Raw genomic sequence first — 461,373 nt, 5'->3', positions numbered from 1 at the left:
CAGGCCGAACCTATGCGATAATGAAATAGGTGTTAAGATTCATCGTTTAACTTATTTCTAACTGTTTGTTAGCTGGATAACCTCTTTGAAACAGCATTACCTAGATATTGAAGATCGCCGTTTAGCAAGTCTAATCCCCGATTATGCAGGCCGACACTTATTGCAGTTGAGCCCCCATGCATTTTCAAGCTTATCTACTAGCCCTATTATTCATAAAATTAAGGTTTCTTGGAGTTATAAAAGTCAGCTTATTGCTGATAAAATAGATTGCCCTGACTTGGAAAGTCTATACACTCATTTACCCTTTGCCAATGACAGCATTAATCTAGTCCTGATGCCCCATACCTTAGAAACGAACAAAAGCACCGCATTAGCCATACTAACAGAAGCCTGGCGAGTACTCGCCCCCAGCGGCCATTTGATTATATTAGGGATCAATCCTACCAGTTTATGGGGCCTATATCGGCTATTTTCATTCAATAAACAGCCTGCCTGGGATGGTCGTTTTCACACCATTCAAACGCTTTGTCAATGGATACACTTTTTGGGAGGTGAAATTCAGCATACTGAGAGCTTTCTATACCGCCCCCCTTTAACCAGCACCCCTGGTTTGTGGGTATTTAAGAAATTAGCATGGCTAGAACGGGTATCACCTTGGCTGATACCTTATATGGGGGGAATTTATTTGATTATTGCAGAAAAACGAATAAAAAGACCCAATGGCTTAGGCTTAGTTTGGCAATTTCCGCCAGTACTCAATAATAAGGTCTTAGCTCCTAATGCTCGAGGGCCGCACCATGCCTAAAATTCCGAAAATAGAGATTTTTACTGATGGGGCCTGCCGAGGGAATCCAGGTCCTGGGGCCTGGGCAGCCCTACTACGGTATCAGGGCAAAGAAAAAACCATTTCCGGCACAGAAACTACCACTACGAATAATCGTATGGAGTTAATGGCGGCCATCCAAGCTTTAATGGCGGTAAAAAAACCCTGTCAAATATCACTTAGTACCGATTCACAATATGTCCAAAAAGGGATTACCGAATGGCTGCCACAATGGAAACGGCGAAATTGGCTCACCACCAATAAAAAGCCGGTTAAAAATTCTGATTTATGGAAAGAATTAGCCACTCAAGCAGAACGCCATCAAATTCGCTGGGAGTGGGTAAAAGGACATAGCGGCCATCCAGAAAACGATCGCGTCGACAGCTTAGCTAATGCTGCCTTAGATGAACTGTTGAAATAGCAACTTATACTTTATATACAAACAGGAAATATAAACTCTTGATTAGGTCACCACAGAACAAACACTTTGAGCCGTCATGGCGAGGCCGAAACGTCAGTGAGGCCATGGCCATCCAGAAAAAGTTGAGCACTGAGATTGGCTCGCGCTGCGCGCTCGCAATGACGAAACCTTTGCTCTTAGATTAGGGTTTATTCAGTCCTATATGCATCTAGCAAAGCACGTCGATAAACCAGCGGTGCTTTTACTTCATCTTCAAATTCCACGTATTCCCAAGCCTCTGCATTACACAGCAAGCGACGCAATAATAGATTATTCAGTGCATGACCAGATTTATAACCACTAAATGCTCCAATCAGACTGTGGCCTAATAAATAGAGATCTCCGACTGCATCAAGAATTTTATGGCGCACAAATTCGTCTTCGTAACGTAAACCGTCTTCATTCAGTACTCTGTATTCATCTACCACAACTGCATTATCAAGGCTCCCGCCTAAAGCGAGTCGAACCTCGCGCAATTTTTCGTAATCTGCCATAAACCCAAATGTTCGTGCGCGACTAACCTCTTTAATATAGGAAGTCGTAGAAAAATCAATACTGGCTTTTTGACTACGATTTTGAAAAAGCGGATGATTAAAATCAATTTCAAACGAAACCTTAAATCCGTCGAAGGGTTCAAAACAAGCCCATTTATCCCCTTCAGTTACTTTAATCGCTTGTTTGATACGGATAAAGCGTTTTGAAGCGCTTTGCTCTTCAATACCCGCCGACTGAATCAAAAAAATAAAGGGTCCTGCGCTTCCATCCATAATAGGAATTTCTGAAGCGGTAATATCGACATACGCATTATCAATACCCAAACCGGCCATAGCCGACATTAAATGCTCTATGGTAGCTACTCTGACACCATTTTTGAGTAAAGTAGTTTGTAAGGTAGTTTCACCCACATGCTCAGCCCGAGCTTGAACCTCAACTATAGGATTAAAATCTATCCGTCGAAAAATAATTCCGGTATTAATCGGAGCCGGTCGCAAAGTTAAAATAGCCGTTTCACCGCTATGTAAGGTAATTCCTGCGGCTTTAATAACGTTTTTTAAAGTACGTTGTTTTAGCGCACGTGAAGTTTGAATTGAATTGTTTTTTCTGGACACCCTTAAGAAACCTCTTCTTGTCTTCGTAAAAAAGCTGGAATATCAAAATATTCAATATCGGTAACGTTACTATCTACCGTGGACTTACTCGATGTAACAACACCTTGTTTGCGTAATACCGTAGGACGTTCTAACTGATGGTAATCTAAACTACCATCAGCTGCTCTGATGAGGCCTGAGTCTTCTACCTCATGCATAGGAGCACCCGTAGCAAGTTGATGTCCGAGACCCGTTATCACTATTGTCACACGTAATTCATCGTTCATTCCAGGATCTATTACTGTACCAATAACCACGTTAGCATCTTCTGATGCAATTTCTTTAATCACTCCTCCAACTATTCCAAATTCCTTCATCGATAAATCCGGTCCCGCTGTTATATTCACTAATACACCACGTGCACCTTTTAAATTTATATCTTTTAATAATGGACTGCCTATTGCGGCATTTGCTGCTGATAGCGCTCTGTCCGAACCTAATCCTACACCTGTCCCCATCATGGTGGTTCCCATCTCCGACATTACCGTTTTTACATCTGCAAAATCCACATTAATTAATCCTGCACGTGTAATTAATGCAGCAATTCCTTTAACGGCGCCAAATAATACATCATCTACTGCTTTAAATGCATCTAGAAAACTAACGTCATCGCCTAAAACGTTCATTAATTTTTCATTAGGAATAGTAATAAGAGAATCAACATGCTGGCTAAGTTGCTTAATTCCCTCTTCAGCTAAACGCAGGCGTTTCTTTCCTTCAATCTCAAATGGTTTAGTAACTACTGCTACCGTTAAAATTTTCATCTGCTTGGCAATTTCTGCAATAACCGGTGCAGCACCCGTTCCCGTACCTCCACCCATCCCTGCGGTGATAAAAACCATATCTGCTCCCTCCAAAGCCGACCTCACTCTTTCCCTATCTGCTTCAGCAGCAAGACGGCCTATCTCAGGATTTGCTCCTGCACCTAAACCTTTAGTGATTTGTTGACCCAATTGTAATAAACAATTAGCAGAAGAGTTTTTTAACGCTTGGGCATCGGTATTTGCACAGATAAACTCTACTCCTGGAATATCTTGTGCCAACATATGTTCAAGTGTATTACCACCACCACCTCCAACACCAACAACTTTTATGACAGCATTTTGTAATGGTGGATTGTGCGAATCAAATTTGGCACTCATATTAACTCCTAAGGATTTCAGTATTTTTTAAAAATTTTCGCATAGCCAATTTTTTATACGTACTATTTTCCTAGCAAATAATACATTAGGCTTTCTCTGTTCGCATTGTTGTTGATAGCCATATAATAGTAAACCTGTACTGGTTGCATACATGCCATTGGTCGTTACTTCGTTATTTCCAGTAATATATTGAGGATGACCCAGTCTTACGGGCAGCTTAAAAATCTTTTCTGCTAACTCGACGCTACCACTGACATTAGAAGCACCACCGGTTAATACCACTCCTGCAGCAAGAAATTCTTCAAAACCACTACGATATAATTCTGCCTTCACTAAATGGAAAAGCTCTTCATAGCGTGGCCCTACCACCTCAGCTAAAGCACGTTTAGTCAGTGTGCGTCCGGGACGATCGCCTACTCCAGATACCTCGACACGTTCATCTGGATCGGCTAATTCTGGCAAAGCACAAGCATGTTTTCTTTTAATCTGTTCAGCACTTTGTGTGGGGGTTCTTAATGCAACAGCAATATCATTCGTAACTTGATCACCGGCAATCGGAATAACGGATGTAAAACGTATAGCCCCTTCGGTAAATACAGCAATATCAGTTGTTCCACCACCAATGTCTATTAAACACACGCCCAACTCTTTTTCATCTTCTGTTAATACAGATTGACTTGAAGCAAGTTGCTCTAAAATTATTTCTGAAACTTCTAAACCACAGCGTTGAATACATTTAATGATATTTTGTGCAGCACTCACTGCACCTGTTACCATATGAACTTTAGCTTCTAAACGCACGCCTGACATGCCTATTGGTTCACGGATACCTTCTTGGCTATCAATAATAAATTCCTGGGGCAAAATATGTAATATTTTTTGATCCGCTGGAATTGCAACCGCTTTGGCTGCATCGATTACACGCTCAACATCCGCATGGGTTACTTCTTGATTTTGAATTGCGACAATTCCATGAGAATTCAAACTCCGAATATGATTTCCAGCAATACCAGTATATACGCTTCGAACTGGACATCCAGCCATCGCTTCTGCTTCGCCCACAGCACGTTGAATCGAATCAACAGTTGCATCGATATTGACTACAACACCTCGCTTTAATCCTAATGAAGGATAAATTCCCATGCCAATAATTTCGATACCATTGGGTTTCACTTCACCCACTAAGGCATTGACCTTGGACGTACCAATATCTAAACCTACAATTAAATTCTTAGTCGGTTTCTTCGCCATATTATTTCACCTTCAATTAAATTCTCTAAATCTTTTCAAACTTCATCACTTGACTTCATTGTTAGGATATAGCTCTTACTGTTTTTTTGTGAACCGAAACTTTCCCCATAAACTGAATTCGCTGCATCTGTCCAAAATACAATTGCTGTAGGCATCATTAATAACTTTTCTATGAAATCCTTTTCTTAAATTTTACGGCCATACCATGGGCATAACGGAGATCCACATAATCTACCATAGATACTTTACTTGCAATAACATCAGGATAAACATCTACCAAACGTTCTAATTGTATGTAAGGTTGACTTCTACTTAAATAAACAGTTAAGCCATTATTCAATTTTAAATGCCAATATTGTTCATCAATTAGTTGTAAGAATTTAATTTTTAGATTTAGTTGTGCAAACATTGGATTCAGTGTGTTATAGGTTTGTAATAAATATTTTTGTTGGCCTACCGGCCCCACAAAAATTGGCAAGTCTAATGCTATAGAATCTCCATCTGGGATAAAAATATTACCCTGAGCATCTAATAGACCATGCTTTCCAATAAAAGCGATAGGTTTTTTAGTAATAAAGCTAACCGCTAGTGTATCGGGCCAATATCGTTTTACGCTGACACTCGCTATCCATGGTACATGTAAAATTTGTTCTTTTAATCCTTGGCTATCTAAACGAAAAAAACCTTTTGCAATAAACGGCAGAATAATTTGCTGCAGATGACTTTGCTTAACATAAGTTAAATCACCACTAATTTTAATATTTTTGACGGGAAAACAACTAGGATTGGATAATTTTTGCCATAGTAAAACGCAACTTAATATAAGTAATAGGCTCAATGAAAACTTAAAAAACCATCTTCTTGAAGGCAATTGAGAACTTAAACGAATCAATCTAGGTTTATCGCGTTGCCGTTGGAATCGTTGGTTTTCAACTACTTTCCCATTTTTAACCATCGCTTAGCCATCAGAAATACATGAAATCAAAGGGGATAATAATCTATATAGTGTGTTTCTGCCAGTTTTACTGGTTAGCTATGCTAGTACAAAAATTAAAAATACCACGTCATGACAAGGCCAAAACGCCAATGAGGCCGTGGCTATCCAGAAAAAATTAAGCTTTTTAAAGGATTGCCGTACGCTAAGCGCTCGCAATGACGAGTAAGCATTATCCGAGCACGCTTAAATTTTTTTCTATTGCTAAGCTCATTTCGCAAAACGCCTAATTCTCTGTATTATTAAAATTAATACTGAATACAGATAGAATCCTCGCCAAAGTTTTCGCGTAAGGCCTTCAATAAATCATCAGTAGGTTTTACGCTCCAACTATTTCCCAAACTCAAAAAAACCTCTGTGCTTAGTTCAGGGTGATGATAAGCTATACGTGTTGGACATAGTCCTGGACAAAAATTGATCATTAATTTTTGCAAATCATCCAGTAGACTAGGATTTATGGTGGGCTTTGATAGTCTAATCGTTAAGTTTTTTGCGTGACTTTCACGTGCCTCAGTGATATCTAAAATTTTTTTTCCTAAAACTCGCGTATTGCCTGTATATTCATCGCGTTGGATCTCTCCTTCAATGATTAGAAGCTTATCTTTATTCAATTTTTCACGATATTTAGCAAAGGTATCACTAAATAAGGTCACTTCTAAACGTCCACTAGCATCCTCCAAATTAACTACAGCCATTCGATCACCGCGCTTAGTCCATAATGAACGAATAGACAATACCCAGCCCGCAATGGTCATATGATGACCTGCCTTGGCAGTTAACTCATTTAAAGATGTCGTGATAAAATGCGATAATTCCTCAGCATAATTTTCTAAAGGATGACCACTTAAATAAAATCCTAAGACTTCCTTTTCAGCCTGTAAGCGCTGCAATTTTGGCCAATCTTCATGTTTCACCATTTGACTCGACTGGGAAACCATATCTAGACCAAAAAAATCTTGCTGGCCAGAAACTTTCGCCAATGATTTCTGATCGGCTGCTTGCAAAGCGGATTCTACATTAGCTAAAAGACTCGCTCTGTTTACACCAAAACTATCTAAGCTACCGGAAAAGATCAAGGCTTCTAAACTTCGACGATTTATTTTTTGTAAATCAACGCGATGACACAAATCGAATAAATCACTAAATGCATGTTGCTTTCGTTGTTCTATGAGCATTTCTATGGCGCCGGCGCCTAAGCCCTTAATAGCACCCATACCATAGCGTATCGAGCTTGCAGATTCGTCTACGGTAAACTTATAGTGGCTATGATTGATGTCGGGTGGCAATATATTCAATTTCATTAAACGACACTCGTCAAGAAATGTGACTACTTTTTCAGTATGATCCATATCGGACGATAATACGGCTGCCATAAATTCAGCGGGATAATGTGTCTTTAACCACGCTGTTTGATAAGAAACTAAAGCATATGCCGCAGAATGCGATTTATTAAATCCATAGTCTGCAAATTTTTCCATTAAATCAAAGATTTGATTTGCTAAACGAGACTCTATGCTTTTCTGTTCTGCCCCCTTTATAAAAATCGTTCTTTGTTGCGCCATCTCCTCCGCTTTCTTTTTTCCCATAGCACGGCGCAATAAATCAGCCGCTCCTAAGGTATAACCTGCTAGTACTTGTGCTATTTGCATCACCTGTTCTTGATACAAGATTATTCCATACGTAGGACTTAATATCGGCTCTAAAAAAGGGTGATCATACTGAACCTGTGCTCGTCCATGTTTACGATTAATAAAGTCATCAACCATACCGGACTGCAAAGGCCCGGGGCGAAATAAAGCAACTAAAGCAATGATTTCATCAAAACTATCTGGGCCTAATCGTTTAACTAAATCTCGCATTCCTCGAGACTCTAATTGAAATACAGCCGTTGTTTTACATGCTTTTAATAAAGCAAAGGTATTCACATCATCGATAGGAATGGCAGTGATATCTAATAAGGATTCTCCAGGTGGTTTTTTTGAATTAATTGCTTGTACCGCCCAATCAATGATGGTCAACGTCCGAAGACCGAGAAAATCAAATTTAACTAAGCCAACTTTTTCAATATCATCTTTATCAAATTGAGTAATACAATGTATTCCACCTGGCTCACAATAAAGTGGTGTGAAGTCCGTCAGTTTAGAGGGGGCAATCACGACTCCACCCGCATGTTTACCGACGTTACGCACCAATCCTTCCAATTTCTTTGCCAAGTCGATTAATACTTTTATTTCGTCTTCGTTTGTATAACGATGTTTTAGCTCATCTTCTTGATCGAGGGCTTTTTCGAGCGTAATACCTAATTCAAAAGGAATTAGCTTAGCAATTTTATCCACCATACCATAGGGATAACCCAAAACACGCCCCACATCTCTAACGACCGCGCGAGCGGCCATACTTCCATAAGTTATAATTTGAGAAACCGCATCACGCCCATAACGTTCTGTTACATAATCAATTACCCTGTCACGTCCTTCCATGCAGAAATCAATATCGAAATCCGGCATAGAAATACGCTCTGGATTTAAAAAACGTTCGAAAAGCAGGTCATATTGCAGAGGATCTAAACCGGTAATTTGCAATGCATAAGCTACTAAAGATCCCGCTCCAGAACCTCTACCAGGCCCGACAGGTATTTGATTTTTCTTGGCCCAACTAATAAAGTCCGCCACAATAAGAAAGTAGCTTGCAAAACCCATCGAATTGATCACTTTGAGCTCCGAGTGCAATCGCTCAAAATAAATTTTTTCAACTTCATGGGCGTTAGAACATGGTTTCTGCAAACCTTGCTTCTCAATTATTGTAGATAGCTTGGATTCTGTATTCTTAACCTCGGATAAACACAAAAAGGTTTCAGCATGTCTCTCTAAACATTGCGCCAAACCTTGTTTTGCTTCTTGTATCAGGAAATTTTCAGCGCTCATGCCTGCGGGAATAGGAAAATTAGGTAAAAAAGATGCGCCTAATTCAATTTCTAAATTACAACGCTTGGCAATTTCCACGGAATTGGTCAATGCCGATGGAATGTCCGCAAATAAAACTGCCATTTCATCTATAGAGCGCAGGTATTGCTGATCGGTATAAATCTTGGGCCGCTTAGGGTCATTTAAGGTATAGCCACTATTAATACAGACTCTAGCTTCATGTGCTTCAAAATCCTCCGCTGAAATAAAACAAACTTCATTGGTCGCAACAACTGGGACACTATATTTGTTTGCTAGTTCTACAGCCGACCCGATATATTCTTCCTCTAAGGGACGGCCTAAACGTTGTAGCTGCAAATAAAAACGATTCGGGAATAATCTTAGCCAAGACTGTAATATTTCTGTTGCTAGTGGCTTATTATTTTTCACTAAGCAAGAGGTAATATCACCTTCTCTTGCTCCGGAGAGCGCAATTAAGCCATCAGAACAATTTGCAAACCAACTTTTTTGGAGAACAGGCTTGCCTTCCAGTTGGTTTTCTAAATAGGCACGGGAAATTAATTGAATTAAGTTTCGATAGCCTGTTTGATTTTGACAAAGCAAAATTAATTGAAATGCTTGGCCAGGAAGTTGATCATTTTTTACGCGACATTCCGCGCCCACTATAGGTTTAATGCCTTTTTTAGTCGCAGCCTGGTAGAATTTAATCGTTGCAAATAAATTGGATAGATCGGTCACCGCAATAGCTGGCATCGATAGCTCATCTGCCTTAGAGACAAGCTTATCAATACGAATCAGACCATCACTTAAAGAGTATTCTGTATGAAGATGCAGGTGAATAAAAGATGGCATATACACTTCGCACTTGACATTGTCTGTGTTGCGGCGGACTTGTTTCTCCGCGGCATTTGCCAAAAAACCTAATCGTTGTGAGCATACTAGAGCAATGTACCGCGGTAAGCATGTATTCTGCCACAGTTAATTTGAAAAGAAAGCTTGAATAAGCTTATAGCGTTCACAAGAAAAAATTGGGTTTCTTTTTCAAGCACTTGAATCTTAAGACTCAAGTGCTTTGTAGGTCTCTTTTAAGCTAAAAATTAAGTGCGTATATAGAATTTCTGATTGCTGTGTTTGTCCCGTCAAATAGCAACGTAAAAAATTTTTACAAACATAATTCAATCTAACTGCACCCGCATAACAGGCGCCGCCTTTTATTTTATGCACTATGGTTTCGATGGTTTCCCAATCTTTTACCTGATAAGTCTTTTCAAGATCTTTAAGATACCCAGGAATAGATTGTTTGAACATTTCTATAATTTCATTAAATAAATCTATGTTTCCACTCAAATTTTTAAGACTAATGCTTTTATCATATATGGGGTATGAATTTATAATATCGAGTAAATTGGCTTTTTCTATGGTTAAGTTATTTTCTTCAATATACTCATTTTGAATAGATTTTGATTGCTTCAGCTTAGGATTAAATTCAATCACATTGACTTTTTTATTTTGGAAATACTTATCTAATTTTTTTATTTTTTCTTTAGTCAAAGGTTTTAGCCAAATTTCATTGATACCTGCCGCTATACATTCGTCTTTAAACTTTCCTTCTCCATGAGCCGTTAAAGTAATAATAGGAGTCATCGGTTTTTGCTTTATACGTTCCCAATAACGATATAAAACGGCAATTTCATTACCACTAAGGCCAGGCAAACCCAAATCAGTAATGATCAAATCAAAAGTATGATTTTTGGCAAACGGTAAAGCTTCTTGCATGGTGGATACGACTGTCAGATTGTAACCAGCCTGCTTGAGCAGCTCTTCAGAAAATTTAATCGTTAAAAGATCATCTTCAATTAACAAAATGTGTTTTTTGATTGGCTCTTTAGAAAGTTGTGTTTGTTCCGATTGCCTCTTTTTGGCTTCAACTAATCTATTGGTTTCTAAAAAGATAAAAGGCTCGGAATTTTTGTTTTTAAATTTTATAAGCTTATTTTTTTGAGCCAAATTCATAAACAAAGTAAAGGAAAAGCTCGTCCCTACACCTACTTCGCTTTTTACTTGTATCTCACCACTTAATAAATTAACAAATTTTTTCACGATATGAAGGCCAACACCATATCCTTGAGTGGGATCAGTCTTTTCAAAACTAGGTATTATTCGAAAGAAAGGATCAAATACTGATGTCAATTTATCCGCTGGAATACCTATTCCCGTATCACTGATGGTAAACTCAATGTACACGCCATCTGTTTGATGTGGTAATAATGCTAACTCTTTGATCGTCACAATAACTGTGCCTTTTTCGGTAAACTTAATGGCATTAGTCGCTAAATTGAGTAAAATACGTTCGAGCTTATTTTGATCACTTGCTACATTTTCTGTGATAGAAACATCTAAATTAATCTGTAGAGTAAGACCTTTAGTTTTTACTGATGGTGATAATAAATTCTTTAAGGATTCTGCTAAATCTTGTAAAGAAAAACTACTTATCTTGAGTTGAGATTCGTTAGCATTTTCCAAAGAAGCAACATCAAGCACATCATTAAGCAAATTTAATAATTGCTGGCTAGCCTTATACATCATATGTAAATCGTCTTTGTTTTCGGCTATTTTTAACCGTTGCTCAAGCAACTGGGTCAAACCGATGATACCCGTTAAAGGAGTCCGGATATCATGGCTCATATTCGCAAGAAATTCGGTTTTAGCTTGATTAGCTGCATCAGCCAATACTTTGGATTTTGTTAATTTTTTCTGAGTATTTTTAAGCTCGGTGATATCAATCGAGACTCCTAGCACGCCAATTATTTCGTCAGATTTTCCTTTTAACGGCGATTTTTGGGTCAGGAAAACATGCATACCATCATCGGATAATTTAGCTCTTTCCTCAAAACTAACCATTTGATTATTTTGCATCACAAACCGATCATTTTCTTGAATTCTTTCAGCTTGCTCTTTCCAAGGAAAATCAAAATCGGACTTTCCGATAACGGTTTTTATATTAGAAAATCCAGTTAACTCGGTATGTAATCTACTCCCACCTAAAATAATGCTATTGATATCTTTCCAATAGATACTTGCCGGCACATTTTCAATAATATTATTTAAATAAACACTTAATTTTTCATTTTCTTCCCATAAATATTGATTAAAATCTTTTAGTGGTGGATAAATTTCACTGAAGATCGTTATCGATTCTTTTTTGGATGTAATGGAAATACACTGAATTAATATAGATTCCTGATGATCATTTAGATATTTATTATAAACCGTTGAAAATTTTTTCCCTTTATTTTTAATACTTTTACTAAATAAATCATCTACTAATCGTAGATAATCGCTCAAAAAGAAATTAGATATCGGCTTACCTAGCATTTCTGTCGAAGATTTAATATTTAATGAAGCAAGAAAATGTTGATTCCCCCCTCTGAAGAGTTTTTTTCTACTATCTAACCAGTAAACTGGAAAAGGTAATGCATCTAATATAATTTGAAGATTTACCATACTAATTCCTAAAATAATATCCTTAATTAATTATTTCATTTTTGGTTTTAGACACGAAAATTGAGGATCATTATTAAGTTCAGCTAAAGGGCGAAAAAGAGCCATGCTGACTTTATTTTGTTTACAAGGCTTTGAATCTAATTCAAGGTTAATTTCGTTTACATAACTAGAAAAAGAATCAGTTAAAGAACTGTTGTTAATTTCTAGTAAATTATAGTGGTTTGCTTCAATTTTATGTTTGGTAAATAATTTATCATGTAGAAATTCTAATAAATAATTATTTTTTCCTCCGTCTTGTGCAGACATAGCTAAAAAATTCTTATTTAATTCTACAGCTTGAAATAGCGTCACAGGCGTAGAATTAAGTTTAGGTGGTTTAAACTCAAATCCTATTTTTTGGTGATGGTCACATAGCTTCTCTAACAAAGGCACGATCTCAGTAAAATTTTCATTTATATTAGCTTTTTGTCTTTGCTCAGCGCAATGTACTAATACTTCTTTAATTAATTTATCTTTAATTAACTGATTTGTGCATGAAACTACCCATGTATCAAACAGGAATAATTTAGAAAGAAAATTATTTTCTGATTTTTTCTCAAATAATTCAGCAATTTTCCATGCTAATAAACCTCCGAAAGAAAACCCACCTATTACAATAGGACGTTGTAATTCTTTAGTAATCTTACAATAATAATTAGCCGCCATCTCTTCCATCGTTAATGGTTTAAAAGTTTCATTATCCAGGACTGGGTCTTCGATCCCATAGCAAGAATTATCGAATGTAACCTTTTCCAGTAACTTACTAAAGCAACTTATTCCTCCTCCAGCGGGGTGGATAAATACAATGGCGGGCAAATTATCATTACCTTTTTTTAATAAACGGAACCTTGATTTTTTTGGATGATTTTTAGGTTTTTTAATCAGATTCGATAAAAGGGCAATCGTTGGGTTTTCATATAAGTCCCGGGGTTTTAATCCTACGACAAAGCTATCATTAATGTTATTAATTAGTAACATCGCTTGGAGAGAATTGCCTCCCCACGCAAAAAAATCAGTATCCAAACTATCTGGAAAATCAGGAAGAACTTCTTTGAATTTTTTTAATAACGTTTTCTCAAATCCATTGATGTTTTCGGGACCTTTACTATAATTTCTCATTAATTTATAGTCATCTTTAAGCTTATTTTCATCTATCTTACCATTTACCTTCAAAGGCAGTTCTTCCACTTTACAATAGGCACTCACTGCGCCATAAAAAGGTAAATGCTTTCTAAGATACGAAACAAATTCTTGGTGAGTAGGAGAATTAGTATTCTCCTTTTTAAAGCTTTTTTTCAGCGTATAAAAAGCTACTATGGCAGCAAATTCGCCGACACCCGCGATCACATTTTCATCATTCATCTCACTTTTTAAAATAGGTATTATTGCTACATTTTGAATTGCCTCATGTGCGGATAGGCACATCCGAACTCCCTCAAGGTCGACCCAATGGCCACTCCATTTAATTGCAGTATTAGTGGCACGGCACAGAAAAAGCATTTGATCGTGCATTATTGTGACTAAATCGCCTGATAAATACCATTTTTGGTTAAGTTTGACAATAAATTTTTCATTGTTTAGATCTTCTAAATTTAAATAGCCTTCCGAAACACCATCTCCAGCTATACATAGCTGGCCTATAGCACCAGAAGGGGCTATGGTGCCAAACGGAGTCAATATTTGTACGTTAGTGTTATTAATAGGTCGACCAATCGGAGAGGTTACAAAACTAGGAAGTGTTTGTTTATCAAAAGGATGTACCAATGCAAAAACAGTGGTTTCGGTAGGTCCATACCCATTTATAATAATAGGAGGATTTGGTTGTTTTAAAGCTACTTGTACCTTTTCCTTTGGAACAGGGGCTCCACCTACCATTACACAATCCACTTTACTGAACATTTCTGGTTTCTTTTCGACATGAACATTAAATACTGGCGCGGTTAACCATATATGAGTAATATTTTTGTCTAATATTTTCTTTTGTAGTAAATTAGAATCTAAACAGGTTTCTTTATCACAAACTTCTAGCGAAGCTCCGTGAACCAAGGCAAGCCAACATTCCAGCTGAGCCGCATCAAAAGCTTGATCAGCAGTTTGCGCTATTTTGCTTTCAGGGGAAACCTTTATAAAGTTAGGTGATTCAACTACACGAAGAATACCTTTTTCTAAAAGAATAACTCCTTTTGGAGTACCTGTAGATCCCGAAGTATATAATATACAAAATCTATCGTTAATTGTTTTTACAAGTGGAGGTAAACTTTCTATTGAAATATTTTTATATTCAGACTCTATAGATATTAATTTATACGTCGCCAGCTCTTGATCAAATAAACTTGCTGTATTGTTATCTATTACAAAAGTATTAATTTTACTATCATTAATAATTGATTTTAAATATTTGGCAGGGTGTTCGGGAGACAGAGGAACAAAGACAGCGCCTAGCTTTAAAATCGCTAACTCAGCTATAAAGAATAAATGATTAGCTGTTAGATGAATTCCTACCAAGTCCCCTCGCTTTACTCCTTTTTGATATAAAGCATAGGCCAAATCTGTAGATTTTTGATCGACTTCTTTATAAGTAAGACTTTCGTTATTATAACAAAGAGCAGCATTATTAGGATGTTTCTCAACAGTCTGCTGAAACTTACTAACTAAAGTACGGTTTTCAGGATAATGATGCTTTGGCCCTTCTCCCAATTTTGCTAATTTAGCTCGCTGTTCACCACAAACCACCGATATCTCATGCAAACTTTGATTAGATTTAACATTCATAATTGTATGTATAAAATTCTTAGCAAAGCCTTCTATAAAAGGAAGGGTAAACAAATCTTGCGCATATTCAATGACAAAGTTAAGAGCTAGTTCATTTTCCTGTGCAAAAAGTGTAAAAGCACCAAATCGACAAGTCTTTCTAAGATCAAAGATAATCGGTTGTTTAGGTATTTCTAATTCTGCTATTTCGTCACCCAGTTCAAATCTGGAAGCATTACCGTAAGCTTGATATATAAATGCCGGGCTTGATAAAACGTCCCTAACACCTTGAGCAGATAAAATTTCCTGTAATTTATTAAAAGGGATATCCTGAAACTCTTGGCTAGCTAAAAATTCTTCATTGATCTGCTTAAGGTATTCGACAAAATTTTGATTTTTTTCAAAATCAAACGGTTGAACCAATAGATTGACAAAAAAACCAACCATTTTGTCAAAAGATGGGCGCCCTCCTCTCCCGTTACTAGCTGTTATTAACATAATATTTTTTTGATAGGTATAAGAAGCTATCAGAAAAGTATATAAAACTTTAAGCACGATGAAACAAGTAACACCCGCCGACTTAGCCAAATTTTTTAATGCTAATAAATCTTCGGGAGGTAAAGAAAATGTAAACCTTTTAGCGGTTTGTTCGGTTGCTGGTTTAAATGTCGATAAAGGTTGATCAAAGGGTAATGTTGTTACCATTTCTATTTTTGACAACTTATTCTTCCAAAAATCAAATGACTTTGCTTGACAAGCTTTATTTTCTAATTCCTGCTGTTTACGGATAAATTCGATATATTGAGGAGGACAGTAAGTAAATTCAGATAAATTAGATGTAAATAAATGTTGATATAGCTTAGATAAGGTATCTAAACAATTCTTCAGGGAAACCGCATCAAAAATAGCGTGATGCACATGAATAAAAATATGATAATTTTGCGTAGCTTCAAAAATAACAAAACGAATAAGTGGATCCTTACTTTGCATTGTCCAAGGATTACTTATTTCTAGTTGTATAGCTTCTTCTAGGGATGTCTGTGGTTTTAGTTCTTTAACTTGAAAGCTTAAATGCCTGGCTTCCGGTGATAAAATTAATTGAGTTAATTTATCGTTTTGATAAGAAAAAGAAGTGCCAAATACATCATAAACTTCAATAAGTTTCTGACAAGCTCTTTCAAAATTTTTGACGTTTAGACTTTTGCTTACTTTGTAACACGCTATCATATGATAATTTGCACTATTATCAGCTGATTCTTGCTGCTCAGCGAACCAAATCCTTTGCTGTTGAAAAGAAACTGGTAAAGTAACATTGTAAAAACTATCATTTTTGACAGCCACTTCTAGAGAAGTTTTTTGAGATTTGATATACTCAACCAGCCTGGTGGGAGTGGTCTCTTCACAGAGCAATTTTGGAATGGTAATATTTACCTGTTCACTTTCATATAAGTAGTAACGTAATTCTGTAGCCTTAAGTGAATCTAAACCACGCGCTACCAATGATTTAACCTGTTCTTCTTCGCCTAATAAATGATTGCATATAATATTTACCCTTTTCTCTAATGATTTTACTAATGTAAGTCGGTCAGCATTAAGGAAATGCTTACTCGTATGATTTTTAATTTTGCTAATCTTTTTTTGCAATCGAATAGTAGATTGATAATATTCTCGATTACTTTCTATTACATCATTACTTATTTCAGGAAGTTCTACCGATTTAAGTTGATTAAAATTATTAGTTAAAATTGTTAAATTATTTACATCTATATTTTTCAATTTATTAGAGAAAAAATCTATTTCCATTTCATCAGTAAAATTATTACTCGAGATTTCGTCTTTACAAAGTTTATTTTCAATTAATTTTGTTAAAAAATTAACGGCGATAATTTTATTTTTATCTGTTTTTTTAAATTGAATCTTCACCCATTCTAAATTATTATTTTCTGCATATTCTCCAATATATTTTATTAAAATATATTCAATGCCCATCTTTTTAGTAAACGCTCGACAACTAATAAAAAAATCTGTAACTAATAAACAATTGTCCTCTATCCTGCATAAAGCTCCGCCTAAACCAACTTCTGATTTAATACCTGGATCTTGCTGTTTTTCTGTGAAAAGAAAGCCAACATTGTTTTCCTTGGTTAATATAGTTTTTATTTGTTTTTCGTTTTTTGGTGCGCGAAATAAATTAAACTGATTAGTTCGATTAGTTAACTCTGAAATTCGCTCAATTTCTTTTTGCTGCTCGGGTGTAACTTGAACAATTTGGGAATTTTCTTTATATATTTCTAACTCATCTAAAAAATCATTAATACAATAAGTCTTAGAAGATGTGATAGATTGTTTTTTATAAAATTCAGTTCTATTTCTATCCGTTTCTGTAATATGCAAATATTTGTTTGTGCGAAAAAACAAACTTTCATTAAATTCTTCCATATTTTGCGGTGCTTTTACACAAATTACCGCGGGTAATTTATTTCTAACTTCATTAAGTTCATCTTCATTATCATCAATAAATAAAATTTGATCTAGCGTAATCCCTAAGCTTGCAGAGATTTGCATAATATTATAAGATTTTGGATCTAAATTTATTTTATTTTCCTCCATAATAAAATGCTTTTCTCTTAATAACGTCGCACGATTATTTTTAATAAAATAACCAATAAGAGAAATCTTATCAGACGTATTTTTACTATTAATAACATTTACGCGACCTTCCTTCCATAAATTACATAAATGGTTGTGTATAGCTTCAGTATGCTCTTCTATCTTAATATTATTTAAACCATCTTCACCTATAATACCGGACACTAAAACTCCATCAAAATCCCAAGTAACAAGTTTAATAAAATTTGGTTGCAATAAATGCCCTATTTCAGCTATTGAACCGGCTATTGCATTATAATATTCTGGTGTAAACGGAATGTGAGTTTCTGACCCGGGTATGTTTTCAAGATATTTTAATTTATATTCTTTCTCAATATACTTATAAGTTAAAAGATGGATTTTGTTCTCCTTCAACACTTCCCAAATTTTTTCGTCGTAACTTTTAAAGTTTACATTTGGCAAAGAATTATTAGTGCTAGGACACAAAAAAACTATCAATGCTGTATCATTTCCCTTTTTTAACTCTATGATTTGACCTAGAATAGTATTTAGATTTTTATCTAACTGCTCACCGACAGATTTATTAGTATTTTCTACTAGATCGCACAATCTCAACAAGATAGTGCAATACGCCGGCTTCTTCTCGCGTTGTTGTAACTCCAAAAGTGCCACTTTTAAATTAGTTTCAACATACTCTATAACAAGTGCTTCTCTATCAAATTCTATTGATAAATCTGAAAGGGGGGCTTGAAGGTAATCCGAATTAAATGTAGAAAGAATTAACATTTTTTTTATTCCATTTTTGTTGTAAGAATTCACACAAGGTAAATTATATTACCATTTTAAACATATTAAAAGTTTTTTAAATATAAAAGATTTAATTAAGTATTCAAGTTTAAAAATTTTAATTTTTTATTTTAAATTAAAGATAATTTTTAAATTTTAAGATTATTGAAAAAAGTGCGCCGCGTTAGCAATAATAGAAAGAAAAGATTTAAGTAACAAACCATTATCTAGTTTGTTACTTTGGGAAGATTAGTAGCATCAACCATGCTGACTAATTCTCGGATCACCACTGAAAACATCATTAATTTCAATTCGCCGGTGCTTCTTAAGTCAGCTAAAAATTGCTCCCAACGTTTAATAAAATCTTGGTTGTCTGTTTCCCATTGCTCCAAACAGGTTTCATTATTACCCTGCTTATCAACCACACATTTTAGAATAATAACGGTTAAGTGACGCTGTTGAGTGTCTAGATCATCCAGTAATATTACTCTAGCTAAATTATCCCATAAAGTTTCTATCGTTATTTTCATAATCTGGGATCGCAGCCAGGTAAATCCAAATTTTTCACCGACCATGAAATACAGTTCGGCTACATCTTGCAAGGCCAATTTATTTTGCTGCGCTGCATCTATAATATCTAATAAAGCATATTCATGATCCACATTGGCAATACGTTTAGCTATATCTTCAGTTATACCGGCTTCGATAAGTCCCAAAACATTTCTTTCCCAGTGCTCCCGTTCTTCACCAATAAGTAAATTAGGTAAGTTTTTACTCAAAGTCACTATCGACTGCCTAAATCGATCGACCATCCCTAAAATATCGGTTAATTGTTCTTTGTAATTGTAGATAAACCACCGAGTTGCGCGTCTTATTAAACGATTAAATTGGCGCATAATTGCGTAACGAACAGCAGGTGCTACATCATCGCTCAAGTTTTCTGCCAATCCAAGCAACTCAGAAAAACCAAACACATGGTGTGCGATTGCATAAGCACGCGCAATAGAAGCAATATCTGCACCAATTTCGGTCTTTAAACGGAAAACAAACGTAATGCCCATATCATTAACCATGGCATTACTAATCTTAGTCGCAATAATTTCGCGACGTAGACTATGTTGTTGCATAAATTTAGAAAAGCGGCCACGTAAGGGTTTTGGAAATGCTGATTCCAAAACACGCTTTAAATAGTCTTCTTCTAACGAATGTTTTTCAAGCAATTCAGCCTTTACCCACATTTTAGTATAGGCGAGTAATACAGCAATTTCCGGGCTCGTTAAGCCTTTACCCAATGCCTTCCTTTCTAGTAAGGCCTTTTCGTCCGGAAGAAATTCTAATGCTCGATCTAACTTACCGTGTCGCTCTAATTCTTGAATATAACGACGATGAAATTCTAATTCTTGCTGCGCATGCATAGCCGCTAAACTAATAGTACGCGTTTGACTGTAATTATCATAAAGAACTAGTTTAGCAATTTCATCGGTCATTTCTGCTAATAAAGCATTACGTTGTTCAAACGTCATTTCACCTGCAGCTACCACCGCATTCAATAAAATCTTACAATTAACTTCATGATCCGAACAATCTACACCGGCCGAGTTATCAATAAAGTCCGTATAAATTAATCCGCCATTTAAAGCATATTCAACCCGACCTAGCTGCGTTAAACCAAGATTGCCTCCTTCAGCTACAATTCGACAACGTAATTCTTTGGCATCAATACGCAAATTATCATTAGTTCTATCACCGACATCTGCATTTCTTTCGCTGGATGCCTTAACATAAGTGCCAATACCACCATTCCATAATAAATCTACATTGGCTTTTAATATGGCACGAATTAATCCGTCGGGCGCAATGGAATCTTGATTAATATCCAATAACTTTTTAATTTCATTAGACAATGCGATCGATTTTTGTGAGCGTAAAAAAATACCACCGCCTTTAGAAATCAAACTAGCATTATAATCCTGCCAGGTAGAACGAGGTAAATTAAATAAACGTTTTCGTTCTTGAAAGCTTTTTTCAGCATCTGGATTAGGATCGATAAATATATGCATATGGTTAAATGCTGCGACTAGCTTGATGTGATGAGAGAGTAACATCCCATTACCAAAAACATCGCCTGACATGTCACCAATACCTACCACAGTAAAATCATCTTTATCTGGATTTAAACCTAATGCTCTGCAATGTCTTCTAACAGATTCCCATGCGCCGCGCGCAGTAATCCCCATTTTTTTATGGTCATAACCAACACTGCCACCCGATGCAAATGCATCTCCTAGCCAAAAGTTATATTCAGCTGCGATAGCATTAGCAATATCTGAAAAACTTGCCGTCCCTTTATCAGCCGCAACGACCAAATATGGATCTTCTTCATCGTATCGCACCACATCCTTAGGGTGTATAACCACATTATTTTGCAAATTATCGGTCAAATCCAATAAGCCGCGCATGAAAGTTTGATAGCAGAGGATCACTTCATTCATCACAGCTTCACGATCAGCATTTTCTGGTAGTTGCTTACAAACAAAACCACCTTTAGCACCTGCAGGAACTATCACCGCATTTTTTACCTGCTGCGCCTTCATTAAACCTAATATTTCGGTCCGAAAATCTTCTCTACGATCGGACCAACGTATCCCACCACGAGCAACCTTTGCAGCCCTTAAATGAACTGCCTCGACACGTGGTGAATACACAAAAATTTCATACATTGGCCTTGGCAATGGTAAATCCATGATTTGACTGGGATTTAACTTAAGTGCCAACCAAGGTTTAGGTTTGTTCTCATGATCAGTTTGATAATAATTAGTTCGCAAAGTAGCTTGAATAACTTCAAATAAGTTCCGCAAAATGCGATCTTCATCTAGGCTAACGACTGCATCCAACGCCGCATGTAAACTTTTTTCCAGACTAGCTGTTACACTACCGGATTCATCTTGGCGACTAGGATCAAAATAATATTTAAATAGTTTAACTAAAATTTTAGCAATACCTGCATTACGCGATACGACCGTTTCCACGTAAGCTTGACTAAATGGCACACTGATTTGACGAAGATATTTGGTATAAGCCCTTAATATAGAAACCTCTCGCCAAGTTAATTGACCTGCTAATATTAAGCGATTAAAACCATCGTTTTCGACTTCGCCAGACCATATCTTGCTAAACGCTTCTTGAAAAATTTCTTTTACCTGTGAAACATCTACGTCATCAATATGAACCGGTTTTACGCCAAAATCATTAATCCAAATGCGACGACCGTCAGGTAAGGTAATTTCTTGTGGCCATTCATCCATAACGCGTAGGCCCATATTTTCCAGGACTGGTAAAGCATCAGACAAAATGATGGGTTTTCCTGCCTGAAATAATTTAAATCTTAATGGAACACCCTTTTCATTTGCGGATGGGTAAAAATTCATTTCCAAAGGATGTTCAGACGAGATTTTTTCTAATTGTTCAATGTCATGTACAGCTATGTTTGCTGCGAATGTATCGCGGTATCCGCTAGGAAAAGCATACATATATTTTTGTAATAGACGCGCGCCATCTTGTTCGCCATAATATTCGATCAACGCCTGACGTAATTCTTCTTTCCAAGAGCGAGCGACTTCAACCAACTGCGCCTCAATCTTTTTAACCTCATAGGTTAAATCTTTTTTAGGATCAGTACGAATTAAAAAATGGATACGTGCTAGATTAGAATCTCCAAACAATGTCGAAAAACCAATTTCAATGCCAGAAAATTCTCGAACCAAAATCTTTTCCATCTGGCGTTGCAGGTCGGTGTTTAATTGTTCTTTAGGTAGATAAACTAAACAAGAAATAAAACGCCGATAGTTATCTTGTCTAACAAACAAACGTACCGTTCTTTGTTCTTGTATATGTAAAATACCTAGCGCTAATTGCGTCAGTTCTTTGACTGAGGCTTGAAATAGATCGTCACGAGGCAAACTGGATAAAATATCGAGTAACGCTTTTCCGGCATGGCCTTTTAAAGGTAAATTGGAATTTTGTAAAATGAGTTGTATCTTACGCCGTATCAATGGAATGCTGCGTGGATCACTATGATAAACAGTCGAAGTATAAAGGCCTATAAAACGTCTTTCTCCAATTAACTCTCCCTGCTCATTAAAACGTTTAACGCCAATATAGTCAGCATAAACCGATCGATGCACTCTCGATTTACTATTGGTCTTAGAAATAACCAATACTTGTGGAGAAAAAGCTAAACGACGGGCTTCGGGAGGTAATTCTGTTAAAGGTTTTTCTTCTTTACTTTTCGTTTCATCCCTTAATACACCTAAGCCTGATTTTTTGATCATACGTAATGTTTTGTGATCTTTACTCAAATCATAATCACGGCAACCTAAAAAGGTAAAATGATCATTCAACAACCAAGCCAAAAAGTCTTTAGATTCTGCAACATCTTCTGGGTCATAGGGGGGAGAATTTTGCTCCAATTCCTTTAAGCAACTTTGCATTCTAGACCGCATTTCGGGCCAATCGTTTACAACTAAACTAACCTGTTCTAATACCTTTTCCAGCTTTTTAGCCAGCTTATTGAGAGTTTCAGTATTCGCTGCTTTATCAATTTCCAGGTAAATTAAGGCTTCAGTTTGTTGGTCTGCTATTGCATCATAGGGTAAAACCTCTATTACTTTTCCTTGCTGATCGCGACGTAACTTTATATTACCAAAATGAATATTGAAAAAAATATTAAAGCCTTGCCGATTAATCTCCATCCGAGTGGAATCCACTAAGAAAGGCTTATCCTTGGCAACGATTTGAACAATACTATATTTGCTTTCCCAACCATCTTTTTCAAGACTAGGATTATAGACACGAATCTTTGCTTGACCAGGCAAACGTTGGTAAATCAGCCTCCAGTGAGAAGCCAGTGCCGCCGCAAGATTTTCTGCGGAGCGACTTTCCAATGTTTCTAAATCAGTATGGGCATAATACTGTTTGGCAAAAGCAGTAAATAATTTAGATTGCTCTTTGGGCACTTTTTGTAGTGCAAATCTCAAAATTTTATCTATGATCGATTTATAAACACGGTTAGTAAGGTTGTTCATATTGAACTATAAGATTGAGTGATAACAAATTCCCCATACTAGTTGGCGAGCTATCCTTAATTCCACTACTCCTGTTTATATACTCTTCGCACATGAGTATAACCAATAGACACATTATGAGGGGTCAAGTAAACTAGCACATTGTAATACGCTCCCCGTAAAAAACCAATGAAAACAATGTAATTTTTATGTCAGCTTCTAATAGCGATTATGCAGAAATCAGCAAATTTACGCTTATGGCTGAGCAATGGTGGGATACTGAGGGCATATGTAAACCCTTACATCTCATCAACCCCCTGCGCTTAGAATTTATATTGGCACAACAAACCTTACAAGGTCAAAAAATAATCGATATCGGTTGTGGTGGTGGAATATTAACCGAAGCAATGGCTAAAATAGGTGCACAAGTCACCGGTATTGATAAAAGCGCTGCCCTTATAGAGGTTGCTCAGAAACATGCTGCAGACAATCAACTCCCAATCAAATATTCACTTACCGATGCAGAATCCTTCGCTACAAAGCATAGTCAGTCCTTTGATGTGGTGTGCTGCATGGAGCTATTAGAACATGTTCCTGACCCCTGCTCGCTCATACAAGCTTGTAGTGACTTAGCTAAACCAGGCGCTAGTATTTTTTTTTCTACTATTAACCGTAATCCGCGCGCTTACTTATTAGCTATACTCGGCGCAGAATATTTCTTAAAACTGTTACCCCGAGGGACGCATGATTATAAAAAATTTATCCGTCCTTCTGAATTAGCTACTGCAGCCCGGCAAGCTAATTTAGGGCTGAAAAAGTTCCAAGGGATCTATTATAATCCCTTAATTCAATATTATGCCTTAGGAAAAGATATCAATGTCAATTATCTTGCTGCTTTCAAAAAGCGGACTTAAGTCATGCCATTTTCAACACTAAATATGAGAATAAAAGGAATACTTTTTGATCTCGATGGGACCTTACTAGACACCGCTGCCGACTTAACGGCTGCTCTCAATCAAGTTTTAATCTCACAACAAGCAAAACCTTTATCTGTTAATCACGTTCGTCCGGCAATATCTTCCGGAGTAGCTGGTTTATTAAAGCTAGGGATGGGGGTCGACACACAAGATCCGACTTTCCCTAGCTTGCGCAAACAATTCCTCGATTATTATACCCAACATATTTGTGTGCACACTCATTTATTTCCAGGTGTAAACACTTTAACTAATTACTTACAAGATGAAAAATGGCCATGGGGTATTGTCACTAATAAATCTGCTATTTTAACCAAGCAATTAATAAAGAAATTCCCTCTACTTAATAAAGCTAAATGTATTATCGCCGGAGATACACTTAAATATAGCAAACCTCATCCTCAGCCATTGTTGCATGCCTGCAAATGCATAGCTTGTCTTCCAGAGCACTGCGTTTACGTGGGTGATGCCAAGCGCGATGTTGAAGCCGCCAACGCTGCCGGCATGTATAGTCTCATTGCATTATACGGTTACATCAATAGTAAAGATGATGTTAATACGTGGGGCGCCACTGCCAAGATTTCCTCACCACTCGAAATTATTGAATACTTAGGTCAATTTCATTCCCGGCGGTAATAAATTTTCATGACACTCATCATCGATCTGGTTAGATAAAGCGTTGTTTGTTAATGCCAAAGGAGACACGCTTAACTTCCCTCGCTTAGGTGGAACAGTATCTTTTTCTGATAAAGCCCTCTTTTTTGCTTTTGTTGCGCTCAATATAGAAAAAAAAAGTCTAATAACTGAAGGTTGCCATTCATTTTTTTTCTTTTTCCTCATCATTAATCAGTAGAAGTAAATCTTTGGTTTCATCACTTTTTAAATCGAGTAACACTTGCAAATGTTTTTGATAAACACTCTTAGAAAAAGACTCAACATGTTTTAACATATATTTATAAATAGTTAATGGTTTGAAGCTAAATGCCACGGGTAATTCAACCATTAATGCAAAAATCCTGTTACGTTCTTAATATCAATAACAGGTAGATTGGCGGTTTTTTTTAAACCTTCTAATTGCTTGAAATGATCACTAAGATCTTCGTCACTGTCAACTTTTAATCTTTCTAAGTCTTTTTCTAATTTAAGCAACAATTCACTAAATTGTTTATTTAAGGTTGTTCCTTCATCAGAACTGCTTATTTCTTCATAGATTGTATCACTAACCATAAGTTTTCTAAAAATTACAACAATATAAAAATAGAACTTATTTAGTTTTATTATTAAAATTAAATAAAAGCTGAGTATATTTTAAGATGAAAAAAAATCAACAAGAACTCTATTAAGAATTTTTTGCTATACTTAAATTTTTCATTTTCGAGTATAGAGATGACAACTAATTTGCTAGAGCCTACCTTACGTGTAAAAACCAGGCCTAATGATGCCAATAAAGCGGGCGATATTTTTGGTGGTTGGTTGATGTCACAAATCGATATTGCTGGGGCAATTGCTGCGGCGCAACGTGCGAAAGGACCCGTTGTTACGGTTGCAGTCAAGGAATTAAAATTCTTACAACCTTTATTTATTTACGATATCGCCAGTTTCTATACCAAAATTATTGGGGTAGGTAAAACTTCGGTAACTATTGAAGTAGAGGTCTATGCAGAACGTTACCAAGAGGGTATAAACGCACCTACTCGGATTAAAGTTTCAGAAGCAAGCCTGGTTTATGTAGCCGTATCAAAACCTGGAGAAAAACGTTTAGTACCAGATGAATAATGAGATAATACTAAACTCCACTACCTATAGTGATTTCTGCATTAGGTAGCGTTATATTTAATTCTAGTATCGAGCAGTTCCCAGTTCGTTCCAGTTCAACCTTCACTTGGTCTTGATCGATATCAACATATTTAGCAATAACTTCAATCAATTCCTGTTGCAATTTTGGCAAAAAGTCAGAATTATTCTCGGTTCTACGTTCATGAGATACAATAATCTGCAAACGCTCTTTGGCAAGTGTCGCGGTATTTTTAGGTTTGTTTCTAAAAATATAATTTAACAAGCTCATGTCGCTAACTCCTCGCGGCCAAAGAGGCGACGTAACAAACCTTTCTTTTCTAATTTAATAAATTTAAAAGGGACTTCTTCGCCTAATAAACGAGAGACTGCATCGGCATAAGCCTGATGAGCATCGCTTTCTCCGTTCAATGTCACTGGAACACCTGCATTAGAAGCACGTAATACCGCTTGTGACTCTGGAATAACACTCAGCAAGGGAATAGATAGTATATCCAAGACATCATCGACGCTAAGCATATCACCCCTCTCAACGCGGGTTAAAGAATAACGCGTCAAGAGTAAATGTTGTTTTACTGGTTCAAGACCTAATTCAGCGCGTCTTGATTTACTATCGAGAATTCCCAACATTCTATCGGAATCTCTGACAGAAGAAACTTCTGGGTTACTGACGACAATAGCCGTATCAGCAAAATACATGGCTAAGGTTGCACCACGCTCTATTCCGGCAGGTGAATCACAAATAATATAATCAAAATCTTTTTTGAGCTCTTCTAAAATTTTTTCCACACCTTCTTTGGTCAAGGCATCTTTATCACGCGTCTGTGATGCGGGTAGAATATAAAGATTTTCGAGCCTTTTATCTTTAATTAAGGCTTGTTTAATATTCGCTTCGCCGCGAATCACATTCACGAAATCAAAAACAACGCGCCGCTCACAACCCATAATCAGATCGAGATTACGTAAACCAATATCAAAATCAATAACGACTGTTTTAAAACCGCGAAAGGCAAGACCAGCTGCCATTGCCGCACTACTTGTCGTTTTACCGACACCGCCCTTTCCAGAGGTAATCACAATAATTTCAGCCAAGGGTTGCTCCTATTATCAATTTAAAGAATGTTGTAGCGATCATTTTCAGCTAAGATTATTTTTTAGATTCGGTTATTGGCATTGCTAAGTTAGTATTCACCCTATATATTGATGAACAAATCATTAAAACACCTATATAGGCTAATATTACTGGATTTCCCTAAGAAGTGGAAGTTTTCTTACACAAAAGATTAGAGTTTATTTTTTGTGTAAGAAAAATACAACTAATAACTGCTTCAGTCATTTTTTTCTTTTTTAGACTAATGTCAAGCACTGATCAACTTCAAGCTGCATATATTTTGCACACCCGTCCTTATCGAGACACTAGTTTATTAATAGACGCATTTACCGCCACACAAGGTAGAATAAATCTTATCGCCAAAGGCGCGCGTGGAGTACGTGGAAAAAAATCACGCTTCAGAGGATCATTACAAGCTTTTGTACCCCTGCTACTTTCCTGGCGCGGAAAAACTGATCTCATGAATTTACTCAATGCAGAACCTCATCCCACTTTTGTTCCTCATTTGACAGGTAAACTTTTAGTTTGCGGTCTCTATCTCAATGAACTATTAATCCGTTTGCTTTATCGTTACGATCCTTATCCGCATTTATTCGAAGCTTATCAAACGGCGCTATGCAGCTTATCTGACAATCCAGCCATTGCTTTACGTTGGTTTGAAAAAAAATTACTCGCTGAATTGGGTTATGCTTTATATCTGGATAAGGATAGTCAAACTAATCAAGCACTTTTACCCCATCAATCCTATCAGTTTATTCCGAGTCAAGGTTTGGTTGTCTGCTTAAATAAATCACTACCTAAACAATCGATATTTTCTGGCGAATCTCTTTTGGCGGTGCATCATGAATCATGGGATACTCCTATACACTTATTAGATGCAAAACGTTTATTTCGTCTTGCCCTAAACTATCTACTCGAAGGCAAAACTATTCGCAGTCGCGAGTTATTAATGCTGTCATAAACTGTTAATCATCACAACTTCCAAAGATATTTGTTAATTTTTGATAAGAATATGCTGGGTTTAAGGGATCCATGCGTTGACGCGCAAGCTGGCATCTACTAATATCATCCCTTAATAAGTTTAAGTGGCTCAAAAACACTTAATTCAACATTATATACCCACAGCAATGGGATTTTTGGCAAGGCGCCGTGATAATGAGCAACCGGAGTGTATTAGAACATACATGAGGATTGCGAAGTGAGCGGGAACACAGACAAAAATTCAAGTGCGAAGAGTATACTTAGAACAATACACCAATATTTACGGGGCCCATCATGAAGTTTCACATCCATTGCTTACTATCCATGCTTGGCTTATCACTTTTAGCCGGTTGTGCATCTTCACTATCCCCTGATGTTTATACCGCAAGTGGCGCTGGGCAAGTCCACCGTGTTGTTAAGGGTGTAGTAACAAGCAGCCGGGTCGTTAAAGTAACTGGAAATGGCGGACTTGGTGTCGGTGGCATAGCAGGTGGTGCTTTAGGCGCAATTGCAGGTTCCGAAATAGGAGGAGGGAGAGGTAGTTTAGCCAGTGGAATTGGTGGCGCCCTACTAGGTGGCTTTGCAGGAAATGAGATTCAAAAAGGCCTTTCAACACAAAACGGTGTTGAATATGTCGTCAAGCTTAGAAATAACTCATTAATTTCTGTCGTACAAGCACCGATGCCAACTTTCAATCGTGGCCAACATGTATTAGTGCAATACGGCGCGGGTGGCCGTCCACGCATTATTGCTGATCCTGATTACTACGCGCGTTAACCGTTTAATTCTTAAATTACTTAGAGAAAAGGAAGTTAAATTCTTCACTTCCTTCAGGAAAAAAAATGCCTACGAATAAGCTCAGTAAACGCAATCTATTTTCAACTCTCTTATTAGGTTTTTCATCCGGTTTACCACTTGCATTAACCTCTAGCACACTCCAAGCTTGGTTTACCGTCACAGGAGCCAGTTTGCTTGCTATTGGAAGTTTAAGTTTAATTGGACAACCTTATGTGTATAAATTTTTATGGGCACCCTTACTTGACAGATGGATACCTCCTCTCTTAGGAAGACGCCGTGGTTGGATTATTCTAATTCAATTGGTGCTTATAATAGCCATTATTGGTATGGCGTTAACAAATCCGCATACCAGTGCCATCTTATTGATCACGATTGCTTTTATAGTCGCTTTCCTTTCAGCTTCGCAAGATATTGCTATCGATGCTTACCGAACAGATATTCTTAAACCTAACGAGCGCGGCTTAGGAACCACACTCTATAGTTGGGGTTATAGAGCAGCTATGTTGGTTTCTGGGGCCTTAGCGCTTGCGCTGGCTGAATACATAGGCTGGCGTAGCACCTATTTGCTGATGGCTGCTTTAATAGCGATTGGTCTCTTTGGGGCTTGGTTTGGTGAAGAACCTATCGATGAAGAAGAAAAACATCCCCCCACTTCTCTCTATTCTGCCATTGTCGACCCTTTTAAAGAATTTTTAAGTCGAAAATCAGCTTGGCTTATCTTACTGTTCATAGTCTTATATAAATTTGGCGATGCACTCAGTATTTCATTAACCACACCATTTCTCATTCGCGGATTAGGATTTTCTTTGAGTACCGTAGCCTTTGTAAATAAAGGCGTAGGTTTTTTTGCAGCAATGCTTGGCCTTCTGGCCGGCGGTGTTTTAATGACGCGTATTAGTTTATTTCGCGCCTTACTCTATTTTGGTGTTTTACAAGCTGTGGCTATTTTAACTTTACTAAAACTCGCTCTCGTAGGGCATAATTTCCATTGGTTAGTTTTTGCCATTTCTATAGACAGTTTTTGTAATGCCATGGCGAGTATTGCCTTTGTTGCCTTACTGATGAGCTTATGCAACCATCGTTATACTGCTACACAATTTGCTCTATTTTCAGCTTTAGCGGGCGCCGGACGGGTTTTCGTGGGCCCTTTAGCGGGTTTAATAGTTAGCTACTTCAGTTGGCCTGTATTTTTTGTAATCTCCCTAGCCACTTGCCTACCTGGCCTAGGCTTATTATGGTACCTACGTGATAACTTTCATACTAACCATTCCGTCATCGATAAAACTGCTTGATTCGCATCTTCAAGTACAAGCGGTATAACTCAAAAAAATAAGTTAAAATCCAGTAAATTTTAACTTATTCGACTTGAATTTTCTTAGCATGCTCCCCATATAAAGTGTGTTGGTGTGGTAAAGTTAACTTATTGTATCCTTTATCAAACATCATTATGATTGACCCCTGCTGCTGAGGGGGGTTAATTTGGTTAATATCCTCATTTTGACAGTAATTCTTAAGGAGAAATCTGCATGAGTGTTGCATTAGAAAAACCTTTAGTTGAAAATTTAGTTCCTATGAACGATCGCATTCTTGTCAAACGCGATGAAGAAGAGGAAAGATCCGTAGGTGGTATTGTTATTCCAGACACAGCAAAAGAAAAGCCTGTTAGGGGTACAGTAGTCGCTGTAGGACATGGTAAACGCTTGAAATCAGGTCAAATCCAGACTTTAAGCATTAAGGTAGGCGATAAAATATATTTTGGAAAATATAGTGGAACTGAAATCAAACTTGATGGTAAAGAATATCTCATCATGCGCGAAGATGACGTTCTGGCGTTAATCAAAGATTAATCACAATTTTAACCCTTATTTTTATTCAGAGGAATTAATAAAATGGCTGCAAAAGTTTTACAATTTGGTGTAGATGCACGTGCTTCTATCCTACGCGGTGTTGATATATTAGCAGAAGCTGTCAAAGTAACTTTAGGTCCTAAAGGTCGAAATGTTATTTTAGACAAAAGTTTCGGCGCTCCTACCATTACCAAAGATGGTGTTTCCGTTGCAAAAGAAATTGAACTCAAAGATAAGTTTGAGAACATGGGCGCACAAATGGTCAAAGAAGTGGCCTCTCAGACTTCAGACGAAGCCGGCGATGGTACCACCACTGCTACTGTCCTAGCTCAGGCTATTTTACGTGAAGGAATGAAAGCCGTTGCTGCTGGCATGAACCCAATGGATCTGAAACGAGGTATTGATACCGCAGTGATTGCCGCAATAGAAGCTCTACAAACTATATCGAAACCTTGTGATGAAGATCATTGGATTACGCAAGTGGGTACTGTTTCGGCTAATGATGATAAAGCAATTGGTGAAATTATCGCTAAGGCGATGAGTAGAGTGGGTAAAAAAGGAGTTATTACTGTAGAAGATGGTTCCGGTCTGAAAAATGAACTCGATACAGTAGAAGGTATGCAATTTGATCGTGGCTATCTCTCACCTTACTTCATCAACAACCAACAAAGTATGGCTTGCGAGCTGGACAATCCTTATATTTTATTAGTGGATAAAAAAATCTCTAATATTCGCGAAATGCTACCTGTGCTTGAAGGTGTCGCTAAAGCAGGTCGTTCTTTATTCATCATCGCAGAAGATGTAGAGGGCGAAGCGTTAGCAACCTTAGTTGTAAATACCATTCGTGGCATCGTCAAAGTTTGTGCGGTCAAAGCACCTGGCTTTGGTGATCGCCGTAAAGAAATGCTACAAGACATTGCTATTTTAACCAAATCTCAAGTAATAGACGAGCTCTGTGGCTCGAAACTTGAAAACACTTCCTTAGAAAATTTGGGCTCAGCGAAACGTGTTGTTGTTACTAAAGACAATACTACTATTATCGATGGCCAGGGTGAAAGAAGCGCGATCCAATGCCGAATAGCAGAAATTGATACCCAAATTAAACTAAGCACATCTGATTACGACAAGGAAAAGCTACAGGAACGCTCAGCTAAACTTTCAGGTGGTGTTGCTGTCATTAAAGTCGGTGCTGCTACTGAGATGGAAATGAAAGAAAAGAAAGCTCGCGTAGAGGATGCATTACATGCAACTCGTGCTGCGGTTGAAGCAGGTATTGTTCCTGGTGGTGGCGTGGCTTTAATTCGTGCGTTAAAGGCTTTAAAAGATCTCAAAGGCATTAACTCCGATCAAGCACACGGTATTCGTATTGTTGCTGATGCAATGTGCTCACCTTTACGTCAGATTGTTACTAATGCTGGCGGACGTCCTGATGTCGTTATCGATAAAGTTCTGCATAGTACAGAAGTTAACTACGGCTACAACGCGGCAACGGGTGAATACGGAGATATGATAAAAATGGGTATTTTAGATCCTACTAAAGTAACCCAAACTGCTTTACAAAATGCAGCGTCTATCGCCGGTCTCATGATTACCACAGAATGCATGGTTGCTGAAAGCCCTAAGAAGGATGAAGGCGCTGGTGCTCCTGGTGATATGGGTGGCATGGGCGGAATGGGTGGCATGGGTGGTATGGGCGGAATGATGTAAAAGCCTCCTCCCTGTCGTCTAGTTTCATCAAAAAAACCCCGCATCCGCGGGGTTTTTCTTTTTCAACGAATTAACTGCTACACTTAATAAGGTGTGTAAAATGATCCCCTAAATAAGGAATTATTTTTTATGTTTAGTCGTATTTTATTATTTTTAGGCACTAATATTTTAGTTATTGCCACTATCTCTATAGTTACCAATTTATTAGGACTACATAGTTATCTCACCTCTCATGGAATTAATTATCTATCCTTAGCTATTTTTTGCGCATTATGGGGTACAGCGGGGGCCTTTGTTTCACTATTCACCTCAAAATTCATTGCCAAAAAAAGTATGGATTTAAAAATTATTGATCCCAACGCAGCGGTAGGTGAAGAAAAAAACATACTTGAAGTTATTCATAATTTAGCACGCAAAGCTGGATTAAAGGTTTTGCCTGAAGTAGGCATTTATAATTCACCTGAGCTGAATGCTTTTGCAACAGGTCCAACTAAAAATAATTCTTTAGTGGCTGTTTCTAGTGGCTTACTCCAAAAAATGAATCCAGATGAAATTGAAGGTGTACTAGGACATGAAATTACTCATATCACGAATGGGGATATGGTTACCATGACACTTATCTTAGGCATAATAAATGCTTTTGCACTTTTTTTATCGCGCATTGTTGCCTATGTAATCTCTGTTGGAGCTGCTGGGCGAAATAATGATGAAGGAGCGATAAGTGGACCTGGGCCGATGTTTTTTATGCTATCGATGGTATTTGATATTCTATTTACATTCTTAGGAAGTATTTTAGTGGCTGCGTTTTCCAGACATCGCGAGTACCGCGCTGACAAAGGCGGTGCTTTGTTAGCAGGTCGGGATAAAATGATAGAAGCGTTAAAAGCACTACAAAAGGCAATGGAACCCGAAGATACGCGTGCCCCTTCTTTATCAACTTTAAAAATATCACATAAAAGTGGTGGATTTCGTGCTTTATTTTCAAGCCATCCCCCCTTGGAATTACGCATTGAACGTTTACTAAGAGGAACTTAGTAATAACGTTACAATTATAAAAATAATCTACAAATCACCTTGTTCCTTTGCATATTGCATCAAACCACCGCGAAAAGGAGCAAATCCTGCGCCAAATATAATTCCAGCATCGATCAAATCGCTATCTGCAACCACTTTTTCTTCCAAACATTTTTTAGCTTCATCTATCATTGGCTGAATTAAGCTATCCGCTAAATTCGTTGGCGCTTTATAATCTTCAGGGACTTTTTCTTTAGTAGGTTTGCCTTTTTTATAACGATAAAAACCTTTACCCGTTTTTCGTCCTAGATCCTTGTTAGCAACCATTTTCTCTAAACCCTCAGGAACAACGCTCCCTAATGATTGACTGAGAATCTTAGCCACGGCTAAACAAATATCTAGACCTACCGTATCCGCTAACTCTAACGGTCCCATCGGCATACCAAAATCCACAGCCGCTTTGTCTATGACTGGCGCAGGAATTCCGGTTTGCAACAATAATACCGATTGCATTAAATAAGGCATTAATAAACGATTAACTAAAAATCCGGGTGAACTTTTTACAGGTAAAGGCAAGCGGTTAATTTGATGCACAAATGACCAGCCCTTTTCTATAATATCCGGTGCGCTAACGGCTGATTGCACCACTTCTACTAAGGGCATCTTAGCAACAGGATTAAAAAAATGTAAACCAATTAAACGTTCAGGGTGTTGTAACCCTTGTTGGATAGCTTCTAAAACAATACTCGATGTATTGGTAGCTAATAATGCACCCGACTTAATTTGCTTTTCTAACTGGCGAAATAAATCTTTTTTAACGTTTAGATCCTCAAATACCGCTTCAATAATAATATCTGCACGACGTATACCATAACCCGCGAGATCAGGAACCAATCTATCCATCGCAGCTTGAATAGCGCGAGGTGTCTTTAATCGTTTTTGAAATAAGACATACGCTCTTGTCATAGCCGGAGCAATATATTTTGCTTCACGATCTTGTAAGGTTACCTGTAATCCTTGCATAGCACACCAAGCAGCGATATCGCCTCCCATGGTTCCTGCACCTATGACATGAACATGTTTAAAACAGGTGACATCTTTTTTTCCTAATTTCTTTAAGCGCTCTTTTAAAAAAAATACTCTCATTAAATGATTCGCTGTGGGAGTCAGTGCTAATTCACTTAAAGAAACTGCCTCATGTAAAAATGCTTGCTTACTAACACCATACTGCTGCCAAAGATGCAACGCAGCGTAAGGTGCAGGGTAATGTTTAGGATTAACTTTGGCGTTTAAACGGCGTTGAATAATTTTAGTAACAACATTCCTCATCCAATGATGATTAGTTATTTTTTTCCAATTTAACGCAAAAAAAGAATGCTTTTTTTTAGTTTTTGCTGAAGCATAATATAGCGCTGCTCGTTCAGCTTGTCGTGATGGAACCACCTGATCGATTAAACCTAATTTAGCTGCAACATAGGAAGAAATAGTTTTTCCAGTTAAAATTAATTCTAATGCTTGTGGACCTCCCAATAAGCGTGGCAAACGTACGGTTCCTCCCCAACCTGGATGAATTCCAAGCATCACTTCTGGCAAACCTAAACGTGTTTTATTATCATCAATCGCGATACGATAATCACACGCTAAGGCGAGCTCTAAGCCGCCTCCTAAACATAAACCATTGATCAAAGATACCGTGGGGATATTAAGTGCTGCCAATTCATCAAATACTTTTTGGCCTTGTCGAATAAACGCAAAGATCTCTTCCTTGGTTTTTAATTTACTAATGGTTTGAATATCGGCACCTACAATAAAACCATTTGGTTTAGCAGAAGTAATTATCAAGCCTTGTACCGATGCATTTTGAGCTAAATCTTTAATGATCGAACTTAATTCGGTTAATACATTTTTATCTAAGTTATTGCTAGAGCTATTTTTTTTATCCAAATACAGCCAAAGAATGTGTTCTTTTTGCTGCAATTGCCAATTTAAATAGCCTACTTCCATCAAAGTGCTCCAGTTTTAGTTATACTCATAGCACTTGAATTTTTGCCTGTGTTACCACTCAACTCGCAATCCTCATATATCTTGAATACACTACGGTTGCTTCATTTTCGCGGCGCCTTGGCAAAAATCCAATTGCTATGAGTATGTATCAGTATTTTCCAGTAACAACGCTCCACCTTGTCCGCCACCGATACAAAGTGTTGCCACACCAAAACGTGCTTGTTTTCTTTTTAAGATATGTGCCAAATGTAAAACAAGCCGTGCTCCACTAGCTCCCACAGGATGGCCCATAGCAACCGCTCCACCATCTATGTTAAGTTTTGCTTGATCGAGCTTGCCTAAAGCTTCAGTTAAGTTCAGCTGATTTATACAATAATCAGTATCTTGCCAAGCCGCCAAACATGCCAAAACCTGACCTGCAAATGCTTCATTAATTTCCCAAAAATCGATATCTTTAAAAGTAAGTGCTTGTTTTTTTAAGAGCATTGCTACGGCATGCACGGGACCCAAACCCATTTCACTCGGATCTACGCCCGCCCATACCACATCCACTATGCGCGCTAAAATCGGTAATTGATATTTCTGTACGGCCTCTTCACTCGCCAAAATTAAAAAAGCGGAGCCATCGGTAACTTGAGAACTATTTCCTGCGGTAACCAGGCCAAAAGGTTTATCAAAAAAAGGTTTAAGTGAGACTAATTTTTCTAAACTCGTATCACGACGCAAACCATTATCGAAAGAATAATAAAGATTTTGTTTGTCATAAATCGGATTGATTTCATCCTTAAAAACTCCAGCATCTTGCGCCGCTGCTAAACGTTGGTGGCTTTGCAAAGCAAATGCATCCATTTCTTCACGCGTAATCCCAAAACGATGCGCAATAACCTCTGCGGTTTGCCCCATCCCTAAACCCACAATAGGATCAGTTAAACCATGTAATAAAGCAATAACTGGTTTTATATAGTTTAATTTAAATTGAGTCAGTAGTTTTAAACGCGCTACAAAAGTTTTAGCTAAATTCCATTTAGCAAACCAAGTAGTCATTTCTTGACTAAGCAATAGGGGAGCTTGACTCATTGCTTCTGTACCACCTGCTAATACTAAATTGTATCTCCCACAAGCGATATCTAAGGCTGCACTGTCTAAAGCTTGCATACCTGAAGCACAATTCCGTTGCACAGTATAAGCAGGTACAGCTTTACCACAACCCAAACGTAATGCAATCACTCGACTAATATTAGCCTCGTCAGGATTTGGCATAACACAGCCGGTAACCACTTCATCCAGTTGATCAGGTGTAAATGCTTGGCGTGCTAATAAATAACGTCCCGCTTGTACAGCCAAATCAGAAGCTGAAAAATTTCCAGGGACTCCACGTACTTTCAGCCAGGGGGTACGCATGCCATCTACGATATAAACTGACCGTGCAAAATCTGATCGATCAAGTGCTTGCATAAATTTTTCCTGTGCGCTTTCTCTCTTACATGAAACTAATTAATAGTTAATGTCATTTTAATATACCTGCTGTCATTGAATCTGCAAGTTAACTTATGATTTATATCACCTAAAAAGCATCTACTTGCATAGCATCTTGCTGAAATTTCTGTGCTTTAAGAAATTGTTCAACTTCGGCATGAGTAAGAATTTTTTTCGTTAAAGCAGATTCTAGTTGTTGCTCAATATCTAAATCTCGATTAAGCCCTTGTTTTTTTAATTTTTCACGAATGGGTTGCGCCTTGATAAATTCATTAAAGGCTATCTCCATGCGCCCGGTTGGGTCTTCTGGTTTTTTTCCTAAATAACAATCCTGGGTTATACGATCGCGAAATTTACCAATTTTGGCCATCACAGCCACCAATTGCATATCTTGTTTGTCAGTAGGTAATTGATAAGATCGTCCTAAGGGAAAAATAATAAATTTTAGTAGCTTAGCTACTAAAGGTTTAGGAAAATTATTAAAAAATTTCTCAAACGAATATTGAATATGATAAAGGCAATAATTTAATCCCCAACGTGCATAAGCATCATCTTCTTTGGACAAAGGATATTCTTGTACATAACGAATGACGCTGGATGCTATATAAAGATAACTCAAAACATCGCCCAAACGTGCCGATAAGCGTTCCTTACGTTTTAAATTTCCACCCAATATTATCAAAGTAAAATCAGTGACTAAGGCTAAAGCTGCCGATAAACGAGAAATTTGTCGATAATAGTAGCTGAATCTCTTTATTGGCGTTTTTACAAAAAAATGGCCTAAGCCGAAAGCCAATAGAAATGTTTTAAATAAATTTTTTATAGTATAAGAAAAATGCTGCATTAAAAGTTTATCCAAACCAGAAATATCTTTTGTTTCAACGGCTTGCATTTCATCCCTTAAATAGGGATGACAACGTACCGCCCCTTGACCAAATAAAATAAGATTGCGGGTTAAAATATTCGCGCCTTCCACGGTAATTGATATTGGTATAGCAATATAACCTTGAGCCAAATAATTACGCGGGCCCATTTGGATACCGCGTCCACCATGGATATCCATCGCATCATTAACAATGGTGCGTGCAAATTCTGTCATATGGTATTTTGCTATTGCAGAGGCTAACGCCGGCTTTAGTGAAGCATCGACGGCAGTCACAGTAAATCGACGCGTCGCTTCAATTAAATAAGTGAGCCCCGCTATTCTTGCTAAAGCTGCCGCTACACCTTCGAAATGCGCAATCGATAGATGAAATTGCTGTCTTAGAACACTATAAGCACCTGTCATACGGTAAGCTAATTGGGCTTGTGCCGCGCTGACGGCAGGTAATGAAATTCCACGACCTATAGATAAACATTCCATCAACATACGCCAACCTTGTCCTAACATTTTCTCGCCACCAATAACAAAGCTGATAGGAATAAAAACGTTTTTGCCTATTATAGGGCCATTCATAAAAGCTAAACCCATCGGAGAATGCCGTTTACCAATTTCAACACCCGCTATTGAGGAAGGTACCAAGGCAACCGTAATCCCTATTTCTTTTTTTCCTCCTAACAATTGATCGGGATCGCTTAGTTTAAAAGCGACACCTATAACCGTAGCGATTGGGGCCAAAGTAATGTAACGTTTATTAAAATTGAGTCGTATGCCTAATGTTTCTTTATCTTGATAAGTTCCCTTACAGACTATTCCATTATCTTTAAGTGCAGCTGCATCGCTACCGGCATCCACAGAAGTTAATGCAAAACAAGGGATTTCTTCTCCTCTAGCAAGTCTAGGCAAGTAATAATCTTTTTGCTCTTCTGTCCCATAATGAAGTAATAATTCAGCAGGTCCAAGGGAATTTGGAACTAAAGCATTGACCGCTGCACTAACCGATCGTGTCGCTATTTTTAATACTATAGATGAATGTGCTAAAGCAGAAAAACCTAATCCTTCATATTTTTTTGGGATGACCATGCCAAAAAATTTGTGTTTTTTTAAAAAGTCCCAAACTGAAATGGGTAAATCATGCTCCACTGTTAAAATATTAAAATCATTAAGCATACTACAAAGCTTTTCTACTTGATCATTTATAAAAATTTCTTCTTCGCGAGTTAGATTTGATAAGGAAATATTATGTAAGGCTTTCCAATTTGGCCTGCCACGAAATAAATCCTTTTCCCACCACATATCACCGGCTTCTAGAACAATTTTTTCTGTTTCGCTAATAGGAGGAAGTATGCTGCTTAAATAAGCTAAAAAAGGTTTGACTAAAAAAAATTGTCGCAATGGAGTTACACACAGCAGCATTATCAAGACTAAAATAAAAAAACCAAAACTAAGGATTATCGACATAGTAGTTACTCCCATTAATAACTTTAAGATGAACTACTTAATTCTCGCCATGAACTACGACCAGATTTTGCCAATGTAGGGTCTCCATGTAGACAAACAGTTTTTGCTTTTATTGCATAATTAGTTTTTAGCGTAAGCATCCCTTCGGTCATTTTCTTTGCTTGTACAATAACATCATAAACATAAGCTAATCTTTGATTAATACAATACTGTGTTTTATGTCTTCTAAATTCCGCATTAATTTGAAAACCCGCGTAATTGTAATTTTCATGTAAAGCAGAAATAGCGTCTGAAAGTGTTGCAAGTCGATGTTCGATTAACTTTAATCCCGCTTCCGCAGCTTGGAACTGCTGTGCAGCAATAACCCAATTTTGACTCATACGTAATTCTAAATAAGAACTATTTAATATCGATAAGGTCATTACAGACATGATAAAAAGAAAAAATAATACCATTACTAATATAAATCCTTGTTGCTTACACTCTTTATTGCCATCGAATATCAAAATTTTGTATCTCTTCTTACTTTAGGTGTATCTATACCGCTCGTACTTGAAGATGCAAACAATTAAAATAATTTACTCGTCATTGCGAGCGCGTAGCGCGCGGCAATCCAGGAAAAACCGCGCAAACTGGATGGCCACACTCATTCCATTCGCTCGCCATGACGGCGATTTTTTTATCGCTTGAAAATATCGCCTAAACATCATCGTTCACGTAGTCCTATTACTTGCTTCCATTCTCGTTGCAGTAGTTTGGCATCTGTCAATAATAGTCTAATTTCTACGCTACGTGCATCTGTCCAATGTTTTACCTCATTTGCATCCCTATAAGATAAAGTTCCATCGATATTTTTCATGCCTAATCGTATCGACATTCTCTTTATCCCTTCTATTAATTCTATGGGCTTATAAAAAGATTGATTTAAATTACGTCGATATAAAGCATAAATTCGTTGTCCAGTTTCACTCATACGTCCTGTGTCAGCAATGTAGTAAACAATCTTGTTTAGATAGCCAATTTCACTTTCTATTTGATAGTTATAAGTCAGATGAATATTATTCCAATGAACCAGCTCGGCATGTTGACAATCGCTGATGAGTAAAATATCTCTAGGTCGAAATAATTTTTTATGTAGCAAAATAATATGGCTAGATTTTGCTTCTTTTATCGGAAATGTATCGGGATCAAGAAATTGTATCAAAATGGCATCGCTATCCTTTTGATATCGAGCGAGCTTAGGTAAGCTTAATTTTGCTGTATTAGCTCCTTTATGCCAAACAACTAAGCTATCGCTTATTAAATGTCTATTTAGTGGCAAAGCCTCGATTAAACGTACACAACCAACAAAACCCGCCATACGAATATCATGACTAAGCAAATAAAAAGCCATTCGTGCTTTAGTTGAAATAGTATTCAAACTCTGGGTTAAGCGATAAATATTTTTGCTATAAATAAAAATATTTATCATTCCCATACTGAGAAATAAAGACAAACTTATTGCTATCATTAATTCCAACAAACTGTATCCTTGTTCTATCCTTTTCATACCCTGAATAATAAATTGAGAGAGGATGGAAGTTTAGAAAAGCTAGAGAACCATTGAATGTTGCTTTGATAATTAGATAAATTAAGTTTTGAGACGGACCCCTTTCCTTTTGGAAAGCTTTCTTGTACCTCTTTTTTCCATAGAGTTACTACTTGCTGCAAACAAAACGACCGAGACGCACAAATTGCAAAATTCTCAGCCAATTCTATATTCTTTAAATCAGCCAAATTGATTAGGTATGCATGTTCACTCGCTTGCAGAGCGATCAATTGGGCTCGAGCAAAACCTAATAGACTAAAGCTTAATATTGCCGCAGCAACCATGACTTCGATTAAACTAAATCCTTGTTGATGACTTAATAGCATTGAATTTACATTCCTATTCTATACCTTCTGCGCAGTTGAATAAGTGACCGCTCAATTCGCGATCTTCTTCGCTGCACTTTCCCAAAAATCCCCTTGGTATGAGTGTAACTTTAACATTTCCTTTTAAATTATTATATTGTGAATAATTTAATTATTCAATAAAACATTTAAGCGCTTTCTTTTTTTAGTCTTTAATAGTAGACTTCAGCGCCTTGAGATTTTTATAACAATAAGAAAGAGTTTTTCGACTATGAAAAAGAAAATAATCAGTGTCCTTATCAGTGCCATATTATTGACAGCTTGTGCTGGCAAGACGCCAAATCCAATTCCTCAACGCCAACCAGGTGATGAAACTCTGAGCTGTAGTGCATTAAAGCAAGAGTTAATGGATAACCAAACCAAAATTACCGGCCTTATTCCTAAACAAAATAAAACCGGCAAAAATGTTGGTTTAGGCATTGCAGGGGCTTTTTTAATTGTTCCTTGGTTCTTTATGGACTTTTCAGATGCTGAACGTATAGAAATTCAGTCTTACCAATTACGTGACAATTGGCTACGTACCCTTTCTGCTCAGAAAAAATGTTCCGCTTTACCGCCGGCTATTAAGTTTCAAGGGCAATAAAAACGATTATTTATCTCGCCCCATCGTTACCGATAGGGTGAGATAAAAATTCAAATAATAAGAAGAGGATTTTATTTCTTATTATTTTTACAGCGATTCAATAAAAATTGCACTATTAAAGATACTGGTCGACCTGTCGCCGTTTTTTCTGGCCCACTTTTCCAAGCAGTTCCAGCAATATCTAGATGTGCCCACTGCAGATTTTGAGTAAATCGAGATAGGAAACAAGCTGCGGTAATACTCTTGCCCCCACCTATACCGACATTCGAAATATCGGCTACATTACTATCAATTTGTTGTTGGTATTCTTCCCATAATGGTAATGGCCATACTCTATCTTGACTTTGTTGACCTGCTTTCTCAATTTCCAGTGCAAGTTCCATATTATTGCTCATCATACCTGTCGCAACTGCACCTAAGGCAACAATAATAGCGCCTGTCAAAGTAGCCATATCAATAACCACATCAGGATTAAAACGTTCGCTATAGGTTAAGGCATCAGCCAAAATTAGGCGTCCTTCTGCATCCGTGTTAATAACCTCAACACTCAGTCCCGATAATGTTTTTATCACATCGCCAGGCTTTACTGCACTACCACTCGGTAAGTTTTCAGTTAATGGCATTATACCCACTACATGCAGTGGTAACTTTAGTTCGGCAATAGTTTTTAGTATCCCCATTACACTAGCCGCACCTGACATATCATATTTCATTTCTTCCATACCAGCAGCGAGCTTTAAGCAAATCCCACCTGAATCAAACGTAACCCCTTTCCCAACTAGAACCACTGGTTTTTGTTCCACCGCTCCTCGATATTCTAAAGTAATAAACTTGACGGGTTCGGCGGAACCCTGCGCGACGGCTAATAGCCCACCCATCCCTGCTTTTTTTATCGCCGCTTCGTCTAGTATGTTAATCGTAAGCCCAGCTTCAGTCGCTAGCTTTTTGGCTGATTCAGCCATGATACTGGGCGTGCATAAATTCGCTGGGAGGTTGGCTAGGTCTTTAGTTAACTTTATTCCTTTGGTAATTGCTGTAGCCTGTTGTATTGTTTCAGTGATTTTCGCTGATTCTTGCGAATTCGGAAGATTAAAAATAAATCTCTTCGGTGGTGACATTGTATTTTTTTTATCCGTTTTTAATTCATCAAAGCAATAAAAACAATCTTCGATGAGCTCGATGCTCTGACGTATCTGTTTCGCAAGATCACACGCTTTCACAGAAATATCGGTCAAAAAACTTGTTATTTCATCAACTTGCAGAGACTTCAGGGCACATGCCGTACAAGCAATAATTTTACGAAAATCCATTATGGATAAATTGGATGCTTCCCCGCAATAAACAAGTAGGACTCGTGGCGCAGCTATCCCAGGAACATTGTAAAGCATGAGGTTTCTACCGCATTCTTCCAATAAATCGCCTTGATCTAAAATTTTTTGGATATATCCCTGGCTATGTTTATTTAATAGCTGAGCAGATTGAGAAAGCTGCTTACCTTGAAAAGTACTGACAATTAAACAATCACTGGTTTGTTTAATCAAATCAATTGAATTGATAGAATATTGCATAGCCACCTCAAATTATTTTATTAGCCAACCAGTTTACCTAAATTATACTTATTTGCTAGATTCAATACCCTCTTTATGAAATAATTTAGGCTCTTCTATTTTTAACCTAAAAAATGATTCTTTTTCGTTATCTAACTCGAGAGATTCTCACTAGCGTTTCTCTCATTACTAGCCTTTTATTCCTTATTTTAATGAGTAATGAATTTGTTCATTACCTTAATCAGGTAGCAGGCGGGAAATTTTCGGCCAGTATTTTATGGGAACTGATAATCCTCGAATCTCCTCGTTTTTTAGCGATACTTCTACCTTTTAGCTTATTTCTTGCCATATTATTCACTTATGGTCGCCTTTATGCCGATTATGAGATGACGGTCCTTAATGCATGTGGGTTTAGTCTAGGTCGGTTAACGCGTTTAAGTCTACCCTTTATTTTCCTTCTAACCTTTATAGTCGCAGGTTTAAATTTATGGTTAAACCCATTTTTATTAAGTTATCGAAATAAACTCCTGAATCAAACGGGGATAGCGGTAGAATTACAAACTGTACAACCTGGTAGTTTTCAACAAACAAATGGGGGGCATCGCATTGTTTATGTGGAAAGTGTCTCTTCAGATCACAAATCAGTAAAAAATATTTTTCTGGCGCAAACAAACCCACAAAAATTACCCTCTGAAATTACGCCTTGGACTATTCTTAGTGCCAACAGTGGTTATCAAATGATCAACCCTGCTACCAAAGAGCCTTTTTTTGTCGCAGTAAATGGCAAGCGCTACCAGGGAATACCCGGACAAACAGAATATTATATTACGCAGTTTCTAAAATATGGAATACGTATTGATTTAGATACTACTGCGACTAATAAACAGCAAGATGCTTTGTCGAGTATTACTTTATGGAATGCGAATCAAGCTAATAAACCCAATTACTTTTCTGAACTACAATGGCGACTTTCAGCTCCTATTTCGATTTTACTTTTGGCGTTGCTGGCCATACCTTTGAGTCGAGTTAACCCGAGACAAGGAAAGTATTTACATATATTACCGGCCATAATCATTTATATTATGTACCTTAATTTATTACTGGTAGGACGTAATTGGATAGAAAATGGTGATATCTCTTACCGCTGGGGTCTCTGGTGGATACATGGTCTGCTCATTCTTACCATCATATTTGCCTGGTGTTATGCTTTAGGATGGAATAGGGTCAAATATCACTTATTCCGTTTAGTTAAGCTAAGACCATGAAAATCATCGATCGCTACTTAGGTAGAACCATTATTAGTACAACTCTTTCTGTACTTGGAATATTGTTAGTATTATTTTCTCTGATTAAACTAATTAGTGAAACACGCGATATTGGATATGGTCACTATACCTTAGGAAGTGCTTTTTATTATGTACTCCTCACTCTACCATCGCAATTTTACAGCTTTTTTCCAGTCGCTATCTTACTTGGCAGTATTCTTGGTTTAAGTGTTTTAGCGAAACACAGCGAACTGATGATACTACATTCTAATGGTGTGTCTCTTTATCAAATGGCTTGGAGTTTAATCAAAGCGACTTTACTGATGGTTTTTCTGACTGTTTTGATTGGCGAAGGATTAGCACCGCGTGCTGCTCGTCTCGCAGAAAATTATAAATCCTCGCTGACCACAAATGGACAAACCCTGATCACTCAACAAGGAGCTGTTTGGATTCGCGATGGACATTATTATATTTATATACAATCTATTTTGGATCCCGCTCATTTAAATAAAGTAAGTCGTTACCAATTTGATGATAACAATAATTTACTGACAGCGAGCTTTGCCAAACAGGTTAATTATGAAGGGAATGTTTGGAATGCTAGTGATATTGCAACGAGTATAATTAGCTTAAAAAAAATTCAAGCCAAACATACTGCACATGAAATTTGGCCGTTTTCTTTTAGTCCTAAACTCTTGAATATTTCTATTATAAAACCAGAAGAAATGTCTTTAAGACAGCTGAATGATTATATTCATTATCGTCGGAAAAACCTTTTAAATATCAGTCAATATTCTTTAGCATTTTGGCAACGTATACTACAACCCGCTGCTATTTGGGTTATGCTTTGCTTAGCTATTCCTTTTACTTTTAAACATTTAAGAACTCTAGCTACTAGTTTAAAAACTATTGCAGGAGTCGCAGTAGGATTTGGTTTCTATCTTTTAAATGATTTTTTTGGTCCATTTGCCATCGTCTATCAGTGGCCGCCCTTTTTAGCCGCACTACTCCCTATACTCATTTTTATGTTCATCGCTATTATACTAATGCGTTGGGCAAGATAAAGTGTATTGACAATTGTGCTAGGATGAGAGAAAAAGGATTGTTTTTTGAGTATCGTAACGGAGCATACACAAAGTAGGTAAGTAACGAAACGCAGAAAAAAAGCTCTTTTTCGCCGTCATCGTGCAATTGTTAACACACCCTAAGCTCGAGGTTATTATGCCAACAATATTCCGTATTGCCGTAGCACAATTAAATTTCTTAGTGGGTGATATTAAAGGCAATACACAAATAATTTTACATAGTATACAAAAAGCCAAACAAGACTCAGTTGACCTATTGATTTTTCCTGAACTTGCATTAAGTGGTTATCCTCCTGAAGATCTACTTTTAAGAGAAGATTTTAAAAAACCAATCCAACATGCCTTAAAAATTATTCAAGAAAAATCTACGGATCTCGCTATTTTATTGGGTCATCCAGATTATCATGCTAAAGAAATTTTTAATGCTGCAAGCCTGATAGAAAATAAAAAAATTGTTAGTACCTACCATAAACAATATTTACCCAATTATGGCGTCTTTGATGAAACCCGTTATTTTAAGCCTGGAAATTCAAATGGTTTATTTACAATAAAAGGGTTGCGTATAGGTATTTTAATTTGTGAAGATCTATGGTACAGCGACCCTTCTTCAGAACTTAAAGAGAATGGTGCGCAATTACTAGTATGTATCAACGCTTCTCCTTTCGATTATACAAAACCCAAGCAACGTTTACAGGTCATGGATGCTCGCATAAAAGAAACAAATCTGCCTGCCCTTTATGTACATGGCATCAGTGGGCAAGACGATTTAGTTTTTGATGGGGGTTCGCAAGCCTTTGACGCTAAAGGACATCTTGTGGCAGAGGCAGGTTTTTTTACAGAAACATTATGGTTAGTTGACCTCAAAATTAATTCATCGGTTCAATTTATACCACAAGCTCTTTTACCCAAACCTACAATTGATGTAGCCATCTATAAAGCCTTAGTGTTAGCGGTGCGTGATTATGTCAAAAAAAATCATTTCCCAGGGGTATTAATTGGCCTATCCGGCGGTATAGATTCTGCATTAGTATTAGCTATTGCGGTAGATGCTTTAGGTAAAGATCGTGTTCATGCAGTCTTTTTACCTTCTCGTTATACCTCCAAAGTGAGTCAAGAGATTGTACAGACACTGGTTGGACAATTAAGGATAAAATTGAGTGTATTTTCTATTGAACCAAGTTTTTCGGCTTGTTTAAGCACGCTAAATCTCGATCCGAAACATCCTCCTACAGGGCTTGCTACTGAAAATATCCAAGCACGCTGCCGTGCTATTTTACTCATGGCGTTATCTAATCAAGAAGGAAGTTTGCTTTTAAATTGTACGAATAAAAGTGAGCTAGCTGTGGGTTATGGTACTTTATATGGCGATATGGCCGGTGGATTTTCTGTACTAAAGGACGTCTCTAAAACTCGCGTTTATCAATTAGCGAGATACCGTAACCAGGATGGTATTTTTCCTGATTTGTTATTAACGCGTCCGCCCACGGCTGAACTCGCTGAAAATCAAAAGGATGAAGACACACTTCCACCTTATACGCAACTCGATCCAATTTTAGAACTTTACATAGAACAAGATAAAAGTATAGATGCTATTGTTAAAGCAGGATTTGCGAAAAAAACAGTGCAAAAAGTTATTAATTTAGTTAACAAAAATGAATATAAACGCCGTCAATTAGCACCCGGTCCTCGCATAACGCCCAGAGCTTTTGGCAGAGAGCGCCGCTACCCGATTACTTCAGGTTTTTTATCAACATGAGTAACTGCTCATAATTTTTACATTCATACTAATTGGATTTTTGCCAAATACCGTATATATGCAACGATCTGCAGCAACGTGCACATGAGAATTACGAGTTGCACAGCAACACAGTCAATGTCAAGCACGAAGAGTATAGTTAAATAGTTACATAATCCGCGTCGGGATAATTTAACCTAAACACTGCCAGACTCTGACTTGCTAATTCTTCTAAGCCCAAAATACGATAAGCCTTAATCATAATAATCAAAGCTTTTTTGACTTCTGGAGCTCCTTGATAACGTTGTATAATCTCATTAGCACGGTTTGCCGCAGCGACATAGGCCTTTCTACGGAAATAATAATCAGCAATATTTAATTCATAACTTGCAAATAAATTGCGCAAATAGATCATGCGCTGGCGTGCATCAGGGACGTATTGGCTGTCGGGATAGCGACGAATTAATTCAGCAAACTCTTGATATCCCAAACTCATTGTGCCTGGATCACGCAAAGATAGATCAATGGGTACATAACGTAAATACCATCCTCGATCTTGATCCATGTCGGCCATTGCTTGCATATAATATGCGTAATCAATATGTTCGCTATTGGGATATAGATGGATAAAATGTTCCGCAGCGGCCTTCGCCGACGGTGCATCACCATCTTTATAGTATGCATATATCAATTCTAATTGAGCTTTTTCGGCATAGCGATTAAAGGGATACAGCACATCCAATGCTTCGTAAGCCTTAATAGCTTGACTGAAATTACGGTCTAGCAATGATTCTTTTGCATTTTGGTAGATTTGATTAACCGTTTGCCCTTTAAAAGCAATAAATGGATCATTGGAATGACTGGCACATGCAGTCAGCATAGCCAATATAAAACCCACTAAAAAAACAAATTTAAATATTTTCACAATTATTTTTCAATAAAGCTATGCTTTATTCCCTTTTTTAAAGTGAAGGAAGGAATAAGCGAAACAACTGGCTATTCTTATCCAACGTCCAAAAAGTCAAATTAATTTATACTCTTCGCATTTGCATGATTGTCTGTGTTGCCGCTTAACTCGCCATCCTCATGCATGTCAATACACTCGGGTTGCTTTGTTCTGGCGGCCTAGTCAAAAATCCAATTACTGTGAGTGTATTATTCAATTTGACTAACAAACTTAATCTTTTTTACGGAAAATCTCATTCAGCTTAAATTTTTCTGCCAAAATGGGGATTCCACACCAACCTATAATTGCTTCGATAATGAGTATAACTCCCACTAAAAATGCGAATAGTTTGCCTAGACCCAATAACACACCAATCAATAAGACGATACCAATCACTAAACGTGAAAGGCGTTCGTTGGATTCAAGATTGCTTGCTACATTGAACATAGATAGTATCCTCTATTAAGTCATAATAAAAAGGCATCGCTCCCGTCAGCATTATAGCGATATTCTATGAAAAACACAGCTCAAGTAATAAATTGTCAAGCAATTGTCCCCGAACATTTAGCAGATCAGCGTCTCGATCAAATTTTGAGTCAGCTATTTCCTGCTTATTCCCGTACTCGTTTACAACTGTGGATTCGTTCTCAACAAGTTTGGGTTGATGATGAACTCAAGCGACCACGGGATAAAATAAAAGCAGGGGCTAAAATTACTATTTTGGCCCGCTTGAGTGCAGAAGTTAGTTGGGAAGCAGAGGAGCTCCCTCTCGATATTATTTATGAGGATGAAGCTTTGCTGGTAGTTAACAAGCCCGCTGGATTAGTGGTCCATCCCGCGGTAGGAAATACGCATAAAACATTGGTTAATGCGCTACTACATTATTTACCAGCGCTCAAAAACCTTCCTAGGGCAGGAATTATACATCGTTTAGATAAAGACACCTCTGGTTTGTTGATTATTCCTAAAGTTTTAAACGCCTATACTAAATTGGTCAAACAACTACAAGCACGAACCATGAAACGCGAATATATCGCTGTTATTCAAGGTTTGTTAATCGCCGGAGGAACTATCAACGCACCTATCGGTCGTCATCCGAGACTAAGAATGAAAATGGCCGTCACAGAATTATTGAGTGGAAAACCGGCGGTATCCCATTACCGAGTCATGGAGCGTTTTAATCATCACACACTTATTAAAGTAAAGTTAGAAACTGGACGTACTCATCAAATTCGCGTGCATATGGCTCATATCCATCATCCATTGGTCGGTGATAAAACCTATGCGGGACGCTTTCACTTACCAAAAAAAGCCAGCGAATTGCTGATTAATTGTTTGCAACAGTTTCCTCGTCAAGCTCTACATGCACAATGCTTGGGAATTATACATCCTATTACCTTGCAACCCATGGAGTGGCAAAGCCCTTTGCCTGAGGATATGCATCAATTAATTAATTGTTTACGAGAAGATAAACTCAATGCTTGATTTGATCACTCCTGAATGGCCAGCTCCACATTGGATCAAGGCCTACGCAACGACAAGAACCGGCGGCTTTAGTCATGCTTCCTATAACAGTTTAAATCTCGCCACGCACGTAGGTGATAATCAGGACGATGTATCTAAAAACCGCCAATTACTAAAAAAAAACTTACACTTAAAAAAACCCATTACCTGGTTAGAACAAGTACACGGGAACACTGCTATTTCAGCTGATCATCCCCCTTCTAGTCTTGCGGCTGATGCTATTTATTCAAAAACAACTCAAACCGTTTGCGCCGTACAAACCGCCGATTGCTTACCTTTATTAGTTTGCAGCTCCAGTAGTTACTGTGTTGCCGCCATACATGCCGGTTGGAAAGGCTTAAGTAACGGCATTATCGAAACTACTATCGATGCACTCGCTCTGCCCCCAAGCGATATATTAGTTTGGTTAGGCCCTGCTATCGGCCCTCAAGCATTTATAGTCGGAAAAGAGGTTTTTCAGTCTTTCTTAACCAAAGATAGGGCTGCTGAAAGCGCTTTTCAGCCTATAGAGAACAACCTATGGCAGGCAAATCTATATGAGTTGGCTAAGCAACGCTTAAATAAGCGAGGGATAAGCTCCATCTATGGAGGTGACTACTGTACTTTTTCCGATAAGCTGCGTTTTTTCTCTTACCGCAGAGACCATATAACAGGTCGGATGCTGAGCCTTATTTGGATAAACTTGCCTTAAGTCTAACCCTCTTATTAATGGGCCTTTTGTTGAATTACCGCCCTGCCTCCCTTATAATATTGCGCAATATAAAAATAATAATAATAAATTTATGCATAGATATTTTTTGGCTTTACTATTATGCCTGTCCACTACCCCTTTATTAGCAGAACCTGCTAAAAATATAGTCTCACAGCAATTGGATTTTGGTCAAGGCGCCGCGAAAACGAAGCAACCTTCGTTAATTAACATACATGAGGATTGCAAGTTGAACGGCAACACAGACCAAAATTCAAATGCGAAGAGTATGGCTGCGCCTGATAAGCGCTGGGGGATCCTGTTCTACCATAGTTGGATGACTAATAGTAATATTGGACCGGTGCTAACCGCCCAAGATGTTAAATTTAAATACGGGACCATGAACTCTATCGATTTGTCCTATGAATTAGATCCAACTAACCCATTACGCCGTTTTTTTCGTCCTTTGGTCAGTACTATCGAAGTCGCGGGAAATATAACGCAGCGACGTGATCCAAACGGTCTCATTTATGAGTTTGACCCTTACTTAAATTTTCGCTGGAAAACTTTTCCTTGGGATCATTACGTCACGACGACTTTCGCCATCGGAGATGGACTCTCTTATGTAACCAGCATTCCTCTACGCGAAGAGCACGATTCATCCAATAATAATGCCAAGAGATTATTGAATTTTCTAGTCGTAGAAGCGACTTTTGCAGTACCTAGTCACCCCGATTTGCAGTTTGTGGTCAGAGCACATCATCGCTGTGGTGCTTGGGGATTATTTGGAGCCGGTAACTTGAGCTCTAATGCCGTAGGTGTAGGAATACGTTATCTATTTTAACATAACTCTTCGCATTTGAATTTTTGGCTGTGTTGTCACTCAATTCGCAATCCTCATGTATCTTGAATAAACGAAGGTTGCTTCATTCTCGCGGCGTCTTGCCAAAAATCCCATTGCTGTGAGTATATTTTTCAAAAATTCGAAAAAGAATTATTTGGTAGGTGTGGGCGATTTAGATATGAAATTTTCTATAGAGTTTTCCGTTGTAGTTGTTTTGGGAAAATTTTTTAAGAAAAAATTTAAATTTTTTCCTGAGTTATCTTGATTTCCTGGTAAACATCCCTGGTTCATATCTGATAAAGACTCTTCCTTATTATCAAAAGAAGTTGAAGTGAATGTGGTTGATCCTAATCCTTTCATTTTTTGCCAATATAAGTCTTTCTTCACCAAATCTAATGGAGAATTTCTTGTACAATAACTAGCACATATCCCTGTAACTCTTCGCATCATTTGATAACCTTCTAAAATTAATTCAATTAAAATATCCTAAGTAATTATATCAACTATTTATTTTTTTTCAAAAAAATAAATTTAATAGAAAATCTAATTATATATTTTCAGATAAAGTAGAACGATTTGGAAAAATCTTAACGGTTTTAATCATATTATCTTTAATCAAAATTACTTCCATAGTTTTATTTTCAAACTGAAACACCGTGCCAACTTTTGGAATAACTTCAAGAGTCTCAATAATGAATCCACTTAAGGTTTTAGGACCCCGCAAAGGTAGGTTTAAATTTAATTGACGATTTAAATCTCGTAATGCAATTCCTCCATCCACCAAATAACTGCCATCTGCTTGTAATGAAACAGCGCGACGCATTAATGCCATATCAGTAGTAAATTCACCAACAATCTCTTCCAATATGTCTTCTAAGGTAATAAGACCCTGAATTTCACCATATTCATTGACAACTAAACCAATACGATGTTTCTCGCGCCGAAAATTTAGCAATTGACTATTTAATGCCGTAGCTTCAGGTATAAAATGAACCTCTTCTGCCGCTTCGATTAATACCTCTTTACTTAATTGTTGCTGACTTAAGCTATTTAAAACTTTTCGAAAATGTAAAACTCCTATTATTTCGTCAAGCGAACCGCGATAAATCGGTAAGCGTGTATATTCACTCTTAATTAATTGTTTTAAAATGACGTCCCAAGGCTGATTAATATCGATACCAATAATTTCCTGTCTTGGAATCATAATATCTTCTACTGTCACTTTACCCAGTTCTAATACCTTGAGTAACATATTTTTATAATCATTAGGCATATGCCCTGTACCTTCGCGCAGTAAACTTACTAATTCATCGCGTGATAATTGTTCAGGCTTTAATTTTGGATTTTTTATACCTAATAAACGTAAGGTAGAATTCGCCATTAGATTTGTTAGCCAAATTAACGGGTATAAAATATGCTGCAAAATAATTAGCGGCCATACCGCAAATAATGCAATCGGCTGAGGGTATAAAGTCGCCAAAGTTTTTGGTGCTACTTCACAAAAAATTAACACTACAAAAGTAAGTACTAAAGTTGCTAAAAAAACACCTGATGCCGAAAAGTAGTGCAGTGCAAGCAACGTAACTACTGCCGAAGCCAGGATGTCAGCAAAAGTTCCGCATAAAAGGATAACCCCCAACAAACGGTCAGGTCTTTTTAATAGGTCCTGTACACGTTTAGCGAGAAGGTTATGCTGCCTCACTAAATGACGTAATCGATACCTATTTATAGATAACATGGCAGCTTCTGCCAATGAAAAAAACACAGCTGCTAGTAATAAGAAAACTAGTAAACCAACTAGAAATGCAAATGAATAATGCATGCGCTAAGGTCTCATCCTTTAAAGATTAGGCATGAAAGAAATCGCCCCTAAATAAACTACTCCAACTAAACTAGCGCCAATTAACGTCCAGCTTATCGCAATTTTCCCCCGCCAACCAAAATAGCTTCTCCCGATTAATAACATTAACAGCACTCCCCAGGCTAGCAGCGATAAAAGTATCTTTCTCCATAATCGCTGCTCAAAAACCGGATGAAATAAAATCAAGCTGGTTGTCAAAATCAATGTCAGTAAAACGATAGCAATAGAAATCAGTTTAAATAGATAGACTTCCATCACTTCTAAAGGAGGAAAATATTGAATAAACCCGATAGCTTGTTTATGCTTAAGCATCCATTCCTGACCAGCTAATAGCAATGCTTGGAGTGCCGCACTGGCTAACACAATTAGTGCTAGAGTCGAAAGAAAAATATGAATAAAATCAGCATAGGGCACCATAGTGAGATTCGCTTACTCCTCAGCTTACCTGATACAATAACAGAATTTTTCGGGTCATTCATCATGTCGCTTTTTATAAACTTGGGCTTTTCCACTATGTGTAGACTTAGTCCCATTAAAAATTATGATAAATCCAGGATCACTATAAAATCATGTTTGACAATTTAACCGCTCGTTTAAAACAATCTTTTAAAAATATTCGTGGCCAAGGTCGCTTAAGCGAACACAATATTAAGGAAAGTCTACGTGAAGTAAAAAAAGCTTTGATTGAGGCGGATGTTGCTTATCCCGTTGTCAAAACAATTATCGAACAAGTGCGTCAGGGCGCCATTGGTCAAAAAGTCACAGAAAGCTTAGCGCCTGGTCAAGCTTTTATAAAAATCGTGAGTGATACCTTAACGAGCATAATGGGTGAAAATCTTGCCGAATTAAATCTTTCCACACAAACGCCAGCCATAATTATGCTAGCAGGCTTACAGGGTTCAGGAAAAACAACTACGGTTGCAAAATTAGCTTATTGGCTAAAAGAACATAAAAATAAATCGGTTTTGGTCACAAGTACCGACATTCATCGCCCTGCCGCTATTTTACAACTGGAAAACTTGGCCGAAAGTATCGGTGTAGTATTTCATGCTAGTAACGACGCACAAACACCTACTTTTATTGTTCAAACTGCTATGCAAGCTGCCCGAAATAAAGGGATAGATGTTGTTATTATCGATACAGCCGGTCGTTTACATATTGATAGCGCGATGATGGATGAGGCGCGTACTATCCACGCGATCAGTAACCCCATAGAAACTTTATTCGTACTCGATAGCATGATGGGTCAAGACGCTGTAAAAACAGCAAAGGGCTTTGATGAAGCTATCCCTCTTACTGGGATTATCCTGAGTAAAATGGATGGTGATGCGCGCGGAGGCGCCGCGTTATCAGTAAAATTTACTTTAGGTAAACCGATTAAATTTATCGGCTCCGGCGAAAAAGTAACGGCGCTTGAACCTTTTTATCCCGATAGAATTGCTTCGCGCATACTCGGCATGGGTGATGTTCTTTCATTAGTTGAAGAAGTGCAACGTCACACCGATCAAAAAGCAATCCAAAAACTCAATCAAAAACTGCAAAAAGGCAAAAAATTTGATCTAGAAGATTTTTTAAATCAGCTTATACAAATGGACAATATGGGAGGGATGGAGCAGCTCTTAGGTAAACTCCCTGACAGCAACAATGCGGCTTTATTGGCTAGCGCTAAAAATACGCTCAATAAAAAATTGACTTCTCAAATGCAAGCTATTATCCGATCTATGACCAAAAAAGAACGGCTTTTTCCAGACATCATTCAAGGGTCCCGAAAACGCCGTATTGCTGATGGTTCTGGCAGCCAAATCCAAGATGTTAACCGACTCCTAAAACAATTCAATCAAATGCAAAAAATGATGAAGCGCTTCTCCAAACCTGGCTCCATGAGCAGACTGTTACAAGGGCTACAGAACCACTACCCGCGATAAGGTCTATAAAGCCTAAGGAAAGCCCTTCCCAAATTAGTAAAATTTGCGTAGAATCCGGGCAGGTTTCAATCTAGCAAGCTTATGTTAAACATTAACTATTAACGCAAGCTCACTCAATTGAGCGTTTAAATAGTACAAATAGAGAGGAAGACTTATTCCATGGTTACCATTCGTTTAGCACGAGGCGGCCGCACCGAACGCCCCTTCTACCACATTGTTGTAACAGATAGCCGGAAACCGCGTGACGGACGCTATATTGAGCGTTTGGGCTTTTATAATCCGGTTGCTACAGGTAAAGAAGTAGCGTTAAAGATTGCAGAAGATAGGGTAAATTATTGGTTATCCCAAGGAGCTCAAACTTCAGCGCAAGTCCGAAGTCTCCTGAAAAAAGCTAAAAATGAAGCTAATGACTCTAAGAAAAATGACGACCAGGCGATAGCCGCTTAATACAAAAGCTTACTAAGACCACCTCTCTACATTTAGACGCTTAATAAATACCGCTGCAATTCGAGTTAAAGAGGTAAAGATGGCAAAAAAAAAGGTCTTAGTAGGCACGATAGGAAAACCTTACGGTGTCAAAGGTTGGGTTAAAATTAATTCATATACAGAACCTGTCAGTAATATTATCGATTACCGACCCTGGTATTTAGAAGCACCTAATAAATCCTCTTCCCCACCTATTCTAATTGAAATAATAGATTGCCGTCTTCACGGTCAACAGATATTAGCGCTACTTGCAAACTGCACAGCGCCTGAATCGGCGTGTTTTTATACAAATTATAAAATCTATGTTGACCGAGAAAAATTCTTTCCTTTAACAGCGCGTGAGTATTACTGGACAGATTTAGAGGGCTTAAAAGTCTATACCTGTAAAAACATTTATCTTGGTGTAATCCAAGCTGTCTTTGCGACGGGTGCTAACGATGTATTGGTGATCACTGATACAAAAAGGCATTTAATTCCCTTTTTATTAGATCAAACCATTAAGTCTATCGATTTAGAGAATAAAACTATGATTGTCGATTGGGATGCTGAATTTTAATGGATATTCAAATTATTAGCCTATTTCCTGAAATGTTTACTCCTTTAAATTTGAGTATACCTGGGCGCGCACAAAAAAAAGGCCTGATAAAAATATCCTATTTGAACCCTCGGGATTTTACGGTAGATAAACATAATACTGTTGATGACCGCCCTTACGGAGGCGGGCCCGGGATGGTAATGAAGTTTGAGCCGCTATTAGCCGCAATTAAGATGGCTAAGTCGCGCCAACAAACCTTACATACGACTCCACTGGTCAGCTGTTTATCACCTCAAGGGAAAGGGTTCGATCAAGTTGCGGCTCAAGAATTAAGTCAACGTAAAGGACTTATTTTAGTCGCGGGTCGTTATGAAGGCATTGATCAACGCCTAATAAACAGTGAAGTCGACGAGGAATGGTCTATAGGGGATTTTATTTTGAGTGGCGGAGAGCTAGCCGCGATGTGCCTTATTGATGCTATAGTCCGCCTACAACCAGGTGCATTAGGTCATCTGGAATCTGCTTCGCAAGATTCCTTTAGCTCGACTCTATTAGACTATCCGCACTATACACGCCCTGCACAGATAGATGGGCAAACTGTTCCCGATGTTTTGCTACAGGGAGACCACACCGCCATCGCTCGTTGGCGTTTAAAACAAGCTTTGGGACGAACCTGGGAACGCCGACCAGATTTATTAAAAAAGCATATACTTAGCCAGCAAGAGCAGGTATTATTAGCCGAATTCATCCGTGAGAATAGCGAATAAAATTTGGAGTTAGTGATGGGCAATCTCATACACATTATTGAAAAAGAACAAATGCAATTAAAAAAGGACATTCCTGACTTTCGTGCTGGAGATACTGTTGCAGTTAAAATTAAGGTTAAAGAAGGCACACGTGAACGATTACAATCCTTTGAGGGGGTTGTTATTGCTCGACGTAATCGTGGATTCAATTCTGCTTTTACCGTAAGAAAGATCTCACATGGTGAAGGGGTGGAACGAGTTTTCCCTCTTTATAGTCCTTTAACAGCAAGCATAGAAATTAAAAGACGTGGCGATGTTCGAAAAGCAAAACTGTATCATTTACGCAATCTTCGCGGTAAAGCGGCACGTATTAAAGAAAAACTAGTAACCGCTATGCAAACTTCTATTCCAACAAAAGAAGATGTTAGCGATAACAACCCTTTAGAATAGCCACTAATCTTTGTGCAGTACAAAAATTAATGGGTCCGTCATGGCGAGGCCGAAACACCCGTGAGGCCGCGACCATCCAGAAAAAATTAAGCTTTTCAATGGATGACCGCGCGCTATGCGCTCGCAATGACGAAAAATGCTTTGCTACAAACTGCAACAAAAGAAGAGTATAGTAACTTAACCGTTTTATGTTTTATAAAGCTATCATCCAAACTCCCATTGGTAAGATAGGAATTTCCACTATCGATCAACTAATTACCAGACTTGATTTCTTGAATGATGATAGGGCGTTAATTGACCCTAATGAAGAAATTGTAGAAAGTATCGTAAATCAGCTTAATCAGTATTTCCAGGATCCAAGTTTTCAATTTAACATCCCCTACCAGCTACAAGGAACACCCTTTCAAAATAAGGTATGGCAAACATTAAGCAAATTGCCTAAACAAAAAACCGTTAGTTATGGATCCCTCGCCCAACAATTAAAAACGGGTGCGCGAGCTATAGGGAATGCTTGTCGAGCAAATCCTCTTCCGATATTAATCCCATGCCACCGTGTTATCGCCCAAGGAAGTTTAGGCGGTTATTTGGGAAAAGAAATATCAATTAAAAAATGGTTATTAAATCATGAGTTTAATTCTTCAATATTTTGTGATGATTTAAAGCAAAATCTTTTGACATAAATAATTAAACACTAACTCATTTTAGTTATAAATTTTCTTTTAGCATTTATTTAATTCATTGCTTTACTTCTGTAAGTCTTTACTCAAAAGTGTGTAAGTTAAAACTGAAGCCGCCAAACACCCATTGTAATAAATTATAACTTTGTTAATCTATGTAATGTGTGTTGCTAATGATCTAATCAAGGATTTAATTTTCGGTAATAATCTTAAGAGGATTGTTTATATGGAAATTAATTAGCAAGTCCTTATGTTATTTGGAATAGATAAGGATGTCTACACTACATGGATGTAGTGTCAGCATGGATGCTACAAGGACGTTACTAACACAGATATACCCCCTTGGGCCGTTTTACGGCCCTTTTTAATTTATAATGCGCTTCGCAAAATTAATATTTAAAATCTTTTATTCCTCAATGTTTTGCCAAAAATGATGATTTTTTTCGTAATAAGTCTCTGCTTGTATTGTATTAGAGAATGTGTTTAGTTTTAATGTAATAGTTCCTTGTGTCGCAGTATTGTAGATTTTAGAACCTAAACGTTGGTAGCGATTTAATACAATTTTATGTGGGAATTTAAATCGGTTGTGAAAACCCGTTGGAAATAAAGCATAGAGTGGCTGTACAAGGTTTAAAAACTCTATGCTTGAAGAAGTTTTGCTGCCATGATGTGGCACTATTAATACTGTACTTTGCAAATCTTTTTGCTTTGCATGAATAAGATAGTTTTCCGCTGCTTTTTCAATATCACCCACTAATAAAATACTTTGTAAACGATTACTAATCTTTAGTACACATGAACTATTATTTCCTATATAAAAATGATGCTTAGGGGGATATAAAATTTCAAAACTAATTCCATCCCACTGCCAATACATCTTTTCTTCACATAAATTTACGATGTTGGGTAGAAATTTTTTTGGAATACTACTCAGCACCCTGTCGACTTGTATTTGTTTTAAAATAATCATCGCTCCACCACTATGATCGTTATCGCCATGACTAATCACCATTAAATTCACCTTTTGAACACCGATAGTTTGTAAAAAAGGAAGTACGACCAATTTTCCTGCATCAAAGGATGGACTTAAACGAGGGCCTGTATCATAAATCAAGACGTGATGCTGCGTACGAACTACACTGGCTAATCCTTGCCCCACATCGAGAAGATGAATCCATATATCTCCATATTCTGGTCTCTGGATTTGTCCAAAAAATAAAGGCAAGATCCAAATGAAACCTAAACACCGAGCTGGCATTCCCTTAGGTGCCAAAAGTAATAACATACCCATTAAACTTGAAATTAATATCCAAGGACTTGCTAAATATGCGTAATATTGAGCTAAGCGTATTTCTGAAAAAAATTGAGTACTTTCCATAGTAACTCCAGTAATTGTTCAGCAAAAATTAAGATGTGGCTTCCAAAAGCTAAGCTTACTAAGCTCAGTAAACTACCTAATAAACTAAGCGGCAAAATTAAAAACCCAATAGTTGGAATAGCTATTAAATTAGCCGCAAAACTAATCCAAGAAATTTGATGAAAAAATAATAAGGATAAAGGGATTAATCCTAAGCTAACCGTCAATTGTATTCGACACCAAGCTCGCCAATTCTTTAGGGGCTTGATGCGATTTGAAACAGCATAAAAAATGAGTATAACTGCTGTAAAGGATAACCAAAAACTCGCTGATAAAACTGAAAAAGGTTCTATGATTAAAATAATCAATAATGCTAAATAAAATGAGTGCCAACTGCTAAAATAACGTCGCTTTATTATCGCCAATGAAAATGCGGATAACATCAATAAAGCACGTTGAGTCGGGATAGCAAATCCTGCTAAAGCACTGTAGAAAATGGCTGATAACAACGTCAAGGCACTGGCAATTTTCGGTGCCGGAATATACAAAGTAACATAGGGTAACCTGCAGCAAATAAAACGAACTATCCAATAAATCATTCCTGCAATAAAGGCGAGATGTAAACCTGAGATAGCAAATAAATGATTTGTCCCTGTTCCACGCATTACTTGCCACTGTTCATCGGTAATTTCGCAGCGTATCCCCGTCGTCAATGCGCTAACAAGTCCTACTAACGGGTAGTCTTGCAAAGCTTTTTTTACATTTTCAGTAATTTTTTGACGTAAATTATCGATAAAATAATAAGCATTTGCGCGTTGAATTAAATACCAAGGATATTTGTCTAGGAGATACCCCGTAGCGCAAATGTTCTGTTGAAATAACTCGGCTTGATAGTCAAAGCTACCGGGATTCCAAAAAGCGCGGGGTCGACGTAGACGCAAGGCAAATTGCCAGATATCTCCTTTTTTAAAATCAGTTAATATTTTTGAGTTTTTATAAAAATATCCCTTAATACGCACAGGTATGGGGTATCGTATAGGTACGGAAGTCTCTAGGTTTTGGATAAGGAAATCAAAGCGCACGGCACCCGAATGATTTTCTGGAATAGTTAGTATACGTCCCTTAGCCATCAAGGTTTTCCCTTCCAATATTTTTGGAAATTGTTGAGTAAGTCGTTGATGGGCAATTATCAATGACCAAGAAAAACCTAAACAACAAGCAACGAAAAGTAAAATCCAGTTCGAAGAAAAAAATGGCTTAAAAAAAGTTAGGCTAATTAAAATAACACTTAGAGAAATCAGTAAGTACGCTAGTTTTACTGAAGGTAAATGCGAAAAATGCGTGATCCATACCACACCGATTAAAAACCCTAACGTCCAGCGGGCCATATTTTTATTTATTAAGTAACTTATCTTATTGTATATTGTCTTTAAGTAGATATAAAAACCATTAAAGTAATAAAAAATAATGTTAAATATTATTTTTATCTACAGCATTCTATAGTATACTTAATGGGTGTATTTAGGATAAAATATCTGTAATTAAGGTTGATCTAAATTAACATCACAAGGAGTGATATATGCAGAAATCAACTGAGCCTAATAAGGGGACTTCAGGTAATTCTAGCTCTGAAAATACAAATAAAATATCCACAGAAACTTCAGCCAATTCTTCTAAAATAGCAACTTCTAGTGAAGGAAGTTCATTCTCTAATATCTTTAAAAAATTAGTATGTTCGAGTTCCAATCTTGCAGACGATGAAAGCGAAGTCATGCGAGTACAAAAGTCTAGACCTAAATAAGATTGAATTTTTATTTTTTATAACGAATAAGAATTTTTAGACATTATATGGTTGCCGCCCAACTCGCAATCCTTATTATCTTGTATACGTTCCGTTTATTTCGTTATCGCGCGTGTCAAACCAAATTGCTGAGTAGGTAATGATTTTTTTAATGTAAACCCATTTTCAAAGGTGTTGCTAAAATCATAACAAGGCTAGCAACTAATCCTGCTGCTGGGATGGTTAAGATCCATGCCCACATAATTCGTCGTATAGTGGGCCAATGGGTATTAAGCCAACCATTTGTTGAGCCTACTCCAAGAATCGCTCCTGTGACGGTATGCGTAGTGGAAACTGGAATACCTAAATCAGTCGCTACAAATAACGTGAGCGCAGCACCTGTCGCAGCGCATCCACCACTTAAAGGAGTTAATTGGGTTATTTTATTTCCTAGCGTATGCACAATACGCCACCCCCCTATCAGTGTCCCCAATCCCATAACAAAATTACAAGAAATGATTACCCAAAACGGAACATAGAAATGTCCATTCAAAAGACCGGTAGAAAATAATAATACTGCAATAATACCCATCGTTTTTTGGGCATCATTACCACCATGACCTAAACTTAATAGAGCCCCTGCAACGAATTGGGCGCGCTTAGCCCAACGTTGAGTCTTATTGGAATCTACATCTTTTAAAAAAAAATGCGTCAATTTTATCAGCAGCCAACTTATTGATAACCCCAATAAAGGTGACAAAACTATTGCTATTAAAACAGGTAGTAATCCATGCCAATTTAAAACATGCCAGCCCCCCGCCACTAAAGCCGCACCGACTAGCCCTCCTATCAATCCATGAGACGAACTTGAAGGTAAACCAAAATACCAGGTTAAAAGATTCCAGATGATAGCTCCCGTTAGCGCTGCGAAAAGCACATAAGGGGTAACGATATGAGGTTCTATAAGCCCTGAGCCTATAGTCGTCGCAACACTTAGATGAAAAAATAAGAAAGCAATAAAGTTAAAAAATGCCGCCCATAATACTGCGGTTAAAGGTTTTAAAACCTTTGTTGCGACCATAATAGCTATGGAGTTAGCCGCATCATGAAAACCATTAATGAAGTCGAAGATAAATGCTAAGACAATAACGAAATAAATAAATACTAAAGTGCTCGTCATAAAGCATTCTTTCCATCACCTAAACTTGCTGTTAAGTATACACGAGGTTGGTAGGGTTGCCACTCTGACAACGTTAAGCCAATTTTATAAAAAATGTATTTAATTAAGTTATTTTTCATATGAAAATAGTTGAAAAACTTATTGTATTGATTTCAGTTATTTTTAATTCCTAAAACTCTATAACTTATGCATAAAATCCCATTTCCTATAAGTAGCCCCTTTAAGGTAGAATCATATTTTACAAAGTTAATATAGCCAAAAAGCACTTATGTTATCTCTTATTGAACTAGTTCAACAGCTTGTTGCTCGACCCTCTGTTACTCCAGAAGATGAGGGCTGTCAAACTATTTTATGTCAACACTTAAAGCGCTTAGGTTTTGCGATTGAACACTTACCATTTGCAGATGTCAATAATTTTTGGGCTAGACGGGGAAAAGATTCCCCTTTACTTGTTTTTGTTGGGCATACGGATGTCGTTCCCACTGGTCCATTAGATAAATGGGATAGCCCTCCTTTTGTACCTACCCTTCGCAATGGCCAACTCTACGGTCGTGGTAGCGCCGATATGAAAGGTAGCCTGGCTGCAATGTTAATAGCATGTGAAAAATTTATTAATGAACATCCTAATCATAGTGGTTCCATAGCTTGGTTAATTACGAGTGATGAAGAAGGCCCTAGCATCAATGGCACAGTAAAAGTCGCGGAAGTACTTAAAAACAGAAACGAAAAAATAGATTATTGCTTAGTTGGCGAGCCTACCTGCGAAGAAAAATTGGGTGATACTTTAAAAGTTGGTCGACGTGGGTCTTTATCAGCCGATTTGATCATCAAAGGGAAACAAGGTCATATTGCCTATCCTCAATTAGCCGAAAACCCGATTCATCGTTTTAATCCAAGTCTAGCCGAATTACTGAATACCAACTGGGATGAAGGAATAGCGTACCCAAATTTTCAACCTACCAGCTTACAGTTTTCTAATATCCATGGTGGTACGGGCGCGGGTAATGTTATCCCAGATAATATAGAGGTTAAATTTAATTTTCGTTATTCTCCTGCAACTACTGCTAAAAAATTAGAAGATACCGTAGAAGGTATTTTAAGAAAACATCATTTAAAATATCAAATCACTTGGCAACGTGGCGGACTTCCTTTTCTAAGTCCTTCAGGTCAATTACGTTTAGCTTGCCTTAATGTTATAAAAAAACTTACTGGCATTACGCCTAGCGTTTCAACGACGGGGGGCACTTCTGACGCCCGATTTATTGCTCCTTTAGGCGCAGAAATTGTTGAGTTTGGTCCTTGTAATCGCACAATTCACCAAATTAATGAATCTGTCTCTATTGACGATCTTGAGCAATTGGCTTTAATTTATGAAGAAATTTTAAAGAAAACTCTAGTTAAAATCTAATTATTGTTAATTAAATTAAAAGACCTAAAGCGCAGACAAAAAAAAGCAGCCCTAAGGCTGCTTGCGGTTAATCTTTAGTATTCTTTATTATGAAAGAAACTGCGATTTTGATAACCATGATGGATCAGGATAGTAAGCAAATACTAGCGTCCCGTTCTTAATCGAATGGATTAATGAATCGGCAACTGCTGGACTGACTGCAAAACAACCCCAACTTCGTCCTAGACGACCGTGCTGCTGCGCAAATTGCGCTGTCGCATAATCCGCTCTATGGACTACGATATCACGAGATTCCGCCCTATCGTTAAATCCTTGTTCTAAACCTTTTAACTTCAAAGAATAACCGTGTTTACCCTGATAAGTTGATTCAGTTAAAAACACACCTAAACTTGACTCTAAACTTCCTGGTCTATCCGAGAAGGAAGTTGCATAGTTGCCACCACTGTTTTGTCCATGGGCAACGTAATCATTAAAAAGTACAGCGTTGTTGTTAAGGTCTAACACCCACAATCTTCGTGCTGTTGATGGCTTAGTATAATCAATAATGGTTAAAATATGTTGATTGTCTAAACCTTCCTGCCTAGCTTTGTTATAAGCTTCTAAACCTAACTGTAATACTTTAGGATTAAGGCCTGGAGCTCGCTGACTGAACTGTTGTAGCTCAGCTTGCACGTTAGCGTTTTGGCTTACTGGACTAGCATTAACGGTCATCACGAAGAGACCACTGGCTAGCAGTAATAAACTTGTTATTTTCTTTAATATCACTATATAACCCCCCCTCCTGCTTATTTAGCAGAAGAAGCCACTATAGCATAATTCGTACAATATTTGAACGTATTTAGCCAGTTTTATTAGTCAAAAGGCTTACATTTTCCTCTCTGCCGTGTAAGCCTTTAATGGACGCTATGCGTCTTTTATTAGGGTTAAAACGCATGCACTCCTGGCTTTATTGGAGTAATTGAGCACTAAAAAGCCTGTTAGAGGAAGATATTACGCTATAGCTGCTGGTGGCTCCTATATTTGCTTCGGTCACTAATATGCTGAAATTTGGAGATTTAAGGACTATTCTAGTTTTCTTACTTTAGTTCGACCTAGGACAAAGCTCTAGCTCAAAACCATACGACTTCTTATCAACATAGAATAATCCTATCCAAAAATAAGTTATTTCTGGTAATCCTTACTAAGCTAAATACACTCTAAAAATCTCATTTTATATAGTCCAAACCAAGGGACCTTTCTATCAAGATTTCAAGTAAGTTTAGCGTTTATCTTCAACCTATTTTTATTGTTATAATCAAAAAATGGATTAATTTTCCTCTATAACTAGCATATTAAAAATTACTTCATTTTTCTCGGTCTACCACGCTTACGAATAGTACCTGTTTTAGCTATATTGAGCTGAGAAGGTCTTCTACCTTTTGTCGTTAACATTCTTTTCATTCTTTTTCTATTTCCTTTAGCCTTTGCAACAGCTAAAGCTTTGAAATTAGCTTCCATTTTTTTATGTTCAATTTTAACAACCTTTTCCAGCGCTTTTTGATAAGCTTCTTGTTCGGCAATTTTCAGCTTTTCTTTGAAGTTGACCTTCAGCATAGTAATCTTGGCACGTAAGGCTTTTTGAGTCATACGCGCATTTAAAGCAGCCTTACTACGTTGCATTTTTTTTGCTGCACTTAAGGGTGGTCTACCTCGTTTAGTTGTTGTTTGTATTTTAGCATTCGTCATATTGTATTCCTTAGAGTTAATATAATATCAATCAACCAATATACCTTCTTAAAATTAAGGTGATATTAAATAATATTTTCTTTAATCAAGAAGTATAAACCTAAATAGAAATTTTATTATATCGATAAATTATAGATAATTCAGCAATATTTTATCATTATTAAAAAATTTAGTGTTCTTTATAAGCATTTTTTAACTTTAAATTTCTAATTTTAAAACTAGTTAGTTATTTATGGGGATTTCATTATCTTTTTTCAATAGGTATATATTTTCTTTGCGTATTTCCAATATATAATTGTCTAGGTCTTGCAATGCGAAGTTTAGGATCAGCCATCATTTCTTCCCATTGTGAAATCCAACCTACCGTGCGAGCTAAAGCAAAAATTACTGTAAACATATTAGTAGGAATCCCCAAAGCACTTAAAGTAATACCCGAGTAAAAATCGACATTAGGATACAATTTTCTTTCGATGAAATAAGGATCTTCTAAAGCAATTTTCTCTAAAGCTAATGCAAGTTTAAATAAGGGAACTTCTTTTTGCCCAGTTTCTTCCAACACATCATGGCATGTCTTTTTCATCACTGCTGCTCTTGGATCATAATTTTTATAAACACGATGTCCAAAGCCCATTAATCGAAAAGGATCATTGGGATCTTTCGCCTTGTCAATATAATGATTAATTCGTGAAATATCTCCTATTTCAAGCAACATATTTAAACATGCTTCGTTAGCACCGCCATGAGCGGGGCCCCATAAAGCGGCTATGCCTGCAGAAATGCAGGCGTAGGGATTAGCTCCCGTTGAACCTGCAAGTCTCACAGTAGAAGTAGAAGCATTTTGTTCATGATCAGCATGTAAAATAAAAATTTTATCTAAAGCTCGTGCTAACACCGGATTAGGCGGGTTTTCTTCGGTAGGAACCCCAAACATCATATGCATAAAATTCTCTGCATAACTCAAATGGTTGAGAGGATACATGAAAGGTAATCCTGTCGCATATTTATACGACATAGCAGCAAGGGTTGGCATTTTAGCAATTAATCTTAACGCAGCCAATTTACGATGTTCCTTATTATGAATATCCAATAGGTCATGATAAAAAGCGGATAATGCCCCAACAACACCTAACATAATTGCCATGGGATGAGCATCTCTGCGAAATCCATGAAAAAAATGACGTAACTGCTCATGCACCATCGTATGTTGATTAATTTCTTCATTAAAACTTTGTTTTTGAATTTGATCGGGTAATTCACCATGAAGCAACAGATAACCAACTTCTATAAAATCTGATTTTTCAGCAAGTTGATCAATCGAATAGCCACGATAAAGTAAGATACCTTTATCACCATCGATAAATGTTATTTTAGAAGAACAGGATGCGGTAGATAGAAATCCCGGATCATAGGTAAATCGATTAATTTTTGCCAATTGGGTCACGTCAATAACATCAGGTCCTAACGTTGCTTTGCAAACAGGCAAATGAATAGGAGATAAACTATCAACAGTTAAAATTGCCGTGGAAGAAGACAAATCTTTAGTGGTTACTTCCGCAGATTGAGTCATAATAGCCTCTGAATTTATAAATTTAATTTTGTCGCCAACTAAACTAGCAATTACCTAAAAAGGGGGGTGTTTATAACAAAGATAAAATACTGATATTTACTCGGCAACTTGAAGATTTTATCAAATAATTAGAAAGATGTGCTAGATTTATGCTAGATTAACGATATTGTGCAAACTATTCAACACTTAACTGTAACCAATGACCATTCAGGCCAGAGACTCGACAATTTTTTAATGTCGCGCTTAAAAGGTCTGCCTAAAAGTCGCCTTTATCGAATCATACGAAAGGGCGAATTACGCATCAATAAAAAAAGGGTAAAACCGGATTATCGCCTACGAGAAGGAGATATTATTCGGATCCCTCCATTACGACTTGCCCCACCCACAACAAAAAATATTTTAAATGAAAAACTAGCAGTACTTCTTGAAAAAGCAATTATTTTTGAAGATAAACATTTTTTAGCCCTCAACAAACCTAGCGGAATTGCTGTCCATGGTGGCAGCGGTATACATTTAGGAATTATTGAGGCCTTACGTTTGTTGCGACCGCAGTTAAAATTCTTAGAATTAGTCCACCGCTTAGATCGCGATACGTCAGGTTGTTTATTAGTTGCCAAAAAAAGTAGTGTTTTAAAGGAACTACATGAATTATTACGTTCAGGTGAGATTAAAAAGACCTACATTGCTTTGGTTTCAGGACATTGGCCTAAATCGTTACTAAAAGTGGACGCGCCTCTATATAAGAATCAATTGCAATCAGGAGAACGCATTGTACGTGTCCAAACAGAGGGTAAAAATTCCTTAACTGAATTTTCTGTACAACATTATTATGCTGAATCTACATTAGTCGCAGCAATGCCTATTACTGGACGTACGCATCAAATTCGCGTTCATGCCCAATTCGCCAAGCATCCCATCATTGGAGATGAAAAATATGGCGATAAAGAAATTAATAAAAAGATGCGTCAATTAGGTTGCAAACGACTTTTCTTACATGCTAGCCAGCTTGAATTTACTTTACAGTCAATAGAGGAAACAATAAAGCTAAATGCTCAATTACCAGAAGATTTAAGCCAATTTTTAAAACGCTTAACTTCTTTATCTGCTAATTAATTATCTATTCATGTTTTCTTTTAGCGCTGCAAAAATATGTCTACGCACCTCTTCAACATCAGCATGGCCATTAATTGAAATATAACAGGGCGCACCCGGATCACCCCGACGCTGCCACTCCTCGTAATAACAAAGTAACGGTTTAGTTTGTTGATGATAAATGCGTAAGCGTTCCCGTACCGTTGCTTCGGTATCATCTTTACGTTGAATAAGCTCTTCTCCGGTTACATCATCTTTGTTGGGAATTTTTGGTGGATTATATAATGTATGATAAATACGTCCTGAGGCAGGATGAATACGTCGCCCACTAAGGCGTTTTACGATCTCATCATCTTCTACCTTGATTTCGATAACAAAATCAATACAAATTCCGTTAGCTCGTATCGCTTCTGCCTGCGGTAAAGTACGTGGAAACCCGTCAAACAAAAAACCATTGACACAATCTGCTTGTTGGATACGCGCTTCAACCAATTCAATAATAACTTTATCAGAAATTAACTGGCCCGAATCCATTAAAGCTTTGGCTTGCAGACCCACAGGCGTACCCTGACTCACGGCAGCGCGTAACATATCTCCGGTAGAAATTTGAGGAATACGGTAATAAATCGTTAAAAATTTTGCTTGGGTACCTTTTCCTGCCCCAGGTGCCCCTAATAAAATAATTCTCATGTTCTATTTTTATCTCAAGTAGGTGTCTAAACATCATCTATAAGCCAGATCCAGACTAGCCAGAAGTCTAAAAATATGCTTTTATCACTCTCTGATTTTTGCAACCCCGTCAAATGATCGGGATATGCCGTTCGCCCTGAATGCGAAAGTTTCGCATCTTCAAGTACCAGCGGTATATCTACAAAGTTTCGAAAGAAGTCTACTATAAAAAGAGACAAAATACGTAGGGTCTTTTACATTAAAGGGGTTTTATCCCTAACCTCTGTGACTATGATGATCTTATGAATACTTTTGTTTTTGATATTGAAACTGTTCCTGATGTAAAAAATGGACGAATTCTTTATAACATAGATAATGAAAAAAGCGATCGTGAAGTCGCCGAAATTATGCTAGCAAAACGTCAAGAAAAAACCGGCAACTCTGGATGGCTTGCTCATCATTTGCAGCGCATCGTGGCAATTTCTGTTGCCTTACGCACTAATAATCAATTTAAAATAGGGTCCTTGGGTAATATTAATTCAGAGGAACCTGCCCTTATAGAAGCGTTTTTCAAATGTATTGAGAAATATTTACCTATTTTGATTTCCTGGAATGGTAGCGGCTTCGACCTACCCGTTTTACACTATCGGGCATTATTATACGGAATTAGTAGCCCTAGCTATTGGAATGTAGGTAATGATGATAACAGTTTCCGCTGGAATAATTATTTAAGCCGGTATCACTATCGTCATACCGACCTAATGGATGTTTTAGCGGCTTATCAAGGCCGTGCAAATGCTCCTTTAACGGAAATTGCTGTCATGTTAGGTTTACCCGGAAAGCTAGGTATGGACGGTAGCCAAGTTTGGGATTATTTTTTAGAGGGTAAATTAGAAGCCATCCGAAATTATTGCGAAACAGATGTGTTAAATACCTATCTAATTTATCTTCGCTTTGAATTGATACGCGGAAATTTCTCTTTTGAAACTTATCAAAAAGAGTGTGCTTATGTCCGTGAAACGATTGCTGAAGAAAATAAACCTCATTTTAAACAATTTATACAAGCATGGAAAATTTAAAAACTTTATCTACCGATACTGCCCCTGTTGTTATTACTGGCATTTCGCATGAAGGCCGGGGCATTGCCCATATCAATGGTAAAATTACCTTCATAGAAAATGCATTACCTGGAGAAAGCGTTCAAATCGCCTATACCAAAAAGCGACGTTCGCATGACGAAGCAAAATCTATTCAGATACTTAAAGCGTCAACAGATAGAATCCAACCGGGTTGCCTGCATTACGATAGTTGTGGTGGATGCAGCTTACAACACTTAAGTAACCAAGCTCAGCTGCAACACAAAGAAAAAACACTCATCGAACAACTTAACCATTTTGCCGGAATTAAGCCCAAATCATTGCTATCGCCACTTACCGGCCCAAGTTGGGGCTATCGCCGACGGGCACGCCTAGGGGTTAAATACGTAGCTAAAAAGCAAACCGTGCTGGTTGGCTTTCGTGAAAAAAATGGTCGCTATCTAGCACAATTACAAGCTTGCAAAACATTAGATCCAAGAGTTGGTCAGCTTTTACTCCCTTTACAGCAACTTATTCACAAATTAAATGCCTTTCAAGCTATCCCACAAATTGAAGTAGCAATCGGGGATGACATCATAGGCTTGGTTTTCCGACATCTCACCCCTTTAGGCATCTCGGATCAAATACAACTCAAGACCTTTGCCGAACAACATCATATACAACTTTACCTGCAGCCTGGCAATGAAAGTAGTACTCACTGTATTTGGCCAGAAGATCCTAAATTGCTAAGTTATCGTTTGGAAAATAAGGGTTATCTGCCTTTAGAACTCTTATTTGAACCTAAACACTTTGTCCAGATTAACGCGGACATCAACCAAGCGATGATACAGCGAGCTATGGAATTGCTCTTACCTAATTTCAGCGATCGGATATTGGATTTATTCTGCGGATTAGGTAATTTTAGCTTACCCCTTGCCACCCGATGCCAATTCGTCGTAGGCGTTGAGGGATATGCCGAACTCGTGGAGCGGGCAAAAGCCAATGCTAGACACAATTCAATTAACAATACACAATTTTATACAGCTGATTTGACAGCCCCTATATTAAAAGAGGCTTGGGCTCAACAAACTTTCAACAAAATTCTATTGGATCCACCCCGCTCTGGAGCTTTGGAGATTATTTCGCAAATTGCACATTGGAATGTTGAGCGTATTGTGTATGTATCCTGTAATCCTGCTAGTCTTGCTAGAGACGCAGGGGAATTAGTAAAACAAGGCTATAGTTTAGAACAAGCCGGAATAATGGATATGTTCCCGCAAACTCATCATAGCGAAGCAATTTGTTTATTTACTAAATAGGTTGTATGAATAAACTAAACAGTACATTTCTTAAGAATTTCTGGTTTTTGATTGGAATATTTTCCACTGTTCTCTTTTTAATAAGCCCGATGAAAAGTTTTGCCTATTATGATGAAAATGGCCAGGATGTCTCCTTAACATCCATCCAGCAAAACCTAAATAACATATTAAGTCATTTTAAAGGCTTTAACACCGGTGTTTCCATACAGTCATTATCAACAGGAAGAGTACTTTATCAATATAATGCCAATCGCGGCTTTGTCCCTGCTAGCACTTTAAAATTATTTACCGGAATTGCCGCTTTAGATTATTTGGGGCCGCATTTCCAATTTAAAACTCGTTTTTTAACTAACCCCGGCGCGTCGATTCGTAATGGCGTTTTAACTGGAAACCTATACATAAAGTTCAGCGGCGATCCTTACTTAACGCTCGAAGATCTCAAGGACATGTTAGAAACATTAAATGAACAACATATAAATAAGGTGCAAGGAAATATTGTTATTGATGATACAGTAATCGATCGCAGCACCTGGCCTCCAGGGCGTGTTATTGACGACAGAATTTTCTGCTATGCCGCTCCGGTAACGGCGACTATCATCAATCGCAATTGTTTTAGTCTTAGTGTTAAAGCTAATCAACACTTATTACATCCTACTGTCACTAAAAGTAATAGCAATTTAGGTATAGTTATCGATAACCAAGCAGTTACTAAGCGTTTAAGACAAAGAAGTTACTCTCTAGATTTAAAGCCAAATGCAGCTAGCAAAAACCACTATACCTTAAGGGGATATCTTTCCCCGAAGATGGGCCCTTTATCATTTGCAGTCGCCTTACAAAATCCAAATTTGGCTACTTACGATATTGTGGCTGGATTATTAAGAAAATACTCCATCCGTTATTCAAATTTAGTTTATGGGAGAACCCCCCCTCTTGCTAGGACATTAGCCGAAAACAGCTCTCCTGAACTTGCTTTTTTAATAAAAAATATGTTAAAAAAGTCAGATAATCTTATTGCTGATAGTTTATTAAAAAAACTAGGGGAAAAGTACTTTTCAGTGCAAGGTAGTTGGAAAACTGGTAGAAATGCCGTGCAGGCTATTCTCGCCAACAAAACAGATATTGATTTCAAGCATCTAGTCATGGTCGATGGCTCTGGTTTATCGCGCAATAATATAGTCACGCCTAATGCCTTCGTTAAATTGTTAAATTTCGCTTATACACAATTACCTGATAGCGATTTGCTTTTTGAATCCTTACCTCGCTCAGGGATAGACGGTACGTTAAAACATCGTCTAGGCGGCCCTTCACTCGGTAGAATACATGCTAAAACGGGAAGCATGCATGGAATAAGTAGCTTAGCCGGTTATGTTCGAACCGCTAATAATCAAGTTCTAGCTTTTTCTATTTTAATTAACGATCCTGTTCCTGGAAAAAATAATCAAGGAGGCTATCGCTTATTAGAAAATCGAATTTGTGAGTTTTTGGCTAGAAGTTATGTATAAAATTAGTCCAAAAAATTTATACAAATAAACTAGTTGATTTTTCTAATTTTTTTAGAGCTACAAACTAAAAATAAGGATAATTGAAAATGGTTAAAATAAAAAATTCGCTCTACCTAAATAATGATGGCAGTATTAATTTAGAAACGTGGCTACACCATGCCGCAATGCAACGTAGCCAAGAAGATTTCAAATTAATTCGACAAGCTTCTATTTTAAGTCAAATTGTGGGGGAAGCAAAAACAACGCCCACACATGTCTCTTGCTTACAACAGGGCCTTACCATGGCCGAGATTCTGTTAGATTTGCATCTTGATAAAGAGACCATTGCAGCTTCCTTAATTTATAGTTGCGTAAATTATGCTGAACTCTGTTTAGAAACGGTCTACGAACATCTAGGGCCAAATGTGGCTAAAATTATCGAAGGCGCTAAACAGATGAATGCCATTCGTATTGCCAGTACCGCTGCTAATCTACATCAAACCCAATTAGAAAATATTCGAAAAATGTTACTTGCCATGGTAGAAGATATGCGCGTTGTTCTCATTAAACTTGCAGAACGCACCGCTACCATGCGCACGCTAGATATGTTGGACCGAAAAGTAAGCCAAGTCTATGCACGTGAAACCCTGGATATTTACGCTCCTTTAGCCAATCGTCTTGGCGTAGGTCAACTGCAATGGGAACTAGAAGATCTCTCTTTACATTATCTAGAACCGAAAATATATGCACAGATCGCCCAACTCCTTCATGAACGATTGATCGATCGTGAATCCTATGTACAAATTATTTTAACTCAACTACGAAAAATTTTAGATCATGCTCAACTACATAACTTTGAAATATATGGACGCGTAAAACATATCCATAGTATTTACAGAAAGATGCAACAAAAAAAATTAAAATTTGAAGAACTGTATGACCTAAATGCCATCCGCATTTTAGTCAATACTGTTAAGGACTGCTACAATGTTTTAAGTATTATTCATAGCTTGTGGGCACCTGTATCAGGACAGTTCGATGATTATATCGCGACACCAAAATCCAATGGTTATCGTTCTATTCATACCGCTGTTTCAGGTCCTGGCCAAAAAATACTTGAAATCCAAATTCGCACTCATCAAATGCACCAAGAATCCGAGCATGGTTTAGCAGCGCATTGGCAATATAAAGAAACTGCTCAACAACAAAAAGAAAGTTATCAAACAAAAATCGCCTGGCTCCGCCAAGTATTAGAGTGGCAAAAAGAACTAGTAAAACGTGGCAAAGCGACGGTACCGGGTCTCACGACTGTTTTAGATGATCGAGTGTATGTATTTACACCTAATGGAGATATCCTTGATCTACCGAAAGGTTCAACACCTTTGGACTTTGCTTATCATATTCATAGTGAGGTGGGACATCGTTGCCGAGGAGCAAAAATTAATGGCGCTATTGTTCCCTTAACTTATCAATTAAAAATTGGTGAGCAAATCGAAATTCTTACTGCAAAACAAGGAAATCCGAGCCTAGATTGGTTAAATCCAAATTTAGGCTATTTATACACCGCTCGTGCTAAAGCAAAAGCCCATCATTGGTTTAAAACTCAAGATTATGAAAAACATTTACTCCATGGCGAAGATTTGTTTAATAAAGAGATTCAACGCTTAGGATTAACAACGCTCGATCCTGAGAAGTTAGCGCACAAACTTCATTTTAAGACCAAAAAAGAAATGATTGCCGCATTAGGCAGTGGTGATTTACGGCCTGCTCAACTTTTAAATGCGATACAATCGCAAGAAAAACAATTAGCCTCAAGCTTGGTCCAACCTGAAATTTTATTAGGTAAACCTCGTAGCAGCTTACCAGAAGGTATTAGTATAGCTGGCGTTACCGACTTGTTAACGCAGACTGCGGGCTGTTGCAAACCAGTTCCAGGAGATCCTATCCGAGGATTCATTACTCAAAGTCGTGGCATAGTTTTGCATCGTGATGATTGTATGCATTTACTCAATCTCGAGCCGGAAAAACAAAATCGCTTAGTAGACGCTGACTGGGGCCTAGCTGTTAGTCAAGTCTATCCAGTCGATATCTGCGTTGAAGCATACAATCGACCTGGTTTACTGCGTGATGTATCTACGCTGATTGCTAATGAAAAATTAAATTTAGTCGCATTAACATTAGCCAGTGATAAACCCGACCCCAAGGTGTATATGAAACTAACTATTGAAATACCCAGCTTACTTTCACTTGGAAAAGTCTTAGATCGCATCAAACAAGTGCCTAATATTATTGATGTCAGAAGACAAATCATAAGTTAGAGAGGACCTTTAATGGCACGTGGCCAAGAAGCACTGTTTTTCTGTGTTTCGTTACTCACATACTACGTGTATGCTCCGTTACGATACTCAAAAAACAGTGCTTCTTGTCTCAGCCTAGCATCATTAAAGGCTCCCTCTTAAATTTATTCATCTGACTGGATTTACGGTATATGTCTAAAGAAACAATTTATAGCATCTCCGAACTCAATCAAATGGTTCAAGATCTATTAGAAGATGCATTTTTACCTATTTGGGTAGAAGGTGAAATTTCTAATTTCGCCAGTCCTAGTTCTGGGCATTGGTATTTTTCTTTAAAAGATAAAAATGCTCAAGTACGCTGTGCACTTTTCAATGGTCGACAACGTTATAAAGACAGTCAACCAAAAAATGGTATGCAAATCTTAGCTCGTGCCAAAATTTCCCTGTATCCAGCGCGTGGAGAGTTTCAATTAATCGTTGACCAATTTGAACCTGCGGGTGAAGGAGCTTTACGTAAAGCGTTCGAAAAATTAAAAAGTCAACTTGCCGCAGAAGGCTTATTTGATCCAAAACATAAAAAACCCCTACCTAAGTTTCCTAGCACAATAGGCGTAATTAGTTCAGAAACAGGTGCTGCATTACGCGATATCTGCATTGTTCTTAAGCATCGTTTTCCAGCCATTAATATCATTGTATACCCTTCTTTAGTTCAGGGAAAAAGTGCCTCAGCACAAATTGTGCGACAGATAAACACCGCGAATCAACGTAAGGAATGTGAAACTTTAATTTTGGCTCGGGGCGGAGGATCATTGGAAGATCTATGGCCTTTTAACGAAGAAAACGTGGCGAGAGCAATTTTTAAAAGTGAATTACCACTTATAAGTGCTATTGGGCATGAAACAGATTTTACTATTGCCGATTTTGTTGCTGATGTGCGTGCAGCTACGCCCACTATGGCCGCACAATTGGCGAGCCCTGATAGACATGAATACCAACAGCAATTAGATAAAATCTTCCAGCATCTCATTAAAACTATCCAATACTTATTAAAAAGTTATCAGCATAATCTAGAAAATCTAACCAAACGCTTACGTCATCCCCAGCAACGATTACAAGATGGATTTCAGCATTGTGATGAATTAACCCAGCGCCTCAATTTAAGTATAAAAAACCAATTACAAATACGTCAGCAAAAGCTCTTGGGTTTGTCTCGTACATTGCAAGCCATAAGCCCTTTAGCTAGTTTGGCCCGTGGATATGCAATAGTAAGTGATGCTGCAAGCAAAAAAATCCTGCGTGATAGCCAGGAAATAAAACCGGGTCAGGAAATTATTACTAGGCTTGCCAAAGGTGAATTACTTTGTGAAGTTAAAGCAAAATTTTAGCTTTTTTTGCTTCAGCCTCTATTAAACCTAAAGCATTTTTCCTCATTGCGAGCGCCGTAGTGCGTGGCAATCCATGGATGGCCACGGCCTCGCTAACGTCTCGGCCTCGCCATGACGAGCTTATTAATTAAGTTGTAGCATGCAGATCATCTATCTTTCTGCAGCTTCTGACATAGGTTCAGCATACCCACACTCCTTACGAGGACAAACTTTTTCAGTTCCTCGACGTTTGGTTGTTTTAATCGTCATCACTGGCCAAGCACAACGCGGGCAGGCTTGTTCGATAGGCTCATTCCACACTGCGTACGTGCAAGTAGGATACGTAGAACAAGAAAAGAAAATTTTACCATACCTAGATTTGCGCTTAAGCAATGTGCCTTTATGGCATTCGGGACATTCTATTCCTGTATCTGCTGGTTTTTCTAAAGGCTCAATATGCTTGCATTTAGGATAGTTACTACAACCTATAAACTTCCCATAACGACCAATCTTTATATGTAAAGCATGCCCACAATCAGGACATAAACGATCTTGTACAACCTCAGGCTCACTTACTGTAGTAACTTCTCCTTCCATATTTCGCGTGTAATCACACTCTGGATATCCTGAACAACCAATAAATCTACCGCGCTTACCTAAACGTATTGATAAGGTTTTACCACATTTAGGACAAGCTTCATCTAACGCTTCTTGAGTTACATCTTTTCGTTGTACCGTTTCCTCAGTGGTCTCAATCAATGTTTTAAATGGTGTCCAAAAATCTTGTAGTAAAGGGATCCATTCTTTCTCTCCCCTAGAAATTTGATCAAGCTCATCCTCTAATCGCGCCGTAAATGCATAATCAACATATTGCATAAAATAACGCGTAAGAAATTTATTCACTATCCTACCGACGTCAGTCGGTTTAAATCTTTTTTGATCGAGCGTGACATATTCTCTTTGTTGTAAGGTTGAAATAATAGGCACATAGGTTGAAGGCCGACCAATATCTCGTTCTTCTAGCGCCTTGACCAAACTTGCTTCACTATAACGTGGAGGTGGTTCAGTAAAATGTTGATCGGCACTAATATCCATAAGATTAACTTGATCGCCTATCTTTAAGGGTGGCAACATACTTTCTTCTTCGGATTTTGCTCTATCATCATCTGATTTAGACTTGCTATCATCATAGCTTTCTAAATAAACTGCCATAAAACCCGCATGCACGATAGTCGATCCGTTGGCTCGAAAACAATGATCTTTAGCTGCTTTTGCACTTAAATCGACAGCAACCGTGTCAATGGTGGCATGCATCATCTGCGAGGCTACTGCACGTTTCCAAATAAGCTCATATAATCTAAATTGGTCAGGGCTTAAATGTTTTTTAAGCTCCTCAGGTGAAAATTCTACGTGGGTCGGCCGAATAGCTTCATGTGCTTCTTGTGCATTACGACTTTTAGTACGAAAATGTCGAGGAGCTTCGGGTAAATCCTTCTCCCCATAACGTTGCACGATAAGTTCACGTATCGATATTATAGCCTCGTTGGATAAATGCACAGAATCCGTTCGCATATAAGTAATCAACCCCACTAAACCTTCACCAACATCAACACCTTCATAGAGCTGTTGCGCAAGACGCATGGTTCGCTGGGCTGTATATCCTAATTTTCGGCCGGCTTCCTGCTGCAAAGTCGATGTGGTAAAAGGCGCCGCAGGATTGCGTTTACGTTGCTTTTTCTCAACATTAATAACCTGTAAATAACCCTGTGCCAGTTGTTGCAAATTTTCTTTGATGGCAGTGGCTTGCTCTTCGGTAGTAATACTAAATTGATTAAGCTTTTCTTGCTGATATTGGATTAAACGCGCCACAAAAAGTTTTTCATCCGACTTATTATTAGCCGTGATTGTCCAATATTCTTGAGATTTAAAAGCTTCGATTTCTTCTTCACGTTCAACGATTAATCGTAAGGCGGGACTTTGAACACGACCTGCAGACAAACCGCGACGAACTTTTTTCCATAGTAAAGGCGATAGCGTAAAACCGACCAAATAATCCAATGCTCGACGTGCTTGTTGTGCATTTACCAAATCCATAGCAATATGACGTGGATTTGCCACCGCTGCATTAACTGCTGATTTTGTTATTTCGTGAAATACTACTCGATAAGTCGGCTTATTTTTTAGCAATTTTTTTTGCTTTAGAATTTCGTAAATATGCCAAGCGATGGCTTCTCCTTCACGATCCGGATCAGTCGCAAGATATAATGCATCGGCATTCTTAAAAGCCTTAATAATCATATCCATATGTTTGGCATTCTTTTCAATCAGAGCATATTGCATAGCAAAACCCTGATCTGGATTCACAGCGCCCTCTTTAGGTATCAGGTCGCGAACATGGCCATAGGAAGCCAACACTTCAAAGTCTTTACCTAAATATTTTTTGATTGTTTTAGCCTTAGCGGGCGATTCTACAATCAATAGATTTTTTGCCATTTTATTTCCTCACGTAGCCCCCAGGAACCACGTCTATATACCCTTGTAATTGCAGTGTCGACAAACGAGCTAGCAATTTATCGATAGTTAAGCCAGTTCTCGCCATCAATATATCGATACTTGTCGTTTCAAATCCAAGGCACTCTACAAGCTTTGTATCCTGCGAATCAAGTCCACATAGATCCTTTTTTAGTTGAGTCGGTTGGCTTTGCGGGACCTCATGATTGAGAACGCCCTCCAGATTAGCATTCTGATTAGCATAAAGTATCCCTTCAGTCTCCTTTTTGTTAACAAAATCCCCCGCATTATGGGACTTAGTCGATGCGACTTCATCAGCCCAACTATGAGCCAGTTTCGGTAAAAATGAAAGCGCTTGTGTAATATCCTGATAGGTCTCCACCAGAGTAGCTCCTTCTTTTAATAAGGCATGGCAGCCTTGACTTAAGGGATTGCGGATAGAACCTGGAACAGCAAATACCTCTCGACCTTGTTCCAAGGCATAACGAGCACTTATTAATGACCCGCTCCGTAGCGATGCTTCTATCACAATAACACCTAGGCTTAAACCACTAATTATCCTATTTCTTCTAGGAAAATATTCTGCCTTGGGTGAAGCGTATGGAAAAAATTCAGAGATCAGCGTTCCTCTTTTTTCCACTATATCCATGGCTAAGGTTTGATGACAAGCTGGGTAAATATATTCAAGTCCACTACCTAATACAGCAATGGTTGAACCGTTTCTTAACAAAGCGCCTTGATGTGCAGCACCATCAATACCTCTCGCCAAGCCACTGATAATAACAAATCCCTGATCACTTAATTCATGAGCGATTTGATGGGCAATTTCTAAGCCTGAAAATGTAGGATTGCGAGCACCGACTACGGCCAAAGTTTGTTGCTGCAAAAGAGACAACTCGCCCACAATAAATAAAATCAACGGTGGAGAAGAAATTTCACGCAATAATGCTGGATAACGCAAATCCCCCCAATGTAAAATATGTCTTTGAGGTTGTTCTACCCAACGTAAGCTAAGCTCTACACTTTTCCAATCTGGTTTTTGCAAGTTACTAGCTAGAATTGGACTGACGCCCGTATTAAGCAATTCTTGGTACGAGGCTAATAAAATTTCTTTTGGGTTAGCAAACCTTTTTAAGAGCATCGAAACCGTGTTTAAACCACAGCGCGGAACGGTGTAAAGCGCTAACCAATATCCTATTTCATCCAATGTCAAATCCATGAGCATGCACTTTAATTGCCAACTACAAATTAAAGTGTCTCATTTTAACGCAAGCAGTTTCAAGCGATATTTTTGCTAAAATTAATTAGGTTTATTAACCAAAGGAAGTTAAAAACTTTATTATTAGTTTTTAAATAATTAAAGATAGTATAACTATTCTTTATATCGCTCCATACTCGCAGTAATTTCAACTCTTGCTTGATCAGGCCCTACCCAACCTGTGACTTTAACCCACTTTCCAGGTTCTAAGTCTTTATAATGCTCAAAAAAATGTTGGATACTTTGTGTAAGTTGATCCGGTAAGTCTTGCCAAGTTTTTATTTGGTGATACAAGGAGGATAACTTATCGATAGGCACCGCTAAAATTTTAGCATCGACACCTGATTCATCTTCCATTTTTAACATACCAATCGGTCTACAACAAATCACACAGCCTATTAACAATGGGAATGGCGCTATTACCAACACATCAACGGGGTCACCATCTTCTGATAAAGTAGAAGGTACATAACCGTAATTACAAGGATAGTACATTGCTGTCCCTAAAAAGCGATCCACGCGTAGCGCACCTGTTTCTTTATCAACCTCATATTTAATCGGATCACTATGGCTAGGGATTTCTATCACCACATTTATTTCATCGGGGACTTTTTTACCTGGACCTAATTTTACCAGCGCATTCATAATTTTATATTTCCTAAAATTCTATTTTTAAAGCATAATAATAAATCAACTACTTGACTTAGGCCAGCCCAGGCATCATGGATTGTATTTTTTGTAAAATCATTAAAAAAGAGCTTCCTGCTGATATTGTTTATGAAGACCAAGCTATCATTGCTTTTAATGATAGGCATCCACGTGCCCCTGTTCATCAATTAATTCTGCCCAAAAAACATATCGCTACGCTAAATGATCTGACAGAAGATGATACGCTGCTGGCAGGTAACATCATGCAAGTCGCACGTCATTTAGCTAAAAAAGCTCGTATTGCGCAAGCCGGGTATCGAACTGTTTTCAATTGTAATAAGGATGGCGGCCAAGAGGTTTTTCATTTACATTTACATCTACTAGGGGGGCGCGCACTGCGTTGGCCCCCGGGTTAGCAGTAAGTTTTTACTCAAAAAATACCTTATCTTAGCGTCTTTCAGCTATTGGTTAGGTCTTTATTTTCGCAAATCTCTTGCCAAGCAAAGGCAAGCCTGGGTATATTTCTTATTTAAGAAAACAACTTATTTTATATACTCAGCAATGCGATTTTTGACAAGTGCTGCAAAGAGAATTCCAAATTGAGTGGCACTTAGATAAGAATTCCAGCGTGAAGAGTATACTGATTGGGGCATCATCATGGATTTAGTAACACTAGTTTTAGCTTGCAGTCTATATACTGACAACTCTATTCCCTATGCCATGATACAAACCGGAACACAAAATAATCCACTCGTCGTTACTGTTGAAGGCGATACTAAGACCTTCAAAACGATACCAGCCGCCGTAAAGTTTACAAGTACTCAAATCGCATCAGGGAAAAACCTAGATATTGGCTTGATGCAGATTTCTAGTCGATGGCTTCCAGAAATTGGCGCTCATGCCTCCGATTTATTTAGACCTTGCAAAAACTTGGTTGTTGCGACACAAATTTTAGAAAAATTACGCTTACAATGCCAATCCTTAGCGGCTAATAATCCGAGATTGGATATTCAGTCTTGCGCGCTTTCATTATATAAAACCAAAAATCTTCAAAAAGGATTACCTTATGCCTATCAGATTATCCAATATGCCAAAATACATCCCTTCAATGAACTCGCCGAAAAAGCACGTGACCCCGGAATGTTAGCCGCAACGAAAAAGTCCAACACCAAGCCTATACACACTAAACAAACTCTAACAGACAATAATCCTGAAGATTATTCATCTTAACCTATACCTTATAAATCATATGCCAAATCCAACTGTTGACTTTTATTTATTAAATACACTTGCGCAAGAAGATGTTTACCGCTTTATCTGCCGCTTAGTCGATAAAGCCTATCTTCTGCAAAAAAGAATTTATATAAAGGTTAATTTGGATGAGGAAGGGCAACGTTTAGATGAAATACTTTGGACCTTTCGTGATATTAGTTTTATTCCTCATTGCTACTTAGGAATTAATTCAGCCTTCGACCCGATGTTACCTGTTAATATTGCCATCGATAAACCCAGTGAACTAGACGCCGAGATTTTATTTAATCTCAGCCATGAAGTTCCAAGCTACTTTCCTGAGTTCTCGCGTATTATTGAAGTTGTATCGGAACAAAAAGAAAATAAATATCAATCACGCCAGAAATATAAATTTTATAAAGCACAGAATTGCCAGGTAACCACGCATAATATAAGTCCATCATGATAAATAAAAATTATGACTCAATAAAGATAGAAGCTCATTGGCGAAAACAATGGGAGATGAATTCCTATTTTCAACCTAGTGGCCAAGGTGAACCCTACTGCATCGTACTTCCACCGCCTAATGTCACGGGAAGTTTGCATATGGGTCACGGTTTTCAAGTAACTTTGATGGATGCGTTAATTAGATATCAACGCATGTGTGGGAAAAACGTTTTGTGGCAAGGGGGCACTGATCATGCAGGAATTGCTACGCAAATGGTGGTAGAACGTCAATTGCTAGCTCAAGGAAAATCTCGACATGACATGGGACGTGAAATATTTGTAGAAGCCATATGGGAATGGAAAAAGAAATCCGGAGGCATGATCACAGAACAATTACGTTATATGGGCGCCTCCATAGACTGGACACGAGAGCGATTTACGCGCGATGCTGATTTCTCAGCAGCAGTAGAGAAAGTATTTATTAATTTATATGAGCAAAATTTAATTTATCGCGGTAAACGTTTAGTTAATTGGGATCCGGAACTTTTAACAGCGGTTTCTGACCTAGAAGTTATCAACCAAGAAGAACAAGGCCACTTATGGACTATCCGCTATCCATTACTAGATAGCGATGATTTTTTATTAGTTGCCACTACTCGACCCGAAACCTTATTTGGCGATGTCGCTGTAGCAGTACACCCCGATGATCCACGCTATCAATCTTATATCGGTAAACAAATAAAACTTCCATTGACAGGCCGTGTTATTCCAATAATTGCCGATACATCAGTAGAGCCCACATTTGGAAGTGGTTGCGTAAAGATCACCCCCGCACATGATTTTAATGACTATGCAACGGCACAAAGACATCATTTAACTAGCATTAATATTTTTACACCTAATGCACACCTTAATGAGCAGGTGCCAGAAAATTTTCGCGGTTTAGAACGCTTTACTGCAAGAAAAAAAGTCATCAAAGATTTAGAACAACTTGGTTTATTAGAAAAAAAAGAAGCTTACCTGGTAAAAATTCCGCGTGGGGATCGTTCAGGATCGGTGATCGAACCTTATCTTACTGATCAATGGTTTATGTCGATGCAACCCTTGGCGAAACCCGCTATTTCAGCGATTAATCAAGGACAACTTGACTTTATTCCAGAAACTTGGCGCAAGGTTTGTTTACAATGGCTAGAAAATATTGAAGATTGGTGCATTAGTCGTCAGCTTTGGTGGGGACATAGAATTCCTGCCTGGTATGACGAACACGGTCAATTTTATGTGGGCAAAGATGAAAAAAATATTCGTCAGCAATATTCCCTAGATCCTAAAGTTACTCTTAAACAAGATGAAGATGTGCTCGATACTTGGTTTTCCTCAGCACTGTGGCCTTTTGTCACTTTAGGTTGGCCACAATCTACTAAAGAATTAGAAATTTTTTATCCGACTAATGTTTTAGTTACAGGATTTGACATTATCTTTTTTTGGGTAGCGCGTATGTTAATGCTGGGATTGCATTTTACCGGTAAAGTTCCCTTTAAAGAAGTGTATGTTACCGGCTTGATACGTGATCATGAAGGTCAAAAAATGTCAAAATCGAAAGGCAACGTTTTAGATCCTCTCGATGTAATATTAGGTATTAGCTTAGATAATTTACTGGCAAAACGTACTCAGGGTTTATTGCAGCCACAAATGGCCAAAAAAATTGAACACGCTACTAGGCAACAATTTCCACAAGGTATTCCTGCTTTAGGGACCGATGCTTTAAGATTCACATATTGCGCATTGGCTTCGCCCACTCGTGACATACGGTTCGATTTAAATAGAACCGAAGGTTACCGAAATTTTTGCAATAAACTTTGGAATGCGTCACGTTTTGTTTTGATGCATACCACAGAACAAAAAAGTTTAAATTCATTAGCAAATTTAACCCTCCCTATTAACCGCGCTTTTTACTCTTTATTACAAAACACCATTGCCGCCATGCATAAGCATTTTCAAGATTATCGATTTGATCTGATGGCGCAAAGTATTTATGAATTTATTTGGAATGAGTATTGTGATTGGTATGTTGAACTTGCTAAACCTATTTTAGCTAACACAAACTCGCCGGCATCTCAAGAAACCTTGTTATGCTTAATTTTCGTGTTAGAAGCTTGTTTACGCTTGCTACATCCTTTAATGCCCTTTGTTACCGATGAAATTTGGCAAAGCATCGCTCCTTTGGCTGGGAAAACAGGATCTAGCTTAATGATCCAAAGCTACCCTCAGTTTGATAAATCTAAAAAAGATGCTGTTGCAGAGCAGGATTTAACTTGGTTAAAAACTATCGTGCATACGATCCGCATAATGCGGAGCGAAATGAATATAGCACCCGGTAAAAAAATTCCTTTACTACTCTATAAAGGAAATGAGAAAGATCGCGAAAATAGTCGTATTTTTATAAACGATATAATGAATCTGGCCAAAATTAATGCAATAAATTGGATAGCTGAAAAAGAAAAAAATGCGACGCATGCGATGGGTATCGTTGGGAACTTAGAGTTACTAATCCCTATGCAAGGATTAATCGACACTGATGCTGAAATACAGCGCTTGAAAAAAGAAATTATTAAAATAGAGAAAGAAATTGAACGAGCTAATTCCAAACTCGCAAATGCCGGTTTTGTGAAAAAAGCACCGCCCGAAATTATTGACCAAGAACGACAACGTTTAGCGGAGTTTACTGCTACCCATACTAAATTACAAAATCAATTAAATTCATTTGTCAGTTAAATTTATCTTTAACTGAATATACACTAGGGCATTTTACTATAAGAGTGTTCTGCAAAAATTGAATCTCTATTTTCTTCTTTGTTATTTTCTTCTTTAAAAAAATCAAAACTATCCAAGGTCTTTCCCAAAACGGTCTGGAGATTAGCTCTAAGCTCTTCCTCAAATACTCCGATTAATTCTGTTGAAATTAAACATTTTTCCTTAAATTCAACTTTACTCGAGGAATCATCCGTTTGAGGAATTAAACTACTTTGGGAATCGCTATCTTCAAGCAAAGAAGCAAAGACGAAATCTATTTTTGGCATACCAACTCATATTATATAAATTTTTAAATTCAGAATTTTCTTTAATTAGGAATAAATATTAAGCAAAATTAAAATTTTACTTAAACTGGCCATTTTCTCCAACAACACGTAACATTAACATAATTTCAATTTAATTCTATAATTATGCGCCAAATCATATTAGATACTGAAACCACTGGCAGAGACGTTAATGGCGGTCATCGTATCATCGAAATAGGCTGCTTAGAACTGATTGATCGCCGTCTCACTAAACGACATTTTCATTGTTTCCTTAATCCAGGCCGAGATAGTGAAGCCGGTGCGTTTGCCGTTCACGGCTTGAGCACTGAATTCCTTATGGATAAACCACTGTTTAAAAATATTGCAGATGAATTATTAGAGTTTATTCACGGCTCACAACTCATTATCCATAACGCTCCCTTTGATCTAGGTTTTTTAGATAATGAGTTTAAATTAACTAAAAAAAAGTATAAAAAAATTACGGGTTATTGCCAAGTTTTAGATACGCTTACCTTAGCACGTCAAATGCACCCAGGACAACGAAATAGCTTAGATGCGCTTTGCAAACGCTATGCTATTGATAATTCAAAGCGCGATAAACATGGTGCTTTATTGGATGCTGAATTATTAGCACGAGTTTACCTCGCTATGACAGGGGGTCAAACTCATTTATTTACCGAAGAAAAAAGTTCACTAACCACCCAAACTATCCAGCATAAAAAAACAACTGGAGAGATAGTATTACCGGTTATTTATGCTACTAGCGAGGAATTAATTGCTCATGAGAGTCGTTTAACTCGTATTCATAAACTGTCCGGCCAGTGTAAATGGCGAATAAAAACTAAGGGAACTCATTAAATGCGGATCAAGTTTCTACATAAATTTATTCAGCTAGAAGCTTCTGGTGGTATTTCATTAGGCATTGCCACGTTATTAGCTTTAATTCTCGCTAACTCTGCTTGGAAAAATTATTATCAAGCATGCATAAATTTCACTATAAGCATAGGGCCCAACATCCATTTTTCTTTTTTACATTTAATTAATGACGGACTGATGACTATTTTCTTTTTTTTAGTCAGTCTAGAAATTAAACGAGAATTAGTTCAGGGCGAACTTAACACCCTAACTAAAGCCTTGTTACCCACCATAGCCGCAATAGGAGGGATGATAGTACCCGCTTTATTTTATTTACTCATTAACCATGGATATCCGCAACTCGTATCTGGCTGGGCTATCCCTATGGCGACGGATATTGCCTTTTCTTTAGGTGTGCTATCTCTACTAGGGAAACATATTCCCGTTGCATTAAAAATATTCTTAATGGCGCTCTCCATCATTGATGATCTTGGAGCAATTATTGTTATTGCTGTTTTTTATACTCAACAAATAGGCTGGCTGTATTTATTTTTAGCACTTCTGACTTTCCTAGGATTAATTTTATTAAATTATTATAAGGTTCAACGGTTTCTTCCGTATTGCCTGTTAGGTATAGCTTTATGGATATTAATACTCGACTCAGGTATTCATGCAACTATCGCAGGGGTATTGTTTGGACTCACTATCCCATTAAGCAGTAGCAATAAAAATTTTAATTCTTTGTTACATCACTTAATACATCAATTACATCCGTGGATTGCCTATGGAATTTTGCCGCTTTTTGCTTTTGCTAACGCCGGCCTGTCATTTTCTAATATAAATTTAGCAACTTTTCTACACCCGCTACCTTTGGGAATCATTGTCGGATTATTCTTTGGTAAACAATTAGGAATCTTCGGAGCAAGTTGGCTGGCAGTAAAAACTAAGCTGGCAAAATTACCTTATCAGGTGAACTGGTGGCATATTTATGGAACTGCTCTGATTTGTGGAATAGGTTTTACGATGAGTTTATTTATTGCTGGCCTAGCTTTCGGAGAGAATGAATTAAGCTCTTTAATTCGTTTAGGTGTTTTCACTGGCTCGATTTTATCGGGTATTGCAGGTTATAGTATTTTATCTTTACTTCGAAAAAAAACTCTTGTCGTGTAAGCAACTCCTTTAAAACTTAAACATCTCGATCATAAGACCATCTCTGTATTTACAAAAATGGTCTTTTTTTTTAATTATGCGTTGGAGTGGGTGACCTAGCTTCTTGGTTATGAAATTCATTAGCTGGATCTGCAGGCGAGATAGGAATAGGAGTTGCTGTAAACAAACCTGCTCGATTCAGAAGCTGAGAAAAATTGTGGCTAGTGTTTTTTTCTAGTGCGCTAATTTCTTCAACTACCTGCTCTGTTAAGTTTTTTATTTCGTGCATTTTATGATTAAAAGTTCTTATCACTTCCTCATCGATAGTTTCAATCGTTTTGTACTCTTTTAATTTATTCAAGATATTAGCAGCATCTTTTAGCTTGGTCTCAAGGCGATTATTTTTTATATTTAAAAAAAACTTAGTGATTGCTACGATTGCAATACCAAATAGCAGAACTGGAAGAATAGGTATAGTTATCGTAGATACAATTAAAAGTGGCGCCAAAGTAAACCCAACACCTAATAGCGCCAAAGCTAAGACCAAAAGTAATATAATATGTTTTCCTTTATATTTCTCCTTTATATAATTTTCTCCGGTTACTTTTTCATTTAATTTTTCACTTTCTATAAGTTGATTAATAATTCGTCTTTGCGCCTCCGGAGCTCGTCTTTCTAAGCCTACAATATTTTCACCGTTATCGACTAATCCCTCCTCTCGCAAAAAATTTTGGTTTGACTCACACAAATCTTCATATAATACTGGCATAATAACCTCGATAATTAGGATAGTTTTATATATTTGCTAAAACTTAAAAATAGCTAAATATTCCATTGCCTGAAATTTTTTATATACATATTAATGCTTATAAAAAATAAAAGTTTTAAATTTTTTTATAGATAGAATCTCCTCCTTGTCGTAGATATTCCTACAGATAATCTTATATTAATCTAATTTTTAGATCAATTACTAAACTTTCTTATATAATATAAAATTATCACCTTTAAATCATATTTATATTTTATATTTTTACAAATTAAAAAATTCAGTTTATTATCTCGAATAAAAATTGCCTAGTAATCAATTATGATACTAGTCTTTTAATGCTTTCGTCTTTAATATAAATAATAAAAATAAATATGAAAAAAAATTTCCAAGACATATCTGCACAAGACTTTCAACGACATAAAAAATCCTGCTCATATTATCAGCAGCCCTCGCCAAAATATTTACCCAAACTTAGCGAATTTGATAAGTTAGCTTATGTGGCTACAGTTTTTAATAAAAAGCCAAACAATGGTTTTAAGCATAGCGATACAAGTCCATTTCAGTCGGTAGTGCCTGGTAAAAAAATAAATTAAATTTTTCATTAGATCTCCTTTTAAACCCAGTTTTGAGCTTGAATTCGAGGCAAACAATTTGCGAGGATTAGAGTTTACTAAGATAAATGGGGATCGCAGACTATTGTTTAACAACGAAATCAAGTCTATGAAGCAGATTTGGAGAAAATCTAATGAAAAGCTGGGCTTAATTCGTGTATAGCATCTATAAATATTTTTACATTTTCTGGGGAAGTATATTGAGAAATACCATGTCCTAAATTAAAGACATGACCGGATCCAGAGCCATAAGATTGGAGTATGTTCATCACTTCATTGCGGATATTTTCGGGGTTGGCAAACAAAGCTGCTGGATCCATATTCCCTTGTAAAGCGACTTTGCTGTTAAGTCGCTGCCGTGCTGAGCCTATATCAATAGTCCAATCCAAACCTATGGCGTCGCAACCGGATAAAGCTATTTTTTCCAGCCACAAATTTCCACCTTTGGTAAATAAAATGATAGGCACACTTTGCCTATTCAAATTAGACACAATTTCTGTCATATAATCTAAGGAAAATTCTTGATAGGCTGCTGTAGTTAATAATCCACCCCAGGTATCAAAAATCATAATGACTTGTGCACCAGCGGCAATTTGTGCATTCAAGTACAAAATAGTTGTTTTGGTTAAGGTATTTAACAAATGATGTAATGCCTTCGGTTCCTGATATAACAGTGCTTTGATTTGTCTAAATTCTTTACTAGATCCGCCTTCCAGCATATAACAAGCAAGTGTCCAAGGACTCCCAGCAAATCCAATCAACGGGACTTTATCTTTTAATTCACTACGCGTAAGTGAAATAGCAGACATTACATAACTTAAATCGGTATTCGGATCAGGGATAGCTAAAGCCTTAATATCTCTTAAGGTTTTTACAGTTTTATGGAACTTGGGGCCTTCACCTTCGACAAAATAGAGACCTAAACCCATGGCATCCGGAATGGTCAAGATATCTGAAAAAATAATGGCGCCATCTAAATCAAAACGTTGTAACGGTTGTAACGTTACTTCACAGGCAAGTTCAGGGGTTTTACATAAAGTTAAAAAATTACCTGCCTTGCTACGAGTAGCGCGATACTCAGGTAAATAACGGCCTGCCTGCCGCATCATCCAAACAGGTGTACGCTCAACAGGTAGCTGAAAAAGAGCACGGATTAAGCAATGTTGTGAATATGTCATTTTTTTAGACTTTCTTTATTAAAAGAACAAGTGTATGCAATTGAACTAATAAACGATCAGCACTAAAAATAAATAAATCAATGGCAAATTGATCAGATTGGTTTATTTCTAAATATTTAAGCTGAAGTTTTAATTCTTTTTTCCAATCCGAAAAATTTTCTAAACGTTGAATCTCTCCTTCCTCATCGTTATTTTTAAGACTATTAATACCTCTTTGAAATAAATCCTGGGTTATTTGATAAATTTTTTGTATGTCGGCATATTGGTTAAAGATCAAAATATTTTGATCTGAAAAATTCATTAAAGCATTTCTCATTAAAGTAATACAACGTAAAATTTCTCTTTCAGCCTCTAGAATATTTTTAAAGGTTGCATTCAGATTAGATCGGCCAAACGACTCGCTCATAACTTCTTTAAATAATTTTTTTTGAATTCCTATATTATTCAATATTTTATTTTCAAAAAAGTCCTGTGATTTCTCATTATTATCATCGTTAGCAAGTGTAAACTCTTCTAATTTTTGGGTAAGATCTTTAAGATGCTGTAAGGTATCCATTAATATATAACGTAATTGCGTGCGTGAATGCAAAGGCCAAATAAAACGTGATACGAGTAATGCAATAATAATACCTAAATTAATCTCTAAAAAACGGCTCATCACTGTGTAAAAATTTGGGTTAGGTGAAATAACGATAATGATTAATGTCACTGCCCCTAAAGGGCCTGCTTCACTCCAAGTGCTGGGACTATCGGCAATATAACTAAAAACTGCTGTGGCTAGACATAGTATCAAGATAGTAAAAGCAACATTTGGATAAATCAGCCATAATGTTAAGCTTGCAACACTAGCCCCTATTACTGTGCCTAAAAAACGCATGTAAGATTTTTGTAAAATCGCACCAACGCGAGATTGAGCGCACATCACCACTAAAATAGTGATAACAACCCATCTTCCTTGAAGTGGTAACTTAAATAGGTAAGAAATCAACAAGCCGAATAATAGTGCGATAGCAGTTTTTAAACTATGCACAAGTCGGTCACTGTCTAATCGTCGGAGCTGAAGTCGCCATTTGGGAAATTGCATATTAGCTCGTTAATACGGTGAGTATATTAAAAAAAACTGGTAAGTAACTCTATACAACTTAGTCTTTTAAGATAGTCGGTGTTAAAAATATCCAAAGCTCGCTACGCCGGCTATTCGACCTGGTTAAGCGAAATAATCGGCCTATGAGAGGTAAAGTACCTAAAAAAGGGACCCGTTGTTCTATTTTACTCTGAGAATACTCATAGATTCCACCTAATACAACCGTTTCACCATTTTTGACGATAACTTGTGTTTTAATTCCGCGCGCTTTAATTGTTGGAGCATCAACTGCCATAAAGGTACTAGGCTGGTCTTGGTTGACCTTTAAGTCTAATATCATACGCTCATCGGGCATAATTCTAGGTGTTACCTTCAATGATAGCACTGCTTTTTTGAATATAACGTTGGTCCCACCACTCGATGCCTTTTCTTGATAAGGTATTTCAGCGCCTGCTTCTATGAATGCAGTTTGTTGATCAGCGGTAATTAAATGCGGTGTAGAAATAACTTGGGCAGCCCCCTCATTTTCTAATGCAGATAACTCTAGATCTAGGAAGGAATTTTGACCTAAACGCATCAAACGCAAGCCCAATGAGGCTGCGCCACTAATAGAATTTACGCCAGTAATAGGTAAATCCATGGTTAAATGTTGTAATAAATCAGTATTGGAATTATTCTTTTTATTTTTAAGATGAGATTTTAAAAGCTTATTAGCCGAGTGTGTTTGAGTAGAGCCAAATTGTGCTCCTAATTCTTTCTCTCTATTTTGGTCAATACTTACAATGCGTGCCTCTATCAGAATTTGACCGATAGGTTTATCTAATGCTTTAATCGACACTGCAATTTTATTCAGTTGCTCAATAGTGTCTCTAATCCACAAGCTATTAGTCGGATTATCTACGCTTACGCTACCCTGTGCCGATAAAGGCGAATTGGTTTTATCTTTCAATAATTTACTGATATCTGATGCTTTTCGATAACGAATCTGGATAAGCTTAAAAATTAACGGCGATAAATCCTTTTTTTTCTGTTGGATGTCTGAGTTCATCCGGTCTTGTTTTAACAATTGTTCAGGGGTAGTAATAAACCAACCATTAGTTATAGAACGTTTAGCAAGTCCTTGAGTTTGTAAAATGTTATCTAAGGCTTGTTCCCAATTGATATCTTGTAAATAAATACTAAATTTACCCTGAATTTTATCATCAATAATTAAATTATTTCCATGTAATTCAGACAAATACTGTAAAGCAGAACGAACCTGTATATTACGAAAGTTTAAAGAAATAGTTTCATCTATTTGCCCATGTGATAAATTTTCATAGGCAAATATCTTATTGTTAAAAACTAATATTAAAAAAAAGATTAATAAGATCTGATTACGCGGAATTTTTAACATCGGAAAACTTCTCATCGTCCATTGTCAGCTTAAATATTTTATTTTGATTATTATCTTGTATAAGAATTTCATGACTGTAAGCGCCTATAACTAACGCTCGTTCCAAACCTATATAATCACCTAGCTTAAGTTTGCAAGTTTGTTGGTTTGGCAACCCAACGATACCCCAATTCTGATCGTTACCTGATGATAAAAAACCCAACATTTTTAATTTATTTAAAGGATATTTAGTTAGATTATTAAATTTACATATAGATTTTGCGCCTGTTTTATTTATTTCTGATAAAGCTGAAATTAATTTTTTGCTATTAAAATTTTGGATATAGACTTTGAACAAAAAAACAATATTATACTTTTGATTTTTTGATAAAACATTTAATAATTTCCATCTAAATTTACTGATTACTATCAATTTATTTAATCTGCTAATTTGATATAGAAAATCTCTAATACTAATATTATTGGCGTTAAAGAAATCGCTTTCAATTTGCAATGAATTTAAGAATTGTTTTTTATTGGATAAAAAATTTATTTTATTAATTTTAAAACCTGGTGTAGTAAATTGTCCGCTCAGGATATTTAAAATAACTTGATCGATAGAATCATTATAATTTATATCGAACTTATTTCTTATATTTTTAATTTTTTCCATATAATATAAATATTTTGTAGATATTTTTAACTGATTATTTAGCTCTTTATCAAAAGATTGGAGACTCAAATAGATTTTTTCCTTTTTTTCAAGACTTGGTCTTAACCAAATGAAAAATCCTAATATAAAAATAAAACAAATACTTGATACGATTACCATAGATTTTAGGCGTATTGACCATAAATCAATTCTTGTTAAATTAGGTTTGTCCATTCTTTATTTATATTTTTAACTCCAACAATCAATGGCAACATTAGTTTTTATCCAGCATCATTTGCAGCATAAAATCTAAGTCTAAACCGCGGGATCTGTTAAGAATCCACCATTGCAATCTTTGGTCATATTTTAATTTTAAAAATTTAATAAATGCTAAGTATTCTATCTCTGAATTTGCGTGCAGGATTAAACGCAAATATGGCGAATGAAATTCGATCAAGCGTACAAAGATATCTGGCGTTATTAAAAAATTAAGGTGCCTTACAAAATCTAAGATTTTTTTAATTTGCTGATGATTGGCCTGAACAGTTTTTATAATTTTCTGCAGTTCTTTTACAGCGAATTGTAATTTTTTTACTTCCTGCACAGTAGGTGATAGTGTTTTAATCTGCAATAAAATAGTATCATAGGCTAATTGGTAGTGTTTTATCTGCTGAAGAATAAGAAGTTTTGAGATAAATAACAATATAAGACATGAGCATGAAACTCCAAACCACACCGTAAGAAATTGTCTAATTTTCAATTTATTTTGCTGTTCACGCCATGGTAACAAATTGATTTTCTTCACAAATTTTCCTTATCTTAGCGCTAAACCATAGCTTAATAATAAATTCAAAAAATTCTGTTTTAATTTATCTGTATTTAATTCAGGGAGGTGTTTAATTTGATTTTGATAGTTTAATGTTTTTACTTTTAAGCCTAAAAATCCTTCTAATTTATTTATCAAATAATTTAATAATGATATATTAGCGCCTATAAGAAAAAGTTCTCTTAAACTGCGATAAGGATAAGCTAAAGCATAGCTTTTTATGCAGCGTTTTATCTGTAATAAAGTAGATTCTTGCTCAAGGACATTGAGTAATTTTTCACAATAAACCGTTGTTTGAGAATTATTGAAAAATAATAATCCTATCTGACTTGCTCCTATATCTAATAGCATAATATTTTCTTTCATCTTCTCAGGATAAAAAAAGCAATAAGACCTTTCTAAAGCATATGAGCTCACTTCAACAGCAAGAGGAATTAAATTTGCTTGCTGAATAATCTCTAAACGAAAATCTAAATGTTGTTTACGACAAGCAACTATTAAAATATTATATTTTTCTTGGTTTTCAGATGAGGGTTCGTAAAGTTGAAAATCAAAATAAAGCTTATTTAAAGGATAGGGGATGGATTGTTGCACCAATAATTCAATAATTTCCTCAATACGCTGGCAATCAGTATGATCGATCTGCACCCATTTAGTACATACGAGAATATCTGGAATATTTACTATACAATTTCTTATATGATCTTGCTCCAGCAATGTTCTCTTTAGGATAGTAGCGATTTGATTAACAACTATAGTCTGAGAAGCTGCAGTTGGAGTAGGAATTGCTTGAATAGCGTATTGTTTAAGCTCATTATTGCGGCCTAAACTAACCCATTTGATCATGCTACTACCTATGTCCAAGCCTATGGTAGCGTCATTATTTTGCGTATTTTTAAATCTATCCTTGAAAAAATACATATTCTTTTATTTGTTGAACCTAGTATTAAATTTATTCTTCTTTTATTATGCATCTAAATAATAGATTGTCAATTACTTAATACATAGAACATGAATTACTATTTTTCCTGATGCAAATTAGCTCAAAAAAACCATCGTACTTTCTTTTAATCCAAATAAAGTGTACAAAGATCTCATTACACACTATTTTTATTTAAACCCTTGTTTAAGCGGGATGTCACTTACGCTATCATAGAGCCCAGCTAATCAACTGCTTTCATTATGAAACGATCGAATCATTTTCTCCGTAATTTTTTTTTGATGCTGTTAAGCCTTTTTATCACACTTATGGTGATAGGGAGCTTGCTTTATATTTATCTTGATAAACAACTCCCCGATGTTGAAGAATTAAAGTCGGTACAACTTCCTATCCCCATGCGGATTTACACCAGTGATGGGCAACCTATCGCTGAATTTGGAGAATTACATCGAAATCTTGTTAGATTGAATGAAGTCCCCAATCTAATGGTTAAAGCCTTTTTAGCAACCGAAGATCAACGCTTCTTGGAACATCATGGTGTTGATTTTTACGGTTTATTGCGAGCAGCAGGTGAAGTGTTACTCACAGGCAGTAAAGTACAAGGAGGAAGTACTATTACCATGCAAGTTGCGCGTAATTTTTATCTCTCTCGAGAAAAAACTTTTTTAAGAAAATTTACTGAAATTTTACTTTCTTTAAAAATCGAACGTGAATTTACTAAAGAACAAATCCTAGAACTTTATCTTAATAAGATTTTCCTTGGAAATCGTGCTTATGGTATCGCTGCTGCTGCACAGGTTTATTTTAATAAAACACTCAATCAACTCACGCTACCGGAAATGGCAACTATTGCGGGCTTACCAAAAGCTCCTTCAGCCATCAACCCCATCGTCAATCCTATTGCTGCAAAACAACGCCGCGATCATGTTTTATTGCGTATGTATGAGTTGGGTTATATCTCTAAAGCGGCTTATGAAACCGCTATCGCCACCCCTATGTTGACGCATGCACAAACGGATACGGGAGGAATGATCAAAGCGCCTTATGTCGCTGAAATGGTACGTGACATGATGTACAAAAGCTTTGGCGAGGATATTTATTTAAAAGGGTATAATGTTTATACCACGATCAATTCGGCGCAACAAATTGCCGCTGATAAAGCCTTACGGACTAGCTTATTAGCCTACGACAAAAGACATGAATACAGGAAGCCAGAAAAAAATATTGCTCCTTTAGATGCAAATAAAGTCACCCATACTTTAAATGCATTGCATCGAGTGGCTTCCATCAATGGTTTACAAGCAGCTATTGTTATTTCCGTGACTGATCAAGCTATTACTGCTCTTTTAGTCGATAATCAAATGATTTTTATTCCCTGGCAAGGTGTGGCGTGGACCATGCCTAGCCTTGACATAACTAATTTAAATCCGCCTCCTGAAGTCTTGAAGAATAAAGTTCATGTAGGCGATGTTATTCGTGTCCAGTTAGCGCAGAATAATACCTGGGAATTATCGCAAATTCCTAAAGTACAAGGCGCTTTAGTCGCATTAAATCCGCAAACGGGTGCTATTACCGCATTAGTCGGTGGCTTTGATTATAATTTAAGTAAATTTAATCGTGTCGTTCAAGCAGAACGACAGCCTGGATCGGGATTCAAACCCTTTATTTATGCAGCTGCTTTGGCTAAAGGTTATACGCTAGCAAATGTTTTTAATGATGCTCCGCTGGTATTTGATATACCCGGTCGCGATGAACCTTGGCGCCCACAAAATGACAATCATATTTTCAGTGGCCCGACGCGTTTACGCATTGCCTTAGCTAAATCCATCAACCTAATATCTGTTCGCTTATTACAAGCCATCGATGTCCCCTATGTATTAACATATGTAAAAAGATTTGGTTTTAATCAAAAAAAATTACCCCGCAATCTCTCCCTAGCACTTGGAACCGGTGAAGTCACTCCTCTAGAATTAGCTCGAGCATATTCAGTATTTGCCAATGGTGGCTTCCGAATAACTCCCTATTTAATTGATCATATTACCGATGAACAAGGTCAAATCTTGTATAAAGCAGAACCAAAAATAGCCTGTGAAGCTTGTTTGCGTGGAGAAATTGAACCTCCATTAACAGATGAAAAAGATAGCCCTTATGCGCCGCAAGTTATTCCTGCTGATATCGCTTTCCTCACCACGTCGGCTTTAAAAGATGTCATTCGGTATGGCACAGGCTCACAGGCGAGAGTGTTGAATCGAACTGATCTGGCTGGGAAAACCGGTACAACCAGTGATTATGTTGATACTTGGTTTACTGGATTTAACAGTAATTTAGTGGCGACTGTTTGGATAGGCTTTGATCAACCGAGTTCTGTGCAAGAATATGGTGCGAAGGCAGCTTTACCGATGTGGATTGATTTCATGCGCGTCGCATTAAAAGGCCAGGCTGAAAAAACTATGCCGCAACCCGCTGATATTGTAACGGCAAGTATCGATCCCGTTACCGGCAATCTATTACCTAACGGAACACCCGGCTCTATCTTAGAATATTTTCGCAAAGATGATTTAACTAGAATATCAACCCAAGAAGATACAACACCATTCAATGCGATTGATAATCCTGGTGAGGTCCCTGTAGATAACAATAATGCAGAAACTCAGGCACAAACTGAATCTCCAGCATCGGAAAAACCAGATAATAATGCGATAAGCAGTGAACCGGTTTTTTAAGCTTACAAACCAACAGCTCTTTCTAAACTGCGTTTGGTTTGAGGCCCTTCTAATACATGTCTCAATCGGCCATTAGGACCAATGACAAGCGTAGTGGGCAAGCCCGATATACCGCGTATTCCAAAATTTGCTTTGGGATCATTCACTAAAGTAGGGAATATAACGCCACTTCGTTGTATATGTTGTTGCAAGTTACCTGGATCATCATAATTAAACCCAAACATGGCAACCTGGTCAGCATGTGCTCGATAAAATGCATTTAACTCAGGTATTTCGCCCATGCAATATCCACACCACGTTGCCCAATAACTCACGACCACCCATTTACCATTATAATTAGAAAGGTTAAGATCCCTCACTATGCTGGCTCCCCATGCTAGGGTAGATACACTCAATAAAATGCTAGTAAATAGCACTAATTGAAAAATTTTACGCATAACTATCCCTCTTAAAAGAATTCAAATCGATCAATTTTGTGGCTTAACACTTAATAAGTTTATTGGATTTCAAATTGTATGATCAATCCATTAAACTTTAATTTTTGCAATAACTCAAGTGCTTAGCCTCTCGTTCAAAATTCGTGCAAACGAATAAAACCTCGAATTAAACATGGTTCATCTCATGGAATTAAGAATTTAAGTTCTTATAGTTCTTTTATTTTTCTCACAAGCTTGCTACCATGCGCGCTTACTTAGGGGTGCTTGCCTCCCGGACAAAACAAAAGCATTTTAATTGAGTTCTAGGCGAATTGGCTTTGAGAAACGGAGTTTACATAAGTAAATGAGTATTCGAAAAGACAATTCAACAACGAAATCAATTAAAAGGCGAATGTTTTTAGGGATCTAGCTGAGAAATACCCTTCTAACCTGATCGGGATAATGCCCGCGTAGGAAAAGTGTATGTTTAAATCACCCACTGTGTTGGTAAGTAACGCAAGTTTGCGCTACCAAGATAAAATTCTATTTGACCAGTTAAATTTCCATTTGGCGGCAGGACAAACCACTTGCCTATTGGGTAAAAGCGGTATTGGCAAAAGTCGTTTTCTACAACTAATTGCCGGATTAAACACCCCACGTGCACATGTCAGCACTTGCGATCAAAAAGGCGTGTTCGGCCGGCTAACTTACATGCCACAAACGAATACTTTATTACCTTGGCTAAATATTTTAAATAACGTGGTATTGGGTTACCGCCTACGACATAGCAAGCCTCCCCCTTACGCACAAGCTGGTGAATTATTAAAGCAACTAGGATTAGGTGACACCTTAAATAAATATCCAGCTCAATTATCCGGTGGGATGCAACAACGCGTTGCTTTAGCACGCGTACTCTTAGAAAAGCGGCCTATAGTATTAATGGACGAACCTTTTTCTGCCTTAGATACGATCACTCGATATCAACTACAAGAACTCACGGCGCAGGCTTTGAAAAATCATACCGTATTATTAGTCACGCATGATCCATTAGAAGCTCTACGTTTAGGACATCATATTGCGATCATGTCCGGTGAACCTGCAAAAATAAACTATATAAACTGCGAACTGAATGACTCGCCACCCCGATCACTTAATAATCCCAAATTATTACAATGGCAAGCCAAGCTTTTGCATCATCTATCTGCAGGAGCTTAAATAAATGTATCCATTTGTTGTTTTACGTAATCAGTTCATCAATGGTGTTACTCAGCTACAAAATTTACTCTCGTCCTCATGGACTTCAAAAATAACTGCCAACAAACAATTATTTTTCAGAATATATCCCTTATTTTTTCATAAATTTTGCATTCCCATTTGGTTTATTATCATTTGGGAATGTTTGATTCATATTTTACAACTTCCCAATTATATATTACCCACTCCTTTTGAAGTTTTAAAAAGTCTTATTGATCACGCCGCATTAATTACATCAGAGACTTTACCAACGCTGGTCGAAATTCTCTTAGGCTTATTTTTTGGAGTTATATTAGGTGTAACTATCGCGCTCAGTATGAGTTTATTTAGGCCATTGCATAACTTCCTACTCCCATTATTATTGGCCAGCCAAGCTCTACCTGTATTTGCCATTGCTCCCCTATTGGTACTTTGGTTTGGTTATGGAGTGATCGCTAAGATTATCACCACCACTTTTATGTTATTTTTTCCTATTACCAATAATTTTCTCGATGGCTTAAAGCAAACGCCGAAAAATTATTTAAATATGGCTGAGATGATGAATAGTAGTCGTTGGCAAATTCTCCTTCAAATCCGTATCCCTGCCGCATTACCTAATCTTGCCTCTGGCATCCGGCTTGCAACAACTATGGCCCCCTTAGGGGCGATTGTTGGAGAATGGGTTGGTTCTAATCAAGGCTTAGGTTTTTTATTGTTAAATGCTAACGCGCAGATGCAAATTGATCTCATGTTTGCCGTATTGCTGGTTATATTTTTTCTAGGAATTTTACTTTATTACCTGGTTGATACTTTAATCAAGCTGGCTCTGCCATGGACATTATTACCTTCCCATTGAAAAAAACAAATCAATCAAAAAAAGAAACTTTTTATTTATGCAAATACAAAAAAAATTTATTATTTTAATGATCTTTTTGTTATTCACTCGCACTGTCGCGGCTAAACCATTAACGTTAATCCTAGATTGGTTAGTTAATCCCGATCACGCAGCAATTTTTGTAGCAAAAGAACAAGGGTTTTTTGCTCGCGAAGGCGTACAGGTTAATATTATTGCGCCGAGTAATCCGGATGATGGTCCTAAACTAGTAGCGGCAGGGCATGCAGATTTGGCTGTTAGTTATCAACCACAATTGGTGGTACAAGCCGCAAAAGGCCTGCCGTTAATACGCGTAGCCAGTTTAATAAAACAACCTTTAAACTGTTTGATTGTAAAAAAAAATGGGCCCATTCATCAGCTTGCCGATCTGAAAGGAAAATGTATCGCCTATACATCCCATGTTGAAGGAACGATGATGTTAAGTGGCTTATTAGAAAAAGCACATTTAACGATAAACGATGTACAAACCATTAATGTGCAATATGATTTAACGCAAGCGTTACTAAGCGATCGCGTCGATGCCGTGATTAATGTGATGCGTAACGTAGAGCCTTTACAATTACAATTTGCTCATCAGCCGGTAAAAATCTTTCCTGTCGAGTTAGCTGCGATTCCAACTTATGATGAACTCATTATCATTGCCAATAAAAATAAATTATCTGATCCTCGCCTTACTAAATTTTTAACTGCTCTCGACAAAGCAACCCACTACTTACTCAATAATCCAGAAAAAAGCTGGAAAATATTTGTAAAAAACCATCCTGCTTTAAACAATGCATTAAATCATCAAATTTGGCAAACTACTTTACCTTATATTGCACAGCATCCGCTTAGTTTCGATAAAAAAGCTTATGCGAACTTTACCTTGTTTCTTCAACATAAACATATCTTATCTCAAGCTTTAACCATTGATGATTATGCAACAGAATTAGTCCATTAGATAAAATATTCTAATAATTGTATTTTTCCTCGAAAATAATCATGCAAGAAGATAGAAATTTCGTTACAATCGCCAGCTATGTCTAACCCTAATCATCCCTTACTAGAATCTTTAAATGAGGCGCAACAACAAGTCGTTGCTGCCTCGCAAAGCCATTTGTTGGTTTTAGCCGGCGCAGGTAGCGGAAAGACGCGTGTGTTAGTCCATCGCATTGCCTGGCTAATCAATGAAGAAAACATATCTCCACATAATATTCTTGCTGTAACTTTTACTAATAAAGCAGCTGGAGAAATGCGCCAACGCTTAGAAACTTTACTCGATATCCCAATCCGAATGATGTGGGTAGGTACGTTTCACGGGCTAGCTCATCGCTTATTACGTCAACATTGGGAAGCTGCTGGTTTACCACAAGCGTTTCAAATATTAGATAGTGATGATCAGTATCGCGTCATTAAACGAATTTTAGTGAGTCTAAATCTTGATGAAGCGCAATGGGCACCAAAAAAAGTGCAATGGTTTATTAATCAACAAAAAGATGAGGGAATTAGACCTAGTCAAGTACCTAATGCGAATGATCCCTATACTAAAACCTTAGTTCGCATTTACCAGGCTTACGAAGAAATATGCACTCGGAACGGTGTAATCGATTTTGCAGAATTGATTTTACGTAGCTATGAACTTTTTATTAAAAACCCAGATATTTTGCAGCATTATCAAGAACGTTTTCGACATATTTTAGTTGATGAGTTTCAAGATACTAACACTATACAGTACGCTTGGTTAAAATTATTAAGTAGTGGGAAAAACTATTTAATGATAGTTGGTGATGATGACCAGTCGATTTATGGATGGCGTGGCGCGCGCGTAAAAAACATTCAAGATTTTACACGCGATTTTCCAGATAATCAGGTGATCCGACTCGAACAAAACTATCGTTCCACCGGAGTCATTTTAGCCGCTTCCAATGCTTTAATTACACACAATGATGGCCGTTTAGGTAAAAAACTTTGGAGTAATGGTGGACAAGGTGATCTGATCTCACTTTACGGTGCGTTTAACGATTTAGATGAAGCACGATTTATTGTCAATCAAATTAAGCAAGGCTTAAAAAAAGAACTACGGCCAAATGAAGTGGCTGTTTTATATCGATCCAATGCTCAATCACGTGTACTTGAAGAAGCCTTAATTCAATCACAAATTCCTTATCGTATCTATGGCGGACTCCGCTTCTTTGAACGCGCTGAAATCAAAGATGCCTTAGCATACTTACGTTTAATTGCTAATCGTAATGATGATCCGGCTTTCGAGCGCGTAGTCAATACTCCAACACGTGGTATTGGTGATCAAACCTTACAAAGCTTACGCTTGGAAGCCCGCTCACAAGGTATTTCTTTATGGCAAGCCGCTGAACATTTATTAACTAATCAAACCTTAGCCGCGCGTGCAGCCAATGCATTAACACTTTTCATCCAGTTGATCGGCAAAATGGATGAAGACACTAAGACCTTAACGCTGGCAGAACAAACCGAACAAGTTCTGTATAGCAGTGGTTTGTTTAGTCATTACCAAAAAGAAAAAGGCGAACGCGGTCAAGCCCGCATCGAAAATCTCGAAGAATTAATCAATGCTACCAGACAATTTGTTCCTGAAGACAATAGTATTGCTATTTTGTCTGCCTTTCTTGCGCATGTTGCCTTGGAAGCGGGTGAGCATCAAGCCAATGACCAACAAGAATGCGTACAGCTAATGACCTTGCATTCTGCTAAAGGCTTAGAATTTCCCTGGGTATTTTTATGTGGGATGGAAGAAGGATTGTTCCCACATCATATGTCCCATGAAGAACCCGGTCGCTTAGAAGAGGAGCGACGACTCTGTTATGTGGGAATGACGCGTGCCATGCGCAAGTTATTTCTTAGCTATGCTGAAGTCAGGCGTTTACATGGCACCGAAAGTCATCATCGCCCTTCTCGATTTATTTCAGAAATCCCCAAAGAGCTGTTAGAAGAAGTTCGTTTGCGTACTTCTGTTATTAGGCCTACGCAAATATTAAAACCCGCAAAAAATTCCGCTCGTGATGCGATAGGTGATACTGGATTACGTATAGGACAAACCGTCACGCACGCTGCTTTTGGCGAAGGAACACTGATCGATGCTGAGGGGCGCGGCGAACATATGCGTTTACAGGTTAAATTTAACAACGCCGGTACGAAATGGTTGGTGGCAAGTTATGCCAAACTAACCGCTAAATAAATATACGCTTTGTCTGCGCACAGTCAAAAATTAATGGGTCTTTCACGGCGAGGCCGAAACGTTAGTGAGACCATGGTCATCTCTGGATTGCCACGCACCTACGGTGCTCGCAATGACGATGAATAATTTACGTGCTCGCAATGATGGAAAATGCTTTGCTGAATCATTTCGCGTGACGAATTCTACGTAATAGGACGTAAAGTGCCCCGGCCCCACCATCTCGTGCTTGCGCAGACGAGAAAGCCAATACCCATGGAATTTGCCTTAACCAGCAATTGACATGGTTTTTCAGTTTGGCTCCTGATTGTGTGAGCTTTCCTTTCCCATGAATGATGCGAACACAGTTATAACTATGTTCGCGACTGTGTAACAAAAAATTGAGCACTGCCCTGCGTGCCTGCTCTACGCTCATTTGATGTAAATCTAGATAAGCTGATTGGGATATATCACCGCCTGTTAATTGTTTAATACGTTTATGTTGTAAACCTGGCCGATTAAAAAATAATCGATCTTCAGATCCTACTATTAATCCAACTGGGTCAAGTAGAATAAGGGAAACTGGCTGCTCCTCTTTTAGGTGAATTAATTTTTCTTTTTTTAACGCCGAAATATTTTTTTTTGACCTGGGTTTTATGTGAACTGACTTGGTTCGCTTTACACCTAGCATCGCTGCTCTAAAAAACTCAAGATCCTCTTTATCCGGCGGAGGAGATTTATTCATAAGTAGACCTCTTACATAACTTGCGTAATGGACTTAATTTCATCGTTAAACGATGCTTTGCGGTCCTCATGTACTCATGTAAACTCCGGTCCTCGATTATCGTTTGCCTTGAACTAAAGCCTATTACTTGGTTATGTAAAAGGTCTAGTAAGTACCGGTTAAGCAAAATTTTCTGAAGCATTGCGTAAAAGTATTAGAATAAACTATTATTAACACTGTCGTATAAAATTTGACTGGAAGGCGTGTGTCTTTTTCATTGATGAATCGATTATGTTTAAGCCTAGGCTTTTTATTGATAAGCTTAGGTCTTACTGCTTGTGCTAGCAATTCTAGCCATGTGCCTAATCCAGTCTTATCGAACAATCAAAATCCTGCATTTTCAACCTCATCAACTCTTAGTAATAATGTAATGCAAACCATTGCCTTACTGCTGCCCCTACAAGGACCTTTAGCTAATATTGGAGTATCCGTAAAACAAGGCTTCTTGGCTGCCGCTGAAGAAAATGGATCTTCACCACGTATTATCCTCGTAGACACCAGTGTTGAATCTTCGATACAAGCCGCTTATACCCAAGCCATAGCAAAAAATGCGCAAATAATTGTCGGTCCATTACTCAAGCCTCAAGTACAAAGCATAGCCGGTTTGCAAACTAGAATTCCTATTTTAGCGCTGAACTATTTAAATTCTGATATTAGTACACCCTCTGAGTTATACCAATTTGGTTTATCGCCTCTCGACGAAGCACAACAAGCTATTAACCATGCCTGGAAAAATGGTAAACGTTCTGCACTCATCATGACTGCCAATGGCAATTGGGGATCTCAGATAGGCGAAGCGTTTGCACAACAATGGCAAGCATTAGGGGGAACCGTTGTCGGTCAACTCACCTTGTCGGAAAATCCTGCTGATATAACCAAGCAAATGCGTCATTTTCTGCATTTTAAACCTCCGCACGACAGACGCACAGACTTTGATGTCATTTTCTTAGCCAGTAGTCCGCAAATCGGTCGCCAAGTGAAACCTTTACTAAAATTCTTTTATGCCGGTGATATACCGGTTTATGCGACTGCATCGATTTATAGTGGCATACCCGGATCCCAGCGGTTGGATAAAGACCTGAATCAAATAATCTTCTGTGCTGCCCCATGGTCGCTCGCTAACAGCAGCATAGAGCCTAATCTATACCAACAATTAAAATCAGCCTCACCAGAGCGCTTTAGTCGCAACAGTAAGTATTACGCTTTAGGTATCGATGCGTTTCATATTATTCAGCAACTAGGACGTTTAAATCAGTCCCAACAACAAACACTGCAAGGCGCCACAGGAATGCTTTCATTAAATAGTCAACATCGCATCGCTCGCCAATTACCTTGCGCACAATTTCGTAATGGGAATTTAGTCCCTATCGATTAATGATGCCATCTATCGATACAAAAAAATTAGGCCAGCAAATTGAAGGTTTAGTTTGTGATTATTTACGACGGCAAAAACTTAAATTAATTGCGCGTAATTATCGGTGTCGCTTGGGTGAAATCGATTTGATTATGCAGGATCAATCCACATTAGTCTTTATAGAAGTTCGTTATCGACAGCATGGTAACTTTGGCAGTAGCTTAGAATCAGTCACTTTAATTAAACAACATAAAATCATCAAAACTGCAGAATATTACTTATTATCGCACCAGTTATTTGAAGAAATGGCTTGTCGATTTGATGTCGTCGGCGTCAAACCGAGCACAGAAAAACTAGCCAATATTTCCAAACTAGACCCAGCTCAAGTAGAATGGATAAAAAACGCATTCTCTAGGTAGGTTATGAATCTAATAGCACGTATTAAGACCCATTTTTCTGAGAGCATACGCACAAAATCGGATGCTGCGGAAACATTGCCTGAAATTATTTTGGCGGCCAGTGAGCTATTCGTTAAATGTCTCTTAAATAATAATAAAATTCTGGTTTGTGGTAACGGTGGTTCTGCGGCAGATTCACAACATTTTGCCTCTGAAATGATCAACCGTTTTGAGACCGAACGTCCGAGTCTACCCGCGATTGCTTTAACTACCGACACTTCAACCATCACTTCGATTGCGAATGACTATAGCTACAGTGAAATTTTTGCTAAGCAAATTAGAGCTTTAGGACAAGCCGGCGATATTTTATTAATTATTTCAACCAGCGGTAATTCGGAGAACATATTAAAAGCCTGTGAAGCCGCTCAAAGTCGAGATCTAAGAATTATCGCGCTCACCGGCAAAGAAGGCGGCTCTTTAGCTGGGCTGTTGAGTTCCACTGATATTGAAATTCGCGTTCAAGGCACCTCGACTGCGCGCATACAAGAAACACATTTACTCATTATCCATTGTTTGTGTGATCTAATCGATAAGCAATTGTTCGGTTGATTGCTACAAATTTAAAAAACAATCCCTACATTGACGACATCTCTATAGGAACCAATCCCCACATTTTGCTTGGGTGAGATTTGTCCATATACAGGAATTATCTGCCTGACACCGTTCCCAACAGCAAATTTGGCGTCAACACCGATAACATTGCCCCAATTAATAGTGTGCGTTGGATTTTGCGTTAAAATATATTTGATTGACGAATGTTCTGGCCCCGACATTCTGCGCAATCGAGTGGTTGCCGAATACCCCGCTCCTTGATCTAAGGTTACATAATAAGGCGTATTCAATGTACAAAGCACCTTGAGTCGCGCGGTAGAATTATTAGGGAAAGATGAATCGGGATTATAAATACCAAATATTAAAGGCGTGGCCCGAATAGTACATCCGCCGACTACGCTTACAGAAACCAACATGGATGTATCATCAGAACCGATTGCCGAAAACGCCGTATTTATCCCTGATAATAAAAATAGAAAACAAACCCATTTGCAAAATAAACGCATGATTAACCCCCTCTGCCAATAAGTGGCCAGCATTACCAGAAAATTAATCCATTTATTAACTGAGTGACAGGAAGAAACTTAAAAAAATATTGAATTTTTTTAGAGATTAGTTTAACTTCTGCAAAAAAAGGTCCTTTTCTTTGCGTTCTTTGATGTTTATAGCTAGCTTCCTCTATTAAGATTAATAGAGGAACGGCTTATTATCCAGTAATAAGCCATAGTGGTGTGAGGTTAATAAGTAACGGATACCAAAACCGCGTCTGTATAAGTCCCTGTATTGACAAATTGCGCAGCAGTAATTCGACCAAAAACCGTATAATTTCTGGTGGTTGACAATCCTATTGAGGTATAGGAATCACTCACGGTCACAGTTCCTCCAGTTGCATCACCCCAAATCGAAGTAAATGCCCCAGTAGTATATAAATTGTAATTCAAATGCACACCTGCCATATTCATAAAACGGGGAGTATAAGTTGCGCTATTTCCTTTAGCCATACTAATCACATAAGAAGCAGTAAAAATAACTAATGCTGAACAAGTCACTGCCACATTGCCATTAGCCGTTTTTAAAGTAGTGGGCACATACGTACCAAATGTGACTGCTGTGGTTGCCACTGAACATGAACAACCAAGTCCAGCACAGGTAGCATAAACAGCAGGACTATAAAAATTATAGAGAAATAAAATAATTAACAACCAATACCGTTTAGTTTTTTTTAATAACATTGCACATCTCCTAATTCGATGATTGGATCATTGGTATTAGGTAATCGCTTTGAAAAATAATATACATGATTTTCCCAACTGACTGAACCTTCTAAAAGATGATCTTTCACTTCAGGGATGTAAACTTCACCGTCATATCCTACAGGATAGCTTTCACAAGATTGATCATTAGTTAGTGTCAGCTCAGCACCTGGCGGAGCATAATTTCCACTAGGCGTTTTTAAGTGCAACTCTACACCCTGCAAATGCTTAACTGAAAACTCTGCTAAAACACCACTATGAAAATAAGGTATGACCTTTTCCTGCGTGACATCGATCTGTGTATCTAATGGCAACGTTGTCGGTTCTATTTCCACGCTATTTTCTTGATAGGGCAATAATTCAGTGATTAATAAATTTCCATTTCTATCCGTTTTACCCATGAGTTGATTTTCATAATAGACATCCACACCTGGGAAATCAGGAACTTTCACTAAAGCAAAACTTTGCGTGAGTTTACGTGCTAAAAATCCATTGCCGGCAAAATAAATAGCACTACCGCTGGCGTCTAATTCATAATCTGCTTGTCCACGACCTTGGCCTACGCGTGCTGTATAAGCTCCAATTTCATTTTGTACAGTCACATCAGCACCTGCGTAACGATTACTGTTATTACTAGCTAGGATGTTATAACCATAGCCCTTACCTAATGGGACTGGTTTAGCAAATTGCAACACATCTTGTACTTGATGATTTTGCCAAGTTGTAGCGTTATTAACATAATGATTCACATCAGGGGCAAAAACTAAATTTAGAAACGCTTGGTTAGTTTGTGAGTTACGTAAATCTCCCACAAAACCTAAGCTTAAAGAAATATTTTTGAATAAATTATGCGTATAGGTAGCGGTCAATAATCGTGCCGTCGGTGTATTAGAGATACCATTTGCTTGATTAAAATTTCGGCTATTTACCATGGTAAAACTCGTGCTTAACGATCCATAGTTTTCTAAACTGTATCCTAGAAATAATTGATTCACCACGCTCGGTGGTGATGTATTGGGTTGTGTGCCTAACTGAATATAATTTAGTGTGGTTAAGCTGGTATTAAAACCATAACTAAGCTTAGGCCCTTGGCGAATAAAACCTAAGCCCAATAAACCACCGCCACCTGAATTATTATGTCCGCCTGCCAACGCTAACGTGGCTACTCCATAATTATTTAATAAATAATTAGCCGAAAAGCCTAAGGTTTGTTGATCGAACAATACTTCGGCATGCCCACCTAAGGTTAGATTATTGGTGATGCCGCGTTGATAGGTTCCCACCGCTAAAAAACGCCCATAATCATTACTATTTACTCCATAATTATCCCTCACAAATCCTGCTTCATAGGAAAAATCAACTAAATTGGGCTTAAGTAACTGCGGGCTTGCGTAATAAGAAAAACTAACTACTTTGCTACGTCCAAGCAAATCCTGTGTAACGACATTCACGTTACCGGCTCCAGAAATCACCGGAATATTATTAAATATATAAGGACCGTTATTCACTATTTGTTGCTGGTTTAAAACACTATTCACAAAAACATCCACTGTGCTGGGAATGGCGGCTTCACCTTGATAGCCAGGTAGCGGAAAAGTCACTAAATTAGGTTGTGTTTTAAAATTTGTGGCATATTGAATACCAGCAAAACGCGATGCACCACTCCAATAAGTCGAGCCGGTAATGGCATCACCAAAACGCCAGCGCGCAATTTTTTCTGGCTGATCTAGAGTCCAGGAGGTATTTAAACGCACTAACTTACTGGATTGATTGGTTAGTAAGGTAATGTTATTCGCATATTTGTTGTACGCGAGTACATCTGCAGTTCCGACGCCTAAGCGATTAAATAAACCTAAGCCCATCAATGCTGAAAGATTGGTTTGATTGATTCCAGGAGAATTATTTCTTAAGGCAACCGCATCGTAATTGAGATAGGCGCCAGGATCTTTTGGACGCAAAGCGCCTAAGCGTCTACTCAAAGGATCAAAGGTTTGTATAGCAAATAATCGGGCAGGGGCAGTGATAGTTAACTGCATCGCATATTGATCTAATTGGTAACTAACATCGGGGTACCAATCAAGTCTATATAAATGCTCCCCATTAAATTTTAAAGGAGCATGAGAGCTAAACTGCAGCTGCCATTGGCGTAAATCACTTTCTTCAACCCAAATCTGACCAGACGCATCTTTAAAACACTGTGTAACACCAGGCAATAACGATCCATTCAGCTTGATTTCCAGCAAGAGAGGAATCATACGTTTTTTAGCTTTTACTTTGGATGCTTGTTTTGTTAAAAACTCTTTTCCTAACTTCGCGTTACTCTGTGTGCTTATTAAAGAAAAAATTATAAAACATGCAATTAATACAAATTTAAAGCCTATGCAAAGTTGATTTTTTACTTTGTCCATTAATATTTGATTTAATATCCGTATACTTAATATTAGAATCGCCTTTTACTATCCAAGAATAAGAGCATCGTGGGAAGACATGCGTAAAAGTCGAGTGCTTTTTCATTATCGGTGCTTGTGGCTCTTTAGAGACTAATTGCCATTGATTTACAAATAAGGAAACGTTGCCGTCATTGTATAGATTCAATTTAATATGATGTGCATCTAAAACCTCGGTTGACCAAACTCCATTCTCTATAATATGTTGTGGTTGTATGAACAAAGGAAGGGAGATATCCAGTAAAAAATACAGCGTTTGACCTAGTTTTTTTCTTCTAGGCTGCTGAACTTCTTTCAAGTGCACGCGATAGGCTTTTTGCACGGTATTATAAGTGGGATGTCTTAAAGCAAACCGTATAATCTGAGTTTTATGTGCAGGCAATGCAAATAACGGTGGCGTCAACAAAATGTCATGCGAGATTTTATAGATATCTTTACTCTTAGGAGTTTGTTGCCAGTCTAGTAAACTTAATTGTAATAGGCTAGGTTCATCACTTCGATTCGTAACTTTAAGTACTCCTATCCTTTGCGTAGGAGATAAAGAAAGTTGGACAGGAGTCACCTCTAAAACACTGGCGTAAACCTCAGACGTATATAGGACGACTAAAATACCAAGCTTAGCAATATAATATTTTATTTTCATTTTTTAATGATCCTTACAATCCCTTTTTATAAAATAGTCTATTCTTATTTAATTCAAAAAATGGCTATGTTACATCTCTAAATGTACTTATAAACTAAATCAATAAATTATCTGTGACTTCCAATAAATGGCCGATATCATCCTTAGAAAAGTATTCTTATCAAGTAAAAATATTTAATATAAAGTACTATTTATATGTTCCTCGGAATACCTTAAACAAGGTATACATAAGATCTTTTAATCTAATCGATTATAATAGAGTTGCTCAAATTATGGATACGTAACCGTTATTAATACAGTGTCATTATAACTACCTGTGGCAGGAACTGCACCGGCAGGTATTCGACCATAGACTGTAGCTAATTGAACGGCTCCATTACCTGTCACATTGACCGTAGTACCGGGCGGAGTATTTCCCCAGTTTGTTGCGCGCGCTGGATCTTGAAAAAGTTGATAGGTCAGTGTTCCTGAAGGTGTTCCTGTCATAACCCTGTTAGTAATGGTTGCACCCGTCCCAGTTCCTATGTTTAGACCAATGTTGTATACAGTACCAGTGTTACAAGTCACCTCGATGCTACCCGTTGCATCATTTTGGACTCCCGAATAGTTACCAAAGTTTACTGAGGTGATATTACCAAAGATACAAGTTGAATTCACTGTCGCGTTAACAGGTAAATTTGCCGTTACTGTCGCAGCAAATGCAACTGGATTGAAAAATAAAATGAATAATACAAAAAAAGCATTTTGTGCTCTAAACATAATCGACTTCCTTATCAAATAAGACCCTACAGCACCAAAGTAGCATATAATGCTTTATAAAAGTGATCAAGCAAAAACTGTATTAACGATTGGATATAAAGTAATCTAATAGCGCTGCTGCTTGCTCCCTGCTCCTTTAAAAGGTGACAAAAATAGTCACTCGATCTAAATAAGTACCTGCACCAACCGCTTGATTTCTAGGAATTTCCCCATAAATAGTTATCACCTCTGTAGACCCTGTGGCTATCTGATGCAAGGTATTTTGCCCTATCACGGTACCGTACATGTGTTGATGACCGGCATCTTGGAAAAGACCGTAATTTAATTGTTGATTTCCTGCTTGTTTGGTTAACAGTCGATGATTTTCTGTTGCGCCTGCGCCTTGTCCTTTATCGATACCTATATCATAGGCTAAATTCGGTATACAGGTAACTGTCACGTTACCTGTAGCATAATCTGGATTAGAATTGAGTGGATAATAATTAGGAAATTTCATATTGCTGGTTGAGCCAAATGTACAATTCGCCCCGCCACCTATGGTTGCCATAACCGCTAAGGTATTAGTAATAGTTAAACATTTGGCGTCTTGGAAAATCAAACAGAGTAAAATACTCATTGAAACCTTGATCAAAGAAGAAAGCATAATCCCCCCCATTGTGACCTTAAAGCTTTTATAATTTTGTTTAATGATGAGTTTTTATTGAATCCGCTTTAGATCGCTTATATAAGTATGCGTAATAATTTATAATCATTAATATACTCTTCGCACTTGAATTTTTGTCTGCGTTGCCGCTCAATTCGCAATCCTCATGTATCTTGAATACACTCCGGTTGCTTCATTCTCGCGGCGCCTTGCCAAAAATCCCATTGCTGTGAGTATAATTCTAGTTAATATTTGCCGATTTAACGAATAAGGCTGGGTTTTATGCTCGAAAAAATAACACTGAAAAATAACTATGCTAATCTCATCGATGTTGGTCTGATTCGAATCAGCGGTAAAGACGCTAAGCGATTTTTACAAGGCCAATTAACGTGCGATTTGGAAGAAATCAATACAGAACAAAGCCGATTAGGCGCACACTGTGATGTTAAGGGACGAATCATTGCAATTTTTCGGTTATTTTTTTATCAACATGACTATTATTTTTTATTACAACAAAGTACCTTGCCACTTTTATTAGCTTCATTACAAAAATATGCAGTCTTTTCCAACGTTGTGTTAACGGAAGTCAGTGAAAATTGGCGAAAAATCGGCCTTTATGGCCCTACTATTAAAGATTTACTCAAAGAACAGGTATTATATATAACCAAAGAAAATGGTGTTGCAGAATCCAAGCATAAACTAAGTTTATCTATTCCAGGCCCTGTGCCTCGTATTATCTTGTTGGCTCCTGTTTCTGATGCTATCGGCTCAATCGAAACCAAATTTGAGCAGCAAAGTGTCAATCATTGGCATTTATTGGATATTATGGCTGGAATCCCGATTATTTACCCGGAAACCAGTGGCCAATTTACGCCGCATCAGCTTAATTTCCCAGAAATAGGCGGCGTGAGCTTTAACAAAGGTTGTTATATAGGTCAGGAAATCATCGCTCGTACTCATTATTTAGGGAAATCCAAAAGTCGCCTTTATCGAGTAGGTTTTGTAGCCAATGACCCGCCCTTACCGGGCACCCCGCTCTTAGACGAGCAAAAAACTGAAAAAGGCGCGCTCATCCTGTGTGCGAAAGAACAAGATAATCGTTACCAAGCCTTAGTTTGTTTGCAAACTCAAGCTATTTCCCATAGTATCAGACTAGGTAGTCTTGAAGGCCCCACACTAGACTTTTTAGAACTGCCCTATTCTACTAACTAGAACTAATAATATGTTTACAATACAAAAAAAAATACTCGGTTTAATTCTGTTATTAGGTATCAGTACTCTTGCATTGGCTGATACTGCTCCCACCAACAGCACCACTACCTCTCATCCATCGGCACCAAGCAGCCCACAACAAAGTAAGGCAATCGAATTTGCCAGACAAGCGGGCGCAATCGCCGGTATCGCACAGGCTTGTGGTCAAAATCTAGGAGATTTTTCTGCTAGAGTTACTGAAGCCCTAAATAAGTTAGCTAATGATCCTTCCGAACAAGCGGCCGCCGGTCTGATCTATCAGCGTATTAGCCAAGAAGCGCAAATAGCTGAGAAAAAAAATCAAACTATTCCTTGTTTGAAGGTTTTACAGGATTTTCGAAATTTACCCATTATGCAATCCGATTATAAAACCAAAGTTATAGACCAACTCAACGCTGCTGGCTAAAATACTTACCTATCTACTTGCTGTGAATTCGATTCACGAATAAAAAATAACAAGATTAGGGCCAGTAAAATATAGATCGGCAAGATACTTAACGCGTGACGATATTCTATGGCCGAAAAATAATGCACACCTGCAATCAACTTACCCTGCCAATGCGCATCTAATAATTTTCCTATTAATGGTTGCGTCAACGCACTAAAGATAATCTCACCGGTATTGATTAAGGCGATTATGGTTGCCGCAACGGTTATTTTATTTAATTCTCTACCTAAGGCAAAACCGAGCATAAATGCACCGGTACTGAAACCAAATATAAATAATAAAGTTCCCAATAACCAAAGCGGAAAATGATTTACATAAATTATCAATGTAATCGTAACTAACGCTATACAGGCATTAATCAACATCACCGACAGCCGTTTATTGATTCGATCCGACCACAAGCCCAATAGAGGACTACCAAAGGCTAAACCTAAAAAAATTAAAGACCCCAAACCTGCCGCTTGTGTGTGTGACACCTGATAAGTTTCTTTTAGAAATGGAATACACCAAAGACCTGCAAAACCATCAATCGGTGCAAAAGCGAATCCACTATAGAGTGTAATTAACCAATTTTGTTTATTACTCAGTACCATCCAAACATCATGCATTGAAAACTTATCTACACTTCCGGTTTGGCTTAATGCTCCAACCGGTTTGTCGCGTACGATTAAATAAAATAAACCGGCTAGAATTAACCCACTTATCGCACACAAATATAAACTCTGCCGCCAACCGAAGGTGCTAACCGCGAAAGACAAGGGTAACTGACCGGCAACTGCACCCAACATCGCTGCAGTCGCCAGTAACCCTCCAACAAAGGCAAATTGACTCGGCTTAAACCATAGACTTGTCATCTTCATATAACTGACGGTAGCAAAAGCGGCACCGACACCCATTAATGCCCGAGACCAAGTGGCTATATTTAAACTGTGCGCCTCAGAAAAAATATAAATCCCTGCGGCACATAAAAGAATAGCGATAGTGGTTAATAAGCGCGGACTATAGCGATCTAATAAAATACCTACAAACAGCTGCGCTAATAAAAAAGAATAAAAAAAACTAGCGGTTAAATTACCTAAACCTGTTCCTTGGATATGAAACACTCGCATCAAATCATCAGTCATTATGCTAGGTGAGACTTGCAAGATATATTTATAAAATAAAAAAGCGGCGGCTAGTGCGATAACTAACCAAGGATATCCATGGTGGGCGGTAAAATGTTTCTTTTCAATCTGCATGGCACGCTAAACCTTATAACTCATTTAGCGGCGAATTATGGCATTATTAGCCAAATTTTGCACTCCTTATCAAGAGTACCTTTATACTATAAAAAAATTATCGTCATGGCGAGTGAATGGAATGAACTGGCCATCCACAGTTTCGTATTTCCTGGATTGCCGCGCGCAAAGCGCTCGCAATGACAAGTAAAAGCTTATCAAGCTACGTTTTAGTCGCAAGCTCCTGATTAAAAGAAGCCCTCATCATTAAACATTAAAGCAATGATGAGGACTTAAAAATAGGCTTAAACTAGAGACGTAAACCCATAGGTTTTCCGGATATTTTTTGTTTTTGCCTATCTACCTGTTCACTCCAACGAGCTACTTTAGCATTTAGCGGTTGTTGACATTTATATCGTGACATAACATTAAAAAGTAAAAGTGTCGCATTCACATTACTGCTCGCTGTAACCTGTGATATACCTGACTTACCTGCCTGTTGCCGGGCCTGCTGATAACTATGCTGATGGTTTTCTCCAGCTAAGCTAACTTTAACTAACGATTTTGAATGTAAGTGCTTAGCTTGATGCCCTATCTTATGTAAGTTCCCCGAAGTTATCTGACCCAGCTTAATTTGATTATGATTTGCATAGCTATTTTGTTTATTTTCCCTAGTGTTTTGTGGATTATAACTTTCTTTAGTTTGCACTGGTTTAAATAGAGAAGTTCTTTTACACGTTTCAGCAACAGCCGATTTTTTATGAGCTTGGATACGATCAGTTTTTTTAAAGGTTTTATTGGGTAAAACAAGATTTTGTACTTGTCTCGGTGACTCTAAAATTTTTTGTTTAGTACTGTCATTTACTTGTTTTACAGGCGATTTCACAGCTTTTCTTCTAGAATGCTTAGCTCCTTTAGAGAGCGCTTTTATTGGATATTGACTTTTTTCATAATGATCTGCCATATCTAAGATTTTATCTTCAAAATTACTTGAAAAAAGAGAATTCATGACGCTATTAACCGCCTTAAATGTCTTTTGTATTATTCCATTATGATGTGCAGCAGCATTGCTTGATACAGAATCTAATAATCTTTCAACATCTCGACGTCTTCTAGAAACACTTAATTCATTATCTTCTATAGAATTAACATCAGTTGGTATTTCAATTAAGCTAGCATTAATATCGTTACTGAAGTAACGATCATGCCATAAGCGGCTACTGCTAACATTCTTAATTACAGAAGAAAAACTCCGATCGCTGTTAATAATCGCTAAAGAATCTTTTTGCAAAGCTTGCGTGTGTGTTTTCCATGCCATATCAAAATCGGCGATCTGATTATTCGTTACTTTATTTCTAAGTCTTATTTTTGTATGGGTATTGGCAAACTTAATGACTAATGTAGCTAACTTAGGTTCTTGATAAAAATTTTTAAATAATATCGTTATAGGTGTAAACCCAACTGATAAATTATTTAAACTATTGGTAAATATTAAATTCGTTCGATTGTGATGATAAAAAGCAAAATTATCTGAATCATTTCCCTCAGGAATAATAATAATTGTATTTTCTTCTATATCTTTAACTCCTATGCTCATACTTTCAGCTTTTATATGGAAATCAATTGGTTTTAAATACAAATTCGAGCGTGGCCCTACTATCATATTTGGCGCAATATTTAATACAACATGTAAATATTGTTTATACCATTGATTGATTAATGCATCTTTCAAACAAATGTTTATAATATTAATTCTACGTTCAGAATTTTTTGGCTTCATAACCAATTGCAGTAATACATCATTACCTAATTTATTTATTCTATTAGACGTTCTGAAGAAAATCTCAGCCGTTGCATTTAATATTTGAATTTGGTTATGAAGTTTTCGAAAATCTAAACTATCAATATGTGTATCATTTTTAGCATGATAAATAATCACTTCATTGAGAGGTAATTGTGAGCGAAAATCTCTAGAAGAATTTGCGTCCATAACAAAAAGACCTTCGCCGCCATTGCCATGCAGATGCGTTCTTTGTGCACGTAGATTATTTCGCATCACCTCTTGCCCTTGATGACCAATAATCACTGTCTCATTTTCGGATGTATTTATTATAAAAATTATGTTTAAACGGGAGGCAACAGCCGGATAAATGCGCATAATATCTTCTATGTTTAGCTTCGTCGTAAGAAAAACATAGCCATTTTGTTTACCCATTTTGAATTCAGCGCTAGTCTCACTATCTACAAAATGCAAGCGCGTGTTATTAGATAAATTAGTATTTAATTGAAATTCCAAACCTGCTATGAAATTTAATTTCATAGTTTGTAACTGCTCATTTGTAGATTTGCTAGCAAATACTTTAGAAGATACTTCAGAAATTGGTGTATTAAAAACAAATTGGTGTTGCGTGTTCGGATAATTCTCAGTAGCCGTTAAATCAACTGAAACCAATCCATTACCAGGTAAAATATAATAAGTAAAGTTACCGATTGCTGCCGCATTAGTTACATTAGTATTCGGATGCAAATGCATTTTCAAATCGTAATCACAATTCGCATTACAAGGAATTAAAAGAGTATTCGGATTGTTTACAGTTAGGCCGCCAGCCATATCAATCATTTCTGTACCACAAGCTGCGGTAATTGAAACAGGAAAAGCCCCGCCCACGAGTTTTTCTATACTGTTAAGCGCTAGTGTATTATTTCCAGCTTGCAAATAACCTTCATTCAAATTGATTTCTATTCTATCGGTTGTGGGTTGAAATCCAGATAGGATTAAACTATCGGATCCTTCTGCTCCATTTAAACCACCGATTCCTTCTCTGTCCTTGGGACGCGCAGTCCAAATTTGTGTTGCTTGTACTATAAAACTGTCATCGCCTTCACCACCTTTAAAATCTTTAGCGCCATTATTGACCATAAAAACATTTGGAGTGCGCTCAAAACCCACTGCATGATCTTCTCCTAGACCTAGATTGAAATAGGCAATTTCTCCCACAGTGTTGTTAGTATTGGTAAGTCCAATGGCATCGTCACACGCATAAGCGCCTTGCTCGGAAAGTACCTCACCACTGCCATCATTTTCAGTGGGTACACACAGCAATTCACTTCCTGCTGGAACTGTAATTCTTAATCGGGTTAATTCAAAACCTATAAGTTTATTTTGGAAATAAACAGCATTATATAAGACGTCAGTGTAAATGGGATCACATACCGTTTTTTCATTGGTACAAGTAGGAGGAAAAAGGAGTCCGCCTCCAGTACAAGTTTGTTCTCCAATAACAACACGACATTTTTCACCCTTTCTTTCGATGGCCGGAATAATAATGTGTTTAATTTCTGGAATTTGTTCGAATAATTTGGACTGTATAGCAAGTTTACGCTCATATTCCGCTGCTTTTTCGATCATTCTACTTATGTATACTGCAGGAGAAAAAAATAAAAAAGCTCGTCCTCCTTCTTTAAACTTTTCCCAACCGGATAAATGAACGTGATGATCTTCTTTATCAACTATTTCAACATCATCATAAATTCTATCTCCTAACATGACCGCAGTTACCACTATTTCTCCGGCAGGCCCTGCTATAACCGAAATCCCCATTGCAGCAAATCTTTCTGAACTTATCTCAGCAACCTCTATGCCTCCCCTTAGCAAATCAGTGCCTATTTGAATGCCATCACTTACAATTCCAACTATCGCATCGGTACTATTAGTGTTGTTTTGCAAGGCTTTAATTTGATTATATAAATCGTACCCGGCTAATAAGGATGTTCCTTTGGTGATTACGCGTGCACCTAATCCAAAACCTAAACCTTTCATTCCGGTTGCAAGAGCAAGCAGCCTCTTTTGCTCCAGCAGCTCGGATCCTTTTAGCAGCGCACGATTTACTAAGTTTAAACCCGCAAGTTTAACCGCTGCTGTAGGATCTCCTTTAAATAAACCTGCCACTGCCTCTTCACTGAACATGCCATCGATTAAATGCGAAGAAAATTTTCCAACTGTATTCAAATGCTGCGTCACTCTATGATTATTAATTAACGTTGTTAATTCTGCTTGCTTGCTTCCGCCTATTTCCGGTTTTTCGGCTTCAAGTTTCTGTAATATGTCGGATCGTTTGCTCTCTGGATAAACTTTAATTTTTTCAATAATTTTTTCGCTATCAAATACACAAATAGCTTCTCGCTTAAATCTAGTATCTATTTCTCGTCTGCTTCTACCCATGCAGAATCCGGCACCTACCAGATCATTAACATTGATACTATCCAAATCATCTATGGGTATTACCTCGTGATTGGCTTGATTTATTATTGGATCGAGTAGGATAGGATTATTCAACTGTTCATCTATATGTAGATTATCCAATGCATTTAAACCATTTTCTTCATTCGGTCGAGCCAAAGGAGGTAAACCCGGTTGATAGTATACAGGCGCACCACTATAGTGGTGTTTTCTTAATAATCCTGTATTAAAATCTGGGTTGAATCCAGCTACCTCTTTCTTCGACTCCATTAAAAGGAAAAATTTTGAATCATGATTCCAGCCTTGGGTTTGATCTATTTCTTGTTCAAAATCTGTATACTCCCCATTAATTTTCTCTTCCTGCTCTTGAGTAAAAGTTTTCGTTCTTTCTATTTCACTTTTAGTAAAATCTACAACATTGGGTGGGCGTAAATAATCATCTTTTCTCTCTTGTATTAGAAAATTGGCTACTCTTGAATTAAGACTAGAGTCAGGATGATTAGGCATGCCCTGTCTTAATTCTCTGGATTCCACATCAAATACTATCGCTTCGGGAGAAAATTTATCCCCAATGTCGGTTGCCTTAATATCAAAACGCTCTTTGTAGGCATATATTTGTTTGAGAACCTGATCAATATTGCTATCAGATATTTGTTTTCCAACCTCACGATCTCGACCTCCAGTGAGATAAAAATCTAACTTCGATTCCCCAGGAAATTCCTGGCGAATTTGGTCAATAAAACTTAATGGCCCAGAAAATTTATCAAAATGTGATAAAACTACTTTTTGCGTAAATGGATCATAGACAATCACAGCAACACATTGTTTGATATTATAGGTACCTAATTTTTCATGTTGAGCTATTCCAAACTCACTCTGCAAAACTACATGGGCATCGTTATCCAGATTTCCTTGGGTAAGTTTATAGGATTCTTTGTAATGAAAAGATTCGTACGCACTTAAATCATCTTCTAATAAAGAAAAAGCATCAGGATGTTCCTTAATTTGTTTGTAAAGACCGGCTAAAGCTAAATGTGCTTGTAACTTTTCAGTCTCTGAATTTGCAAGCAGTTTATTCTGATTATCAGTTTCATAATCGAGAGCTGCTTTTCTGTCATTGATATAAGTCTCCGCTAAATTTTGATAAGTCGTTTCAAGCTCAGAGTATTCCTTTAAATGGGTATAAATATTGATACTTTTCTTGAAATTTTCTCGCGCATTTATGAGATCATTTTTTGCTTGATAGGCTTTACCCAACTGCAGATAACTATTAGCTAATGCACGATGCTGAGGATAGTGTGTCCTAAACGCCACCGTCGATACACGCAGTCTGCGTATGGCTTCGTCATAATTGCCTTGGTTATAAAAATTAAAGCCATCCCGATATGCCAACTCACCTGCCACAAAATAATGTTCGCTGTGAGCATTAAGCAAGTTGGGATCAATAATTTCTTGATTTAAAAAACTACTCGGTAATTTTAATTGTTCATTTTTCCATGCAAGGTATTCAGTTTGTTGCACACTGTTTAATGAATTGAGATAAGTATCCTCAAAAATCTCCTTAAACTCCGTAGTGGCTCCCATAACAAATTGATGTGTCGTCGCCACGATATTTTTCAAAGCACTTAAACTATTTAAATTATCGGTAAACAAAGAAGCATGATTTTTATTTACTTCATCTATTAAGTGAATGACATACTCAATGTTAACGGTGAATTGTTTTGAAGCTTTGTTGTGTATCGATTGACCATTTAACTTATATTCATTTAATTCTATTAACGCTTCTTTTAATTGATTTACATCTCTAAGTGCATTTAATTCATCAATCTCGGACCCATGTTCGACTATTGCGTCATCTAGATTTTCTTTTCCGATTGTTATATTTTGCAGTAAATTTTGCAATGATACCCTTTGATTAATTAAACGAATCGCCAATTCTTTAGGGGATTCGCCCGCGTTATTTTTAGCGTTTAAATCATCTTCCGTAGCGACTCTCATTAACAGTGCTAATATTTTCGGTCCTCGATGAGCTTCTTGAATCGCTAAATGTAAAACTGTGTTTCCATTATTGTTTGGTATTCGAAAAAGTTTTTCAATTCCAGTAAAAAAATAATCTTTTTTATACAATGTTTCTACTACATCCACATTACTATTAATGACTGCTGTATGCAGCGCCGTATTCCCATTTTTATCTTGCTCATCAATACTATTGATATGTGGTAAAAGCAGATCGAGCATCTGCTTCTCTTCATGCATCTTAGCTTGCCCATTTTCTTTTTCATCCTTACTTCTATAATCAACCAACATATGCAAAATGGTATCTCTGTCATTGCTAACAAGTTCATAATTTGCTTTATCTGAATTGATTATTTCTTGTAGAATTAAAGGCTTTCTATTTAAAATCGCACGATGTAATGCAGAAAAATTCTCCTCGCCCGTTTGTAGATTAACATCGGCTCCTGCGTCAATAAGTTTTTTGGTAATAATCGCTGCAATTCGCTCGTTATTTGCATTAGCCACAACAAGACTAGAATCAATAAGTTCAGAATTGATAACCGCATTGAGGGGAGTTCTGTCGCCTCGAATCCCGGCCACTAATTGAGTATTCCCTATGTTAGGATTTGCACCACGTAATAGTAATGCCTGCACAGCATTAAGCTTTAATTGATCACACGCTACATATAAAGCTGTTCTATGCAATCCATCCGTCAGATCAATATCATGGTTCGTTTTTTCAAGGTAAATTATAAGTCTAAGATTGTTTTCTGCTGCAGCCTTATGTAAAAAAGACTTGTAATTTTCGTCTTTATTTAAAACAAAAAATTTTTTATCGAGATCTTCTTGAGTCGTTAGCTTATTAATATTTGAACTAAATAAAGGAAGGAGTGAATCCAAGAAGGGTGTATCCAAATTATATTCCCTATTTACAACTTCTGATAATTTGCTATATCTGTCATCAAAATCTGATTTTGAAATAGCTGTATAGGATGGCATTTTTTTGTTTTCTCCATAAAAATAATTAGATAGTTTTTTATTTATAAACAGCGGCGCAATATATATAAAAATTTTATTTTTGAATAGTTTTTTTTAAAATTTTTTATTATTTAAAAAAAAAATTAACTAAGTTATTTAATAAAAAACTTTTTACTATCTAAAATGATCATTAATTAATTTCTTTAAATAAATTATCGATTCTCAAATCAGAATGTCGGCGTATAATATCGGTTATTTATTTGCCCCGGTGGCACAGTTGGATAGCGCGGTCCCCTCCTAAGGGACAGGTCGCCGGTTCGAATCCGGCCTGGGGCGCCATATTTGCAAGAAGATAAAAAAATGACTAGGCTTTTGCTGAGAGAGGTCTAATGAATATTTTATCGATACAATCCCATGTCAGTTATGGCTATGTTGGGAATAAAGCGGCTACCTTTCCCTTACAAGCGATGGGATTTGAAGTATGGCCCGTCAACACCGTACAATTTTCCAATCATACCGGCTATGGCCATTGGCAAGGCAATATTTGCACTGCACAGCAAGTACGTGCTGTCATACATGGCTTAGTCTCCTTAGATCTAGCAAGACAGTGTGATGCGATTTTATCCGGATATATTGGTGATAAAGAAATTGGCCATGTTATCCTTGAAACCGTGCAGAAATTTCGACAAGCAAATCCTAAGCTTATTTATCTATGCGATCCGGTAATGGCTACACCGAATGGTAAAGCTTGCTTTGTTAAACCTGATATTCCGGATTTCTTTCGCAATCAAAGTTTAACGGTAGCCAGTATCATTACGCCCAATCATTTTGAAGCAGAATATTTATATCAAAAAGAAATTGATAATTTAAACGCTTTAAAAAAAGCAGTGCATTTTTTTCATAAGCAAGGAATACTTATTGTCATCGTAACCAGCTTAAACTTAAAAGAAAAAAATAAGTTTAATTCTGATGAGTCCATTGCTTTTCTTTCGAGCAAATCCGGACAATGGCTCGCTGTAATGTCAACTCCAAACATTCCAAAATCTATCAATGGCACGGGAGATCTTTTTTCAGCGCTATATTTAGGCCATTTATTATTAACTCGAGATCCTCTAGCAGCTTTTAGATTAGCATTAAATAAAACTTATCAAGTGATTCAAGCCACTCATACAGCAAATAGCCGCGAATTAAATATTATTGACAATGATTATAAGCAAGCTGCTCCAGATTATGTTATGCTACAACAGATAAAATAACAGGAAGTTACAATGAAAGATTATCATTTCTATTTATGGATAGCCTACCTCTCTACGGCTGCAATTCTGTTAATTAATCTGTTAACTCCCCTGATCCGGCATTATAAATTATTTAAGAAAAAGCGAAGTATTACTTCATTAATACCAAAAAAATAATGTTAAAAATTTGGCAGAAAAAAAACTTTTTGGTTTATTTGCTTTGGCCATTCTCGCTCGTTTATGGCTGTGTTATTTTTTTACGTCGTAAATTTTATCAATTGCATATTTTAAAAACAAATTATTTTTCAGTCCCTGTCATTGTCGTCGGAAATATTACTGTCGGAGGAACGGGTAAAACACCGGTTGTTATCGCATTAGCTCGATTTTTAAAAGATAAAGGCTGGCGACCAGGAATTATCAGTCGTGGCTATGGTGGTAATACGCAGCATTTTCCTTGCTTAGTACATCAAAACAGTAATGCCCGCGAAGTGGGTGATGAACCTTTATTAATTGCTCGGCATACGGCATGTCCAACTATCATCGATCCTGATCGCAGCCGCGGCACTAAGAGTCTATTGAAACGTTCGAATTGCAATATTGTCATTAGTGACGATGGTCTGCAACACTTAAGCTTAGGTAGAAACATAGAAATTGTTGTTGTCGATGGCGATAGACGTTTTGGGAATAATTTTTGTTTACCGGCAGGGCCCTTGCGAGAACCTGCCTCACGCTTAAATTCCGTTGATTTTGTTATTAGCAAAGGAATGGCTCAGACCAACGAATTTAAACTTTCCTTGATTCCTGACTATTTTTATCAGCTCATTCAAACTAAAAATAAAAAATCAAAAGAATTTTTTCTTGAAAAAAAAATACATGCTGTAGCAGGCATAGGTAATCCCGATCAATTTTTTAGGACTTTACGCAAACTAGGCCTTAAGATCGTTGAGCATCCCTTCCCGGATCATTATCTTTTTAAACTACGGGATTTTAATTATGGCAAGGATGCCATTATAATAATGACCGAAAAAGATGCGGTAAAATGTGTAGGTTTTGTTGATGCCCGGCTTTGGTGCTTAAGAACTAAAACAGAGTTAGACAACAATTTTTTAAATGCCATATTGAATCAAGTTACTGCAATAGATGAAAATCTAAAATCTTCTTCAAACTAGTTTTTATATCAATATGTGGTTTCCAATCAAGTTGCTGTTCAGCTCGCTTAATCGATGGCATACGACGCTCCACATCTTGATAACCTTTTCCATAATAATTATCTGAATTTATTGTTTGTAATTGGGCTTGTTCTGCATAATTTGCATAAAGCGGATAAGTTTTAATTAATTCTAATAATAATTCAGCTAATTCACGAATAGAAATATCGTTAGCTGGATTTCCTATATTAAAAATAGCTTGCTCAGCACATCCGTTTTCATTCGCAATTATTTTTAGTAAACAAGTGATTCCATCATCGATATCAATAAAGCTACGCCGTTGTTGCCCGCCATTCACCAATTGTATCGCTTCGCCACGTAAGATATTTCCGATAAATTGACTCACTACCCGCGAACTTCCTCGCCTAGGATTATGTGGATCATCCAGTTTAGGCCCTAACCAATTAAACGGCCTAAACAGCGTATAAAGTAATTCTTTTTTCAAGCCATAAGCATGAATCACTCTATCTAACAGTTGTTTACTACAGGAATATATCCAACGAGGTTTATTGATGGGGCCTAATACAAAATTACTGCTCTCTTCATCAAACGCTTCATCCGTGCACATACCATAGACTTCAGAAGTAGAAGGAAAAACAAGTCTTTTTTTGTGTTTAACACACAGACGAATAATTTTTAAATTGGCTTCAAAATCAAGCTCAAAAATACCTAAAGGATTGTTTACATAACTTGCCGGTGTTGCGATAGCCACTAAAGGTAACACAACATCACATTCTTGAATCTGTTTTTCTATCCATCGCATTTCCTGATTCATATCACCTTTTTTAAAAAGGAGACGCGGATGTTCAAGAAAATCACTGATTTTGTTTTCAGTTAAATCCAAACCTATTAATTGCCAATCGGTTTTTGCTAAACAATGTTCCAGTAGGCTACTGCCGATAAAGCCATTGATGCCTAACACTAATACTTTTAAACTCATAATTTACTACTTAAACTCGTTATATTTTTAAAAATGCAAATAAAGTTGGAATCTAAAAAATTATTACTCTTCATTTGTATCATCAATAATTTTTCTAATGACGTAGCGGGGACGATGGCGCACTTCTTGATAGATACGCCCAATATATTCACCCATAATACCTAAACCCATCAACATTATTCCCATTAAGAAAAAAACTATTGCAAATAACGTAAACAGACCTTCCACTTCGGGCCCGATAATTATCCGTCGTAAAAGCAAATAGACAACAAAGAAACTGCTTAAGATTGAAATAAACAATCCTAGCATAGTAAAAATCTGTAAAGGTAATAAAGTAAAACTAGTCATCCAATCAAAATTCAAACGTAGCAAACGATAAAGATTATATTTGGATTGACCTCCTTTACGTGCATCATGCCCAACTTCAATTTCGGTGGGTGATATCGAAAGCCTATAAGCTTGTGCTGGAATAAATAAAGAGGTTTCCTTGCTGGCTACCATTAAGTCGACAAGTGATCGCCGATAAGCTCTTAACATACAGCCTTGATCGCTCAAACGAATTTTAGTCATCTTATAGCGCAGCCAATTATTTAGTATTGATGCATAACGTCGGAAAAAAGTATCTTGGCGATTTTTTCGTATGCCTCCGACATAATCATGACCTTCTTCAATGCATTTTACCAAATGCGAAATTTCCTCTGGAGGATTTTGCAGATCGGCATCTAAAGTAATAATAATTTCTCCTCTGACGCGTTCCAAACCAGCCATCAATGCCATATGCTGGCCAAAATTACCATTAAAATGAACTATGCGAATCTGCTCTGGTCGTCTTTTTTGCAATTCATTCAGTCGTTCATAAGAATCATCCTGACTACCATCATTAACTAAAATAATCTCATAAGGTTTATCTAATTTATCTAAGCTTACAGTTAAGCGTTGGTAAAGCTGTTCCAAATTTTCAGATTCATTGTAAACAGGTATAACCACACTGATGTAGGGCTTGTTCATTTCTTTAGTCCTCTTTTATCATTACTCTTCGCATTTGAATTTTTGTTGCCAAAAATCCCATTGCTGTGAGTATACTTTTTTTCTCTAGCGTGATTGCTTAGTAAAACATCTAAAGGCGTCTTTGCAAGCAAATAAATTAAATATTTTTTTTGTTTAATAATTTGTTGATAGGCTTCTTTGCTAGTTATCATATAAACCTGCTGCGAACTTTTCCACATCGGCCAGAAATTAGCATCATGTAGCATCCAACGCCTAGTATCTTGATGTTGCATACCAAAAGTTAGTTCGCCACCAATATTAACTGTATATACCCGCTGCTTTAAATAAAAAGGCAAATCTTGATAATAATCATAGTATGCCACTATTTTATCGCCTGGTTTTAATAAAGGCTTAAGAACAAACACTAAAGGCTTGATGGAACGTGTATCCAGTTGAGGAATACCCACAGAAACAATCAGAAAGCTAATAACACTTCCTATTGCTAAGCTTGCAAAAGCTATTTTGAATTTTTTCAGAAGAGTAAAGCAACTCGCGACAACGCTAGTTAAAAGGAAAAAACTATACCCTACTATCAAAAAAAATCTCGCTGCCTGCGATAGGGTAATAGTCGCATCATTTGCTAAATATAATATTCCTATCCCCCCTAACCCCAACCATACCAAAGGTACCGCTATATACCCCCATTTAATGTCCTTGTTTTGTAGCCAGTGTGTAGAAAGATAATGGCCGGTTAATAAAGCCAAAGCAGGAAAAATCGGTAAAATATACGGGATTAACTTGGAATGTGAAAAGGAAAAGAAAATAAAAATCAACCCCACCCAGAGTAAAAGAAAAATATAATTATTTTTTTCTTTAAATTGTTGCCAATTCCTTGGGAAGTGGTTCACTATGGCTTGAGGTAAAAAACATATCCAAGGTAAAAACCCGGCAATAAAAATTGGAATAAAAAACCAATCGGGCTGATATCGTTGCGCAATTAAAGTGGAATAGCGCAAAAATTGTTGATCAATAAAATAGAACTGAAAAAACTCAGGATTCCTAGATTGAACTAAAATATGCCATGGCAGAACTATTAGTAAAAAAAGTAAAATCCCAGTAGCAAGATAACATTGTTTCAGCAAACGCCATTGATTGGTCAACAATATCCATATCCCAATAATCATCATTGGAAATACTATGCCGATAAGCCCTTTTGTGAGCACTGCAAGGCCCGCAAACATGTAGGCACTATAAAATAAAAACCGCCGCTGCAAACTTGGTGACTGATTGGCTGCAACCAAAAAAGCTAATAAACTTCCAGATAAACACATCGACAAGGTCATATCGAGTGTTACCATGCGGGCTAATGCAAAATAGAGAAGACTGGAAGCAAGAATAATGGCACTTAATAGTCCAGCGCGTCTTTCAAAAAGAATTCGACCCGATGCGTAAACTAATAAGCAGCCTAATAATGCTACGATAGCGTTAGGTAACCGAACCGTCCATTCACTGATAGACGGCAAATATTGATGGCCTTTTGACTCATTCAATGTCTGCTTTGATTGGGTAATCCATGGGTTAAAAACTTTAATCGCACCGGCTTGTAGCCAGTAAAATAAGGGCGGCTTTTCAAAATATTTAATCCCATTCAAATGCGGGGTAACAAAATCATGGAGAACCAACATTTCTCGTGGAATTTCAGCATACCTGCCTTCATCAGGCACGCTAAGCGGTCGAGTTCCTAAAAATAAACCGAATGTTAAAGCAATACCTAATGTTAGTAAGATTAAATCAAAGTACCAGCTTCCTTTACTGGACTTAGTTTGAATGATCGACATTTTTTACCACTGCCTATTTTGGATAGGGGTTGAGAAAATAGTGTATTAACATAATAATAGGGCAAATTTATAACGTTTCTAGAGAGGAAATGCAATGCAAAAACAAAATATAGCGGTGATTTTATCAGGCTGCGGCGCCCTAGATGGGAGTGAAATTCATGAATCTGCACTGACTTTATTAGCTTTAGACCGCGCTGAATTAGCTTATCAATGTCTGGCTCCTAATATACCTCAAACCCGCGTAGTCAATATGGCCGATGGTGAAACTCAGGAACATGCGAAAAGAAATATACTTGAAGAATCCGCCCGTATTGCACGTGGAAAAATTAAAGACATTGCCTCAGCTAATGCCGGAGACTACACCGCAATGATCTTTCCGGGAGGGTTCGGCGCCGCATTAAATTTGTGTAATTTTGGTTTAAATAAAGAAAATTACTCCATACAAGCAGATGTTTTCAAATTTGCTAAAGCCATGGTAGAAGCAAAAAAGCCCGCCGGCTTTATTTGTATTGCTCCGGTTTTAGCACCTAAACTTTATCCCGCTGGCATCAAAATAACCATAGGCGATGATAAAGCCACTGCAGCGATTTTAGAAAAATTAGGTGCTCAGCATATTCCATGCACCGCCATAGATTGTGTCGTGGATAAAACCCATAAATTAGTTAGCACGCCGGCCTATATGTTGGCTCGTTCAATTAAAGAAGTTGCGATGGGTATTGAATGCTTAGTAAAAGAAATATCCTTATTGCTGAATACCTAACTGCACTTTGTATGAACCAATCGCTTAGACCAATACGCAGCTTTGTACATCGCCAAAAAAAATTGAGCACGCGTCAGCAGCTAGCTCTTTCAACTTTATTCGATCAAAAGCCATTATCAACCACCATAAATTTTAAGAATTTATTCGAACGGGAAGCGCGCGTTATATTAGAAATAGGTTTTGGCATGGGTGATAGTTTATTGCAACAAGCGCAACTACATCCTGAGAATAATTATTTAGGGATAGAAGTCCACCGTCCTGGAATCGCACTGATCTTAACGCAAATCGAAAAATTTAAACTGAACAATCTTAAAGTTATTTATGCAGATGCCACTGAAGTTTTAACACACTCTATCCCTAAACATAGCTTAGATTTAGTGCAAATTTTTTTCCCCGATCCTTGGCCTAAAACTCGACATCATAAACGAAGGTTGGTGCAAGCAAAATTTATCGACTTATTACATGAAAAACTTAAATTAAATGGAAAATTACATCTTGCCACGGATTGGGGAGATTACGCTCAACATATGTTAAAAATTTTGGAAAATGCACCAAAATGGCAAAACACGGTAGAGAAAAATCAGTTTACACCCAGGCCATCATCTAGACCGATGACGAAATTTGAAAAACGCGGCCAACAATTAGGTCATGCTATATGGGATCTGGTTTTTCTTACCGTTTAATAGACCACTTGCATAACCTGCGGGCTAAGCTTGATTTCATTGTTAAACGCTAGTCTACGGTCCTCATTTACTCATGTAAACTCCGGTCCTCGACTATCGATTGCCTCGAACTCAAGCACATCACTGGGTTACACAAGAGGTCTAATCTTTTATTATGATTAATCATTCATAAACATGGCAAGTAAATTATTATAAAAACGTTTACCAAACTCTGTCGTTTCCATAGCAAATTCATCATAGGTGAGCAAACCTTGTTGCTGCGCTTTGTGTAATATAGGCTGGATACTTGAAAAAGATAATCCTGTTCGCTGCTGAAACAATTCGGCCGGAATCTTTTGATGAAGTCTTAGGGCATTTAGCATAAATTCAAAAGTTAATTCTTCAGCTAAAATAAATTTTTCTTCCACTAAAAAATGATTCTGTGGGGCTAAATAAGTTTTTGGATTTTTTTGTTTCCAAGCACGTCTAATGGTCTTTTTTTGGTTATCGGTCAGTTTACTATGCGCACCAGCACCGATACCTATGTAATCACCAAACTGCCAATAATTACGATTATGTTTGCATGCGTACCCGTCTTTACTAAAAGCAGAAATCTCATAGTGCTTATAAGCTTTTTGTCGAAAAATTTCTTCACCGCGTTCTTGTAATTCACCCATAGTTTCTTCTAAGGGTAATTGCGGTGGTCTTTGGTAAAACTCCGTATTCGGCTCAATAGTCAGTTGATACCAAGAAATATGCGTGGGTTCCAACGAAAAAGCAATTTGCAAATCTTGTAGACCTTCGATAATACTTTGCTGTGGCAAACCATGCATGAGATCGAGATTAATATTTGTAAACCCAGCGGTTTTAGCTGCCGATACCGCTTTTATTGCTTCATCTCCATCATGGATACGGCCAAGGATCTTTAGTTTTTCAGTTGAAAAACTCTGAATACCTATTGAAAGTCGATTAATCCCTGCTTCACGATAACCATAGAAACGCTGATATTCTACTGTTCCTGGATTTGCTTCTAAGGTAATTTCGATAGTATCAGAAAATTCTAAACGTTTAGCTAATTCTACTAACAAATAGTTAAGTATGTCGGGTGAAAATAAACTAGGAGTACCTCCACCCATAAAAATACTGGTGATCGGCCGAGCGGGTAACCTCTCAAGATCGCGCTCTAAATCTAGAAGTAATGCGTTAATATAATTTTTTTCTGGTAATTCTGATAGCAAAGTATGCGAATTAAAATCACAATATGGGCACTTGCGTATACACCAAGGAAAATGGATATACAAAGACAAAGGAGGGAGTGCTAGCATAGCATTAGCTATTTGATTTATTTAATTGTGTTTCGCAATAACCAAAAAATCGCAGATCCTTAATTCGCTGGGGATATAAAATACCATTGAGATGATCGACTTCATGTTGCACGACACGGGCATGAAAACCTTGAGCAATCCGAGTAAAATATTCCCCTTTTTCATTAAAGCCTGTATATTTTATATGCGTAGATCGAGGTACTAAACCCATCAATCCAGGAACACTTAAACAAGCTTCCCATCCATCCTCAATCTCATCTGATAAAAATTCAATCTGAGGATTAATAAGCACTGTGAAAGGGATAGGCGCATCATTTGGATAACGCTCACACTGTTCAAAACCAAAAATAATCACACGCAGATTACAGCCAATTTGCGGTGCGGCTATCCCAACTCCATCTTCTTGCTGCATGGTATCTTTCATATCCTCAATAAGATTGTAAAGCTCTTTAGAGGAAAAATTTTCCACGGGTAAAGATATTTCTGATAAAGAATGTTCACCCATTTTTTTGACTTGTACAATTGACATTGTTTTTTGAATTATTAATTAAATATGTGAATAATATAAATTTGTCTTGTATAGAAATTGGATCATTCCATTTTTTTCATAACGTATGAAAATATTGTTTAACTGGTCTAGCATACGCTTATAATTTGCATCCTCAGCTCCAGGGATAAATGACATAGATAGCAACCTACCCTTGAATCCTTCCCAATCAAATTGTTGAACATTACTAAATGAAGCTGTTTTTATAGTCTGTTCATTAAAAAAACTGTTCATTGCGACTTTATCTAATTTTTTGGCATTCGAATGAGCATAATCTTCACCATATTCTAGCAATAAGCTTTCATAATCGCATATCAGCGGAGAATTGGTATCTCGAACATTCCAAACCAAAACAACCCAAGCTTTGGGCTTGGCAATACGTTTAAATTCTCGTTTAGTTTTTTCCACATCAAACCAATGAAAAGCGGTGCCTGCTGTTATAAAATCCATACTAGCATTCTCTAAATGCGTAGCTTCAGCGGTGCCGGAAATTGAATGAAACTGAGAATATTGTGCCAAATAAGCCTCACCAGCCTCTGTCATCGCTTGATTAGGTTCAACGCCATATACGGTATTCCCAACATCAAGAAATAATTTAGCAAGCAATCCTGTGCCAGAACCTATATCGGCAATGACACTTTTTTTGCTTAAACCACATTCGTTAATCAGACAATCTAATAATTCTTTCGGATAAGAAGGTCGATATTTAAGATAATACTGTACCGTTTTAGTAAAAGGCTCGATAAATTTGTCGGCCATTACCCCTCCGAAATTGCTTTATTGGCTAATTATACCATTGGCAAGCTTAATTTTTGCTTTAATTGATAAAACTCTGCCCAAGGGTCATGTTTGAGCTTAGCTAATCGCTGAGGTAAATTTTTCACTGTGTAGGTATCAGATTTAACTCGTGTGTTTAACTCATCCCATGACAAAGGAGTTGCTACGGCTGCGTTTTCTCTGATACGCGTTGAATAAGGGGCAATACTGCTAGCCCCGCGTTGATTTCGCAAATAATCCACAAAAATCTTTCCCTGACGCTTGGTTTTGCTCATATTCGCAACGATGAGAAGTGGGTCCTGTATAGATAAATATTTTACAAACGTATGTGTAAATATTTTTACTTTATCCCAACTATAAAGCCTTTTTATAGGCACTACGACATGTAATCCTTTGCTGCCGGTTGTTTTAACAAAACTTTTCAAGTTAAGCTTCCACAAATGATCTTTGACAAAAAAAGCGGCTTCGATAACCCTTTTCCATTCCACATACAATCCTGGATCAAGATCGAAGGTAATAAAATCAGGCTGTTCTATCTTATCAATTTGACTAGCCCAGGGGTGAATTTCTAAAACCCCTAATTGAATTAAAGCTATTAAACCAGATGTGTCTTTGATATAAAGATACGGTTCAGGTTTATCCGTTTTATCGGGCAAAGTTATAGCATACAAATTTTCTGTTGCCGTTGTTAAATGCCTTTGATAAAAACATTTTTTCTTTTGACCGTTGGGGCAACGTAGCAACGTTAATGGGCGCTTCAAAATATAAGGTAATATCCATTTTGCAATCGTCTTATAGTAATTGGCCAAATCCAATTTAGTGATATTCACTGCGGGATATAATAATTTATCTGGGTGAGATAAATGAAAGGTGGCTAAATTTTTGCTATTTTTGTTAGATAATTTTTCTCCATTTAATTTATGCATTTTTTAGACTACTCCTTAATAATTTCGCTCGGGCATTTATCATTACGTATCCCCTTAAAACTAGGGTGTCGTAGTACGCCTGCCCGTGTCCATTCAGTAAATTCCACTTCAACGATAATTTTCGGAATAGTCCAGGACACCTGACCTATTGCGCTAGGTATATTTTTAAATGGAACTTTGTTCGTTTTATATTTGTTAAGCAGTTTGCTAATGCTTTTTAACGAATTTTCATTAAATCCAGTTCCAACTTTGCCACAATAAAGTAATTGATTACTGTTGCCATGCACGGCTAATATTAAGGAAGCAAAATAATGTCGATTTCCCTTTCCTGGTGTAAATCCTGCGACTAAAAATTCTTGTCGCTTGCTACATTTAATCTTAAGCCAATTTCGATTCCTACCTGATACATAAGGGCTAAATTTATTTTTCGATACGATGCCTTCCAATCCTTTTTTACAGGCTTTTTTAAAAAAAATGTCACCGTCATTACCGTCGATATGGCTACTAAATACTAGTTTATTGTTATTTAATGGAATTAGTTTTCTTAATAAATATTTACGATCTTTTAAAGCACAGCGACTCAAATCCTTGCCTTGGTTATATATTAAATCAAAAATAACATAAGTTAATGCTGATTTTTCTTTACGGTTAATGGAATTGCTTAATAATTGAAAATCAGATCTATTTTTTTTATTTAAAGCTATGACTTCTCCATCTAGAATAGCCGATTTTAGATTTAATTTTTGAATTTCCAGCTGTAATTCCTTAAATTTCTCTGTCCAATCCTTTTGATTTCGAGTCAGAAATTTTATTTTTTTATCCTTAATAAAGCAAAGCAGACGATAACCATCAAATTTTATCTCATGTATCCAATCATTTCCGATAGGCGGTTTTTCGACCAAAGTCGCTAATTCGGGTTGCATCGAATTAAGCATAGGTTTTTTTCTAGCTTTACTTAGATTAGTTTTTTTTGAAATTTTAATATTTTTAGGTTTATCTGATATATCGGCTTGGAATTTTTTTGCTATTCCTTGCAAGGAGCGTTTACCAATCACACTATTAGGTTTTGCTTGTGTAATAGCATATTGCTTTTCGGATCGCGCAAATTTATCTTTTACCTTAATCAATAACCAATTTTTAGGATTATTTTTAATTCTCACTAAATTCCAAGCGCCTTTTAATTTTTTTCCTTTTAGAATAAAACTTAGATGTCCCTTTTTATACGCAAAATTAGCATCAGCAGTTTCACAAACCCAGCTACCAACATCCCAAAGCATCACTGTGCCACCACCATACTCACCTTTAGGAATTATTCCTTCAAATTTAGCATACTCGATAGGATGATCTTCGACATGTACTGCTAGACGCTTAATAGAATTATCTAAACTTGGTCCTTTAGGTATAGCCCAACTTTTTAAAACACCATTTAACTCCAAACGTAGATCATAATGCAAATGACTGGCTGCATGTTTTTGAATAACATAAATTAATTGTTTATTTTTCTTTATGCTGCCATAGGGTTCAGAACTATGCTTAAAATCCCTTTTTTTACGATATTTTTGTAAAGACATAGCAACTACCCACGTTTTTTCGATGCTTTCTGCTTATTTTTTTCTAAGCTTTTCTTCAATAAATCTACAAAATCAATGACATTACTTTTTTTAAGATTGGTTTTAATTTTCTTGGCAGAAACTTTTTTATGGTGAATTTTAGCTTCCACCCATTTAGCTAAGCTTTCTCTGAATACATCGTGATAGTCTTTAGGATTCCATTTGGTAGTCATACCATTAACTAGTTGTTTAGCGATCTCGATTTCTTTGGCCGAAATTTTATAGGCCTTTAGATTAGCTGAAGGAAAGTCAAAATCGGATTCTTTTCTAAGCTCTTGGTGATATCTAAGCAGGTTAAGCACCAGCGCATTTTCATAAGGCATTAGTGCGGCTAAATACTCACGCGTATGAATAATAACTTTAGAAATCCCAACCTTTTTAGTATCTTTTAAGATTTCACGCAATAAAACGTACGCTTTTTCACCTTTCTTATCAGGAACTAAATAATAGGGCTTTTCAAAATCCATGGTATTGATACTATTTTTATTAACAAAAGTAACAATATCAATGGTCTTAGAATGTTCGCCAGAAATAGCCTTAATATCAGACTGTTTTAACACCAAATAATTGTTATCATCGTATTCGTAGCCCTTAGCAATATCAGTCCAAGGCACTTCTTCACCGGTATGCTCATTGATACGCATATAGCGAATTCTAGCTTTATCACGACCATCGATTAATTTAAATTGTATATCAAATTTTTTTTCGGCTGGGTATAAAATAACAGGTATATTCACTAAACCAAACGTAATATATCCTTTCCAAATAGGCCTTGCCATTTAAGCCTTCCTTTATTTAAAGTTAAAAATCATTTTACATTATATATCTAGCACATATTTATTGATCCTGAGCTTTATTTGCCTATTTTTTGAACATAATTAATTTATTGAATTGAATACTAAAATTAATTCAACAAAATTTATAAGAAAGAAACATTAATATATTTCTGTGATTATCGTAATAAATATAATGAATTTATTGTTTTCTTAGCGAAAAAAATTTTAATAAAATTAAACTATTTTTGATAAAAACAAAAAGGAGAATTAGCCATGCTGAACGTGAAGGAATTAAAAAAGAAATTTAAACAAACATGAATTTCTTCTAAAGTGGGGTTTTATGGTGCGCCCGGAGAGATTCGAACTCCCGACCACCAAGTTCGTAGCCTGGTACTCTATCCAGCTGAGCTACGGGCGCGTGTTCCCAAAGAGCTCGGCATTCTAACAGTTTATCCTGCATCCAGCTAGCCTTCGCTTAAAAAGTATAATGCCACTTAGCATGATAAATGATGCTTAATATGTATGATAATTCTAAGTAAAAATCGAAACAAAAAAATTTATGTTAATCAATCATCTCGATTTACCTAGCTCAGCTCCCGATGACTGGATTCCTTATCTTGAAAAGACCAAAGATGCTTGCGAACCCAGAGAGACATTGAAAATAGGTTTAGGATATTTAAAAAAACAGAATGTGATCGGTTTAGCAGTAGACCTGGGCGCTGAAACAGGAAGGGACACGCTTTATTTATTAAAAAATCATTGGCGGGTTCTTGCCGTTGACTATTCGCAGCAAGCAATTGCTATTTTGCTAAGTCGGGTTAATAAGCAAAAATTAGCTAAGCCGATGGTCCAAATCGTTGACATCAGTCAAGCGACACTTCCAAAAAGCATCGATTTGCTCAATGCATCTTATAGCTTACCCTTCATCAAACCAGCAAATTTTCCAGATGTTTGGCAAAACCTAGTAAAACGAATACGACCCGGAAGATGGTTTACAGGCAGCTTCTTTGGTCCCAAAGATGATTATGCTCATGCTAAAAATATAACTATCCTTAATAAATCACAAATTCACAATTTGTTTACAGGATTCGAAATTTTATACATTCATGAGAACAAAGAATATGTGGTTGACTCAACCGGTGTTAAAAAGCAATGGGATATCTGGAATGTGGTCGCAGTGAAAAAAACCAAGTCGAATTAATTGGATAGATTTGTTAAAAACCACAGCAAAAAATAAACAAATCAGCTTTTTAACTAAGCCAATCAATCCTAAATAAACAGGACATGGCGGAGAGAGAGGGATTCGAACCCTCGATGGTTTTTACGCCATACTCCCTTAGCAGGGGAGCGCCTTCAGCCTCTCGGCCACCTCTCCGACGCAGAGGCTGGCGAGTATAGCACTACCTTAAGCTTTATAAAATAGTTGCTTAAACTTCGTTGTCTTCCAAGTCCTCTTCGTCAGAATGTCCTTCCTGTTTTTGTTTCTCTTGTTGAATTCGCTGATAAATTTCTTCTCGATGAACAGAAACTTCTTTAGGTGCGTTAATACCTAATCTTACTTGATGTCCTTTAATGCCCAGTACAGTCACTGTAACATCGTCACCAATAATAAGTGTTTCTGCAATACGCCGTGTCAAAATAAGCATCTTTATGATTCTCCTTTAGTTGACTCATTAATCGACCATATGCAACACCTAATCAATTTCTATTTATTAACAAAAAAAGATATAAAAATTCACATACAGACATTTTGCGAAATTAGTCTACTAACAAAACCTTAAGGAAAACTTAATACTATTTAAAAGTACGTAAAATTCCGTAAAAAAGAGCTAGCGGAGCTAATTATTCTTCGCCTAAGCCAAAAGCATGATGCAAAATCTGAACGCCTCGCACTATTTGAGCATCACTGACCATCAGAGAGACCCTCAACGCCGAGGATAAAGTTAAAATAACATTGATACCCGCCGATTCCATTGCTTGAAACAAGGTATGAATGATACCTGGATGAGAATGCAAACCTGTCCCAACCACAGAAAGCTTTGCTAGCTTATTATCACCAACAATAGATAGCGCGAATTTTTCCTTTACTAAGGTTTGGAGTAATTGTTCTGCTTGATGGTAATCTGCCCTTGCTAAAGTAAATGTTATATCCATTTTTTTAGGAGAGATTTGTTGTTGGGTTAACATATCAATTTCAATACGCGCATCATTCAGCAAGGAAAAAAAGTGTGGCATAGCTTCTTTTTCAGCTGTTAACCCATGGATGGTCAATTTTGCTTCATGATGGCTAGCAGTCACACCCGTGATCTTTGCCCCTTCTACCGCCGATTCTTCTTGGTCGGCTTGGATTAAGGTTCCTCGACCGCTTTTAGAGCTTGATAAAACGCGTAAAGGAATACGATATTTACTCGCCAGCTCAACAGCTCGATGTTGTACAACTTTCGCCCCGGCACGAGCGAATTCCGTCATTTCGATGAAACCAATTTGATCTAAGCGCTTAGCGTTGGGAACAAGATGAGGATCGGCAGTGTATATACCATCCACATCGGTATAAATTTGGCATTCATCGGCTTTTAAAATGGCGGCTAAAGCGGCTGCCGTCGTATCCGAGCCACCCCTTCCTAAAGTAGTCATATCCCCTGAATCTGAGATTCCTTGGAAACCAGCCACGATAGGCACTCGACCTGCACCAATATCATTCCGTAAAACTTCTTCTTTGATACTTAAGATGCGCGCCTTTTTATGATGGCTATCCGTGTAAATGGGAACATGAAAACTGTTATAAGATCGAGCCGGACACCCTTGCGCCAGTAAAGCCATTGCCAATAAGGCAGTAGCCGCCTGCTCTCCAGTTGCTAACAGCAAATCATACTCCCTAGAATCAGGTTCTTCGTTCAATATTTTAGCTAAGGAAATCAAACGATTAGTTTCACCTTCCATCGCTGAAACAACGACCACTAATTGATGCCCTTGTGCGCGGGTTTCAATAATTTTATTTGCAACTTGTTGAATTTTATCGATACTTCCAACTGAGCTGCCGCCAAATTTTTGTACAATTAAAGCCATTGTAATGATCTATTGATTAATTATTCAATTCTAAGCATAGTTGCCATTTAAGCGGGTCTCAACCCAATGTTTTACATTTTTTAAAGCCGCATCTAAGGCTTCAGGTTTATCGCCACCTGCTTGAGCAAAATCCGGCCGCCCACCGCCACTACCTCCAATCGCTACAGCAATATCATTGGCTAATTCACCCGCCTTTATTTTTTCGGTCAGATCCTTGGTGACTCCAACCACTAATTGGACGCGCTGTAGTTCGATACTCGCCAAAACGACCACTGCAGATTTTAATTTATTTTTAAGTTGGTCTAGTAAATGACGTAACGCTGCTACGTCAATCCCATTAATTTCACTAACTAATAATTTAATCCCTTGTATTTCGATCGCTTGAGACATGAGTTCTTCCCCCATCATAGCGACTATGGATTGCTGTAAAGCTGTGATTTGTTTTTGCAGGGACTGTTTAGCTTCCATATCCAAACGCGCTTTTTCTAATAAATTATCTTTAGAGCTTTTGAAAAGCTTAGCAAGTTGATCTGTTTGCTCTTCTAAGGCAGCAATCCAATCTAAGGCGTATTGTCCAGTCACGGCTTGTATACGACGTATGCCTGCTGAAATACCTATTTCAGCCGTTATTTTAAATAAACCAATATCACCGGTACGTGCAACGTGTGTACCTCCACATAATTCCTTAGAATAAGCGCCCATCGTCAATACGCGTACCTTGTCTGCATATTTTTCCCCAAACATCGCTATCGCACCTGCATTCTTCGCATCTTCAGTCGACATCACTTCAGTAACAACAGGCACATTAGCTCGAATTTGTTGGTTCACGCGATCTTCAATTAACTTTAGTTGCTCTATATTTAATGGGTTGGGATGTGAAAAATCGAAACGTAAACGTTCTGGCTCTACCAAAGAACCTTTCTGCATTACATGCTCTCCCAACGCTTCTCGTAATGCAGCATGCAATAGATGGGTTGCGGAATGATTTAAAGTAACCGCACGACGCTTTTCAGCATCGACTTCTGCCTTCAATTTATCACCCTTTTTTAAATGTCCTTTTATTAACTTACCTTTATGAAGAATTAATGCTCCCTCTTTAAATGTTTCAGTGACTAAAAAGCGACTGCTTGCATTAACTAAATACCCACTATCACCTACTTGCCCACCACTCTCTGCATAGAAGGGAGTCTTAGCCAAGATAACAAAACCTTCTTCGTCTACAGATAACTCCTCTATAGAATGTTTACCATCAAATAAATCTACAATAGCAACAGGCGTTTGTTTTAATATTTTATACCCGACAAATTCAGTCACCTTATTTTCAGTTAACGACAAACCCGATGCGGAAGTAAATCGACTGGCCGATTTAGATTGAGTTCTTTGACGTTCCATTTCCTTCTCAAAACCTGCCATATCTATGCTTAAACCATGTTCCCTCGCCACGTCAGCGGTAAGATCAACGGGAAATCCATAAGTATCATATAAACGAAAAAGTACCGCTCCTGGAAATTGTTTTTCACCTTGTAGCTTAGTTAATTCTTGTTCAAAAAGTTTAAGGCCCTGCGTCAAGGTCCGAGCAAATTGCTGCTCTTCTTGAAGCAAGATTTTCTCAATGGGTTTTTGTTTTTTTGCTAATTCCGGATAAGCTTGCGACATTTGCACCGCTAAGGGTTTAACCAGTCGATAAAAAAATGGTCTGTCTAAGCCTATTTTATGACCATGCCGAATAGCTCGGCGAATAATTCGACGTAAGACATAAGAACGGCCTTCATTGCCAGGATGCACACCATCGCTGATTAAGAAAGCACAAGCACGAATATGATCGGCAATGACGCGTAAAGAAGTATTGGTAAAATCAGTTATTGATGCTTCCTTAGCAACTGCCTTAATTAAAGGTTGAAACAGATCGGTATCATAATTATTCGTTACTCCCTGCATGACCGCAGCGAGCCGCTCTAAACCCATACCTGTGTCTACTGAGGGCTTTGGTAAAGGCGTGAGCTCTCCGCCTGTAGAACGCTGAAATTGCATAAAGACTAGATTCCAGATCTCAACGTATCTATCCCCATCCGCGGTGGACGTGCCAGGGGGCCCTCCAGATATGCTGGGCCCATGGTCATAGAAAATCTCAGAACATGGCCCACAAGGGCCAGTATCACCCATAGCCCAAAAATTATCCTGTTTACCGCAACGTGAAAAACGCTTGGGGTCGACCTTAATCTCATTTAACCAAATTCCTGCTGCTTCATCGTCCTCGGTGAATACTGTAACCCATAGTTTTTCTGCTGGAAGATTTAACTCCTCGGTCAAAAACTTCCAACTATAGTGGATAGCCTCGCGCTTAAAATAATCACCAAAACTGAAATTTCCTAACATCTCGAAAAAAGTATGATGCCTAGCGGTATAACCTACATTTTCAAGGTCATTATGTTTACCCCCGGCACGCATACATCGCTGTATACTCGCTGCCCGGGAATAAGGCCTTGTTTCTAGACCTAAAAAAACATCCTTAAAAGGCACCATACCGGCATTAGTAAAGAGTAAACTTGGGTCATGTGCTGGAATCAAGGAAGCGGAGGGAACAATAGTATGACCCTGACTTTTAAAATAGTTAAGAAATAGTTCGCGTAGCGCATTGCTATTCATGTCGGAGCTCTTCAATGCAAAAGCGATGAGTATCACGGCAAGTGATTTTTCTGTCAATAAATTAAGAGTAACTTAACCAACTTATCAGCAGTTTAAGTCGACAAATCCCTATTATTAAAAATCTCCATGGGCAGATGAAAGTACTTCAAGATGCTCGTCACATCCTAAAGTGCCGCGAGTATATTCGAATTTAGGGGGCAATTTATGGTATAATTTCCGTTTTTAACCCTTATTACGTATGTCGATTAAAAATGAGATTTTGGCGGGAAAAAACCCATCCATAACGGAGTGTGAGCCTATCGTCCCACACACGGAAAGCTCGCTTGAGCCAGAACTAGGCCTTAAGGATAATGCTAGCCAACAGGGTGGACTAGGTATGCCGAAGTATGACTCTTCAAACATAAAAGTCTTAAAAGGTCTGGATGCAGTCCGTAAACGTCCTGGTATGTATATCGGTGATACAGATGATGGGACCGGTCTGCACCATATGGTCTTTGAAGTCGTGGACAACTCCATAGACGAATCCTTAGCAGGCTATTGCACTCAGATTGACATTACGCTGCATAGCGATGACTCAGTCACCGTTAAAGATAATGGCCGTGGTATTCCGGTTGATATCCATAGTGAAGAAGGCCGATCGGCTGCCGAAGTCATCATGACCGTCTTACATGCTGGCGGTAAATTTGACAGCAACTCCTATAAAGTCTCAGGCGGCTTGCATGGTGTAGGTGTTTCCGTGGTTAACGCCTTATCAGAAAAATTACAGCTCACTATCCGACGTAATAATAAAGTCTATGAGCAAACCTATTTGCTAGGAGAGCCCACAGCACCGCTACAAGCCACTGGAGAAACGCAGGAAAGAGGGACTGAAATTCGCTTTTACCCCAGCAAACTCATTTTTCAACATAACAACGAATTCCATTACGATATCCTCTTAAAGCGCTTGCGTGAGTTATCCTTTTTAAATTCCGGTGTAGCGATTAATCTTATCGATGAAAGGAGCAACGAAGAAACTCAACTTAAATATGTGGGCGGAATTAAAGCTTTTGTCGAATACCTCAATCAAAACAAAACTTTAATTCACAAGCAGCCATTTTATTTTACCGCTGAACGCGATGAAATCACTGTCGAAGTGGCTTTGCAGTGGAATGATAGCTTTCAAGAAAATATCTTATGTTTTACCAATAATATTTCTCAGCGTGATGGAGGAACCCATCTAGCTGGTTTTCGTGGTGCCTTAACTCGAACATTAAACACCTATATCGATCGTGAAGCGACTAGCAAAAAGTTAAAAATCGCCACCACCGGCGATGACACACGTGAAGGCCTAACCGCCGTTTTATCGGTCAAAGTTCCTGATCCTAAATTCTCCTCACAAACCAAAGATAAATTGGTCTCTTCCGAAGTTAAAGGAATTGTTGAAGCCCTAACCTCAGAAAAGCTCGAAGAATTTTTATTAGAAACACCACACGATGCGCGCGCCATCATGATGAAGATCATTGATGCGGCACGGGCACGTGAAGCAGCGCGCAAAGCACGTGAAATGACACGGCGCAAAACTGCATTAGATATTGCTGATTTACCTGGAAAATTAGCAGATTGCCAAGAAACTGATCCTGCGCTTTGTGAACTATTTATTGTCGAAGGAGATTCAGCAGGTGGTTCCGCTAAACAAGGCCGCAATCGACGTTATCAAGCTATTTTACCTCTTACAGGTAAAATCCTTAACGTAGAAAAAGCCCGCTTTGACAAGATGTTATCTTCAGAAGCAGTTGGAACATTAATCACTGCGTTGGGTTGTGGTATAGGTAAAGAAGAATACAATCCAGATAAGCTTCGTTACCATCGTATTATCATCATGACCGATGCGGATGTCGATGGGTCGCATATTCGTACTTTATTACTGACATTTTTCTATAGACAAATGCCAGAATTGCTGCAACGCGGCACTATTTATATTGCTCAACCCCCTTTATATAAAATTAAAAAAGGCAAGCAAGAACAATACTTAAAAGACGATGCGGCGCTACAAGCTTATCTTACACAAACCGCATTGCATGATGCAGCGCTCTATCCACATACTGAAGGCTTTTCTATTCAAGGTATTGGTTTAGAAAAATTAGTCATGGATTACCGCAAGGCACAAATGATGATTCAACATTTGTCGCGACGCTATCCAATGGAGGCTTTGCAAGCCATTTTTGATCTTCCTCCTTTATCTCCTGAGGAATTAACTGATTCTGCTAAGATGCTCGAATGGACAAAAAACTGGCAAAATCAATTGCAACAGACTACCAATAATGAAGCTATTCGTTACCAAGTCTCTATTTATGAAAATACTGAACGACATGTATTTTTACCTGAGATAACCATCGGTACCCATGGTTTAGAAACAACCTATAAAATCTCTTACGAATTCTTTAAGACCCTTGAATATCAGTGTTTATTCGATATGACCAAGCAGCTGCATGGCTTGATTGGGCCGGGTGCTTATGTGCAGCGAGATACCAAAAAACAAGCAGTGAAAAATTTTAAAGAAGTCTATGAATGGTTATTAGCTGAAGCGCGTCGAGGACAAGCTATCCAACGCTATAAAGGTTTAGGAGAAATGAATCCTGATCAATTATGGGAAACAACCATGGATCCAAATAGCCGACGTTTATTACGCGTCACAGTTGAAGATGCTATCGCAACGGATCAAATCTTTACTACCTTAATGGGTGATCAAGTTGAACCTCGTCGTGATTTCATTCAACAGAATGCACTAGAAGTTGATAATTTAGATATATAAAACCCAGCATACTCACAGCAATTGGATTTGCGAAAAGTATCCTGGAAATAAAAGTAAAGTTGATAATTATGCGCCTAGGATCCAAAAAATATGGATAGCTTTAAACCTTGGAAAACTTTAAAGAAAAATTCCGTCGTTGATATAATTGCTCCGGCCAGTGGTGTTGCTGACAGAAAAACTATTATAGAAAAATTAAAGTCTTTATTAGAAAGTTGGCAATTAATACCCAGAATTTCTTCTGATATATTTGGACCTGATTTACTGTGCGCCAACAGTGATGAAAAACGCTTTCAACAGCTAAAAGACGCTTTATTCAATGACTCCCAAGCTATTTGGTGTCTACGTGGCGGCTATGGCTGCACACGTTTGATACCTTCCTTACTAAAATTAACTTCTCCAGAAAAATGTAAATTGTTTATTGGTTTCAGCGATATCACTGCTTTACATTTATTCCTGCAGCAAAAATGGCATTGGCAAACACTGCATGGTCCTACATTAAATCAAGTGACTGGTCACTTAATTGATCAAGAAAATATTGCTGAATTAAAAGAAATTATTTTTGGTCAGTTACAGCAATTAAATTATTCATTAAGCCCTTACCATAAACCCATTAATTTCTCGGATTTAATACTAGCCCCATTAACCGGCGGCAGCCTTAGCTTGGTACAAACCAGCCTCGGCACAGCTTGGCAAGTCGAAACTAAAGATAAAATTTTATTTTTGGAAGATGTCAATGAAGTGGCTTATCGTATCGACCGTATGTTACAGCACTTACAACAATCAGGAATATTAACGCATGTAAAAGCCATCTTATTTGGTGATTTCACTTTTTCTGCAAAGATAGAAGAGGAAAAAAAGATTCAAGCGGTATTAGAACGATTTGCCAAGGAACAAAATTTTCCGGTATTCCGTTGTCCTGATGTTGGTCATGGAAAAAAGAATCGTTGTTTACCTTTTGGAACTCCCGCACAATTAGACTTAAATAAAAATCAACTCACGATTAAAATAACAGGTTAACTTTTCTATGCTCAATTCCTTCGGTAATGCCGGTACATTTCTTATCCAATCCATTTTTGATCTGTATATTTTTATTTTACTGCTACGGATTGTTTTACAATGGGTGAATACCGATAGTCATAATCCTTTGTTTGTATTCGTAGCAAAATTAACTAATCCTCCGCTACGCCCTATTTGTCGCATCATTCCCAGTCTACATGGTATCGATTTGGCCGCTATTATATTGTTACTAGGCTTGGAAATGATCAAAATTGCATTTTTAGTCTGGTTGCAAATTAATGCCACTCCGCATTTAATCGGATTAGTTGTACTTGCCTTCGCTGAACTCCTAAATCAACTCATTAATATTTTCTTCTATGCCGTTATCGCTTTAACTGTGCTAAGTTGGATAAGTCCTTTAGCCCATGGTCCACTGGTAGAAATATTAGTTCGTATCAGTGAACCCTTAATTAAACCCATCCGCGGCATCTTACCGATTATTTCAGGATTTGATTTCTCGCCGCTAATTCTGATCGTCGGCTTAAAATTATTAACTATTTTATTAGTACAACCGCTGGCCCAAATCGGCGCAAGCTTGGCTTTAGGTCATTTAACTAGTTAAAATCTAATAGTTTTGCTGTTTTTTGTCATCCAGCTAGCGCCTTACATACACTCAAAAAAATCAAGTTTATCCCTGATCAAAATTATCAATGAGTTTCATCAGAATTAGGCTTAATAGTTCTTTAATCTTTGCTCGATAGAATAATCTAAGGATTTGACTTAAACCAATGGAGAAATCAATCAAACAATAAATATGTAGATGTATGCCTACTTCAATTCCACTACCACCTCCTTTTCAGAATTTTTTTAAGAAAAAAAAACGACCGCCCAACTTAAATCTTACATCAGGAAATAGATTATCTACTTCATCGGTTAGTTCTGCAGACACACTTTCACCATTTACCTCGACACAAAATTGCACCACACCTGAGATAATAGATTTTCTGAGCACATTAAGAATAGATGAGATTGAAAACGTAATAACTTATAATAATGGAGATTTTATAAAAAATGGTCAGAATGGAGTTGTTAAGACAGTTAACTTGTCTGCTCAAGGTAGAACTCGCAAACTTGTTAAAAAACAAGGAAGCTTCAGCGTGGAACATGAAAATAAGATGACTGAAGCTTTACAACAGGTTGTTACCAGTAATTTTCCATTTGATCTTTTTGCATTACCCGTTGCTCAAGGTTCAGTTGGAACGACTAATATCTTATATACCTGTTATCAAGAAATTGGCGATCTACAAACTCATGTAAATTATATTTATAACCAATATAATTCCAATCCTAGCGCTGTATTAAGTTATCTGTTTCAAGGATTTCAGCAACTTATAGAAGCAATTAATGCCTTAGATAGTTCTGAATTTAAAGACAAGAATAAACAAATTCATCATGGAATGATCCATAATGATATAAAACCAAGCAATATATTTCTTAAAATTAATGGTGACTTTATTTTAGGTGATTTTGGTTGTGCCTATTTTAAAAATGAAGCCGCACCTCAAATTAGTACATTTCTGTTTTCCGCTCCTGAGTTATTTATAAATAAAGATTTTTGTACAAAAAGTTTAAATAATCTTAATACAGATATATGGTCCTTAGGTGCAAACTTATGGTATTTAATAACTAATCAGTTATCGAGTCCCACTCCACCCAAGCCACTTAGTGACCTAGAAAAAATACTATTCTATAAAGGTTGGGCTGAAAATTATCCGACACAATGGCAGGCATTAACTGAAGATTGTTTAGATTTAACCGGCGAGCATTTGGTTAGACAGATTAAGGATACGATCGATAGTGACCTTGAAAATCTCCAAAAAAATTTGGATAGCGGGCAAAATACAGAACAAAAGAAGAAAATATTAAAAAAACTTGCATTACTTATGCAAGCACCTGAATCAGAACGACCTAAGGCCCTGGAGTTAAAAGAATTAATGGTTAGATTGGAAGACCATTTTGTTATTTATGGAGAGGCTGAGGAGTTTGCCGCTCAATTACTAGAACGCAAAAAAGATGAAAATCTAGTTTATCAAGAATTTCGAAATAGCAACAGATCGTCTTTTTCAAGATAAGAAATGTCGTTTATGTTTGCGTCGGTTTATATACACTTGTCGTAGAGAGATAGCCGCTAATACAATAAAAATTATTAATGTCCAGCCTGGCATACTTAAATTTAAAAAACGCCAGGTTGAGCTGCCACAATTGCTGGTCCCTTGAAAGAACAATTCCATAATTTTATGAAAATAGATAGAAGTGCTGTACTGCGCTATCGCCGCTTGACAACTGATTAACTGATCCGAAGGAAAATGCTCTAACCATAATTGACGACTCGCCACTACCGCACCGGCTGCCGCAAATAAAAAAGTTATAGTATGCAAAAAGCAGCGCGTTGCTGTTTCAAAATTAAACAACGCGCCCATTAAAAATAACAATCCTAACAAGGTAATGATAAACCGCTGTATGATACAAAGCGGACAAGGAATGATCCCAACTCTATATTGCAAATAGACCGCAACCGCTAACACTAAGGCGCAAAGAAAAAATGTGAATAAATCGATCCAGCGCGTAACGGGTAAATGCATATTCGGATCCCTACCGTTAGATTAAGGCTTGCTGTAAACTACTATACATTAACTAGTAAACTACACAAAGCTACACGTGATGAACAATTTATTGTTTCTATCGTATTTTAACTTGTTTTCCTATAGGAAATTATTTATGAGTCCTGTCAGTTAAAGGCTCGTTAAGCTTTATATACTCACAGCAATTAGATTTTAGGAATTTTAGTATGGCACAAAATGTAACACAAAAATTAATTAGCTCGCATAAGGTTGCAGGTGAAATGCAAGCAGGCGATGAAATTGGCCTGAAAATTGATCAAACCTTATGCCAAGATGCTACAGGCACGATGGTAATGCTGGAATGTGAAGCGATGGAATTGAATCAGACTAAAGCGGAAGTCTCAGTACAGTACATTGACCATAACCTATTACAAACAGATTTTAAAAATGCAGATGACCATTTATTTTTACTCAGTGCTTGTAAAAAATTTGGTCTATATTACAGTGGCCCGGGCAATGGTGTCAGTCATCCTGTACATATGGAACGTTTTGGAAAACCGGGAAAAACCTTATTGGGTTCAGATAGTCATACCTGTGCTGCGGGATCGATGGGCATGTTAGCCATTGGCGCAGGTGGATTAGAAGTTGCCATGGCTATTGCTGGTCATCCCTTTCATGTCACCATGCCGAAAGTCTGGGGTGTAAAATTAACTAATGCTTTGCCGGACTGGGTAAGCGCAAAAGATATTATTTTAGAATTATTACGTCGTCATAATGTTGATGGTGGAATTGGTAAAGTTATTGAATATTATGGACCGGGACTGCAACATTTGTCTGCGATGGATCGTCATGTCATTGCTAACATGGGTGCAGAACTGGGAGCAACTACCAGTGTATTTCCTTCCGATGAGATGACACGAGAATTCTTGAAATCACAACAGCGCGAAGCTGACTGGCAAGAGATTATTGCCGACCAAAATGCCCGTTACGATGAACATGACGAAATCGATCTTTCCAAGCTCGAACCTTTAATTGCCTTACCTTCTAGCCCAGGAAAAGTAGTTCCTGTCCAAGAAGTTGTTGGACGACCCATTTATCAAGCCATGATCGGTTCATCGGCCAATCCTGGCCTACGAGATTTCGCTGTTGCGGCAGAAATTGTCGCTGGAAAACAAATAGCTCCTGGTGTTTCATTTGATATAAACCCCACCTCACGCCAAATTTTAGAAAATATGGTGGAATTAGGAGTTTTAGAAAAATTAATTCGCGCGGGCGGTCGTATTCATCAAGCAGGATGTAATGGTTGTATTGGCATGGGTCAAGCGCCCGCCTCTGGAAAAATAAGTTTACGTACCGTACCAAGAAATTTTCCAGGTCGATCCGGAACCAAAGATGACCAAGTCTATCTCTGTAGCCCTGAAATTGCTGCGGCCTCGGCTTTAACGGGTGTTATCACCGATCCTCGCTCTCTCAAGGATAAAGTTTATCCACGCTTTAAAGAGCCACAAAAAATTATTATTAATACCACCATGTTGGTGCCACCCGCTGCAAACCCTGGTGAAGTAACATTAGCTAAAGGCCCTAACATACAACCCTTACCTATTATCCCGGCTTTAGCCGATAGTATTGAAGGCCCGGTTTTGATTAAAGTCGGTGATGACATTTCTACTGACACCATTTTGCCTGCAGGGGCAAAAATACTGCCTTTTCGCAGCAATATTGCTGGAATCAGCCAATTTGTTTTTGATCAAATTGATCCCTCCTATCCAAAACGCGCTTTAGAATATCAAAAAACCGGATCTATTATTGTTGGCGGTGAAAACTATGGCCAAGGTTCGAGTCGGGAACATGCTGCCATTGCGCCTCGTTATTTAGGTGTGCAAGCAGTGCTAGTGAAACAATTTGCACGCATTCATAGACAAAATTTAGTTAACTTTGGCATTTTACCTTTGGTTTTCACTAAACCTGCCGATTACGATACCATTGACCAAGATGATGTTTTATTAATTAAAGATATTCGTGAAACTATTCAAAAATCCGAGCAACTGACCGTTCATAATAAAACTAAAAATAAAGATTACATCGTTAAGTATCCTCTAAGTTCACGAGAACTAAAAGTATTGTTAGCGGGTGGCCTCATTAATTGGATAAAAAAATAAACGTTTTACTGGAAATAATCTTTAAAAAGTGTTTTCGGTGATTTTTTTTCATACAAAATATGATACACGCCTTCACAAAACGGCGCTTTAACACCATATTTTTTTATTAAAAAGAAAATATTTTTTGCAGTATCATAACCTTCTGTGGTGCCAATTGACTTTTTAGTTTCCTCTAAGCTTTGTCCTTGTCCTAAAGCTAAACCTAAACGACGATTGCGAGACTGATTATCCGTACAGGTTAATACCAGATCTCCAAGACCTGATAGCCCCAAGAAAGTATCCTGTTTTGCGCCTAATGTTAAACCGAGTTCAATCATTTCGGATAATCCGGAAGTAATCACTGCAGCTTTTGCATTAGCACCAAAGCCTAAACCTTCAGTCATGCCAACAGCAATTGCCAGTACATTTTTTATAGCACCGCCAAGTTCCACGCCAATAATATCTTGCGTTATTTCCACACGAAAATATTTTGTCTGAAATCTTAATGAAAGATCATGCGCAAAATCATAATTTTCCGACGCAATGCAGACAGCTGTAGGCAAACCCATAGCAACTTCTTTAGCAAAACTAGGCCCTGATAGCACAGCCATTTCTCTATGTCCTAATGTATTTTTAACCACTTCATTCAATAATTGATGCTTTTCAGCATCTAAGCCTTTACTTGCCCAAAGCAAGCGCTGGTTAGCCTGTAAAAAAGGCTGCATCTTTTTTAATGTTGTTTGAAAAGCGGCGCTTGGTACAACAATTAAAATATCCCGTGTTTCTGAAAGAACCGTTTGATAATCATCCGAACAAATGATATTAGAAGGGAAAACAATACCCGGCAGATAGCGCTCATTGGTTTTTTTAGTATTTATTTCGGTAACTTGTTGCTTTTCATAAGCCCATAAATGCACTTTTTGATGCTGACGAGCTAAATGAATAGCTAGAGCACTTCCCCAGGCCCCTGCGCCAATAATAGAGATAGGTAAATGAATATCAGGTAATTTTTCAGACATTGGATTTTCCATTATTAAGCTTCGTATATGGATTTAAGTTTATCATAGATGGTTTTAACTATTATCTAAAATCAACAAAAAGTTATTAAAAAGCGCCCGTATAATTTACTTATTGAAGTTTTGCGTTCACTGTTAAATTAAAAAGACATAATCGAAGTTAGGTTGAACTATTAAGACTAGCCAACCTGATAAGGCTAAATAAGGACCGAAAGCGATAGCTTTACGCAAGTTTTGTTTATTGAATAGATATAACCCTATACCAACGATAGACCCTACACCAGCGGCTATAAACAGGATATAAGGTAAGGCTTTTATGCCTAACCAAGCACCTAATAAAGCAAAGCATTTAAAATCTCCTTCTCCCATAGGCTCAACTTTAGCAAAAAAATGATAGCATTTGGCAAGTATATACAGAAAGAGATAAGCAAAACACGCACCCAAAATAGCGGCTTCTGGAGAAACAAAAGTCTGTGGTACGCTAAAAATTAAACCGCACCACAGTAAAGGAAAAGTGATCATATCCGGTAATAGCTTATGTTCAAAATCAATAAACGCTAAAATTATTAAACCCCAGGTTAAAATTAAGCCTGCAAAGGCTTGTAAACTTATTCCAAATTTGTCAATAACGATAAGCGAGCTTATTAACGTTAAAATTTCTATGAGAGGATAAACAAAAGAAATTCTTTCTTGGCAATAGGCACATCTTCTTTTTAAAAAAAAATAACTTAACAAGGGGATTTTTTGTAAAATAGTTAAATATTCATGACAATATGGACAATGCGAAAAAGGTAAAAATATATTAAAAGTTTTTTCATTGGTCTGAAGCGAGTCATCTGGGTTTAAAAGTTGCTGGGCATCTTTTCTCCATTGTTGCTGTAACATTAATGGTAAACGATATACCAATACCGTAAAGAAACTACCGAACAAAAGACTTAAAAAAACAAAACTAGCTATTAAAAAATATTGCATTTAAATAACACTTCCTAATTTAAATATAGGCAAATACATAGCGATAACCAAACCAGCTACCATTAAACCTAAAATAATAATTAATAGTGGCTCTAATAGTACCGATAGGTTGTCCGCAAAATAATTGATTTTTTCTTCGTAGAGATCAGCAGTATTGTTTAATATTTCGCTCAGACAATTAGCCATTTCTCCAATTTTAATAAGTTGCAATAAATCTAATGGCATGACTTTTTGCCGTGAAAAGGCTTGATAAAAACATTCACCGTCACGTATATGCTCACAGCTTACTAAAATAGCGGATTTATAAACAAAATTACTAGATATTTCAGCAATTAGCTGTAAAGCATCAACTAAAGGTAAACCTGCAGTTAGTGCGGTAGATAAGGCACGCGTAATACGAGCGATAATAATTTCAGAGATAATTTTATTAACAAAGGGTATTTTTAAATAAAGACTGTCGAGTTTATCATTTATAACAGAGTATTTTTTCTTTAAAAAAATAAAAATACTACTTGATATCAATAAAAGAAATCCGCAATAGCCACTAATAAATGCTACGTGTTTTGACAAAAAAATAACAATGCGCGTTATTAATGGCAATTGTGCGCCTACATCAGAAAAAAATTGTTCAAACTGCGGCACTACTCCCATCAATAGAGCCGTAAAAACCATAGTCGCTACTAGTAAAACTACCGCAGGATAGACTAACGCATGAATTATTTTGGCTTTTAATTTCATGCTTTTTTCTTGATATATTGCAATACGATCAAACATTAATCCCAAAGTAGCAGTTTTTTCTCCTAATGCAATTAGGCTGCAATGAAACTTATTGAAATAGGCTTTATTTTCTTGCAATGCTTCACTTAATGAAAATCCCTCTTCTAAAGCAGTGATTAATTTTCGTAAATATGCTTGTAGAAGGATATTGCAGATGCTAGTTTCTAATAATTGCAAGATTTGCAGCAATGGAACTCCTGCTCGCAGTAATCGTGCTATTTGACGAGTAAGAAGATAAATCTCTTGTATTTTCACGGGCTTAATAAATCGAATAATCCAACGAGTACGAATATAGCTTATAAAAATATTTTGACATTGCAACTCTAAACGCAGTTGATTCTTATCTCCAAAAAAAACTTTACCTTTACACGGTTTTCCTGTGCAAGTTACTCCTTTCCAGATATAGATTTTAACTATACTAAACATACATTTTAGTCTTTTATTACGCGCCTCATTTCTAATAAGCTTATCTCACCTTGTTTTAACTTTTCCAAAGCGGATAAATACAAAGTTTGCATCCCTTGTTTTTTTGCAAATTGATTAATTTCTAATGCGTTATTTTTCTGTAAAATTATTTTTTTAATGTCGTTAGTGAGTGTTAATACCTCAAAAATCCCAGTACGACCTTTATAACCATCTGTACATTGCAAACATCCCTTAGCAGTAAAAATTTTAATATCCGATGCAAGATTTAACTTTAACGAAATTTTTTTCGGCAATCTTTCTTCAATTTTACAATGCATGCATAAACGCCTGACTAAACGTTGTGCAATAATTAACTGTACTGAAGCTGCAATATTGTAATTAGGAATATTCATATTCTCTAAGCGAATCAGACTATCTGCAGCACTGTTAGTATGTAACGTTGATAAAACCAGGTGGCCTGTTTGAGCAGCCTTTATTCCTATTTCAGCCGTTTCCTGATCGCGCATCTCTCCTACCATAATAATGTCAGGATCTTGGCGTAAAAAAGCTCTTAACACGCAAGCAAAATTTAAACCTACGGCAGGATTTACATTAACTTGATTTATTCCCGATAAAATAATTTCTATAGGATTTTCGACCGTTGAGATATTAATCGTGGTTTTTTTTAAGAAACTTAAAGCGGTATAGAGTGTGATAGTTTTCCCGCTACCGGTAGGTCCTGTGACTAAAATCATACCATGGGGACTTGCTAAAGCTTTGATAAATTCCTTTTTTTGATTTTGGTTCATTCCCAATTTATCTACTTCTAATAACATTTTATTATTATCCAAAATTCTAATGACTAATTTTTCACCATGAATAGTTGGACAAGTACTCAATCGACAATCTACATTTCGACCGTTAATATCTTTTAATTGAAAACGCCCATCTTGCGGAATTCTTCGCTCGGCAATATCTAATTGCGCCATAATCTTTAAACGTGTGATAATTCGTGAAATTAAATCTTTAGGCAAAACAACCATTGAATATAATAATCCATCGATCCGAAAACGTATTTGCAATCGATTTTCATAAGGTTCTATATGAACATCAGATGAATTACGGTTAATAGCGTCAATCAAAAATTTATTGACATAATTTATAATAGTTAAATCGTCATTGCTGGAATTATTTAACGCTGCATCTAGATTATTTTCGTCTTTTTCGCGAGTTATTTGGTAACGGCTTAAACCAACTGCACTATTAATACCCGATTTTATTAAACCAGTGTCTTTTATTTTTTTTAATAGTTCTTGCAATTGTTTTTCGTCTGCAAGCTTATATTCCAGCAATAACCCGGTGGAAAATCGTATTTCGTCGAAAACTAATTGCTCAGTGGGATCAGCTATAGCTACGGTCAATTTTTTTTCATCATATGATATGGGTAATATTTTATATTTTAGTAATAAATTTTTATCTAATATACTAATTGGTATTTGCATTAAATCGATATTATCTAAGTCAATGTATGTCAGAAAAAACTCTGCGGCTAAAAGACGGGCTAAGTAGGAAGAATCTACCTTTTGTGTTTGGATTAAATAAGTTATAAAAGAAGTTTGCTGTTGTTTAGCATAAGCTATCATTTCATCAACAAATTCTTTTTTTAATCCGCAATCAAATATTAAATGCTGTAAAAAATTATTGATGGAAAAGTTTTCCATTTTTTTATATCCCTGGATTCGACCTTTACCAGTATAACGCAAATTACAAATAAAATGTATTGACACATTATTTTTTTAATGTTTATATTGATATTACTGAGTTAATGAATACCTTGCTGGTATAAGTTCTAGGGGTTAAGAATAGAAATATTTAAAAACAATAATAATTTCTATTTTTAGAACTTACTTATTTTCTTATAGGTAATGCTTAGGAATAAATTAAATGCAGAACTTATACTCACAGCAATTGGATGTTTGGCAGGGCGCCGCACGAATGAAACAACCGGAGTGTATTCATGATACATGAGGATTGCGAGTTGAGCGGCAACAGACAAAAGTTCAAGTGCGACGAGTATATATTATTGCTTTGATATATTCTTTCTAGTCTTACGCTGTTGGAAAGCATGGAAATCCAGCAAGGTTTCTTAAATTATCAGGACCTAATAGACCACTTGCATAACCCAGTGATGGGTTTGAGTTTGAGGCAGAGATAGTCAAGGGCCGGAGTTTACATGAGTAAATGAGGACCGTAGACTAGCGTCTAACAATGAAATCAAGTCTATCACGCAGGTTATGCAAGTGGTCTATACTTATGGGCGGATTAAACCAATCTATCATTCATATTTGGCATACTAGTCTTGAAGTCCATGCAAAAAAATATGAACTTTTTAAAAACTGGCTCTCACCTGAAGAAAAAATACGTGCTGAAAAGTTAGCTCTTCCTTATCAGCTAGACTTTATTATCTCCAGAGCTGTATTACGCGATTTATTGGCCTATTATTCTGAGCAATACCCGCAAAAGTTACAATTTAGGTATACAGATTCTGGTAAGCCTTTATTAATAAATTCTAAGCACCTCATAGAGTTTAATCTCTCCCACTCAAAAAATATTCTGGCTTATATTTTTACTATCAACACACCCGTAGGTATTGATATTGAATTTATAAATCCAAGAATACATCTTGACAAAATTGCTTATCGTTTTCTTCCTGCTTACGAATATGATCGATTGCAATTACTACACGGTATAAAGAAATTAGAGACATTTTTTAATGCTTGGGTAAGAAATGAGGCTTTAATTAAGGCAAAGGGACATACCTTGCAAACTCATCCCTATTCTAGGCATAAACTTTCCTTAGATCCTCAAGCAAATAATTTAGAATATAAAAAAGAAGAAATAAATCCTTTCTATGCTATTTCCAATTTATCTCTTTACCCAAATTTTGCAACTGCTATTGCTGTAAAAGACACTGAAAAGCCTATCCTTATAAAAAAATACACTAAAAGCATGTTTGGATTAAATAACCAAAAATAATGCCTAATATTTATCAAAACTCCATTAGCATAAAACGCACTACACCACATGTCGTATCATCAGCTTGCATTTCTGTCAAAGGATAATGCTGGTTTAGCGCCTTCAGATAGCGACGATTTCCATCGATAACGAGTTGCCTAAAGAGTAAGGTATTTCCAGGGTCTTGCTTTATTTTAGCTAAAATAAAAGCTGCATTATGTGCGACACAATCAGTATCTAATACAATAATACAGTTTTTAGGAAAACTTGGCCCTTGTGCGGTTTCCATACAATCATTCTCTACACGCAGTGCAAAAGCATCCGAGCTAAGCGGAATGTTAGTGCTTAAATACTTAGAGTAGGTTTTTGGTGAAATTTTTATAAATTGCAGGAATCGTTCTTTTACCTCTTGGGGCGTCAATAAGGGAACTTGATAGTAAGGCTGACTATTTTCATACTGATAAGCGCCTTCGGACTCTTCAGCTGCATGCTCATGATCGAGCCATCCATGAGGTTTATTAAAAACCTTCTCAATATGGCTAGCCAATCGATCGCCAATGTTTTTAATTGGGCTATTGCCTATTAAATGACTAATCTGGCTTTGTGACCTATCCAAATACTCAGATAAATCGGTAATCCCACCAACTGAGCGTGCTAATTTCCGTAAATTTTTCCGTCTAATATCTTTTATATTCATGCCATAGCTTTATTAAAGTTTTAGTGTTATGACCCATAGAGTAAACTTATACTTTGTTTAAAGTCCTATAAATGTCAAAAAAAGTAATATGTATGGTAATACATATTACCTTTTTAGATAAGTAGCGGCATAATTATTTTAATTTAACAACAAAATTACCTAGTTTTTTCTTAACTTTAAGCTTTTTTAGCGGTATATAATTTGGTAAACCTTTTTGATAGGGGGGATAAGCTTCACCCTGAATTAATGGGAGCAAATAATCCCGACAGCGCTGAGTAATATGAAAACCATCCTTGGTGATATAAGATCGAGGTAATTTTTTTTCCTGGTTAGCTACCGTAGATAATTTTGCTTCACCAATCGTCCATTGATAGCGCTTGCTTGCTGCTCTCACGATAGTAGGCATGACCGCATTTTTGCCTTTAAGAGCAAATTCAACGGCCACCTTGCCTAAGGCATAGGCCTGTTTAACATCAACTTCAGCAGCGATATGCCGTGCTGAACGTTGTAAATAATCAGGTAGCGCCCAATGATACTTATATCCTAATTTAGCTTTAACTAATTGCGCAATCACCGGAGCCGCACCACCTAACTGTTTATGTCCGAATGCATCGATAGTACCTGCTTCAGCTAAAAATTGTTGTTTGCTATCCCGAATCCCCTCTGCCAAAACAATAACGCAATAACCATATTTTTTTACGGTTTTATCCACTTGCTGCAAAAATAAAGCTTCATTAAAGATTATTTCAGGAAATAAAATAATATGTGGCGCATCTCCTTTTTTTTGCATAGCCAACCCACTTGCTGCCGCAATCCAACCGGTATGTCGGCCCATTACCTCCATGATGAACACTTTAGTCGAGGTTGCGCACATCGAAGCAACATCTAAACCTGCTTCTAATGTAGAAATAGCTATATACTTTGCAACAGAGCCAAAACCAGGACAATTATCAGTTACGGGGAGATCATTATCGACTGTTTTCGGGATACCTATGCAACTTAAAGGATAACCTAGTTTTTGGCTGAGCAAATAAATTTTATGCGCAGTATCTTGTGAATCCCCACCCCCATTATAAAAAAAATAACCGATATCATGCGCTTTAAAAACCTCCAGTAAACGTTCATATTCCGCACGATTTTCCTCTAAGCTTTTTAATTTATAACGACAAGAGCCAAATGCTCCTCCTGGCGTATAACGTAACCCAGCAATTGCTTTGCTGGTTTCTTTACTTGTATCAATTAAATCCTCAGTTAAAGCACCTATAATTCCATTACAGCCTGCATAAACCTTACCGATTTTGTTTTTATAGTGCCTAGCGGTTTCGATCACGCCACATGCGGTTGCATTAATAACTGCCGTTACGCCGCCTGATTGAGCATAAAACGCATTTTTCTTTGACATCCTGCGTATTCTCCAGGTAATTTAAAGTTAAATATACTCATAGCAATTGAATTTTTGAGAGTGACCCATGTTGTAAAGCAACCGAAGTGTATTAACATACCATGAGGATTGCTCTTGAGCGGCAACACACACAAAAATTCAAGTGCGAAGAATATAATACTTGAAACATTCACACTTTTTCTAGGCTAATATGCGACTTCATATTTTGGGCATCTGCGGGACATTCATGGCAGGCATTGCTTTAATAGCCAAGCAAAAAAACTTAGAAGTAACCGGCTCCGATGCGAATATCTATCCTCCGATGAGTATCCATTTAGCTGAGCATAAAATTCCGGTTTTTGAAGGCTATGATGAAAAAAATCTGTCTCCTCATCCCGACTTAGTCATCATGGGCAATACCATGACACGTGGAAACTCATGTGTTGAATATGTTTTAAATCAAAATATCCCTTATATTTCAGGGCCACAATGGCTAGCTGAAAATGTTTTAAGCAAATATCATGTTTTAGCAGTTTCAGGAACACATGGTAAAACCACGGTATCCGGCTTATTAAGTTGGATATTAGAATATGCTGGATTAAATCCTGGATTTTTAATTGGCGGTATTTCTAAAAATTTTGATAGCTCCGCTCGCTTAGGAAAAGATTTTTTTGTCATTGAAGCGGATGAATACGATACAGCATTTTTTGATAAGCGCTCGAAATTTATTCATTATCACCCTAAAACTTTGATTTTAAATAATCTTGAATTTGATCATATAGACATTTTCTCCAACTTAGATGCGATTAAAACTCAATTTTCTTATTTATTACGAACGGTACCTAGCCAGGGATTAATTGTTTGTCCAAAAACCGATGAAAATTTACAAAATGTCATATCACGTGGTTGTTGGTCGCCGATTGAGTACACAGGAAATGAAGGAAATAAAGATATAACTTGGCGAACCCAATTATTAAAAGCAGATGCTAGTCAATTTACTATCTATTATAAAAACAAAAAACAAGGTGATATAAATTGGTCGTTAATCGGGGATCATAATGCAGCAAATGCGGTTATTGCTGTAGCTGCTGCAAATCATATCGGTGTGAATCCAAGAGATGCAATTGCTGCATTGAATCAATTTCAAGGAATCAAACGCCGCTTAGAAATTTATAAGCAGGCCAATGGAATAACACTCTACGACGATTTTGCGCATCACCCAACTGCCATTGCCGCAACGCTTGCCGGTTTACGTAAAAAAATTGGAAATAAACGCATCCTAGTTATTTTAGAATCTGGTACGCACACGATGCGTTCTGGAATACATCGAGAAACGTTAGGTCCATCCTTACAGGATGCAGATAAAGTATGGCTAATGCGACCAAAGCAAGATTGGGGTGTAGAGCGCTTACTCGAAACAACCTCAACTCCTATTGTTATTTGCAACTCCATAGCGGATATCATCGAAAAAGTGGTTAGAGAAGCCAAAACTTCCGATCATATTGTGATTATGAGTAATAGCGCTTTTGATAACCTACATGAAAAATTGGCTCGGGCCTTAGATAATGAGTAACACCGCAACTCACTATCTCAAATCAGCTTTAACATTAGCAGAGATACGTCGGGGTTTTTGCGCACCAAATCCCTGCGTGGGTGCAGTATTAGTAAAAAATGCACAGCTCATCGCCAAAGGTTATCATCGGAAAAGTGGTTCGGCTCATGCTGAAGTAGATGCCATCAGTAAAGTTGATCCTTCTCTCCTCCAAGGCGCCACGTTGTATGTGACCTTACAACCTTGTTGTCATACTGCCAAAAAAACTCCTCCTTGCACTGATTTGATTATAAAAAGCGGCATCGTTAAAGTTGTTTATGGTTACCGAGATCCTAATCCTGCTGTAAACAACCACGCAGATAAAATACTACAAGATGCAGGGATAGAATGTATTCAACACCCTCTGCCTGCTATCGATAATTTTTATGCGAGTTATAGCTATTGGTGGAAACATAAAAGACCCTTTACTACGGCAAAATTGGCCATGAGTTTAGATGGAAAAATTGCCAGTCAACATGGAAAACCTATTCGATTAACGGGGGGTGAGGCACAACAATTTACGCATCAGCAACGTAAACAAAGTGATGCTATTTTAACTACAGCGAAAACAATTTGTTTGGACAATCCGTTATTAAATTGTCGTTTAGATGATGGAACATATAAAAAACCGCTTTATATTTTAGATACCCATCTCAGTCTACCGATTTCAGCAAAAATTTTTAATTCTACGGAATCTATTACTATTTTCCATGATGCCGATTTAAGCAAACAACAAAAACTACAACAACATGATATACGTTTCATCCCTATAAAAAGTGATAAAAAAGGCCTTGATTTACTTGCGATACTGAAGCAAATTGGCCAAGATGGAAAAATTGATTTGTGGATAGAAGCCGGAGGTGTTAATTTTCAAGCTTTCATCAAAGTCGGTCTATTGCAAAGAGCTTTTATCTATGTGGCACCATTATGGCTAGGAGAAAGTGCCCAAATAGCCTTTACTTCTCCAAACCCCTTAAAGGGGGCCATGCCGATTAATACCACTCATTTAGGTAGAGATACATGTTTTGAGTTTAAATGGAGGTAACAATAGGCGTATAATACTGTTCCAAACCAGCAATAATAAAACAGATGATAAAAACCTCTACATTCCCGAATATCGACCGTGCTTTACAAGACCTACGCCTCGGTAAAATGATCGTTTTATTCGATCATGAAAACCGAGAAAATGAAGGTGACTTAGTCCTTGCTGCTGATAAAGTGACACCCGAAGCTATTAATTTTATGGCCCAATATGGGCGTGGTTTAATCTGTTTAGCCCTAGTTGAAGAAGATATTAAGCGTTTGCAAATCCCTATGATGGTAGAGCACTCTACCAATCCTTTTAACACTGCCTTTACTGCGTCTATCGAGGCTGCAGCAGGTGTCACGACCGGCATCTCCGCCGCAGACCGTGCCCGTACCATTCAAGTAGCTATCAACCCCGAAAGCGGCCCTAGGGATATCGTCATGCCAGGCCACATTTTTCCTTTACGTGCCCGAAAAGGCGGTATTTTAGAGCGCATGGGACAAACAGAAGGTAGTACCGATTTAACCCGTTTAGCCGGCTTAAAATCTGCGGCGGTTATCTGTGAAATTATGAATCCTGATGGCAGCATGGCAAGATTCCCAGATTTGGAAAAATTCGCCAAGCAACATCAACTCAGTTTATTATCGATACGCGATTTAATTCAATACCGTCTTCAAACTGAATCTTTAGTCAAGGAAATTGCCTCTATTGGCTTGCCTACTGAAGATTATGGTGATTTGACAGTTAAATTGTTTGAAAGCTGCCTGGACAAGCATCATCATTTAGCACTCATTAAAGAAAAACCAGTAGTGTCCAATCAACCCACTTTAGTACGTATCCATTCAGAATGCTTTACTGGCGATCTTTTTGGCTCTGCCCGTTGTGATTGCGGTTGGCAATTACATGAATCTTTAGCACAAATTAGTCAACAAGGGGGTATATTACTTTATTTACGCCAAGAGGGTCGGGGTATCGGTTTATTGAATAAACTTAAGGCTTATGCCTTACAAGATCAGGGTCTTGATACTGTCGAAGCGAACCAAAAATTAGGTTTTGGCAGTGATGATCGAAATTATTGGATAGGCGCGCAAATGCTACAAAACCTTAAAATTTTGCAAGTAAAATTACTAACTAATAACCCACAAAAAATCATCGATTTAGAACAATATGGAATTGAAGTTGTTGAACGTATCCCTTTAATTGCGCAGCCTAATTCAACAAATCATACCTATTTAAAAACTAAACAAACCAAGCTCGGACATCTACTCAATTTATAAAAAAGGAGCATCCTATGCAAAAAATAAAAGAAATTATTGCTAAACCCTTACATTTCGATCAACCCACTGATGAATTTAATATCGCTATCGTAGTAAGTCGCTTCAATCAAAGTATTACCGAAGAATTACTGAATGGCGCCTTACAACGATTAACAGAATTGAATTTTCCTGAACAATACATCACTATTGTCAGAGTTCCTGGAGCAGTAGAAATCGGTCTTGCAGCTCAGCAAATAGCCATTTCTGACGAAAACTGTTTGGCTATCATCTGTCTAGGTGCCGTTATTCGTGGCGAAACCGATCACTATGACTATGTCTGTCAACAAGTGAGTTATGCTTGCCAGAAAGTTGCTTTGCAAGAATCTATACCGGTTATTTTTGGTGTGTTAACCACTGACAGTGAAGAACAAGCACTTGCTCGCATAGATGGAAAGCGCTGTCATAAAGGCCGTGATGCGGTGGATGCGGCGATGGAAATGATCTCGGTGCTAGAACAAATCGAAGCAGAATAATATACGCTTCGCACTTGAATACATGGGTGCCGCCTTAGCCAAACTTCGGCTCAGTCATTCAAGAGGTAAAAAATCGCCGTCGTGGCAAGCAAGTAGAATGAGTGTGGCTATCCATCGTATTTTCTGGATTGCCGCGCGCTAAGCGCTCGCAATGACGAGTAAATTACTTTAATACTTCATATCTTCAGGCACGAACGATACATCACGTCAATTAGAGGAAATATATTTTTCACGTCGAATAATATCCGTAGGAAAAGCATAACTTTTGACTAAAAGTGTAAAAACTTCATCTACCATATTGGGATTACCGCATAAATACACAATATCCTGTTTAGAATTCGGTTTAAGTTCACTAAATGCATTTAATACATAACCAGTATGCTCATAATTCGATGCCTCTTGCAATTTAACCCGACTATAATAAGCGTGAAATTCAAACCAAGCGTTCTTTTCTGCAAATGTAACAAACTCATCACGATACAATAAATCTTCCCGTTTACGCACACCAAATAATAAGATAACTTTAAAACAAGGACGCAATTTAAATCGATGTTCTAACTCAGCCAACATCGTTCGATAGGGAGTAACACCGGTGCCTGTTGCTACCAATATATAACGTTCTGGCATCTCATCACGCAAAACGAGTCGGCCAAAAGGGCCTGTGGCTGCGACTTTGTCTCCAGGTTTTAATGTGAACAAAAGCTCACTCGCAATCCCTGCTGGGACATACGAAGCTGCAAATTCAATTTTATTACTCGCTTGGTTTGATTTATTGGCGATACTATAGCTACGGCGTAGTACCTTTTCAGCGGTAGGTATATGCAAAGTAATAAATTGGCCTGGAATGAATTCAAAGCTCTCCCCCTCTTCATAGCGAAAAGTGAAATGCTTGACATCGGGAGCAATCTGCTCGCTGGTCTCGAGGATTAAATAAAATTCTTTTCGTGACATAATCCGCGTAGTCTAATCAGCTGAGCCGGTTTCGTCAAAATATTTTATGCTAAAACGAGCTTTGATATCCGCCAAAAAGCAAAATTAATCGCTAAACGTATTGTGGATACAGTTAAGAAGGTCCGGAACTTAAAGAACCAGGAGATTCTTCAAATTTATCTGAATTTAGCTTAGGCTCAACACCGATTGTTGAGTCATCCTTAAATTGTGTCTGATTCTTTATTAAATAATTAGCTTTAATATATTCAGTAATTTTTACTGCTAATAGTTCATGTAACCTTCTCGCTGGATGTAAGTCATCCCAAAAGATAGTATTTCTATTTAAGTAGTCTTTTTTAATAGCTCCTAATACTGAATTATTAATAGAAGTAAGTATAATTTCTTTATTAAATGATTTTTTATAGTGATCCACAACAGACTTAATAATATTAATAATCCAAAAATTGTGTATATCGTCCTTGTAAGCCAAGGTTATTATTTTACTTTCAGAAGGAAATTTTTTAATTTTTTCATTTAATTGATCTAAAGTCTCCTTTGAAAGATCAAATTTTTGTAACACAGGTTTAAAGTCATTTTTAATTAATTGGCCATCTTTTATGATATAACTAAAAAATCGATTGTCGGCCTTTTTGATAATAACTGCATTTCCAGCAGTGATATTTCCTAATGACAATAAGTCGCTTTCTTGACCTTCATTTTCAGGTAAATAGTAAACAGCGCAGCCAGCGGTAAAACCATGAGCTTCCGGATTTTGCAAAATTTCATCCAGTATAATTTCAATACCTATCATTTTTATATCGATATTTAATTTGGCTTGCTTTGTTACTTTATTAACAAATTGATCTAATATATTTCCATTTACTTCGTTTCTTATAATTTCTCCATCTTCAGAAAAAATTGCTTGTTGTGCTTTAGTGAGAGTAACATTTACTTCTTTTTTTAACTCGTTTTTAGATTTATTAATTATAAATTCTCCATTATTTTTAAAATAAATGGTCCGTTCTTTACCTTCACCGACAATTATAATAGCTTTTTCTACATTTTTTATAATTTCAGAGTCTAAATAATTTTTATCTTTAGATTGATAAATAGTGCAACAATCAAAATCTACATATTGATACTCATTAGCAAGCTCTTGCAATTTCAGATTATATTGTTTACATGCTTTTTGCATGGCATCCTTCTGCTTTTTAGATTTATTTGCAAAACGTGGTGTTTCGCTAATATCCGGTAAGCCAACCAATAACAGATGTTTTAAATACTTAGTGCCTGTTTTCCCATTCCTATTGGTCAAGATTCTTATGGTATTAATAATTCCTTGAACCGCCCTTGCAACTCCTTCTTCATCATAATATCCAAGCGTCACCAGATCATTAGCACCTGCAAAAATAATTCCTAGTGTTTTAGGGTCAAGTATGTTTTTGACTTTTTTTGCTTGTTTCTGAATATTCCCAAGAAAAAAACTTAAGATAAACCCTTTAATATGCTTAAAAAAACTCTTAATATTTCTATAGTCATACGTAGTAGCTCCTCCCTCTGCTACGTTTTTAAAATAGGTGGTTTTTTCTTGGGCTGACCATGTTGCTTTGTCTTTTAAAATATCATTAAAAACATTTCCAAACATATAGGCCCAAGTATGACCATTAGTAAAATTATCATAATCTGAATGATGCAAAGCCCATTTAAAAGGAAAGCAGCCGCATATATATTCATTATATTTTCTTTGTTCATCCGATAAACTATCTCCGATAAAAATACATCCGGTTATTTCAGCGAGAGCTCTTAGCAACGCATTTGACATACTTACTCTTATTATTATTTTAGGAAAGACTTTCTGATGAGAAATTATAATAAGAAGAGATTAAAGATTTATTAAATGATAAAAATTAATAGGCTAATTTTTCATAAAATAATTTTGAGCGATAGCTACATCTTGAGTAATTTGCTGCTTAAGCAACTCTAAGTTGTCGAATTTTTTTTCATCGCGTATTTTTTTTAAAAATTCAATTTCAATAAATCGCCCGTAGATATTTTGATCAAAATCAAATAAATGAACTTCTAATAAATTTTTTAAACCATTTACAGTAGGTCGTTTACCAATATTAGCAACTCCGGCTAATGGGGTTGATGCTAAACCATATACGTTGACAATAAATACGCCTTGTAAAGGTAGGGTCTGGCGATGTAATCCAATATTAACCGTAGGAAAACCGAGTAACCGTCCGCGTTGATCGCCATAGATAACACGGCCACTGAGTTTAAACGAGCGTCCTAATAATAATGCTGCTAATTTAAAATCAGCTTGCTTTACAGCATTTCTTACTCTTGAGCTACCTATACGCTCATTTTCAAATAGTACGGTTGGTGTAGAAAAAACTTTAAACCCGTATTCCTGGCCTAATTTTTGCAAAAAAGAAAAATCCCCTTGGCGTCCCTTTCCAAAACGAAAATCGTCACCGATTATTAAACCTTTAATACTCAATTTATCGATCAAAATTTTTTTAACAAATTCTTCTGCGCTGCATTCCGCTAAACGTTTATTAAAACCTAAGCAAAGGACGCGATCGACAGCTAAAGTTTGTAATAATTTAAATTTTTCCCGCAACCGCATTAAGCGTGCTGGGGCTTGATCTCGATAAAAAAACTCTTGCGGATGAGGTTCAAACAATATTACGCAAGTAGGCAGATTAAGTCGTGTACCTAATTCGATTAAAGCTTGAATTACCGCTTGATGTCCTCGATGTAAGCCATCGAAATTACCAATAGTCGCGACACAAGCTTTATGTCTAGGTTTTATATTATGAATATTGCAAATAAGCTCTGTCATGACTGGGCTTTTAAATCATGGTAACGCAAACCAGTTATCCAGAGCGTAGCAATATAAATAATAATTGAAGTGATACCCAGCAAGAAAATATGTGAAAAACGTTGCTGCCAACCCCAATTTATCCAAACAGAGGTAGCGGCTGGCGCCCAGTACAAAAATAAACCCAATGCACTGTTAGCTAATAACAATTGTAATACAAACTTTAGCCATCCAGATTGCCATTGAAAAACTTGGCGCGCTTGCAAGCACCATAATAACAATCCCGCATTCAACCAAGCCGATAATGAACTTGCCAAAGCTAAACCTGCATGCTTGAGCGGGAAAATTAATAAGGCATTAAAAACCATATTCGCGACCAGGGCAATAATCCCTATTCTAACCGGTGTCCTTATATTTTGTTGTGCATAAAAAGCTGCTGCCAATACCTTAATCAACATAAATGCTTGTAAACCAACGGAGTAAGCTATCACACTACGTTGTGTCATAAAGACATCATGGATAGTAAATTTTCCATAATGAAAAAGCGTAACAATCAGCGGTCCCGATAAAATCAACATGGTTAATGAAGCAGGAATTCCGATCAATAAATTACAACGTAAGCCCCAATTTAATGTGCTAGCAAATAATTTTGGTGATTTTGCTGCATGCTGGCGAGAAAGATGCGGCAAAATGACCGTCATTAAAGCCACTCCAAACACGCCTAGTGGAAAATAAGCCAGTCTATCGGAGTAATAAAGCCAAGTGACGCTGCCTGCAACTAAAAAGGAAGCAAAAACGGTATTAAGCAATAAGCTGATTTGCCCGATTGAGGAACCAAACAAAGCCGGCAACATTAGCTTTAATACTTTTTCCACGCCAGGATCGCGCCATTTGAAACGCGGTCTTTGTAATAATTTTAGACGATGAAGAAAAGGTAATTGAAAGCCTAATTGTAAAAATCCAGCGAGCAATACACCCCATGCCTGGGCCTCTACCGGTACTTTAAAAAAACGCGTCACACCAAACGCAGTCATGATTAAAGAGATATTTAATAAGGCGGGTGTAAAAGCGGGCACCCAAAATTGTCCGTAACAATTTAAAGTCGCACCCACTAATGCGGTTAATGAGATCAACATCAAATATGGAAAGGTTATCCTTAACATCTCTGTTGCTAATTGAAAACGGTAAGGGTCTAAGCCTGGAGCAAATAAACTAACCAAGCCTTTACTTCCTAGAACACCTAGAATACAAATTCCCAGTAAAATTAAGCTTAATGTCCCAGCAATATGCGCCACAAATTGCTGCACTTGTTCCTGTGAGCGAGTTTGCTTATATTCAGATAAAGTGGGAATAAAAGCCGTAGAGAAAGATCCTTCGGCAAATAATCCACGCATGAAATTAGGAATTTTAAACGCAATATAAAAAGCATCGACTGCTGCTGTCGCGCCAAAAATTCTAGCAGCGACCATATCTCGAACAAAACCTAAAATCCGAGAAATCAAGGTCATCGACGCAACAACAGAGGTTGACTTAAAAAGTGCCTTACTCATCGGTTCTCTAACCACATTTCAACAATTAATTGAGCAGCAAGACTGTCGATAGATTTTTTTTTCAGGGCTTTATACCCACCCGCAGCAAAAAGCCGTGAGCGCGCCTCAACGGTTGTTAACCTTTCATCAATAGGAAAAACGGGCATTTGAAAACGATCTTTTAATTCCATTAAAAAATCTCGTGCTAAGTGGGTTATCGGTTGTTCTGATCCATCCATATTTAATGGGATGCCAACTACCAATACATCAGGTGACCAAACCTGTAACAACTGAGCAATTTCTTTCCAGGGGGGTTGACCATTTTTCACGTTTAAACTTGTCAATGGTTGAGCCAATGCAGGCGATGTTTGCCCTACCGCCACGCCAATATATTTCGAACCAAAATCAAATCCTACAACGGTCTTAATTTCAGGCATGGCCACCCATATATGCTAGTTTAGTGACATCTACGCCTAAATAGTTCATCGCTTTTACCCATCGTTGTTCGAAGGGAATATCAAACAATATATTAGGAGTCGCAGGCAAAGTTAACCAAAAATTATTAACAATTTCTTGTTCCATTTGACCAGCTATCCAGTTTGCATAGCCTAATGAGAAAATAAACTTATCAGGCCCCTGCTGCTTAGCAATCGCGAGTAAAATATCCTTAGAAGTAGTTACAGAAATTTCACTGTTCATTTTAAGACTAGATTGCCATTCACCCACAGGGGCATGTATCACAAAACCCCGCTCAGGATGTACGGGTCCCCCACATAATATTGGAAAATCTGCCCCTACAATGTTGTTTTCTGACTCCTCTGTCTTGGCATTGGTGATGTCTTGTAATATTTCGGAAAGATTAACTCGCAAGGATTGTAAGGGCTGATTAATAACAATACCCACTGCTCCCTTTTCTGTATGCTCACAAATATACACCACGGAGCGATTAAAATAAGCATCCGTTAAAACCGGCATAGCCACTAAAAAGTAATTTGTAAAATAATGTGTCGTTTGTATCATTAAACCCTTCTCGACTAAAATCTGCTCGTTAATCATAGCATCCGCTTTCATATCCAACCTAGTCTTTAAGTTAAAATGATAGCCTCCTTATTCCCACCCTTTAAGATCTGAGAAATATCTGTCCATCATGATACGATACTAAGCGTTATCACGTTAAGCAAAAATTTAGAATGAAAGAGGAACCTATGAACATCAAATTTCGCGTAGGCCATGGTTACGATGTCCATGCTTTTGAAAGAGGGGACCACATAACATTAGGAGGGGTCAACATTCCCTATCGAATGGGACTTAAAGCCCACTCAGATGGTGATGTCGCCATTCATGCTCTAGTGGATGCATTATTAGGAGCTTGTGCCTTGGGTGATATAGGTCACCATTTTCCTGATACTGATGAGCGATGGAAAAATAAAGCTAGTCGAGTGTTCCTACAAGCAACTGCCCAAATGTTGCACGAAAAAAATTGGTCTATTAATAATGTAGATATCACCATCATCGCAGAAGCACCCAAGCTTAAGGATTATTTAGCAGCAATGCGATTTAATTTAGCACAGGATATGAAAATCGATCTGGATCAGATCAATGTAAAAGCAACCACCACAGAAAAATTGGGTTTTATTGGCCGCCAAGAAGGGATCGCAGCAACCGCGATCGCTCTTCTTCAATACAGATAATTTTTTATGGTACCGAGAGTGGGACTCGAACCCACACGATGTCACCATCACCGGATTTTGAGTCCGGCGCGTCTACCAATTCCGCCATCCCGGCAACAGCCGCCCAAGTATAACAAAGTATTTTTTAGGATCAATCTTTATCATAAAGACCCCCTATAATTAATCAACAGGTCTTCGAAACCATCCCATATTAAACCTCGTGCTAAATGCAAAAAGATATGTATCTTGCTTAAAACTTAGCGTGAATGCTTCTCTAATAATTTAAAAATACTTTCTATCGATATCTATTATTAATCAAAATAATAAATAAGAGTGAAAATTTTATGGACTTGCAATCAAAATCTCGATCACTTATTGTTTTCTACTCAGACTAATATGCCGCATTATGGTATGCAGAATGACGTTAACTTGATCTTTTAAAAAAAGCTATCAACAATAAGGTCATGAGGAACATGATCTAAGAGGTAAATAATGTACAATAATGAAGCGATACTTTCACAGGATGTGCCACATTCTTTAACTACTAAAAAACAATTATTCCTCGCTTCTGTTATTTGCATACTTGCTGCGATGTTTTACATGTATGAGTATACTTTGCAAGTATCTCCTGCGGTTATGACTAACGAATTAATGCGCGACTTAGGTCTTAATGCGGCCAGTTTAGGCGCCATGGCAGCTTTTTACTACTATTCTTACACGCCCATGCAATTACCTGCCGGCCTGCTCTTCGATCGCTTTGGTCCGCGCCGTTTAATAACCTTAGCTATTTTAGTATGCGCTCTAGGAGCATTTTTTTTTGGCATTACACCCAACGCAGTAATGGCTTCGTTCGGCAGGTTCTTAATGGGCATAGGCTCTTCTTTTTCATTTATAGGTGCTTTGCTGCTCGTTTCGCGTTGGTTCCCTCCCCAATATTTTGCTTTATTGACAGGCCTCGTTCAGTTAATGAGTTCTGTAGGAGCAATTGCTGGTCAAGTTCCTTTAGTTAGCGCTATTAATCATTGGGGTTGGCGATCAACTATTATCTCCCTAGCTGCCGTAGGCTGCTTATTAGCTTTACTGGTATGGACGGTGGTGCGAGATAGTCCGGAAGCTGTTTCAAAAGGGCATAAATTTCAACCGCCTCCTGAAAAAAGTGAATTAAAACGACTCCGGCAAGTCTGTAGTAATAAGCAGACTTGGTTAATTGCTTTGTATTCCTTTGCTATTTGGGCACCTGTTACTGCCTTTGCTGCATTGTGGGGTATACCTTTTCTAGTAGCTAGTTATGGCATTACTACAAAAGCCGCTTCTATGGCAAGCGCAATGATTTGGCTCGGTATTGGCTTGGGGAGTCCTTTAGCTGGTTGGTTCTCTGACAAAATTAATTCGCGATCAAAACCGCTCAGCTTTTCTGCATTATTAGGGATAATTAGTCTTACTATTGTTATATATTGCCCTCCTTTACCTTTACCTTGGCTATATCTCATTTTATTTATTTTTGGTTTAGCAGCATCAGGGCAATCATTAGCCTTTGGGGTTGTCAAAGATAATAATACTTCTTGTGTAGTCGGCACTGCTATAGGTTTTAATAATATGGCCGTTGTCGCAGGAGGAGCTCTATTTCAACCATTGATTGGAGTTTTACTTTACGTGAACTGGGGAGGCATCATACATAATGGCGCTCCATTTTATGGTATAGTAGACTATCAGAAAGCGCTTTTTGTATTACCTTTATGTTATATCCTTGCGTTTTTTGTAAGTCATTTTTTGCTTCGAGAAACTTATTGTAAACCACAATATTCCAATGAAATTGCTAGTGGTATTTGAGTTCTTTATTAGCATTGCTACTTTAATCCAAGCTTATGTCTGAAAATAATAATAACAACTTATCGTCGCTTTCTTTAGCAAAGCAAAAACCTACTTTGCTCGCCGCTATTATCTGTATTCTTGCTTCTTGTTTTTACATGTACGAATTCATATTGCAAGTCTCACCGGCAGTAATGACAAATGAATTAATTAATGACTTAGGACTCAATGCTATTAGTTTGGGCACAATGGCCGCTTTTTATTACTACTCTTATACTCCCATGCAACTTCCCGCAGGGTTTTTATTTGATCGGTTTGGCCCTCGACGCTTATTAACTATAGCCGTTCTTACCTGCGCAATGGGTGCGTTCTTGTTTGGCTCAACCAGCAATGTGGCCACTGCTTCTGCGGGCCGATTTATGATGGGAACGGGTTCAGCTTTTGCATTTATAGGAACTTTAGTTCTGATTTCCCGCTGGTTTCCTTCTCGATACTTTGCTTTCTTAACAGGTTTAGTCGAATTAATGAGCTGTGTAGGAGCTATTGTAGGCGAAACACCATTAACCATTGCCGTAGGTCATTGGGGCTGGCGACAAACTATCACCATCTTAGGTATTATAGGTGTAGTTTTGGCCCTATTAATCTGGTTGATAGTACGAGATAGTCCCGAAGTTGTCTCAAAAGGACATAAGTTTCAACGTACTTCAAAAAAAAGCATACTCCAAAGCTTTCATCAAGTTGCTGCAAATAACCAAACATGGTTTATAGCGCTGTATTCATTTATGGTATGGGCACCTATTACTGCTTTTGCAGCATTATGGGGCGTCCCCTTTCTCGTTGTCGCCTACGGTATCAGCACTAAAGCAGCTTCTGCTGCCTGCACTATGATTTGGTTAGCTATTGGAATAGGCTGCCCGTTATTAGGTTGGTGGTCAGATAAGGTTAACTTACGTGGTATGCCTTTAAAGTTTGCTGCGAGCTTAGGTATCATTGGATTAATACCGGTTATTTATGTCCCACACCTTCCCTTATTTTGGCTTTATATTTGTTTATTCTTATTTGGCCTTGCCGCTTCGGGACAGTCACTCGCGTTCGGAGTAGTTAAAGATAATAATCACTCTAGTGTAGCGGGGACCGCTATGGGTATTAATAACATGGCTACCGTGGCTGGCGGAGCTTTATTTCAGCCGGTGATTGGTATATTTTTACATTTTAACTGGAATGGAAGCTACCATAATGGTAGTCCCTTTTATAGCGTCGAAGATTACCGAAAGGCTTTTATCATTTTACCTTTTTGCTACCTAATAGCCTTGTTAATTGGAAAATTCCTAATACGGGAAACCCACTGCCAGCAACAAGTCGATGTCCAGGAGTAAAAGTAGTCCCCGCTGGTTAAAGCAGCATTTTAGCGATCCTTATGTAAAACGTGCTCAAAAGGAAGGATTACGCTCTCGCTCAGCTTATAAACTGTTGGAGATTCAAGAGAAAACCAAACTGATAAAGCCTGGGATGACTATCGTTGATCTTGGGGCGGCTCCTGGAGGGTGGTCACAATTAGCTTCTGGAATAGTAGGAAGTACGGGAAAGGTCTATGCCTTGGATATTCTACCAATGGAAGCTTTGAGCGATGTGGAATTTCTCCAAGGAGACTTTCGAGAAGAATCTGTTATGCAACAATTCTTACAGCGTGTACAATTAAAATCTATCGATCTTGTAATTTCTGATATGGCCCCCAACTTTAGTGGAGTGCGCAGTGTTGACCAACCTAGATCCATTTATCTAGCTGAATTAGCCTTAGATTTCGCTCGGAAAGTTTTAAAACCTAAGGGTTGCTTTATAGTAAAAACCTTTCAAGGAGAAGGATTTGAAGTTTTTCTAAAAGACTTAAGAAGCTTGTTTGCAAAGGTTACTATTCGAAAGCCTTCCGCTTCCAGAGGAAGTTCTGCAGAGGTTTATTTAGTGGCTATAGGTTATCATAAGGGAAAATAGTTTATTATTAATTTAGTCCTCTTTTTGGGATAGAAGCACTGAAAAAGAGCTTAAAATAATCGAAACCCCGAAAATTTAGTATATAATGCCCTCTTTGTGAGAAATGCGAGGTAGTCTAGCTTGAACGACATGCTGAAAAATCTTTTTTTATGGCTAATTATTGCTGTCATACTTATCTCGGTATTTAATAATCTCGAGCCTCGTAACAACGGCGGCGAACGCTTAACGTATTCTGAATTTTTGAAAGACGTTCAGCAAGGAAATGTCCAGTCCGTAACCATACAGAGTAACCAAGTTATAAAAGGACAGTTAAATGGTGACAAATCTTTCACCAGTTATATGCCTATTCCTGATCAGTATTTACTCCCTGAGTTGTTGAAAAAAAATGTCGATGTAAAAGGAGAACCTCCGCAACAGGAAAGTTTCTTGATGCGTATTTTTATTAATTGGTTCCCCATGCTATTACTCATCGGAGTATGGATATTTTTTATGCGCCAAATGGGCGGCGCTGGCGGAAAAGGTGCTTTATCTTTTGGACGTAGCCGTGCTCGCTTATTAGGGGAAGATCAGGTTAAGGTTACTTTTGCTGATGTAGCCGGTGCTGAAGAAGCAAAAGAAGAAGTCAGTGAATTAGTTGAATTTTTAAAAGACCCCGCTAAATTTCAGAAATTGGGCGGAAAAATTCCACGTGGCGTTTTATTGATGGGCCCTCCTGGAACTGGTAAGACACTTTTAGCTCGTGCTGTCGCAGGCGAAGCAAAAGTTCCTTTCTTCACAATCTCCGGATCCGATTTTGTTGAGATGTTTGTCGGTGTAGGGGCATCTCGTGTAAGGGATATGTTTGAGCAAGCTAAAAAACAAGCTCCGTGCATCATTTTTATTGATGAAATAGATGCCGTCGGTCGTCATCGTGGTGCTGGTTTAGGTGGCGGACATGACGAGCGCGAACAAACTTTAAATCAATTACTCGTTGAAATGGACGGCTTTGAAGGCAATGAAGGGGTTATTGTTATGGCCGCTACTAATCGGCCCGATGTTTTAGATCCTGCCTTATTGCGGCCCGGCCGTTTTGACCGACAAGTGATTGTAGGCCTTCCTGACATCCGTGGTAGAGAACAAATTCTAAAAGTTCACCTGAGAAAAGTTCCTTATGGAAAAGATGTTAAACCAGTGATTATAGCCAGAGGTACACCTGGCTTCTCTGGTGCAGATTTAGCTAATCTAGTCAATGAAGCTGCTCTATTTGCAGCACGCGAGAATAAATCCACCGTTGATATGGTTGACTTAGAAAAAGCCAAAGATAAAGTCATGATGGGAAGCGAAAGACGTTCCATGGTAATGAATGAAAAAGAGAAAAAATTAACGGCTTATCATGAAGCCGGACATGCGATTGTAGGGCGTTTAGTCCCTGACCATGATCCTGTTTATAAAGTGACTATCATTCCACGTGGTAAAGCGTTGGGAGTCACTATGTTCTTGCCGGAAGAAGATCGTTATAGCTATACCAAACAACGTTTAGAGAGCCAGATTGCCAGTTTATTTGGCGGACGTATTGCCGAGTATCTCATTTTCGGCCCAGAGCAAATCACAACAGGCGCATCAAACGATATACAACGCGCCACTGAAATTGCTCGAAACATGATAACTAAATGGGGTCTATCCGAACGTCTTGGTCCTATAACTTACAATCAAGAAAATGAAGAAGTGTTTTTAGGTCACCAAATAGCTAAAAATAATAAATTTTCTGACGACACAGCTCAATTAATTGATGAAGAAAGTCGTAATATTATTGATCGTAATTACAAACTTGCTGAAACATTACTACAAGAGAACATTGAAAAATTACATTTCATGGCAGAAGCGCTGATCAAATATGAAACCATTGACTCCAATCAAATAAATGACATCATGGAAGGAAAGCCCCCTAGAGAGCCTAAAGACTGGAGCAATGGAAATAAAAAAGATACCCACTCTTCTTCTGAAGAAAAAGACACAACTATAACTGATGGCGATCCAGCAACAGATAGTCTGTAATTAATCGAATTATTCTTGGATTCATCATGACAAAAACCCGCAAATATTTTGGGACAGATGGTATTCGCGGAAAAGTAGGTGAAAGTCCCATTACACCAGAATTTGTACTAAAACTAGGTTGGGCTGTAGGGAAAGTTTTAGCTAATGGGCAAAATAAGGTTTTGATTGGTAAGGATACCCGTATTTCTGGTTATATGCTCGAATCTGCCTTAGAAGCAGGTTTATCCGCTGCAGGAGTTGATGTCCATCTCCTAGGCCCTATTCCAACACCTGCTATTGCTTTTTTAACCTCTGACTTGGGCGCACAAGCTGGAATCGTCATCAGTGCATCACACAATCCTTATTATGATAATGGAATTAAATTTTTTTCTCATGATGGGACTAAATTAGCTGATGAGCTTGAATTACAAATTGAATCCCATCTTACACAATCTATTCACACCGTTGATTCTGCTAAATTAGGAAAAGCTATTCGAGTAGAAGACGCTAAAACCCGTTATGTTAATTTTTGCAAATCAACGATTCCAAAATCTTTTCAATTAAAGAGTTTAAAAATCGTTTCTCGATTGTGCGAACGGTGCTACTTATCATATTGCTCCTTCATTATTCTCTGAATTAGGTGCAGAATTAACTGTGCTAGGTGCAAAACCAAACGGTTTAAATATTAACAAAGACTGTGGATCAACTCATTTAGAGCATTTGCAAAAAACTGTTTTATCGAAAAAAGCAGATTTAGGTATTGCATTCGATGGTGATGGTGATCGAGTATTAATGGTAGATAACTTGGGTGAAATGGTTGATGGTGATGAATTACTATTTCTATTAGCCCAACATGGTGTAAAACAAGGTTACGTTAAAGGTGGCATTGTAGGCACTGCTATGAGTAATCTCGGTTTGGAACTAGCCATAAAAAAATTAGGCCTGGATTTTATTCGTACCTCGGTGGGCGATAGATACGTTAATGAAGCATTACAAATTAAAAATTGGCAGTTAGGTGGAGAATCTTCTGGACATATTATTTCTCGTCGTGTAACTAAAACTGGAGATGGAATTATTATTGCATTACAGGTGCTAGAAGCTATTCAATCATCGGGCTTGTCCTTACATCTTGCTAAAAACGCGATGAAAAAATTTCCTCAACTATTAGTCAACATCCCTGCTGAAAATCCTTTAACTACGATGAACGACCCTAGCATAAAAAAAGCTGTGCAAGAAGCAGAGTCTCTATTAAAAGATCGTGGTCGTATATTATTACGCGCCTCAGGCACCGAATCGGTAGTTCGCGTCATGGTCGAAGGCAGCGACTTATCTGAAGTACAAACTGTCGCGAATAAATTGGCTAAAATAGTTGAAAAAGCTAGCGTGTAGCTATCGTTCATACTTGGTGTTTATTCATCGATAAACAAATAGCTTGCTGTGAATTAACCAATTGAGCAGGTTAGTTATTCGACAGTGACAGATTTTGCTAGATTGCGTGGCTGATCAACATCTGTCCCTTTTAAAATCGCTACATGATAAGCTAAAAGTTGCAATGGAATTGCAAAAATTATCGGACTAATCATATCCCTTGCTTTTGGCAGCAGAATGCACTTGCTATCATTCTCATTAGCCTCTAATTCTTCTTGCGCAAATAAAATAAGTTGACCATTACGCGCACGCACTTCCTGAATATTTGATTTAAGTTTTTCTAGCAAGGAATTGGATGGCACTAAAACGACTACTGGCATATTACTATCGACTAAAGCAAGTGGTCCATGTTTTAACTCACCGGCTGGATAAGCTTCGGCTTGGATATAAGAAATCTCCTTAAGTTTCAATGCCCCTTCTAATGCTACTGGAAAATGAATTCCTCGAGCAATAAATAAGGCATGCTCTTTATCGACAAATAATTTAGCCAATTTTTTTATTGCCGGATCTAATTTTAATGTTTGTTCTAAAAGTTTAGGTAAACTTCTTAATTCGGACAAGCAAGCCGTTTCCTGTTTTTCATCCCAGGTATGGGACAAACCTAAAAAAGAGGTTAACAGCAATAAAACCGTTAACTGTGTGGTAAACGCTTTAGTCGATGCCACACCAATTTCCGGACCTGCTCGCGTTAATAATACAAAATCAGATTCTCGCACCATAGTACTTCCAGGAACATTGCAGATCGTTAATGTGGCTGCATAGTTTTCAGTTTTAGCTTGCCTTAATGCTTCCAAAGTATCTGCTGTTTCTCCCGATTGAGACAAAGCAATAAATAAAGTATCTGGCTGAATAATATGGGGGCGATATCGAAACTCACTAGCAACATCTACCTGACAAGGAAGACCAACCCATCGCTCTACCCATTGTGCTGCGATCAAGCCGGCATGGTAGCTAGTACCACAAGCTACTATTTGTATGTATTTAATTTTCGAAAACCGTTGTATAGAATTAACACCAAAAATTTCATCCCAAACTTCTGATTGGTTCACGAGACGACCTTCAAGCGCAGCATTAACAGCATTGGGTTGCTCAAAGATCTCCTTTTCCATGAAGTGTCGATACTTACCTTTACTCGCCACCTCTTGTGGCAGATCGATGGTATGTTTAGAGCGATGTACCTTTTTCACATTATTATCATAGATGCTGACTTTATCAGCGGTAATCTCAGCAATATCACCTTCTTGCAAATAAATAAATTGCTGAGTAACTTGAAGCAACGCTAAATGATCTGAAGCAATAAAATTTTCACCTTGACCTAAACCCACCATTAAAGGACTGCCTTTACGAACGGCTATTAAAGATTTTGGTTCATTCTGATAGAGAAAAACAATCGCAAAAGCACCTTCTAGACGTACTACTGTTTTCTGTACGGCTGCTAAAAAATTATTATTTTTTTTCAGCTCTTGATTTAATAAATGTGCAATAATTTCGGTATCGGTTTCCGATTCAAAAGAATAACCCGCTTTTATCAGTTCTTGTCTTAAAGACAAATAATTTTCAACAATACCATTATGAACTATAGCGATATTGGAACCTGAAATGTGCGGGTGAGCATTAGATTCACTAGGTTTCCCATGAGTTGCCCAACGTGTGTGAGCAATACCAATATTACCTGATAAAGCTTGGGGCATTATTGCCTTCTCAAGCGCTGCAACTTTACCCACCGTGCGCCGGCGCTGTAAATGTTGCTTTAAATCCAATATGGCGATTCCTGCAGAATCATAACCACGATACTCAAGACGCTTCAAACCTTCAATAAGAATTGGAACTATATTACGCTGTGCTATGCCCGCTACTATTCCACACATATTTATATACCTGTTTATACTCTTCGCAGATTTACTAGGGTTGGATATTTATTATACTCGCGGCAATTGGATTTTTTGAAGTGGGCCACGTACTAATCAACCGAGTGTATTATAGGATACATAGGATTGCGAGTTGTTGAGCGGCACGGCAACAAACAAAAGCTTAGGTGCGAAGGATATAGATTAACAGGGATTTTAAGTGATGAATATCGGTACAATACTAAAACAAATAAATAAAGGGATTACTCACTGCTTCTTTCCTTATAATTGTATTTTATGCAACGACAAAGCCAATAGAGAACTTGATTTATGTATTGAATGCGAAAAATCTTTGCCTTGGTTAAAAAATGTCTGTTTTTATTGTGCCACCCCTTTAGTTTTTACAAACCAATCTGCTTGCGGTGCTTGCCTAAAAAAACCCTTACCTTTTCATAAGCTATGCGTTCCTTTTTCTTACACAGAAATAATAAAAAAATTAATTACTGGCCTTAAGTTCCAGCAACGATTAATTTATGCACATATTTTAGGCACTTTGTTAGCTGAAAAAATCACCTCGGAATACCAAGCTGAAAAACTACCCGATATAATAATTCCAGTACCTTTACACAAAAGTAGACTGTATGAGCGAGGATTTAATCAAGCAATAGAACTAGCTCGTCCCATTTCTAAAAAATTAAATATACCGATTGAATATAAACGATGCAAAAGATTAGTGAACACCGTTGCCCAAACTAAGTTGCCAGCAAATCAGCGCGCAAATAATGTCAAACGTGCGTTTGTCGCACATCAGAATCTTGCTTATCAACATATAGCGCTACTCGATGACGTAATGACCACTGGTCATACGCTCATCGAGATGAGTCGCGCTTTATACGATGTGGGTGTAAAAAGAATAGATGTATGGTGTTGTGCCCGGACTTACTTAGACGGGAATTAAACCTACTTTCTATTATATACGGTACTAAATCTCTTAATACTGCTCTTCACGTTGCTCACGGCCACGATGGTAACCACCACCATTGCCACCACCTGAACCGCCCATGCCGCCACTACGTCCGCCGCCGCCGCCGGTACGACGTCCGCCGCCGCCGCCGCCAGCACCACCACCGGTACGACGTCCACCACCAGCGCCGCCGCCGGAGCTAGAATCAGGTGGATTAGCTTCAGAAACGGTAATAGTACGTCTTTCATGGATACTACCATGTAAAGCTTCTATAGCTTCTTTCGCTTCTTCAGGTGTGGACATTTCAACAAAACCAAAGCCCTTGCTACGGCCACTGTGGAAGTCTCGAATAACTTTAACAAAGTTTACTGTCCCAAAAGGGGTAAAAAGCTCTCTTAGTCCATCGTCATCGACGCTATAGCTTAAACCACCCACATACAATCTTTTATTCACGCAAAACCTCCAAAAGGCTAAAAAAGGCCACACCCAGGATATTAGTCGTTTGCACGCTAACTAATCCGGCTATGGCAGAGATAAACTAAACGCAATCATAGTAACACAGGACAATCCTCTAGGGTATATAGGATGGTAAAGTTGGTTAAAGATCCTCAAACCACCTCTTCCTAAACCTGCGGTATAAACTTGATTTCAATGTTAAACGATTTACTACGGTCCTCATTTACTTAAATAAACTCCGGTCCTTGCAAATCGTTCGCCTCGAACTCAAGCCCATAACTGGGTTTTAGCAAATGGTCTATTCTAAAAAGCTACGTAACATCCATGCATTTTTTTCATGGACTTCCATTCGGTCAGAAAGTAAGTCTACGGACACTTGATCGTCAGCTCCTTCGGTCTCTGGTAACAGTTCACGCGCTAAACGAACCATGACTTCCTGATCATGCACCAGCTGGCTAATCATATCTTTAGCCTTAATTGTGCGTGTACCCACTGCTTCTTTGATTTTGCTTAATTTTGCGAAATCAGCATAGCTGGCTGGCACAGGAAACCCTAATGCCCGAACACGTTCAGCGATGGTATCTCCTGCATTCCATAAATCGATATATTGTGCTTCAAATACACTATGTAACGGTTGGAACATAGGCCCCACAACATTCCAATGGAAATTATGTGTTTTTAAATATAAAACATAATTATTTGCTAATAATTTAATCAATCCATCAGCAACTTTCTTTCTCTTGGCTTCAGTCAATCCACCATTAAGTATTTCTTTCATGAAACCTCCAAAATTAAAAAATTATATTTTTAGACTACTATTTTTAAACCCGATGCATCCATGCAATATAATAAATGACGAGGAATAACTTATAAAAGCTATTCTGCTATATCATCATTATCTTCATCCTCATCATCATCCTCATCGGTTACTAGATTATTGTTTTCACGAATTAAATAATTTCTACGTTGTAAATAAGCATTGCGTTGGAATACGTAGGGGTCGAAAGAAGCTTGCTTAATCGCCTGATCGAAATCCAACAATTGGGCCCTAGCATTAATGAAACTCCCCCATGTTAAACCATTTCGCCAGGGGACATCATTTATATAAGGATAAATAGAAAAAACACCATAATCCATCCCCCAAGAAATGGTATCTCGTATAGTTCGCGGACCTAAAATAGGGACGACTAGATAAGCTGAAGAGCTATAACCCCATTTAGCTAAAGTAAGACCAAAGTCCTGATGATGATCAGGTAATCCAATTCGAGTAGCCACATCAATAAATCCTGCAACCCCTATCGTACTATTTATCAATAAACGCCAAGTATCAGAGGTTGCATCATAAAATTCCCCCTGCAGTAAATCATTAATAATCGTAGGAACTTGCTCTAAATTACTAAAAAAGTTACCGATACCTTTCGTTACAGGCCACGGCAAAATAGTTTTATAAACGGTAGCAACGGGTTTAAAAAAAATTTTATCTAAAGTCTGATTAAGCTTAAATGCGTGCCGATTATAATTTTCATAAGGATCGTTATTTAAATCACTATCTGAATTTATTGCAAAAACCGGGTATACCGTTAATAACAATAAGCAAAATCCTAATAATCTACTATGCATTCACGATGCCTCATTGTAATTTGTAATTCTAATTTAAACTTTCGCTCTCACTTAAATATTTTTCAGCATCCAGTGCTGCCATGCACCCTGTACCAGCAGATGTAATTGCTTGACGGTAAACAGAATCCATTACATCACCCGAAGCAAAGACACCCTTTACACTAGTTTCAGTTGCAAAACCCTTATTTCCTCCTTTCACTAAAATATAGTTATTTTCCATATCCAATTGATTTTTGAATATCTCAGTATTGGGTGTATGGCCAATAGCAATAAAAACACCTTGGACTTCTAATTGACTGAGGGTCTTTGTTTTATTATTGATAAGTTTTATGCCATTGACGCCTTTTTCATCTCCTAAAATGCTATCCACTTCAGTGTCTAGTGCCAAAGATATCTTTCCAGTTTTCACCTTTACCATTAATTTATCCAATAGAATTTTTTCAGGTCGAAAAAACTCACTTCCTCTATAAATTAGAAAAACATGATCGGCAATATTTGCCATGTATAAGGCTTCTTCTACAGCGGTGTTACCACCACCGACCACAGCTACTTTTTGACCTTTATAAAAAAAACCATCACAAGTAGCACACGCCGAAACTCCTTTACCCATAAACTCTTTTTCAGAAGGCAAGCCTAAATACTTAGCTGACGCGCCAGTAGCAATGATCAAAGCATCACAATGATAAATCTCATCATCACCTTTTAGGATAAAAGAAGGTAATCTTTCTCGAGTACGCTTATCTATTAGTTCAACTTTATTTATATGATCAAAAATAATTTTACTTTTAAATCGCTCAACATGCTTCTGCATACGTTCCATCAGAACTGGTCCTTTTAACCCTTCTATATCACCTGGCCAATTATCCACATCGGTAGTGGTCATTAATTGGCCGCCTTTTTGTAAGCCCGTAATGATAACTGGATCAAGATTTGCCCTCGCCGCATAAAGGGCAGCGGTATACCCTGCCGGCCCGGAGCCTAAAATAAGAAGTCGATGATTTTGAGCCATACTCATAATATTCACTTAAGGGTAAAAACCCAGATAAGAAAAAAATTGTTATAATTAAAATTGTTAACAAAGTATAACAAAGAACGCTATAAATAGTATCTATACCCCATAAGTATACTCACAGCAATGGGGTTTTGAGGAGTAGACACCATGTTGTGAAGCCAACTTCGTTAATTAACATATGAAGATTGTGAATTGAGCGGCAACATGGATAAAAATTCAAGTGCGAAGAGTATATTTCAAAAAGACTGTATGATTATGTATGTAGCTTACTAAGGAGCCCCTTTGAAAAGAACCCGAACTGAAGAATTTTTGCAATTAAGTCTCAAGCAACGCTTATTAGAAGGTCTACTCATCGTTAGCGGTGCTCTTGCCCTTTTTTTATTTTTAGCCCTGTGGACTTACCATCCTGCACTACATGTCAAAGCCTCAATTAACATAGCAGGCCGCTGGGGAGATCAACTTGCTCATTTCTTTTTTAATAGCTTTGGTTCTTTAGCTTATTTATTCCCCGCATTACTGGTGTATGGGGGATGGCAATGTTTTAAAGGTCGTTTTTCCAGTTTATCTTTTAGTTATTCTTTCTTAATTTTACGTCTTTTAGGTTTTATCACTATTTTTATTGCAGCTTGTGGGCTGGCAACATTGCATAGTACACACACCACGCACGGTTATACTCCAGGAGGACAATTAGGAAATATTGTAACAAAAAGTTTTATTGTTCAATTCAATGTAGTCGGCAGCACATTATTTCTATTAGCCCTTTTATTAGCCAGTACTACACTGGCAACAGGTTTTTCTTGGTTAAATATTATCGATAAAATAAGCAATTATATAGTAGGAATGCCCGCAAAAATTACTGAAAAAATAAAAAAGCTAATTATGTATGGCATGAAAATAAGGGCTTCTGAAAAAATTAAACCCCATGTAAGCACTCAGAATAAATCGGATATACTCAATACTACTAACAGCAAACTTTCACCTCAATTTAATTCCATAATAAATTCACCTTTAACTAACACGGAAGTTGCTCATCATAATCCACTTTCTATTAAACCTTACTCTTCGCCTACAACCATAGTTTCGATTAAAAAAACTGTTACTGGATCTTCTCTTCCATCGTTAACTCTATTAGACCCGGCTGAAAAATTAAGTAAAGAAGGTTACACACGGGATGAATTAGAACAGCTATCACGTAATGTTGAACTGCGATTAAAAGACTTTGGTATACAGGTACAAGTGGTAGCTGTGCATCCAGGGCCTGTGGTCACCCGCTTTGAAATGCAACCAGCCGCTGGAATTAAAGTAAGCCGCATCACAGGACTCGCCAAAGATTTAGCTCGTTCATTATCCGTGATTAGTGTACGTATTGTGGAGGTTATTCCTGGGAAGTCCGTCATTGGATTGGAGGTCCCTAACAAACATCGCGAAATTGTCAGGCTTAGCGAAGTACTAAGTTCAACTGCTTATCAGCATGCACGCTCACCACTTTCGCTCGCTCTAGGTAAAGATATAGCCGGCCATCCTGTCATCGTTGATCTAGGTAAAATGCCACATCTGCTTGTTGCAGGAACAACAGGTTCCGGAAAATCAGTCGGTCTCAATGCCATGTTATTAAGCATCTTATATAAGGCCACACCTCAACAAGTTAGACTGATTATGATAGACCCAAAAATGTTAGAGCTAGCTATTTATGAAGGTATTCCACATCTTTTAGCTCCGGTTGTCACCGATATGAAAGAAGCTGCGAATGCCTTACGCTGGTGCGTCGCAGAAATGGAACGCCGTTATAAATTGATGGCGCATTTAGGCGTACGAAATTTAGCAGGACATAACCAAAAAATACAAGAAGCAAATGATAAAGGGCAACCACTCAATGATCCTTTCTGGAAACCAGAACAAGGAGGCAAAGCAGAAGCTTTAGAACATCTTCCCTATATTATTGTATTAATCGATGAGTTTGCCGACATGATGATGGTGGTTGGCAAGAAAGTTGAAGAATTAATTGCCAGGATTGCACAAAAAGCTAGGGCTGCGGGCATACATTTGATTTTAGCGACTCAAAGACCCTCTGTAGATGTTATCACTGGCTTAATCAAAGCAAATATCCCCACACGTATTTCGTTTCAGGTCTCATCAAAAATTGATTCTCGTACTATTCTTGATCAACAAGGTGCTGACCAATTGTTGGGTCATGGTGATATGTTGTATTTAGCTCCAGGGACAGGTGTTCCTATTCGGGTTCATGGTGCTTTCGTAGCTGATCAAGAAGTTCACCAAGTAGTCAATGCCTTAAAAAAATCTGCCGCGCCGGAATATATGCTTGATCTTACTCAAGCCAATCTTAACGAAGGTGGAGATCTAGATTTTTTAGATAACAGCTGCGGTGAAAAAGATGTGTTGTATGATCAAGCCGTACAAATTGTTATAGAAACTCGCCGTGCTTCTATTTCTAGTATCCAGCGGCGACTTAAAATCGGCTATAACCGTGCTGCACGGTTAATGGAGGATATGGAGAAAGCCGGTTTAGTTAGTGCCATGGAAAGCAATGGAAATCGTGACATTCTTATACCCGACAGATTAAATGAGTAAACTTATTTTCCACTTTTATATGCACGTCATGATTGCATTGATTAGAGTATCTCTCTCATCAAATTAGTGCTCTGTTCTCAAAATATTATTTGAACCTTTCAGAAAATTCTACATTTCTAATCAATAACTTTTAAGATTCAATAAATTGTTCAAATAAAGCAATTTTTTATAAAAATTTAAATCAGAAAATTATTTATTATAAAAAATATTTTACAAATTTTTTTAATACTTAGACAATTAAAAAATAATTCGGTATTATTTCTAATATTAAATTAATTAATTTCAAATAAGTTTTTTAAAAAAACTGAAGCTTAGAAATAAAAATAAAAAGCTGTTAATTAAAAATAATAATTTTCGGCTTCTTGAAAAAGAAAAATAACTTGGCACATTGTACGGGGGAAATGCTTTAATTATAATAAACCCACCGTACAATTTTTTATTTTCTACTAAAAGAATTGTCAAATTAAACCCATTTTTTTTATTTCATCTTTTTCGGCACGTAATTCATTTAGAGTCAATTTAATTTTTTCCTGTCCAAATGGATTGTGCTGAATACCATTCACTATACTAAACTGGCCATTATCAACGCGGCTAGGAAAAGAAAATATTAACCCTTTATCAACTCCATATTGACCCATCGAGCAGGCAGCAACCGAAAAAAAATCATCTTTTTTTGTGTCATGTGTTAAATGATAGATACTCCCTACTACTGCATTAGCGGCCGAAGCAGCAGAGGATGCTCCCCTAGCTTTGATAACTGCAGCGCCGCGTGTCTGCACTATTGGGATAAAGTCATTTTCTAGCCAATTTTTATCAGAAATCATTTCAACAGCTGGCCTATTCGCGATTTTAGCATTATAAAAATCAGGATACTGTGTTGACGAATGATTCCCCCAAATTGCCATTTGCGTCACTTCATCAACAGAAACCGCGGCTTTTTTAGCCAATTGCGCACGCGCTCGATTTTCATCTAATAAAGTCATAGCAAAAAAACGATCTTTGGGGATATCTGGAGCATGGTGCATAGCGATCAAACAATTGGTATTACAAGGATTTCCTACCACAAACACTTTTACATCGGCAGCGGCATGGGCATTGATTGCCTTTCCTTGCGGAGCAAATATACCCCCATTTATTTTTAAAAGGTCTGCACGCTCCATCCCTTCTTTACGCGGCATAGAACCGACTAAAATTGCCCAATTAATATCCTTCATTGACTCATTCAATTGACTGGTACAAACAATATTTTTTAATAAAGGAAAAGCACAATCATCGAGCTCCATAGCCGTTCCATGTAACACCGGAAGGCTCTTTTCTAATTCTAATAAGTGAAGTATGACAGGCTGATCTAGACCAAACATTTGACCTGATGCGATACGAAACAATAAAGCATAGCCTATTTGGCCAGCGGCTCCGGTAATGGCTATTTTAATCGGTTTTTTATTCATATTTAGATTCCTATAAATAGTGTTAATTTTTTATGATCACTTTAGATAATCCAACCAATGATGTCGTCTATCAGCTATAGCTAAAAAATCAGTTATCTGCAGAGAAGATGATCTATTATATTGCAATTCTTGACCGGTATTATCGATGACCATACCTCCCGCCTCATTAAGTATGCATTGTCCTGCTGCTGTATCCCATTCAAACGTTGGTGAAAAACGTGGGTACATATCGGCTAAACCTTCAGCCACCCAACAAAATTTTAAAGCGCTTCCACAATGTAATAAATTTAATCGAGAAAATTGAGTTAAAAAATTTTTTAACTCCTCCATGCCATGTCGACGGCTAATTACCGCGGTGATCGGCTGCCCTTCTTCCCAAACTCGGCTAAGTATGACTTTTGGCTGAGCTTGGCCTATTTGTTTATAAGCTCCTTGTCCTTTCCTAGCAAAATAACAAATATTCGCGGATGGAACAAACACAACCCCCAAACTTGGCTTATGTTGCTCGATTAAAGCAATATTAATAGTAAATTCGCCATTTTTTTCTAAAAATTCTTTCGTTCCATCCAAGGGATCAATTAACCAATACTTTTCCCAACACCGGCGCTTTTGAAAAGAAGCAGCTACTGACTCTTCGGAAATAATTGGTAAATCAGGGATTAATTGGCTTAAGCCTTGACAAATACAATCATGAGAGGCTAAATCTGCAACAGTTATTGGGGATTTATCTGTTTTATATTCAACAGTAAAATTACTTTGATAAATTTTCAGAACTTGCTTTCCGGCTTGTTTAGCAAGACTAACTACATCATTAAGCAAAGAATTCATAGCTTGGCAGTATACCTCTGTAGGCATACTCACAGCAATTGAGTTTTTAGCAAGTGCCGCATCCATGCAGAATTGTGGCATACCCAATCTATATGAGGGTCGCGAGTTGAGCGGCAACACAGACAATATCAAGTGCGAAGAGTAGTATTAAAATGAAATATTCAACTAATTATTTTGCGATAGTCCCAGCCGCGGGGGTAGGTAATCGTATGCAAATAGATTTACCTAAACAATATATATCTATTAATGGAAAAAAAATACTTGAATACTCACTATCCACTTTACTGAACGATTCAAGATTTAAAAAATGTGTTGTGGTCATCAATAAAAAGGACAAACATTGGTCAGATCTTCAATTTAGTTCTCCTCATTTGCTCACGGCATTGGGGGGAGAAGAACGTTGTCATTCGGTATTTAATGGTTTGTTGGCCTTAAAAACCTTTGCAAAAAAAAATGATTGGATATTGGTACATGATGCAGCGCGGCCACTTTTGCATCAAAGCGATATTGATAAGCTTGTTATGCATTTAGATAACCATCCTGTGGGTGGCCTTTTGGGGAATCCAATAAAGAGTACTATTAAACACATTAATAATCAGCAGTTTGAAACTTTAGATAGAAAAAAATTATGGGAAGCGGTAACACCACAAATGTTTCGATATCATTGGCTGGTTAACGCACTTGGTTCAGCTATTAAAAAAAATCAATTTACTACGGATGAAGCCAATGCGATTGAGTTATTTGGTCAACAACCGAAAATGATAGAAGGGCGTACAGATAATATTAAAGTAACGGATAAAAATGATCTGAACTTACTTAATTATTACTTGTCTATTCGACCTGACCTTAATCATTCTTAAGTTTTTAGATTCACGGCCGTTGAATTTTTTGGCACGTGCCGCGTCCATGCAGCAATTTTCAGCATGAGGATTTACCAATTGAGCGGCAACACAGGCAGAGTATGGGATTTTTTCAATAAGTTATTTACATAAAGCGTATAATCTAACTGACCAAAACTTTTAGCTATTTCTTCAAGGTAATGATCCTGACTCGTATCATTTACTTTGGATCGGTATTTTTCATCATGAACTGCGATTAATCTGATCAATGCATAATCTCCATTTTCCAGACTAAAACCTTTCATCGATAACAAATTAGAAATATTCTTATTTGGTGGAGTTAACGCAAATGCGGTGCTTACTATATCATTATTTAATTTACTATCATATCGGTTTACTTGCTGAGCAAACTTCCATTTTAAATTTCTGCCATCAAGATTTGCAGGAATAGCACCAGTTTTTTCTGAGTTTTTAAGTAAATTTTCGCCAAATTTCTGCGCTTCAGAAATAGCCATTTGTTTATTCAAAATCTCTTTAATCTTTTCTCGCACCGCATTAAAAGGCTGTATCCCCGCAGGCTGATACTTTTTGATTCGCAAAACAATAGCGGTACTCGGATTAATATTAATCACTGAGCTATTATTTCCTTGCAAAACATCCTGACTAAATGTAGCGGCAATTATTTTTGGATTTTTACTCAATCCTTCTTCTCCGCCAGCCTTACCAAAAAAAGCTGTGGAGCGTATCGCTAAACCCAATTTCTTTGCTGCGATGGCCAAGGAATCAGAGTGAATGTAAGTTAAATTAGCTAATATATCTCTATTTTCCAGAAATTCTTTTTCATCTTCAAAGGAAAGCTGAATATATTCAATCCTAGCTTGTTCTGGCTGGCTAAAATTTTGTTTATTTTGCAGATAATAAGCAAAGATTTTCGAATCCGGTGGCGTAAATTGCTGATGAAGAAACCTTGAGTGAGGAATAATAAGGTAAGCAAAATCTCTGTTTTGATGAATATATTTTACATAATTATTGAGATCCTGAGGTAAAGCAAATGCGCTTTGTGTTATTCCTTGCTGCACCTGATTAATCAGCAGTGTTTTTTTTATGTCCGTTAGAAACTGAAGCTTAGTATAATTTAGAGCCTGTAGTACCGTGTAAAATTTTTCAACAGAAAAACGACCATTGGATTGAAATGCTGGAATTTGCAATAAAACCGAGTCGATTAGGGTCTGACTAATGCGGTATTTGGATTGTAAAGCCGCTTGAACTAAAACTTGTGTTGTTTTCCATTCCTGCAAAGTTTGTTCTCTCAATTGCTTGATCATTTCTTCATTATTAGAAAAATTTTTTCCCAAACTATCTCGCGCTTGTTGATACACACGTTGATAAGCCTTATCGAAATCGCTTTGGATTAATGTTTGACCGGCGATCTTAGCTACGACCTTATTATTTCCTCCCGTATTAAGCTCTAAATAGCCATGGATCCCCCAGAGAGCAAAAACGATAATTAATAATCCGATTACTGTACTGGTTATCCAGCCTTGAGTTCTATCACGAATGGACTGCAACATATTAAGGAAACTTTAGTTATCAATGTAAAAGCGCTTTAAACAAATAATACTATTTAATTCTATAAGAATATTTTATTAGTTTGACTTTAATCTACGTTTACAATTTATAAAATTCTAGAGAACTGGCGGAGTGGACGGGACTCGAACCCGCGACCCCCGGCGTGACAGGCCGGTATTCTAACCAACTGAACTACCACTCCCGCAATATGTATGGTGGGTGCTGTAGGGATCGAACCTACGACCCTCGCCTTGTAAGGGCGATGCTCTACCAACTGAGCTAAGCACCCTGTCGAAAGGGACGTCATTCTAAACTTATTTACGCGATATTGCTACTCTTTTTGCACGGCGTCTTTTAATGCCTTTCCTGATTTAAAAGCTACCGCATTACTTGCTTTTATTTGTATGGATTCTCCTGATTTTGGATTGCGTCCTGTACGTGCTTTACGATGACGAACACAAAGCGTACCAAAGCCAACCAAGCTAACATCTTCTCCCTTACATAAAGCTTTTGTAATGGATTCTAGAATTTTTTCTAAAGTCTTTCCGGCAACGTTTTTTGGAACTTGTGCTGCTTCCACAATAACATCAACTAAATCTGATTTATTCATATACCCTCACAACGGTAGAAATTAAGGCTCACACCTTTAAATTAAATTTTAAGCGTCTTGCTATAGATTATAAGTGGAACTGTTTATATCAATAGCACGAATCCTCTGTCAAGGGAATAAAAGATATGCTAGCGAGTATTTGTTGTAGGATTAATTTTGGCTTGATTTTTTTTAGCGATTAATTTGATAGGTACAGTCAATTTTTTTTCACGTTTTTTCCTGGCTTTGGGTTTCACTGAATTTTTTTCTGAATGTTGTAGAGCAATACCCAGAACTTGATCTATCCAACGAACAGGATGAATAATTAAACCTTCTTGAATATTTTTTGGAATTTCCTTAAGATCTCGTTTGTTTTCTTCAGGGATAATAACTTCACGTATTCCCCCACGATGGGCTGCAAGTAATTTTTCTTTTAGACCACCAATCGGCAAAACTTCACCGCGTAAAGTTATTTCTCCTGTCATCGCGACATCAGCTCGTACAGGTACTTTAGTAATCGCAGAAACCAATGCAGTACACATGCCAATCCCAGCACTAGGCCCATCTTTAGGTGTCGCTCCTTCAGGAACATGCACATGGATATCCTTTTTTTCATAAAAATGAATAGGAATGCCTAAGACTTCAGCGCGACTTCGAACGACAGTTAATGCGGCTTGAATAGACTCCTGCATCACTTCGCCCAAATGGCCCGTATAACTTGTTTTACCTTTTCCAGGTACAACCGCAGCCTCGATAGTTAATAAATCACCGCCAACCTCTGTCCATGCCAAGCCACTTACTTGTCCAACTTGGTCATGCTGCTCAACTAACCCATAACGATAACGTCTAACACCAAGATATTTTTCTAAATTATGAGTGGTAACGGTAACTGACTTTAAGTTAGGTTTACGCGCTATTTCTGTAACCACCTTTCGACAAATTTTAGCAATTTCGCGCTCCAGACTACGAACCCCTGCTTCGCGTGTATAATAACGAATGGTGTCCTGCAGTGCGGTTTCTGCCAAAACTAATTCTTTATTTTTTGCACTAATTTTTAAGCCGTTCTGACTCAGTTGTTTAGGCAATAAATGCTGTTTAGCAATATTAATCTTTTCATCCTCGGTATAGCCAGGTATACGAATGACCTCCATACGATCCAATAAAGCTGGCGGAATATTCAAGGTATTTGCGGTTGCAATAAACAAAACTTCAGATAAGTCATAACTTACTTCTAGATAATGATCATCGAAAGCATGGTTTTGCTCGGGATCTAATACTTCAAGCAATGCCGCTGCTGGGTCACCTCTAAAGTCCATCGCCATTTTATCAATTTCATCAAGCATAAATAGAGGATTCTTGACCCCAACTTTAGCCATTTTTTGCATAATTCGACCCGGCATGGATCCAATATACGTACGCCGGTGTCCTCTAATTTCCGCTTCATCACGCACGCCACCCAAAGACATGCGTACAAATTCACGTCCTATAGCTTCTGCAATGGATTGTCCTAAGGAAGTTTTACCCACACCAGGTGGTCCTACCAAACACAAAATAGGGCCCTTTAATTTTTTAACGCGCTGATGAACCGCTAAAAACTCAATAATTCGTTCTTTGACTTTCTCTAAACCATAATGTGCTTCTTGTAATACTTTTTGTGCTTTATCTAAATCGTAACGAACTTTACTCCGTTTATTCCAAGGAAGGGATAAAACCCAATCTAAATAATTTCGACTCACCGTCGCTTCAGCGGCCATAGGCGACATGGACTTTAATTTATTTAGTTCAGAAATTGATTTATCCTTCACCTCTTTAGGCATTTTTGCTTTTTCAATCCGTTTTGCGAGATCATCAAGTTCATTCGTAACGCCTTGAGATTCACCCAATTCCTTTTGAATCGCTTTAACCTGCTCATTTAAATAATATTCGCGCTGGCTTCTTTCCATCTGCTTTTTAACGCGCCCACGAATTCGCTTTTGTATTTGCAATAAATCAATTTCACTTTCGAGAAAAGCTAACAAGCGTTCTAGACGTTTTTTTAATGGAAAAATCTCTAGTATCTCTTGTTTCTCTTGAATTCTAAGCGTCAAATGTGCTGCGATCATATCAGCCAACCGACCTGGATTATCAATACTCGATAAAGTGCTTAAAATCTCTAACGGAATTTTTTTATTTAATTTAACGTATTGCTCGAATTGACTCAGAATGGTTCGTGTCAAAACCTCGATCTCTTGATCAGGCTCAACAGGGGGTATACCTACGACTTCAATTTCTGCAGCAATGTAATCTTTTTCTTGGAAAAATTGTTTAACTTTACCTCGTTGAGAACCTTCAACCAGCACTTTAACAGTGCCATCTTTCAGCTCTAACAATTGTAAAATGGTAGCTATTGTTCCAACTTGATAAAAACCCTCAATAGTAGGGCTATCTTCAGCTGGATTTTTTTGTGCAATGAGTAAAACCTTTTTCTCTGCACTAGATCCCCCCATAGCAGCTTCCAAAGCTTTAATTGATTGCTTCCTACCTACAAATAGTGGTATCACCATATGAGGATAAACGACAACATCCCGTAAAGGGAGCAGCGGAAGCTTCTCAGAAAGTTTAGAAGTAGTTGCCCCGCCGCCAATTAGTTGCTTTGCCATAAATTCAACCTTTGAAAGATTTACTCGCTACCCGCCGCTATTTCTTTATTATCTAGTTCAATTTCTTTTTCTTGTTTGTAAATCACCAAGGGCTTTGCTCCCTTGCTAACGGTGCTTGCTTCAATAACAATTTTATTTACGTTCTGCATAGAAGGCAATTCATACATCGTATCTAATAAAACGCTTTCCAAAATTGCACGTAAACCTCTTGCGCCAGTTTTACGCTCTAAAGCTTTTTTAGCCACCATTTGTAAAGCGTCTTCACGGAACTCTAGATCGACGTTGTCCATCTTAAATAACTTGAGATATTGTTTGATCAAAGCGTTCTTAGGCTCCTTTAAGATTTGAATTAGCATTTTTTCATCAAGTTCTTCTAAAGTTGCAATGACAGGCAGACGACCTATTAGCTCAGGTATAATCCCATACTTAATTAAATCTTCCGACTCAAGCCGATTCAACAACGTTGTTAAATTTCTTTTATCGCCTTTACTGCGCACATCAGCAGAGAATCCAATACCAGTTTTTTCGGTACGTTCACGAATAATTTTCTCTAACCCCGAGAAAGTACCTCCGCAAATAAATAGAATATTAGTAGTATCTATTTGTACGGTCTCCTGATTAGGATGCTTACGTCCTCCTTGCAGAGGGACAGAGGCAACAGTACCTTCAAGTAATTTAAGCAACCCTTGCTGAACACCTTCACCTGAAACATCTCGAGTAATAGAGGGATTTTCGGCACGGCGACTAATTTTATCAATTTCATCGATATAGATAATTCCTAGCTGCGCCTTTTCAATGTTTCCGTTAGCCGCTTGTAATAGCTTTTGCAAGATATTCTCTACGTCATCACCTACATAACCCGCTTCGGTTAAAGTGGTTGCATCTGCAATAGCAAAGGGCAAGTTAAAAAACCGCGCTAAGGTTTTTGCTAATAAAGTTTTACCGCTACCGGTGGGACCTATAAGCAGGACATTACTTTTGCTAAGTTCCGTATCATCTTTGACGTTCAATGGATGAAGACGAGCTTTTTTAATTAGCTCTAGACGTTTGTAATGGTTGTAGGCAGCTACAGATAATATCTTTTTAGCAAATTCTTGGCCTATGACAAATTCGTTAAATACATCATGAATCTCTGCAGGCTTAGGAATCGACGTACCACCTTCCTGGCGTGGAACTTCCTGTTGAAATTCTTCTTGCAAAATATCACTACATAGCTGCACGCATTCATTGCAAATAAAAATAGAAGGCCCAGCAATTAACTTTGGCACTTCATCCTGACTTTTACCGCAAAATGAACAGTGAAGAGGCCCCGAGGTTTTATCGTTTATGGAACTACTCATATTTTATTACCTCAACAAACTATTATTCATATTGATATTTAAACAAAATTTTAAAACCTCTTGAATAAAACCTACTTAATCAACCGATGAAGTAGCTAAAGATTCTTTGGTTTTCCCAGTTTCTGTACGCACTGATAAAACTGCGTCGATTAAGCCATAATCTATGGCTTGTTGAGCCCCCATGAAGTTATCACGATCGGTATCACGCAAAATCTGTTCAGTATTTTTTCCTGTATGTTTAGCCATTATATTGTTAATTCTTTCTCTAACTAACAACATTTCACGAGTATGGATTTCAATATCCGTTGCTTGTCCCTGATAACCCCCTAATGGTTGGTGTATCATCATCCGTGCATGGGGCAAACAATAACGTTTTTTTTTCGTCCCACCACAAAGTAATAAAGCTGCCGCGCTGGCCGCTTGGCCGATACACATCGTACTCACATCGGGTTTAATAAATTGCATGGTATCGTAGATAGCTAGGCCAGATGTAACCACGCCCCCCGGTGAATTAATATAAAGCGAAATATCTTTGTCAGGATTCTCAGATTCTAAAAAAAGCATTTGCGCAATAATTAAATTAGCCATATGGTCTTCAATTGGACCTACGACAAATATAATGCGATCCTTTAATAAACGAGAATAAATATCATAAGCCCTTTCTCCTCGGCCCGTTTGCTCAACGACCATAGGGACTAATAATGAATTCGTTATTTCCTTGGGTAAACTGTACATAATTACTCTCTAAAGATAAAAATAAATTTGGATTGTTGCTAAGGTATAATCTATCTGCTATTTAAAAATAGCTAATAAATTAGCCAACTAAGCCACTACTCCCTCAGTATTGCTTATACGATTTTTCCCTGTGAGATTCATAATATCTGAATACTCAGCTACTTTTTCAGTGTACTCTACTTCTTCTAATAACTTATCAATGACCTGTTCTTCTAAAACCGAAGAACGAATACTCATCATCATGTTCTTGTCTTTATACAGCTTATCCCGCACCATTTGATCAAATTGAAAAGCTCCCACTAGCTTATCGATATGTTGCTGAACTCGCGATTCGTCAACATGCAGATGATGCTTCTCAATAACTGCATTAAATAATAATCCAAGCGTCACTCGTCGGTGCGCCATATGCTTTAAATCTGTTTTTTCAATTTCTGATAAGCTTGCTTTTTCCTTGCCTTGTTGTTCCTGCTGCCTGTTAACATCGTGCTCTAAACGTTGAAACTCTTGATTAAGTGCTCCCTGCGGCAATTCATTAATAGCATGCATAGTAACCAATTTATCTATGGCCTGGGCTTTTAATTTTTCACGCAAAACTCTATCTAACTCTATCTGCATATGCTGTCTAACTTGATCCTTTAGTGCTTCGACAGTGCCCTCTTTAATATCCAAGCGTTTTGCAAAAGCATTATCTAATTCAGGTAATTTTGCTCTAGCAATCTTTTTTATTTTTATTGTTGCTGCGTTAGCCTGTTCAGATCCTTGCTGTTCCGGAAGTAAAATCGATAAAACGTCGCCGGCAACGCTGGATAAAAGGACTGAAAATCCTTCAGGAATTTTATCTTCCTCCAGAACCCACTGTAAATCTTTACGCGTTTTCTCTTCTGCATCAGCGAAAACGATATCAAAGCTCACCTGATCGCCATAACCGGCTTTATCAGACACTTCAATCCATTCAGCATATTGCTTACGCATTTGCTCTAACACCCTATTTATATCTTTCTCGGTTATGTCTACTTTATGCCTTTCTAAGCTAGCACCTTTTAATGTAGGGGTCTCTATTTGAGGATAAATTTCAAAGCTCGCTGTATAAATCAGATCTGAACCTGGCTCTGCTTTTATGGACTCAATATGGGGCTGTCCTACCGGATTTAAAGTCTCCTGCTCTAAAGCGGTCGATAAGCTAATCTGTAAAGACTTTTCGATGACCTCTTGCCATATACTATTTCCATAAAGCTTCTCGATATGGCTCGCTGGAACTTTTCCGGGTCGAAACCCATCTAAACGCGTTTTCTTAGCTAATTCAAGAAGATGTAGCTTCTTTCTCTCTTCTAACTGCCTGATAGGTACCGTCACATTTAGACGTCGAGTAAAATTATCGACACTCTCTACCGAAACTTGCATTTCATTCATAAATTTTAAGGCTCTTATCGTTGTAAAATCCTAGGGGCCATGCTGGTGCGAAAGGAGAGACTCGAACTCTCAAGGGTTTAAACCCACTGGAACCTAAATCCAGCGCGTCTACCAATTTCGCCACTTTCGCAAAGGTCGTTAATTATACAGTATCTTATCATGAAAAAAATCAATCTTGTGAATTTGTCAGCCAGCTAGCTGCTTGCTTGGCAAAATAGGTCAAAATACCATCAGCTCCAGCCCGTTTCATAGCCAAAAGGCCCTCTAAAATACTCTCGCGCTCATTCAAATACCCATGCGCAATAGCTATTTTTTGCATCGCATATTCGCCACTTACCTGGTAAACAAAAGTAGGTACCCCAAATTGCTGCTTAATACGATAAAGAATATCCAAATAGGGCATTCCTGGCTTTACCATGACTATATCTGCCCCTTCAGCAAGGTCCAATGCTACCTCCTGTAGAGCCTCATTACTATTCGCAGGGTCCATTTGGTATGTCTTCTTGTTGGCACTTTTTAATTGCCCAGATGTTCCTATTGCATCACGGAAGGGTCCATAAAAATGAGAGGCGTATTTGGCTGAATAGGCAATAATTTGGGTGTTTGGAAAGCCCTGCTCCTCTAAAGCCTTACGAATCCAACCAATTCTACCATCCATCATATCAGAAGGAGCGATAGCATCCACACCGGCTTGTGCATAGCACAGCGCCTGTTTAACCAATATCTCTATCGACTTATCATTTAAAATAACACCCTGTTCAGATAAAAGCCCGTCATGACCATGCGCCGTATAAGGATCAAGCGCAACGTCTGTGATGATCCCCATTTCCGGAAAATTCTTTTTTAACACTCTTATTGCATGGGGAATTAAGCCCTCCCCATTATAGGCCTCGCAAGCGTCCCAGGTTTTATTTTTTACAGGTATAACTGGAAATAAGGCAATCGCAGGTATTCGCAGCTGCTGTAAAACAGCAACTTCATCCAGTAAATAGTCTAAGGTAAACCGCTCTATCCCAGGCATCGTTACTATCTTCTGTCTTTGATTTTCCCCAGGAAGCAAAAATAGTGGGCAAATTAAATCATCGCAGCTGAGCCTAGTTTCACGTATTAAGCGCCGACTAAATTGATTTTCTCTTAAACGACGTAAGCGCGTATGAGGAAACTGGCGCATAGAGTACCCCTATTAACTTGTTCTATGTTTCACAATACTTTAACTTATAAAACAACATATTCAAACAATACTTAATGCCGTACTTGTATTGTTTCATTTGTTTTTGTTAGAATCACCGCCTCTACTCATAAGAGTAGTAAACGCACTTAGAAAGCTTCGGAGCTTCCCAGTTATGAAAACATTGATGGCCAAACCCGGCCTTATTAAACAAAAGTGGCTTTTGATTGATGCCTCAGGAAAAACCTTAGGCAACTTAGCTACTAAAATAGCCCATATTCTGCGCGGAAAGCATAAGCCAGAATTTACTCCTCATGTTGATACTGGCGATTATATCGTTGTTATTAATGCTGAAAAAGTGACTGTAACCGGTACAAAGGCTAAAAATAAACTATATGAACGCTATACAGGTTATCCTGGCGGGCTAAAATCCATTTCTTTTGAGAAATTGCAAAAAAGTTTTCCTACTAGAATTATTGAAAAAGCTGTTAAGGGTATGCTACCTAAAAATCCTTTAGGTTATGCCATGATAAGTAAACTTAAAGTCTATGCTGGCTCTTCACATCCTCATAGCGCTCAAAATCCTGAACCAACTAGCATTGATAGGTTATAAAAACTATGGCACTAGAACAGAATTATGGTACGGGTCGCCGTAAAACAGCAACCGCAAGAGTATTCCTCAGAAAAGGCACTGGTATTATCCAAGTAAATGGCCGTGCTTTGGAAAATTACTTTGGCCGCGAAACTGCGCAGATGATTGTTAATCAGCCTCTAGAAGTTGTCGACCAAATGGGTAGATTTGATATCACAGTAACTGTTTCCGGCGGGGGAAGCAGCGGTCAAGCAGGCGCTGTTCGACACGGGATAAGTCGCGCTTTAATAAATTATGACGAATTAACTACTGTAAATGCCGATGATACTGCTGAAAACGACACCTCATTTCGTCGATTATTGCGCCGCGCTGGTTTAGTTACCCGAGATGCAAGAAAAGTTGAACGTAAGAAAGTAGGTCGACATAAAGCGCGTAAAGGAACTCAATACTCAAAACGATAATTTATGTTATTTAAGTAAAACATAAATATCGCAACACAGTTTTTTATCGACGAAAAAAATGGAAGAAAATCGTCGCCATTTACTGGCTGTTATAATAACTATCATGGCTGGATTTGGTATAGCCGCTAGTGCTATACCTTTTTTGGCATCATTACAGCCGACTGCCGAAACACTCGCCCTAGCCATTGATCCTATTGAAGTTGATCTAACGCATCTCGCACCTGGAGAATCCATGGTGGTTGCTTGGCAAAATAAGCCTGTTTGGATCATCCGGCGAACCCAAGCAATGTTAGATAATCTTTCTAACATTCATTCTTTATTGCGTGATCCAGATTCTTTAACAGAACAGCAGCCCGCTTATGCCCGTAATGAATATCGTTCTCTGAACCCCGAGTATTTAATTCTTATTGGTTTATGCACTCATCTAGGCTGCTCTCCTCTATTTAAACCCATGCTGGGAGAATTAAATCGTAAATGGCCAGGCGGGTTATATTGTCCCTGCCATGGTTCTAAGTTTGATCTCGCTGGACGGGTTATGAAAGGAGTGCCGGCTCCCACTAATCTCAAAATTCCACCTTATCGGTTTATCGATGAACATACGGTTGTAATAGGTGAAAATCCAAGGTTAGTATAAATGCAAAAATCATTATCCAATTGGTTATCGCAACGTTTTCCAATTAATGAATACATACGCCAACATTTAACACAATATTACCTGCCGAAAAATCTCAATTTTTGGTATTTCTTTGGATTTTTAAGTCTTTTTACTTTTTTTTTACAATTTTTGACCGGAATATGGTTAACTCTATTTTACACCCCTACGCCTGAAGGCGCATTTAATTCAATCGAAATGATAATGCGAGATATACCATACGGATGGTTATTGCGTTATCTACATTCTAGTGGCGCTTCTGTTTTTTTTATTTTAATTTACGCACATATCTTTCGTAGCCTTTTATATGGATCCTATAAAAAACCTAGAGAGCTAGTTTGGTTGTTAGGCGTATTTCTTTATATTATTTTGCTACTAGAAGCATTCCTCGGCTATTTACTCCCCTGGGGACAGACATCCTACTGGGCAAGCCAAATTGGTACTTCGTTGCTAGATGCGATTCCAAAGATTGGGCCAACGCTAACACTTTGGATTCGTGGTAATAATGTGGTATCAGGAGAAACTTTACATCGTTTTTTTGCATTCCATGTGATAGCTATACCTTTATCAATAATATTTCTAATTCGGTTACACCTTATTGCTTTACATAAGGTTGGTTGTAATAATCCTGAGGGGATTTGTATACCAACAAAACCATACTTACACAATAAGGCTCTTTTTAAAGTACCTTTTCACCCTTATTATACGATCAAAGAATTACATGCTTTACTAATTTTTTTATTTATTTTTTCCATCATCGTATTTTTTTTTCCAGAAATGTATGGATATTTCCTTGATACAAATAATTTTATACCAGCAGACCCTTTACTAACTCCTAGCCATATTCAACCATTATGGTATTTAGCACCTTTTTATAGCGTATTATGTGTTATCCCTAATAAGTCATTGGGTATTTTAGTTATGGGAGGCGGGCTTTTCATGCTATTTTTGTTGCCATGGCTCGACCGTAACCCAGTTCGATCGATGCGCTACCGAGGAAATTATTCTCGCTGCGCCTTAGCAATTTTTACCTTAAGTTTTGGCCTACTTAGTTATATCAGTACAAGCATACTTACACCCCATAAGATACTTCTCGTGCAAATTTTATTACTAAATTATTTTCTTTTTTTTCTCCTGATGCCCATCTATACAAAATATGAAAAAAACAAACCTCTACCACTATCCATATGTGGAAAATAAGTGCATTTTTTCTATTTATCCTAATATTTTCGCCGCCACTAGCAAATCCTTCTGAACATAAGCTAGTAAAATTTTCATCATCTGACTTGGCCTCCTTACAGCGCGGAGCAAAATATTTTATGAATTACTGCTCAGGGTGTCATTCTCTACAATATATGCGTTATAATCGACTTGGAGTCGATTTAAACATTGATGATAAATTCAACTCATCCACCCAACAACGACTAAAAGATAATCTTGTTTTTACTCAAGCTAAAACTAGCGATACAATAAAATCAAACTTGCAAAAAAAACAGGGGTTAGTATGGTTTGGAAAGCCTCCTCCTGACCTTTCTTTGAGTATTCGGGCAAGAAATGCTGATTGGGTGTATAATTACTTGCTTAGCTTTTATTTGGATGATACGAGGCCTTTTGGAGTTAACAATAGTTTCATTAAAAACACCGCAATGCCGGATCCATTAGCGATAATACGTATGGATACCCATACTTATCATAATTTAAAGAATACTAACGATCGGTTATCCCTAAAAATTAGTAATCGTGCAATTTACTCACATTCTAATAAAAGTAGCTCAAAAATCCCTACATTAGAAGAAGTAGTCATTGATTTAGTTAATTTTTTAGCTTATATAGCCGACCCTACAAAAAATAATCGTCAATCATTGGGAAAAAAAGTATGCGGATTCTTATTGGTATTAACTTATTTTGTTTATATTTTAAAAAAGCAAATATGGGGAAATATAAAAAAATAAACTATTTTCATAAACCATGAAAAATGTTTTAAATTATTAATATGGAGAACCTTTTATATGGCACAACCTGCCGGTAAACGTTCAACGATGAGTTTATATGCAAATATCAATGACCCTTATAGCCATAGGGTGCGTATTGTTTTGGCAGAAAAAGGAATTAGTGCGGAGATTGTAGAAGTATCGCCTACAGATTTACCTGAAGGGTTGTTACAACACAACCCTTATGGCACTGTTCCCACTATTATTGATCGAGATCTCGTCCTTTATGAAACAAATATTATTACCGAATATTTAGATGAACGCTTTCCACATCCTCCTTTGTTACCGGTTTATCCGGTAGCTCGTGCTAAAAGTCGACAGATGATCTATAGAATTGAACGGGACTGGTACCCTTTATTACAGCAGATTGAAAGCGGGTTAAATAATGTTAAAGTAACTAAGCCTACAGAATCTATGCAGGCCGCTCAAAAGAAATTGGAAGGCAGTTTGGCTAGTCTAGCACCTATATTTGCTGGTAAATCATTTTTCTTGAGCGACGAATTTACTTTGGTGGATTGTTGCATGGCGCCGTTATTATGGCGCTTGCACCGTTTAGATATTAAACTAGCACCCATGCCAAGTGCTATCAAAGAATACGAAGAGCGCTTATTTAAACGCCCCTCATTTAAAGCTACTTTAAATGAGGTCGAATTTGGAGTAAAAATTTAAAATGATGACCTCAAATCGTTCCTATTTATTACGAGCATTTTATGATTGGATTATGGATAATCAATTAACCCCGTATATTCTTTTAGATACTGAACTGCCTCACGTAGAAGTACCAAAACAATGTGTAAAAGATGGTAAAATTACTTTAAATATCTCCAATGATGCTGTATTAAATTTGAAAATAGATACTCAAGCTGTACAATTTGAGGCAAGTTTTAATGGTCAATCGATGCTTATTTACGCCCCCATTCAAGCAGTATTAGCCATCTATACACGCGAAAATGGTCAAGGCATGGTTTTTACAGAGGAAGAAAGCGGTGACGGGGACGGAAATCCTACTCCTCCTCGGGTTAGACCGGGAACGCAACCCAAGCTTTCTATTGTTAAATAGATGTCATCATCAATCATAATTGGATGGAGAGAATTTGTATCTTTGCCTGAATTGGGTATACCGCGTTTGAAAACTAAAGTAGATACTGGCGCACGAACCTCGGCGTTACATGCCTGTTGCGTAGAGGTTATTGAAAAGGCTCCCCATCAGAAACAAGTATCTTTTATCATACATCCTCAACCCAAACGTTTCCCTGAAAAATCGATTAAATGCATTGCTGACTTAATCGATATACGTGAAATTACAGACTCTGGTGGCCACAAGGAAAGTCGATGTGTTATTCAAACCTCTATCGTTCTCGGCACTCAATGCTGGCCGATAGAAATTACTTTGACCAGTAGAGATAATATGCGTTTTAGAATGCTATTAGGCCGCACTGCTTTAAAACAACGTTTTCTCGTTGATCCAACACATTCTTATTTATACAGTAAAAAAACTATAATCCCATGAAAATTGCAATTTTGTCTCGTCGTCCAAAACTCTATTCTACGCGCCGTTTAGAAGAGGAAGCTAAGAAAAGAGGACATCAGGTTAAAATTATAGATACGTTGCGATGCTATATGAACATCACAACGCAAAACCCATATATACACTATAAAGGAAAAATTCTTGATAAATTCGATGCAATTATTCCAAGAATTGGCGCTTCGATCACCTTTTATGGCGCCGCATTAGTCAGACAATTTGAAATGATGGGTATATTTGTTGCGAATAACTCAATTGCTATTACCCGAGCTCAAGATAAACTCCGTTCCTTACAAATTTTATCTCGAAAAGGAGTAGGCTTACCTATTACCGGATTTGCATATTCTCCTGATGACATTCAAGATCTAATCAGCATGGTAGGTGGCCCGCCCTTAGTTATTAAAATTTTAGAAGGCACACAAGGTATTGGTGTAGTGTTAGCGGAGACTCAGCAGGCGGCGATTAGTGTTATTGAAGCTTTTTTAGATTTACAAGCTCATATTATGGTTCAAGAATATATCAAAGAAGCTAAAGCTGCGGATATTCGTTGCTTCGTAGTCAATGGCAAAGTCATTGCTGCTATGGAAAGGCAAGCGAAATTAGGGGAATTTCGTTCTAATATCCATCGTGGAGGAACCGTAAGACTGGCTAAATTAAGCTCTGAAGAACGAGCGACTGCGGTTCGGGCCGCTAAGGTTATTGGTCTCAATATTGCAGGTGTTGACTTATTACGCTCAAACAGAGGCCCTTTGGTAATGGAAGTGAATTCCTCTCCTGGATTAGAGGGAATTGAAAAGGCCACGCAAAAAAATGTTGCTGAAATCATTATTAAATCTATCGAAAAAAGATCCAATAAGCATTAATCAATGCAGAAATAATACTGACAACAAGCAGATTTTTTGAAAATGGGCCACGTTGAGGGCAATCGGAGTGTATTAAGATACATGAGGACTGCGAACTGAACGGCAACATGGTCAGAAATTCACCGCGAACAGTGTAGTTGACTCTATAATGTGGTCATCGTATAAATCAAAACATGATAACCAACGCATACCCCTTTTCACCTTTAGCAACGCGCTTACGCCCCAAGCGTTTAGATGAGTTTTTTGGCCAAACCCACTTATTGGGGCCCCAAAAGACTTTACGACTCGCCATACTTAACGGCCAGTTACATTCGATGATCTTGTGGGGCCCTCCCGGAACAGGGAAAACAACTTTGGCTTCTTTAATAGCCAATCACATCCAAGCCAGATTTGTATCATTATCCGCATTGCAATCTGGTGTTAAAGAAATAAGAAAGCTTGCAGAGGATACAAAAATTCATCTCAATCCAGCATCACCCAAAAAAACTATCTGTTTTATAGATGAAATTCACCGCTTCAACAAATCTCAACAAGATTCACTTTTACCTTTTGTTGAATCGGGACTCTTCATATTGATTGGTGCTACGACAGAAAATCCTTCTTTTGAAATTAATAACGCCTTACTTTCGCGAACTCGAGTGTATGTATTAAAAAAATTGGGTATAGAAGAAATTATCCAGATCATTGATCGTGCTTTAAGTAATAATGAGGATGGATTAGGCAAAAGAAATTTGATAATGGAAACTTCCGTAAAAGAACAACTAGCGCATATTGCTGATGGAGATGCGCGTCAGGCTTTAAATCTTCTGGAAATTGCCTCAGACCTAGCAGAAAATAACATTATAGATGAAAACACATTAAAAGTAGTTACTCAAACCAATCTGCGTCGTTTTGATAAAGGCGGCGAGATTTTTCATGATCAAATTTCTGCTTTACATAAATCAGTACGCGGATCGGATCCAGATGCTGCACTTTACTGGCTTGCACGTATGCTCGATGGCGGTTGTGACCCCTTATATATAGCGCGGCGTATACTCCGTATGGCAAGCGAAGATATAGGTAATGCTGATCCTCGAGGGTTGCAATTGGCTTTAGGCGCATGGGAAGTACAAGAACGTTTAGGCAGTCCCGAAGGCGAGCTTGCTTTAGCTCAAGCCATTGTTTATTTGTCCTGTACTGCAAAAAGTAATGCCGTTTATACTGCATTTAATGCGGCTATGAAAGATGCACAAGAAAACGGGACGTTAGAAGTACCTCTACATTTGAGAAATGCCCCAACTCAATTAATGCGCAAATTAAATTATGGAAAAAACTATCGTTACGCCCACGATGAACCTAACGCCTATGCCGAGGGAGAATGCTATTTTCCTGAACAATTAAAGGAACGACAGTATTATTTTCCTGCTCCTCGCGGTTTGGAACTTAAAATTGCAGAAAAACTTGCGCGATTAAAAAAATCAGAAAAAATATAAAAAATATTTTTAATTTATGATTAGACCCATTGCATAACCCAGCGATGGGCTTGAGTTCGAGGCAAACGATAGTCGAGGACCGTAAGCTAACGTTTAACAAAGAAATTAGAGTCTATCACGCAGGGTTATGTTGTGTTCTTCTAACCAAAATTTAACAGCCCTATAATCCACCTTACCACTGCCTAGTAATGGCATGCTACCAATAAAATATAATCTCCGCGGTAAACTTAACTCAGATAATCCCTTCTCTCTGTATGCTTTAATAAGTGTAGGCCGAGTTGCCAATTTATAATCCGTGACTAAAACAAGTTGCTCACCTTTTTTTGCATCGGGAACGCTTAATATTGCATGGTGTTTATCAGGCCATAAGTCATAAATTATATTCTCTATTGCGGTTAAAGAAACCATTTCACCACTAATTTTTGCAAAACGTTTAGCCCTATCTTTTATAGACAGGTATCCTTCCTCATCTACCTCAACAATATCTCCTGTATCATACCAACCATGGCTGGGGGGGATAATTTCGCCAATTGGTTCTTTGCTTAAATAACCTAACATTACATTAGGGCCTGATATCAATAGGCGACCTCCCTGCTCAATTTCGGGAACAGGTTCAATTTCATAACGAATACCTGGTAAAAAATTACCTACCGTACCTGGTTTATTTTGCATTGGTGTATTAACACTAATAACTGGAGATGCTTCTGTCACACCATAACCTTCAAAAATACGAATTCCAAACTTTTCCATCCACAGTTTACGTGTTTTTTCTTTTAATTTTTCCGCACCGGCAAAAACGTAACGAATGCTATAAAAATCATAGGGGTGAGCATAACGACCGTAACCTGCTAAAAAAGTATCTGCTCCAAACATGATGGTGGCATTACATTCATAAATCATATTAGGAACTTTACGATAATGTAAAGGTGATGGATAAATAAAGGTTTTTATTCCATGATAAATAGGTAAGATGATGCATGCAGTTAATCCAAAAGCATGAAAAAATGGTAATGAACTAAAGAAAATATCTCGATGATTAAAATCGACTTGTGTAGTCACTTGCGCCAGATTTGCTTGTATATTTTTATGACTAAGGACCACTCCCTTGGGCTCACCCTCTGATCCAGAAGTAAATAAAATAACTGCTGGATCTTGTGGGTTAGTACCTTTTTTTAATTTTTTATAATAATAATACTGAGGAAATCGGCTTAATAAACTCGCTCGAAGTTTGTCTTTCCAAGTGATTTCTGCCTTTAAATCTTCTAAGTAAATAATTTGAATAGACTTTTTACTTAATCGGTTAATGAGTTCAAATAGATTACCTACTTCAATAAATTTTCTGGAAGTAAATATGCAATGAACCTGAGCAAGCTTGCAAGCTGATTCTATTTGAGCAGAGCCCGCTGTGTAATTTAACAAAGCAGGTACTCTACCGTAGGCTTGTAATGCAAAAAAACTAACGACTGCAGTCACCATGTTAGGCAACAATAACCCTACTGCTTCCTGATATTTAGTATACCGACAAATGTAAGGACCTAAAATAAAACAACGAGTTATTAATTGATTATAGTTAATAGGTACTCGAGTGACATCTTCTAATATTTTTGTAGAACCCTTATGAATCGATTTTGCTTCTAATAAAGATTGAAATAAGGTTTTATTATAGTCTGTGCTTTGAAATAACATTTCCACCATCATGTCATAAAGCTGATTACTAATAAGTTGTCTTCTTTTTCGACTACTCATAGTAGGGTCAACAATAAATTTTCTAGGTGGTAAAATTGAAATAGAAATTTTAGGAAACCACCGTATTTGGACTTTTCCCCATAAGCGGGAAAAAGGAGTGTATTGCGCCCCTTGTAAGCGTATAGGTAGCAAATTTACTTTGGCATGATCCGCTATTAATCCTGGCCCTTCATAAAGTTTCATCAACGCCCCGGTCGTAGTAATTCTTCCTTCCGGAAAAATCACACATTTTTGTCCTTTCTTTACCTCTTTAATTAAAGTCTTGATAGCTAAAGGATTTAAAGGGTCTAACTCAAAAACTTTAGAAAAATATAAAAAGGGCCGTATCCACCAAATACGCGATGTAAAACTGTTTATCGCAAATAAAAGTTCGTCCGGTAAAAATGCATAAATTAGGGCAACATCTAGAAATGATGTATGGTTGGCTACAATTACGACACTTTCACCTGCATCTTTATAATTCTCAAACCCACTTAACTTAACGTCATAAAGACATCTTAATATCTTTCGTAAAATCGGTTTAATCAATCCTTGGGGTATTAATCTTGTTGCATAGATAGCCAATCCTGCATTGATAATTCCTAATAATAAAAAAATCTGTATAACACTTAAATCAATTTTAAGTAAAAAAATAATAATAATACTGGAAATGACTATAAAAAAAGAATTAATGATATTAGTAGCGGCAATGGTTCGGGCACGGTGTTCAGCAGCCGTATCTGTTTGGATTAAGGCATATAGTGGCACTGCGAAAATACCCCCACTAACAGATAAACCCAACAAGTCTATACAAATTCGCCAATGTGTTAAGGAATTAAAAAAGCTAGCGAAATTAGTCAGTTTTTGAGGATTATAGATTGAATGTGTAGAAGCAAAATAAAGATCAATCATAAAAATACTCATCAACCAAAGGCTAATAGGTATCCATTTCATGGTTATTCTATGTTTTAGTAATCGATTACAGACTAGTGAGCCACAAGCAATACCTACTGTAAAAATAACTAAAAAAAATGTTACTACACTGGCATCTGCATGCAAAATATTCTTAGTAAAACTAGGAAATTGTGTTAAAAAAGTAGCGCCTATCACCCAGAACCAAGAAATTGCGAGTATTCCTAAAAAAACTTTTTTTTCTGTTTTTACTTGCTGAATAATTTTTGCTGAAGCCTGAATAAAACCTAAATTCAATTTTAAATTAGGATTTGCCTTTGTCGTTTGTGGAATATAAAAACTAGCAAATAATCCAAGACCAGCGATAGAAATTATTATGGCAGAAATCCATCTTAAATCCGTATGATTAGCAATTAATAAACCACCTAATATAGTTCCTATCAAGATAGCAATAAATGTGCTTGCTTCCACTAATGCATTGCCGGCAATTAATTCATTCTTTTCTAATAAATCCGGTAAAATAGCGTATTTGATGGGGCCAAAAAAACTTGAATGTATCCCCATAAAAAATAACACTAACATCAATAAACTTACTGAATGAAGGTAAAAACCTAAGCTAGCCAACAGCATAAAAATACATTCAAATCCTTTTATAATAATGGTCAGATATCTTCGGCTTAGCTTATCGGCCAATTGTCCCGCAAATGCGGAGAAAAGGAAAAAAGGTAAAATAAACAACCCGGCCGCGAGAGTGACTGAAAGCTGCTGCAACAATAGGGATTGGGTGATGAGTTGATAAGTAATTAAGATAATTAATGCGTTTTTAAAAACATTATCATTAAATGCACCTAAGAATTGAACTAACAATAAGGGGACAAATCGTCGATTTTTTAATAAAGAAAACTGCCTAAATACGGGCATAAACCCTCTCAATGAGGCCAAGTAGATGCCTCAGATAAAAAATTTTACCAGTATAACATACGAAAAACGCTTGCTTTTATACCCCTTTTTTTCTAAGTTCTGATAAAAATTTCTAGTCAGGGTATAAAATTAAGTGGAAAATAAAAAAACGAATACTTAGACATCGAAATTATAGGATGCAAGACTTAGCTGTAATGAATAGACCAGTTGATATTAATTGATTGCGCAGGTATTATCCTTACCCGCAGTTGGCACAAGTTTTTTGCTCATAGAGTGGCTTATTATGCCAACGCTTAACATAAGTTTGGTGGGATACGGGGTATAGCGCAGTCTGGTAGCGCGCCTGCTTTGGGAGCAGGATGTCGGGGGTTCGAATCCCTCTACCCCGACCAAATTTTTGTATTTATGCTTAATTTTTAAGCATAAAAAATAGTAAATTTATCATATCAAGATAATTAATTAGGTACAGCAAGATATATTTGTACTATTTTTAGCATTGCTAGCATTAGAAAATACAATAAATTAAATCAACACACTATAGATAATAGCTTTAAACTTTAGGAACCTAGCCCTGTTATTTAAATTTTTATAAGATGATAATTTTTCAGGAAAGCGCCTGTAGCTCATCTGGATAGAGCATCGGCCTTCTAAGCCGAGGGTAGCAGGTTCGAGTCCTGCCAGGCGCACCAAATTTTCCTAATACCTCTTGATGTCTTATGGTGGACGTAGCTCAGTTGGTAGAGCCCCGGATTGTGATTCCGGTTGTCGTGGGTTCGATCCCCATCGTTCACCCCATTTTTGGGCCGTTAGCTCAGCTGGTAGAGCAGTAGACTCTTAATCTATTGGTCGATGGTTCGATCCCATCACGGCCCACCAGTAAAATCAATTAGCTTAATTCTTCTCGCATTGATAAATGATTTTTATTTTCTATTAAGCACCATTCATCTTTGAATAGTTTGAATTATAAAGATCAGCTATAGTAGCAAATATAACAATAACTAATCCGGAAAGTGTTACTAAAATCGCGTCTGCTCCTATTTTTATTAGAATAACATAAAAACACACTTTTAAAATTTCCTCTTCCTACGACCAAAAACGTGAACCTACAAATCAAAGATCATCTCTAAGATTTTCCTCTAATTACAGAGGCTTAAACCTTTTTTAACTTGCTTCAAAATTTTTATTCACTAAACTGAAAAATGCATTGAATTTTATCTAGGAGATCGAGATGTCTCTTGTTAAAGGAAAAGCCGCTAAAACTTCTAAAGGATTTTCAGCTAATGTGAAACAAGAAATTAAAGCGGGTAAGCCTCAGAAGCAAGCCGTTGCTATTGCTTATAGCATGACTCGAAAAAAAACCAATAAAACTAAAAAAAACAAATAACTACTTCAAATATCGAGATTATTTGGGAAGTAATTCTTTATGAAATAGAGCGGCCTGTTTTTCGCCTCATTAAAGGTTCTTCCCAGATATTCGCCAATGATACCTAAGGTAAATAGTTGTATGCTACCTAAGAATAAAATAACCACCATTAAAGAAGGATAGCCTCTAGCAGGATCGCCAAACAATAGAGTTTTACTAATGATGACAATCCCATAAATAAATGCAATGAAAGCGGTGATTAAGCCCAAATAACTGGCCAATTTAAGTGGCATGATAGTAAAAGAAGTTATTCCTTCTATAGCAAAATTCCATAGTTCAAAATAGCTCCATTTAGTTTTCCCCGCAAAACGCTCATCCATTTTGTAATCAATGCTTTTTTGTGGATAACCTATCCATGCAAATAAACCTTTCATAAAACGATGCTGTTCATTAATTTTTTTTACCGCATCAACCGCACGCCTACTTAGTAGACGGAAATCACTCGCATGACTAGGAATCTGAATTTTTGCTACTGAATTGATAATGTTATAAAAAATATGAGTTAAGTTTCTTTTGATCCATGACTCGATCTGACGATTCATAGGTCTAGCATAAACGATGTCATATCCTTGTTTAGCAATTTGAATAAATTTTGGAATTAATTCAGGAGGATGTTGTAAATCTGCGTCAATAATTATAACAAATTCACCTTGTGCATAATTTAAACCGGCAGTTAAAGCAACTTCTTTACCAAAATTTCGACTTAAGGCCAAATATGAAATACGTGGATCATACTTTTTCAATTCAATAATAATTTTATCAGAACCATCCTTACTTCCATCATCCACATATAAGATTTCGATAGGTTGAGGAATAGATTTTAAAGCTGTAATAAGACGCGAATGAAAATTTTTTAAAACTTCATGCTCATTATAAACGGGAATAATCACAGTTAAAAATATAGGTAAAAAGATATTTTCTTTCATACAGAATGTTTGTTAGGACCGAAGGTCCAATATCGATGTATCAAGAAATTCCAGAATAAAATAATACCTGATGCTAAAATTTGACTTATTATATAAGAATAATAAATTAGAGAGATTTTCATCAATGAGAAATTAAGAAAAAGACCAAATACGGAATTCAATGTAAATCTTACCAAAGATTTTTTATGCGATAAACTACTTTTAAAAGTAAAGTAATGATTTAACGTATAATTAATCAACGCTCCAGCAATATAACCAACAGTAGAAGCCCAAATAGGTTTTATAAAAAGAAATTCAACAAAACTTATCAAAATTGAAAACTGAATCAATGCTGATAGGGCGCCTACTATAAAAAAACGAGAAAATTGTTTTGTGATAGTTTTCATAAAGTAGTAGTGGCTAGTGAGAATAAGAACACGCTTTTCCTTGACATAATAAATAAATAGTTGTCCCCTGTTGACCTAACTTAATATGCTTACACAATCTCCCCAATTTAGGGTCAATTTTATCATTAATTACAAAATAATTTTTTTCCTTGGCAAAACGAGTATCGCGTAAAGGAGGGCTAGGATAAATTAACCTATCGATTTCAGCAATGACACTTAATCCTGTAGCCACGGAATCGTTTGTATACACTGGAAACCTTTTTGTTTTTAGTATAATTTGCTTAGCAGCGACGGCATAATCTCCTCTATAATGAAGCTGATAATAATACATGAGCGCTAATGCAATATACTTGACTAAAATTGCTAGTGCTAACCAACATATAATTGCCTTTAGTTGCCTTTTAGGCAAATGCCAAAGCCATATTGCCAATAATAAAGCAATAAATGGATATAATGGTAGTATATATCGGATACTCGTGTGTGGTACCAACCAATAAGGAATAAAATTAACTAAAGTTATCCCTAAAAGAATTTTCATTGGATAGAGATTAAACGTTATTTTTTCAAATTTTCTTTTAACAAAATAATAAATTAGAAGTCCCGATGCCGGTAAAAAACGACATAACATCTCGAATGGGAAAATTACCACCTGTTGAATATAACAGCGCCAGTTAATAGTATGAAACTTACTTAAAATATCAGTCCACATACCTATTTCGGTTATTTTATGCGAAGCAATATTCCAAAAAAAATAATAAAAAATGGAAAACGTATAAGGCAATAAATTTAGAGGCCTCAACAGAAAATTTTGATTTTTTTCGTCATAATAAATAATGAAAATAAACGAAACTATATAAAATACATAGGCTGTTAATGCTTTGGTCATAAAAGCAGCAATTAAGGCAATTACAGATAGCCAGACAAAAGCATATCGCTGCTCTAAATTTGCTACCCATAAAAAGGAAATTGCACTTACTACAAAAAAAGCAAATAAAGGATCCGAGTAAGCAAGCCAGCCATGATAAAACAAGGCATCGCTAGTAAGGTACACTAATGCAGCAAATAGTCCAAAATGAAGCGTTTTAAATAAGCGATTTGCCAGCCACATTAACATAAAACTTGTAGCAATCGTTGCTAAAGCTGTAACTAAACGCGAAGCAATTAGCATATGCTCCCAGCCTATCAAGCTCGAAAAATAAATGATCAACCAGTTTAAAAGTGGCGGTCGCCAATAAGGTAATCCATAAGTAGTTGGATAAAGAAAGTGATGTTGATACCACATTTCATAAGAGGAAATAGTGTAGGTAGCTTCTTCTCCTATGTATGGAAAAAATAAACTCAGAAAGAAGCTTGCAATGGCTAAACTAAGCAAGCATTTTAAAATAATTGAAAAATCCTTATCAGACATATTCGATATCCAACTTAAATATTTTTAATTATAGCGCCAAGACAGAACCGCTAAGAAAAAATAAAAAACCCCGATAAAGATAAAACTTATCATAAAGCGGCCTTCAGCTTGGACTGCAGAACCAATCATTATCCCCACTAAATTACCTAGTTTTAATGAAGTGTTACCCAAACCCACAATTTGTGAGCGTCTTTCATCTTTAATACCTTTTAATAAAAAGGTAAAAAGTATTAAAGAAATAGCGCCCAGACTTATACCGAGAAATAAACTTAGTACAAACGCTAAATAAGCTTTAGTAACAAAAGCAAAGCCACAGTAGACTAAGCCGCTCATTAACAATGCGGTGACTAGAATCCGCTTTCCCCAAGTCATATACCCTTTCTTATTATCAAGGAATCGACCAAGATTAGGTGTAGTTAAGGACATCATCAACGCCATTAATGCATAAATGATTCCCACTGTTATGTTACCTGAATGTAATTGTTCGACGACATATAAAGAAAAAAAAGGTGTTGACATCCATCGTGCAGCTTGAGTAAAGCAAATTAGAAAAAGTAAAAAATTTTCACCCGGATAAATTTTTTTTATTTTTTTTATGGTGTTTATTATATTTTCTTTGTTAATTGGATTTTCAATTAGAAACTTAGCTAATAAAATTGAAACTACTATACAAATAAACCCGGAAGTCGCAAAAATAGATGAATATCCGTAATAATTAGCTAAAAATCCACCGCAGATAGGACCCACAATGCTACCTAATGCTGTAGCCGATTGTAAACGACCAACTATCCGACTGTGTGCATTAATGGGGGAAATTTTTAATGACCATGCTTGCGCAGCTGCCGTAAAACCTGCTAAGGCCCCTTGTAATAACCTAATCGCTAAAATCCACCATGGATTTTTAAAAGAAATTAATGCCCATTGGGTAATGGCCAATGCAAACCCCGCTCGGAGTATCATTTTTTTATATCCGATGTTCTCACCTATTTTCGTCCAAAACAAGGTTGTAAAAATAGTGGTCAGCATTGGAGCCATATAAATGGCTCCAGTCCAATATTGTAATGTTTTAGCGTCAAAAGAATGGTAAGAAGACAGAATTAATGGCCAATAAGGATCACTCATATCAAGCATGGCAATAATTATTAGCTGGCTAAGAATTATATAACGTGTCTGCTGACACCAGGCAGAATCTGGTGCACCAATCTTCATACTACGTGCTTAATGGGTTCACTATCTGAGAAAATAAACCATCTCGTAAGTAATTTTTTTCCAAGCGCATGCGAAGCAATGCTTTTACTGGCCAATGAGAATTTAAGATCGTATTAAATTCTTTTTTCCAAGTAATTGGGCACATTCGATTTTTTAACGCATAAAACCTTTGCTCTGTCACTTCTCTAACAATTTTCCAAAAAGGCTTTTCTTCACAATTGAAATAATTCGCTAAGAGCAGTACTATTTCACCTAAGTGTAACTGGTATACCGTATACAAAAGCTGATTTCTTACTGTTTCTTTATTTTTTTGTAAATAGGGGGAGTTTTCAGTTAGATCTAAGTCGATACCCATCAACTGCAGACTTTCGCCATGAATTTCTATACCATCAAAATCTCTAGCTATAAATCTTTTAATTTTTCCATCTCTAAGAATAGCTAAAGTGTTTTGCTGATGGCCTTCTAAAGCAATACCATACAGCAAAAAAAGATCCAAATAACTACCTAATACCAAATCCGTATAATGAAGAAAATACCCTAATGCATCCTGATAAGTTAAACAACCAGATAGCTGCATTATTTCGATAAATAAATTTGTTTCACTCAACGAAGATTTTTCAAAAAAAGCAGCTACGACGATAGCTACCTCATTCGTAGCTAGATGACTGGTAATATTTTCACGAAAAATAGCGGTAAAATGTTTTGCCTCATCTATATTTAACTCCTTTAAATGCAAACCGTAAGACTCGGGTAATAACCCTAAACGCCTAGAAAAGTAATCCTCTGTTTCCAGAATTTTTTTTAGAATATTGCTAATTCTCGGCATATTTTTTGTTGATATAGGTGATAATGTTCGTACGATACTCGTAGCTTGCACCGCAACGGGCAGTTTAATATAAGGAGAATTAGTATTCTCTATAGGTAAAAGAGTACGAAATGATAAAGTTGGACTCGCTATAATTTTAGCTTTATCAAAAATAACTATGATTTTATTTTCGATATAATCTTTAAATAAAGGTGATACAAATGTAAAATAATAAACTTGCCAGGGATGAACCGGAAATGGAATATAATTCCTGGCTTCCAAATTATTTTTTTTCAACTCCTCTAACCAACTTATCCATGCGACTGGGTAACATTCACTAAACCATTCCGTAAAATTCGTATTTTGCTGCATAGATTCAATATGGACAAATTTTTTTCGTACTGCTGCTATGTAAATACCTACTTTAGATTGAAATTCGGGCGAATAATTAATAGTATCCTCAATAGTAAAGCCTAGTTTGGTTTTAGCACAGGGATGGTAAGGATGTCCGCTAAATACAGATTGTTCAAATTGCAAAGAACCATTATCGGTTCTTTGCGATGATTTTAATAAATTATTCAGTTGATGATGCGAGTTTTTTTTACTCCGATCAATCAATTTATTTACACTGTATTTTTTCCAAGTTGAAAGTAATGCATTTTGTAAATGATTAGCTATTTCTTTATAAAATTTTAACCACTGATCCATATTCAAAATACTTTCTAGTTCGTTTTTGACGATATCTAACAATTTCAATGGATCAGTTATAGTTTGTTTTAAGGACGTTGCTTTATGCTTCAAAATTAGGCTGTCGAATTGAGTGAATCTTAGTAAAGAAAATAATTTTACTCGTGTGACATACATAAAATAATTTGATCGTTGTAAATCAAAAATCACTGTAGCGTTTTGGTAATGGTAGGGTAAAATACCTTCCCGCAAAAATGCTAGTAACAGTTGTTTTAGAGAATGTTTATTGACTTCGGAAATACATTCATTGATTGAAAAACTAAAGGTATTTGAATAAAGTTTGTATTGTTCACTGAAGTTTATTTCTTGAGCGGATATCCTGTCTATCACATGCATAATTCTTTCCTTAGAATCCAAATCAGATTATCTGAGTAGTATCTAACTACTAAATGTCTATTGATATATATTTAAGGTAGCTATTATTCATGGTTTTAGAGTTGAGTCAAGAATTCCAATTGAACTATTTTGTTTTTTCCTTTTTAATATATGCTTTAAATTATTTCTTGAGTAAGTAAAAATTAAATATGTCAACATTTTTTATATTCATCTTATTACTAATATGTATTCTATTAAATCTATTCAATTATAAAAAAGCCAGCTTAATAACTGGATCAATTTTAATTGTAAGTTTTCTTGCTATAGGTGACGGCTTTTTCCCTGCTTATTTATTACACAATTTACAAATGCCTTATAGTCTATCTACTCCTATCAACTGGGAGAAAACTAACACCATTATTTTATTGGGTGCAGGCACTAGTAGAGATTTGAGTTCTAATAAAATAAAACCCAGCATATTGGCATTTTCAAGAATTACCCAAACTGCAATGCTTTATTATGATTGTAAAAAAACTCATGCTCTCTGTCATATTCTAATAAGTGGCGGGGACCCATTGAATAATGGGAAATCAGAAGCAGAGACCTATCAAGAAAGTTTATTATCTTTAGGAATTGAGTCCAAAGATATTCGATTGGAGACTGAAAGTAAAAATACTTATCAAAACGCTAAGTTTTCAAGTTCTCTCTTAAAAAAACAATATAACAAACAACTTTTATTAGTTAGTTCTGGGTTAGCTCTTAAACGTGCTCTTTTATACTTTTCCTTTTTTAATATACATCCTAAGCCTATCGCTTCAGATTTTATCACTATCCCAATTTATAAATTCCCATTAGGTTACAACTTTGCTATGAATGATTTTGCAATTCACGAATATATAGGGATAATCCGTTTTTATATTTATAATTTTTTGGGATGGAATAAAAAATAATTCTAGCTAAAAGATCAAATTTATACTCATAGCAATTGGATTTTAATGAGCCGCGTTGTTAGCTGCGGGAATGCATGCAAGATACATGAGGATTGTGATTGGTCGGCCACTTATTCAAGTGGGAGAGTATGCCAAGCTAATTATTTTTCTGCTTGAGTATATTCATAAGCTTTTCGCAAACCTTGCAAAACCAAATCTGAGATTAGCGTATCGAATAGGCCAGTTTCTTCATAAAGCTGCGCAAATCCACCTGTACCGATGACTTTAACAACTTCACCATTAAAAACTTCTTTTTTAAATCCTAAAATAATTTCTTTAAGCGCTCCTAAATGCCCATAATAAAGACCACTTTGTATACTTTCACGGGTTGTCCTCCCCATATAACTGTTAGGTGTTTCTATATCCACAGCCATCAATTTTGCGGTATTATTTTTTAGCGCTTCCATACAAAGTCTTAATCCAGGCAAAATGGCGCCACCCAAATAATTTCGATCCCGAGTAATTGCACATAAGGTAGTAGCCGTCCCCATATCAACGACTATCAATGCTTGTTCAGGAAAAGTGGCTATTGCTCCTATGGCATTCGCAATCCTATCTGCACCTACTTCATTAGGATTTTTACAACGGATATTTAAACCAGTTTTGACGCCAGGCTGTAACACAAAATAATCAGCATTTTTAAAGTACTGGAAAAAACTATGCCGCAACGTATAATCATAATTTGGAACCACGGAAGAGATAGCAATCGCTTTAATTTCCGAAGGTTCCAGTTTATTATGCTTGAGTATATTTATTAAAAAAATTCCGAATTGATCGGCTGTTCCTAGTAGAGGGGTCGCGTAGCGAAAACGTAAAATAAGTTTTTCTTTAGCGAATACTCCACATAGCATGTGTGTATTGCCTACATCCAAACATAACAACATAATTGACCCAAAAGGTATAAATAATCAATCACACTATACTTAAAATGCCTGCCCAATGACAATCTCTTCAAAGAAAAATTCTAATTTTAACGCAGAAAAACCTGCTGAAATTATAAAACTCGATCTAAATGAAAACCCCTTAGGCGCAAGCCCCCTTGCAATAGCTGCGGGTCAACAGGCCATGCTTAATTGCCACCGATACCCCGATAACGATGGATTTTCTTTAAAGAAATTTTTATCTGCACATTTAAGTATTCTTCCTGAAAATATTACATTAGGTAATGGCTCAGAAAGTTTATTAGAACTCATTGTCAAAAATACTTTAGGACCGTCAAATTCAGCTGTTATCCCCAGCTTTTGTTTTACAGGTATCTCGAAAATCTTAAAAAAAGCCAATATAGCAGTTAAAATAGCCAAAAATTCACATTCATATCTCTCAGCTGTTAGCTTGCTAGAAGCGATTGAACCTATGACCACAGCAGTTTTCATTGTTAACCCTAACAATCCTACTGGCAACTATATGAATAAGTTGGAGTTGCATTATCTATTGAGACGCCTCCCCCAGAATATATTCGTAGTTATAGATGAGGCCTATGCTGAATACGTCGAAACTGACGACTATCCCGACAGCATCCAGTTGCTGAAGCAGTCTCCTAATTTAATCATTCTTAGAACCTTTTCCAAAATTTATGGTTTAGCAGGATTAAGACTAGGCTATGCCATTAGCGGGCTAGAAATAGCTGCTTCGTTAAATATTGGGTCCTTACCCTTCAGGGTTAACGCAGTTGCATTAGCCGCAGCAGAAGCTAGTCTCAAAGATCAAAAACATGTTAATTCAACCCGTTTATTGAATCGACAAGGGTATCTTCAACTCTCCAAAGGCTTACAAAATTTAGGTTTAGAGGCATTACCTTCATATGCTAACTTTCTATGTATAGATTTGAAGTCGCCCAGCTGGCCCATCTATCAACAGCTTTTGTTATATGGCATATCCGTAAGGCCCTTATATGACTATAGTTTAGCTAGGTTTTTACGCGTTTCTATCGGAACAGATATGCAAAACCAATACTTTTTAAAAACCTTGGAAAAAATATTAATTAAATCGAGTCTCTAGTTAGAACAAGTGCTCCTTAAAGCTATCTTGATAGGTATTTTTCATTTAAAATAGCCTTAGATAATTAAAAATAATAGACTTCGGACAAAAATAATGAGGGCGCTTACCCTATTTCTTTACGAAGCTGTCATGCATCCTAGTATGGTTGGGGCATTATTTCCTAGCTCAAAAAGGCTTGCTTACAGTTTGGCGCAACAAATATCCACCAATCCACCTGGGCTAGTAATTGAGCTAGGAGCAGGAACGGGAGCTATCACAGCTGCGCTGGTAGATCAAAAAAACCTTTTTCATCAACTTATTGTTATCGAGCGATCAGCAAAACTTTCTAATCATTTAACACAGCGTTTTCCTGAATTAAGAATTATCCAAGGAGATGCCCGTCAGTTACATAAATTAATTCATCAATCTAGCCCTGCCCCCATACAAGCTATTGTTTCTAGTTTACCTTTACGCAGCTTATCACCTGCAATTGTAAAAAAAATTGGATCTGAGATTAATCACGTCTTAATAAAAGGAGGTTTATATATTCAGTATACCTATAGTTTATGGGGAAAACCTTTATGCCCCTCACCAAAGCTAAAATTAATCCACCAACTATGGGTATGGCAAAATTTACCTCCAGCTCGTATTGACGTATTTCGTCACGAATGAATATTCCTTTTTCTATTGCAGTAAGCTGCCGTGAAATTTCTTTATTATCTACTGCACAGGAGTTAGCAAAAAAAAACTCCTTGCCATATATAGATTACCTTGAAAGAGAAAGCTGTGATTATATCTTAACTTTAAGCTCGACAGGTTTATATCTTGAGGATGTCAGAAAAGAACTCGGTTCTTTAAAAATCGATTTTACTCAGGGAAAGTTAGCTTATCGATTACATTATATTCAAAATCAAAAGCATTTATTGGCTAAAGCAATTGGATTAAAACCTAATTTTAAACCTATAGTTTTAGATGCAACAGCTGGTTTTGGATGCGATAGCTTGGTCTTAGCCCAGTTGGGTTGCTCAATCACCTTATTAGAACGTTCGACGATCATTTTTCTTTTATTGGAAGACGCTTTAAAACGTGCTTTAAGCCACTCAAAATTTTTACCGCCAGTTAAACTAATAAAAACCGAAGCACTTACCTATTTAAAGCAAGTAATTGCCTGTAAGCAATCATATCCCGAAGTTATTTATCTAGATCCAATGTACCCACATTCTACTAAATCTGCATTAGTAAAGAAGGAAATGCGCTTTCTTCGACGACTTGTGGGTGACGATAATGATGCGCCTAATTTATTAAAATTAGCAATCACATGTGCAAAACACCGTGTTGTAGTAAAAAGACCGCGGTTATCCCCTTATTTAGCAGAAATAAAACCTCATCATAGTATATTCGGCAAACAGCACCGATTAGATGTATATTTAACTCATTTCCTTAACAGCTAAACACAGCCGTTAAACAAACCCGCCCGACCCATATTTTCATCTCTAGCTCCGATATCTTGAGTATTTTTAAATAACGCACAACTAGAATTACTATTATTTCTTTGTGTATTAATTTCAGCCTGAGTTGTATTAGCATCAGCATTAGTGCTGACGACAGGAGTTGAAACTTTCTTATCCGAAGATTCAGGGCTGATAAACTGATCGTTTTCAGATTTAGCCAAATTTTCTAATGTTACCATTTGTTTAGTGTTTGAAGTTTGTACATCTAAACCCTCAACACCTGTTGAACTTGGCAACCTTTCATCAATGTCAGCTAATTGTTCACTTTGAACAAAGTACTCCATTATTCTTTCTATTTGTGTAGTCTTACTTTCAAGGTTATAAGCATATAAATACCAAGCTGCTAAAACAAATGCACCTATCGCTGTACCTATAATTAATATAATCGGAAAAAAAGCTGGCACTACTGCTGTAGAAGCTGCAACTGTCGCCGAAATAGGTCCCCATATAACGAGACGAAAAACCAAACTTCCTGTGCCTAAGCGTTTGATAACAACAACGAACCGATTTAATTTTTTCTTACAATTGGTCCAGATCGGTTGTTCATCACTAAACCGACGTAGTATCCGATCATAGTCCTTTTGTAATATTTTTTTATGACCTCTTTCATCTACTAACACTTTAATCTTTATTTGTAACTCATCGAACCTAACTTCATGGGCTATATTCGCCTTATACGCCGTATAAACACCATAACTAACACCTAATAAAAGCGTCACTCCAGCAATAATAGCCGTTGCTAAGAGACCTATGGGCGTAAAGCTAGTAAATGCGACTGTCGCGGGACAAAGCAAATAAGTAAGGATGACTTTAGCCCCATCTAAGAGCAACCAACCTGCAAATAACGGTAAAAAGCAACCATCAAGAAAACCCATACATATGGCATGATATTTGCTAAAACGACGATTTTTAACAACAGAATGTAAATCTTTCATTAAAGGTGAATTTTTTAATTCTACTGACGAACTTTCATCTTTACTTTGCAAAAATTTTAAAAAGATATTCTGTTTATTTAAAGCAACTATTTTTTTTTCAATAATTCGTTTATGTTGAGTTTCTATGTCATCCTTATTCATATTTTTATTGTTATTATATGTCTGGTGAGCATTTCTAATTTTAAAAATTAATAATGCGGGCAATGCAACCATTAAGGCTATACCCAATGGAATAACCGAAATCATTGCAGCAGTAACAACGGGAGCAATAGGGATAAAATAAAAAATAAACATTAAAATCCAATAAATAAAACTGGCTTGCCCTAAAGCCGCCAAAATAGATGGTATAAATTTTCTATTTTTTTTATCCTTATTTTCCTCTAACGTATTTTCGGAATTATTATTGATTAAATGCTGTACATCATTAAAAATTTTTTTGGCATAATTATTTGTTAAACCAATAGTCCATTTTTTTTTACATCGAATAATTTGAAAATTAATTAGTTCCGCTTCCTTATTTGCTTCCTTATTTGCTTCCTTATTTGCTTCCTTATTTAATAATAGACATACCTTTTCTGTAATGTTTTTATGCAATCTTCTGAGCATTTTTTCTTTTGAATTTTTTTTCAAAAATTCATTTAAAGCTTTAAGTTGTACTCGCTCTTTTCCTGAAGCAAAAAAACGACGCCTCCAGCACGCAATTTTGGATATATCTGGAGGATAAAAATAGGCTGCGGCTTGTAAATACTCGTAAGTAATAGCACCGTTAATTGGCCAATCCTGAGCGATTGTACCCATTTTATCTTTAATATTTTGCTCATCACATGCTTTGAATAAGCGACTAAAATAAAAATAATTACTATTCCGCTCTATATCACGCAATTTACAGTATTTAATAACATAAATGCCTATCGAAACTGCAAAAAAACCGAGGCTTGCCAATGCCCCATCTATAAATGCCACATATTTACTTTCATTAATAACATCAAAAAACTTAAAATCTTTATCGCAAGCGCCTTCAATAACACCCACATTGAAAGAAGGCGTAGCAACAACTTCATCTAAAGAACAAAGGCAACTATTAAAAACCGGAATTTGTGCTTTGGGGCTAGCTAACCAAACTGGATTCTTTTTTAATAGTGATTTTTCTCCCTCTGAGCCTGGTCCTGATAAACGTCTTTTCCTTTCTTCTCTTACTATTTTACTAGAGTTTTCCCCACCAACTTCAGATGTTACTCCTTTTTCCTGAGCAGATTCTTTTTTTACAATGGAATCTTGTGGGTCCATAAGAGCTCCTTTGGGAATTTGGTAGATTACAATTATAAGGTTTTATAATTATTTTTTTATCTTTAGTATATATTAGTTTATTAAAAATATAATTATTATAATTAAAAAAAACAAAATTTTTTTAGCATTTATAATTAAATTTGAAACTTTTTTTAATTGTCGATTTCGTTTACACTTTGTTGTATATGAAATCTTTTTTAAAATGGGCAGGAAATAAACACCGAATTCTTGATAAACTTAAGGCCTATTTACCTAAAACCGATCGCTTAATAGAACCTTTTTTAGGTTCAGCGACAGTTTTTCTTAACACTTCTTACTCTGCCTATCTACTCGGTGATAGCAATCTCGATTTGATCAGATTATATAAATTTCTGCAGCAAGAAGGTCAGTTTTTTATTGATTATTGTCGATTATTTTTTCATGAAAATTATAATACTGCAGAGGAGTTCTATCGTTTACGTCGTTTATTTAATGATAGCAATGAATATCGCAAAAGGGCCGCATTATTATTATACTTAAATAAACATTGCTTCAATGGGTTAGCACGCTTTAATCAAAAAGGCGAATTTAATACCCCTTTTAGTTACTATAAAACTCCCTATTTCCCTGAGAAAGAAATGCAATATTTTTATATTCATGCTAGAAAAGCTGAATTTATCCATGGAGATTTTTTAACCACTCTAGAGCATGTAAAGCAGGGAGATATAATATATTGCGATCCTCCCTATGTTGGATTATCTAAAACCGCAAATTTTACGCACTATACAGCAGCGGGTTTTAGCCATTCACAACAAATATGCTTGGCGAACACTGCTAAAAACTTGGCTGCTAAAGGGATTCAGGTGATAATTTCCAATCACGATACAGAATTTACACGCGATATTTATAAAGATGCAACCATTGTTTCATTCATAGTACAGCGAAATATTAGTAGTAAAGGATCAGAACGGAAAAAAGCCAAAGAACTTCTAGCAATTTTCTCCTAACCTTTTGATATTTTTAATTCATTTATCTCTAAGCTCTATACGAATGGGACTGCCAATAATTTTCAGCGCCTTACGGTAAAAATTTTCAAGATATCGACGATAAGATTCTGGTAAGAAACTAGCGTGCTGTCCATGGATAAGAATGACTGGAGGATTATATCCGCCAGGATGAGCGTAACGTAATTTAACAGTCCGTCCACGACTCAATGGAGGCTGATGAGCACTAACCGCTTGTTCTAATAAACGAGTTAAGCGTGACGTCGATAAACTTTGTGTTGCAGATCGATATGCCTGTTGAATCAATGCAAATAAATTGCCAACACCCGTCCCATGAAGAGCCGAAATAAAGATAAGTTTAGCAAAGGGTACAAATTGTAAACGTCGATCCAAATCTTTTTTAACTTGCGCTCTTTGTTCGTTGGATAAGCCATCCCATTTGTTTACAGCTATGATAAGCGCTCTTCCACTTTCAAGGATAAATCCTAAAAGATGTAAATCTTGCTCACTAATACCTTCCTGAGCATCAATTACTAGTAGAACAACATTACTTGCTTCAATAGCCTGTAAACTTTTAATTACGGAAAATTTTTCTATCTCTTGTACTGTTTTAGATTTTCGACGAATGCCTGCAGTATCAATGAATGTATATAACTTACCCCGATATTCAACATCATTTGCAATGCTATCACGAGTAGTACCCGGTTGATCAAAAACGATAGCTCGCTCTTCACCTAAAATTCTATTTAATAAGGTTGATTTACCGGCATTGGGTTTCCCTATAATAGATACCTTTATTCTTGGAATAACATCTTCTTTTGATAATGCATGCTCGGAGATTTCGGAAGGCGATGCCTGGATATTAGGAAAATTGTTTAATACTTTTTCCATTAATCCTTGAATACCTTGACCATGAATTGCAGAAATAATTGAAAATGATGTCGGATCAAAACCCAATAGCGAAAACTCACTTTGTAATAAATCAGGATCTAACCCTTCACTTTTATTAATCACCAATGTAATTTTCTTATTTAGTCGACGTAAAAGTTGTGCTAATTGCTGATCCAATGCTGATAGCCCTTCCCTTGCATTAACCAAGAATAAAACATGATCAGCTTCAGTGATAGCACGTTGGGTTTGCTGTTCCATTAAGAAAGCAATATCTCTTTCTTTACTACCCGTTAACCCTCCGGTATCTACGACAATATAGGGTTGATCTCCCACAGCCCCTTTGCCATAAAGTCGATCTCGGGTTAAACCGGGAATATCCGCGACTAAAGCATGCCGAGTTTTAGTCAAGCAATTAAATAAACTCGACTTTCCCACATTGGGCCGGCCTACGAGAACAATACTTGGCAAAGCAGAATGGGTCATACAGGTAAAGTCGTATGAGTCCAAGCAGATAAACCACCTTCTCTAGTTAGGATACATACTATAGGATAATCCACAATTGGATTAGCTATAATACTGGCATTATCATGTACAAGATCTCTTGCTAAAGGATGTCCATCAGATTGAGCAAGCCAATGAATATAACCTTCTCGGTCACCTATAATTAAACTATTTCCAAAAATAGCGGGCGCAGTTAATCCTCGGTGTTTTAACAAGTGTTGCTGCCAAAGTAATTCACCGGTAGCACGATCGAAAGCCCAGACCCCTCCTTCCGTATCTGTTATATATAAACTATTTCCTATAGTAAGACCTGAATAACTTGAAAAATTTCTTTGCCATAAAATTTGTCCGGATCTTAAAGAGACCGCAGCGAGTTGACCTTTATAAGTAACTACATAAATTACATCGCACGATAATAGCGGATCAGCCGCTATATCAATTAGTTGATCAGCGGCAGTCACGCCTAGTGGAAACGCAATATTTCGCTCCCACAATAAACTACCATTTCTTAGATTCAACGCAGCTAATTTACCATCAGAAAAACCAATTACAACCTTATTGCCTATAATTTGTGGTGCACTACTTGGTCTTAGGATTAACAGTGGTGAACCATGCTCATAAGACCATAATAATTCACCTGTTTGTAATTCTAATGCGAGTACTTGCCCATCTACCGTTTTAAAAATAATTTGACCTTGTCCAATTGTGGGAGGAGCTAAAACTTGATTGGGTAATTGTGCTCTCCATAACACATCTCCTGTATCCGCCGCTAAAGCTATCACTTGAGGTTGCTTGGTAACAACGATAACTTTCCCTTCACCAACCGCTGGTCCACTCGTTATAATTTGCTTAATATTTTTTTGCCATAATTTATGGCCATGCGCTAATTCCAAAGTAGTTACAAGGCCGGCTTTACTTGCCACAAAAATTTGGTCCTCTTGAATAACAGGGCTTAAGCGTAAATAGTCCTCGCCCATCCCTCTGCCGGTGGCTACAGACCATAGTAACACCGGTTGAAATTGGAAAGGATATGCAGTCAAAGGTGCTGGCATAGGTGTATTATCTTCACCTAAACCAGCACAAGCCGTTAAAAATAACAAGCAAACAAAAATACTGAGCGCATAAATTTTATTCATTAGATTTCTCATCAAAGATAAGCCAGATTATTAATTTTCATTTCTAACAGAGGTTGCTCAATAATATTGCCCAAAGCTTGCTTAGCTGCTAAATAACTTTGCAATGCCTGTTTTTTATGGCCTAAATTATTAAGAATGTCTCCTTTCTCTTCCAGAAAAATTGGAATATATGCTTTATCTTCATTTTTAGATAGTACATCTAATGCTTTTTTTGCTTGATTTTGAGTTAAAAAAATTCTCGCTAAACGTAAACGTGCGATAGATTGTAAGGCTTGATCATGACCATGATCGATAATCCAAACTAATTTATTCGCAGCCTCAGTAAAATTATTTTGATTAACCGCAAGTTTTGCTAATTGTAACTCCGCTAAAGCAGCATAAGGGGTGTAAGGATAATTTTTCAACAATCCATCTGCTAATCTATTTACCATAGAAATATTTTCATTTGTAGCTATTGACGCTAATAAATGTTCATATTGTATGGATGCTATAAGCAGATTATTTTCTTTTGCTTGACGCCAATAATTCCAGCCCCAACTAATAAATACAGCGAAAATGACACCTATTAAAATTCCAAAACCATATTCTCGGCACCATTTTTTTACATATTCAGCTTGCTCTAGTGCAATTAGTTCATTCATACACTTAACATTCCTGCAATTCTCTGGACAATTTCAGCTTGGGGTATGATTTCTTGAGGATTTTTTTTTCTTAAGTTTTTAATAACAAAAGTGCCCGACTTTACTTCATCATCCCCTAATATTAAAGCAAAACGTGCTTCGCTTTTATCCGCACGTTTAAATTGAGATTTTATTCCATCTCCACTCACATCAAGTATCACACTGATAACTGGCAACTCTGTACGCAAATATTCTGCAAAAATTAATCCCTTTTGTATAGCAATGTCACCTATCGTCATAAAATATATATCAGGAACTGAGAGAGGTGTTGCGGAATTTAATTTAGGTAATAAATGAATTAAGCGCTCTAAACCTATCGCAAAACCAACAGCTGGGGTTGCATGCCCACCTAATTGTTCTACTAGCTTATCGTAACGACCTCCTGCACAAACTGTATTTTGCGCGGCTTGCTGCTCATCTGCAATAACCCATTCAAAAACTGTTTTATTATAATAATCTAAGCCCCTAACCAAACGGGGATTTATGGTGAAACAAATATCTGCGTTAGTGAGTATTTCTTGTAAAATACGAAAATCCTGTTGAGAGTCTGTATCAAGGTAATCAAGCAATTTTGGTGCATTTTCAATCAACTCCTGCATGCCGGGGTTTTTACTATCCAAGATACGTAATGGGTTAGTTTGTAATCGCCGCTGAGAGTCTTCATCTAAATACTTTAGATGTTCAGTAAAATAATTAATTAAACTCTCTTTGTGTGACTTGCGTGCTGTTGACGATCCTAATGAATTAATTTGTAAACTTAATTGATGTTTTAAACCTAATTCATCCCAAAGGCGTGCTGACATCAAAATTAATTCAGCATCGATATAAGGTTGAGCTATGCCAAACACTTCCACGCCAAATTGATGAAACTGTCTATAACGACCTTTTTGAGGTCTTTCATGCCGAAACATAGGGCCCAAATACCACCAGCGTTGAATTTGATTGTAAAGTAAGCCTTGCTCTATACCAGCCCGGACACAGCCGGCAGTCCCTTCAGGTCTTAAAGATAAGCTATCCCCATTACGATCTATAAAGGTGTACATCTCCTTTTCAACAATATCAGTTACGTTGCCGATACAACGTTTAAACAATTCTGTTTTTTCAAGAATAGGTAAACGAACTTCTTGATATCCATATTGTTTAGCCAGTTTACGCAAAATATTTTCAACTTTCTGCCAAGTAAAAGTTTCCATCGGCAGAATATCATTCATGCCACGTATTGCTTGTATTTTTTCTGCCATAATTAATAGTAGAGTTGTTTACTTTTTTGTTTGGTTTTAGGTGTGTGTATTAATGCCTTATAGGCGTCAGAGAGAGGAAATCTTGTTTGTAACATTAAAGTATAACTACCTGCTGCTGTTTGATTCCCCAAAGCTCTAGCTAAAACAGCACCCAACCATAAAGCATTGGCACTAGGCTCTTTAACAAGCTTCATATAATGTTCTAAATATTGCTGAGCTTGTTGGTAATCTTTTGCTTGATAACTAATCCTTCCTAATTCCAGCCAAGACATCGCACGTTTAGGGTCTTGAGTAATTGCTTGTGTAAAATAACCCATGGCTTTTTTAGTATCAGGTATCTGCATAGCACATAAACCAGCATTTTCATAGACTTGTGCCGTATTAAGATAAGTGGGATCTTGTAACGCCAGTAAAAAATGCTGATCCGCTTCAGAATAACGACCCCGGCGACACAGAAAAGTACCATAGTTATTTTGTGCAGCACCGGATTTTGGATTAAGCGCTGTCGCCCTTCGATAGTATGCATCCGCAGAAGGCAGACTTCCTGTGCTTTCTAGGAAGTAACCCATTGCACCTTGTGCTTGCAAGGATCCGGGAGATTGTTGTTCAGCAAGCAATAATTTTTGATGCGCACGTTGTACATCGCCATTTTGTAAATACGCTAAACCTAATTGCACATTAACATCGGACGCCTGTGGACCAGATACCTGTGTTTTTGATTTAGAAAAAATACTACATGCCGTAAGAATGACTATAAAAAAAATGATGATGAACGGCTTTAATATCGATATCATTTACTCTCCCCCATACTCTTCTCATTTGAATTTTTGTCTGTGTTGCCGCTCAACTTGAAATCCTGATGTATCTTGGATACATTCGGGTTACTTCATTCTTCCGGCGCCTTGCCAAAAATCCATTGCTATAAGTACATTTTTAAATTCCATCAAATTCCCGCAGCTGATTCAAGTAAAAGAGGAATCACTCTTTGACGTTCTTTGCTACGATAGCTTTTATCTTGAACTTGCCCAACTAATTGGCCACATGCTGCATCAATATCTTCCCCTCTGGTTTTTCGTGTTATCGCGTTAAGCCCCGCTTTCATTAAAATATTTTTAAAATTTTCAATCACTGGAAGAGAAGAACGCTGATAAATTGTATTGGGAAAAGGATTAAAAGGGATTAAATTTACTTTAACTGGAATACCTTCTAAAATTTTTATTAGCTGTCGCGCATGTTCGGGTTGATCATTAATTCCTTCTAACATGACATACTCCATGGTAATACGTCTTCTATGATTTCCTTTAAAGTAATTTCGACATACTGGTAGTAATTCAGAAAGAGGATATTTTTTATTAATAGGAACTAAGCTATTTCTTAGCTCATCATTAGGCGCATGTAAAGATACCGCAAGAGCTACTTCACTTACCTCAGATAAACGTCGCAATGCAGGAACTATGCCAGAGGTACTTAAAGTAACACGCCGCTTAGAAAAACCATAGGCAAAATCATCCATCATTAGGTTCATTGCTTTAACGACATTATCAAAGTTTAATAAGGGCTCGCCCATACCCATCATCACAATATTACTGACAGTATGGTCATGACGTAAAGATCCATCTGACAAACTCCGTACTGCCAACCATACTTGCCCAATGATCTCTGCTACAGTTAAATTACGACTGAATCCTTGTTGCGCGGTCGAACAAAAACTGCAATTCAATGCACAACCTACTTGTGATGAAACACACAAAGTTCCTCTATTTACCTCAGGTATAAAAACTGTTTCAATACAATTCCCATCGCTCAGTCGCAACAGCCACTTTCTAGTCCCATCATCAGACTGCTTTTCAAAAACAATTTCTGGCAAAACGATTTGTGCTATAGCCTTGAGTTTTGAACGCAATGATTTACTTAAATTACTCATCAGATCAATATCATCAATACCTATTTGATGAATCCATTGTAAAACCTGTTGTGCCCTATAACGGGGCTTTTCTCCTAATTTTTGAAAAAGGAGTTGCATTCCTTCTCGGTCCAAATCGAGTAAATTCTCTAAGGGCATATCCATTATTTAGAACCTTCGCCAAAACATTGATCGGGTGTAAAAAAGAAAGCGATTTCTTCCTTAGCCGTATCAAGACTATCCGATCCGTGAACAGCATTTTTCCCTACACTTTCGGCAAAATCAGCACGAATCGTCCCTGGAAGCGCTTGTTTAGGATCAGTAGCGCCCATTAATTCACGATTTTTCAGGATTGCATTAGGCCCCTCTAAAACCTGTATCATCACAGCTCCTGAACACATAAACTCAACCAGTTCAGTAAAAAAAGGCCTATCTTTATGAATCGCATAAAATTTTTCAGCTTGATCTTTCCGCAATTTCTGCATTCTCGCTGCAATAATTTTTAACCCGGAGTTTTCGAATCTTTTAGTAATATCTCCTATGCAATTTTTTTTAACAGCATCAGGTTTAATAATAGAAAGGGTCTTTTGAATCGTCATAAATGCCTCTAGCTTTTGTTCTATCAAATTATTTCTTATTAAGAATGATAAAATGTATTATACAGGTTTAACATCCCGGCACTATAGGCTTTTATAAGGCTTTGGTCTCTGAAGAGGTATTTTTTGAGGCCGAAAGGACGTCTTATGGGGAGTAGCTATCCCCTTGATGTTCCTATTCTTGCCTCTTAAAATAGGGTAGTAAGATTATTTCAAATCTCTTCTTTTAGGTCTGAGCTAGCTTGAGTCTTGCGAACTAACTCTAGCATCCTGTCCGGAAAATCTGTAATAACGCCGTCAACTTCTAAAGCTATTAGCCTTTCCATATCTTCAACTTCGTTGACAGTCCAAGCATCAACCCGAATATTTTTTTTATGTGCAGCTTTTACAAAATGTCCAGTTATCATCTCATAGGGAACTTCTAAAGCGGTAGCAGATAATAAAAAAAGTCGCGTTAAAAATAGTTTGCTTAATTTTGAAAAGCGATCCACCTCTGCTTCTGTACCCGCAGTAGCAATGTTAGGGCAAAGTCTGCGAACCACTTTCATAGTACGTGAATGGAAAGCGGATACTAATACTTGTTTGATTTTCTTATGCTGATTTATTAGCTCTCTTAATGCAGCCACAATAGGGGGGTCATTCTGCTTTATTTCTATATTTATAACTTGGTTTGGAAAGGCAGCAAAGATTTCATTTAAGCTTGGAATTTTAATCCCTTGGCCCCGAAAAGGGAAAGTACGACCTTCATCATTAGTCCAACGATATCCTGCGTCTAATTTTTTCAGTTCTGCCAATGTAAAATCTTGCACCAATCCTTTAGCATTCGTTGTACGATCAATTGACTCATCATGGATAGCGACTAAAACACCATCTCTGGTCATATGAATATCAATCTCACTTAAATCAGCTCCTAGTTTTGACGCCTCTTGTAAGGCAAATAAGGTATTTTCAGGCCATAGCCCTGCTCCTCCACGATGAGCAATAACAAGCGGCTTTGCATTAACCTGATAAAGTGGAAACATACAAATCCCATAATACTTAGTATAAATATCTTTGTTTGATAAAGAAATATGATAAAATATTCCTCATTTATAGCATGTAAAGCCTTAAAATACTAACTCATACTTAGCTAAAGCTTACTTGCATCATTTGTCCAATGAGGTCTTTTTTCCATGAAGGGATATCATTATACTCCTATCCGCACGGAGTCTACACGATCTACCTTTTTCGACTATATTAATAACATTAACATCCCTCCCATCGATTATTTTTCTGTAGGCATAGAGGACCATACCAAAAAAAAACTCATTTCTCTTGCTTCCCGATTGGAATGGCAAATTTATTTCGATAAAAATCAAATAACTAATAATGACCCATTAATTCAAGCCAAAAAATTATCTCAAAGAAATATTATACCTTTTTCAGAGATAGACTATCTCGATTCTTCCGGAAAAGAAGTCATGAGACAACGATCACTACATGGTATGAAAAATGGCTTAATGCTTATACATAAGCAAGATCATCTAGACTACATGATTGTACTAGCCACCGGGATTTCTAAATTTAATCATTATAGCTTTCTCACTAAATATTATACGCAGCTTACAAGACTTAAAAATGACCTTAGTAAGATCATTGAAAGGGAAATCAACCACATCTTGAACTGAAACACCTTATTTTCCTTTATTATACTCACCGCAATTGGATTTTTGGCAAAGCGCCGTGAGGGATGGAGCAACCGGAGTGTATTGGCATACACGAGGATTGCGATCCCCGCGATACACAGACAATAAATCAAGTGCGAAGAGTATATTTATTCGTCTTTTCTTCGAACCCAGATAACTGCTGCAGCAGCTTCTATATCCGCATCAAAAATGATAGGTTCTGCCGTCCTTCCCATAGGATTCAAACAAGCAAGATTAAACCGCCCTAAAGAATCTTTAAAAAGTCGCCGGAAATATTGCCCGCCACCTTTCAAATAAATAATACAATCCTTATTCACTATCGAGTCAAATTCATTACTGGATCTAAGTCGCCCCCCCACATAATCTCCTGCTCTATAATGAGGACTCATTTCATCATTAGAAACTATCATGACTACTGCATTAGAATAACGATCTCGAAATTCCTGTGCGTCACGCATCATAGCAATCTCATCATCTGCATCGACAGGTAAATTAACAATCTCGCTAGGCATAGCAAAATAATGGCCTAATGAAAGCCTCACTGTAGGGTCTAATCCTTTGCCATCAGCTATCCAAGAGTCATCAACTATTAAACCTTCATTTTTATAGACGGCCACGCAGCGTTTAATGCCGTTTTTAGAAATTTTGAGCATACTATTTTCCCAAGACTTCAAAGTAATTTCTGGCAATTTATATTTTTTTTCTATATATGCCCTAGTCAATCTCAGAATTGAGCGTAAATATTTAAGTCGAGCGCCGGGGGTATCTAAATTACGCTGAAGTAATGCTTGCGACATAATGGTCAGTCTCCTTGTAAGAGATATTTATTAAGCTTAGAAAAATTATTTTAACTCAAGTAGTTAACTAAAAATAGATAATAAATTCCAGCCTACTTAGGACCAAATATGGTTTTTTATTTTTCGGCCACTAGACTTCAGGGGGCGCTATAAGGTACCTTCTACGCAATTTTATTTAGTTTTATTATTAACTTATATATTATGAAAATGATTCTAGAAGGTTTAACGTTTGACGATATACTACTACTCCCTAATCATTCGATGGTTTTACCCAAAGACGTATCGCTAGAAACGCAATTAACCTCTAAAATTAATTTGAAAATTCCTTTGATCTCCGCTGCTATGGATACAGTGACGGAAGCTAAGCTTGCGATAGCGCTTGCTCAAGAAGGTGGTTTAGGCATCATTCATAAAAATATGTCCATAGAAGCCCAAACCCAACAAATTAGAAAAGTAAAAAATTTTGAAAATGGAATGGTAAGAAATCCTATTACCGTCGCTCCGGAAACAACTTTACGAGAAGTACTTAAACTAATGGCTACTTATTCAATTTCAGGGATACCTGTTATCGAAAAAGACCAGTTAGTAGGTATTGTCACACATAGAGACATTCGGTTCGAAGAAAGCTTAGATCAACCTGCTTCCCAAGTAATGACCCCTAAAGAACAACTCATTACGGCTAAAGAACAGGCTACACCGGAAGAGATAATAAATTTACTACACCGACATCGCTTAGAAAAAATCTTGATTGTCGACGACCAATTTCGTTGTCGAGGCTTAATGACAGCAAAAGATTTACAAAAAACTAAAGAAAAACCCTTTGCTACTAAAGACCTACGCGGCCAGTTATGCGTAGGAGCGGCTGTAGGCATTGGTATCAACGCAAAAGAACGTGCGGCGGCATTGATTGCAACAGGTGCCGATATTATCTGTGTTGATACTGCACATGGCCATGCTCAAAGCGTTCTCGACATGGTTAAATGGTTAAAGACTGAATATCCTGATGTTTCTCTCATTGCCGGAAATATTGCTACTGCTGATGCAGCACTAGCCCTAGCGACTGCAGGCGCAGATGCCATAAAAGTAGGGGTAGGGCCTGGTTCAATTTGTACAACTAGAATCGTGACGGGTGTGGGTGTCCCTCAAATTACAGCCATCATGAATGTTGCTACGGCCCTAAAAGGCAAGCCAGTAACCATTATTGCTGATGGTGGAATTCGTTATTCAGGCGATCTTTGTAAAGCATTGGCCGCAGGCGCGCATGCCGTCATGATAGGCAGCTTGTTTGCTGGCACTGAAGAGGCTCCTGGAGAAATAGAGCTTTATCAAAGCCAACCTTACAAAGCTTATCGCGGCATGGGCTCTCTAGGAGCTATGCAACAAGGGTCATCTGATCGTTATTTTCAAGATGCTTTGGAATCAAACAAACTAGTTCCTGAAGGCATAGAGGGAAGAATACCTTACAAAGGACCTTTACAAACGGTTATTCACCATTTACTGGGTGGAGTTAGGGCCGGCATGGGATATACAGGAAGCGTTGACATTGCCGATCTTCATAAAAAGGCACAATTTATAAAACTAACTTCTGCTGGCATAAGAGAAAGCCATGTGCACAATGTAGCAATTACTAAAGAAGCTCCAAATTATTACAGAGAAGATTGAATATTTCTCGATATCAACTTTCAGCGTAATTCTTTACATTTTTTATGAAACCTAAAATTATATCTCGAATAAAAACGGAGTGTACCTTAAGATGACTATCCCACAAGAACGCATATTAATTCTCGATTTTGGCTCACAATATACACCGCTAATTGCGCGACGCATTCGTGAATTGCATGTTTATTGTGAAATCCATCCTTTTGATATCTCAGAATCTGAAATTTTAGCGTTTGCGCCAAAAGGAATTATCTTGTCAGGCGGGCCTGAAACTGTTACTTCAGATACTACCCCGCGCGCACCAAAAATAGTATTTAGCTTAGGCTGTCCGGTTTTAGGGATTTGTTATGGCATGCAAACCATGGCGGAGCAACTTGGTGGTAAGGTTGTTTCCTGTGCAAACCGAGAATTTGGATATGCCCCCGCTTTAGTGACTGCCGAAACTGAACTGTTAACCCAAATTCGAGATAATCCAAAAAATGAAAAAGATGCCTTGCTGGATGTCTGGATGAGTCATGGTGATCATGTTGAACAACTCCCTCCTGGCTTTGTGGTTATATTAAATACACCTAACACCCCTATTGCAGGCATGGCAGATCCGGCACGTCATTTTTACGGTTTGCAGTTTCACCCAGAAGTGACTCATACCCGTCAAGGAAAAAAAATATTGGCACGTTTTGTGGAAAAAATTTGCCACTGTCAGCCGAGCTGGACAGCACCTAAAATTTTAGAACATGAGGTTGCTGAAATAAAAGAGAAGGTCGGTAAGGAGAAGGTATTACTAGCGCTTTCTGGTGGCGTCGATTCTACTGTCTTAGCCGCGTTATTACACAAAGCTATAGGCAAACAATTATTATGCGTCTTCGTAAATACCGGCTTACTCCGTATCACTGATAAAGATTCCGCAATTCAAGCTTTAGCAGATGATATGCATATCTCAGTTGTAAAAATCGATGCCTCTGAGCGCTTTATAAACATCTTAAAAGGAATTACTGATCCTGAAGAAAAACGTAAAGCTATCGGTAATTTATTTGTCGAAATATTCGAAGCTGAAGCCAGTAAATATCCAGATATAGCGTGGTTAGCACAAGGCACTATCTATTCCGATGTTATTGAATCTGCTGGTACCAGCACTCAAAAAGCACATGCTATTAAATCTCACCACAATGTGGGCGGCCTTCCAGATACGCTTAAACTTAAGTTATTGGAACCCTTGCGTGAATTATTTAAGGATGAGGTATGTGAATTGGGCTTAGAATTAGGATTGCCGCCCGAACTTGTATATAAGCATCCTTTTCCGGGCCCTGGATTAGCCATACGCGTCTTAGGCGAAGTCAATCAAAAGAATATTAATCTGGTCCGTAAAGCCGATCTAATTTTACAAGAAGAACTTCGAGCACAAAATTATTATAATAAAATAAGCCAAGCTTTCTGCGTTTTTTTGCCGGTAAACTCGGTCGGAGTTATTGGAGATGCTCGCCAATACGCTCCAATCATTGCGATCCGCGCCATAGAAACCATAGATTTTATGACGGCCCGCTGGGCACATCTGCCTTATCATTTACTTGAGACTGTATCCAATCGAATTATTAATGAGGTAGCTGGTATTTCTCGAGTAGTTTATGATATTTCGGGAAAACCTCCTGCAACAATAGAATGGGAGTAAAATCCTTCTACTTAAATCCAAAAGGGTAATAGAAAGAAACTATACTCGCAGCAATTGGATTTTTAGCAAGGCATCGTAACAATGAGCAGCCGGAGTGTATTAATATATACATAAAGATTGCGAATTGAGCGACAACAGACAAAGATTCAATTGCGAAGAGTATATTTTTGACTTTAACCGATCTGTTCAATAGACTTCATCTACTCATACTTCATGGAAGTAGTGACTTAAATTATGCTACAACTTGTTAAAAACTGGTTTACTCGATATTTTCTCGATCCGGAATTAGCTATTTTATGGCTATTTCTGTTGTTTATTATTATTGTATTCGCCTCTTTAGGGAAGATTTTAGCGCCAGTATTTGTCAGTGTTGTAATGGCTTATTTGTTACAATGGCCTATTAGCTCCTTAGAAAATCTTGGTTTACCTCGAATTGCGTCAGTTTTAGGGGTTTATATTAGCTTTGTAAGTTTGGTTATCCTAGGAATTGTGGGTTTATTACCGTTATTATTTCGCCAATTAAGTAATTTAATTGGCGAATTACCAGCTATGGCCGCAAAAGGCCAAGCTCTACTCTTATATCTACCCACCCGTTACCCTGGATATACTTCAGCCAGCCAAATTCAAGAATGGATCACTCAATTTAAAGCTGAATTAACTCATTCTGGGCAAGGAATACTATCTGCTTCATTAGGCTATATTCCCAATGTCATTGCATTTGCCATTTACTTCGTATTAGTTCCCTTATTAGTTTATTTTTTCTTACTGGACGAAAAAAAAATAATCACCTGGCTGACTCAATATTTACCAGAAAAACGTAGGTTAATTTCTCAAGTTTGGAAAGAAGTTCTTACACAAACGGGTAATTATGTGAGAGGAAAAGCTTTAGAAATGTTGATAGTCTGGATAGTTACTTATCTATCATTCGCAATACTTGGCCTCCAATACGCTATATTACTCAGTGTATTAGTTGGAATATCAGTGATTATCCCTTATATAGGGGCTGTAATGGTAACTATTCCTGTTCTTATTATTGGTTTTTTAGAGTGGGGATGGACTGCGCATTTTGCTTATCTAGTTGCGATTTATGCCTTAATTATCACATTAGATGCAAATGTGTTGGTACCTTTTTTATTTTCTGAAGCCGTTGATTTACACCCAGTAACCATCATTCTCGCCGTACTTATATTCGGCGGCTTACTAGGATTTTGGGGAGTATTTTTTGCTATCCCCCTAGCTAGCGTAGTAAAGGCTATCCTAAATGCTGTTTCTTACAAAAAGATATCCGCACATAAAAATAAATTGTGCTGAAAGCCGGTTTTTTAACTTAATTCTCCGACCGCTTGTAAAACTTCCTCTATATGACCGGGCACTTTTACCTTTCTCCATTCCGCGCGTAAAACACCTTGTTTATCAATCAAAAAAGTGCTTCTTTCTATTCCGTAAGATTTTTTTCCATACATAATTTTTTCTTTTAATACATCGTATACCTTAGATACTTTTTCTTCAACATCGGATAATAATTCAAAAGGAAATTGCTGCTCTGATTTGAATTTTTCATGTAGCTTCAGACTATCACGCGAGACTCCTAATATCACCGTATTTAAAGAAGCAAATTTTTTATAATTTTCTGCAAAATCTTTTCCTTCCTGCGTACACCCTGAGGTACAATCTTTGGGATAAAAATACAAAACAATATTTTTACCAATTAAATCCTTCAAACGTACAATTTTACCGCTAGTAGCGGGCAAGCTAAAATCAGGTGCGGGTTTGCTTATTGCTAACATATTAATTAATAATATTTAAAGAAAAATGGATCTAATTTTTCTGGGGCTCCATAGCTACATCAAAATTGTTTTCATCACAAAATACAATAAAGTGTTCACGAAAATCAGCTACTAAATGATGTGCAGGAAAACCAAAAGACAAAGATATACCAAGCATTGCTGCTTCTGTTATTGGAGCTTTATATGATTCTATATGAAGATTGTAAAGTGTTACTTCTTGTTCCGATAAAAACTGAGTAATCTTAGCTAAAACATCGGGTAAATCAGGCGCCACAATATAGGAAGAATAAGGAAAACTATCGGGTTGTGCGCCTCTGAACTGCGTACGCGCCACCAAAACTTGGCCTTCATATTTTTTTATGAGTGTTTCAAATTTAGCGATGGTATTCCAGACGCCTCCAATCAACAAAGTCATGGTGACATGTGTTGCCGTGGTATTTACACGCGCATCAACAATATGGCAACCGCTGTGAGCAACCAATCGAAATACTTGATCAGTAAGCTGATTTTCATTCAGGCCTAGGACAACAACAACCAGGTTTTCCATAAATATTAATCATGTTTTTCTAACGAGCCGGTAGTCTATTCTTTTTTAAGAAGGTTGTCACTAGGGGATCCGCTAGGCCAAATATAGCTTAGGTGAGCTTCCTTATTAGATTCCAGCTTCTGTGAACTATACTCTTCGCATCTCTAAAAATCCTAATCCGTATCGAGCTCAAGATTCTTGAGAAAATTTAAAATTGGTGGAGGCGGTGGGAATCGAACCCACGTCCGCCAGTCCGCTGCCTTTGGCACTACATGTTTAGTACAATCTTTAAATTTTATCGATCCATCTCCGATTGACAGGGAATTGACCGACGATTCTGTTTGGTTTTAATAGTTTTCACCTCAGAAGGGGCTAGACTACGAGCTTGTCAGTTATGACCACTACCTCCACATACAAGCCTATGGAGTTCATGGCGCCGGCTGCTGTTTAGGCAGCGCCAACGTTACAAAATTAACTACCGATTAGGCAGCAATAGCAACGTCTTTTTCAGCGAAATAGTTGTCATTTTCTGCAACTATAGGTTTGCAACATGATTAACGAGGCAAAGTTGCGTCCTCGACATGCACCTCAGGGTTTGTAACCGGCGTCGAAGCCGATCGCCCCCAAGCGCTTATTATACCTCATTTATAAGGCTCTTTCAGATAAGCTTTGCAAAACACAGCTCAATATTTTAAATGTAGGTATAATTCCTACCTGATATAGCGTCCTAAACGCATTTTTTCACGTTGCCAATCCTTTTCCTTAATACTAGCCCGCTTGTCATGTTCCTGTTTACCCTTGGCTAAACCGACTTCTAACTTAACCCGATTCTTTTTCCAATAAAGTTTTAATGCGATTAGGGTATAGCCTTTACGCATAATACTTCCAGCAAATTTACTCAGTTCTCGCTCATTGAGTAAGAGCTTACGTGTACGAGTTGGATCCGGACGGCTATGATTGGTAGATACTGTTGTTAGTGGCGTAATATGACAACCTAAAAGCCATGCCTCGCCATTTTTTAATACGACATAACTTTCGGTCAATTGGGCACGTCCACTACGAAGACTTTTGACTTCCCAACCCTGTAAAACTAAGCCAGCTTCGATAGATTGTTCAATAAAATAATCATGGCGAGCGCGTTTATTTAATGCAATCGTGTTGTCTTGCAATGCTTTCTTAGAATTCATGGGATATACTCAAACAGGTTAGCAATCATAGATCCAAGCATAGCAAACATACCAACCAGAGTCGCCCTGAACCTTAATTATGCCATTTATTCAACATTCTTTAGAAGTACCCTACAATGTGTCTGAGATGTATAAACTCGTCAATCACATAGAAAAATATAGCGAATTTCTTCCCTGGTGTACCAAAAGCTCAGTCATCAGTCAGGACGAAGATAGCATACAAGCCTGTCTTACTTTGGCTGGCGGTGGCCTATCTAAAAGCTTCACCACATCTAATCGTCTGCAAAAAAACAAATTAATTGAAATCAGTCTTATCAATGGCCCATTTAAACATTTAGAAGGCTATTGGTCTTTTGAAACTACTTCGCGTGGATCTAGAATCAGTTTAAATTTAGAATTTGAATTTTCTACGCGTTTGTTAGCACTTGCTTTTTCTCCTATTTTTGAGAAAGTAGCGAATACATTAGTACAAGCTTTCTCTGAACGTGCTAAACAAATCTATGGAAATCGCAAGTTTGAAAACAACAAATAGGCCCTTTTTTCAAATTGAAGTGGTATTTGCTGATCAGCTTCAGCAAAAAATCTTAAAAGTCTCTATCCCTCCTAATAGTAGTATCAAAGCTGCCATAAATCTTTCGGGCATTTTATTAGATTTCCCAAACATCGACCTAAACAAAAACAAAGTTGGGATTTTTGGAAAATCATGTAATTTGGATGTTCAAGTTAGAGATGGAGATAGAATAGAAATTTATCAGCCGCTACTAATAGATCCTAAAAAAATTAGAATAAACCGCGCTAAAAAACAAAAAACTGCTTAATGCGTCCTCTAAACGTCTCGTTACAGCATTATAAAAACATATCAATTAAGAGTTGATTTTTCAATGTCTTGTAAGCGTCCGTTAGCAAAAATAAGCGTAACGCGCCTTTGAATAGGCTCACCATGACCTGGTTGCAAGAAATAAATATAATCTTCACGATCGGGTTGAAAAGGCGCCTGCAATACGCAACTACCTAGTAAATAACGAACTTGTTCCTTAGTCATACCGAGTTCTAACTGGTCTATGGTAGACTGCTGCAGTATATTACCTTGCTGAATATCGGGTCGATAGACAATATTACAACCTGAAATCAGCAATGTTAAAAGCAGACTTATAAGCAACTTTTTCATAAATAAAAATTAACCCGTAATCTCAATTTCTACAAAATGTTAAAAAAACAATAAGAAAAAAATCTAATTAATTAAAAATCGTCCCATACTAATTATTAACCGAGGAGTTTAGAGATAAACTAATGGATAATCAACAACTGCGCCAAGTGGGTTTAAAAGTAACAGCCCCTAGGTTAAAAATACTTGAATTACTTGAACACGCTAAAACTCGCCATTTAAGTGCTGAAGATATCTATAAAACCTTATTGGAGTCCGGTGAAGACATAGGTTTGGCCACAGTCTATCGAGTATTAACTCAATTTGAAAGCGCAGGCTTAGTTAAGCGCCAAAACTTTGAAGATGGCTACTCGGTGTTTGAGTTGAATCAAGGTCCCCATCATGATCATTTAGTCTGTATCAAATGTGGAAAAGTGGACGAATTTGTTGATAAAATCATCGAACAGCGTCAAGAGGTTGTTGCAAAACAAGCTAATTACCAAATGACAGACCATAGTCTAATTATTTATGGAGTTTGTAATAAATGCTCTAAAAAACCAAAACTGAAATTAAAATAAATAACTTGGAATAAGTTAAAAAATCTAACTAATCTACTTCTAGAATCTTTAACGTATTGGTCCCACCTGTAGTTTTCAATAGATCACCATAGGTGATTAGCACTTGTTCTCCTTTTCGCAAAAGCTCATGTTTCTTCAATTCCTGAATCGCGAAGTGGCCTATATTTTCTTTATGTATTTTATCTATATTAAAATATAAGGGATATACGCCACGATACAATGCCAATCGACGTGTAGTTTTTAAACTATGTGCTAATCCGTAGATAGGTATTCCAGAACGAATCCGAGACATCCATAAAGGCGTCGCGCCTGATTCAGTTAAGGCAACAATAGCCTTAATATCATAATGATTGGCCGTGTACATAGCAGCCATGGCAATGGCTTCATCGGGACGGTAAAATTGACACTCTACGCGGTGCCGAGATACCTGCATCTTTGCTTGTTTTTCTGCACCTAAGCAAATACGTGCCATAGCCATCACGACTAAAGCAGGATGATCCCCTGTTGCAGTTTCCGCAGATAACATGACAGCATCCGTACCATCTAATACAGCATTTGCCACATCAAAAACTTCTGCTCGCGTGGGAATAGCATTATGAATCATCGATTCCATCATCTGTGTTGCAGTTATTACTGCTTTATCCAGAGATCGAGCCCGCTGGATAATATGTTTTTGCACAGCGGGTAATTCAGCGTCACCAATTTCTACACCTAAATCGCCACGCGCCACCATCACTGCATCAGAAGCACGAATAATTTCATCAATAACAGGAACGGCATCGCTACGTTCTATTTTTGCAATCAAGCCGGCATGCCCTTTTGCTCTTTTTAATAAATTTCGAGCAAGATTCATATCCGCTGCACTGCGCGGAAAAGAAATGGCAATATAGTCAGCATTTAATTTTACTGCTATTTTTAAATCTTTTTTATCCTTATCAGTTAACGCTACAGCAGAAAGTCCTCCTCCTTTTCGATTGATACCTTTATTATTAGATAATTCTCCACCTACATTTACCGTACAAAATATTTTATTTTTCAGTATTTTTTTGACTTTCACTACTAAACGTCCATCATCAAGCAATAATAAATCTCCACGATGCACATCACGGGGTAGTTCTTTATAATCTATACCGACTGATGATTCGTCACCTCCATTTTGATCTAAATCAGCATCTAAAATAAACAAAGCACCTTTTTTTAAAAAAATAGAACCTGTTTTAAAACGCGCAATACGAATTTTTGGGCCTTGTAAATCTGCCATGATAGCAATTTCTCGTCCCGCAGCTTTTGCACATTCACGAACAGCATTAGCTCGTTTAATATGATCTTCTGCTGTACCGTGTGAGAAATTCAATCGAACCACATCTAAACCTGCAGCTATCATAGCCTGTAATACACCTGCTTTATCGGTGGCAGGACCTAATGTAGCCACAATCTTGGTACGTTTAAATCGCTTCATTACTATGTTTCCCTTATTCGCTCTTGTAATACAGCTAAAGCAGGTAAAGTTTTTCCCTGTATAAATTCAAGAAAAGCTCCTCCCCCCGTAGATATATAGGAAATTTTATCTGCAATACCATATTTTTCGATTGCTGCCAAGGTATCGCCACCTCCTGCGATGGAAAAGGCCGAGCTAGTGGCAATAGCATTACTTAAAGCATGTGTTCCTTGTTCAAATGGAGCCAATTCGAAAACTCCAAGAGGACCATTCCATAAAATAGTCGCTGCCCGTTGTACGTACTCGGTATAATGTTTAATTGACTCTGGTCCAACATCTAAAATCATTTCATCACTTTTTATTTCTGTTAATTTTTTAATAGTGGCTTTAGCATTAGCAGAGATTTCGCTAGCCACAACAACATCAATAGGTAGCACAATCTCAACTTGTAATTGTTTTGATAAATCTAAAAGTTTTTTTGCCTCTTTAACCAGTTCAATTTCATATAAGGATCGGCCTACCGAATAACCTTGTGCCACTAAAAAGGTATTGGCAATTCCTCCGCCAAGAATCAAGAGATCAACCTTATTAAGCAAAGAAGATAACAGCATCAATTTAGTAGAAACCTTCGCGCCGCCGACTATAGCTAACAAAGGTCTAGCTGGATTTTCCAATGCTGAGTTCAACGCTTTTAACTCTGAGGCTAACAATAAACCTGCGCAAACTTGCGATGAAAACTGTGCTACTCCTACAGTAGACGCTTCACTACGATGCGCTGTAGCAAATGCATCCATGACAAAAATATCTCCCAATTTTGCAATTTTTTTAGCTAATATAGGATCGTTGTTCTTTTCACCTGTTTGAAATCTAACATTTTCACAGAGCACAACTTCACCCGGTGAAATCTCAAACCCCTCTAGCCAGTTAGCGACAAATCTTACGGGCTGTCCTAAAAGTTCTTGTAATCGTGTTGCGATAGGTGCTAAAGAAAGTTCAGGAGTAACATGACCTTCTGCCGGTCGATCTAGATGGGAAAGTAAAATAACTGCTGCACCTTTTTTTAAGGCGTATTGAATAGTAGGTAATGCTGCTTTAATACGTGCATCACTGGTAATTATGCCCTTATCTAAAGGCACATTAAAATCTTCTCTGATGAGAACACGCTTGTTTTGTAAATCTAAATCTTCCAAACTTATTAAAGTCATAAAAGTTGCTTTCATAATAGATTAAAGTTTGAATAAACAACGAAGCAGACAGAAGGAACGCACTTTTATAAACCATTCAGATAAAAAGCTTAACAGTCAGCCAGATTTTTTCTATTTTTCTGTCTTTTATTATAGTTTTATCTATGTTTCAAAGAGGGCATAGAGGATGTGTTATTTTCCGTTTCCTCTTTATCCACCCTTGAATTGGGAGCTGGATTTATGGAAGAAGGAGAAGCAAAATTTCTTAAATATTTATAAGCATCGTCTATATCGGCTAGAACATCGTTAGTCTTAACAAAATCTGCATCAGCAATGGTTTTAACGTTCATACGCGTATCTATAGTTGAATCTGTAAGCCGACTTTGAAAGTCTTCTTTAGATTCACCATCCACCCAGGGTTGCACGTTTAATAATGTATAACTCTTTTGTAGCTTAGTTTCATGTTCTACTGGATTTGCTGCTGTTATTGCATTGAGCATGTCTATCATCTCCTTCGCGTCTGTAAGTGCTTCTGCGCTTTGCAATTCCGCAGTTTCATTTTTTTCTGAATTAACCTTTTTCCCTCTTAATTTCATGAGGGATTTATCTCGCTCGAATTTTCGCCGATTTACAAAATCTAATGTCATTAATTTAAGTTTATCTATTTCGAATAAATATGTATTTAATTTACTCTGTTCTATATAAAGAAGATTTTTTAAGGATGAACTCAACTCCTTTTTATCTGCAATATCTTTTTTATTACCAAGCTTTTCCTGAACAAAAAGCAAAGCAAGATAGATAAACAGTTTTTTTAATTGATTAAAAATACTGGGTGGTTCAAATTTTATTTTTTTCAATTCATTTTTAAGATATCTAAAATCATTATCCGGTTGATCGTCTAAAGTCAAACCAGGCTTTAACGCGGTAGCCATAAGAATTCTCTTTGTTTTATACTCACCCTTCATGTTAACACTATCATTAGTTCTTTCCAAGGCGAAGGGACCTTAGTCTATAACAGAGCTCTTTTAGATATTTCCTTGTTCCCAGTATTGCTTCCCCTTAGAATTAAAGCTATTTTGGGGCCCATGACATCTTTACATGGTTTACGGGTCCTCATTACCCGCCCTGTTCATCAAGCAAAAGCTTTAGCTGCTCAAACGCAATATTATGGTGGAGTCGCCATCCAATTCCCAACTCTGGAAATTATCGGAACCAATATAAAAAAAGTAATATTAGGCATAAAAAAGCTGAAGGAATACGATTTTGTCATCTTTATTAGCCCAAATTCAGTCTTTAACACTGCCGAGATTATCCATGATATTTGGCCTTTATGGCCTAAAAATACCAACGCCATCACCACAGGCCCTGGTACTGCGTTAGCTTTAATGCAACATAATCTACCTTGCGATAACTGCCCAGAAAGGGATTTTAATGGTACTGGCCTATTAAATCTCACTACGTTACAGGATATAAAACAAAAAAAAATACTCATTATAAAAGGGGAAGGTGGTCGCTTATATCTAGCAAAGGGCTTAAAAGCTAGGGGTGCTCAGGCAGATAATCTAAATGTTTACAAGAGACGGCTGCCAAAAATTGACAAAGATAATATCCCGCATCATGAAGCCATTGATGTCATTATTTGTACTTCTAGTACCGGACTCGAAAATTTAGTGGGTTTATTATATCCATACTGGCAAGATATTTTATTTAAAAAACAATTGCTCGTCATTAGTCCTCGACTGGCTGACAACGCTAAGAAACTTGGTTTTGTCAAACCGCCCTTAATATCGGATAATGCAACAAATGCGGCCATTATACAAAACCTAGTTTCCTGGCGGGAGCAATCACTATGGAATCACAGCCCACACCCAACTTAGAAGAAACAGAATTAAAGGTCAAAAAAAATAAACCTAATAAACCTTTGCGTTCTAAAAGCTGTTTCACCGCTTGGTGTGCAATAGGATTGTTACTCATCACCTGGACAGGTTTATTTCTAGGATTAGGTTTTTTTTGGTTAAAAAATAGAGGGGATCTTAACGAATATCATCGTCAACTATCCGCCATACAAACGCAGATCTCGCAAAGTCAAACTGACAGTAAAAACCTCCAGCAACATATCTCACAACTACAAAATTTTATTGAACAAAAATTCTCAGCTAATGATAATGCTATTCTGCTCGCTAATGTTAATCAACTGATTCAATTAGCTCAGTATAATCTTGTTTATTTTCATGATACCGACAATGCTTTGTCTGCATTGTCACTAGCCGATAAACAATTAAGTACAATAATAAGTCCAGATGTTCGGTTAGAAAATCTACACCAGTTATTAACTCAATACTTAACTAACTTAAAAGCTTTACCTCATATTGATTTAACGGCTATCTTAGCCCAGCTCCAGACTTTAAAAGCACAAATTATACAATTGCCTTTATTGGCAACATCTAACTCTGCCACGCCGAAGCCTGAGGCTACTGTCGGAAGTTCTTCGGAAAATAAATGGGTAAGTATGTTGAAAAATAGTCTAGACAGCTTCCGACAACTAGTCGTTATTCGACGTCTGAATAAACCTATAGAGCCTTTATTACCAGAAAGAGAGCAACTATATCTGCAACATAACCTGATATTATTGTTACAACAAGCTCAATGGGCACTAATACATCATGAGGCAATTATCTATCAATCCAGTTTGCAAGAAATTCAAGAAAATATAAAAGATCATTTTGCTGCTAGCTCACCTCTCACACAAACAGTTATGCAAAATATTACGCAATTAAAACAAATCGATTTACAAACTCCGTCTCTTGATTTAAATCCATTACTCGAGGCAATTTCGATTATCAAAAAAACGCCCGCTAATCAAAAGGAACCCACTTGATGCATCGGTTTTTTATATTTTTATTGGTCCTTGCCATTTCGGTCTGGATCGGCGCTAAAATAACTCTCGATCCAGGTTATATGTTGATTACTTGGCATCAACTTGCCATAGAAATGCCACTGTGGTTAGCAACTTTAGCTCTAATCATTAGCTTTATTTTAATTTATTATTTAATTCGGTTTATTAGATATTTATTAATATTACCAAAAAAATGGCGCCATAATTTAGATGAAAAACGTTCTCAAAAAATCATGGCTTTGGATGATCAACGCCTATTTTCTTCGCTTTATCAAAAACCACAAAACTGGCATAATATTATAGAAATTTTGCCTCAATTAGAAAATAAGACCTGGATATCTAAAGATCAAATTCAACAATTACAACAAGAAAGTTATGAAAATTTATTAAGTGAAGGAAAATATACCTACGATTTGTCCACGCTTGAGAATATTTGGAACCATTCACCCTCTAAATTAAAAAAAGATCCTTTACTCTTAAATTTTTATATCCAAGGTCTTATACGATATCATGAAGATGCAAAAGCTGAATCGTTAATAATAAAACAATTAAAAAGACAATGGTTTGGCCCACTTGTTTCAACCTACAGTCTTATTAAAAGCCCTAATCCTGCTCGCCAACTAGCTATAGCGGAAAAATGGCTTAAAAAGCATCCTGATGATCCTTATCTTTTGTTAAGCTTAGGTCGCCTATGTAAACAAAGAAAATTATGGGGCAAAGCTCGGGATTATTTGGAAAAAAGTTTAGTCTATGATTCTTCTAACTCAGAAACTTATCTGGAATTAGGTGAATTATTTGAAGCGTTGGAAGAGCCACTTCAAGCTTTAGCATGGTTTAAAAAAGGATTAATAAACAAATAATCATAGTTTTACCAAGTCATATGCATAGTTTTTTAATATAGTAGTAACCGGCCAACCTCTCAAAAAGCGCCCAGCAAAGGGTGACCACTGACACTTAGTACTAAGACGCTGGTCTTCCACCTTTTTCGTTAATGATAAATCGACTAACACGCAATCCTCAGGAAAATCTGGCAAGTCGAATATTTTTTTTGCCCGACGAGAAGTTAAATCCACTATATTGTTTAAAGTAAGTAAATCTTGATGATAGGCTTCCAGTAATAATGGTAAAATGGTTTCTATACCTGGCACCCCGGATGGACACATTCCATAAGGTCTAGCTTTTTCTTCTAGGGTATGTGGGGCATGATCAGAACCTATAGTGTCAATAATACCCGATTTTATTGCCTTAAATAATGCTGTTTGATGCTCTGTAGATCGCAACGGTGGATTCATTACCGCTTTACCTTTTAAACTCGCATAATCAGTTAAATTTAAAAATAGGTGATGCGGAGTTGTTTCGGCAAAAACCGGAAGGCCTTCTTCTTTGGCTCGAGTAATTAAATCAATTTCTTGGTGCGTACTTGTATGTAAAATATACAAACGCGTCCCATATTCGCGAACTAGCTGAATGGCTTTTTTTACGGCTAATATGGCCGCTGTTTCATCGCGAATTTTTGAATGTATCGAATAATTTTGTGGTCCAGAAAATTTTTTTTCGTTTTCTTTTAGACGTAGCTCATCTTCTGCATGAACCGCCACTAACATATTTTCTTCAGCTGCTATCTTGAAAATAGCATGTAAACTCTCATCATCATCGATAACTAGACCGCCGGTACTACATCCCATAAAAACTTTAATACCAATGACTTGATCTTTTACTTTTTTTATTTCATTTAAGTGATGCTTATCAGCACCAAAGAATAAATGATAACGTAAAGGTATTTTTACTTCTTTTAATTGCTGGTCAATAAGTGCTTTTTTTTCTTGCAAGGCAACTTGTGTAACCGTTGGAGGCAAAGTATTAGGCATATCGAAAACCGTAGTATAGCCACCTTTTATACTAGCTTTAGCAGCAGTTCTCCAATCTTCTTTGTATTCTAAACCAGGTGTTCGGAAATGCACATGGGGATCGACTAATCCCGGCAATACTAATAAATGAGTACCTGAGATAGTTATTTCTTGCTCACTATTTATAGTAATATTTTGACGTTGATTTTCTACATTAAGAATATTATCTATCTGTATCATAAATAAATTTCTTCAACTTGATCGCGCTCAAAAGGTTTCTCGCAATAAAAACAATACAGTTTTAACTGATTTGGAGATCCTTCTAATTTAAAATATCCTTTTGACTCAATATGATTGATACAGTTGTGATTAGGACACACTAATATATCACGTATAGTTTTGGGTAATTCGCAATTAATCTTTTCGCTAACTTTAAAATTTTCAATTCGATTAATCGTGGCACCCGGAGCAAGGATCGCAATATGTTCAATTTCCCGAGAATTAAGTAATCGATTTTCAATTTTGATTAAATCTTTGAGTTTTAAAGATGTACTTCGCAAATTTAATCCTAATGTGACACGCTGTTTACTATTAATCACATGCAACAAACGCATAATTTTAAGTGCTTGGCCTGCTGGAATATGATCGATAACAATACCATTATCAATTGCAGAAACCGAACGTGTTTTGATCATAAGTTTAATCCAAAAAAAATATTTAGAGCGTTAACTTATCAAGTAATAACGATAAAATCGCTTGTCTGATATAAATTGCATTGACTACTTGCTTAAAATATAAAGCATAAGGTGTTTCATCAACGGCTTTATCAATCTCGCGTCCGCGCGGCAAAGGATGTAAAATATTTAAATTAGTTTTAACTTTTTTTAACTTTTCTGGCGTCAGAACATATTGATTTTCAAACAGCCGGTGTTCTGATTGCGGAAATCTTTCTTGCTGTAACCTAGTCATATATAAAATATCAATTTTAGAAATCACTTCATCTAGACTTGCATGAAAAGAAAAGCGAATACCTTTATGTTTTAGTTCATCGCAAATTACTTCTGGCAACGCCAGTAACGAGGGTGCAATCAAAAATAATCTCATGTTAAACAACGCACATAGTTGTACTAAAGAATGTACGGCACGGCCGTATTTTAAATCTCCTACCAATGCAATCGATAATCCTTCCAAATTTCCTTGGGCTTCTTGTAATGTGAATAAATCGGCTAAAGCTTGCGTAGGATGCTGATTTGCGCCATCTCCCGCATTAATAACAGGTTTATCCGATACTTCTGCAGCTAAACGTGCGGATCCCTCGAGTGGATGCCGAATTATAATGAGATCAGCATAACAAGAAACCGTTTTGATTGTATCCTGTAAATCTTCACCTTTTTTGATAGAAGTATTTTCACTGCCCGAAAAGCCAATGACTTGCCCCCCCAAGCGTAAGGTAGCTATCTCAAATGATAAACGGGTACGAGTTGAAGGCTCAAAAAAACAATGTGCAATTATTTTATCGAGCAGATATTTTTTAGGTGAACTTTTCTTAAATTTTTTGGCCAGATTTAATATACTATTTACTTCTACTACCGAAAGATCTCGAATTGATATAATATTTTTACCCAAGACTTTAGACATCATTCACCCACACTTATTCTGGTTTAGAACCAAATTTTGCCAAGATTCTACTGGCAATTCTTTACCCCACAAACTGACTAAACATTGCAAGATTATTAGTGCGACCTGCGCATTCGTAATTAAAGGAATATGATGATCAATAGCTAAACGCCGAATTAAAAACCCATCTGTTTGCTGCAAGCCTGTCATCGAACTGGGTATATTAATAATCGCTGCTATCTTTCGTTGAGTAATTAAATCTCTAATATTCGGTTTTTTTGCTTCACTCGTTTTGTTAACAAAATAAGAGGCTATACCATGCTGAGATAAAAACTGGTGAGTTCCTTCTGTGCTGTAAATAAGCCAGCCTTGATCATCAAGCTGTTTGATCCAAGGTAAAAGTTTAATTTTATAGCTATCTGCGACACTTAATAACAATTTCTTTTCGGCGATATTTTGATCCGTTGCCAACCATGCTTTATAAAATGCTTCCACTAAATCCTCGGCAATACATGCCACTTCTCCTGTAGATGCCATTTCAACCTGAGCAACAGGGTTGGAACCTTTTAAGCGACTATAAGAAAATTGTGCTGCTTTGACACCCACATAATCTAGCTCTAAAGTTTCATAATGTTTTACTTGGTGCTTATTTAGCATCACTTCGGTGGCTATTTGTATGAAATTATGACCCGTTACTTTAGAAACAAACGGAAAAGAACGTGATGCGCGTAAATTACATTCAATAACCTGAATATCATTATTTTTGGCAATAAATTGAATATTAAACGGTCCCGTTATGTGTAAAGCCTTTACAATTTTGCGCGCTATACTTTTAGTACGGCGTATGGTTTCTAGATACAACTTCTGAGGTGGTAACACAACAGTCGCATCTCCAGAATGAACCCCGGCGTTCTCGATATGTTCTGAAATAGCTTGAATAACAATATCACCCTGCTTAGCAACTCCGTCTATCTCTAATTCTTTTGCTTCTTGAACAAATTTGGATATCACTACTGGATAATCTTGTGAAACATGCGCAGCGGCTTGTAAATGCTGGTCCAAAGATTCCGGATCGAAAACCACATTCATCGCAGAACCTGACAAAATATAAGAAGGTCTAATTAATACCGGATAACCCACTTTAGCTGCAAAGCTTTTTGCTTTACTCAAACTTGTAATTCTTTCCCAAGCAGGTTGATCGACATTAAGCGTATTTAATAAGGCAGAAAATTTTTCTCGATTTTCGGCGCGATCAATAAACGTCGGATCCGTCCCCAATAAATGGTAACCCTCTCTAGCTAAAGGTACAGCTAAATTATTTGCAATCTGTCCCCCTACTGAAACAATAATCCCCTTTGCGGATTCAAAATCCACAATATCTTGTACACGCTCAAAAGTAAGCTGTTCGAAATACAATCGATCCGATTCATCATAATCCGTAGAAACAGTCTCAGGATTTGAGTTGATAATAATGGCAGTTTCATTTAAACGACGCAAAGTCTGAGCGGTGTTAACTGCACACCAATCAAATTCAACAGATGATCCTATCGAGTAAGGTCCCGAACCTAACACAATAATAGGTCGCCGCTTTGCTGGGGAAATATCATGTTCAGTGGCATGATAGCTTAGATACAGATAATTCGTTTGCGCGGCAAACTCCCCTGCCAAAGTATCTATTTGTTTCACAAAAGGCTTAATACCATTTTTTAAGCGTAGAGTTCGAATTTGCTCTACTGATTTATTTTTGGTTTTCGCAATAAAACTATCTGAAAAACCCGCTTGTTTTAATTCACGTAAAAAATTTTTGTCCAATTTATGGTGATTTAATTGCCTTTCTAATTCTGTAAGTTGATGTATTTGCGCCAAAAACCAAAAATTAATCTGTGATAAACGTTCAGCTTGCAGAACTGATCCGCCATTTTTAAAAAATTGGTATAAAGCAAATAAACGTCTATCGGTGGCAAATTGTATTTCTTTGCGTGGATTATCAATTTTTTCTGGATAATCCATTAAGCAAGTGGCTCCTTTATTTAACATACCCACTGCTTTTTGTAATGCTTCGGGAAAAGAACGACCAATTGCCATGACCTCACCCACGCTCTTCATTTCAGTACCAATCGTTCTTTCAGCTGCTTTTAATTTATGAGTATCCCAACGTGGAATTTTTACCACGATATAATCTAATGCTGGTTCAAAATAAGCACTCGTCACCTGAGTAACACTATTTTTAATTTCACATAACTGATAACCCAGCGCTAATTTAGTGGCAATGAAGGCTAAGGGATAACCGGTAGCTTTGGAAGCCAAGGCACTGGAGCGTGATAAACGCGCATTCATTTCTATAACTCGGTAATCACCATTTTTAGGGTTAATAGCAAATTGAATATTACATTCACCGATAATGTTAAAATGTTCGGCAACTTGTATAGCCATATTGCGCAATAATTGGTGTTGCTCATTGGTTAGAGTCTGTGCCGGCGCTACAACGATACTTTCTCCGGTATGGATACCCATTGCATCCATATTCTCCATATTACAAATAGTTAATGCATTTCCTCGTTGATCACGGACAATTTCGTACTCAAATTCTTTCCACCCAAATAAATATTCTTCTATTAAAATTTGCGGTGCGGTGGCCAAGCTTTCCTGTGCCCGCTGTTCAAGTATTTCTTGTTGCGTAATTTTCCCAGAACCTAATCCTCCTAGAGAAAACCCTGAGCGCAGCATGATGGGATAGCCGATTTTTTTCGCTGCCTTCAACGCCTCGGCAACCGTTTTGACTGCAAAACTAAGTGGTGTTTTAATTTTTATCTTCGCTAAAGCAGCTTTAAAAAGATCTCGGTCTTCTGTTTGACGTATCGATGCAACAGATGTCCCTAATACTCTCACCTTATATTTTTTTAATATTCCTTTTTCTTCTAAATCTAATCCTAAATTAAGTGCAGTTTGTCCGCCGACACCTAGTAATATTCCATCTGGCTTTTCTTTGATAATAATCCGTTTCACGGTATCAAAATTTAAAGGCTGCAAATAAATTTCATCAGCTAAATTTGCATCTGTTTGTATGGTAGCTATGTTCGGGTTTATTAACACCGAATTAATTTTTTCTTCCTTTAGTGCTTTAATGGCTTGTGAACCGGAATAATCAAACTCTCCCGCTTGGCCTATTCGTAAACCACCAGAACCTAAAATCAGAATTTTCTTACCCTTGAACCGTTGTATTTTCATAATTTTTATAACATGCGATAAAAACGTTCGAATAACCATTGCGTATCCATCGGCCCAGGAGCGGCTTCAGGATGAAATTGTACGGAGAAAAAAGGATCTTTCTTGTGCTCAATCCCTGCAACCGTTCCATCATTTAAATTTCGAAATAATACTCGCCAATCCTTAGGAAGTGTTTTTTCGCTTACAGCATAGCCATGATTTTGTGAGGTCAAATAGCAGTGCTGTGTGGGCAAATAGATACAGGGTTGATTTTGAGAACGATGACCAAAAATTAACTTATAGGTTTTAGCACCGACTGCTAAAGCCATTAATTGTGTCCCTAAACAAATGCCGAAGCAGGGCTTCTTTTTAACTAAAGCCTTTTTTAAAATAGCTACTGTTTTTTTACATAATTGCGGATCACCTGGACCATTGGAAATAAAAACTCCATCATAGTCTTCCTGACTATAATCGTAATCATAAGGAACTCGTTTAATTTTTAGTGGAAATTTTAATAAGCAACGCAAAATATTTTCCTTAAGGCCGCAATCTACTACAATTATTTTTTTTCTACCTTCACCATAATGAAAAGGCTCGGCAATGGTTACTTGCTTTACCCAATCGATAGATTCAAATTCAATAAAATTTTCTTTACATTTATTTAATCGAGTAATGATTCCCGGTGTTACCCCATTTACTCTTAAGCAATGTGTTAAAGCACGTGTATCCATGCCAGTAATAAAAGGTATATTTTCAATTTCTAACCAATTTAATAATGAACGTTGCGCGGTATGATTTGAATAAAATGGCGCTAGTTCTGAAATAATCACGCCTTTTACTTGAATTTTGTTCGATTCCCAAGTATTCGGCGCAGAAACGCCATAATTTCCTATCAGGGGATAAGTAAAACATAGTATCTGTCCTGCATAAGAAGGATCGGTTAAGGATTCTGTATAACCTAACATCCCTGTATTAAATATAACTTCACCGGAAACTTCAGCTTCCTGGTTGCATGGAATATACCCCTTAAAGCTCTCACCTGTTTTTAATATTAATTGTGCTGAAACTAATTTTTTCATAATCTCGTTTGTTGGTGAAATTGCATAGCAAGATATGGATTCCACATCATGCCGGTTGCCGAAAGAGCTAAGTCAGCGCCTATATTAAAAAATTCGTTAAAATGTTCCGGTAAAGTGATTCCACCTATACCCACTATAACTAAATTTAATTTTTCAGCCTGATTAATTTGAACTAATTTTTTAACACATTGCAATGCTAATTGACGAATCGGATAACCAGACACTCCACTATAAATCCTTTTTCCAAATGCCGGGCGATAACTTTTATTTAACACACGCATACTGATGGAATTGATAGCACTTATTCCACTTGCTCCGGCACCTGCTGCGGAGATTAATAAATTAACGAGAGATTCATGTTCATGAATCAAACCTAATTTTAGTAGTATAGGAATACCACGCACACATTTTGCAACACAGCATGTTATTTGCGATACATATTCATTACTCCAATATAGAGGTTCTCCTGATTGCATTAAATTGGGACATGAAAAATTTAACTCGATAATATCAGCGCCTGCTTCTTTGGCCATTAATGCCGCTGCCGCAAAATCTTGTGACATGGATTGTAGCGAATCACCTTCACCATAAACAGACACAATCAACACTTGACCTTCTGCTAGAGAATTTTTTGCAAGCGCTATATCTTGCATAACTATCTTAGGTTCCAAACATCCGTTGCCAAATGAATTACTAATAGCAATTTTGTCATTTATATTTTCAAATTTATTCTTGATAAAAAGAACCTTCTTTAAATCAGAATAATCAAATAATTTTTCACAATCGAGATGAACAATATTAGGTAATGGATGCGTAGGATATGCTTGGCGTCGTATTGTTTTATAGGTTAATACATCGAAACCTAGTTGTGCTAATAATGCAATTCCTTTTCCGGTTGTTGCAGCACAAGCCGCCGCGCCCACACGAGATACTAAAGGATAGCCAAATAATGATATCCACTGGGTTTTATCTGGCCAAATTCGAGGCAGTGGTTTTATTGATGGGAAAAAGGGATTGCTGAAGTTTTCTTCAAAAGTTTTATTAATGTCATAGAGAGGCGATGAAACGCGCAACATGCGATATGGCTACAAATAATTTCGACTATTTAAACTGATTTTCCTGAAAATACCAAGTTTTTTATCATCTTATTTTATATTTTTTCCAAGATAGTTGTTTTACCGATCTTCTATATAAGAAACCGGGTGATAAAAACCATCTCTAGCAACGAGAAAGATAATAAGAAATTATGCGGGATAAGAATTATAGATTCAATACGAATCAAATTGAACGCTCTTTTTAAGGATTAAAGAACTTTATTGGTGCCGAGAAGAGGACTCGAACCTCCAAGGGTTGCCCCACAAGTACCTGAAACTTGCGTGTCTACCAATTTCACCACCTCGGCAAATTTCTCTCTAGAGTTTGCTCATTTTGATAGTGGATAAGTTGCTTCTAACCAAGCTCGCAAACCGCCTTGCAGAGAGGCAACATGGCGATAACCCATTTTTTGTAGATTATCTGCCGCCAGGCAAGATCGAAAACCGCCGCTACAATAAACAACTATCTCTGATTCAAAATCTGGAATGTATTTCTCGATATCTCGCTCAATGATCCCCTTACTAAGGTGGATTGCATGAGCAATCGATCCTCCTTGAAATTCATTTTGTTCACGTACATCGATCAAATAAAAAGAGTCTTGATTGTTAATTTTTTTATTTAAATCAGCAACCGCCAACTCTTTTATCTGAGGCTTTATTTTATCGATTAACTTTATAAAGCCTGATTTATGTTGTTTTTGATTGATCACGATAGACCTCTTGCATAAGCTGCGTGCTAGACTTGATTTCATCGTTAAACGCTAGTCTACGGACCTCATTTACTCATGTAATCCGGTCCTCGACTATCTTTTACCTCGAACTCAAGCCCATCACTGGGTTATGCAAGAGCTCTAATGTATTTCGTTTTCCATTTCTTCTGCTTCTATATCTTTCATAGTTAAACGAATTCGGCCTTGTCTATCTATTTCTAGTACTTTAACTTTGACAATTTGACCTTCGCTCAATACATCACTTACTTGCTCAACACGCTCATTAGAAATTTGCGAAATATGCACTAAACCATCACGACCAGGTAATACGTTAACAAACGCACCAAAATCGGTCAATTTAACAATTGCACCTTCATAAGTACGACCCACTTCCACTTCTGCTGTTACTTTTTTAATACGTTCTATTGCATTTTGGCAAGCCTGTAAATCAGATGTCGAGATCCGAACGACACCATCATCACTAATATCGATTAAGGTTCCCGTTTCTTCAGTAATAGCGCGAATTGTCGCCCCACCTTTCCCAATTAAATCCCTTATTTTATCAGGATTTATCTTCAAAGTTGTTATACGAGGTGCATAAGGAGAAACTTCAATACGCGGTTCAGCTAGAGTTTCTTGCATAATGTTTAATATATGAAAACGACCTTCTTTAGCTTGATCTAATGCCACCCGTAAAATTTCTTCTGTAATTCCGTCAATTTTAATATCCATTTGTAATGCAGTGACGCCTTCTATGGTACCTGCAACCTTAAAATCCATATCTCCTAAATGATCTTCATCACCTAAAATATCGGTTAACACCGCAAACTGTTCGCCTTCTTTTATTAGTCCCATGGCGATACCCGCTACATGTTTCTTTAAAGGCACACCAGCATCCATTAAAGCTATACTTGCGCCACAGACTGTTGCCATAGAGCTAGAACCGTTTGATTCGGTAATTTCAGAAACAACACGTAGTACATAAGGAAAATCTGATTCGCTTGGTAATACTGCACGTAAAGCACGTTTCGCTAAATTACCATGTCCAATTTCACGTCGTTTAGGGCTTCCCATTTGACCGGTTTCGCCCACGCAATAGGGAGGAAAGTTATAGTGAAGCATAAACGTTTCACGTCCTTCTCCATCTAAGCCTTCTACCGTTTGTGCATCTCTATCCGTGCCTAAAGTAGTCACCACTAATGCTTGAGTCTCGCCTCTAGTGAATAAAGCCGAACCATGTGTACGTGGTAAAAATCCTGGCTGAATAGTAATAGGACGAACGGTTATCCTGTCACGTCCATCAATACGTGATTTACCTGACAAAATACGACCACGTACTATTTTCTCTTCTAAATTTGCTAGGAACAACTGAATAGCTTTCGCGGTAATTCCTTTTTCTTCAGCTAGCCATTTAGCAACAAAACTCTCCTTTAATTTATCTAACTTCATTTTACGCTCAAGTTTTTCTGGAACTTGATAGGCCTCGATTAACGAGGCTTCAATAGATTGAATCATCTCTTGCTCTACATTTATATCCAAGAGAGACGTTGAAGGTTTAACATCCCAAGCCTGCTTGCCAGCATCTGCAGCAAGTTCTTTTATAGCCTGAATAACACCCTGCATTTGTTGATGTCCAAATAAAATAGCATTCAACATAATTTCTTCTGGAAGTTCAGCCGCTTGAGATTCCACCATTAAGACGGCTTTGTCTGTTCCTGCAACTACTAAGTCTAAATCTGATGTTTCAAGCTGTTTGAAACTTGGATTTAAAATGTACTGTCCGTCCGAATACCCTACTCTTACAGCGGCTATAGGGCCTTTAAATGGAAGACCTGATAAAGATAAAGCAGCAGAAGCGCCAATTAATGCAAGTATATCTGCATTAATAGCTGGATCTGAGGATAAAACAGTCGCAACAATTTGCACTTCATTATGAAAATCATCAGGAAATAGGGGACGAACAGATCTATCAATTAAACGCGAAGTTAAAACTTCTTTTTCAGTGGGTCGCCCTTCTCGTTTAAAATAACCTCCTGGAATTTGTCCAGCTGCAAAGAAGCGCTCTAGATATTGCACAATCAATGGAAAAAAGTCTTTTTCTTCGCCAGCATGTTGTTTGACGACAACTGTCACTAAAACTCTTATGTCACCCAATTTCACCTCAACAGCTGCAGTAGCTTGCCGCGCGATGTGACCTATTTTTAAAATAAGTTTTTGTGGACCAAACTGCACAATTTTCTCTATAGTTGTCACGCTTACATTCCCTCAAAAAAAACAAATGGGCGCAAATTACCGCCCATTGGTACGAATAAAATGTCTTCAACGATGGGCTGAAGAGTATAAATCCCGGACTTAACCACGCAAGCCGAGTTGTTTAATCAGCGTCAAATAACCCTGTAAATTAACGCCTTTGAAATATTTTAATAATTTACGACGCAAAGCTACTTTCTTTAATAAACCTTGTCGTGAATGATTATCCTTCTTATGCACTTGAAAATGGCCATTTAGCTGTTCAATAGCTCCAGATAATAAAGCAATCTGAACCTCTGGGGATCCTGTATCACCCGGAGAACGTTGATATTTAGCCAATATTTCATTTTTAGCCAACATAAAACCTTTTACCTCTTATAAATGAACCCGCTATTCTATGCATAATCCCTGCAACTGACAAGGAATATTTTCTCAAATTATCTTTAACCTAGTTAAATATCGATAATCTTCCCAATTACAGGAGTCTCCATTAAATTGTCAGTAAAATACTTACTTTTAATTTTTATATTATCCTAATGTATCAAAAGACTTTTAAAAAGTTTCAATTTACTTTGAAAAATAAAAAATCCCTAACGGGATTATATCTTATACAAAAATTTACTGCCTTCAGCTGGCACGATAAATCATATCATTATTTAGCATAAACGCTCTGTCATGTTAGAATACCCACCCGCCGCTGACAGCTATTTTGGACTCGTTTGTCAGCGTTGGAAATTATCAGCATGGACAGGTAAAATTACCGCTAATTAATAAGTGAAAATGATATGAAAACTACTAGTAGCATGAGCAAAATTCTTAAAGGATTAATGGGTGAGTTAGGAATTAATGAATCGGAACTAGCGCGACGCACCGGGGTAGGTCAACCTGTAGTACATCGAATTTGCTCTGGAGAAACCGATAATCCCAAAGTCGCTACTTTGAGCCCGATTGCCAATTTTTTCGCTATCTCTATCAGTCAACTCATTGGCGATGAACCCATATCAGCTGATCGGATTCCAGGCACTTTTAATCCTGACGCCCAAGGTTGGCGGCAAATTCCATTGCTTAGCTGGCCGCAAGTGCTACATTGGCCTAATCTCACTGAAAAATTAGCACCCTTACCAACGGTTTCTACTGATATCGACATGAGTCAGCATGCTTATGCGGTTTCTGCTAGAGATACTACTATGGAACCTCGTTTTCCAGAAGGCACCATACTACTTATCGATCCTGATCTAAAACCAAATAGTCTTGATTTTGCTATTGTTCACATTGAAGGACATGATTTACCTAATTTCAAACAAATTTTAATTGATGGCGGACATACCATTCTTAAACCTCTCAATACTGATTTCAAAACTTTGCTATTAGATAAGCCTCATCGATTTTTAGGGGTCATGGTCCAATCAAGAATGGATTTTAAAAAGAAAAAATAAACTTCTTTGGGCGTATTGATAATTGTAACTAATGTGAATAGGGTCACGACAGTAAAGTGCTCATCGTCATTGCGAGCGCGTAGCGCGGCAATCCATTGGAAAACTTAATTTTTTGTGGATGGCCGCGGCCTCACTGACGTTTCGACCTCGCCATGACGGACTGTTTTTTAATTTTTATACTGTGATCTAAATTGTCATGAATCAAAAAAAGCGTACAGCAATTTTTCAACGTTTTCACACTGATAATCCCCACCCAACAACAGAGTTAGTTTATTCCTCACCTTTTGAGCTATTGATTGCGGTTATTCTTTCCGCGCAGGCAACCGATAAATCAGTTAATCAGGCAACGCAAACATTATTCGTTAAAGCAAATACACCAAAAAAAATAGCCGGATTGGGTTTAACTGGTTTAAAAAAGTATATAAAAACTATCGGCTTATATAATACTAAGGCAAAAAATATCATAAAAACCTGTAAAATTTTGCTGGAGCAATATCAGGGAAAAGTTCCTAGTAATCGTGAAGCACTAGAAAGTCTACCCGGCGTTGGACGTAAAACAGCTAATGTCATTCTTAATACTGTTTTTCATCAACCCACCATTGCCGTTGATACGCATATTTTTCGAGTGTGTAACAGGACGGGTCTCGCACCTGGAAAAACCCCTTTGGCCGTTGAGAAAACCTTATTAAAAGTCGTTCCCAAAAAGTATTTAAAAAACGCTCATCATTGGTTAGTGTTACATGGGCGCTATACTTGTTTAGCTCGTAAACCCAAATGTCCTGAGTGTATCATCCAAGATCTTTGCGAATATCCCCACAAAACTGTACTCAAATAAATCAAACCTTGTAAACCTTACTGTTTTGTGAGCACTTAGCGTCTCTAAGTACCCGTATTTAAAATCCCTTTTAGAATTTCTTCAACACCAAGATCACGTAAATTCTGTGCGGCTAAAAATCCAATTTTTTCTGCATCGGCAATAGAACCTTGCTTTTCAACTTTAATGAGTTTTGTGCCTTCTAGATTTCCTACTAGAGCCCGCAAATTCAATTGGCCGTAACCCAGTGTAGTTGCATAAGCCGCTATAGGCACTTGGCAGCTGCCTCCGAGTTCTCGGCTTAAAGCTCGTTCAGCTAACACACAATAATAGGTATCCGGATCAGTCAATTTAGAAATAGTTGCTATGCTTTCTTCATCATCTGCGCGGCACTCAATTCCTAAAGCACCTTGCCCTGGCGCAGGCAAAAAACAAGTGGTTTCTAAATATTCGCTAATACAATCTGTTTTTTTTAAACGTATTAGTCCTGCGGCTGCTAAAATTATTGCGTCAAATTCGCCTGCAGCCAATTTGTCCAGACGCGTTCCTACATTTCCCCGTAATACTTTCACTTGTAAATCTGGACGCAAAGCCAATAATTGCGATTGGCGCCGTAAACTTGAAGTTCCTATATAAGATCCAGACGATAATTGTATTAAAGGTTGCGCAAATCTTGAAATTAATACATCACGAGGATCTTCTCGCTTGCAAATGGCCGCTAATACTAAACCTGTTTCTAAATCCATCGGCAGATCTTTCATGGAATGAACGGCTATATCTGCCTGATGATTAAGCAAAGCTCCTTCTAATTCTTTAACAAACAAACCTTTACCACCTAATTTACTTAAAGAACTATTTTGCTGTCGGTCACCTTCTGTAAGCAAAGGAAGCAGACTGATGGTTAAATATGGAAATAGTATCTCCAATTGTTCTTTAATGGTATTGGCTTGCCAATAGGCTAAGGGACTTTTTCGAGTAGCAATACGTAAAAATTTTTTCTTATCCAAAACTCGCCCCAAGTATTAAAAATTTTGTAATTGAGTTTTGATAAGCTGATCTTTTCTTTCCCATAGCTCATTCAGTTTTTTTTGAAAGTATATTCGATATTGACGATCATTTTCATAATCACCCAACCAGTCTTTTGTGATAGGTATTGCTTCTACATCAACAATTATTTTTTCTATATTTCCTGATAAGAAATCTAACAAGCTGGCCTGATGAGGGGGATAAATAATGGTGACATTAAGAATTTTATGAAAAAAATCACCCAAAACAGCAAGACTAAAAGCCATACCCGCTGCTTTGGGGCGGAGTAAATGTTCATAAGGCGATGCTTGTAATTCTCTTTTTTTCTGTGAGAATCGAGTACCTTCAACAAAATTAGTAACGGTAGTGGGTGTCATTTTGAATTTAGCGCTAGCTTTTTTAGTTTCTTCAATATCCTTATCTTTAAGTTCTGGATGTTTGCTTAGTTTGGCTTTGCTATATCGACGCATAAATGGAAAATCTAATAACCAACATGCCCAACTTGCTATCGGCAAAGTCCAAAGTAACTCTCTTTTTAGAAAAAATTTCAAAGGGGGAATTTTACCGCTAAAAATAGACTGCAAAATAAGTATATCTGCCCAGGACTGATGATTAGAAATGAGTAAATACCATTCTTTATAATGTAGTTGATCTAATCCTTTTATCTCCCATTTAATATGAGTTATCCATTTTAAAAGAAAATAATTACTGCGTAACCAAACCGCATGTAAAAGCTCCATTAATTTTTTGGTAAGTTGTCGCCATTTTTTCCAAGGAATAATAAATCGCAACAAACCTACTATCGCTAACGGAACAAACCAAACAGTAAGAATAATGAGATATAAAGCCGCCGTGAGCCCAGCTCTTAAGAACTTAAACAAATTATTCATAAATATATTTCGCACATTTCAGATTAATTCTCAGTGTGCATATACTTTTCGCATATTTTTTTGAATTAATTTACCTACTCTAAAAAACCTAGATTTTATTGAAAAGTAAATTGGTACGATCGACTAAATTACGCCATATACCGCCTTTTGATAAACTTTCTAAAGCAATAAGCGGCGCTGAGGCAATAGATTTATCGTTTAATACCACATCGATTTGACCAATGACCTCACCTTTTTTAATCGGCGCTTTTAAATTCGGTGTAAAAGTCATGGTCGTTGCGGGTTTTTTATTTGAACCAAGTGGAAGCGTTGCATAGAGATCTTGCGCTACACCAACTTTAATTTGCGGACGTTGGGCAAACCAAATCCTAGTGGTGGCCAAATTAACCCCTGCGTTATATAACTTATGTGATTCAAAAAAACGAAACCCATACGTCAGTAATTTTTGGCTATCTTGTGCGCGCATTTCATCAGTAGGGGCTCCCATAACGATGGTAATTAAACGCAAACCGTTTTTTTGACCTGAAGCAGCCAAACAAAAACCTGCTTCATTGGTATGGCCTGTTTTAATTCCATCCACATCGGGATCACGCCATAGTAAGCGATTACGATTGGGTTGTTTAATTCCGTTGTAAGAAAACCATTTTTGCGAATACCATTTATAGTCTTCAGGAAAATCAAGGATTAATGCGCGCGCTAAAATGGACATATCACGTGCAGTGGAGTAATGGCTAGGATCGGGTAATCCATCTACATCAACAAAATGAGTGTTGCTCATACCCAATCTTGCTGCTTGCTGATTCATTAAATTAACAAAAGACTCCTGACTTCCCGCAACATATTCGGCCATGGCCACACAGGCATCATTACCTGAATCAACTATCATACCTTGCATTAAGTCTTGCACACTGACTTTATCACCAACCTTAACAAACATTTTAGAGCCGCCTGTTTTCCAAGCAGCTTCGCTAATGGTTACTAAATCAGCGGGATGTATATGCCCTTGTTGCAAAGCCATAGACACAACATAAGAAGTCATCATTTTAGTTAAGCTGGCAGGAGCGACGCGCTCATCAATATTTTCACTTGCTAAAACTTTACCGCTATAGGCATCCATTAATAGGTATGCTTTAGCATTTACGCTAGGAGCAATCGGTGTCAATGTAGGTTGTGCAGCAGCGGGAGCTGTTATTGGTATCACTGGATCAGCTTTGCATACTGAGCCGAATAACCCCACTATTAAGAATATGAGAGTAAAACACAGTGAATATCGCTTAAACATGATGTAAACGCCTTATACAGTTTAGAACTATGTGAGTATACTAATATTAGTTTTTAATATAAGTCCAGATAAAAAGAGCCTATAAATCATTTTAGTGATTTAATAATATACTGCAAATACTTGATTATTTATAGGATAATAACTATTCCACCAAAAATTTCTTTCACTGTCTCTTTCGCCTTTAAACTTTATTTTCGCTCTGGTTTACGGTAAAGTGCGACTGGTTTAATCGCTGCTTTCGTTAGGAAATTTGAAGGTAAGGTATAAAAAATGAGTAAACACTTAAGAATATCAGAATCTACCAACTCCTTCTTCCAAAATGCAGTACTTAGCACTATCTTTGTTTTTAAGTCCAACATTTATCAAATAGGCTCGATATTTGAAAAAATTCTTGCTCCAATTTTGTTTCCGCTTGTTATTATACCCGATGCCATAGCGAGTTTGTTTGCTCTTTATCATTTTGCCAGCGCTAAAAATAAAAATCTAGGTAAAACCTTTGATTTAATTCATGCTCCAATTAAAACCGCATTAGTTTTCACTGCTGTCTTTGCTGGGCTTAGTCTCATTTTCGTACAAGGTTTATTTCTAACTGCCGTCGGCTCCAGTGTCGTCTACCATCTGGGCTTATCGATTCTACATGCTTATCATTGGCTGAAATCAGAAAAAAATTCACCCTCTCTAGCACTGCATAGAAGTCATACAATAAATAATTTTATTGCAAGCACTATAGGTGGGATAGTCATTGCGGGTATTATTTTAACCATGGTGGTAGCTCCTTATTTGGCTGTAACTATTTTAGCAGCGGCAGGTATAACAGCCGCTACGCTGCTTATGCTAACAACTATTTTTGCAATTTATAGAAACTTTAAGAATCCTCCTGTCTATCCAACTATCGATCCTGTCCTAAGCGATGAAAACTCTGAAAATTTTGAGGATTCAGATTCATTACTTGCATCATTCTCTGATGAAGAATTATCTATCCTCTCAAAAAATCAAAATTCTAACTATTATCACCGTGAATTTCGTTGGTCAAAATTAACTGGCAACCAAGAAGAAAATAAAACCTTTCTTCTTGAAGAAATTGAAAGTAAAAAGTGCCGTCTTCAACAACAAATAACAAGCTCCAGAAACAGCTTTTTTGAACGTTTTTGGCCTGAAGAACCAAAACGCCAAGCTAAAATTGATTTCCTGGGTGCACTTGAAACAAAAATAACCTCAAATGATAGGAGTGAATTATCCATTCCAAATCAGGCATGCCAATCGTTTTTTAGAGCAGTAGGCGATACGGAAGATTTATTCCAAGCTACAAAAGAATATTTTCAATACGCTCAAGGATAATTTGTAAGCTTTTTCATTACAAATATATCTTGTTATATTTTAGTATAGAATAAGTGATTATTTTCCCAGAAAATCAGAAAACCACATAAAATAATGCTTTATAAGACATTTCTAGGCTTATAGACTTTACTTATCGTCTCATATTAGGTATTTATTTAACCTAATATGAGAATAAAAATAAGATTGGCTGTAGCTTGCTTGGCGCTAGTAAATATCCTTTTTATCCCTTTGGGATATGCAGAATATCCTCGCGTGGCTTACCAAATACAGGGCCTCAATCCAGACCTTATGGGTCCTATTCAACAACGTCTGGATAGTAGCCTGCAAGGCTTAGTCGACCCGTCCAATGAAGATGTTCAATTCTGGTATCAACATTCTGTCTCTGAGATTAAACAATCATTGGCAGCTTATGGGTATTTCAAGCCATCTATTAAACACTCATTAAAAAAAATCAACGCTAATTGGAATGCTAGCTATCAAATTTCTGTAGGTCCTCTGTTAAAAATCACGACTTTAAAAATTTCAGTTGACAATCGAAAAGCAGATCCAAAAATAACAAAATTAATATCTGATTTTCCTCTACATCGAGGTGATATCTTTAATAGTGAAGTTTATGAAGAAGCAAAGCAAAAATTACTCGCTAAGATTGTTGCAAAAGCTTACCTTTCTGCTTATTTTTCAAAACATACCATTTTAATTAACCGACAAGCTTACACAGCTAAGCTCATCCTTACTTTAAATATCGGCCCACGTTATTATTTTGGTCCTATTACTTTCCAGCAATCGATACTCAATAATAGTCTATTACAACGTTATATCCCTTTTAAATTGGGTGATCCTTATTCTTCAACTAAACTTTTAAAACTACAAGATAATTTAAACAAAAGTGGATATTTTCAAAACGTTTCGATTCCTGATGCGCCTATCAACAAACAAAATCAAAATTTACCCATTGATTTTATATTAACACCGCGTCCATCTCAGCAATATTTAGCAGGGATAGGTTATGGTACGGATGTAGGTATTCGTGGAAAGCTAGGCTGGGAATCTCGTTATCTAAATAAAGCCGGTCACCGCTTAAATATTTTATCTCAGCTATCTAAAATACAGAATAGCCTACAAACAACTTACACTATCCCTGGAAAACATCCCAATACTGACAATTACAATATTAATTTTGCTATCGTCAGAAAAGAACTTACTCAAGTAATTACAACCACGCAACAAATAGGCATAGGCAGCGTGGATAAATGGAAAGGCTGGCAACGCAATTTATTTTTAAACTATCAAATTGAACGTTTCAACTATCTCAATCAACCTAAGACTAACTCACATCTATTAACTCCAGGTATAAATTTATCCTATAGCAAATTTGATAACCCGCTTTTTGCATTACATGGCTATCAGTTAGATCTCAGATTACAGGGGGCAGATAGAAATTTATTATCTAATACCAGTTTTTTACAAACACAAATACAAGGGAAATATATACTGAGCTGGGATGATAACAGTCGCTTACTGTTTCGCGGTAATGTCGGTTATACACTAACTCCTAGTCTGGAAAATTTTCCTCCTTCTTTGCTTTTTTATGCGGGAGGAAGCCAAAGTGTACGTGGATATGCATATCAATCCTTAGGCCCCGCACGTTATTTAATGTCAGGAAGTGTCGAATATCAGCATCGACTTATTAATAATTTTTATGGCGCTGTTTTTTTTGATGCTGGAAATGCCGTTAATAATTTTCCCATTAATTTGAAAAAAGGAACGGGTATTGGCTTGGTTTGGGCTTCTCCCTTAGGGCCTATGGAAATTACCGCAGGTAAAGCCTTGGATCTTCCTGGACGCCCCATAAGATTTCAATTTACCATGGGGTTTGATTTCTTATGATAAATAACAAGAAATTATTTTTGGTGAGCTGGTTGTTGAGAAGCTTATTAGCCAGTGTTTTTTTATTAAGTAGTTATATAGTTCTTAACACAGAAAGAGGTTTAGAAACGGTTGTATTAATCGGAAAACAATTTCTGCCGGGCCAATTAAGAGTAAATGTTATACATGGACGGCTGTTAGGCCCAATACAACTAAAAGAATTAACTTATCAAAATAATAAAATTAACCTCACTATTTCTGAAGTGAAGTTTGAAGGTTATTGGCGCGATTTATTACAAGGAAAATTAAATTTAGGTCCAATTTATGTCGATAATTTAAATCTTTTTGTAAAACAGCAATCTAATCAAAAAAAATCCAATCCTTCTCAGAGAAAAAATTTTCAAATTCCTAAAATATTTCATTTTTTAAAATTCGATTCGGTTGTTATTCATCAAATGAATATTCAGTCGAACAACTTACACCTGGAATTACAAGGCTCCATTCAACAGCAATGGCACATTAATTGGCAGTTAGATATTAAAGATCCAACAAGCTATGTTCGCAATCTACAAGGCAAAGTAGCTTTACAAGGGTCAATAAACGGAATTTTCCAACAGCCTGAATTTAACCTGATTTTTAAGAAAACAAATCTGGAATGGAAAGAATGGCAAGTCGAACAAATTCAGGCTGAACTGAATATAGACACTAAAAATAAAAAATGGCTTTTTAATATAGCTGCTGCTCAGCTCAGTAATACATCATTTCAGCTTGCACCTCTACAATTAAACTTATCTGGATCTTTATCACCATTTTCTTTACGAGGAAATTTATCTGAATTTAAACTAAATAGATTAGTTCAAAATGAACAGTTTCCAAAAATAATAATTCCTAATACACAAATTAATAGTCATGTATCGAAATATGGATTAGAAACTTCACTACAAACATTTAAAGGAAATACGAACCAATTATTTGCTTACCTATTACTACCGAATTATCAAGCACGCTCGTGGCTGAGAGCCACACAACCGGTACATGCTAGCATTGATTTAAACTTTAAAGATTTAAATTTTTTGAGCCAATTATTTCCTGATGTTAAACATAATAAAGGAAATTTTTATACTCAATTGAAAATTTCAGGTTTAATAAATAAGCCTCTATTTAATCTAACGCTTAATCTTCAGCAAGCTAGCTTAGATATTCCTGATTTAGGACTTAATTTAAAAAATATAAACTATCAGTTACACACCCATAAGAATAATTTAATAGGCACTGGCCAAATTCAATCTGGAAAGGGATCCTTAGAGCTTCAAACTACAACCGATCTATTAAAACCAAATTTACCGACATTAATCGATTTACAAGGAAAAGATGTCACTATAATTCATAATCCAGAATATCAAATTACTGCTACGCCAAAATTAAAAATTCATGCCGATATTCAACAAATTGAAACGGATGGTTATATCTTATTTCCAAAAGCTAGAATTAAAATTAATCCTAAAAATAATAATTTAATTGAATTGTCTAATGACATAGTGTTTGTGGGGGATAAGAAAAAAACTTTTACTTTCCCTTTTGTTTTGAAAAATACTATTAAATTAGAAGCCGGTGATGATATTCATTTGCAATATCAAGGACTCAACACTAAATTAAAGGGTTCACTTACAATAAATCAAGATTCGGATCATCCATTATTAGCCACAGGACAACTAAAGCTTTTTCCAGGTGAATATAGCTATTATGGTCAAAGCTTAAAATTAAAACCTAATGCTTCATTAAATTTCGCCAATACACCCATTAATAATCCTGTAGTAAATATTACGGCCAGTCGAAATATTTTAATCTTGCCTGTATCTACTGCTGATACCTCTACCGATATTAAATCTAAGCTTGGCTCGAGTAATTTTATTCAATCCGCAATGTCTTCTTCTCAATCTATACCGACTCAGTTAGAAGTGGGCCTACATGTGAGAGGGACACTACAAAATCCTCATATCATTCTATTCGCCGATCCTTCTAATATTATTAGATCGCAATTAGATATGCTTTCCTATTTAATTACCGGCCAAGCCAGCAATCAACTAAGTGCCGCAAGTACACAATTATTATTAAATGCTGCTGCCAATTTAGGGAGTGAAAAAAATAATATTGGTCAGCTTATTAGCAAAGTGCAACAGGAAATAGGTTTAGATCAATTAACTATCGGGTCTAAACCCATCTTTAATCCCACTACCAATAGCTTACAACAGAATACTTCATTGATAGTCGGCAAAAATCTTTCACCTAAACTTAATGTATCTTATAGCCTAGGCTTGCTGGATCAAATCAGTATTTTAGAAATAAATTATCTTTTAAATAAAAATTTTTCGTTACAAACTACCAGTAGCAACTTCGCTAATGGCTTAGACTTACTTTATAAACTTGAAAAGCATTAGAAAGCATCCTCTTAACGATTACAGGCTAAACGATACATCAAGATGGCTGCTTTCTGTGTCTGTATAGGCAATGACTTAATGTCCAATGTTTCTTTTTCTGAATGCGCCCCCGTACCAACAGGGCCTAAACCATCTAAATTAGCTTGCGTAATCGCGGCAATATGAGAAATATCAGCGGCTCCCCGCAAGCCCGGATCTAGAGGCGAGACGTGCCCGTAACCCAGGCTAATACTAATTGCACTATATTTTTTAAGTAGTTCAATATTATTAGCAGTGGGGGGCATACTTGGAATTCCTTCCTGAAAACTAACGCTCCCAGTAGCACTGGATAAATGTTGCTTGACTATCTTCGCGATATGCTCTTTTGCGCTAATCTCTTGTTGAGGAGATATAAAGCGTAAATCGCCTGTAGCCATTGCGGTTTTAGCAACAATATTATCTTTTCCATACGCTTCACCACCAAATTTATCGGCATTATAATTAACGTTAGTCCCACCTAATATAAGGCCAGGACTAAAAGATAAATCCTTTTCAGCACCCAGTTGATTACGCATCGTGTCAAGAATACGCGTTAATTCAAAAATAGCACCATAATCCGCTGGTTTTTTAAATATTCCCATTGAATGGCTACCATTACCTTGAGTATTTATCTGCCAATGAGCAACACCGCGGCGAGCAATGGTAACAGTATTTGGGAGCGTGGCCCATTCAAAACCTAAAGCAACATCACTATGCTGAGCTACTTTGAATAATGGTTCTCTCGAAATACTGGTGGGTTTTCCTGAATCCTCCTCATCTCCAGTCAGGACAATTGTAATATTCATATCACCTAAAACATTGGCATTCTGCAATGACTTTAAGGCATAAAGAATGACTACATCTCCGCCCTTATCATCAATTACACCGGGTCCAGTCGCTTTATCTCCGTGATGTTCAAATTTCTGAAATAGACTTTCTTTGGCAAACACTGTATCAAGATGCCCAATTATTAATATCCTTTTCCCTTTTATGCCTAGATGTTCTGCAACCAGAGTTCCGGCTCGTTGCATATAACTTGGTTCTTCAACCCAATAGGTCTTAAAATCAAGTTGCTCGAAGAGAGGCCTTAAAATTTCACCTATTTGATGAACACCAACAATATTAGCCGTACCACTATTGATATTGACCAATTTTTCTAATAATGAGAGTTGTTCTGATTGCTGTTTAGCAATGTAAGCTTTCACTTGGGTTTCTATGGGTGTTGCCTGAGCTTTTACTATTTGTGCAAAAAGTAACTGGGAACAGAAAATAATTAATAAAAATGCTTTCATATGATTTTATAATTGTAATAGTATGATAATAATAATTCATCGATTGATTGAAAAGTATAGTAGCTTATCAACAATTAATTGGGCAGCATCGAGCGGCTTGAATTGGGTTAACAGACTTTTTAACTGATCCAAATTCTTATAGCTTTCGAACAAGGTCTTAAGTAATTTCTCATCTGAAAATTCTTCAAAGTAAATAACCTTGCTTAAGCCTAGCTGAGCGAAATATTTTGCGTTGTCAATTTGATCTCCTCGGCTCGCTTCTTTTGATAAGGGTAACAAAATATTTGGCTTGTTTAAGGCGAATAACTCGTAAATGGATGTTGCACCCGCTCGACTAACCACTAAATCCGCACTCGCCAACACATCAGCAAATTCATCATGCAAATATTCGAATTGTTTATAATCTTTTATTTTACTAAACGCGGGATCAGTTTTATTTTTGCCGCAAATATGAATAACTTGAAATTTTTCTGTTAAAGGATTAATTAAACGACGAATGCTTTCGTTCACAATAATCGAGCCCAAACCACCACCCATGATTAATAAAACCGGCTTTAATTTATCTACAAAACCGCAAAATTCTAAACCTTTTTCTGGACTTCCACGTAGCAAAGCATCGCGAATAGGCATGCCGGTCAATAAAACTTTAGAAGTATTTTTAAAATACTTAACGGTCTCAGGAAATGTAATACAAATCAATTTTGCAAAAGGAAAGCTGAGACGATTGGCCAAACCTGGGGTTAAATCTGACTCGTGAATCACAACCGGAATGCCATTTAATTTAGCTGCGATAATGACAGGCAAAGCAACAAAACCACCTTTTGAAAAAATAACATCCGGCTTAATTTTTCGACAAATTAGGAAACTATGCGAAATACCTATCAACAATTGGAAAGGAGTTAATAGATTTTTCCATGTCCAATATCGATGTAATTTACCTGTAGTAATCGCAAAATAAGGGATTTTTAAAGGTTTAATAAGCGTATGTTCTATACCTTTTTTAGAACCGACGTAAAAGATATCAACACCTTTATTCCATAAAGCTGATATTAAAGGGAAACTTGGTGTAACATGCCCCGAAGATCCACCACCAGTAAAAATAATCTTAATTTTTTCTTTCATAACACAAACTTAAACCGATGGTTTGGGATTCAGTTCTAACTTACCTTCGAGGTGTACATCATGCGGAGCCTCTGGCGGTAAAATACCTTCATTAGTGAAGCGATCCCATAAGCTAAATAAAAATTGCGAACGTACACCAGAACGGGAGCTAATATGATTCAAATCAACATAATATTCAACTTTAAACTCTAACAAAACCTTATCAATTTCTTTAAAATATACCTCTGGTTTAGGATTTGTTAAAATTTTGGGTATTGTCGCTAGTACTTCTAAAATAATATCTTTTATACGTTGCGGATTATCTTTTCTATTCGTTCTAATAGTTACTAAAGCGCGTACTACACTATCGCGGTGCGTCCAATTAATAAAATTTTTGCTAAAAATATCCGCATTAGGAACTAATAATTCTTGGCGATCATCCGTTGTCACGGTAATCGAACGAGCTCCAATATGTGATACTTGGCCATCATAATTACCAACGGTAACCCAATCTCCAACCTTAACAGGTCTTTCAAGCAGTAAAAAAATTCCGGTAAAGAAATTATTAAACAAATCTCTTAATCCTAATCCCACACCCAAGGAAAAAAGACCTAAAATAACGGATATATTTCCCCAATTTAAGCCTAAAATATTTAAGCCAATCGTAATTCCAATAGCAATAAGCGTGTAATGAGTAAAAATTGCTAAGCTATTGCGTAAACCTAAATCTTTGGTATGTGCAAACAGCCACCGATAAGCAAATTCTCTAGACCAGTGGGCTATCCAAATTAAAATTACTATTAGCACGGCTAATTGTAAAATCGTTAAGCCCGTTACCGTTGCTGTACTGGCTATAACAAATAATTTCATAGAGAGTAACTTTGCTAAGCTAGTATTCAATAAAGGAACACGATCACCCCAGCCATAAAGTTCGAATAGGCCCATTATTGATAAAATTAATAATGCTAATTTTAAAATTTGATGAAATGGTTTTAATAGAGCCTGGCTCCACAACCAACCATTTCTGAAATGACGAATACATTGCTCCGACGCCCAACGGATTAACTCATCTAAAAGTCCTCGAAGTAATAAATAAGCAGTCAAAGCAACCAAAAATAGACCTTGGTAGTGTGCGATGGCCCAAGCTAGTTCGACATATCCGACTAATCCTATTAAAGCATTGGTTAATAAACTAAATGGAATTAAGAAACTTAACCAGCGGATAACCCGCTTTAAATAAGCATGCTTGTTTTCTATATAAGGCTCTAACAATGTTGGAACAACTTCCCAACTCTTCATCAAGACTAAAGCTACGATAAGTAGAAACAACATGAATAAACGGCCAAACAAATCCTGAACTTCGTAATTAACGGGTAATTGATTAACTAAAATAGTTGCTAAAGTCACTATACCGCCGATCAATAATGTGGTCCGTAAACGATAATAAAGCTTGACATCATGACCACTTTCATCCGTGGTATTTTCAAGCAATAAAATATGGGCGAGCTGAATAACAATACTAAATATCAAACAAACAATGCCCATACTAATTATCAAAGAAAATAATTTGATCGGAATATTTAATAAAAACAATAATCCTATTAAACCTGCCAATAACATAATTCCGGATAAATGACGCTGCAACAATTGCAATACCACTATTACTGTTTGCGCTGAAAAAAAACCTCTACTACGTTGCTGCAAACGCACTCTATCCACGGCCAAAAATCTTCTTAATTTTAACCAGGTAGCAAACCAGATAAGCGCACCGAGCAATACTATGAACCATTGCCAATTTGATACTAATTCTAATTTGTTAAAAACAGGCTCGTAAAGTCCTGCTAATTTATCTACGGTTAAGCGAGGAATTTGAAAAATGGTTTGGCCCAAACCGATCCAGGCATTCACATTCCAACCTGGCAAGGCTTGTCTATTTGCTAGTTGTAGTTTTAATTGTTTTGCTATAAGAACTTGTTGCGCATCGGCTTCTTTGGACAATTGTTGCATTTTTACCAACAAATTTTGATAGCCAAGAATAATTTCTCTTAATGGCGCTAATTTTGCCTGATCATTCGCAAAGTTAGGTTCTCTTTCTTGCAGATCTTTATTGATTAAATTCAAGTAATTTTTTAGAAATTTGACTTTATTATGAAATAAGTCAAGCGAAGTATTTATTTGCTCACTTAGATTCTCAATTTGATGTTGCAAATTACTCAGTGTACTTAAGGATAGTTTTTGATTAAATGCAGAACCTAAATCTTGTAATTTATTAGATATTTTAGCGGTGTTTAGCTCTGTCTCGAGTAAATTATTTTTTTCTTCCGCCTCAAATATATTAAACTCAATTTGATCATAAGAGTAATTATTGATGAACCCTGTTGTTTCGGCCTTTTTTAATTCTTCACTCCATTGTTTTAGGCGTTGCATCCAATTTTGTTGATCCAGTTGTAGACGCCCGGCTAATACATCCAGAGACTCTTGTCGATGGGTCTGTTGCTGTAATTGATAATTTCTCTGCAAACTTTGACGCCATTCTTCAGCAAAATTAATAGTTTGTTGCACCGTATCGCGCGAACGTTGCAAAACCTTGATGCGTTTTTGTTGTAAATTGAATAAATTTCGCCGCTCTTGCAAAGTTTGTTGTAATTGTGCCTGTTGCAGTTGAATTTCTTGGGAAATAGATAAACCTGGTGTTGAAATTTCCCATTGATCAGGCGTGTTGCGAATAGAATCTTGAATCAAATCGGTAGATTGTTGGGTTGTTTTTAGGCTTAAGCTGATACTTTCTAAATCAGCTTTTGCCATGGCAATCAATAAATCCAGATGCGCCAGAGATTGTTTGTTAATAATAGGTGAAGCAACCTTCTGTTCATTACGCCATCCCTCTAACTTTCTTTTAAGTAAATCACTACGCGTTTGCTCAGCGATTAATTGTTGCTGAGTCAAATTCACTAAAGGAGATTCATTAATCTCAGCAAAAGCTGAGGAATAAAAACCGCCCAATAAAATAACTAAAAAAACAAATAGCTTGTACAAACTATGCCTCAGGGTAAAGGTAAAGGTTGCTCAGTTACGTTTATAACGTCCTTTGAGGAAGAGCGCCATTTCATCCAAACATAAACAGGCGCGCTACTAAGTAATAATAATGTCCCATAAAACACCGTTTCTTTACCAGAACCTATGATAACCCAAAAAGAGTAGATTCCAGCTAAAATTGCTATCAGGACCGAACCAAATAATTTTCTACCTTTTTTAAAAAGTCCAGGATATTTAAAAAAGATAACCAACTCAGACATCGTAGTTAAAAAATACGGAATCAGCGAGGCTAAAGTTGCTAATAAGATAATAATTGTAAATTGTTTAACCAAACTATGATTTAAGGTCATCAGCAATAATAATGAAATTAAAACACTAGAAATAACTAAACCTACAATAGGTGTCCCATTTTCTGTTTTTTTTAAAAAAATACTCGGAAAAAGTTTATCTTGGGCTGCCGCTAATGGAATTTGACCCTGAAGTAAAATCCAACCATTCAAAGCACCTAAACAAGAAATAACTGCTCCAATAGCCACTAAAGTACTTCCTATAGGGCCAAACATGATATTTGCAGCATCAGCATAGGGAGCATTGGAATGCGCAAGCTCTGTTAACGGCATAACCCCCATCACTGCAATGCTACTCAATATATAAACAACTGTGGCTATGATTACTCCCAAAATAGTGGCTTTAGGGATAGTTCGGGTAGGGTTATCTACATGCCCGGCGGGAACCGAAGCCGATTCTAAACCGATAAAAGACCACAAAGTTAAGGTCGCCGCGCCACTAAATGCACTTAAGTTAGATTTACCAGATAAATTGAATGCGCTCAAAAAATGCGGATGAATATAAAAAATACCGACAAAGGCAATAAGTAATAAAGGGATTAATTTTAGGATGGTTGTCAATAACTGAAAAATGCCCGCATGCCGAACCCCTAGAATATTGATAAATGTCATCAACCAAACCAAACTAATACTTACCAAACAAGACCATAGCGCATTTTTAGCTAGTACTGGCCAAAAAAAGCTTAAATAACCTGTTAAAGCAACAACTATTGCAGCATTGCCTACCCACAGTGCAATCCAATAATTATAAGCCATCTGAAATCCAACAAAATCACCAAATGCCTCTCGACAATAGGCATAAGGTCCTCCTATAAGGGGCATCACATTAGCTAGCTTAGCAAATACTAACGCTATTAACAAAGCGCCCAATGCCGTAGCAATCCAAGAGAGTAAGCTAATACTGCCATAGGCGGCCAAGGAGGCAGGTAGTAAAAATATTCCTGAGCCTATCATATTGCCGGTAACTAGAGCGGTTAACATCCACAGCCCCAATTTTTGTTGTTTCATGTTTTTGGACATTTTGAATCTAACCTCTGAGTTTTGCGCAGAATAAAACGCTATGTCATTATACCCATCTCATATCTTAATGCGAAAAGTTTTATGTCAAAAATTCCCGGCCTTTATGTAGTTGCCACGCCTATAGGCAATCTGGAAGACTTTAGCGCCAGAGCAATAGAAACTTTACAAAGTGTTAATCAAATTGCCGCGGAAGATACTCGACATAGTCAAAAATTACTTAAGCATTTTGCTATTACCACACCATTAATTTCATTACATGACCATAACGAAACGGTTTGCAGCAAAATTCTTTTAGATTGTCTAAAAAAAAATCAATCTATCGCCTTAATTAGTGATGCAGGAACTCCTTTGATTAACGACCCGGGTTACCGTTTAGTTAAATTAGCTCACCAACATGGAATTCCAGTTATTCCTATTCCTGGTCCCTGTGCGTTGATAACTGCTTTATGCGCCTCGGGTTTAGCCTGTGATAGATTTATTTTTGAAGGATTCCTACCTGGAAAAAATGTCGCTCGACAAAAAAAATTACTAGAATTCCTATATGAAACACGGACAATTATATTTTATGAAGCACCACATCGTATTCTAGAGTTAATAAATGATATGCTTGATGTTTTTGGACCCAAACGTTACGTAGTTTTGGCCAGAGAATTAACAAAAACCTTTGAAACTATTCATGGAGATAATTTAGAACAATTGAAAAATTGGCTGAACTCAGATAAAAACCAACAAAAAGGCGAGTTCGTCGTCCTAGTGGAAGGAGCGGAATATCTAAGTCCCTATGAAATAGACGCACAGCGAATTTTAGGGGTTCTATTAGATGAATTGCCGATTAAGCAAGCAACCTCGCTAGCTGCTAAAATAACTCATGAGAAAAAAAATAAATTATACGCTTTGGCGTTAGCTATAACGGGTAAATAACATGAATGATGATACTTTAGAAATCTTTCAACGAGGAACTACTGAAATCCTTGTCCTTGATGAATTAAAACGTAAATTAGAAGAAAATAGACCTTTACGCATTAAAGCAGGTTTTGATCCAACAGCTCCCGATCTACATCTCGGCCATACTGTACTTATCAACAAATTGCGCCAATTACAAATGTTAGGTCATGAAATTGATATTATCATTGGTGACTTTACTGCGCTCATTGGTGACCCCTCAGGCAAAAATGCTACTCGCCCTGCTTTAAGCGTCGATGAAGTTGCAGCTAACACCAAAACCTATCAGCAACAATTTAATAAAATATTAGATCCTAAAAAAACTCATTTGCGATTTAATTCAGAATGGTTAGGAAAATTATCCGTTACCGATCTAATTAAACTAGCCTCCTCTTATACTGTAGCAAGAATGCTAGAACGAGATGATTTTCATCAACGTTACCGCCAGCACCAAGCTATTGCCATCCATGAGTTTTTATATCCTTTACTTCAGGGCTATGATTCTGTCGTATTAAAAACAGATATAGAATGTGGAGGCAACGATCAAAAATTTAATTTATTACTGGGAAGAGAATTACAAAAACATTTTAAACAAACACCACAGATAATTTTAACCATGCCTTTGTTAGAAGGTTTAGATGGCGTCCAAAAAATGTCTAAATCTTTGAATAATTATATTGCTATCGATGAGCCGGCAAACGATATGTTCGGAAAAATTATGTCAATTTCTGACGAGTTGATGTGGCGTTATTTTGAGTTACTATCATTCAAAAAATCTTTAAATGACATTAAATCGATGCAACAAGAGGCCGCTCAAGGAATAGTCAACCCGCGTGATTTTAAAATTGAATTAGCCTTAGAAATTATTGAGCGTTTTCACACCAAAACAGATGCTGAAAAAGCGTTACAGGAATTTCAACATCGGTTTAGAGATGGTGCTATCCCTTCAGAAATTAAAGAATTGAATATAGGCATATCTGGAGAGAATATATCGATTGCGAACTTATTAAAGCAAGCAGGTTTAGTTACAAGTACGTCAGAGGCATTGCGATCAATTGAGGCAGGCGCTGTTAAAATAGACTCGGTAAAAATTGAAGATAAGAAGTTATTAATTAAACCGGGCACTAGCCATATTTACCAAGTTGGGAAAAGACGCTTTGCTAAAGTCACTATTAAAAAAAACTAATCTCTACTCACGCCTGCTAATTCCAAGCGTTGTAGGTAATGCCTCCAATATTCGGCATGGTGCTTGGATAAGTCATATAATGTTTCCCAACTATAGATTCCTGACTGATGATTATCATCAAAGATCAATCTGATAGCGTAATGACCGACTGATTCTATGTTGATAATATTCACATTTTTTTTGCCGCTAACTAATTTTCCTTCGCCATGTCCATGTCCCTTAACTTCTGCAGAAGGGGAAAAGACTCTCAAGTATTCACAGGACAGGCTAAATTTCTCACCATTATCAAACAGAATTTCTAATATTCGGGTTTTCTGTAGAAGTTTTATATCGCTAGGAGTAGGAAGCATGTTATAAAATAAAATGACTGGTATCTTGATCTTGCGCTAAGGGGGTTAGATGTTTATCTACATAATTAATATCAATATTTACCTTTTTATCCGTATAATCTGTCGCTTCAAAAGATATTTCTTCCAATAATCGTTCCATCACCGTATATAAACGACGGGCGCCAATATTCTCAGTCTTTTCATTGAGATCATAGGCAATTTCAGCAATACGTTGTATGGCAAGCTTATCGAAATTTAATTCTAGTTCTTCAGTCCCCAATAAGGCCTGATATTGCACGATTAAAGATGCTTGCGGTTCCACTAAAATACGTTCAAAATCTTTCGCCGTTAATGCTTTTAGTTCAACTCGAATGGGCAAACGACCTTGTAATTCAGGAACTAAATCGGATGGTTTTGATAAATGAAATGCGCCGGCTGCAATAAACAAGATATGATCGGTTCGGACCATGCCATATTTTGTTGAAACAGTACAACCCTCGATTAAAGGTAACAAATCTCGTTGTACTCCTTCACGAGAAACGTCTGCACCGCTCATTTCACCTCGACGACATACCTTATCAATTTCATCGATGAATACTATTCCGTATTGTTCTACCCACTCTATCGCTTTACGCTTCAGATCTTCTTCATCAAGTAATTTACCTGCTTCTTCTTTTTGGATCACCGCTAATGCATCTTTTACTTTCATACGACGCGTACGTGTACGCGCTGTACCAATATTTTGCAGCATATTTTGCAGCTGGTTGGTCATATCTTCCATACCGGGAGGTCCCATGATCTCAACCCCGGCTGGTAATGCAGCTACCTCCACATCGATTTCTTTATCATCTAAGAGTCCTGCTCGCAATTGCTTGCGAAAAACATTTCTTGCTATGGATTTTTCTTTATTTTTCAGCTCATCTGCTTCTTCACCTTTTGCGGGACGTGCATGAGGAACAAAACTATCAATAATTTTGCTTTCCGCCGCCTCTAGAACCTGAGGCTGAAGGCGAGTAATCTCTTCTTCACGTAAAAATTTAAATGCGGAATCTACCAAATCTCTAGGTATAGAATCTACATCGCGCCCAATGTAACCTACCTCAGTAAATTTGGTGGCTTCTATTTTTATAAAGGGACAGCCTGTGATTTTAGCCGCGCGACGACCAATCTCAGTTTTGCCCACACCAGAAGGGCCTATCATCAGTATATTTTTGGGCGTCACCTCATCTCTTAACAAAGGATCAAGTAACATACGACGTTTACGATTGCGTAGAGCGATCGCAATAGCGCGTTTAGCTTCATTTTGCCCAATAATAAAACGATCGAGCTCATGGACTATCTGCTTAGGTGTCAAATCAATTTTTGTCAGATAGTCCACGCCAACCAATAATGCCTCAAAACCATCGTCAGACTGCTTAGTGATTTCTTCTGAAAAATTAGCATCCATCATAGTTAGCTCAGAAACTTGAGTGGTTTCATCGGTAGGTATATCAATTAAATCGAACGAATTAGTTGTCATTATTAAATAAGTAATTAGTTTATAGTTAGTTTACTATTTTTTATTGTGCACAGAATCAATTTCTTCAATGGTACGTTGATGATTCGTGAAAACACAAATATCAGCTGCAATGATTAAACTTTTCTCAACGATACTACGGGCATTTAATTTAGTATTTTGAAATAATGCTAGTGCCGCTGATTGTGCATAAGCTCCGCCGGAGCCTATAGCAATTAAATCATGTTCTGGCTCAATTACATCACCATTTCCACTTAGCATAAACGATTTTTGTTTATCAGCAACCAAAAGCATTGCTTCTAAACGCCTTAAAACTCGATCAGAACGCCAATCCCTTGCAAGTTCAACTGAAGCTCGGTCTAGTTGCCCATTACATTCTTTTAGCTTGTTTTCAAAGCGCTCTATTAATGTAAACGCATCAGCCGTTGCGCCTGCAAATCCGACTAATACTTGATAAGTTTTTAATTTTCGGACCTTGCGTGCATTTCCCTTTAAAACAATCGCATTGCCCAATGTCACCTGACCATCTCCACCGATGACGACTTTATCGTTACGCCGAACTAATAATATTGTTGTACCATGTAAAGATTGCACTATTCACCCTTTATTATAGGACTTTAAACTAACACTATGGTGGCTAACTTAATATTTTCAAGGGCCCTAAATAATACACGCCCCCGGTTAAGGGTTAATTTTAATCAAACTGGCTGCTAATCCGGCTGCATTTAATCGTTTCTTTTCCTGACTAAGCTTATTTAAGTCTGAGGGTCCCATGACGATCTGATATATTGGCTTTCCATTAACCAAATTAACCTTTTTTTGCACAGGAAATCCCTTCAGCAAGGCTTGAGCTTGCAACTGTTCTGCATGAGCTCGATCAGTAAAATTGCCTAACACAAGCATATAAACTTCATTATTAAATTGGCCCATTTCTTCTTCTAACTGTTTTTTAGCCTCAGCAATAGCTACTTGTTCTGGAGCCGGACTTAACATTGCATCTATGGGTGTATGTCCAGAAGCAGGATGAATAGATGTACTCATATCATTGGACAAAGCAATTTCCTTCATCGCTGAATCAACATGTGAAGATAAATTCGAATTTTCCTGAGGCAGAATATTATAGAAATCAAATTTAGGTTCTGGCGATTGAGGTGCGGGTACTTCGATATTCTTTTTATTTATTATCTTTTCGGCAGACTGAATAGGTTTTCCTTTATGAATAGATTTGAGAAAAAATAAACCAAAAATAAATAAAGCGACTGAAATTCCTAGCATCACCCAAATATAACGGTGGTTTTTACGCCTAGGGGTGAGATATTTATATTTTGTATATTTCTTTGCATAATCTTTAGCCATTACATTACTTCCAAAGTCTCTACACCTAATAGGCTTAGGCCATTTTTAATTACTTGTGCAATTGCAACAATTAAATTGAGTCGTGCATTTCGCAAATGATCATCCTCTATCAGAAAAACAAATGAATTATAATAAACATGAAAGCCTTGCGCTAAATCTCTCAAATAGTGTGCAATGATATGCGGCTCGTAAGAAATAGCTGCTAATTCTAATATTTCTGGATAACGATTTAGTAAAACTAATAAATCTTGTTCTTGCACTTCCTTTAATTCTTTATGCGCGGTTATCCCTGAGGATTTATCCCATGTCCGCTGTTTTGCAGTAAGTTGACGCATGACACTACATATTCGTGCATAAGCATATTGTACATAATAGACAGGATTAGCGTTCGACTGTTCCTTAGCAAGCTCTAGATCGAAATCCATATGTTGATCTGCACGTCGGAGTACATAAAAAAACCGCGTCGCATCAGTTCCTACTTCTTCTCGGAGCTCTCGCAAAGTAATAAACTCTCCGCTACGAGTCGACATCTGAAGTTTTTTATCCCCGCGATAAAGAATAGCAAACTGTACTAACAAGGCTTTTAAACTATCCGCAGAGAAACCTAAGGCTTGGATAACCGCGCGGATTCGAGGCACATAGCCATGATGATCTGAACCCAATACATTAATTATTTTTTTAAATCCGCGTTTTTCTAAGATACACAGCCGATAAGCAGCATCTGCCGCAAAGTAGGTGGGCTGTCCATTTTCGCGTAGCAATACCCGATCTTTATCATCACCAAATTCTGTTGATTTAAACCATAAAGCTCCATTAGCTGCATAGGTTTTTCCACTCTCTGTTAAACGCTTTATAGTTTTATTGACGAATTCGGTCCTAAACAAACTGTTTTCTGAAAACCATTCATCAAAATTTACTCTAAATGCACTCAGATCTTCTTTAATATCGATTAAAATAGAGTTTAAGCCCGCCTCAAATATCTTTTCATACTCAGCCGGACCTAATAAACTCTTAGCTTTGGCGATAAGACCATCAATATGATGCTCCTTGTTACCGCCTTGTGGTTCGTCAAAAGGAACATCTTTAAATGCTAATTCAGCGGATTGGAAAAAATGCTTTTCATATTCTGAAAAAATTTGTTCTGCAATCTTATAAACATAGCTTCCTCGATAGGCATTGCTAGGGAAAATAAATTTTTCGCCGCAAATCTCTAAATAACGCAACCAAACGCTAGTTGCCAAAATATCCATTTGCCTTCCGGCATCGTTGATATAATATTCTGCGCAAACTTGATAGCCTACCGCTCGCAATAATCTCACTAAAGAATCACCATATGCCGCCCCCCGACCATGGCCTACATGCAAAGGGCCTGTGGGATTAGCCGAAACAAACTCAACCAAAACAGGCTCATTATTGCCTAAATTTGAAACCCCAAATTGTTCTGTCTGGTTTAAAATTTCTTCGATAACTGGCAACCAAAAAGATTTTTTTAAAAAGAAATTAATAAACCCTGGCTTTGCTATTTCAATTTTTTCTAGTTTAGAGTTTTCTGAGGAACAATCTATATTCGATTTTATTTTTTCAGCTAATTGCAAGGGAGATATCTGTAACTTCTTCGCAAGAACTAAAGCAATATTACTAGAAAAATCGCCATGTGATTTTTCTCTCGCATAATCAACTTGGATAGACATCGAAGAAGGTAAGGACAATTCGCCCATGCTTAACAAAGCGTGTTTGATTTCTTGTTGCACTATGCGCTTCATAAATATTAATTAACAGGTTAGAAGGTCGAGATTATAGCGCAATACGCTTTAGGAAAAATATAGCCAATAAGCTGATATGTGCATTGTACACTTCAAGATGGGGTCGGGCATCTTGAAGTACCGTTATCACAATGAAGATTTTCAAGAAAGAAGCCTGATTCTCTTCTTGGATGGCTATGCCACATGGCTTAAATGCTTAATCTTTACTGGTAAATAGCCTCGGACGAGGTTAATATCCCATGAAAATAATAATAAGAGCATAAGCCCATGAAAATAATCGACTATTGTTTGTTTATCAGTCTGTGCCTTTTTAGCCTAATTGGACACGCACAATTACCCCCTCATAGGACACCCATAATAAGTAAGAATATCTCGATTAATAATTTCGATAGTTTAAATATCCAGGGGCCGGTTAATGTTTATATCGATGCCACCCAAACCCGTACTTCCTTACAAATTCTGGGCGATCCAAAAAGAGTCTTTGCCGTCACATGCAACCAAAAAAATCATATACTCTATCTTGGCACAAAATCAGTTTTTAACTCCGCGCCTGGTGAAAGATTAACGATTCGAGTCAATACATCTCCTGCGCAAATTAAACAAATCCAGTTTGATAGTAACGCTACGTTGTTCGGTAAGGGACTAACGGGGTCCTTAACTCTACGCGCACAAGGTACAGGTCAAATTAATCTTTACACCAACAAATTAAATCTAAAATCTCTTTATAGTAATGGTAATGCAAGTGTAATATTTCATAATATACTTAGCTCAAGTCTACAAATAGAAACGCATAATTCTCATAATGTTGTGATTCAAGGCATCGTTTCGTTAAATAAGGTTAATTGTACCGGAAATGGAAATTTGCTGGTTTATTGGGTTAATAGTCCTTACTTAAGAATAGAGGCTAATGGTAAGGGAAAAATTAGCTTAGCGGGAGCTGTGAAAACCTTAGATATCGATTTATCACAAGATATTCGATTGTTTGCCCAACATCTGCGCGCCCAGCAAGGATTTGTAAAAACTGAAAAACACGCCCAAGCAACCGTTAATGCCAGAAATACACTGAGAGCGTTTGCACAGGACAATAGCGTGATTTATTATTCGACTCCGATAAATTTTATAAACAAATACTCTGAGGGTAGCGGCTTGGTACTGAATAAAAATTAAATTAATTTTTTACCAGGATAATCTCCACGCGTCGATTAAAACTACTTGCTTTAACGTTTCGATTACTCGCAATAAAGTCATGTCTGCCGTATCCAATTGTGCGCAGACGTTGCGAACCTATTCCATGTGACCATAAAAAACTAGTTATTACTTCTGCTTGATCTTGTGTAATAACAGTTGCGGTTTGGGGATCATAAAGATCGTCGCTATACCCCACTACTTGAATGAGGCCATCCCCATAAGACTTTATAAGTTTTATGGTTGAACTAAGCTGCTGAGCGCAGTTGGGCGTTAATTTCCCATTTGGCCTAAAACAAACATCGCTATAGGCAATAACTCTGAGTCGATCAGCAGCTTGGATTACTTGTATGACAGGGGGTGGCAACTCCTTTTTTTTCTTTGTGCTCATTGCCGTTTTTTTCTCAACGGAAGCTTTATCCAAGGATTGATTAGATGCACAGCTGGCCGTAGCAAGCCAAGCGCTTATCATTAATACACAATAAAAAAACAGCGAGATTGTTTTCATGATTTTCCCATCTTATTCTAGAATGGAGGCTCTAAGCTCTCTTGCGTAACCTAGCATAATAAAAGCCATCAGGTCCATGAATTTGGGGAAGAATTTGCCTCCCTACTGGACAAGCTATCCCCCATTTTTCGTCGATAAGCTCTTCTTTTGCGTCTAAGTAGCGAGATAAAAAACCTAGCAAAACCTCGCTATTTTCCTCAGGCAATACAGAACAAGTTACATATAATAAGATACCATTTGGCTTTAGTAGTCCCCAAAGACTCGATAGCAATTGATATTGCTGCTCAGCTAATTTAGGAATGTCTTCTTCTCGACGTAATAATTTAATATCCGGGTGCTTACGAATAACGCCGGTCCCAGAACAAGGTGTATCCAATAATATTCTATCAAATAAATCTTCTTTCCAAGTGCTTTTGAGATCCTCTGCTTTTGCGCAGAGCAACTGCACTTTCGTATCTGCCAATCTTAAACGATTCAGATTATCCTCAACCTTATTTAAGCGGATTGCATCGTGGTCCACAGCTACACAACTTACTAAATCTGCCTGTGTTTCCAAAATGTGCATGGTTTTTCCTCCCGGCGCCGCACAAGCATCCAATACTCGCTGCCCAGGCTCTAACATCAATAAGGACGCAGCCAATTGTGCCGCTGTATCTTGTATAGAAACTTCTCCCCCCATAAAACCTGGTAGTTTAAGTACTGGGTAAGATTCATCAAGTACAATTCCTGCTTGACTCAATTCGCTTAAAGTTGCAGTTATACCGTTATCTTTTAACTTTTGTGCGTAATCCTTGCGTGTCATTTTCAAAAGATTAACTCGTAGACTCATAGGGGGTAAATGATTATTGGCGGCTATAATTGCTTGCCATTCATTTGGCCATGCTTGTTGTAACTTTTTTATTAGCCAATCAGGGTGTGCAAAATGACTATCTCTAGGTAATTTCTTTAATAAACTATCTTTTTGTCGTTGAAACGAGCGTAATACCCCATTAATTAATGGCACTGCCCATACCTTATGCAGTTCTCTCGCGGCTTGAACCGTTTCATGGACGGCCGCATGCGGGGATGTTCTTAAGTAGTTAAGCTGGTAAAGACCTATTAACAATAACGCATAAACATCTTGGTCGTTGGCATTAAGCGGTTTTTTTAATAAATAGGAACAAAGCTGTTTCAATGGCGCATACCAACGTATTACGCCATAACACAATTCTTGAATAAATGATCTATCGCGCGATTCAATGCTAACATTTACGCCAGCTGCTAAAGCATCCTTAAGCGATATTTTTTCTTTTAAAACACGAGAAATGATTTGTGCGGCTATTGCCCGGGAGTTAGACATACATTCGATCTAAAATTGCTCCTACATGGAATAACTCCGATTTACCATGGATAAAGCTTGAAATCGGTAAGCATCTGCCTCCCGGCCATTGCACTTCTAATAAACGTAAAACACCCTTTCCTGTGGCCACATCTATACCTTCGCGGTCAGCTTTTAAGATTAAACCCGGCTTTTCAGAAGTGGTTTCATCGAGTACTTCTGCTTTACAAATACGCAGTATAGATTTTCCTAATACCACGCGTGCAATTGGTTTAGGATGAAAAGCACGAACCATTCTATCTAAGTAAACCGCGGACTTCTCCCAGTCTATTTCTGCTTCCGACTTATTAATTTTTTTTGCATAAGTACTGTTCTTTTCGTTCTGCGGTTCTGAACGATAGGAACCGCTTTCAATGTCACTTAAACTTTCTAGTAAGGCCCGAGCGCCTAAATCAGCTAATCGATCTTGTAAGGTTTTATTTGTATCATTCGGTTCTATAGTGCATGAAAACTTCTTTATCATTTCACCCGTATCCAGACCTTCATCCATATGCATAATGGTCACACCGGTTTCTTGATCACCCTCTAAAATCGCTCGTTGAATAGGTGCAGCTCCTCGCCAGCGAGGTAATAAAGATGCGTGAACATTGATACAACCAAAACGAGGTATGCTTAATACTGCCGGTGGAAGAATAAGACCATAGGCGACTACCACCATTAAATCTGCGTGAAAGACAGCTAGTTTTTTTTGTTCACTGGCGTCACGCAAACTGGCGGGTTGGTAAACAAGAAGTTTATTCTCTAATGCCAGCTTCTTAACCGGACTCATTAATAATTTTCGACCCCTTCCCGCTGGGCGATCAGGCTGTGTATAAACCGCACATATTTTATGGTTAGAGCCTAGCAAAGCTTGTAAGCTGGGTAAAGCGAATTCAGGCGTCCCTGCAAAAATCAGTTTCAAAACTTACTCCTTTTCTTGATTTTATCGAGTTTTTTACGCGCTAATTGACGTTTAAGTGGAGATAAATGATCTAAAAATAACGTACCGTTGAGATGGTCTACTTCATGTTGTATACAATGCGCAAATAAATCTTCTGCTTCAATTTCATAAGGGTTTCCATGCCGGTCTAAAGCTTGTAATTTAACCCACAGTGCCCGCGGCGCTTTATCATAAACCCCTGGCACTGACAAACAACCTTCTTCCATTAATTCCTCACCTTTTTTTTCAACAATGACTGGATTTATTAAACACCAGGTTTTCGATTTATTATTAGAAACATCAATAACCGCTAATTTTTTGCTAATTGCAATTTGTGGAGCAGCTAAGCCTATGCCTTTAGCAGCGTACATCGTCTCAAACATATCATCAATTAACTGTTGCAAACTTTCATCAAAAACAGTAACTGGGACTGTAGGCGCACGTAATCGTACATCTGGAAGCTGGATAATAGGATGAATAGCCATATGTTTATCTTCTTTTACTCATCAAAATCAAAGGTAAATAGGATACTTGTTCGTATATTATACTAAATCTAGCGTCTGACAGTTTAGCGGCCAATTTTCCTAGCTTTAATTGGTTTAGTCAATCACTCTTTTTTGAAATTATTAGTGATTTTTGCTAAGAAAAAGCCTCGATTAGCAGTAAAATTCTTCAAATAGCTTAAAATTTATAGCAATACTGCTTGTAGTCAAATGGCCTGATAGGCATAAGACCTAATTTATGCTACCGTGCTGGAAGGTAAAATAGTAGATGATCGACGCTGGAGACGGATTTTTTAGCTTATTGTAACTATTTTTTGCTGTTATTTTATTTAGCCTCGACTTAATCGACAAGGAGGTCTTTATAACTAAATAGTGATGAAAAAAAATATTTTTCCTTTCCTACCCGACGAAAATCTCTTATCTGACATCGAATGCTTACTTAAATTCATTAAACAGCCACTCCCATTAGATAAGTTTTTCGAAAAATTTCCCCAAGGTTTTCTAGATGCTAAATTAGAGCAGCTAGAATTTAAATCAGAAAATCGTAGAAGTACTGAATATTTTGTTATTGCGTTTAAAGCTAAAAATAAAACAAATACCGTTGAACTTACTAATAATGATTTGAGCTGTCTGGGCATTACTATCACCGATCCCAACCATCTCATTAATCCACTTATTGATCATCAAAAAACTTTTCTGGCTTTAAAGCTAAAAGATGCATTAACTAAGCTTATAACTAAAAGTAATAATAAAAATAGCCAAATAAAAATTGACGAAATCATAAATATCTTAAAAAATACCGCTTTAAATCATCGTGATAATAAAAATAAACAGATCGAGATAAATCTTTTTTTTAAATTTTTAAAAAAATTAATTGTACAACAAAATGATAATTTCTCTTTTCCTATTCAACCTCAAACTTTAACAGACTTTGCTAGTGCTAAGATAATTGACTGGCTTATTTCTGAGGATGAGAAAAGTAATGTTTTAGGTAAAAGAGCATGTTGTTCTAAAAAACATGATGAAATCTCTGCTTTAATTACTAAATTAGATTCTTTTATCGATACTAAATATTTAGCAATGAAGTTGAACCAACTAAATAATCAATGTCTACAACAATTATTAAATATAAACACAAATGAAGAAGCTAAAAAAGTTATAGCAGTTATTGAAAATTTTCAATGTAAAGCGCAAGAAGCTATAAATGATTATAGACAAAATAACTCTCTAAGCTTAGAGCAGCTTAATATTCTGCATAAAATATTAAATGTGATAGCTAAGTTAATCCCAAGGTTTATTGTTCCAAAAAACACAAGAGTCGGTTTTTTTCAGCAATATACTCCACAAAATAAACTACTAGTTAAATTAGAAGAAACTATTCAACAACCAAAAATATAAAAATTTTATGTGTATATTAATGCGGAATAAAAAAACGTAATAGCTTAGAAACCACGATAATAGTCGTCACGCCGGCTATATATAAGCCGATAAACCATAGCCATTGTCGTAAGCATTTTTTCATAGATCAATAATGGATAACTGTTTTTACTTTCCCTCTAAAAACATGATAAGAATAAAGCGTATAAATTAACAATATTGGCAATATAACGGCCGCACCGACTAAGATAAACTTTAATGTAGAGGGTGGGGCCGCTGCTTCCCAGACCGGAAGTACGTGCGGGATAATATAAGGCCATGCACTAATACAAAATCCGGTATACGATAAAACAAACAAGCCTATGGTTAAAATAAAAGGTAATCTTTCTTTTTTCTGATGTAGACAATAAAAATTATAAAAGACTAGCAATATCGTTAAAATAGGCAAAGGAGACAAATAATAAAAGTTGGGTAATGAAAACCAACGCTGCATCACTTGTGGTTCAACAATCGGCGTCCAGATACTCACACTGACTAGAAAAAAAGCAACGAGTGGTAATAAAACTTTAGCTGCTTTATACATTCTCTCTTGCAACACTCCATCTGTTTTTATAATTAGCCATGTTGCTCCTAATAAAGCATAGCCGCAAACTACAGCAACCCCGGTAAAAATGCTAAAAGGCGTGAGCCAATGATATGCGGAATGTGATAAAGGTAGGTGGTTACCATATCCTTTTACAAACGTACCTAGAATGATACCTTGAATAAAAGCTGCCAATATTGACCCTGATGCAAAAGCAATATCCCAAATAAACTGACTTTTATGCGCCTTAAAACGAAACTCGAAAGCCACCCCACGAAAAATTAATGCCACTAATAAAATCATGATCGGCATATATAAAGTGGGTAACAAAATACCATACGCAATTGGAAAAGCGGCATATAAAGCCGCAGCGCCAAACACCAACCAAGTTTCATTTCCATCCCAGACAGGGACAACGGTGCTCATCATAATATCTCTATATTCACTTGACTTAATCCACGGAAATAAAATGCCTACTCCCAGATCAAAGCCATCCAACAACACATACATCATAATAATTAAAGAGATAATCGTGGCCCAGGTAAGAATTAAAAGCATCTATTTACCCTCTGGCGCTAAATATTTAAAGGGTATTTCAGTTATCACTTCCGTAACTGATTCATCGACTACCGGAGCAGTGGGTCCATTACGAATTAACTTAAAAAGATAAAATAGATAAAAAGTAAATATAATTCCATAAACAGTAACTAATAATGCTAAGGAAATAATTACCTGATGCAGTGGAACTATTGAAGCACCCTGGGAAGTGCTGATTAAATTATATACAATCCAAGGCTGCCGGCCAGATTCTGCTGTTACCCAACCTGCAATGGTACTCAGAAAACCTAAGGGTGCTATTAATATACATAAACGATAAAGCATATCGGAATTATAAAGTTTACCGCGCAATCTTTGCCACAAGGCATAAAGTGCAACGAAAAAGAATAAAAAGCCTATACCCACCATCACTCGAAACATCCAAAATGTAGCCCCCACCACGGGTCTTTCTGCACGCGGAACACTTTTTAGACCTATTAACTTACCATCCCAATGGTGGGTATTAATTAAGCTAGCAAGTTTTGGAATACTTATTTCATAGTAATTTTTTTCTTGCTTACTATTTGGAATCGCAAATAAAATCAAAGGAGCTCCATTTTGCGTTTTCCAATTAGCTTCTATTGCTGCAGTTTTAAGTGGTTGATATTCAAAAACTTTTAAGCCAACCATATCACCTAACAATATTTGTACAGGCGCTATCACCATGGCTGCGGCAAAAACAAACGAAAAACAAGGTTTAGCGATATCAAGATGTTTTCTCTTTAATAAATACCAGGCTGAGACGCCTGCGATGGCAAAACAAGTGGTTAACAATGACGCCATAACCATGTGCAGGAAACGAGAGACAGCAGACGGATTAAATACTACCGCCCACCAGCTATCTACCACATATTTACCGGCATCAATATGGAAGCCAGCAGGAGTCTGCATCCAAGAATTTGCAGATAAAATTCCTAAGGCAGAAAATAGCGTGCCTAAGGTCACTAACAAAGTCGCCAAATAATGCAATCTAGGACCGACTTTGTCCCAACCAAATAACATGACACCTAAAAATCCAGCTTCAAGGAAAAAAGCAGAGAGCACTTCATAGACAAAAAGTGCGCCTATGACACCGCCCGCTGTACTAATAAAAGGCCCGAAGTTAGTTCCTAACTCATAAGCCAAAACAATACCTGAAACTACACCCATACCAAAGGTAAGGGCAAAAATCTTGGTCCAAAATTGGCAAATTCTTAAATAAACAGGATTCCCAGTTTTTAACCAAAATCCTTCCATCACCGATAAAAAAACGGCTAAACCAATGTTGAGCGTAGGGAATAAAATATGAAAACCAATCGTAAATCCAAACTGAATGCGGGAAAGCAGTGTAGTATCGATAATCATAGCGCACTTACATAACGGAAAAATTGCTCTATAGTATACTCCAATTTCAGAAAAAACGAATCCTGTTGATTAATTGATGTATTAAATTTTTATACTCAGAAATATTTTAATGGAAATATACTCTTCGCACTTGAATTCTTGTGAGTGTAATATTTACCGAATTGAGTAATAAATTGAGAATAAAAACCAGTTTAAGTTAATGTTTACACATTAAATCGTCAATCACTGATAAAAGACAAGTTACAAACAAGATTATAATGAATGGTTGTGAAAATATTTGCGGTCACAGCTCGAAAACTTCTTGGAAAAATTTAATAAATGCTCTAGCATAGAAGCTTGCCTATTTTTCCATTAAAATAACGCGCTGTTCTGAATCTCATAGTCTTTAATAAGGAAGTTGCACTTGAGTACTCACGATCCTTTACGTCTATTTTTTGCCGTCGAACTAAATTCCGAACTACGTCAAGCCTTATCTCAACTTATTGATGAACTTAAGCAAGAACCATGGGGGCACCGTGTTAGATGGGTACACCCAGAAAATTTACATGTCACCTTACGTTTCTTAGGTACAACTAATCCTGAAAAAATCTCAGAATTGGCTAAACATGCCTATAATGCAATTAATAAGATCGAACCCTTTCCTCTGCAGTTGCATAATATTCGTTTTTTTCCATCTCCTACGGCTCCACGCGCCATAGCCGCAGATATTATTCCTACTTCGGAGCTCTTTGAACTTGCCAACGCACTAGAAGAAGTTGCTTCGAACTTGGGCTTTACTCCGGAAACTAAGCCTTACCTACCTCATTTAACTTTAGGTCGGATTATTCACCATCATGCACCCAATCTACGCGAAGAATTAAATTTAAATACTAGCCCAATGATAGTAAAGGAAATTGTCCTATTTAATAGTAAAAAAACCGAATACAGTCAGAGTTATACGCCTCTCGAATACATATCCTTACAAAAAAGTAAAGAAAGCAGCAGCGCAGAGGTTTAAAATTTGATGGAAGAAGATGAAATAGAATTTTTTTGCTGCTGCGGTTTTTTCTGAAAATGGCGGAGAGGGTGGGATTCGAACCCACGTGGGACTATAAATCCCCATCCGATTTCGAGTCGGCGCCATTATGGCCGCTTTGGTACCTCTCCAATAAGTTTTCAGTATATTTGTCGCAGTTAAATAAGTGGCCGCTCAATTCGTCACCCTCTTCGCGACGCTTACCAAAAATCCTACGTTTGAATTTAATTAGTTGGTGGTAGCAAATCAGGTAGTCTGGTAGGACTACAGCCAACATTCCGAGGAATAATATATCTCTCTTCCCGAGGAATTTGTAAACCTGCAGGCACTTTCAACAACGGTAATTCTTGACTATTCAAATACTGCGAACGTTGTGTTTTTATATATTTATTAACTGAAGAACAAGCTGCTAAGTTTACAGTAAAAAAAATTAATATTAAATAAAATAGCTTAGTTCTCATCTTAAGATAACACCTCTAATAAATCGATAGTAGATTTTAAGTCAGCCTGCTTGATTGCTGACAGTATCGTTAAGGGTAGACGCAAATAGGGGGATGAAATCAAGCCTTTTTCCGCCGCTAACCATTTAACAGGTATAGGGTTAGTTTCAATAAATAAACCTTGATATAAGGGGCGAAGCTGTTTGTCTATTCTATCAGCAGCTTCCCAATCTTCCTTTTTAGCGAATTCGTAAAGATTATGCATCGTTTGCGGCACAAGATTTGCCGCTACCGAAATGACACCTTTACCGCCCATACGCATAATTTCTAGAGCGGTATTATCATCTCCGCTATAAACATCTATATTTTTACCACATAATTCTAAAATGGTTTTTGCACGCTCAGGTTGACCCTCCTTTATCCCTATAATATTTGCGACACCCGCTAGTCTAGCCACCGTTTCAGGCAATAAGTCACACCCCGTACGTTTAGGTATATTATATAAGATTTGGGGGATAGGGACTTTATCCGCTATTAGTCGATAATGCTGATAAAGGCCTTCCTGTGTAGGCAGGTTGTAATAAGGTGTCACCAATAGGCAAGCGTCTACGCCTATTTCCATAGCCGTCCTTGTTTGATCAATGGTCTTTTGTGTAGATTGGGTGCCGGTGCTGGCTATGATGGGGATACGTCGATGAGTTTGTTCAACGACTGTTTTTATGACATTATGCTGTTCTTCTATGCTGAGCGTTGACGCCTCTCCGGTGGTTCCTATGACGACGATAGCATCCGTACGTTGCGCAATATGCCAATCAACTAGTTTACGCAAACAAACATAATCAACATCTCCATTTTCTCGCATGGGTGTTATCAATGCGACTATACTGCCATGAAACATACTTTGCTTTCCTCTTGTTATCAAGATTATATACTCTTGGCACTTGAATAAGTGGTCGTGAACTCACTATCCTTTTCGCCGCACTGCCAAAAATCCAATTACTGTGAGTATGGTCTGCTCAAAAGATGATTTTTTAGGTTGAATGAAATTTAAAAACCTTCATTCTAAGGTCTGAAGTATAGAGAATATAAGCCGCCTATACTACTGGGAGAAATGGTAGATAAGCAAGTTAATTCCAGTGTAAGATAGCTTTAAAGCTAGGTCAGCTGATCTCTGTAAAGGGAGGCTCGTTAGGATTCAATCAAGCTTATCAAGGGAATTGCAACAGCAAGATTTAGTATTACATAAAATTTTGGACTATAAAGATAGGGCTAGATTATGTCTATTTTTGAACATACATCGCAATTAACACCGCTTAGAAATTGGCTGAAAGAGTCTTGTTCTCTATCTGACACAAGCTTTGAGCTACAACCATTAATTAATGACGCGAGCTCGCGACAATATTTTCGCTTGCGATTAGCTAACTCTAGTCATATTGCTATGATCGCCCCTCCAGATAAAGAAAATATAATTAACTTTGTTGCTATTGCCAGGGATTTTGCGCGCCAGGGCATCTATACACCAGAAATACTTGCTTATAACATTGAACAAGGATTTATGTTACTAAGTGATTTAGGTAATGATTTATATTTGAATATTTTAAATCCAAATACTGCTGATGATTTATATACGCGTGCTTTATCGGTTATCTATCAAATTCAAGTTTGCAATCCAAAACTTCCAAACAATCAAGCTTTAAATTTATTTAACGAAAAACATATACGTTTGGAATTTGACATATTTATTGATTGGTTTTTACACAAACATTTACAACTAAATATAACCAAAGAATTTAGCAATATACTCGAAAATGCTTTTAAAGTACTTATCGACTCGGCTCTCGAGCAGCCACAAGTCTGCGTTCATCGAGATTATCATTCCCGTAATCTATTGTTGTTAGAAAACAATAATGTGGGAGTATTAGACTTTCAAGACGCTGTTTACGGACCCATTACCTACGATGCCGCCTCATTATTACGCGATGCGTATATTGATTGGCCGAAAGAGCAAGTCGACAAATGGATATCAAAATTTTACGCTATGATTAATATAAGTCACCAATACTCTCAAGAAAAATTTGTTCGCTGGTTTGATCTGATTAGTCTCCAACGCCATTTAAAAATACTTGGTATTTTTTCACGACTTAATTATCGTGATAATAAACCACATTATTTATCAATGTCATCTCGCTTATTAAATTATATTAATAAAACTTGCGAGAATTATGCAGACCTCTTCGAATTTAAGGAACTATTGGAAACAAAGATTAAAACTAAATCGTATGAGAAAGAAAAAAAATGAAAGCGATGATACTTGCTGCCGGTCGGGGTCTGCGACTGCGCCCTCTAACGGATAAAACGCCCAAACCCTTAATAATAGTCGCAAATCAACCACTCATTGTGCATCAGGTATTAAAATTAGCAAAAATAGGCATTAAAGAAATAGTCATTAATGTCTCTTATCAGGCTAAACAAATTATAGACACGCTAGGCGATGGTCGAGCTTACGGTGTTAAAATTGAATATTCTTTTGAACCCACCGCGCTTGAGACAGGAGGAGGAATTTGTCAAGCACTAAGCATTTTGGGATCCAATCCATTTATTGTCATAAGCGCTGATATCTGGACAGATTTTTCATTGGAATCCTTATTATCACACTCATTAAATTCGTTTGCATTAGCCCATCTTATCTTAGTGGACAATCCAAGCTTTCATCCCCAAGGTGATTTTAATCTGACGCAAACTGGTTTATTAAACTTAGATGATACTTCAAATAAATTTACATTCGCTAGTCTTGGAGTTTATCACCCCGATATATTTCAAGGTAAATCAGGGGCATTTCCGCTATCATCGCTGTTATATGAGTATATAGCTGAAAAGAAAATTACGGGGGAATATTATAAAGGCTTATGGTTTAACATCGGCACGCCTACTGAATTGGAACGTCTCGACGATTATCTAAAACAAAAAAAGTAAATAAAGTTATGCAAAATTCTATTATCAGTTTCATTGGCGCCGGTAACATGGCAACTTGCTTAATTCAAGGCTTATTGAAAGAAAACTTTCCAGCCCAAAACATATGGGCAACCAATAATAATCTAGAGCAGCTGAATAAATTAAAAAATTTAAATATCAACCTGACTACTGATAATCGCCGTGCTGTACAAGTGGCAGACATTGTCGTTTTAGCTGTAAAACCTCAAATATTAAAAAGGGTTGCCATTGAAATTGCTGATTTGATACAAGCGAAAAAATCTTTAGTTATTTCAATTGCTGTGAGTATCGATATAAATAGTTTAGAACAATATCTATCCAGCAAGGCTTTGGCTATTGTACGTTGCATGCCCAATACGCCTGCTTTAATTGGTTGTGGAGCAACCGGGCTATTCGCAAATCAATGTTGTTCAAATACGCAAAAAGATGCCGCTGAATCTATCTTCCGCAGTGTAGGAACTATTGTTTGGTTACCTACAGAAGAACAAATCGACGTGGTTGCCGCTTTATCCGGTAGTGGCCCAGCTTATTTTTTTCTATTTATGGAAACCTTAGAGCAAGCAGGAGTTGAATTAGGTTTATCAAAAGAAAATGCAAATTTACTCACCTTGCAAACTGCATTAGGATCCGTTCGAATGGCTATGGAAAGTAAAAAATCACTGGCTGAGTTAAGAGAGCAGGTAACTTCACCAGGTGGCACGACTGAACGGGCATTAGAATTTTTAAAAAATTCTAATTTCTCCGATATTGTAAAAAAATCGCTTAAAGCAGCTAAAAGTCGCGCAGAAGAATTGGCAAAGGATCTTAAATAAATTTATATTAATATTTATTTAATATTTTTATTATTATAAATATCCATCATTTGTTTTTATGAAGCATGAAATTATCTCCTCAAGTCTGCAACCAACTTTTCCCTGGACAGTCAGTTGATAAAATCAGCCATTTAGACAGTGGAAAAATGGGTAGTGTTTATAAGGTTACACTAAATAATGGAATAATTCTTTGTGTTAAAATTTTAACAAAAAATCACCACTCTAAACAGCAAGATAGTAGTGGTTGGAAGTTGGCTTATAAGCATTTAGATTTTCATTTTAAATCTTGCGAAGATAATCAATATTTTTATTTTACTATTCCTTACTTTAAGGGCGAGCTATTTCATTACGCAAGTCAATATTCCCTTAGATCAAGACTTCAAATTATTCAGAATTTAATCAAAGCTACCGCTGCTATGCATAGCAAAGGACTTATTCATAGAGATTTAAAATGCAATAATATTATTATTGATAAGGAATCAGGAAATATAGTAAATATTATAGATTTTGGTAGAAGTATTAGTGTTTTTCAATCTATGGAAATTAAAAAAGGAAAAGAGAAAGAAATTTACGAAAAAGCAACGGCCGATATATCTGCACTACAATTACCTGGGCAAGGTACTGTCCCATCCAATATAAGAAGAATTTTCCAACCTTACACAGCACCAGAGTATTTTAAAAAACATTACTATCATGGGTCTACCATTGGATTTCGATCCGATTATTATTCTATAGCGCAATTATTCCGATTTTTAATTCCAGAATATTCTTATTTAGGCGATGAAGTCCTTAACACTGAAGGATTAGATCGTAATACAGCGTTTGCAGAATTTTCAAGGAAAATAGATGATATGATTATGGATAATATGTTTAACTTAAAATTTGATGAAAGTAATAATATCTTTTGTAACCCGTTTGTTCCTTTGTATAAAAAAATGATTTTTTTTATACAACAAATCCTAGATAGAATAATTACGCTTTCTTTTCAATACAAAACAACATCTAAACAAACTAATGCATGCAATGACCATAAAAATATTGCGCTCGGTTTTTTTAAAAAAAACACGCAAAGCGCCATGGCCACTAATTTAAAAACTGGCTACCCAAAAGATCCTACTCTTTATAAATAACCGGCCCAGCGTCTCGAATAGCAGGGCTCACATCAAACTGTTTAAAATTATTAATGAATTTATTAATCAGTTCGTGCGACTTAGCATCGTATTCATTAGCATTTTTCCAAGTATTTTTTGGGTTTAATAAATGACTCTCTACACCGGATAATTGTTTAGGAATAGAAAAATTAAACCCCAACAACAATTCTGATTCAGTTTTACCTACTTCATCATTCAAAATAGCTTTAACAATGGCGCGCGTTACGGGTATAGAAAAGCGCTGTCCTCCATTCCCATATGCACCGCCTGTCCAGCCAGTATTAACTAGATATACTTTGGCATGACTGGTTTTTAAGCGCTTAATTAATAATTCAGCATAGACTTTTGCCGGTCTCGGGAAAAATGGTGCACCAAAACAGGTGCTAAATGTAGTTTTAATGGGTTCTGTTTGACCCACTTCCGTGCTACCCACTAATGCGGTATAACCACTTAAAAAATAATAAGCCGCTTGTTCATGATTCAAACAAGCAACCGGCGGTAAAACACCATATAAATCGCAACAAAGAAAAATGACCGCATCCGGTAAGCGAGCAACACGATTGGCATGAAGCCGAGACTTAATAAAATCTAAAGGATAGGCTACGCGGGTATTCTGAGTCAGGCTTGCATCTTTGTAATCGGGCTCTAAAGATTTAGGATCTAACACTACGTTTTCCATCACAGCACCATCTCGGATAGCATCCCAGATTAAGGGCTCACGCTCCTTAGATAAATCGATACATTTGGCGTAACAACCACCTTCAAAATTAAATACACCCGTTTCGCTCCAACCATGCTCATCGTCGCCAATCAAAAATCGATCTGGATCAGCGGATAAAGTTGTTTTACCTGTTCCTGACAATCCAAAAAATAAAGCGACATCACCTTCTTTTCCTACATTAGCAGAACAATGCATAGGCAGAACATCTACAGCGGGTAATAAATAATTCATTACTGAAAACATGGCTTTTTTGATTTCACCCGCATATCTATGTCCACATAATAAAACTTTACGTTCAGCAAGATGGATAACTAAAGTGGCATCACTATTAACCCCATCGCGTTGCGGATCGGTTTTTAAACCAGGAACACTTAAAATCGTCCATTCTGGCTTACCGATTTTTCCACAAAAATCGTCAGTACGAATAAAAAGTTGCCGAGCAAATAAATTATGCCAAGCATATTCAGTAATGACCTTAACAGGTAAATAATAGGTTGGGTCAGCTCCAACTTGTAGATTAGAAATAAATAGATCAACTTCTTTGGCATACTGTTCAGCACGCTGCCATAAGGCATGAAAACGATCTTCCGAAAAAGCTTGATTAATAGAATCCCAATCGATGTCATTTTCACTATTAGGTTCGGCTACTATAAATTTATCTTTAGGGGAACGCCCAGTTCGTTTGCCCGTAGAAACTGACAGAGCGCCATTCGCTGCAATGACACCTTCTTTTCGTTCTATAGCATGGTTGATCAGCTCTTCTGCAGATAAATCAACAAAGATTTTCAATGAATTTTTGGATTGGACGGCTGACATAGCCTACACTCCTTAACTTAACAGAAGCCGGCATGTTAACACAGATAAAATGGCAATTACATTCCAGACTAGGCCTTTTGCATTAAGGGCGCATTCTATAGGCAAAAACATCTGGTGACTCATCTGATTGGTGTGGCTGTGGTGGTAAAAAAGAGGTTTTTGCAGGAATAGACGATGAAATCAAATAGAATACGATGTTAAATAATAACAGCATAAATTCTCGATAACTGTTTAATATTAGATTTTTAACCTTACTTTTAGTCCTAGGATTTTCAAAAAGTTTAGGTAAAGCATATCTTAATTCAGGGGATAAAAATTTAGAGAATTCAGGATGCGAGCTTCTCGAACTCAATTCATATAATTGGCGCTGTACTTTTAAACTTACATCTTCTTTAGATAATTTTTTTGTCTCAATTCCCTTAGATTCAGAATTTAATACAACCGTATGCTTTACTGTAAATTCTATTAAATTTGCGGCCTGCTCTGAATTGAAAAATAATTGAAATACTTCATTTTTTGATTCTTCTTCTAATTGCAAATCTGTTTTTCCACGGTCTGTCGAAATTTTATCACTCAATAATTTCCTTATAAATTCTTGAAAATAAGCTATTTTATTTTTTTCTGCTTCTTCTAAAGCTAAACTTTTTAATTCGCCATCTTTACTACAAGCTATTTTCACAATCGGTTCAGGTAAAAAATCCAATTTTATTATCTTAAAATTCTCCGTAATTACCAACTTTTCAGAACTAAATTCACAAGTAATATGATGTTTGTGACCTTCGTCTACACTAGGCACAAAACCTAATCCAAGTAGACTTGTAGTTAAGAAAGTTCTACCACCATAAAACATCCCACCTTGATGAAAATTCAGCAATAAAAAATCCTGAATTTCTTTATCAGTACTTTTAATTCTAGCCAAAAAAAATTCATCTGGATCGGGCTCTATTGTAATTGACTTTCTATGCGATGTTCGCGTCTCTAGGTTACCTTCAGCAACTGTTGGCGGAGAAGCTTTTACATAGGACCATTCTCCGGATTCATCCTTAATTGTTAAGGCATAAATTCTTTTTAAATCCATCGCAACTTGCGCTTCTCCCCCTATATTACTGGGGTGTGCAAAGGATTGCAGTGCTGCAAGACACTCATCATCAAAGCTTAATTCGATCATATCTTCGAACATTTGAAATTTCTTTTCTATTTTATGAAAAATAATTCATAATAAAGTTAATTACAGTATATTTTGATTAAAATCAAAACAATTATCCCAAAATCCACTTACATAAGTAAATAGAACGCTTAGATGGTAAAATCACTTGAATTGATTGTGTTAAGTTAGCACAATAACATTAAGCCAAAATTAAACATGACTATGAATTTATCAAAACCCCGCTTACTCACTGGCGATACGCCCACAGGAAAACTCCATCTTGGCCATTGGGTGGGTTCTCTCGCTTTACGGGTGGGCTTACAAAAAAGCTATGATTGTTACTTCATCATTGCTAATATCCATGCGTTTACTACACGCGCGGAATTTCCCGAAGAAATTCGCCAAAATACCTTAGAGATTGCGTTAGATTACCTAGCTGCGGGCATCGACCCTAAGCAAAGTCATATTTTTATTCAGTCTGAAATTCCCGCCATCGCTGAACTTACCTGTTTCTTCAGTATGCTGATTTCTTTTCCTAGAGTCATGCGCAACCCAACTATTAAAGATGAAATCCGCCAAAAAAATCTAGGTGATAATTATCCTTTTGGCTTTTTACTGTATCCAGTCGGGCAAGTGGCGGATATACTGAGTTTTCGTCCTGAAATTGTACCCGTTGGCGAAGATCAAATCGCTCATTTAGAATTAGCTCGCGAATGTGCGCGTCGCTTTAACCAAATTTATTGCGGTGTTGATCCACAAACCAAAGACGAAGATTATGTCGCAAGTGGCGGATTATTCCCTATCATCCAAGCAAAACTCAGTCCTGTGCGACGACTAATCGGAACCGGCCCCCCTAATGCGGATGGAATATTACCCAAAATGAGCAAATCTTTAAATAACGCCATTTATCTTAGCGATGATGCTGATACGATCAAGAAAAAAGTAATGGGAATGTATACTGATCCACATCGTTTACGAGCTACGGATCCGGGGACTGTTGAAAATAACCCTTTATGGATATTCCATGACGTATTCAATCCTGATAAAGAATGGGTTATTGAAGCCAAAGATAAATATCGTAAAGGTCAAATCAAAGATGTGGAATGTAAACATAAACTAATCGATATCTTGGTTGAAATAACTCAACCCATACGAGAACGCCGAAAGGTCTATGAAAAAGACCCTGCCGAGGTTTTACGGATTTTAAAGCATGGCACGGAGCAAGCTAATAAAATTGCTGAAGACACTCTAATCAAAGTTAAAACCTTTATGAAACAAGATTACTTCAAACGTATTGTTAAGCTAAATACCGAATAACAAATCAATGTTAGGCAACAGGCAAAGTAACTCCTCTTTGACCCTGATATTTGCCTTGACGATCTCGATAAGAAACTTGGCAAACCTCATCGGATTCTAAAAATAACATCTGTGCTACACCTTCATTAGCGTATATTTTAGCAGGCAAGGGCGTCGTATTGGAAAACTCAAGCGTAACTTGGCCTTCCCATTCTGGCTCTAAAGGCGTGACATTAACGATAATTCCGCAGCGTGCATAGGTGGACTTGCCCAGACAAATAGTGAGAATATTCCGTGGAATACGAAAATATTCGACCGTATGCGCTAAGGCAAAAGAATTGGGGGGAATAATGCAGACATCATTTTTTACATCGACAAAACTACCTTCCGAAAAATTTTTCGGATCGACAATAGCAGAATTGATATTCGTAAACACACGAAATTCATTGGCACAACGTACATCGTATCCATAACTAGAAACGCCATAAGAAATGATCCGTCCAGCCGCGGTTTGGCGCACCTGCTTAGCTTCAAATGGCTCGATCATATTGTACTCTTTTGCCATGCGGCAAATCCATGCATCGGATTTTATAGACATAATAATTTTCCTAAAAAGACTCTTCGCACTTGACATAGTCTGCGTTGCCGCTCAATTCGCAGTTTATTTCACGGCGCTCACAGAAAATCCCATTGCTGTGAGTATACTATTTATTTTCAATGACAATTTTTGGAAATCGAAACGCTTTGGATTTGGGTTGGTTCAGCTGTTCAACGATTTTTCGGGCTATTCCTCGATAGATATCAGCGATAGCACTCTGTGGTTCCGCAAGAAAAATAGGTCTACCCGAATCGGCTTGTTTACGAATCCGACTATCTAAAGGTAAAACACCTAATAGGTTAATGTTACATTCTTTAGCTATTCGTTCGCCGCCGCCATCACCAAAGATAGATTCCTCATGACCACATTTCTTGCATACATGCGTACACATATTTTCGACTACGCCCAATAAAGGTACTTTTACCTTATTAAACATACCTATGGCTTTGCGCACATCCAACAAAGCAATGTCTTGAGGCGTCGTTACTATCACGGCTCCGGCGAGGGGAATTTTTTGAGTTAAGGTCAATTGGATATCGCCCGTACCCGGCGGTAAATCCACAATCAAATAGTCCAAGCTATCCCAGTGCGTGTCATTTAATAATTGTTGTAAAGCGCCAGTCGCCATAGGACCACGCCATATCATTGGAGTATTCACATCGATTAAGTAGCCGATAGACATAGATTGTATGCCATGGGCATATACAGGCTCTAAGGTTTTACCGTCCTTGCTGGTTGGCTTCTCACTCACACCTAACATCTGCGGTTGATTCGGACCATAAATATCCGCATCCAGTATCCCAACTCTAACGCCTTCCTTTTCCGCAAGCGCCAATGCCAAATTAACCGCAGTCGTTGACTTTCCAACTCCCCCTTTTCCAGAGGCAACCGCAATAATATGTTTGACCCGATCAGTAATTTTTAACATAGCATTTTAGAATTATAACTTGACGTCACTCCTAGCAAAAAGGCAGAATCTAGAAATCAATAATACGCAAAAGATGAGTATGCAGCAAACACATCGCAAACTATTAGTCACTAGCGCTTTGCCTTATGCCAATGGCTCTTTACATATCGGCCATCTATTAGAGCATGTTCAGGCGGATATTTGGGTGCGTTTTCAAAAAATGCTGGGGAGCAATTGCATTTTTATATCCGGTGAAGACGCGCATGGTACGCCTGTGATGTTAGCCGCGCAGCAACGCGATATCAGTCCAGAAACATTAGTGACTCAAGTTGCAGAAGAACATAAACGTGATCTCTCTGCATTTTATATCGATTTTGATAACTTTTATACCACCCATTCTCCAGAAAATGAAGCATTAATAACGCTTATTTATCAGCGCATGAAAGATAAAGGAGATGTCCTTAGTAAAGTCATCCAACAAGCTTATGATCCCAAAACACAAATGTTTTTACCGGATCGTTATGTCAAAGGGACTTGCCCATGTTGTAAAAGTCCTGATCAATATGGTGATAATTGTGAGGTTTGTGGATCTACCTATTCCCCGCTGGATCTCATTGATCCTAAATCTACTCTTTCAGGAGCTACGCCGGTCGCAAAAGAATCTGAGCATTACTTTTTTCAACTTTCGCATTATTCAGATTTTTTACGTGAATGGATCACGAAAGACAATCATCTTACTGAAGAAATTAGTAATAAACTCTTAGAATGGTTCAAGGAAGGTTTGCATGATCTCGATATCTCGAGAGACTCGCCTTATTTTGGATTTAAAATTCCAGGAACAGATAACAAATTTTTTTATGTATGGATCGATGCACCTATAGGCTATATGGCCATCTTCAAAAATCTCTGCTTGAAACGAGATGGGCTTAATTTTGATAAGTATTGGTCCAATTCGACAAATACTGAGCTTTATCACTTTATTGGCAAAGATATTATTAATTTTCATGCAATCTTTTGGCCAGCTATATTAAAAGCTGCTGATTTTCGTACACCCACTGCAATTTTTGTGCATGGATATGTAACGGTGAATGGTAAAAAAATGTCGAAATCTCGTGGAACCTTCATTTCTGCGAGACACTATCTTAATTATTTAGATCCCGAATATTTGCGATATTATTTTGCTACAAAGCTCACTCGAAAAGCGGAAGATATTGATTTTAATTTTCAAGATTTTATCCAAAAAATTAATTCGGACTTGATCGGTAAGCTTGTGAATATCGCTAGTCGTTGTTCCAGCTTTATTAACAAAAAATTTGCAAATAAATTGTCTGGTACTTCATTAATTCCTGAACTTATCCAAGAGTTTGTAACCAAAGGTGATGAGATTGCCGATTACTACGCATGTCGTGACTACAATCGAGCAATGAAATGTATTATGGAATTAGCCGATCAAGCAAATCAAATGATTGACGCAGAAAAACCTTGGCTCTTAATAAAAAATCCTGACTCTACTCAGCGAGCTCACGATGTGTGTAGTTTAGGTTTAAATCTGTTTCGAATTTTAATGCTCTATTTAAAGCCGATATTACCCATCACTGCAGAAAAGACAGAACAGTTCCTAAATATACCTGCAATGACTTGGGATCAACGAAAAAAAATCTTATTTGATCATACCATTAACGCTTTTACGCCTTTATTACAGCGCATACCTGAAGAAACTATTCAGGATATGCAAAAAACGGATTCTATCGCGGCAAGTTAATGCTTAAAATATATATTTTAAGCTTGAAAACCTTTCCGATGCCGCATAATATTAATCTGAAAAAATGCAAGCAAAAAAATTATCTCTTCAAGCTAGAGATGTAAAAATACTAATTAACGAAATTGATGCTTTACTACCACAAACTCAATGTGGACAGTGTAGTTATTCAGGTTGTTTGCCTTACGCCCAAGCTATTTCAGAAGAAAAAGCTGAGATAAATCGTTGTCCACCGGGTGGCGTGAAAACACTACAAGCTTTAGCAAAATTACTAGAAAAAAATCCTGAACCATTTATGGAAGAAATGCAGAAGCAGGAAAAACCTGCTTTGACAGCGTATATACGCGAGTCTGAATGCATAGGTTGCACCAAGTGCATCCAAGCGTGCCCGGTTGATGCTATTGTAGGTGCTGCCAAGCAATTACATAGTGTATTAACGCAAGAATGTACTGGTTGCGGACTTTGTCTTGCGCCTTGTCCAGTTGATTGTATTGATATGCTGACATTAAGTCGGCCCAATTATGAACCACAACTGGCGCGACAACGTTTTGATGCAAAAAAACAACGTCTTACATTAAAACAAACTAAAACTAGTCTCACTAAAAATATTGCGCCAACAAACGAACAGACCATTTACATACAAGCTGCCATTAGGCGAGCTAAAGAAAAAAAACAACGCTTACAAACCGAAGCAAAAAATTTACACCGCAGCTAATGACATACGACTAATCTAAGGCTTGATAAATATTATGGGTTTCTGAATAAGTAAAAATTTGACCCGTTTTGATATCAAAAAACCAACGATGGATCGTTAATGCTTGTGCTTCAGCTTTTTCTTTTATCCAAGGAAAGGTCAAACAGTTTGCATAAGAACGATTTAAAGCTAATTTTGCATATTCATCTGGATTTTTTACCTGATTGCCAGGTATTTTTATCGAAGAAACCCATTTAGTAATAAAATCGTTTTGTGATAAATTTTGGCTATTTAATAAAGCATCTATCCCTCCGCACTGACTATGTCCCAGTAAAATAAGATGCTTAATATTCAATAAACAAATTCCAAATTCTAAAGCGGCACTGGTTCCATGCAATGCTTCATCCTTTTGATAAGGCGGCACTATGTTTGCGACATTGCGTACCACAAATAAATCGCCTGGATTACACTGCAGTATTAATGCTGGATCGACACGTGAGTCACAACATGAAACGACCATTATTTGAGGTTTTTGACCGGAGTCAGCTAAATATCGCATGACAGCATTATCACCTATCGCATATTTTTTTCTAAATAGGCTGTAACCATGCAATATTTTACTAAAAATATGGCCCATGTTTTTCTCCACATCAATATTTACTTCAAGTAAATATTTAACTTGAGACTAATTTATTATTATATACTCACAGCAATTAGATTTTTGGCAAGTGCCGCGCCCATGCTAACAATCTGCATGTATATCATACATGAGAATTGCGAGTTGCATGGCAAGACAGACAAAAATTTAAATGCGAAGAATATACAAATATTACTACAAAATACTTATTTTGCGAGTCGCATTATTAACGATTAAATTATATTCTCTTAGACTCTAAATCTTAAAAAAGGGGTAGGCAATGCCTCTAGATATAACACCGAGTAACACAAACGACGAATTTCTTTGAAGAAATGGCGTCCCCAAGGGGAGTCGAACCCCTGTTACCGCCGTGAAAGGGCGGTGTCCTAGGCCTCTAGACGATGGGGACCTGCGGTTTAAGGTCCGCTATTTTGGCCGCGCTGGGCTAGAATGTCAATGTCTAAAATATACTCTTTGCACTTAAGTTTTTGTCTGTGTTGCCGCTCGATTTGCAATCCTCATGTATCTTGAAAAAATGAAGGTTACTTCATACTCGCGACGCCTCGCCAAAAACCCAATTGTTGTGCGTATAACTACATAAAAATAAATTTTTACAAAATCTATTTTTAAGCTGTATATTTGGAACTTAATCAGATTTAAACAGGACAGCTATGTCGAACCAAACCATAAACTTAAGCAATACACTGCATCAATATATGTTATCGGTTTCCGTGCGCGAACCGGCTATTCTAAAATCATTAAGAGAAACAACTCAACAATTATCATCTCATGGCATGCAGATTTCACCTGAGCAAGGGCAATTGATGGCATTCCTGATTGAGCTAACAGGCGCTAAAAAAACTTTGGAGATAGGAGTCTATACAGGTTATAGCGCTTTAGTAGTGGCTTTAGCTTTGCCAGAAATGGGAAAAATTATTGCCTGTGATATCAATACTGAAACAACTTCGATAGCGCAAGATTTTTGGCAAAAAGCCGGCGTCTCAAATAAAATTGATCTAAAATTAGCACCGGCATTAGACACTCTTGATAATTTAATTAAACAAAATCACTCGGATAGTTTTGACTTTATTTTTATTGATGCAGATAAACAAAATTACTTAAATTATTATGAGCGTTCATTAATACTCCTCAGACCAGGCGGTCTAATGCTAGTAGATAATGTGCTTTGGAGTGGCCGAGTCGCTGATACTCACGCTCATGACAAACAAACTCTAGCCATTCGCGAATTTAACCAAGCTATTTATCAGGATAAGCGTATTAGCATGTGCTTAATCCCAATAGGGGATGGCCTCACTTTGATAAGAAAGTGTTAATTATAGCGTGGCGATATCTCCTTTTTGTTCTAACCATATTTTTCGATCGCCGGATCGTTTTTTCGCTAGCAACATATCCATTAAAGAAAGCGTTTTTTGTTCATTATCTATGGTAAGTTGAACAAGCCGTCGCGTATCGGGCGCCATGGTTGTTTCACGTAATTGCATAGGGTTCATTTCACCTAGGCCTTTAAAGCGCTGCATGCTTATTTTCCCTTTTTTCTTTTCTGCTGTTAATCGATCCAAGATGCCTTGTTTTTCTTCATCATCCAGCGCATAAAAAACTTCTTTACCGATATCAATCCGATAAAGTGGTGGCATTGCAATATAAATATGTCCCGCTTCAACTAAGGATAGAAAATGTTTTAAAAATAAACCGCATAGCAGCGTAGCAATATGCAAACCATCAGAATCCGCATCGGCTAAAACACAAATTTTACCATAACGTAAACCCGACAAATCACCAGACCCGGGATCAACGCCTATAGCCACAGCAATATCGTGAATTTCTTGTGATCCTAATACTTGATTACTCGCCACTTCCCAAGAATTTAATATTTTTCCTCGTAAGGGCATAATTGCTTGGAATTCCCTATCTCGCGCTTGCTTCGCCGAACCGCCAGCAGAATCACCTTCAACTAAAAATAATTCGGTGCGATTTAAGTCTGTTTGCGTACAATCGGCCAATTTTCCTGGCAATACTGCGCCACTTAGGATTTTCTTACGCGCGATTTGTTTACTGACGCGTAAACGTTTTTGTGCATTGGCTATCATTAATTCAGCTAAACTTTCTGCTTCAGAAATATGCTGATTTAGCCATAAGCTAAAAGCATCCTTTATTACGCCTGAAACAAATGCTGCAGACTGACGCGATGTCAGTCTTTCTTTGGTTTGACCAGAAAATTGAGGCTCTAATAATTTTACAGATAGTACATAATGGCATCCTTCCCAAACATCCTCCGGTGCTAATTTTAAACCCCGGGGCAGTAGGTCACGTAACTCACAAAAATCTCGCATTGCTTCGAGCAATCCGGTGCGTAAACCATTGACATGCGTTCCACCCTGAATGGTTGGAATTAAATTAACGTAACTTTCCATCAATCCTTCACCGCTTTCTAATAGCCAGCATAATGCCCAATCCACTTCTTCCGTTTCTCCAGCAAAATGGCCATGAAAAGGCTCAGTAGGTAAACAGGTATATTGGCTTAAACTATCTTTTAGATAACTAACCACACCATCTTCATAAAACCACTCCTCTTTTTTATTGTTTTGCTTGTCAGTAAAACTAACGTGCAAGCCTGGACAAAGCACCGCTTTAGCACGCAAGCTATGTTTTAAACGATTAACTGAAAACTTTTCTGTATCAAAATAATGTTTATCAGGCCAAAAGCGTAAAGCAGTCCCTGTTACCGCTTGATCTAGTTTGCCTAGTTTTTTTAGGTTGGATTTTTTATTACCATGTTCAAATTGAATTTGATAGATAAATCCGTCACGCTTAATAGTGACTTCAAGAAGACGCGATAAAGCATTGACTACGGATACGCCCACTCCATGCAAACCGCCCGAATAACGATAATTTTTATGGTTAAATTTACCTCCGGCATGAAGTCTGGTCAAAATAAGTTCTACACCCGTCACTTTTTCTTCAGGATGGATATCTACCGGCATGCCTCGACCATCGTCACTGACTTCTAAAGAATTATCAGCATATAACACCACATCAATATGTCGTGCATAACCGGCCATGGCTTCATCCACACTGTTATCAATAACTTCTTGCGCCAAGTGATTAGGTCGAGAGGTGTCGGTATACATACCCGGTCGTCGTTTTACCGGGTCAAGACCGCTTAAGACTTCGATCGCTTCAGCGGTGTATTTCTTTGAAGATGAAGATTTAGGTTTCATAAAATAGTAGTTACCCGCTTTTTTTTAAAAATGCGTCTCGCACAATATGCTCATTATGTTGTAACCATTGTAAAGCAATAATAGTCGAACCATTATTAAATTTTCCTTGATTGAGTAAATTATAAGCAGTTTTTAAATTTAATACGTGCAAACGAATATCTTCACCTTCCTCAACCACACCATGAATTCCTTGTGCCAACCCGGCATCAACCTGTCCACAAAAAAGAGAAATACGTTCTGAACTCCCCCCAGGACTTACCCAATACTGGCATATGGGAAATAAATTGGTTATTTCTAGGCCGGTTTCTTCTTGTGTCTCTCGTCGTGCAACTTGCTCTAAACTTTCACCTTTATCAATGACACCGGCCACTATTTCAATTAACCAAGGATTTTTGGCTTTTTTAGTAATTCCTACGCGGAACTGTTCTATTAAAACCAGCTGATCCTTATTCGAATCAAACAGTAGCACGCCCACCGCTTCACCCCGTTCAAAGACTTCTCTGAGCCGTGGCGAACTCCAGCCGCCATTAAATAAACGAAATTGGATCTTCAATTGCTCGAGCTGAAAATGCCCCTGATAGACGATTTGCTGCTGCAAAATTTTGACATCTGAATGATCGAACTGGGAATTCATAGGGCTATATCTCAATTATGAAATCTGGCATAATAAGCGGCGGTTACATAGAAGAGTTTAGAATTTCGCTCTTTTAGTATAAAAACAATAATGACATTACTCGACTTTTTTATCTATAAATCTGCTAAACAACTACCTGTCTATACTAAATTAGTATTAATTATTTATTTGGTTTTTGCACCCTTTACAGCTACTTTTGCTGCAGATTTAATCGATATTTATAAAGCTGCCCTAAAAAGTGATCCCACCTATCAGGCTGCTGTATCCACGCGATTATCCCAACGCGAGGTAATACCTCAGAGTGTCGCTGCGCTTTTGCCTAATATTTCAGCCCAAGCTAACGTTTCTAATAATTACCAAAACATTACGCAGCCTCCGACTGCTGGGCAACCGAATGGAACCAGCAACGTGCAATCTCAAGGGTATGATATTTCAATTAGACAACCATTAATCAATATCAATGCTTGGCTAGCGGTAAAGCAAGCCCGTAATACTGGTAAACAAGCTGATCTAACTTTAGCCGCAGCGGCACAAGACCTAATTTTTCGTGTCGCAACGGCATATTTTAATGTTTTATCCGCACGGGACACTCTACGATTTGCTCAAGCGGAAAAGATAGCCGATAGTAAACAATTGAATCAAGCCCAGAAACGGGTTCAAGTCGGTTTAGATGCATTGACGAGCGTTTATGAAGCTAAAGCGGCATACGACAAGTCGCTTGCTACGGAAATAAGTGCAGAAAATTCTTTACGTAATAATCAAGAGGCATTGCGTCAATTAACAGGGCAGACTTATTCCTCCATAAAAGCTTTTACAAAGAAAATACCATTACTAAGCCCACAACCAGATAACATCGAACGTTGGATTAATGCAGCCACACAAAATAATCTTAAGTTAATGGCCGCTCGCTATGGGGTAGAAGTGTCTAGAGAGAAAATAAAGATGCAAGCTTCCGGGCATTTACCCAGTTTAAGCTTAATTGGAAATTATGGAAAAACCGCTACATTTAATAATGTTCCTAGCTCATTTAATAAGAATGGTGGGACTTTGGGTTTAGAATTGGATGTTCCGCTGTTTGCAGGCGGAGCAGTCTCATCTAAAACCCGTCAGGCCCAATATGATTTTCAAACGGCTAGTGCAAATTTAGATAATACTTATCGGCTGCTTATCGTCAATACACGCCAAAAGTATAATGATGTACTTGCCGATATCAGCAAAATCAAGGCTGAGCAGCAAGCTATCAAATCAGCACAACTTTCATTAGATAGTACCGAAGAAAGTTATAACGCAGGAACACGAACTGTTGTTGATGTCCTTATTGCACAGCAAAATCTTTATGATGCAAAACGTACTGCAGCCAGTGATCAGTATAATTATCTGTTAGATACATTATTACTGAAACAAGCTGCAGGTAGCTTAAAGCCAGATGATTTGGTGCAGATTAATAAATTTTTCGCATAGTCTGCATAAATCAATAACTTACTCAAAAAGTCCCTGCGCAACCATTTGAAACAGGGTAATTGTCGTTAACAACATAGGCATCTATTAAAGCTTTTATTTTTTCTATCTTCTGCAGAGATTCTGTTTTGCCTCTGCCAAAAAATCGATGTTTGCCTAATGTCTCTTTTTCACTCGTTTCGAGTGTAAAATTATTATTTGGATCAGCCTGATTATTTAGGTTTAACTTTTCTTTATAAGCTTCAAAAATAACTATTTTTTGTTGTGCTAAGCCTATTTTAAAAAATCCTTCTTTCAGCCTGCCTATCTGCTTATCACAAATATGGATAGCCTTTTGCAATACAATTTCTTTCGGTAATTTTCGATCAGCCTCATTTGATGAGCTTGTATCCTCAACCAAATGTTCATGCTCATGAATAATGTCAAATTGCTGCCATTCTTGTTTTATAGCTTTTGTAAAACTTAAAGCAGAGGTATTAGAGTTAGTGCAACGATTTAGTTGGCTAAATAGACAATTTAAAATTCCTAGAATGGTTGCAGGAATAATAAAGATAAGTTTTCCTATCCAATTAAAAATTCCGCCATGATCATGATCGTGATGATGGCCTTGTTCGTTACCGAAAAGCGGGCATATATCTGTTAGTAATTCACTTCCTGCTGCAAAAAAAACGGTCAGCCAACAAGGAAAACTAAAGAATCTATCCGATGCTACCGCAGTAAAAAAAACGTGGAAACCAAAGATAAATAATTTCAAAACGCTAAGCATGAGTTTTAATGGAATACGCAATATGTGCAAAAGACACTGTAAATAATTTTCTGTTGATATCTGTTGTTTAAAATTTACATAAGCGTTTTTTACTGGATTAAGCAAATTATCCATAGAAATTCCAGTCAATAAACCGACTGATTCAAAAGAATTTTTCAAAGTAAACAATAAATCACTTAGCATTAAAGGAAGCGCAGTAATCACACACACGGGCAAACTAACAAAGTCTTTTAATTGAATAAAAGCAGTATATCCAGTGGTAAGTGCAGCTATAATTCCAAAAACTAATACCGCAGCACTTAATATCATTCTTAATGCATAAGAAAAATAACTTTCTTGTTCCTGAAATTTAAACCAATTTATTAAATTTCCAAAAAATTGGGAAAGTGATTTTACGACGATAAGAAAAATATATTTTGATATATTGGGTTTAACTGGATAATTTTGTTCTATTTCTCTATTAAGCTGTTTCCACCATTTCGATAAAGTCTCATTTAGAATTAAATCAGTAATGGTGTTATAAATTAAAATAGCATAAGAAATGGCTGCTAAAATAGCCAACGGCCAGATGACAGCCGATAAAATAGTTAGAGAAGTTAATCCAAAACCCATTAAGACTGCGGGAAAAGTATAGAAAGTAATAACCCCTACGCAAGCTCCAACACTTAAGCTAAATAACATTCCAAAGCGTAAAGGCCATAATTTTATGGATTTTTTAGATATTTCATCCTTAAGTTCATTAATAAAATCTGCACTAAGATTTGCTTCGTTATTTAAAAGATCACAACTTCCTTGTTCAACTACCGATTTGATCAGCAGTTTTCTTAAAAGCTTTAATCGAGCTTCTGCCTCTTCGACAGCAGAACCTTTTTCATGGGAAAAATTAGCCTTTTCAAGAAATTGTTGATTAGCAATGTAGCTAGCTACAAAGGAGCTTGTTTTTAAAAAAACTAGTTTTCTGAGATTTTGTTCTAAAATTGAGAATCTAAGTTCATGATCAGGAATATAACTTTGAGTTCCGTCTCTTCTAATTTTAAAATTAGAAAATTTTTCTTCAATGTCTCGTTGAGATAAATCATCTATTAAGAGTTTTTCATCTCTGAGTAAACTTTTATATTTATTTAAAAATTTCGTTTCACTTTCATCAATTTCACTGAGCTTATATTTGCTCTCAATATCATTTAAAAAATCAGATAAATTCTTTTTTATTTCTTTTTCATAGTGTTGAATAGAAATCAAATCATTTTCAAATTTCTCAATAATTAAATATTCCCATAGTGATTTTTCACTTAATAAGCTAAACCTACTAAATCCTTCGACAATATTTTTTCTGTAGATCTCTCCTTCTACTATAGTTGCGCCACATGCTGCATATTTTGCCCAAGGAGCAGACGTAAAATCTACAATTTGTCTTGCACTGGATAATCCATCAAATGCGACCTGGGTTCCGCTTAATATCCAGCCTAGACTTGATTTAAAAAATTTATTTATTTTCATCGTAATAATACTCTGTAATTATCAAACCACGCCCAAACTATAAACTAATTAGCTTAAGGATCTATTAAATGATATTAAGAATCATTCCTATTTGTAGGCGAGATAATAACCAAGAAAGGCCGAGTCTTCAAGAGAATTTTTTGATGGGATTAATAATGACAAATATTTTTCGTGCATGGCCTGAGTAGAATTATGTAAACTTTGCAGGTCAGATTCATTATGAATGATATCGTCAGCTTGCTTAATGCTTTCTATATGAGATATTTGTGCGGCTAAAATGGCATCGATCTGATTTCTTTCCAAACGATCACGCTCCTCTGCGCGTTGAATTTGCAATTCCCTAGGAGCTGTGACCAGCAAGATCCGATCTAATTGAATATAATTACCTGAAGAGGGTTTTTTTTTAAGTAATTTGGAGGTCCTACTCTCTAATAATAAAGGGATAACCACAAGCTTGTATATACCAGTGGTTTTTTGTATTGAACTTTCTATTTCTTGGTAAATTAAAGGGTGCAATAAGCACTCTAACCATTCACGATCCTTGGGATGAGCAAAAATAATTGCTCGTAGCTTATCCCGATCGATAGTTGCATTTTTTTTTAATAAGCTAGCGCCAAAGCGGGCAACTAATTGCTTGCGGATTTCCGGGAAGTTATCGATAAGTGCTCGACCAATCTGATCAGCATCGATAATACTGACTCCCAGCTCAGCAAAGTAACGCGCAACGGTAGACTTACCACTTGCAATTCCACCGGTTAACGCTACCGTAAACACGCTAAAAATTAATGCGTAATAATAGAATTCGAAGAATTTTCTTTTTTCCCACTACCGCCTTTATCATCCTGTTCTTGCATTTGCTGAGCATACAAGGCTTCAAAATTAACTGGCGCTAAATAAAGGGGGGGGAATCCAGCACGACCCACTAAATCTGAAACAGCCTCTCTAGCATAGGGAAATAATATAGTAGGGCAGGTGATACTCATCACTTGATGGTTTTGTTCTTCAGTGAATCCTTTTAATGTAAAAAGGCCTGCTTGTTTTACTTCAACCAAAAATAAGGTTTTATCTTTCGATTTCGCTGTCACAGTGATTTGTAGGACAACCTCATGATTGTCAGCGCCTATATCACTCGTATTCATGGTGAACTGCAAGTTCAACTCCGGTTGCCATTCTTCTTGAAACGCTTGGGGAGAATGCGGAGTCTCTAGCGATAAGTCTTTAACATAAACGCGCTGAATAATAAATTCGGGTTGGTGCGTAGGTTTGCTTGATTGATTCATAAATTACTCGCCTTTTAGTAAAGTGTCTAATTCACCAGAGGTGGCTAATTTTGATAAATCATCAAATCCCCCGATAGGTTTATTATTGATAAATATTTGTGGTACAGAACGTCGATTACTTAATTCCACCATTTCTTTCAATTTATCGGTATCCTTATCAACATGAATTTCTTCGTATTTAACTCCTTTCTTGGACAGTAATTCTTTAGCATCTGCACAGTAAGGACAACCCACTGTGGTATATATTACTACTTTTTGCATAATAACCCCGCTTTATATTAATCGAAGAACTAGCTTTTAATGATAGGCAACGCTGCATTCTGCCAGCTCATAATTCCACCCTTGAGGTGATAACATCTTGTAAAACCTGCATTTTTTAATAGTCTACCAATTTTATGGTGTGATTGCCCCTGGCTATAGTTAATGATAATAGGCCTTTCTCGATATGAGTCAAGATCGCTTAGCCTAGCTTTGAGTTCAGAAAAAGGTATATTAATAGACTCAGCAATGTGTCCTTTTTTAAAACTAAGCACATCGCGAACATCTAAAAAAACCGCATCTTCTCGGTTAACTTTAAAAATAGCATCCTGGACACTAAGAGGCAGTGTACCCGTTAGCTTAGCATGCAACTCAAAGGTCAATAATAAAATTAAAATAACAATAAAAGCTAGCCATAGCTCCCAATGTCGTAAGCTAAATTCGATAAACTGATGCATTTGTTTAACCTTTGTGTTGCTATTTGTTTTATCTTAGACACGCTAGTCTAGCGAAATTTAGTGCCCATCGCTATACTCTCTTACATTTTAACATCGAGAAATTGGTTTTATGCCTACGCAAATAGAACATCAGCATCCGCTAGAGCTAATAAATAAGCAAGCAGATTATAAAAATTTACTGACTGAACTGATGAATATGGCAAAAAAACAAGGGGCTACTCAAACCGAAGCTAGTATCAGTCATGATACTGGTTTTTCAGTGACTGTACGCAATCAAGAAGTTGAAACAATTGAACATAATCGGAATAAAAGTTTAGGAATAAATGTCTATTTTGGCCAAAAAAAAGGTTCGGCAAGCACCTCAGATTTTAGTCCTCAAGCTATTAAAAGTACTTTAGAAGCAGCTATTCATATAGCACGTTTTACTACTGAAGACCCTTTTAGTGGTCTAGCAGAACCAAAATTTCTAGAAAAAACACCGCCTAATTTGGATCTTTATCATCCTTGGTCTATCGATCCACAAAATGCTATTGCATTGGGTAAAGAATGTGAAGCTTATGCACTTGCTAAAGATAAACGATTAGCTTTTTCAGAAGGGGTCAGCTTATCAACGCAAGAGGATATTTATGTTTACGCTAATAGCAATGGATTTTTGGCAGGATATCCTAGCTCCATGCACAACATCTCATGTAGTTTAATAGCAAAAGATAAATCGGGCATGCAGCGTGATGGTAGCTATACAATAAATCGTAATGCTGATCAACTACTATCTATTGAAGCGTTGGCCAACGAAGCCGCAGATAATACCGTTAAACGCCTTAACGCAAAACGAATTTCCACTTGTCAGGTACCCGTGATTTTCCACTCAGAAATTGCCAGCCGCTTAATTAGAACTTTTCTTGAGGCAATCTCGGGCGGAAACCTTTATCGCAATGCCTCCTTCTTAGTCAATCATATCGGAAAATCCGTTTTTGCTAAAAAAATTTCTATTTATGAAAAACCTCATTTATTAGGTGCTTTAGGAAGCGCTCCTTTTGATGATGAGGGGGTTCGTACTAGCGATCGCACCTTAATTGAAGAGGGGATTTTATGCGGATATTTGCTAAATAGCTATTCAGCCAGAAAACTAAGCTTGCAAACAACTGGAAATGCGGGTGGGTTTCATAATATTCTGCTGAAAACAAGTCAATTCAATCTTAATGATTTAATAAAGCAGCTGGGGAAAGGCTTACTTGTTACTGAAGTTATGGGACAAGGTATTAATTTAGTAACGGGTGATTATTCTCGAGGGGCAGCTGGCTTTTGGGTGGAAAACGGAGAGATACTCTATCCTGTGGAAGAAATTACTATCGCTGGGAACTTAAAAGATATGTATCAAAATATCGTGGCTATAGGCAATGATATTAATAGTAAGAGCTCTATCCAAACAGGCTCAATATTTTTAGAAAACATGATGATAGCAGGAACGGAATAATCTAGGTTTGCTCTGTGATAGACCACACACTAATACCATCCAAAGTACCGAGTGATAAATAGGTTTTTAAATAATCTGGAAAAAGCACATCTAATACTTTTCCGGCTTTCGATGAAGCCATACGACAATAAAGCTGACCATTATTCCAGATGGCAAAGCTCATATGCAATACATTCATAGAAGTTCCTATTCGGGAACTTAGATAAGAATCATGACCGACAAAAAAAATTAGGCTTCCAGTGGGAATTCTTTGTCTTAATCTAGGGCTTTGTAACAACTCAAAGACTGGAACATAAGATACACTTACATTTTTACTTCCATATACCCCACCTTCTTTTTTTAATTGAAATAATAAGGTTTGTTTTTCTTGAGGGTTTAAATAAGGAATTTGAATTCTGTCTATAGTTAAATTGCGATACCAATTTCGCAAATTTATTTTGGTTCTAGTCAGTCGAGCTTCTTGACCTGCAATTAAATAACTCAGCTCGCGTATATATCCATTTCTTTTATTATTAGGAATCCAATCAGCACTAGGAAAATGATTACGTTGCGTAAAACTTACATTCCCCTGCTTATAACGAATTTGATTGATTTTGTTTTTAAAATCTGGAAGATTCTTGGCTAATGCCAGTGCCATGACAGTATCAACATAGGTTTCACAATCAAAATAATCAAATCGATATAAGGGATTTTGATCATATCTACCATTAACACCTTCACCAAGCGCCCCTTCTAAGTAGGGGGTATTTAATAATGCAGCGCTTTGAATTTCAATTCGTCGCTGTATAGGATAATTCTGGTTTAAAGAGATCAGTTGTTTGACAATTTCATCGCTCTGCGTGCCCGCAAAACTTAAAGGGATAAACAAGAAACATAAGCCTACAAGGGCATAAAAAAATCGGCACCGAGTCATCACCCCTCTTCACCAAACCTATCTGTGACTAATTTTTCTAACACCGTTAACGCTGCAGCTTCATCTTCCCCTTGAACGATGACTTCAACAGGACTACCTTGCCGAGCGGTAAGCCCCATCACTTCTAAAATACTCTTCCCATCTACTTGTTTACCATTACATTTGAGTGTAATTTGGCTAATAAAACATCTTGCGATTTTGACCCACTTCATTGAAGCGCGTGCATGTAATCCCAATTTGTTATTTATCGTAATAATTTTACATATCATATAGTGAGGAAATTAATCCTCTATTTTTCCTCTATACTAAAACTTTCGCCACATCCACAGGCGGCCGTTTGATTTGGATTAATGAATTTCAGCGTCCCATTAATTCCGTTTTGTACATAGTCAATACAAACCCCCTGTAGGATAGGAAAACTTGCTCGATCAACAAAAACAACTAATTCATCATCAATAGAAAATTTTAAATCTTCGGAATGGACGCTATCTACATAATCCACCACATAGGAAAAGCCTGAACAGCCAGAACGCTTAACACTCAAACGAAAACATTTTTCCCTTACTTGCTTAGCAAGGATCTTTTTAATATGTTGAATCGCTGAAGGAGTTAAACAAAGCTGATCAAGCTTACTTTTACTTTCAGCAGGCTCGTAGATAGGGACATTAACTTGTGTCATAAATCCCATATTACCACTTAATAAGTTAGGTAACAAAGTGGCGGTCTTAAACCTTTTCCCATTTAGAGAGCAATATTCCTGGTTTTGTAGTTATTAAACCTACAAAATGGGCTGAAATGGGTTTTTTTTACCCCCAAATAGATAAACTTTTGATTTCCATCTCCAAAAATTTTAACTAACTCCCTAGGCAAAAATGCTGCTGCGAACTGTTTAGGCCACTTTAGACCCTGTCAAAAAACTCATCAAACGAAAATCTCAAATCCGACAACGTCACGATGAAGCTTCAATAATCGAATCACTAAAAGTTGTGCGTGGATTTTTAGTGGGAAACTTTTACTTGTGTCATAAAAGTGTTTGTTGTACGGTTAACTTTAGATATTAAAATATACTCTTTAGCACTTGAACTTTTGTCTGTGTTGTCCTCAACTCGCAATCCTCATGGTTATTGTATACGCCAGATTGTTACACGAAGCGGCACTGCCAAAAATCCAATGTCGTGAGTGATACTCATTTTGCATTTTTTTAACTCTTAAATATGTTTAACAAATTAGATACTAAGCTTCTTGGGGGTATTTTACTCATAGTGGGCACAGCGATAGGCGGCGGAATGTTGGCATTGCCTATTGCAACTGCCGAAGCAGGCTTTACAAACTCCTTGCTTCTTTTATTACTCTGCTGGTTCATAATGACCGCCAGCGCTTTCTTGGTGCTTGAAGTTAATCTATGGCTCCCGCCTAATACAAATATTATTTCCATGTCGCGAATTTTATTAGGTCGATGGGGTGAATCTATCGCTTGGATAAGCTATCTTTTATTATTTTATTCCGTCCTTGCCGCTTATATGGCTGGTGGCGGAGATTTTCTCAGTGGCTTATTGCTTAATTTGGGGTTCAAAGTACCTAACTGGTTATCTATTCTTCTGTTTGTAGCCATTTTAAGTTACGTAGTTTACCGAGGCATTCACTATGTCGATTATGTGAATCGTGGTTTGATGTTTAGTAAGTTTAGCATTTATATTTTACTTATTTTATTTATTATTCCGTCTATCTCTATCTCTAAGTTAACCGATGGAAACATGCTTTACCTAACGAGCGGGGCAACAGTAATGATAACCTCGTTTACTTTTGCTAATATCATACCGAGTCTACGTACTTATTTTAAAGATGATATTCCAAAATTACGTAAAGCAATTTTAATAGGTAGCTTAATTCCCCTAATTTGTTATTTGTTTTGGGATCTATGCATCATGGGAGTACTTCCTCGTGAAGGGAATTATGGGCTGATTAACATGCTACATTCTAAACACTCAACCAGTGAGTTTGTTACGCAGCTAAGCAATGCCTTAAATAACCCGTTAATCACTTTTATAGCCAGAATTTTTACCTCCATTTGTCTAGCTACCTCTTTTCTTGCCAGCGGTCTAAGCTTATCTGATTTTTTGGCCGATGGTTTACGTACTAGCAAACGAGGAAAAGGAGGAGTTATCGTCTATTTGGCTACCTTTCTCCCCCCCATGACGGTAGTACTCTTTTATCCTGGTGCTTTTATTGGCGCATTAAGTTATGCTGGAATTTATTGTGCAATTCTTTTTATTTTACTCCCCTCTCTTATGGCCTGGCGTGGTCGTTATAGAAAAAATTCATTAGCTAAAGGATTTAGAGTTAAAGGAGGAAGACCTTTATTGTTAGTACTCGGTGTCGCGGGTGTTTTATTTATAGGGAACGGAGTTCAAATTGCTTTTACCTAGGATTTAGCTTACAAACCTATAAGCTATTTGCTATGGGCATTGAATTGCATCTTTCTTATCCAACCACTTACAACCCTTTCATCTCGTCCCGCTACCCCTTTTCCAAGTAAAAGTCCAATATTAATAGGGAATCAATTAATAGGAATTTAGAAAATTTGTTTTTTATTTTTAAAAAACATGATGATTTTTAAAGTTTTTTAATTCTTTAAAGTAGAAAAAATAACTAAAATTTCCTAAAATTACTAAGAAATTTCAACAATTGAATGGGGGACAAATATGATAATAGATGGTGTATTAGTCGGAGTCGTATTAGCAGGACTAGAATTAGGAGTAGCTTGGATATTGGCTTGTGTAATTAACCATGAGCCATCAACTGAAAAAAAGGAGGAAAAAGAACCTCCCCTCACATTTTCAGCAAATTTCGCTAATCTAGGTAATCTAAAATAAAGTTCAAGCGCTTATCGCTCTGTTTGCAATAATATTCAAAATTTTAAGCAAAAAAATCTGTAAAAACCAAAAAACCTCTGGGAACAGCTTTAAAAGTTTTCAGGGGTTTTTTCATTAAAGCTAAATAAAGTCATTGTTGACTGCTTTCTGATTAAAAATATTTTCTAGCATAATATATAAATCTTTGTATGGAATAGGCTTAGTTGAAAAATTATCAATTTCGGCTTCTTGACACCAATTTTTCAAATTATTTGCAGGATATGCACTTAATAATATTATCGGCTTTCGATTAGATTTATTGTTTTTTTCTAATAGTCGAATTCTTTTTCCGACTTCCACGCCTTGTATATCAGGTAGACCTGCATCCAGAATAATAAGATGGTAAGTGCTATTTGAACACATTTCCAAGGTTTGTTTTCCATTTGCAGCAATATCAACTTGATAGCCCATTTTTCTTAAAAAAATACTATGTACCCTTTGAATAATCAACTGATCTTCAACTAGTAAAATTCTTTTTTTTTATCCACTTATCTTTCTCTCCTTGTTTGAAATTTATAAATGTAAATTTTAATAGTTTATGATAGTCCATTTATGGACTAATTTGCAACAATATAAAAATGTTTTAACCAATAAAAAAATTTGATTTAAAATAGTATTACTGGCATAATTTTTGTGATTTTAAAAAATAATTTAGCAAGGATCTTGTTTAATTTATATGCCCAACATTGTTTTTGGCGAATAAAGATAATGTTTTAGCATAGTAAATTATGAAAAGTGACTTTGCAGAGGTTTATTTCAATTGTCCGTTAAACACACGCTACACAATACTTTAGAATATTTAATAAAAAAGTGGGGAATAAATATCAATCAACTCCACAAACATACCGGTATTCCGCTTTCGACGCTAAAACGACTAAGAATAAACAAAGAAAATAATCCCACTCTGGCATCATTGGCCCCTATTGCACACTATTTTTCCGTATCGCTCGATCAGTTAATCGGAAGGGAAGCTTTACCAAAAAAAAACCATAAGCAAATCAGTAGGCTGACGATCCCTTTGATCCATTGGAAAGATATTGTTAATACTCCAAGAAATAGATGCTATCTTGCTTTTTCTTCAATATTAATTAGAGATATAACTCTAAATGAAAATAGTTATGGATTAGTCATCAAAAACAATAATACGAAAAATTTTTTAGCTGGGTCTTTGTTAGTCATTGATCCGAGCTTAAAAGGCCGTAATCGTGATTTTATCATTATTCATAAAAAGGGGTTATCGGAACCCCAGCTTATGCAAAAAATTATTTATGAAAATAAAACCTATCTTAAAAATTTAAATACTGAGTCCGAAATTATTAAATTTTCTGAACTATATAAAATTTTAGGTGTAGTTATACAAATAAGAATGAATTATAAAAAAAGTAAATTTTATGTTAATTTCGAGGATGAAAAAAGCAACGGCGCCACAAAATATTAATCAATATATCCTTATTTTAGGGATGATAAACATTACGATTAGTTTAGCCGCAGATGTCGTAGCATATAAATTAGTATTTCTAGGTCCCGCATTAGTGCCTGGCGCACCACTCATTTTTCCTTTAACGTATATTATTGGAGATATAGTAGCAGAGGTATATGGTTATAACGCTGCTAAACAAATCATATGGATTACACTCGCGTGTGAATTATTTTTTTCTATAGCAATCAAATTAATTATTCATTTGCCTTCTCCTAATTTTTGGCATGATCAACCTTCTTATAATCAAGTGGTTGATCCTATTCTAAGATTTGTACTAGCCGGAATTTTGGCGGTTATTAGCAGCAGTTTCATTAATATCTATATAATTTCGAAATGGAAAATATTAATGAAAGGTAGACACTTTTGGTTACGCAGTTTAGGATCATCGGCTATTGGTGGGTTTATTTTAGTTTTAATCACAATATTATTTGGATTTAGTGGTCATATGGAATTGTCACAGTTGGGGTATATGATCTTATCGGTTTATTCCATCGAGATTTTATATTCCTTGCTGGGTGTATGGCCTGCTTCTTTAATTACAGGCTTCCTAAAAATGGAAGAACAACTCGATGTTTATGATACTGAAACTGATTTTAATCCATTTAGATAAATGCTTAATAAATAATAGGAAATAAAAATGTTGTCAACAATAGATTTTTTTAAAAAATTGGACAAAATTAATTTAAATCAAAACTTAAAGGCAGAAATTGAAATTTTAAAAAGCAGCTTAAAAGATAAAGATCCATCCGAAATTATATCTGCGGATATTTTAATTAAAGAATTGGGCTTAATAACTATTAAAGGTATAACCGATGAAGACGGCTATTTTAAAGAATTTGTAAACACAATTGATAATGATCATCAAGAAAGTCAAACTGAAATATTTTATCTTCTAAAAGGTAAACAAGTATCATGCTTACATATTCTAGATACTACTGAAACATGGCGTTGGCTTGGTGGCAATGAAATTTCTATTTTTATTTTTAAAAAACAAGAATTAGAGAAAATTACTTTAAATGAAAATAATCTTTTCTACACAATAGAGAAAGGCTTATTGTTTGGTGCTAAACTAAACAACCTAAAAGATGATAAAGATTTTGGTTTGGTAACTTGTTTATGTAAACCTGGATTTATACCAAAACATTATTCAAATCCAAGTTTAGAGGAATTAACAATACTTAAGGAAAAATATCCTGAATATACATCAGATATTGATGAGCTTAGCGCAAATATCTTATGTAAATCTACTCATACGGATGAACTCGCTACCAAAGCGCCTATCTATAAAAATTCAAAAAATAATTTTTTTTGGTCAATGTTTTCATTTTGTGCAAACTGTATTGGTATAAAAAAAATTGAAGAACATGAACAAACACCTTTAATTAATCCACCGCGAAATAATTGATAGTTTGATTTAATGATTGGAGGGTATTAGCTTGGATTTTAAATATGTAGAAAATTATATCTCAACAATAAAAGCAAAATATAAATCACTACAGAAGGCTAATGCTTATCCTTTTTCCTTGCGTATTATTGATGAAGAAGTTTGCACCAAGAGCGGAGAAACGCTATTTACATTACAACTCGTTGGAAAAAATCTTGTTTCTAGATTATATGCTAAGGATATTTCCAACGATAAAAAACTATTGAAATCTTTATCCCCCATAGATTTGTTAAAAATTTTAAATACTTCTAACAGAAAAATTTTACATAAAATGGAAAATGTTATTCTTTTCCCATGTCAGGCGTATTATAAGTTGATTGCAAAAAATTATAATCATATCCTCCAACAGACTATTTTTACCTTAGAGATCTCTCGGGTAAATAAAATTACGCAAAAGAAATTGACCGCTTTAGAAATTGCAAATAATCCCTTAATTCTAGAAAAACTTACACCTCAAGAAATTTATGATTTGGGCTATACCGTCGGATCAGAAACCATACTTAGAGAAATACTTTATTTAGCTAATCTTTAAAAAATACTTTTATTTTTATAAAAAAACCTAAGCTAAAAAATCCTTGTTTCTAATAAGATTTTACTTGAAATTGAGAATTTTGCCCTCATGTTGTCCATATTGGTTTTTTACTATCATTAAGAGGTATTGGATTTATGACGACCCTGGCAGAAAAACAGACATTAGGCTTTAAAACGGAAAGTGCGCAGTTATTAGACCTAATGATTGATAAGATTTATCAAAACAAAGAAATTTTTTTACGTGAACTCATTTCCAATGCTCACGATGCCATAGAAAAGTTGCGATTTAAAGCCCTATCAAACCCTCAAATTTATGAAGAAGACACGGAACCCAAAATTGCTTTAGTCATTGATAAAGACCAGCGTACCATTACATTAATTGACAATGGAATAGGTATGACTTCGAATGAAGTTATAGCAAATCTTGGTACTATTGCAAAATCAGGCACCAAAGAATTTTTAGATTCTTTGACTGGAGATGCTAGCAAAGACACCCAGCTCATTGGCCAATTTGGTGTTGGATTTTATGCTGCATTCATGGTCGCCAACAAAGTAACGGTTAAAACCCGGGCTGCCGGTGAATCACATGAAGAAGCTGTCTGCTGGGAATACGATCGGGAGTCCAAAGCTGGATATACCATCGAAAGCATAACCAAGCCAGAACGAGGCACTGAAATCATCCTTCATTTAAAGAAAGACGAAGAAGAATTTTTAGACGACTGGCGTTTACGAGGTATCATTACTAAATATTCCGATCATATTACTTTGCCGATTAGTATGCTAAGGAACATTACCGAAAACGAAACTACTTCTGATACAACGACTGCAACTGAGAAGCAAGTTGATAAAAAAGAGGTTGGCGCTACTTGGGAAACTGTAAATAATGCCACTGCGCTATGGACCTTATCTAAAGACCAAATTAATGATGAGGAATATAAAAATTTTTACAAGCATCTTACACATGACAAAAATAATCCTTTTACGTGGATTCATAATAGAATTGAAGGTAGTCAGGAATATACGACTTTACTCTATATACCTTTACAGGCTGGCCCATTTGATTTTTGGAACCATGAAAAACCTCGCGGTTTAAAACTTTATGTTAAACGTGTTTTCATTATGGACGATGCCGAGCAGTTTTTACCACGTTATTTGCGCTTTGTAAAAGGAGTTGTGGATAGCAATGATCTTCCATTAAATATTTCTCGAGAGGTTTTACAGAATAATAAACAAATTGATACTATACGCTCGGCTATAACCAAACGTACGCTTGAAACCTTAAACTACCTTTCTAAAGAACAAACTGAAAAATATTTACAATTTTGGAAGGAATATGGCAATATTTTAAAAGAAGGCTTAGCAGAAGACTTTGTAAATCGCGACTCCTTAGCAAAACTTATAAGATTTAGCTCCACTCATTTAAATAATAGCGAGCAAACAGTAAGTTTAGAAGATTATGTGGCGCGCATGAAGCCCCAACAAGACAAAATATACTATATCACCGCAGAAAACTTTGCAGCGGCCAGTAACAGTCCTAATTTAGAAATTTTTCGCGAAAAAGAAATAGAAGTATTGCTCCTGCATGATCGTATCGACGAATGGTTGGTCGCTCATTTAACTGAATTTGACGGAAAAACCTTACAATCTGTAGCTAAAGATTCGGATATATCGAGTGTCGCAGAAGAAAAAAATGAAGAGCAACTGAAACAAAACGAAGATGAATTTGGTCCTTTATTAAAACAAATCCATGAAATACTCAAGGATAAAGTTAAAGAAGTTCGTATTTCACAGCGTTTAACCAGCTCTCCGGCCTGTATCGTAAAAGAGCAAAATGCTTTAAATAGTCAGATAAAACGTATGCTAGAAGCTTCTGGACAAAAAATACCAGAGAGTAAGCCGATACTTGAACTGAACACCAAGCATAAATTTATACGAGATCTGAAGGATGAACAAGATGACATTCGTCTTGCTGAATGGTCACACATATTTTTAGGCGTTTCTATACTTGCAGAGGGTGAGCAGTTGGATGATCCAGCTGGGTTTGTGAAAACCTTAATTAGTTTGTTATCAAGTAAATAAGTAAATTAAATCAATAAAAAACTATAAGTCTCTCTTTATGGGGGACTTATAGTATTATAAAAATTGTAAATTGGATGTTGTTGCAACATTTCATAGACATTTTTTGCTAAATTATCTTACAATATGCCCGTTCGACCGCATAAAAATAACAACATTTAGGGCATACTATGACTTCTATTGTTCTATCTAAGCACTTTTTCTTTATCACTGGCTTATCTTTTGTTCTAGTTGCTTACATTTTTCAGCAAACAAATTCGATGAAAATAAAGGGTTTTCTTTATAATTTTATTAATATGCTAGGAGCTGGATTACTGGTTTATGTTAGCTTTCAGCCTTTGCAAATTGATTTCTTCATTTTTGCAGCGCTATGGACTTTCATCAGCATAATTAGAGTCTACAAAAGCTTTAAGTAACTGCTAAAAATTCAAGTGCAAAGAGTATACTCAAAGCAATCGGATTTTTGACAAGGCGCCGAGAAAATGAGCAACCGGAGTGTATGTAATATACATGAGGATTGCGAATTGAACGGCAACACAGTCAAAAATTCAAATGCGAAGAGTATTGCTTACCAATTAAATAGGGTGCCATCTATTTTCCTATTAATGGGAAGATAAGCGCGTTCATAAGGATATTTTTCCGCCAGCTTCTCATTAAAATCTACGCCTAAACCCGGCTGATCACTTGGGTATAAATAACCCTTATCAAAGCTATAGTGATGCGGAAATACATTATTAGTCTTTTCGGTATGATGCATATATTCCTGTATCCCAAAATTATTAATAGAAATATCAAAATGTAAAGCCGCCGCCATCGTGATAGGAGATACGTCTGTTGGGCCATGGCATCCCGTTTTCACATGATAAACTTCCGCCATCGCTGCAATTTTTTTCATGTGTGATATTCCTCCACCATGCACAACGGACATGCGAATATAATCAATCAACTGTTCGGTAAATAAGATATGTGTATCCCATATCGTGTTAAACACCTCTCCTACCGCGAGAGGAGTGGTTGTATGTTGACGGATAATTCGAAAACCTTCTTGTAGCTCTGCAGGCACTGTATCCTCTAGCCAAAACAGATGATAGGGCTCTAATTCTTTTCCTAAACGGGCCGCTTCGATAGGGGTTAATCGATGGTGAGCATCATGCAGAAAATGATGATCGTCACCATAAGTTTTACGTAATTCTTTAAATAATTTAGGAACGTAATTAAGATACTTTTCGGTAGACCACACACACTCTTGCGGTAAGCCTTTAGTGGCGGGTTCATAATACATTTTATCCCTAGAAACGCCGTAGCTATTGGGCAAGCCTGGAACACCAGTCTGGGCACGTATCGCTAAATAACCCATATCGATGTATTTTCCAACTTGATCGATGGTATCAGAAATATCTTTGCCATTGGCATGTCCGTACACCATAACGCCTTTGCGACTTTTACCACCCAACAAATTATAAACCGGTGTATGTAAAACCTTCCCTTTGATATCCCATAAAGCCATATCAATCGCAGCAATAGCTGCCATGGTCACAGGTCCACGACGCCAATAAGCACCACGATAAAAAAACTGCCAAATATCCTCGATTTGTGCCGGATCTCGACCAATCAAACAAGGAATAAGATCTTCTAAATAAGCTTTAACAGCCAATTCGCGCCCATTTAAGGTGGCATCACCTAAGCCGTATAAGCCCTCATCGGTAATTATTTTTAACGTGACAAAATTACGATCGGGACAGGTCACAAATACCTTAGCATCTTGAATTTTCATAAGTAGTTCAAATTTTAAAATTATTGAATGACTAATTCATTCAAACGATTACGTCCAATAATTGGATATTGTTCGACTTCATACACAGCGCCACTGACAGGGGCGGATTGGTCAGCAAGCCAAAATGCCACATGTGCCGCCACATTCTCTGGTGATAATAAACGACCGCTAGGAGCATACTTTTTCGGAATTCTTTCTTGCCAATTTTCTGGAAGACCTTCTGACATTTTTAAGCAAATCTCATTCTCAGTAGGAGTCCATCCCACATTTAATTGGTTAACTCGAATAAGTTCTGAACCTAAACTATCCGCCAAATTACGCGTCATCGTCATCAGCGCACCTTTTGAAGCGGAATAAATCAACAGATCGGGTTGGCCGGTGTAAGCATTCATAGAACCTATATTAACAATAGCACCACCTGCTTTCTGCTTTCGAAAGATTTCTACTGCTGCTTTGCATAGCAATAAAGGAGCACAGAAATTAACGCGCATAATCTTTTCACAGGCTTCCAAACTGGCTGTATCAATATTGTTTCGTGGATAAATTCCGGCATTATTGACTAGGCCGTCTAAGCGGCCGAATTTTTTTACTGTTTCGGTTATTAAATAACTATAGGATTTTTCATCCATTAAATCAGCCAGTAAATAACTGCTTGCCTCACCTAATTCATGAACTATTTTTTTAGCGCAAGCTTCCTTACGCCCATGGATCATAACTTTCGCGCCCTGTGCGACACAACGCCGAGCGGTTGCCGCACCAATGCCATTAGTTGATCCGGTGATCAAAATAACTTTATCTTTCAACATCATTTAAATTCTCTGCCTATACTTTATTTTAATTAAGAAAAAAACAAAGAGTCTTTTTAAGATTGCAAATAGACTAGACACGCGGAGTGTCGCCCCCAGTTCACGGCTTGGCCGACCCAAACGCAAATTATTTTCAATTTGCTCTAAAGAGCAATTCCTCGTTTCTGGAACGATAAAGTAAACAAAAATCCAACCCAACACACATAAGAAAGCGTATAACCAAAATGTGTGACTAGTGCCTATAAACTGAATTAAGGTCAAAAATGTCATTGACACCAGCATATTAAAACCCCAACTCGCAGAAATGGCTAAGCTAGCACCTACACCTCGAATATTTAATGGAAAAATTTCCGAAATAATTAACCACATAATTGGGCCTAGACTCATTGCAAAACTAGCAATGTAAATAACCATACTCGCTACCGCTACCCAACGTAATGCAGTAAATGCGGGAAAATAAAAAGCTGTTCCCAAAATAACTAAGCTAATAAACATACCTAAAAGGCCAAAAAGTAATAAAGGGCGGCGACCCCAACGATCAATGAGAGGTAAAGCAATGATAGTAAATAATACATTTATTATACCTATACCTAAGGTTGCTAAAATAGCATTACTGGCATATTTAAAGCCTGCCAATTGTAAAATGGTGGGTGCATAATAAATGATGGCGTTGATTCCGGTTACTTGCTGGAAAAAACTTAAACCTAAACTAATAAACAGAATAGGGCGCAACCATTTCGCTAATAGTAGACGATGCGTTCCCCTTTCAATTTCTACGGTTTGACGAATTTCGTTAAATTCATTATTGATGTTTTCACCGTGTCGTATACGCTGTAAAACTGCGCGGGCCTTTTGATCCCAACCTTTTAAAATCATCCATCGAGGACTTTCTGGCAAATAAATGGTGCCCAACAATAAAATAATAGCTGGAACTACGCCTAAACCAAGCATCCAAGGCCATTGCCCAGTAACAGAAAAATAATAATTAATTAAATAAGAAATAACGATACCTATGGTAATCGCTAATTGATTCAAGGAAACCAACATACCCCGAATACGCTTTGGAGCAATCTCTGCAAGATAGAGTGGTGCAGTAAAAGAACCAACACCGATCGCCACGCCCAGGATAATTCGACCTATAATTAAGAAGAGCAAATTAGGCGAAAATGCGGTGGCTAAAGAACCCACAATAAAAGTAAGTGCAGTAAAAACCAGTACTTTACGTCGCCCAAATATATCACTGACTCTACCGCTTAATCCTGAGCCTATCAAAGCGCCCAATAAAACGGCACTGACAACCATTTCAATTTGAAAATTAGTTAAAGCAAAGTCTTTTTCAATGAATAAAATAGCGCCAGAAATAATCCCTGTGTCATAACCAAACAACAATCCTGCTAAAGCTGCAAATCCCGAAATGGTATAAACCAACCAATTTGGGTTTGATACTTTTATCATAAAAAATAATCTCTTTTATGGCATTTATTAATCATTACTTTACCTCTATCACCACTAAAAGCAAGTCAAAGTCAAAAAACTACGCGTTAATCTAAGAAATTGTCAGCGCCTTTACGACTGATTTTTAAGACGAACTTATTTTATTAGGCTAAATAAGAGGGTTCAGGCAATCCTTTAATATTTGTTTCTATGGCAAAAAGCATACCTGATTGAGGAGCATCAGCTAGCTGAGCTGCGCTTAAACCTATCGAAGCAGATGTAATATATAAAGTAGTTAAATCGGGGCCACCAAAACAACAGCTTGTTGGTCTGGGTACGGGCATAGGAATGACGCTATCAATCTCGCCGCTAGGAGTATAGCGCGTAATTTGCCAACCATCCCAATGACAGCTCCAAATATAACCTTGGCTATCGACGGTAAGCCCGTCAGGAAAACCTTCTTGTTTAGAAATTTGTGCAAAGACGCGCATTTGACCCAAAGCTCCGTGTTGGGAATCAAATTCATATTGATAAATTTGCCGAGCAGGAGAATCACAGATATACATTAAACTATCGTCTAAATTCCAAGCAATACCATTGCTCACGGTAAAACCATTGAGCATCTTTGACACATTTTCCTTATTCAAACAATATAAAGCGCCAATAGGATTTTGTTCTGCTCTATCTTTTGTTCCTGCCCAAAATCGGCCCTGTCTATCACATTTACCATCATTAAACATGACATTTTTTTCTCCTTGTAGCGGGAAAGCGATGTTTTGTGTTGTACCGGTTTTTGTATCGACAGTAACAAAGCGATCACTCAGCGCAGCTATTAATCCGCCTTTAGCGCTACTAGCAATGCAGCCAATTTCGCTGGGCATGCTGAATGTATCGATGCTGTTATCCTTATTTAAACGATATAAAGTCGCCGCTACGATATCCACCCAATACAAACATTTTTCCATGGGATGCCAAAGCGGACCTTCGCCTAATACCATAATCTGTTTGCATATCACTTCAGGCTGCATAATTTTTACCAAATTAATTGATAGATGGTTTCGTGTTGATAAACGTTACCGGGTAATAAAAAAGGCGATGGAAACTGTGAATATTTAACGGCCCCAGGAAAGTTTTGGGTTTCCATGCAAAAAGCACCATAACGTTGCGTTTGTAAACCTGAACTAATCGGATAATCTCGTAAACTATTACCTGTGTAGAATTGCAAACCGGGCTGTGTCGTCCGCACTTCTAGCAGACGCCCGCTTGTTGGCTCTCTAATTTTTGCAACCAATTGCAGCGGGTGCTTTTTTACAGGAGTTAATACATAACAAACATCATAACCTCCTATAGCAGTATCTTTTATTCGCTCACCAATAGAATGAGGTTCCCGAAAATCGAATGGAGTAGCGTTAACTTCTGCTATTTGACCCGTAGGTAATAGATCTTTGTCAGTGACAATATAACGATCAGAAAAAATTTGTAACACATGATTTAAGACAGTTCCATTTCCCGCTCCTGCCAAATTCCAATAAGCATGATTTGTCAAATCCACAGGCGTAGCTTTATCAGTTTTAGCTTGAAAACTAATCTTTAATTCATTGGCTAAAGTTAAAGTATAAACGGTTTTTATTGCGAGATTTCCCGGATAACCTTGATCACCATCAGGGCTAGTATAAAAAAAACTTACGCTTGCCTGATCTTGCTGAATTGAAACTTCAGCTTGCCAAACCGCTTTATCCAAGCCTTTTTCTCCGCCGTGTAAATGATGAGCAAAATTTTTATTTTTACTTAAAAAATAATCTTTTTTTTGATAATTAAACTGTGCATGCGCAATGCGGTTAGCGACTCGTCCTATTGTGGCGCCGAAATAGAAATCATGTGCTAAATATTCATCAAGATGATCAAAGCCTAGCGTAAGCTCTCGCAATGTACCGTTTAGATCAGGAACTTTTACTGAGGTTAATGTAGCACCATAATTAATAACGCCTATAGACATCCCATTTACATTACATAATGTGTATTGCGTGATAAGTTGACCATCCGCTAACTTTCCAAACTCAGATGATCGACAGACAATTTTTGACATATTGCTCTCAAAATAAATTTGGCATTATTGTTCGAGGAATAATAGCACCTGGCTGTGTAATAACCTTTGCAGCCAGCTTATGACCAAATAAAGTAGCCTTTATAGGATCAAAATTTAATAAACGCGCAGCTAAATAAGCACTATTAAACGAATCTCCAGCCGCAGTGGTATCAACAACTTTATCAACCAAACAGCTTGGGACTCGTTGTTGGTAGTTTTCCGTAGCGACTAAAGCTGGTTCGGCACCACATTTAACCACTATTTCGGTGACTCCATTTTCTAATAAGCGTTGTACAGTAGCTTCTGGCGTAGTATCGCCAAAGACTAATTGATCGTCGATAAAAGTCGGTAAAGCAATATCCACATATTTTAAAAATGTTTGTATGCTCTTTCTTGCAGAATCAGCATTAGTCCACAAGGAAGGGCGATAATTAGTATCAAAAATTATTTGTGCACCTGCTTGCTTGGCCTTTTGTAAAATATCCGCAAAATATTCTCGACTCGCTGCATCGAGTATCGCTAAACTAATCCCTGAAAAATACAAATAATCCATGCCTATTAACTGCAGAGATAAAGCAATTCGATTATCTCCTTTAAATAATTCTCGCGCGGCAGATTCGGATCGATAAAAATAGAAGGTTCTTTCGCCTTTACTATCGGTACGAATTAAGTAAAGGCCAGGCAATTTATTCTCTATACGCTGAATTAAATCGATATTAAGCCCTTCATTTTGCCAATCCAATAACATTTGATCGCTATAAGCGTCCTGACCTAAGGCGGTTACATAATGAATAGCAAACGCTTGATTTTGCAATAATCGTCGCAAATAAATGGCGAAGTTTAAGGTATCGCCTGCAAAGGCAAGGGAGAGTGACGTGGGTGTTTGGTGTGATAGTTCTAGCATCGCTTCACCAATCACAGCAATTCGCTTAATTTTAGTCATAAGCTACTCTATGTGGAATACGGATAGGCGCAACACAGACAAAAACTTAAGTGTGAAGAGTATATTTGCCTAGCAAAAAAGACGAGCGTATCATGTATTATAACTTTATAGGACATCGATGCTTACGTTAATTGATATCTTAGGCCAAGCTCGCATTATACCGATTATTGTAATCGATAAACTAGAACATGCAATTCCTTTAGCTGAAATACTGCTTAAATCTGGATTTAAGGTTTTAGAGATTACCTTACGCACTGCTTGTGCTTTAGCCGCCATCGAGAAAATTAATATTGCCTTCCCAGAAATTCTCGTCGGCGCAGGCACACTTGTTGAGACTAAACAATTCTCACAGATAAAATCTGTAGGCGCAAAATTTGCGGTTAGTCCTGGTTTAAATAAGACTTTAGTGCTGGAAGCCGAAAACCACAATATTCCTTATTTACCCGGTATTGCTACGCCTAGCGAAGCATTGCTCGCGCATCAACTTAAACTCAAAACTCTTAAATTTTATCCGGCCGAAAGCATGGGTGGCATTAAAACACTGCGAGCATTGGCAGAAGTTTTACCGTTACATTTTTGTCCAACCGGTGGCATTAATGCGGATAATTTGCTCAGCTATCTTAGCTTACCTTATGTTTGTTGTGTGGGAGGAAGCTGGATAGCGCCGCGTAAGCTGATTGCCAAAGCTTCATTTGCTGAAATAGCATCGCACGCCAACCAAGCCCAAACAATTTTAAAAAATACTTTCAATTAAATAGTTAAGAAAAGTTCAGTGGCTATTGATTAATCAGTCAAGTCTACTAAACTTTTCTTAGATTTTTCTTATGGATTAGCCAGTCTATGATGGACCTTAAACGATTTAAATTAGTAAAAACGCGATACGCAAAACTGCTTGGTTATTGTGTTTATTTGCTGCTATTGATTTTTCCAACTTGTGCTGTTTCTGAAGTCATTAGTATATTTTCTCCGGGACAAGTTGAACGACAATTACGAAATACAGTCAATATACAACAAGCAGTCAGTGCAAGAGGGCCCGCTATACCGGTTGTAGCTGCCCCACTACGTCCTGCCATTTCTGTACCGCCGAGTATGCGCAGACCTTTTGTGCTACGTTCTGTATGCATTACTGGTTCAACTGTGTACTCGCAAGCAAGCCTACAAACCTTAGTTAAACCCTATCTAGATAAAAGAATTACTTATAAAGACCTAGAAAAAATAAATGGCCAAATTGCATTAAAATATTTAAAAGATGGTTATGTACTTACTAAAGCTTATTTACCGGTGCAGAGTCTGTCATCGGGATATGTCCATATCGAAATACTAGAAGCTTATGTCGTTCAGGTTAACATGCTGGGTAAAACCCATGGTTTAGATAACTATCTTGATGCTTATGCCAAGCAATTAAAACGCTCGCGCCCGTTAAGATTAAAAGTTTTACAACACTATCTATTGTTATTAAATCGACTACCCGGAGTTTCAGCCAGTTTAAGTAAGGGTCCAGATGTAGCCAATTCAGGGGCACAAACACTCACCTTTGTTGTTAAGCAACGTCGTTTCGTACCAAATGCTCTACTGAATAATAGCCAAAACCGTTACTTAGGCGGTCAAAACTTATTTTTAACCGCCAACATGTACTCGCTATTGCAAGGGGGAGATTCAACGATAGTCACTGCGGCGACTGCCCCGTTTGATCCGAAAGTACTGCAATACTATTATTTATTACATAATTTCCCAATCGGTGTGAATGGCAACCATCTGGATATTTATGCGGATTACACGCAAATCAAACCTAGCATTAACCTTCCGCCCGCTAGTGTTTCAGGCAAAGCAGGAGATTTAGGCGCTTATTTTTACCATCCGTTTATTTTACAGACCAATGATAAATTAGATGGTCGTTTAGCATTCGGATATTATCGCAGCAAAACTTCTTCGTATACCGGTGTGGTTAACAGTCCTGATGCTATCGTACGACTTCCTTCATTGCGCGCTAAAGCCATCTATGAACGCACCAGAACCAAATATTTTGATAGAATGGAAGCCGAGCTAAGCCAAGGCATACATGTATTTGGTGCTAATACCGCACCACCGCCACCACCCGGCATTCCCAATCCTTATGTGGGCTATACCAAATTTTATTATTATGTCACGCACATACAAAACATTACTCAAACATTTTCCATATTAATAGATTCTATGGGCCAGTATGCCTTCAATCCATTAGCTCCGGCCGAAAAAATTCCCTATGGTGGTGGACTACCTTATGGACAGGCATACGACCCTGGTGAAATTATAGGGGATCAAGGACTTATGGGTGGAATAGAGCTACGTTATAATAGCTTTCCAAAATCTTTCGCAGGAATACAATATTTTACGCGTTATGATATTGGCAAAGTCTGGAACAAAAATGTCGCGCCTACTTTCTTTTTAAATAGTATTTACAGCGATGCTTCTTTATCGGCTGGACTTAGATTAGTGTTAACTAAAGATTTTCGCCTGCAGCTGAGCGTCGCAAGACCCATGACCAATCCCGTTCAAGCACAAGTACAAAGTGGTCATAATGGTAAAAGCTTGCGCTTTTTCTTCACGTTTAGCTATACACCATTTTAGAAGTAAATGTTGAAAGATTATAAGCGTCACGATTTTAATGCTGGATATCAAAATTTTTTATTACATCTCGTGACGCAAGATAATCACCTATTTTTTTATTAATTAAAGACCAAGGATTCCGACCCGAGGGATTCCTGCAGGTAAGGCAGGTAAAGTCGTACCACCTATTATCGGTAAAGCTCCTGTACCTGGGACAGGCACACCGAATACGTTTCCTGTCGGAGTTTGAAATCCTAAAATCTGACCATTACTTCTCAGTACTTGAAGACCTTCTGCACCTGTTATGCCAGCGGCACTTAAATCTGCTAGATCTGCGGGTGTTAATGCATCAACTTGTATACCTTCTGCCCCGAAAAGGTTCGAATCTAGCACAACGCCGCCGCCACTTCCCAATAAACCTAGTAAATCGGTTACTCCACCGGTTGCGCCTGTGCCACCCCCGGCTCCAGCAGCACCCGTAGCACCCGTAGCACCCAAACCACTCATACCACCGCCACTGCCGCCTCCACATCCGGTCAGTAATACGGAAGTAGCCAAAACCCCCGCAATTAAACAAGCAGTTGTTTCTGATTTTTTCATATGAAAACTCCCTTTAATAGCTATTAAAGAACAAAATAATGCACTTTATCGTAGAAGTTAAACAGAAACGTGTCAAATTGCGGTAATTATGTAAATTTTATATGCAAAAAATAATCAAGTTTTATTTGGTTTAAAAAAAATTTGCGTTTTTAAACATTACAATCTATTAAGTAAAGCTTTAAACAATATGCGCTTATAAGTTGGTAATAATGAAGACATACGCTTGGTTTTAGATCTGAGACTAAATTCGGTATAATGTTTCACTCTAAACCAAATAAGGAGAAAGGCACTATGACTATGCAAACCGTGGATAATACGCTTAATGGTATTTTGCAGAGTAATTACATGCAGCAACTTGATAGACAGCTGAATGAAAACCATTTATTAAAACATCCGTTTTATCAAGCTTGGTCTGCTGGTAAGTTGTCACTGGATAACCTTCGTGATTATGCTTGTCAATATTATCACCATGTAGATGCTTTTCCGCGCTATGTGAGTGCCACACATAGTAATTGTCGGGATGCCGAGGCCCGAAAAGTATTATTAGACAACTTAAATGACGAAGAAGGAATGAATGGTCTGGATAGTCATCCGGTTTTATGGTTGCAATTTACCAAAGGTCTAGGCTTATCCGACGCAGCTGTCATTAGTAGTGAACTTTTTCCGGAAACTAAGCAATTTATTGATGAGTTTATGGCGCTTTCGCGTGCATCTTATGCAGAAGGCTTAGGTGCTTTATATGCTTACGAACGTCAGATCCCGCAGACCGCTGCCAGCAAAATCACTGGACTAAAACAATTTTATGACATTATTGACGAGCCTACTTTGAAATTTTTCTTAGTCCATCTTGAAGCAGATGTGGAACACGCCGAGGCAACTAAGACACTAATAAAAAATTTACCTATGGAAGAAAAAATAGCCGCAGAAAAAGCAGCAAAGAAAATAGCCAAATCCATTTGGGATATGCTAAGCGGCATACAATCACGAACCATGACTAATGTTTGCGAAGCAATTTTAGTTTAATAATCAATGGTATAAAATTTAATTAGTAGTAAAGCATTTTTCGTCATTGCGAGCACCGTAGGTGCGTGGCCATCCATGGATGGCCACAGCCTCACTGACGTTCGGCCTCGCCATGACGGCTTTTTTTAATTATCTAAGCCGCATCTGATACAGACACACGGCGAATTTTTCCACCCAACTGCGATAGTTTTTCTTCGATACATTCGTAACCACGATCGATATGATAAATTCTATTCACCGTGGTTTCACCTTCAGCCGTTAAACCGGCCAACACCAAACTCGCCGAAGCCCGTAAATCGGTGGCCATCACTTCTGCGCCTGTTAGCTTATCAACCCCTTTGCAAATAGCCACATTACCTTTTAATGTAATATCAGCACCCATGCGACGCATTTCTTGAACATGCATAAAACGGTTTTCAAATACCGTTTCGGTAATAATTCCGGTTCCTTCAGCGGTAATATTAAGCGCCATAATTTGTGCTTGTGCATCGGTTGGAAAAGCAGGATAGGGTGCGGTACTGACATCAACTGCTTTAGCACGTTTATTCCGCATATCCAGCTCAATCCAATGGTCGCCAACAGCAATTTCTGCTCCTGCTTGACGCAAGGTATAAATAACCGCATCCAACGTATTTGCCTGAATATCTTTTAGACGTATAAAACCTCGCGTACAAGCAACTGCAATTAAATACGTCGCCGCTTCAATTCGATCCGGCAGAATTCGATAATAACCTCCAGTTAATTGTTCAACGCCTTCGATAGTAATCGTATCGGTTCCTGCATTACTAATGTTCGCACCGATACTATTTAAAAAATTGGCTAAATCAACGACTTCAGGCTCGCGTGCTGCATTTTTAATAACGGTTTTGCCTTTGGCTAATGTTGCAGCCATCATTAAATTTTCAGTCCCAGTGACCGTGATAGTATCTAGTTCAATAAATGCACCCTGTAAACGTCCTTTAGTTTTAGCTTTGATATAACCATTTTCTATTTCAATTTTTGCGCCCATGGCTTCAAGTCCTTGAATATGTAAGTTGACAGGACGTGTACCAATCGCACAACCACCAGGAAGAGAAACTATCGCTTCACCACAACGCGCAAGTAATGCCCCTAGAACTAAAATAGAAGCCCGCATTTTTCGTACTAATGCATAAGGCGCATAAGAATCAGCCAGATCACGAGAACGCACTTCTAAACTCATGCGTTCACCTATGGTAAATTGTGCTCCCATACCACTTAAAAGTTCCACCATGGTGGTAACATCTTGTAAGTGAGGAACATTAAATAAAGTAATAGGTTCCTCAGATAATAAGCAGGCTGCTAGAATAGGTAAGGTTGCATTCTTGGCACCAGAAATTCGAACTTCACCTTGTAACGGGATGCCGCCTCTAATAATTAGTTTATCCACCATTTATCTCTCTATCTCTATTTTTATACCAAGTACCGTTGTTGACCCCAACAATTATTTATTAAATATAATTTTTTGCAGCAGAAATTTCCTAGGCAAATAACAGATTTATCTAGGATGCTAACATTTAAGCTTTCTTTGCTTTAGATCTGCCCGTCGTTAGGGGCGATTATAGGCAATATTTTTTCTAAATCTGATACTCGAATAATGGCGAGCATTTGTATCGGTATAGCCACAAAACGAATTTTTTGATCATGTTGTTTTAGCATTCGTGTCCAAGCAATCAATAATGCTACGCCACTACTATCACTTTGCGTAACATGTTCTAAATTAAAAGTGAGTAGCGACGCTTTATCATTTTTTAAGATATTCTGGCTGAGCTCCCATAACCCAGGTACGGTATAGGTATTTAATGCGCCCGATAATACATACTGATCTTTTTTGAACTGTAAAGATGGCTTGTTCATCAGAGTCAATAACTTTGGTTATTATGTTCAGCCAGTTTACTAATAAGACCATCGATACCACTGTGCTGCAGCTCTTCAACAAATTGGGAACGAAAGCTTTCTATGATACTCACGCCATCCACGCTAAAATCATACAGCATCCATTGTCCACCTACTCGCATCATACGATAACTAAGGTTAATGGAAGGGCCTGACTCCCGAACAATGACACTATTAACCTGTACGCGCGATTGATTATTATAATCGCCGCGCAATGGTAAAAAATTTACTCTTTCATTCGTGTATTGGGCCAAAGCACTTGAATAGGTACGGATCAGCAAAGTAACAAATTGCCGAGCAAAAGCTTGTTTTTGCCTCGGTGTAGCACGTAACCATGCCTCACGACCTAAAGCTTTACTCGACATGCTCATGACATCGACATGTGGTAACAGGATTTGATTAACTATTCCATAAACAATTTGAGGTTTTGTTTTGAGCGTGGCTTGATTTCGTTGCAGAGCTGAAATTAATTGATTAGAAGTATTTTGCAGTAACTCTACAGGCGAAGAAATCGCCCATGCCATGCTACATATTAATAACCCACACAGTGCGACTATTACTTTTTTCATTTCTTTCCCCCTGAATTCTTTAAGCTAAATATTAATTGACCGATAAGATCTTCTAAAATTAATGCTGGATGCGTATCTTGAACGATAGCATTATTATTTAAAAACGTATGCGCAAATCCTGGCGTTAGACTAATATAATTTGCCCCTAACAAACCTTGAGTTAAAATACTTGCGGAAGTATCTGCTGGCAGTTGTTTATATTTGGGGTCAATTTTCATGGTCACGATAGCCTTAAATTGAACATTATCAAGTTTTATTGCGCTTACTTCCCCAATATGCACACCGGCTAGAGACACGGGTGAGCGTATTTTTAACCCGCCCACATTGTCAAAAGCGGCTGTTATGTTATATCCATTTTCGCCTATCGCGCTACTTAATCCACTTACCTTAAAAGCTAACACTAATAAAGCAAGTATGCCAAATAACATAAAAAAGCCAACCCAAATTTCTATTATTCTCTCACGCACTTACCAACCTCCCATCATCACTGCGGTTAATACAAAATCCAGGCCTAGTACAGCCAGGGATGAATACACAACGGTACGCGTTGTCGCTCGTCCAATTCCTTGAGCAGTAGGAACCGTATCATATCCTTGAAACACCGCTATCCATGTAACAACACCGCCAAAAACAATACTTTTTATAATTCCATTCACAATATCATCATGAAAATTAACAGCCGATTGCATAGCGCTCCAAAACGTTCCGCTATCCACGCCTAACCAAACGACACCGACTAAATATCCACCCCAGACTGCAACTGCACTAAAAATAATCATTAATAGGGGCATACTGATGAAACCACCCCAAAAACGTGGTGAAATTACACGCCATAGTGGATCGACTCCCATCATTTCCATGCTTGCAAGTTGTTCCGTCGATTTCATTAGACCAATCTCTGCGGTCAATGCTGAACCCGCTCGTCCTGCAAACAATAATGCCGTAACAACTGGCCCTAATTCTCGCACCACACTCAACGCCACTAGTTGACCTAATTGTTGACTGGCACCAAATTTATTTAAAGTATTATAGCCTTGCAATCCCACGACCAAGCCAATAAATAATCCTGACAAGACAATAATGACTAAGGATAGTACTCCAATAAAATATAGTTGTTCGATCAATAAAGGAAAACTTTTTTTAAAGCGGGGTTTGCGTATTAATAAATGCGCTAAAAAAAGCCCTGAACGGCCAAAGCTGGTTAATAGCTGTAAACCAAATTGGCCCAATAATCGTAATTTCTCTAATATCAACATAGCATTAATGGAGCAAATCTTGGTTATAGTCGATGGCGGGATAATGAAAAGGGACCACGCCATCCGGTAAACCTTGTAAAAATTGTTGAACCTCTGGATCTTTATCAATATGTACTTTTTCGGGGGTACCGTGACCAATAATTTTCCCGCTAGCAATTACATAAATATAGTCCGCTATACTTAGTGCTTCTTCTACATCATGAGAAACTAAAATGGTAGTGATACCCAAGGCTTTGTTTAGATCAGAAATAAGTTTAACGATCACGCCGAGAGCAATGGGATCCAAACCGGTAAAAGGCTCATCATACATGATCAGTTCCGGGTCTAGAGCAATTGCCCGCGCTAGCGCGACACGCCGTGCCATGCCACCTGAAAGTTGATTAGGCATAAGATTTTTAGCGCCACGCAAGCCAACGGATTGTAACTTCATCAATACAATATCACGAATCATAAAATCAGGTAGCTCGGTGTGTTCTCTTAAAGGAAAAGCAACATTTTCGAAAACACTTAGATTGGTAAATAAAGCGCCACTCTGAAATAAAATACCCATTTTACGACGTAATTCGTACAGCTGAGCTCGTGACAGTTTATTAATTAACTTACCATCTACTTGGATATTGCCACGTTCAGGTTTTAATTGACCGCCTATTAAACGCAATAACGTAGTCTTCCCACACCCACTAGGACCCATGATGGCCGTTATCTTACCCCGCGGAATATTTAATTCGATATCGGAAAAAACGTTACGTCCGTTACGACTAAAATATAAACCTCGAATGTTGACGAAATCACTCAAGTTATTCGTCCCCTTTTCTCACTTTTTCTATCAGGTAATCAGTAACCTGCAGAAAGCGCGTGGGATCTCCACCTATCATGCTGGGATCAACTTTATATCGATTATCAATAACTAATGTAGGTGCGGCAAGAATTTTATCTTCTTGCATCAACGTATCACTTCTCAATAATTGCGCATCAATCCCTGGCGAAAAACTAGCGATACTTTCAAACTCATGCTGTTTAACACCATGCTTTATAAAGAATTCTTCTTGCAGTTTAGGGTTTGATAAGTCTTGCCCTTCAACATGGATAGCTTTAAATATAGCGGGCGTCAATTCTTTTTCGACTCCTAACATCTGGGCAATATAATAGGCTCGCGCCAAGCTGCGCCAACTTGGTTGAAATACTATCGGTACGCGCTCAAATTTTACGTAATTTGGCTGGGTAGCAAGCCATTTGTCCAATGTTGGCTCAAAATGATAACAAGCCGGGCAAGCATAACTAAAAAACTCAACCACACGCACTTGCGTTTTTGGCATTGATTTCGGAATAATCTCCGATCTAGAAATAATCTCATAATCTTTCCCGGCTACAAAACTCCGCGGATGGGAAGTTTTAGAATTATTATTCATTTTTCCACAAGAGATTAAAATAATAGATAAAGCTAAAAACAATAGGCTACGTAATCCCAATCTAAACATACAGCCCCTCTTTTATAATAAAATATATTTTTCGCACCTGAATTTTTGTCTGTGTTTCCGCTCAACCCACATCCTTTAAGCTTGTATGCACACATACATGCACACATAGATTGCTGCACTTGCCAAAAATCCGATTGCTGTGAGCATACTAAAGCAACTCGACCTCTTCCAAAACTATCATTTGTCTTTCTTTCCAGTTAAATGGCCTCTTAAGGTATAGCATGTAAATCCCTTTTTCTTAAGGACATCGAGATAGTCGCTAAACAAACTCCATAGATTTTATAGTAGGTCTTATAAAAATGGCCAAGCATAACACAGCTTATCAAAAAACGTTAAGCAGGAAAAACAGGGGCTGAGCGCTAGAATGTCCAATTTTGGAGGGTTAAAATTTAATTTCAGTTTACCAAGTAGGTAAAAAAATCTTTTTTCTACCCAATTTTAAAGTTTTTTGCACATTGAATAAGTAGGTGAGCACATAGTATAGTTTTAAAAAGATAGTATTTTGTCATTTTTTAGATAACTAGTCGAGTCTAAAAGTCTGCACCAGCGAAGACAAATATTTTCTTCATAGAATGCAATAAGGATTTAAACAATATAAATAGCTCTTATTAAACTATTTTTTTATGGAGATACACTATGCGGAATATATCCGAACAAATACGTTATCAAATAATTGCCCAATATCGAGATAATAGCATTTTGGTGAATATTCTTGGGCAGGGATTATATTTTATGCGCACAGCCCAGCAAATTTTTACTGCTCCTACGCTAATCGATGGTTTCTCACAAGAAGAAGCGGCGTTGATAGGCTATATTGTAGGTTCAGAAAATAATAAAGACTAAAGGATCTCAGTTGCTTGCTTATTAACGAGAAATTGCATGCTGTTTTACCTTATGTCAAAGTAACTCTACGTTCTGACCAGAGGAGATCATAGTGATAACACAAAATCAGGAACTGTTAAAAATTAAAGTGGCTCGGGCTGCATTAGATTATATAAAAGCTGGATCTATTCTAGGTATAGGAAGCGGTAGCACTATCAATCATCTTATTACCGCGTTAGCTGATATTAAGCATAAAATTGAAGGGGTAGTGGCCGCTTCAGTCGAAACTGAAAAGCGTTTAAAACAACTTAATATCCCGGTGTTAGATCTAAATGCCGCAGGAGAATTAACGCTTTATATAGACGGGGCCGATGAAGTTAACCCACAACTGCAACTTATAAAAGGTGGTGGTGGTGCGTTAACGCGTGAAAAGATTATTGCTGCTGCAAGCAAAAACTTTATTTGTATCATTGATGAAAGTAAATATGTTGGGGTATTAGGACAAAAAAGTCTCCCAGTGGAAGTTATCCCTATGGGACGCAGTTACGTTGCTAGGGAATTAGTAAAATTAGGAGGGTTTCCTATTTATAGAGAAAAATTTATCACCGACAACGGCAACATTATATTGGATACTCAACATTGGGATTTTACTGATCCCATTAAACTTGAGCGTTTACTTAATAATATTCCAGGTATCGTTTGTAATGGATTATTTGCTCAGCGTCCTGCAAATATATTACTTATGGCGAGCAAAAATAATATTAAAGTCTTTGAAAAATAACGTGCATTAATAACGGTAATAATCCGATTTATAGGGCCCTTGTGGTTTTACTCCGATGTAATCAGCTTGTTCGGAAGTTAGCTCGGTTAATTTAGCGCCCACCTTCTCTAAGTGTAAACGAGCCACTTGCTCGTCCAGCGCTTTCGGCAGCATATATACTTTCCCTTTTTCATAACGATTATTATATTGCCATAATTCAATCTGAGCTAAAACTTGATTGGTAAATGAGTTAGACATTACAAAACTTGGATGTCCTGTCGCACAGCCTAGATTAACTAAACGACCCTCGGCAAGTAATAGTAAACGTTTTTTATTGGGAAAATTTATCTGATCAACTTGTGGCTTAATATTTAACCAATTAAATTGACGCAATCCAGCCACATCTATTTCAGAATCAAAATGACCAATATTGCAAACAATAGCCAGATCTTTCATCTCTTGCATATGGGATAAGGTGATAACATCTTTATTTCCGGTAGCAGTTACGAATATGTCTCCTAGTTTTGCTACATCATCCATGGTTACCACACGATAACCTTCCATGGCGGCTTGTAATGCACAAATAGGATCAATTTCGGTAATCCAAACAGTCGCACCATAGGAACGCAGACTCTGAGCGCATCCTTTCCCTACATCACCATAACCACACACTACAGCAATTTTTCCCGCGATCATAACGTCAGTGGCGCGCTTCAATGCGTCAATTAAAGATTCTCTGCAACCATACAAATTATCAAATTTAGATTTTGTTACGGAATCATTCACGTTTATCGCTGGAACTAATAATGTTTTTTCTTTTTGCATTTGATAAAGTCTATGTACTCCCGTCGTAGTTTCTTCGGATACTCCTTTAATAGACTGCAAAAGTTTGGGATGCTTCTCATGGAGTAATAGAGTAAGGTCGCCACCGTCATCTAATAATAAATTTGGTGTCCATCCATCAGACCCTATTAAAGTTTGCTCAATGCACCACCAAAATTCTTCTTCGGTTTCTCCTTTCCAAGCAAAAACAGGAATATTTCGAGCAGCCATCGCCGCAGCAGCATGGTCCTGTGTAGAAAAAATGTTACAAGACGACCAACGCACTTCTGCGCCCAAATCAAGCAATGTTTCAATTAACACGGCTGTTTGTATGGTCATATGTAAACAACCGGCAATGCGCGCACCTTTTAAAGGTTTTTCGTGACCATATTTTTTGCGTAAAGCCATTAAACCAGGCATTTCTGTCTCAGCAATGGTGATTTCTCGTCGTCCCCATTCTGCTAAACTCAAATCAGCAACTTTATAGTCAGCAACATTAGCCTTTAACTTTTCTATGATCATAAATACCTTTCTAAATAAGACAAAAATTCAATTGTGAAGAGTACATTTAAAATTCCGTTACTTGTTTGATTTCATGGTTTAATAAAGCTGCGCGCAATAATTCCGTCTTATCGGTTCGCTCCCAGGGAAAATCTTCGTTTTCTCGGCCAAAATGACCATAAGCTGCCGTAGGTTTATAAATAGGCCTTAATAAATCAAGCATTTCAATTAAGCCTCGTGGTCTCAAATCAAAATGCTGTTGAATTAACTCAATAATACGTTGATCCGGTAATTTACCCGTACCAAATGTATTAATATTTATGGATGTGGGTTGCGCAATACCAATAGCATAAGAAACTTGTATTTCGCAGCGATCGGCCAAGCCTGCAGCAACGATATTTTTGGCAACATAGCGTGCAGCATAAGCGGCTGAGCGATCGACTTTACTGGGATCCTTCCCTGAAAAACAACCTCCACCATGACGTGCCATTCCGCCATAAGTATCCACAATAATTTTACGCCCTGTTAAACCTGTATCACCTAAAGGTCCGCCAATAACAAAACGACCCGTAGGATTTATGTAATATTTTGTAGTTTTGGTTAACCATGCTGCTGGAAAAATAGGCTTAATAATTTCTTCCATGACGGCTTCTTTAAGATCGGCATAAGCAATATCGGGCGCATGTTGAGTAGAAAGCACTACCGCTTCCACGGCAATAGGTTTAGCATTCTGATAACGTAAACTTACTTGGCTTTTAGCATCAGGTCGCAGCCAACTCAGACTTTTATTTTTACGTAACTTCGCCTGACGTTCCATCAACCGATGTGCGTAAGTAATAGCCGCGGGCATCAATACCTCGGTTTCATTACTTGCATAACCAAACATTAAACCCTGATCGCCTGCGCCTTGTTCAAGTTTCTCAAGCTTGTCTACTCCCTGGGCAATATCAGGTGATTGCTTACCGATAGCGGTCATAACGGCACAGGATTCCCAGTCGAATCCCATCGACGAGCTGTTGTAACCTATCTCTTTTACAGTTTCTCTGACGATCTGTTCTACATCAACCCAGGCTGTTGTTGTTACCTCGCCCGCTACTAATACCATACCTGTCTTAACTAGGGTTTCACAGGCAACTCGGGCATTTTTATCTTGAAGTAAAATGGCGTCTAAAACTGCGTCTGAAATTTGATCGGCAATCTTATCTGGGTGTCCTTCCGATACTGATTCCGAAGTAAACGTTGTGTAATTATCCATTTTTTATTCTCAAACTTGAAAAGAAAAGTATGATTAAAAACTGAGCTTTAAAGCTAAAAAAGAAGTATATACTAGCGAATCTTTTTTAAAATAGCCAATTAAGATATCGGCTGGATCAATTTAGTACCGCTCATGACTAAGGACGTGGCTCACGCATTAGAAATGTAGTGATAAAAGCTATACAAAAGCCTATCGGTATAATGAGTAAAGCGCGATGATAATCGCTAGGAGAGTAGATTCTAATTTGATTTAATACCGTTCCTTGAAAATTAGCATCCATCAGCCAACCAAATAAAGGCTGAAATACCGCATAACCCCCTATCGCCATAAAAGATACGACACTTACTGAAGTTGCAGTTATGCTCTTTGGATTACTGGCGGCAACTAAGGGGTAACTCAAAACCTGACTACTGGTAAAAAATCCTAAAGCAAAAAATAATAAAGCGATGGTTACTATAGAAAAACCCGGTATACAGATAATCGTAATAACTAATAACTGGGAAATTATCACGCCTAACATCATCAGCGGAACACGTTTTTGAATTTTATCAGAAAGCCATCCCACCACTGGACCACCAATGATCGTGCCAATAAAAAGTAGACTAGGAGCAAATGAAGCTTCTGTTGCGGAAAAATGATCTGCTTGTTGCAAAAATAAGCTTCCCCAGATAGCACCTAAAAGGGCAACGGGTAAATTAAGCAAGGAAACATAAAGCCCACATAAACTATTTTGTGGATTTAAATAAGCGAGTCGCCAACTTTTTAAAAGTCCTAATTTAGAGAGTTCTTGATACGACTTTTTTTGCTCCTGATGTAGATTAACTGGATAATCTTGAACAAAACTAAAAATTATTAAGAAAATAACAACACCTAAACTGGCATCAAAAAATAAAGCATGGCGCCAACCCACTAATTCTACCAATAAAGTCAGCGGCGTTTGCGCTACCATACCCCCCATCATAGCCATCGTGACGATTAAGCCACTGACTAATGCCATATTTTTTGCGGGAAACCAACGCGATGCGAGTCGAATACTGCTTAGAAAACAAAAAGCGCTGCCAATACCACTCATAAAACGAAATACAGATGCCCATAGAAATGAACTTGTCATTGCAAAAGCAGCAATGCCCACAATGCAAAGAAACAAAGAAGAAAGAATAATTTTTCGTGTTGAAAATCGGTCTAGCAAAGCCCCAGCAATCGGTAAAAATAATAAATTGGCATAAAAGTAATAAGCCGATAACTTACCCAATCCAGTTGCATTAAGAGAAAAAGCATGCATCAGATCGGCACTGATAGCATTGAACATATTCATTTGAATAAATTCATAGAAAAAAAACAATGCTGCAGAAAAACAAACTACCCACGGCAGTTTTTTATCCACGATAGAAGCATTCTCATGAACAGCGGAAGTCAGCATAGATTATTCTCGCGAATAAGGTTGGCAATAGGTTTCACGTAAACAACACGCAGCGATTAAACTCACTATAAAAGCTATCGGCATTATAGCCATACCATAATGAAAATTACTGGCTGAATACAAAGGTACGCCTTGTAAAAAGGTTTGGTCCCAATGCAGATCAATTAACCATCCGAATAAAGGTTGGAACACAGCTCCACCACCCATAATTAGTATGGAAGCTAAACTGGTAGAGGTGCCTGTTAAATGTCTAGGATTACTTTCGGCAATCAGCGGATAGCTAATAATTTGTGTGCTCGTAAAAAAACCTAATAATAAAAATAAAATGACTAAGGTGGAGAAATGTAATACGGGTATAAACATAATAGCCAGTAAAATTAGCAAAGAAAACACAGCCCCAATAATCATCAATAATCTTCGTCTACTAATAAAGTCAGAGAGCCAACCTACTAGCGGTGAGCCTATAATAGTTCCTAAAAAAATCATCGTAGCGACCAAGGAAGCTTGAGTCTTCTCAAGATGATGCACTTGGGTTAAGTATAAGCTACCCCATAATGCGCCGAGCAAAATAATCGGTAAATTTAAAAGACAAGTATAAATCCCAGCTAAGCTGTTCTGCTTATTCCGTAAGGATAAACGGATACTTTTCATGACCGAAATAGGCTTAGATGCTACAACATCAGCCATCTTTTTAGATAGTTGATGTTTAGGGTAATCGTGGACAAAGCAGTAAATCAATACGGTGATAAACATCCCTAATCCAGCATTAATCATCACAGCGTTTCGCCAGCCTATTGCATGAACTACCAAGGCAAAAGGGGTTTGGGCCACTATGCCTCCAGCCATGGCAATGGTAATGATAATGCCTATAACGAAAGCTAGGCGCTGTGTAGGAAACCAGCGCGTCGCCAACTTAATACAACTTAAAAAACAAAAAGCATTGCCGATACCCGCTATAAAATGGCTAAAAGCCGCTATCTCAAAGGACTGACTGAAAGCAAATAGAATAGTGGAGAGGACGACCATAACCATCGCACTAAGGATAATCCTACGGATAGAAAAGCGATCAACTAGAATCCCAGCAAATAATAAAAAGATAACATCGGCATAGAAATAGGTCGCTGATAAGAACCCTAATTGGCCGGCATTTATTGAAAAATCATGCATTAACTCTTGGCTAATCGAGTTAAACATACCCATCTGGATAAATTCGTAAAAGAAGAAGAGCGCGGCCGAAAGACAAACCAGCCAGGGTTGAATCTTAGAAAAGCTTAGGCAGTCACATGTTCGTTTTAAGCTAGCTATGGCCATTAATGCCTCAAATAGAGAGTAGACTTATAAACTTCCGTCTTTTATTTTTAGGGACTATTTGGGAAGCGTAGTGTATAGCAAGCTAAGTCTATTGTCCAAACGAATCAAGCATTGAAATGGCTGAAATCAAATTTTTATAAGCCAGCATTATAGCGAGTAGATCCAACTGTTTGGGGAGTTACCATATTGTTAGCACAATAGCCGTTCATATTTTGCTGGGCACTTTTGGGGGTAATAAATAAAGACGAAGAACTAATGATAAGAGGTTCATTTCTCCCAGCATCTAAATTATCATTCTGTCTACTTGATATTACCTCCTTGTTTTTCGGCATAAGCGCTTGAAGACAAGCGTCGTTAGCCTTATTTCTTCTAATTTCTTGTTCGCTATTCGGAACAATTAAATTACTAGCAAAAGAGTTAACAAAACAAGCTCCGGTAGCTACTAGAGATATGATAGTTGTACCTATAACTAGTAGTGCATTCAGGAAGGCGTTTATGGTGACGAAAAAAATTCCAATAACCAGCTTAAAGCTGGTTTTTTCCTGAGTAGAAGTATCCTCAAGCTGTTCCGCAACATTTTGTCGAGTAAAACAAAAATTAAATATTTTTATTGCATTATTGGCTAAAAAGCTACCCACGAGATCACAAAGTTGACTGACTACCATTAAGGTAAATGGCAGTTCTCCGAAAAACGAAGCCCAACCTATAAGAACAGCCGCAGGGCCGAAAAAAGGTACTAAAATTGGGATCCCTGCAAAATATAATGCATATATGCCAACTACAGAAAGGCCAAAAATTAGTAATTTAATGCTGAGACCCAACCAACCAAGAAAAGATAATTTTTTCATGTGATCCAAAGCTTGTTTAGCTAATTTTATTAAAGGTTTTTGTAACAACCAAACAAATCCTTTAAACATTAGAATACTGAGCGCTACTCCTAAACCAACGATTAAAATACCTAGCAAAATGGGTAAAAAAGGAGGGGCGGCCGAAAGGGCTAAGGCGGGAATGATCCCTGCTAAGATGCTTATAAAATTCGTCGCAGTGAAGGCCATCATAGAGACGCCCACCGCAAATGAAACAATGGCAGCAGGTAAAAGCAAAATTTTCTTCAATCTGGATAATTGCGCTCGTTTACCTTCTGGATCGATATATTCAGTGATCCCGCCCATTTTAGCCGCAGAAAGCAAGACTTCTGGAATACTTTTATAAAGATACGAAAAATTAACTCCGAAAACTATCGAGGCACCAATAATACTTATTATGGCGGCTGGGATTAAAGGCATCAGAAAGAAAGTAACAGGAGTCAAACCCATAAAAAGTAAGTAAGCACAGCCTCCGACGGTCAGTCCGCAGGCTAAGGCAGCAAGAAATGCGATAAAAACACCCAAAGCCTGTAGAACTTTATCGGAAAGTGATTTAAAAGATAAAATAGCATTAGCGGCTTTTTTAAATATTTGTTCAATATCTTTTGGGGTTTCGCCATTGATCGAGTTAATACACTCCGCTAGAATTTCGTAAGGCTTTTTTTCTTCTAGCGAAGAAATCTCAATTTTGTTAAATGGATTTGTCCTTTCGTTGTTTCTAAGATCTGTGTCGAACTTTATTTTAAATTGATTAGCCTCATTCCCTATTCTAATAGTCTCATTCCGTAGTCTAGCAACCTCCACCATAAGACCGACACGTATGGCATGACGAATTGATTTATCTATATCCTTTTTGAGCTTGGTAGATTGACGTATCTTTTTAGGAGTTTCATTTTGCTTATCGCCAGCTCTTGTAGAATTTTTAATTTTTTCTCTACTTAATCCAGGATCTTCCCAGGCAACTGCCAAACTCAGCAAATGTTGTAATGTAGTGTTTAGGAGTTCTCTAGCATCATTAAATGAAAATACATCAATTTGATTCTGGATATAATTCTGGCGCTCTCTTTCTAATTGACTTTTATCTTCAAATATTTTTTTATGATTAATATTTAGAATAAAATCCTTTTCGCAACCAGCTCCTAACTGATATAAGTATTTTAAATATTCGGGAAAATCCCCTGAGATTAATAATTGCCTAGCTTTTTTTGCTGATATTAATTTTTCTTTTTCTAAAGGCATTAAAGTTCTCTTTTTTATAGCATTTTTATATTATTTTCCTTCAGGGCATACATAAGCACCGGTCCTTTTTCCATATTTATTATAGATTTGGGAGGCTTAAGACAAGCTTAAGTACATTTAGCCATTTTTATTTGGAAAAACGGGATAACGGGATTTTAGCTATATGCTAAGATAGGTAAAGAATAACTAAATTATGGAAATTAAGAATCGAGTGCCTTAGTGAAATCTCTATCTTTTAAGAAGCTGAATCAATAAGGCTAAAATGCCGTCTACAAACTGAAACATAGCGTTCATTCCCGCCAATCTCTATTTGTTTACCTTGAGTAACCTTATGATTCTCCGCATCAAATCGGATATTCATAGTCGCCTTCCGGCCACAATAACAAACAGTCTTGATCTCGTTGATCTCATCAGCCCATATTAATAAATAGAGACTACCTTCGAAAGGCTCAGCCCGAAAATCACTACGCAACCCATAACATAAGACTGGGATATTTAAACGATCGACGACAATTGTCAATTGCAATACTTGGTTTTTTGTCAAGAATTGGGCTTCGTCGATTAACACACATTTTAATTCATTTTTTTGCTTTAGTGAGCTTTCTACCTGCTCCAATAAATTGTCTTTTGACGTAAATAAATGGGCTTCTGCGTTTAAACCTATTCGGGAGCTGATCCAACCCAACTTATGACGATCATCGATGGCGGGCGCAAACAATACGGTTTGCATACCACGTTCTTGATAATTATAACTCGCTTGCAACAAGGCGGTGCTTTTGCCTGCGTTCATAGCGGAATAGTAAAAATAAAGCTTGGCCATAATTGAAAATTAATGAATGAAGGTTTGGGTTATAATACCTGTAACTATTGCAAATGGGGAGAACCTTATGGCGCTTACACCTTCTAGCATGCTTGCTCTGGGCACCCGAGCACCTGATTTTAAGCTATTGGATACACTTACCGACAAATCATATAGTTTACAAGCTGCTAAAGGGCCAAAAGCCACGGTTATTATGTTTATTTGTAATCATTGTCCATACGTCAAGCATGTTATGCATGAACTCGTTCGTTTAGCTAAAGATTATCAAGTTAAAGACATCGCATTTGTAGCCATCAACTCGAATGATGCAGAAGCCTATCCAGAAGATGCTCCAGAAAAAATGGCTCAGTTAGCTAAACAACTAGGCTTTAGCTTTCCCTATCTTTATGATAAAACACAATCAATTGCAAAGGCCTATCAAGCCACTTGTACACCCGATTTTTTTATTTTTGATAAAGATCTTTTGTGCATTTATCGGGGTCAACTGGATGGATCCAGGCCCGGCAATAAAACGGCAGTGACAGGGAAAGATATTCGCGCAGCTTTAGATAATATCCTTCAAGGAAAACCTGTTAATCCACAACAAATACCTAGTATGGGGTGTAATATTAAATGGAAGTAAATTTTATTTTTAATTTATCTCATCCATTTTAGAGGAATATGTATTTTACTTACATCGCTTTTATTTAAGTGAAATATTTCACCATTTTCTGGAATATTTTCATTTTCTCTTTTGCAGGCATCCTTTAACTTGTTAAATTCGTTGATGCAACTTGAAGCTTGATTAGATAAAAGCAAAACATTATCTAATAAGTCTTCCACTTCTTTATGTCTTTTTAATCTATCGACTATCGCTTGCCTAGAATCTAGAGGGGTTAACGAATTTAAATTAATCGAACGATCCTGTACTTTGCTGTCAAAAGAATTAATATGCTTTTTTATATCATACAATTCATCTATATCTTGGGATTTAGGCTCTTCTTTTTCACTAATTTTTTCAAATTTTTCTTCTAATAAATCTAAAAACAATGCTTCTGATAAACGCACTCTAAATTCTTTTTTTAATAAAAAGATGATCCCAATGTGAATTAAAAAAAATTGCCACCATTTTAAGTTAACCAAAATAGTCTTCATAGACTCAATTGAATGAGATTCAGGAATATTCGAAAATATTTTTTTTATAAAATTTTTCTTAAATTTTTCATTAGTAAAATAATATTCGTCAGATAAAAAATAAAAATACCTTTTAATTAAGCTTTTCTTTTTTTTAAGATTTCTATTTCCAGTTATAGTTTGATTTTTCCTTTTTGTATTAAGCAATTGTCTTATTTCATCAGAAAGTATTTTAAATATTTGACTATTATTATTAGCTAAAATAAATTCATCTAAAAAATCAGGCTCTGAAAATACAATTTTCTTTTTTTTAGCCTGTATATCTAATAAACAATAATTATTATCTAAAGCTAAAGTTTTTTGCTCAAACAGACTTAATGAATCTTCTAAGAAGTTGCTAATATTTTCTCTATTAAAATTTTCCTTAATCTTTATATAATAACTATCTAAAGATCTCACATAATTTGAAACAATACCTAAATTTTTTGAGAAATCATCTATTTTTATTAACGTTTGCTTTATTTTTTCGCTAGAAGTTCGAATATATTCAGAAAAATCAATTAACTCTTTAAATTTTTCATAGTTGATTGATTTAAGGAATCCAGCTAAAAAATCATCTTTGTTTGTTTCAAACAAAAAAGATTCTATAGTCAATGATTGACAAGCGAATGCTTTCTTATAAATATCAATTTGTTTTAAAATGGGTAATATTTTGGGAATTAACAACTTACTATTTTTTTTGCGTTCCCGATTCTTTTTATTATTTCTTATTTTTTTTTCAATTTCAGATTGTCTAGTGTCCTTTATTTCTTTACTAGCAAAAAAGTCAAATTCTTTTATTTTAATTTTTCTTTCTAATCTATTTAAATAAGACCCATGCTTAACTTCTACTCTAGCCAAGCGCTTTAGCTCTTCATCCAACATTCCATCTTGCAATAATTTTTTTTTAATTTTAGTTGAAAGTTCAATTTCTAAATTAATGTCACTTAATCGGTTAATTTCTTTAAAGTATAAATAGGAAGAATTAACATCGTAACCAATTCCATCTTCATCAAACGCAATTATTCGATAAGCTTTACCTTTTTTTTTATTAAGATTATTTGCAAATTGCTGTGAAGAAGCATCGTTTAAAAAAAGAGATTGACTTGATAAACCTGTTTTTGTAGCCAATTTAACTGTAGATAGAATATTAGATTTAGTTTTAATGGTTTTAGAAATATCTGATAGAGCTTTTCCACAGGATAGCACTAATTTTTCCGGTATAACTCTAAAAAATCTTGTAGATTCACCAGATTTACCAATAAATTCATTTAATGCCACTTTGGCATCCGCATCGTTAGTTTTAGTGTATGCTTTCACATAAGAAGCAATCGATAATATTTTCTGGTCTTGTAAACTGCTCCAATTATTTATTAAATTTATCAAACAGTTCTCTATTAAACTTGTCTTTTCATTATCAGAGTCTTTTTTTAAAAATTGATGAATTGTATCAATAATAATTGCTAATAATTGAACATTGTTTAACAGAAACTCGCTATTGATTTGCTGTTTAAGCCATACCTGAATCTGATGTAAGTTTTTAGAAGCTTGACGATTTGCTATTTTATCAAAAATGTCTTCACGTTGCTCTTCAATTTTTTTAATAATAGCGTCTGATTCAGTTTTAAGAGTCATTTAAATTCTCTTTATTTATTTTTTTTATTATAATTTAAATCAATGGAATTTTATTTAATTTTTCTACCCCACAATAGTAGATTTAAAGCAATAAGTTCACATTTATTTTAAGACGATTTAATAAATAGTCTCGTATCGTTTCAGATTTTTTTGAAGCATCGATCTCATTTTGCAGCCTTTTTTCATTCATAGTTTCCCCTAAATTTTTAATTATATTTTTTTAACTTTTAATTTATTGCAAGTATTGAAGTAGATTACATGCAACGAGTAGGTCTAGGCAACCCAGCCAGCTTACTTGCTTGCTTAAGTATACCTTTTGGAAATAGATTGTTTAGATAAATACTACAGGCTTTTTCGGGGCCTAATTGCACCGCTAATTGATTAACTAAAATTCTAATCGGCGGCGTTTTATGGTACTGCTGATAAAAATTACGCAAAAAATAGATCACATGCCAATGATCTTTAATGAGTGATAATGACTCATCTTTGGCAATCCTAGTGGCTACTTCCTCATGCCAATCAGCGGAATGAACCAGATATCCAAATTGATCAGTTAAAATTTTCTCGCCATTAACTATTAAACTAGCCATGTACCACCTGCTGCCAGCACAATGCAACAAAATATACTCTTCGCACTTAACATTGCCTGCGTTGCCTACTCAATTCGCATCCTCATGTATATCTAATACTCCGGTTGCTCATTTTTACGGCGCCTTGCCAAAATTCTGATTGCTGCGTAGCTTTCTTAAAAGCTGAGATAAAGCTTTTTAGGTAGCTTTTTTGTTCCTGTTTATTATTCTTTAAAGGATAGTTGAGAAGCTTTTTCTGATCCAGCCAGGACAAGGGCTGAACTTTACATAGGGGCAAAAACACACAACTCGTAAATAAGTATATATTCTTTACCTGTGTTGCCAAAAATCTAATCGCTGAGAGTATAGCTATCTAGAAAATTTATTTTACCTGCGCGACCTGGTTTAAACTCAGGTCGCTATTGCAATATACTAATCTCGGTTGCCGCTGAATGCGCCTAGTAAGTTTAATAAACTTAAAAAGATGTTGTAAAGTGATACATAAAGTGTAACGGTAGCCATAATATAGTTAGTTTCGCCACCATGAATAATTTGACTAGTCTGTAACAAAATTATACCTGATGATAATAATATGAACACCGCCGATAAGGTGAGCATTAGGGCAGGTATATGAAAGAATAATGTTCCGATGCTAGCCAGAAAAGCGACGATCATACCAACCATCAAAAAACTTGACATGAAACTGAAGTCTTTTTTGGTGGTTAAAGCATAGGCAGATAGAGCAAAAAAGATGAGGCCCGTAGCCCCCAATGACATCATAATTAATTCATGTCCATTGGTAAATCCATGGATATAGTGATTTAAAATGGGACCTAACGTGTATCCCATGAATCCAGTTAGACCAAACACAGAAAACAAGCCCCAAGCACTATTACGCGTAAAATTGGTTAAAAATAACAGGCCAAAATACCCAATGAGTGTAACAAATGGATTTAAAGGTGGCGCGTTAATAAACATCGCGATACCAGCGGTTATTGCACTAAAAACCAGCGTTAACCCTAGCAAAATATAGGTATTGCGTAAGATTGTATTTGTAGCTAAAACGGATTCCAAGCGCGGATTTAAAAGTATTTGATCAGAAGCCATATCACTCCCTCGTAAGTCTAAAATTTCACCTATTCTACCACAAGCAATTTTACGCTAAAAGACGAAAAGGGCTAATTTTCCTAACTATACTCACAGCAATAGGATTTTTGGCAAGGCGCCGCGAAACCGAAACAACCGGAGTGTATTTTAAGATACATGCGGATTGCGAGTTGAGGGGGAACACAGGCAATGTCTAGTGCGAAGAGTATATAATTTATTCCCATAAAGGGTATTTTTCCAAAATAATCGGCATTTTGAAAAAAAGATGGGCTAGGGCGGAAAATGCGGGCGTGTAGTCTGAAACATAAAATTTCTTTTTTGGAGAGTTGGATGAAACAGCCAATAACTTGCGTTCTTTCAGTATGTTTCTTACCACTTCCGCGACAATATCCGTTGAGTCGATAATGGCGGTGGCATCATTATAAAATTGCTTGATCTGCTGTTTAATTAATGGATAGTGCGTACATCCTAACACCAAGGCATCCAGGTTATGGAGAGCTGACTCATTCAGATAAGACTGAATAGCGTCGCTCATAATCGCTTGGTCTTTGAAGCCCTCCTCAATTAATGGCACCAGCAAAGGTGTAGCCAGTGTATTTAATCGTATATTAATACCCAATTCATCTAATTTTTTTCTATAGATATTAGAGTTAACGGTTTGTTTTGTACCAATTAAACCTATGGTTTTATCGATGTAATTTTTGGCTAAAAATTCGATCATCGGATCAATCACGTCGACCACAATCGACTTACGACCTACATACTCTTTAACAAGCTCATAAGCTACCGCTGAGGCTGAATTACAAGCAATCAATATAAGTTTGCAATCTTGCTTAAGCAACATATCACAAATTTTAATGGAATAGGCTTGTATAGCTGCAGCAGACTTATCACCCCAAGGGGCATGAGCCGTGTCGCCAAAATAGATAATAGATTCATGCGGCAACAGTTTAGTTACGGCATGAGCGACGGTGAGGCCACCAATACCGCTATCGAATATGCCGATAGGTTGTGAATAATTAGTAGACATATTGATACTTTAATAAATTAATAAGGTAATACCTAATATGAAAAGAAATAATGCAAAAAATCTTCTCAAAATATTCCCTGCAATGCGCTTACCTAATCCTGTACCTATAGGGACAAAAAACACACTTCCTATCGATATCCCTAGCACTGCGGGCCAGTAGACAAACCCAACGCTACCGGACGGAAGATTATTAGCGTGCAAACCGGTTAAAGTGAAGGTGATTGCTCCTAAAATGGCTAATAACAAGACACAGGCTGAAGAGGTGGCAATGGCGTGATGTGTAGATAACCCCAAACGTAGAAAAACCGGGACTGAAATAGCTCCTCCGCCAAGGCCCAACATTCCTGAAATAATACCAATAAAAAAACCTATCGACCATTTCTTCAATGTATTTAAGACAATGATTTCTTTTTTAATCGCTGGGCTTCTATGAAAATATAGTTTGAATGCGACTGAAAATAGAAATAAGCTAAATAATAATTTTAAGGTTTGTGTCGATAATAATAAGGCCAATAAGGCCCCTGTTATTATACCGACAATCATTCCTGGAACTAACTGTCGAAATAGCGGCCAATTAATAGAAAAACTGCGCTGCTGATGATAAACGGCAATAAGTGAAGTAAAAATAATAGACGTCAATGCTGTGCTTGTCGCCATATGCATTTGCAAATGTTCAGGAATATTTGCATGTGAAAAAATGGCAAGCAAGCCTGGAACTAAAACTGTTCCACCACCTATACCCAATAATCCCGCTAAAAATCCAGCTAACAATCCTATCGCTACATATAATATAAAAAGCATTTAATGGCCAAAAAATAGTTAGTATACTCTTCACACTTGACATTGCCTGCATTGCCGCCCAACTCGCAATTCTCATGTATCTTGAATACATTCCCGTTGCTTTTTTCTCGCGGCGTCTTGCCAAACACCCAATTGCTGTGAATATAGATTTACTATGTAAGAGATTAAGCCAATGGAGTTATTAATTTAGCAAACTAAAGATTGCTCACAAGGAAATTTTTTTTGTCCTTGTTCAACTTGCAAAGTAATATGTTGGATATGAAATTCCTTAGCCAAAACTCGATTAATCTTTAAATATTCCTCATCCGATAAGCCACCCTCAGGCATAATCAAATGCGCAGTCAATGCTGTTTCTTGCGTACTTAATCCCCAGATATGCAAATCATGAACCCCTTGAACCCCAGGTAATTCTTTTAAATAATTATAGACTGCTTTCTGATTTACTCCATAAGGCACTGCTCCTAATATTAGCTCTACCGAACGACGTAATAAATTCCAACTACCCAAAGTGATAATAGCAACTATTAGCAATCCTACTATTGGATCGACCCATAACCATCCGATAAAATAAATGATGGCGCCTGCTAATACAACACCTAAAGCAATAAGAGCATCATAGGCTAAATGTAAAAAAGCCCCTTTAATATTAAGATCAGTTTTACTTTGCCGCATAAATAATAAAGCCGTTCCTCCATTGATTAACATCCCTATAAAGGCAACGATCATCACAATAACTTCATTAATTTCTTTTGGGTGATTAAGTCGATTAATAGATTCATAAACGATTAACGCAGAGGTTAAAACAAGTAACAAAGCATTGGCTAACGCGGCTAGAATAGTTAATTTTTTATAACCATAACTATAACGTTGCGTTGCGCGGCGTTTGACTAAAACGCTCGCTCCCCATGACATTAACAAACCTAAAACATCTCCAAAATTATGAACCGCATCTGACAACAAGCTGACCGAATGGGCAATAAATCCATAAACGACCTCAGTTAATAAAAATCCTGAATTTAATAAAATTGCGACAGCAAAACTTACATTTAAAGTAACAAAAGCAGTATGATGATGGTTGTGCGACATAAGATTTAGCCTGTAACGACGTCAATATTTTTATCGGTCGGCATAATAAAATGAAATGTCTGTGCGGATAGATGAGGGTTTAATTCAACTTGGGAAAAATTAATCACGGTTTGCTGACCTAACTTATCCGTCAAACGCATCTCCCGTAAACGATTTTTTTCAAAAATCAACGTGATCGACTGGAATAGGGCATTTTTATTTTTTGGAAATAAAGTAAAACCCTGAACATCCATTAAAGGATGGATAGTGAACTGCTGTGTTAAATTTTTAGGGGAATCACTTAATAATGCAGCGGGAGAATCTGTATCAGCGGATTTTTGTGTTTGAATGCTAATTTGTTGCAAATCGATATCATAAAACCAAATGCGCTGGCCATCTGCGATTAATAACTGTCTATTAGGTTGCATAACTTCCCAGCGGAATCGACCAGGCCGTTGTATAGCCATTTTGCCAGTTAGTTGCTGCAGAATTTGACCTCTAGAATTCATCACTGTTTGTGTAAAATTTGCCTTAGAGGTCTGTAAATTATTTAACAATTGACTTAGTTGATCTTCAGCCAGAACTTGCTTAGAGCTCAATAAAAGCAAAAGGCCTAAAAAAATAAGCTTGTATGGATTTAAAAATTTCATAAGTAAAAAAATGCAAAAATAGATAAGGATATTTATTAAGATTCTAGGCCATTATATCTCCCATACTGGAGTAAAGCAGGAAGAATTTTTGTTTTTGATTAAATTCGACCAAGCTATGCAAATATTAAGATCTAAAGTGTTTATCTGGTAGCGAACCAAACTGAAAAAAGGCACATCCATGGATTGCTTTAAATATAAGCCATTTTCTTCATGGAATAACATATCAGGATCAATTTGATTACATATACAGGCTACAATCGGAATATTTCTTTTCCTCAAGACTTCATAAGTTAAAAGGGCATGATTCAAACAGCCTAAACGCAGCCCCACGACCAGAATAACGGGCAAATTTAAGGCTTGCAATAAGTCAAGTGTCGTTTCAGTTTTATTTAAAGGCACTGCAGCGCCGCCCAGCCCCTCAATAACATGATAATCCACCGCATAATTTAGTAAAGGCTGCAATGATTGCATAATCTTATCAAGGCTTAATGGGCAAGCTTGCTGTTCGGCCGCAATATGTGGTGCTGCTGCTAGGCTAAAACAAAAGGGATTGACGTGCTCGTAAGGAAGATTAATGCTTGCGGCTTTTTGCAGAGCCATTGCATCAGAGTTTCGCAATCCAACCTTGCTTAATTGCGCTCCGCTGGAAATCGGTTTTAAGCCGATAGTCGAATAACCATTAGCTTTCAAAAAAGATAATAGATTAACAGCAATAGTTGTTTTGCCGACATTGGTATCTGTACCTAAAATGAAAAAACCTTTATTTTGCATCATTTATATTAGTTTAACTAAATCTATTTTTACTTGGAGGCGTTATCCGCGAATAATACTACTTAAAGGTATTTTAATCTCAGTGAAATCATTCTGGTTTTTAGATTTTTTTTCTGCTGCCCATGCATGTCCATAAATAATTTCCCACGTTGCTGGCAATTTCCCTTGTGGATTACGAAAACATTCATAGGCTTGAATCAATTTCTTTAAAGTTCCTTTAGAAGTTAAACCCCGTTGACGATCCTTGGCGATATTTTGTACGCCCAATTTTTTTAGTTCCTTCATTAAATCTAAGGCTTCTGAATATAGTAAAGTAAAATATTCAACATCCATCACAGGATCCACGAAAGGCGTTTGTAGTAAGTTATCGCCTAAATCATGCATATCAACAAATAAATGAACATGCGGTTGATCATCGATAATTCGCCAAGAATATCGCAATTCTTGCAAAGTATCCGGCCCCACCATGGAGAAAAGTAGCAAACCTTCAGGTTTTAATACGCGTCTAATTTCTTGGAGACTCTGTCCAAAATCGTTGCTCCAATGCAACACCAGGTTGGAGTAAACTAACTCGAAACTATGATCACTAAATGGCAAATTCTCAGCGCATCCATTTACCCAATGGATATTGGTAAGTTGATACTCTTTTTCTTTAGTCTGCGCTTGTGCCAACATTCCATTCGACTTATCCAAACCTACAATTTTAGCCTCAGGGTATAATTTTTTTAAAAAAATCTCGCTGTAACCCGTACCACAACCCAGATCCAATATGGTTTGCGGTTGACAGCGAATTCCTTGCAAACGTTCTAATAAAGATCTCCCTACGTGTTGTTGTAATACAGCAACTGGATCATAAGTGTTTGCGGCTTTATTAAAACGAGGGGCAATTTGGGTTTCATCTAATTGGATTATCATTTATTTTTATCAATTTTAGCCCCATGGCTATTTGTTCTAATAATCTATCAATTTCATTTTCCGAATGTAGTGCACTTAAGCTAATTCGTAGCCGCGAGGTATTTTCAGGAACTGTCGGTGGTCGAATAGCACTAACCAGAAAGCCATTTTGCAATAAATAAGCTGAAAGTGCCATGGTTTGCTCAGTATTCTTTATTAAAATCGGTTGAATGGGGGTCTGGGAAGGCAAAATAGGTAGCGCTAGCTGTTGTGCCATCTTTTTAAAATAGGCAATTAAACTCTGTAATTTTTCTCTACGCCAGCTTTCTGTTTGGAATAATAATAAACTGGTGTGCGCAGCTTTAGCTAAAGCCGGCGGCAAAGCGGTGGTATACATATAGGGGCGCGCGAATTGAATCAGATTCTCGATGATGACCTCGTTCGCAGCCACAAAACCCCCAAAGCAACCGAAAGCTTTACCAAACCCCCCCGATAAAATATCTGGTTTACATCCAAAATGCTCGCAAATACCTACTCCTTTTTTTCCCAATACGCCTATGCCATGCGCATCATCAATTAGCAATGTAGACGAAAATCTTTGAGCGATTTCTATTAGTGGTGGCAATAGTGCTATGTCACCATCCATACTAAATACACCATCGGTCATAATAAATTTTTGCTTAGCAACCGACTGCATTAAATGTTTTTCAAGACTTTCTAGCTTATTATGTGGATAGCGTTTAAATAAGGCGCCCGTTAATTTTGCTGCATCGATTAAGGAGGCATGGCTTAGTTTGTCAGCAAATATTGCAGCGCTTCTTTGCAATAAACTCCCCAAAATCCCCAAATTAGCCATATATCCTGTAGAAAATACCAATACTTTAGGAAAATTAAGAAATTCAGCTAAGGCAAGCTCGAGCTCATGGTGAAAACGATGATAAGCGCCTAAAAAATACGAGGACCCACTACCCACACCATAGTCGTCCGCTGCTTGTTTAAAAGATTTTATAACCGCTGGGTGTTTGGCTAGGCCTAAATAATCATTGGACGAAAAACAACAAAATTTTTTATCATTATAACGACGTTGCATGCCTGCCAAACTTTGCAAGACTTTACGTTCCCTATATAACCCTTTTTGTTCGTGTTGAATTAATGATTTCTCGAAAGTTAATGACATGCATGTAATTCAGTATCGAATAATACCGCTGCTAAACCCAATTTTTTTAACAATGCGTTATCCTGTTCAGGAGATATGTTATCTGTCGTTAATAATTTTTCTCCGTAATGTATGGAATTAGCACCCGCAAAAAAACATAATGCTTGCGCTTCATCACTCAAGCTATCACGCCCAGCAGATAAACGAATCATACTTAGCGGTAACATAATGCGCGCTACAGCAACTACACGAGTAAATTCAAAGGAATCGACCGGGGGCTTATCTGCTAATGGTGTTCCTGGGATAGGAATTAATTTATTCAACGTTACACTTCTAGGATGCTCAGGTAGATTAGCAAGTTGTCGTAACAGACCCGCTCGATCCGTTTGCGTCTCTCCCATGCCAATAATACCCCCACAGCAAACTTTTATACCTACTGCGCGAACACAGGCTAAAGTTTCCAAACGCTCTTGATAAGTTCGAGTTGAAATAATAGTTTGGTAATATTCTGGTGATGTGTCTAAATTATGATTGTAATAATCTAAACCCGCATCAGATAATTGCAAGGCTTGTTCTTGCGTGAGCATGCCTAAGGTAGCACAAGCCTCCAAATCCAATGCTTTGATTACTGATACCATTTCTAATATATTAGCGAATTCTTTTTTAGGAGGGCTGCGCCACGCCGCCGCGATACAAAATCGACCTGCACCATTTTCTTTTGCCTTTTTAGCAGCGGTTTTCACTTGCTCTAACGTCATTAAAGGTTCTTTTTTTAGCCCCGTGTTGTAATGGCCACTCTGTGGACAATACGAGCAGTCCTCAGGGCATAAGCCCGTTTTTACATTAAGTAAACTACTAATCTGGACTGCATTGGCTTGAAAAGATTGGCGATGAATCGAATGTGCGCGATAAATTAGATCATTAAAAGGATACTGGAAAAGCACATGAATTTGTTCAAGTGTCCAATCATGACGGATTTCAGGACTCGACATAATAACTTCTTAAAATCACAAAATTGCCAACATAAAATGAATAGCACATATTGTCAACTTACTGAATAAAGGTTTAGAGGCTATAAAATGGAAACTTGATTTCCGTTGCTAGCACACTAAAAATTATTATCAGCAACAGAAAAATCCAACTGAAACTATCCTTGACGGTAAATATCACTGGATCATCATGGATTTTCCCTTCCTGGGCAAACTGCCACATATGATTGAGCCAAATGAGTAGACAGGGGCAAATTAACCATAATAACAACGGAGTTTCATAAAAGAATTGTGCTTTTGCGGAATAAATATAGAAAATAAACACCAAAACTGACAAGTAACCGCTAATGTATCCAAATAGGGCCAATTTAACTTTATCCTTTAGTTTATAAGCTCGCCCGAAAATAGATAGTTTATTTTCTCTTTGCATCGCACTAAGTTCTGCGTAACGCTTTAATAAAGCCAAACTAAAAAACAGACATAAAACGAAAAGAATCAACCAAAATGAAAATCCATTTTTAATCAAAGTCATCCCTGCAAATACACGCGTTGAATATAAAAAAGCGAGTAAAATAGCATCTAGCCATTTTAATTGTTTAATAAAAAATGTATAGAGTAAGGTTAAACAATAATACGCTATAGCAATGATTAAGAAATTTAAGGGTAATAATAATGAGAGACTTAAGGCAGTTATCGCTAATAATGGTGCAAGAAGGTAGCCAGTTTCATAGGACAACTCTCCTGAAGCAAAAGGTCTATGTTGTTTTTTAACGTGTTGTTTATCGTTTTCTAAATCAACCAAATCATTGATTAAGTAGGCACTTGAAGCTAATAAACAAAAAATAAAAAAACCTAAAAAACTATTTTTTATGGCAGTAATATTAAAATATTGATGTCCTACAAAAAGAGGTATAAATAATAAAATATTTTTTATGGCATGATAAGGCCGGATCGCTTTGAAACAGGCTTTTATTTTTATTATTTTATTCTTTTTATTTAGCACAGGCTTTTACTCAAAACGTTTTTATTTTTTAGAATGCGTCGCATTTCTGGTGATGAAAATTCGCATTTTCAGTCATTTTTATGTTTAACTTGCTTCTTTTTTACCCTATTTTATGGATCTTATCAATCGCGACCGACAACATATTTGGCATCCTTGCTCACAAATGAAAGATTATGAAGCTTTTCCGCCGTTATTAATAAACAAAGCCTATGGCTCTTATATAGAACTGGTGGATGGTAGACGCATAATAGACGCCATTTCTAGCTGGTGGTGTAAGTCATTGGGTCATAGCCATCCGCGCTTAAAAGCCGCACTTCAAGCCCAATTAGAATGCTTTGAACATGTGATATTTGCCAATAGCACCTATGAAATTATCGTCCGGCTTTCTGAAAAATTAGGACGGCTTTGCGGGGGCTTAGATAAGGTATTTTATGCCAGTGAAGGCTCTTCGGCGGTTGAAATTGCCCTAAAAATGAGTTTACACGCCCAGCAATTACTCGGTCAAAAGCAGCGTACTCAGTTTACCTCCCTTCAGAATGGCTATCATGGCGAGACCTTTATGGCCTTAGGCCTGAGTGATTTAGGCCTTTACCGACTACCCTATGAAGCCCATTTAATAAAACCTAACTTTATCCAAAATATCCCTTATGTTGATTCCAGCTCGGATCCCCTATGGAACGATTGCTCAGCTATTTGGCGAGATATTGAAAAGCAGCTTGAAAAACAAGCAGCCAATTTAGCAGCCATTATTGTTGAACCCATAGTCCAGGGGGCAGGAGGCATGAAAATCTATAGCCAAGATTTTCTCCGTCGTTTACGCAAATGGACACAAACTCATGGAATTTATCTGATTGCCGATGAAATCATGACCGGATTAGGTAGAACAGGACATGCCTTGGCATGTGAGCATGCACACATAAAACCTGACTTTATCTGTTTAAGTAAAGGCTTAACCTCGGGTTGGTTACCCATGAGTGCAGTACTAACACGTACTGATATTTATGATCTATTTTATGATGATTATGCAAGCGGCAAAAGTTTTTTACATTCACATACCTTTAGTGGCAATGCTTTAGCAGCAGCAGTGGCATTAGAATGTCTCAATATTTTAGAAGATGAAAAAATATTCCAACAAGTACAAGAAAAAGAATCTATTTTAAAAAAATTTATGAGGGAAGTTAATGATAAAACACAAAGATTAACCAACATTCGAGGCATCGGTGCAATCATTGCCGCAGATTTACAATTGTCAGAAAAACAGAAAAATCAACGTGTTGGTCATCAAATCTTTCAGAAAGCCCTTCAGTTGGGCGCATGGTTGCGTCCTTTAGGTAATACTATCTATTGGTTACCGCCTTTAAACACATCGTTACAGGTTTTAGAAGAACTAAAAGACATTAGTATATTAGCTATAAAACAAGTCTTAATATGATAATTTTTTATTATCTTATTTAATAATAAAAATTGACAATTTCTATATAAAAACAAAGAATTTAATAGTTAAATGCTTGTAAAATTTCTTTACGTTTAAAAATTAAATTATTTTAAAATTAATTCACGTAAATTTTGGATATACGCACAGCAATTAAATTTTTGATAAGGCGCCGCGAAAATGAGCAACCGGTGTGTATATAACATACATGAGGACTGCGATCCACGCGATACACAGGCAATGTCAAATGCGGGTTTGGAATAGCCGTCCGATTCACAAAGCTTAGGATCTGCTTTGCTGAAAGTAGGTCGATATGTTCGTCCCACTTATAGTAATGTACCGGTAAGTACAAGTACTTTATTTTCAGAGAATTCAGGTTCTCAGACCGAGAAGGAACCTGGAAGAGAAAGAGAGTTACGACCAGGCTAAATAAAAAATAAAATTGGAAAGAATGTTAAGCAACTAGTTGTGATTGACAGTCAGCATATCTAAGCGATTTGTCGTTATCCGTCTTTCACGACTACGCCAACCATACCAAACGAAAAACACACCTACAATTTTGGCTAGTGATAAAACCAACACCGCTAACCAATTTAATTGGTGGATGATCCATAAAAAAACACTACTATCAATTGGTGCGCTCAGACTTGCCGACCAAAGTATACGCTGAGACAAAGGTCGTTTAGTAAAGGTATAAACCGACCAATCAACAAGCTCCGCAATTAAAAACGCACTCATACTGGCAATCGCTAAATCTTTACCGGCTAAAACATAGCTAATTAAACTGCCGATAAACATGGCAAAAATAACTTTGTGTTGTAGTTCACGTTGCGCAAAATCGCGCAAAACATAAACTACTCCTACCGTCCAATCCATGGGAGAAATTTCGGTGCTAAATATTTGCATTAAAGGAATATAAGCAAATAAGGTATTGAGTAAAACTATTAAAATAATATAAGTGATACTGTATTTATAATTAAATAACCATTTCATACTTTAATATACTCTTAGCACTTGAATTTTTGTCTATGTTACCGCTCAACTCGCAATCCTCATATATATGTATACTCCGGTTGCTCATTTTCGCAGCGCCTTGCCAAAAATCCCATTGCTGTGAGTATATTTTATTCTTTTATAAAAAAATTAATCATACAATAAATTGGAAAAAAAACCTTGTTTTTCCATTATTTTCCGCAAAGTTTTCAAGCCTTCAACCTGAATTTGGCGAACTCGCTCTCGAGTTAAGCCAATAACTTCTCCTACTTCTTCCAAGGTCATACGATCACAGCCCAGTAAACCATAGCGACGGGCAATAACCTCACGTTGATTAGTCGATAATTGTTTAAGCCAACCTTCTAAACGCTTACGCAAATTTTCGCCTTCTAAAATATGTTCAGGATCGTTTTCGCGATTATCTGATAGAGTTTCAAGTAAAGGTTTATCCGCCTCACTACTGGCAGGGGCATCAACGGAAGTAATATGTTCATTTAAACCGAGCATGCGCTCAACTTCTTCAAAAGGCCTATCTAACCATTTAGCAATTTCATCTGACGTAGGTTTATGATCTAATTTCTGCGTAAGTTCTCTTGCCGCTTGCAAATAAACATTCAGTTCTTTAACCACATGGATAGGTAAACGGACCGTTCGAGCTTGGTTCATGATAGCTCGTTCTATGGCTTGACGCACCCACCATGTCGCATACGTCGAAAACCGAAACCCTCTTTCAGGATCAAATTTTTCTACCGCATGCATTAAACCTAAATTGCCTTCTTCTATCAGATCCAAAAACTGTAATCCACGATTATTATAGTGTCTGGCTATTTTAACCACTAAGCGCAAATTACTTTCTATCATTCGCTTACGAGCGTCTTGATCACCTTTTGCGATAAGCCGTGCGTAGTAAACTTCTTCTTCGGCTGTTAATAAAGGAGAAAAGCCTATTTCATTTAAATATAATTGAGTAGCGCCAAGTGTCTCGTCACGTCGTACATATTTATGTGGTGTTGTTTCTGCCTCATTCGTTTCACGGTTTACTAAAAATTTTTCTGGCTTATTTTCAAATACTTGTTCAGACGCAATTGAATTTGGTTGTTTTCTACCCCCTCTTTTTTTAAATGCACTTCCTTTGTTAGCCATATTAACTCTCCCTGAATTAATTAACCTAGATAGAAAGATACTATACTCTTCGCACCTGAATTTTTGGCTATGTTGCCGCTCAACTCGCAATCCTCATGTATACTAATACACTCCGGTTGCTTCGTCTTCGCAGCGCCTTGCCAAAAATTCAATTGCTGAAAGTATATTTAAATAACCACTATTTTGATTATTGACGTTTCAATAAAGTTTAAGGAACGTTCTTAGATCTGAATAAAATATTTTCTCTCAACCCCAGATTTTAAGAGAAGCAAAAACAGCTACCGCTAGCAACAGAACAAACCAAGATAATCGATCGATATAATGCCGTAATAATTTATTAATATGGACACCGCCCCAACGCATTAAAAAAGCCACTAAAAAAAACCTTCCGCCACGGCCGACCAGTGATCCCAAGATAAAGGGTAATAGCGCAACATGCAAGGCCCCGGCCGCGATGGTAAATAGCTTATAAGGAATAGGCGTAAAACCTGCCAAAAAAAGTATCCAAAAATTCCATTGGTTAAACCCATGCTCAATCTGTTGGTAAGTCTTCTCATATCCAAACTGTAGAATATAGGGATGTACCCACTCAAACGCTATATTCCCAATCCAATAGCCAAATAACCCGCCTAGAACAGAAGCCACCGTGGTTAAAAATGCATAACGCCAAGCACACTCGGGCTTAGCTAGCGACATAGGCGCTAGCATTACATCGGGTGGGATAGGAAAAAAAGATGATTCCGCAAAACTTAACACAAATAAGTAATAGGGAGCATGCCCATGCTTAGCCAATGCAAGCATTTTGTCATAAAGTTTAGAAAAATACTTCATTACATATCATGCAGTTAGACAAAAAATTCATCCTTTAAATTATCTATATCAAAAATAAATTATAGTTTCGGATCCATGTTAGCTATCCAATCTTCGATCTGGTCTCGCGCAGTATGATGCGTTAGATCAAGCTGTAAAGGCGTAATGCTCACTTGCTGTTGGTTCAAAGCATAAAAATCTGTGCCTTTTCCAGCATCATCTTCCTTGCCAGAGCTACCAATCCAGTAAATAGTATGTCCTCTTGGATCTTTACTAGGCATCATTCTATCTGCATTATGACGCGTTCCTAAACGCGTCACTTCATAACCTTTTAAATCATCAAAAGCGACATCGGGAACATTTACGTTTAAAATAGTTTTGGCTGGAATCGGCTTTTCGTATAAGAGGGTTACCAATCTTTTTGCAACTTCAGCCGCTGTAGAATAATACATCGGCTCATTTCCAGCTATTGAAAATGCAATTGCTGGAATTCCTAGAAAACGTCCTTCCATTGCGGCTGCCACAGTGCCTGAATAAAAAACATCCTCGCCTAAATTAGAACCGGCGTTAATACCGGATACAACCATATCCGGTAGTTTATCTTTGCTTAACAGACCCGTTAAAGCGAGATGAACACAATCCGTAGGTGTCCCCTGAACACTAATAATACTCTCATCAAAGTACCTTAGTCTTAAAGGATGCTGCAAAGTAAGGGAATTGCTGGCGCCACTGCGATCCCTATCTGGCGCCACAATAGTTACTTCTGCGATTTGAGCTAAAGCCTTAGCTAAAATGGACAAGCCTGGTGCATGTACACCGTCATCATTACTAATAAGAATCTTCATTTTAAGATACTCTAGAAACTAAAAGCGCACTTTCAGAAAATTTTGCAAGTAGCGGTAATACAACTAAAATCACACCAAAAACCAATAAAGTTATAGGTCTGCTTAAAGGAACTTGAGAAGGGTTATTTCGATAATTTTTATATTGGATAAGGGACCCAAAAAGTAAAGCTATCCCAATAGCCAAACTCATATTATAGAGTCCGCCAGTCAACAGGGACATAGGTAATAAAAGTTTATCTGATAAATCACCTAGTGAACCTGGAATTATGGCATAAGCATTTATTGAAGCCATAAGCAGGATAAAAAGAATATTTTTTTTCATAACAAAATTTTTTTAATCGATTAGAACCTATAAGGGCCGCGTCTGCTAGTATACTCACTGCAATTTGGTTTTTGGCGAGACGCCGAAAACGAAGCAACCGAAGTGTATTAGTATACATGAGGATTGCGAGTTGAGCGGCAACACAGACAAAATTCAAGTGCGAAGAGTATACATGAGGCTACGAATTTTTTGAACTTATTGCGAGCGTTATATAACAACTGACCCATGCAAAAAAGCCAATATTAAAACCTCTACAAATCAGCTATTTAAGCATTACAATCAAGGTTTTTGGTGTTTTTTTTATCAATTCTAATTCTCCCCGTTTGAGCTATTATAATTAACCAAGTCATTTTCTTTGATATACCATGCACGCAGATGATAAAACTGCCATTTTGGCTAGAGCCATCTGGATGTAACTGTAGATAATCGTCTGAGCGAAATCCATGCCACTCTAAAAAATCTGAGTAGCCCAAGGCGGGGTAAACACGTAACAATTCTGTATTTTCAAGCGAAGGAATTGTTTTTTTATTTACTAAAACAATCCAACCGTCCTTCCAATTTCCCATACAGTTCTTGCCATTTTTACTTTTACATATTGTTATCACGCTCTGGCGTCTAATTGCCTCACTTTGAGCATAATGTAAGGTTGAATTCACACGCTCAGTTAAAATAAATAAACGAAGCTCAAGAGTTAAATGTCTATAAATTGGAAATGCTAGGGTTAATAGAATACTGCTTAAGGTTATGGTAAGTAATAATTCGACCAAGCTAAAACCCAATTCGAATGATCTTTTTTTATATGGCCTAATTATCCATGTTCGATAACTAGGTCTAATTGTTTTTTTACACATTGCATATCCTGCCAAGCCTTACGCTTTTCGCGCGGAGAACGAAGTAAATAAGCGGGATGGTAGGTAACTAATAAAGGAATTTTATTCACGCCAAAATGAAACAAATTTCCGCGTAAACTCGCCATAGACGCATTAGTTGCTAATAAATAATGTGCGGCAATTCGACCCACCGCTAAAATTAATTTTGGCTTAATTAAGCTAATCTGTCTTAATAAATAGGGTGTGCATGCCTTTACTTCTTCCAAAGAAGGATCGCGATTATTAGGTGGACGCGATTTTAAAATATTTGCAATGTAATAATCTTCTCGTTTAAAACCAATTGCGGACAACATGTTTGTCAATAATTGTCCGCCCCGACCTACAAAAGGCTCTCCTTGCTTATCTTCATTCGCTCCCGGTGCTTCTCCAATTATCAATAAATCGGCATCCAGATTTCCCACACCAAATACAGGATTACTACGTGTTTTATATAAATCACAGGCTTTACAGTTGTTTACTGCCAATCTCAGTTCTTGCCAATTCAGTGTCGAAATTTTTTGCTCTCGAGTCATTAACGATTTTCCGGGCTTATTTCTGGGCATATCATCGTCCTTAGCCGTTTCTTTGGATCTTTTATTGGCATTTTCACGCAATATCCAAAGAGGAATTTCCATTTTTTTAAAATAATGTAAACGTTTTTCTTTATCTATCATCTGCGTTCAAGCTTTACATAAATAAATAACTAAATTTTTATTTGGTAATTGTGTAAGACAATATTTTGTTCCCCATCTTTTTTCAGGAAGATAAAATTGACTAGGTTTACAAACTCCTCTGGTGTAACTCCATTCTTCACAATAACTTTTATCGCGAAACACGCAAACACCCGTTATGCCTGCTGGTTCATTCATCATTTCCAAGCGACCTCCGTGATGAGCGCAATATACGGAAGCTGGATTAGGCATCGAAAAAGCTGTGACGCTTACTAATAAGAAAGGGAATATAACTAACCATTTTTTCATGATAAATCCTCATTCAAGAAAGCAACATTTATTCTAGCAGAAATTAAGCAGCTAAAACTGCTATTTAACACTAATATTTATAGTTAAAAGCTTAATTTCCTTACATTTAGCTCTTCATCTATTCAACAACTTACAGATCCCGTATACTTTCGAAGCTATGACAGATCAGCAATTCCTCGTGCGAACTTTAAGGCAAGGTGACTATAATACTGTTGCCCATGCCATGCGTATTTTTACTGATATGCGTAATCCTGAAACTCCGGATGAAATTTGGTTCATTGAGCACAATCCTGTTTATACTCTAGGACAGGCAGGAAAACTTGAACACATTCTTAATCCCGGAAATATCCCCATTGAAAAAACCGATCGTGGCGGACAAGTGACTTACCATGGCCCTGGGCAGCTAGTCATATATCCACTTTTAAACCTTCGTCGCCTTAATCTTGGCGTGCGTGAGTTAGTCTCTCTTCTAGAAGATACAATTATTAATTTACTCGCAACTTATGGTATTAAAGCCGAAGCAAAAAAAGAAGCTCCGGGTGTTTATGTCAATTCTGCAAAAATTGCTTCTATCGGCCTACGCATTCGACACGGTTATTGTTATCATGGCATAGCGTTCAATATCGCCATGAATCTTGGTCCCTTTGCAGGAATTAATCCCTGTGGTATAAGTCAACTCGCTATCACTCAACTTTCCGATTTAGGAGGTCCTACTGATCTTAATAGAGTAGCCAATGACTTTATTAAGCAGTTTCAACAAGAAATTAGTAATCGAAAATAGCTAAATTTCATTGAATTTTACCGTTTAACCCTGGTTTAAATAGGCTTCTCTAAAAAATAATCTAACGAATATCCTGCTAAGCTTGCATATATCTCATTAACTGTATGTTAAAATTATTTCATTTAATATAATACTTTAACCCTTATGGAAATTAAAACACCGGATCCTAGGCAAAAACAACGTGGAGCTGAAAAAATGGCTCGCATTCCAATAAAAATTGAGCCTACTGCCCCTTTACGTAAGCCAGATTGGATCCGTATTAAATTACCAACAACAACTGCCGTAGACCAACTTAAAACCATGCTACGGGAAAATCGTCTTCATACGGTATGTGAAGAAGCTTCTTGTCCCAATTTAAGTGAATGCTTTAGTCATGGCACGGCTACTTTTATGATTATGGGAGATAAATGTACTCGTCGGTGTACATTTTGTGATGTGGGTCATGGACGACCTGATCCTTTGGATCCGGATGAACCTAAGAATCTCGCTAAAACAGTTAAACAGATGGAACTACGTTATGTGGTTATTACTTCTGTCGATCGTGATGATTTGCGCGATGGCGGGGCCGCTCACTTTACCGCATGTTTACAAGCCTTACGCCAAAACTGTCCTATGCTGACCATAGAAGTGCTTGTGCCTGATTTTCGCGGTCGTATGGATGTTGCTCTAAATGCAATTGCGCCAGAATTACCTGATGTGTTTAACCACAATATCGAAACGATTCCTCGTTTGTATAAGCAAGCACGCCCAGGTTCAGATTATAAATGGTCATTACAATTATTACTCGAATTTAAGCGGCGTTTTCCTGGAATTCCTACCAAATCTGGTCTCATGCTAGGGCTAGGAGAGACGCTCGAAGAAGTTAAAGAAGTTATGCAAGATCTACGTAAACACCAGGTTGATATGATTACTATCGGTCAGTACCTTGCTCCTAGTCGCCACCATTTTCCTGTCGCACGATATGTAACTCCTCAAGAATTCAAAGATCTCGGTTATTTAGCAAAAGAAATGGGATTTATTCGTGTAGCAAGTGGACCTCTAGTCCGTTCTTCGTATCACGCTGATAAACAAGCGGCTGGAGAGAATGTAGCCTAATGACGCTTCCGGATCTCAAACCCTTTTTTGATTGGCTACAAATTCACCCTTATTTAGCTGGTTTAATTACCTATTTTATCTCCTTTCTTGAATGTTTAGTCATGATAGGTTTCTTAGTACCTGGTACTGTTTTCATGACAGCCATCGGGACCTTAATTGGAATAGGGGTTTTGCCATTTACACCTATCGTTATATGGGCCATCGCAGGAGCTATCACAGGTGATGTACTTAGTTTTTGGATAGGTAAACATTATCATCATCATACTAAGGATTTCTGGTTATTCCGCCGCTATCCCAAACTTTTGAAAAAAGGAGAAGCTTTTTTTGACAAACATGGAGGAAAAAGTATTTTTTTTGGGCGTTTTATTGGGCCGATTCGTGCTATTTTACCTTTTATAGCTGGCATGGTACGCATGCCCTGGCGCCAATTTTTAATAGCCGATATCATTTCAGCTATTGCGTGGGCACCGGTATATATGTTACCAGGAATACTTTTAGGCCAAGCCTCTCAGCAATTACCCCCCGAAGCAGCAAGTAAATTAATCATCTTTGTTGTCTTACTTTTACTATTTATTTGGTTAGTCTACGCTTTCATAAAATCTTGTTATGCATGGTTTAGTCGTTTATTAGATAAACAGGTTGCTTATCTTTGGCGTTTCACGCGTAACCATCCAAAGCTCAAAACCATCACCTCTCTTTTGACAGATTATCGACATCCTCAATCGCATGCTCAATTAGCGCTCGCTTTAGTTTGCATTTTTTGTGCGCTTGGATTTCTAGCAATAGCCTTTAGCGTAACTCATCATGGCATTGCTACTTATTTAAATGAACCCATTTACCATTTAATGCGTAGTTTACGTCAGCAAAATTTAGATAAATTCTTGGTAGTTATGACTGAGCTGAGTCCGAGAATACTTGCTGTGTTTTGGATGCTTATGTTAGGGTTTTTTTTAATAAAAAGAAATTTTTGGCTTAGTCTACATTGGGGGTTAGCAGGATTATTAAGTTATGGTTTGGCAGATGTATTTAAACATATTCTGCATATTGCGCGCCCCATAGGCTTAGTGCAAACACCGCTTGGCCACTCTTTTCCTAGTGGGCATACCGTAAGCGGTATTTCCATCCTAGGATTTTTTGCTATTTTAATCGCCATAGAGAGACCTAAACCACAACGAATGCTGGTTTATGCATTGGCTAGTTTCATTATTCTCTTAATCATGTTTTCGCGTATTTACTTAACCGCACATTGGTTTAGCGATGTTTTTGGAGGTGCATTATTGGGAATTAGTATCCTCACTGGTCTGACTCTTTCCTATCGTAGAAAAATGGATCATACGACTATTCCATCTGGCAAGATTGCTATATTGGGTATTTTAATTTTATTGCTTTGTTGGGGAGCAAATCTAGCTTATGGTTATAAAAAATTACTCTCAAACTCCCAACTTTTTTTTCCTGAACAAACTATCAATTTTAATAACTGGTGGAACGATGCTAAATTCCAAATTCCAATTTACCGAATAGGGCATTTTGGTCAGAAAATAGAAGTATTAAATATTCAATGGGCAGGAAAACTCTCGGATATTCAAAATCATTTAGAAAGACAAGCCTGGTATACGCTCCCAAAAGCAAAAATTTTTACAACACTTTATAAATTAAGTTTACATACCAACGACCCCAACATTCCTTTATTTATTTCTTCTAATGCCGGTCAAGCACCCGCATTAACGATGACAAAATATTTTCCAACTACACATAATTTATTAGTTTTAAATCTCTGGAATTCACATAAAATATTAAGTAATGGTATGCCTTTATGGCTAGGTTTAGTTCATTATCATAAAACCTGGCACTTACAGTTTCGACCTTTAAAAAAACAAACTAACATGCAATATTTTATAACTGCTGATCAGTTATTGTTACACGATCTCAAATCGTATACCGTAAAAAATGTAAATTATACCGCCTCTCATAGTCGTGTACTTTTCATTAAATAATTTAGAGTAACGAAAGAATTTTATAGGCAAGTTTTGCTACCAGAAAATCACAACTATGCAAATGGGGAATAGGCGCAAGTTCATTAATATCCGCCCCGACGATAGTCCCAATTTGACTCGCCGCAGTGATAATTTCTATAGCATCCTCCCAGAATAAACCGCCTGGTTCTGGTGTCCCTGTTGCAGGCATGACGCTTGAATCAAATCCATCTACATCGAACGTCAAATAAATAGGGCGGCCTTTTAAGTGAGATACGATTGTATTGACATCCCATCTTTTTTTGTCTTTCCCCCAATAAATATTAATTCTGTGACGATTTTCTTCAATGAAAGGAACTTCTTCTATTGAAACATTACGAATTCCTACCGAAACTAAGTTAAGGTTATTATGATCTAAACAACGTCGTATGGCTGAAGCATGAGAATAATGTTGGCCCTGATAGCCATTTCGTAAATCAGCGTGGGCATCAAAATGAAGTAAAATTAAATCATCGTATTTTTTTAGATAAGGACGAACCGCACCTATCGTAATAGAATGTTCACCACCCAAAACAAATGGAAATTTTTTATCATCTAACACTCGTGTAACTATATTTTCTAGTTGTTGTAATGCATCAGGAATTTCCAATTCAATCTTTGGTTCATCCAATGTAACTATGCCAATTTTACGGAAAGGTTCGCACCACAAATGCTCATCAAATAATTCAACTTCGTGTGAAGCACGGATAATAGCCGCAGGCCCCTTAGCTGTGCCTCCACCATAAGTGACCGAACTTTCAAGACCAAAGGGAATAATCACCGCCTTGGCATCTTCATAGGCAACAGCATCTTTAGGATCTAATCCTAAAAAGCCTTTTTTAGGAGGCATACATTGCATGTCAAAACCTTTTTTTAATTGAATAATTCCGCATAACGTCGACGATTGCGATTTTTCCAATAACCGCGATGGTAAGCATCACTCGCTAAAAGCGGTAATACTGAACCTGCTTCAGCAAAAACCATTTGCTCGTAAGCTCTATCTACCTTACCCCAGGAACATGCTTCTTTTAATGTTGAGCTAGAGCAAGCACCATCTCGCACATCCGCAACAGTGATTTGAATGGCATACTTATGCATATCTACAGATTTTCCAAGGATCTCTGCACACACTACGGTATCTTGGATAAAATTTTTCGGCACACCGCCACCGATCATTAATAAACCAGTCGTATCAGCCTTGATCTTGAGGTTAGTAAGTTCTCTAAAATCGCGAATAGAATCAATCGTTATATGTTGATTTGGATTTTTTACCTGATGAAGTACCAAACCAAATCCTGCAGAAGAGTCGGTAAAAGCAGGGCAGAAAATTGGAACGCTATGTTTATAAGCGAGTTGCACTAAAGAATCTTGTTTTTTTGCATGACCGTTCGCTAAATAAGCACCCATTGCCTGAATGAACTCCCGGGAGCTATAGGTTTGTGGTTTAAGATTATTAGCAATTTCTAAAATAACATGATCACAACGTTGGAGTTGCTCTTCATCAATGTAAGTATCATAGATGCGATCGATCTGTAAATCGCGCAATTTTCCATCATTAAATGAAGAACTTCCTTGATAATGTCGAAAACCTAAAGCTTCAAAAAAATCCATATCGACTATGCTTGCTCCAGTAGCTACTATGGCATCTACCATATTGTACTTTATTAAATCCGAATATAGCTTCATGCAGCCACCGGCTGAGGTCGAACCTGCCATTGATAAAATTATGCTACAACGTTCATCCTGAAGCATCGCGTTAAAAATTTGCGTAGCACGTGCCAAATCGCGCGAGGTAAAGGACATAGCTGCCATTGAGTCAATAATAGGGCGTGCATCAAAAAGCGTAATATCAATATGCTCAACCAACTTACTCAATAACTTCTCTTTTAATGAATTTTTACAAACTTGTGTATCCATTAGTTTTCCTTATAAATAATTTATTATTTAGCCACTAATTCTCGCGATTTCTGCAAATTAACTGCAGAAAACATACTCATTATAGGTTTATCTGAAACCACAATAACTCCTTCCTCTTGTTTAAAACCATTAAATCCCGTTGAAAGAGTTCTACCATAAGCCCCCACTTGACCAATTTCAATATAATTTCCCTCTTTTACATCACTAGGCAGATAAAAAGGCCCCTCCATATAATCTAAAGAATCACAGGTTGGACCATAAAAGCTAAATGGAATAAGATCTTTGTTTTTATTATAAGATGTTTGTATTAAACGCACCGGAAAAATAAAATGCGGAATTCCTGCATCAAAAAGACTACCGTAGGTTCCATCATTAATATACAACTGATTTTTTTTTCTTGATTCTACCCGTACGATTACAGATGTACTTTCTGCCACTAAGCATCGACCAGGCTCACAAAGTAATTCTATGTGAGGGAATTTATTGGTAATTCCCTCAAATTCTTCGTGGATAGCATTGAAATAAATATCGAGTGCTGGTGGCGTCATGCCCGGGTAAATAGATGGAAAACCTCCGCCCACATCAAAATATTCAATCCCTATCTTTGATTGGTTAATCAATTTATTAGCCAAACGTATAGCAATTCGATAGGCATCCGGATGCATACATTGTGAACCAACATGAAAAGTAATACCAAGCTTATAAGCCACTTTTCGTAATTTTTTTAAAAGTTCCGGGGCTTCATCTAAATTAATCCCAAATTTGGCTGATAAATTAAATTCAGCAAACGTATTCGGAATGGCTAAACGTAAATGCAAACACAAATCTTTGGCATTTTCGGTAACTCGGATAATTTTCTTAAGCTCATCCAAACTGTCTAAAGCAAAATGTCTTACTCCATAATTAAAATAAGCTTCATAAATCGCGAAAGTAGATTTTACTGGATGCATAAAATATAGTTCAGCATCAGGTATAAGGGATTTAATCATACGAATTTCTTCATATGAAGCGACATCAAACGCATTAATACCTTGATGCCGCAAAAGATTTATGACTTGTTTTTCGGGATTAGTTTTGACAGCATATAAAATGTGCCCTTGAAATCGAGTGCGAAAATAATTAACCGCGCATTCCATGACATTCGGTCTAAAAACAAAAACTGGCTGTGATGGCCTGCTATCCACAACAGACGCAATGGTGCGTAGTTTCATATTCATATACCTCTTCAAAATATATTTTTAAAAGCTAGTACGCGCTTCTAAAATCTTCAAAAAGGTATTATTTTTAGTATTGCCAGCCAGGCAAAAAGAAATGAATGCATCAGCATTTATAGTCACAAGGTAAAATTTCATATTGAAAAACCAACCTTTTATAAGGCTATTTTAACGATACCACGGTATGAATCGCCTGATACCGATACCTTTTGCAACTTGGATAAGGTTATTTTTGATTTTAAAATCATTATATATGTTTTTATCCTTTCCTTTACTATAAACAATCTCGGTGTTCCATAGATTAGGTTAAAACTTTTTAAATTTAAGTTAACTCAGCTTTGATTCAAGCAATTAATACTAATCCGCGTTTTATCTTCAAGACGCATTGCCGTTAGACATCTCCCCCATACGCAACCAGTATCTAAAGCATATACGTTCTGTTCATTGGTTTGACCCTGTAATGCTGCCCAATGACCAAACAAAATATTCAAATCTTTACTACGTCGATTGGGTAGTTTAAACCAAGGAAAATAATTTTCCGATATAGCATTAACCCCCTTTTCTGTTAGCTCCAAATTCCCTTTGATATCACAAAACCTTAAACGGGTCAAACAATTTGTAATGCAGCGTAACCGCTCCCAACCCATGAGATTATCGCTCCATCGAGAAGGTTCATTTCCATACATATTTTTTAAAAATTCTATGAAATGTTTACCTCTCAATATAGTTTCCACTTCTCGTGCACATGAAATTGCTTTATTTAAATCCCATTGCGGCGGAAAACCTGCGTGCACTAAGGTATAGTCTAAATTAGCATCATGATGTAACAAAGATCTATTGCGTAACCACGTACACAGTTCTTCTTTATCTGGCGCATTTAAAATAGCATATAAATTATTTTTCGGATCAAAACTTACATCAGTATAGACCACAGATAAAAGATGTAAATCATGATTACCTAATACTACTTGAACGTTATTTAATTTTTTTATAAAACGAAGAACTTCTAATGACTTTGGTCCTCTATTTACCAGATCACCGGTAAACCACAAAACATCGTTTTGAGAATCAAAGTGAATTTTGTATAACAATTGGAGCAAGGAATCAAAACAACCTTGAATATCACCAATAGCATAGGTTGCCATATTAAAATTAACTACTTAAATTAGGTGAGGTAAAATTTTTGCTAGGATTTTTAACCAAGGTATTTAAATTTATAATTTTCTGTATTGAGGTATTTGAAGTTATGAGTGAAATCAAACGAATATCTCCTTGTAAAACTCTCTGGGGTGAATTTTTTTGATTTTCCTGAGTAGTAGATACTCCACCCACTGCTCGATATCTTTTACTTAAATCCCCCAGGCCAGACATACCTCCGAAAGCTCTATAGCGCTGATCTAATTCACTGATAGATATTTGATAAAGCTTAGCCACATCAATAAATTGTTTTTCTATCACTTCTGGATGTTTATAGCTTGGATTTACATCAGCGAAATCTTGAAAAAGAGCAGCAGATATAAATATTTTTCCATCAGAGATTCTTATTTTAGCATCCTTTTCATTAATAAAAATTTTCCCGTCGGTAAGTTCTTTACGCAACCATTGTAAAAATGCCTCTCCACTCGGATCCGTTTCAGCTATTTGTGCATTTATTCGAGTATTTTCAATAATATCAATTTCTGCGCGTGGAACCATAGACATAAAGGATGTCATAGGAATACGATCTTCTTCGCCAGATAATAAGTTTAACCAGGTTTCTAATACGTTTAAATCACTGGCTATCCAATTAAAACCTTTTGTTTCTAAAGCAATATTTGTAACACTATCTAAAATCTGGCGTGCTAATAAAGGAGTGGTTGCGCTTTCTAAATTATCTAAATTTTCTTTTATAAACTCTACTTCATAGTAATATCCTTGACCTAACATGCTACTTTTATAGGGCTCCCATATTCTTAATGGATAAGCTTCTTTATGATAGATCATAATGGAATATTTAACGAAAAGTTTCCCTATATCTAAAAATAATGCAGCAGTAAATGCCGCATAAACCCATAATGCTTCCTTATCAGAAATATTACTGAAATTAATCTCTTCAGGAAAAAAATATTTTAAACATAAAGTCAGTGTTCTTGTGCTCCTTTCCAAACCTCTTTCCAAAAAATTAATTTCCTGGTTAAAAAATCCATACTGCATTAAAGGAATATCCTGGACAAATTCAGCAAATTTCTTAATGATAGCTAAGTAATGACTAAACTGGCTAGATGGTTTAATGAGTGATTTTATAGTTGCAATTAAAGCTAAATTATTTTCTGAATTTAATAGATCATCAGCTGCTTTAATCACATACAAATCAGTTTGTATCTTTTTAGGTTTATTTATTTTTTTAAAAGAGGCCCTCAGGCCTCGGAACATTACCATTTTACAATACCTACGAAATTTTTTAGCATATACTTAATTAAATTAACGATAGTTTTAATCTATCTATAAATTAAAAATTATAAAAATAATTAATTTTAATTATGGGTTAAAAAACTAGTCTTTCGGGAAGGGGGGGTTGAATATATTTACCGTAAACTACGCCTTTAGCCTTATTACCCATAAAAAAAGATAAATTTCTATACAGTTTAGCATGGAACTGGCAAAATAATAGTGCAATAATCTTGAGGTTTTCTATGTCATTACCAGTAAAACGCAGCCAAACTAAACATTATTATGAAATTAGCCCCAAAAATCTCCCTCTTTCATGCCCTTTAAAAAATAGCTCCCTATGGGATTCGCACCCTAGAGTGTATTTACCTATTGCCAAAATGGGTCATGTTACTTGCCCTTATTGTGGAACCGAATATACTCTTCGCACTTGAAATTTTGCCTGCGTTCCCGCTCAACTCGCAATCCTCATCTATCTTGAAGAAATGAAGGTTGATTTATTCTCGCGGCACCTTGGCAAAAACCCAATTGCCGTGAGTACACTTTTTTGAAAAATGAATTTAACTAGTATCATTCCTAAAAAAATTCTCATTATCAGCCCTGCATGGATAGGCGATATAGTTATTGCCCAGGCTTTACTTAAGTATATAAAGCATAGTAACTCAGAGACAATAATAGATGTATTAGCTCCTGCTTGGAGCCATGAATTGTACATCGTTATGCCGGAAATTAACGAAGTTTTAACAATGCCTTTAGGTCATTCTCAATTTCAGTTAAAAAAACGCTGGCAGCTTGGGAAAAGATTACGACTTAAAAAATACCAACAAGCAATTATTCTTCCAAACTCATGGAAATCTGCCATTATTCCTTTTGCAGCCGACATCCCTATAAGAACAGGTTGGCTTGGTGAAATGCGTTTCGGATTATTAAATGATTGGCGTATTTTAAATAAAAAAATATACCCTATGATGGTCCAGCGTTTTCTGGCTTTAGGAGATACTAAAGCTTTAGCTAAAACGCATAAAAATTTGGATTGGTATGCTTTCCAGCCTCATTTAGAAATTAACCACAATCACAATAATGCGAAGCTGAAAAGCTTATTCCCAGTTGAAGAAAAACCTTTACTTATACTATGCCCAGGTGCCGCCTACGGCCCGGCTAAATGTTGGCCTGCAGAATATTTTGCAGAAATCGCAAATTACAAAAAATCAAAAGCTTGGCAAATTATATTACTTGGCTCTAAATCTGATGAGTCTGTGGGGTATAAAATACAGCATCTGACTAAAAATGCTTGTATTAATCTCATTGGAAAAACATCCTTACTAGAAGCTTTAAAAGTTTTATCTTTTGCTACATTAGTTGTTTCTAATGACTCAGGACTTATGCATTTAACCGCGGCGTTAGATAAGCCTTTAATTGCACTCTATGGTTCGAGTAGCCCAGAATTTACACCTCCTTTATCAGCAAAAGCTAAAATAATCTACCTAAAACTTAGTTGTAGTCCTTGTTTTGAAAGGGAATGCCCCCTTATACATTTCAATTGTTTAAAACAATTAACACCACAAATTGTTTTAAATGCTATCGATGATTTAATAAATAATGCAGAATTATTTACCAATACAAAAACTTGAAAAAATTTTTCCTAGCAGATCGTTTGTCGTAAACTGACCGGTAATTTCTCCTAAATAATTTTGTGCTAGGCATAAATCTTCGGCAAGTAATTCAGGAAATTGATTTTCTTGTAACTTTATTAAACCGTTATTTAAAGCAGCCTCGGTATTCGTTAAAGCTTCTAAATGTCTACGCCTAGCACTAAAATTACCTTCAGATGAAACAGTATAGCCAGCATATTTTTTTAAAAAATTAAAAAATAATGTTAAACCTTCGCCTGTTTTTGCAGATAATTTAATAACATCAAAGCCCAATTCTTTATCTATACTTGATTTTTCTTGTTTTAGATCAATTTTATTTCTTATAATAATTATGCGTTTATCTGTAAAAATATCTTTTAAAAAAGTCTGTTGTTCCTTCCAAAATTTTGAATCTTCAATCGCGGTTGTTGTATGATCAACTACCCACAAAATTAAATCTGCTTTAACTATTTCGGCTAACGTCCTTTTTATACCTTCTTTTTCAATCTCATCTGTGGTAATTCTTAATCCTGCAGTATCAACGATGTTGAGTAGCAAACCTTCAATTTGAATTTTTTCCTTAATGACATCGCGAGTGGTACCGGCAAAAGAGGTTACAATTGAAGATTCTTGCGCACTTAATTTATTTAATAAACTTGATTTTCCCACATTAGGTGGACCAACAATAGCTAAGTTCAACCCTTCCTGTAATAAAGTGCCTTGTTTAGCCAAATTTTTTATTTCTTTAATATCAGCTAGAATAGAATGTAATTTATTTACAACTTCAGTATCCCTTAAAAAATCTATATTTTCATCAGCAAAGTCTATCGCTGCCTCTAACCAAATTCTTAAGCTTATTAAGGTATCTCTCATTTGGTTAATACGCTGCGAAAAATCTCCCTGTAATGAACGCATAGCAGCGCGTGCTGCTTGTTCCGATTCTGCGTCAATTAAATCAGAAATAGCTTCTGCTTGCACAAGATCGAGCTTTGAATTTAAAAATGCCCGCTCAGTGAATTCTCCTGGTCGCGCTAAACGAGCGCCTAACTGCATTACCCGCTTCAATAGGCAATCGACAACGACAGGTCCCCCATGGCCTTGTAGTTCGAGAACATCTTCACCTGTAAAAGAGTTCGGGGCAGGAAAATATAAAGCAAGACCTTCGTCGATAACACTCCCATCTTCTGACAAGAAGGAAAGATATTCCGCATATCTCTTTTTAGGTATGCGACCCAATAGTTGAGTGGAAACCCGCTGAATATTTGAACCTGAAATACGAATAACAGCCACCCCCCCTCTACCACGAGGAGTGGCAAGGGCTACAATAGTTTCGCTGTCTCTATCTAAAAATGTTTCAAAATTACTCAATCGGATTTAACCACTGTTATCGCTTCTTTTTTGATAAATCAATGCTCACTCTACGCATAATGAACCATTGCTGCAAAATTGAGAGCGTATTATTCACAACCCAATACAATACTAGTCCCGAGGGAAAATTCAAAAATAAAGCAGTAAAGAAAATAGGCAGAAACTGCATCACTTTCGCTTGCGTAGGGTCTGGCGGCGGTGGGTTGAGGCGCTGTTGAACAAACATAGTAATACCCATTAAAATAGGTAAAATATAGTAAGGATCTTTGGTAGATAGATCATGAATCCAGAGTATGAATGGTGCTTGTCGTAACTCGACACTCTCTAAAAGCATCCAATACAGTGCAATAAATACTGGGATCTGCACCAAAATTGGCAAGCAACCCCCCAAGGGATTCACTTTCTCGGCCTTATAAAGCTCCATAGTAGCTTGAGTTAACTTTTGCTTATCATCGGCGTAACGCTCTCTTAAGGCTTGTAAACGTGGCTGTAAGTTACGCATACTAGCCATGGAACGATAACTTTTAGCCGACAAATGATAAAAAGCTAATTTGATTAATATTGTTACTATAACTATCGACCATCCCCAATTTCCAACATATTGATGGATGTGTTTTAGTAACCAAAAAAGCGCCATCGAAATGAACCACAAAATTCCATAATCGACAGTCAAATCTAGATGAGGAGCAGCAGCTTTTAAGCGATCCATAATCTCCGGACCTAGATAAAGCTTGCTCTGGCTGATAAATTCCATACCTGGCTGAACTTGAAAGGGCACACCAACCATACCCAAGGTGTAAATGTCACCTTTTGCATAGCTAAAGAAATGGAATTCCTGTCCAACGGGAGGTATCCAAGCGCTTAAAAAATAATGCTGCAACATGGCCACCCAACCATTCTGAGTAGCCAAAGAGATATTTCCTTGCCCCATTTTATCGAAACTTATCTTTTGATAAGGTTTATCTTGGGTAGAAATCGCCCCACCCGTATAAGAGCTGATATTAAACAAACTGTGTGTTTGAGCAATTTTTTTTTGTTGAAATTGGATATAAAGTCGTCCTTCCCAAATAGAAGACGAATGATTTGATATTTGATAATTAACTGGAATTAAATAATCATTTCTTTTAAACGTAAATTGTTTTTGAACCTGTGCTTTTCCACAAGTATTACAAATCAAATTAACTTTAAGCTCTGATTGTCCCGGCTCTAAACTATAGTTATTTTTCGGGCTATAATATTGAAACACCTGTTTTTTATCAGATAATACTAATCCGCTTTGGGCAACATAATAATTAGCTGCATCGGGACTTAGTAATCGAAATGGAGAAGAACTGACCTGACTAGGATGTTGTGGATATTGTAAAAGATTAGCTTTGACAATATTTCCTCCTAAGGTATCTATCCAAATATCAAGTACATCTGTTTTTACCTGGATAAAACGTTGTTGCTGAACGTTTTTAATTGGAATAGCTGTTTCAGTCAGGGATGTTGGTAATTTTACCGTCTTATTATCCACCCATTTTTTTTTGATAAAATTTGCAGATCCTATTTCTTGATTGTTAGGTGGATATTCATTTTGCCATGCATTCCATAACATAAATGCGATTAAAAACAAGGCGCCTAATAAAAAAACACGAGCCAGTTCCATATAAATTAACTCATTTTAGTTGGTATACTCACAGTAATTGGATTTTTAGCAAGGCGCTTCGAAGATGAGCAACCGGAGTGTATACAAGATACATGAGGATTGCGAATTGAGCGGCAACGCAGACAAAAATTCAAGTGCGCAGAGTATAGTTTAGAAACAGGAAGTGGTGGGACCGGATCATACCCACCTGTATGTAAAGGATGGCAACATAATAGTCTACGTAGGGTCAGATACGACCCTTTACAAGCACCATAGCGCCCGATTGCTATCTGAGCATATTTCGAACAGCTAGGATAAAAACGGCAGTAGTGCCCTATTAAGGGGCTAATAAGATAACGGTAAACCTGCAATAAAAAGATCAGGCTCTTTTGTAAAAAACTGCTAACCTTGACCATTGTTTATCTAAATCACACAACAAAACTTGATTATTATATAAAGACCGACTTGTGACTACAACAACAATATCTACTTCAGGCAATCTACGCCGATTAAGTCTAAAACTCTCGCGTATGAGGCGCTTAAGGCGATTCCTAGACGTTGCGCTTGGAATTATCTTTTTCGCAACGGCCAAACCCAATCTAGCGTAACCTAAATCATTAAGCTTAGTATAAACAACTAAACCACCTTGTTTGTGTTTATTTCCTAGTCGAAAAGTCCGTTGAAAATCTTCCGCTCGTTGAAGCCGTATTGACTTAATGAAGCCTTGGTTAGTCTTTATCAAATGAAGAAATAACCTAAAATTAGGCAGTTAAGCGTAAGCGACCCTTTGCACGACGTCGCTTGAGGATTAAACGGCCCTTTTTCGTGGCCATTCGCGCTCTAAATCCGTGTGTTCTTTTACGTTTAAGATTACTGGGTTGATATGTTCTTTTCATAATTATACCCCTAAAGGGTCTTTTACCTTGTAAAGATGACGTATCTTAGGTGACCCTATTTAGATTGTCAATTCATTCATCCTGAAGCCCTGAATAGGGATGCTCCAAACTGACTTTTATATAAAAAACTTCTCCGTCAAATTTGTGCATGTGTTTAAACTAAAATAGATGCTGGTCTTATTAGAATACCGTAGTGCTGCTTTTATAAAAGATATATATTTATCTTTTTAGATAATATATTGGGGTTTAAAGTCTTATTCTGGTGGTGTAAAAAACTAAAAATACTTTTTTCCTCACCCATTACCTTTTATCCCTATTATTATAATTATTTATTTTAAATAGATAGATGTGATGATAAAGCAAGGATATTTCTGTTATTAACTATAATTTTATGTGATTTTTCATGGGGTTAACTCCAAATTTAGCCAAGGATAAGTTGGGAATAAATGTGCATAGCTAGGTCCAGATTTCACAGTAAGGCAATTATCATTTTTTTTCAACACTTATGCACACAGGTTTGTTAGGAATTATTAACAGATTTTAAAATATAAAATTTGTATAAAAAAGATTACGCACGCCAAAGATTTTAGGAATAGAATTCCCTATAACGCTCACAGCAGCTGCGTATTTTTCATACGCATAACGAGCAATATATCCAGATGGCTGAATTAGAGCCAATCAAGAGAATAATTAAGTTTCTGAAAATCCCCATCGCGCGATCGAAGACATGGCAATGTGCCCGTCCTTTTTACCCATATAAGATTTTTAATACAAACTACTTGCAAACCCGCATCATCTTTTTTTTAATGAGCTTAGGCTAGATAAGCTATAAGAATTATGATATGAACTTAGGTCGGTTAAACCTTTTATTTTATGTGGTAGAGGAATTATTGTGGCAACCGCTTTAGCAACGTTCGTGTGGCAAAAATGTTTAGATCGATTACAAGATCATATATCTCTGCAAGATTTTAATACTTGGATACGACCGTTGCAGGCAGAACAAAAAGAAGATCAGCTCGTCCTATGGGCGCCTAATCAATTTGTATTGCATTGTGTGAATGAAAGGTTTTTGGTTCATATCAATCAGATTTTGACTCAGTTGGATGAAGCACCGCCGGAAGTTATACTGAGAGTTGGTAGCCGCGATAATCAAGCATCTCAAACATCTCCCATATTAAGGAACACACAGGACCTTAAAGGAAAATCTAAGGTTGTTAAGGTTTCAGCTACTCATATAAATTCAAATTTTACATTTATTAATTTTGTTGAAGGAAAATCTAATCAATTAGCGCGTGCTGCTTCGGTGCAGGTCGCAGAAAATCCAGGTGGTGCTTACAATCCTTTATTACTTTATGGCGGGGTTGGATTAGGTAAGACTCATTTAATGCACGCAATAGGTAACGCCATTTTATTAAAAAATCCACATGCAAAAGTGTTATATCTGCATTCTGAACGTTTTGTTGCTGATATGATTAGGGCTTTGCAAACTAATACAATTAATGATTTTAAAACTTATTACCGTTCGCTAGATGCTTTATTAATTGATGATATTCAATTTTTTGCTGGAAAAGATCGTTCACAAGAGGAATTCTTTCATACATTTAATACTTTACTAGAAAGTCAACAACAAATTGTATTAACCTGTGATCGATATCCTAAAGAAATGTCAGGAGTAGAAGAGCGATTAAAATCACGTTTAGGTTGGGGACTTACGGTTGCTATTGAACCCCCCGATCTTGAAACGCGAGTTGCTATCTTAATTAGTAAAGCTGAGCAAACCAAAATAAGTTTACCTCAGGAAGTCGCTTTTTTTATTGCGAAACGTATTCATTCCAATGTAAGAGAGCTTGAGGGTGTGTTAAAGCGAGTAGTAGCTTATGCACAATTTACAGGATTGCAGATCACACTTGAGCTAGTTCGCGAAGCTATAAAAGATGTACTCGCCTTACAAGATAAATTAGTAACAGTAGACAATATTATTAAAACCGTCGCTGAATATTATAAAATTAAAGTTTCTGATTTGCTTTCTAAACGTCGTACATCTTCTTTGGCGCGGGCACGTCAGATTGCTATGGCACTTGCAAAAGAATTAACAAATCATAGTTTACCTGAGCTTGGTCGAGCTTTTGGTGGACGAGATCATACGACGGTATTACATGCATTTCGAAAAATACAAGAATTAAAAAAAACAAATACCGGAGTTGCTGAAGATTTTATAAATTTATTGCGAACTTTATCGAATTGAGGAAGAAAAAAATGCAATTTATCATCAATCGTGAAAAATTACTGAAACCTTTACAATTAGTAACAGCTGTGATCGAGCGCCGCCAGACTTTGCCTATACTTTCCAATCTTTTAATAAAATTGGAAGATAAAAATTTATCTTTATTAGGCACTGATATGGAAGTAGAATTAGCAGGCCGTGTTGTTTTAGAAGAGTCAGGTGAATCTGGGATAACTACTGCACCAGCTAGAAAACTAATGGATATTTGTCGGAGTTTACCTGAAGGCAGTGAACTGAAATTTCAACAAAAAGGCGATAAATTATATCTTCAATGTGGCCGTAGTCGATTTAATTTATCTACTTTACCAGCAACAGATTTTCCACTGAGTGAAGCATTAGATAACCATCCTGAACAGTTAGAGTTTGTTTTATCGCAGAAAGGTTTACGCTCTTTGATAGAGTCGACCAATTTTGCTATGGCTCAACAGGATGTGCGTTACTATTTAAACGGAATGCTATGGGAGTTAAGTCAGGGAAGCTTAAGAGCTGTAGCAACTGACGGCCACCGCTTAGCACTTAATGTTTACTCACAGCAATTGGATTTTTGTCAAGGCGCCGAGACAATGAAGCAACCGGAGTGTATTAATATACATGAGGATTGCGAATTGAGCGGTAACACAGACAAAATTTCAAGTGCGAAGAGTATAAAAGAGGCAAATATCACGGTGGATAGTAATCAGATCATAGTGCCTAGAAAAGCTATTTATGAGCTTTCGCGTTTATTAAGTGATGAGGAAAACGATAGCTTAACTATTTTCTTAACTAAGAATCAGTTAAGAGTTCATATGCAGGATTATACATTTACATCTAAACTGATTGATGGCACATTTCCTGATTATGATAGAGTTATCCCACAAAGTGGTGATAAAATTCTAGAAATTGATCGAGATTTGTTCAAAGCTTCTCTAGCACGTGTGGGTGTTTTGTCGAATGATAAACATAAAAGTGTTTGTTTAGAGTTAAAAAATGATCTATTACGCATTTTTGCTAATAATCTTGAACAAGAGGAAGCTGAGGATCATCTCGATGTGTCTTATCGAGGTGAAGATATAAGCATAGCTTTTAATATTAGCTATCTTATGGATGTATTAAACAGTTTGCCGCCTGGATTGGTTAAAATTACATTAACATCTACAGAAGCGAGCGTGAGGCTCGAAGCTAAAGAAAAGGACGCTAGTGTATACGTGATTATGCCCATGCGCTTGTAATGCCTTATGCAATTGGTTCGTTTGAAAGCAAATAGTTTTCGAAATCTAACTGAATTAGATCTCGAGTTTTCTCCTGGTTTTAATTTTATTTATGGCCCTAATGGGAGTGGTAAGTCTAGTTTACTTGAAGCCATTTATTTTTTAAGTCTAGGCCGTTCTTTTCGTAGCAGTTTGGCCAGCCGTGCTATTCAATATGATGCAAAAAGCTTTAATTTGTTTTCTGTCATCTTGGGACAATGTTCTACAACTTTGGGCCTAGAAAAAATACGCCAAGGAAAAACAAAGATTAAAATCGGGAATAATACTAATTCTGTTAGTGAATTGGCTAAATTATTACCATTACAACTGATTAATCCCAATAGTTACCAATTATTAAGTGGCGGGCCTAGGGCTCGTCGACAGTTTATCGATTGGGGTGTGTTTCACGTGGAACCACAATTTTTCCAAGTATGGCAACGATTCCAGCAGGTATTAAAGCAACGTAATGCAGCTTTGCAACAGCAAGTACCAATAAATGAAATTAAGGTCTGGGATTTAGAATTAATAGATGCTGCTAACGAAATAACACTATTACGAGAAAAATACATACAACAACTAGCCCCATTAATCACGGAGTTAATAAAGAAATTACTTACTTTACAAGGTTTAAGCATAGATTTTTATCAGGGTTGGGATAAAAAAATTAGTTTAGGTTTAATCTTAACCAGTTCAGTTGCCCGCGATTACAAACTAGCTTATACACAATTTGGTCCACATAGAGCGGATTTATTAATAAAGTTAAATGGATATCCTGTCCATGAAATCTTATCGAGAGGTGAGCAAAAACTATTAACTTGTGCACTACAGTTGGCTCAAGGGATATTACTAAAAGAAATAACAAAAAAATCATGTATTTATTTATTTGATGATTTATTTGCAGAACTTGATCCAGTCAAACAAAACATGCTGATGCATTTACTCCATAGTCTGGAAGCACAAGTTTTTATTACCGCAATCGAAGAGAATTTGATAAAAGAGTTGGAAACTAGCGCATTAGGGAAAATATTTCAGGTAGAGCAAGGTAAAATTATGGAAAAAATTAAATTCCAGGGTCGATATTTGTATAATGAGCAAACAATATGAATCCTTGGTTAATTTTAGTAGTGGCGGGTTTATTTGAAGTAGGCTTTACGACATGTATGAAGTTATCAGAGGGATTTACACAGATGAAGTATACAATAGGATTTTTGTTTTTTGCAACTTTAAGCCTATTTCTTCTGAATAAAGCAATTGTGCAAATACCACTAGGGACCGCCTATGCGGTATGGACAGGAATAGGTGCCTTTGGGACAGCTATAATAGGAATGTTATTTTTTAAAGACCCTTTTTCATTGATTAGAGTGATTTTTTTAACTTTATTAATAGGTTCGATACTCGGATTAAAGCTAGTATCAAGCAGATAGAGATGTTCCACGTGGAACATCTCTTAGCTTTTTCAATAAATTGAAAGCTTTAGAAGTTGTCTTTAGAAAATTCTGGGGCTTGATAAGCCTTGTCGATTTCTGGATCAGGGTCCATCATCGGGTTGTGATCTGGAAAGGGATCAGCAGGTTTATCCGGCTTAGCAGCTGAATTTCTAGCTTTTAAAGCATCCACTACAGCATATATAGGGGCTACTTGAGCTTCAGTTTTAGTACGTTGGTTATAGCCTTCAATAACTTTACTTTTTTGTTGTTGATTTAACTGGCCCCACTGATCTTGCGGTATTCCAAAGATTGAGGGAGGGCCGCAGGCGACCAGTAAGAAAGGAAATGTTAACAGGATAGAGTATTTTAAATTTTTCATAGTTCACCATAAAGCTTAATTTATCAGGTTGGCTGAAAATATATAAGCTTTTGGTAAAAATCAAGCTAATTTGGTTAAAATAAACCCTATTTCAAATTAAAATAGCTAGGTAGGTGTCTGAGAAGAGATTTTTTTAATTTTTAGCTGCTAGCGCATTAGCAACCGCATATATAGGGGCTACTTGAGCTTCTGCTTGTTGGCGTTGATTATAGCCTTCAATAACCTGTGTTCGTTGTTGCTGATTTAATTGCGCCCATTGATCTTGAGGTATCCCAAAGACGCTAGGAGTACACGCAGCCAAAAAGAAGGGGGCAATAAGTAAAAGAGAAAGACTTAAGTATTTCATAAAAATGAGTATTCGTTAGATAAATTAGATAAAAAATACCTAATATTCTGCCCAAAAGCAAGATAATTTTAACCAAACTAAGAGTCTTTTTAAATTCAAGTCATCACTAAGTATACTGTTGATTAAAATTTTCTAGTTTAGGAGTTAAGTGCTCTCTAGCATCGAACACAAAGCAAGGTCCTTTAAAATGGCTTTCGCTGCATTTTTCAAAGTAATTTAATATCCCACCCTCTAATTGATAAACTTCTCTGTAACCATTTTCTAAAAGATAGGCCGCCGCTTTTTCACATCTAATCCCCCCGGTACAAAAGGTCACAATAGGCATGTTTTTGAGTTTTTCAGGTAGTTTTTTTACTGCCTTAGGAAAATCCCTAAATCGTTTAAGGTGTAAATTTAGGGCATTTTTAAAACTTCCGAGTTCAACTTCAAAATTATTTCGTGTATCCAGAAGGACTAAATCCGGTTTATTTTCTAGCCAAATATTGAGCATTTCAGGAGTGATATAAGGGGCAGTATATTTTTCGGGATCAATGCTATCAATACCAAAGGATATGATTTCTTTTTTGAGCTTAATGAGCATTTTTTTAAAAGGTTGGAAATTAGAAAAACTTTTTTTAAATTCTAAATTTTGAAAATACGAATAAGTATTCAGAAAATTTTGAAAGTTGTTAATCGCATCATTTTCACCCGATATAAATAGATTAATTCCCTCAGTACTTAACAACACGGTTCCTTTCAAACCTAATTCTTCAGTTTTTGATTTAAGTGAAACTTGTAATTTTGGCAAAATATTGCTAGATAACTGAACAAAACGATAAGCAGTTATATTGATAATAGATAACATATTGTCATTTTAGATGTTTATAAAGTTTGTAAATTAAATAGAATTTTCTGGTGCTGGAACCAGGATTCGAACCCGGGACCTACTGATTACAAATCAGTTGCTCTACCAACTGAGCTATTCCAGCAATAAATAGAAGAGCCAAATTGTAGTCAATTTAATAAAAATTAGCAATTTTAATCATCAGTTTTTAACTTTGCTCGAATTTCTCCAGTATTAAAATAATGAATTTGATTTTTAATTTGCACACGAAGTTGGCCTTGTGTGTTTATACCCCTCGCCACACCTTCTAGAAAATTAGTCTGATTTTGTATTGTGATTAATTTACCGGCTAAGTTATCGAGTCGTTGCCAATCCCGCATAAAATAGTCTAAGCCTTTAGTTTCAAATACTAAGAGACTATGAAGCAAATTTTTTAAAATGAGTACAGCAAGTTGATTGCGTCGCGGAGGTAAATTTTGTATCGAAAAAACACTGGTGAGGTCGTGATGATTTATGGAATAATTATCAGGTGGATTATAAAGATTTAAACCAATACCAATAACCATTTTTTGGACTTTATGTTCAATTGAGCGTGATTCAATTAAAATTCCGGCCAATTTTTTTTGGTCGTAAATAATATCATTAGGCCATTTGAGTTGTATTCTTTTTAATCCATATTCTTCGAGCGCCTTAACTACGGCGATACCTACCACTAAGGTTAATCCAGCTAATTTATTAAGCGGATTGGAGAACCGCCATAAAACTGATAAAGCTATATTTTTCCCAAAATTTGAATACCAGGGGCGTTTAAATTGGCCACGCCCGGCTGTTTGTTGTTCTGCCAAAACGGCATTATTACCGGTGCATTCCTTTTTGTTGAGTAGATAATTGTTGGTTGAATCAACCAGTGTTAGCACTTCTAGTTGGGAAAGTAATTGGCTGGATTCACCTAATTCATTAACTATATAGGAAGCGTCAAGTAACTCTAAACCACCTGAGATGCGGTAACTTTTATCGTTATCAACTTGTAAATTTATTGATGGATCTAATAATCGTTTTAGTACTTCAGGAACTTTCTTACAAGGAATTTTTAAAAAATTGGCGATTTCTTCATCTGAATGAAACTTACCGTCTGCCAATAAGCCTAGAGTAGATTTTAGTAACGATATTTGAAATTCTTTTGGTGAGTGCATATTTTTTATAGTTTATCACTACTATGGATAATTATACTCACAGTAATTGGATTTTTGGCAAGGGCCGCGAGAATGCAGCAGCCTTCTTTTATTCAAGATAGATAAATAGATGAGGATTGCCGAGTTGAGCGGCAATGTAGAAAAACATCGAAGTGCGAAGAATATATTATATTAAGCGATGACCTGTTAATCTCTCCAGAACATGGAGTGGCGCAGCTTTGGGGTTTACCATAGCCGTTGTTGGCAAATAAAAGGTTTGTTCCAGCAGATATTGGCCTGAAATAGCAGCATGAGATACTTGATCAGTAGAAACTATCCAACTGGTACCCGGGGGAAAACTGATTTCTTTATATTTTACTTGTTTCTGATAATCCATATCGAGCTTCATACCGTCATGAATTTTTAGCATAATATGATCATAGTGCGTGCGAATACTTTTTGTAATGCCTAACCAATGAAGAAATTTAGCACTACCAGGAAAAGGCTTATTAATTTTCGGCAAAAAACGTTGAGCTACTTCCTCAAAGTTTTCACCCACACGCCAAACTCGATGTTCGCCATAAGGATTGATATTGCAAAATAAACGGACGATCCGATATCCTTGATTTGGGTTTGCAGCAAAAGCATCAACATGTAATCGACGATCGTCTTTGCGTGCAGAAGTTTTACGATTTCTTATTTGTACTGGGCGGTAACTTGCCCGTCCTACGGAAAGAGAATTCGTATACTGTGAAAATAATGAACTCGTGAAAGAGGTAGCTTGTTTGGAAAAACGTCCTAACATGGATTTCAAACGCATTTGGTGTTTTTGATCAGCCTTAATTCCTTTTAAACGATTGTCTTTTAAGTTAAAGCTAATATTTTTTGTTTTCTTATTCATTAAATAAGGAATAAAGAACATTCGTTCAGATGGATCAATATCAAATGACAGTTGCGGGCAAAAAATAATTTTTCCAGACTCAAGATCAGATAGCGCTGTATCTTGTTCGTATTGTTTAAATTCCATATCCCAAGCGGCAGCTGTACAGATAGAGAAAATATCCATTTTAAATTAAATCCGTTTAGAAAACTTTATTCTATAGCTTTTTAAGTTAATTTTCCAGAATGTTTGTTAGGGTTAAAAATCTAAATCAATAGATATTTTTTTTAATAATCCTGTAACTTAGGGCTTCCATTAAATGCGAAGTTTTAATTTTTTCACATTCAGTTAAATCAGCAATGGTGCGTGCTATGCGTAAAATTCTATGATAAGCACGCGTTGAAAATTGAAATTTTTCTAAAGCGTTTTCTAAAATTTTATGATCTTTATTTGAAAGCTTACAAGCGTCTTCTAAGATTTTTCCGGATAAATTATGATTAAGTTTTCCTAATTTTTCAAGTTGCTTAGTTCGTGCTTTTTCAACCCGCATGCGAATGACTTCGCTATTTTCCTCTTTGCATGGTTGAAGAAAATAGGTCTTCGGTAATGGGTTTACCTCAATACACATATCAATACGATCTAAGAAAGGCGCAGATAATTTTTTGCGGTAACGTTGGGTTTGATGTGGCGTGCACACACATTGGTTCACTTGGTTACCTAAATTTCCGCACGGGCAAGGATTCATAGCAGCAATCAATTGAAAATTAGCCGGAAATTCAGCTTGTCTTGCTGCACGTGAGATAGTTATATTTCCGGACTCTAAAGGTTCTCGCAAAGCTTCTAGTACTTGGCGATTAAATTCAGGTAATTCATCTAGAAATAAAATACCATGATGAGCTAATGATATCTCCCCTGGTTGAGGAGGACTACCTCCTCCCACTAACGCTATATTTGAAGCGGTGTGATGGTCTACGAAAAGGGGGATATCTCCAAGTGTTTAATTCCAGAGGTTGCCCCCCGATTGAATGTATCGCAGCAAGCTCTAAAGCCTCTTCATCACTGAGTAAAGGTAGTAAACTTATCAAGCGAGAAGCAAGCATGGTTTTTCCAGTGCCCGGAGGGCCTATCATTAATAAACTGTGCCTTCCCGCAGCACAAATTTCTAAAGCTCGCTTAGCATGTGCCTGCCCGTAAACTTCAGATAGATCAGGGAATCCACGATGCTCAAGTTTAGGATATTCTGCATGATAACGAGATAAAAATTCTCGTCCATGCAAATGCGAGCAAATTTGTAAAATATTTTTAGCAGGCAAGATGCTTGTTTTTTTTATAAAATTGGCTTCTTGTGCATTGCCTAAAGGCACTACAATAGTATGGTTGGCTTTTTGTGCTGCTAAAGCAAAAGGAATGATACCGGAAACGCATCGTAGTTCTCCTGATAATCCGAGTTCACCGATAAACTCATATTGTGCTAACGAATTACTTGGTATCTGATTAGAAGCGGCCAGAATACTTAGGGCAATCGGCAAATCAAATCGTCCACCCTGTTTAGGAAGATCGGCAGGGGCGAGATTGATGGTGATTCGTCGAGCAGGAAATTCAAATCGTGCATTAATTATAGCACTACGCACCCGATCTCGACTTCCCTTGACTGTGGTTTCTGGAAGACCAACAATGGATAAGCTAGGTAGGCCATTTGATATGTGAGTTTCAACATTAACAGGAAGGGCTTGGATACCCACATTTGCACGTGTTTGCACAATAGCCAACGACATAAACAGATCCTTCTTATTTATTATTTTTTTAAATACATCGCACTTAAATTTTTGTGATGTAACCGCTCAACTTGTAATCCTCAGAGTCTTTATACGGAAAGAGTATATTAGGATGGGGGTAATTGTCAAAAACCCACAATCTAGTATATCAGTCAAAATTTAAACTATAGATTGCTTTATTTTACAATTCTTTTATGTTTTGCTTTAGTTAAATGATTTTCTAAAGAAGTTACCTGTTTTTCCAAAGCATTTATTTTGATACGGGTTTTCGTTAAAACTTTTTTTTGCACATCAAACTCTTCACGTGTTACTAAATCAAGTTTTGCAAACATACTTTGTAAAATAGCTCTAAAATTTTTTTCTAAATCTTTCTTAAATTTATTTAATCCCGGTGGCAGACTTTCGCTAAGTCGTTTTACGGTATCTTCAATAAATTTCGTATCGAACATATAAGAATTCCTCTTTAGTGAATTAATATTTTAACCTAAGGACTTATAAATAACATCTGAATAGTTAATCATTGTGAGTGCAAATATTATCTAAAACGATTTTAAAAGTACTTAATTTATCATCGATAATCAACGTATGTTGTTGTTCTGATTTTAATAAAGGCTCTAGTAATTCTTTTTGATGTTTTAAAATAGTTGAGGTCGCTTCAGAAATACGATTATTTCGAGCGTTACGTTTTTTAATTCGTTGGATTATTTTAAGATCATCAGTTTGGCAATGAAGTATGTAAAAAGATACTTTTAAAAGACTAGCTAATTTATAGAACATTAATCGTTGAGCATGAAAAAGAAATGTGGCGTCAATTAACGCGGTAAATTCAGCTGTAATCACTATTTTTGCTAGTGCTAAAAGTTTATTATATGTTTTCTCCGTCGATTGAGGGGTGTAAATCCCCCCATAGGCACTTGAGTTAGAGTTTTCATATAAAGGTATATCAAATATCTGTTTGCGTATAATATCAGAGCTTATTTGGATCGCACCACATTCAATGGCAATTTTTTTTGCTATAGTGGATTTCCCTGATCCAGCGAGTCCATGCATAATGATTAAACATGATTTTTTAGAGTGAGTATAGAATTCTGCTAAATTTATGAAGTTGTAATAATCATTACGAATAGTTAATTTTTCTTTATCATCTAAATCTTTCTGATTTAAACGGAATAAAGCTATTTTGGCACGAACCACTGCTCGATAAGAAAGATAATAAGCTAATAAATTAAGTCCTTCATAATCCCCAGTAAATTGCAGGTACGTATTGATTAATTGATTAGCCAAATGAGGCTGTTTTTTTCCGGCTAGATCCATCGCTAAAAAAGCCAGATCCGCAATCACATCGGTCCATCGCAAATCTTCGTTGAATTCTAAACGATCAAAAAGAACAAGTTTGTCATGATAAAGAATAATATTCGCTAAATGTAAATCTCCATGACAATCACGAATAAAACCTTGCTCTTTGCGTTTTTCAAATAGTTTTTTATGCTTAGTAAATTGCTCGTTAGCCCATAATTCTAATCTTTTTACTTGAGCTATGTCAGTAGCGTCGCTAAGTAAAGGAATTATTTGTTCAAAATTTTGCTGAGTGGGGGCCTGTACTTCAAGAGGAAGGCCGAAACGAGAATTTTTGGGGGCAACAGGTGTTTTTTTATGGAATTCAGCGATTAATTGACCTAATTGGTCAATGAGTCCCGCGCTTAATTTGCCTCTTTTAAGAAGCGCACTTAGTAAGTTGTCTTGAGAAAACTCGCACATCTTGATGGCGTATTCTAAAATAGGCCCTGTGTCGCCATTAATCTGAGGATGCGCGATAGTTCCGGTAATGGGTACTACAGCAAGATAGATTTCAGGTGCAAATAATTGACCTAATCGTAATTCCTCTTCGCAGAAATGTTTACGTTTTTTTAATGTCGAAAAATCTAAAAAACCAAAATCAACAGGTTTTTTTATTTTATAAGCATATTTTCCAGTTAATATGACCCAGGAAACATGTGTTTCAATAAGCCCAAGTTGCACAACTGGATGATTAAAAGCGCGGTTAGATAGAAGATTCTTAATTAAAGAAGAGTTAGGCATAGTCTGAAGATTAAATATCAATATTTATTAACCCATACGCACTATAACGTAACTTGTTATTGGTTGTAAGGGGGTATAGGGGTTCAGATTAGATTATTTTATAAGGATATTTCAAATGAAATTGTCGGATGCTAAAAAATTAATCCAGCAGTTATTAATGGAAGCACAAATTGAGATAAATGGAAAAAACCCTAGGGACATTCAGATCCATAATGATAAATTTTATACGCGATTATTAAAAAATCCTATTTTAGCTTTAGGTGAATCGTATGTGGAAGGATGGTGGGACTGTGAAAGTCTCGATGAGTTCTTTTTTTATTTACTACATACAGAAGTACCCGAAAATATAAAAAAAAATAAATATTTTTTGTATTATTTTATCAAAGAAAAGCTTCGTTCACTTGCTCTGAGCTGCTTTAATTTACAAGCAAAATCTCGTGCATTTGAAGTGGGTAAACATCATTATGATAAAGGGAATTCATTATATCAGGCAATGCTGGATAAGAATTTAACCTACAGTTGCGCCTATTGGAAAAAAAGTAAAAATTTGGATGAAGCTCAGCAAGCCAAGTTAGCTTTAGTATGTGAAAAATTAAAACTCAAACCTGGTATGAAGGTACTAGATATTGGATGTGGATGGGGAAGTTTTGCTCGTTACGCAGCAGAAAATTATGGAGTTTCAGTAGTTGGTTTGACGGTATCTAAGGAGCAATATCATTACGCAAAAAAACTTAGTCAAGGTTGGCCTATAGAAATTCTCTTTAAAGACTATAGAGATATTACAGGAGTGTTTGACCGTATTTCTTCGATAGGTATGTTTGAGCATGTAGGGCCAAAAAATCATAAAGCCTACATGAAAATTGCGCATCGTTGCTTAAAAAATTCTGGATTATTTTTATTACACACTATAGGCAGTAACACATCAAAATATCATCCTAATCCATGGATACATAAATATATATTTCCTAATGGAATTTTACCTTCAATTCGTCAAATTGGAAAAGCCAGTGAAGGCCTTTTTATTATGGAAGATTGGCATAATTTTGGCGCTTACTACGATACAACATTAATGGCTTGGTTCGAAAATTTTAATAAATCGTGGATTTTTTTAAAAAAAGAATATGATTACTCCTCTTTTCATAGATTGTGGAAATATTATTTATTGGCATGTGCTGGGGCGTTTAGAGCACGCGATCTTCAGTTATGGCAAATTGTTTTTTCTAAAGGGGGTGTAATTAATGGGTATGAGTCTATACGCTAATTAACGAAAATCAGCTTTTAGATTCTGCAATGAAGAATTACCGACTCAACGCGATTAAATATTAGGTTTTTTTAATGGTTAGTTTCTGCAATGATTAGATAGAAAATAAATTAAACAGAAGCTCTAAGAAGGTTTACCCCCTAGTACTTTTATGAAACAATGTAAGCCTAATTTATGTGGAGAGTATCGTGTGATTGATGAGGAAGGTTTTCGGATAGGAGTGGGTATTATTGTTGCAAATTCTATAGGAGAAGTCCTCTGGGCTAGGCGCATTGGTCAGCATGCTTGGCAGTTTCCTCAAGGTGGTCTCCAAGTTAATGAAACACCGGAGCAGGCCTTATTTAGGGAGCTTTACGAAGAATTAGGATTAGAAGACTCAGATGTTGAGTTACTTGGAGGGACAAAAAATTGGTTATATTATTGGTTACCCCTTCATTTACGACGTTCACATATGCAACCATTATGTATAGGCCAAAAACAAAAATGGTTTTTGCTTTGCTTAAGAGGAGATCCGGAAAAAATTCGGTTCGATGTTACTCGTTCGCCTGAGTTTGATCGTTGGCGCTGGGCTCCTTATTGGTACCCTATCAGGCAAGTTATTACATTTAAGAGACATGTTTATCGGCGTGCGTTAGAAGAATTAGCGACATTGCTTCCCTCCCAAGTTGTACAAACGAGACGGGTTAGTAAACTATGTAGCAACTTAACGTTGGTAGAAAAAGTCGAATAACCAAATAAATATAAACTTATTTGAGCATGTTACGGTTTTACAAGACATAGGTTTAGTATTTTAAACCGTAATTTAATTATATGTTCAAATACTAATTAGTTAGGTATTTGCTATGTTGAAGATACTTCGTCGTATTGTTCAAGAGATCAGCGCAGCTCAAAGTTTTAAAGAAGCTTTACGGACATTAGTGAGACGAATTCGCGAAGCTTTGAATACACAATCCTGCACAGTTTTTCTACTTGATAATGAAAAAAATTACGTTTTACTTGCAACTGACGGTCTAAATCCTAGATGTGTTGGGAAAGTACGTTTTGGGTCTGATCAAGGTTTAGTTGGTTTAGTGGGACGAAATGGCGAATTAATTAATATTGAAAATGCACCCAAGCATCCTGATTTTTTATATATCGCTGATATTGGTGAAGAACGTTATAAAGCTTTTCTGGGTGTACCTATTATTCATAATCGTGCTTTATTGGGAGTATTGGTAGTCCAACAAGAAGAGCAGCGTTGTTTTGATGAAGCAGAAGAGGCTTTTTTGGTTACCATGGCTGCTCAATTAGGCGGTGTTTTAGCACATGCAGAAGCTACAGGAGAAATATTTTCTTTATTTAAGGAAAATAAAAAACAATTACAGCAAGATATCAGTTTTCAAGGGATTGCTAGTGCCCCAGGTATTGCCATAGGCCAGGTTGTTGTGGCATATCCATTTGCTGATTTAGAAGCAGTCCCTTATAAAAGAGCGGATGATTTATTAGCAGAAATAGCTCAGTTAAAAAAAGCTTTTAAAGCGACGCGAGATGATATTCATCGTTTAAAAAAACATATGATGTCTGTGTTACCAGAAGAAGAGCAAGCATTGTTCGATGTGTATTTAGCGATTTTAAATAAAGCTAGTTTGGAAAAAGAAGTTATAACCGCCATTAAAACTTCTCATCAATGGGCACAGGCAGCTTTGCAGTCGGTTATTAGTACGCACGTGCAACAATTTGAGAAAGTTGATGACGATTATTTACGTGAAAGAGCGGCGGATTTGAGAGATTTAGGACGTCGAATCTTAATGCATTTACAAAATAACCAATTTACGCCACCTTTATATCCAGAAAATACCATACTGATTGGTGAGGAAGTCAGTCCTTCTGCTTTAGCGGAAGTGCCTGAGGGCCGATTAGCGGGGATAGTTTCTGTAAAAGGTTCTAGTCATTCTCACTTATCTATTTTGGCACGTTCTCTAGGGATTCCTGCCGTTACTGGAGTAGAAAATTTACCAGTAAACCAACTCGAAGCGCAAACTTTAATCGTCGATGGTTCCCAAGGCCGGATTATAGTAGCTCCTTCTGGAAGGGTTAAACAAAGTTTTACTACACTGATACAACAACAAAGTGAATTTACGAATAGTCTAGAGGCTTTGCGAGAATTACCAGCACAAACATTAGATGGCTACAGCATAGCTCTGTGGGTAAATACCGGACTGATGGCAGACGCGAGTCTGTCTTTAACAGCAGGTGCAGAAGGCATAGGACTATATCGTACCGAAGTACCTTTTCTTATTCGAGATTGCTTCCCTGCCGAAGATGAACAATATGGTTTATATCGTCAATTATTAGCAGCATTTTCACCACGACCCGTCGTAATGCGCACATTAGACATCGGGGGGGATAAGGCATTACCTTATTTCCCTATTAAAGAAGATAATCCATTTTTAGGTTGGCGTGGAATTCGTGTAACGCTGGATCATCCAGAAATATTTTTAATACAAATCCGTGCAATGCTGCGAGCTAATTTGGAATTCAATAATTTACGCATCATGTTACCGATGGTTAGTTGTGTTGCCGAGGCTGATCATGCCTTACGCTTGATCGATCAAGCCTATGAGAAAGTAGTAAGCGAAGAACCCCAAGCATGTAAACCTCCAATTGGGATAATGATTGAGGTTCCTTCTGCAATTTATCAAGCTCGCGCATTAGCTGAACGTGTTGAGTTTTTATCGGTAGGAAGCAATGATCTTACTCAATATATGTTGGCTGTAGATCGTAATAATCCGCGTGTGGCCAATTTGTACGATCCGTTTCAACCTGCGGTTCTGAAAGCATTAGTTCAAATTGTTGAAGCTGCTCATCAAGCAAAAAAACCGATTAGCATTTGTGGAGAAATGGCCAGTGACCCCTTAGCTATACCTTTACTTTTAGCGATGGGATTTGATGCATTGAGTATGAACTCTTTTTCTATTCCTCGAATAAAATCTGTCATTCGCCAGATTAGTTTTCATCAAGCCAGAAAAACATTAATAAAAATTTTAGTAATGGATAATGCAACTGACATAAGAAAATACTTAAATGAACAACTGTCGAGATTTAATTTGGATCATTTAATACCGGTAACTGGTTAGCAGTATGAGTTGGTGTAAAAAATGTCAATCTAGTTTTAATGGTTATCCCATAGAGCAACCTAAGTGTGTGTCACGTCCTGAAAGCTACGCAGAACTTAAACCTAGCCAATTAATTTCTATAGCGCGCGGTTTAGGCGGAAGTTACGGTGATGCCGCTTTGAATGCTCAAGGAGAGATTATTTTAACAAACCGTTTAGATCGCTTTCTCGAGTTTGATGTGCACAAAGGTATATTGTCGGTTGAATCGGGTATCAGTTTGGCCAAGATCTTGGAACTTATTGTTAAACAAGGTTGGTTTTTACCAGTAATGCCTGGGACAGCAGCAGTTTCCTTGGGCGGATGTATAGCTACGGATGCCCATGGAAAAAATCATAGTCATGCTGGTTCCTTAGGACAATATGTACTCGGTTTACAGGTGATTACTGCTACTGGAGCAAGGATAAATTGTTCACCTGAAGTTATCCCAGAATTATTTTGGGCCACAATAGGTGGTATGGGTTTAACAGGAATTATTGGTGTAGTGACTTTACAACTAAAAAGAATTAAAACCGCTTATATGAAGGTGCAACATCAAGTTATACATAGCCTAGAGCAAACATTGGAAATCTTGTGTCATAAGGATGATGAGTTCGAATATAGCGTAGCTTGGCTAGATGCCTTAAATATGCCATTTTCTCAGGGCGTTGTTATGAAGGCAAAACACGCCGATTTGTTAGAACTTCCTACTGCTCAACAGAAATCAGCCTTTTCAACTCAAAAATATTCTTCCTTTAATTGCCCCTACTCCTTACCGATTTCTATTTTGCCTCCTTTATTGGTAAAACTGTTTAATAAAGCGTATTACCACCATTCAGCAAAAAGAGATCAAGCTTTTCTATTAGCGTACCACAATTATTTTTTCCCTTTGGATCGCATAAGAAATTGGCGGCGCTTATATGGAAAAAAAGGCTTTATTCAATATCAATGTACAATACCAGAAAAATTCTCCTATGCTGCCATAAAAGATATTTTGGAAACCTTGCATAAACATAAGCATCCTATTTATCTGGCTGTGTTGAAACGTTTTGGGCGGGAAAATTTAGCACCATTGTCATTTCCATTGTCAGGATTTACTTTAGCACTTGATATTCCTCTGCATAGCGAGAAATTATTTACTTGTTTAGATATTTTGGACGAAATAGTTATTCGTGCTGGAGGCAGGATTTATTTAGCAAAAGATGCTCGTTTAAAACCAAAGGCATTTCGCGACATGTATAAACGATACCCAGAATGGTTAGCAGTCAAGCAGCAATGGGATCCGCAGAATAGATTTAGCTCAAGTTTATCAAGGCGTTTAAAGCTTGAGAGCTAATAATTTAAATCTAGGGTTTTTAAAAAAGCCTGTAATTTTGGCTCACGACCCCGAAACTTTTTAAACAATTCGATAGCATCAATGGCGCCACCCTGCTCTAAAATATTATGTAAAAACGCTTTTCCAGTTGCTTCATTGAAGATGCCGTCCTCTTTGAACTTGGCAAAGGCATCACAGGCTAAAACTTCTGCCCAAAGATAACTATAATATCCAGCAGCATAACCTCCTGCAAAGATATGCGAAAATCCATGCTGAAATCGATTGAATGAAGCTACTGGGATGGTATCAATTTGTTTACGTATTGAATCAAGTAAGTCTTGAATTTGTTCGTAGCCTTTTGCTGGATCAAATTCTATATGCATACGAAAATCAAATAAGGATAGTTCCAATTGCTTTAATAATTGTAGACCAGCCTGGAAATTTTTAGCTTTACGCATTTTACTAATCAATGTATCAGGTAAAGTCTTACCGGTTTTATAGTGGCTACTGATTTGATCAAGAACAGATTTTTCCCAAACAAAATATTCTAAAAATTGACTGGGTAATTCAACTGCATCCCAAGCAACGCCATTAATGCCTGAAATAGCCGAGTAATCAATTACAGTCAGCATATGTTGTAAACCATGGCCAAATTCATGAAATAAAGTTAAAACTTCTTCATGTGTTAACAAGGGAGTTTCTAAGTGGATTGGGGGGGAGAAATTACAGGTTAAAAAAGCAATAGGTGTTTGAATATCACCATTGTCTAAGTAACGCCGTGATTGATAATCATCCATCCAAGCTCCTTCACGTTTTTCAGATCTTGCATAGAGATCTAAATAAAACTGCCCGCGTAATTGTTGCTGACTATCTGAAATCGAGAAAAAACGGACCTCGGGATCCCATACCTCAACGTTTTTAATTTCTTTAATTTGCATACCAAATAAACGCTCTATTAACTTAAAAAGTCCTGCAAGCACTTTATCTACAGGGAAATAACAGCGTAAAGTATCATCACAAATACCAAATTTTGTTTCTTGTAATTTCTCTCGATAGTATAAAATATCCCAGGCTTCTAAAGTTTCAATTTGATCTTGAGATTGCGCAAAACTAGAAAGTTCTTTCCATTCCTCTTTTGCTTTAGGTTGTGAATAAGCCAGTAGTTCCTCCAAAAATTCGAGCACTTCTTCAGGATTTTTTGCCATTTTATTCGAAGCCAAACTTTTTTGAGCATAATTTTTGAAACCCAATATTTGACTCAACTCATGGCGCAAATTAAGTATATTGAACATAACCTTGCTATTATCAAGCGCTAGATTACTGAGCTCCGAAGCGCGTGTAATGTGGGCTTTATATATGGCTTCACGTAGGGCACGATTATCTGCATAGGTTATTATGGGAAAATAGGAGGGATAATCTAGAGTAATTAAATAGCCACTTAGATTTTTTTCTTGTGCGGCTTTTTCGGCATTTGCGATAACGTAGGCAGGGACTCCTTTTAAGTCGGATTTATTACTAATGCATTTTGACCACTCAGCTGTAGCATCGAGTAAATTTTCTTCAAATTGATTCGATAGTTGAGATAACTGTTTTTGAATGTCCTGATATCTTTTTTGTTGAGTTTTGGGTAGATCGACTCCACCTAAATGAAAATCTCGTAATTCATTATGTAGACATTTTTCTTGGGCATAATTGAATTGATAATCACTATTAGCCAAGTTTTTAATGGATTGATAGAGGACATGATTTTGACTTAATTCGGAACTATAGATACTTAGTTTGGGGAGACATTTGTTGTAGGCACATCGTAGTCCGGGAGTCTGTTTGACAGCATAGAGGTGATTGATCGGAGACCAAAAATGTTGCAGTCGGTCCTCTAAATCATCTAATTTCTGAATAAAACTCCAATCAAGAGGCGTGACTTCAGCGAGTAATTTGGCTAATTCGGATCGATTGCTGGCTAGTAGAGCATCTAATTCACCGACTATATTTTTCGGATTAATTTTAGTAAATTTTGGTAAGGTAGTCATCATATATTCCTAAGGGTTTTATATTTAACTATTATTTTCTTTAAAAAATCAAACCGAGTTTATTTTGTCTGATGAAGATAAATTTTTAGCGATGCTTTTATTTGATCAAGCTTAAAACCACGATATTGAAAATAACGTATTTGACGTAACTGTTCTTTACGTAATTGACTAGGACGAAACTTTTTTAGCAGAATCTTCTGAATTGCGTCTAGCCAAAAATCTTCTTCTTGAGGAAGTTGAGAAAAAATAATATCATTATTTATTCCATATTGATGACATTCAGCAGTGATTTTTATTGGTCCATATCCTTGTCTTATACGTTTTTGAATAAAAGCTTCACAAAAACGTTCTTCGTTTAAAAATCCCTGTTCAATTAAACTATCTAAAACAGCCTCTACCGATTGATGCAAAAATCCTTTTTGTATCAATTTTTCTCGAAGCGTAAAGCGAGTATGTTCTCGTCTCGCCAAATGCTCCAAAGCAATTTGGCGGATTTTTTTGTCGACTTCTAAAATATCAACGTTGTATAACATAATCAGCGCGCTAATATACTCACAGCAATTGGATTTTTGACAAGGCGCCGTGAAAACGAAGCAACCGGAGTGTATTCAAGATACATGAGGATTGCGAGTTGAGCGGCAACACAGACAAAAGTTCAATTGCGAAGAGTTATTTATTCAATAATTTCAGCTTCCAGTTCTGGTACTTCAGGTGGGCTACTTTCGGTTGGTTTGTTGAGTAAGTTTTTTCGAATTTCCGCTTCTATTTTTTGACAAATTTCCACACGATCTTTCAAAAATTGTTTTACATTATCTTTTCCTTGACCAATACGTTCACCTTGATAGCTATACCAGGCCCCGGCTTTATCGATTAACCCATGTGTTACACCGAGATCAACAATTTCTCCCATATGACAAATTCCTTGATTATAAAGAATTTCAAACTCAGCTTGTCTAAATGGAGGGGCAACTTTGTTTTTTACTACTTTGACCCGCGTTTCATTACCTATGACTTCATCACCTTTTTTGATGGATCCGGTGCGGCGGATGTCAAGGCGTACCGACGCATAAAACTTTAACGCATTACCACCGGTTGTTGTTTCAGGGTTGCCAAACATAACCCCAATTTTCATGCGGATTTGATTAATAAAGATAACTAAAGTATTTGAGCGCTTAATATTTCCTGCGAGCTTACGCAATGCTTGCGACATTAAACGCGCTTGTAAGCCCATGTGTGAGTCGCCCATTTCCCCTTCAATTTCGGCGCGCGGAGTCAGTGCGGCAACGGAGTCGACAACAATAATATCGACGGCATTGGAGCGGACTAACATATCAACAATTTCCAGTGCTTGCTCTCCCGTATCAGGCTGAGAAATTATAAGATCGGCTGTCTTTACACCTAATTTAGCGGCATAAATAGTGTCCAGAGCATGTTCTGCGTCAATAAATGCCGCGACCCCTGCGACCCCCTTCTCCCCTATTTTTTGACACTCGGCAATAGTTTGTAAGGTAAGTGTCGTTTTACCAGAGGATTCAGGCCCATAGATTTCGATGATGCGCCCGCGCGGCAACCCGCCTATCCCCAAGGCAATATCTAGACCTAAAGAACCCGTGGAAACCACGTCTACAGGAACCTGGCTAGAGTCGCCTAGACGCATTACCGCACCTTCCCCGTGTTGTTTTTTGATTTGGCTTATTGCCATTTTAAGGGCTTTTTCTCGAGCATTACTTGCATCACTCATAACGAAGGTACCTTTTATAAGGAAAAAATGTGTAAAAATGGACTCTGGCTAGCATTATCGCATAAACTAAGCAGCCGTCTCTATATGCTTTTTTGATCGATCTGCTCAGAACAAGTATTTGTTTAAAACTTAAACAAATCTTGAGAAGCTCATGCGCTTTATAGCATGTCCTTTTTTATAGTGGCTGGATACTTAAAAGTTAAAAAATGTAAGAAGAAGATTCTGCAAGAGGTCTAATGAAAATACAAATTCCTTCATTTCAATCTATCCGTGCTCTGGTTGTAGGTGATGTGATGTTGGATCGTTATTGGTCTGGTGATACATCCAGAATTTCTCCAGAAGCACCCGTACCGATAGTGCATATACAAAATCTTGAAGAACGTCCAGGGGGTGCGGGTAATGTCGCTTTAAATATAGCTGCACTTGGTGCGCAAGTTGATTTACTTAGTTTTTGTGGAGATGATAACGAAGGAGACATACTTGAGAAAAAACTAAGTCACGCTAGCGTTAATTGTTATTTATATAAAATACCACAATCGCGTACTGTGACTAAACTTCGAATACTCAGTTTGCATCAGCAATTGATACGACTCGATTTTGAAGAGCAGCCTTATCAAATTGATTATGCACACCTAAAGCAATTATTTGATCAAAGACTTAAATATTGTGATGTGGTCATACTTTCTGATTATGCCAAAGGATGCTTGGCTTATGTTCAAGAATTAATTCAGTTGGCTCGAAAAGCAGGAAAGCCAGTGTTCGTGGATCCCAAGAGTAATGATTTTAAGGTCTATCAAGGCGCAACGGTATTAACGCCTAACCGGAGAGAATTTGAAGCGGTAGTTGATAGATGCGATAGCGAGCATACTTTGTTGCAAAAAGGTACACAGCTTTTAGAAAAGCATAATTTCCAAGCCATACTTGTCACACGTGGTGAACAAGGCATGACGCTCATTCAAAAAGATCAGCCGGAAGTGTATTTACCAGCCTATGCTCAGCAAGTTTATGATGTTACGGGTGCTGGCGATACGGCGATCGCTTGTTTAGCTTTAACTTATGCCGCTCAAACAGATTTAGTCCAGTCTGCACAGCTTGCCAATATTGCGGCGGGCATTGCCGTCGGGAAATTAGGAGCAGCGACAGTTAGTCAAATGGAACTAAGACGTGCGATACAAATTAAGCAACTCTCATCTCACCGCGGTATTTTGCCAGAAGCTGAACTTAAAACGATCGTTGAAGATGCGAAGGCGCACGATGAGCAAATCGTGATGACAGGTGGTTGTTTCGATATTTTACATGCCGGTCATGTTGCCTATTTGGAGCAAGCTAAACGTTTGGGTGATCGATTAATTGTCGCGGTTAATGACGATGAGTCCGTGTCAAAATTAAAAGGCTTAGGAAGGCCGATAAACAATTTAGCCAATCGAATGGCGGTATTAGCAGGATTAAGTGTAGTGGATTGGGTGATCCCTTTTAGTGAAGCAACTCCAGAGCGTCTTATTAAGTTATTATTACCAGATATTTGGGTAAAGGGAAGTGATTACCAAGTGCATGAGCTTTCAGAAGCTAAAGCAATACAAGAATATGGTGGTCAAATTAAATTGATAAATTTTGTAGAAGGGTGCTCAACTAGTGCGATAATTTCTAAAATTCAAGAACAAGAAAAGGAATCTTCATGATTATTGTTACAGGAGGAGCAGGTTTTATTGGTAGTAATTTAGTAAAACAACTCAATAATGCATATCCTGATATGCCGATTATAGTCGTTGACGATCTGACAGATGGAATGAAGTTCAAAAATATTGCGGATTGTTCGGTTACTGATTATTTAGATCAAAATGAGTTCTTAGAGAAAATTAAGCAAAATAAGCTTTTTTCTAAGTTAAAAGCTATTTTTCATCAAGGTGCTTGCTCTGTGACTACCGAATGGAATGGGCGATATATGATGAACAATAATTATGAATACTCTAAAAGCGTATTAAATTACTGTTTGGCTTGGAAGATTCCTTTCATTTATGCTTCAAGCGCTGCTGTTTATGGTTTAGGGACGGTTTTTAAAGAAGAATTACCCTATGAAAAGCCAGTGAACATTTACGCTTACTCTAAATATTTATTTGATCAATATGTAAGAAGCATATTAAGTGAGATAAAGAGTCAGGTTGTAGGGTTACGTTATTTTAATGTTTATGGTCCTAACGAAAGTCATAAAGGTTCTATGGCGAGCGTGGTGTTGCATGCCGATAAACAGCTTAAAAGTACCGGCGCTATAAATTTATTTGAGGGGACGGATGGTTATGCTAATGGTGAACAACTGAGAGATTTTATCTATGTTGATGATGCGGTTGCTGTTAATCTCTGGTTTTTGGAATCCAAAAAAAGTGGAATTTATAATACAGGAACAGGAAATTGCGAAAGTTTTAATACACTAGCACAAGCGGTTATTGATTTTTATGGGCGTGGCGAAATTCGCTATGTTCCATTTCCGGAACATTTGCGAGATTGTTATCAAAGTTTTACTCAAGCGGATCTTTCAAAATTACGCCATGCGGGTTATCAAGGAACTTTTCGCAATATTGCAAATGGTGTAAAAAATTATCTTTCTATTATGCACAAAAATATTACCGTTTAATTCATTGATTCATTCATTTTTTATCCTTAAAATATAAATTCCAATAGAAAAATTTTAAAAAGGAGTTTTGTTTTATGGATATTTATTCTTCATTATTTGCAACCTTGTTAGCATCAGTTATAGCTACGCCGGTTTTAGCAACTACCAGCCCTTTTATTTCGCATAGTAATACCGTTTTAACCTCTTCTCCAGCAAAAACTATATCTACTCCCGTCTCAGCACTTGTTAATATTAATACAGCTGATGGAGAAACCTTAGCAGCAGAATTGAAAGGGATAGGTTTAAAACGTGCAAAGGCGATTCTTGCTTATCGAAATGAGCACGGACCTTTTAAAACTATTGATGATTTAATAAAAATCAAAGGGATAAGCAAAAGAATAGTGGATCAAAATCGCGAAAAAATAACTGTTTAATAGATAAATTCAGCTATAAATTTTGATTAAAAAAGGAGTAAAATAACAAAACTATATCTGAATCTATGAAGTATACTCACAGCAATTGGATTCTTGGCAAGGCGCAGCAAGAATGAAGCAACCGGAGTGCATACAAAATACATGAGGATTGCGGGTTGCGCGGCTAAGAATTCAAGTGCGAAGAATATATATTCACTGTGCTTGAAATGGGGCAAAATTTATCGTTATAAGTGCTAATGAATCAAAATTTGTTAGATGTGTAATTGTTCTAACATATAGTGGATAGCTGCCTCTAAATCCGATATTGAACATTCTAAGCAGGCCCCTTTTGGAGGCATAGCTTGATACCCCGTTGTTGCATGTTTTAATAAGATGGAAAATTTTTTTTTTATCCGTGGAGCCCAATCCGACTGATTGCCTAAACGTGGGGCACCTGCAATGCCATTTTTATGGCACAACACACATTTGCTTTCAAATATGGCTTTACCCGCATGCATATCTTTATGAGCAGCTGTTAAAGGTGATAGCTTTATTGCAGATGCAGCAACTTTGACTTTTCCAATTGGCGCAATACGATCTTCAAGGGCAATTGTTGAGTTATCAAAAAAATCTGCATAGGCAGTATCAAAGCCAAAAAGAAAAATAAAAAGAATTATACTCTTCGCACTTGAGTTTTTGCCTGTGTTGCCGTTCAATTCGCAATCCTCATGTATCTTAAATACACTCCAGTTGCTTCATTCTCGCGGCGCTTTACCAAAAATCCAATTGCTGTGAATATAATATTTATAAATCTTAGCACATATGCGCAAAGGGTAATTTTTATGATTAAAATGGGTTAAGCAAAGTTTGTCTCCGCCTCTTTTTCTTCAGTTTCCATGCTTGATTGATATTGCCCTTTGCAAGCAGCGGCATTAAGTCTTGCACGTTTATAAAAGGCGCGCTGAGCCGCTTTCACATTATGTGCTTTACCATTCCATGCTTTCAATGCAGGTTCTTGTAACGCGCGGCCATATGAAAAACTTAGGCGCCAAGGATGACGTGAGGGTTGGAGTTTATTCATCGTATTTAAATGAGCGGTAGCAATTTCTGGTGTTTGACCTCCAGAAAGAAAATTAATACTAGGTACCGCGGCGGGAACTGTTTGACGTAATATTTTTAAAGTTGCAGCGGCAACCTCAGCGATATTAGGCTGAGGTGTATATTGATTACCAGCAATGACCATACTGGGTTTTAGTATCATGCATTCGAGTACAACGTGATGCTTATAGAGTTCTTCAAATACAGTATGAAGAACGACTTCTGTTGCTTCAGCACAGCGGACTAAACTGTGATCGCCATCTATTAACAATTCAGGTTCTACAATAGGTACAATTCCATGGCTTTGACAAATAGAAGCATAACGGGCTAAAGCTTGAGAATTAGCTATTATGGCCAAAGAAGAAGGTAAGGCGCTAGATATGGAAAAAACAGCTCTCCATTTGGCAAAACAAGCTCCAAGATTTTTATAAGTTACCAGACGTTCTGCTAGACCATCTAGGCCTTGGGTTATTTTTTCTTCTACATTTAAAGGGATAAGCCCTTTATCAACCTTTATTCCAGGGACAATACCTTCATTATCTAGATAGTCGGGGAATAGTAATCCTTCTTTGGTTTTTTGCGCTAAGGTTTCTTCATGAAGAATAACACCATTGATAAATGCTTCAATACCTGGCGTAGTAAAAAGTAGTTCGCGATAATTACGACGATTCTCTAGGGTTGACTCTAAGTGTAAGGCAGCAAATCGCTTGGTAATAGTAGCTTGACTTTCGTCTGCTGCTAAAATTCCTTTTCCTGGTACGGTTAACCGTTGAATAGTCCCTTCAAGCTCGTGAGTGGCCATAATATATTGCTCCTTACATTTTTTTGACATATTAAAGCTAAGTGAATCTTACAGTATTTTGTAAAGCTTAATACTATATAGAACAACGTAGGTAATTTCTAGTAAAGTTACCGATCTCAATATCCACCGAATTCCCAGTTAATTTAAGCCTTTATTTCAAACTTAGCCGCTAATGGGGTTGGTTAGAAGAAAAGGGCTAATTTTAGTTTTTTCCATATTTGATGTGAATTTCATTGTCCCCCCGTCAGCTATCAGAATATTTAGGGATGAATAGGGCTCAAATCGTATTGGGGAAAAAGCAAAATTCATTCTTTATTGGCATTGCATAAAGGGGTTGTGCTTATTATACTGTCCGACAATTTATAAGTCGGGGGTGGCTTAAAATGACTTTTGTTAGGCTTGCCCAGTTACCTGGTAGGGTAATTCAAAAAATGTGCCTGGCGAGTCTCATGGCATTTGCTGTTCTAGGGATAGTCGTTTTTTTACTGAGTATACGTCCGGACGAGCAGCTTGTTAGATCCCTTGCGCTGGGTATTGTCTTATGGCTACTGCCTAACTGTTATTTTGTGATTAAAATAATGTGTCGTTTAGGGCAGGTATCGGGAAAAGACTTGCTCAGTATTTTTTATCGAGCAGAATTAATGAAACTATTTTTCAGTGGAATTTTTTTCATAATGGTGGTTAAGTTATTATCAATAGATATTCCCATCTTGCTGCTAGCTTATTTAGCTTCTCAGCTAGTATTTTGGTTGTTGCTAATAATTAAAAGCAGGGAAGGCTTATTATGAGTGAACAAACCTCAGCAAATTATGTTCAGCATCATCTTGAACATCTTAGCTTTAACCTGAAAACTTTAAGTTTCTCAGGTGAAGGAAGTTTTTGGAATTTAAATCTCGATACCTTTTTTCTTTCCGCTGTATTGGGCATAGGATTTTTAATTTTATTTCGCTGGGTGGCTGCAACACTAAGTAGTGGCGTCCCTGGTAAAATACAAAATTTTGTTGAAATTCTCGTTGAGTTTGTAGATAAAACTGTAAAAGAGTCTTTTCACGGTGTTAGTCAATTAATTGCGCCTTTAGCCCTGACAATTTTTGTTTGGGTGTTCTTAATGAATTTTATGGATTTGCTGCCGGTGGATTTGTTGCCGACAGTGCTATCATTGTTTGGGGTCAGTCATTTCCGATCCGTGCCGACTGCTGATCCAAATACAACATTTGGCATGTCAATTGCAGTCTTTATTTTAATCATTTACTATAACTTGAAAATTAAAGGTGTGAAGGGACTCAGTAAAGAAATGCTGGTTGCCCCATTTGGTCCTTATCTCTTTCCCATCAATATTATTTTTCGGTTACTAGAAGAATTCGTACGACCTATTTCTTTATCGCTACGGTTATTCGGAAATTTATTTGCTGGAGAATTAATTTTTATTTTAGTGGCATTATTACCATGGTGGTTACAGTGGACTTTTGGCGGGGTTTGGGCGGTGTTTCATATTTTAATTATTGCGATTCAAGCATTTATCTTTATGATGCTAACCATAGTTTATTTAAGTATGGCCCATGAGACACATGGCCAAGAACAAACACATTAATTATTTATTAATAAAAGAGAGGATATGAAAATGTTAGAAGTTGCGCAAGTAGTTGCTAATGTACAAGGTTTAACGGCCATTGCAGCGGCTTTATTAGTAGGCTTGGCCGCATTAGGCACTGCGATTGGTTTTGGTATTTTAGGTGGAAAATTTTTGGAAGGAGTTGCCCGCCAGCCTGAGTTAACACCTATGCTGATGTTGCGAATGTTTTTAATGGCTGGATTAGTTGACGCATTTGCCGCTATTTCTATCGTAATGGGGCTTTATTTAATTTTTGCTAAAAATCCTTTTTTAAGCGAAGTTTTAAAGCTAGTTTCTAAACCAGTAATGGGTTAAATGATATGCTCACAGCAATTGGATTTTTTGGTGGCCCGTGTAGTGAAGCAGCCGGAGTGTATTCAAGATACATGAGGATTGCGAGTCGAGCGGCAACGCAGACAAAAATTCAAGTGCGAAGAGTATAATAAACTTGAGATATTGTTGTGGAAATTAATATCACCTTATTAGGCCAGTTAATTACATTTTCTGTTTTCGTATGGTTTACCATGAAATTTGTATGGCCGCCCATACTAAAAGTAATGAAAGAACGAGAACAACGTATTGCTGATGGTTTGGCTGCTGCTGAGCGAGGTCAACAAGCTTTAGAATTGGCTCAATTAAAAGCAGATGAGTTTTTACAAGAGGCAAAGCAACAGGCGGCTGAGATTATTGAGCAGGCTAATAAACGCGCTAATCAAATGTCTGAAGAGTCTAAGCAGCAAATAAGAATAGAAAACGAACGTTTATTAGCTATAGCCCGAGTTGATATTCAGCAAGAATGGCAGACTGCGCAGCAGAAACTGAGAGCAGAAGTGGCTGATTTAGTTATTACAACCACTGAGAAAATTTTGGCACAATCACTGGATAGCGTAGCTCAACATGCCCTCGTTAAACAATCTTTGGAAGAAATTTGATGGCTCATATTACGTCCATTGCTAGACCTTATGCACGAGCAGCATTTGCTTGTGCGTCGGATAAAAATGATGTGGATGCCTGGTCTGCTTTATTAAAGCAGACTGCAAAAATTATTAACGAGAAATCGATGCAAAATTTATTAAAAAATCCATGTATCGATAAAATGGTGGCGTATGAATGTTTGTTAGAATTTTGTAAAGCGGTGATGTTTCCTTTTGGAAAAAATTTTCTGAAATTAATGGCGGTTAATCAACGTTTATTAATGCTTCCAGAGGTTGAACGTTTATTTGAGCGCTATAAGGCCGCTCAAACCAAGGAAATTAAAGCTTACGCTATTTCTGCTGTGCCTTTAACTAAAATGGAAGAGCAATCTTTAGTAAAAGTGTTATCGGATCGTTTCCAGGGTCATATAAAATTAGACCATCATACTAATAAGGATCTATTAGGTGGGTTGGTCGTTCGCGTCGGGGATTTAGTCATCGATGATTCTGTACGTGGCAAATTAGAACGTTTACGTGCGACATTAGTGAATTAAGAGGCAGTATAGTCAAATGCAACAATTAACCACATCTGAAATTAATGAATTAATCAAAGAGCGTATCCAGAAATTTGATGTTTCTGCAGAAACGCGTACAGAGGGGAGCATCGTCAGTCTTCGTGATGGGATTGTGCGCATCTATGGTTTAAATGATGTGATGTTGGGAGAAATGATAGAATTCTCGCCCCAATGCTATGGCTTAGCTTTAAACCTCGAGCGCGATTCGGTAGGCGCGGTTGTTTTAGGTGACTACGAAGGACTAAGTGAAGGCCAAACGGTTAAATGTACCGGGCGTATCCTTGAGGTACCAGTAGGTGAAGCCTTGTTAGGTCGGGTTGTTAATGCTTTAGGACATCCTATCGATGGACGTGGCGCTATTGAGACTGAAAAAAATGCGCCTATTGAACAAGTTGCCCCAGGCGTTATTTGGCGCCAAAGCGTTTCACAGCCTTTGCAAACTGGCATACTCGCTATCGACAGTATGGTACCTATAGGGCGTGGTCAGCGTGAATTAATAATTGGAGATAGGCAAACGGGGAAAACGGCGCTGGCAATCGATGCGATCATTAACCAAAAAGATACTGGCGTAAAGTGTATTTATGTCGCTATAGGTCAAAAAGCGTCATCTATTGCAGCTGTAGTACGAAAATTAGAAGAAAAAGATGCTTTAAAGCATACCATTATCGTATCAGCAAGTGCTGCTGATTCTGCGGCATTACAGTTTATTGCACCTTATGCGGGATGTGCAATGGGCGAATACTTTCGCGATCAAGGCGAAGATGCGCTTATTATTTACGATGATTTGACGAAACAAGCTTGGGCATATCGGCAAATATCTTTGTTGTTGCGACGTCCTCCAGGACGAGAAGCTTATCCTGGCGATATATTTTATCTACACTCGCGATTACTTGAACGTGCTGCAAGGGTTAATGAGGAGTTTGTTGAAAAAGCAACCAATGGGCGTGTTAAAGGGAAGACCGGTTCGTTAACGGCATTACCTATTATCGAAACTCAAGCTGGGGATGTATCTGCTTTTGTTCCGACCAACGTCATCTCAATTACAGATGGGCAAATCTTTTTAGAAACGGATTTATTTAATGCAGGCATACGCCCAGCAATTAATGCGGGTTTATCTGTTTCACGTGTGGGCTCAGCAGCGCAAACAAAGATTATAAAGAAATTGGGTGGTGGTGTTCGATTAAGCTTGGCTCAATATCGCGAGTTGGCTGCCTTTTCCCAATTTATGTCAGATTTAGATGAGGCGACACGTAAGCAACTTGAGAGAGGTCAGCGTGTCACTGAAATTTTAAAGCAAAAACAATATGCTCCTTTAAGTGTTGCAGAAATGGCCGTGCTATTATTTGCTACAGATAAAGGTTATTTAGATGATATCGAATTGACTAAGATCGTTGAATTTGCTGAGGGATTATTAACTTATATGCATTCAGAACAGGCAACTTGTTTGGAAAAAATTAACCAAAAAGGCGATTATAACGAAGCGATAGCAAGTGAGTTAGATACAGCAATTACTACCTTTAAAATGACACAAACTTGGTGAGCTGATGAGTTTTGCGCAAGAGATACGCGGTAAAATTGCGAGTATTAAAGGCACGCAGAAAATAACGCGGGCTATGGAAATGGTCGCCGCTAGTAAAATGCGAAAAGCTCAAGAACGTATGACGCTTTCCCGACCTTATGCGCACAAGATGTTAGATCTAATTTATCATGTCGCAAGTAGTCATGCGGAATATCAACACCCTTATTTACAAGTAAGGGATATAAAACGAGCTGGTTTTCTTGTCATTACTACTGATAAAGGGCTGTGCGGTGGACTGAATACCAATTTACTAAAATTGGTTTTGCAGGAATTTCGAGTATGTCAATCTAAAGGGATAGATGTAGATTTAGCAATTATAGGCGGAAAAGGCGAGGCTTTTTTTAAGCGCGTTGGTGGTCATGTAGTCGCACATGCCAATCACTTGGGAGATGCGCCGCAATTACAAGATTTAATTGGGGTTATTAAAGTTTTATTAGATGCTTACAAGCAAGGTGAATTGGATAGCGTCACTATTTTCTATAACGAATTTATTAATACAATGACACAAAAAGCACAGACTTTATCGTTATTACCAGTTTTACCTTCTGAAAAATCAGAGCTTAACTATCGCTGGGACTATCTCTATGAACCTGATGCTAAACCTTTGTTAGAATTGGTTCTTACACGTTATATAGAATCACAAGTCTATCAAAGTGTTGTAGAAAATACTGCTTGTGAACAAGCGGCAAGGATGGTAGCGATGAAAAGTGCGACGGATAATGCCGGCGAATTAATAAGCGACTTACAATTAGCATACAATAAAGCCCGCCAGGCAGCGATTACCAAAGAATTAGCAGAAATAGTTGCCGGTGCTGAAGCCGTTTAGATTTAACCCTATATGAAATAAATAATGAAGAGTAACGTTATGAAGCTAACAAACCCCATCGGACATATAGTCGAAATTATCGGCGCTGTTATCGACGTTGAATTTCCAAGAGTAGCGGTTCCCAAAGTTTATGATGCCTTAACGGTTCATGACCATGATTTAGTGCTTGAGGTCCAGCAACAGTTAGGTGATGGTATTGTGCGGACCATTGCAATGGGTACTAGTGATGGTTTGCAGCGAGGAACAAAAGTAACCAACACCCAGGCGCCTATTAGTGTACCTGTTGGGAAGCAGACTTTAGGTAGAATCATGGATGTATTAGGCAGACCCATTGATGAGGCAGGTCCTATTAATGAGAAAATCCGTTTACCTATTCATCGCAAACCACCTAGTTTTGCAGAACAAGCGGCTAATGAGCAATTATTAGAAACTGGAATTAAAGTTATTGATTTATTATGTCCTTTTGCCAAAGGTGGGAAAGTAGGCTTATTTGGCGGTGCGGGGGTCGGTAAAACCGTTAACATGATGGAGCTAATACGTAATATCGCTATTGAGCATAGTGGGTACTCAGTATTTGCAGGTGTTGGTGAACGAACACGAGAAGGTAATGATTTTTATCATGAGATGAAAGAATCTAATGTTTTAGATAAAGTATCATTAGTCTATGGACAAATGAACGAACCGCCCGGTAACCGTTTGCGCGTTGCTTTAACCGGTTTGACCGTAGCAGAACATTTTCGAGATGAAGGTCGAGACGTATTGTTATTTATCGATAATATCTATCGTTATACATTGGCCGGCGTCGAAGTATCTGCATTATTAGGCCGTATGCCTTCTGCTGTGGGTTATCAGCCTACGCTGGCGGCAGAGATGGGTGCTTTACAAGAACGTATTACCTCAACTAAAACAGGCTCTATTACTTCTATCCAAGCTGTTTATGTTCCAGCGGATGATCTTACCGATCCATCGCCGGCAACTACTTTTGCGCATCTAGATGCAACGGTTGTATTATCGCGTCAAATTGCTGAGCTCGGTATTTATCCGGCTATTGATCCTTTAGATTCTAACAGCCGTCAACTTGATCCGTTGATTGTTGGTCAAGAACATTATGATGTAGCACGAGCGGTACAAAAAACTTTACAACGCTATAAAGAACTGAAAGATATTATTGCAATTTTAGGTATGGATGAATTATCAGAACAAGATAAATTGACTGTCATGCGGGCCAGAAAAATACAGCGGTTTTTATCCCAGCCTTTCTTTGTCGCTGAAATATTTACGGGGTCTCCTGGTAAGTATGTCAGCCTTAAAGAAACAATTCGTGGTTTTAAAGCTATTCTGAACGGTGAGTTTGATGATTTTCCTGAACAAGCATTTTACATGGTCGGAAGTATAGATGAAGTGGCTGTGAAAGCAAAAGCCTTGTAGGGCTAGAGAGATATCATGATTAAAACCATGCAGATTGAGGTTGTTAGTGCAGAAGTTTCGATTTTTTCGGGAGAAGCGACGCATGTAGCTGTTACGGGCCTATTAGGTGAGCTCGGTATTTATCCTGGACATACACAATTATTGACGGCATTAAAGCCGGGGCCAGTGCGCATTGTAAAACCAAATGGGGAAGATGAAATTCTTTACATTTCTGGTGGTATTTTAGAAGTTCAACCACAGCTCGTTAGTATATTAGCCGATACTGCTATAAGAGCTACTGATTTAGATGAATTGGCCGCATTAGCAGCTAAGGAACATGCAGAAAGGATACTAAGTGATAAACATGCTGATTTCGACTACGCAAAGGCAACAGCTGAATTAGCACAAGCAGTTGCTCAATTACAAGTCATATCTAAATTAAAGAAAAAACTTACCGGTAGAATTTAATTTTCTTAAAAATTTTCAGGGATGCATAGATAAGAGAGAAATCTTCTTTTGATAACTGAGATTACCATTCAACATGATTGCTAATAATCTATCCAAGTGATGATTCTGAGAGGCTAGTTTTGAAATATGAAATTACTTGATGTCATCATTTTAGCTGCAGGTCATGGAAAGCGTATGCATTCCACTTTACCTAAAGTATTGCATAAGTTGGCTGGCAAGCCTTTGTTACAATATATAGTTGAAACCGTTAAAGACTTGCAACCTCATGCTGTTCATGTGGTTTATGGAAATGGTGGTGGTCAAGTTCCCAAATGCTTAGGTCATTTAGCCGTTAATTGGGTAAAGCAAACGGAATTATTAGGTACGGGGCATGCAGTTGCCCAAGCTATTCCTGAAATTAAAGAAGATGAGAATTGTGTACTTATTTTATTAGGCGACACACCCTTAGTCAGCTTAGCTACGCTGCAAAAATTAATTCATGCTACTAAAACTCATCAAATTGGTTTAGTGACATTAACTACTCCACAGCCTTTTGGTTTAGGACGGATTTTACGGGATCAACAAGGAAAGATCATTCAAATTGTTGAAGAAAAAGATGCGAGCGTTGAGCAGAAAAAAATTCAGGAAGTGAATAGCGGTATTTTTTTCGTACCAGTAAAACTATTAAAGCGTTGGTTGCCTAAAATAAAAAAAATGAATGCTCAAGGGGAATATTACTTAACGGATATCATTACCATGGCTGTGGATGAGAAGATAGAAATAGTAACGGTATCTTCAGATATTGATGGCGAAATGCAAGGAGTAAATGATCGTGTGCAACTAGCCAAGCTTGAACGTTATTTTCAGCAGCAGGCGGCTGAAAAACTTATGTTAGCGGGAGTTACATTACGCGATCCAAACCGGTTTGATTTGCGCGGACAATTAACCGTTGAAAAAGACGTGATTATCGACGTAAATGTTATTTTGGAAGGAGAAAATTCGATAGGTGCTAATAGCTCTGTAGGCTCACACACCATCTTAAAAGATGTCAAAATCGGGAAAAATGTTCAAATTAGACCTTATTGTTTAATTGAAGGTGCAGTTATTGGAGATAATTGTATTATCGGTCCTTTTGCACGTATTCGTCCTGGATCGGTTCTCAAAAATAAAGTTCATATTGGAAATTTTGTTGAAGTTAAAAATAGCCAAATAGAACAAGAAACAAAAATAAATCATTTAAGTTACATAGGCGATGCAAATATAGGTAAAAATGTTAATATTGGCGCCGGGACCATTACGTGCAATTACGATGGAGTTGTTAAACATACAACACAAATAGAAGACGATGTGTTTGTTGGTTCTAATACAGCCCTAGTAGCCCCTATATGTATACAAAAAGGTGCAACCATCGGTGCTGGATCTACTTTAAATAAAGACGTTCCTGGTGGAAAGTTAACTTTAAACAGAGCTGAAACAAGAACAATTTCAAATTGGAAGCGTCCTCGAAAAAGAGAAACTTAGTTTTAATTTTATCAGTCAAATATAAATTCTAATCTTTCTATTGAAATTTTTTCAGACTAGTAATCAGATTTTATTCGACCGAATAATATCCCACCAATTTTCTTTTAGGTAATTGATAAGAACTGATTCATCTGCTTCCACAAAGTTTTTCTTGATATTAACTAATAATGTTTCAGTAACCTGTTTGTCAAGATTGCCGAGTAAAATCCCACCGACATGAGGTGCAGAACATAAAATGAGTTGCTTGTATTGATGATTATCAAGCCCTTTTTTTAAAAAGTCAGCCAAGCTTTTTGTGAAATGATCGAGTTCTACCTCATGGGGGCTGCTTGCAGCTTCATAAGCTCCTTTTGCAGAATGCATCGTTTGATAATGTCCTGGTCTATCAGAGACCAAATCACTTTCTTTTAATTTGGCACTAGGATTTTCTAGGCTTTCTAATAAGATCAGTTTGTGATTTTTGGGCTCATAAGAATAAATATGACCTAAACTGCTATTTAAACTAATTACCCAAATCATTTAACCCCCTTAAGTATATTTTTAAAGTATAGCAGGTTCGGTTCTAGACCCAAGCACCGTAGGAGAATTGCTTATGGAAATAAAATGGGCTTTTGCCATCCACCTAATAGCGTTTCTAATTTTTGTCCTATCATGAGCGCTATATTGTCATGCCATGGTTTAGCAACGATTTGTATTCCTATAGGTAGACCTTCCTCAGAAGAACCACAGCGCACCGTTAAAACTGGCCAACCCGTTAAGTTATAAATATTAAGATAACTAAAGTCATGACCTTCGATAAATGAATGGCCTAATAATTTGGCAGGTGTTGCTGCTACAGGACATATAATAGCATCATACGGAATAAAAAATTTTTCAAGGGAGATGCGTAATTCATCGATGCGACGTAAGCGCTGGTGTAGTTCAGTAATAGAAAATTCGCACTGGCGTGCAATCGCTAAAAATTCTTTAACCAGATAGGAAGGTTTATTAATACCCAAATGATGTAGTAAATTTTTTAATCCTAAACCCTTATCGCCACCCAAAATAAATGTCTCAGTAATAAGGATATAAAGCTCTTTTAAGCGAGGAGGACATTGATGTTCAATTTGCTGCACCTCATCTTGTAAAATATGCGTTACTTGATTAATAGTGTGCAAAGTTGCTTTATCGGGCGTAACAATGCCATTGTCTGAATAAAAAGCAATTCGTAAATCTTTGCATCGGATCAGAGGTTTGTTGATTGAAATGGGGATAGCATCTGGATCGGCATTATCTGGACCTGATAATAAAGGTAAGGATAATTCGATGTCATCTACAAATCGCGCCATTGGGCCATACGTAAAGAATGGGCGTAATAAGCCTCTACCATCTGATGGAACATTACCTGAATTGGGAATTAAACCGCGCGTGGGTTTCAAACCCACAATTCCTGTATTATGAGCGGGCTGACGAATACTGCCTGCTCCATCTGTACCTAAACCAAGTACTGAACCCCCGGCAGCGATAATAGCGGCTTCTCCACCACTACTTCCACCAGGAGTGCGATTTAAATCATAAGGATTTAAAGTTTTGCCATAACGGTCATTATCTGTTTCATAGGCAATATTGAATTCAGGTACATTGCTTATACCTAAAATAATTCCACCCGCTGCTTTTAATCTAGCGACGGCAGTTGCATCTTCTTTACAAAGAAAATTATATCCATTACTTCCTTTGCTAATAATAAAATCTTGGACTTTACAACAGTCTTTGATAGTAATAGGTAAACCATGTAAGGGTCCAAGATTTTGGCTCTTTGCTAATTTTTCATCGGCTGTGCGTGCTTTTTTTAATGCAATTTCTGGTTCCGCTACTTGAACTAGGGCATTAAGTTTAGGATTAATCTGTTGAATGCGGTCTAAATATGTTTGGATAACTTCAACACAGGAAATTTTTTTTTCTTTAATTAGCGCAGCTAATTTTCTTGCGGATAAAAAGTAAAGATCTGAGTTCATGGGATTACTATAAATTATCTGTTTATCATTCGTAAAAAAGAATATATTAACTACAAATAATATATTTTATCAATGATTAAACAGGTGCGTGCAAGCTAGCAAAAACGCCTATTGAAATCTAATAAAGGAGAGTTGTTTAAATTTTTATTTTATAACACCACAAGCTATGCGCATACCGCCTCCGCCCAACTTAGCAGGAATATCAGAATAATTATCGCTACCGGCATGAATCATTAGAGAATGATTTCTAAGTTCATTTAAGCGTAGTCGAGGGGCTAAAATAGGCAAAGTGGCGTTACCATTATTATCTACTTCTAGAACAGGTAAATCACCTAAATGACCTTTTCCATATGGGCCTAAATGTTGCTTAGATTGAGAAGGATCAAAGTGATCGCCTGCAGCCATGCCATTATCCAGGCACGAGGGGTTTTGATGGATATGAAAACCATGTAAACCGGGTGGAAGATTATGTAAATTGGGCGTTAATAAAACACCATAAGCTTTCTCTGAGGCAACTATTGTGCCTATAGACTGCCCAATTCCTTGTGAGGAAGTAAGATACATAGGTATGGAAATATCAGCAAGAGCTATATTGCATATCAGCAAACAGATACTAGCAACCGACCACTTAAGCAAGTTAGACATTAAATTATCTCTCAATTCCGTCGCGCTAAGTATAGCATAGCTTAATAAAAATAGTATTTGACTTTAAGCATTATTACTCTAACCAATTTTGCTCGCTATTTGTTTTTAAACATTGAACATTTTATAAAATATTTTATTCAATTTTTATTTCCAAATTGTTAAAAGCTAACATAAATTAATTTTATAAATATTAAAAAAAAACTATATTTAAAATTTAGATGATAAAGTTATTTTTCTTACCATACTAAATTTTTTTGGTGCGATGTAAAAAGTTGTTTGCATTAATCGATGAGAAAAAAAACTATATAGTAGATGTTCGGCTACATTTGGCCATACAGATATTTTGATAATGATAATAGTCATAGTGTTACTTATCCGGTATTATAGTTTTTATATTTACATAATTATTATTATGTTAAATTAAATTTAAAGGTATTGGATTTAAGTAATAACAATTTAAGTTACTATGCGTATTACTCTAAAACAACTCGAAGTTTTTGTCGCAATTGCTAAGACAGGAAATGTAAGTCACGCCGCAAAGAAAATGTATCTTTCTCAGTCAGCATGCAGTATGGCTCTTGCTACGTTAGAAGAACAATTAGAAGGTTCCATATTTGATAGGCATGGTAAACAATTATTTTTGAATGAACGCGGTAGAGTTTTGTTGCCGAAGGCTAGCAGTGTCATGTCGCAAATTTCAGAACTTAAAGATATGATGATGGAAAATAAAAAGGATAATTTGTCAGGTCAGTTGATCATAGGAGCAAGTAAAACCATAGGTAACTATCTGTTACCAAAACTTATTTCCGAACTAACATACACACATAAAAATATTCAGATCAGTCTAAAAATAGCTAATACAAAAGCTATATTATCTAGATTACTCACGTTTAATATTGATGTAGCTTTAATTGAGGCTAATTGTTTTTCTGATAAAGTACATGCCTATCCTTGGAAAAAAGATGAGTTAGTAATAATTGCTGCTCCCAAGTATCCTTTAAGTAAAAAAAGGAAATTGACGTTATCAGATATTGCTAATGCGCGTTGGTTACTACGAAAACAAAGTTCTAGTATACGTGAAAAACTGGAAGAGAAAATTGGCGGAAAGATTCGTCCCTTTTTAGAATTAGATGATACCGATGCGCTAAAACAGGCAACTCAAGCAGGATTAGGGATAAGCTGTCTTTCACGATTTGTAGTTGAAGATTCTTTGAAAAATAATACCTTAGTAGAACTAAAAACTCCATTTTTAACACTGAGCAGAGAGTTCTATATTTTGATACATAAGGAGAAATATCAATCTACGGTAATATCCGAGTTTTTAAAAAAAGCCAACTGTAGTGTTACTTAATCATCTAAGAGTACTGTAAACAGCTTTGGTTAATTTTCCTTTTTAGCATTTACCGCTCGTACTTTAAGTGCGAATTTTTTTCCACTATTTGAAAAGTGGCATAATCCCTATCACGTGACTGGCCCAAGCTAAGTTTGGGCCAGTCATAATAAGAGGGGAATCGCGTTTCTACTCTTGCAAATCTTCATCACGATATATAGGCGTATCGAGATGAAAAACTCGCATCTTGATGTGCAGTGGGTATAATCTAGGATTAGATTATGTTGATTAGATATAAATAGTTCTATGCAATCTATACACTCACAGCAATTGGATTTTTGTCAAGGCGCCGCGAGAATGAAGCAACCTTCGTTAATTGGTATACATGAGAATTGCGAGTTGAGCGGCAACACAGACAAAAGTTCAAGTGCGAAGAGTATATTAATTTTAGGCGCGACTTCTTCTATAGCAAGGGCTTGTAGCGAAATTTTCGCTTCGAGACAATACAATCTTTTTCTTGCAAGTCGGGACATCTCTGAGTTAGAACGCATAGCAGTTGATCTTAGAATTAGATACAACGTCGATGTTGATTACGCTTTTTTTGACATTACACAACTTGATTCACATACGAGTTTTTTTGAAACGCTTATCGATAAAATGGGTTCTATTGATGGGGTCCTAATGGCTGTAGGCTTGATTGATAAACTAGACTATCAAAAAGTGATTGCTGCTAATTTTACCGGCCCTATTTCCTTTTTTGAACACTATGTTAAATATTTAACTACGCAAAAAAAAGGCTTCATTATTGGATTAAGTTCTGTTGCCGGAGATAGAGGGCGGAAGCCTAATTATGTTTATGGAGCTAGCAAAGCCGCACTAACCACTTATTTACAGGGTTTACGTAATTATTTGTATCCTTCTAAGGTACAAATATTAACTGTTAAATTAGGGTTGATCGATACCAAAATGGTTTTTGGAGGAAAATACCCACTTTGCTTAGCTGCTAATCCAAAAAATACAGCGATAAAAATTATACGAGCGCTAGATAGAGGAAGGGAGAGTGTGTACATTCCTGGAATTTGGCGGGTTATAATGCTAATTATCCGCCTCATACCAGAAAAAATTTTTAAAAGCTTAAGTATATAACAGTAAAAAATTAGCAAACCGCGTCATTGCGCGCGAGGTATCTAAGTTTTTATTAGCTGATCAAATTGTTTGGAAACGTTTTGATAATCTTGCATTTGATCAAAATTTAAATATCGATATAAGTTTTCACTCATAGTGTCGATAAATTTCATTTTTTCACCGTATTCATCTAAGTTAGGGATATAGCCAAGAATTGCTGTTATCGCAGATAGCTCAGCAGAAGCTAAAAAAACATTAGCACCTTTTCCCATACGGTTGGGAAAGTTTCGAGTTGAGGTGGAAACCACTGTAGCGCCATCGCGTACACGAGCCTGATTACCCATACACAATGAACATCCAGGCATTTCTGTCCGCGCGCCCACGATGCCATAGGTTGAGTAATAGCCCTCTTGCATTAATTGGTGGGCATCCATCTTGGTTGGAGGTGCTATCCATAACACAGTAGGTAATCGCTGGTTAAAGTTTTTTAATAAACTTCCAGCTGCACGATAATGGCCAATATTAGTCATGCAGGAACCTATGAATACTTCATCAACTTTAGTTTTTGCTACAGCGGATAAAGGTTTAATATCGTCTGGATCGTTGGGACAGGCTAATAGAGGTTCTTTAATTTGATTAAGATCGATTTCAATGATTTCAGCATATTCTGCATCATCATCGGGCTCTAATAAAGTAGGCATTGCTAACCAAGCTTCCATTGCTTCAATCCGACGTTGTAAACTTCGAATATCTTGATAACCATTGCTGATCATCCATTTTAAAAGAGAAATATTAGAATTTAAATATTCGATGATAGGTTCTTTATTTAATCGGACAGTACAACCATTTGCAGAACGTTCTGCAGATGCATCAGCAAATTCAAAAGCTTGTTCAATTTTAAGATTGGGTAAGCCTTCAATTTCCAACACGCGGCCTGAAAAGATATTTTTTTTATTTTTGCTATCCAGCGTGAGTAAGCCGCGTTGTAAGGCTATGTAGGGGATAGCATTGACTAAATCCCGTAATGTGATGGTAGGTTGTATTTCGCCCGTAAATCTAACTAATACTGATTCTGGCATGGTTAAAGGCATTACACCCATAGCGGCTGCAAAAGCAACGACACCCGAGCCACCAGGGAAACTAATACCGATAGGAAAACGCGTATGGGAATCGCCCCCGGTACCTACCGTATCGGGTAGTAGCATTCGATTAAGCCAAGAATGGATAATTCCATCGCCGGGCCTTAATACAACTCCACCACGCGAAGAGAAAAAATCTGGCAGGCTATGTTGCGTTTCTATGTCGACAGGTTTTGGATAAGCCGCTGTGTGGCAAAAACTTTGCATGACTAGGTCTGCCGAAAATCCAAGACAGGCAAGCTCTTTCAGCTCATCTCTGGTCATAGGTCCAGTTGTATCTTGTGAACCTACTGTTGTCATTTTAGGTTCGCAGTATGTCCCAGGACTAATACCCGGCACTCCACAGGCTTTACCCACCATTTTTTGAGCTAAGGTAAAGCCTTTTCCATTTTGGGGAATAATTTCGGGTCGATTAAATTTTTGAGAAAAAGGATAAGACAATGTAGCTCGTACGTTATCGGTCAATGATCGACCAATAATTAAAGGAATTCTTCCACCTGCACGTACGGCATCCATGAGTGTGAGGTTCGGTGTGAAATGGGCAATTTCTTGATTTTGCTCATTTTCAATTCGTCCTTCGTAAGGATAGATCTGAATAATATCTCCCATCTTAATTTGACTTACGTCCACTTCGATAGGGAATGCACCAGAGTCTTCAGCTGTTGTGCGGAAAATGGGGGCAATTTTTCCACCTAAAATAACTCCACCCCGGTTCTTGTTAGGAACAAAAGGAATTTCATGACCTATATGCCATAATAATGAGTTAATAGCAGATTTTCGTGATGAGCCAGTACCCACTACATCTCCAACGAACGCGATGGAATGACCCTTAGTCTTTAGTTGCTTGATAACTTGTAATGCATCCGGCATACGATTACCAAACATGACTAAGCTGTGTAAAGGAATATCAGGACGACTCCAGGCTTCAGTCGCGGGGGAAAGATCATCGGTATTGATTTCCCCAGAAACTTTAAAAACACACAAAGTAAGCTTATTCGGCACTTTTGGCTTAGTAAGGAACCATTCCGCATTTGCCCAAGCTTCTACAACTTGGTGGGCATACGGATTGCCTTTTTTAACTTTAGCTATAACATCATGATATGCATCAAACATTAATAAGGTATGTGAAAGCTGTTTTGCAGCCAATTTAGCTGTATCATTTCGCCGATCGAGTAATTCAATCAGAATAGGAACATTATAGCCACCTAACATACTACCCAATAGCTCTATGGCGAGCGTTGGAGTTATAAAAGGAGAATTAACCTCGCCTTTTGCTAAGGCAGCAAGAAAAGCGGCTTTGACATAGGCGGCAGGATCGACTCCAGGAGGAACATGCTCAGCTAATAATTTGACTAGAAAAGTTGCTTCATGTGAAAAGGCGGGGTTTTTAATTAATTCAATACACGCGGTAACCTGTGTTGCATCAAGCGGAAGAGGCGGAATATCTTGATCAACACGTTGCTGAACGTGTTCTCGATAAGTAGCTAAAAAACTGGATGGTGATGCAGACACAGTGACCCCACTTATTGTTTAATAATATGATTATTATACTCTTTTAAATTATCATAGTTAAGTAAATAACCATTTAAACTCACTCCTGGAAATATGAAAAATAGCATTTTTAGCCGACTGCTGCAGCTTAGACGAAAAATAAGAAATGCAGAATGTCGATATGGGCGAAGTCCCGGTTCTGTGCAGTTAATTGCTATTAGCAAGGGCCAGAATATCGAGGCTATAAAGGCAGGATTTGCCGCTGGGCAGTTCGCTTTCGGTGAAAGCTATGTTCAGGAAGCTGCGGAAAAAATTCTATGTCTTCAGGATTTAAAGATAGAATGGCATTTTATAGGTCGAATTCAAGCAAATAAAACAAAATTTATCGCTAATAATTTTTCTTGGATACACAGTCTGGCGGACTTAAGAATGGCTGAAAAATTGAATGAGTATCGAAAAGAGGCAAATTTGACGCCGATTAATGTGTGTATTCAAGTTAATTTGCAGAAAGAGCTAAGCAAAGCAGGAGTATATTTGGAACATCTTGTTTGTTTAGTAAAATCAATTGATAAGCTCTCTCATCTCAATTTACATGGCTTAATGGCAATTCCAAAACCTGAAAAAGAATTTTCTTCTCAGCGTAAAAGTTTTAAGACTTTACGTTTAATCTTAATAAAATTACAAGCAGCCGACTTTAAACTCGATACTTTATCGATGGGTATGTCAAATGATTTTGAAGCGGCTATTGCTGAAGGTGCAACGTCTATTCGATTAGGTACTGCAATTTTCGGAAAAAGAAAATTATAACTATTTGCATTTGAATAAGTGTCTGTCCCGCAATCTTCTTCGCGGTACTTGCCAAAATCCAATTGCTGTGAGTATATTTTATAAAAAATAACTTTTAATATATTCTTCTAAGCGAGACAAGTTGATACGTTTTTGTTGCATAGTATCTCGATCACGGACGGTAACTGTATCATGATTTTCAGTATTTTCACTTTTAGCTGTGGTATCAAAGTCAACCGTAACACAAAGGGGCGTGCCAATTTCATCATGACGTCGATAACTTTTCCCAATATTTCCGGTGTCTTCATAAGCAATTCGGCCTATTCCTAAAGCCTGTATTGCATTCTTTAGAGTTTTTGCTTTTTCTACCAACAAACTATCGTTGCGTTTCAAAGGGATAATAGCTATCTTAACTGGCGCTAAATGGGGTTTTATTTTCAAAACTACACGCTTTTTATCGTCTTTTAATGTTTCTTCTTCATAGGCATCTGTAAGTACGGCGAGCACACCTCTGTCTAAACCGGCAGAGGGTTCTATCACATAAGGAACAAAATGCGTGCCAGGAGGGTCTTGAACGCTTAGTTTAGCAACACTCTCTTTATTAACAGTTACCTTGGCATTAATATTTAATTCTTTTTGACCTTGCGTGTGCGAACCCAAATCGTAATCCGTACGATTAGAAATACCTTCTAGTTCTTCGAAGCCATGGGGAAATTTATAGAGTATATCAACGGTTGCTTTTGCATAATGGGCCAATTCCGAGGTGCTTTGGGTTAACAATTTTAATCTTTCGGTATTTAAGCCTTGATTTTTCCACCATGCTAAACGAAATTCAACCCAATATTGATGCCATTTTTCGTCTTCGCCAGGCTTAACAAAAAATTCGATTTCAAGTTGTTCAAATTCTCTGACTCTAAAAATAAAATTACGCGGTGTTATTTCGTTCCTAAAAGCTTTACCAATTTGTGCTATACCAAAAGGAAGTTTGGGAGACATCGTGTCCATAACATTTTTAAAATTAGTAAATATTCCTTGAGCAGTCTCGGGGCGTAAATAGGCAAAAGCATCAGGGTCTTCTACAGGACCCATGTTGGTTTTAAACATCATATTGAAAGCTCTTGGTTCCGTAAGGTTGGTTGAACCACATGCTTCACATTTACCGTCTGTAAGATGATCCAAACGCCAACGTTTTTTACATTGTTTGCAATCGACAAGTAAATCTGCAAACGTACTTTCATGGCCGGAATAATAAAAAATTTTTCTATGTGTCAAAATGGCAGAATCTAATCCATAGATATCATCACGTTCATAAACATTAGATTTCCACCAGGCAGCTTTCAAGTTATTTTTTAACTCTACACCTAAAGGGCCATAATCATAGATTCCTTGTAGACCGCCATAAATCTCGGCACTTGGGAAGATGAATCCTCTGCGTTTGCATAAAGATACGATTTCTTCTAGGTTTTTTGCCGCCATATTACATTTTCCAAAGGTTGGGTTCAGAATAGATCTCTTTCAAAACTGCGTTATAGACTTGATTTCATTGTTAAACGATTTGTTGAAGCCCCCATTAACTTTTGTAAACTCCGGTCCTCGCAAATCGTTTGCCTCGAACTCAAACATATAACTTGGTTTTTAAAGAGGTCTAATAAATTTTCATACCAAGAATTATACAACAGGTTTTCGTAAAGACTGTTACAAAATCCATAGGGTAAATAACACGAATTAAACCAAGAGCATATAAGCTGAATCTTTTAAACATCTCGCCCCGAGCGTTTACGTTCATGTTCTTTCAAAAACTTTTTACGTAAACGCAAATAGTGCGGAGTAACTTCTAGTAATTCGTCATCGGCTATAAATTCTAATGCCTGTTCTAATGAGAATGTTATTGGAGGTGTCAAAATGATGTTTTCATCGGAACCTGATGCTCGGACATTCGTAAGTTGTTTGCCTTTTACTACGTTAACAACTAAGTCATTGTCGCGTGAATGAATACCTACGATCATTCCTTCATATACATCGGTTTGAGGGCCAATTAATAATTTTCCGCGTTCTTGTAAATTAAATAAGGAAAATCCGGTCGCTTTACCAACTTGATTGGAGATCATGACACCGTTTGCCCGATTAGCAATAGTCCCCTTTTTCACTGGACCATAATGATCAAACACATGGTGCATCAATCCCAATCCAGAAGTAGCTGTTAGAAACTCTGTACGAAAACCAATCAGTGCGCGAGTGGGTATTTTATAATCTAATCGAACACGTCCTTTTCCATCCGATACCATATCTATCAGATCGCCGCGGCGGCTACCTAATTTTTCCATGATGTTACCTTGATGTTGTTCTTCCAGATCCACGGTTAAATTTTCGTAAGGTTCTTTCAGCTCACCATCAATTTCCTTTAAAATAACTTCAGGACGAGACACACCCAATTCGTATCCTTCGCGACGCATGGTTTCAATTAAAATTGATAGATGTAATTCGCCTCTCCCCGAGACGCGGAATCGGTTAGGGTCTTCGGTGTCTTCAACCTTAAGTGCTACGTTATGCAGTAGTTCTCTGTCAAGGCGCTCTCTAATTTGTCTACTAGTCACAAATTTTCCATCTTTGCCTGCGAAAGGTGAGTTATTGACCTGGAAGGTCATGCTCATTGTTGGTTCATCCACTATCAAAGCGGGTAAAGCTTCAACTAAGTTAGGATCACACAAAGTGTCAGAGATATTCAACTTATCAATACCGGTTACGGCTATGATATCTCCTGCTTCGGCTAGCTCGATTTCGATGCGTTCCAAGCCTCTATAACCTAAAATTTGTAATATACGAGCGGGTCGAGTTTTTCCTTCTCTGTCAATTAAAACAACGGACATATTAGCTTTAGCACAGCCTCGCTGAATACGACCGATACCAATAGTGCCCACATAACTGGAATAGTCCAAGGTGGTAATTTGCATTTGAAAAGGGCCTTGGGGATCGACTGCCGGAGGAGCGACTTTATTAATGATGGTCTCAAATAAAGGTGTCAAATCCGAGCTTGATTTTTTAAGGTCTAATGTTGCATAGCCTTGTAAAGCTGAAGCATAGATAATAGGAAAATCTAATTGTTCTTCGGTTGCGCCTAAGCGATCAAATAAATCAAAAACCTGATTAATGACCCAATCTGGCCTGGCACTGGGCCTGTCAATTTTATTTACTACAACAATTGGTTTAAGACCTTTAGCAAAGGCTTTTTGGGTGACAAATCGTGTTTGCGGCATTGGACCATCTACTGCATCTACGAGCAATAAAACAGAGTCAACCATAGACAAAATTCGCTCAACTTCCCCCCCAAAGTCAGCATGACCCGGCGTGTCGACAATATTAATTCGATAACCATGCCATTCTATGGAAGTATTTTTTGCCAGGATAGTAATACCACGTTCACGTTCTAAGTCATTACTATCCATAATACGCTCCACTGGCGCAGCTCGGCTGGAGAGAGTGCCGGACTGTTGTAATAGTTTATCCACGAGCGTGGTTTTTCCGTGGTCAACATGGGCAATTATGGCGATATTTCGTATATTTTTGATCATGATAGTTTAAGAGATTAGAGATTAGAATGTTCAAAAAGAGTGCATGATAACGCAAAGCAAGGCATTTCTGCTAGCGTGTCCTACACTGATAGAAAGGCAATTAATATTGAGAGGTTTTATCATGGGAGTGCTTTTATTGCAACCAACTACTACAGCTCAATGGCAGTCTTTAGTAAAGGATGCAGAATCTAGTAGTAATCTTAGGCTAAATAATGAACTTGAAAGTTACTTAGTTTTTTTATTAGGCTACTATAATCGCCGTCCCGATATTGCTAATTCAGTTTTAGCGAAAGAGTTTTTAAGCGGAATAACTGAAAGGCATGCTAGGCAACGAGAGTGTTTGCGGGAGGTAGGAGATAAATGTTTATTATTTGCTGGTTTTTTTCCTGAGCAGGCTGAAAAAAAACGGGTCAAAATCAAGTATTTTATTGAACTAGGCCAAACTGCTTATGTCCAGGTGGCTAGTTTGTCCAAAGCGGGTTCCGCTGCTCTCTATAATGCATTAAGTTGTGACTTTATTAGTTTGATGGAAATCTTGCATGCAATCCGTGGTCTTAGCGATCCTGTCAATGAGTTAAGTCCTTTACAAGCCTTAGAATTATGGACTGATGTTAAAAGTCAGCACGCTCTAACGGTATTACGCAGACATACATCTTTTCCGACTTTCACAGGATCACCTCTGAAGCATTAGGCTTGAAAAATCTATTTCTTGGCCTAAATTTAATATTTTAACTCCTAGTTTAGCTATAGTAATGGTTTAAAAGATTGAAAAATGTTAGCTACATTTAACTTCTCATCTAATTATTCAGCAAATTTAAATCTATCACTCGAGTTTATGAGCAATTAAAATAAGTCATTTTCTTGCTCAAAATCAGCTGGCTAGTTAAGATAGAGCGAATAGAATAATGATAATTTTTTATGTCAACTTCTTCTTCGAGCATCGAAATGAATGAAACCTTAACCACAGATTTTGGTTATCAAACTATTTCCTTAAACGAAAAAAATAGCCGGGTAGGTGAGGTTTTTCAATCGGTTGCGGGCAAGTATGATCTTATGAATGATTTAATGTCATTTGGTCTGCATCGCCTATGGAAGAAATTTGCAGTGCAATTAGCTCAGCTTCGTAGCGGGGATAATGTGCTTGATGTAGCAGGTGGAACGGGTGATTTGATAAAGACATTTGCTAAACACATAGGACCGCAAGGCAAGGCTGTTTTGTTGGATATTAATGCTGCCATGCTAAATATAGGTCGAGATCGGCTTCTGAATTCAGGTTTTACTGAGATAAATGCTATCCAAGCCAACGCAGAATATTTACCCTTTGCGGAGGCTAGCTTTGATTGCTTGAGCATTGCTTTTGGATTACGTAATGTAACGAATAAGCAAACTGCATTACAATCTATGTATCAGGTTTTAAAGCCAGGTGGGCGTTTACTCGTTTTAGAGTTTTCTAAGCCCATATTGGGTTTTTTACAAACTTTGTATGATCGTTACTCCTTCGATTTTTTACCTAAATTGGGAGAGTGGATTGCTAATGACGAAGCAAGTTATCGTTATTTAGTAGAATCCATACGTCGCCATCCCGATCAAAAAACCCTTCAGACACTTATTTTAGACGCAGGATTTGATGAGTGTGAATACTATAACCTTAGCGGTGGAATAGTTGCATTACATAGAGCGTGGAAATTTTGATTAACTCCAAAATGATATTATCAGCTCAAGAAGCGATACTTAATCGCTATCTAAAGCTTGACCCCGAGTCAAAAGAGCATTTCCGTCGACTATCGGGCAAGGTAGTAAAGATAGAATGGGGTCCTCTTACCTACTATTGGCTTTTCAAATCCGATTCAATTTATCTATGTAAAGATTATAACGGACCTGCGGATTTAATCTTGCGCGGTTCAACTTTTGATTTTTTACGTATGGCTTTTATAAAGAAAGATAAAGCGCTTACGGATATCCCTCTGCAAGTGCTCGGTGACATGGAGTTTGGAAAACAGTTTAGAGAATTTTTTTCAAATCTAGAAATCGATTACGAAGAACAATTATCAAAAATAGTGGGTGATGCTACCGCTTACCCGATAACACAAGTACTTAAGGCAATAAAGCTTTGGGCTAGTCACAACATGGAAAGTCTTAGTGAAAATTTGACAAACTATCTCCAGAGAGAAATGAATTGGTTGGTATCTGACGAAGAATTACAGTTTTTTTTTTCCGATGTTGATGAACTTCGCGACGATTGTGCCCGATTAGAAGCTCGGATAAAATTGTTGGAAAAAGGGGAGAGTTGATGAAATCAATATCTCGTTTAGTGCGTTTAATGCAGATCAGTTTTATTCTTTTTCGTTATAACTTAGATGAATTACTATTCTCTCTCGATCTATTTCGCCCTTTACGTTTTTTTGCTTTTCTAAATCCTTATAGAAGAGTTAATAAAAAAATTCCGAGAGGAGAAAGAATTCGTCTTGCATTGGAAGATTTAGGCCCAATTTTTGTTAAATTTGGGCAAACTTTATCGACTCGACGTGATTTTATTCCCATTGATATTGCTGACGAATTGGCAAAACTGCAGGATCGAGTACCGCCTTTTTCGGGAGAAGAAGCAAAATCTATTGTTGAAACCTGTATTAAAAAACCCATTGCTGAAGCATTTTCTGAGTTTGATATTAATCCTTTGGCGTCAGCATCTATCGCACAGGTTCATGCAGCTAAGTTATTGGTAACGGGTCAAGAAGTTGTGGTTAAGGTTTTAAGGCCGGGAGTATATAAAAGAATTAGTCGAGATATCGATCTATTATATTCCTTAGCTAATTTAGCCCTGCGTTATTGGCGGCCTGCAAAGCAGCTTAGACCGCGTGAAATTGTGGCGGAGTTTGAAGCTTGTTTAAAAGATGAATTAGATTTATTGCGTGAGGGGGCAAATGCCTCGCAGTTACGCCGTAATTTTTCTAATTCTGATTTGCTTTATATTCCCGAAGTATATTGGCCCTATACCTTTCATAAAGTTTTAGTTATGGAACGTATTTATGGCATTTCGATTTCTGATATTTCTGCTTTAAAAAAACAAGGAATTAATTTAAAAAAATTAGCTGAAAGAGGCGTTGAAATTTTCTTCACGCAAGTTTTTCGCGATTGTTTTTTTCATGCTGATATGCATCCTGGCAATATTTTTGTTTCACCTGAAAATAAAGAAAATCCGCAATACTTGGGTGTCGATTTTGGGATTATGGGTAGTTTAAGCCCAGACGATCAACGTTATCTCGCCGAAAATCTGATGGCTTTTTTTAATAGAGATTACCGTCGCGTCGCCCAATTACATGTTGAATCGGGCTGGGTTGCAGAAAATACCAGAATTAATGAATTTGAGGCAGCAATTCGTACTGTATGTGAACCCATTTTTGAAAGACCTTTGAAAGAAATTTCTTTTGGACAGTTACTTTTACGATTATTTCAAACTGCTAGACGATTTAATATGGAGGTGCAACCCCAATTAGTTCTATTACAAAAAACTTTATTCAATGTTGAAGGTCTAGGGCGACAATTGTATCCTGATTTGGATTTATGGAATACAGCTAAACCTTTTTTGGAACGATGGTTACGAAAACAAATTGGGCCACGTGCTTTTTTACGTAAAATTCGAGAATATGCACCTTATTGGGCAGAAAAGGCTCCTGAAATTCCAGATTTAATCTATCAGGTCATGCACGAGTTACGCCATTTAAAAAAGAACGTTAAGTGTCTTTATTGTGAGGGAGGAAAAGAAAAGCAACAAACAAGTAAAAAATCTTTTTGGTTTATAGGCCTAGGCTTGGCCACTGCTTGTATGGCTTGGGTTTTGCTAGATCTCAGCGTTAAGTATGTAACGCATTTAGCATCGCCCTATTTATGGGTTTTAGGTTTAGGAGGTTTGGGATTATTTTTAAGTGCGATGATTAATTTACGAAAGTTTAATTAATTTTTATTTTAAACACGGAGTGTTTATGGGATTTTATGGATTAAATCTAATATCGTTCCTTATTATTTTTCTGATTGCTTGGTTATTATTTGGACCTAAATATTTACATAATATTTTTAAAAATTTGACTGTTTCGGGGCGTAACGGCATTAAGATTTTATTAAAATTATATAACGAAAAATCAAATGATAATAAATCCGATTCAGAAACAGATATTACTAGTGGATGATGATGAATTGTGTTTGAGGATATTAACTCAATATTTAGATGAAGCTCAATATGCCTATGTAACTTGTAAAGATGGTCTGCAGGCTTGGAATTGTTTACAACAATATCCCGATAAATTTTTTGTTATTTTAAGCGATAGAATTATGCCAAATCTGCATGGTTTACAATTATTATCGAAAATAAAAAAGAAAGGATTAAATATTCCTTTAATATTATTTTCAGGTATAGCGTGCAAAGAAGAAAGATGTGAGGCAATAGCGCAAGGGGCGTATGATTTTTTTTATAAACCTATATCTAAAGAATTACTTTTAGCATTGTTGAAAAAAATAAAAAAACAATTACTATAGGTATTTATAAGTAATTACAAGGAGAGAAAAAAATGGGTGAATCTAATCCCGATTGGGAAAATAGTTGTTTATTTGCCTTAGCAAGTTTAGGCGATGTTAATTTATTTAAGCATTGGTTGGATAAAAAAATAAATATTGATGTTGAAGACGAAGATGGAGACACAGCTTTACATTACGCAGTAAGAGGAGGGCATATAGATATTGTTATTGCATTATTAGAAGCAGGTGCGGTAATTAGTTCGAATAAAAAAAAACGCACGGCGTTGTTAGATGCTTATGCCTTTAATCAAACTAAAATTGCGAATGAAATTACTAAGGTTGTAATCCAAAGAAATTCGGTTAAAAATTTACTTCAATTCCAGAAATCTACTAAAATAGACAATCCAGAACAGCTGGTTAATAATTTTATTAAGTATTTACGAAAAAATTATTTAGATAGAAACATATTTACGCGTTTTCCGGCTAAGCATACGCGAAGAGCCAACGCACTAATAACTGCAGCGCGTGAGTGTATTTCTAAAAAAAAATTTAAAGAATTTGACGAATTATTAAATAATCAACTTAATTTATTTAAAGGTGTTCCAGCGAACCCAATAAGTGAAAGTATAATTCATAAAAGATGGTCTGAAGAACTCAAAAACAAGCCTAAGGATCCTAAGCAATCTCTTTTTTATAAAACGCTGAATACTTTTGTTAACATACCTTCTAATTTAAACAATGGTAGCGTAAGGAGTGTTTCTCATCGCTAAATTTCCTGTAAAAATTGGATAATATGCCTCAAGGCCTGGTAGATTAAAGCTTGCTTTTTTTTTGTACGCCTCTAAACTAAGTTCTTAATCTAAGAGCTTCGCTATGAAAATCGTTTTGGCTAATCCTCGAGGTTTCTGCGCTGGTGTTGATCGCGCAATAGAAATTGTTAAAAGAGCATTAAAACTGTTTGGTGAGCCTATCTATGTGCGTCATGAAGTCGTCCATAATCGAATTGTAGTTGCCGATTTAGAAAAAAAAGGCGTGATTTTTGTGGAGCATATCAGCGAAATACCCGCAAATGCCACAGCTATTTTTAGTGCTCATGGAGTATCTCAAGCGGTTCGTGAGTCTGCCAAGCAACGTAATTTGAGAATTTTTGATGCCACATGTCCTTTAGTGACTAAGGTGCATATGGAGGTGGCACGTTATAATCGTTTAGGTCAGGAATGTATTTTGATTGGCCATGCCGATCATCCCGAAGTTGAAGGAAGCCTAGGGCATTATGATAATCCCGCCGGTGGAATCTATTTAGTAGAAAATATTCGGGATGTTGCCTTATTAAAGATTAAAAATCCTCGTTTATTGAGCTATGTAACACAAACGACTTTATCACTGGATGATACTAAAACTATTATTCAGGCACTGAAGCAACGTTTTCCTGAAATTGCCACACCCAAGAAAGAAGATATTTGTTACGCAACACAGAATCGTCAACTAGCGGTTAAAGAGTTAGCAAAACAGTGTGATATGGTGTTAGTTTTAGGGTCGGTTAATAGCTCCAATTCGAATAGGTTGAAAGAATTAGCTGAACGTTTAGGAAAACCTGCCTATTTAATAGATACGGCTAAAGATATCCAAACGAGCTGGTTAATTGGTAAAGAATCTATGGGTATTACTGCAGGTGCGTCTGCACCGGAATTTTTAGTACAAGATGTTGTAAAATATTTAAAAACATTTCCTAATTGGCAAGAGTGCTTGGTTACCGAATTAATGGGTGTTGAGGAAAATGTTGCTTTCGCCCTACCTCGTGAATTAAGAGTTCCATTAGCAACCGGAGCCTGAAACAATCAGCTAATTTTTTCCAATAACCAATCGAACTATACTCACAGCAATTGGATTTTTGCTGAGGTGCCGCGAGGATGAAGCAACCGGATTGTATTGTTATATACGCGAATTGCGAGTTGAGCGGCAACACAGACAAAAATCCAATTACAAAGAGTTTATTTTTTATTTCCCCATATATATCGGAATATACTTCCCCCAATTATTCCGCCGATCATTGGAGCGAGCCAAAATAACCAAAGCTGCTGGATAGCCCATCCACCTACAAATAATGCTGGGCCTGTGCTTCTAGCGGGATTAACTGAAGTATTTGTAACTGGAATACTAATTAAATGGATTAAGGTTAAGGCTAACCCGATAGCTAAGGGTGCAAAATGACTAGGTAATTGTGGATTAGTTACACCGGCGATAACGATTAAAAATAAGAAAGTCATAGTTACTTCACATATAAAACAAGCCAATAATGAGTAATGACCCGGGGAATGAAGTCCATAACCATTGCTGGCAAAACCATTTTGTAACTCAAATCCTTGTTGCCCACTTGCAATGAAATATAAAACAGTGGCGGCGAGTATACCGCCTATTACTTGAGCAATAATATAACTAGGTACTTCTTTAATACTAAATCTACCCGCAGCCCAAAGACCTATAGAAACAGCAGGATTTAAATGACATCCAGAGATAGGAGCAAATACACAACACATGGTTAGTAAACTTAAACCAAAAGCAAAAGCTACACCCAGAAAACCTACGCCTATTACTGGAAATTTGGCTGCTAATACAGCACTACCACAGCCACCTAATACTAACCAGAAAGTGCCTAAAAATTCGGCTAATAATTTCCTTTGCATGTTGAATCTCCTTAAAAATCAGAAAAAGTATAGCAGTAGAAAACATTTTTCAACAATTTAACGACTTATAAGCTATAAAATTTAAATTTAATTACCAGCATAAATTTGAACCGCTACCGGCATTAGTTTTTTCTCCTAATTGATTAAGCATAAAAAGATAACATTCAGGATCATAGAATTTAGCTTTGGCTGTTAGTAGATAAGTGCTGGCAGTGCTTTTTAGAGTTAATTGATAAAAATCTCTTTCAGTAATGTTCTTTAGATGTAACTTGCTAAACTTCGCATCCCCGTAGCTATTATTATTTGCAAGATAATAAATTTCCATATGCTGGGCGAGAGTTATTAAAGCAATTTTTGCTTCGGTACGGTGTGTTTTTACCAGGGCATAAGTGTAAATTGGATAAGAGATTTTGGCTAAAATACCGATTATTACCAAGACAATAAGCAACTCAAATAAACTAAATCCATGTTCAGTATTTTTCATATATTAACTCCTATTTTATTTCTTGTTATTCATAATGAAAAATAAAACATACAGAAGTTTATAAATGTTTTTTATTTTTTGCTAGGGGAACGAGAAAGAGTTGTTTTTTGAGTACCGTAACGGAGCATACTTAAAGGTATGTGACTACGAAACACAGAAAAACAGCTCTTTCTGGTCATCATCATGCAATTTTTAATATACCCTACCGAAATCCATGAGGTAAGATGCCTAAGTTAGTACTTATTTGCTGTGCAAATGCAGCTCCCATACGATCAGAAAGTTGCTGTAATAGACCAGGTTTGACGGTATAATCAACGATATTTTTATTCTTAATTAAATCCTGAGATAAGCTATTTAAATCTCCAAAGCCATCTATAAGGCCTAAAGATAAAGCTTCTTCGCCTGTCCAGGCTAAACCAGAAAATAACTCTGGATTTTCTTTTATGCGATTTCCACGACCTTGTTTAACAGCGTTAATGAACTGCTGATGAACATTTGCAAGCATACGTTGAGCAATAAGTTTCTCATCTGTTTTTTCAGGTGAAAAAGGATCTAAAAAGCCTTTATGATCTCCAGCTGTCAAAAGGCGGCGTTCAACACCGACTTTCTTCATGGTATCAACAAAGCCAAATCCGTCCATTAAAACACCAATTGAGCCGACTAAGCTGGCGGGATTAGCATAGATATCATCACTCGCTGAAGCAATATAATAAGCGGCGGATGCGCAAAGATCGTCACATACCGTATATAATTTAGTTCTAGGATATTGATGGCGTAAATAACGGATCTCATTATAGATCTGTGCAGCTTGAACTGGACTGCCGCCAGGACTATTGATACGCAGAATAACCGTACGCGTATTTCTATCTTCAAAAGCGTTTTGTAGTCCTTCAATGACATTATCAGCACTTGCTGTTGAACTGTCATCAATGATTCCTCTAATATCGACTAGACCGATGTGAGCTTTTGCTTTTGAAGCACTAGGAAGATTGGTTGTAGTTGGCCATAAAGAAAACAACAGACCTAAGAAAAGTAAAAAAAATAGGAATTTAAAGAAAATATTCCAGCGTCTTTTACGACGTTGTTCTTTTAAATTATCAAAAAGTAATTTTTCTAAGGTTTTGCGTTGCCATGCCGGATCGTTTAATAATTCTTCTGCCATATAGAACCCTATTTAAATTTTTGAAATAAGAATATAAATGCGCATAGTTTACCTCTTTTTGACTAGCTGGGACATATATACGCTGAAAATAAGAATTTTAGCGTGGTTCCACATTCGAGACAGGCACAAATTCTGCAGAATTAGACTTATATTTATTCGTCTAAAATAGTTGGGTAAGTATTTTTACCAAAATCGACTTGATTTTTTCTAATTAGACTAAACTATTTAGGAGACATCAAGCTAGATGAGTGATAACTAGAGGATCTTATGAGTCTTAATAAATTAACTAGTCAGTTTCAAAATGCCTTAGCAGAATCTCAATCATTAGCTATAGGACAAGATAATTCTTTTATTGAACCTATCCATTTGATGTCTGCTTTGTTGCAGCAAGAGAATGGCACGGTCAAACCTTTATTGAGCAAAGCTAATGTTAATTTAAATCAATTAACTAAAAACTTGGATGAAGCCATTGCGCGTTTACCCAAAGTGCAAGCTTCAATACCTGGGGAAATTCATCCTTCTACTAATCTTATTCGTTTACTGAATGTAACCGATAAGCTTGCACAACAACGAAATGATGAATATTTATCAAGCGAATTATTTGTGCTTGCAGCGATAGATGATAAGAGCATATTGGGCGAACTATTACGAAAAGCAGGTGCTAGCAAAGCGTTGCTAGAGCAATCAATAAAGGATATTCGAGGTGGAGAAGCAGTGAATGATCCTGAAGCAGAAGGTCGTCGTGGAGCCTTGGAAAAATATACAATTGATCTAACAGCTCAGGCATCGCAAGGAAAACTCGATCCAGTTATCGGCCGTGACGATGTGATACGTCGAACTATTCAAGTGTTACAAAGACGAACTAAAAATAATCCTGTTCTTATTGGCGAGCCGGGCGTGGGTAAAACCGCTGTAGTGGAAGGACTTGCGCTACGTATTGTTAATCACGAAGTTCCAGAAGGCCTAAGAAATAAACGTTTACTTGCTTTAGATATGGGCTCGTTAATTGCTGGAGCAAAATATCGAGGAGAATTTGAAGAGCGCTTAAAAGCAGTTTTGAATGAGCTTGCAAAGCAAGAAGGACAAATAATTTTATTTATTGATGAGTTGCATACCATGGTCGGTGCAGGGAAAGCAGAAGGCGCTATGGATGCAGGGAATATGTTAAAACCTGCTTTAGCACGAGGTCAATTACATTGTATCGGAGCAACTACTTTAAATGAATATAGAAATTATATCGAAAAAGATGCTGCATTAGAACGACGTTTTCAAAAAATTCTAGTGGATGAACCGAGTGTTGAAGATACTATAGCTATTTTACGTGGTTTAAAGCAACGTTATGAGATTCACCATGGCGTAGAAATTATGGATTCAGCCATTCTTGCTGCAGCCACTTTATCCCATCGTTATATTTCTGATAGAAATTTGCCGGATAAAGCAATCGATCTTATCGATGAGGCCGCTAGTCGAATTAGAATCGAAATCGATTCTAAGCCAGAAAAGCTTGATCGTTTAGATAGACGATTAATTCAGTTAAAAATTGAACGAGAAGCTTTAAAAAAAGAAACCGATGAATCTTCTAAGATTAGACTGGAAATTTTAGAAAATGAGATTACCGAGCTTTCAAAAAAATATGCCGATCTCAACGAGGTTTGGAAAGCTGAAAAAGCGACCTTGCAAGGCGAGCAAAAAATCAAAAGTGAACTTGAAAAGTCACAATTTGAATTAGAAAAAGCGCGCCGCTCGGGCGATTTAAATCGAATGTCAGAATTACAATATGGCCAAATTCCCGCATTAGAAAAAAAATTACTGGCGGCTCAGAAAATGGAAAACAAGGAACCGCAATTAGTTCGTAATAAAGTTAGCGAGAAAGAAATTGCGGAAATTGTTTCGCAATGGACGGGAATCCCCGTCTCTAAAATGTTAGAAGGCGAGCGACAAAAATTATTACATATGGAAGATGCGCTACATCAACGTGTAGTGGGTCAAGATGAAGCGATTGCAGTTGTAGCGAATGCTATTCGACGTTCCCGTGCGGGTTTATCGGATCCTAAGCGTCCAATAGGATCGTTTATTTTTTCAGGCCCTACTGGTGTCGGTAAAACAGAAGTTTGCAAAGCTCTAGCAGGATTTTTATTTGATTCTGACGATGCGATGGTGCGTTTAGATATGTCTGAATTTATGGAAAAACATTCTGTTGCGCGTCTCATTGGTGCTCCTCCAGGATATGTAGGTTATGAAGAAGGGGGCTATCTTACCGAAGCAGTTCGTCGAAAACCTTATTCCGTAGTCCTTCTGGATGAAATTGAAAAAGCGCATGCGGATGTATTTAATATTTTATTGCAAGTATTAGAGGATGGTCGTTTAACTGATGGCCAGGGACGCACAGTAGATTTTCGTAATACCGTTATAGTGATGACGTCAAATTTAGGTTCACAAATTATTCAAGAGTTGACCTCTAAAAAAGATTACTCAGCATTAAAAAGTACGCTAATGGATATTATTGCACAACATTTTCGACCTGAATTTATTAATCGTGTTGATGAGGTAGTTGTTTTTCATGCTTTAACTGAAAAACAGATTCACTCTATAACTTCAATCCAATTAGAGAGACTGCGCGAACGTCTGAATGAACGTGATTTACAATTAGAAGTCAGTGCAGCTGCGGTTAATCACATTGCCAAAATGGGCTATGATCCTGTTTATGGGGCGCGACCTTTAAAACGTACCATTCAACAAGAATTGGAGAATCCGATTGCCAAAGATATGCTAGAAGAAAAATTCTTACCAGGGGATAAAATTTTTGTAGACTATACCGATGGGAAAATAAAATTAACGGCAAAAAAAACAAAAGCTAAAACTAAAAAGTAAAAAATTTTTAAGATAGATGAGGCTCGGGGGCTGAGCGTGCACTTATTCAAATGCGAAGAGTATCCATGGGGTATTTGATGATATCAAAATAAGGGGAATAGTCAAAGTCGCGCGGTGAGTAAAGCCTAGGGTTAGTTTTATATAGCTTAAGACCTTTCCCATCACTTTTTAATAATGGCAATATCGGAAAATTGACCGATTGAAAAGCTTCAGCTAATAATGAAGAACAACTTTCTTTGGTCCTCATCCCTGGTTTGTAATTAAAGAGTGTCGAGTGCCATCTACGCGGTAAAAATGGCCAAGGCATTAAAAAACGGCCTAAGTCGAAAATTAATCTAAAATCATATTCTATGCCTAATTTTTTTATAGCATAACCAATAATTTTTTGTCCTTCTTGATAAGAAATATTTCTTGGGCGACATATACGAATATGTTCTTTTTCATATTTTTTTAATGGAGAGATTAAAGCGCCTTTTCCTAGCAAGCTTTCAAATACTAATTGTTCACTGGGATCGCCAGAGTAAAATTCAGTAATTTTTTTTTGCATCTCTTTATCTTCAATGTCATACAAACGACCAAGATATAGCGCGGCATGTGACCAGGAGCTGCGCGTAATTACTTTAATCATTTGACTAATACGATTACGACCTTCTATCAACAAAACATCACAAGGGCGTAGTTCCTGACGAAGTTTATTAAAATCACTTAATGGAATTGGTTGAGGAGCTTCTACTTCTTTATTAAGCCATTTAAAAAAAAAGTTAAATAGTTTATTAGTTAAATCCATCTGCATAAATTATCCTGGATTTTAATTTTTGCCTAGGACGCGTAGAACAATTTGGGTGTTTAAAATTTTAGATAGCTTGTGCCAATTCGATTGCATAGCCTAAATAACTAGTAGGCGATAATTCGAGTAAGCTTTGTTTAATATCGTCGGGTATTTTTAGGTTGTTAATAAATTCATGAAGAGTTTTTTGATTAAGTTTTTTACCTTGTGTTAAGGCCTTTAATTGTTCGTAAGGCATTTCAGCCCCATATCGTCTTAAAATTGTTTGTATAGCTTCAGCCAATATTTCCCAATGGTGATTGAGATCTTCTAGTAATCGCGTGTCATCGATAGAAATTTTTTCTAAACCACAATATAAACTTTTATAGGCAACTAAATTGTATGCAAATGCTGTTCCAAGATTACGCAGTAGTGTTGAATCTCTTAAATCACGTTGCCAACGAGAGATAGGTAAGGTATTGGAAAAAAGTTGGTATAGGCTATTGGCTAGGCTAAAATTTCCCTCGGCATTTTCAAAGTCGATAGGATTAATTTTATGAGGCATAGTAGATGAGCCTACTTCATCTATCTTAGCTTTTTGTTTAAAATAACCCAGAGAAATATAACCCCAACAATCGGCAGACAAATTAATTAATATAGTATTAATTCGTTTTAAACTGTCACAATATTCTGCAATATAGTCATGCGGCTCAATCTGTGTAGTATAAGCATTCCAGTCTAAATCTAAACTGGTCACAAATTTTTTGCTAAGTTCAGGCCAATTAATATCGGGATAAGCAACACGATGCGCATTGTAATTACCAATTGCACCATTAAATTTACCGACGATTTTTACTGCAGCAAATAGTTTTTCCTGTTCTATTAAGCGTTGAGTAAAATTAGCCAACTCTTTACCCATAGTGGTGGGAACAGCAGCTTGGCCGTGTGTACGACCCAGCATCGCATGCGTAGCATATTGATGTGAATATTTTTTTAAATAAATTATTAATTGTTGAATTGCGGGTAATAAATGTTGAGCGCGTACTTCTTTAAGCATTAAAGCATAAGCTAAATTATTAATATCATCAGAAGTGCAACCGAAGTGTATAAACTCACGAATCGATACTAACTGTGGATTTTTAGCTAGTTTCTCTTTCAAAAAATATTCAACTGCTTTAATGTCGTGTCGAGTTGTTTTTTCTAAAGTTTTAATCCTTTCGGCATCTTCCAAATTAAAATTTTCAATAATACAATTCAATTGTTGCTGAGTTGCTGTAGAAAATCCGGGAATCTCCTTGATGTTAGAATGTTCAGCAAGGGTTTGTAGCCAGCGTATTTCAATGATTACTCTAAAATAAAATAAACCATACTCACTACATAAAGGACGCAAACCAGCAGTTTTTTCCGAGTAACGACCATCAATAGGAGAAATTGCTGTTAGAGAATTGAGTTGCACATAGGCCTCGGTAAGTTTATTTACAGCTCTTCGGATTCTTCTGGACCATATTTTTCTGATCGATCATGTCGTTTTTCTTTGATTTTTTGTTTATGTTTATTGATTTGCTGTTCTATCCTATCAACTAAATCATCGATAGCAGGGTATAAACTTTCGTTTTCGGCACTTGCGTAAAATTCAGTACCATGCGTATGGACTAGGGCTTTAACGACTTGAGCTAAGTTTTCAAGGCTTAATGTGATATGTATGGCTGTAGTTTTATGGGTTATACGTTCCAGTCGTTTAAATTTATCGAGTATATATTGTTTTAAAGCGTCAGTAACTTTAATGCCATCATCTGTAATGGTAACTTGCATTAGACCCTCTACCTTTATAATCTAATACTCTTCGCACTTGAAATTTTGTCTGTGTTGCCGCTTAACTCGCAATCCTCATGTATCTTGAATACACTCCGGTTGCTCATTCTCGCGGCGCCTTGCCAAAAATCCAATTGCTGTGAGTATACATTGATATTTTTCAGAAATGTATATTTGATTATACCTTACCCAGCCCTTTGACTATAGATCAAATTCATGGCCTAGATAGACTTCCCTGACACGTTGATTATTCAATACTTCTTTTGGAGTACCCACATAGATAGTTTCCCCTTCACTCACTATATAAGCGCGTTTACAAATTGTAAGGGTTTCTCGAACATTATGATCGGTAATTAAAACACCGATACCACGTCGGCTAAGATGAATAATCATGCGCTTAATATCAACGACAGAAATAGGATCAATTCCTGCAAAAGGCTCATCTAATAGCATGAACTTTGGTTCCATGGCCAAAGCGCGAGCAATTTCTACACGACGACGTTCACCCCCCGATAAACTAATCCCTAACGTATCGCGGATATGTGTAATGTGGAATTCATGAAGTAGATTTTCGAGATGTTGTTTACGTTGTTCTTTGGAAAGATCTTTACGTAATTGGAGTATAGCAAGGATATTATCGGCAACAGATAATTTACGAAATATAGAAGGTTCTTGAGGTAAATAACCGATGCCGGCCTTAGCACGGGCGTGCATGGGCAAATGCGTAATATTATGATTATCTAATAAAATTTTACCTTGTGCACTTTCAACTAGACCCACGATTAAGTAAAAGCTGGTGGTTTTTCCAGCGCCATTAGGGCCTAACAAACCTACTACTTCCCCGGTTACTAGTTCTAGAGAAACATTTTTGACCACAACCCGGGAATGGTAACGCTTGGCCAAATTTATAGCATGTAATTTACTCATGAGCTTACAGGTTGCAATGGAGCTATTAGTATTTGAGTATGCCCTTCTTTTGAGATAGGGGAACCGACGGTTTTCTTTTTAAAATCATAGTTAATTTGCGGGCCTTTAACATGATTTTGTCCTTGTACAATCTCGGCATTACCCACAGCTTCTAGCCAGTCTTTTTGTGGATAATAATAGATCGTATTTCCAGTAGCAATTAACTTAGGTCGATTAGCAAATATAAGTGCGCGATAACGTGCTGGATTACCGGTAGCGATTATTTTGGTGACTTGACCATCTTGGTCGGCGTAACTGGTGGCATAGTCTGCAGTGAGCACTCCCGATCCTTGAGTTAACTTAATATGCCCCTGATAGATTCCTAATTTTGTCTCATTATTATATGACAAAGTATCAGACTCAAAATAGATGGTTTGTTCCATATCTTTTGGATGAGCATATAAGGCGATAGGGGAACTTGCTATTATCAGGAGTAGATAATATAAATAGGCTTTATTTGTTTTGAGTGGTTTTTTTTTCAAGCAATCTTGAATCCACATCTTAAACCTCATCAATTTTTTGCAGGTTTGAGTTGGCCCTTCACTTGAGATAAAAGCCGTATCGTTTTGGTATTAAAATTAGCATGTAGTCCTACAGCATGTATTTCTTGATTAATCTGAGTTATTACGACAGGTGCGGACGTTTCAGCTGTTTTTTCTTTAAGATGAATATCTAAAGTGGACGTGGTTAGGGTCGAGACAGTTTTATTGGCTGATCCTTGTTTTTGTTCAAGTTTGACATTATCCCAAAGCTGTAGAAGATCTTTATCCTCTTTCAGTTTGCCATAACGAGATGAAAGTTGCCATGATTCTTTTTTTTTCAAAAATAAAGTAAAAATAGGTGTGGTGAGAGCAATACTATCGTCTGAGGGATAATGGACGGACAAAGGAGTGTCTAATTGATCATAAAGCTTACCTGATTTATCAATGTGATAAATTATGACCTTAGTCGCGTAGGCGTCAGGTTGATTTCCTATAACAGTAGAGTTTTCAGACCTAGTCAGCTGTAACCATGTATACCACGTACCTAATAAAATAAGCGAAATAAGAATAAGATTAGTGAATAGTGTTTTAGAAAACATACTATTGAATATAGTTTAAACAAGCAGATCTAAGTAAATGTATAGTCACAGCATTAGGTTTTTGACAAGCGCTGTTCGAGCAACAATCTGGTATATACAGTAACCATGAGGGTTGCGATCCCCGCGATACACAGACAATGTCAAGTGCGAAGATTATATTAAGTGATTCTCTGGCTCAGGATATCATGAATATGCACTACTCCGAGAGGTTTTTTTTCTTTGTCCACGATAATTAAAGTAGTAATCTTGTTATCTTCCATTATTCGTAAAGCTTCAGCAGCCAGTATATCTTTATTAATTGTTTTACTATTAGACGTCATGACTTGATCGACCAAAGTGGTTTGAAGATTCAACCCCTGATCTATTGCTCGTCTGAGATCTCCATCAGTAAAAATACCGAGTAGATGTTGGTTATTGTCAGTAATTAAAGTCATTCCCAGTCTTTTTTGTGAAACTTCATATAGGGCTTGAACTAAAGCGGTCCCGGATTTTACGTTTGGAACCGCTGATCCAGTATGCATAATATCCGCTACTTTTAATAATAAACGTCGACCCAATTGCCCTTTTGGGTGAACCTTGGCAAAGTCATCACTGCTAAAGCCACGAATATTGAGCAGAGATATGGCGATAGCATCGCCCATGACTAATGATGCGGTACTACTACATGTTGGTGCTAAGCCCAACGGACAAGCTTCTTGCTCTATAGCTATAGGGATGGTGACGGTCGCTTGTTGCGCTAGGGTAGAGAGGGGGTTTCCAGTCATCAGTATAAAAGGGATATTCAGTAGTTTAAGTGTAGGAAGAATACTGATGAGCTCATCCGTTTCCCCAGAATGAGAAATGGCAAGAACCACATCTTTAGAGTTTATCATGCCTAGATCACCATGATTCGCTTCTGCGGCATGAATAAAAAAAGCGGGACTCCCTGTGCTGGCTAAAGTAGCAGCGATTTTATTCCCGATATGGCCTGATTTTCCAATTCCAATGACAACAATGTGACCTTGGCAATTTAAAAGTAATTCACATGCCCGTTCAAAACTGGAGTTAATTTGCTTTAATAAACTCAAAATGGCTATCCCTTCGGTCTCAATTACTTTTCGAGCGGATTCAGAAAATTTTTTAGTCTGCATAAATTTTAACCATAGGGAAAATTAGAATGAAATATTGTTTGATGACTTCAGTGTTTTTTAATTTGGATTTTCTAAGCTAAGCATGCCAGTATTGTTAGCATAGGCAAATAACTCTGCGTAACGACCCCAATCAATCACAGTGCGCAGAACGCGTTCAGCTTCTTTTTCGCTCAAATAATCCTCTAATTCATTTAAAAAACGTTCTCTAGTGGCCCTCTGACCGGTTGTACGTCTTTCTTCGAGAACCTGTCGTATATGCTTTGCTAAAGGTACATAACGTAATAAATGAGCAGCAAATATTTTTTTTCGTTCTAAAATATCAGCATTAGCAAATAATTTTCCAGCTTCAGTTAAAATTAATTCGCCATTGTTGACGTGAGCAAAACCGAGAATGTCCAATACTTCAGTTAATGGAAATAAATCATCGACATCTAAATGTAGTGATTCAGTAAGCTCAGGTAAACTCACATGACCTTGGTATTCAGATTGATCTAAAGTTTCAAGTAAACCTGTCAATTCGGAAATATCAGCATCCGGAAGGCGATAACCTATATCGGTGATGCGAGGAAGCTGTTCTTTAAGCAATAATTTCTTACGCTCATCCATTTGGCGAGTAATTAGGGAATATATTTGATCGACATAGTTTCGAAATTCAGGATTTTGCTCAGTTCGTGGATAAGGTAAATCAATGGTTAATTCTGCTCGGATAGTGCCCGGATCGCTATCAAATACAATGACACGGTTAGCGAGTAAAACAGCTTCTTCAATGTTGTGCGTTACAAATAAGATTCCGCGAGTCCCCGTTTGTTTAGCTTCCCATAAATCGAGCAGATCGCTCTTAAGATTATCAGCAGTCAGCACATCTAAGGCCGAAAAAGGTTCATCCATTAATAACACATCGGGATTAATAACCAATGCGCGTGCAAAACCTACTCGTTGACGCATACCACCGGATAATTCTTTTGGGTAAGCAGATTCGAATCCATCCAGGCCGATAATATCGATAGCTTTTAAAGATCGTGTTCTACGTTCATCTCGTGGAACACGTAATGCTTCTAGACCTAATTCAACATTTTCTAAGACGGTTAACCAAGGTAAGAGCGCAAAGTTTTGAAAAACCATTGCCATCCCTTGTACTGGTCCATTGACTACCTGGTCACGGTAAGTGACTGTGCCGCTGCTAGGATCAGAAAGACCGGAAATAATGCGTAATAACGTAGATTTCCCCGAACCGGACTTGCCTAATAGTGCAACAATCTCATCTTCATAAAGTTGAAAATTAACCCTATCAAGGACTAATAATTCTTGTTGTTCAGCTTTTTTAAACGATTTACTGATATCTTTTACAGTAAAAATGGATTTTTTATTCATGATATCCCCTCAGTCTAATCGGTAGCGTGATTGAGCTAAATTGTAAAGTGGTCGCCAAACTAAATGGTTCATAACTAATACAAATACACTCATCATGGCCATTCCAAGCGCCACGCGAGGAAAATCTCCGGCATCAGTCGATTTCGCAATATAAGCGCCCAGTCCAGTTGCAGTAAGTGTAGTAGAGCCCCAACTGATTACTTCCGTTAAGATAGTCATATTCCAACCACCACCAATTGCGGTAATTGTCCCTGTGATCCAATGAGGAAAAATTCCGGGTAAAACTAAACGACGCCACCATTGCCATCCTTTGACACCAAAGTTGCTGGTTGCTTCTTTAAGATCTTCTGGTAAGGCGGCAGTACCGGCGATTATATTAAATAAAATGTACCATTGCGTGCCTAATAATAATAATGGTGTAGACCATATCTCGATATTTAAGTGATATCTTAAAATTAAAATAACTGCTACCGGAAATAATACATTAGCGGGAAATGCTGCCAAAAATTGTGCGACGGGTTGTGCCCACTCTGCAATACGACGATTTAATCCTATAAAAACCCCGATGGGAATCCAGATAATACTAGCTATTAAAATAATGGTAATGATTCTTAATGCCGTTACACAACCTAAAAATAGTACGTGAATTAACTCATGTGAAGAAATATGCGTTAAAATAAAATGCAGTAATAGCCAAAGTGATGTAGCCACCATTAGTGTAATACAGCTATACCAAATAATTTCGATGGATTTATTAGAGTCAGATTTTTTGATTATAACTTTCTTGTTTATATTTTTAGTAAAAGAAATATTGACGATGGAATCGCCTAATTTACCAAGAAAACGACCTAAATATTTTAAAATATAGGTTTGTTGTAATAGTACGGTAACCCAGGAACGAGAAACATATTCTTGACTAACTTGCTCAAAGGTAAATTTTTTTGACCAATTTAATAAAGGTCGGAAAAGGAGTTGATCATAAAGCAAAATGACAATGAGCATAGTAAGAATAGTGTAAATCACGCCCGAAATGCTGGCCTGACTAATGGCAAGTCCTAGGTAAGAGCCGACACCAGGTAGTACTATCGTTTGATTATTGACAGAAATGCTTTCCGATGCAATTAAGAAAATCCAGCTGCCTGACATAGACATCATCATATTCCATAGTAGTCCAGGCATACTAAAAGGAACGTCAAGCCGCCAAAAACGTTGCCAGGCAGATAAGTGAAACATATCAGCAGCTTCTTTCAATTCAGTAGGTACCGAGCGTAGGCTTTGATAAAAACTGAGTGTGATATTCCATACTTGTGCAGTAAAAACTGCAAAAATTGCTGCTGCTTCAGGACCTAACCGACTTCCATGAAATAAAGCGATAAATCCTACGATGGTAATAGATAACAAACCAATCACAGGTACAGACTGCAAGATGTCAATGCAAGGGATGATGATACTCGCAGCACGTTTATTTTTTGCGGCTAAAGTTCCCACAGTAAAGGTGAATAACAGAGAAAACGCCATGGCCGTAAATAAACGTAATACGGTAAACAAAGCATATTTAGGTAACTGATGAGGATCTAAGGATAAAGCTAAGGTTTGTCCGACTTGATAGGGTGCAGTCATTTGTTTGCCTGCCCAAACAAAGGCTGCAAGCATACCGAGCACTATAATAAAGGCAACTAAATCCCAGCCATTCGGAAGGATTTTAAATGAATTCCTAAAAGAAAATCTATTGTAGAATGTTGACATGGACCTACCCCCATTTAGTTTTGGGGAGGTAGATATTTGCCCCCACTAGTCTTTATTCTTCATTCTTGAATTTTTTTCTGCGTTGCCGCTCAAAAATCCAAAAAATTTGAATAAGTTAAACTAGGGGAGGCATATATTTACCCCCTGAAATTCAGCGGGAGCCTAGTTCGTTTTTTTTATTTTGTCAATATGTAATTTAATAGATTTAATTTTTACAGACTGAACGATAGATCCACCCTAAAATACTCAATGTTGATAGCACTCCAAATAGGCTAGCTAGCAAGGTAAAATGTTTAGGCATAAGACGTAATACATCGGTAGATTCTGCTAAAGTAAAAGGAATCGCTAATACCACACCCATTAAACATGCCCCAGCTACCAAACCACAGGCTAAAGTGAGGCCGCGCTGCCTTGCGATATTGTCGGCTGATTTTTGTGTTTGCATGGGGTGTCGTTTAGTCAATGTTCTTTCTACGAAATAGGAAGCGAGACCACCCAAAATTAATCCAGATGAGGTATCTAAGGGAAGGTAAATACCGATACCGACTGCCAATACCGGCAAGCTCATACCGCGTTTTTGCAATATTCGGTCAATGACAATGCAAAAAATAGCAACAACAAAACCAATGCTAATTAAATTCCAGGGTAAGTTATGTTTAAACGCGCCAGCAACTAAGCTCGCCATAAGTGTAGCTTGAGGAGCTGATAACATTTGAGTGGGATCCATATGTCGTCCGGGAGGAGAAATGCCACCAATTCCATAAGCATTAAATAGTAATTCTAATGTGGGCGCTAAAATTAAAGCAGAGACAACGACACCTAAAATTAATATAACCTGTTGTTTCCAGGGAGTTGCGCCGACAATTTGTCCTGCTTTTAGGTCCTGAATAGTATCATTAGTAATGGAGCAGCTACTGCTGACCAGCGTTCCTATAATAATTGCTAAGCCTTCCCCTTCAAGTAAATGCTTCGTATCGTGAGTAAAGCCAGGGGCCCAACTAAAAATAGCAAGTAATGTAAGAGATGCGAACAACAGTACCGAAAGAGAGACACCTGAAATTGGACTTTGGCTACTTCCTATAAGTCCGGCGAAATAGCCACATAGCGAAGAAAAAAAGAACCCAGTGATTAAAATAAAAACAATCCCGATAATTAAAGTTACTATTTGGATAGTACTCGTTAATCCCAAGGCAGGATGATTTATAAAGCTGAATAAAATATACGCTAAAGGCAATATTAAAATACCTAATAAAGCTAAAGTATAATTAATGGGTATATCCCGTTCATGCTTAGGTAAGGATCTATAACCGCTTTCCTTAATGGTTCTTAACGAGATAAAAGATGAGTGTACGCCTTTAATAATAGGTTTGATGAGTAATATCATTGTCCATAAACCACCCACTAACATAGTTCCTACGCCAATTGGACGTATACTGGATTGCCAAATGCTATTGGCTAAGTTGCTAGCAGATTGAGTAGTCGCCATTGAGAGAGGATGTAAATAACTAAAAATGGGAATTCCAATTATCCATCCGATTGCCACGCCGAGTAATGTACTTAGCGCTACGCCAATACCGACTATGTATCCAGCTGCCAATAATGCAGGTTCAAAACCAAACGTAAACCCAAAAATAAATTTATTATCTGCTTTAAACCATAATGGAAAATTATCTGCGATAATTTGGAAGCCTGATTGAAAAAGTGCCACAAAAGCACCTAAAAGTCCGCCTTGGATTATCTCTTTAAGGTTTCCTTTTCCCTCTTCTTGACTGATTTTTAAAACTTGACCTATGGCGGTACCTTCAGGAAAGCGCAATGTAGGATCGGCTAATAAAACTCGTCGTAAAGGGATAGAAAACAAGATTCCTAAAATTCCACCGGTCAGGGAAATTATTACCGTTTGCCAATAATCAAAATGTTGCCAGTAGTGGAGAATAATTAAGGCGGGGAGAATAAATGCTGTACCTGCGACCAATGCTTCGCCTGCAGAGGCTCCTGTTTGAACAATATTACTCTCAAGTATGGAAGAGTTTTTAAAAAAACGTAGGATGCCCATAGAAAGAATAGCTGCTGGTATAGATGCGGAAATGGTTAAGCCGACCTTCAAGCCTAAATAGGCGTTTGCTGCAGCCAGAATGACCGCGAGTAGAATGGCCAATATAATGGCGCGAAAACTTATTTCAGAGGGTTGTGATGACATGAAATCCGAAGTTTTTTTTAGTAATCATTTTATTTATCACATTGTGTCGTATAGGTCAAAAAATTGATGTAAGAAAAAGAGAAGTTTCTGGGAGACCATTAGAAAAAAAATTCTGGTTTATTCTGAGTATAACCAATTTAAAATCCTACGTCGGGCGGTTTCAAGACCAATAGATTTAGTTGCTGAAAAGGTTTGTATTTCAAAAGGTTTATTAAGCATTGCCAATTGCTGGGTCGTCGATTTTAAAGCATTTATAGCTTGATTTCTTGTTAGTTTATCTGCTTTAGTTAGAAGGATATATACCGGTATTTGATAATGAGAAGCCCAAGTTAGCATGGCTTGATCTCGGTCCTTAAGTGGGTGGCGGATATCCATAGTGATAACCAGCCCTTTTAAAGATTTTCTAATTTTTAGATAAGTGGCAATTGTTTTCTCCCAATCCGCTTTTTTATCATTGGGGACGTTGGCAAAGCCATAACCGGGAAGATCGACTAAACGTAGGTGTTCATCGATCTGAAAAAAATTTAATAATTGAGTACGCCCTGGAGTTTTACTCGTTTTGGCTAAGCCCTTTTTTCCAGTAATTGAGTTAATTGCTGTAGATTTTCCAGAATTGGAACGCCCAATAAATGCAATTTCTGCGCCTTGATCTACGGGCAGTTGATCTAATTGAGCTACGCTTTTTAAAAAGACAGTAAGTGGAAAGACATGGGAACTCAAAGTTA

The 461,373-nt window shown here is 37.1% G+C and carries 413 protein-coding genes, 15 tRNA genes, 1 other RNA gene and 2 pseudogenes; 176 read left to right on the top strand and 255 right to left on the bottom strand.

Annotation, left to right across the window (positions count from 1 at the left end):
- Nucleotides 1-85 precede the first annotated feature (85 nt).
- Complete coding sequence (locus tag AAHF87_RS06680) at nucleotides 86-805, top strand: class I SAM-dependent methyltransferase (RefSeq protein ID WP_342147730.1); 720 nt, start codon at nucleotides 86-88, stop codon at nucleotides 803-805.
- A complete protein-coding gene (gene rnhA, locus AAHF87_RS06675; RefSeq protein WP_342147729.1) occupies nucleotides 798-1,244 on the top strand; it encodes a ribonuclease HI in 447 nt (148 codons plus the stop codon). Before AAHF87_RS06680 ends, rnhA begins: the two co-directional genes overlap by 8 nt.
- Before the next feature lie 188 nt (nucleotides 1,245-1,432).
- Here the strand turns inward: rnhA and lpxC are convergent, their stop codons facing one another.
- The 8 genes from lpxC to AAHF87_RS06635 form a co-directional block, all read right to left on the bottom strand.
- Nucleotides 1,433-2,392: a UDP-3-O-acyl-N-acetylglucosamine deacetylase gene (gene lpxC, locus AAHF87_RS06670; RefSeq protein WP_425288005.1), complete on the bottom strand. Its 960-nt coding sequence runs from the start codon at nucleotides 2,390-2,392 to the stop codon at nucleotides 1,433-1,435.
- 2 nt (nucleotides 2,393-2,394) lie between these two features.
- Nucleotides 2,395-3,573: a cell division protein FtsZ gene (gene ftsZ / locus AAHF87_RS06665; RefSeq protein WP_342147728.1), complete on the bottom strand. Its 1,179-nt coding sequence runs from the start codon at nucleotides 3,571-3,573 to the stop codon at nucleotides 2,395-2,397.
- Between the two features lie 27 nt (nucleotides 3,574-3,600).
- Complete coding sequence (gene ftsA, locus AAHF87_RS06660) at nucleotides 3,601-4,824, bottom strand: cell division protein FtsA (RefSeq protein ID WP_342147727.1); 1,224 nt, start codon at nucleotides 4,822-4,824, stop codon at nucleotides 3,601-3,603.
- A 169-nt stretch (nucleotides 4,825-4,993) separates the two neighbouring features.
- Complete coding sequence (locus tag AAHF87_RS06655; protein ID WP_342147726.1) at nucleotides 4,994-5,779, bottom strand: cell division protein FtsQ/DivIB; 786 nt, start codon at nucleotides 5,777-5,779, stop codon at nucleotides 4,994-4,996.
- A 287-nt stretch (nucleotides 5,780-6,066) separates the two neighbouring features.
- On the bottom strand, nucleotides 6,067-9,594 hold the full coding sequence (gene dnaE / locus AAHF87_RS06650) for a DNA polymerase III subunit alpha (RefSeq protein ID WP_342147725.1): 3,528 nt from the start codon (nucleotides 9,592-9,594) through the stop codon (nucleotides 6,067-6,069).
- A 204-nt stretch (nucleotides 9,595-9,798) separates the two neighbouring features.
- Entirely contained in the window at nucleotides 9,799-12,246 is a 2,448-nt protein-coding gene (locus tag AAHF87_RS06645; protein ID WP_342147724.1) for an ATP-binding protein, read from the bottom strand.
- Between the two features lie 30 nt (nucleotides 12,247-12,276).
- Entirely contained in the window at nucleotides 12,277-18,432 is a 6,156-nt protein-coding gene (locus tag AAHF87_RS06640; protein WP_342147723.1) for an AMP-binding protein, read from the bottom strand.
- A 227-nt stretch (nucleotides 18,433-18,659) separates the two neighbouring features.
- Nucleotides 18,660-23,516, bottom strand: coding sequence for an NAD-glutamate dehydrogenase (locus AAHF87_RS06635; RefSeq protein ID WP_342147722.1), 4,857 nt, complete (start codon nucleotides 23,514-23,516; stop codon nucleotides 18,660-18,662).
- Between the two features lie 188 nt (nucleotides 23,517-23,704).
- Here AAHF87_RS06635 and ubiG point away from each other — a divergent pair, with 188 nt between their 5' ends.
- A complete protein-coding gene (gene ubiG, locus AAHF87_RS06630) occupies nucleotides 23,705-24,409 on the top strand; it encodes a bifunctional 2-polyprenyl-6-hydroxyphenol methylase/3-demethylubiquinol 3-O-methyltransferase UbiG (RefSeq protein ID WP_342147721.1) in 705 nt (234 codons plus the stop codon).
- Nucleotides 24,410-24,412: 3 nt separating this feature from the next.
- A complete protein-coding gene (locus AAHF87_RS06625; protein WP_342147720.1) occupies nucleotides 24,413-25,105 on the top strand; it encodes an HAD-IA family hydrolase in 693 nt (230 codons plus the stop codon).
- Nucleotides 25,106-25,286: 181 nt separating this feature from the next.
- Here AAHF87_RS06625 and AAHF87_RS06620 read toward each other — a convergent pair whose 3' ends face one another.
- Both AAHF87_RS06620 and AAHF87_RS06615 read right to left on the bottom strand, forming a co-directional pair.
- Entirely contained in the window at nucleotides 25,287-25,472 is a 186-nt protein-coding gene (locus AAHF87_RS06620) for a hypothetical protein (protein ID WP_342147719.1), read from the bottom strand.
- On the bottom strand, nucleotides 25,472-25,696 hold the full coding sequence (locus AAHF87_RS06615; RefSeq protein WP_342147718.1) for a hypothetical protein: 225 nt from the start codon (nucleotides 25,694-25,696) through the stop codon (nucleotides 25,472-25,474). Before AAHF87_RS06615 ends, AAHF87_RS06620 begins: the two co-directional genes overlap by 1 nt.
- Before the next feature lie 159 nt (nucleotides 25,697-25,855).
- Between AAHF87_RS06615 and AAHF87_RS06610 the strand changes: the two genes are divergently transcribed.
- Nucleotides 25,856-26,245 carry an acyl-CoA thioesterase gene (locus AAHF87_RS06610; RefSeq protein ID WP_342147717.1) on the top strand — a complete coding sequence of 130 codons (390 nt, stop codon included), beginning with the start codon at nucleotides 25,856-25,858 and terminating at the stop codon, nucleotides 26,243-26,245.
- A 10-nt stretch (nucleotides 26,246-26,255) separates the two neighbouring features.
- Here AAHF87_RS06610 and minE read toward each other — a convergent pair whose 3' ends face one another.
- Both minE and minD read right to left on the bottom strand, forming a co-directional pair.
- On the bottom strand, nucleotides 26,256-26,534 hold the full coding sequence (gene minE, locus AAHF87_RS06605) for a cell division topological specificity factor MinE (RefSeq protein WP_342147716.1): 279 nt from the start codon (nucleotides 26,532-26,534) through the stop codon (nucleotides 26,256-26,258).
- On the bottom strand, nucleotides 26,531-27,355 hold the full coding sequence (gene minD / locus AAHF87_RS06600) for a septum site-determining protein MinD (RefSeq protein WP_342147715.1): 825 nt from the start codon (nucleotides 27,353-27,355) through the stop codon (nucleotides 26,531-26,533). The genes minE and minD overlap by 4 nt, the downstream gene beginning before the upstream one ends.
- Nucleotides 27,356-27,618: 263 nt before the next feature.
- Between minD and recO the strand changes: the two genes are divergently transcribed.
- The 6 genes from recO (at nucleotide 27,619) to htpX (ending at nucleotide 33,742) form a co-directional block, all read left to right on the top strand.
- On the top strand, nucleotides 27,619-28,335 hold the full coding sequence (gene recO, locus AAHF87_RS06595) for a DNA repair protein RecO (protein WP_342147714.1): 717 nt from the start codon (nucleotides 27,619-27,621) through the stop codon (nucleotides 28,333-28,335).
- A 314-nt stretch (nucleotides 28,336-28,649) separates the two neighbouring features.
- Complete coding sequence (locus AAHF87_RS06590) at nucleotides 28,650-29,132, top strand: glycine zipper 2TM domain-containing protein (RefSeq protein WP_342147713.1); 483 nt, start codon at nucleotides 28,650-28,652, stop codon at nucleotides 29,130-29,132.
- Nucleotides 29,133-29,197: 65 nt separating this feature from the next.
- Nucleotides 29,198-30,445 (top strand): AmpG family muropeptide MFS transporter, encoded by a 1,248-nt coding sequence (locus AAHF87_RS06585; RefSeq protein ID WP_342147712.1) that lies wholly within the window; start codon nucleotides 29,198-29,200, stop codon nucleotides 30,443-30,445.
- Between the two features lie 234 nt (nucleotides 30,446-30,679).
- Nucleotides 30,680-31,000: a co-chaperone GroES gene (gene groES, locus AAHF87_RS06580; RefSeq protein WP_342147711.1), complete on the top strand. Its 321-nt coding sequence runs from the start codon at nucleotides 30,680-30,682 to the stop codon at nucleotides 30,998-31,000.
- Nucleotides 31,001-31,042: 42 nt separating this feature from the next.
- Nucleotides 31,043-32,707: a chaperonin GroEL gene (gene groL, locus AAHF87_RS06575; protein WP_342147710.1), complete on the top strand. Its 1,665-nt coding sequence runs from the start codon at nucleotides 31,043-31,045 to the stop codon at nucleotides 32,705-32,707.
- A gap of 129 nt (nucleotides 32,708-32,836) precedes the next feature.
- Complete coding sequence (htpX, locus tag AAHF87_RS06570) at nucleotides 32,837-33,742, top strand: protease HtpX (protein WP_342147709.1); 906 nt, start codon at nucleotides 32,837-32,839, stop codon at nucleotides 33,740-33,742.
- A gap of 27 nt (nucleotides 33,743-33,769) precedes the next feature.
- Here htpX and AAHF87_RS06565 read toward each other — a convergent pair whose 3' ends face one another.
- The 6 genes from AAHF87_RS06565 to AAHF87_RS06540 form a co-directional block, all read right to left on the bottom strand.
- Nucleotides 33,770-35,725: a 3-hydroxyacyl-CoA dehydrogenase NAD-binding domain-containing protein gene (locus AAHF87_RS06565; protein ID WP_342147708.1), complete on the bottom strand. Its 1,956-nt coding sequence runs from the start codon at nucleotides 35,723-35,725 to the stop codon at nucleotides 33,770-33,772.
- Nucleotides 35,726-35,860: 135 nt separating this feature from the next.
- A complete protein-coding gene (locus tag AAHF87_RS06560; protein WP_342147707.1) occupies nucleotides 35,861-37,180 on the bottom strand; it encodes an acetyl-CoA C-acetyltransferase in 1,320 nt (439 codons plus the stop codon).
- Between the two features lie 109 nt (nucleotides 37,181-37,289).
- Entirely contained in the window at nucleotides 37,290-39,542 is a 2,253-nt protein-coding gene (locus tag AAHF87_RS06555) for an acyl-CoA dehydrogenase (protein WP_342147706.1), read from the bottom strand.
- Nucleotides 39,543-39,565: 23 nt separating this feature from the next.
- Nucleotides 39,566-40,048, bottom strand: a complete 483-nt coding sequence (locus AAHF87_RS06550; RefSeq protein ID WP_342147705.1) for a pilus assembly PilX family protein — start codon at nucleotides 40,046-40,048, stop codon at nucleotides 39,566-39,568.
- A 200-nt stretch (nucleotides 40,049-40,248) separates the two neighbouring features.
- On the bottom strand, nucleotides 40,249-41,091 hold the full coding sequence (locus tag AAHF87_RS06545) for a PilW family protein (RefSeq protein ID WP_342147704.1): 843 nt from the start codon (nucleotides 41,089-41,091) through the stop codon (nucleotides 40,249-40,251).
- The gene (locus tag AAHF87_RS06540; RefSeq protein WP_342147703.1) at nucleotides 41,088-41,456 is read right to left on the bottom strand and encodes a type IV pilus modification PilV family protein; all 369 of its coding nucleotides are present in this window, start codon (nucleotides 41,454-41,456) and stop codon (nucleotides 41,088-41,090) included. Before AAHF87_RS06540 ends, AAHF87_RS06545 begins: the two co-directional genes overlap by 4 nt.
- Nucleotides 41,457-41,706: 250 nt before the next feature.
- Here AAHF87_RS06540 and AAHF87_RS06535 point away from each other — a divergent pair, with 250 nt between their 5' ends.
- The gene (locus tag AAHF87_RS06535; RefSeq protein WP_342147702.1) at nucleotides 41,707-42,078 is read left to right on the top strand and encodes a hypothetical protein; all 372 of its coding nucleotides are present in this window, start codon (nucleotides 41,707-41,709) and stop codon (nucleotides 42,076-42,078) included.
- A gap of 71 nt (nucleotides 42,079-42,149) precedes the next feature.
- On the opposite strand, the gene AAHF87_RS06530 is transcribed toward AAHF87_RS06535, so the two are convergent.
- A complete protein-coding gene (locus AAHF87_RS06530; protein WP_342147701.1) occupies nucleotides 42,150-43,646 on the bottom strand; it encodes a leucyl aminopeptidase in 1,497 nt (498 codons plus the stop codon).
- A 113-nt stretch (nucleotides 43,647-43,759) separates the two neighbouring features.
- On the opposite strand from AAHF87_RS06530, the gene lptF reads away from it, so the two are divergent.
- The 3 genes from lptF (at nucleotide 43,760) to AAHF87_RS06515 (ending at nucleotide 47,731) form a co-directional block, all read left to right on the top strand.
- Nucleotides 43,760-44,890, top strand: a complete 1,131-nt coding sequence (gene lptF / locus AAHF87_RS06525) for an LPS export ABC transporter permease LptF (RefSeq protein WP_342147700.1) — start codon at nucleotides 43,760-43,762, stop codon at nucleotides 44,888-44,890.
- On the top strand, nucleotides 44,887-45,954 hold the full coding sequence (lptG, locus tag AAHF87_RS06520; RefSeq protein ID WP_342147699.1) for an LPS export ABC transporter permease LptG: 1,068 nt from the start codon (nucleotides 44,887-44,889) through the stop codon (nucleotides 45,952-45,954). The genes lptF and lptG overlap by 4 nt, the downstream gene beginning before the upstream one ends.
- A 157-nt stretch (nucleotides 45,955-46,111) precedes the next feature.
- Nucleotides 46,112-47,731 carry an NAD+ synthase gene (locus AAHF87_RS06515; RefSeq protein WP_342147698.1) on the top strand — a complete coding sequence of 540 codons (1,620 nt, stop codon included), beginning with the start codon at nucleotides 46,112-46,114 and terminating at the stop codon, nucleotides 47,729-47,731.
- Nucleotides 47,732-47,870: 139 nt separating this feature from the next.
- Here the strand turns inward: AAHF87_RS06515 and AAHF87_RS06510 are convergent, their stop codons facing one another.
- Both AAHF87_RS06510 and AAHF87_RS06505 read right to left on the bottom strand, forming a co-directional pair.
- The gene (locus AAHF87_RS06510) at nucleotides 47,871-48,635 is read right to left on the bottom strand and encodes an outer membrane protein assembly factor BamD (RefSeq protein ID WP_342147697.1); all 765 of its coding nucleotides are present in this window, start codon (nucleotides 48,633-48,635) and stop codon (nucleotides 47,871-47,873) included.
- Between the two features lie 252 nt (nucleotides 48,636-48,887).
- Nucleotides 48,888-49,103, bottom strand: a complete 216-nt coding sequence (locus tag AAHF87_RS06505) for a YgaP-like transmembrane domain (RefSeq protein WP_339050021.1) — start codon at nucleotides 49,101-49,103, stop codon at nucleotides 48,888-48,890.
- A 66-nt stretch (nucleotides 49,104-49,169) separates the two neighbouring features.
- Here AAHF87_RS06505 and rluD point away from each other — a divergent pair, with 66 nt between their 5' ends.
- The 3 genes from rluD to AAHF87_RS06490 all read left to right on the top strand — a co-directional run bounded on the left by rluD (nucleotide 49,170) and on the right by AAHF87_RS06490 (nucleotide 51,712).
- Nucleotides 49,170-50,141, top strand: a complete 972-nt coding sequence (rluD, locus tag AAHF87_RS06500) for a 23S rRNA pseudouridine(1911/1915/1917) synthase RluD (RefSeq protein WP_342147696.1) — start codon at nucleotides 49,170-49,172, stop codon at nucleotides 50,139-50,141.
- Nucleotides 50,134-50,871 carry a peptidoglycan editing factor PgeF gene (pgeF, locus tag AAHF87_RS06495; RefSeq protein ID WP_342147695.1) on the top strand — a complete coding sequence of 246 codons (738 nt, stop codon included), beginning with the start codon at nucleotides 50,134-50,136 and terminating at the stop codon, nucleotides 50,869-50,871. Before rluD ends, pgeF begins: the two co-directional genes overlap by 8 nt.
- Before the next feature lie 91 nt (nucleotides 50,872-50,962).
- Nucleotides 50,963-51,712, top strand: coding sequence for a hypothetical protein (locus AAHF87_RS06490; protein WP_342147694.1), 750 nt, complete (start codon nucleotides 50,963-50,965; stop codon nucleotides 51,710-51,712).
- 150 nt (nucleotides 51,713-51,862) lie between these two features.
- Here the strand turns inward: AAHF87_RS06490 and AAHF87_RS06485 are convergent, their stop codons facing one another.
- The 3 genes from AAHF87_RS06485 to ccsA all read right to left on the bottom strand — a co-directional run bounded on the left by AAHF87_RS06485 (nucleotide 51,863) and on the right by ccsA (nucleotide 53,990).
- A complete protein-coding gene (locus AAHF87_RS06485) occupies nucleotides 51,863-52,162 on the bottom strand; it encodes a hypothetical protein (RefSeq protein ID WP_342147693.1) in 300 nt (99 codons plus the stop codon).
- 97 nt (nucleotides 52,163-52,259) lie between these two features.
- The gene (locus AAHF87_RS06480; protein WP_342147692.1) at nucleotides 52,260-53,534 is read right to left on the bottom strand and encodes an HlyC/CorC family transporter; all 1,275 of its coding nucleotides are present in this window, start codon (nucleotides 53,532-53,534) and stop codon (nucleotides 52,260-52,262) included.
- 18 nt (nucleotides 53,535-53,552) lie between these two features.
- Nucleotides 53,553-53,990, bottom strand: coding sequence for a cytochrome c biogenesis protein CcsA (ccsA, locus tag AAHF87_RS06475; RefSeq protein WP_342147691.1), 438 nt, complete (start codon nucleotides 53,988-53,990; stop codon nucleotides 53,553-53,555).
- 152 nt (nucleotides 53,991-54,142) lie between these two features.
- Between ccsA and ffh the strand changes: the two genes are divergently transcribed.
- The 6 genes from ffh to AAHF87_RS06445 all read left to right on the top strand — a co-directional run bounded on the left by ffh (nucleotide 54,143) and on the right by AAHF87_RS06445 (nucleotide 58,395).
- Complete coding sequence (gene ffh, locus AAHF87_RS06470) at nucleotides 54,143-55,498, top strand: signal recognition particle protein (protein WP_342147690.1); 1,356 nt, start codon at nucleotides 54,143-54,145, stop codon at nucleotides 55,496-55,498.
- A 159-nt stretch (nucleotides 55,499-55,657) separates the two neighbouring features.
- Nucleotides 55,658-55,945 carry a 30S ribosomal protein S16 gene (gene rpsP, locus AAHF87_RS06465; RefSeq protein ID WP_342147689.1) on the top strand — a complete coding sequence of 96 codons (288 nt, stop codon included), beginning with the start codon at nucleotides 55,658-55,660 and terminating at the stop codon, nucleotides 55,943-55,945.
- Nucleotides 55,946-56,024: 79 nt separating this feature from the next.
- Nucleotides 56,025-56,540 carry a ribosome maturation factor RimM gene (gene rimM / locus AAHF87_RS06460; protein WP_342147688.1) on the top strand — a complete coding sequence of 172 codons (516 nt, stop codon included), beginning with the start codon at nucleotides 56,025-56,027 and terminating at the stop codon, nucleotides 56,538-56,540.
- On the top strand, nucleotides 56,534-57,286 hold the full coding sequence (gene trmD, locus AAHF87_RS06455; protein WP_342147889.1) for a tRNA (guanosine(37)-N1)-methyltransferase TrmD: 753 nt from the start codon (nucleotides 56,534-56,536) through the stop codon (nucleotides 57,284-57,286). Before rimM ends, trmD begins: the two co-directional genes overlap by 7 nt.
- Nucleotides 57,287-57,301: 15 nt before the next feature.
- A complete protein-coding gene (gene rplS, locus AAHF87_RS06450) occupies nucleotides 57,302-57,715 on the top strand; it encodes a 50S ribosomal protein L19 (RefSeq protein ID WP_342147687.1) in 414 nt (137 codons plus the stop codon).
- 188 nt (nucleotides 57,716-57,903) lie between these two features.
- Nucleotides 57,904-58,395 carry a methylated-DNA--[protein]-cysteine S-methyltransferase gene (locus AAHF87_RS06445; protein ID WP_342147686.1) on the top strand — a complete coding sequence of 164 codons (492 nt, stop codon included), beginning with the start codon at nucleotides 57,904-57,906 and terminating at the stop codon, nucleotides 58,393-58,395.
- Nucleotides 58,396-58,798: 403 nt separating this feature from the next.
- Here AAHF87_RS06445 and AAHF87_RS06440 read toward each other — a convergent pair whose 3' ends face one another.
- The 4 genes from AAHF87_RS06440 to AAHF87_RS06425 form a co-directional block, all read right to left on the bottom strand.
- Nucleotides 58,799-59,770 (bottom strand): DNA internalization-related competence protein ComEC/Rec2, encoded by a 972-nt coding sequence (locus AAHF87_RS06440; protein WP_342147685.1) that lies wholly within the window; start codon nucleotides 59,768-59,770, stop codon nucleotides 58,799-58,801.
- Complete coding sequence (locus tag AAHF87_RS06435; RefSeq protein WP_342147684.1) at nucleotides 59,734-61,137, bottom strand: DNA internalization-related competence protein ComEC/Rec2; 1,404 nt, start codon at nucleotides 61,135-61,137, stop codon at nucleotides 59,734-59,736. The genes AAHF87_RS06440 and AAHF87_RS06435 overlap by 37 nt, the downstream gene beginning before the upstream one ends.
- A 175-nt stretch (nucleotides 61,138-61,312) precedes the next feature.
- Nucleotides 61,313-61,522: a hypothetical protein gene (locus AAHF87_RS06430; RefSeq protein ID WP_342147683.1), complete on the bottom strand. Its 210-nt coding sequence runs from the start codon at nucleotides 61,520-61,522 to the stop codon at nucleotides 61,313-61,315.
- A gap of 176 nt (nucleotides 61,523-61,698) precedes the next feature.
- Entirely contained in the window at nucleotides 61,699-62,709 is a 1,011-nt protein-coding gene (locus AAHF87_RS06425) for an inorganic phosphate transporter (protein WP_342147682.1), read from the bottom strand.
- Between the two features lie 268 nt (nucleotides 62,710-62,977).
- On the opposite strand from AAHF87_RS06425, the gene dapE reads away from it, so the two are divergent.
- On the top strand, nucleotides 62,978-64,117 hold the full coding sequence (dapE, locus tag AAHF87_RS06420; protein ID WP_342147681.1) for a succinyl-diaminopimelate desuccinylase: 1,140 nt from the start codon (nucleotides 62,978-62,980) through the stop codon (nucleotides 64,115-64,117).
- A gap of 87 nt (nucleotides 64,118-64,204) precedes the next feature.
- Here dapE and AAHF87_RS06415 read toward each other — a convergent pair whose 3' ends face one another.
- The 3 genes from AAHF87_RS06415 to gltA all read right to left on the bottom strand — a co-directional run bounded on the left by AAHF87_RS06415 (nucleotide 64,205) and on the right by gltA (nucleotide 67,376).
- Nucleotides 64,205-64,882: a murein L,D-transpeptidase catalytic domain family protein gene (locus AAHF87_RS06415; RefSeq protein WP_342147680.1), complete on the bottom strand. Its 678-nt coding sequence runs from the start codon at nucleotides 64,880-64,882 to the stop codon at nucleotides 64,205-64,207.
- 573 nt (nucleotides 64,883-65,455) lie between these two features.
- Nucleotides 65,456-65,842 carry a hypothetical protein gene (locus tag AAHF87_RS06410; RefSeq protein WP_342147679.1) on the bottom strand — a complete coding sequence of 129 codons (387 nt, stop codon included), beginning with the start codon at nucleotides 65,840-65,842 and terminating at the stop codon, nucleotides 65,456-65,458.
- Between the two features lie 244 nt (nucleotides 65,843-66,086).
- Complete coding sequence (gene gltA / locus AAHF87_RS06405; RefSeq protein WP_342147888.1) at nucleotides 66,087-67,376, bottom strand: citrate synthase; 1,290 nt, start codon at nucleotides 67,374-67,376, stop codon at nucleotides 66,087-66,089.
- A 201-nt stretch (nucleotides 67,377-67,577) separates the two neighbouring features.
- On the opposite strand from gltA, the gene rluC reads away from it, so the two are divergent.
- On the top strand, nucleotides 67,578-68,522 hold the full coding sequence (rluC, locus tag AAHF87_RS06400) for a 23S rRNA pseudouridine(955/2504/2580) synthase RluC (RefSeq protein WP_342147678.1): 945 nt from the start codon (nucleotides 67,578-67,580) through the stop codon (nucleotides 68,520-68,522).
- Here rluC and adk read toward each other — a convergent pair whose 3' ends face one another.
- Nucleotides 68,523-69,191: an adenylate kinase gene (gene adk / locus AAHF87_RS06395; RefSeq protein WP_342147677.1), complete on the bottom strand. Its 669-nt coding sequence runs from the start codon at nucleotides 69,189-69,191 to the stop codon at nucleotides 68,523-68,525.
- Nucleotides 69,192-69,472: 281 nt separating this feature from the next.
- On the opposite strand from adk, the gene AAHF87_RS06390 reads away from it, so the two are divergent.
- The 5 genes from AAHF87_RS06390 (at nucleotide 69,473) to xseA (ending at nucleotide 76,728) form a co-directional block, all read left to right on the top strand.
- Nucleotides 69,473-70,249, top strand: a complete 777-nt coding sequence (locus AAHF87_RS06390; RefSeq protein ID WP_342147676.1) for a 3'-5' exonuclease — start codon at nucleotides 69,473-69,475, stop codon at nucleotides 70,247-70,249.
- Nucleotides 70,237-71,565, top strand: coding sequence for a 23S rRNA (uracil(1939)-C(5))-methyltransferase RlmD (gene rlmD / locus AAHF87_RS06385; protein ID WP_342147675.1), 1,329 nt, complete (start codon nucleotides 70,237-70,239; stop codon nucleotides 71,563-71,565). Before AAHF87_RS06390 ends, rlmD begins: the two co-directional genes overlap by 13 nt.
- 89 nt (nucleotides 71,566-71,654) lie before the next feature.
- Nucleotides 71,655-73,067: a D-alanyl-D-alanine carboxypeptidase/D-alanyl-D-alanine endopeptidase gene (gene dacB / locus AAHF87_RS06380; protein ID WP_342147674.1), complete on the top strand. Its 1,413-nt coding sequence runs from the start codon at nucleotides 71,655-71,657 to the stop codon at nucleotides 73,065-73,067.
- Nucleotides 73,068-73,153: 86 nt separating this feature from the next.
- Nucleotides 73,154-75,364, top strand: coding sequence for a GTP diphosphokinase (gene relA / locus AAHF87_RS06375; protein WP_342147673.1), 2,211 nt, complete (start codon nucleotides 73,154-73,156; stop codon nucleotides 75,362-75,364).
- Nucleotides 75,365-75,534: 170 nt separating this feature from the next.
- The gene (xseA, locus tag AAHF87_RS06370) at nucleotides 75,535-76,728 is read left to right on the top strand and encodes an exodeoxyribonuclease VII large subunit (RefSeq protein ID WP_342147672.1); all 1,194 of its coding nucleotides are present in this window, start codon (nucleotides 75,535-75,537) and stop codon (nucleotides 76,726-76,728) included.
- 150 nt (nucleotides 76,729-76,878) lie between these two features.
- On the opposite strand, the gene topA is transcribed toward xseA, so the two are convergent.
- The 3 genes from topA to ppa all read right to left on the bottom strand — a co-directional run bounded on the left by topA (nucleotide 76,879) and on the right by ppa (nucleotide 81,121).
- The gene (gene topA / locus AAHF87_RS06365; RefSeq protein ID WP_342147671.1) at nucleotides 76,879-79,200 is read right to left on the bottom strand and encodes a type I DNA topoisomerase; all 2,322 of its coding nucleotides are present in this window, start codon (nucleotides 79,198-79,200) and stop codon (nucleotides 76,879-76,881) included.
- Between the two features lies 1 nt (nucleotide 79,201).
- The gene (gene dprA, locus AAHF87_RS06360; protein ID WP_342147670.1) at nucleotides 79,202-80,443 is read right to left on the bottom strand and encodes a DNA-processing protein DprA; all 1,242 of its coding nucleotides are present in this window, start codon (nucleotides 80,441-80,443) and stop codon (nucleotides 79,202-79,204) included.
- Between the two features lie 147 nt (nucleotides 80,444-80,590).
- On the bottom strand, nucleotides 80,591-81,121 hold the full coding sequence (gene ppa / locus AAHF87_RS06355; RefSeq protein WP_342147669.1) for an inorganic diphosphatase: 531 nt from the start codon (nucleotides 81,119-81,121) through the stop codon (nucleotides 80,591-80,593).
- Nucleotides 81,122-81,198: 77 nt separating this feature from the next.
- On the opposite strand from ppa, the gene AAHF87_RS06350 reads away from it, so the two are divergent.
- The 4 genes from AAHF87_RS06350 (at nucleotide 81,199) to AAHF87_RS06335 (ending at nucleotide 85,573) form a co-directional block, all read left to right on the top strand.
- Nucleotides 81,199-81,540 carry a histidine triad nucleotide-binding protein gene (locus tag AAHF87_RS06350; protein WP_425288004.1) on the top strand — a complete coding sequence of 114 codons (342 nt, stop codon included), beginning with the start codon at nucleotides 81,199-81,201 and terminating at the stop codon, nucleotides 81,538-81,540.
- 241 nt (nucleotides 81,541-81,781) lie between these two features.
- Entirely contained in the window at nucleotides 81,782-82,354 is a 573-nt protein-coding gene (locus AAHF87_RS06345) for a transglycosylase SLT domain-containing protein (protein WP_342147668.1), read from the top strand.
- Between the two features lie 19 nt (nucleotides 82,355-82,373).
- The gene (locus tag AAHF87_RS06340; protein WP_342147667.1) at nucleotides 82,374-82,820 is read left to right on the top strand and encodes a DNA polymerase III subunit chi; all 447 of its coding nucleotides are present in this window, start codon (nucleotides 82,374-82,376) and stop codon (nucleotides 82,818-82,820) included.
- Complete coding sequence (locus AAHF87_RS06335; protein ID WP_425288014.1) at nucleotides 82,820-85,573, top strand: valine--tRNA ligase; 2,754 nt, start codon at nucleotides 82,820-82,822, stop codon at nucleotides 85,571-85,573. The genes AAHF87_RS06340 and AAHF87_RS06335 overlap by 1 nt, the downstream gene beginning before the upstream one ends.
- Nucleotides 85,574-85,596: 23 nt before the next feature.
- Here AAHF87_RS06335 and AAHF87_RS06330 read toward each other — a convergent pair whose 3' ends face one another.
- Nucleotides 85,597-85,878: a hypothetical protein gene (locus tag AAHF87_RS06330; protein WP_342147665.1), complete on the bottom strand. Its 282-nt coding sequence runs from the start codon at nucleotides 85,876-85,878 to the stop codon at nucleotides 85,597-85,599.
- A gap of 144 nt (nucleotides 85,879-86,022) precedes the next feature.
- On the opposite strand from AAHF87_RS06330, the gene dnaQ reads away from it, so the two are divergent.
- Both dnaQ and nhaA read left to right on the top strand, forming a co-directional pair.
- Nucleotides 86,023-86,736 (top strand): DNA polymerase III subunit epsilon, encoded by a 714-nt coding sequence (dnaQ, locus tag AAHF87_RS06325; protein ID WP_342147664.1) that lies wholly within the window; start codon nucleotides 86,023-86,025, stop codon nucleotides 86,734-86,736.
- A complete protein-coding gene (nhaA, locus tag AAHF87_RS06320; protein ID WP_342147663.1) occupies nucleotides 86,737-87,903 on the top strand; it encodes a Na+/H+ antiporter NhaA in 1,167 nt (388 codons plus the stop codon).
- Nucleotides 87,904-87,973: 70 nt separating this feature from the next.
- On the opposite strand, the gene AAHF87_RS06315 is transcribed toward nhaA, so the two are convergent.
- Nucleotides 87,974-88,651 carry a hypothetical protein gene (locus AAHF87_RS06315; protein ID WP_342147662.1) on the bottom strand — a complete coding sequence of 226 codons (678 nt, stop codon included), beginning with the start codon at nucleotides 88,649-88,651 and terminating at the stop codon, nucleotides 87,974-87,976.
- Nucleotides 88,652-89,022: 371 nt separating this feature from the next.
- Here AAHF87_RS06315 and AAHF87_RS06310 point away from each other — a divergent pair, with 371 nt between their 5' ends.
- Nucleotides 89,023-89,244, top strand: a complete 222-nt coding sequence (locus AAHF87_RS06310; RefSeq protein WP_342147661.1) for a hypothetical protein — start codon at nucleotides 89,023-89,025, stop codon at nucleotides 89,242-89,244.
- Between the two features lie 149 nt (nucleotides 89,245-89,393).
- Here the strand turns inward: AAHF87_RS06310 and hemE are convergent, their stop codons facing one another.
- The 6 genes from hemE to pilM are packed head-to-tail and all read right to left on the bottom strand — an operon-like array spanning nucleotide 89,394 to nucleotide 95,298.
- Nucleotides 89,394-90,440: a uroporphyrinogen decarboxylase gene (gene hemE / locus AAHF87_RS06305; protein ID WP_342147660.1), complete on the bottom strand. Its 1,047-nt coding sequence runs from the start codon at nucleotides 90,438-90,440 to the stop codon at nucleotides 89,394-89,396.
- 4 nt (nucleotides 90,441-90,444) lie between these two features.
- The gene (locus AAHF87_RS06300; RefSeq protein ID WP_342147659.1) at nucleotides 90,445-91,524 is read right to left on the bottom strand and encodes an FUSC family protein; all 1,080 of its coding nucleotides are present in this window, start codon (nucleotides 91,522-91,524) and stop codon (nucleotides 90,445-90,447) included.
- 58 nt (nucleotides 91,525-91,582) lie between these two features.
- On the bottom strand, nucleotides 91,583-92,920 hold the full coding sequence (locus tag AAHF87_RS06295) for a type IV pilus secretin PilQ (protein ID WP_342147658.1): 1,338 nt from the start codon (nucleotides 92,918-92,920) through the stop codon (nucleotides 91,583-91,585).
- Nucleotides 92,901-93,785, bottom strand: a complete 885-nt coding sequence (locus AAHF87_RS06290; protein ID WP_342147657.1) for a pilus assembly protein PilP — start codon at nucleotides 93,783-93,785, stop codon at nucleotides 92,901-92,903. The genes AAHF87_RS06295 and AAHF87_RS06290 overlap by 20 nt, the downstream gene beginning before the upstream one ends.
- 40 nt (nucleotides 93,786-93,825) lie before the next feature.
- Entirely contained in the window at nucleotides 93,826-94,356 is a 531-nt protein-coding gene (locus AAHF87_RS06285) for a hypothetical protein (RefSeq protein WP_342147656.1), read from the bottom strand.
- Between the two features lie 9 nt (nucleotides 94,357-94,365).
- Nucleotides 94,366-95,298: a type IV pilus biogenesis protein PilM gene (gene pilM, locus AAHF87_RS06280; RefSeq protein ID WP_342147655.1), complete on the bottom strand. Its 933-nt coding sequence runs from the start codon at nucleotides 95,296-95,298 to the stop codon at nucleotides 94,366-94,368.
- Between the two features lie 261 nt (nucleotides 95,299-95,559).
- Here pilM and AAHF87_RS06275 point away from each other — a divergent pair, with 261 nt between their 5' ends.
- A complete protein-coding gene (locus AAHF87_RS06275) occupies nucleotides 95,560-98,040 on the top strand; it encodes a penicillin-binding protein 1A (RefSeq protein ID WP_342147654.1) in 2,481 nt (826 codons plus the stop codon).
- A 2-nt stretch (nucleotides 98,041-98,042) separates the two neighbouring features.
- On the opposite strand, the gene AAHF87_RS06270 is transcribed toward AAHF87_RS06275, so the two are convergent.
- Nucleotides 98,043-98,477, bottom strand: a complete 435-nt coding sequence (locus AAHF87_RS06270) for a TlpA disulfide reductase family protein (RefSeq protein WP_342147653.1) — start codon at nucleotides 98,475-98,477, stop codon at nucleotides 98,043-98,045.
- 462 nt (nucleotides 98,478-98,939) lie between these two features.
- Between AAHF87_RS06270 and AAHF87_RS06265 the strand changes: the two genes are divergently transcribed.
- The 4 genes from AAHF87_RS06265 to uvrD all read left to right on the top strand — a co-directional run bounded on the left by AAHF87_RS06265 (nucleotide 98,940) and on the right by uvrD (nucleotide 103,774).
- A complete protein-coding gene (locus tag AAHF87_RS06265) occupies nucleotides 98,940-99,671 on the top strand; it encodes an ABC transporter ATP-binding protein (protein WP_342147652.1) in 732 nt (243 codons plus the stop codon).
- A 4-nt stretch (nucleotides 99,672-99,675) separates the two neighbouring features.
- Nucleotides 99,676-100,545 (top strand): ABC transporter permease, encoded by an 870-nt coding sequence (locus AAHF87_RS06260; protein ID WP_342147651.1) that lies wholly within the window; start codon nucleotides 99,676-99,678, stop codon nucleotides 100,543-100,545.
- A gap of 37 nt (nucleotides 100,546-100,582) precedes the next feature.
- Complete coding sequence (locus tag AAHF87_RS06255) at nucleotides 100,583-101,524, top strand: ABC transporter substrate-binding protein (protein WP_342147650.1); 942 nt, start codon at nucleotides 100,583-100,585, stop codon at nucleotides 101,522-101,524.
- A gap of 78 nt (nucleotides 101,525-101,602) precedes the next feature.
- Nucleotides 101,603-103,774, top strand: coding sequence for a DNA helicase II (gene uvrD, locus AAHF87_RS06250; RefSeq protein WP_342147649.1), 2,172 nt, complete (start codon nucleotides 101,603-101,605; stop codon nucleotides 103,772-103,774).
- Between the two features lie 163 nt (nucleotides 103,775-103,937).
- Here the strand turns inward: uvrD and AAHF87_RS06245 are convergent, their stop codons facing one another.
- Entirely contained in the window at nucleotides 103,938-104,495 is a 558-nt protein-coding gene (locus tag AAHF87_RS06245) for a Smr/MutS family protein (RefSeq protein WP_342147648.1), read from the bottom strand.
- Between the two features lie 244 nt (nucleotides 104,496-104,739).
- Between AAHF87_RS06245 and AAHF87_RS06240 the strand changes: the two genes are divergently transcribed.
- The 3 genes from AAHF87_RS06240 to AAHF87_RS06230 are packed head-to-tail and all read left to right on the top strand — an operon-like array spanning nucleotide 104,740 to nucleotide 106,895.
- Complete coding sequence (locus tag AAHF87_RS06240) at nucleotides 104,740-105,909, top strand: penicillin-binding protein activator (RefSeq protein ID WP_342147647.1); 1,170 nt, start codon at nucleotides 104,740-104,742, stop codon at nucleotides 105,907-105,909.
- The gene (locus AAHF87_RS06235) at nucleotides 105,909-106,307 is read left to right on the top strand and encodes a YraN family protein (RefSeq protein WP_342147646.1); all 399 of its coding nucleotides are present in this window, start codon (nucleotides 105,909-105,911) and stop codon (nucleotides 106,305-106,307) included. The genes AAHF87_RS06240 and AAHF87_RS06235 overlap by 1 nt, the downstream gene beginning before the upstream one ends.
- A 3-nt stretch (nucleotides 106,308-106,310) precedes the next feature.
- Nucleotides 106,311-106,895 carry a phosphoheptose isomerase gene (locus AAHF87_RS06230; protein ID WP_342147645.1) on the top strand — a complete coding sequence of 195 codons (585 nt, stop codon included), beginning with the start codon at nucleotides 106,311-106,313 and terminating at the stop codon, nucleotides 106,893-106,895.
- A gap of 11 nt (nucleotides 106,896-106,906) precedes the next feature.
- On the opposite strand, the gene AAHF87_RS06225 is transcribed toward AAHF87_RS06230, so the two are convergent.
- From AAHF87_RS06225 to AAHF87_RS06200, 6 genes are all read right to left on the bottom strand, one after another.
- The gene (locus tag AAHF87_RS06225; RefSeq protein WP_342147644.1) at nucleotides 106,907-107,404 is read right to left on the bottom strand and encodes a spore coat U domain-containing protein; all 498 of its coding nucleotides are present in this window, start codon (nucleotides 107,402-107,404) and stop codon (nucleotides 106,907-106,909) included.
- A 231-nt stretch (nucleotides 107,405-107,635) separates the two neighbouring features.
- Nucleotides 107,636-108,130, bottom strand: a complete 495-nt coding sequence (locus AAHF87_RS06220; RefSeq protein ID WP_342147643.1) for a spore coat protein U domain-containing protein — start codon at nucleotides 108,128-108,130, stop codon at nucleotides 107,636-107,638.
- The gene (locus AAHF87_RS06215; protein ID WP_342147642.1) at nucleotides 108,121-110,559 is read right to left on the bottom strand and encodes a fimbria/pilus outer membrane usher protein; all 2,439 of its coding nucleotides are present in this window, start codon (nucleotides 110,557-110,559) and stop codon (nucleotides 108,121-108,123) included. Before AAHF87_RS06215 ends, AAHF87_RS06220 begins: the two co-directional genes overlap by 10 nt.
- The gene (locus AAHF87_RS06210) at nucleotides 110,522-111,241 is read right to left on the bottom strand and encodes a fimbrial biogenesis chaperone (RefSeq protein WP_342147641.1); all 720 of its coding nucleotides are present in this window, start codon (nucleotides 111,239-111,241) and stop codon (nucleotides 110,522-110,524) included. The genes AAHF87_RS06215 and AAHF87_RS06210 overlap by 38 nt, the downstream gene beginning before the upstream one ends.
- A 270-nt stretch (nucleotides 111,242-111,511) precedes the next feature.
- Nucleotides 111,512-112,000: a spore coat U domain-containing protein gene (locus AAHF87_RS06205; protein ID WP_342147640.1), complete on the bottom strand. Its 489-nt coding sequence runs from the start codon at nucleotides 111,998-112,000 to the stop codon at nucleotides 111,512-111,514.
- Nucleotides 112,001-112,136: 136 nt separating this feature from the next.
- Complete coding sequence (locus AAHF87_RS06200; protein ID WP_342147639.1) at nucleotides 112,137-112,643, bottom strand: spore coat U domain-containing protein; 507 nt, start codon at nucleotides 112,641-112,643, stop codon at nucleotides 112,137-112,139.
- 282 nt (nucleotides 112,644-112,925) lie between these two features.
- On the opposite strand from AAHF87_RS06200, the gene AAHF87_RS06195 reads away from it, so the two are divergent.
- Both AAHF87_RS06195 and AAHF87_RS06190 read left to right on the top strand, forming a co-directional pair.
- The gene (locus AAHF87_RS06195; protein ID WP_342147638.1) at nucleotides 112,926-113,855 is read left to right on the top strand and encodes a hypothetical protein; all 930 of its coding nucleotides are present in this window, start codon (nucleotides 112,926-112,928) and stop codon (nucleotides 113,853-113,855) included.
- Nucleotides 113,856-113,865: 10 nt separating this feature from the next.
- Entirely contained in the window at nucleotides 113,866-114,300 is a 435-nt protein-coding gene (locus AAHF87_RS06190) for a hypothetical protein (protein ID WP_342147637.1), read from the top strand.
- A gap of 5 nt (nucleotides 114,301-114,305) precedes the next feature.
- Here the strand turns inward: AAHF87_RS06190 and AAHF87_RS06185 are convergent, their stop codons facing one another.
- Nucleotides 114,306-115,580, bottom strand: coding sequence for an MFS transporter (locus tag AAHF87_RS06185; RefSeq protein WP_342147636.1), 1,275 nt, complete (start codon nucleotides 115,578-115,580; stop codon nucleotides 114,306-114,308).
- A 289-nt stretch (nucleotides 115,581-115,869) separates the two neighbouring features.
- Entirely contained in the window at nucleotides 115,870-122,793 is a 6,924-nt protein-coding gene (locus tag AAHF87_RS06180; protein ID WP_342147635.1) for an ankyrin repeat domain-containing protein, read from the bottom strand.
- Nucleotides 122,794-123,034: 241 nt separating this feature from the next.
- Between AAHF87_RS06180 and AAHF87_RS06175 the strand changes: the two genes are divergently transcribed.
- The 4 genes from AAHF87_RS06175 to lpxK all read left to right on the top strand — a co-directional run bounded on the left by AAHF87_RS06175 (nucleotide 123,035) and on the right by lpxK (nucleotide 125,176).
- Nucleotides 123,035-123,111 (top strand) — tRNA-Arg (locus AAHF87_RS06175).
- A 50-nt stretch (nucleotides 123,112-123,161) separates the two neighbouring features.
- Nucleotides 123,162-124,028 (top strand): pyridoxal kinase PdxY, encoded by an 867-nt coding sequence (gene pdxY / locus AAHF87_RS06170; protein WP_342147634.1) that lies wholly within the window; start codon nucleotides 123,162-123,164, stop codon nucleotides 124,026-124,028.
- Nucleotides 124,029-124,040: 12 nt separating this feature from the next.
- Nucleotides 124,041-124,184 (top strand): heme exporter protein CcmD, encoded by a 144-nt coding sequence (ccmD, locus tag AAHF87_RS07305; RefSeq protein ID WP_425288003.1) that lies wholly within the window; start codon nucleotides 124,041-124,043, stop codon nucleotides 124,182-124,184.
- Nucleotides 124,184-125,176, top strand: coding sequence for a tetraacyldisaccharide 4'-kinase (gene lpxK, locus AAHF87_RS06165; protein WP_342147633.1), 993 nt, complete (start codon nucleotides 124,184-124,186; stop codon nucleotides 125,174-125,176). The genes ccmD and lpxK overlap by 1 nt, the downstream gene beginning before the upstream one ends.
- Here the strand turns inward: lpxK and AAHF87_RS06160 are convergent.
- From AAHF87_RS06160 to AAHF87_RS06150, 3 genes are all read right to left on the bottom strand, one after another.
- Nucleotides 125,136-126,155: a bifunctional UDP-4-keto-pentose/UDP-xylose synthase gene (locus AAHF87_RS06160; protein WP_342147632.1), complete on the bottom strand. Its 1,020-nt coding sequence runs from the start codon at nucleotides 126,153-126,155 to the stop codon at nucleotides 125,136-125,138. The two genes, lpxK and AAHF87_RS06160, sit on opposite strands and share 41 nt — an antisense overlap.
- Nucleotides 126,156-126,218: 63 nt before the next feature.
- A complete protein-coding gene (locus AAHF87_RS06155; protein ID WP_342147631.1) occupies nucleotides 126,219-127,163 on the bottom strand; it encodes a glycosyltransferase in 945 nt (314 codons plus the stop codon).
- Nucleotides 127,160-128,980: a glycosyltransferase family 39 protein gene (locus AAHF87_RS06150; RefSeq protein ID WP_342147630.1), complete on the bottom strand. Its 1,821-nt coding sequence runs from the start codon at nucleotides 128,978-128,980 to the stop codon at nucleotides 127,160-127,162. The genes AAHF87_RS06155 and AAHF87_RS06150 overlap by 4 nt, the downstream gene beginning before the upstream one ends.
- 94 nt (nucleotides 128,981-129,074) lie before the next feature.
- On the opposite strand from AAHF87_RS06150, the gene elbB reads away from it, so the two are divergent.
- Nucleotides 129,075-129,740, top strand: a complete 666-nt coding sequence (gene elbB, locus AAHF87_RS06145) for an isoprenoid biosynthesis glyoxalase ElbB (RefSeq protein WP_342147629.1) — start codon at nucleotides 129,075-129,077, stop codon at nucleotides 129,738-129,740.
- Nucleotides 129,701-130,423, top strand: coding sequence for a tRNA (guanosine(46)-N7)-methyltransferase TrmB (gene trmB, locus AAHF87_RS06140; RefSeq protein WP_342147628.1), 723 nt, complete (start codon nucleotides 129,701-129,703; stop codon nucleotides 130,421-130,423). The genes elbB and trmB overlap by 40 nt, the downstream gene beginning before the upstream one ends.
- Before the next feature lie 158 nt (nucleotides 130,424-130,581).
- On the opposite strand, the gene hemW is transcribed toward trmB, so the two are convergent.
- The 7 genes from hemW to AAHF87_RS06105 all read right to left on the bottom strand — a co-directional run bounded on the left by hemW (nucleotide 130,582) and on the right by AAHF87_RS06105 (nucleotide 136,781).
- Entirely contained in the window at nucleotides 130,582-131,727 is a 1,146-nt protein-coding gene (hemW, locus tag AAHF87_RS06135; RefSeq protein WP_342147627.1) for a radical SAM family heme chaperone HemW, read from the bottom strand.
- Nucleotides 131,728-131,731: 4 nt separating this feature from the next.
- On the bottom strand, nucleotides 131,732-132,256 hold the full coding sequence (def, locus tag AAHF87_RS06130) for a peptide deformylase (RefSeq protein ID WP_342147626.1): 525 nt from the start codon (nucleotides 132,254-132,256) through the stop codon (nucleotides 131,732-131,734).
- An 18-nt stretch (nucleotides 132,257-132,274) separates the two neighbouring features.
- Entirely contained in the window at nucleotides 132,275-133,033 is a 759-nt protein-coding gene (locus tag AAHF87_RS06125) for a class I SAM-dependent methyltransferase (protein ID WP_342147625.1), read from the bottom strand.
- 29 nt (nucleotides 133,034-133,062) lie between these two features.
- The gene (gene ligD / locus AAHF87_RS06120; protein ID WP_342147624.1) at nucleotides 133,063-133,977 is read right to left on the bottom strand and encodes a non-homologous end-joining DNA ligase; all 915 of its coding nucleotides are present in this window, start codon (nucleotides 133,975-133,977) and stop codon (nucleotides 133,063-133,065) included.
- Between the two features lie 8 nt (nucleotides 133,978-133,985).
- Nucleotides 133,986-135,548, bottom strand: coding sequence for a non-homologous end-joining DNA ligase (gene ligD / locus AAHF87_RS06115; protein WP_342147623.1), 1,563 nt, complete (start codon nucleotides 135,546-135,548; stop codon nucleotides 133,986-133,988).
- Nucleotides 135,549-135,553: 5 nt separating this feature from the next.
- On the bottom strand, nucleotides 135,554-136,366 hold the full coding sequence (locus tag AAHF87_RS06110; protein ID WP_342147622.1) for a Ku protein: 813 nt from the start codon (nucleotides 136,364-136,366) through the stop codon (nucleotides 135,554-135,556).
- 338 nt (nucleotides 136,367-136,704) lie between these two features.
- Nucleotides 136,705-136,781, bottom strand: a tRNA-Arg gene (locus AAHF87_RS06105).
- A 141-nt stretch (nucleotides 136,782-136,922) separates the two neighbouring features.
- Between AAHF87_RS06105 and AAHF87_RS06100 the strand changes: the two genes are divergently transcribed.
- Nucleotides 136,923-137,564: a class I SAM-dependent methyltransferase gene (locus AAHF87_RS06100; RefSeq protein WP_342147621.1), complete on the top strand. Its 642-nt coding sequence runs from the start codon at nucleotides 136,923-136,925 to the stop codon at nucleotides 137,562-137,564.
- 84 nt (nucleotides 137,565-137,648) lie between these two features.
- On the opposite strand, the gene AAHF87_RS06095 is transcribed toward AAHF87_RS06100, so the two are convergent.
- The 4 genes from AAHF87_RS06095 to alaS form a co-directional block, all read right to left on the bottom strand.
- A tRNA-Ser gene (locus tag AAHF87_RS06095) sits at nucleotides 137,649-137,738 on the bottom strand.
- A 52-nt stretch (nucleotides 137,739-137,790) separates the two neighbouring features.
- Entirely contained in the window at nucleotides 137,791-138,009 is a 219-nt protein-coding gene (gene csrA / locus AAHF87_RS06090; RefSeq protein WP_342147620.1) for a carbon storage regulator CsrA, read from the bottom strand.
- A 196-nt stretch (nucleotides 138,010-138,205) separates the two neighbouring features.
- Nucleotides 138,206-139,429, bottom strand: coding sequence for an aspartate kinase (locus AAHF87_RS06085; RefSeq protein ID WP_342147619.1), 1,224 nt, complete (start codon nucleotides 139,427-139,429; stop codon nucleotides 138,206-138,208).
- Between the two features lie 30 nt (nucleotides 139,430-139,459).
- Nucleotides 139,460-142,075, bottom strand: a complete 2,616-nt coding sequence (gene alaS / locus AAHF87_RS06080) for an alanine--tRNA ligase (protein WP_342147618.1) — start codon at nucleotides 142,073-142,075, stop codon at nucleotides 139,460-139,462.
- Nucleotides 142,076-142,451: 376 nt separating this feature from the next.
- Here alaS and gyrB point away from each other — a divergent pair, with 376 nt between their 5' ends.
- From gyrB to AAHF87_RS06060, 4 genes are all read left to right on the top strand, one after another.
- On the top strand, nucleotides 142,452-144,866 hold the full coding sequence (gyrB, locus tag AAHF87_RS06075; protein WP_342147886.1) for a DNA topoisomerase (ATP-hydrolyzing) subunit B: 2,415 nt from the start codon (nucleotides 142,452-142,454) through the stop codon (nucleotides 144,864-144,866).
- Nucleotides 144,867-144,956: 90 nt separating this feature from the next.
- Nucleotides 144,957-145,883, top strand: coding sequence for an LD-carboxypeptidase (locus tag AAHF87_RS06070; protein WP_342147617.1), 927 nt, complete (start codon nucleotides 144,957-144,959; stop codon nucleotides 145,881-145,883).
- A 7-nt stretch (nucleotides 145,884-145,890) separates the two neighbouring features.
- Nucleotides 145,891-146,484: a YggT family protein gene (locus AAHF87_RS06065; RefSeq protein ID WP_342147616.1), complete on the top strand. Its 594-nt coding sequence runs from the start codon at nucleotides 145,891-145,893 to the stop codon at nucleotides 146,482-146,484.
- A 202-nt stretch (nucleotides 146,485-146,686) separates the two neighbouring features.
- Nucleotides 146,687-147,994, top strand: a complete 1,308-nt coding sequence (locus AAHF87_RS06060) for a serine/threonine-protein kinase (protein WP_342147615.1) — start codon at nucleotides 146,687-146,689, stop codon at nucleotides 147,992-147,994.
- On the opposite strand, the gene AAHF87_RS06055 is transcribed toward AAHF87_RS06060, so the two are convergent.
- Nucleotides 147,986-148,504 carry a disulfide bond formation protein B gene (locus AAHF87_RS06055; RefSeq protein ID WP_342147614.1) on the bottom strand — a complete coding sequence of 173 codons (519 nt, stop codon included), beginning with the start codon at nucleotides 148,502-148,504 and terminating at the stop codon, nucleotides 147,986-147,988. The two genes, AAHF87_RS06060 and AAHF87_RS06055, sit on opposite strands and share 9 nt — an antisense overlap.
- A gap of 206 nt (nucleotides 148,505-148,710) precedes the next feature.
- On the opposite strand from AAHF87_RS06055, the gene AAHF87_RS06050 reads away from it, so the two are divergent.
- Nucleotides 148,711-150,642: an aconitate hydratase gene (locus tag AAHF87_RS06050; RefSeq protein WP_342147613.1), complete on the top strand. Its 1,932-nt coding sequence runs from the start codon at nucleotides 148,711-148,713 to the stop codon at nucleotides 150,640-150,642.
- 5 nt (nucleotides 150,643-150,647) lie between these two features.
- On the opposite strand, the gene AAHF87_RS06045 is transcribed toward AAHF87_RS06050, so the two are convergent.
- From AAHF87_RS06045 to AAHF87_RS06030, 4 genes are all read right to left on the bottom strand, one after another.
- A complete protein-coding gene (locus AAHF87_RS06045; RefSeq protein WP_342147612.1) occupies nucleotides 150,648-151,640 on the bottom strand; it encodes an NAD(P)H-dependent glycerol-3-phosphate dehydrogenase in 993 nt (330 codons plus the stop codon).
- A 132-nt stretch (nucleotides 151,641-151,772) separates the two neighbouring features.
- Nucleotides 151,773-152,609: an A24 family peptidase gene (locus tag AAHF87_RS06040; RefSeq protein ID WP_342147611.1), complete on the bottom strand. Its 837-nt coding sequence runs from the start codon at nucleotides 152,607-152,609 to the stop codon at nucleotides 151,773-151,775.
- A complete protein-coding gene (locus AAHF87_RS06035) occupies nucleotides 152,610-153,812 on the bottom strand; it encodes a type II secretion system F family protein (protein ID WP_342147610.1) in 1,203 nt (400 codons plus the stop codon).
- 5 nt (nucleotides 153,813-153,817) lie between these two features.
- Nucleotides 153,818-155,512 (bottom strand): GspE/PulE family protein, encoded by a 1,695-nt coding sequence (locus AAHF87_RS06030; RefSeq protein WP_342147609.1) that lies wholly within the window; start codon nucleotides 155,510-155,512, stop codon nucleotides 153,818-153,820.
- Between the two features lie 592 nt (nucleotides 155,513-156,104).
- Here AAHF87_RS06030 and AAHF87_RS06025 point away from each other — a divergent pair.
- Nucleotides 156,105-156,827, top strand: a complete 723-nt coding sequence (locus AAHF87_RS06025; protein ID WP_342147608.1) for a 4'-phosphopantetheinyl transferase family protein — start codon at nucleotides 156,105-156,107, stop codon at nucleotides 156,825-156,827.
- 13 nt (nucleotides 156,828-156,840) lie between these two features.
- Here AAHF87_RS06025 and AAHF87_RS06020 read toward each other — a convergent pair whose 3' ends face one another.
- Nucleotides 156,841-157,503 carry a LexA family protein gene (locus AAHF87_RS06020; protein ID WP_342147607.1) on the bottom strand — a complete coding sequence of 221 codons (663 nt, stop codon included), beginning with the start codon at nucleotides 157,501-157,503 and terminating at the stop codon, nucleotides 156,841-156,843.
- Nucleotides 157,504-157,636: 133 nt separating this feature from the next.
- Nucleotides 157,637-158,905, bottom strand: a complete 1,269-nt coding sequence (locus AAHF87_RS06015; RefSeq protein WP_342147606.1) for a 6-phosphofructokinase — start codon at nucleotides 158,903-158,905, stop codon at nucleotides 157,637-157,639.
- A gap of 226 nt (nucleotides 158,906-159,131) precedes the next feature.
- Between AAHF87_RS06015 and mpl the strand changes: the two genes are divergently transcribed.
- The 4 genes from mpl to ribH are packed head-to-tail and all read left to right on the top strand — an operon-like array spanning nucleotide 159,132 to nucleotide 163,291.
- Nucleotides 159,132-160,457, top strand: coding sequence for a UDP-N-acetylmuramate:L-alanyl-gamma-D-glutamyl-meso-diaminopimelate ligase (gene mpl / locus AAHF87_RS06010; RefSeq protein WP_425288002.1), 1,326 nt, complete (start codon nucleotides 159,132-159,134; stop codon nucleotides 160,455-160,457).
- Complete coding sequence (ribD, locus tag AAHF87_RS06005) at nucleotides 160,450-161,520, top strand: bifunctional diaminohydroxyphosphoribosylaminopyrimidine deaminase/5-amino-6-(5-phosphoribosylamino)uracil reductase RibD (protein ID WP_342147604.1); 1,071 nt, start codon at nucleotides 160,450-160,452, stop codon at nucleotides 161,518-161,520. Before mpl ends, ribD begins: the two co-directional genes overlap by 8 nt.
- Before the next feature lie 44 nt (nucleotides 161,521-161,564).
- Complete coding sequence (gene ribA / locus AAHF87_RS06000; protein WP_342147603.1) at nucleotides 161,565-162,779, top strand: GTP cyclohydrolase II; 1,215 nt, start codon at nucleotides 161,565-161,567, stop codon at nucleotides 162,777-162,779.
- A 14-nt stretch (nucleotides 162,780-162,793) separates the two neighbouring features.
- On the top strand, nucleotides 162,794-163,291 hold the full coding sequence (gene ribH / locus AAHF87_RS05995) for a 6,7-dimethyl-8-ribityllumazine synthase (RefSeq protein ID WP_342147602.1): 498 nt from the start codon (nucleotides 162,794-162,796) through the stop codon (nucleotides 163,289-163,291).
- Nucleotides 163,292-163,498: 207 nt separating this feature from the next.
- On the opposite strand, the gene AAHF87_RS05990 is transcribed toward ribH, so the two are convergent.
- The 6 genes from AAHF87_RS05990 to AAHF87_RS05965 form a co-directional block, all read right to left on the bottom strand.
- Nucleotides 163,499-164,242, bottom strand: coding sequence for a ferredoxin--NADP reductase (locus AAHF87_RS05990; protein WP_342147601.1), 744 nt, complete (start codon nucleotides 164,240-164,242; stop codon nucleotides 163,499-163,501).
- Between the two features lie 112 nt (nucleotides 164,243-164,354).
- On the bottom strand, nucleotides 164,355-166,043 hold the full coding sequence (locus tag AAHF87_RS05985; RefSeq protein WP_342147600.1) for an SGNH/GDSL hydrolase family protein: 1,689 nt from the start codon (nucleotides 166,041-166,043) through the stop codon (nucleotides 164,355-164,357).
- A gap of 93 nt (nucleotides 166,044-166,136) precedes the next feature.
- Nucleotides 166,137-167,069, bottom strand: a complete 933-nt coding sequence (gene ribF / locus AAHF87_RS05980) for a bifunctional riboflavin kinase/FAD synthetase (protein WP_342147599.1) — start codon at nucleotides 167,067-167,069, stop codon at nucleotides 166,137-166,139.
- The gene (gene murJ / locus AAHF87_RS05975; RefSeq protein ID WP_342147598.1) at nucleotides 167,066-168,598 is read right to left on the bottom strand and encodes a murein biosynthesis integral membrane protein MurJ; all 1,533 of its coding nucleotides are present in this window, start codon (nucleotides 168,596-168,598) and stop codon (nucleotides 167,066-167,068) included. Before murJ ends, ribF begins: the two co-directional genes overlap by 4 nt.
- Entirely contained in the window at nucleotides 168,595-169,014 is a 420-nt protein-coding gene (gene ruvX, locus AAHF87_RS05970) for a Holliday junction resolvase RuvX (protein WP_342147597.1), read from the bottom strand. Before ruvX ends, murJ begins: the two co-directional genes overlap by 4 nt.
- On the bottom strand, nucleotides 169,007-169,648 hold the full coding sequence (locus AAHF87_RS05965) for a YqgE/AlgH family protein (protein ID WP_342147596.1): 642 nt from the start codon (nucleotides 169,646-169,648) through the stop codon (nucleotides 169,007-169,009). Before AAHF87_RS05965 ends, ruvX begins: the two co-directional genes overlap by 8 nt.
- A gap of 134 nt (nucleotides 169,649-169,782) precedes the next feature.
- Here AAHF87_RS05965 and ispF point away from each other — a divergent pair, with 134 nt between their 5' ends.
- Entirely contained in the window at nucleotides 169,783-170,268 is a 486-nt protein-coding gene (ispF, locus tag AAHF87_RS05960) for a 2-C-methyl-D-erythritol 2,4-cyclodiphosphate synthase (RefSeq protein ID WP_342147595.1), read from the top strand.
- 7 nt (nucleotides 170,269-170,275) lie between these two features.
- Here the strand turns inward: ispF and AAHF87_RS05955 are convergent.
- Nucleotides 170,276-170,362: transfer RNA gene (locus tag AAHF87_RS05955), tRNA-Leu, on the bottom strand.
- Nucleotides 170,363-170,739: 377 nt separating this feature from the next.
- Here AAHF87_RS05955 and AAHF87_RS05950 point away from each other — a divergent pair.
- The 5 genes and pseudogenes from AAHF87_RS05950 (at nucleotide 170,740) to glmM (ending at nucleotide 177,447) form a co-directional block, all read left to right on the top strand.
- Complete coding sequence (locus tag AAHF87_RS05950) at nucleotides 170,740-172,077, top strand: MFS transporter (RefSeq protein ID WP_342147594.1); 1,338 nt, start codon at nucleotides 170,740-170,742, stop codon at nucleotides 172,075-172,077.
- Nucleotides 172,078-172,112: 35 nt separating this feature from the next.
- The gene (locus tag AAHF87_RS05945) at nucleotides 172,113-173,432 is read left to right on the top strand and encodes an MFS transporter (protein ID WP_342147593.1); all 1,320 of its coding nucleotides are present in this window, start codon (nucleotides 172,113-172,115) and stop codon (nucleotides 173,430-173,432) included.
- Entirely contained in the window at nucleotides 173,419-174,045 is a 627-nt protein-coding gene (gene rlmE, locus AAHF87_RS05940) for a 23S rRNA (uridine(2552)-2'-O)-methyltransferase RlmE (protein WP_342147592.1), read from the top strand. Before AAHF87_RS05945 ends, rlmE begins: the two co-directional genes overlap by 14 nt.
- Before the next feature lie 129 nt (nucleotides 174,046-174,174).
- Complete coding sequence (gene ftsH / locus AAHF87_RS05935; RefSeq protein ID WP_425288001.1) at nucleotides 174,175-176,079, top strand: ATP-dependent zinc metalloprotease FtsH; 1,905 nt, start codon at nucleotides 174,175-174,177, stop codon at nucleotides 176,077-176,079.
- 26 nt (nucleotides 176,080-176,105) lie between these two features.
- A pseudogene (gene glmM, locus AAHF87_RS05930) lies at nucleotides 176,106-177,447 on the top strand (phosphoglucosamine mutase).
- A 74-nt stretch (nucleotides 177,448-177,521) separates the two neighbouring features.
- Here glmM and glmS read toward each other — a convergent pair.
- The gene (glmS, locus tag AAHF87_RS05925) at nucleotides 177,522-179,354 is read right to left on the bottom strand and encodes a glutamine--fructose-6-phosphate transaminase (isomerizing) (protein ID WP_342147590.1); all 1,833 of its coding nucleotides are present in this window, start codon (nucleotides 179,352-179,354) and stop codon (nucleotides 177,522-177,524) included.
- A gap of 202 nt (nucleotides 179,355-179,556) precedes the next feature.
- Between glmS and AAHF87_RS05920 the strand changes: the two genes are divergently transcribed.
- On the top strand, nucleotides 179,557-180,291 hold the full coding sequence (locus tag AAHF87_RS05920; protein WP_342147589.1) for a ComF family protein: 735 nt from the start codon (nucleotides 179,557-179,559) through the stop codon (nucleotides 180,289-180,291).
- 33 nt (nucleotides 180,292-180,324) lie between these two features.
- Here AAHF87_RS05920 and AAHF87_RS05915 read toward each other — a convergent pair whose 3' ends face one another.
- From AAHF87_RS05915 to trxB, 4 genes are all read right to left on the bottom strand, one after another.
- The gene (locus AAHF87_RS05915) at nucleotides 180,325-180,750 is read right to left on the bottom strand and encodes an RNA-binding protein (RefSeq protein WP_342147588.1); all 426 of its coding nucleotides are present in this window, start codon (nucleotides 180,748-180,750) and stop codon (nucleotides 180,325-180,327) included.
- A 301-nt stretch (nucleotides 180,751-181,051) separates the two neighbouring features.
- Nucleotides 181,052-181,531 carry a Dps family protein gene (locus AAHF87_RS05910; protein ID WP_342147587.1) on the bottom strand — a complete coding sequence of 160 codons (480 nt, stop codon included), beginning with the start codon at nucleotides 181,529-181,531 and terminating at the stop codon, nucleotides 181,052-181,054.
- Between the two features lie 98 nt (nucleotides 181,532-181,629).
- Nucleotides 181,630-182,373, bottom strand: a complete 744-nt coding sequence (locus AAHF87_RS05905; protein WP_342147586.1) for a VacJ family lipoprotein — start codon at nucleotides 182,371-182,373, stop codon at nucleotides 181,630-181,632.
- A gap of 28 nt (nucleotides 182,374-182,401) precedes the next feature.
- Nucleotides 182,402-183,388, bottom strand: a complete 987-nt coding sequence (gene trxB, locus AAHF87_RS05900) for a thioredoxin-disulfide reductase (protein ID WP_342147884.1) — start codon at nucleotides 183,386-183,388, stop codon at nucleotides 182,402-182,404.
- A gap of 279 nt (nucleotides 183,389-183,667) precedes the next feature.
- On the opposite strand from trxB, the gene AAHF87_RS05895 reads away from it, so the two are divergent.
- Nucleotides 183,668-185,974 carry an FtsK/SpoIIIE family DNA translocase gene (locus AAHF87_RS05895; protein WP_342147585.1) on the top strand — a complete coding sequence of 769 codons (2,307 nt, stop codon included), beginning with the start codon at nucleotides 183,668-183,670 and terminating at the stop codon, nucleotides 185,972-185,974.
- 458 nt (nucleotides 185,975-186,432) lie between these two features.
- On the opposite strand, the gene AAHF87_RS05890 is transcribed toward AAHF87_RS05895, so the two are convergent.
- Nucleotides 186,433-187,422: a malate dehydrogenase gene (locus AAHF87_RS05890; RefSeq protein ID WP_342147584.1), complete on the bottom strand. Its 990-nt coding sequence runs from the start codon at nucleotides 187,420-187,422 to the stop codon at nucleotides 186,433-186,435.
- A gap of 36 nt (nucleotides 187,423-187,458) precedes the next feature.
- Nucleotides 187,459-188,331 carry a 3'(2'),5'-bisphosphate nucleotidase CysQ gene (cysQ, locus tag AAHF87_RS05885; RefSeq protein WP_342147583.1) on the bottom strand — a complete coding sequence of 291 codons (873 nt, stop codon included), beginning with the start codon at nucleotides 188,329-188,331 and terminating at the stop codon, nucleotides 187,459-187,461.
- Nucleotides 188,332-188,402: 71 nt separating this feature from the next.
- On the opposite strand from cysQ, the gene ispD reads away from it, so the two are divergent.
- Nucleotides 188,403-189,110, top strand: a complete 708-nt coding sequence (ispD, locus tag AAHF87_RS05880) for a 2-C-methyl-D-erythritol 4-phosphate cytidylyltransferase (RefSeq protein ID WP_342147582.1) — start codon at nucleotides 188,403-188,405, stop codon at nucleotides 189,108-189,110.
- A gap of 71 nt (nucleotides 189,111-189,181) precedes the next feature.
- Here ispD and AAHF87_RS05875 read toward each other — a convergent pair whose 3' ends face one another.
- The 10 genes from AAHF87_RS05875 to hemB form a co-directional block, all read right to left on the bottom strand.
- Complete coding sequence (locus AAHF87_RS05875) at nucleotides 189,182-190,660, bottom strand: SurA N-terminal domain-containing protein (protein ID WP_342147581.1); 1,479 nt, start codon at nucleotides 190,658-190,660, stop codon at nucleotides 189,182-189,184.
- A gap of 123 nt (nucleotides 190,661-190,783) precedes the next feature.
- A tRNA-Asp gene (locus AAHF87_RS05870) sits at nucleotides 190,784-190,860 on the bottom strand.
- Between the two features lie 11 nt (nucleotides 190,861-190,871).
- Nucleotides 190,872-190,947 (bottom strand) — tRNA-Val (locus tag AAHF87_RS05865).
- Nucleotides 190,948-190,989: 42 nt separating this feature from the next.
- Nucleotides 190,990-191,268 carry an HU family DNA-binding protein gene (locus AAHF87_RS05860; protein ID WP_342147580.1) on the bottom strand — a complete coding sequence of 93 codons (279 nt, stop codon included), beginning with the start codon at nucleotides 191,266-191,268 and terminating at the stop codon, nucleotides 190,990-190,992.
- Nucleotides 191,269-191,396: 128 nt separating this feature from the next.
- A complete protein-coding gene (lon, locus tag AAHF87_RS05855) occupies nucleotides 191,397-193,886 on the bottom strand; it encodes an endopeptidase La (protein WP_342147579.1) in 2,490 nt (829 codons plus the stop codon).
- 20 nt (nucleotides 193,887-193,906) lie between these two features.
- A complete protein-coding gene (gene clpX / locus AAHF87_RS05850) occupies nucleotides 193,907-195,226 on the bottom strand; it encodes an ATP-dependent Clp protease ATP-binding subunit ClpX (protein WP_342147578.1) in 1,320 nt (439 codons plus the stop codon).
- A gap of 75 nt (nucleotides 195,227-195,301) precedes the next feature.
- Entirely contained in the window at nucleotides 195,302-195,961 is a 660-nt protein-coding gene (gene clpP, locus AAHF87_RS05845; protein ID WP_342147577.1) for an ATP-dependent Clp endopeptidase proteolytic subunit ClpP, read from the bottom strand.
- A gap of 87 nt (nucleotides 195,962-196,048) precedes the next feature.
- On the bottom strand, nucleotides 196,049-197,371 hold the full coding sequence (tig, locus tag AAHF87_RS05840) for a trigger factor (protein WP_342147576.1): 1,323 nt from the start codon (nucleotides 197,369-197,371) through the stop codon (nucleotides 196,049-196,051).
- 43 nt (nucleotides 197,372-197,414) lie between these two features.
- Nucleotides 197,415-197,501 (bottom strand) — tRNA-Leu (locus tag AAHF87_RS05835).
- Nucleotides 197,502-197,540: 39 nt separating this feature from the next.
- A complete protein-coding gene (hemB, locus tag AAHF87_RS05830) occupies nucleotides 197,541-198,542 on the bottom strand; it encodes a porphobilinogen synthase (RefSeq protein WP_342147575.1) in 1,002 nt (333 codons plus the stop codon).
- A gap of 172 nt (nucleotides 198,543-198,714) precedes the next feature.
- On the opposite strand from hemB, the gene rplM reads away from it, so the two are divergent.
- The 10 genes from rplM (at nucleotide 198,715) to AAHF87_RS05780 (ending at nucleotide 206,095) form a co-directional block, all read left to right on the top strand.
- Nucleotides 198,715-199,152 (top strand): 50S ribosomal protein L13, encoded by a 438-nt coding sequence (gene rplM / locus AAHF87_RS05825; protein WP_342147574.1) that lies wholly within the window; start codon nucleotides 198,715-198,717, stop codon nucleotides 199,150-199,152.
- The gene (rpsI, locus tag AAHF87_RS05820; protein WP_425288013.1) at nucleotides 199,149-199,592 is read left to right on the top strand and encodes a 30S ribosomal protein S9; all 444 of its coding nucleotides are present in this window, start codon (nucleotides 199,149-199,151) and stop codon (nucleotides 199,590-199,592) included. Before rplM ends, rpsI begins: the two co-directional genes overlap by 4 nt.
- 58 nt (nucleotides 199,593-199,650) lie before the next feature.
- Nucleotides 199,651-200,226: a ubiquinol-cytochrome c reductase iron-sulfur subunit gene (petA, locus tag AAHF87_RS05815; RefSeq protein ID WP_342147572.1), complete on the top strand. Its 576-nt coding sequence runs from the start codon at nucleotides 199,651-199,653 to the stop codon at nucleotides 200,224-200,226.
- Entirely contained in the window at nucleotides 200,227-201,444 is a 1,218-nt protein-coding gene (locus AAHF87_RS05810; RefSeq protein WP_342147571.1) for a cytochrome bc complex cytochrome b subunit, read from the top strand.
- Nucleotides 201,432-202,196 (top strand): cytochrome c1, encoded by a 765-nt coding sequence (locus AAHF87_RS05805; protein ID WP_342147570.1) that lies wholly within the window; start codon nucleotides 201,432-201,434, stop codon nucleotides 202,194-202,196. Before AAHF87_RS05810 ends, AAHF87_RS05805 begins: the two co-directional genes overlap by 13 nt.
- A gap of 57 nt (nucleotides 202,197-202,253) precedes the next feature.
- A complete protein-coding gene (locus tag AAHF87_RS05800; protein WP_342147569.1) occupies nucleotides 202,254-202,904 on the top strand; it encodes a glutathione S-transferase N-terminal domain-containing protein in 651 nt (216 codons plus the stop codon).
- Between the two features lie 4 nt (nucleotides 202,905-202,908).
- A complete protein-coding gene (locus AAHF87_RS05795) occupies nucleotides 202,909-203,295 on the top strand; it encodes a ClpXP protease specificity-enhancing factor (RefSeq protein WP_425288012.1) in 387 nt (128 codons plus the stop codon).
- Entirely contained in the window at nucleotides 203,296-203,745 is a 450-nt protein-coding gene (locus tag AAHF87_RS05790) for an ATP-dependent zinc protease family protein (protein ID WP_342147567.1), read from the top strand.
- Nucleotides 203,742-204,623, top strand: a complete 882-nt coding sequence (gene rimK / locus AAHF87_RS05785; protein ID WP_342147566.1) for a 30S ribosomal protein S6--L-glutamate ligase — start codon at nucleotides 203,742-203,744, stop codon at nucleotides 204,621-204,623. The genes AAHF87_RS05790 and rimK overlap by 4 nt, the downstream gene beginning before the upstream one ends.
- Before the next feature lie 173 nt (nucleotides 204,624-204,796).
- Complete coding sequence (locus AAHF87_RS05780; protein ID WP_342147565.1) at nucleotides 204,797-206,095, top strand: replication-associated recombination protein A; 1,299 nt, start codon at nucleotides 204,797-204,799, stop codon at nucleotides 206,093-206,095.
- A 105-nt stretch (nucleotides 206,096-206,200) separates the two neighbouring features.
- Here the strand turns inward: AAHF87_RS05780 and AAHF87_RS05775 are convergent, their stop codons facing one another.
- Nucleotides 206,201-209,653, bottom strand: coding sequence for an acyl-[ACP]--phospholipid O-acyltransferase (locus tag AAHF87_RS05775; protein ID WP_342147564.1), 3,453 nt, complete (start codon nucleotides 209,651-209,653; stop codon nucleotides 206,201-206,203).
- 315 nt (nucleotides 209,654-209,968) lie between these two features.
- On the opposite strand from AAHF87_RS05775, the gene AAHF87_RS05770 reads away from it, so the two are divergent.
- From AAHF87_RS05770 to AAHF87_RS05750, 5 genes are all read left to right on the top strand, one after another.
- A tRNA-Pro gene (locus AAHF87_RS05770) sits at nucleotides 209,969-210,045 on the top strand.
- 220 nt (nucleotides 210,046-210,265) lie between these two features.
- Nucleotides 210,266-210,342 (top strand) — tRNA-Arg (locus AAHF87_RS05765).
- A gap of 30 nt (nucleotides 210,343-210,372) precedes the next feature.
- Nucleotides 210,373-210,448: transfer RNA gene (locus tag AAHF87_RS05760), tRNA-His, on the top strand.
- A 5-nt stretch (nucleotides 210,449-210,453) separates the two neighbouring features.
- A tRNA-Lys gene (locus AAHF87_RS05755) sits at nucleotides 210,454-210,529 on the top strand.
- A gap of 352 nt (nucleotides 210,530-210,881) precedes the next feature.
- On the top strand, nucleotides 210,882-211,037 hold the full coding sequence (locus AAHF87_RS05750) for a hypothetical protein (protein WP_342147563.1): 156 nt from the start codon (nucleotides 210,882-210,884) through the stop codon (nucleotides 211,035-211,037).
- A gap of 5 nt (nucleotides 211,038-211,042) precedes the next feature.
- Here the strand turns inward: AAHF87_RS05750 and AAHF87_RS05745 are convergent, their stop codons facing one another.
- From AAHF87_RS05745 to AAHF87_RS05725, 5 genes are read right to left on the bottom strand one after another with little or no spacing between them, the layout of a single operon-like run.
- Nucleotides 211,043-212,002: a glycosyltransferase family 2 protein gene (locus tag AAHF87_RS05745; RefSeq protein WP_342147562.1), complete on the bottom strand. Its 960-nt coding sequence runs from the start codon at nucleotides 212,000-212,002 to the stop codon at nucleotides 211,043-211,045.
- Complete coding sequence (locus AAHF87_RS05740) at nucleotides 211,999-212,388, bottom strand: GtrA family protein (protein WP_342147561.1); 390 nt, start codon at nucleotides 212,386-212,388, stop codon at nucleotides 211,999-212,001. The genes AAHF87_RS05745 and AAHF87_RS05740 overlap by 4 nt, the downstream gene beginning before the upstream one ends.
- Nucleotides 212,389-212,401: 13 nt before the next feature.
- Nucleotides 212,402-213,796 carry a hypothetical protein gene (locus AAHF87_RS05735; protein ID WP_342147560.1) on the bottom strand — a complete coding sequence of 465 codons (1,395 nt, stop codon included), beginning with the start codon at nucleotides 213,794-213,796 and terminating at the stop codon, nucleotides 212,402-212,404.
- Nucleotides 213,797-213,820: 24 nt separating this feature from the next.
- Nucleotides 213,821-215,005, bottom strand: a complete 1,185-nt coding sequence (locus AAHF87_RS05730) for an MFS transporter (protein ID WP_342147559.1) — start codon at nucleotides 215,003-215,005, stop codon at nucleotides 213,821-213,823.
- Between the two features lies 1 nt (nucleotide 215,006).
- Nucleotides 215,007-216,893 (bottom strand): IucA/IucC family protein, encoded by a 1,887-nt coding sequence (locus AAHF87_RS05725; RefSeq protein WP_342147558.1) that lies wholly within the window; start codon nucleotides 216,891-216,893, stop codon nucleotides 215,007-215,009.
- Nucleotides 216,894-217,081: 188 nt separating this feature from the next.
- On the opposite strand from AAHF87_RS05725, the gene AAHF87_RS05720 reads away from it, so the two are divergent.
- A complete protein-coding gene (locus AAHF87_RS05720) occupies nucleotides 217,082-217,822 on the top strand; it encodes a YdcF family protein (protein WP_342147557.1) in 741 nt (246 codons plus the stop codon).
- A gap of 140 nt (nucleotides 217,823-217,962) precedes the next feature.
- Here AAHF87_RS05720 and AAHF87_RS05715 read toward each other — a convergent pair whose 3' ends face one another.
- Entirely contained in the window at nucleotides 217,963-218,745 is a 783-nt protein-coding gene (locus tag AAHF87_RS05715) for a type III pantothenate kinase (RefSeq protein WP_342147556.1), read from the bottom strand.
- Between the two features lie 55 nt (nucleotides 218,746-218,800).
- On the opposite strand from AAHF87_RS05715, the gene AAHF87_RS05710 reads away from it, so the two are divergent.
- The 3 genes from AAHF87_RS05710 (at nucleotide 218,801) to AAHF87_RS05700 (ending at nucleotide 221,289) form a co-directional block, all read left to right on the top strand.
- On the top strand, nucleotides 218,801-219,859 hold the full coding sequence (locus AAHF87_RS05710; RefSeq protein WP_342147555.1) for a histidinol-phosphate transaminase: 1,059 nt from the start codon (nucleotides 218,801-218,803) through the stop codon (nucleotides 219,857-219,859).
- A 129-nt stretch (nucleotides 219,860-219,988) separates the two neighbouring features.
- On the top strand, nucleotides 219,989-220,510 hold the full coding sequence (locus AAHF87_RS05705; RefSeq protein WP_342147554.1) for a class I SAM-dependent methyltransferase: 522 nt from the start codon (nucleotides 219,989-219,991) through the stop codon (nucleotides 220,508-220,510).
- The gene (locus tag AAHF87_RS05700; protein ID WP_342147553.1) at nucleotides 220,507-221,289 is read left to right on the top strand and encodes a class I SAM-dependent methyltransferase; all 783 of its coding nucleotides are present in this window, start codon (nucleotides 220,507-220,509) and stop codon (nucleotides 221,287-221,289) included. The genes AAHF87_RS05705 and AAHF87_RS05700 overlap by 4 nt, the downstream gene beginning before the upstream one ends.
- Here the strand turns inward: AAHF87_RS05700 and AAHF87_RS05695 are convergent.
- Nucleotides 221,286-223,571 carry a hypothetical protein gene (locus tag AAHF87_RS05695; protein WP_342147552.1) on the bottom strand — a complete coding sequence of 762 codons (2,286 nt, stop codon included), beginning with the start codon at nucleotides 223,569-223,571 and terminating at the stop codon, nucleotides 221,286-221,288. The two genes, AAHF87_RS05700 and AAHF87_RS05695, sit on opposite strands and share 4 nt — an antisense overlap.
- A 176-nt stretch (nucleotides 223,572-223,747) precedes the next feature.
- Here AAHF87_RS05695 and AAHF87_RS05690 point away from each other — a divergent pair, with 176 nt between their 5' ends.
- Complete coding sequence (locus tag AAHF87_RS05690) at nucleotides 223,748-224,557, top strand: Dam family site-specific DNA-(adenine-N6)-methyltransferase (RefSeq protein ID WP_342147882.1); 810 nt, start codon at nucleotides 223,748-223,750, stop codon at nucleotides 224,555-224,557.
- Between the two features lie 18 nt (nucleotides 224,558-224,575).
- Here AAHF87_RS05690 and der read toward each other — a convergent pair whose 3' ends face one another.
- The 8 genes from der to AAHF87_RS05650 form a co-directional block, all read right to left on the bottom strand.
- A complete protein-coding gene (gene der / locus AAHF87_RS05685; protein WP_342147551.1) occupies nucleotides 224,576-225,928 on the bottom strand; it encodes a ribosome biogenesis GTPase Der in 1,353 nt (450 codons plus the stop codon).
- Entirely contained in the window at nucleotides 225,925-227,082 is a 1,158-nt protein-coding gene (gene bamB / locus AAHF87_RS05680) for an outer membrane protein assembly factor BamB (protein ID WP_342147550.1), read from the bottom strand. Before bamB ends, der begins: the two co-directional genes overlap by 4 nt.
- 11 nt (nucleotides 227,083-227,093) lie before the next feature.
- Complete coding sequence (locus AAHF87_RS05675; RefSeq protein WP_342147549.1) at nucleotides 227,094-227,723, bottom strand: YfgM family protein; 630 nt, start codon at nucleotides 227,721-227,723, stop codon at nucleotides 227,094-227,096.
- The gene (gene hisS / locus AAHF87_RS05670) at nucleotides 227,720-229,003 is read right to left on the bottom strand and encodes a histidine--tRNA ligase (RefSeq protein ID WP_342147548.1); all 1,284 of its coding nucleotides are present in this window, start codon (nucleotides 229,001-229,003) and stop codon (nucleotides 227,720-227,722) included. Before hisS ends, AAHF87_RS05675 begins: the two co-directional genes overlap by 4 nt.
- A gap of 2 nt (nucleotides 229,004-229,005) precedes the next feature.
- Nucleotides 229,006-229,797 carry a type IV pilus biogenesis/stability protein PilW gene (pilW, locus tag AAHF87_RS05665; protein WP_342147547.1) on the bottom strand — a complete coding sequence of 264 codons (792 nt, stop codon included), beginning with the start codon at nucleotides 229,795-229,797 and terminating at the stop codon, nucleotides 229,006-229,008.
- Nucleotides 229,798-229,946: 149 nt separating this feature from the next.
- Nucleotides 229,947-231,071 (bottom strand): 23S rRNA (adenine(2503)-C(2))-methyltransferase RlmN, encoded by a 1,125-nt coding sequence (gene rlmN, locus AAHF87_RS05660; RefSeq protein ID WP_342147546.1) that lies wholly within the window; start codon nucleotides 231,069-231,071, stop codon nucleotides 229,947-229,949.
- Nucleotides 231,071-231,505 carry a nucleoside-diphosphate kinase gene (gene ndk / locus AAHF87_RS05655; protein WP_342147545.1) on the bottom strand — a complete coding sequence of 145 codons (435 nt, stop codon included), beginning with the start codon at nucleotides 231,503-231,505 and terminating at the stop codon, nucleotides 231,071-231,073. The genes rlmN and ndk overlap by 1 nt, the downstream gene beginning before the upstream one ends.
- A gap of 209 nt (nucleotides 231,506-231,714) precedes the next feature.
- On the bottom strand, nucleotides 231,715-232,524 hold the full coding sequence (locus tag AAHF87_RS05650) for a glycerophosphodiester phosphodiesterase (RefSeq protein ID WP_342147544.1): 810 nt from the start codon (nucleotides 232,522-232,524) through the stop codon (nucleotides 231,715-231,717).
- A 150-nt stretch (nucleotides 232,525-232,674) separates the two neighbouring features.
- On the opposite strand from AAHF87_RS05650, the gene AAHF87_RS05645 reads away from it, so the two are divergent.
- Nucleotides 232,675-233,169 carry a hypothetical protein gene (locus tag AAHF87_RS05645; RefSeq protein WP_342147543.1) on the top strand — a complete coding sequence of 165 codons (495 nt, stop codon included), beginning with the start codon at nucleotides 232,675-232,677 and terminating at the stop codon, nucleotides 233,167-233,169.
- Between the two features lie 146 nt (nucleotides 233,170-233,315).
- Here the strand turns inward: AAHF87_RS05645 and AAHF87_RS05640 are convergent, their stop codons facing one another.
- Complete coding sequence (locus tag AAHF87_RS05640) at nucleotides 233,316-233,984, bottom strand: hypothetical protein (protein WP_342147542.1); 669 nt, start codon at nucleotides 233,982-233,984, stop codon at nucleotides 233,316-233,318.
- A 201-nt stretch (nucleotides 233,985-234,185) separates the two neighbouring features.
- Here AAHF87_RS05640 and guaB point away from each other — a divergent pair, with 201 nt between their 5' ends.
- From guaB to AAHF87_RS05625, 3 genes are all read left to right on the top strand, one after another.
- Nucleotides 234,186-235,646: an IMP dehydrogenase gene (guaB, locus tag AAHF87_RS05635; protein ID WP_425288000.1), complete on the top strand. Its 1,461-nt coding sequence runs from the start codon at nucleotides 234,186-234,188 to the stop codon at nucleotides 235,644-235,646.
- 91 nt (nucleotides 235,647-235,737) lie between these two features.
- Complete coding sequence (guaA, locus tag AAHF87_RS05630; protein ID WP_342147541.1) at nucleotides 235,738-237,309, top strand: glutamine-hydrolyzing GMP synthase; 1,572 nt, start codon at nucleotides 235,738-235,740, stop codon at nucleotides 237,307-237,309.
- 234 nt (nucleotides 237,310-237,543) lie between these two features.
- Nucleotides 237,544-238,620: an AI-2E family transporter gene (locus AAHF87_RS05625; protein ID WP_342147540.1), complete on the top strand. Its 1,077-nt coding sequence runs from the start codon at nucleotides 237,544-237,546 to the stop codon at nucleotides 238,618-238,620.
- An 11-nt stretch (nucleotides 238,621-238,631) separates the two neighbouring features.
- Here AAHF87_RS05625 and AAHF87_RS05620 read toward each other — a convergent pair whose 3' ends face one another.
- From AAHF87_RS05620 to smpB, 4 genes are all read right to left on the bottom strand, one after another.
- Nucleotides 238,632-239,096: a peroxiredoxin gene (locus tag AAHF87_RS05620; RefSeq protein ID WP_342147539.1), complete on the bottom strand. Its 465-nt coding sequence runs from the start codon at nucleotides 239,094-239,096 to the stop codon at nucleotides 238,632-238,634.
- 31 nt (nucleotides 239,097-239,127) lie between these two features.
- Nucleotides 239,128-239,643, bottom strand: a complete 516-nt coding sequence (locus AAHF87_RS05615) for a glycine cleavage system protein R (RefSeq protein WP_342147538.1) — start codon at nucleotides 239,641-239,643, stop codon at nucleotides 239,128-239,130.
- A gap of 194 nt (nucleotides 239,644-239,837) precedes the next feature.
- Nucleotides 239,838-240,247: a transfer-messenger RNA gene (gene ssrA / locus AAHF87_RS05610) on the bottom strand.
- Between the two features lie 85 nt (nucleotides 240,248-240,332).
- Nucleotides 240,333-240,809: an SsrA-binding protein SmpB gene (gene smpB / locus AAHF87_RS05605; protein WP_342147537.1), complete on the bottom strand. Its 477-nt coding sequence runs from the start codon at nucleotides 240,807-240,809 to the stop codon at nucleotides 240,333-240,335.
- 79 nt (nucleotides 240,810-240,888) lie between these two features.
- Here smpB and AAHF87_RS05600 point away from each other — a divergent pair, with 79 nt between their 5' ends.
- Together AAHF87_RS05600 and AAHF87_RS05595 are read left to right on the top strand one after the other, a co-directional pair.
- Nucleotides 240,889-241,341, top strand: a complete 453-nt coding sequence (locus tag AAHF87_RS05600; RefSeq protein WP_342147536.1) for a type II toxin-antitoxin system RatA family toxin — start codon at nucleotides 240,889-240,891, stop codon at nucleotides 241,339-241,341.
- Complete coding sequence (locus AAHF87_RS05595) at nucleotides 241,310-241,627, top strand: RnfH family protein (protein ID WP_342147535.1); 318 nt, start codon at nucleotides 241,310-241,312, stop codon at nucleotides 241,625-241,627. The genes AAHF87_RS05600 and AAHF87_RS05595 overlap by 32 nt, the downstream gene beginning before the upstream one ends.
- A 41-nt stretch (nucleotides 241,628-241,668) precedes the next feature.
- Here AAHF87_RS05595 and AAHF87_RS05590 read toward each other — a convergent pair whose 3' ends face one another.
- On the bottom strand, nucleotides 241,669-241,977 hold the full coding sequence (locus AAHF87_RS05590) for an outer membrane protein assembly factor BamE (protein ID WP_342147534.1): 309 nt from the start codon (nucleotides 241,975-241,977) through the stop codon (nucleotides 241,669-241,671).
- A gap of 122 nt (nucleotides 241,978-242,099) precedes the next feature.
- On the opposite strand from AAHF87_RS05590, the gene fur reads away from it, so the two are divergent.
- The gene (gene fur / locus AAHF87_RS05585; RefSeq protein WP_342147533.1) at nucleotides 242,100-242,531 is read left to right on the top strand and encodes a ferric iron uptake transcriptional regulator; all 432 of its coding nucleotides are present in this window, start codon (nucleotides 242,100-242,102) and stop codon (nucleotides 242,529-242,531) included.
- A 28-nt stretch (nucleotides 242,532-242,559) separates the two neighbouring features.
- Here the strand turns inward: fur and pyk are convergent, their stop codons facing one another.
- The 3 genes from pyk to AAHF87_RS05570 all read right to left on the bottom strand — a co-directional run bounded on the left by pyk (nucleotide 242,560) and on the right by AAHF87_RS05570 (nucleotide 246,085).
- Nucleotides 242,560-243,990 carry a pyruvate kinase gene (gene pyk / locus AAHF87_RS05580; RefSeq protein ID WP_342147532.1) on the bottom strand — a complete coding sequence of 477 codons (1,431 nt, stop codon included), beginning with the start codon at nucleotides 243,988-243,990 and terminating at the stop codon, nucleotides 242,560-242,562.
- A 2-nt stretch (nucleotides 243,991-243,992) separates the two neighbouring features.
- On the bottom strand, nucleotides 243,993-245,174 hold the full coding sequence (locus AAHF87_RS05575; protein WP_342147531.1) for a phosphoglycerate kinase: 1,182 nt from the start codon (nucleotides 245,172-245,174) through the stop codon (nucleotides 243,993-243,995).
- A 137-nt stretch (nucleotides 245,175-245,311) separates the two neighbouring features.
- Nucleotides 245,312-246,085 carry a hypothetical protein gene (locus tag AAHF87_RS05570; RefSeq protein WP_342147530.1) on the bottom strand — a complete coding sequence of 258 codons (774 nt, stop codon included), beginning with the start codon at nucleotides 246,083-246,085 and terminating at the stop codon, nucleotides 245,312-245,314.
- A 153-nt stretch (nucleotides 246,086-246,238) separates the two neighbouring features.
- On the opposite strand from AAHF87_RS05570, the gene AAHF87_RS05565 reads away from it, so the two are divergent.
- The 3 genes from AAHF87_RS05565 to AAHF87_RS05555 are packed head-to-tail and all read left to right on the top strand — an operon-like array spanning nucleotide 246,239 to nucleotide 248,909.
- Entirely contained in the window at nucleotides 246,239-247,030 is a 792-nt protein-coding gene (locus AAHF87_RS05565; RefSeq protein WP_342147529.1) for a uroporphyrinogen-III synthase, read from the top strand.
- Nucleotides 247,003-248,031 (top strand): uroporphyrinogen-III C-methyltransferase, encoded by a 1,029-nt coding sequence (locus tag AAHF87_RS05560; RefSeq protein WP_342147528.1) that lies wholly within the window; start codon nucleotides 247,003-247,005, stop codon nucleotides 248,029-248,031. The genes AAHF87_RS05565 and AAHF87_RS05560 overlap by 28 nt, the downstream gene beginning before the upstream one ends.
- Entirely contained in the window at nucleotides 248,031-248,909 is an 879-nt protein-coding gene (locus tag AAHF87_RS05555; protein ID WP_342147527.1) for a heme biosynthesis protein HemY, read from the top strand. The genes AAHF87_RS05560 and AAHF87_RS05555 overlap by 1 nt, the downstream gene beginning before the upstream one ends.
- Here AAHF87_RS05555 and AAHF87_RS05550 read toward each other — a convergent pair whose 3' ends face one another.
- The 10 genes from AAHF87_RS05550 to rpsO all read right to left on the bottom strand — a co-directional run bounded on the left by AAHF87_RS05550 (nucleotide 248,910) and on the right by rpsO (nucleotide 260,213).
- Entirely contained in the window at nucleotides 248,910-250,136 is a 1,227-nt protein-coding gene (locus AAHF87_RS05550; RefSeq protein WP_342147526.1) for a dihydroorotase, read from the bottom strand.
- Complete coding sequence (pyrI, locus tag AAHF87_RS05545) at nucleotides 250,133-250,591, bottom strand: aspartate carbamoyltransferase regulatory subunit (protein ID WP_342147525.1); 459 nt, start codon at nucleotides 250,589-250,591, stop codon at nucleotides 250,133-250,135. The genes AAHF87_RS05550 and pyrI overlap by 4 nt, the downstream gene beginning before the upstream one ends.
- A gap of 22 nt (nucleotides 250,592-250,613) precedes the next feature.
- The gene (gene pyrB / locus AAHF87_RS05540; protein ID WP_342147524.1) at nucleotides 250,614-251,537 is read right to left on the bottom strand and encodes an aspartate carbamoyltransferase; all 924 of its coding nucleotides are present in this window, start codon (nucleotides 251,535-251,537) and stop codon (nucleotides 250,614-250,616) included.
- Nucleotides 251,538-254,780 (bottom strand): carbamoyl-phosphate synthase (glutamine-hydrolyzing) large subunit, encoded by a 3,243-nt coding sequence (gene carB / locus AAHF87_RS05535; protein WP_342147523.1) that lies wholly within the window; start codon nucleotides 254,778-254,780, stop codon nucleotides 251,538-251,540.
- The gene (carA, locus tag AAHF87_RS05530) at nucleotides 254,747-255,799 is read right to left on the bottom strand and encodes a glutamine-hydrolyzing carbamoyl-phosphate synthase small subunit (RefSeq protein ID WP_342147522.1); all 1,053 of its coding nucleotides are present in this window, start codon (nucleotides 255,797-255,799) and stop codon (nucleotides 254,747-254,749) included. The genes carB and carA overlap by 34 nt, the downstream gene beginning before the upstream one ends.
- Complete coding sequence (locus tag AAHF87_RS05525; RefSeq protein ID WP_342147521.1) at nucleotides 255,796-256,875, bottom strand: hypothetical protein; 1,080 nt, start codon at nucleotides 256,873-256,875, stop codon at nucleotides 255,796-255,798. The genes carA and AAHF87_RS05525 overlap by 4 nt, the downstream gene beginning before the upstream one ends.
- Before the next feature lie 241 nt (nucleotides 256,876-257,116).
- Nucleotides 257,117-257,201 (bottom strand) — tRNA-Leu (locus AAHF87_RS05520).
- Between the two features lie 21 nt (nucleotides 257,202-257,222).
- Nucleotides 257,223-257,645: a rhodanese-like domain-containing protein gene (locus AAHF87_RS05515; RefSeq protein WP_342147520.1), complete on the bottom strand. Its 423-nt coding sequence runs from the start codon at nucleotides 257,643-257,645 to the stop codon at nucleotides 257,223-257,225.
- A gap of 99 nt (nucleotides 257,646-257,744) precedes the next feature.
- Complete coding sequence (gene pnp, locus AAHF87_RS05510; protein ID WP_342147519.1) at nucleotides 257,745-259,856, bottom strand: polyribonucleotide nucleotidyltransferase; 2,112 nt, start codon at nucleotides 259,854-259,856, stop codon at nucleotides 257,745-257,747.
- Nucleotides 259,857-259,955: 99 nt separating this feature from the next.
- Nucleotides 259,956-260,213, bottom strand: coding sequence for a 30S ribosomal protein S15 (gene rpsO / locus AAHF87_RS05505; RefSeq protein ID WP_342147518.1), 258 nt, complete (start codon nucleotides 260,211-260,213; stop codon nucleotides 259,956-259,958).
- A gap of 425 nt (nucleotides 260,214-260,638) precedes the next feature.
- On the opposite strand from rpsO, the gene AAHF87_RS05500 reads away from it, so the two are divergent.
- Entirely contained in the window at nucleotides 260,639-261,289 is a 651-nt protein-coding gene (locus tag AAHF87_RS05500) for a S24 family peptidase (RefSeq protein ID WP_342147517.1), read from the top strand.
- 196 nt (nucleotides 261,290-261,485) lie between these two features.
- A complete protein-coding gene (gene nth, locus AAHF87_RS05495) occupies nucleotides 261,486-262,124 on the top strand; it encodes an endonuclease III (RefSeq protein ID WP_342147516.1) in 639 nt (212 codons plus the stop codon).
- 44 nt (nucleotides 262,125-262,168) lie between these two features.
- Here nth and hemC read toward each other — a convergent pair whose 3' ends face one another.
- The 3 genes from hemC to AAHF87_RS05480 form a co-directional block, all read right to left on the bottom strand.
- Nucleotides 262,169-263,110: a hydroxymethylbilane synthase gene (gene hemC, locus AAHF87_RS05490; protein ID WP_342147515.1), complete on the bottom strand. Its 942-nt coding sequence runs from the start codon at nucleotides 263,108-263,110 to the stop codon at nucleotides 262,169-262,171.
- 15 nt (nucleotides 263,111-263,125) lie between these two features.
- Nucleotides 263,126-264,019: an acyltransferase gene (locus AAHF87_RS05485; protein ID WP_342147514.1), complete on the bottom strand. Its 894-nt coding sequence runs from the start codon at nucleotides 264,017-264,019 to the stop codon at nucleotides 263,126-263,128.
- Nucleotides 264,020-264,107: 88 nt separating this feature from the next.
- Nucleotides 264,108-265,301 (bottom strand): D-alanyl-D-alanine carboxypeptidase family protein, encoded by a 1,194-nt coding sequence (locus tag AAHF87_RS05480; protein ID WP_342147513.1) that lies wholly within the window; start codon nucleotides 265,299-265,301, stop codon nucleotides 264,108-264,110.
- 270 nt (nucleotides 265,302-265,571) lie between these two features.
- Here AAHF87_RS05480 and AAHF87_RS05475 point away from each other — a divergent pair, with 270 nt between their 5' ends.
- From AAHF87_RS05475 to AAHF87_RS05465, 3 genes are all read left to right on the top strand, one after another.
- Nucleotides 265,572-266,639, top strand: coding sequence for a hypothetical protein (locus AAHF87_RS05475; RefSeq protein ID WP_342147512.1), 1,068 nt, complete (start codon nucleotides 265,572-265,574; stop codon nucleotides 266,637-266,639).
- Nucleotides 266,640-266,804: 165 nt separating this feature from the next.
- Entirely contained in the window at nucleotides 266,805-268,526 is a 1,722-nt protein-coding gene (locus AAHF87_RS05470) for an autotransporter assembly complex family protein (protein ID WP_342147511.1), read from the top strand.
- On the top strand, nucleotides 268,523-270,943 hold the full coding sequence (locus tag AAHF87_RS05465) for a translocation/assembly module TamB domain-containing protein (protein ID WP_342147510.1): 2,421 nt from the start codon (nucleotides 268,523-268,525) through the stop codon (nucleotides 270,941-270,943). Before AAHF87_RS05470 ends, AAHF87_RS05465 begins: the two co-directional genes overlap by 4 nt.
- A gap of 11 nt (nucleotides 270,944-270,954) precedes the next feature.
- Here AAHF87_RS05465 and AAHF87_RS05460 read toward each other — a convergent pair whose 3' ends face one another.
- Genes AAHF87_RS05460 through AAHF87_RS05445 form a run of 4 tightly spaced genes read right to left on the bottom strand, consistent with a single transcriptional unit; the run spans nucleotide 270,955 to nucleotide 277,757 of the window.
- Nucleotides 270,955-272,253 carry a M20/M25/M40 family metallo-hydrolase gene (locus tag AAHF87_RS05460; protein WP_342147509.1) on the bottom strand — a complete coding sequence of 433 codons (1,299 nt, stop codon included), beginning with the start codon at nucleotides 272,251-272,253 and terminating at the stop codon, nucleotides 270,955-270,957.
- A 36-nt stretch (nucleotides 272,254-272,289) separates the two neighbouring features.
- A complete protein-coding gene (locus AAHF87_RS05455) occupies nucleotides 272,290-273,375 on the bottom strand; it encodes an undecaprenyldiphospho-muramoylpentapeptide beta-N-acetylglucosaminyltransferase (protein ID WP_342147508.1) in 1,086 nt (361 codons plus the stop codon).
- A 9-nt stretch (nucleotides 273,376-273,384) separates the two neighbouring features.
- Complete coding sequence (locus AAHF87_RS05450; protein ID WP_342147507.1) at nucleotides 273,385-276,390, bottom strand: mechanosensitive ion channel domain-containing protein; 3,006 nt, start codon at nucleotides 276,388-276,390, stop codon at nucleotides 273,385-273,387.
- A gap of 8 nt (nucleotides 276,391-276,398) precedes the next feature.
- On the bottom strand, nucleotides 276,399-277,757 hold the full coding sequence (locus AAHF87_RS05445; RefSeq protein WP_342147506.1) for an amino acid permease: 1,359 nt from the start codon (nucleotides 277,755-277,757) through the stop codon (nucleotides 276,399-276,401).
- Nucleotides 277,758-277,838: 81 nt separating this feature from the next.
- On the opposite strand from AAHF87_RS05445, the gene rsmI reads away from it, so the two are divergent.
- A complete protein-coding gene (gene rsmI / locus AAHF87_RS05440) occupies nucleotides 277,839-278,678 on the top strand; it encodes a 16S rRNA (cytidine(1402)-2'-O)-methyltransferase (protein WP_342147505.1) in 840 nt (279 codons plus the stop codon).
- A gap of 1 nt (nucleotide 278,679) precedes the next feature.
- Nucleotides 278,680-279,885, top strand: a complete 1,206-nt coding sequence (tyrS, locus tag AAHF87_RS05435; RefSeq protein WP_342147504.1) for a tyrosine--tRNA ligase — start codon at nucleotides 278,680-278,682, stop codon at nucleotides 279,883-279,885.
- On the opposite strand, the gene AAHF87_RS05430 is transcribed toward tyrS, so the two are convergent.
- From AAHF87_RS05430 to argS, 5 genes are all read right to left on the bottom strand, one after another.
- Nucleotides 279,882-280,235, bottom strand: coding sequence for a DUF971 domain-containing protein (locus AAHF87_RS05430; RefSeq protein WP_342147503.1), 354 nt, complete (start codon nucleotides 280,233-280,235; stop codon nucleotides 279,882-279,884). The genes tyrS and AAHF87_RS05430 overlap by 4 nt on opposite strands.
- A 1-nt stretch (nucleotide 280,236) precedes the next feature.
- The gene (hslU, locus tag AAHF87_RS05425) at nucleotides 280,237-281,574 is read right to left on the bottom strand and encodes an ATP-dependent protease ATPase subunit HslU (protein ID WP_342147879.1); all 1,338 of its coding nucleotides are present in this window, start codon (nucleotides 281,572-281,574) and stop codon (nucleotides 280,237-280,239) included.
- Between the two features lie 192 nt (nucleotides 281,575-281,766).
- Nucleotides 281,767-282,324: an ATP-dependent protease subunit HslV gene (gene hslV / locus AAHF87_RS05420; RefSeq protein ID WP_342147502.1), complete on the bottom strand. Its 558-nt coding sequence runs from the start codon at nucleotides 282,322-282,324 to the stop codon at nucleotides 281,767-281,769.
- A gap of 87 nt (nucleotides 282,325-282,411) precedes the next feature.
- A complete protein-coding gene (locus AAHF87_RS05415) occupies nucleotides 282,412-283,086 on the bottom strand; it encodes an SPOR domain-containing protein (RefSeq protein WP_342147501.1) in 675 nt (224 codons plus the stop codon).
- Nucleotides 283,086-284,849: an arginine--tRNA ligase gene (argS, locus tag AAHF87_RS05410; protein WP_342147500.1), complete on the bottom strand. Its 1,764-nt coding sequence runs from the start codon at nucleotides 284,847-284,849 to the stop codon at nucleotides 283,086-283,088. The genes AAHF87_RS05415 and argS overlap by 1 nt, the downstream gene beginning before the upstream one ends.
- 267 nt (nucleotides 284,850-285,116) lie before the next feature.
- On the opposite strand from argS, the gene AAHF87_RS05405 reads away from it, so the two are divergent.
- A complete protein-coding gene (locus AAHF87_RS05405; RefSeq protein ID WP_342147499.1) occupies nucleotides 285,117-286,016 on the top strand; it encodes a GIN domain-containing protein in 900 nt (299 codons plus the stop codon).
- Nucleotide 286,017: 1 nt separating this feature from the next.
- Here the strand turns inward: AAHF87_RS05405 and AAHF87_RS05400 are convergent, their stop codons facing one another.
- Genes AAHF87_RS05400 through def (AAHF87_RS05385) form a run of 4 tightly spaced genes read right to left on the bottom strand, consistent with a single transcriptional unit; the run spans nucleotide 286,018 to nucleotide 289,324 of the window.
- Complete coding sequence (locus tag AAHF87_RS05400) at nucleotides 286,018-286,542, bottom strand: OmpA family protein (RefSeq protein WP_342147498.1); 525 nt, start codon at nucleotides 286,540-286,542, stop codon at nucleotides 286,018-286,020.
- A 31-nt stretch (nucleotides 286,543-286,573) separates the two neighbouring features.
- A complete protein-coding gene (gene rsmB / locus AAHF87_RS05395; protein ID WP_342147497.1) occupies nucleotides 286,574-287,881 on the bottom strand; it encodes a 16S rRNA (cytosine(967)-C(5))-methyltransferase RsmB in 1,308 nt (435 codons plus the stop codon).
- Complete coding sequence (fmt, locus tag AAHF87_RS05390; RefSeq protein ID WP_342147496.1) at nucleotides 287,874-288,821, bottom strand: methionyl-tRNA formyltransferase; 948 nt, start codon at nucleotides 288,819-288,821, stop codon at nucleotides 287,874-287,876. The genes rsmB and fmt overlap by 8 nt, the downstream gene beginning before the upstream one ends.
- Nucleotides 288,818-289,324, bottom strand: coding sequence for a peptide deformylase (def, locus tag AAHF87_RS05385; protein ID WP_342147495.1), 507 nt, complete (start codon nucleotides 289,322-289,324; stop codon nucleotides 288,818-288,820). The genes fmt and def (AAHF87_RS05385) overlap by 4 nt, the downstream gene beginning before the upstream one ends.
- A 393-nt stretch (nucleotides 289,325-289,717) precedes the next feature.
- On the opposite strand from def (AAHF87_RS05385), the gene AAHF87_RS05380 reads away from it, so the two are divergent.
- On the top strand, nucleotides 289,718-290,740 hold the full coding sequence (locus tag AAHF87_RS05380; RefSeq protein WP_342147494.1) for a hypothetical protein: 1,023 nt from the start codon (nucleotides 289,718-289,720) through the stop codon (nucleotides 290,738-290,740).
- Nucleotides 290,741-290,867: 127 nt separating this feature from the next.
- On the opposite strand, the gene cydB is transcribed toward AAHF87_RS05380, so the two are convergent.
- The gene (gene cydB, locus AAHF87_RS05375) at nucleotides 290,868-291,860 is read right to left on the bottom strand and encodes a cytochrome d ubiquinol oxidase subunit II (protein WP_342147493.1); all 993 of its coding nucleotides are present in this window, start codon (nucleotides 291,858-291,860) and stop codon (nucleotides 290,868-290,870) included.
- Nucleotides 291,861-293,243, bottom strand: a complete 1,383-nt coding sequence (locus AAHF87_RS05370; protein WP_342147492.1) for a cytochrome ubiquinol oxidase subunit I — start codon at nucleotides 293,241-293,243, stop codon at nucleotides 291,861-291,863.
- 403 nt (nucleotides 293,244-293,646) lie between these two features.
- On the opposite strand from AAHF87_RS05370, the gene thpR reads away from it, so the two are divergent.
- Nucleotides 293,647-294,240 carry an RNA 2',3'-cyclic phosphodiesterase gene (thpR, locus tag AAHF87_RS05365; RefSeq protein WP_342147491.1) on the top strand — a complete coding sequence of 198 codons (594 nt, stop codon included), beginning with the start codon at nucleotides 293,647-293,649 and terminating at the stop codon, nucleotides 294,238-294,240.
- A 57-nt stretch (nucleotides 294,241-294,297) separates the two neighbouring features.
- Here thpR and AAHF87_RS05360 read toward each other — a convergent pair.
- The 3 genes from AAHF87_RS05360 to dapA all read right to left on the bottom strand — a co-directional run bounded on the left by AAHF87_RS05360 (nucleotide 294,298) and on the right by dapA (nucleotide 295,596).
- A tRNA-Ser gene (locus AAHF87_RS05360) sits at nucleotides 294,298-294,389 on the bottom strand.
- Between the two features lie 93 nt (nucleotides 294,390-294,482).
- Nucleotides 294,483-294,719 carry a hypothetical protein gene (locus AAHF87_RS05355; RefSeq protein WP_342147490.1) on the bottom strand — a complete coding sequence of 79 codons (237 nt, stop codon included), beginning with the start codon at nucleotides 294,717-294,719 and terminating at the stop codon, nucleotides 294,483-294,485.
- Between the two features lies 1 nt (nucleotide 294,720).
- A complete protein-coding gene (gene dapA / locus AAHF87_RS05350) occupies nucleotides 294,721-295,596 on the bottom strand; it encodes a 4-hydroxy-tetrahydrodipicolinate synthase (RefSeq protein ID WP_342147489.1) in 876 nt (291 codons plus the stop codon).
- A gap of 378 nt (nucleotides 295,597-295,974) precedes the next feature.
- Between dapA and AAHF87_RS05345 the strand changes: the two genes are divergently transcribed.
- The 4 genes from AAHF87_RS05345 to AAHF87_RS05330 all read left to right on the top strand — a co-directional run bounded on the left by AAHF87_RS05345 (nucleotide 295,975) and on the right by AAHF87_RS05330 (nucleotide 299,631).
- A complete protein-coding gene (locus tag AAHF87_RS05345) occupies nucleotides 295,975-296,997 on the top strand; it encodes an aminoglycoside phosphotransferase family protein (RefSeq protein WP_342147488.1) in 1,023 nt (340 codons plus the stop codon).
- Entirely contained in the window at nucleotides 296,994-297,671 is a 678-nt protein-coding gene (murU, locus tag AAHF87_RS05340; protein ID WP_342147487.1) for an N-acetylmuramate alpha-1-phosphate uridylyltransferase MurU, read from the top strand. The genes AAHF87_RS05345 and murU overlap by 4 nt, the downstream gene beginning before the upstream one ends.
- 8 nt (nucleotides 297,672-297,679) lie before the next feature.
- Entirely contained in the window at nucleotides 297,680-298,501 is an 822-nt protein-coding gene (gene proC / locus AAHF87_RS05335) for a pyrroline-5-carboxylate reductase (RefSeq protein WP_342147486.1), read from the top strand.
- A 65-nt stretch (nucleotides 298,502-298,566) separates the two neighbouring features.
- Nucleotides 298,567-299,631 carry a protein kinase domain-containing protein gene (locus tag AAHF87_RS05330; RefSeq protein WP_342147485.1) on the top strand — a complete coding sequence of 355 codons (1,065 nt, stop codon included), beginning with the start codon at nucleotides 298,567-298,569 and terminating at the stop codon, nucleotides 299,629-299,631.
- Here the strand turns inward: AAHF87_RS05330 and AAHF87_RS05325 are convergent.
- Together AAHF87_RS05325 and AAHF87_RS05320 are read right to left on the bottom strand one after the other, a co-directional pair.
- Nucleotides 299,615-301,189: a phosphoenolpyruvate carboxykinase gene (locus AAHF87_RS05325; RefSeq protein WP_342147484.1), complete on the bottom strand. Its 1,575-nt coding sequence runs from the start codon at nucleotides 301,187-301,189 to the stop codon at nucleotides 299,615-299,617. The two genes, AAHF87_RS05330 and AAHF87_RS05325, sit on opposite strands and share 17 nt — an antisense overlap.
- Before the next feature lie 82 nt (nucleotides 301,190-301,271).
- Nucleotides 301,272-302,369 (bottom strand): hypothetical protein, encoded by a 1,098-nt coding sequence (locus AAHF87_RS05320; protein WP_342147483.1) that lies wholly within the window; start codon nucleotides 302,367-302,369, stop codon nucleotides 301,272-301,274.
- Nucleotides 302,370-302,552: 183 nt separating this feature from the next.
- Here AAHF87_RS05320 and trpS point away from each other — a divergent pair, with 183 nt between their 5' ends.
- Nucleotides 302,553-303,653 (top strand): tryptophan--tRNA ligase, encoded by a 1,101-nt coding sequence (gene trpS, locus AAHF87_RS05315; RefSeq protein WP_342147482.1) that lies wholly within the window; start codon nucleotides 302,553-302,555, stop codon nucleotides 303,651-303,653.
- 10 nt (nucleotides 303,654-303,663) lie between these two features.
- Here the strand turns inward: trpS and dcd are convergent, their stop codons facing one another.
- On the bottom strand, nucleotides 303,664-304,230 hold the full coding sequence (dcd, locus tag AAHF87_RS05310; RefSeq protein ID WP_342147481.1) for a dCTP deaminase: 567 nt from the start codon (nucleotides 304,228-304,230) through the stop codon (nucleotides 303,664-303,666).
- A gap of 106 nt (nucleotides 304,231-304,336) precedes the next feature.
- A complete protein-coding gene (apbC, locus tag AAHF87_RS05305; RefSeq protein WP_342147480.1) occupies nucleotides 304,337-305,158 on the bottom strand; it encodes an iron-sulfur cluster carrier protein ApbC in 822 nt (273 codons plus the stop codon).
- A gap of 79 nt (nucleotides 305,159-305,237) precedes the next feature.
- Here apbC and metG point away from each other — a divergent pair, with 79 nt between their 5' ends.
- Together metG and AAHF87_RS05295 are read left to right on the top strand one after the other, a co-directional pair.
- Nucleotides 305,238-306,899: a methionine--tRNA ligase gene (gene metG / locus AAHF87_RS05300; RefSeq protein WP_342147479.1), complete on the top strand. Its 1,662-nt coding sequence runs from the start codon at nucleotides 305,238-305,240 to the stop codon at nucleotides 306,897-306,899.
- Between the two features lie 64 nt (nucleotides 306,900-306,963).
- A complete protein-coding gene (locus tag AAHF87_RS05295) occupies nucleotides 306,964-307,611 on the top strand; it encodes an RnfABCDGE type electron transport complex subunit B (protein ID WP_342147478.1) in 648 nt (215 codons plus the stop codon).
- Nucleotides 307,612-307,621: 10 nt separating this feature from the next.
- Here the strand turns inward: AAHF87_RS05295 and AAHF87_RS05290 are convergent, their stop codons facing one another.
- Entirely contained in the window at nucleotides 307,622-308,227 is a 606-nt protein-coding gene (locus AAHF87_RS05290) for a carbonic anhydrase (RefSeq protein WP_342147477.1), read from the bottom strand.
- 333 nt (nucleotides 308,228-308,560) lie between these two features.
- Nucleotides 308,561-308,636: transfer RNA gene (locus tag AAHF87_RS05285), tRNA-Glu, on the bottom strand.
- Between the two features lie 262 nt (nucleotides 308,637-308,898).
- Between AAHF87_RS05285 and AAHF87_RS05280 the strand changes: the two genes are divergently transcribed.
- Nucleotides 308,899-309,561 (top strand): class I SAM-dependent methyltransferase, encoded by a 663-nt coding sequence (locus AAHF87_RS05280; RefSeq protein ID WP_342147476.1) that lies wholly within the window; start codon nucleotides 308,899-308,901, stop codon nucleotides 309,559-309,561.
- Here AAHF87_RS05280 and parE read toward each other — a convergent pair whose 3' ends face one another.
- Together parE and AAHF87_RS05270 are read right to left on the bottom strand one after the other, a co-directional pair.
- Complete coding sequence (gene parE / locus AAHF87_RS05275) at nucleotides 309,562-311,466, bottom strand: DNA topoisomerase IV subunit B (RefSeq protein ID WP_342147475.1); 1,905 nt, start codon at nucleotides 311,464-311,466, stop codon at nucleotides 309,562-309,564. It abuts the gene before it with no gap.
- Nucleotides 311,467-311,476: 10 nt separating this feature from the next.
- The gene (locus tag AAHF87_RS05270; RefSeq protein ID WP_342147474.1) at nucleotides 311,477-312,100 is read right to left on the bottom strand and encodes an NUDIX domain-containing protein; all 624 of its coding nucleotides are present in this window, start codon (nucleotides 312,098-312,100) and stop codon (nucleotides 311,477-311,479) included.
- 90 nt (nucleotides 312,101-312,190) lie between these two features.
- Here AAHF87_RS05270 and AAHF87_RS05265 point away from each other — a divergent pair, with 90 nt between their 5' ends.
- On the top strand, nucleotides 312,191-313,561 hold the full coding sequence (locus AAHF87_RS05265; RefSeq protein ID WP_342147473.1) for a TolC family outer membrane protein: 1,371 nt from the start codon (nucleotides 312,191-312,193) through the stop codon (nucleotides 313,559-313,561).
- Nucleotides 313,562-313,583: 22 nt separating this feature from the next.
- On the opposite strand, the gene AAHF87_RS05260 is transcribed toward AAHF87_RS05265, so the two are convergent.
- The 5 genes from AAHF87_RS05260 to AAHF87_RS05240 form a co-directional block, all read right to left on the bottom strand.
- On the bottom strand, nucleotides 313,584-315,821 hold the full coding sequence (locus tag AAHF87_RS05260; RefSeq protein WP_342147472.1) for a hypothetical protein: 2,238 nt from the start codon (nucleotides 315,819-315,821) through the stop codon (nucleotides 313,584-313,586).
- A gap of 87 nt (nucleotides 315,822-315,908) precedes the next feature.
- Nucleotides 315,909-316,595 (bottom strand): dephospho-CoA kinase, encoded by a 687-nt coding sequence (gene coaE / locus AAHF87_RS05255; RefSeq protein ID WP_342147471.1) that lies wholly within the window; start codon nucleotides 316,593-316,595, stop codon nucleotides 315,909-315,911.
- A gap of 8 nt (nucleotides 316,596-316,603) precedes the next feature.
- The gene (gene secB / locus AAHF87_RS05250; RefSeq protein WP_342147470.1) at nucleotides 316,604-317,101 is read right to left on the bottom strand and encodes a protein-export chaperone SecB; all 498 of its coding nucleotides are present in this window, start codon (nucleotides 317,099-317,101) and stop codon (nucleotides 316,604-316,606) included.
- Nucleotides 317,102-317,104: 3 nt separating this feature from the next.
- Nucleotides 317,105-317,362, bottom strand: coding sequence for a glutaredoxin 3 (gene grxC / locus AAHF87_RS05245; protein WP_342147469.1), 258 nt, complete (start codon nucleotides 317,360-317,362; stop codon nucleotides 317,105-317,107).
- Nucleotides 317,363-317,391: 29 nt separating this feature from the next.
- Nucleotides 317,392-317,817, bottom strand: coding sequence for a rhodanese-like domain-containing protein (locus AAHF87_RS05240; protein WP_342147468.1), 426 nt, complete (start codon nucleotides 317,815-317,817; stop codon nucleotides 317,392-317,394).
- A gap of 109 nt (nucleotides 317,818-317,926) precedes the next feature.
- Between AAHF87_RS05240 and pmbA the strand changes: the two genes are divergently transcribed.
- The gene (gene pmbA / locus AAHF87_RS05235) at nucleotides 317,927-319,291 is read left to right on the top strand and encodes a metalloprotease PmbA (protein ID WP_342147467.1); all 1,365 of its coding nucleotides are present in this window, start codon (nucleotides 317,927-317,929) and stop codon (nucleotides 319,289-319,291) included.
- A 1-nt stretch (nucleotide 319,292) separates the two neighbouring features.
- Here pmbA and AAHF87_RS05230 read toward each other — a convergent pair whose 3' ends face one another.
- Genes AAHF87_RS05230 through AAHF87_RS05220 form a run of 3 tightly spaced genes read right to left on the bottom strand, consistent with a single transcriptional unit; the run spans nucleotide 319,293 to nucleotide 320,883 of the window.
- Nucleotides 319,293-320,159: an N-acetylmuramoyl-L-alanine amidase-like domain-containing protein gene (locus tag AAHF87_RS05230; RefSeq protein WP_342147466.1), complete on the bottom strand. Its 867-nt coding sequence runs from the start codon at nucleotides 320,157-320,159 to the stop codon at nucleotides 319,293-319,295.
- A 44-nt stretch (nucleotides 320,160-320,203) separates the two neighbouring features.
- Nucleotides 320,204-320,473: an HPr family phosphocarrier protein gene (locus AAHF87_RS05225; protein ID WP_071662866.1), complete on the bottom strand. Its 270-nt coding sequence runs from the start codon at nucleotides 320,471-320,473 to the stop codon at nucleotides 320,204-320,206.
- Nucleotides 320,474-320,493: 20 nt separating this feature from the next.
- A complete protein-coding gene (locus tag AAHF87_RS05220; protein ID WP_342147465.1) occupies nucleotides 320,494-320,883 on the bottom strand; it encodes an iron-sulfur cluster assembly accessory protein in 390 nt (129 codons plus the stop codon).
- 535 nt (nucleotides 320,884-321,418) lie between these two features.
- Between AAHF87_RS05220 and AAHF87_RS05215 the strand changes: the two genes are divergently transcribed.
- Both AAHF87_RS05215 and AAHF87_RS05210 read left to right on the top strand, forming a co-directional pair.
- A complete protein-coding gene (locus AAHF87_RS05215) occupies nucleotides 321,419-322,630 on the top strand; it encodes an amino acid permease (protein ID WP_342147464.1) in 1,212 nt (403 codons plus the stop codon).
- Between the two features lie 276 nt (nucleotides 322,631-322,906).
- Nucleotides 322,907-323,077, top strand: a complete 171-nt coding sequence (locus AAHF87_RS05210; RefSeq protein ID WP_342147463.1) for a hypothetical protein — start codon at nucleotides 322,907-322,909, stop codon at nucleotides 323,075-323,077.
- Between the two features lie 120 nt (nucleotides 323,078-323,197).
- On the opposite strand, the gene AAHF87_RS05205 is transcribed toward AAHF87_RS05210, so the two are convergent.
- Complete coding sequence (locus AAHF87_RS05205; protein ID WP_342147878.1) at nucleotides 323,198-323,587, bottom strand: response regulator; 390 nt, start codon at nucleotides 323,585-323,587, stop codon at nucleotides 323,198-323,200.
- Between the two features lie 289 nt (nucleotides 323,588-323,876).
- On the opposite strand from AAHF87_RS05205, the gene AAHF87_RS05200 reads away from it, so the two are divergent.
- The 6 genes from AAHF87_RS05200 to AAHF87_RS07300 all read left to right on the top strand — a co-directional run bounded on the left by AAHF87_RS05200 (nucleotide 323,877) and on the right by AAHF87_RS07300 (nucleotide 329,063).
- A complete protein-coding gene (locus AAHF87_RS05200) occupies nucleotides 323,877-324,554 on the top strand; it encodes a helix-turn-helix transcriptional regulator (RefSeq protein WP_342147462.1) in 678 nt (225 codons plus the stop codon).
- On the top strand, nucleotides 324,508-325,206 hold the full coding sequence (locus AAHF87_RS05195; RefSeq protein ID WP_342147461.1) for a queuosine precursor transporter: 699 nt from the start codon (nucleotides 324,508-324,510) through the stop codon (nucleotides 325,204-325,206). Before AAHF87_RS05200 ends, AAHF87_RS05195 begins: the two co-directional genes overlap by 47 nt.
- Nucleotides 325,207-325,233: 27 nt before the next feature.
- On the top strand, nucleotides 325,234-326,001 hold the full coding sequence (locus tag AAHF87_RS05190) for a cupin domain-containing protein (protein WP_342147460.1): 768 nt from the start codon (nucleotides 325,234-325,236) through the stop codon (nucleotides 325,999-326,001).
- A 31-nt stretch (nucleotides 326,002-326,032) separates the two neighbouring features.
- The gene (locus tag AAHF87_RS05185; protein ID WP_342147459.1) at nucleotides 326,033-326,572 is read left to right on the top strand and encodes a hypothetical protein; all 540 of its coding nucleotides are present in this window, start codon (nucleotides 326,033-326,035) and stop codon (nucleotides 326,570-326,572) included.
- Nucleotides 326,573-326,706: 134 nt separating this feature from the next.
- Complete coding sequence (htpG, locus tag AAHF87_RS05180; protein ID WP_342147458.1) at nucleotides 326,707-328,650, top strand: molecular chaperone HtpG; 1,944 nt, start codon at nucleotides 326,707-326,709, stop codon at nucleotides 328,648-328,650.
- Nucleotides 328,651-328,817: 167 nt separating this feature from the next.
- Nucleotides 328,818-329,063: a CBU_0592 family membrane protein gene (locus AAHF87_RS07300; protein ID WP_425287999.1), complete on the top strand. Its 246-nt coding sequence runs from the start codon at nucleotides 328,818-328,820 to the stop codon at nucleotides 329,061-329,063.
- Nucleotides 329,064-329,215: 152 nt separating this feature from the next.
- On the opposite strand, the gene manD is transcribed toward AAHF87_RS07300, so the two are convergent.
- The 6 genes from manD to AAHF87_RS05150 form a co-directional block, all read right to left on the bottom strand.
- Nucleotides 329,216-330,421, bottom strand: a complete 1,206-nt coding sequence (manD, locus tag AAHF87_RS05175; RefSeq protein WP_342147457.1) for a D-mannonate dehydratase ManD — start codon at nucleotides 330,419-330,421, stop codon at nucleotides 329,216-329,218.
- A gap of 20 nt (nucleotides 330,422-330,441) precedes the next feature.
- Nucleotides 330,442-331,230: an SDR family oxidoreductase gene (locus AAHF87_RS05170; RefSeq protein WP_342147456.1), complete on the bottom strand. Its 789-nt coding sequence runs from the start codon at nucleotides 331,228-331,230 to the stop codon at nucleotides 330,442-330,444.
- Complete coding sequence (locus AAHF87_RS05165) at nucleotides 331,231-332,682, bottom strand: sugar porter family MFS transporter (RefSeq protein ID WP_342147455.1); 1,452 nt, start codon at nucleotides 332,680-332,682, stop codon at nucleotides 331,231-331,233. It abuts the gene before it with no gap.
- A 143-nt stretch (nucleotides 332,683-332,825) separates the two neighbouring features.
- Nucleotides 332,826-333,689 (bottom strand): SMP-30/gluconolactonase/LRE family protein, encoded by an 864-nt coding sequence (locus AAHF87_RS05160; protein ID WP_342147454.1) that lies wholly within the window; start codon nucleotides 333,687-333,689, stop codon nucleotides 332,826-332,828.
- Nucleotides 333,690-333,694: 5 nt separating this feature from the next.
- Nucleotides 333,695-334,747, bottom strand: coding sequence for an aldose epimerase family protein (locus tag AAHF87_RS05155; protein ID WP_342147453.1), 1,053 nt, complete (start codon nucleotides 334,745-334,747; stop codon nucleotides 333,695-333,697).
- Nucleotides 334,748-334,754: 7 nt separating this feature from the next.
- On the bottom strand, nucleotides 334,755-335,690 hold the full coding sequence (locus AAHF87_RS05150) for a sugar kinase (RefSeq protein ID WP_342147452.1): 936 nt from the start codon (nucleotides 335,688-335,690) through the stop codon (nucleotides 334,755-334,757).
- A gap of 118 nt (nucleotides 335,691-335,808) precedes the next feature.
- On the opposite strand from AAHF87_RS05150, the gene eda reads away from it, so the two are divergent.
- Both eda and AAHF87_RS05140 read left to right on the top strand, forming a co-directional pair.
- Nucleotides 335,809-336,444 (top strand): bifunctional 4-hydroxy-2-oxoglutarate aldolase/2-dehydro-3-deoxy-phosphogluconate aldolase, encoded by a 636-nt coding sequence (gene eda / locus AAHF87_RS05145; protein WP_342147451.1) that lies wholly within the window; start codon nucleotides 335,809-335,811, stop codon nucleotides 336,442-336,444.
- Nucleotides 336,445-336,530: 86 nt separating this feature from the next.
- Nucleotides 336,531-338,297, top strand: a complete 1,767-nt coding sequence (locus AAHF87_RS05140; RefSeq protein ID WP_342147450.1) for a ShlB/FhaC/HecB family hemolysin secretion/activation protein — start codon at nucleotides 336,531-336,533, stop codon at nucleotides 338,295-338,297.
- 102 nt (nucleotides 338,298-338,399) lie between these two features.
- Here the strand turns inward: AAHF87_RS05140 and AAHF87_RS05135 are convergent, their stop codons facing one another.
- Nucleotides 338,400-338,876 carry a hypothetical protein gene (locus AAHF87_RS05135; protein WP_342147449.1) on the bottom strand — a complete coding sequence of 159 codons (477 nt, stop codon included), beginning with the start codon at nucleotides 338,874-338,876 and terminating at the stop codon, nucleotides 338,400-338,402.
- Nucleotides 338,877-339,167: 291 nt separating this feature from the next.
- Between AAHF87_RS05135 and AAHF87_RS05130 the strand changes: the two genes are divergently transcribed.
- Nucleotides 339,168-339,899, top strand: coding sequence for a CADD family putative folate metabolism protein (locus tag AAHF87_RS05130; protein WP_342147448.1), 732 nt, complete (start codon nucleotides 339,168-339,170; stop codon nucleotides 339,897-339,899).
- Nucleotides 339,900-340,032: 133 nt separating this feature from the next.
- On the opposite strand, the gene murA is transcribed toward AAHF87_RS05130, so the two are convergent.
- The 7 genes from murA to AAHF87_RS05095 all read right to left on the bottom strand — a co-directional run bounded on the left by murA (nucleotide 340,033) and on the right by AAHF87_RS05095 (nucleotide 345,116).
- A complete protein-coding gene (gene murA / locus AAHF87_RS05125) occupies nucleotides 340,033-341,307 on the bottom strand; it encodes a UDP-N-acetylglucosamine 1-carboxyvinyltransferase (RefSeq protein WP_342147877.1) in 1,275 nt (424 codons plus the stop codon).
- A 143-nt stretch (nucleotides 341,308-341,450) separates the two neighbouring features.
- Nucleotides 341,451-341,774: an STAS domain-containing protein gene (locus AAHF87_RS05120; RefSeq protein WP_342147447.1), complete on the bottom strand. Its 324-nt coding sequence runs from the start codon at nucleotides 341,772-341,774 to the stop codon at nucleotides 341,451-341,453.
- 5 nt (nucleotides 341,775-341,779) lie between these two features.
- Complete coding sequence (locus tag AAHF87_RS05115; protein WP_342147446.1) at nucleotides 341,780-342,382, bottom strand: ABC transporter substrate-binding protein; 603 nt, start codon at nucleotides 342,380-342,382, stop codon at nucleotides 341,780-341,782.
- Entirely contained in the window at nucleotides 342,379-342,849 is a 471-nt protein-coding gene (mlaD, locus tag AAHF87_RS05110) for an outer membrane lipid asymmetry maintenance protein MlaD (RefSeq protein ID WP_342147445.1), read from the bottom strand. The genes AAHF87_RS05115 and mlaD overlap by 4 nt, the downstream gene beginning before the upstream one ends.
- The gene (gene mlaE / locus AAHF87_RS05105; protein WP_342147444.1) at nucleotides 342,850-343,638 is read right to left on the bottom strand and encodes a lipid asymmetry maintenance ABC transporter permease subunit MlaE; all 789 of its coding nucleotides are present in this window, start codon (nucleotides 343,636-343,638) and stop codon (nucleotides 342,850-342,852) included.
- A gap of 4 nt (nucleotides 343,639-343,642) precedes the next feature.
- Nucleotides 343,643-344,434 (bottom strand): ATP-binding cassette domain-containing protein, encoded by a 792-nt coding sequence (locus AAHF87_RS05100; protein ID WP_342147443.1) that lies wholly within the window; start codon nucleotides 344,432-344,434, stop codon nucleotides 343,643-343,645.
- A 1-nt stretch (nucleotide 344,435) separates the two neighbouring features.
- Nucleotides 344,436-345,116 (bottom strand): thiol:disulfide interchange protein DsbA/DsbL, encoded by a 681-nt coding sequence (locus AAHF87_RS05095; protein ID WP_342147442.1) that lies wholly within the window; start codon nucleotides 345,114-345,116, stop codon nucleotides 344,436-344,438.
- Between the two features lie 636 nt (nucleotides 345,117-345,752).
- Here AAHF87_RS05095 and AAHF87_RS05090 point away from each other — a divergent pair.
- Together AAHF87_RS05090 and rpiA are read left to right on the top strand one after the other, a co-directional pair.
- The gene (locus AAHF87_RS05090; RefSeq protein ID WP_342147441.1) at nucleotides 345,753-345,959 is read left to right on the top strand and encodes a hypothetical protein; all 207 of its coding nucleotides are present in this window, start codon (nucleotides 345,753-345,755) and stop codon (nucleotides 345,957-345,959) included.
- A gap of 91 nt (nucleotides 345,960-346,050) precedes the next feature.
- Entirely contained in the window at nucleotides 346,051-346,719 is a 669-nt protein-coding gene (rpiA, locus tag AAHF87_RS05085) for a ribose-5-phosphate isomerase RpiA (RefSeq protein ID WP_342147440.1), read from the top strand.
- 6 nt (nucleotides 346,720-346,725) lie between these two features.
- Here rpiA and ahcY read toward each other — a convergent pair whose 3' ends face one another.
- The 6 genes from ahcY to AAHF87_RS05055 all read right to left on the bottom strand — a co-directional run bounded on the left by ahcY (nucleotide 346,726) and on the right by AAHF87_RS05055 (nucleotide 354,932).
- Complete coding sequence (gene ahcY / locus AAHF87_RS05080; protein ID WP_342147439.1) at nucleotides 346,726-348,042, bottom strand: adenosylhomocysteinase; 1,317 nt, start codon at nucleotides 348,040-348,042, stop codon at nucleotides 346,726-346,728.
- Nucleotides 348,043-348,088: 46 nt separating this feature from the next.
- Entirely contained in the window at nucleotides 348,089-349,276 is a 1,188-nt protein-coding gene (gene metK / locus AAHF87_RS05075; RefSeq protein ID WP_342147438.1) for a methionine adenosyltransferase, read from the bottom strand.
- A 136-nt stretch (nucleotides 349,277-349,412) separates the two neighbouring features.
- Nucleotides 349,413-350,696: an MFS transporter gene (locus AAHF87_RS05070; RefSeq protein ID WP_342147437.1), complete on the bottom strand. Its 1,284-nt coding sequence runs from the start codon at nucleotides 350,694-350,696 to the stop codon at nucleotides 349,413-349,415.
- Nucleotides 350,697-350,699: 3 nt separating this feature from the next.
- Nucleotides 350,700-351,890 (bottom strand): MFS transporter, encoded by a 1,191-nt coding sequence (locus tag AAHF87_RS05065; RefSeq protein ID WP_425287998.1) that lies wholly within the window; start codon nucleotides 351,888-351,890, stop codon nucleotides 350,700-350,702.
- A gap of 251 nt (nucleotides 351,891-352,141) precedes the next feature.
- A complete protein-coding gene (locus AAHF87_RS05060) occupies nucleotides 352,142-354,112 on the bottom strand; it encodes a hypothetical protein (protein WP_342147435.1) in 1,971 nt (656 codons plus the stop codon).
- Between the two features lie 235 nt (nucleotides 354,113-354,347).
- Complete coding sequence (locus AAHF87_RS05055) at nucleotides 354,348-354,932, bottom strand: thymidine kinase (protein ID WP_342147434.1); 585 nt, start codon at nucleotides 354,930-354,932, stop codon at nucleotides 354,348-354,350.
- Nucleotides 354,933-354,999: 67 nt separating this feature from the next.
- Between AAHF87_RS05055 and AAHF87_RS05050 the strand changes: the two genes are divergently transcribed.
- A complete protein-coding gene (locus AAHF87_RS05050; RefSeq protein ID WP_342147433.1) occupies nucleotides 355,000-355,554 on the top strand; it encodes a thioredoxin family protein in 555 nt (184 codons plus the stop codon).
- 14 nt (nucleotides 355,555-355,568) lie between these two features.
- On the opposite strand, the gene AAHF87_RS05045 is transcribed toward AAHF87_RS05050, so the two are convergent.
- The 12 genes from AAHF87_RS05045 to AAHF87_RS04990 form a co-directional block, all read right to left on the bottom strand.
- Entirely contained in the window at nucleotides 355,569-357,719 is a 2,151-nt protein-coding gene (locus AAHF87_RS05045; RefSeq protein WP_342147432.1) for a hypothetical protein, read from the bottom strand.
- Nucleotides 357,720-357,973: 254 nt separating this feature from the next.
- Nucleotides 357,974-358,309, bottom strand: coding sequence for a TusE/DsrC/DsvC family sulfur relay protein (locus AAHF87_RS05040; protein ID WP_342147431.1), 336 nt, complete (start codon nucleotides 358,307-358,309; stop codon nucleotides 357,974-357,976).
- A gap of 411 nt (nucleotides 358,310-358,720) precedes the next feature.
- Nucleotides 358,721-359,395 carry a Bax inhibitor-1/YccA family protein gene (locus AAHF87_RS05035; RefSeq protein ID WP_342147430.1) on the bottom strand — a complete coding sequence of 225 codons (675 nt, stop codon included), beginning with the start codon at nucleotides 359,393-359,395 and terminating at the stop codon, nucleotides 358,721-358,723.
- Nucleotides 359,396-359,609: 214 nt separating this feature from the next.
- Nucleotides 359,610-360,425, bottom strand: a complete 816-nt coding sequence (gene murI, locus AAHF87_RS05030; RefSeq protein WP_342147429.1) for a glutamate racemase — start codon at nucleotides 360,423-360,425, stop codon at nucleotides 359,610-359,612.
- Nucleotides 360,426-360,434: 9 nt separating this feature from the next.
- Nucleotides 360,435-361,226, bottom strand: coding sequence for a sulfite exporter TauE/SafE family protein (locus AAHF87_RS05025; RefSeq protein ID WP_342147428.1), 792 nt, complete (start codon nucleotides 361,224-361,226; stop codon nucleotides 360,435-360,437).
- Nucleotides 361,227-361,412: 186 nt separating this feature from the next.
- On the bottom strand, nucleotides 361,413-362,312 hold the full coding sequence (locus tag AAHF87_RS05020) for a cation diffusion facilitator family transporter (protein ID WP_342147427.1): 900 nt from the start codon (nucleotides 362,310-362,312) through the stop codon (nucleotides 361,413-361,415).
- Nucleotides 362,313-362,317: 5 nt separating this feature from the next.
- Nucleotides 362,318-362,941, bottom strand: a complete 624-nt coding sequence (gene lolA / locus AAHF87_RS05015; RefSeq protein ID WP_342147426.1) for an outer membrane lipoprotein chaperone LolA — start codon at nucleotides 362,939-362,941, stop codon at nucleotides 362,318-362,320.
- A gap of 51 nt (nucleotides 362,942-362,992) precedes the next feature.
- A complete protein-coding gene (bioD, locus tag AAHF87_RS05010) occupies nucleotides 362,993-363,715 on the bottom strand; it encodes a dethiobiotin synthase (RefSeq protein WP_342147425.1) in 723 nt (240 codons plus the stop codon).
- 39 nt (nucleotides 363,716-363,754) lie between these two features.
- Complete coding sequence (gene bioC / locus AAHF87_RS05005) at nucleotides 363,755-364,627, bottom strand: malonyl-ACP O-methyltransferase BioC (RefSeq protein WP_342147424.1); 873 nt, start codon at nucleotides 364,625-364,627, stop codon at nucleotides 363,755-363,757.
- Nucleotides 364,608-365,783 carry an 8-amino-7-oxononanoate synthase gene (bioF, locus tag AAHF87_RS05000; protein WP_342147423.1) on the bottom strand — a complete coding sequence of 392 codons (1,176 nt, stop codon included), beginning with the start codon at nucleotides 365,781-365,783 and terminating at the stop codon, nucleotides 364,608-364,610. Before bioF ends, bioC begins: the two co-directional genes overlap by 20 nt.
- Entirely contained in the window at nucleotides 365,774-366,754 is a 981-nt protein-coding gene (gene bioB, locus AAHF87_RS04995) for a biotin synthase BioB (RefSeq protein WP_342147422.1), read from the bottom strand. The genes bioF and bioB overlap by 10 nt, the downstream gene beginning before the upstream one ends.
- Before the next feature lie 73 nt (nucleotides 366,755-366,827).
- Nucleotides 366,828-367,754, bottom strand: coding sequence for a UbiA family prenyltransferase (locus tag AAHF87_RS04990; RefSeq protein ID WP_342147421.1), 927 nt, complete (start codon nucleotides 367,752-367,754; stop codon nucleotides 366,828-366,830).
- Nucleotides 367,755-367,866: 112 nt separating this feature from the next.
- Here AAHF87_RS04990 and bioA point away from each other — a divergent pair, with 112 nt between their 5' ends.
- Nucleotides 367,867-369,186, top strand: a complete 1,320-nt coding sequence (bioA, locus tag AAHF87_RS04985; RefSeq protein ID WP_342147420.1) for an adenosylmethionine--8-amino-7-oxononanoate transaminase — start codon at nucleotides 367,867-367,869, stop codon at nucleotides 369,184-369,186.
- 462 nt (nucleotides 369,187-369,648) lie between these two features.
- Here bioA and AAHF87_RS04980 read toward each other — a convergent pair whose 3' ends face one another.
- The 8 genes from AAHF87_RS04980 to AAHF87_RS04945 all read right to left on the bottom strand — a co-directional run bounded on the left by AAHF87_RS04980 (nucleotide 369,649) and on the right by AAHF87_RS04945 (nucleotide 375,148).
- Nucleotides 369,649-370,179, bottom strand: a complete 531-nt coding sequence (locus AAHF87_RS04980; RefSeq protein WP_342147419.1) for a hypothetical protein — start codon at nucleotides 370,177-370,179, stop codon at nucleotides 369,649-369,651.
- A 150-nt stretch (nucleotides 370,180-370,329) separates the two neighbouring features.
- Entirely contained in the window at nucleotides 370,330-371,322 is a 993-nt protein-coding gene (rpoS, locus tag AAHF87_RS04975; protein WP_342147418.1) for an RNA polymerase sigma factor RpoS, read from the bottom strand.
- 246 nt (nucleotides 371,323-371,568) lie between these two features.
- Nucleotides 371,569-372,153, bottom strand: a complete 585-nt coding sequence (locus AAHF87_RS04970; RefSeq protein ID WP_342147417.1) for a YqaA family protein — start codon at nucleotides 372,151-372,153, stop codon at nucleotides 371,569-371,571.
- A 59-nt stretch (nucleotides 372,154-372,212) separates the two neighbouring features.
- Nucleotides 372,213-372,977: a 5'/3'-nucleotidase SurE gene (surE, locus tag AAHF87_RS04965; RefSeq protein WP_342147416.1), complete on the bottom strand. Its 765-nt coding sequence runs from the start codon at nucleotides 372,975-372,977 to the stop codon at nucleotides 372,213-372,215.
- Nucleotide 372,978: 1 nt separating this feature from the next.
- Nucleotides 372,979-373,299 (bottom strand): hypothetical protein, encoded by a 321-nt coding sequence (locus tag AAHF87_RS04960; protein WP_342147415.1) that lies wholly within the window; start codon nucleotides 373,297-373,299, stop codon nucleotides 372,979-372,981.
- 266 nt (nucleotides 373,300-373,565) lie between these two features.
- Nucleotides 373,566-374,150: a GspH/FimT family pseudopilin gene (locus tag AAHF87_RS04955; RefSeq protein WP_342147414.1), complete on the bottom strand. Its 585-nt coding sequence runs from the start codon at nucleotides 374,148-374,150 to the stop codon at nucleotides 373,566-373,568.
- Entirely contained in the window at nucleotides 374,108-374,842 is a 735-nt protein-coding gene (locus tag AAHF87_RS04950) for a uracil-DNA glycosylase (RefSeq protein WP_342147413.1), read from the bottom strand. Before AAHF87_RS04950 ends, AAHF87_RS04955 begins: the two co-directional genes overlap by 43 nt.
- A gap of 6 nt (nucleotides 374,843-374,848) precedes the next feature.
- Complete coding sequence (locus tag AAHF87_RS04945; RefSeq protein WP_342147412.1) at nucleotides 374,849-375,148, bottom strand: DUF333 domain-containing protein; 300 nt, start codon at nucleotides 375,146-375,148, stop codon at nucleotides 374,849-374,851.
- Between the two features lie 157 nt (nucleotides 375,149-375,305).
- On the opposite strand from AAHF87_RS04945, the gene lipB reads away from it, so the two are divergent.
- From lipB to AAHF87_RS04930, 3 genes are all read left to right on the top strand, one after another.
- Nucleotides 375,306-375,929: a lipoyl(octanoyl) transferase LipB gene (gene lipB / locus AAHF87_RS04940; protein WP_342147411.1), complete on the top strand. Its 624-nt coding sequence runs from the start codon at nucleotides 375,306-375,308 to the stop codon at nucleotides 375,927-375,929.
- A gap of 150 nt (nucleotides 375,930-376,079) precedes the next feature.
- Nucleotides 376,080-377,024 (top strand): lipoyl synthase, encoded by a 945-nt coding sequence (gene lipA / locus AAHF87_RS04935; protein WP_425288011.1) that lies wholly within the window; start codon nucleotides 376,080-376,082, stop codon nucleotides 377,022-377,024.
- Nucleotides 377,024-379,018, top strand: a complete 1,995-nt coding sequence (locus AAHF87_RS04930; protein WP_342147409.1) for a bifunctional DedA family/phosphatase PAP2 family protein — start codon at nucleotides 377,024-377,026, stop codon at nucleotides 379,016-379,018. The genes lipA and AAHF87_RS04930 overlap by 1 nt, the downstream gene beginning before the upstream one ends.
- Nucleotide 379,019: 1 nt before the next feature.
- Here the strand turns inward: AAHF87_RS04930 and speB are convergent, their stop codons facing one another.
- The 5 genes from speB to AAHF87_RS04905 form a co-directional block, all read right to left on the bottom strand.
- The gene (speB, locus tag AAHF87_RS04925) at nucleotides 379,020-379,886 is read right to left on the bottom strand and encodes an agmatinase (RefSeq protein WP_342147408.1); all 867 of its coding nucleotides are present in this window, start codon (nucleotides 379,884-379,886) and stop codon (nucleotides 379,020-379,022) included.
- Between the two features lie 23 nt (nucleotides 379,887-379,909).
- Nucleotides 379,910-380,953 carry a 1,9-bis(guanidino)-5-aza-nonane synthase gene (locus tag AAHF87_RS04920; RefSeq protein ID WP_342147407.1) on the bottom strand — a complete coding sequence of 348 codons (1,044 nt, stop codon included), beginning with the start codon at nucleotides 380,951-380,953 and terminating at the stop codon, nucleotides 379,910-379,912.
- A gap of 23 nt (nucleotides 380,954-380,976) precedes the next feature.
- Complete coding sequence (locus tag AAHF87_RS04915; protein WP_342147406.1) at nucleotides 380,977-382,164, bottom strand: type III PLP-dependent enzyme; 1,188 nt, start codon at nucleotides 382,162-382,164, stop codon at nucleotides 380,977-380,979.
- A gap of 335 nt (nucleotides 382,165-382,499) precedes the next feature.
- The gene (locus AAHF87_RS04910; protein ID WP_342147405.1) at nucleotides 382,500-383,312 is read right to left on the bottom strand and encodes a symmetrical bis(5'-nucleosyl)-tetraphosphatase; all 813 of its coding nucleotides are present in this window, start codon (nucleotides 383,310-383,312) and stop codon (nucleotides 382,500-382,502) included.
- A gap of 7 nt (nucleotides 383,313-383,319) precedes the next feature.
- Nucleotides 383,320-384,585: a TraI domain-containing protein gene (locus tag AAHF87_RS04905; RefSeq protein WP_342147404.1), complete on the bottom strand. Its 1,266-nt coding sequence runs from the start codon at nucleotides 384,583-384,585 to the stop codon at nucleotides 383,320-383,322.
- Nucleotides 384,586-384,839: 254 nt separating this feature from the next.
- Between AAHF87_RS04905 and AAHF87_RS04900 the strand changes: the two genes are divergently transcribed.
- Entirely contained in the window at nucleotides 384,840-385,028 is a 189-nt protein-coding gene (locus tag AAHF87_RS04900; RefSeq protein WP_342147403.1) for a zinc-finger domain-containing protein, read from the top strand.
- Between the two features lie 120 nt (nucleotides 385,029-385,148).
- On the top strand, nucleotides 385,149-386,225 hold the full coding sequence (gene waaF, locus AAHF87_RS04895) for a lipopolysaccharide heptosyltransferase II (RefSeq protein ID WP_342147402.1): 1,077 nt from the start codon (nucleotides 385,149-385,151) through the stop codon (nucleotides 386,223-386,225).
- Here the strand turns inward: waaF and mnmE are convergent.
- Genes mnmE through rpmH form a run of 5 tightly spaced genes read right to left on the bottom strand, consistent with a single transcriptional unit; the run spans nucleotide 386,202 to nucleotide 390,116 of the window.
- Nucleotides 386,202-387,593, bottom strand: a complete 1,392-nt coding sequence (mnmE, locus tag AAHF87_RS04890) for a tRNA uridine-5-carboxymethylaminomethyl(34) synthesis GTPase MnmE (protein WP_342147401.1) — start codon at nucleotides 387,591-387,593, stop codon at nucleotides 386,202-386,204. The two genes, waaF and mnmE, sit on opposite strands and share 24 nt — an antisense overlap.
- 16 nt (nucleotides 387,594-387,609) lie before the next feature.
- Complete coding sequence (gene yidC, locus AAHF87_RS04885) at nucleotides 387,610-389,241, bottom strand: membrane protein insertase YidC (RefSeq protein ID WP_342147400.1); 1,632 nt, start codon at nucleotides 389,239-389,241, stop codon at nucleotides 387,610-387,612.
- A gap of 5 nt (nucleotides 389,242-389,246) precedes the next feature.
- Nucleotides 389,247-389,636 (bottom strand): membrane protein insertion efficiency factor YidD, encoded by a 390-nt coding sequence (gene yidD, locus AAHF87_RS07295; RefSeq protein WP_425287997.1) that lies wholly within the window; start codon nucleotides 389,634-389,636, stop codon nucleotides 389,247-389,249.
- Nucleotides 389,600-389,962: a ribonuclease P protein component gene (gene rnpA / locus AAHF87_RS04875; RefSeq protein ID WP_342147399.1), complete on the bottom strand. Its 363-nt coding sequence runs from the start codon at nucleotides 389,960-389,962 to the stop codon at nucleotides 389,600-389,602. The genes yidD and rnpA overlap by 37 nt, the downstream gene beginning before the upstream one ends.
- 19 nt (nucleotides 389,963-389,981) lie before the next feature.
- Entirely contained in the window at nucleotides 389,982-390,116 is a 135-nt protein-coding gene (rpmH, locus tag AAHF87_RS04870; protein ID WP_071662926.1) for a 50S ribosomal protein L34, read from the bottom strand.
- Nucleotides 390,117-391,008: 892 nt separating this feature from the next.
- Here rpmH and dnaA point away from each other — a divergent pair.
- From dnaA to AAHF87_RS04850, 4 genes are read left to right on the top strand one after another with little or no spacing between them, the layout of a single operon-like run.
- Nucleotides 391,009-392,361: a chromosomal replication initiator protein DnaA gene (gene dnaA, locus AAHF87_RS04865; protein ID WP_342147398.1), complete on the top strand. Its 1,353-nt coding sequence runs from the start codon at nucleotides 391,009-391,011 to the stop codon at nucleotides 392,359-392,361.
- A gap of 11 nt (nucleotides 392,362-392,372) precedes the next feature.
- The gene (gene dnaN / locus AAHF87_RS04860; protein WP_342147397.1) at nucleotides 392,373-393,608 is read left to right on the top strand and encodes a DNA polymerase III subunit beta; all 1,236 of its coding nucleotides are present in this window, start codon (nucleotides 392,373-392,375) and stop codon (nucleotides 393,606-393,608) included.
- A gap of 6 nt (nucleotides 393,609-393,614) precedes the next feature.
- Nucleotides 393,615-394,730: a DNA replication/repair protein RecF gene (recF, locus tag AAHF87_RS04855; RefSeq protein WP_342147396.1), complete on the top strand. Its 1,116-nt coding sequence runs from the start codon at nucleotides 393,615-393,617 to the stop codon at nucleotides 394,728-394,730.
- Entirely contained in the window at nucleotides 394,727-395,050 is a 324-nt protein-coding gene (locus tag AAHF87_RS04850) for a multidrug efflux SMR transporter (RefSeq protein WP_342147395.1), read from the top strand. Before recF ends, AAHF87_RS04850 begins: the two co-directional genes overlap by 4 nt.
- Nucleotides 395,051-395,099: 49 nt before the next feature.
- Here the strand turns inward: AAHF87_RS04850 and AAHF87_RS04845 are convergent, their stop codons facing one another.
- From AAHF87_RS04845 to AAHF87_RS04805, 9 genes and pseudogenes are all read right to left on the bottom strand, one after another.
- The gene (locus AAHF87_RS04845) at nucleotides 395,100-395,432 is read right to left on the bottom strand and encodes a hypothetical protein (protein ID WP_342147394.1); all 333 of its coding nucleotides are present in this window, start codon (nucleotides 395,430-395,432) and stop codon (nucleotides 395,100-395,102) included.
- A 133-nt stretch (nucleotides 395,433-395,565) separates the two neighbouring features.
- A complete protein-coding gene (locus tag AAHF87_RS04840) occupies nucleotides 395,566-395,778 on the bottom strand; it encodes a hypothetical protein (protein WP_342147393.1) in 213 nt (70 codons plus the stop codon).
- A gap of 106 nt (nucleotides 395,779-395,884) precedes the next feature.
- Nucleotides 395,885-396,622, bottom strand: coding sequence for a rhodanese-related sulfurtransferase (locus AAHF87_RS04835; RefSeq protein ID WP_342147392.1), 738 nt, complete (start codon nucleotides 396,620-396,622; stop codon nucleotides 395,885-395,887).
- 48 nt (nucleotides 396,623-396,670) lie between these two features.
- A tRNA-Thr gene (locus tag AAHF87_RS04830) sits at nucleotides 396,671-396,746 on the bottom strand.
- Between the two features lie 49 nt (nucleotides 396,747-396,795).
- Complete coding sequence (locus tag AAHF87_RS04825) at nucleotides 396,796-397,794, bottom strand: biotin--[acetyl-CoA-carboxylase] ligase (RefSeq protein WP_342147391.1); 999 nt, start codon at nucleotides 397,792-397,794, stop codon at nucleotides 396,796-396,798.
- Between the two features lie 166 nt (nucleotides 397,795-397,960).
- Nucleotides 397,961-398,839: a Kdo hydroxylase family protein gene (locus AAHF87_RS04820; protein ID WP_342147390.1), complete on the bottom strand. Its 879-nt coding sequence runs from the start codon at nucleotides 398,837-398,839 to the stop codon at nucleotides 397,961-397,963.
- Nucleotides 398,840-398,924: 85 nt separating this feature from the next.
- Nucleotides 398,925-400,428: pseudogene (locus AAHF87_RS04815) on the bottom strand (YifB family Mg chelatase-like AAA ATPase).
- A gap of 176 nt (nucleotides 400,429-400,604) precedes the next feature.
- A complete protein-coding gene (ubiK, locus tag AAHF87_RS04810; RefSeq protein ID WP_342147389.1) occupies nucleotides 400,605-400,877 on the bottom strand; it encodes a ubiquinone biosynthesis accessory factor UbiK in 273 nt (90 codons plus the stop codon).
- A gap of 64 nt (nucleotides 400,878-400,941) precedes the next feature.
- Nucleotides 400,942-402,507: an AAA family ATPase gene (locus AAHF87_RS04805; protein WP_342147388.1), complete on the bottom strand. Its 1,566-nt coding sequence runs from the start codon at nucleotides 402,505-402,507 to the stop codon at nucleotides 400,942-400,944.
- A gap of 115 nt (nucleotides 402,508-402,622) precedes the next feature.
- Between AAHF87_RS04805 and cfa the strand changes: the two genes are divergently transcribed.
- From cfa to AAHF87_RS04785, 4 genes are all read left to right on the top strand, one after another.
- Nucleotides 402,623-403,768 (top strand): cyclopropane fatty acyl phospholipid synthase, encoded by a 1,146-nt coding sequence (gene cfa, locus AAHF87_RS04800; RefSeq protein ID WP_342147387.1) that lies wholly within the window; start codon nucleotides 402,623-402,625, stop codon nucleotides 403,766-403,768.
- A 151-nt stretch (nucleotides 403,769-403,919) separates the two neighbouring features.
- Entirely contained in the window at nucleotides 403,920-404,498 is a 579-nt protein-coding gene (locus AAHF87_RS04795) for an RNA pyrophosphohydrolase (RefSeq protein ID WP_425287996.1), read from the top strand.
- Nucleotides 404,499-404,610: 112 nt separating this feature from the next.
- Nucleotides 404,611-406,884 carry a phosphoenolpyruvate--protein phosphotransferase gene (ptsP, locus tag AAHF87_RS04790; protein ID WP_342147386.1) on the top strand — a complete coding sequence of 758 codons (2,274 nt, stop codon included), beginning with the start codon at nucleotides 404,611-404,613 and terminating at the stop codon, nucleotides 406,882-406,884.
- A 4-nt stretch (nucleotides 406,885-406,888) separates the two neighbouring features.
- Complete coding sequence (locus AAHF87_RS04785) at nucleotides 406,889-408,235, top strand: FAD-binding oxidoreductase (protein ID WP_342147385.1); 1,347 nt, start codon at nucleotides 406,889-406,891, stop codon at nucleotides 408,233-408,235.
- Here the strand turns inward: AAHF87_RS04785 and AAHF87_RS04780 are convergent.
- The 3 genes from AAHF87_RS04780 to recA form a co-directional block, all read right to left on the bottom strand.
- Nucleotides 408,232-410,247, bottom strand: a complete 2,016-nt coding sequence (locus AAHF87_RS04780; RefSeq protein WP_342147384.1) for a M3 family metallopeptidase — start codon at nucleotides 410,245-410,247, stop codon at nucleotides 408,232-408,234. The genes AAHF87_RS04785 and AAHF87_RS04780 overlap by 4 nt on opposite strands.
- 56 nt (nucleotides 410,248-410,303) lie before the next feature.
- Nucleotides 410,304-410,777, bottom strand: a complete 474-nt coding sequence (locus AAHF87_RS04775; RefSeq protein ID WP_342147383.1) for a regulatory protein RecX — start codon at nucleotides 410,775-410,777, stop codon at nucleotides 410,304-410,306.
- 140 nt (nucleotides 410,778-410,917) lie between these two features.
- A complete protein-coding gene (recA, locus tag AAHF87_RS04770; protein WP_342147382.1) occupies nucleotides 410,918-411,985 on the bottom strand; it encodes a recombinase RecA in 1,068 nt (355 codons plus the stop codon).
- Nucleotides 411,986-412,221: 236 nt separating this feature from the next.
- Between recA and hldE the strand changes: the two genes are divergently transcribed.
- The 3 genes from hldE (at nucleotide 412,222) to AAHF87_RS04755 (ending at nucleotide 415,027) form a co-directional block, all read left to right on the top strand.
- Nucleotides 412,222-413,664, top strand: a complete 1,443-nt coding sequence (hldE, locus tag AAHF87_RS04765; protein ID WP_342147381.1) for a bifunctional D-glycero-beta-D-manno-heptose-7-phosphate kinase/D-glycero-beta-D-manno-heptose 1-phosphate adenylyltransferase HldE — start codon at nucleotides 412,222-412,224, stop codon at nucleotides 413,662-413,664.
- On the top strand, nucleotides 413,661-414,614 hold the full coding sequence (gene rfaD / locus AAHF87_RS04760) for an ADP-glyceromanno-heptose 6-epimerase (RefSeq protein WP_342147380.1): 954 nt from the start codon (nucleotides 413,661-413,663) through the stop codon (nucleotides 414,612-414,614). Before hldE ends, rfaD begins: the two co-directional genes overlap by 4 nt.
- 74 nt (nucleotides 414,615-414,688) lie before the next feature.
- On the top strand, nucleotides 414,689-415,027 hold the full coding sequence (locus AAHF87_RS04755; protein ID WP_342147379.1) for a ComEA family DNA-binding protein: 339 nt from the start codon (nucleotides 414,689-414,691) through the stop codon (nucleotides 415,025-415,027).
- A gap of 251 nt (nucleotides 415,028-415,278) precedes the next feature.
- On the opposite strand, the gene AAHF87_RS04750 is transcribed toward AAHF87_RS04755, so the two are convergent.
- Entirely contained in the window at nucleotides 415,279-415,722 is a 444-nt protein-coding gene (locus tag AAHF87_RS04750) for a c-type cytochrome (protein ID WP_342147378.1), read from the bottom strand.
- 140 nt (nucleotides 415,723-415,862) lie between these two features.
- Complete coding sequence (locus AAHF87_RS04745) at nucleotides 415,863-416,906, bottom strand: class I fructose-bisphosphate aldolase (protein ID WP_342147377.1); 1,044 nt, start codon at nucleotides 416,904-416,906, stop codon at nucleotides 415,863-415,865.
- A 383-nt stretch (nucleotides 416,907-417,289) separates the two neighbouring features.
- On the opposite strand from AAHF87_RS04745, the gene AAHF87_RS04740 reads away from it, so the two are divergent.
- From AAHF87_RS04740 to glmU, 10 genes are all read left to right on the top strand, one after another.
- Nucleotides 417,290-417,694 (top strand): ATP synthase subunit I, encoded by a 405-nt coding sequence (locus AAHF87_RS04740; protein ID WP_342147375.1) that lies wholly within the window; start codon nucleotides 417,290-417,292, stop codon nucleotides 417,692-417,694.
- Complete coding sequence (atpB, locus tag AAHF87_RS04735; protein WP_342147373.1) at nucleotides 417,691-418,497, top strand: F0F1 ATP synthase subunit A; 807 nt, start codon at nucleotides 417,691-417,693, stop codon at nucleotides 418,495-418,497. Before AAHF87_RS04740 ends, atpB begins: the two co-directional genes overlap by 4 nt.
- 30 nt (nucleotides 418,498-418,527) lie before the next feature.
- A complete protein-coding gene (atpE, locus tag AAHF87_RS04730; RefSeq protein WP_342147371.1) occupies nucleotides 418,528-418,833 on the top strand; it encodes a F0F1 ATP synthase subunit C in 306 nt (101 codons plus the stop codon).
- 146 nt (nucleotides 418,834-418,979) lie between these two features.
- On the top strand, nucleotides 418,980-419,450 hold the full coding sequence (locus tag AAHF87_RS04725; RefSeq protein WP_342147370.1) for a F0F1 ATP synthase subunit B: 471 nt from the start codon (nucleotides 418,980-418,982) through the stop codon (nucleotides 419,448-419,450).
- A complete protein-coding gene (locus AAHF87_RS04720; RefSeq protein ID WP_342147368.1) occupies nucleotides 419,450-419,986 on the top strand; it encodes a F0F1 ATP synthase subunit delta in 537 nt (178 codons plus the stop codon). The genes AAHF87_RS04725 and AAHF87_RS04720 overlap by 1 nt, the downstream gene beginning before the upstream one ends.
- Nucleotides 419,987-420,002: 16 nt before the next feature.
- Nucleotides 420,003-421,547, top strand: a complete 1,545-nt coding sequence (gene atpA / locus AAHF87_RS04715; RefSeq protein ID WP_342147367.1) for a F0F1 ATP synthase subunit alpha — start codon at nucleotides 420,003-420,005, stop codon at nucleotides 421,545-421,547.
- Between the two features lie 4 nt (nucleotides 421,548-421,551).
- Complete coding sequence (atpG, locus tag AAHF87_RS04710; RefSeq protein WP_342147366.1) at nucleotides 421,552-422,412, top strand: F0F1 ATP synthase subunit gamma; 861 nt, start codon at nucleotides 421,552-421,554, stop codon at nucleotides 422,410-422,412.
- 24 nt (nucleotides 422,413-422,436) lie between these two features.
- Nucleotides 422,437-423,840, top strand: a complete 1,404-nt coding sequence (gene atpD / locus AAHF87_RS04705) for a F0F1 ATP synthase subunit beta (RefSeq protein WP_425287995.1) — start codon at nucleotides 422,437-422,439, stop codon at nucleotides 423,838-423,840.
- A gap of 15 nt (nucleotides 423,841-423,855) precedes the next feature.
- Complete coding sequence (locus tag AAHF87_RS04700) at nucleotides 423,856-424,287, top strand: F0F1 ATP synthase subunit epsilon (RefSeq protein WP_342147363.1); 432 nt, start codon at nucleotides 423,856-423,858, stop codon at nucleotides 424,285-424,287.
- A gap of 126 nt (nucleotides 424,288-424,413) precedes the next feature.
- Nucleotides 424,414-425,787 (top strand): bifunctional UDP-N-acetylglucosamine diphosphorylase/glucosamine-1-phosphate N-acetyltransferase GlmU, encoded by a 1,374-nt coding sequence (gene glmU / locus AAHF87_RS04695; RefSeq protein WP_342147362.1) that lies wholly within the window; start codon nucleotides 424,414-424,416, stop codon nucleotides 425,785-425,787.
- Nucleotides 425,788-425,850: 63 nt separating this feature from the next.
- Here the strand turns inward: glmU and AAHF87_RS04690 are convergent, their stop codons facing one another.
- The 3 genes from AAHF87_RS04690 to sodC form a co-directional block, all read right to left on the bottom strand.
- Nucleotides 425,851-426,306 carry a host attachment protein gene (locus AAHF87_RS04690; RefSeq protein WP_342147361.1) on the bottom strand — a complete coding sequence of 152 codons (456 nt, stop codon included), beginning with the start codon at nucleotides 426,304-426,306 and terminating at the stop codon, nucleotides 425,851-425,853.
- Between the two features lie 71 nt (nucleotides 426,307-426,377).
- A complete protein-coding gene (locus tag AAHF87_RS04685) occupies nucleotides 426,378-427,781 on the bottom strand; it encodes an amidase (protein WP_342147360.1) in 1,404 nt (467 codons plus the stop codon).
- A gap of 144 nt (nucleotides 427,782-427,925) precedes the next feature.
- Complete coding sequence (gene sodC, locus AAHF87_RS04680) at nucleotides 427,926-428,426, bottom strand: superoxide dismutase [Cu-Zn] SodC (protein ID WP_342147359.1); 501 nt, start codon at nucleotides 428,424-428,426, stop codon at nucleotides 427,926-427,928.
- A 466-nt stretch (nucleotides 428,427-428,892) separates the two neighbouring features.
- Between sodC and AAHF87_RS04675 the strand changes: the two genes are divergently transcribed.
- Both AAHF87_RS04675 and AAHF87_RS04670 read left to right on the top strand, forming a co-directional pair.
- A complete protein-coding gene (locus tag AAHF87_RS04675) occupies nucleotides 428,893-429,777 on the top strand; it encodes a LysR substrate-binding domain-containing protein (RefSeq protein ID WP_342147358.1) in 885 nt (294 codons plus the stop codon).
- A 336-nt stretch (nucleotides 429,778-430,113) separates the two neighbouring features.
- On the top strand, nucleotides 430,114-430,902 hold the full coding sequence (locus tag AAHF87_RS04670; protein ID WP_342147357.1) for an SDR family NAD(P)-dependent oxidoreductase: 789 nt from the start codon (nucleotides 430,114-430,116) through the stop codon (nucleotides 430,900-430,902).
- Between the two features lie 41 nt (nucleotides 430,903-430,943).
- On the opposite strand, the gene acnB is transcribed toward AAHF87_RS04670, so the two are convergent.
- Nucleotides 430,944-433,532 (bottom strand): bifunctional aconitate hydratase 2/2-methylisocitrate dehydratase, encoded by a 2,589-nt coding sequence (gene acnB, locus AAHF87_RS04665; protein ID WP_342147356.1) that lies wholly within the window; start codon nucleotides 433,530-433,532, stop codon nucleotides 430,944-430,946.
- A 93-nt stretch (nucleotides 433,533-433,625) separates the two neighbouring features.
- Here acnB and AAHF87_RS04660 point away from each other — a divergent pair, with 93 nt between their 5' ends.
- The gene (locus AAHF87_RS04660; protein ID WP_342147355.1) at nucleotides 433,626-434,318 is read left to right on the top strand and encodes a YggS family pyridoxal phosphate-dependent enzyme; all 693 of its coding nucleotides are present in this window, start codon (nucleotides 433,626-433,628) and stop codon (nucleotides 434,316-434,318) included.
- 78 nt (nucleotides 434,319-434,396) lie between these two features.
- On the opposite strand, the gene AAHF87_RS04655 is transcribed toward AAHF87_RS04660, so the two are convergent.
- Nucleotides 434,397-435,773, bottom strand: coding sequence for a glycine--tRNA ligase (locus tag AAHF87_RS04655; RefSeq protein ID WP_342147354.1), 1,377 nt, complete (start codon nucleotides 435,771-435,773; stop codon nucleotides 434,397-434,399).
- 278 nt (nucleotides 435,774-436,051) lie between these two features.
- Nucleotides 436,052-437,866: a translational GTPase TypA gene (gene typA, locus AAHF87_RS04650; protein WP_342147353.1), complete on the bottom strand. Its 1,815-nt coding sequence runs from the start codon at nucleotides 437,864-437,866 to the stop codon at nucleotides 436,052-436,054.
- 43 nt (nucleotides 437,867-437,909) lie between these two features.
- On the opposite strand from typA, the gene AAHF87_RS04645 reads away from it, so the two are divergent.
- From AAHF87_RS04645 to ispH, 7 genes are all read left to right on the top strand, one after another.
- A complete protein-coding gene (locus AAHF87_RS04645) occupies nucleotides 437,910-438,557 on the top strand; it encodes a hypothetical protein (RefSeq protein ID WP_342147351.1) in 648 nt (215 codons plus the stop codon).
- A 254-nt stretch (nucleotides 438,558-438,811) separates the two neighbouring features.
- Nucleotides 438,812-439,558 carry a bifunctional demethylmenaquinone methyltransferase/2-methoxy-6-polyprenyl-1,4-benzoquinol methylase UbiE gene (ubiE, locus tag AAHF87_RS04640; protein ID WP_342147875.1) on the top strand — a complete coding sequence of 249 codons (747 nt, stop codon included), beginning with the start codon at nucleotides 438,812-438,814 and terminating at the stop codon, nucleotides 439,556-439,558.
- A gap of 11 nt (nucleotides 439,559-439,569) precedes the next feature.
- Entirely contained in the window at nucleotides 439,570-440,157 is a 588-nt protein-coding gene (locus tag AAHF87_RS04635) for a ubiquinone biosynthesis accessory factor UbiJ (RefSeq protein WP_342147350.1), read from the top strand.
- Nucleotides 440,157-441,821: a ubiquinone biosynthesis regulatory protein kinase UbiB gene (gene ubiB, locus AAHF87_RS04630; RefSeq protein ID WP_342147348.1), complete on the top strand. Its 1,665-nt coding sequence runs from the start codon at nucleotides 440,157-440,159 to the stop codon at nucleotides 441,819-441,821. Before AAHF87_RS04635 ends, ubiB begins: the two co-directional genes overlap by 1 nt.
- 185 nt (nucleotides 441,822-442,006) lie before the next feature.
- A complete protein-coding gene (locus tag AAHF87_RS04625) occupies nucleotides 442,007-442,396 on the top strand; it encodes a response regulator (protein ID WP_342147347.1) in 390 nt (129 codons plus the stop codon).
- A gap of 32 nt (nucleotides 442,397-442,428) precedes the next feature.
- Nucleotides 442,429-443,145 (top strand): ankyrin repeat domain-containing protein, encoded by a 717-nt coding sequence (locus tag AAHF87_RS04620; protein WP_342147346.1) that lies wholly within the window; start codon nucleotides 442,429-442,431, stop codon nucleotides 443,143-443,145.
- A 103-nt stretch (nucleotides 443,146-443,248) separates the two neighbouring features.
- Entirely contained in the window at nucleotides 443,249-444,208 is a 960-nt protein-coding gene (gene ispH / locus AAHF87_RS04615; RefSeq protein WP_342147345.1) for a 4-hydroxy-3-methylbut-2-enyl diphosphate reductase, read from the top strand.
- Nucleotides 444,209-444,366: 158 nt separating this feature from the next.
- Here ispH and aqpZ read toward each other — a convergent pair whose 3' ends face one another.
- From aqpZ to AAHF87_RS04600, 3 genes are all read right to left on the bottom strand, one after another.
- A complete protein-coding gene (gene aqpZ / locus AAHF87_RS04610) occupies nucleotides 444,367-445,059 on the bottom strand; it encodes an aquaporin Z (RefSeq protein WP_342147343.1) in 693 nt (230 codons plus the stop codon).
- A 91-nt stretch (nucleotides 445,060-445,150) separates the two neighbouring features.
- Nucleotides 445,151-445,543 carry a type IV pilin protein gene (locus tag AAHF87_RS04605; protein WP_342147342.1) on the bottom strand — a complete coding sequence of 131 codons (393 nt, stop codon included), beginning with the start codon at nucleotides 445,541-445,543 and terminating at the stop codon, nucleotides 445,151-445,153.
- Between the two features lie 202 nt (nucleotides 445,544-445,745).
- Entirely contained in the window at nucleotides 445,746-446,705 is a 960-nt protein-coding gene (locus AAHF87_RS04600) for a S49 family peptidase (protein ID WP_342147341.1), read from the bottom strand.
- Between the two features lie 267 nt (nucleotides 446,706-446,972).
- Here AAHF87_RS04600 and clpB point away from each other — a divergent pair, with 267 nt between their 5' ends.
- Nucleotides 446,973-449,576 carry an ATP-dependent chaperone ClpB gene (gene clpB / locus AAHF87_RS04595; protein ID WP_342147339.1) on the top strand — a complete coding sequence of 868 codons (2,604 nt, stop codon included), beginning with the start codon at nucleotides 446,973-446,975 and terminating at the stop codon, nucleotides 449,574-449,576.
- A 46-nt stretch (nucleotides 449,577-449,622) separates the two neighbouring features.
- Here the strand turns inward: clpB and AAHF87_RS04590 are convergent, their stop codons facing one another.
- From AAHF87_RS04590 to yihA, 11 genes are all read right to left on the bottom strand, one after another.
- A complete protein-coding gene (locus AAHF87_RS04590; RefSeq protein ID WP_342147337.1) occupies nucleotides 449,623-450,369 on the bottom strand; it encodes a YiiX/YebB-like N1pC/P60 family cysteine hydrolase in 747 nt (248 codons plus the stop codon).
- A gap of 61 nt (nucleotides 450,370-450,430) precedes the next feature.
- Nucleotides 450,431-451,798, bottom strand: coding sequence for an adenylosuccinate lyase (gene purB, locus AAHF87_RS04585; protein ID WP_342147335.1), 1,368 nt, complete (start codon nucleotides 451,796-451,798; stop codon nucleotides 450,431-450,433).
- Nucleotides 451,799-451,818: 20 nt separating this feature from the next.
- Nucleotides 451,819-452,154, bottom strand: a complete 336-nt coding sequence (gene hpf, locus AAHF87_RS04580) for a ribosome hibernation-promoting factor, HPF/YfiA family (RefSeq protein ID WP_342147333.1) — start codon at nucleotides 452,152-452,154, stop codon at nucleotides 451,819-451,821.
- Nucleotides 452,155-452,355: 201 nt separating this feature from the next.
- Complete coding sequence (gene lptB / locus AAHF87_RS04575; protein ID WP_342147332.1) at nucleotides 452,356-453,081, bottom strand: LPS export ABC transporter ATP-binding protein; 726 nt, start codon at nucleotides 453,079-453,081, stop codon at nucleotides 452,356-452,358.
- A complete protein-coding gene (lptA, locus tag AAHF87_RS04570; RefSeq protein WP_342147330.1) occupies nucleotides 453,078-453,620 on the bottom strand; it encodes a lipopolysaccharide transport periplasmic protein LptA in 543 nt (180 codons plus the stop codon). The genes lptB and lptA overlap by 4 nt, the downstream gene beginning before the upstream one ends.
- 11 nt (nucleotides 453,621-453,631) lie before the next feature.
- Nucleotides 453,632-454,201 carry an LPS export ABC transporter periplasmic protein LptC gene (gene lptC / locus AAHF87_RS04565; protein WP_342147329.1) on the bottom strand — a complete coding sequence of 190 codons (570 nt, stop codon included), beginning with the start codon at nucleotides 454,199-454,201 and terminating at the stop codon, nucleotides 453,632-453,634.
- 158 nt (nucleotides 454,202-454,359) lie between these two features.
- Nucleotides 454,360-455,331 (bottom strand): KpsF/GutQ family sugar-phosphate isomerase, encoded by a 972-nt coding sequence (locus AAHF87_RS04560; protein WP_342147327.1) that lies wholly within the window; start codon nucleotides 455,329-455,331, stop codon nucleotides 454,360-454,362.
- 57 nt (nucleotides 455,332-455,388) lie between these two features.
- Entirely contained in the window at nucleotides 455,389-456,702 is a 1,314-nt protein-coding gene (locus AAHF87_RS04555) for a nitrate/sulfonate/bicarbonate ABC transporter ATP-binding protein (protein ID WP_342147325.1), read from the bottom strand.
- Between the two features lie 9 nt (nucleotides 456,703-456,711).
- A complete protein-coding gene (locus AAHF87_RS04550; RefSeq protein ID WP_342147323.1) occupies nucleotides 456,712-458,448 on the bottom strand; it encodes an ABC transporter permease in 1,737 nt (578 codons plus the stop codon).
- Nucleotides 458,449-458,653: 205 nt separating this feature from the next.
- Nucleotides 458,654-460,648: an OPT family oligopeptide transporter gene (locus AAHF87_RS04545; RefSeq protein ID WP_342147321.1), complete on the bottom strand. Its 1,995-nt coding sequence runs from the start codon at nucleotides 460,646-460,648 to the stop codon at nucleotides 458,654-458,656.
- Between the two features lie 117 nt (nucleotides 460,649-460,765).
- Nucleotides 460,766-461,368, bottom strand: coding sequence for a ribosome biogenesis GTP-binding protein YihA/YsxC (gene yihA, locus AAHF87_RS04540; RefSeq protein ID WP_342147320.1), 603 nt, complete (start codon nucleotides 461,366-461,368; stop codon nucleotides 460,766-460,768).
- Between the last annotated feature and the right edge of the window lie 5 nt (nucleotides 461,369-461,373).

This window comes from Rickettsiella endosymbiont of Aleochara curtula (genome assembly GCF_964030935.1).
GTDB lineage: Bacteria > Pseudomonadota > Gammaproteobacteria > Diplorickettsiales > Diplorickettsiaceae > Aquirickettsiella.
The sequence above is the reverse complement of the archived record's forward strand: the minus strand, read 5'-3'. Positions and strand labels throughout refer to the sequence as shown.

What these genes read in the sequence shown, in the direction of transcription:
- rnhA (WP_342147729.1), top strand. Translation starts at nt 798, where the DNA reads ATGCCTAAAATTCCGAAAATAGAGATTTTTACTGATGGGGCCTGCCGA.
- ftsZ (WP_342147728.1), bottom strand. Translation starts at nt 3,573, where the DNA reads ATGAGTGCCAAATTTGATTCGCACAATCCACCATTACAAAATGCTGTC.
- ftsA (WP_342147727.1), bottom strand. Translation starts at nt 4,824, where the DNA reads ATGGCGAAGAAACCGACTAAGAATTTAATTGTAGGTTTAGATATTGGT.
- AAHF87_RS06655 (WP_342147726.1), bottom strand. Translation starts at nt 5,779, where the DNA reads ATGGTTAAAAATGGGAAAGTAGTTGAAAACCAACGATTCCAACGGCAA.
- dnaE (WP_342147725.1), bottom strand. Translation starts at nt 9,594, where the DNA reads ATGCCATCTTTTATTCACCTGCATCTTCATACAGAATACTCTTTAAGT.
- AAHF87_RS06645 (WP_342147724.1), bottom strand. Translation starts at nt 12,246, where the DNA reads ATGGTAAATCTTCAAATTATATTAGATGCATTACCTTTTCCAGTTTAC.
- AAHF87_RS06640 (WP_342147723.1), bottom strand. Translation starts at nt 18,432, where the DNA reads ATGTTAATTCTTTCTACATTTAATTCGGATTACCTTCAAGCCCCCCTT.
- AAHF87_RS06635 (WP_342147722.1), bottom strand. Translation starts at nt 23,516, where the DNA reads ATGAACAACCTTACTAACCGTGTTTATAAATCGATCATAGATAAAATT.
- ubiG (WP_342147721.1), top strand. Translation starts at nt 23,705, where the DNA reads ATGTCAGCTTCTAATAGCGATTATGCAGAAATCAGCAAATTTACGCTT.
- AAHF87_RS06625 (WP_342147720.1), top strand. Translation starts at nt 24,413, where the DNA reads ATGCCATTTTCAACACTAAATATGAGAATAAAAGGAATACTTTTTGAT.
- AAHF87_RS06620 (WP_342147719.1), bottom strand. Translation starts at nt 25,472, where the DNA reads ATGGTTGAATTACCCGTGGCATTTAGCTTCAAACCATTAACTATTTAT.
- AAHF87_RS06615 (WP_342147718.1), bottom strand. Translation starts at nt 25,696, where the DNA reads ATGGTTAGTGATACAATCTATGAAGAAATAAGCAGTTCTGATGAAGGA.
- AAHF87_RS06610 (WP_342147717.1), top strand. Translation starts at nt 25,856, where the DNA reads ATGACAACTAATTTGCTAGAGCCTACCTTACGTGTAAAAACCAGGCCT.
- minE (WP_342147716.1), bottom strand. Translation starts at nt 26,534, where the DNA reads ATGAGCTTGTTAAATTATATTTTTAGAAACAAACCTAAAAATACCGCG.
- recO (WP_342147714.1), top strand. Translation starts at nt 27,619, where the DNA reads ATGTCAAGCACTGATCAACTTCAAGCTGCATATATTTTGCACACCCGT.
- AAHF87_RS06590 (WP_342147713.1), top strand. Translation starts at nt 28,650, where the DNA reads ATGAAGTTTCACATCCATTGCTTACTATCCATGCTTGGCTTATCACTT.
- AAHF87_RS06585 (WP_342147712.1), top strand. Translation starts at nt 29,198, where the DNA reads ATGCCTACGAATAAGCTCAGTAAACGCAATCTATTTTCAACTCTCTTA.
- groES (WP_342147711.1), top strand. Translation starts at nt 30,680, where the DNA reads ATGAGTGTTGCATTAGAAAAACCTTTAGTTGAAAATTTAGTTCCTATG.
- groL (WP_342147710.1), top strand. Translation starts at nt 31,043, where the DNA reads ATGGCTGCAAAAGTTTTACAATTTGGTGTAGATGCACGTGCTTCTATC.
- htpX (WP_342147709.1), top strand. Translation starts at nt 32,837, where the DNA reads ATGTTTAGTCGTATTTTATTATTTTTAGGCACTAATATTTTAGTTATT.
- AAHF87_RS06565 (WP_342147708.1), bottom strand. Translation starts at nt 35,725, where the DNA reads ATGGAAGTAGGCTATTTAAATTGGCAATTGCAGCAAAAAGAACACATT.
- AAHF87_RS06560 (WP_342147707.1), bottom strand. Translation starts at nt 37,180, where the DNA reads ATGCAAGCACTTGATCGATCAGATTTTGCACGGTCAGTTTATATCGTA.
- AAHF87_RS06555 (WP_342147706.1), bottom strand. Translation starts at nt 39,542, where the DNA reads ATGTCGATAATCCTTAGTTTTGGTTTTTTTATTTTAGTCTTGATAATG.
- AAHF87_RS06545 (WP_342147704.1), bottom strand. Translation starts at nt 41,091, where the DNA reads ATGAAAAGGATAGAACAAGGATACAGTTTGTTGGAATTAATGATAGCA.
- AAHF87_RS06540 (WP_342147703.1), bottom strand. Translation starts at nt 41,456, where the DNA reads ATGCTATTAAGTCATCAACAAGGATTTAGTTTAATCGAAGTCATGGTT.
- AAHF87_RS06535 (WP_342147702.1), top strand. Translation starts at nt 41,707, where the DNA reads ATGAAAAAGAAAATAATCAGTGTCCTTATCAGTGCCATATTATTGACA.
- AAHF87_RS06530 (WP_342147701.1), bottom strand. Translation starts at nt 43,646, where the DNA reads ATGCAATATTCTATCAATTCAATTGATTTGATTAAACAAACCAGTGAT.
- lptF (WP_342147700.1), top strand. Translation starts at nt 43,760, where the DNA reads ATGATTCTTTTTCGTTATCTAACTCGAGAGATTCTCACTAGCGTTTCT.
- lptG (WP_342147699.1), top strand. Translation starts at nt 44,887, where the DNA reads ATGAAAATCATCGATCGCTACTTAGGTAGAACCATTATTAGTACAACT.
- AAHF87_RS06515 (WP_342147698.1), top strand. Translation starts at nt 46,112, where the DNA reads ATGCCAACAATATTCCGTATTGCCGTAGCACAATTAAATTTCTTAGTG.
- AAHF87_RS06505 (WP_339050021.1), bottom strand. Translation starts at nt 49,103, where the DNA reads ATGTTCAATGTAGCAAGCAATCTTGAATCCAACGAACGCCTTTCACGT.
- rluD (WP_342147696.1), top strand. Translation starts at nt 49,170, where the DNA reads ATGAAAAACACAGCTCAAGTAATAAATTGTCAAGCAATTGTCCCCGAA.
- pgeF (WP_342147695.1), top strand. Translation starts at nt 50,134, where the DNA reads ATGCTTGATTTGATCACTCCTGAATGGCCAGCTCCACATTGGATCAAG.
- AAHF87_RS06490 (WP_342147694.1), top strand. Translation starts at nt 50,963, where the DNA reads ATGCATAGATATTTTTTGGCTTTACTATTATGCCTGTCCACTACCCCT.
- AAHF87_RS06485 (WP_342147693.1), bottom strand. Translation starts at nt 52,162, where the DNA reads ATGATGCGAAGAGTTACAGGGATATGTGCTAGTTATTGTACAAGAAAT.
- AAHF87_RS06480 (WP_342147692.1), bottom strand. Translation starts at nt 53,534, where the DNA reads ATGCATTATTCATTTGCATTTCTAGTTGGTTTACTAGTTTTCTTATTA.
- ccsA (WP_342147691.1), bottom strand. Translation starts at nt 53,990, where the DNA reads ATGGTGCCCTATGCTGATTTTATTCATATTTTTCTTTCGACTCTAGCA.
- ffh (WP_342147690.1), top strand. Translation starts at nt 54,143, where the DNA reads ATGTTTGACAATTTAACCGCTCGTTTAAAACAATCTTTTAAAAATATT.
- rpsP (WP_342147689.1), top strand. Translation starts at nt 55,658, where the DNA reads ATGGTTACCATTCGTTTAGCACGAGGCGGCCGCACCGAACGCCCCTTC.
- rimM (WP_342147688.1), top strand. Translation starts at nt 56,025, where the DNA reads ATGGCAAAAAAAAAGGTCTTAGTAGGCACGATAGGAAAACCTTACGGT.
- rplS (WP_342147687.1), top strand. Translation starts at nt 57,302, where the DNA reads ATGGGCAATCTCATACACATTATTGAAAAAGAACAAATGCAATTAAAA.
- AAHF87_RS06445 (WP_342147686.1), top strand. Translation starts at nt 57,904, where the DNA reads ATGTTTTATAAAGCTATCATCCAAACTCCCATTGGTAAGATAGGAATT.
- AAHF87_RS06440 (WP_342147685.1), bottom strand. Translation starts at nt 59,770, where the DNA reads ATGGAAAGTACTCAATTTTTTTCAGAAATACGCTTAGCTCAATATTAC.
- AAHF87_RS06435 (WP_342147684.1), bottom strand. Translation starts at nt 61,137, where the DNA reads ATGGCCCGCTGGACGTTAGGGTTTTTAATCGGTGTGGTATGGATCACG.
- AAHF87_RS06430 (WP_342147683.1), bottom strand. Translation starts at nt 61,522, where the DNA reads ATGACTTCGCTTTCATCGTCTGCAAGATTGGAACTCGAACATACTAAT.
- AAHF87_RS06425 (WP_342147682.1), bottom strand. Translation starts at nt 62,709, where the DNA reads ATGACGAGCACTTTAGTATTTATTTATTTCGTTATTGTCTTAGCATTT.
- dapE (WP_342147681.1), top strand. Translation starts at nt 62,978, where the DNA reads ATGTTATCTCTTATTGAACTAGTTCAACAGCTTGTTGCTCGACCCTCT.
- AAHF87_RS06410 (WP_342147679.1), bottom strand. Translation starts at nt 65,842, where the DNA reads ATGACGAATGCTAAAATACAAACAACAACTAAACGAGGTAGACCACCC.
- adk (WP_342147677.1), bottom strand. Translation starts at nt 69,191, where the DNA reads ATGAGAATTATTTTATTAGGGGCACCTGGGGCAGGAAAAGGTACCCAA.
- AAHF87_RS06390 (WP_342147676.1), top strand. Translation starts at nt 69,473, where the DNA reads ATGAATACTTTTGTTTTTGATATTGAAACTGTTCCTGATGTAAAAAAT.
- rlmD (WP_342147675.1), top strand. Translation starts at nt 70,237, where the DNA reads ATGGAAAATTTAAAAACTTTATCTACCGATACTGCCCCTGTTGTTATT.
- dacB (WP_342147674.1), top strand. Translation starts at nt 71,655, where the DNA reads ATGAAAAGTTTTGCCTATTATGATGAAAATGGCCAGGATGTCTCCTTA.
- relA (WP_342147673.1), top strand. Translation starts at nt 73,154, where the DNA reads ATGGTTAAAATAAAAAATTCGCTCTACCTAAATAATGATGGCAGTATT.
- xseA (WP_342147672.1), top strand. Translation starts at nt 75,535, where the DNA reads ATGTCTAAAGAAACAATTTATAGCATCTCCGAACTCAATCAAATGGTT.
- topA (WP_342147671.1), bottom strand. Translation starts at nt 79,200, where the DNA reads ATGGCAAAAAATCTATTGATTGTAGAATCGCCCGCTAAGGCTAAAACA.
- dprA (WP_342147670.1), bottom strand. Translation starts at nt 80,443, where the DNA reads ATGCTCATGGATTTGACATTGGATGAAATAGGATATTGGTTAGCGCTT.
- ppa (WP_342147669.1), bottom strand. Translation starts at nt 81,121, where the DNA reads ATGAATGCGCTGGTAAAATTAGGTCCAGGTAAAAAAGTCCCCGATGAA.
- AAHF87_RS06350 (WP_425288004.1), top strand. Translation starts at nt 81,199, where the DNA reads ATGGATTGTATTTTTTGTAAAATCATTAAAAAAGAGCTTCCTGCTGAT.
- AAHF87_RS06345 (WP_342147668.1), top strand. Translation starts at nt 81,782, where the DNA reads ATGGATTTAGTAACACTAGTTTTAGCTTGCAGTCTATATACTGACAAC.
- AAHF87_RS06340 (WP_342147667.1), top strand. Translation starts at nt 82,374, where the DNA reads ATGCCAAATCCAACTGTTGACTTTTATTTATTAAATACACTTGCGCAA.
- AAHF87_RS06330 (WP_342147665.1), bottom strand. Translation starts at nt 85,878, where the DNA reads ATGCCAAAAATAGATTTCGTCTTTGCTTCTTTGCTTGAAGATAGCGAT.
- dnaQ (WP_342147664.1), top strand. Translation starts at nt 86,023, where the DNA reads ATGCGCCAAATCATATTAGATACTGAAACCACTGGCAGAGACGTTAAT.
- nhaA (WP_342147663.1), top strand. Translation starts at nt 86,737, where the DNA reads ATGCGGATCAAGTTTCTACATAAATTTATTCAGCTAGAAGCTTCTGGT.
- AAHF87_RS06315 (WP_342147662.1), bottom strand. Translation starts at nt 88,651, where the DNA reads ATGCCAGTATTATATGAAGATTTGTGTGAGTCAAACCAAAATTTTTTG.
- AAHF87_RS06310 (WP_342147661.1), top strand. Translation starts at nt 89,023, where the DNA reads ATGAAAAAAAATTTCCAAGACATATCTGCACAAGACTTTCAACGACAT.
- hemE (WP_342147660.1), bottom strand. Translation starts at nt 90,440, where the DNA reads ATGACATATTCACAACATTGCTTAATCCGTGCTCTTTTTCAGCTACCT.
- AAHF87_RS06300 (WP_342147659.1), bottom strand. Translation starts at nt 91,524, where the DNA reads ATGCAATTTCCCAAATGGCGACTTCAGCTCCGACGATTAGACAGTGAC.
- AAHF87_RS06295 (WP_342147658.1), bottom strand. Translation starts at nt 92,920, where the DNA reads ATGTTAAAAATTCCGCGTAATCAGATCTTATTAATCTTTTTTTTAATA.
- AAHF87_RS06290 (WP_342147657.1), bottom strand. Translation starts at nt 93,785, where the DNA reads ATGGACAAACCTAATTTAACAAGAATTGATTTATGGTCAATACGCCTA.
- pilM (WP_342147655.1), bottom strand. Translation starts at nt 95,298, where the DNA reads ATGTATTTTTTCAAGGATAGATTTAAAAATACGCAAAATAATGACGCT.
- AAHF87_RS06275 (WP_342147654.1), top strand. Translation starts at nt 95,560, where the DNA reads ATGAAACGATCGAATCATTTTCTCCGTAATTTTTTTTTGATGCTGTTA.
- AAHF87_RS06270 (WP_342147653.1), bottom strand. Translation starts at nt 98,477, where the DNA reads ATGCGTAAAATTTTTCAATTAGTGCTATTTACTAGCATTTTATTGAGT.
- AAHF87_RS06265 (WP_342147652.1), top strand. Translation starts at nt 98,940, where the DNA reads ATGTTTAAATCACCCACTGTGTTGGTAAGTAACGCAAGTTTGCGCTAC.
- AAHF87_RS06260 (WP_342147651.1), top strand. Translation starts at nt 99,676, where the DNA reads ATGTATCCATTTGTTGTTTTACGTAATCAGTTCATCAATGGTGTTACT.
- AAHF87_RS06255 (WP_342147650.1), top strand. Translation starts at nt 100,583, where the DNA reads ATGCAAATACAAAAAAAATTTATTATTTTAATGATCTTTTTGTTATTC.
- uvrD (WP_342147649.1), top strand. Translation starts at nt 101,603, where the DNA reads ATGTCTAACCCTAATCATCCCTTACTAGAATCTTTAAATGAGGCGCAA.
- AAHF87_RS06245 (WP_342147648.1), bottom strand. Translation starts at nt 104,495, where the DNA reads ATGAATAAATCTCCTCCGCCGGATAAAGAGGATCTTGAGTTTTTTAGA.
- AAHF87_RS06235 (WP_342147646.1), top strand. Translation starts at nt 105,909, where the DNA reads ATGATGCCATCTATCGATACAAAAAAATTAGGCCAGCAAATTGAAGGT.
- AAHF87_RS06230 (WP_342147645.1), top strand. Translation starts at nt 106,311, where the DNA reads ATGAATCTAATAGCACGTATTAAGACCCATTTTTCTGAGAGCATACGC.
- AAHF87_RS06225 (WP_342147644.1), bottom strand. Translation starts at nt 107,404, where the DNA reads ATGCGTTTATTTTGCAAATGGGTTTGTTTTCTATTTTTATTATCAGGG.
- AAHF87_RS06220 (WP_342147643.1), bottom strand. Translation starts at nt 108,130, where the DNA reads ATGTTATTAAAAAAAACTAAACGGTATTGGTTGTTAATTATTTTATTT.
- AAHF87_RS06215 (WP_342147642.1), bottom strand. Translation starts at nt 110,559, where the DNA reads ATGGACAAAGTAAAAAATCAACTTTGCATAGGCTTTAAATTTGTATTA.
- AAHF87_RS06210 (WP_342147641.1), bottom strand. Translation starts at nt 111,241, where the DNA reads ATGAAAATAAAATATTATATTGCTAAGCTTGGTATTTTAGTCGTCCTA.
- AAHF87_RS06205 (WP_342147640.1), bottom strand. Translation starts at nt 112,000, where the DNA reads ATGTTTAGAGCACAAAATGCTTTTTTTGTATTATTCATTTTATTTTTC.
- AAHF87_RS06200 (WP_342147639.1), bottom strand. Translation starts at nt 112,643, where the DNA reads ATGCTTTCTTCTTTGATCAAGGTTTCAATGAGTATTTTACTCTGTTTG.
- AAHF87_RS06195 (WP_342147638.1), top strand. Translation starts at nt 112,926, where the DNA reads ATGCTCGAAAAAATAACACTGAAAAATAACTATGCTAATCTCATCGAT.
- AAHF87_RS06190 (WP_342147637.1), top strand. Translation starts at nt 113,866, where the DNA reads ATGTTTACAATACAAAAAAAAATACTCGGTTTAATTCTGTTATTAGGT.
- AAHF87_RS06185 (WP_342147636.1), bottom strand. Translation starts at nt 115,580, where the DNA reads ATGCAGATTGAAAAGAAACATTTTACCGCCCACCATGGATATCCTTGG.
- AAHF87_RS06180 (WP_342147635.1), bottom strand. Translation starts at nt 122,793, where the DNA reads ATGCCATCCTATACAGCTATTTCAAAATCAGATTTTGATGACAGATAT.
- pdxY (WP_342147634.1), top strand. Translation starts at nt 123,162, where the DNA reads ATGAATATTTTATCGATACAATCCCATGTCAGTTATGGCTATGTTGGG.
- ccmD (WP_425288003.1), top strand. Translation starts at nt 124,041, where the DNA reads ATGAAAGATTATCATTTCTATTTATGGATAGCCTACCTCTCTACGGCT.
- lpxK (WP_342147633.1), top strand. Translation starts at nt 124,184, where the DNA reads ATGTTAAAAATTTGGCAGAAAAAAAACTTTTTGGTTTATTTGCTTTGG.
- AAHF87_RS06160 (WP_342147632.1), bottom strand. Translation starts at nt 126,155, where the DNA reads ATGAGTTTAAAAGTATTAGTGTTAGGCATCAATGGCTTTATCGGCAGT.
- AAHF87_RS06155 (WP_342147631.1), bottom strand. Translation starts at nt 127,163, where the DNA reads ATGAACAAGCCCTACATCAGTGTGGTTATACCTGTTTACAATGAATCT.
- AAHF87_RS06150 (WP_342147630.1), bottom strand. Translation starts at nt 128,980, where the DNA reads ATGTCGATCATTCAAACTAAGTCCAGTAAAGGAAGCTGGTACTTTGAT.
- elbB (WP_342147629.1), top strand. Translation starts at nt 129,075, where the DNA reads ATGCAAAAACAAAATATAGCGGTGATTTTATCAGGCTGCGGCGCCCTA.
- trmB (WP_342147628.1), top strand. Translation starts at nt 129,701, where the DNA reads ATGCTTAGTAAAAGAAATATCCTTATTGCTGAATACCTAACTGCACTT.
- hemW (WP_342147627.1), bottom strand. Translation starts at nt 131,727, where the DNA reads ATGCTAGCACTCCCTCCTTTGTCTTTGTATATCCATTTTCCTTGGTGT.
- def (WP_342147626.1), bottom strand. Translation starts at nt 132,256, where the DNA reads ATGTCAATTGTACAAGTCAAAAAAATGGGTGAACATTCTTTATCAGAA.
- AAHF87_RS06125 (WP_342147625.1), bottom strand. Translation starts at nt 133,033, where the DNA reads ATGGCCGACAAATTTATCGAGCCTTTTACTAAAACGGTACAGTATTAT.
- ligD (WP_342147624.1), bottom strand. Translation starts at nt 133,977, where the DNA reads ATGCATAAATTAAATGGAGAAAAATTATCTAACAAAAATAGCAAAAAT.
- ligD (WP_342147623.1), bottom strand. Translation starts at nt 135,548, where the DNA reads ATGTCTTTACAAAAATATCGTAAAAAAAGGGATTTTAAGCATAGTTCT.
- AAHF87_RS06110 (WP_342147622.1), bottom strand. Translation starts at nt 136,366, where the DNA reads ATGGCAAGGCCTATTTGGAAAGGATATATTACGTTTGGTTTAGTGAAT.
- AAHF87_RS06100 (WP_342147621.1), top strand. Translation starts at nt 136,923, where the DNA reads ATGTTAATCAATCATCTCGATTTACCTAGCTCAGCTCCCGATGACTGG.
- csrA (WP_342147620.1), bottom strand. Translation starts at nt 138,009, where the DNA reads ATGCTTATTTTGACACGGCGTATTGCAGAAACACTTATTATTGGTGAC.
- AAHF87_RS06085 (WP_342147619.1), bottom strand. Translation starts at nt 139,429, where the DNA reads ATGGCTTTAATTGTACAAAAATTTGGCGGCAGCTCAGTTGGAAGTATC.
- alaS (WP_342147618.1), bottom strand. Translation starts at nt 142,075, where the DNA reads ATGAATAGCAATGCGCTACGCGAACTATTTCTTAACTATTTTAAAAGT.
- gyrB (WP_342147886.1), top strand. Translation starts at nt 142,452, where the DNA reads ATGCCGAAGTATGACTCTTCAAACATAAAAGTCTTAAAAGGTCTGGAT.
- AAHF87_RS06070 (WP_342147617.1), top strand. Translation starts at nt 144,957, where the DNA reads ATGGATAGCTTTAAACCTTGGAAAACTTTAAAGAAAAATTCCGTCGTT.
- AAHF87_RS06065 (WP_342147616.1), top strand. Translation starts at nt 145,891, where the DNA reads ATGCTCAATTCCTTCGGTAATGCCGGTACATTTCTTATCCAATCCATT.
- AAHF87_RS06060 (WP_342147615.1), top strand. Translation starts at nt 146,687, where the DNA reads ATGCCTACTTCAATTCCACTACCACCTCCTTTTCAGAATTTTTTTAAG.
- AAHF87_RS06055 (WP_342147614.1), bottom strand. Translation starts at nt 148,504, where the DNA reads ATGCATTTACCCGTTACGCGCTGGATCGATTTATTCACATTTTTTCTT.
- AAHF87_RS06050 (WP_342147613.1), top strand. Translation starts at nt 148,711, where the DNA reads ATGGCACAAAATGTAACACAAAAATTAATTAGCTCGCATAAGGTTGCA.
- AAHF87_RS06045 (WP_342147612.1), bottom strand. Translation starts at nt 151,640, where the DNA reads ATGTCTGAAAAATTACCTGATATTCATTTACCTATCTCTATTATTGGC.
- AAHF87_RS06040 (WP_342147611.1), bottom strand. Translation starts at nt 152,609, where the DNA reads ATGCAATATTTTTTAATAGCTAGTTTTGTTTTTTTAAGTCTTTTGTTC.
- AAHF87_RS06035 (WP_342147610.1), bottom strand. Translation starts at nt 153,812, where the DNA reads ATGTTTAGTATAGTTAAAATCTATATCTGGAAAGGAGTAACTTGCACA.
- AAHF87_RS06030 (WP_342147609.1), bottom strand. Translation starts at nt 155,512, where the DNA reads ATGGAAAACTTTTCCATCAATAATTTTTTACAGCATTTAATATTTGAT.
- AAHF87_RS06025 (WP_342147608.1), top strand. Translation starts at nt 156,105, where the DNA reads ATGGGCGGATTAAACCAATCTATCATTCATATTTGGCATACTAGTCTT.
- AAHF87_RS06020 (WP_342147607.1), bottom strand. Translation starts at nt 157,503, where the DNA reads ATGAATATAAAAGATATTAGACGGAAAAATTTACGGAAATTAGCACGC.
- AAHF87_RS06015 (WP_342147606.1), bottom strand. Translation starts at nt 158,905, where the DNA reads ATGTCAAAGAAAAATGCGTTTTATGCTCAATCAGGCGGCGTAACGGCA.
- mpl (WP_425288002.1), top strand. Translation starts at nt 159,132, where the DNA reads ATGGCAGGCATTGCTTTAATAGCCAAGCAAAAAAACTTAGAAGTAACC.
- ribD (WP_342147604.1), top strand. Translation starts at nt 160,450, where the DNA reads ATGAGTAACACCGCAACTCACTATCTCAAATCAGCTTTAACATTAGCA.
- ribA (WP_342147603.1), top strand. Translation starts at nt 161,565, where the DNA reads ATGATAAAAACCTCTACATTCCCGAATATCGACCGTGCTTTACAAGAC.
- ribH (WP_342147602.1), top strand. Translation starts at nt 162,794, where the DNA reads ATGCAAAAAATAAAAGAAATTATTGCTAAACCCTTACATTTCGATCAA.
- AAHF87_RS05990 (WP_342147601.1), bottom strand. Translation starts at nt 164,242, where the DNA reads ATGTCACGAAAAGAATTTTATTTAATCCTCGAGACCAGCGAGCAGATT.
- AAHF87_RS05985 (WP_342147600.1), bottom strand. Translation starts at nt 166,043, where the DNA reads ATGTCAAATGCGTTGCTAAGAGCTCTCGCTGAAATAACCGGATGTATT.
- ribF (WP_342147599.1), bottom strand. Translation starts at nt 167,069, where the DNA reads ATGACAGAGCTTATTTGCAATATTCATAATATAAAACCTAGACATAAA.
- murJ (WP_342147598.1), bottom strand. Translation starts at nt 168,598, where the DNA reads ATGAGTAAGGCACTTTTTAAGTCAACCTCTGTTGTTGCGTCGATGACC.
- ruvX (WP_342147597.1), bottom strand. Translation starts at nt 169,014, where the DNA reads ATGCCTGAAATTAAGACCGTTGTAGGATTTGATTTTGGTTCGAAATAT.
- AAHF87_RS05965 (WP_342147596.1), bottom strand. Translation starts at nt 169,648, where the DNA reads ATGAAAGCGGATGCTATGATTAACGAGCAGATTTTAGTCGAGAAGGGT.
- ispF (WP_342147595.1), top strand. Translation starts at nt 169,783, where the DNA reads ATGAACATCAAATTTCGCGTAGGCCATGGTTACGATGTCCATGCTTTT.
- AAHF87_RS05950 (WP_342147594.1), top strand. Translation starts at nt 170,740, where the DNA reads ATGTACAATAATGAAGCGATACTTTCACAGGATGTGCCACATTCTTTA.
- AAHF87_RS05945 (WP_342147593.1), top strand. Translation starts at nt 172,113, where the DNA reads ATGTCTGAAAATAATAATAACAACTTATCGTCGCTTTCTTTAGCAAAG.
- rlmE (WP_342147592.1), top strand. Translation starts at nt 173,419, where the DNA reads ATGTCCAGGAGTAAAAGTAGTCCCCGCTGGTTAAAGCAGCATTTTAGC.
- ftsH (WP_425288001.1), top strand. Translation starts at nt 174,175, where the DNA reads ATGCTGAAAAATCTTTTTTTATGGCTAATTATTGCTGTCATACTTATC.
- glmS (WP_342147590.1), bottom strand. Translation starts at nt 179,354, where the DNA reads ATGTGTGGAATAGTAGCGGGCATAGCACAGCGTAATATAGTTCCAATT.
- AAHF87_RS05920 (WP_342147589.1), top strand. Translation starts at nt 179,557, where the DNA reads ATGAATATCGGTACAATACTAAAACAAATAAATAAAGGGATTACTCAC.
- AAHF87_RS05910 (WP_342147587.1), bottom strand. Translation starts at nt 181,531, where the DNA reads ATGAAAGAAATACTTAATGGTGGATTGACTGAAGCCAAGAGAAAGAAA.
- AAHF87_RS05905 (WP_342147586.1), bottom strand. Translation starts at nt 182,373, where the DNA reads ATGCATAGTAGATTATTAGGATTTTGCTTATTGTTATTAACGGTATAC.
- trxB (WP_342147884.1), bottom strand. Translation starts at nt 183,388, where the DNA reads ATGAGTATGGCTCAAAATCATCGACTTCTTATTTTAGGCTCCGGGCCG.
- AAHF87_RS05890 (WP_342147584.1), bottom strand. Translation starts at nt 187,422, where the DNA reads ATGAATAAAAAACCGATTAAAATAGCCATTACCGGAGCCGCTGGCCAA.
- cysQ (WP_342147583.1), bottom strand. Translation starts at nt 188,331, where the DNA reads ATGCCACAATTCTGCATGGATGCGGCACTTGCTAAAAACTCAATTGCT.
- ispD (WP_342147582.1), top strand. Translation starts at nt 188,403, where the DNA reads ATGAAATATTCAACTAATTATTTTGCGATAGTCCCAGCCGCGGGGGTA.
- AAHF87_RS05875 (WP_342147581.1), bottom strand. Translation starts at nt 190,660, where the DNA reads ATGTTGCAGTCCATTCGTGATAGAACTCAAGGCTGGATAACCAGTACA.
- AAHF87_RS05860 (WP_342147580.1), bottom strand. Translation starts at nt 191,268, where the DNA reads ATGAATAAATCAGATTTAGTTGATGTTATTGTGGAAGCAGCACAAGTT.
- lon (WP_342147579.1), bottom strand. Translation starts at nt 193,886, where the DNA reads ATGGCAAAGCAACTAATTGGCGGCGGGGCAACTACTTCTAAACTTTCT.
- clpX (WP_342147578.1), bottom strand. Translation starts at nt 195,226, where the DNA reads ATGAGTAGTTCCATAAACGATAAAACCTCGGGGCCTCTTCACTGTTCA.
- clpP (WP_342147577.1), bottom strand. Translation starts at nt 195,961, where the DNA reads ATGTACAGTTTACCCAAGGAAATAACGAATTCATTATTAGTCCCTATG.
- tig (WP_342147576.1), bottom strand. Translation starts at nt 197,371, where the DNA reads ATGAATGAAATGCAAGTTTCGGTAGAGAGTGTCGATAATTTTACTCGA.
- hemB (WP_342147575.1), bottom strand. Translation starts at nt 198,542, where the DNA reads ATGCGCCAGTTTCCTCATACGCGCTTACGTCGTTTAAGAGAAAATCAA.
- rplM (WP_342147574.1), top strand. Translation starts at nt 198,715, where the DNA reads ATGAAAACATTGATGGCCAAACCCGGCCTTATTAAACAAAAGTGGCTT.
- petA (WP_342147572.1), top strand. Translation starts at nt 199,651, where the DNA reads ATGGAAGAAAATCGTCGCCATTTACTGGCTGTTATAATAACTATCATG.
- AAHF87_RS05810 (WP_342147571.1), top strand. Translation starts at nt 200,227, where the DNA reads ATGCAAAAATCATTATCCAATTGGTTATCGCAACGTTTTCCAATTAAT.
- AAHF87_RS05805 (WP_342147570.1), top strand. Translation starts at nt 201,432, where the DNA reads ATGTGGAAAATAAGTGCATTTTTTCTATTTATCCTAATATTTTCGCCG.
- AAHF87_RS05800 (WP_342147569.1), top strand. Translation starts at nt 202,254, where the DNA reads ATGGCACAACCTGCCGGTAAACGTTCAACGATGAGTTTATATGCAAAT.
- AAHF87_RS05795 (WP_425288012.1), top strand. Translation starts at nt 202,909, where the DNA reads ATGACCTCAAATCGTTCCTATTTATTACGAGCATTTTATGATTGGATT.
- AAHF87_RS05790 (WP_342147567.1), top strand. Translation starts at nt 203,296, where the DNA reads ATGTCATCATCAATCATAATTGGATGGAGAGAATTTGTATCTTTGCCT.
- rimK (WP_342147566.1), top strand. Translation starts at nt 203,742, where the DNA reads ATGAAAATTGCAATTTTGTCTCGTCGTCCAAAACTCTATTCTACGCGC.
- AAHF87_RS05780 (WP_342147565.1), top strand. Translation starts at nt 204,797, where the DNA reads ATGATAACCAACGCATACCCCTTTTCACCTTTAGCAACGCGCTTACGC.
- AAHF87_RS05775 (WP_342147564.1), bottom strand. Translation starts at nt 209,653, where the DNA reads ATGCCCGTATTTAGGCAGTTTTCTTTATTAAAAAATCGACGATTTGTC.
- AAHF87_RS05750 (WP_342147563.1), top strand. Translation starts at nt 210,882, where the DNA reads ATGTCTCTTGTTAAAGGAAAAGCCGCTAAAACTTCTAAAGGATTTTCA.
- AAHF87_RS05745 (WP_342147562.1), bottom strand. Translation starts at nt 212,002, where the DNA reads ATGAAAGAAAATATCTTTTTACCTATATTTTTAACTGTGATTATTCCC.
- AAHF87_RS05740 (WP_342147561.1), bottom strand. Translation starts at nt 212,388, where the DNA reads ATGAAAACTATCACAAAACAATTTTCTCGTTTTTTTATAGTAGGCGCC.
- AAHF87_RS05735 (WP_342147560.1), bottom strand. Translation starts at nt 213,796, where the DNA reads ATGTCTGATAAGGATTTTTCAATTATTTTAAAATGCTTGCTTAGTTTA.
- AAHF87_RS05730 (WP_342147559.1), bottom strand. Translation starts at nt 215,005, where the DNA reads ATGAAGATTGGTGCACCAGATTCTGCCTGGTGTCAGCAGACACGTTAT.
- AAHF87_RS05725 (WP_342147558.1), bottom strand. Translation starts at nt 216,893, where the DNA reads ATGCATGTGATAGACAGGATATCCGCTCAAGAAATAAACTTCAGTGAA.
- AAHF87_RS05720 (WP_342147557.1), top strand. Translation starts at nt 217,082, where the DNA reads ATGTCAACATTTTTTATATTCATCTTATTACTAATATGTATTCTATTA.
- AAHF87_RS05715 (WP_342147556.1), bottom strand. Translation starts at nt 218,745, where the DNA reads ATGTTGTTATGTTTGGATGTAGGCAATACACACATGCTATGTGGAGTA.
- AAHF87_RS05710 (WP_342147555.1), top strand. Translation starts at nt 218,801, where the DNA reads ATGACAATCTCTTCAAAGAAAAATTCTAATTTTAACGCAGAAAAACCT.
- AAHF87_RS05705 (WP_342147554.1), top strand. Translation starts at nt 219,989, where the DNA reads ATGCATCCTAGTATGGTTGGGGCATTATTTCCTAGCTCAAAAAGGCTT.
- AAHF87_RS05700 (WP_342147553.1), top strand. Translation starts at nt 220,507, where the DNA reads ATGAATATTCCTTTTTCTATTGCAGTAAGCTGCCGTGAAATTTCTTTA.
- AAHF87_RS05695 (WP_342147552.1), bottom strand. Translation starts at nt 223,571, where the DNA reads ATGGACCCACAAGATTCCATTGTAAAAAAAGAATCTGCTCAGGAAAAA.
- der (WP_342147551.1), bottom strand. Translation starts at nt 225,928, where the DNA reads ATGACCCATTCTGCTTTGCCAAGTATTGTTCTCGTAGGCCGGCCCAAT.
- bamB (WP_342147550.1), bottom strand. Translation starts at nt 227,082, where the DNA reads ATGAATAAAATTTATGCGCTCAGTATTTTTGTTTGCTTGTTATTTTTA.
- AAHF87_RS05675 (WP_342147549.1), bottom strand. Translation starts at nt 227,723, where the DNA reads ATGAATGAACTAATTGCACTAGAGCAAGCTGAATATGTAAAAAAATGG.
- hisS (WP_342147548.1), bottom strand. Translation starts at nt 229,003, where the DNA reads ATGGCAGAAAAAATACAAGCAATACGTGGCATGAATGATATTCTGCCG.
- pilW (WP_342147547.1), bottom strand. Translation starts at nt 229,797, where the DNA reads ATGATATCGATATTAAAGCCGTTCATCATCATTTTTTTTATAGTCATT.
- rlmN (WP_342147546.1), bottom strand. Translation starts at nt 231,071, where the DNA reads ATGGATATGCCCTTAGAGAATTTACTCGATTTGGACCGAGAAGGAATG.
- ndk (WP_342147545.1), bottom strand. Translation starts at nt 231,505, where the DNA reads ATGACGATTCAAAAGACCCTTTCTATTATTAAACCTGATGCTGTTAAA.
- AAHF87_RS05650 (WP_342147544.1), bottom strand. Translation starts at nt 232,524, where the DNA reads ATGTTTCCACTTTATCAGGTTAATGCAAAGCCGCTTGTTATTGCTCAT.
- AAHF87_RS05645 (WP_342147543.1), top strand. Translation starts at nt 232,675, where the DNA reads ATGAAGGGATATCATTATACTCCTATCCGCACGGAGTCTACACGATCT.
- AAHF87_RS05640 (WP_342147542.1), bottom strand. Translation starts at nt 233,984, where the DNA reads ATGTCGCAAGCATTACTTCAGCGTAATTTAGATACCCCCGGCGCTCGA.
- guaB (WP_425288000.1), top strand. Translation starts at nt 234,186, where the DNA reads ATGAAAATGATTCTAGAAGGTTTAACGTTTGACGATATACTACTACTC.
- guaA (WP_342147541.1), top strand. Translation starts at nt 235,738, where the DNA reads ATGACTATCCCACAAGAACGCATATTAATTCTCGATTTTGGCTCACAA.
- AAHF87_RS05625 (WP_342147540.1), top strand. Translation starts at nt 237,544, where the DNA reads ATGCTACAACTTGTTAAAAACTGGTTTACTCGATATTTTCTCGATCCG.
- AAHF87_RS05620 (WP_342147539.1), bottom strand. Translation starts at nt 239,096, where the DNA reads ATGTTAGCAATAAGCAAACCCGCACCTGATTTTAGCTTGCCCGCTACT.
- AAHF87_RS05615 (WP_342147538.1), bottom strand. Translation starts at nt 239,643, where the DNA reads ATGGAAAACCTGGTTGTTGTTGTCCTAGGCCTGAATGAAAATCAGCTT.
- smpB (WP_342147537.1), bottom strand. Translation starts at nt 240,809, where the DNA reads ATGAATTCTAAGAAAGCATTGCAAGACAACACGATTGCATTAAATAAA.
- AAHF87_RS05600 (WP_342147536.1), top strand. Translation starts at nt 240,889, where the DNA reads ATGCCATTTATTCAACATTCTTTAGAAGTACCCTACAATGTGTCTGAG.
- AAHF87_RS05595 (WP_342147535.1), top strand. Translation starts at nt 241,310, where the DNA reads ATGGAAATCGCAAGTTTGAAAACAACAAATAGGCCCTTTTTTCAAATT.
- AAHF87_RS05590 (WP_342147534.1), bottom strand. Translation starts at nt 241,977, where the DNA reads ATGAAAAAGTTGCTTATAAGTCTGCTTTTAACATTGCTGATTTCAGGT.
- fur (WP_342147533.1), top strand. Translation starts at nt 242,100, where the DNA reads ATGGATAATCAACAACTGCGCCAAGTGGGTTTAAAAGTAACAGCCCCT.
- pyk (WP_342147532.1), bottom strand. Translation starts at nt 243,990, where the DNA reads ATGAAGCGATTTAAACGTACCAAGATTGTGGCTACATTAGGTCCTGCC.
- AAHF87_RS05575 (WP_342147531.1), bottom strand. Translation starts at nt 245,174, where the DNA reads ATGACTTTAATAAGTTTGGAAGATTTAGATTTACAAAACAAGCGTGTT.
- AAHF87_RS05570 (WP_342147530.1), bottom strand. Translation starts at nt 246,085, where the DNA reads ATGGCTACCGCGTTAAAGCCTGGTTTGACTTTAGACGATCAACCGGAT.
- AAHF87_RS05565 (WP_342147529.1), top strand. Translation starts at nt 246,239, where the DNA reads ATGACATCTTTACATGGTTTACGGGTCCTCATTACCCGCCCTGTTCAT.
- AAHF87_RS05560 (WP_342147528.1), top strand. Translation starts at nt 247,003, where the DNA reads ATGGAATCACAGCCCACACCCAACTTAGAAGAAACAGAATTAAAGGTC.
- AAHF87_RS05555 (WP_342147527.1), top strand. Translation starts at nt 248,031, where the DNA reads ATGCATCGGTTTTTTATATTTTTATTGGTCCTTGCCATTTCGGTCTGG.
- AAHF87_RS05550 (WP_342147526.1), bottom strand. Translation starts at nt 250,136, where the DNA reads ATGATACAGATAGATAATATTCTTAATGTAGAAAATCAACGTCAAAAT.
- pyrI (WP_342147525.1), bottom strand. Translation starts at nt 250,591, where the DNA reads ATGATCAAAACACGTTCGGTTTCTGCAATTGATAATGGTATTGTTATC.
- pyrB (WP_342147524.1), bottom strand. Translation starts at nt 251,537, where the DNA reads ATGATGTCTAAAGTCTTGGGTAAAAATATTATATCAATTCGAGATCTT.
- carB (WP_342147523.1), bottom strand. Translation starts at nt 254,780, where the DNA reads ATGGTTATTCGAACGTTTTTATCGCATGTTATAAAAATTATGAAAATA.
- carA (WP_342147522.1), bottom strand. Translation starts at nt 255,799, where the DNA reads ATGAAAAAATTAGTTTCAGCACAATTAATATTAAAAACAGGTGAGAGC.
- AAHF87_RS05525 (WP_342147521.1), bottom strand. Translation starts at nt 256,875, where the DNA reads ATGTTGCGCGTTTCATCGCCTCTCTATGACATTAATAAAACTTTTGAA.
- AAHF87_RS05515 (WP_342147520.1), bottom strand. Translation starts at nt 257,645, where the DNA reads ATGAAATCAAGTCTAGCACGCAGCTTATGCAAGAGGTCTATCGTGATC.
- rpsO (WP_342147518.1), bottom strand. Translation starts at nt 260,213, where the DNA reads ATGTTGGCTAAAAATGAAATATTGGCTAAATATCAACGTTCTCCGGGT.
- AAHF87_RS05500 (WP_342147517.1), top strand. Translation starts at nt 260,639, where the DNA reads ATGAAAACTACTAGTAGCATGAGCAAAATTCTTAAAGGATTAATGGGT.
- nth (WP_342147516.1), top strand. Translation starts at nt 261,486, where the DNA reads ATGAATCAAAAAAAGCGTACAGCAATTTTTCAACGTTTTCACACTGAT.
- AAHF87_RS05485 (WP_342147514.1), bottom strand. Translation starts at nt 264,019, where the DNA reads ATGAATAATTTGTTTAAGTTCTTAAGAGCTGGGCTCACGGCGGCTTTA.
- AAHF87_RS05480 (WP_342147513.1), bottom strand. Translation starts at nt 265,301, where the DNA reads ATGTTTAAGCGATATTCACTGTGTTTTACTCTCATATTCTTAATAGTG.
- AAHF87_RS05475 (WP_342147512.1), top strand. Translation starts at nt 265,572, where the DNA reads ATGAGTAAACACTTAAGAATATCAGAATCTACCAACTCCTTCTTCCAA.
- AAHF87_RS05470 (WP_342147511.1), top strand. Translation starts at nt 266,805, where the DNA reads ATGAGAATAAAAATAAGATTGGCTGTAGCTTGCTTGGCGCTAGTAAAT.
- AAHF87_RS05465 (WP_342147510.1), top strand. Translation starts at nt 268,523, where the DNA reads ATGATAAATAACAAGAAATTATTTTTGGTGAGCTGGTTGTTGAGAAGC.
- AAHF87_RS05460 (WP_342147509.1), bottom strand. Translation starts at nt 272,253, where the DNA reads ATGAAAGCATTTTTATTAATTATTTTCTGTTCCCAGTTACTTTTTGCA.
- AAHF87_RS05455 (WP_342147508.1), bottom strand. Translation starts at nt 273,375, where the DNA reads ATGAAAGAAAAAATTAAGATTATTTTTACTGGTGGTGGATCTTCGGGG.
- AAHF87_RS05445 (WP_342147506.1), bottom strand. Translation starts at nt 277,757, where the DNA reads ATGTCCAAAAACATGAAACAACAAAAATTGGGGCTGTGGATGTTAACC.
- rsmI (WP_342147505.1), top strand. Translation starts at nt 277,839, where the DNA reads ATGTCAAAAATTCCCGGCCTTTATGTAGTTGCCACGCCTATAGGCAAT.
- tyrS (WP_342147504.1), top strand. Translation starts at nt 278,680, where the DNA reads ATGAATGATGATACTTTAGAAATCTTTCAACGAGGAACTACTGAAATC.
- AAHF87_RS05430 (WP_342147503.1), bottom strand. Translation starts at nt 280,235, where the DNA reads ATGCTTCCTACTCCTAGCGATATAAAACTTCTACAGAAAACCCGAATA.
- AAHF87_RS05415 (WP_342147501.1), bottom strand. Translation starts at nt 283,086, where the DNA reads ATGGCTAAAGATTATGCAAAGAAATATACAAAATATAAATATCTCACC.
- argS (WP_342147500.1), bottom strand. Translation starts at nt 284,849, where the DNA reads ATGAAGCGCATAGTGCAACAAGAAATCAAACACGCTTTGTTAAGCATG.
- AAHF87_RS05405 (WP_342147499.1), top strand. Translation starts at nt 285,117, where the DNA reads ATGAAAATAATCGACTATTGTTTGTTTATCAGTCTGTGCCTTTTTAGC.
- AAHF87_RS05400 (WP_342147498.1), bottom strand. Translation starts at nt 286,542, where the DNA reads ATGAAAACAATCTCGCTGTTTTTTTATTGTGTATTAATGATAAGCGCT.
- rsmB (WP_342147497.1), bottom strand. Translation starts at nt 287,881, where the DNA reads ATGTCTAACTCCCGGGCAATAGCCGCACAAATCATTTCTCGTGTTTTA.
- def (WP_342147495.1), bottom strand. Translation starts at nt 289,324, where the DNA reads ATGGCTATTCATCCTATTATCCAGCTTCCAGATGTACGATTACGTGCG.
- AAHF87_RS05380 (WP_342147494.1), top strand. Translation starts at nt 289,718, where the DNA reads ATGAAAAAAAATATTTTTCCTTTCCTACCCGACGAAAATCTCTTATCT.
- cydB (WP_342147493.1), bottom strand. Translation starts at nt 291,860, where the DNA reads ATGCTTTTAATTCTTACCTGGGCCACGATTATCTCTTTAATTATTATG.
- AAHF87_RS05370 (WP_342147492.1), bottom strand. Translation starts at nt 293,243, where the DNA reads ATGATTATCGATACTACACTGCTTTCCCGCATTCAGTTTGGATTTACG.
- AAHF87_RS05355 (WP_342147490.1), bottom strand. Translation starts at nt 294,719, where the DNA reads ATGAGAACTAAGCTATTTTATTTAATATTAATTTTTTTTACTGTAAAC.
- dapA (WP_342147489.1), bottom strand. Translation starts at nt 295,596, where the DNA reads ATGTTTCATGGCAGTATAGTCGCATTGATAACACCCATGCGAGAAAAT.
- AAHF87_RS05345 (WP_342147488.1), top strand. Translation starts at nt 295,975, where the DNA reads ATGTCTATTTTTGAACATACATCGCAATTAACACCGCTTAGAAATTGG.
- murU (WP_342147487.1), top strand. Translation starts at nt 296,994, where the DNA reads ATGAAAGCGATGATACTTGCTGCCGGTCGGGGTCTGCGACTGCGCCCT.
- proC (WP_342147486.1), top strand. Translation starts at nt 297,680, where the DNA reads ATGCAAAATTCTATTATCAGTTTCATTGGCGCCGGTAACATGGCAACT.
- AAHF87_RS05330 (WP_342147485.1), top strand. Translation starts at nt 298,567, where the DNA reads ATGAAATTATCTCCTCAAGTCTGCAACCAACTTTTCCCTGGACAGTCA.
- AAHF87_RS05325 (WP_342147484.1), bottom strand. Translation starts at nt 301,189, where the DNA reads ATGTCAGCCGTCCAATCCAAAAATTCATTGAAAATCTTTGTTGATTTA.
- AAHF87_RS05320 (WP_342147483.1), bottom strand. Translation starts at nt 302,369, where the DNA reads ATGTTCGAAGATATGATCGAATTAAGCTTTGATGATGAGTGTCTTGCA.
- trpS (WP_342147482.1), top strand. Translation starts at nt 302,553, where the DNA reads ATGACTATGAATTTATCAAAACCCCGCTTACTCACTGGCGATACGCCC.
- dcd (WP_342147481.1), bottom strand. Translation starts at nt 304,230, where the DNA reads ATGTCTATAAAATCCGATGCATGGATTTGCCGCATGGCAAAAGAGTAC.
- apbC (WP_342147480.1), bottom strand. Translation starts at nt 305,158, where the DNA reads ATGTTAAAAATTACTGATCGGGTCAAACATATTATTGCGGTTGCCTCT.
- metG (WP_342147479.1), top strand. Translation starts at nt 305,238, where the DNA reads ATGCAGCAAACACATCGCAAACTATTAGTCACTAGCGCTTTGCCTTAT.
- AAHF87_RS05295 (WP_342147478.1), top strand. Translation starts at nt 306,964, where the DNA reads ATGCAAGCAAAAAAATTATCTCTTCAAGCTAGAGATGTAAAAATACTA.
- AAHF87_RS05290 (WP_342147477.1), bottom strand. Translation starts at nt 308,227, where the DNA reads ATGGGCCATATTTTTAGTAAAATATTGCATGGTTACAGCCTATTTAGA.
- AAHF87_RS05280 (WP_342147476.1), top strand. Translation starts at nt 308,899, where the DNA reads ATGTCGAACCAAACCATAAACTTAAGCAATACACTGCATCAATATATG.
- parE (WP_342147475.1), bottom strand. Translation starts at nt 311,466, where the DNA reads ATGAAACCTAAATCTTCATCTTCAAAGAAATACACCGCTGAAGCGATC.
- AAHF87_RS05270 (WP_342147474.1), bottom strand. Translation starts at nt 312,100, where the DNA reads ATGAATTCCCAGTTCGATCATTCAGATGTCAAAATTTTGCAGCAGCAA.
- AAHF87_RS05265 (WP_342147473.1), top strand. Translation starts at nt 312,191, where the DNA reads ATGACATTACTCGACTTTTTTATCTATAAATCTGCTAAACAACTACCT.
- AAHF87_RS05260 (WP_342147472.1), bottom strand. Translation starts at nt 315,821, where the DNA reads ATGAAAATAAATAAATTTTTTAAATCAAGTCTAGGCTGGATATTAAGC.
- secB (WP_342147470.1), bottom strand. Translation starts at nt 317,101, where the DNA reads ATGAATCAATCAAGCAAACCTACGCACCAACCCGAATTTATTATTCAG.
- grxC (WP_342147469.1), bottom strand. Translation starts at nt 317,362, where the DNA reads ATGCAAAAAGTAGTAATATATACCACAGTGGGTTGTCCTTACTGTGCA.
- AAHF87_RS05240 (WP_342147468.1), bottom strand. Translation starts at nt 317,817, where the DNA reads ATGCATCAGTTTATCGAATTTAGCTTACGACATTGGGAGCTATGGCTA.
- pmbA (WP_342147467.1), top strand. Translation starts at nt 317,927, where the DNA reads ATGCCTACGCAAATAGAACATCAGCATCCGCTAGAGCTAATAAATAAG.
- AAHF87_RS05225 (WP_071662866.1), bottom strand. Translation starts at nt 320,473, where the DNA reads ATGATATGTAAAATTATTACGATAAATAACAAATTGGGATTACATGCA.
- AAHF87_RS05220 (WP_342147465.1), bottom strand. Translation starts at nt 320,883, where the DNA reads ATGACACAAGTTAATGTCCCTATCTACGAGCCTGCTGAAAGTAAAAGT.
- AAHF87_RS05215 (WP_342147464.1), top strand. Translation starts at nt 321,419, where the DNA reads ATGTTTAACAAATTAGATACTAAGCTTCTTGGGGGTATTTTACTCATA.
- AAHF87_RS05210 (WP_342147463.1), top strand. Translation starts at nt 322,907, where the DNA reads ATGATAATAGATGGTGTATTAGTCGGAGTCGTATTAGCAGGACTAGAA.
- AAHF87_RS05195 (WP_342147461.1), top strand. Translation starts at nt 324,508, where the DNA reads ATGTTAATTTCGAGGATGAAAAAAGCAACGGCGCCACAAAATATTAAT.
- AAHF87_RS05190 (WP_342147460.1), top strand. Translation starts at nt 325,234, where the DNA reads ATGTTGTCAACAATAGATTTTTTTAAAAAATTGGACAAAATTAATTTA.
- htpG (WP_342147458.1), top strand. Translation starts at nt 326,707, where the DNA reads ATGACGACCCTGGCAGAAAAACAGACATTAGGCTTTAAAACGGAAAGT.
- AAHF87_RS07300 (WP_425287999.1), top strand. Translation starts at nt 328,818, where the DNA reads ATGACTTCTATTGTTCTATCTAAGCACTTTTTCTTTATCACTGGCTTA.
- manD (WP_342147457.1), bottom strand. Translation starts at nt 330,421, where the DNA reads ATGAAAATTCAAGATGCTAAGGTATTTGTGACCTGTCCCGATCGTAAT.
- AAHF87_RS05170 (WP_342147456.1), bottom strand. Translation starts at nt 331,230, where the DNA reads ATGATGTTGAAAGATAAAGTTATTTTGATCACCGGATCAACTAATGGC.
- AAHF87_RS05165 (WP_342147455.1), bottom strand. Translation starts at nt 332,682, where the DNA reads ATGATAAAAGTATCAAACCCAAATTGGTTGGTTTATACCATTTCGGGA.
- AAHF87_RS05160 (WP_342147454.1), bottom strand. Translation starts at nt 333,689, where the DNA reads ATGCAGCCTGAAGTGATATGCAAACAGATTATGGTATTAGGCGAAGGT.
- AAHF87_RS05155 (WP_342147453.1), bottom strand. Translation starts at nt 334,747, where the DNA reads ATGTCAAAAATTGTCTGTCGATCATCTGAGTTTGGAAAGTTAGCGGAT.
- AAHF87_RS05150 (WP_342147452.1), bottom strand. Translation starts at nt 335,690, where the DNA reads ATGACTAAAATTAAGCGAATTGCTGTGATTGGTGAAGCGATGCTAGAA.
- eda (WP_342147451.1), top strand. Translation starts at nt 335,809, where the DNA reads ATGCTTACGTTAATTGATATCTTAGGCCAAGCTCGCATTATACCGATT.
- AAHF87_RS05140 (WP_342147450.1), top strand. Translation starts at nt 336,531, where the DNA reads ATGATGGACCTTAAACGATTTAAATTAGTAAAAACGCGATACGCAAAA.
- AAHF87_RS05135 (WP_342147449.1), bottom strand. Translation starts at nt 338,876, where the DNA reads ATGAAAAAATCAGAAACAACTGCTTGTTTAATTGCGGGGGTTTTGGCT.
- AAHF87_RS05130 (WP_342147448.1), top strand. Translation starts at nt 339,168, where the DNA reads ATGACTATGCAAACCGTGGATAATACGCTTAATGGTATTTTGCAGAGT.
- AAHF87_RS05120 (WP_342147447.1), bottom strand. Translation starts at nt 341,774, where the DNA reads ATGAACAAGCCATCTTTACAGTTCAAAAAAGATCAGTATGTATTATCG.
- AAHF87_RS05115 (WP_342147446.1), bottom strand. Translation starts at nt 342,382, where the DNA reads ATGAAAAAAGTAATAGTCGCACTGTGTGGGTTATTAATATGTAGCATG.
- mlaE (WP_342147444.1), bottom strand. Translation starts at nt 343,638, where the DNA reads ATGTTGATATTAGAGAAATTACGATTATTGGGCCAATTTGGTTTACAG.
- AAHF87_RS05095 (WP_342147442.1), bottom strand. Translation starts at nt 345,116, where the DNA reads ATGTTTAGATTGGGATTACGTAGCCTATTGTTTTTAGCTTTATCTATT.
- AAHF87_RS05090 (WP_342147441.1), top strand. Translation starts at nt 345,753, where the DNA reads ATGCGGAATATATCCGAACAAATACGTTATCAAATAATTGCCCAATAT.
- ahcY (WP_342147439.1), bottom strand. Translation starts at nt 348,042, where the DNA reads ATGATCATAGAAAAGTTAAAGGCTAATGTTGCTGACTATAAAGTTGCT.
- metK (WP_342147438.1), bottom strand. Translation starts at nt 349,276, where the DNA reads ATGGATAATTACACAACGTTTACTTCGGAATCAGTATCGGAAGGACAC.
- AAHF87_RS05070 (WP_342147437.1), bottom strand. Translation starts at nt 350,696, where the DNA reads ATGCTGACTTCCGCTGTTCATGAGAATGCTTCTATCGTGGATAAAAAA.
- AAHF87_RS05065 (WP_425287998.1), bottom strand. Translation starts at nt 351,890, where the DNA reads ATGTTTAACTCGATTAGCCAAGAGTTAATGCATGATTTTTCAATAAAT.
- AAHF87_RS05060 (WP_342147435.1), bottom strand. Translation starts at nt 354,112, where the DNA reads ATGCCTTTAGAAAAAGAAAAATTAATATCAGCAAAAAAAGCTAGGCAA.
- AAHF87_RS05055 (WP_342147434.1), bottom strand. Translation starts at nt 354,932, where the DNA reads ATGGCCAAGCTTTATTTTTACTATTCCGCTATGAACGCAGGCAAAAGC.
- AAHF87_RS05050 (WP_342147433.1), top strand. Translation starts at nt 355,000, where the DNA reads ATGGCGCTTACACCTTCTAGCATGCTTGCTCTGGGCACCCGAGCACCT.
- AAHF87_RS05045 (WP_342147432.1), bottom strand. Translation starts at nt 357,719, where the DNA reads ATGACTCTTAAAACTGAATCAGACGCTATTATTAAAAAAATTGAAGAG.
- AAHF87_RS05040 (WP_342147431.1), bottom strand. Translation starts at nt 358,309, where the DNA reads ATGGCTAGTTTAATAGTTAATGGCGAGAAAATTTTAACTGATCAATTT.
- AAHF87_RS05035 (WP_342147430.1), bottom strand. Translation starts at nt 359,395, where the DNA reads ATGGCTTCTGATCAAATACTTTTAAATCCGCGCTTGGAATCCGTTTTA.
- murI (WP_342147429.1), bottom strand. Translation starts at nt 360,425, where the DNA reads ATGTCTACTAATTATTCACAACCTATCGGCATATTCGATAGCGGTATT.
- AAHF87_RS05025 (WP_342147428.1), bottom strand. Translation starts at nt 361,226, where the DNA reads ATGCTTTTTATATTATATGTAGCGATAGGATTGTTAGCTGGATTTTTA.
- AAHF87_RS05020 (WP_342147427.1), bottom strand. Translation starts at nt 362,312, where the DNA reads ATGTCGCACAACCATCATCATACTGCTTTTGTTACTTTAAATGTAAGT.
- lolA (WP_342147426.1), bottom strand. Translation starts at nt 362,941, where the DNA reads ATGAAATTTTTAAATCCATACAAGCTTATTTTTTTAGGCCTTTTGCTT.
- bioD (WP_342147425.1), bottom strand. Translation starts at nt 363,715, where the DNA reads ATGATGCAAAATAAAGGTTTTTTCATTTTAGGTACAGATACCAATGTC.
- bioC (WP_342147424.1), bottom strand. Translation starts at nt 364,627, where the DNA reads ATGATAATCCAATTAGATGAAACCCAAATTGCCCCTCGTTTTAATAAA.
- bioF (WP_342147423.1), bottom strand. Translation starts at nt 365,783, where the DNA reads ATGTCATTAACTTTCGAGAAATCATTAATTCAACACGAACAAAAAGGG.
- bioB (WP_342147422.1), bottom strand. Translation starts at nt 366,754, where the DNA reads ATGTCGAGTCCTGAAATCCGTCATGATTGGACACTTGAACAAATTCAT.
- bioA (WP_342147420.1), top strand. Translation starts at nt 367,867, where the DNA reads ATGGATCTTATCAATCGCGACCGACAACATATTTGGCATCCTTGCTCA.
- AAHF87_RS04980 (WP_342147419.1), bottom strand. Translation starts at nt 370,179, where the DNA reads ATGAAATGGTTATTTAATTATAAATACAGTATCACTTATATTATTTTA.
- rpoS (WP_342147418.1), bottom strand. Translation starts at nt 371,322, where the DNA reads ATGGCTAACAAAGGAAGTGCATTTAAAAAAAGAGGGGGTAGAAAACAA.
- AAHF87_RS04970 (WP_342147417.1), bottom strand. Translation starts at nt 372,153, where the DNA reads ATGAAGTATTTTTCTAAACTTTATGACAAAATGCTTGCATTGGCTAAG.
- surE (WP_342147416.1), bottom strand. Translation starts at nt 372,977, where the DNA reads ATGAAGATTCTTATTAGTAATGATGACGGTGTACATGCACCAGGCTTG.
- AAHF87_RS04960 (WP_342147415.1), bottom strand. Translation starts at nt 373,299, where the DNA reads ATGAAAAAAAATATTCTTTTTATCCTGCTTATGGCTTCAATAAATGCT.
- AAHF87_RS04955 (WP_342147414.1), bottom strand. Translation starts at nt 374,150, where the DNA reads ATGTGTAAAAAAACAATTAGACCTAGTTATCGAACATGGATAATTAGG.
- AAHF87_RS04950 (WP_342147413.1), bottom strand. Translation starts at nt 374,842, where the DNA reads ATGATAGATAAAGAAAAACGTTTACATTATTTTAAAAAAATGGAAATT.
- AAHF87_RS04945 (WP_342147412.1), bottom strand. Translation starts at nt 375,148, where the DNA reads ATGAAAAAATGGTTAGTTATATTCCCTTTCTTATTAGTAAGCGTCACA.
- lipB (WP_342147411.1), top strand. Translation starts at nt 375,306, where the DNA reads ATGACAGATCAGCAATTCCTCGTGCGAACTTTAAGGCAAGGTGACTAT.
- AAHF87_RS04930 (WP_342147409.1), top strand. Translation starts at nt 377,024, where the DNA reads ATGACGCTTCCGGATCTCAAACCCTTTTTTGATTGGCTACAAATTCAC.
- speB (WP_342147408.1), bottom strand. Translation starts at nt 379,886, where the DNA reads ATGCCTCCTAAAAAAGGCTTTTTAGGATTAGATCCTAAAGATGCTGTT.
- AAHF87_RS04920 (WP_342147407.1), bottom strand. Translation starts at nt 380,953, where the DNA reads ATGGATACACAAGTTTGTAAAAATTCATTAAAAGAGAAGTTATTGAGT.
- AAHF87_RS04915 (WP_342147406.1), bottom strand. Translation starts at nt 382,164, where the DNA reads ATGAAACTACGCACCATTGCGTCTGTTGTGGATAGCAGGCCATCACAG.
- AAHF87_RS04910 (WP_342147405.1), bottom strand. Translation starts at nt 383,312, where the DNA reads ATGGCAACCTATGCTATTGGTGATATTCAAGGTTGTTTTGATTCCTTG.
- AAHF87_RS04905 (WP_342147404.1), bottom strand. Translation starts at nt 384,585, where the DNA reads ATGGTAATGTTCCGAGGCCTGAGGGCCTCTTTTAAAAAAATAAATAAA.
- AAHF87_RS04900 (WP_342147403.1), top strand. Translation starts at nt 384,840, where the DNA reads ATGTCATTACCAGTAAAACGCAGCCAAACTAAACATTATTATGAAATT.
- waaF (WP_342147402.1), top strand. Translation starts at nt 385,149, where the DNA reads ATGAATTTAACTAGTATCATTCCTAAAAAAATTCTCATTATCAGCCCT.
- yidC (WP_342147400.1), bottom strand. Translation starts at nt 389,241, where the DNA reads ATGGAACTGGCTCGTGTTTTTTTATTAGGCGCCTTGTTTTTAATCGCA.
- yidD (WP_425287997.1), bottom strand. Translation starts at nt 389,636, where the DNA reads ATGGTCAAGGTTAGCAGTTTTTTACAAAAGAGCCTGATCTTTTTATTG.
- rpmH (WP_071662926.1), bottom strand. Translation starts at nt 390,116, where the DNA reads ATGAAAAGAACATATCAACCCAGTAATCTTAAACGTAAAAGAACACAC.
- dnaN (WP_342147397.1), top strand. Translation starts at nt 392,373, where the DNA reads ATGCAATTTATCATCAATCGTGAAAAATTACTGAAACCTTTACAATTA.
- recF (WP_342147396.1), top strand. Translation starts at nt 393,615, where the DNA reads ATGCAATTGGTTCGTTTGAAAGCAAATAGTTTTCGAAATCTAACTGAA.
- AAHF87_RS04850 (WP_342147395.1), top strand. Translation starts at nt 394,727, where the DNA reads ATGAATCCTTGGTTAATTTTAGTAGTGGCGGGTTTATTTGAAGTAGGC.
- AAHF87_RS04845 (WP_342147394.1), bottom strand. Translation starts at nt 395,432, where the DNA reads ATGAAAAATTTAAAATACTCTATCCTGTTAACATTTCCTTTCTTACTG.
- AAHF87_RS04840 (WP_342147393.1), bottom strand. Translation starts at nt 395,778, where the DNA reads ATGAAATACTTAAGTCTTTCTCTTTTACTTATTGCCCCCTTCTTTTTG.
- AAHF87_RS04835 (WP_342147392.1), bottom strand. Translation starts at nt 396,622, where the DNA reads ATGTTATCTATTATCAATATAACTGCTTATCGTTTTGTTCAGTTATCT.
- AAHF87_RS04825 (WP_342147391.1), bottom strand. Translation starts at nt 397,794, where the DNA reads ATGCACTCACCAAAAGAATTTCAAATATCGTTACTAAAATCTACTCTA.
- AAHF87_RS04820 (WP_342147390.1), bottom strand. Translation starts at nt 398,839, where the DNA reads ATGGATATTTTCTCTATCTGTACAGCTGCCGCTTGGGATATGGAATTT.
- ubiK (WP_342147389.1), bottom strand. Translation starts at nt 400,877, where the DNA reads ATGTTCGATACGAAATTTATTGAAGATACCGTAAAACGACTTAGCGAA.
- AAHF87_RS04805 (WP_342147388.1), bottom strand. Translation starts at nt 402,507, where the DNA reads ATGCCTAACTCTTCTTTAATTAAGAATCTTCTATCTAACCGCGCTTTT.
- cfa (WP_342147387.1), top strand. Translation starts at nt 402,623, where the DNA reads ATGAAATTGTCGGATGCTAAAAAATTAATCCAGCAGTTATTAATGGAA.
- AAHF87_RS04795 (WP_425287996.1), top strand. Translation starts at nt 403,920, where the DNA reads ATGAAACAATGTAAGCCTAATTTATGTGGAGAGTATCGTGTGATTGAT.
- ptsP (WP_342147386.1), top strand. Translation starts at nt 404,611, where the DNA reads ATGTTGAAGATACTTCGTCGTATTGTTCAAGAGATCAGCGCAGCTCAA.
- AAHF87_RS04785 (WP_342147385.1), top strand. Translation starts at nt 406,889, where the DNA reads ATGAGTTGGTGTAAAAAATGTCAATCTAGTTTTAATGGTTATCCCATA.
- AAHF87_RS04780 (WP_342147384.1), bottom strand. Translation starts at nt 410,247, where the DNA reads ATGATGACTACCTTACCAAAATTTACTAAAATTAATCCGAAAAATATA.
- AAHF87_RS04775 (WP_342147383.1), bottom strand. Translation starts at nt 410,777, where the DNA reads ATGTTATACAACGTTGATATTTTAGAAGTCGACAAAAAAATCCGCCAA.
- recA (WP_342147382.1), bottom strand. Translation starts at nt 411,985, where the DNA reads ATGAGTGATGCAAGTAATGCTCGAGAAAAAGCCCTTAAAATGGCAATA.
- hldE (WP_342147381.1), top strand. Translation starts at nt 412,222, where the DNA reads ATGAAAATACAAATTCCTTCATTTCAATCTATCCGTGCTCTGGTTGTA.
- rfaD (WP_342147380.1), top strand. Translation starts at nt 413,661, where the DNA reads ATGATTATTGTTACAGGAGGAGCAGGTTTTATTGGTAGTAATTTAGTA.
- AAHF87_RS04755 (WP_342147379.1), top strand. Translation starts at nt 414,689, where the DNA reads ATGGATATTTATTCTTCATTATTTGCAACCTTGTTAGCATCAGTTATA.
- AAHF87_RS04745 (WP_342147377.1), bottom strand. Translation starts at nt 416,906, where the DNA reads ATGGCCACTCACGAGCTTGAAGGGACTATTCAACGGTTAACCGTACCA.
- AAHF87_RS04740 (WP_342147375.1), top strand. Translation starts at nt 417,290, where the DNA reads ATGACTTTTGTTAGGCTTGCCCAGTTACCTGGTAGGGTAATTCAAAAA.
- atpB (WP_342147373.1), top strand. Translation starts at nt 417,691, where the DNA reads ATGAGTGAACAAACCTCAGCAAATTATGTTCAGCATCATCTTGAACAT.
- atpE (WP_342147371.1), top strand. Translation starts at nt 418,528, where the DNA reads ATGTTAGAAGTTGCGCAAGTAGTTGCTAATGTACAAGGTTTAACGGCC.
- AAHF87_RS04720 (WP_342147368.1), top strand. Translation starts at nt 419,450, where the DNA reads ATGGCTCATATTACGTCCATTGCTAGACCTTATGCACGAGCAGCATTT.
- atpA (WP_342147367.1), top strand. Translation starts at nt 420,003, where the DNA reads ATGCAACAATTAACCACATCTGAAATTAATGAATTAATCAAAGAGCGT.
- atpG (WP_342147366.1), top strand. Translation starts at nt 421,552, where the DNA reads ATGAGTTTTGCGCAAGAGATACGCGGTAAAATTGCGAGTATTAAAGGC.
- atpD (WP_425287995.1), top strand. Translation starts at nt 422,437, where the DNA reads ATGAAGAGTAACGTTATGAAGCTAACAAACCCCATCGGACATATAGTC.
- AAHF87_RS04700 (WP_342147363.1), top strand. Translation starts at nt 423,856, where the DNA reads ATGATTAAAACCATGCAGATTGAGGTTGTTAGTGCAGAAGTTTCGATT.
- glmU (WP_342147362.1), top strand. Translation starts at nt 424,414, where the DNA reads ATGAAATTACTTGATGTCATCATTTTAGCTGCAGGTCATGGAAAGCGT.
- AAHF87_RS04690 (WP_342147361.1), bottom strand. Translation starts at nt 426,306, where the DNA reads ATGATTTGGGTAATTAGTTTAAATAGCAGTTTAGGTCATATTTATTCT.
- AAHF87_RS04685 (WP_342147360.1), bottom strand. Translation starts at nt 427,781, where the DNA reads ATGAACTCAGATCTTTACTTTTTATCCGCAAGAAAATTAGCTGCGCTA.
- sodC (WP_342147359.1), bottom strand. Translation starts at nt 428,426, where the DNA reads ATGTCTAACTTGCTTAAGTGGTCGGTTGCTAGTATCTGTTTGCTGATA.
- AAHF87_RS04675 (WP_342147358.1), top strand. Translation starts at nt 428,893, where the DNA reads ATGCGTATTACTCTAAAACAACTCGAAGTTTTTGTCGCAATTGCTAAG.
- AAHF87_RS04670 (WP_342147357.1), top strand. Translation starts at nt 430,114, where the DNA reads ATGAAGCAACCTTCGTTAATTGGTATACATGAGAATTGCGAGTTGAGC.
- AAHF87_RS04660 (WP_342147355.1), top strand. Translation starts at nt 433,626, where the DNA reads ATGAAAAATAGCATTTTTAGCCGACTGCTGCAGCTTAGACGAAAAATA.
- AAHF87_RS04655 (WP_342147354.1), bottom strand. Translation starts at nt 435,773, where the DNA reads ATGGCGGCAAAAAACCTAGAAGAAATCGTATCTTTATGCAAACGCAGA.
- typA (WP_342147353.1), bottom strand. Translation starts at nt 437,866, where the DNA reads ATGATCAAAAATATACGAAATATCGCCATAATTGCCCATGTTGACCAC.
- AAHF87_RS04645 (WP_342147351.1), top strand. Translation starts at nt 437,910, where the DNA reads ATGATAACGCAAAGCAAGGCATTTCTGCTAGCGTGTCCTACACTGATA.
- ubiE (WP_342147875.1), top strand. Translation starts at nt 438,812, where the DNA reads ATGAATGAAACCTTAACCACAGATTTTGGTTATCAAACTATTTCCTTA.
- AAHF87_RS04635 (WP_342147350.1), top strand. Translation starts at nt 439,570, where the DNA reads ATGATATTATCAGCTCAAGAAGCGATACTTAATCGCTATCTAAAGCTT.
- ubiB (WP_342147348.1), top strand. Translation starts at nt 440,157, where the DNA reads ATGAAATCAATATCTCGTTTAGTGCGTTTAATGCAGATCAGTTTTATT.
- AAHF87_RS04625 (WP_342147347.1), top strand. Translation starts at nt 442,007, where the DNA reads ATGATAATAAATCCGATTCAGAAACAGATATTACTAGTGGATGATGAT.
- AAHF87_RS04620 (WP_342147346.1), top strand. Translation starts at nt 442,429, where the DNA reads ATGGGTGAATCTAATCCCGATTGGGAAAATAGTTGTTTATTTGCCTTA.
- ispH (WP_342147345.1), top strand. Translation starts at nt 443,249, where the DNA reads ATGAAAATCGTTTTGGCTAATCCTCGAGGTTTCTGCGCTGGTGTTGAT.
- aqpZ (WP_342147343.1), bottom strand. Translation starts at nt 445,059, where the DNA reads ATGCAAAGGAAATTATTAGCCGAATTTTTAGGCACTTTCTGGTTAGTA.
- AAHF87_RS04605 (WP_342147342.1), bottom strand. Translation starts at nt 445,543, where the DNA reads ATGAAAAATACTGAACATGGATTTAGTTTATTTGAGTTGCTTATTGTC.
- AAHF87_RS04600 (WP_342147341.1), bottom strand. Translation starts at nt 446,705, where the DNA reads ATGGCAGAAGAATTATTAAACGATCCGGCATGGCAACGCAAAACCTTA.
- clpB (WP_342147339.1), top strand. Translation starts at nt 446,973, where the DNA reads ATGAGTCTTAATAAATTAACTAGTCAGTTTCAAAATGCCTTAGCAGAA.
- AAHF87_RS04590 (WP_342147337.1), bottom strand. Translation starts at nt 450,369, where the DNA reads ATGCAGATGGATTTAACTAATAAACTATTTAACTTTTTTTTTAAATGG.
- hpf (WP_342147333.1), bottom strand. Translation starts at nt 452,154, where the DNA reads ATGCAAGTTACCATTACAGATGATGGCATTAAAGTTACTGACGCTTTA.
- lptB (WP_342147332.1), bottom strand. Translation starts at nt 453,081, where the DNA reads ATGAGTAAATTACATGCTATAAATTTGGCCAAGCGTTACCATTCCCGG.
- lptA (WP_342147330.1), bottom strand. Translation starts at nt 453,620, where the DNA reads ATGTGGATTCAAGATTGCTTGAAAAAAAAACCACTCAAAACAAATAAA.
- lptC (WP_342147329.1), bottom strand. Translation starts at nt 454,201, where the DNA reads ATGTTTTCTAAAACACTATTCACTAATCTTATTCTTATTTCGCTTATT.
- AAHF87_RS04560 (WP_342147327.1), bottom strand. Translation starts at nt 455,331, where the DNA reads ATGCAGACTAAAAAATTTTCTGAATCCGCTCGAAAAGTAATTGAGACC.
- AAHF87_RS04555 (WP_342147325.1), bottom strand. Translation starts at nt 456,702, where the DNA reads ATGAATAAAAAATCCATTTTTACTGTAAAAGATATCAGTAAATCGTTT.
- AAHF87_RS04550 (WP_342147323.1), bottom strand. Translation starts at nt 458,448, where the DNA reads ATGTCAACATTCTACAATAGATTTTCTTTTAGGAATTCATTTAAAATC.
- AAHF87_RS04545 (WP_342147321.1), bottom strand. Translation starts at nt 460,648, where the DNA reads ATGTCATCACAACCCTCTGAAATAAGTTTTCGCGCCATTATATTGGCC.